A 455,327-nucleotide genomic window follows, 5' to 3' on the forward strand; every position below is an offset into this window, starting at 1 on the left:
AGACCGAGAGGCTGGCATTTGGGGTAATCGAAGAAATCTGGATAGTCATGGTATCTTCTGCGGAACGAAACTCGGCACAATCAGCGTGCCATCTGCCCGTGCTTATACACCCTTCAATTTGCAGCTCTCTTACGGGCGTTGTCAGTGAATTGTAATGTTGGGAAAGCTATGCTTGGTTCGCTGCAGGGCGAGCCCTGTGTGCCATCTCGAAAGAAGGATTGATATCGTTGCGCATATTCGGGCGAAGAGCCGGCTGGCCCCGCTGGCTGTCCGTTCTCTTGGTAGCGGTTCTGCTAAGCTTGCCAGGCATGGAAGCATTGGCTCGTATACATAGCAATGTTCTGGTCGAAGATGCCGGCAGCTTGCGGCCGCTACGCGACATCTATGCGGTCGTTGCGCGCGAAATGCCGGGAAAGGTGCTGCGAATCAAGCGGGTTCGCCGGGCTGGGCGCCAGGCCTATGCCGTGCGTGTGTTGAAGCCGGATGGCAAACGTGGTGATATAGTGCTCGACGGCGCAACACTTGCCGTAATCGAGAGACGCTGAGAATGCGCATTCTGATTGCTGAGGATGAGCCCAGTATTGTGGCGGACATGCGCCGCTGCCTGGAGGATCAGCATTATGTCGTCTCGACCGTAAGCAACGGCGAGGAAGCATGGTATCGCGGCGATATCGAGCATTTTGATCTTGTCATCCTTGATCTCGGACTTCCGAAGCTTGATGGCCTGACGGTTCTGCGGCGCTGGCGCGCGGAGCGCCGTGGCATGCCTGTCATCATATTGACGGCGCGAGACGGGTGGCGCGACAAGGTCGACGGCATGGATGCGGGTGCCGACGATTATCTGACCAAGCCCTTCCGCATGGAAGAGCTTCTGGCGCGCGTGCGCGCCCTGATGCGCCGCGCCGCCGGACAATCCTCTCCGATCCTTTCCAATGGCGTGCTGGAGCTCGACACACGCCAGCGCACGGTTTCGTTTCGCGGGCAGCCGGTTCAGGTGACGGCACTCGAATACAGGCTTCTTGCCTATCTGATGCACAATGCCGGCACCGTGCTTTCCCGAACGCAGATCGCCGACAGCATCTATGATGAAGAGACGGAGCTGCTGTCGAACGCGCTAGAAGTGGTCGTCGCGCGTCTCAGGCGCAAGTTCGACGGCACCGTCATCGAAACCCGGCGCGGCCAGGGCTACATCATTCCGCGCGAGGCGCCGCCGTCATGACACCGTTCTCGCTGCGAGGGCGGTTGCTGCTGGGTTCCGTGGTGGCGATCATCGTTGCAACCTTTCTTGCCGGGGTCGGCATCAACGCCATTTCCGGGCTGGCCGTCAGGGCGCTTGCCCTCTCGGAGATAGATGAGGAGTTGCGCGTTCTGCTGGCGGCGGTCGATATAAATTCCTCCAATCAGCTCTTCCTCGACGACACGCCAACGGATCCCCGCTTCGGCATTCCGAATGGTGGCTTCTATTGGCAGGTCGGCCGCAACGGCACCGTCGAGCTGCGCTCCCAATCGCTCTGGGAGCAGAACCTGCCCTGGCTGCGTGCCCGCCCTCGCGATGCCGGGCGAGCGACGGATATGAAAGGGCCGAACGGCAGCCGTCTTCTTGCCGTCGAGCGGTCGATTTCGATCCCCTCGGCCACGGGCGACCAGATCGTCGATATCGTCATGGCGCTCGACAACAGCGAGCTTGCGCCGGCGCGCTGGCGCTTCTTCTACGCCATGGCGCCATCTCTTGGCGTGCTTTCAGCCGCCCTCATCGTGGCTGTCATCGCTTTTCTGCGATACGGGCTACGACCCCTCAATGATCTGCGCGCAGCCCTGATGGCGGTGCAGGAGCGTTCGGCACGCAAGATCACCGGTCAGTTTCCGCGGGAAGTCCAGCCTCTCGTGGACGATCTCAACGGGCTGCTTGCATCGCGTGAAACGCAGTTGACACAGGCACGCGCGCGCGCCGGCGATCTGGCGCATGGCCTGAAGACGCCGCTCGCGGCCTTGGAGGCGACGGCGCGCCTTCTGTCGGAAGAGGGCATGTCGGAGCGGGCCGCAGCCATCCAGACGGAGATCAGCCGGATGGAGGCGCAGATCAAGCGAACGCTTGCGCAAACCCGTGCGAGCCTGGCGGCCGCCCATACCGTTGGCGTCATGGACGCCAGCGCCGATCTGCAGAAGATCATCTCCGTGATGCGGCGGCTATCGAGCGAGCGCAAGATCGACTTCGAGCTTGTGGCGCCGCCCGAGATGTGGCTGGCGATCGACGAGGCGGATTTTGCCGATATCACCGGCAATCTGATCGACAATGCCAGAAAGTGGACGGCCGGCAAGGTGAAGGTCCGTTTGTCGCAGTTGCCCGAGCTCGAGGGCGTGGAACTGTGCATCGAGGACGACGGTCCGGGCCTGCCGGAGGATGCCGAGATGGCCTTCATTCGCCGCGGCAGGCGGCTGGACGAAAGCATCGCCGGAACCGGTTTCGGCCTGGCGATCGCCAAAGATCTGGTCGAAGCCTATGACGGCAAGCTGGCGCTCGCCCGCTCTAGCCTTGGCGGTTTGTCTGTCACCGTCAATCTACCGGCGCGCTTGGTGAAGGACAGGCAGACGGCGTTGGAAAATTAGGTCTGCGGCATTTCCGGCGCAAGATTCTCAGTTTGCGATCGCCTTCAGGTACCTTTCCGCCGAACGCTCCACCACCTGGTTGCCGTCGCTCTCGACCGTTCGGCCGGGAAATGCGCCGTAAATCGCTTCGAAACGATAGGGCCGAACCGCTTCCAATATCCTCGTTACTGCCTTGGCGTCGAGCGGAACGAGGTTCGGGTAGCTGCGCATGAAGCTCACGAATTTACGGTCCATGGTCACCTGCATCGTGTCGCCGACGAAGAGGGCGCCGCGCCCGCCTTCGAGCCAGGGGCAATGGAGCACGCAACTGCCGTCGAAATGGCCGCCGCATCGGATCATGGTCGCCGAGCCGATCGACAGCGTCGCGCCTCTCCATGGATGCAAGGCGGCATCCGGCCTTTGCACCCATTCGCTATCGTCGCCATGGATATGGATCGGTGCGCCGCCGCAAGTGGCACTCCACTCGACCATCGACGTATAGAAATGCGGATGGGAGATCGCGATCGCGCTCAGGCTGCCCATCGCAGCAATCCGCGTCTTGCTGGCCTCATCGATGAGGCTGAGGCAATCCCACAGAATGTTGCCATCCGGCCCTTCGATCAGAAATGCGCGCTGGCCGATACCGAAATCGGGCTTGATCTGCAGGCTATGAACGCCTTCCGCTTGCTTGGTCCAGATCACGCTATGCGTCTGGCCGATGCTTGCCATATCGGTCCATTCCTGACCTGATTGGGGTACGAATTGACGCTCATCCTCGCAGATCGGGCAGGCTCGCGGCGGTGCGTCGCTCTCGCTGAACTGCGTACCGCATGTGATGCAGACAAAATGCGCCATCTCGAATTCCTCGCCAAGCTATCGCCTCAGCCGGCGGACGGGATCTGGCGCAGGCTGAGATGGCTGTATAGGTACATTGGTCAGATATACCCTGGATTACAGGGAAAAGGCGAGGTTGTGTTGCCGTGGATAGAAACCGTCGTTTTTGGACCGATCTTTTCCGGTAAGGCGCTTATTCGTCATAGTGGGGCAATCGTATCTGTGTCGGTTTATCTTGCTGATTTTAAATGAAAAAATATTACAATAACAGTTTTATGACAATCCGCCCTTGCAAAAGGTGCAAAGACAAAGAACATAGTCGGCTAATGAAAGTTTACAATCTGCAATCTTGATTCCCAGCGCTTGTCTCGGGAGAGATCGCAGGCTTATGGAGGACCATTATGGCGCTTATCCTCGGCCTCGTTGCTCTGGCCGGCCACATCGCCCTTCTGCTCTGGGGCACGCGTATGGTCCAGACCGGCATTCAGCGCGCCTTCGGACCTGATCTGCGGTCTTTTCTGGGCCGCGCGCTTAGCAATCGCACCAAGGCGTTTTTTGCCGGGATCGGTGTCACTGCCATCCTGCAGAGCAGCACGGCAACCGGCCTGATGGCTTCCGGCTTCGCGGCCGGCGGCCTGGTGGATCTCGTGCCGGCGCTTGCCGTCATGCTGGGAGCCAATGTTGGCACGACCCTGATCGTCCAGGTGTTGTCTTTCAATGTCGCGGCGGCTTCCCCGGCGCTGATCCTGATCGGCGTGCTGATGTTCCGCCGAACCGGGAATTCACGCGTGCACGATCTTGGCCGGGTTATGGTCGGGCTTGGCTTCATGCTTCTGGCGCTGCATCAACTTCTCGACCTGATGACTCAGTATGAGGGATCGACGGCGCTTGCATACGTCCTCGATGCGATTGCCGCGACGCCGGTGCTGAGCATGCTCCTTGCCGCTATTCTGACATGGGCCGCCCATTCCAGCGTGGCCGTCGTTCTGCTAATCATGTCTCTCGCGAGCAAGGGTCTTGTCGATGTCGACCAGGCTTTTGCGCTCGTTCTCGGCGCCAATCTCGGAACCGCGATCAATCCGCTCATCGAAGGGCAATCGGGGACCGATCTATCGGTGAAACGCCTACCCATCGGCAATATGATGACACGCATTGTCGGCGTCGCCGCGCTGATTGGCTTTCTCGAACCGGTCACGCGCCTGTCGGCGCTGGTGGATAGCGATAGCGCCCGCGCCGTCGCCAATTTTCATACCGCCTTCAACGTCGTTTTGGCCATGGTGTTCATGCCGCTATTGCGGCCCTATGCCGATCTCCTGACCAAATTGCTGCCGCGGAAGATTGACGAGGCCGATCCGACGCGTCCCCGATATCTCGACCCGGCTGCCAAGGAGACGCCTGTCGTCGCGCTTGGCGCAGCAGCACGGGAGGCATTGAGATTGGTCGATGTCCTCTCCGAAATGCTCGCCGGCGCCAAAGCTGCCCTATCGGCTACGGATCGAAAGGCGCTGACGCGATTGCGGTCGCTGGACAATATCCTCGACAGTCTGAATGCGGCCGTAAAGACCTATCTCACCTCGATCGATCCCGATGAACTCGGCGAGGCCGACAGACGACGCTTGAACGAGATCCTGCTGTTCTCGATGAATATGGAACACGCCGGCGACGTTCTCGATCAGAACCTCTTGCCGCATCTGGCCAAACGTCTGCGCCGGGGTCTGAACTTCTCGAAGGAGGGCCAACTTGAATTGGCGCGGCTGTTCGATCGATTGCAGACGAACCTGCGCACGACGTCGGCCTTGCTCATGACCCAAAACGAGAGCACCGCTCGCATGCTGGCGGAGGAGAAGGTTATCTTTCGCAAAGCGGAACGCGAGGGTACAGAGGCTCATTTCCAACGCCTGCGGCAAGGCGGGATCGAGACCGTCGAGACCAGTTCTCTTCACCTCGACCTGCTACGCGATCTCAAACAGATCAATTCCCATCTGGTCGCCGCTGCCGCCTATCCCGTTCTGGAGGAGCGCGGCGAACTCCTGCAAAGCCGGACTCCAGGCCCAGCTCCGCAGGCCGCAGCAACGGTGCATGACTAAAAGATCTATCTCGGTCCTATGGCCAGCGATCGCCTTGCGGATCAATGTTCGTGGCGGCTCTTGCTATACGCTTTGAGTAAGGAGAGCCTTCTTCAGCCGATGAATATGCCCGGCGCCAATCCCGCAGCAACCGCCTACCATCGTTGCGCCGGCATCGACCCATGAACAGGCAAAGCGCGAATAGGCGTCGTCATTCAGATCTTGCCGGGTCGCGTGAAGGCCTTCATTGGCGGCCAACTCGCCTTGTTCACCTTCGAAGGCATTGGCATAGACGCCGATCTGCAGATTATGGCCGCTCTGCTTGAAAACCTCCGCTGCGACATCGACGGCCTCTCGCATGACCTCCGGTTTGCTGCAGTTGAAAAGAAGCGCGTCGGCACCGGATGATGCGGCCCAGCGAGCCGCATCCTCGACGGCTTCGCCGGATCGGAGCTTGGGCGAGGCGCCATTTCTTTGCGCGGCATCGTCGGCCAGTGTGAAGGAGATCCAATACGGCTTGCCGGTTTCGGCGACCGCGGCCCGAACCGCCTCTCCCTCTGCGATCAGGCTGAGGGTTTCCCCGAGCCAGACATCGACATAAGGATCGAGGTTTTCTACCAGAACCTTGAGATAGTCCTGAACGCGTGACGGATCGAAATTCTGCGGCTCATAAGAGCCGAAGATGGGCGGCAGCGAGCCGGCGACCAGGATTTTTCGATCCTTGCAGGCATCGGCGGCGTCGCGAGCCAGCTGTCCGGAAAGCGCGATGAGATCGGCGCCTTCCTTCCAGAACCGCTCCTCGCCAATGTGGAAGGGGACGAGCGCGTAGCTGTTGGTGGTCACAACGTCCGAGCCGGCGGCGATGAATTCGTCATGCACCTGCCGGACAATCTCCGGCGAATCGACGAGCGCGAGCGCCGACCATTCCGGCTGCTTCAGTTCCGCGCCGAGACGCAGCAGTTCGCGGCTCATGCCGCCGTCGAGGATCAAGGGTTTGCTCATGAATGGGATCTCCAGAATGGTTCGGATCAGCGGAGAGGTTTGATCTCTCCTTCGTGCCGTGGGTTAGCGCCGCACCGGCACCTGCGCTTCCAGGAAACGGAAGCTTCGCGCGATGATGGCTGTGATGATGAGATAGAAGACGGTGACGACAACAAGCGGTTCGTAGACCAGCAGGGTGTCCTGGCGAACTTTTGTGGCAACGGCGTAGAGATCCATCACGGTGACGGTGAAGGCGAGCGGAGTGGCCTTTAGCTGCATGACGATTTCGCCGCCGATCGTCGGCAGTGCGATGCGAATGGCCCGCGGCAGCCAGATGCGCCGCGTCAGCGTGAAGGGTCGCATGCCGAATGCGCGTCCGGCTTCCAGTTCGCCTTTCGGAACGGCAAGCAATGCGCCGCGCAAAACCTCCGCCTCATAGGCCGCATAGTTGAGCGTGAAACTGACGGCCGCGAAGAAGAAACCTTCGCGCAGGATCGGCCAGAACAGACTCTGACGTATACCCGGAATCATCGGCAGAAGAGAGCCGACCCCATAGTAAAGCAGCCAGAGCTGTATCAGCAGCGGCGTGCCCCGGAAGAAGGTGCAATAACCACGGGCAAGGCTTCGCAGGATGGGGCCGCCGCTGATCTGGGCGAAGGCGAGGCCGATGGCGATCACAAAGCCGAAGACGACGGAGATCGCAAGCAGCGACAGCGTCTGCACGGCTCCCGTCAACAGAAGCGGCCAATAGACGGATATCCATGAAAAGGTCATGCCGGCACTCCTCACGCGAGCTTCGGCTGGCCGCGCCGCACTCGCCGCTCGACCAGATTGAATATGGCATTCGAGACGAGTGTGAGGGCGAGATAGATGAGGGCGGATGCCAGGAAAAAGATGAAGTAATGCTTGGTGCTAGCGCCGGCGAGACGCGTGGCGAGAGCTAGTTCCTGGTAGCCGACCACCGCGACGAGAGCGCTATCCTTGGTGACGGACATCCAGAGATTGGCAAGGCCGGGCAGGGCATTGGGCAGCAAGGCGGGCAGAATGATGCGGCGGAAGCGCAGGCGTGCACCCATGCCGAATGCCTTTGCTGCCTCGATCTGGCCGACGGGGATCGCCAGGATCGCGCCACGCAGCACTTCCGTCATATAGGCGCCTTGCACGAAACCGAGTACGGCGACCGCGACCGCAAAGCCGTTCAACTCGAAGGCCGGCAGATTGAGCGCGGCGAGGAGCCGATTGAGGCCATCCATGCCCGCGTAATAGAGGCCGACGATCAGGATCAGCTCCGGAACGGCGCGGACGGCGGTCGTATAGAGTTCGAGCAGTAGCCGGAGCGGCCTGATGCCCGAGAGCTTGCCCAATGCTCCGCCTGTGCCGAGCAAGAGGCCTATCAGAAAAGCGCCGGCGGAGATGGCGACCGTGGAGGCAGCCCCGGTCAAGAGCACTCCACCCCATCCGGGAGGATAGGGGGAGAGCAGGTCCAGAATGCCTTGTGAGGAAGTCGCCATCGTCGCGATCGTTTATTTGGCGCCGTAGATATCGAAGCTGAAATACTTTTTGGTGATTTCGTCGTATTTTCCGCTGGCGCGCACCGCGGCGATTGCCGCGTTGAGCTTTGCCTTCAGCTCGGTGTCTTCCTTGCGAAGGCCGCCGGAAACGCCGGCTCCGAGGACTTCCTTGTCGTCGGCGACGTCACCCATCTTGGCGCAGCAATCCTTGCCGCTTTCGCTTTTCAGGAAGGCGTCAAGCGCAAGGGAATCGCCGAAGACATAGTCGATGCGCCCTGCAGCGAGATCCTGAAACGCCTCGTCGAGCGTCTGGTAGGTCTTCTCATCCGCGACCTTGGCGAAGTACTTCTTGTAATATTCCGACTGGATGGTCGACACCTGGATGCCGATGGTCTTGCCCTTGACGTCGTCTGCCGTGGCGCCAGTCTTTTGGTCCTTGGGGCCGATCAGCGTGCTGGGTGTATTATAATATTTGTCGGTGAAGTCGATGATCTTCGAGCGCTCCGCCGTGTTCGACATCGATGACCAGATCACATCGAATTTCTTGCTCTGAAGCGCCGGGATGAGACCATCCCAGGAAAGCTCGACGATCGAGCATTTCTCTTTCATCTGCTTGCAGACGGCGTCCATCATGTCGATTTCCCAGCCCTGCCATTTGCCGGAGGCGTCCTTGGCGAAGAAGGGCGGATAGGATTCGTTCATGATGCCGAAGCGAACCTCGGCCTGCGCTGTCATCGAGGAAAGCGCGAAGGCCAGTCCGGCGAATAATGTGGAAACCAGTCTCATATATGGGATTCTCCTAATGTGTTGTCTGCGAATTGGAGTGGATCAGGTCGTCAGCATGCCGGTAAATTCTCGGCAGCGGGTGCTGATCGGGGCGTCGAAGATCTGCCGGGGCGGACCTTCCTCCTCGATCCGTCCCTGATGCAGGAAGAGAACATGGTTCGAGACGTCTCGGGCAAAACGCATCTCGTGGGTGACCAGCAGCATGGTTCGGCCCTCCTCGGCGAGATCGCGGATGACCTTGAGGACTTCGCCGACCAGTTCGGGATCGAGCGCCGATGTCGGCTCGTCGAAGAGCATCACGGCCGGATCGATGCAAAGCGCGCGGGCAATCGCGGCTCTTTGCTGCTGTCCCCCGGAGAGAAAGGCGGGATAGGCATCGCGCTTGTCGTAAAGCCCGACTTTATTGAGAAGAGCCTCTGCCTTCTCAATCGCCTCGCGGCGAGGAACGCTAAGGACATGCACCGGCGCCTCGATGATATTTTCGAGGACGGTCATGTGAGCCCAGAGATTGAAGCTCTGGAACACCATGCCCAATCCGCTGCGCATGCGTTCGATCTGGCGCCAGCTTTTCGGCTGCATCTGTCCATGGCGCCCCTGCTTCAGAGCGACTTCCTCGCCGTTGACGACGATGCGGCCGCGATCGGGCATCTCAAGCAGGTTTATGCACCGCAGGAACGTGCTTTTCCCGGAGCCGGACGAGCCGATGATGGAAATCACATCCCCTTGTTTGGCGGTGGTTGAAACGCCCTTGAGAATCTGATGTGACCCAAAGCTCTTGTGGAGATCTTCCACACAAAGAGCCTGGGAGGGCAGCTCTGTCATATATAATTCCGATGAAAAACAATTTGCGGAGAATATCGCGAAGACCAGCCGAATTTGCGCGCAATTTCCGATCAATTTGCATAAAAAAAGCAAAAATGTATTTCTTGTGCATCTTTTATGATGGAATAGAGATGTCGTCGCCTGGTTTCATCGCGCATAAAGGGGTAGGGAAATGGAAAGTCCGGATCGTTTTGATCGCGATATTCTCGATATCGTCCAGCGCAATTGCCAGCTCACGGCCGAAGCGATCGCCGAGGAGGTCGGGCTTTCGACGTCAGCGGTGCAACGGCGCCTGAAACGGCTGCGTGAGGACGGTATCATCAAGGCGGAAATCGCAGTTGTCGATCGCAAGGCGACCGGGACGCCGATGGTGTTCATCGTCGGCATGGAGATCGAGCGGGACAATTACGATGCGCTTGCGAAATTCCGCCTTTGGGCGGAAAAGCAGGACCATATCCAGCAAGTCTATTATGTCACGGGCGCTGTCGATCTCATCGCGATCGTCACTGCGCGGGATGTCGAGCATTATGATGATATCGCCGCCGTAATCATGGCGGAGAATCCGCAGATCCGGCGCATGCATACGAATGTGGTGCTGCGCGACGTCAAGCTCGGATTGTTCGTGCCGCTGGCAAACGGTGACGAGGCAGGCTGATCGAGGCCGAGCCGCAGCGCCGAGGCTTCACCCTCGGCGCCGGGCTTTAAGGATCGTGTCAGACGGATTGCTCGATCACAAGCACGCCGTAGCCTTGAAGCTCGCTCCGTCCCGATATCGTCCTGCCGGTCAGCAGGTCAGTCCCTGCAGGCAGGTCGACGATTTTCGTTTCATGCTCCGTATTGAGCACGAACAGTAGCTTCCTGTCATTGCTCTCGCGCAGCGACACTTCGACACCGGCAGGCAGGTTCTCTACCAGCGGTGCGGCAACGCCGTTGCTGACGAGAATCTCCCCGATGACCTCTGCGAGCGGCGCGGTGAGGTAGGTGCCGAGATAATAGACCTGCCCGTTGCCATGCCGGCGGCGCGTCAGCATCGGCGTTCCTTCCAGGAAGCGGTCGGACCAGCGGCCGACGATCTCGGTATCTGCGGTCGTTTCCAGCTTCTCGTAAAGGTGCCCGGCCTCAAGCTGACGATTGCCGATCGTATAGGCATATTTGCGTGAGGCCGAGGATGCCGGCGGACGCGGGGATGGCTGATGGCTGCCGATGCCGCCCTCGCGGAAACCGCTGAACAACCCATCCGCCCCCGGAGCGGAGACTGGTCCGAATTCGTAGACGCTGACGCCGGAAAGCTTGGAAAGCGCGGTGCCCGGCGCCTGGGTGCGGATGATGTGGTTGTTGTCATCGCGGGTGCCTGTCATTGCCGACAGGATGAGCGTGCCGCCGTTGGCGACGAACTTTTCCACCGCTGCCGACCACTCTTCCTTCCACATGACCCAATGGGGAACATAGAGCGCCTTGATGCGTGAGAGATCATCTTCCGGATGGATGAAGCCGCAGGCAATACCGGCCTGATAGCATGCGCGGTGCAGATGGGCTGCATCCTGCATCGGGCTTGGCAGGCCGATCGCATAGGTCTTGTAGGCTTCCTGATTGTCGAAATCCGCGCCGGCGATGGCAATATCCATGCGGACGGTCGTGCCAAGCAGCTTGCCCTCGATCTTGCGGATGTCGGATGCGAATCGTGTTGCTTCCTCGTAACGGCGGCGCGGAACATCATCGTGATCGATAATACCGTTCCAGTAGATCTCGGCGCCGAAATGCGCCGGCCGCCAGCGGAAAAACATAAGGCCGTCCGCGCCGCGCGACACCGAAGTCATCGCCATGCGGCGCATCTCGCCGGGCTCCGGCACGGATGAGGAGAAGCCCGGCTGACTGCCGAGGCCGGACGCCTGTTCCGGAACGATGAAATTGCCGGAATAGGCGCGGCATTGGTCGAGATGGAAGGCCTGCGTGACCGCATGACCGCCGCCGCGGCGCATCTCGTCATAGAGGAACGGGTAGATATCGAAGCCGATGAAATCGAGATCCTGGCCGAACTGGCCGCGGAAATCGATGTCCACAAGGCCGCCCAGATTGTGGAAGATGAACCATGCCGGATTGGTCGCCCGCAGGATTTCCACCTGATCGTGCTGGAAGAGAGCTGTCGCGAAGGCGAGGAAGCGATGATAGTCCTGCACGTGACCGGGGCTGGAGAAGGACGGATTCATCGGTTGCGGGAAGACGATCTGGTCGAAGGTCTGATAGGCCGTCGCCCAGAAATCGCCGCCCCAGGCAAAGTTCAGGGCTTCGATCGTGCCATACTTCGCGCGGCAGAACTTCTGGAACTCGATGAGCGCGGATGGCGAGTAGCTTTCGGAAGTCGTCGTATTGAGCTCATTGTCCGTCTGCCAGCCGATGACATCAGGATTGTCGCAATAGTGCTCGGCCATCGCACGGGTAATACGCTGGCTGTGCCGCCGCAGCACCGGGCTCGTCGTATCGCAATGCTGGCGCGATCCGTGGCTTGCCTCTCTGCCGTTTGCATCGACGCGCAGGACTTCCGGATATTTTGCCGTCAGCCAGCGGGGCGGCGTTGCCGTCGGGGTGCAGAGAATGGTCTTGATGCCGTGCTTGGCCAGGCCGGCGATCGCCTTGTCGAAGAGCGAGAAATCGAAGTGATCCTCATGCGGCTCCATGATATGCCAGGCGAATTCCGCCATGCGAACGGTATTGAAACCGGCAGCCGCCATACGTTCGGCATCGCGGTCCCAATAGCTCTCGTCGACATGTTCGGGATAATGCGGCACACCGACCATGAAGCCGTCGAGGTTGAGCGTCCGCCAGACCGAGAGCGGCTTTCTTTCCAAAACTTTCATGAGATCATAAGCTTTCTTTACAGAGAGGCGATGGTGGGTTTCGGTCGGCTGAGGGTTCTGCCATCAGGACCGAAGAGGTAGAGGGAGGATGTGGCGGCGGACAGTTTGATCTGCTCGCCAGCCGAAAAGCCGGTCGCGTTGCCGAGCTGAACGGTGAAATTGCGCGTGCCGCTTTCCGAGCCGATCGTTGCGAACGGACCCGCATCGACGTAGAGAATGGTTTCGCGTCCGAGCTGCTCGACAAGGCGGACCTTGCCGTCCAAGGAGATAGCGACATCCTCGGTGGAGGGGCCGATCTTCAGCGATTCCGGCCGAACGCCGAGGATGAGATGGGACTCAGCCTTAAGATCGCCGACGTCTGCTACGGGAACGAGGACCGTCGTGTTGCCGCCTTCGAGTGCGACTTCAGCTACACCGTCACGAAGGGAAACGAGCTTCGCATTGATGAAATTGATCCGCGGCGCGCCGAGGAAGCCAGCGACGAATTGGTTCGCCGGATTGTGATAGAGATTGAGCGGCGCGCCTTCCTGCTCGATGATCCCCTTGTTGAACACGATGATGCGGCTCGCCATGGTCATCGCCTCGACCTGATCGTGCGTCACATAGATCATCGTCGAGCCGAGCTGCTGGTGCAGCGTCGAAAGCTCGACGCGCATCTGCGTGCGCAATGCCGCATCGAGATTGGAGAGCGGTTCGTCGAAGAGGAAGACTTCCGGCGCGCGGGTGATGGCGCGGCCGATGGCGACGCGCTGGCGCTGGCCGCCCGAAAGCTGCTTCGGGCGCTTGTCGAGCTGGTCCGATATTCGGAGGATATCAGCGGCCCGCTTGACGGCAGCGTCGATTTCGACCTGCGGCCGCTTCGCCATCTTCAGGCCGAAGCCCATGTTCTCGGCGACCGTCATATGCGGATAAAGCGCATAGGACTGGAAGACCATCGCAATGCCGCGATCGCCTGGCTCCTCGCGCGTGACGTTGCGGCCGTTGATCCAGATCTCGCCCGAACTGATGTTTTCGAGCCCGGCAATCGTCTTCAGGGTGGTAGACTTGCCGCAACCCGACGGGCCGACCATGACGATGAATTCACCTTTGTCGACGGAAAGATTGATCGAACGCAGGGCGTGGTAGCCGCCGTAATGTTTGTCGATGTCGATCAGCTGTACATGGCTCATGAATGATACTCCAAATCTGTTCGCGCGGTGCGGGACATGTCAGCCCTTGACGGCGCCCATGGTCAGGCCCGCGATGAAATGCTTTTGCATCAGGAAGAACATCAGGACCGGCGGGACGGCGACGAACAGGGTTGCTGCCGCCACGATGTTCCAAGCGGATGTCCATTCGCCCCTGAGGTTGTTGAGGCCCGCCGTCACCGGTTTGACGACATCGCTTTGCGTCAGCACGATTGCCCAGAAATAATCGTTCCAGACGAAGGTGAAGATCAGGATCGCAAGCGCGGCAAGGGCAGGCCGCATCAGTGGTATGACGACATGGCGCATCGTCTGCCAGGGGGAGGCGCCTTCCGCACGCGCTGCCTGGAACAATTCGTCCGGCAAAGCCGCAATGAAGTTGCGCATGAACAGGGTCGCAAAACCGGTTTGGAAGGCGACATGGAAGATGATCAGCGCGAAATAGGTATCGTATAGGCCGACCGAAACCATGAGATCGCGCACCGGGATCATCATGATCTGGGCTGGCAGGAAGTTGCCGCCGACAAAGAGTGAGAAGAGCAGGGCGTTGCCCCGGAAATTATAGCGGGCGAGCACATAGCCCGTCAGGGTCGAGAATACGAGAACCAGCAGCACCGAGGGCAGGGTGATGATGAGGCTGTTGATGAAATAGCCCCACATGTTGGTCTGCTGGAAAACCGCCTGGAAATTCTCGACGAGATTGAAATGCTCGGGCCACGTCCAGTATTTGCCGGCCATGATTTCATCAGCCGTCTTGGCCGCCGTCAGCATGACGGCAACGAGCGGCAGCAGCCAAAGTATGAGGATCAGGCCGACGAAGCCGGCATAAAGGCCGCGAAGCGCGGGCTTTTCTTCAGGGATTGGGCGAGGATACATCAGCGTGTCTCCCGTTCCATGCGCACCATGACGCGCAGATACCAGGTGATGAAAACGATCATGATTGCAAAGAGGACAGTGGCGATGGCAGCGCCGTAGCCGAAGCGATAGGAGAAGATTGACTGCTCGTACATCTGATAGGCCAGCACTTCCGATGAACCGAAGGGGCCGCCCGATGTCATCACCGCGATCATGTCGAAGGATCGCAAGGCGCCGACCACCGTTACGGCAAGGGCAATGAAACCCACCTGGCGCAATTGCGGCAGGACGACGTGCCAGAGCATGTTCCAGCCACGGGCTCCGTCGACGCGCCCGGCGCCGATGATGTCGGAGCTCAGATTGTTAAGACCGGCGAGAAAAAGCACCATGCAGAAGGCGATCTGCGGCCAGAGCGCGGCGATAACCACGGCGAAGGTCACGAAATGCTCATCGGCAAGCAGGGCAGGCGCCGTCGCTCCAAAGAGACTGAAGATGAGCGCAAGGAGTCCGTAATTCGGATCATAGACCCAGCCGAACACGACGCCGACCGTGACCGTGGCGAGCACCAGCGGAATGAAGAAAAGCGACTTCAAGATTCGCATGCCAGCGATCTGCTGGTTGACGAGCAGCGCCAGCGCCAACCCGAGCGGCGGTGCCGCCATGAACATGACGAGCCAGATGATGTTGTTCTTCAGCGAGACGTAGAATTGCTGATCGGCAAAGAGTTCGGAATAGTTTGCCAATCCCACCCAGCTCTTCTGCCCGACGCCATCCCAATCGAAAAACGAAATCCAGATCGATTCCACGGAAGAAGCGATGATGATCGTTCCGAACAGGATGCATCCAGGCACAATGAAGAGGACGGGCGTCAGCCAGTTCCTGTGTTTTTTCCACATGGCTCAGACTTCTTGGTTCGATAATTCAGGACATTTCTGGAAGCGCGATTCTTCAAGAGAGGCGCGACGGGACGTCGTGTAAGCCGACGCCCCGCCGCGCCCTGGTCCGGGAGGACTATTTGAAAATGCGCGCGCGGGTCTTTTCGAGTCGTGCCAGGATCTGGTCGCGCCGCTCCGGCTTGACCATGAATTCCTGGAAGCCCTTTACACCGTCCTGCGCCATGTCCGGATCGGTATCGCGGTCGTAATATTGCGACGTTCCCTTCACGCTCTTGAGCGATTCCACGGCGATATTGACCAGGGGGTCCTTGCTTGGCGGGCAATCGTTGCGTGGCGGAATGGTGCCTTCGGCTTCGAGGAATGCGCCGAGATTGTCAGGCTGATAGAAGTGAGCCAGGAAATCACGCGCACCTTGTCGGTTCTTCGCCTTGGCGGGGATGTGCACCGAGTTGACCGAGAAGTCCTCATAACGTTCGACGCCGGGGACGATTTCCGGGAAGGGAGCGAAGGCGATCTGACCTTCGTCGCTTGCCGGGAAGGCGGATTTGATGAAGCCTCCGAGGTCCATCATTGCAGCCTTCTTCTGCGCCAATGCCGCCCCGGCCTGTTCCCAGCCGAACGACGGTGCGCTTGCGGAGAAGAAATTGGCCTTGATGAGCTCTTCCCATTTGTCGAAGACCGGCTTCAGCATCGGGTCGGTATAGGGGATCTTGCCCTCCATCAGGGCGAGGTGCTTGTTGAGACCGTTGATGCGCAGGTTCATGTGGTCGAACCAGCCTCCGGTCGGCCAGAGTTCCTTCGTACCCATGCTGATCGGCGTCATGCCGGCGGATTTCGCCGCGTCGCCGAATTTCAGGAACTCGTCCCAGTTCTTCGGCGCTGTCCAGCCCTTCTCGGCAAAGACGTCCTTGCGATAGAAAAGACCCCAAAGAATGCCGCCGAGCGGCAGACCGTACTGCTTGCCGTTGACGGTAACTGCTGTCATCGTGGCACCGAGCTTGTCGCTATAGCCTTCCTTGGCAAACAGGTCGGAAATGTCGTCGAACAGTCCGCGATCGACAAAAGCCTTCATTCGATTGCCGGAGAACCAGAAGCAGACATCGGGAGCGCCGACAACGAGATAGCTACGGATGGCCGTCTTGTGGGCCTCGTGATCCATATTGTTGATGGTGACTTTCGTCCCGGTCTTCTTGGTAAAATCAGCCGCGATGCGGTCAAGGACGGCCCGCTGTCCAGCATTGCCGATATCCGAAATGATCGTCACCTCGCCGCCATTGGCAATTGCCGGGCGATAAAGCGCCGTGGTCGCCAAGGCGACCCCCGTGCCGATCATGAACTGGCGCCGAGACGCCTTGATTGCATTGGCGAGTGAAAGTTCGTTCTTCGATGCCATCTATTTCCTCCCTAGGCACATCAAATCCAGGCCCGCCCACAGATATGGGCAGCCGCTAACCTTCAGAAATTACGCAATAAACCGGCAATTCCGCTTGTGCTGATACAAGCAGACATTCCTCCATTGCCATGTGCTATTGCATACCGTATCTTCCGAGAAGCGACAATAGTTAATTTACAAAATTAATTTAAGGATCATCGTGCGCGGCAACCCTGGTACTTCCCGAGCCCTTAATCGGCGGCTCATCCTCAACCTGCTCAGAAATCGGGGGGCGATGCCGCGTGCCGAAATCGCCACCGTGACGGGCCTTAGCCCCGCGGCCGTGACTTTCGTAGTCACGGAATTGATCGACGAGAGGCTCGTCATCGAGGGAAAAGCACAGACGGGTGCGACGGGACGGCGGCCCGTGCCGGTCGATATCAATTACGATGGCCACCTGGCTGTCGGTTTCAAGCTTCGCCACGACAGCATTGACTGTGTTCTCACCGATCTCGCCACGATGCCGATCGCCTCTTTCGATATGCCTGTGTCGGACACACGGCCGGAAACGATGGTCGAGGCGATTGTGGCGGCGATCCCGAAACTTCTTGCCGATGCCGGCCGCACCGGATCGCCTGTTATGGGCGTCGGCGTTTCCATCCCCGGCGAGGTGGATGCGGTCAACGGCATCTGCGTCCAGAGCCCGCGCTTTGGCTGGCGCAATCTTGCCTTTCCCGAATTGCTGCGTGAACGGGTCCATGTCCCGGTCTGGATCGACGACGACATCAGCGCCTTCACCGTCGCGCAGCGGCTCTTCGGTGCGGGCCGCAACTACAGCAATTTCGCGACGATCGCCGTCGGTACCGGTGTCGGGTCTTCGCTGGTCATGGGAGGAGAGATCTATCACGGAAGCCATGGCTTGGCCGGAAAGCTCGGTCACGTCATTACGGTACCCGGCGGCCGACTTTGCGAATGCGGGAGACGGGGTTGCCTCCAGGCTCACACAGCCGAGGCTGCGATGATCGAGGACTGGGGCCGACAGAGAGGCGCAAAGGCCAATCGCGACGAATTCGCAGCCGCGATCGATGGGGGCGATCCGGCGGCTCTCCAAGTCATGGCGGAAGCCGGCGAGCTGATCGGGCGCCATCTGGCCGATCTGGTGAACCTGTTCGATCCCGAGGTTCTCATTGCCGGCGGCGAAGCCATGCAGTTCGGCGAAGCGATTCTCGAGCCGATACGGCGTTCGATGGCGAAATATGTCTTCTTGAATACGCCGGAATTACTTCCTGACTGGGTGCCAGGTTCGTGGGCGCGGGGGGCTGCCGCCCTTGCGACCCAGCACTTCTTTGATCTGGATGTTGAATGATGCTGCTCTGCGCATGATCCGCATATGCGCCTCGCGCCGTCAGGAAAATTGACCATCGGCATCCGGCTCGCATCTCATCGATAGCGCCGTCCCGTTTGCGTGATGATCACATCCATCGGAATGTCGTGAGCGAGCGGACGGATGGTGTCGATCGCCTGCGATTCGAAGCCGACGCCGATGACCAAAGGCTTGCGCTCGAGAGCGGCGAGGGTTCTATCGAAAAAACCACCCCCATAGCCAAGACGGTAGCAATAGGGATCGAAGCCGACCAATGGCGCGATGACGATATCAGGAATGGCTTCCTTGCCTTCCGCGGGTACAGGAATGTTCCATACCCCGCGTTCAAGCCTCTCTCCCATTTTCCAGGATCGGAATACTAGCGGGGTTGCCTTCGCCACGACCACGGGCAACAGGCAATCTGCGCCGCGCGCCGTTGCGGCTGCCATCCATCCTCTAAGGTCCGGCTCTCCCAGGAATGGCCAAAACAGGCTGATATGCTTTCCGTCAACATCGGCGACGACCTGATCGAGATGCGCTGCAATCGAGCGCGTATAATCTTCACGCTTCGCGAATGGCAGTGCCTTTCGGTCGTCGATCAATCGTTGCCGCCGCATCTTTCGCCACGCGAAAATATCCGAGATCCGGTCCTCGTCGAGCGCGATGCCGCTATAAGCCGGGTCGACCTCGTGCAGCGTGCAGGCGGGCGACGCATATTCGCGGATTTTTCCATTGGTTTCGTGTCGATCTGATTTTGTCATCCGTTCAATTTTTCCGTTCTGGGCAGGACGCCCAAACATGCTTGAGCTGCGGGAATGATTTTTATATACGGAATGATAAGGCAGCTTAATTCCTGAATCGAGATCTTTTCGTTGGACCTTTCATCGATCGAAATATTTCTGGCGGTCGCGAGCGATCGCAGTGTGACCAAGGCTGCGAAGGCCGTCGGACGCGTGCCGTCGAACGTGACGACGCGCATCCAGCAGTTGGAGGACGACCTCGGCGTCCTGCTCTTCAGCCGCGACGGCAAGAAGATGACGCTGACAAAAGAGGGCGAGACGTTCCACGTCTATGCCAATCGTCTTTCGGCGCTTGCTCTTGAGGCACGCCAGGCGGTCAGGCCTCGGCGCCCAACAGGCACCTTGCGCTTGGGAACGATGGAAAGCACGGCGGCAAGCCGGCTGCCCGCGGCGCTCAGCCGGTTCAATCATATGTGGCCGGATGTGGCGCTCCAACTGACGCTTGGCGCTTCCCGAGATCTTGCCCGAGATGTTCTGCGCGATGTGTTGGATTGCGCGCTGATCGCCCGGCCGCCGAAAGCGATGCTGGATGAGGATCCAGATTTCGCGGACGAACTCAGGCAGCTCGAAGCCGAACCGGTATTTGTCGAGGATCTGCTGCTGTTATTGCCCTCCGGCCATCCTGCGATCCGATCCGCCGCCGATTTGCGGGTCGGATCGATTGCCGCTTTGGAGCCCGGATGCACTTATCGCAGGATTGCAGAGGGCTGGGCACGCAGGTCGAGCGCTTTGCCGACGACCGAACTTGGTTCCTATCATGCCATCCTGGCCAGTGTAGCGACCGGCAATGCGGCAGGCGTCATGCCAAGGTCGGTTCTCGATCTCATGCACTGGCCGGCGCCGTCGGCGACGCATCAGCTTGCCGTCGTCGATACGGTTCTGATCTCTCGCAAAACCTATCGCCCGAGTTCCTTCGATGCGTTTCATGAAGTCCTCGGCGCCACTAAGGGAAAGAGCGTGCCGCGTTGCCGAGCTAGCCGGCGTCCTGCCGTTCATCCTCGAGAGATTCTTCCTTAAACTGGTTCCATCGTGCAGAATTCAGAGCCCCACAAGGCCGGTTCCAGCCGGTTCCGCCTGTTTTCCCCGACCCTCGCCGGAGCCACCTTGCGCGAACGGCTGATCGCCTGCCTTGGCGCCTTGATCGGCATTGGCCTTACGGGGGTCATCAGCGGTTACCTCTTCGGGCAGGGGCCGCATCTTCCGCTGATCGTCGCGCCGATGGGAGCGTCCGCAGTGCTGCTTTTCGCGGTTCCGGCAAGTCCGCTCGCCCAGCCGTGGTCGATCATCGGCGGCAATACTATTTCGGCCATGATGGGTATTATCGCGGCCTATCTGATCCACGAACCGATCATCGCGATCGGGGTCGGCGTCTCGCTTGCGATAGGAGCCATGTCATTTACGCGATGCCTGCATCCGCCGGGCGGCGCGGCCGCGCTGACCGCCGTTCTCGGCGGCCCGGTCGTTGCGGGCTGGGGCTTTCTGTTTCCCTTCGTACCGGTTGCCTTGAATTCCTGCATACTCGTCGGCCTCGGCCTGGTGTTTCACAAGCTCTCCAGGCGCAACTATCCGCATGTCGTCGCCAAGCCAGCCGAAAACACCCATCAGACGCGCGATCTGCCGCCGCCTTTGCGGGTAGGCTTTCGTGAGGAGGACGTCGATGCTGCCCTGGGCGTGCTTGACGAGACCTTCGATATTGATCGCGCCGACCTCAGCCGCCTTCTGCGGCAGGTCGAATTGCAGGCAGCGATACGATCGCATGGAGATATAAGCTGCGCCGACATCATGTCGCGCGATGTCATCGCCATTGACGAGCACGCAGGGCCGGAGCACGCTCGGCAACTTCTGCTGAAACACAATATTCGCACCTTGCCGGTGAAGGACCGGGAGGGTCGCCTCATCGGTACGGTCGGGTTGCGCGAGCTCTCGGCAGGCCTCGACACTATCGTGCACGCCGTATCGAAGCCGGCGGTTGCCGATGCTGCCGATCCCGCTTTGTCGTTGTTGCCCGTTCTGACGGACGGACGAACGCATGCGGTCATCGTCGTCGATGCCGACCAGCGCGTCCTCGGTCTGATATCGCAGACGGATCTTTTGAGCGCCATGGCGCGGCTCCTGCCGAAGAAGGACATTCCGGCGCGGGTGGTCATCTGAATACGGTGGAGACAGTTATCGCTACCATCGAACGCTGCACCTGACGCGGCGTAACACCGCCGGCCTCGCTCTTGCTGATGTCGCGAGGCCATAAGCGGTCGACCAGGATACGCTTGCCGCCGCCGTCCGCGGGTTCGTAAATTCGCTTGATCCGTAGAGACATATTCACCGCCTTTCCGCGGCGGACGACGGCAGCCGATGATAACATCAGTCTGCAGGGCTTGGCCAATGATCCGGAGACCCGCGGCTTTGCATCTTACCTGTCGCGGCGCGGCATAATTGCCAGCGATTCGCAGTTCACCTTAATCCATCGGACGCATAGCGTTGGGCGCGCGCTTGATCTCGACGACAGATGTTCGCGGATTGGTTGACGTGGCTGCATCCGATCGTGGCGGCCTGGATCAATCGTCATCACCGCAATGCTGCGGCTTTATTTATGGCTGTTTCTGGCGGTCGATGAGCAATAGAGATTTGCCGGGGTGTTTTGAAGTCCCTTGTCTGGGCCGCAGAATAACTTCCGCTTTTCTTGTATCTATTATGCTTCGGTCGGGGAGTTGCCCAATGATATAGAGTTAATGACTGTAATGAAGTTTGCCTTGCTTGCAGCATAACGATAGTGTGATTTGATGTTGGCTCTTGAAAATCCCCGAGCTTCCTTTCAGATTTATTTTGCGTTGGGAATGTGATAGCTGACATATATTACGACTGCGAGAGTGAGAATGGTAGAATTCAAATTTAGCGAGCCACCTCAAGGAAGTGCGGAGGACCTCTCAAGCGAGTGCCAACGCCAATTGCAGCCTATTGTCAGTGAAATTGTTCAAGCTGCAACAGCGGCGGGATGGAACCAAAAAGACGTGCTTCTGGCGATGGTGGACGTTGCATGGGATCTATATGAAAAAGGCCGGGGCAAAACCTAAGGTCGAACAGATCGCAGTATTTTTCCTACTTTTAAGGGAAATATGGCTTAAAATTTGACTGCACGTTTAGCTGGTTTGAAATAGATCTAATCTCAACTATAAGAAGAAATGGTCTGATGGCATACCCTTTCTTAGCTATATGGCTATCTCCCCTTCCAAACTTGGCGATTTATACTATTTAATCTTCCGCAATAAGCTGCTTGCGGCGGCAAGCGGCGGGCAGAGTTGGGAAATGAGATCTCAAATGAAAGTGGGATCTGATCTGCCTGTTAGTATTTGCAGGACTTCGTTCGGGCGGGGCGATGAAGAATGGGCTATGCGGGTGAGGTCCGGGAACGGGCCGAACGATATGTGTTCGATATAATCCCTGAACATGCAGGGCCGAGAAAGACGACCGCCCGCGGGAGCGTTATCAATTCCGTACGCAATCCCGGATCGCAGACATTTCTCGCCAAAGAGCATGCGATGGGGATTGTACTGGCTCCCATGCGCGGCTTGCGAGCCTCTCTCGGCAGCGACCGAATCACCCAATATGATGCGCCTGTCGGTTGCCTCATCATCAATCCCGCCGGTGTGGATAGCAGCCTTGCCTGGTCCGAAACCAGGAAAAATCTTGTCGTCGCCATTCCTCCGGACACTCTGTCGGAGCTGGCGCTTCAGGAGTTCGATCTCGCGAACGTAGAACTCCGGCCACCTGCCTTCGGAACCGTCGATCCGATCGCGCTCGATATTGCGCAGAGGATTTCTGTCGAATTAACCGGGAAGGCAACTCCGAATGAACTCTTTCTGGATTCATTGGTTACGCTCTTTAGTACCCATCTCATCCGCAACTATGCAAGCAATATGAAACAGCTTCCGTCGCCAAGGGGAGGGCTCTCCGCCAAAAGCGCCCGTCGCGTTGAAGAGTATCTCCGTGAACATTTTACGGAAAAGGTTCATGTCGCGGAACTGGCGGCTGTCGCCGGCATTTCACCCAATCATTTCATCGTAAGATTCGCCAAGACCTTCGGCATGCCGCCACACCGCTACCTCATAAATCTGCGCCTGGACCTCGCCGAAAAATTGCTGGCCGAAGGTGAAATCGCGATCGCGGAAATTGCCTATATGGCAGGGTTTTCGGATCAAAGCCATTTGGCGACGACGATGAAGAGATACCGGGGACGCACGCCTACAGAGCTTCGATATATGCGATAACCGCATGGGCTTGAACGCAAGCCCGCTTCTGTCCCAAACCAATTCGAGTATTCCCAAATTCGCTATTTCCCGCGTCCACGCGAGAGATGTATGGCGGGGATGGGCGTCTTCCGCTCATGCGGCAGAAGAGATTTTTCGGAATGGAAAGAACCGCTTGGTGCTTATCGTCCGGCGGTTCGCCTCTTCGTACAGAACAGCCTAAGGTTAAGTGTGGCAAAGTGGCTACACCCGCAGCCGGCTAGGCAAAAAACCGTAATTTTCTAAAAAAAATCCGGAATTTTATAAAATACGCTTGCGCTGAAATAAGGCCATCTTCCCGCACGGTAACTATCCGGTGCGGTATGGACATTCAATTCCCTGAATTTGAAATCTTTGCTCCGAAGATCGAGGTAGCCTGGACTGCCTTGCAAGACCGCTATGCCAGCCGCTTGAGCGGCGCGGAGGTCGATTATCTATTTGCCTGCCTGGTCTTCGGTTTGACCTCTCCGGCTTACGGAGAAGGGGAGCCGCTATTCCATTTCGATGTCTGCCGCGCCCTGGTGACGATGAAGCTTCCCCACGAACGGGCGGATGCCGCCTTGTATTCCGTTCCGGAGTTGACGCAGCCGTGGGTCGATACCGTCCGCGAGCAGCTCGAAAGCCAAGCCGCCAAAATGGGTCGCGCGCTTCTGCAAGCGCATAATTTCAACGACGACGCAGCCGCAGATGCGGGTTCACGCGTGCTCGCTCGTCCAGATAGCAGCGAGGAGAAGGCAGCATGAGGGAATGCGTTGGGGAACATCTGCAGACTAAATCTCGCATAGGATTGGCTGGAAGCTTTGTTTCAGCCGATCGCACCGATCGGTCGCTCCGGCGCCGCCTGATGGCTGTACTGCGGATGGCGTCTCGCGTGCTCGGGATGCGCCGCAAGGACATAGGCCCCGGCTCGTTAGGCGCCGGCGGGAGCTTGCGTTCGGCAGGCGTGATCGGCGGCCTCGCCGCGCTCGCCGCGCTCGGCCTTTCCGCGCCGGCGCAGGCGCAATATCAGGCCGGCGGCGGAACGGCGTCAGCCGCCAACGCAGTTGCCATCGGCAACGGTACCCAAGCGAATGGCTTGGAGAGCGTGGCGTTGGGCACCTCTAACAGTGCTACTGGCAACGCTTCGATCGCCATCGGCTATTCGATGGCTGTCAATGGCCTCAACGCCATTGGCATGGGTGTCTTCGCGAACGCGACCGGCACCAATGCTCTTGCCGTGGGCGGGAACGCCCGCGCGCTGGCGAGCGGTGCATCGGCCTTTGGTGTCAACACCACTGCAAGCGGGGCGAACGGCGTCGCTTTCGGCTCCGCGGCCACCTCTTCAGGTGGTGCCTCGGTGGCGATCGGACTATCGTCCAACGCCTCGTCTGCAAACGGTTCTGCCATCGCCATGGGGGCCGGCTCCAAGGCAAACGCTGGAACGGGTGGCGGTTCTCCCATTGCCATTGGTACGAATGCCAATGCAAGCGGCACCGCTCCTTCCGGCTTCACGTTCGAGTCTGTTGCGTTAGGCTCCGCTGCGACGGCCACGGGAGCATGGGCGAATGCCGTTGGTTCGAGTTCGTCTGCGACGGGGACAGGATCCAGCGCTTTCGGCACGTCGGCCGCCGCAACGGCAAATCAAACTACTGCGATCGGCAATGGGGCAGCGGCTTCCGCCCTAAGAGGTTCCGCCATGGGTTATCTGGCCCAGGCCTCCAACACGGACACCATCGCTCTCGGCACGAATGCTGCCGCATCAGGAACCAACTCGCTTGCAATTGGCCCAACCACCGTTGCGTCGGGGGCTTTCGGCGTTGCCTTGGGTAACCAGGCGCAAGCGCTCGCCGCTGGTGGTGGCGTTGCGATCGGCTCGGGCTCAATCGTTGCCAGCACCGCGACTTCCGGCGTCGCGCTCGGCAACAATGCAAATTCTGGTGGTGTTTTATCGACTGCCGTGGGCGCCGGTAGCAACGCCAGCGGCGACAATTCCACCGCTACAGGACGCCAGGCGGTCGCCAGCGGCACGAACGCCTCCTCATATGGATCTGGAGCGCAGGCGACGGGGAACAACTCTCTGGCAGCCGGCGTCAGCGCCAACTCCAGCGGTGCCGGCAGTACCGCACTCGGCATCGGCACGGTAGCCAGTGCAAGTCAATCGCTCGCTGCAGGCTACCAGGCGGCTGCCAGCGGTACCGGCGCCACGGCCATTGGCCAGAGCGCCATCGCATCCGCCGCATCGGCGATCGCCGTAGGCCCGAATGCCAAGGCGGATGCGGCCGAAGCGGTCGCCATGGGTAACAATGCGGTTGCGACCGGCGGCAAGGCCGTCTCCATCGGCTCCGGCAACACCGCTTATGGCAACGGCGCGGTCGCGATCGGTGATCCGAGCTATGCGAGCGGCACGGGTGCCTTCACCGGCGGTGCCAACAACATCGCCAACAGCGACGGCACGGCAAGCGCCACCGCCGCCAACCAGGCACCCGGCGCGGTGGCGATCGGTAATAACAACAAGGCGATCGGCCAGGGTTCGGTTGCGCTCGGCAACGGTTCCACGGCAGGTGCCTCCGGTTTCGTCGGCAATGTCGCACTCGGTAACGGCGCGACGGCGGCGGCAAGCTCCGGCGACGTGGCCCTCGGCTCGGGCTCGGTGACCGCCGCGGCGGTCGGCACCGCCAGTGGGGTGGTCAACGGCACGACCTACGCCTACCAGGGCACCAACCCGTCTTCGACGGTGAGTGTCGGCGCTGTTGGTGCCGAGCGCACCATCACCAACGTCGCGGCGGGCCGGATCAGCGGCTCATCCACCGACGCCATCAACGGTTCGCAGCTCTTTGCCACCAATCAGGCGGTCGATGCCATCGGTACGACGGTCAACAACATCAATACGGGCGGCGGCATCAAGTATTTCCATGCCAATTCGACGGCGGCGGATTCGTCGGCGACGGGCGCGGAATCCGTGGCGATCGGACCTCTCTCGGTCGCGTCGGGGGCGAATGCCATTGCGGCGGGCAACGCTTCGGGTGCCTCCGGCCTCGACTCGGCCGCGTTTGGATACATAGCCAAGGCCACGGGTGACTTCAGCACTGCCATGGGCCCCAATGCCAATGCGACGGCGACATCCAGCACCGCGATCGGCCAGAATGCATTTGCAACTGCCGCTCAGTCCACCGCTCTTGGCGTCAACGCCAGTGCCAGCGGCGCGAGTGCCCTCGCGCTCGGCGCCAACGCTGCTGCGGGTAACGCGGGCGACGTAGCGCTCGGCTCGGGCTCGGTGACCGCCGCAGCGGTCGGCACCGCCAGCGGGGTAGTCAACGGCACGACCTACGCCTACCAGGGCACCAACCCGTCTTCGACGGTGAGTGTCGGCGCTGTTGGTGCCGAGCGCACCATCACCAACGTCGCGGCGGGCCGGATCAGCGGCTCATCCACCGACGCCGTCAACGGTTCGCAGCTCTTCGCCACCAACCAGGCCGTCGACGCGATCGGTACGACGGTCAACAACATCAATACGGGCGGCGGCATCAAGTATTTCCATGCCAATTCGACGGCGGCGGATTCATCGGCGACGGGCGCGGAATCGGTTGCGATCGGACCTCTCTCGACGGCGGCGGGCGCAAACGCCATCGCGGCCGGCAACAGCGCGACTGCTTCCGGCCTCGACGCAGCGGCGTTGGGATACATCTCGAAGGCGACGGGCGACTACAGCACCGCCATTGGCCCCAATGCCAATGCGACGGCGACATCTAGCACCGCAATCGGCCAGAATGCGTTTGCGACCGGTGTTCAAGCGAGCGCTCTCGGCGCAGGAGCGAGCGCCGGCGCTCAGAACGCCCTCGCGTTGGGCGCCCTTTCCGTCGCCAACAACGCAGGCGACGTGGCGCTCGGCTCGGGCTCGGTGACCGCTGTCGCGGTCGGCACCCCCAGCACCACGATCGGCGGCAACACCTATAACTTCGCCGGCACAACACCGGCCTCGACGGTCAGCGTCGGCGCGGTGGGTGCCGAGCGCACCATCACCAATGTCGCGGCGGGCCGGCTCAACAACGGTTCGACGGACGCCGTCAATGGCTCGCAGCTCTTTGCGACCAATCAGCAGGTTGACCTGAACACGACAGGCATCACCAATCTCAGCAATATCGTCAACAACATCAACACCGGTGGCGGCATCAAATATTTCCATGCCAATTCCACCTTGCCGGATTCCCAAGCCCTCGGGACGGATTCGGTTGCCGTCGGCCCGAATGCGGTCGCCAACAATGCCGGTGATGTGGCCATAGGTCTGAATTCGGCATCGGGTGCGACGACGGCGGTCTCGGGCGCAACAATCGGCGGTACCGCCTACACCTTTGCCGGCACAACTCCGGCGGGCGCCTTCTCGGTCGGTTCGGCGGGCGCCGAGCGCCAGATCCAGAATGTCGCCGCCGGCCAGCTCAACGGCGGCTCGACAGACGCGGTCAACGGCTCGCAGCTCTTTGCCACCAACCAGGCGGTCGACAGTCTCAACACGACGGTCACCACCATCAACGGCAACCTGACCAATCTCGGCAATACGATCAACAACATCGCCGGCGACACATCGACGACCTATACCGATGCCAACGGTAAGGGCATCCGGTATGTGCGCACCAATGACAGCACGCTTGCCGTCAGCGATTCCTCGGCTCAGGGTGTCGGTTCCACAGCCGTCGGCTATAACGCGACCGCTGCGGCAGGCGATGCCCTGGCACTTGGAAGACAAAGCCAGGCCACCATCCAAGGCGGGGTCGCCCTCGGTTCCGACTCGGTTTCCGATCGTCCCCTGGCACCCACCAGCGGCCAGATCGCGGCCGGCCCGACGAACTTCATCCAATACAACACGACGGATAAAACGCTGCTGGGCGCGGTTTCGGTCGGTTCGAGCACGGCCTATCGACAGATCATCAATGTTGCCGACGGCACCAACGCGCAGGACGCCGTCACCGTTCGCCAGCTTCAGGGCGCCATCGCTTCGGTAGCGACGACCCCAAGCAAGTACTTCCATGCCAACTCGGCGGCAGGCGACTCCCTTGCGGTCGGTGCGGAATCGGTGGCGGTCGGCCCGACCACCGTGGTCAACGGCGACAACGGCATCGGCATCGGCAACGGCGCGGTCGTCGATCAGGTCGCGCCTGGCGGCACGGCCGTCGGCCAGAATGCCCATGTCATGCTGGCCGACGGCGTAGCCCTCGGCACAAACTCGCTGGCGGCGGGCGTGCAGTCGGTCGCATTGGGCGCCGGCGCGCAGGCAAACAATATCAACAGTGTCGCGCTCGGCGCGCAATCGGTAACGACCGTGGGTGCTCAAGCCGGCTATACCGGCTTTGCCCTGACGGGCCCGCAAACCTCCGTCGGCGAGGTGTCGATCGGCTCGGCCGGATCGGAGCGCAAGCTCACCAATCTGGCAGCTGGTTCGGCAAACACCGACGCCGTCAACGTCAGCCAGCTCAAGGGTCTCGGCACCAACATCACCAACCTGATCGGCGGCGGCACGACGGTCAATCCGGATGGCTCGATCACCGGCCCGACCTATAATGTCCAGGGCAACAACTACACCACGGTCTACGATGCCTTCGGCGCGGTCAATAACACATTGACCAACATCACCAGTGGCGGCGGCATCAAGTATTTCCACGCCAACTCGACGCTGGCGGATTCCACCGCCAGCGGCACCGATAGCGTTGCGATCGGTCCGCAGAGTGTCGCCAGCGGCGTGAGCAGCCTTGCGGCAGGACTTGGATCTGCGGCGACGGGGCAGGGTGCGGTTGCCCTCGGCCAGGGTGCGCAGGCCAACAATGCCAATGATGTGGCCTTGGGCTCCGGTTCCACAACACAGGCTGCTGTCGGCACATCCGGCACGACCCTTCAAGGCACGCACTACGACTTTGCCGGCACCGCGCCTGTCGGAACGGTGAGTGTGGGTTCTCAAGGAGCTGAAAGAACCATCACGAACGTCGCTGCCGGCCGTATTTCTTCCGACAGCACCGACGCCATCAACGGATCGCAGCTTTATGCGACCAATCAGGCGATCGACAGCTTGCAGACCGGTGTCGGAACGATCACCAAGAACGCCGTTACCTATGACCTCAATCCTGATGGCAGCAAGAAGAACAGCATCACGCTGCAGGGCGGTGATGTGAACGCACCGGTGGTCATTTCCAACGTCGGCAAGGGTGTCGCTCCCACGGATGCGGTGAACGTTGCCCAGTTGGGTGACAGCATCACTCAGGTCAAATCCTATACGGATACGGCTGCCGCCACCACGCTGGCCTCCGCCAACAACTATACGGACCAGAAATTCGGCCAGCTGAACCAGGAACTTGGGGACGTCCGTTCCGAGGCAAGGCAGGCGGCCGCAATCGGACTTGCAGCGGCATCGCTTCGTTATGATGACCGTCCGGGCAAGGCGAGCGTGGCTCTCGGTGGCGGTGTCTGGCGAGGCGAGGGCGCGGTGGCCTTCGGCGCCGGTTACACCAGCGAGAACGGCCGCGTCCGGGCGAATTTGTCCGGTACGGCCGCCGGCGGACACGTGGGTGTCGGCGCTGGCGTCAGCTTCACTCTGAATTGAGGCTGTCATGATCAAAGGAACGCTTTACGGCGTCCCGACTTTCCTGATGTGCATGCTCCTGTTCGGCTCGATTGCAGCCGGACAGGATGCTGCCTCTCCCGCGTTTCGTATAAAACCTTCCGAGGTCGTTGTTCCCGGGGAGGTGAAGCTTGGCGACTATCAGCGGACCATTCGTCCCTTCGAGAACTGGACGCTGATTTGCGACGAAAATCTCAAAATTCGCCAGCGGGTCTGCAACGTCACCCAGATCATCGAGAACGATGCCGGGCAGGTCGCATTCAGCTGGTCGCTCGCAGCGACGAAAAAGGGCGATCCCTATATGATCTTGCGCGCTGCCCCGGTTGCCAAAAGCGACGGCGGTATCCTGTTGCAATTCGAGGGCCGCAAGGAGCCGATACAGGTCCGGTTCAACGGCTGCAACAACACGGTGTGCGTCGGCATGCTGCCGGTCGGACCCCTACTGCGCGAGCAGATTTCCAAAAGTACGGCGCCAACGGTTTCCTATCCGACAGCGGATGGGAGGACGATCAGCGTGACCGCAAATCTCAAAGGCCTTTCCACAGCCGTAAAGGCGATAAAGTGACGGATGGATTTCAATGACCCAGCAATCAATTCACGATCGCATCATGTCGCGAAACACCAAGGATGCCGCAATTCAGAACCTGGCGGTCGAGCAAGCCGAGCCAAAGCGAAGCTGGCGAAAGACCGCCGCCCTTTCGGTGCTGGCGATCGCAATCGTCGCCGCTGGCGGCTATGCCGCCGTCCGATATGATGTCTTGGGTAATCTTCTCTCCCAGCCGGCGGTCGCTGCAGCGAACGACGCCAATCAGGCGCTGCCCGATACGCCGTTCCTGCAGCACGCCAAGCAGGCCGGACTGCATTCCTGTTCGACGATTTTCCCCGTTCTAGGGCAGCTGCTGACCAACGGCACGCAGTACAATGTCCAATCGGTGTGGAACAAGGAGGCAGCCGACAAGCATGCCGTGCAGGCACTTGTGGGCATGAACTATGCCACGCAGGGCTATAGCGGTCCGGCCGCCGGCATCGTATTTGCAGCACCGGTCGCATCCGGCTGCGAAGGAGCAATGGTTCGGGTCGCACCGTTCACAATGTCTTGCCCGGAAGTTTCGGCCAAGTTCCCGAACGGAAGCAAGCTCGTCAACAATCTCGACCAGGTCGGTGTCTACCAGCTCGGCAACGATGGTGGCGATGCCATGCTTTTGCCGACAGGAAGCGGCTGCGTCGTCATTTCCGTAGCTTCGGCAGCAGGAAAGCAAGGGAGCTAAACATGAGATTGAAATCCGCGATTTCAGCGATAGGCATGCTTCTTGTCTCCGCCGCCCATCCGTGGGCTGCCGATCTCTTCACGACTGAGCAGCCGCCGGCTCCCCCGCCTGACGAGCGCGGCATATGGGCAGCCATCGCCTATTCCGCACCTGATGAAAAATATGGCTTCTTCTGGGGAGCCGACAAACGCCAGGAAGCCATGGATATCGCTCTCAAGCATTGCGAGCGGGATAAGGGTAAAAGCTGCGTCGTCGTCAGTGTCTTCCGCAATCATCGTCACTGGGATGACGACGATAAGACCGGCTTTCCATACAATCATTGCGGCGCGCTTGCCACCGGCAAGGAAGGCGGCAAGCGCGTCACTCCGTGGGGCGCAAATTCGGCGCCGACACGCCGCGAAGCTGAAGATCTCGCGCTCAAGGCATGCGAGGGCTCCGGCTCCCGCTGCAGCGTGCGGGAATGGGTATGCACGTAAGCGCCTCCGCGCGAGATCGCCCTTGGGCGATCGGTTCGCGTCGAAGGGTGGCTGCCGACGCTAGTTCTTCATCCTGGCCTTTGCGGAAACGATTGCATAAGGTCGCATTTCAAAGCTGAGAGATCTTATCCCTTGTCAAATTCCGCATTCATTTCACTTCGGACAATCGGCCGCATTTCTTATGCGGTGCTCGCCTTCATCTCCGCGAGCTTTGCTCTGATGCTTGCACCTGCGGCCTTTGCCCAATCGGCCCTGCCGAACGGTGCATCCAGCCTGCAGGAGACGTATCAGGACTGGCATGTTGCGTGCAATCAGCGCGATAAGGCACCTTCTTGTGCGCTCTCGCAAGATCAAACTCAGCAGAACGGTCAAAGATTGCTCGCCGTCGAGATGCAGATGCGTCCCGATGGCAGTGCGCTTGCGACGCTGCTGTTGCCGTTCGGAATTGTCCTCGACTCGGGTGTCACGCCGAATATCGACGATCAGCCTCCCTTGAAGCCGGTGCGCTTTCGCACCTGCCTGCCGAACGGCTGCATAGCCTTGCTTCCGATCGATGCTCCGACACTTGCCAAATTGCGAACCGGCTCCCGCTTGAACCTCAAGGTTGTTGCCGATGGCGGCAATGCTTTGGGCTTCCAGGTGTCCCTGCAAGGCTTTTCAGCGGCTGCCGATCGCGTTGTTGCATTGGCCAGCCGATAGGAAGTGCACGGTGCGGGCGGCTCGCGCCGAAGATCCGATGAGCTATTTCCTGGGCAGCGAGCTGTCTGCCAGCAGCTAGCCGTCGAAGATGAGGCTCGCCGCGCCGATCAAGCCGGCATGGCGTCCGAGTTGTGCGGCAACGATCGGCACGTCGCGATAGGCAGGCATGGCGCGCTCGCGAACTGTCATCACCATTTGATCGTGCAGAAGATCGAAGCCATGCGAAATTCCTCCGCCCATAACAAGCACGTCCGGCGAATAGAGGTGAAGCAGGTTCGTAAAGCCGATCCCCAGCAAGCGCGCCTCGTCAGTCAGCAGCGCCAATGCATCAGCGTCGCCCTCTCGCGCGGCTTCAACGACGTGTCGTCCGGTTACATCGGCATCGGCGGCGAGCTTGCGCAGCATCGATCCGTCTGACGGCCTGGTGCAGGCCGTTGCCCGCCTGCCGAGCGCCGTGCCGGAGGCGACGGCTTCGAAGCAGCCGACCGCGCCGCAAAAGCAACGTTCGCCCTCGCTCGTGATCGTCATGTGGCCGATCTCGGCAGCCAGGCCCCGTCTGCCATGCAGGATACGGCCATCGGCAATCACGCCGCCGCCGATACCGGTCGATACCGTGACGAACACCATCGATTCCGTCCCGCGGCCGGCGCCATATCGCCATTCGCCGAGCGCTGCCGCGTTTGCATCGTTTTCAAGCCGCACAGGCAGCCGGAAGTGGCCGTGGAGAATGTCTGCCAACGGAACCTCATGCCATCCGACGAGCGTCGGGGCGGCAATGACGACACCGGCGTCCGGATCGAGCGGGCCGGGGGCGCCGATCCCAATCCCTATCGGCGAAAGACCAGGCGTTTGCGCCAGCACCGTTTCGGCCAGCTGTTCGATCTGGCGGATGACGGCGGCGGGGCCGCCGGCCGCGTCCGTCGACAGCGACGAGAACGACAGAAGGCATCCCGCATCATCGATAAGCGCGGCGCGAAGCTCCGTTCCACCGAGATCGAATGCAAGAGCGACCTTTTTCACGAAACCCGGCTCTCCAGTCCATGCAGCCAGGCGATCCGGTCGGCAAGATTCTTGTCGCCGAATGCCAGCGATCCGAGAACGACCGTCTGCGCGCCTGCTTGGCGCAGAAGCGGCACCGTTTGTTCGCGAATGCCGCCGTCGGCTGCGAGTATGATCCGATCTTCGCGGCCTGCCTTCCTCAGCAGAGAGCGCGCTTCGATCAGCCGGTCGCAGGCTTTTTCGGAAAGGCTTTGTCCCTTGACGCCGATCGAGGTTCCGAGCAGCGTCACGAAGGCGACATGATCGATGAAGGGGTCGATCGCCGATACGGGCGTTTCCAGCCGCAGCACCACGCCGGCTTCGGCACCCAGATCCCTGGCAAGTGCAATTGCGCGCAAGCCTGCATCACCGTTTTCAGCATGGACGCTGATCAAATCCGCGCCCGCTTCTATGAACTGGCGCGTCTGCTCCTCGACGATTTCAGCCTCGACCATGAGATGGACGTGGATCGGTTTGGCGGTCGACTTGGCGATGCGTGCAACGAAATCCGGAAAGAACAGGAAGCCCGGCGTAAAGCGCGCATCGGCGACATCGATGTGATGCAAGTCGACATAAGGCTCTATGCGCTTGAGATCGGTTTCCATATTGGCAAGATCAGCCGACCAGAGCGAGAATTCGCCCAGCAACCTGTTGCGGGGAAGCGCTGCGATGGCCGCCGGGCCGGAAAGGGGTCTGGACGTCATGATGGAATGAAACTCCGGGGTGTTTGGGCTGCTAGAAAATGCGCGATGGCGTCTTGGACCTCAGCAAAATGCCTGCCTTTGTCGATGGCCTTGGCGGTAACTTCGACAAAGCTTGCGCCTGGAATGACATTGGCGAGCGTCTGCGCGCAGGAGAGCGGATGGATCGCGTCGTGCCGGCTGCCGATGATCAGAGTGGGCACGCTAAGAGCGGCAGCGGCTGCCTCGGACACATCCGGTCCGTCTGCGGCAATGTCAGCCAGAACGGAGGCAAAGGCGAGAGCATCCGGCCTGTCGAAATAACCGAGCAGGGAAGAGAAGTTGTCCGGCGCCTCCGCAGCGATCCGTCGTCCGGTCTCAGAGGCGACAAAACGGTTTTTGGCTTCCTCGATCGGATGTGAACGGATCAAAGCGGCCACGGCGCGGATCGGCGTGAGATTGCCTGGCGATGCCTCGAAGGTCCAGGCGGGGCGCACGAGAACGAGCCCGGCAACCCGGTGGCGGTGATGATGGGCGAGGTGTAGGGCAATGGCCGCTCCCATCGAAATGCCGCCGATGACGAAGCGATCGAACCGATATTCGGTGGCCGCGGCCAGAACGTCCTCGGCAAACATGCGGATCGAAAAGGGTCGCGCATTGCCGAGCGAGGATGCGCCGTGCCCGCGGCATTCCAACGTCAGTCGGTGAATAGCCGAGGTGGGGACATTCTGCGCGACCTGCGCCTCATCGCCGCCAAGACCGTGTTGGAAGATGACCGGAAGCCCCTGTCCATCCTCATAGATGGCCAGTTCCGCATCGCCGCGCTTGAACGATTTCTGTCCCATCAGATCAGCGCCTTGAGAAAGCGGGCTACGCCGGATGCTTCGGAAGCCGAAAGGCCATGTGTCACGAGCGGTCCGTCGAAATTCACCGAACGCAGCCGCGCGATGAAATCGGCAAAATCCACCACGCCTTGGCCGACGGTCGCGAAGCGACCATCGCCGTGACGATCCTTGGCATGTGCCAGGGCGATATGATCGGCGGAGATTTCGACCGCCTCTGCGACGATCGCCCGCGCTTGCGCCCGCGGCGCCTGCTCGAAAAGATTGGCCGGATCAAGCACGATGCGCAGCCGCGGCGATCCCATCTCGTCGATCAGCCGCCGGGCGTCGCTTGCCGAGGTGACGATATTGGCCTGTTCCGGCTCGATGCCAAGATCGACGCCATGCCGTTCCGCCAGCTCCAGGGCCTTCGACATTTCAGCGGCCATGTCGGCCCAGGCGGAAGCATCGCCATTGTCGGGATGATGTGCCCATTGGTCGTTCGGGTCGCGCGTTCCGGTGCAAAGCGTCACCAGCGGAATCGAGAGTGCGGCCGCCGTTTCGATGATGACGGCGAGCTGGGCGAGGCCCGATCGGCGAGCGGCAATATCGGGGTGAGCCATATTGTAGGTGCCCGACAGAGCAGCGAGCGAGATACCCGCCGCCTCGACGGCTGCCCGGATCGCAGCGATCGTTTCTTTCGAAACGGTATCGGGCATAGACGGGAGACCGCAGCAGGCAAGATTGAACTGCGCGCATGCGTAACCGCTATCCCGCACGGCCGAGAGAACGCCGAGCGGCTCCGTTCCGGGAAAGGTCTTGGCGAATATGCCGATTTGCATCAGACCGCTCCCGAAACCGATGCGAGCTCGACACGCTCGCCCCGTTCCACCGACCGGGCGATCGCCACCATCGCGCGGATGGAGGCCAGGCCGTCGTCGACATTTGCGCCGCGCATCGGCGCGCCGTTTAGCGCCGTGTCGGCGAGCCCCTCCAACTGCCGGCGGAAGAAATGGCCGTCGGCGCCGAGCGGCTTCCGGCTTGTCGCATCCTTCTCGTGAAAGATTTCCACTTCGCTCGAGCGGAAATACCAGGGATTGAAGGTCTTTGCGAGAACGGAGCCGTTTTCGCCGTAAAGCTGGAAACCTTCATGCCAGTCCATGCGCACCGCAACCGTCAGGTCCAGATGACCGAGGGCGCCGTTGGCAAATTCGGTTTCCACGAACCAGCAATAGGCACCGGCGCGTTCCAGAAGCCGGGCGCGAACGGCAATGATCTCGCCGCAGAAGAAGCGTGCGGTATCGACCAGATGCGAGCCATGCGCCAGCATGAAATATTGCCGGAGATCGGCCTTGGGATTGCCTGATGGTTTGCGTGCAAGCTTGCTGGTAACGGGCAGGGGCTGCACCGCATCCGTATTGGTGTAGCGGTGGGTGGAATCGCAATACCAGGCCTTCATCGCAAAGATCTGGCCTATATCGTCGCGCACGAAATCGCGCGCTGCCTCGAGCGCCGGATCGAAGCGTTTCATATGCCCGACCTGCAGGATCTTTCCGGACCGGCGCACGGCCTCGGCAAGCTGCTGCCCTTCCTCGACCGACACGCCGATCGGCTTTTCGCAGAGCACGTGCTTTCCGGCTTCCAGGGCCTTGATCGACATCGGCACGTGATAGGCGTCGGACGTCGCGACGATTACGGCCTCCAGCTCGGGATCGGCCAGCATGGCGTCATAATCGCCGTACATCTTCTGCGGTTCATAGGTCGCGCTCATGCGGGCCAGAAGATCGGGGGCCGCGTCGCAGATCGCATAAAGATCGGCATTCCGCGCCTTGACGCAGGATTCCAGATGCGCGAATTGCGCGATCGGCCCGCAGCCGAGGACTCCCACGCGAAGACGGCGACTTTCCTTTTCGATCATGGTCTTCTTCCTTATGCGCCGTAGCCGCGCATGGTTTGGCGATTGGCTTTGATCGCAGTGGCAGGGTCGGCGCCGGCCGACTCAGATTCCTCTTCCAGCACTAGCCAGCCATTGAAATGGGGAGCGACGGAGACGAGGTCGATCACGGCCGGCGTATCGAGAACGCCCTTGCCGAGCATCGCCCATCGGCCCTGCGCATCGACATCTTTCAGATGCAGGTAGCGGATACGGTTCTGATAGGTACGCATCGTATCAAGCATGTCGGCATGCCCCCGCAGGATATGGCCGGTATCCGGTACCCAGCCGACCAGATTGGGGTCGAGGAGTGTGAAGATGCGGTCGTAATCGGCACGGTCGAACAGCAGCGTATTGTGATGCGAGCTCGGATGTACTGCGACCTCGACGCCGGCGGCCTTGCCAAGCTCTCCCGCACGATTGTAGAACTCGCCGGCAATGGCGAACTTGTCGTCTCGCGGACCGTCGGAAACGACGGTCGCCGAGCCGATGGAAATGAGTGCGCCGGGAAAGTGCGCTGCATAATCGATCCAGCGCTTGGCCGTCGCCAGGTCATTCTTTATCGCGTCGGCCACCGTAAAGCCGCTCTTCGAACCGAAGGCGAAGGAGACGAGCGTCAAGCCGCAATCTCGCAATGCATTTGCGAAAGCATGCGGGTCCGCGCCATAACGGCCGATCATGGTGTCGGTGATTTCGATGCCGGAGTAACCGCCTGCGGAAATCGCCGACAGCAGGTCGTCAGCCGTTCCTGTCCAGGCATTGCCGAGCATTTCCCATGTGAATGTCTGGCAGCCGACTTTTATGTCCTTGCGCATTCCCGCTATTCCTTGATTCCGCCTTGGGTCAGGCCTTCGATGATGTGTCGTTGGAAGAAGAGCACCAAGATAATGAGCGGCACGGTGACGACGGCCGATGCGGCTGCGATGTCTCCCCAAGGCACATAATATTGGTTGGTGAAATTGGCGATGCCGACCGGAATCGTCTGGCTGTCGCTGTCCGAGGTGAAGGCCAGCGCGAACAGGAACTCGTTCCAAGCGGTGATGAAGGCAAGCAGGCCGGTCGTGACAAGGCTCGGCAACGACATCGGCAGGATGATATGCCAGAGCAGGCCGAGAGGGCCGACGCCGTCTATGCGGGCTGCCTCGTCGATTTCGCGCGGAAGCGTTTCGAAATAGCCGAACAGTACCCAGGTCACCAGCGGCAATCCGAGCGCAAGATAGGTGATGATCAGCGCCGTATAGGTATCGAGCAGCCCGAGATCGGAGGCGATGAGATAGAGCGGTCCGACGAGGGCGATCTGCGGAAACATCGATACCGAAAGGATGACCGTCAGGATGCCGAAACGCCCCTTCACATCGAGGCGCGATAGCGAAAAGGCAGCGAGCGAACCGACGATCAAGCATAGGGCGGTGGTCGCAAGGGAAACGACGAGCGAATTCAGCACGTAATGATGCAGGCCTTTTTCGACGAAGGCGTTGTAGTAGTGCTCCAGAGTGAACGGGTTCGGTATGAGCGAGGGCGTCCCCTCGGTCAGTGCCTTGTCGAGCTGGAGCGATGTCGAAAATTGCCAGATGAACGGGCCGGCGGACCAGATGAGGATGAACAGGGCGCCGAGATAGATGAGGATGTTCTGGAAGACTGAGCGTTCTCCGTTCATGTCGTCCTCCTGATCTGGCGCACGAGGAAGACGCAGAAGCCGATAGCGATCAGCCCCTCGGTGATGAACATGGCGGTCGAGACCGCCGAGCCGTAGCCGAACTGAAGCGTCGAAAAGAGCACCTTGTAGGAAAGGGTCGAAAGCGTCTCGGTGGAATCGGCCGGACCGCCGCCCGTCAGCACATAGACGAGATCGAAGACGCGGAAGGCATCGAGCGCACGGAAGAGCCCGGCGATCAGCAGCGTCGGCATCAGGAGCGGTAGGCGGATATGCCAGAAGATCGTCCAGGCTCCGGCACCATCGATGCGTGCCGCCTCGATCAGCGATTTCGGAACCGTTTGCAGCCCGGTCAGCAACAGGAGCGCCATGAATGGCGTGGTCTTCCAAACATCGGCAAGAATGATCGTCGTCAGCGCCGTGTCGGGCGAGCCGTACCAATTGACGTTCTGGTTGATGAGTCCGGCATGCAGGAGGATGAAATTGATGATGCCGTGCTGACCGTCGAAGAGCCAGCCGAACATTTTCGACGTCACCACGGTCGGCATGGCCCAGGGCACGAGCATGGCGGCGCGGATTATGCCCCGGCCGGCGAAGGTCTCGCAAAGGATCAGCGCCATCGCCAGGCCGATGAACGTCTCGAGCAAGGTCGAGACCAGCGTAAACCAGATCGTGTGCCACCAGGCATTCCAGAATGGCGGGTCGGCCAGCAGCTGCACATAATTGGCGATACCGACGAAATCATTGTCCTGGGTAATCAGCGAGCGGTTGGTGAAGGACAGATAGACGCCGTTGACGATCGGATAGAAGGATACCGATGCGAGCGAGAGAAATGCCGGCAGCAGCAACAGCCAGGGCCAGAGGGCGCTTGAGAGCGCCCCCGACTTGCCCGATGTTTGCCCGGAAACGGCAGCCGTCATCGTTACTGCCATGTCAACCGACGATCTTGTTGATCTGGGCCGCAGCCGCCTGCAGTTCCGCCTTGACGTTGCCGCTGACCAGTGCCTTCGAGATGCTGGACTGCAGTGCCAACGTCACCTTGGCATATTGCGGCGTGATCGGCCGCGGCGTGGCCCCGGTGAAGACGTTCTGAAGGCTCGCCATGAACGGCTGTTCGGCCTTCAGCTTCGCGTTCTGGAAGATGCCGGGGCGCGAGGGCGCAAGACCGAAATTAAGGGCAAGTCGGGTCTGGGTTTCGGGTGAAGACATCCAGGTCAGGAATTCGATCGCCGCTTCCCGCTTCTTGGAGTTGGCATTGACGCCGAGCTGGTAGCCGCCGAGGCATGCCGAGCTCTTGCCGCCGGCAAAATGCGGCAACGGCGCGACGGCGACCTTGTCGACCACATGCGAGGCTTTCGGGTCCTGCGCAATCGGATAGACATAGGACCAGTTGCGCATGAACATCGCCTCACCCGAGGTGAACGGCTGGCGAGATGGCTCCTCGTCCCAGGAGAGCACGTTCTGAGGGCTGATCTTCGTCTTGTTGATGGTGTCATACAGGAACTGGATCGCGGCAACGGCGTCATCGTCGCCGATGACGGAGGATTTTCCGTCGGCGGAAAGGATGGAGCCGCCATTGGATGCAATGATTTCCACCGCATCGCAGACCAGAACCTCGGCCTGCTTGCCCTGCCAGAGATAACCGAATTTGGCATCGCCGGCCTTTTGCGCCTCTGCCGCCATCGTCGCCATGTCGGCCCAGGTTTCCGGCACCTTGCCGCCGTGCTTTTCCACCAGGTCCTTGCGATAGTAGAACATGCCGGAATCGACGAACCATGGCAGTGCGGTCAGCTTGCCGCCGTAGGTGCAGGCAGCCACCGTGCCGGGGAAATAATCGGCGCGCTTGTCCTTCGGGAAATATTCGTCAAGCGGCAGCGCCCAGCCGGCAGACGCAAAACCGGCGATCCAGATGACGTCCTGGCTGAAGACGTCGGGCGTTCCGTTGCGGCGGGCGAGTTGCTGAACGAGGCCCTGATAGACTTCCGTCGACGAACTCGGCGGCGGCAGTTCGATGAACTTGACGGTGATGCGGCTTTGCGACTCGTTGAAAGCCTTGACGAGATCGCCAAGACCTTCCTTGCCGAAGAAGCTGGCGCTGGCAAAGCTGATTTCCGTCCGATCGGCCGCGCGTGCCGGGCGGATGCCCAGGCCTGAGGCAACACCAAGCATTGCCGTACCGATGGCGGTGCCGGCGGCACCCAGCACTAGCTGACGACGATCAAGCATTATCGATTGTCCGGCACTCTTGGCGTGAGCCGGCGTCTTCTTGATATCTGTCATGTTTCCCTCCCAGGAAGACCGGCGACCTCCAAACCTCCGCGCCAGTATTCGCATATGTTTTATAAAAATTTGTCGCGCGTCAAGAAATAAGATGCTTTAAATCGACCCCGGAGTCATCGTTCGGATGAGCCGAAGCGCGGCGACAGATGCGGTGGATAGGGAGGAATGGGTAATATGGCTGGCAATTCAAAAGCTAAACTCGGCATCGGCGTTATCGGCTGCGGTAACATCTCGATGACGTATCTGCGCAATGCGGCGCTGTTTGCCGGCGTCGAATTGCGCGCCTGCGCCGATATATCCGCCGATGCCGCGGCCTTGCGTGCCCGCGAATATGGCATTCGTGCCTTGAGCGTCGACCAATTGCTGGCCGATCCCGAAGTCGATCTCGTGCTGAACCTTACTGTTCCAGCCGTCCATTTCGACGTGACAATGTCGGCCCTGTCGGCTGACAAGCACGTCTTCACCGAAAAGCCGCTTGCGACGTCGGCGGCCGACGGCCGCATTCTTGTGGCGGAAGCGAAGCGGCGCGGACTGCGGCTGGGATCTGCACCCGATACGTTCCTCGGCGCGGCAGGCCGCCGGGCGCGGCGCCTAATGGATGAGGGCGCGATCGGCCGTCCCGTGAGCGGCACTGCCTTCATAATGGGGCGCGGCATGGAACACTGGCACCCCAATCCGCAATTCTACTACCAGCCGGGCGGCGGCCCGGTCTTCGATATGGGGCCCTATTATCTGACGATGATGGTGAACCTGCTTGGCCCGGTCGTGCGGGTCATGGCAATGGCGACGAAAGGCCAGGAAGAGCGCCTGATCACCGCCGACGGCCCGTTCAAGAACACACGCTTCAAGGTCGGCACACCCACAAACATCCTGTCGCTCTTGGAATTCCAATCCGGCGCGACCGTGAATTTCAGTGCCTCCTGGGACGTCTTTCGTCACTCCAATCATCCAATCGAGCTGCACGGCACCGAAGGTTCACTGCGTTTGCCCGATCCGGACACATTCGGCGGAACCGTGTCACTGTCCGAGCATGGCGCGGACTGGCGCGATTTCGAAAGCGACGGCGAACTTTACGGCGCGAAAAACTGGCCTTTTGACTCTCCGGACCGGGCAAATTATCGCATGCTCGGCGTCGCAGACCTCGCGCGAGGACTGCAGGAGGGCCAGCCATCGCGCGCATCCGGAGAGCTGGCCCTTCATGTCCTTGAGATCATGGAGGCTATCCTCCTGTCGGGTGAAAGCCGACAGTCGGTCAGGATCGACACGCAATTCACGCCGCCCCCGCGTCTTGACGAAGACGAAGCACGCAGTTTTCTCGCCTGATCGCTGCAGAGGAGGGATAATCAATGGAGAAGCTGGATGAAAGCGCCCGGCGCGTGCTCGCCATGACCAGCGGATCGAACGATCGGCCGTTTGAAACGGGTACACCTCAAGAGGCTCGTATCGACTACGATGTCGCTTGCCCGATGCTCCAAGGTGCAAAAGAGGCCGTCGCTTCGGTCGAGGATCGCCAGATCACCGGTCCCAATGGTCCGATCGCCTTACGCATCTATCGCGGTATCGGCGCAGCTTTGAAGGATGGTCCGGGCCTCATCTATTTTCACGGCGGCGGCTGGGTAATCGGTAATCTCGAATCGCACGACGAAATTTGCCGATGGTTCGCCAATATTGGCAAATGTACCGTGATCTGCCCCGATTACCGGCTGGCGCCGGAACACAAATTCCCCGTCGGCGTGAAGGATTGCGCCGCGACATTGGCATTCGCAGTTCAATTTGCTGCAGATCTCGGTATCGATCCCGCGCGGATCGCCGTCGCCGGCGATAGCGCCGGCGGCAATCTGGCCGCCGTTCTGGCATTGATGTCGCGCCGCGGTGAAGCCGCGCCGATAGCGGCCCAGCTGCTCATCTATCCCAACACCGACGCCACCCAGGTGGCTGATAGCTACCACCGCTATGCCGAGGGCTTCGGCTTGACCGCCGCTACGATGAGATGGTTTCGCGATCATTACGTCCGCACCACAGCCGATATCACCAATTGGAGGGTATCGCCGCTACGGGCTGAAACCCTCCTCGCCGGGGTGGCGCCGGCCTTCGTCGCAACAGCCGGGCACGACATTCTGGTTGACGAAGGCATGGCCTATGCCAAGCGGCTGCGGGAAGAAGGCGTGCCTATGGTGCATCGTCATTGGCCGGGACAGATCCATGGCTTCGTGTCGATGGGAAGGTACGTGGCGGAGGCCCGGCGGGCCGTGGAGGCGGCCGTAGCAGCCTGGCACAGCTTCGAGGCTAACTCTGGGTAGATGAACAGCGGGCGCGGCTTCAGGCCGACTGCCGCATGACAAGCGTTCCATTCAGGCTGAGCTTGTGCGGGATCGTCTGAACCGGCGCACTCGCGTCGCCAAGCAATGTCAGCAGCGTATTGACGCCGCTTGCCGTCATCGCGGCGAAGTCCTGCGCCATCGTCGTCAGCGGCGGGCAGGTGTATCGGCTCAAGGGATGGTCATCATGCGCTGCTATGCGCAGATGATCACCCTTTTTGCGCCCTACTTTGAGCCCATGGGCGAAGGCCGCCGACATCACGCCGAAGGCGAGGCGATCATTCGCGCAGAGGATGGTTTTGCGGGGAAGAGACTTTGCCCGGAGCAGGCTATCCATCTGTTCGTAACCGATTCGCTCGAACTCCCAAGTGTAGTCGGCATTGGTGCTGATCACCAGCGGCTCGCCGCCCGCCGCCTCCATGGTGGCGATATAGCTTGCCAGCCTTTCGGGTGAATTGTGATTGACGTGCGGTATATCGAGATAGGCCGGCGCTTCCCCGGACCGGCAGAGATATTCGACGATCGTTGCGACGCTCTGGTAGTTGTCATTGCCGATGAACGGCGTGCTCCCTTCGATATAGGTGTCGAAGTAGACGATCGGCAGGTTCTGCGCGAGTTTTTCAAAGGTGCGCGGGTCGGATTTCTGTCCCAATGGTGCGACAAGCGCACCGGCCACCTTCAACGACAACATCGTATTGACGGCTTCTGCTTCCAGTTCGGGTAATCCGTGCGATGAGAACACGATCGGCCAATAACCCTCGTTGCGTAGCCGCAATTCCAGGCGATTGACCATTTCGGCATAAAAGGGGTCAGTAAGGGCTGGAACCAGGATGCCGATATTGCGGGTTCTTTTGCGATTGAGGTTTCGCGCATACAGATTGGGTTGGTAATCCGACGAAAGAAGTGCCGCCTCGATCAGCGCTCGGGTCGCCGGTTTCACGCTGGTCGGATCGTCAAAATACTTGGAAAGGGTAGGGCGGGAGACGCCGCAGGACTTCGCGAAGTCCTCCATCGTCTTGTGCGTCAGTTTTTCCATCGAACCTCGGCCATTCCCTGTTACCCATCTCAGACGCCTTATGCGTCTGCAGGGAAGAGAGCGCAACCGGAAACGTAAGATCCAGGCAAGTTCTTTTGCGTTTTGCGCCGCCATAAAAGGTAACGCGCGTAAATTTTATTATTTTACGTGCTAAATTTAGACCGAAGACGAAGACACGAAACTGCAGCGAGCTGCCGGGCGTTTGTGGATTTTACGGCACTATGTCCGGCAAAAGGAAAAAGAGCGTTGCGTGTTCAACGCCGCTCAAGCAGCCCATGCAGGACGAGATCGATATGTGCCTTCACATAGCTTGCCTTGTCCAGGGTTCGCCGCTCGTCGAAAAGCAGCTTGAAGAATAGAAAGGCAATGGCCGGTGCCACGACCGCGTCGCAGAACGCCGCCGGTGCCTGGCGGAACTCGCCAAGCTTTACCCCTTGGTCGATAAGGGACTGCATCTGCCGTTCGAGCGGATCGATAAATATGTCGTGGTGCCTGTCGACGATCTGCGGAAACCGCGAACCTTCGGCGATGACGAACCTCATCAGCTCCCGCAATTTGCGATCCCTGATGATAAGATCGTAGATGAGGTCGATATTTTGCTGAAGCCGCGCCGTGGCGGTCCCTTTCAGTTCATTCGCGCTTGACAAGAGGTTTTCGAGAGGCCCGGAAATGTGCCGGATCATCGCCTCGAAAAGCTGTTCCTTGTTTTCGAAGTAGACATAGACGGTCCCCTTCGTAACGCCGACCCTACTGGCGATATCTTCAACGCGTGTTGCGACATAGCCGCGTTCCACGAACTCCTCAAACGCGGCATCCAGGATTTGTACGGGGCGACGGGCCTTCTGCTCCGCGCGCGTCAGCTTCTTTAGATCGGTCATGGCCGCACCTTGAGCGTGATTGACGGTTTGGCGTCAAGATAAATTCTATTGACTAATGGGTCAGTCAATAATATTCCTCCGGCCGACGGATGCAAGAGGTCAGATCATGAAAACTATCCTTGTCATCGCATGGCTGGGTGCGAGCGCGGTCGCGCTCTCCTCATGCGAAAAGCAGGCTGAAAGTGAAACCAAGCCGAAGAACGTGGAAACCGTCGTCGCCAAGCTCACGCCGGTCGTGGAAAACAGCGCCATCACCGGCGAAATCAGCGCACGCGTGGAAAGCGACCTTTCCTTCAGGGTCAGCGGGCGCATTGTCGAGCGCTTCGTCGATGTCGGCTCGTCAGTGAAGGCCGGACAGGTGCTTGCACGGATGGACGCCGAGGAGCAGAAGGCCGATCTGGATGTTGCCACCGCCAACCTGCAATCGGCGCTAGCCCAGCAAACGCAGGCTCAGCTTGCCTTCGACCGGCAGCAAAACCTCTTCAGGACGCAGGTTACGACCCGTGCCGCACTTGATCAGGCTCAGGAAACGCTGCTGACCGCCCAGGGAAGCGTGAAATCGGCACAGGCGCAGCTCGACACGGCTCAGGATGCGCTTTCCTATACGGAATTGCGTGCGGATGCCGATGGCGTCATCACCGCCAGGAATGCCGAGGTCGGGCAGGTGGCGCAAGCCGCACAGTTGATCTTTACGCTCGCTCATGACGGTCCCCGCGACGCGGTCTTCAACGTTTTCGAGTCCCTTTATCTGGGCCACAATCTGGAGAACAAGGTCGCGGTCAGTCTCCTTTCGGCGCCATCGCATAAGGTTGACGCTTCCGTACGCGAAATCTCGCCCACGATCGATGCGTCGACCGGAACGATCAGGGTCAAGGTGGGGCTCGAAGGCGCGCCCGAAATGCAGCTTGGCGCTCCGGTAATCGGCTTGTTCCGGTCAACCGCTCGGGACGCAATCGAATTGCCATGGTCGGCGATGGCCTCCAAAAGCGGAAAACCGGCCGTCTGGGTCGTCGATCCCTCTTCGTCAAGCGTGTCGCTGCGCCAGATCGATGTTTCCAGCTACGAAACCGGCCGTTTCGCAGTACGGACAGGCGTGTCGCCGGGCGAGATCGTCGTCGCCGACGGCGCGAAATTCCTGCGACCGGGCCAGACCGTTGCGTATGACAAGGGAGCCGCAAAATGAACATCCGAGCCACAAGCGGCCTTGCGATCCTCGCGTTGCTGCTCCTGACGTCCTGCCAGAAGCAGGATGAAGCCCATTACGAGCCGCCGCGCCCCGTACTTTCCGTCGTCGCCCAGTCCACCGCTGCCTCCGCCCTGACCCTTCCGGGGACGGTCGAGGCCAGGATCGAGACCCAGCTTGCATTTCGGGTCCTGGGACGGGTCATCGCACGCAAGGTCAGCGTCGGCGATATCGTCAAGAAGGGCGACATCGTTGCCGCCATCGATCCGCTTTCGCTGGAACTTGCCGTCAAGAGTTCGCAGTCCGAGCTTTCTAATGCTCAGGCGCAGTTGGTCAATGCCGCATCCACCGAGGAGCGCCAGCGATCCCTGCTCGAGAGCAGATCGGGAAGTGAAGCGGCGTTTGAAGAAGCGCAGCTTGGGCGCAAGAGTGCGAGTGCTTCCGTTGCCAAGGCGCAGGCCAATCTGGACAAGGCGGAGGAACAGCTGGGCTATGCGCAGCTTCGTGCGGAATTCGATGGCGTCGTGACCGCGACTTCGGCTGAAGTCGGGCAGGTCGTCTCCGCAGGTCAAAGCATCGTCACCGTCGCCCGTCCCGACCAGCGCGATGTCATCATCGACATACCGGTGGCAAGCTTCGATGGCCTCAAGGTGGGATCACCCTTTGAGATCGCCCTCCAGCTCGATCCGACCATTCGCGCAAGCGGCACCGTGAGAGAGATCGCCCCGGAAGCCGAGGCGACCACCCGCACGCGGCGCACGAAAATCACGCTCATCGATCCGCCGGCAACGTTTCGCCTCGGCTCCGTCGTCACTGCAACCGCGACTGTCGTTGCAGATCCAATGATCCTGCTGCCGTCGTCCTCCGTCCTGATGAAGGATGGAAAGCCGAACGTCTGGGTGGTCGATACCGCAGCTCGCAAGGTCTCCATTCGGCCGATCAAGATCGACGGCGATCTCGTCGAGGGCGGCTCCGTGAAGATCACCGAAGGCATCAACCCCGGCGAACGCATCGTTATTGCCGGCGTTCACAAACTTGCCGACGGCCAGGCCGTCAGGGTAGATTAAGGAAAATCCCCGTGAAGAAATTCAACCTGTCCGACTGGGCGCTCGAACATCGTTCGCTCGTCTGGTATTTCATGATTGTCTTCATTCTGGCCGGCGCGTTTTCCTATGTCGGTCTTGGCCGCGAAGAAGACCCCGACTTTACCATCAAGACCATGATCATTCAGGCGCAATGGCCTGGTGCGTCAGCCGAGGAGGTGACCAAACAAGTCACCGACCGTATCGAAAAGAAGCTCGAGGAGCTGGATTCGCTCGATTATACCAAGAGCGAGACGGTTGCCGGCAAGACGACCATTTTCGTCGAGCTCCTGCCAACGACCAAAGCCAGGGATGTCAATGCCATCTGGACGCGGGTCCGCAACATGATCGGCGACATCAAGGGAGATTTTCCGAGCGGTGTCGTTGGACCGTTTTTCAACGACACCTTCGGTGACGTCTATGGCAATATCTACGCTTTTACCAGCGATGGACTGACACAGCGACAGCTTCGTGATCTCGTCGAGAGTGCGCGCGCAAAGGTGCTGACGGTCGCAAATGTCGGCAAGGTCGACATCATCGGTGCGCAGGACGAGGCCATCTATCTAGAATTTTCTACACGAAAAATCGCAGCCCTCGGACTTAACCAGCAGTCCGTCATCGACACGCTGCAGGCGCAGAATGCCGTCACGCAGTCAGGCTTCGTCGATGCCGGTCCCGAGCGTATCGCCTTGCGGGTCAGCGGCCAGTTCACGTCGGAGGAAAGCCTTAGATCGATCAATCTTCGCGTCAACGACCGCTTCTTCCCGTTGACCGACGTCGCGACGATCAAACGCGGCTATGTCGATCCCCCCTCGGCGCTGTTCAGATATAACGGCCAGCCGGCGATCGGGCTTGCCATCGGCATGAAGACTGGGGCGAATCTCCTTGAATTCGGCAAGGCGCTCGACAAGGAGATCGAGCAGGTCACGGCCGATCTTCCCATCGGCGTGGACGTCCAGCGCGTTTCCGATCAGCCCGCCGTCGTCGACGAGGCCGTGTCGGGCTTCACGCGCGCGCTGTTCGAGGCGATCGTCATCGTGCTTGCGATCAGCTTCATCAGCCTCGGCGTCCGGGCAGGGCTTGTGGTGGCCATCTCCATTCCGCTCGTGCTCGCGATCACCTTCCTCGTGATGGCATATACCGGCATTTCCATGCAGCGTATTTCGCTCGGCGCGCTGATCATCGCCCTTGGCCTTCTCGTCGATGACGCCATGATCGCGGTGGAAATGATGGTTGCCCGACTGGAAGTGGGCGACGACCTGAGAAAAGCGGCGACATACGTCTATACCTCGACCGCCTTCCCGATGCTGACCGGTACGCTCGTGACCGTCGCAGGGTTCATCCCGGTCGGCCTCAATACCAGCGCCGCCGGTGAATTCACGTTCACCCTCTTCGTGGTCATTGCCGTTTCGCTCCTGGTTTCATGGATCGTTGCAGTCCTGTTCACGCCGTTGCTCGGCGTTTCGATCCTTCCGAAAACCATGAAATCCCATCATGAGCAGAAAGGCCGTTTTACCCGTGCCTTTGCATGGCTTTTGCGTGCCGCCCTGCGTTGGCGCTGGGTTACGATCGCCGCAACGGTTGCAGCCTTCGCTCTTTCCATCGGCGGGATGAGCCTTGTGCAGCAGCAGTTTTTCCCGTCCTCCGACAGACCGGAACTGATCGTCGACTGGAACCTGCCGCAGAACAGCTCGATTTCGGAGACGAACAAGCAGATGGCCAGGTTCGAACGCGAGATGCTGGCCAACAACAAGGATATCGATCACTGGACGAGTTATGTCGGCCAAGGCGCTCCTCGTTTCATCCTGTCCTTTGATGTGCAGACTCCCGATGTCTCGTTCGGTCAGACCGTGATCGTCACCAAGGGGCTCGACGTTCGTGACAAGGTCAAAGCCGAACTGCAGGATTATCTGACGAAGACCTTCCCCGGAACCGATGCATTCGTGAAGCTGCTCGACATCGGCCCCCCAGTCGGCAAGCCGGTGCAGTACCGGGTCAGTGGGCCGGATATCCAGAAGGTCAGGGACATTTCCCAGAAATTCGCCGGTATCGTCGGTCAGCATCCTCTATTGTCCAACATGACCTTCGACTGGAACGAACCGTCGCGCGTGGTCAAGGTCGATGTCCTTCAGGACAAGGCACGGCAGCTGGGAGTCTCCTCGCAGGACATTGCAACAGCACTGAACAGCATCGTCGAGGGATCGTCGGCCACGCAGATCCGGGATGATATCTATCTCATCGACGTGATCGGTCGCGCCCAGACCTCCGAGCGAGGTTCGATCGAGACGCTGCAGAACCTCCAGCTTGGCGGTTCCAATGGCAAATCCGTACCGTTGTCCGCGGTTGCGAATTTCCACTACGAGCTGGAGCAGCCGACGATTTGGCGGCGTACCCGCATACCGACCATCACCATCAAGGCTGCCGTGGTCGGACCGACGCAGCCGGCGACGATCGTCAAAGAATTGCAGCCGAAGGTCGACGAGTTCCGCAAGACACTCCCAAGCGGCTACCGCATCGTCGATGGCGGCTCGGTAGAGGAGAGCGCCAAAGCGCAGGGGCCGATCGTGGCGGTAGCGCCGCTGATGCTGTTCATCATGGCGACGATCCTGATGATCCAGCTGCAAAGCTTCAGCAGGCTGTTTCTGGTGTTTGCTGTTGCTCCCACAGCGCTTATCGGTGTCGTTGCAGCACTTCTCTTCAGCAACGCGCCCATGGGATTCGTCGCAATCCTTGGCGTACTTGCTCTCATAGGTATCTTGATCCGCAACTCGGTGATCCTTGTCGTGCAGATCGAGCACCTCCGAAGCGAGGGTGTGCCGGCCTGGCAAGCGGTCATCGAAGCGACCGAGCATCGAATGCGGCCCATCATGCTGACGGCGGCTGCCGCAACGCTTGCGCTGATCCCGATCTCCAGGGAGATATTCTGGGGCCCCATGGCCTATGCGATGATGGGCGGCATCGTCGTCGGTACGGTTCTGACGCTGCTCTTCCTCCCGGCACTCTATGTTGCCTGGTTCCGAATTCCTCGCGATGACGCGCAACATTGAAGGGGCGTCCGATGCAAAAGGTTGGACGAAGGGACCTCGCCGGCAGCACCCGTTATGCTGCCTGCGCACAGCGCAGCTTGACCTCATTTGCTCTCAAGCGGTCTGGTCTTTCCGTTCTGATCTCCCTGTCGGTGCTGGCAGGCTGCGCGGGCCGACTGGAGAATGTTCTCCAGCCGGTCGCAACCGCGGGACCAGGCACCAGCACCGTGGACATGATGGTGGCGACGACACGCCAGCCGACCGACAAACCAGGCGAGCTTTATTCCGGCGAACGTGGAACGGCGATTTCTCTCAACGATATCGTCGTTTCCATTCCTCCCGATCGAAATCGCAAGATCGGCGAAGTGCAATGGCCATCGCATGTGCCGGCCAATCCCGAAAAGGAGTTCGCTGTCCTCAAGGTCGGAAGGGTGGCGTCCGAGCGCAACATTTTCGAATGGTTCGGCAAGAACCGCAATGCCAAGCGGCAGGTCGTCATCTTCGTGCACGGCTTCAACAATACCTATGCCGACGCCGTCTTCCGCTTCGCGCAGATCATGCATGATTCCGGAACGGATGCTGCACCGATCCTCTTCACCTGGCCCTCGCGCGGCAACGTTTTCGACTATCTCTACGACAAGGAAAGCACGAATTTCTCGCGACGGGCGCTCGAAGATATGATCCTGCAGGCTGCCAAAAGTCCCGATGTCGGTGAGGTGACGATCCTTGCCCACTCCATGGGATCATGGTTGACGGCGGAAGCGTTGCGCGGCGTTGCCATGCGCAACAAGACAATTCCGTCAAAGGTGAAGAATGTCATCCTCGCATCGCCCGACATCGATATCGACGTCTTCCGCCGCCAGATGATCGAGATGGGCGTGCAACGACCGCATTTCACGATTTTTTCCTCCACCAAGGACAAGGCGCTGCAGGTTTCGCGGTGGCTCTCCGGTGGCGTCAACCGGGTCGGCGGCTTCGATTCGACACCCTATGCGGCAGACTTGGCCAAGCTCGGGATCACGGTCGTCGATACGAGTTCCGTAAAACCGGACGACGCGCTGGGCCACAATACCTTTGCGGACAATCGCGGCATGGTCCAACTGCTCGGACGGCGGCTGGCGGGGCAGTCATTGGACGCTGGACAGGTCTCGCTTGCGGATAGGGTAGGCATTGCGGCCGTGCGAACCGCGGATCTGGCGGGCTCGGCGGCAAAGGTCGCAGTCGCAGCTCCGATGTCGATCATCAGCGACGATGCGAGGCAGGTGTTGAAACAACAGCTTTCCTCGGGATCGTCGCCAATCGTCGATGGACGAATTTCCTACTGAACGGGCGAGACCTTTAAACGCCAGGCAACGACGTGAATCGCACTGCGTTCGCGAGAGGTTCGGCCCGGCTGGGCAGGCGAGCTTTTTCCGTCTTTTCCTGATGGAGGAATACCAGCTTGTTCTCGTCGAAGATCCGGAAGAATTCGTCCCAAGCGATTTCCTCCAGGTTTTTCTCCGGCTCTTCGAAATCGATCCGCAAAAGGCCGCCAGCGCCCCCGGCGTTCTTCATGCGGGATGGGTGTCCGCCTCTTGATTCCACCCATTGGCGGATCAGCTTGTGATCCGTCGTTGTTTTTGATGCAGACATCGCGTCACTCCTTCGATAGTCGTCGGTTCAGCTCTGCGAATGGGCTCCTCCGGGTCTGGATATTTCGGCGAGTGCAGCGCCGGCGGATCCGTCCTCGATGGAAACGGCAATATCGCCGAGCGAGAGTATGCCGATCAGCCGCTTGTCCCGATGGAGAACGGGTAGCCGCCGCACCTGAATATCGCCCAGGTTCATCATCACATCGTCGATGTCATCATCCTCGAAGCAATATTTGACCTCCGCCGACATCACGTCGCAGATCCTGGTTTCCGGTCCTTTTCCTTGCGCGACTGCGCGTACCGCGATGTCGCGGTCCGTGATCATGCCCACGAGCCTGTCATGCTCGCCGACGGGGATAATGCCGGCATCGAGATCGGCCATCATGGTCGCAGCTTCGCGAATGGAATGGTTGGGATTTGCGACGCGCACGTCGCGTGTCATTGCTGCGTTCACTTACATGTCTCTATCCTTCTTGAAGGAAAGACCCCAACTCATGTCGGCACCCAGAGTTCCTTCATTGGAACAATAAGCGGCTGAGAAAATGCGCTGCCGGCCGCTGGGGAGAGCTACCTGCAGGACAAAGAAATTCATTTGCCCATTCAAGGGAAGGCGGCGGAAACCTATTCTTTTAATATACTAAATTTATAGCTAATATCTTAGCCATCGGGAAAGCGTGCCAAGCGCACGGCCGTGTCATGAGCGGAAGAAGGTAGGGCGACATTGGATATCTCCCGGCAAGAGGTCGCCGCATGTTGGATCGAAATCCATCCGCCCTAAATCAGACGAAAGGAATTTATCGGCAATTCCCGCAGCGCCCGAAAGTGAAGAAGGCAAGCCATGATCTATGATGCCGTTGTCGTGGGTTCCGGCTTTTCGGCCATCTCCACCGTCTGCAACCTCGTGGAACTGCTTCCCGAAACTGCGTCTATCGCCATTGTCGGAGACGATCCCGGATTTGGCCGCGGAACCGCCTATCGCACCGAGCTCTATCTGCATCGCTTGAACGTGCCGGCCGGCCGCATGAGCCTTTTTCCGGACCGTCCGAATGCTTTTGTCGAATGGCTGCGGGAGCATAAGCGACCGTTGGATGCGGGGGATTTCGCCTCCAGGCAGGACTATGGCCTGTATATTCGAGACAGTTTGGCTGCACTGCTGCGCAACAGGAAACGGCGTTGCCGGGTTGATTTCATCAAGGCCAAGGCGACCGGATGCGTTGAGCGCTACGGTTCCACGCTCGGTTTTATTTTGGACAACGGCAATGAGATCGCCGGGCGAAGCGTCGCGCTTTGTCTGGGAGTGGGGAATGCCCAACTGCCCTTCGATTTGACCGGATTGCCTGCCGGCCTGCGCTCCCACATCATCGAAAATCCATGGCGACTGTCATGGCTGAGGCGCGTCAGTAAGACTGATACGGTCTGTATCCTGGGTTCGGGATTGACGATGATCGATCAGGTTTTGGCACTGTCTGCCCACGGTTTCACCGGCAAGATAATCGTGTTGTCGCGGCGCGGTCTGGTTCCGCACGATCACGTCAATCATCCGAAGCCGGCGGTCGAGATCGACGTCGGAGCTTTGCCCACGAGAATGAGTGAACTCCTGCATGTTCTCCGTCGCGAAAGCAAAGATGCGGGGGACTGGCGCAGAGTCATGGATGGGTTGCGCCCGAAAACGCAAGCTCTCTGGTCGAGATTGCCGGAGGCCGAGCGCCGCCGCTTTCTGCGCCATGCGTTACCCTGGTGGAACATCCATCGTCATCGGGTTGCGCCGGATGTGTTCCGGAGATTTGAGACGATGCTGCAAAGCGGCCAGGTTTCGGTCCGCGCCGGCTATCTCCAGAATGTCGAGAAAACCAACGCTTTGACCGTGCATTACCGGCCGCGCGGCGAGAGCTTTACCGCATCGATTGAGGCGGATTGGATCGTGAATTGCACCGGCATGGAGCGGGCAGGCATCGCCCATTCTCCATTGCTGCAGGAGATGCAGCGCCAAGGCCTGATCGAGGCAGACCCGCTTCGTCTTGGACTGGTGGTCGATGCTCGCTCGCGCATCCCTGGTTCGAGCGGCAGCGAAGCGGTCATCTATGCCGTTGGCGCGCTGACTGCGGGCCAATTCTGGGAAATTACCGCCGTGCCGGATATCCGCGTGCAGGCAAGAAAGGTCGCCGAGGCCATTTCGGAGAGATTGCGGTGAAGGACCGATATGCGCCGACTGACGGCTGGCGGTCAGCTCTGTGCGACACGCACGACCAGTTTACCGAAGTTCCGCCCTTCCAGCAGCCCGAGGAAAGCTTCCGGAGCGTTTTCGAGCCCATCCACGATGTCCTCCTTATATTTGAGCCGCCCCTCGGAAATCCATTTTCCGGCTTCGCGATAGAAATCGGGGCGCTGATCGGCGAATTCGCGTTGTATGAAACCCCGGATGGTCAGGCTCTTTCTGAGGATGGCGCGCATGACCGCTGGCAGCTGGTCCGATCCGCGCGAAGTGGACGGGTCTTCGTTATAATGTGCAATCAGCCCGCAGATCGGAACGCGCGCGAAATCGTTCAGCAATGGAAACACCGCGTTCCAGACGTGTCCGCCGACATTTTCGAAGTAAATGTCGATGCCCTTCGGACAAGCCGATGCAAGCTGGGCTTGAAAGTCGCCGGCCAGGTGATCGATCGCGGCATCGAAGCCAAGTTCGTCGTGGATATAGCGGCACTTGTCCGGGCCGCCTGCGATGCCGACCACCCTTGCACCAAAGATCTTGGCGATCTGCCCGACGGCCGAGCCGACCGCGCCGCTTGCAGCGGCAACGACCAATGTCTCTCCGACTTTGGGTCGTGCGATATTGCGCAGCCCCGCATAAGCCGTGAAGCCGGGCATTCCCAGAATGCCGAGTGCCGTCGAGATCGGCGCCGCATTGGGGTCGAGCTTGCGCAATCCCGCGCCGTTTGAGATCGCATGGCTCTGCCAGCCGGAATGGGAGAGGACGATGTCCCCCGGCGTGAATTCCGTATTGCGTGATTTGACCACGCGCGCGACGGTTCCGCCTTCCATCACGCCGCCAATTTCGACCGGCGCGGCATAGGATTTCGCGTCGTCCATGCGACCTCGCATATAGGGGTCGAGAGAAAGATAAAGGATTTGCAGAAGAACCTCGCCTTCGTCGAGATCCCGCAAGGTTTCCCGTTCAAGTCGGAAGTTCGCCGCCACCGGTTTTCCAACGGGACGGGAGGCAAGCACGATACGGGTGGTGACGGGCTGATTGGCCATGTGGAATTCCCTGCATTGATTTCGATATCGAAGCGCTGAACGATCGCAATGCCGGATACCGGCATCTCAGTTGCCGCCGTTCGGGAGCTTCTGCCGTACTATTTGTGCGTCACCCTCAAGTATGCGCCGGCTCTTCTACTCCTTGAACCATAGCGCGACTCCATTGGCGGCATCGGCATCAACAAGCAGACCACCCTCGAAGGCGTGAGGCGAAAAGCCTCCCTGCGCCAGGGCGTCTGCGGTTGCTTCAAGCGATCGTACCTTCAATCCGAGCGCCACTTTTCTTTCGTTGCCGTCAAAATCTGTCGGAATGGAAGAGCCGAACCGGGAGGCAGCATCAGCCTCGGACAGAATATGAAGTGTGACGGCGCCGGCGTGAATTGCAATGCCCTCGCTAACGATGTCAGGAGCATCGGTATTGGCGAATCCACCTAGCAGTTCGGTAATCGCTTGAGGAGCGCGGCTGACGATGAAGACATCGACGATATCGAGAACACCGTTGGGGTGACTCTGATCCTTCGGCTGCCACACCAGCTCCGGCGTATTGTGCTGGCAGAAGAAGACGCGGCCGTTGGAGAGCGCCTCCTTACCGATCTGAAAGGTGCGGAAACTGGCTGACTTCTCTATGCCGCCCACATCGACAGGGCGCGAGAAATCACGCCATTCGGTGACGGGTTTGCCGGCGTCGCCCAATTCGCGTTGCAGGCCGGCGGCGTCGGTGGTTCGAAAAGCAAGCCCGTTCAAACCGATCGGATAAGACCAGAGATCGGCGCGGTTCCCGTCACTGTCAGGCGGAAATCCGAGCAGCTCCAGATAGTTCTCGCCGAACACGGCAAGATGATTGATGGAGCCCAGGGTATGATAGCCGCGTGGAGTCAATGCAAAGCCGAGTCTGCGGTAGATTGCGGCGGCCTCGTCCAACCGGTCAAGGACGCCGATGACGGCGTGATCGAGGATGAGGGGTTGGGCAGTGACAGCCATATGAAGAGCTCTCAGTATGAGAATAGGTTAAGGCATGAAAATAGGTCGTCGCGTTGTGCGGAGAGCCGAAAGAAGCGATACAGCCTGCTCATGATATGCCTTCCTTTACGCAGCGCGGTCGAGGTTGCCGGTCGACGGGGACGCCAATTGATGGATGGCTCGCAGCACGTCCGAGGCGGCGGCAAAATGTTGGCCGTCGAGATCATAGACATGAAACTTGACTGCGATGAACTGTAGCGCGCCCTTGTCCGGAACGACGATGCCCACCGGAACGCCGGCATATTCAATCACCTGTCTGGTCATCTTCATCACCCGTTGAAATCGATTCTTCCGAACGAACGAACGATCGGAGGCGTTCCAAGTTCGATTAGTCCATTAATTTACTGGATTATATGCGTGGTAGATGCGGCAGGCCATTCTCGGCAATGCCAAATAGTCGGGCCATAGGGGAAAACAATTCTAATAGAAAAGATTGAAGGGTATCGAGGAGCGGAAGCGCGTTGGATTGCGGAGGCGTTTCTGAATGCGCGAATATTGCTCGCTCATTTTTGGTGGATGCTTGTCCCATCAAGCAGCGCGACAGGCCCATTCAACCCGAAAATATAGTCGCGTTCGTTTCCCGACTTGTGTCCAAATTAGAATATTAATTCTATAGATATATAGGTGTTTGCCGTAGGTTGATGCGCATTATCCTACAGGGGCTTACACAATGGGCATCAAAGCCAAATTCAAGGCGGCAAGTTTACTGAGCGTGTGGCTACTGGCGGCGCCGGTGGCATTCGCCGATGACCAGCCGGTCAAAGGCGGTACGCTGATTTATCTCGAACAGCAGGCGCATACGAACCTCTATCCGCCGGCAGGCGGATTCTATCCGAACGGCGGCATTCTCAACCAGATCACCGACAAGCTGACCTATCAGAACCCGAAGACGCTCGATATCGAGCCGTGGATTGCCGAATCCTGGACGGTCAACGATGCGGCGACGGAATATACGTTCAAGATCCGCAAAGGCGTGACCTTTTCCGACGGTACCCCGCTCGATGCCAATGTCGTTGCAAAGAACTACGATACGTTCGGCCTCGGCAATAAGGAGCTGAAACAGCCGGTTTCCGAAGTCATCAACAATTACGATCACAGCGAAGTCATTGATCCCTATACAGTCAAGTTCTACTTCAAGAAATCATCTCCGGGTTTTCTGCAGGGAACATCCGTCATCGGATCCGGCCTGGTCTCGTTGAAGACGCTGACGCTCCCCTTCGACCAGCTCGGCGATGCGACGAAGATTATCGGATCCGGCCCCTTCGTCGTCGAGAGCGAGACGCTCGGCAAGCAGCTCTCGCTAAAGGCGCGGACAGACTACAACTGGGGTCCGAGTAAGCTGGAGCATCAGGGTCGTGCCTATCTGGATGGCATCAAATACATCATCACCGGCGAGGACAGCGTGCGCATCGGCGCATTGCTTTCCGGTCAGGCTGATTTCATCCGTCAGCTGCAGGCCTATGACGAGAAGCAGGTGTCCGACCAGAATTTCACGATCTATGCGGCGCCGACCCGCGGCGTGAACGACAGCGTCGCCTTCCGTCCGGACAACCCGCTCGTTGCCGATCTCAAGGTTCGCCAGGCGCTCCTTCACGCGACTAATAACAAGGAAATCGTCGACACGCTGTTTTCTGCGAATTATCCGGAGGCGAAATCGGTCATTTCGTCGGCCGCCGCCGGCTACGCGGATCTGTCGTCAAAGCTGACCTACGATCCGGCTCTTGCTGAAAAGCTCCTGGATGAAGCAGGCTGGAAGAAAGGCGCGAGCGGCGTCCGCGAGAGGGATGGCAAGCCGCTTTCGCTTGCAGTCTACGAATCCCTGCCCCAGCCACAGAACAAGGCCGTGCTGCAGCTAGTCGCGCAGCAATGGGCCAAGCTCGGCGTCAAGCTGCAGGTTCTTGCCGGCACCTCGGGAAATCTGGTGACCGACAATGTCGATCCGGCAAAGACGCCGCTGGTCGTCGCCGAGGTCGGCCGTGCCGATCCCGATGTCATCAAGAGCCAGTTCTACCCCAAGAACCGCGATGCCCTGCTGCAAAAGGGCGGCCTCAATCCCAAGGCGAGTTTCTCGGATGACAAGCTGAACGGCATCCTGGAAACCGTCGCCTCCGAGACGGATCGCGACAAGCGCCTGGCGGCGGCCAAGGCGTCGCAGGAATATCTGCTCGATCAGGCCTATGTCATCCCCTTCTTCGAGGAGCCGCAGGTTTTTGCCGGCGCGCCTTACGTGAAGGGAATTGCATTCGAAGCCGTGGGACGCCCATCCTTCTACAGCACCTGGCTCGCTGAACACTGATAAAAATGGGGCTGGCCCGGCGTGGTGCCGGGCCTTCCCGACGCGAAGACGTGGTATTGGCATGGCAAGATACATACTATCGAAATTTGGGCAGGCGCTGTTCGTCCTATGGGCGGCTTTCACCGTTTCGTTCGTGTTGCTGCAGTCGCTGCCGGGCGACGCGGTGCTGATCAAGTTCCAGAACCCGGATTACGGACTGAGCCCCGAACAGCTTGCCGATATCAGGGCGGCTTATGGCGCCGACGGATCGTTCCTGCATCAATATCTCCATGCCGTCTGGAGTTTCCTGACGGGTGATTTCGGCTATTCCCTGCAGGCGGGCGTTCCTGCGAGCTCACTGCTTGCCACCAACCTGCCGCCATCGCTGCTGCTTGCAGCATTGGGCTTTGCGGTGGCGACGCTTCTTGCCGTTCTGATTGCAATTGCCTGCAATCTCTCCGGTCTTGTCTGGCTGCGGGGCCTGATCCAATCGATTCCGTCGCTCTTCATATCCGTGCCGACCTTTTGGCTCGGCATCATGCTCATTCAGATATTCTCCTTCCGGCTCCGCCTCGTGCCGGTCATCAATCCAGGCCCGTGGGAAGGTCTTTTCCTGCCCATCCTGACCGTCGCGGTGCCAATTTCCGCTCCTCTGGCGCAAATTCTGCTGAAGAACATAGACGAGGTCCTGACAAGGCCCTTCGTGCCCGTCGCGCGAGCCAAAGGCCTCTCGCATGCCAAGGTCCTGTGGCGGCACGTCGCCAAGAACACGCTGCTGCCGGTTTTAACCGTTGCCGGATTGCTGTTCGGGGAGTTGATCGCCAGCGCTGTCATCACCGAAACGGTCTTTGGCCTTAATGGCATCGGCGGGCTCACGAAGCAGGCGGTGGACAGTCAGGATGTCGCCGTTCTCCAGGCAATCGTCGTCGTCGCAGCAACCGCCTTCGTCGTCATCAATCTCGTGGTCGATCTTCTTTATCCCGTGCTCGATCCCCGTCTGAAGATCAAACTGGGAGCGGCATGATGGCAAGGATCGAACCCGCGCAACGGCATGCCGAACTGGACGCGCCAAGCCAGGAAGAAAGAGCATCGTCCGTGACGGTCACGGCCGATCTTCGCAAGGACGCCAGCGCTGCTTGGCATCTGCCGCGCATACAGCCTGGTCTCGTCCTTGCCTGCCTCATTCTTGCACTGGCTGTGTTGTGGGCGCTCGTCCCAGGCATTTTCACGGTCTATGATCCCATACAGGGTTTGCCCGGCCAGCATCTCGGGCCGCCGACTGCCGCTCATCTCCTGGGGACGGATTCGCTCGGGCGCGATCTCTATGCGCGCATCGTCTATGGCGCCGTGCATTCGCTTTCGGGCGCGCTTGCCGCCGTCGGTATCGCGCTTGTGGCCGGCACGACGCTCGGCCTTCTTGCCGGATCGTTCGGCGGCAGGATCGAGACTGTCATCATGAGACTGGTGGACGTCATGCTGTCCATACCGGATCTGCTTTTATCGCTCAGCATCATCGTTCTGCTCGGATTCGGCACCGTCAACGCCGCGATTGCGGTCGGCTGCACGCTGATTGCCAAATTTGCCCGATTGGTCCGCTCCGAAGTCGTCACCGTGCGCCGTAGCGAATATGTCGAGGCCGCCTTCGGCAGCGGCGGCACCTTCCTCAAGGTTCTCTGGCGCCACATCCTGCCGAATTCGCTGGCCTCGGTGATCGCTTTTGCGGCGCTGCAGGCCGGTTGGGCCATCCTGCAGCTCGCAACCCTCGGCTTTCTCGGCTACGGCGCGCCGCCGCCGACACCGGAATGGGGCCTGCTGATCGCCGAGGGACGCAATTATATCGCAACCGCCTGGTGGCTGACGGCGGCGCCCGGCCTCGTCGTGGTCTTGGTCGTCATTTCCATCAACCGTATCAGCCGAGCGCTTGGGAGTATCGGGAAATGACGGCTCCAATCATTGGAACAATTGCGGAAAAGGGTGCGCCGATCCTCGATGCTGCAGGCCTTAGGGTAGCCTATCGCGACAGGAGCGGCCTGCGCACGGTCGTTCACGATATTGACTTTGAGGTTCGCGCCGGTGAGGTCGTCGCCCTGGTCGGGGAGTCCGGTTCCGGCAAGAGTTCGACGGCGCAAGCTCTCATTGGTCTCCTGCCTGAAGGTGGACTGCTCCAGCAGGGAACCGTTCGCCTGAACGGCGAGAACATTGCCGGCTGGCCGCAAAGGCGGCTGGATGGCATTCGCGGTTCCGTCATTAGCCTCGTACCGCAGGATCCGGGCAATTCGCTCAATCCGGTGAGAACGATTGGCGAACAGGTCGCCGAAATCCTGACGGTCCATGGCCGGGCATCCGGTGCTGCCGCTCGAGCCAAGGCAGTCGAATTGCTGAAGCGTGTCGGTCTCAGCCAGCCGGAACTGCGTGTCAAGCAATATCCGCATGAGCTTTCCGGCGGGATGCGCCAGCGTGTGCTGATCGCGATCGCCATCGCGTTGAAGCCTTCGCTGATCATCGCTGACGAGCCCACCAGTGCCTTGGACGTGACGGTGCAGAGGCACATACTCGATCTGATCGACGATCTGAGACGCGAATATGGCACCGCGGTCCTTCTGGTGACCCACGATCTCGGGATTGCCGCCGATCGATCCGACCGGCTGATCGTCCTGCAGCATGGCCGCATTCAGGAGCAAGGACGCACCGCCGATATTCTCAGAAACCCGCAAAGCAGCTACACGCGCCGTCTGCTTGCCGATGCGCCATCGTTGAACGCCCGGCCGAAACGATCGCCGCCGCGTGCGAGCGTATCCGCTGTGCCGGCAGACGATATCATCGTGGTGGATGGGCTGGTGCAGGATTTCGGTACTGGCAGCGATGGTAGTTTCAGGGCGGTGGACGACGTGTCGTTTCGTGTTCGCCGCGGCAGCACGCATGCGATCGTCGGCGAATCCGGCTCCGGCAAGACGACGTCGATCAGGATCGTTTCGGCCTTTCAGCGGCCGACCTCCGGGCAGGTTGTGATCGATGGGCTCGATCTGTCTTCGCTGCGTGGCGAAACGCTGAGACTGTTCCGCAAGAAGATCCAGCTCGTCTACCAAAATCCCTATGGTTCGCTCGATCCGCGTCAGACGATCGAAAGGATCGTGGAGGAACCGCTGTTGAATTTCGAACGGTTGCCCCGGCGTGAACGATTGGCGAAGGTGGCGGCAACTCTCGAAAAAGTCAGACTGCCGGCTGACTTATTGCAACGCCGGCCGCACGCGCTTTCGGGAGGGCAACGTCAGCGCGTGGCGATTGCGCGCGCCCTAGTGCTCGATCCGCAGATCCTGGTACTCGACGAGGCCGTCTCCGCGCTCGACGTAACGGTGCAGGCGCAGATCCTCGATCTTTTGGACGAGCTGCAGCGCGAGCTGGGACTGACCTATCTGTTCGTCTCCCATGATCTTGCGGTGGTGCGTCAGATCGCAGACACGGTCTCGGTCCTCAACGGTGGGCGGCTGGTCGAAACAGGCGGTGTCGAAGACGTCTTCAGCAATCCCAAGAGCCCTTACACGCGTGAACTGATCGATGCAGTGCCGGGCAAAAAGTTTCCGCGGGCAACAGATCCGACCCTCATCAGTGCAGGATAATCCTCATGAGTACATCAACATTACCGAAGAGATTAGGTTTCTTCAGCCGGGTCCTCGATCAGGCAGATGCGAAAACGCGCTACGGGCTGGTTTCCGAGCAGATCATCCATGCCGAAAAACAGGGCTTCGATTCTGCCTGGGTGGCGCAGCATCACTTTAACGGCGATGAGGGCGGATTGCCCGCGCCATTGGTATTCCTTGCTGCGCTGGCTCCGCAGACATCGCGCATTCGCCTGGGCACCGGCGTCATCACGCTGCCGATGGAAAATGCTGTGCGGGTCGCGGAAGATACTGCCGTGCTCGACAGCCTGCTTGATGGGCGGCTGGAAATCGGCTTCGGCACTGGCGGCACTCCGCAAGCCTTTCTTCCCTTCGGCCTGGAAAGCAGCCAGCGCACGGAGGTTTATGGCAATCATCTTGCTTTGGTGCGCAATGCCTGGGCGGGCGGAGAGCTTACGGGCGGCAACCGCCTTTATCCCGCCGCGCCGCATCTGCGCGACCATGTCTGGCAGGCGACGTTTTCCGTCGGTGGAGGTTTGCGTGCCGGCCGCGATGGCGACGGGCTGATGTTATCTAGGACGCAGCCGCGCCCGCCGGAGACACCGGACGCCAAGCTTTCGGACCTGCAGAACCCGATCATCGATGCCTATCTTTCGGCGCTGCCGGCCGGGCGACATCCGCGAATATTGGGTTCGCGGAGCCTCTTTGTCGCCGACAGCAGAAAAGAAGCTCTTCATTTCGCCGATCGCGGCCTGAGGCGGATCGTCGAGCACTTCAAGGCAGCGGGTTTTGCGGTTCCGGGCGAAACCACGGCCGACCTGATCAAAGCGTTCGACGTTCACGTCGGTACCCCCGACGACGTTATTGAAGCGCTTCAGGCAGATGCGGCCTTGGCGCGTGTCACCGATCTGGTCTTTCAGGTGCACTCCATCGATCCGCCGCATGAATACATTCTGCGCTCGCTGGAACTGACCGCCGCCCATGTCGCACCCGCGCTCGGCTGGGTGCCGCAAGGCGCCACCGAGAACGAACGTCGCTTCGCCGCGCAGGCCTGAATAGCAGCATCCGAAGAGAAGGCATCGACCATGACTTTGCAGAACAGAGATATTATCGACTTCCTTGCGGGAATAGAGCCAGGATCCCGTCTTGACGGTCTTCGGGAGCAGCGGCCCGAGACGCGCCTCAACGCGCAGAAGAGCTATGAGGCTCTCTTTGAACCCGAGCATTGGGGAAGCGTCACTCCGGCGGAGCGCTTCGCCGCCGCGGCCTTCGTTGCAGGGCTGCACAAGGCAACCGCGATCAGGAGCTATTATTCTTCCAAACTCCAGGATGAACCCCATGGCTCCGCCCTAGTTGCCGTCATCGACGCCGAAATAGATCGGGGCAATGCACACGGGCCTTACGGCCATTATCCGGCTGGCCCGTTATCGCGTGAGGACAAGCCGGGCTTCGTTTACGAGGTTTCGGGTGAGAGCCGAAATCTTCTGGACCCAAAACTCAGCGCAGCGCTCGAACACATCCACCTTCTGGTCTTCCGACCGAGGGAGGCAAGCGCCGGGGCATTGCAGAAGTTGCTCGATGCCGGCTGGACCACCACCGGCATCGTCACTCTGTCGCAACTCGTCGCATTCCTTGCGTTCCAGATCAGGGTCGTTACCGGCCTGAAGGCCCTGACAGCAAGTTCCGCTGCCATCGGGAAGGTCGCGCAAGCCTAAATCGCACGGATAAGGAATTCTGCCATGACCGAAACTGTTATTCATCCGGCAATCGAAAACCGGCCAAACGCCTTCACTCAAGCTGAGATCGGCTGGACGCCCTGGCTGCAGCCCCTTGACGAAGCGGAGCTGACCGAACGCCACTGGGCCGGCCTCGTGGACGCGTCCCGCGCAAAATCGCCTTACTTCATGTTGTTGGCGCGGGACCCAGATATTTTGCAGGCGCGTACGAAGACCGATAAGGATATCTTCTACAATGTCTCGGCCGGCCTTCCGCGCGCTGAACGGGAACTGGCTGCTACGGCAGCTTCGCGGGCGAATGGATGCATCTTCTGCGCATCGGTCCATTCGCGTTTTGCTTCACATCATTCCAAGCGGACTGAGGATGTGCAGCGTCTGTTGGACGAGGGCCTTCAAGCCGATCTTGGCAGCCGATGGAACGCCATCGTGGAAGTTTCAGCCGCGCTGACGGCCACGCCATCGCAATTTGGAGCCGACGAAATCCGCAGGTTGCGCGAAGAAGGACTGGATGATCTGGAAATCGCGGATGTGATCCATGGCGCGGCCTTCTTCAACTGGGCAAACCGGTTGATGCTTTCGCTTGGCGAGCCAACGCCGGCGGCCTGAACGAAGGTTCGGCCAATAGAGCGGTTCAGCTTTTCACGGAATTTCTGAACCGCTCTAGCTCTTTGTTTTCACAAAATTCCGGACGGAAAACCGTTGCGCACTTTTCCTGGAATTGCTCTAGCCGCCGCTCTCGTGACTGAGCGGCGGACGTATTTCGAGTGGATATTCTCAGGCCTTGAAATGCGTCATCACGCGGTGGGCGACCAGCCGAGGCTCGGGGCCACCGTCTGTACGAGATCTGCCAGGAGGCGCACGTTCTCCGCAAGACCGAAAGCGGGCGGCAGGAAGAGAACAATCTCGTCGGCAGCCGCCAGGCCCGGATCCTTGAGCACAGCTTCGATTACCTGATCGGGGGTGCCATGGAAGACCGGCGAAATCTGGACGCCCGGCGGCTGAATGGCCGGCGCGGTCGGTTCAAGGGCGCCTGCGGGCCGGGATGCCCCGATGCCCTTGGTTTGGCGCTCGAGGTCATAAGCGGCATATTTCTCCCGCAATTCGGCGGTGGTGCCGACCAGGATCGACGCCGCGACAGTGACCGGCGGCGGCTCGGTGCCCTGCTTCCGGCGCCATGTCGCGCGGAAAGCCTCGATGGCGCGGGCTTGATATTCTCCGAAACTCTCACCTTCGGCGTGGTCGTGTTGGACAGTTCCGGAGATGAGGCCGATCCCGAGTTCGGCGGCCTGCACGGCTGAGCTCAGGCTTGCCGACCCCTGCCGGATACGCGACCGCAGCGTCGGGCTGTGCGGGGTCACCCGCAGTTCGGTGCCCTCCGGGGCACCTTGGCCTGGACCATCGACCGTGTGCAGCACCTCGCCGGCAATTGCTGCAAGAAAACGCGCCTGGCGGCGCTTTGCTTCCGTTCGAGCATCGGTATCGACCGCGCCGAATACCGCGTCGAATGCAGCATTGGCGCCGGTCGAGATGGCCAGCTCAAGCCTTTCGCCGATGAGCAGGTCGGCAGTGGCGGCTGCCTCGGCAAGCAGGATCGGGTCCTGGTAGCGCATCGGGATGACAGCCGATCCGAGCGTGATATGGCTTGTATGTTGGCCGACCGCAGCAAAGAATGGGATCGGAGAGGACAGGTAGTGATCGAAGTGGCGCTAATAGGCCCAGCCCGACTGGTAGCCCAGTCGCTCGGCTGCCTTGAATAGTTCTATGCCGTCGCGCAGTCCCCGCGCCGGACCGGCCTCATCGTTGAACGATACACGGGTGTTGAAGCCGAGCCGCCGCTTGGCGCGGAATGTGGCGGGCAGGGTGCCGGCGGGTGCAACGATACTCATGCGATCTGTTCCTGGCTGATGATCCGGCGGAGTTGCGGGAACGGTGCGCGGGCAGGGCTGGCGGCGGCCGGGATCGATTCCAGCAACGACACCGTGTAGGGCTCGCGTGGATTGTCGAAGATGTCCCTGACGTTGCCGTGTTCGACGATGCGCCCGCGTTGCATCACGGAGACGGTATGGGCGAATTGGCGCACGAGGGCCAGATCGTGGGAGACGAATATATAGGTGAGGCCAAGGCTTGCCTGCAGCGAGAGCAATACTCCGACGATATCAGCCTGCACGCTCACGTCGAGTGCCGAGGTCGGCTCGTCGAGCACGATCACCTCCGGCTTCAGGACCAGCGAGCGGGCAATCGCGACACGCTGCCGCTGACCGCCGGACAAGGCTTGCGGCTTGCGTGAAAGCAGGTGCTCGCCAAGGCCGACATTGGATAGTGCTTCGTGCACCCGTTCCGCCCGCTCGGCATGAGTTCCGATGCCGAACCTGTCGAGCGGCTCGCGCACAAGCTGCTCGACCTTCCAGGTCGGATCGAGCGATGTGAATGGATTTTGATAGACGAGCTGAAGATTGCGCCATACGGACCGTAGTGAGTGATGTGAGCGTCCGCTGAGTTTTTCTCCTGCGACCGAAATATGACCGGCGTCCGGTTGATCGAGCCCGAGCAGCAGCCGGATCGCTGTCGTCTTTCCGGAGCCGGACTCGCCGACCAGTGCGTGCGTGGTGCCCGCCGGAACGGTAAAGGACACGTCATCAACGGCCGTCAGAACCTTGCCGTCGACCGTGAAGCTCTTGGTGATACCCTTGACCTCGATCTTCGGCGAGTTGTTGCCCTCAGCGTCAAGGAACCGAAAGCCAGGATCCCGAAGCTTGTAGTAACGGTTGGGATTAAGCGCCGGAACATCGGCATGCAGCTTCTTTGCGTAAGTCGATGCGGGTGAGGAGAAAACGGCCGCGGTGCTGCCGGCCTCCTGAACGATGCCATCCTTGAGAACGACAAGGGAGTTTGCCCGTTCGGCTGCGATCGCCAGGTCATGGGTGATGAGCAGCAGACTGATGTCGAGGTCTTGCTGCAACCGTGAGAGCAGGTCGAGGATTCTCTTCTGGATCGTAACATCGAGCGCCGAGGTCGGCTCATCGGCGACCAGCAACTGTGGCCGCGGCAGAATCGCGAGTCCGATCAGGACGCGCTGAAGCATGCCGCCGGACAGCTGGTGCGGGTAGGAATCATAGACACGCTGCGGGTTGTCCAACCCGACCTGGGCGAACGTCTCCAGGACGAGCGCCTTGCGGATTGCCTTGCTAGGCTCGTCGACAAGGGCTGCGGCTTCCATCGCCTGCGAACCGATTGTCCGCACCGGGTTGAGTGCGTTTCCCGGATCCTGCGGCACGAAGCCGACAGCCCGGCCTCGAAGATGGCGGAAGCGGCGCTCGGAGAGCTGCAATATGTCCTGGCCGTCGACCGCGATGCGGCCCGTCGCCTGTCCCGTGCGGGGAAGCAATCGCAGCACGGCGCGCGCAATGGTCGACTTGCCCGAGCCCGATTCCCCGATGAGTGCAAGGCTTTTGCCGCGGCCGAGCTCGAAGCCGACATTGCTGACGACCTCATGCGAGCCGTAGGAGACGGACAGGCCCTCCACCTGAAGCAATGGCGTTTGCCGCTGCGGCGTCGGGGCTTTCTCGGTGACAAGGGTGCGAACTGCATTTAGTCTATCTTGCGAAGCCATCGGCTGATCCTATTCACAGAGAGGACGGTCGCGATCGTGACGAAGGCGGGTGCGTAGACCAGCCATGGCCACTTGAGGTAGTCCTTGCCGATCGAGATCAGCAGACCCCAATCGGAGGCTGGCGGCGGATCGCCGTAGCCGAGGAAGGCGAGGCTGGCGATCACCAGGATCGAGTCGCCAAACTGCAGCACGGCAAGCGGGAGCACGGAGCGCGATGCGTTCGGCAGGATGTGCCGCCACAGGATGTGCCAGCGCGAGCCACCCGAAAGGAAAGAAGCCTCGATGAAGGTCGCCTGCCTGGTCTTGATGACTTCCGACCGCATGACCCGCGCAAACACGGCAACCGAGGAGATGCCGGTGGCGATGGCGGCGTTCGTGGTGTCGAAGCCGATCGCGGTGACGACGATGACGGCAAGCAGGAATTTCGGAATTGCAAGCAGGACATCGACCAGGCGGGCAAGGGCGATATCGACACGGCCGCCGAAGAAACCGGCGAGCAGGCCGATGAAACCGCCAGCGACCGCACCGATGACGACGGCGATCAGGGCACTCCTGACCGAGGCGGCCGAGCCATAGACAACGCGGGTGTAGAGATCGCGGCCGAGCTGATCGGTTCCTAACCAGTGCTGGGTGCTGGGTGCGAGCAGCTTTTGGGAGGGAATGCCGACCGCCGGATTGTGGCTGGTGAACAGGCCCGGTGCGAGCGACCACGCGATCACGATCGCTACGATCGCGAATGAGAGCGCGACGGTCGCCGGCAGTCGGAAACCGGCAAGTCGGCTGCCAGCAGTGATGCGCGGGGACGTATTGGTCGAGAGAAGGGTCATGACAGCACCGACTTTGAAATATCGGCGGATCCTTCGTCCGAAGCGGCCGGGCGGCGCTCGGCACCGCCGAGCAGTTTCACGCGCGGGTCGAGCAGTGGATAGACAAGATCGGCGATCAGGTTGACCAGCACGAAAACCACGGCCGCGAGCGATACGACCGCCTGCAGGACAGGCAGGTCCTGGGTGCTGACCGAGCGCTGGACCAAGCTGCCGATGCCGGTGCGCCCGAACACCGCCTCGGTGATCAGCGAGCCGCCGAGCAATTCGCCGATCGTCAGCGCGACGACGGTAATGACCGGAAGTGAAGACGGCTTGAGGAGATGCCTGGCAAAAAGTTGCATCTGGCCAAGGCCGCGGCTGCGGGCAACGGCGGCATATTCCTGCCCCGACTCGTGATCCAGATTGGCGATAAGCACTTCGGCGATCTGGGCCGATATCGGAATGCCGAGTGCGACCGCCGCGAAAAAAGTTGCCCAGAAGCTGTCGGGATTGATCACGCGGAAGAGACCGAGCTGGAAGCCGAAGATGTGGATCAGCACCAGGCCGATCACGAAATTCGGCACCGACAGGAACAGAGACGGGAAACCTCGCAGGAAGCCCTGGCCGAACCTCTTTGGGAGGAACTGGGTGCCATAGGCAATTACGATCGCCAAAAGCAGCGCGACGACGAGGCCCGCAAAGGCGAGAACGAGCGTCGAGGGCAGCACCTCGGCGATCATGGTCGTCACGGAACGGTTGGTTCGCATCGACAGGCCGAGATCGCCGATCAGGAAGCGGGAAAGCGATGTCGACAATTGCACGAGAACGGGCTTGTCGAGGCCCTGGGCGGCAATGATCTCCTGGATCTCCGCCTCGCTGAAGCCGTTTTGCGGGTTGCGCAGAACGTTGGTAACGGGATCGCCCGGCAGAACGCTGACGACGGTGAAGGTAAAGACGTAGGCCAGCAGGATGACGATGACGGCCTGGACAAGGCGCTTTGTAGCATAGCTAAGATAGGCATTGTTCATGCTCGTCACCTCCTCGCTTCCCTTCGCTGCGCTGTGGGTCAGTCACTGATCGTGGCCGTGTAATAGCTGGCATAGGCGACGCCGTTGTATGTCTCGCCTTTGAGCTTGGGAGACTGGACATAGATGCGCTGGACCATCTGTGTGCGCGGAATGAAGTAGCCCTGCTCGAGGACATATTTCTGAAGCTCGTCGAGCAGCGGGTTTCTGGCCTCGAGAGAACCGGCGCTGGCGATCTTGTCGCGCAGTTCGTTGATCTTCTGGTCGCTCTCGCCGAGTGCGAACCAGTTCTCGCCGTTATTGGCGTTAGTCAGGATGCTCGCGACGGTGCCGGCGTCGATAAAGCTGCGCGTCACCTCATAGGCCGGGACGCCGGCGCCGCCATACTGAACCTTCTGGCCGTAGGTCACGACGTCATAGGCCCGGATATCGACCTTCCAGCCGATCTTGCCGAGCTGCTGAGCGATGAGTTCGTCGATCGACCTCGAGGTCACCAGATATGGGTTGGAATTGAGCGTCAATGACAGCTGCTTGCCGTCCTTGGTGCGTATGCCGTCAGCCCCCTTTTTCCAGCCCGCCTCGTCGAGGAGTTTCTCGGCTCTGTCTGGATTGTAGGCCAGAAGCTCGCTGTGATCGGTCGCGCCGGGAACGTTGCTCTGAATGAATGATGTCGCGAGCTTCCAGTCGGGGGTGTAGACGGTATCGATGATTTCCCGGCGATTGATGCCGGCCTGCAAGGCTTGTCGCACCTTGACGTCATCGTAAGGCGCGAGTTTCGTATTGATTGCCCAGCCATTGACGAAGCCGAGATAACGCGGCGTCGCGACGGTAAAGCCGTCCTGCTTGAGCGATGTCAGCTCCTGCGGCGAGGCGTTATAGGCAACGTCCGCCTGGCCGGATTGGACTGCGGCAACCCGCAGTGACGGTTCGGATACCAGCTTGTAGGTGATCGTATCGAGATAGGCCCGACCGGTATGACCGACGGCCGCAGGACCCCAGTTGTAATCCTTGCGTTTGACCAGCTTGACGAAGTCGCCTTCCTTCCAGGAATCGACCACATAGGGCCCGCTGCCGGAGGTCTTGCTGAGATCGGCCTGCTGCGCGGCCGGCTGTGCGATGGTCTTGGGGGAGATCAGAATGGAGCCGTGATAGCCAAGGGTCGGAATGAAGCCGAGCGTCGGCTTTTTGAAGAAGACCTTCACCGTGGTCGCATCGACCGCCTCGGCGTGGTCGTAGGTCTTCGGGAAAAGCCCAATCGGGTTGATGCCTTCTTTCTTGCGTCCGGCGTACCAGATGTCGAGATTGGCGACAGTGGCAGATGCATCGAGGGGCGTACCGTCCGAGAAGGTCACACCACTCTTGAGATGGAGGGTGAACTCGGTGGCACTGTCATTCTGCTCCCAGCGCTCGGCGACCCACGGGCTAACCTTGCCGGCGGCATCCACGTAGATGAGCTTGTCGGTTACGTGACCCCATATGTGGCCCTGGAAACTGGAAATCGCACTGTTGTTCGGGATCCAGCTGTCACCCAATGAATCGATGAGGAAGGTGATGTCGCCGCCATTCGGCTCGCCGGCACTATGTGCGGGAGTGAAGCCTGCCATCGCCGCCAAAGCACCGGTCGCCACGGCGGATGAAGTGATCAACAAGCGGCGCCGGGAAAGGGAGAGCGAGAAAAGGCGTTCGGTCATAGAAAGATCCTGATGGTTCGGGTTCTGCGAATTCTTGAAACAAAGCCTACGCAGGCAGAACCAAAAGGAGAAAGACTGGTTGTTCTTTTTCTACCAATTTTATGGATTATTTTGGCCGGTTTTGGCCTCTGCAGGGGATCAGCATTTTTCAGGCCCGGCGGGGGGAGACTTAACCGGAAAAATATTTGCTGGCGAGCAGCCTCACCGCATCGATCTTGTCACGACTGATGTATCCGAGCCAATAGGGCTCCTGGAACTGGCTGATGCAGCAAGATCGAATGCTCGAATAGGCGTAAGGCGAGGTTTATAGTCGCGAACGAGAACTTATTCGATCGCCGGCATTATTCGTGTAGATTTCTCCCGAATTTGAGGCAATATTCCCTCATATAGCTTTAGCATTGATAGTATAGTTAGAGACGAACGGACAGGTCGAAGAGGGCGCGTGCATATGAAGGCCGCATTATCGACTGAGACGGATCAGGCTTCGCCTGCGTCCCCCAAGAGAATTCTCTATATCCAGCCGGGAACGAGTTCGTTTGCCGGTATCGAGAGAGTTGTCGATACGATATGCTCAGCCCTCTCCGATAAATATCCCGCCGATTTCGATATCGATGTTCTCTACACGTCCGAGCATAAAAATCGGCCGCACGGAACACAGAGCTACAACATAATCGACAGGATCGTACACAACAGACGCGAGCTCATGTCGGTCTTGCGCGATGTCATCGGCGCAAAAGACTATGACTTGGTCGTTGTTCCGCAGATCGAGCCGACAGTGATCTGCATGATTGCCTGTATCGGCATCCGGCGGAACTTTGCCATGCACCTGCATGGCAACCCGCGGCTGGAGCCAAGCCATCTGAAAGCGAAGATCCTGTTCTTCCTGATGAGGATCTATTTCATCAAGCGGCTGACCTATGTGTTCGGCACGTCGCCAAGGCAGCTTGAATCGTTCAAAGCGATGTTCAGAAGCAACGTCCGGCAATATTGGCTGCCCAATCCCGTCAGACGCTTCGATGCCCTTCAAAAGCCCGAGGGAGAAGAGGGGCACGTCACGTTTGTAAATGTTGGTCGCTTCTCCTTCCAGAAGGGGCAGGACATTCTCCTCACGGCATTTGCCGAAGCCTACAAGCTTCGTCCTAATATCAGGCTGAAGGTCGTGGGTTATGGAGACGGCGAGGCTGAACTGCGTAACCAGATACGGGATTTGGAGCTCGCAGCCGTAGTAAGCGTCGAACACCATCCCGACAATCCCTCACCGGCACTGGCGGCGAGTGATGTCTATGTGTCGACATCACGCTGGGAAGGGTGGTCGTTGGCAATATGTGAGGCGTTGCGATTTGGGCTGCCGGTCATCTCGACCGATTGTGAATTTGGCCCGAGCGACATATTGGTCGATAGACGCCTCGGCCTTCTCGTGCCGGTTTCCGGAGGCGAGGAGCTTGTCAGGGCGATGCTTTACTATTGCGACCATATCGAGGAAGAGCGTGCGCATGCCGAATTTCGGCAAAACTTCATTGATATTTACGACACAGAACGCGTCGTGGATGTTCATGCAGATGCCTTGCGGATAGCCGCCATGGGACCTGCACCGCTGATTGCCTGAAAGATGACGGCATCATGAAACCCGGCGCTCGCCGGGTCTTAGGGATATCATGCATAGACCCGCATGTAGTCGACACGCATGTGGGTTTGGCGATCCTGCGGCTGCAAAGGATCGGGGAAGGGGACATCCGAGCGCAGAGCCAGCGTCAGGAGCGGCCAAAAGATATCGTTCTGCGCGTCCATCTCTGCCGCGCGTCCGAGCGTCCACTCGATGAGCCCGCCGGTCTTCGGATCGGCGATTTGCTTGCGTTCGAAATAGAAGCGGCAGCGTGCACCTTCGATGAGCAGGCCATAGCGGAAATAGCCGGTTGTAATATCGACGTCGGTGGGAACGCCCACTCCTTCGTGATGCTCGCCAGGCTTGCCCCATTCATGCAGATAGGCGCCGTATAAATTGCGCTCCCAGCCCTTCTGCTCGACTATGTCGAGTTCGTTGCTCGTTGCTGGGAACAGAATGCTTCTGCCATTCATCAGCCAGAAAGCCGGAAAGCTCAAGGGATGGGCAGGAAACCACATCCGCGCCTCGAAATAGCCTTGTCGCCAACCCCTCAGGATCGTGCCGTCAGGCCTCGCCGTCTGGATATTGCCCGATATCCATTGATATTCGGGAAGATTGTTGCCGTAATAGTTCGGCACCTGCATGGGGCGCCCAATATATTGAGCCGAGATCTGCAGTGCCTTGCCGTTGCTGGCGGATGGATCGTCGACGATCGCATAAGGATCGAACCCTTCCTCACCACCGAAGCGGCTGAAGGCCGATCTGCCATAAAAGCCGCTGTCAAAGGTGGTCGCCTTGGCCCCGGCATGCCAGGTCGTCTGATCAAGCGCTGTAAAGTTTTCATCGAAGATGACGGTACGGCCTGCGGTCGGATCCTGCTGTACCTGCGCCGCCGGATGACGGTTTGCAAGCAGCAGGCCGCCGGCCGCTGCCAACGATGCCGTGCCTATCAGCACGTTGCGCCGGGATGTCAGGCTTGGCATTGCTGCTTCTCCTCGATCGATTGCATCGTCCCTGACGGTTCAAGTCCTACGCGGCGACGGCTGCGTTCTTCGAGCCGGCTGCAAGGGCGCTGCCATAGATATCTAGCGTCTCATGGGCGACGCGACTGATCGTCAGGCGGTCGAGATGAACTTGGCTCTTATCCTTCCACTCCTGCATTCGGACAGGTTCTCCAAGGAGTTCGCTGAGCACGGCGGCCAAAGCGGGCGGATCGTGCGGCGGCACCAGTATTCCCGCCGCCCCATATTCCAGGAGCTGCGGGATCCCGTCCACATTGCTGCCGATAACCGCGCACCCTGCCTCGCGGGCTTCGGAGAGAACCAGCGGTGCCGGATCGGCATGTGACGGCAGTACAAAAATATCCGCCGCCGCCATCCAGGGGAATGGATCCTCCTTGGCGCCCAGGAAGGCGACGGCCGAAGCGCACTCCATCTTTGCCACCATTTCCATGTAGTCGGTTTGGAAGGGCCCTTCTCCGACGATAACAAGTCTGGCCTCGGGATGCTGTTCATGCGCCAGGCGAAAGGCCTCAAAGAGATCGGGCAGGCCTTTCCTCGGATGTAGGCCGCCGACGAAAAGGATGCTCGGAGATGGCAGATCGACCGGCGTTCTGCTGCGGCCTTCGGAGCGGACCGAGCCGATCGTCCCGTTAAGGACCACACAAAGCTTCGATGACGGTATCCCCCGCCTGAGCATGGAAGCGCGCACGGCCTCGCTGACTGCGATGACGCGGTTTCCAAGGCCCATCAAGATCGCGCTCTTTTCGAATTCATTGTGAACGGTGGTGACGAGCGGAGTGCCCGACAACCTGCAAATCGGCCACGCCAGAACTGCACTTGTCATCATATGGGCATGGACAATATCGGGCTGCCATGCATGGACGTGCTTGCGCAAGGCGAAGGATGATTTCAAAAGATTGACCGGCTTTCGTTGGTGGTCAACCATTACCGTTGCGACATTATTCTTGTGTAGCAGCGGGTCGAAATCACCGCCGCCGCTTGCAATACATACGTCATGTCCCAATTGGGCCTGTGCACATGCCAGATCGACTGCTGCATGGACATGTCCATTCAGCCTGTTCGTGTGATTCAGTATATGCAAGATCCGCATGAATGCACCTTATATAAGTGTGATAAATATAAACACGATATATCGAGGATGATGACGTAGTATGCTTTAGCTGTCCTGGCATGGCAATGATAAAGCATCGCGTTTATATTATAGAATTCGCTGCTATCTCGAATGGTATTTCCAATTATACAGGAGTGCTGTTGTCAATGCCTATGGTATTGGCCTTTGCAGTGCTGCTTCTGCTTCCACTGTTGAAGCCCGTGCTGTTGGCTGATAGTTGAAACCACCCTGGCGGCCTAAGGATTCGAGACCGAACGCAAGGAGTTGTTGCATTGCTTGGGCAGCATGGCCAGCAGCACCCTTGCTATAGATGGGATATGCTTCTGCGAGCATGTCGCTGCCTTCCAATTTGAGATCACCCTCAAAAAGGGCGTTGGCGTGAACATGATCCCTGAAGTCGCTCTCGGCGCGTTCTATCGAGCAGCCAATCTGATTGCCGATGACCTCGACTGTGAAATATTCGCGATCATCGACCCGACCGTAGAAATCGGAGTACATCGTCAAGCGCTTCCAGGCGCCTTGATGCGAGAAATTATAGATGATCGGTTGCGAAAAGCCGCGATTGCCGGAAAAGCTGAAATAGAGGGAGATGAGGGTGATCGTCTCAAGCTTCCGGCCGGAATCGAGGCCACACAGTTTTTCGGCCATATGAATGGGTATGGTCGAGATAACGCGATGTGAAGCCACGACCCTGTCTTGCAGTTGCAGGTGGAGCTGATCGTGAACCTTGCGGATCGTCTGCATGTCCGCTGCCAAATCAAATTCCGCGCCACGCTGCTCCAACCGTTCGACTGCAGCCCGGTAGAGGAATTGAAAACCTTCCTTCGGGCGAGCCATCTGCCGGTTTTTCGGTCCTTTGTGACTGCGTCTGAATGCCCGCGCGATCTGATTTTTCAAGGAGGCATGCTCGCTGATCCAGAGCATCCGCTTGCGAGCGAGATCGATGTCTATGCTTTCGACGGCCGCTCCATAGAAACGCTTCATGTAGGATTCCAGGCCGGAGCGATGCAGCAGGCGGCTCCCGATCCAATAGCGGGCAAATTCTTTCGCGTTGCGCATCTTTCGCTGAAAGAGCCGCGCGAAAATGACCGAGGAGAAAATTCGGACTACTTCAGCGACGCCGGCGCTGAAAATGTCATCGCGTACCGAAATCGGATAGGCAGTGATCATTCCCTGAGGGTTCAAGCGCGCCCATGTCGGTTCGATCGGAACATAGAGCGGCAGCAATTCCGGAAAATGGGCAAGCAACGGGGAGTCGTCCTGAAAGATCAGGCTGCCGATATCGAATGTATATCCTCCATGCGACCAGTCGATGTGATTGCCCCCGACATGGCCGTAGGTGTCGACGATCAGGATGCGCTGATAGCCCTGCTTTTGGAGGACCGAGGCGGAGACCAGCCCAGAGATGCCCGCCCCCAGCACTATGGCATCAAATCTCTCTACTTCGGCGATAACATCGTTGGCGGCATAATGACCCGCATCGTTCATGGAAGCGTCCCCTGCTGCGGCTTTTCATGCACTAGATTAAATTTTGCTTATTGAAAGTTTAAGTCGAAAAGTGCTCGGAACTCACTTCATTAATGGTGTATCACAAATCTGTGTAAGTTCTATATGGAACAAAAATTCGAGTGAATACTCAATATATATTGCAATTTTACTTGATATATCCGTATTTGTGTAGTTAGATCATCGGCGGATCGGCTCGTCTTCTGATGGGACGCCAGATTTGATTGCGAATAAATTATGACTGTGTCGATTATTACTATTCCGGTGAACGCCGAGGGAGTTATCTCGTGCTGCGGCCAAGCCTCGACGATGTCTACAATAATCTTGGCGAAATCGACCTGATTTCCACCGATGTATTCGACACACTGCTGTTGCGCCGTGGAACGTCGCAGCGTTCGCGCATTGCCGCCGGCGAAACCCGGTTTGCCCGCCTCCTGAAAGAAAAGGGACTGTTTGTCGAGAAGGCTGAACTGGTCAGGTGTCGTCTTCTCGCGCAGAAGTTCGCCTATCGCGCGCTCAACATGGGCGGAGGGGTTGGCGAAGTGCAACTGAGCGACATTATCCGCAGGCAGCTCCAATTGCTTGGCTTGCCGAACGATCTTGTCGGAGAGCGCATCGCCATAGAGCTTTCGGTCGAGAAGACGGCTCTTCGCGCAAACGCCTGGCTTGCTGCCCTGCTGCGGCAGTTTCGCCAGGCGGGAACCCGTATCGTTGCCGTCAGCGATACAGCGCTTTCCGCTGCAGAGCTTACGGTGCTGATCAATCATTTTCATGGCCCAGGCTTGATCGATCGCGTCTATTCGAGCGCCGACGCCCAGGCAAGCAAGCGCTATGGCGCATTGTTCTCCGTCATGCTCGAGAACGAGTCCGTTGCTCCATCTCGCGTCTTGCACATAGGCGATGACGATATCGCCGATTTTCGAATGCCGGACTCGATGGGATTGCGTACACTTCACCTGCCCAAGAGCCGATTGGAACGCTACGCCTCGCGCGTGGACGGAGCAAAAACTGAGGCGATCAGTCGATTGGGGAAGCAGCCTTGGCGGCACGTCCCTGCGCCACCCACGCTAAGCGACAAAGTCTTGTTTGGCCGAGATGTCTTCGGGCCGATCGTTGCAGAATTTTGTCTCTATATCTGGCTCTATGCTGCTCAGGCCAGACTTGGGCATGACACCGCGCTGCTCTTCTGCGCGCGTGGCGGCATCGGCATCCGCGAGGCGTTCGAACGCCTCGTGAAAAAGCTGGGGCTTCCACTCGATCTCAAGCGTGACAATATCCAGATTTCAAGGCTCGTGGCCGCGCGCTCGGCGGTCGTGCTTCGAAGCCCCGCGGTCCTGGATGAGCTTGGACGCGAATTCCAGGGTGGAAGCTTTGCAGATGTCGCTCGCGCCCTGGGCGGGCGTGCCTATGAATTGCCTGATACCTGGCGCCATATATTCGATCCCGCGCGGTTTTTTGCCCTTCTGGATACGGATGCTGGGCGAGACGTTCTTGATGACATCCGCAAACAGAACGATCTCTTTGCTCGCCACCTGGAACAGATCTCTGCCGGAGCGCAGCGCATCATACTTTGCGATACCGGCTTTTACGGCAGCACGCAGCGCCTGTTGTCTGCGGGGTTTCCTCAACGGCGCTTCGAGACGATCCAGTTTGCCCGGTGCAACTACAAGGGTCTGAGTGAGGATCATTTTCCCAGGGTCGCCGGCCTTGTCGTCGAGCAGAATCTTTATAACCCTTTCAAGCCGGAAACCGTCATTCTACGATACTGGCAGATCATCGAAAGCCTGTTCGAGCCGGCACTCTCTTCCGTTCGTCATTTCAGTGAGACAGCTGAGGGTGCCGTCGTCTCCAATGCCGGGGATATCCGGTTCGGCGCGGTGGATCCGTCGGCCGGAAATCCGCTTCTGACTGGCGCGCTGCAATATATCGAACAGGTCGAGACGGGAGGACAAGTTCTGCAGGATGCCGGGCGTGCGTGGCTTCGTCTGAAGCAGGCGATCATCAATCCAAGCCCCAGCGATGTTGTCGCGCTCGACGTCGGCGCCCGCTCCGTGGATTTCGGCCGCTCCGATCTTGTTCAAGTGCTCAATCATTCGCAGAAAGTCGCCCTAGCCGCGAAGCTGATGTCGGTGAAATCCCATCTTTGGCGTGAGGGCGCCATCGCTCGTGATTTCCCCCGCTTCAAGCCGCCGTTGCTTGCGGCGCTGGAAATGGCGCATGTGCTGCGAGGGGTCTCGGCCCGGCTGTATCGCTGAACAACGGAGGCTGCCAAGGATATGTACATGAGTGATATGGCGCATAACGGTTTCTCTAGGAGAGCGACGGATACCGGATGGGGCACGGGGATCGTTCCGACTCGCAAAGCCTTGGAACGGTCGTCAGTGATGAGCTGCTTTCGACATCAGGTCTTTGCGTTGCGCCGTCGCAGCCGCGGGCCGGGTCCCAGACAGACGGAGCGCTAGGGTCGCATGCTTGCATTAAAAGCCTTCAAGGGAGCCGGTTGGCTCGTCGTTTCACGCTTTATCGGCCGCCTCGTCGATTTCTGCACGCTTCTTCTCTTCGCTCGTATCCTGACACCCGCCGATTTCGGTTTGGCGGCGCTGGCGATGTCGCTTGTCGTGGTGGTCGATACGGTGTTGGAAGTGCCCGTCACGCAGGCGATGGTTCGGCTCGATATGGTCGACAAGAGCCACCTCGATACGGGCTTTACGCTGAGTGTGGTAAGAAGCGGCCTGATTGCGCTCATCGTCCTGGCCGCCGCGTGGCCCTTCTCGTGGATCAATCACAATCCGCAACTCACTCCGCTGATTGCCGTTCTGGCGATCGGGCCGATTGCCAGGGGTTTCTGCAGTCCAGCGATGGTACATTTCGTCCGGGAGCTCGGCTTTCGTCAAACCTTTCTTCTGGAGTTCAGCGGGAAACTATGTGCCTTTGTCATTGCGATGATCACGGTCTTTTCGGGAGGCAGCTATTGGGCAATCGCCGCGAATTTCGTCACCAATTCAGTGGCGGCTGTGGTGGTTTCCTATCTTCTTGCACCATATCGGCCGGCGTTTTCGCTGCGGCGTCTCTCGGATTTCGCCGGATTCGTTGGATGGTTTAGTTCCGCACAATTGATTTCAGCGCTCAACTGGCAGTTCGATCGCTTTCTTATCGGCGCGACGACCGATAGCACGACGCTTGGACGCTATGCAATTGCCAGCGATGTCTCGGTCGTTCCAACACAGTCTCTCATCGGTCCCGCATTGCAGCCGGTCATGGCTGCATTCTCGCTCATAACTTCTGATCGGCAGCGAATGCGTCTGGCCTTTCTAAAGGCGGCTCGGTTTGCGATGCTTATTTCGATCCCCGCTTGCATCGGAATATTTCTGACGGCAGACCTCGTCACGGATCTGCTTCTAGGTGAGAAATGGAAAGACGCCGCTCCTTTGCTTAGCCTTCTATCCCTGTCCGTGATCCCAATACCTTATTTTCAGACGCTGTATTCGGTCAGCCTTGCGCTTGATCGCCCGCATGTGCTTTTCAGGTTGAATAGCATCGATTTGTGCCTGCGGGTCATACTGATATCGATCGGCTTCTATCTTTTCTCGATCACGGGTGTCAGTGCTGCAAGGGTGCTTCTTTCGACCATCATGTTCGCGTTCTATCTGGATGAGGTGCGGCGGCAACTGGGGCTTGGAATATGGGCACAGTTGAAGAATCTCTGGAAAATCGGATTTGCTGCCATTGTCATGGTCTTATGGGTCGTAATACTGCGCGACCAATTGTCAGGTCGTGCCTTGAACCATGTTCTCGAGCTTGTCTTCGTGGCTGGAACCGGTGCAGCGGCCTATGTCGGCACGCTGCTGGCGCTTGGCATGCGCTTGATCGCCGGCCAAGGACGGTTCGAATTGGCCGATCGTCGGTGATGCTTCGATTGTGCCACGCGTGAAGGATGCCTTTGTTACATCAACGCCTGTAGGAGTCCGACGGTCGAACGGTTGCCGCCGTTCAGCCGGTAGGCGAGGCCGCGGCGGGCGTTCCGGTTCGGCAATATCATCGTGAGCAGGCAAAATGCCGCAATCGTCCCCTTGGTCTTCAACGGGTATTGCTGGTGTTGGAGTTTTCGCAGCAGAGAAAGGAAGCACTTGATCGGGGGGCGCCTGCCTTCCGCGATCGCCAGATAGAAATTGCGCTCGATATAATAATAGGCCTCTTCCGGTCGAACGAGCGCGTCTGCGCGTCCGGTTCTCTCCAGAATTCGGCGCAAGTGCTCCATCCTCATAACAAATCGGCGCAGCTCTTGGCGCAACGGGGCTGGATCGACCGCGCGTCCTAGTCCGGAAAAATTTTTGCCGTGGATGCGGTAGCGCCCAAGCCTTTGGGGCAGGCTGACGATATCGCCCATGAAAGGGGCGACGAAGAGCGGCAATCCATCGATCGCTGGATCGTAATCCATTTCTCTCAAATATTCGCAGACGTCGCGTCTGAAGACATTTCCCGATGTCGGAGGGGTGGTATAAACACCCGTACGCAGCACGCTGTCTGCAATCACGTGGCGATCTCGAAATCCTTCGAGGGTCGTGCCGGCGCCGAGAGTGTCTCCGCGATGATCGATCCGTGTCAGAGAGAATTGAAGTTTGGCAACGTCGTCGTCCAATTCCGAGAGGATCGTCGCAAGGGAGCCCGGCGCCAGCTCGTCATCCGCATCCAGAAACAGCACGAAGGGCGCCCGCGTGCGCTCCAGGCCATAAAGGCCGGCTGCCCTCTGACCGCTGTTTTCAATGCGATAGGCTGTAACGCCTTCGCGTTGGATGACATCCCATGATGTATCGGTGGAACCGTCGTCGATGACGACAAGTTCACATTCATCGCAATCCTGCGATACGACGCTGCGGATCGCATTCGCCACATAGGCTTCATAATTCCAGCAGGTAATGATGACGGCAATTCTTGGCGGTTTCATGGGAATTTATCTTATTGAATGGCAGGTGCCTTGAAGCAAGTACTACCGATTTGATTTGACGTGCATCATGCCTTTGCCAGATCGATGACCGTGCCTATGACATTGGCGCCGGCGCGTCGCAGTTGTAGCAAGGTATCGTTGACCTGGTCGGTCGTTGTCCTGCCGGCGCTGGCAATCACCACCACGGCATCGGCGTGGACTGACAATGCGACCGCATCCGACGAGCTGCCGACGGGAGGTAACGCCAGGAGGACGTCGCCTCTGGCCCTTGCGGTCTCCACGATCCGTCCTGCCCTTCTGTCGCGGAAATCGACATAGAGATTTGTCAGTGCATTGGTGGAATGGATCGGAAAACGGGCGATGCCTTGTCCGTCATTGCGTCCGTTGGAGAGCAGTATCTGCTCGGGCCGCATATCGTCGACGAGGGCATCTGCCAGCGATGTCATCAGCAGATCATCCGACTCGCGATTGCTGTGATTGTGCTGGCCCGCCTCATCATAAAAGAGGGTGACATGCCGGCCGCTTCGACTGAGGAATTGCGCCAGACTGACGCCCATCTTCGAGATGCCTTGACCCGGCTCCCATCCGGTAATCGCGATGATCAGTCCTCGCTCGTTTCGAATGGTCGAGCATGCGATCTCGATGGATGTCCTGAGATTGTGAATGGCCATGGCGTACGCGCTGCCTGGCTGATTGATGGCAACCGAGGACTTTCTGCTGTAGGTCCCACGCAAGGTGCTCGCCCGGCCAGCCGGATCCGGAAGGCTTCCGAGACATGGTACCCCCGTATCCCGCGCCAGATCTTTCGCATTGCGAACCTTGCGATCGAAGGCGAGATTGAGAACGATGATCGAGAAGCCGAAGAGCACGCCGAGAATACCTCCCAAAACGGTAATCAAGGTGGCGCGTGGCCCCGATGGACTGAGCGGTACGAGTGCCGCGCCGATAATTCGTGCATCGCCGTCGGGCGTCGGTACCGCAGGCAAGGCTCCCAGCTTCATGGCATCGGTCGCGGCAGCAACCTGGGCTGCCAGCGCGTCGAGGCGCCACTGAAGAACCTCGGTTCCCGCCCGGGCCATTTCGTCCTTGAAGCTCACGGCCTGCAGGATGTAGGCGGAAACGGTAGCGTTCGCGATGCGTGCCGCAAGCGTCGGATTGGACGAGGAATAGCTGATCTCGATAACATAGGATTGACCGACACGGCGCGCGTCCAGATGCTGTGTGAAATTCGAGAAGGCTGCTTGGTACGCATCGCCAGCCGAGCTATTTGCCGGTGTGCCCGACGTGGTATCGGAACGAGGGGCTTTCCCCGTGTTGGGGCTGCTTATGGCAGACCACACGTAGTTTATTGCACCCGTTATGTTGCCGATGACAAACGCACTTATGCTTGGCGGCTGCGGGCCAAGCTCCGGGTTGTTGCCAAGATTAAGGCTGCTGAATACGGCCGAGAGCAGACGCTCGGAACGGATGATTTGAAGCTCGCCGTCCGCCCTGTTGAGGTCGAAATTCTGGGCGTCCTGGCTTGAAGTCAAAGAGAGGTGGCGAGGTTCGAGCAGGACAGTGGCCGTCGCCGTGTAGGTGCGCGGCAATGAATGGGCATAGGCTGCTGCCAGGCCGACGCCAACTGCCGTGCAAAGAATAAGCTTCGTCTTGTGTCGCAGGGCGAGCATGCACAACGATCGCAGGAGCGCGACCGGCCCTTCGCTGGTCTTGTCCGCGGGCAATTCGTCCAACCGCCAAAGCCGTGACGACCGTTCCAGTAGAGACGGAGCGTTTTGCGTCATCTAGTCCTCACCTCTGACTTGAGTTGTTCTGCCTTGCTTCGCGTCGGCAATTTTGCCGCCCGTTCGGGTTCAAGGCGCCCATAAAGGAGATCCTTGATTGCAATGAGATTGCCTTTTGCGCGCCCCCATCTGTCGACGAAAGGTTCCGGCCAGACGGCGCGCGAGAAGTTCATGGCCATGTTGCAGAAGATGTGATTGGCGACCATCGGGCCCGTCATTGTCCCCTTGCGCAGCATATAGATGGGGTTGATCACCTGCGAATAGCCAAAGCGGTCCCCGCTGACGCGGCCGCTTTTGACACCCATATGCACTCCGAACGCTTCCGCGCATTTAACGAAGCGACCCCCTTGCTTGCCGAGAGCTGCGGCAAAGTCGCGATCCTCCAGCCAGCCATAAAGGACCAGACGTTCGTCGAAGCGTGTTTCACCGATAGCCTCCGCCCGGAAGGCCATGTTGCATCCGTACGGGCTGTAGGGCTCTACCCAGGTCCCGTCGCTCGCTGGCGCGGTCTCGACAAGGCGCAATGCTTCCTCAAGGCCGATTCCCGGACCGCCGACGCCATCGGCCAGCACACGGCCGGTGAAGCCCACGATCTGATTATCATCGCGAAACGCCCTTGCCGCCGCCGCAAGCCAGTTTCCGTCTGCCAGGAAATCATCGTCAAAAAAGGCGACGATCTCGCATTCCTCGGGGATGTTCAACAGCGCGGTATTTCGTTGCCTCGTCAACCCACCGGGGCCTGTTACGACTGTCACGTCGGGATGACCGATGAGATTACCGGCATCGGCGGCATCGATACAGGAGACGATGACCGTTTTGGGTTTTAGCGTCTGTGTGGCCAGCAGGTGGCGCACGGTCGCGTTTACGGTCGCCGGCCGTCCTCGCGTCGCGACGATCACCGCGATATGGGGAGTTCCGATTCCGGAGGGCTTATAGGTTTTTGGCCGCGCGATGGGCTGCGCCAGCAGCTCCATATAGCCGGCAGCCGTTTGCGACCAGGAGAAGTTCTTGATCTGGTCGTATCCTCGTCCCATCAGATCGATGCGCAATCCCGGAGATTCCTTCAGCGTTCTGATTTGTCGAACCCATGCCGCCGGGTCGGTTGGCGAGGCAAGCAGAGCAGCGTCGCCGCAGACTTCCGGTATGCTTGCACAGTAAGAGGCAACGACAGGGCAGCCACGCGCCATCGCCTCCACGATCGGCAGACCGAAGCCTTCCGTTAGGGATGGAAAGGCAAGGCAAAGCGCTCTTTCGAGCAGGTAAGCCAAGTCGTGATCCGAAACACGTCCTATCATATGGACGTTCGGCCGTTCCTTGAGTGCGCCCGGGACGAAAATTCCTGCATCGCCACCGGCAATGACGATATCGATACCCATCTCGTCGAGCCCCGGTGCGGCGTCGACGAGTAGTGCAAGGTTCTTGTGTCGCGCCTTGGATCCGAGTGCCAGGATGAACTGACGATCGCATCGCTCGAAGGTTTCGGCGACGAAGCTCGGCGCAATCTGCGCAAGCGCCGGATCCCAGCCAAAGGCATGTTCGTGACCGTTGGGAAGAACGGCGATGTCTTCGATCCGGATCGGCAGATGTCTTGTGATCTGGCGCGCCGCGGCATGCGACACGGTCACGATGCGAGCCGAGCGCTTTACGAGAAGCGGTTGAAGCGTCTGATAGACGATCCGGAAAGCCCGGCTATAACTATCCGGCGTGGTGAAGACATTGGCGTCATGGATGCATACGATCTGATCCGCCTTGGTCGCCGGCGCCGTGTTACAGAGATTGAGAAGGCGGCCATGCCATTGTGCCGGCAAGGTGATCTGTTCCCACGGATGGCCGGAAAGCGCTCCGGATTGCATTAGCGGCATATGACTGAACCCCGGATCCGTTGTCCCGGAAGGGGCAATGATCGCCGCCCGTTCATCGGCGGCGGCAAGCGCCGTGTTGAGCGCGCGCACCACATTCGATGCGTAACGCTGTACGCCCGTTGGATTCTGACCGAGGAAGCGGCCGTTGACCGCAAAAAGGGCGCCAGCGCTCATATGGTGACTACTCCTATAGGGCGACCGGTGCGTGTATGTTGTCTGCTGCGTTCCGGTAGGGCCGACGCCAGTCCGGCAAGCATGCAGAAGAATAGGCCCTGATCGATGACGGGGCTGACGAGCATATCGCCGACAAGGAGGCCGAAGCAGCCGTTGCAGGCCGCCAGCCGCGCATCCGCGGTAAGGCTGCCCGGGGTTCCACGCTTCCTGATCAATGCTCCGAAGGCGAAAAGCAGATAGAAAACCGTACCGGCGATGCCGACATTTGCAAGAAGGGCAAGGGCAAAGCTGGAGGTGCGAGCAGTGCCGAGACCGACGCCTACGCCCATGGTGTCGACGACATTCTGGATTGCGGCCATGTTCCAGGAACCTCGCTCAACGGCGGAGTCGGACGTGGATTTGCCGAGTGCGATGATGTCGATGTAATTATATACGGTCTTCGACACCTCAGGATCTATCGCGATCAGTAGCGCCGCCGCGGTCGCAATCGTCGGTATGAATACGATCGCCAGGGTACTGAAGCGGCGGGCATTCTTATGCCCTCCGACGGCAATTGCCGTCAGGTAAAGGATCAAACCCATCACGGGTGCGCCGACAAGGCCGGTTGAAGATGTCGACATCACAACCAGAATAAGCGACGTTACGGCGACAAAACCAGTGAGATAAGGACGGCGGCCACAGAGCCAGAGCGTGCCGGTGAAGGCAAAGACACCGAGGGTTGAGCGTGCAAAGGAAGAGGCTTCGGTGAATGATCCAACGATGCGTTTGACGCCGGCAATCTGATCGTCGGTATGGAGAACATACTGGGCATTTCGTATGAAGGCAAGCATGCCTTGTGTGCCCGTGGAATAGGTGGCGACGTCAAGAAATGCAAAGGCAGTGTTGGCAACGGCATAGGCAAGAAGCCCGGTCAAGACTGCATTAAAGCCGCGCCAATTGGAAGCAATCGCAACCGTCAACGCGTAGCAAAGAAGATTGCCAACCATATAGACACTTTGCGTAAGATTGCTTGAAACAGGAACAAGCGGAACTGTCGATCGGCTATCGTCAAATATTGTCGTGCCGAGGGGTACGATCTGGGTGACGCCCGACAGAATCCGCGGCGAAAAGTATGCGCTCAGCACGCCATAAAAGACAAGGAGGGCAAACCAGAAGCCAGGTTCGCCGAATTTCAACGCGTGGAGAAATTCGCGTGTTGCACGTTCCCGCGTCATGACACCCAATAGTAGGAAGCCGAGCATAACATGGCCGGGCTGAATATTGGCGGCTCCGACGAACATTGCCGCTGCCGATCCGAATACAGCCGCCACCCCCAGGGCTATGACGGTTGCACTATCGCCGAGGAAGAGGCAGAAGAGCCCGCATAGAATGGCAGCGATACCGATCGGCTCGATACTCATGTCAGAGCCTCGCGGCGACGAGATCGACGCTGGACAGCGTTGCGGTTCGGGGCGCCCCCCGAGCCGGAGACGTCGGGGCGAAGCTGCAAATCTGCCCCATCGTAGGCGCCGGCATGGGTTTGCGCTGATGCCATGGATGACTACTCTGCAAGAACGAGGAGAGAGTAGCCGCCAAGGATTCGCACTGCCAAATCCGGATGAATCGAATAAAGCAGCCTGCGCGGCAGCCGCATCAATGTACTGCTGAAAGCCTGATTGGGTAATTCCAGGCGGCTTGCAGTATACGCATAGTCGATAACGGAGTAGCCACAGCCCCGCAGGGTAGCAAGCGCCGTATCCTTGAAGAAATAATGTAGATGCCCGACATTATCGCGCAAATTCGCGATCGGCCAAGCACGCAGGACCGACTGCACGGAAAGGTCGAGCGGGATATGGAAGATCTTGTAGCGACCGCAAGAGCGCAGCCCCTTGATGAAGGAAATATAGTCTTCGACATGCTCGATCACGTCGGCAATGACGACGACGTCAAAAGTACTATCCTTCTCCTCAAGTATATCGCTCAGTTGAAAGGAAACGCGGCTGGTTTCCTTCGTCTTTGCTCTTTGATAGGCGTGAGGGGAAATCTCATAGCCGGTAAAATGTGCCTTTGGAAAGGAGCGCGACAGATTCAGAAGGATTTCACCCGTACCGCAGCCGACTTCGCAAAGTGTATCGAAGTTCAGTCGATTTTTGCGAATAATCGCTTCGATCTGATGTGCTTTCCACGGGGAATCCTCCTCGTGCCACGTTGGGTTCAGTTCGGCATATTGGTCGGTGAGATAAATATCGTGCAAAGCTAACCCTTCCCTGCCAGGAGTTTATACCTCCTGTCGATTGCCGCGGAGGTTCTGGAAATCTATACTGGGTCGTTTGGTAGCTGCAGCTTACGAAAATGGAAGCTTACGCAGCTCGTATGCAATCGCATGTAATATGCATCCGAGGCAGCCGGATCAGTAGCTGCCCCGAGACGACAAGACGGCCGGAATGGTCTTGACCATGATCACGACGTCGCCCCATAGGCTCTGTTCAGCAATATAGCGCACATCAAGTGCGATGCGCGTATCATAGCTGGTGTCGCTACGGCCGCTGACCTGCCAAAGGCCTGTCAGGCCGGGCCTGACACGGATATAGTCGGCAAAATGTGCCCCATACAACTCGGCTTCACTTGCGACGATCGGCCGTGGCCCGACAAGGCTCATTTCTCCCCGTATCACGTTGAAAAGCTGGGGAATTTCATCGATGCTGTTTTTGCGCAGCAGCCTGCCGAATTGCGTGACGCGCGGGTCGTCCTTGAGCTTGCGCGTCGCGTTCCACTCGGCCCTGAGGGCAGGATTGGCATCAAGATGCTGGGCTAAAACTTCCTCGCCATTCTTGACCATCGTTCTGAATTTGAGGCAGGGAAACAGGACCCCATTTTTGCCAACGCGTCGATGCGAATGGAAGATCGGTCGCCCCTGCGTTACCAAAAGAATAGCCACAACCATGACGATCATTGGCGCCAATACAACCAATGCTATCCCGGCCAGGGCGGCATCAACGCAACGCTTGGTCGTGCTGGAGGTTGGAGTTCTGTTGTTTGCCCGACGAATGGACGTGCCGCTGCTGCGACGCGTTCCCAGATCGCCCAGTGTATCGAGCTCACGTCTAACGTTAATTTCCCTCATCAGCTTGCCCCGCATTCGGAAGAAACAAAGAAATGTCGTCAGCAATGTTTAGAAAGGCGCTGTCCCGCGCCGAGATCGAATGTAGTTTGAGATTAACAAATAATAAATAATTTGACAATGTCTTTGTTGCTCTGCAATATATGTGCGTTATTTCCGATAAATTCGAGTTATTACACAACTTATTTTTGTATATCTTAATATATACGGCGGTTATCGTCTCTATATATATTTGGTTGTGTGGATGGTGACCGGAACATAAGTTCGAGTTATTTAGTGAGTACTTGTTGGCAGGGAGCTTAGCGATGGCAAATGCGACCGGACGGCCCACAGAGCCCTTGGTTTTGAGTAAGGAAGAGCGAGATTATCTGGAGCTGCAAGTGCATCGGCGTCGGGCGGCAGCGCGCTCTATGGCCGAACGATGCCAGATCATCCTTTACTGCGCAGATGGCATGACCAGCAAGGCCGTGGCGGCGAAGCTTGGAATCCATGAAAACACCGTCGGCAAGTGGCGGCGGCGCTTCTTGAAAAATCGTACAGACGGGCTTCTCGATCAGGAGCGGCCGGGTCGGCCGCGCACGATCGATGACGAACAGATTGCGGCCATTATTGAGCGCACTCTTCAATCCTCGCCCGACGCTACCCATTGGTCGATCCGTTCGATGGCGGCGGCGACCGGATTTTCGCATACGACAATTCGGCGCATATGGGCGGCTTTCGGTCTTCAGCCGCATCGCATGCAGACATTCAAGCTCTCAACTGATCCGCTTTTTATCGATAAGGTCATTGATATTCTTGGACTTTACATGTCTCCGCCCAATCGCGCTCTGGTGTTGGGTGTCAACGAGCGCGGCCTTCTTCAGAAGCTTGACGACGAGCGATCCGTGGGGTCGTCAAACCGCTCGGGGGGCGAAGGTCAGGCCCATCCCGCACCTTGGCAAGGGACCGTCTCGCTGGTCGGCGCCCTCGATATTGTTTGCGGTTTTGTAATCGATAGATATCACAAGCAGCATGGCGCCGGCGAGTTTCTGGAATTTCTCAAACAGATTGATGCGGGCGCCCGGCCCGAGATCGATATTCACATCATTTTGGACAATAGCGAGGTGCATAAAAACTCATTGGTTCAGTCCTGGCTGATGCATCGCCCCCGCTATCACCTGCATTTCACACCTACACCGGTTTTCTGGTTGCGTCAGGTCGAGAGCTGGTTCGGGGAAATGAGCCGCAGGCGGTCACCGCCTGGCGCTCAGACATCAGCGAGCCAGTTGGAAGCTGATATGCGGGCTTTCATCGAGCGTCATAGTGAAAGCATAAGCCCGTATAAATGGCTGAATTCCGATACGGCTCAGCCTTCCCGGCACACGCTACGGCAGAAAAGTGCAACGGATGTCAAAGCGCGAAGCCTGAATATGTCGGAGCGGCTGAATAAATCAGTATAACTCCAGACTATACATTGAATATAGTTTAACTGTTCGGTTCATGGGGTACTTCATGCGTGTCGCAATCATACATTACTGGTTGGTTGGAATGCGTGGGGGGGAAAAGGTTCTGGAGGCCCTCTGCCGGATGTACCCCGGTGCCGATATCTTTACGCATGTCTACGATCCCTCGGTCATCTCTGACGTCATCAAGAAACATCGTGTCTATACGACCTTCATAGATCGGCTTCCCTATGCGAAGCGGATGTACAAGAGATATCTCCCGTTGATGCCCATGGCGCTCGAGCAGGTGAATCTGAATGAATATGATCTTGTTATCAGCAGCGAATCCGGGCCGGCCAAGGGAATAATACCCAATTCGACGGCTCTGCATGTGTGTTATTGCCATTCACCGATGAGGTATATCTGGAACATGTATAATAGCTATTATGATAGTTCCGGCCTCATGACCCGCCTGATGATGCCGCCGCTCGCGCATTATCTAAGAACATGGGACGTGGCGACCGCCAATCGCGTCGATGATTTTGCTGCAAATTCGCTCACCGTTGCGCGGCGTATCAAGAGCTACTACCGGCGAGATGCCGAAATCATTCACCCGCCGGTCGATACCTCTGCATTTCATCCTGTGCCCCGGTCGGAAGTCGGCGATCATTATCTAATGGTCGGCGAACTCGTCAGCTATAAGCGACCCGACCTTGCCGTAGAGGCATTCAACCGAATGAAGGCGAAGCTCGTCGTCATCGGCGGCGGCGAAATGCTGGAACGATTGCAGAAAATGGCGGGGCCCACGGTAACGATGATGGGGCCGCAGCCGTTTCGGGTTCTGCAAGAGCAATATGCGCGCTGCAGGGCGTTGGTTTTCCCGGGTGAAGAGGATTTTGGGATCGTGCCGGTCGAAGCAATGGCGAGCGGTCGGCCGGTTATTGCGTTCAATCGCGGAGGGGCAACCGAAACGGTCGTTGCCGGAAAGACGGGGATCTTTTTCGAGACCCAGACCGTCGATGCATTGATCGAGGCAGTCGAGCATCTCGAGCGTATGGATCTTCGTCCGGGTGACGCCGTCGCGCGTGCCGCGGAATTCAGAACGGAAATCTTCATGAGAAGATTTGCGTCCTTCGTCAACAGATCGACCGGCGGGCAGCCTAAGGTCGTTCATGGCTAATTATTGTCGGAGGGCGGCACCAATGAGGCGCCTTCACCCTCGAATAGGAGTGGAAGCCATGGAGCTGAATAAGTCGGTGGCCGGGGAAATTAATCGGCGTTTTGTGTATCGGTTGCCTATTCTGGCTGCGGTCGGCATGGCTTTCGTGCTGGGGATGTCGAGCGCTCGTGCGGATGACTATATTCTCGGCCCGCAGGACAAGTTGCGCATACGCGTATATGAATGGCGCCCGATGGCCGGCTCCGCTGTCGAATGGGAGCCGCTGACCGGCGAATTTGTCATATCGGCATCGGGTAACCTGTCGCTGCCTATCATCGGGACCGTACCGGCAGCCGGCATGACTTCCGAGCAGGTCGCCGAGAGCATCGGCGAGCGGTTGAAGACGCAGGTCGGCATGCAAAAGCGTCCCAACGCCTCGGTGGAGGTGGCGCAATACCGGCCATTCTTCCTGACCGGTCTGGTGGCCAAGCCCGGGCGTTATGATTACAGTCCTGGCCTTACGGTCATTCAAGCCCTCAGCATGGCCGGAGGGACATTCGGTGTCACTGACCCGACGCTTGTCGGTCTGCAGCGAGACGCCGTGGTCGCCCGGGGTGATCTGCGCTCTTTGGATGTCGAGCGGCTCAGCCTTCTGGCGCGGCAGGCGCGTCTGGACGCCGTCATCGACAACAAGCCCTCGATCAGCTTTCCGCCGGAGTTGATGCAGCGTGCAGACGATCCGCTTATCGCCCGCATGATGGACGAAGAGCAGGATTTGTTCGATACGCGACAGCGCTCCTTGCGCACCGAGACCGATGCGCTGAACCAGGCAAAGCTTCTCGCCAGCAATCAGATCGAAGCTCTCACCTCGAAGGCCGCTTCGCTTGCAAAGCAGATAGAACTCGCCAACAAGGATGTCGGAACGGTCAACAAGCTGATCTCCCAGGGGTTGACCGTGTCATCGCGCGAGCTTAACGCCAATCAGAACCTGGCCCAGCTCGAAAGCCAGAATCTTGACGTGGCACTTGCCAATCTCAAGGCACGGCAGGACATCGCGAAGGCGGATGGCGATATTGCCGATGTCAGCAATCGCTATCGTACGCAGGCATTGACCGAGGCGGCAGATGTGCGCGATCGCCTCGCAGCCAACAGGGAGAAGTCAGCAACGACCCAAGCTCTTCTCGACAATATTCAAGCGCGTGCCCCCGCGGCTGCGGCAAGTCTGGCAAGCGAGGATCCGCGGCGCACGCTCAAGACCACGATAGATCGTATCGTCGACGGCAGCTTACATAGCATGCCTGCGAGCGACAATGACCCGGTCGCGCCCGGCGATGTCATTCGCGTCGAAGATGAAAAGCCGCAGGCGCTGACTCAAACGACAGACAATGGGTTAGGCCCGGCATTGTCTCCGTGATGACAAGACGGTTCCGTAGATTCGGGCAAATCCAAAAGGCCTGCAAGCAGAGGATGCTTTTAGAGCGGCTTTCGCATTTTGCGCGTATCGATCGCAGCCAATAATCATCTCAGAGTAGTAATTTCACCCTCATCGTCAGTCTTTCTCTGAAAATTGGGCGTATAACCGCATAAGCTGGAAATATTCGACTTGTCCCAGAGGCACAGATCACGGATACTATGAACAGGTATTATTTTTGATCGAAGATGAACTACTCGGAGCTGGACGTTTGATGGCTTGGGGTCTCATTGTCTCTTTCGTAGTCGGGGCTTTATGTGCCCTAAGAGTACCAATTCTGCTTTTTACGATCATCGTGCTCATTGTGATGGTCGGCTACGCACTTTCCAATATCGGCTCTGGTAGCTCTGCACTCGACATCTTAGCATGGTCTTTCATTCTGGCTGCCGTGCTCGAGGCTGGGTATATTTTCCCGCGCGTGTTACTTTACGTCATCTATGTAAAAGTGCTCGGACGAGATATCGGCAGGTCGAACTCGAGGAACGGGTCGGACCTCTTCACCAACAATCTCTTTCAAGCCCATTCGGATGCAAGGCTTTCTGCGAAAGCTGAGCGCGGAGGTGTCGACAAAGCTCGCCCCGGGATGCCGGACTGAAAGAAAAGCCGTGCGATGGTCTGTGCCTTTGTTTGGCAAGGAAGGCCGTGCGTCGCTCAGGATTCAGGCGCTATAATTTGGGGCGTTTCTCCCCTTCTGAGTGTCCGCGAAACATACCAGCCGTCCCATTGCGAGAACTGCGGAAATACGCGCCTGTATCCCTTGCCCTCAAGGAGCGTCTGGATCGCCGTTTCGGTCTTGGGATTATTCTCCACGGAAATGAGCTGAAATTCACGGCTGAAACTATAGGCAGAAAGTATGTCCAGCTCACTGCCTTCCGTATCTATCGAAAAGTAGTCGATGACGGTTGGCGCATTGTAGGTATCAAGCAGGTCGTCCAGCGATATGGTCTCTACCTCGATCTGTCTCCCCTGACTGCGAACGCCGGAAAAATGATCTCCCTGAGAAAAATCTGCAATGGAGCTCAATTCCGGGTCAGTTTCATCCGTAACGATGAACTTGACTGTTGCGCCGGAACTCGATGATACGCATCGATGCTCGATGGAGGCGGATCTGTTGGCCGCCAGATCGGAATGCCAGATCGGGTTCGGCTCGGCGAGGATCCCATTCCAGCCGAACTTCTTTTCAAGGAGCCAGCTGTTGCTATTCTTCAAGCCATTGGTCGAGCCGAATTCCACGAAAAATCCGTTTCTTTTCTCTGCCAGCTCGAAACAGACCCAGAGATCCTGCATGATCTGCGCGTGCGACCAGCTTCGCCTGGCCATGCAATAGCTGAGGAACCTGGCATTGTCGTCCAGTATGATGTCGGCTACTTCCGCTCTGTTCAGGCGAATGGCGTTGAAAATAGCTTTTTGCAGAGTTTTATTCTTATGAAACCTGCCAACAGCAGATGATAATCCAGACAACATGAATTTCTTGGCGTCAAACATCTTGGCAATCCAAATATTCTGCAACGCTAAGTTAGCGCATTATTCGCTCTTAACCAATCGATATTCCTGGTCTTGGGTCCGGTTGTATCGTTTGCCAGGCAATCTGAAGCGGAAGGAGATCATGCATAGACATCATCAGGAGGCAATGCGCATGCTCATCGAGGCCTCGCGTCGAGCTCCGCGACGGTGCATTTCAGCTTCAGATGGCCGGGATCCGTCACATCGAGCTTGTCCCATGGCACGATGTGACCGCTCTTCAAACCCAAAGGGGCGCGAATAGCCAGGGGAATCATCGACTCTGCCGAGCAGGCGAGATTTGGCAAATGTTATCTCGAAAGGCGGCTGTACGGCGAATACAGCGCACTGCTCTCACGGAAGAACGAACGGCGCTTCCATTGCGGTCTCTCGGCAATAAAATGAGAAAATATAGGAGGCGCGCCTCAGGTGCGTCAGCGAGCGGCGCGGTCGGATCGTCTACCCAGCAGGGAGGCTCGAATGAGTTCTGCTTTGTTCACTACCGGCGGCGGAGGCGGCTCTTCGCGCTGAGCTGCCGCCTTGGCGTGTGTTTGACGCAGCGCGATCAGGCGCTGCTGCGCGGCAAGCCTGTCCTCTGCCGAAAGCGGCTCGATGGGATTGCCGGCGAGATCGTGCCGCATGGAGTCCAATTGAGCACAGGCATGATAGTATCGCTTGGAATGCAGAAACGCGCTGGTGGCGCGACGAAGCGACATGACTGGCACATCAGGCTTCAAAAGCGGACGGAATTCATTCCAGAGACCCAGCGCAAAGGGACGAATTGGATCACCGGCTTTGACGGGCAGAATGCCGATGGGGTGAAGCAGGAGCGTGTTGATCGCAGCCGCCTTCTTGATGTCGAGCTCCGTCGCCACGATCGGCTCGCGATTGGTCGTCCAGGGTTCTTCCATCAAATCGTTCCTCTGCGTGCAATTCCATTACGGTTTGATTGTGAAATGATTTTGACGGGACGGCAACGAAATCCGCCGCCGCTTGTTCGCCCTCACGCCAAGCCGACGTCCATATATGAGGTGCGTTGTTCTGCAGCAAGTTTGGTTAACGAGATTTTCATAGTTGGCTGGCTAGTTTTTGCGGCGCCGCGATAGGTAGCGCGTACGCGGCGCATCCTCTCTCAATCCCGAATTCGTAACAAGCGGTCCCGCGAAAATGTCGCAGGTTCTGAGCCCTGGGGTGACTCTTGCCGCATAGGCGGCGGCGAAGAGGGTCAATCTTTGCAGGCTCGTCTCTGCAAGGTTCAATCATGGCTTGCAGCGGAATGCAGGGCGCTAAGCTGACGAAAACGGCTTCGATCAGTTTCTTTATCCGCAGGCTGTTGCACCATCAAAATAATTTTCTTCCGCTTGTCGGAATCGCCTTCTGTCGGTCGTCCTTGGAGCATCAACCGCTTCAATCTGGAGGAATATCGTGGAAAATGCTCAATCAGTTTGGCAGATTGCCGCCATTCTCGCCGCTCGCCTGATCTTCGCTGCCGTCTTCTTGATGGCTGTCTCGTTCAAATTTATGGATATGGGCGCGACCGCCGGCTATATCGCCGCCGCCGGTTTCCCGTTTCCATTATTCCTTGCGTGGTGTGCTGCGATCCTTGAAGTGCTGCTCGTCATTGCCTTCTTGACCGGTGCCTTGTTTACCCCGGCGGCACTCGTAGCAGCCGTTTATGTCATCTTCCTCGGATTCTCGTTCCACGGTCCGGCACGCTGGGCCGGCAACCAAGCCGAATTCGGCTTCTTCGTGGACCATTTCGTTTTCCTGGCAGGGCTGCTCTTTGCGGCCGTGCACGGACCAGGGAGCGTTCTCACAATAAAGTGGGCACTCTGGCCGGCCAAATATGACGCAGCTTCATCATAATTTGAAGGCTGCAGGACTATTTGCCCTTTTGACCATAGATCGTGATGCGTCGGCGCCGGAAGAGGTGGTCCGTGAAGACCGCAGCTTGCGATGCCACTGAATACGTACGAAGCTGAGTCTCGATTTTTGTGAAGGCTCGTAAGCGCCGTTGATTTACCTGGCATGCCCCTTTACTTCTCTCGCTGAAAGAAGAGGTCAGCCAGCCATGGATCATGAAACAAGCCTCCGAAACGAGCGTAAGCGCGGCTCCGGCGTGAAGGTGGTCTACGATATCTTGCGCGACGAGATTCTGGATCTGGAGCTGCCGCCGGGCAGCCCCATCGACGAGGTGCAGCTTTCCGAACGTTTCGGCATGTCGCGCACGCCGATCCGTGAAGCCTTGGTGCGGCTGGCGGGCGAGGGGCTGATCGATACGCTGCCCAATCGATCGACCATGGTGTCGCAGATCGACTTCCTCAACATGCACAGCTATTTCGATGCGCTGGTGCTGATGTATCGGGTTACGACGCAGCTGGCGGCGAAATATCACCGTCCGGAGGATCTGGAAGCCGTGAGGGCTCTCCAGATTGAATTCGCCAATGCCGTCGAAGCGCAGGATGCGCTTGCCATGATCTCGACCAATGCCGCGCTGCATCTTGCGATCGCAGAGGCCGGCCGCAATCCCTATTTCACCAGCCTCTTCTTGCGTTTGCTGAACGAGGGTCGGCGCCTCCTGCGCCTCTATTATCAATCCTATAATGATCGGCTGCCGCGCCGTTTCGTCGAGGAGCACGATGAAATCATAGCCGCGATCGAAGCGCGGAATACCGAACTTGCCGAGCGTCTGGCGCGCGAACATGCCGAACAGATCGTCGGCCAGATCCAGAAACTGCTGATGCGCGAGGAGCGTCTGGACGTCAGTCTTTAGTCTGCATATTTCTTGTCGACAAATTAAATACAAGGCTGTATGAATGCTGCACAGACGGTGAGGCGTGGCGGCGAATGCGGCTGGTTGCCGATCCACTCGAGCCCAAGCCACAAGAGGATAGACAGATGACCGCAAGCATTTTCTCCGGCGTAATCCCTGCCTTGATGACCCCGTGCAAGGCCGATCGCAGCCCCGATTTCGATGCGCTCGTGCGCAAGGGTAAGCAGCTCATTGCCGAGGGCATGTCGGCTGTCGTCTATTGCGGCTCCATGGGCGATTGGCCGCTGCTGACCGATGCGCAGCGCATGGAAGGGGTAGAACGGCTGGCCCAGGCAGGCGTGCCCGTCGTCGTCGGCACCGGTGCCGTGAATACCGCTTCAGCCGTTGCCCATGCTGCGCACGCCCAGAAGGTCGGCGCCAAGGGCCTGATGGTGATCCCCCGCGTGCTGTCGCGCGGCTCGGTGATCGCCGCCCAGAAGGCACATTTCAAGGCGATCCTCTCGGCTGCTCCCGATCTTCCCGCCGTGATCTATAACAGCCCCTATTATGGCTTTGCCACGCGTGCCGATCTGTTCTTTGCACTACGTGCCGAGCATCCGAACCTCGTCGGCTTCAAGGAATTCGGCGGCCCGGCCGATATGCGCTATGCCGCCGAGAACATTACCAGCCGCGACGATGACGTATCGCTCATGATCGGCGTCGATACGGCGGTCTTCCACGGCTTCGTCAATTGCGGCGCGACCGGCGCAATCACCGGCATCGGCAACGTGCTGCCCAAGGAAGTCATCCATCTCTGCAACCTTGCCCAGGCCGCCGCCAAGGGTGACGTCGACGCGCGCCAGCGGGCGCTCGAGCTGGAGCAGGCGCTTGCCGTCCTGTCTTCTTTCGATGAAGGTCCGGACCTGGTTCTCTTTTTCAAGCACATGATGGTGCTGAAGGGCGACAAGGAGTACGAGCTTCATTTCAATGAAAGCGATGTCTTGAATGATAGCCAGCGCGGCTATGTCGAGGCGCAGTTCAAGCTGTTCAACAGCTGGTACGCCGAGTGGAGCAGGCTTCCCGGCGCCGTGGAAAAGTACAAGGCTTAAGTTCTTACGGACATCAGGCTCAATATGTAAGAGGCCCCGCAGGGCCTCTTTTTTCTGCATATACATTCAACGTCGCTCAGGCCACGGCATCGAGGCCAAGCTCCTCCAGGCGATCGAGCTGGCGGATCTCCTCTGATGTCAGCGGGATACCATCCTTTTCCGCACGAGCGCGAGCGGCGAAACGACGCTGCGAGGGCAAGCGTGCGCCTTGGCCGACGATCGCTTCGAAGAGCGTTTCGGCACGGGCGAGCGGATTTCCTGGTCGGCCCGCCGTGAAGGCTTCTGGCGAGAAGGCGACGATGAGTTCGCCGTGACGTGGCGCAAACGCGGTCGAGCCGAGATAATCGAGTGCCTCGCGGCTGGTGAAATCGCCGATCATGATGCCAGCCAGAAGTTCGATCATGGTGCCGATCGCCGAACCCTTGTGACCGCCAAACGGCAGCATGGCGCCGGCGAGCGCCGCTTCCGGATCGGTCGTCGGCTGACCATCGGTATCTATCGCCCAACCCTCAGGCAAAGGCTTGCCGGCGCGCCGATGCAATTCGATCTCGCCACGCGCCGCAACCGAAGTCGCGAAGTCGAAGACGTAAGGCGGATTGTCGAGGCGCGGCCAGCCGAAGGCGAATGGGTTGGTTCCAAGCAGCGGCGCAGTACCGCCGGCGGGCGCGACGGTGGAATAGCTCGGGCACATGGCAAAGGCGGCAAGGTCGCGCTCCGTCAGCGCTTCCACCTCCGGCCAGAGTGCTGCGAAATGCGTGCAGTCGTTGATGGCAAGCGCAGCAATGCCGAAACGGCGAGCCTGTTCGGCAAGTACAGGTACGCCGAGCTCGAAGGCGGCATTGGAAAAGCCGCTCCTGGCATCGACGCGAACGATGGCCGAGTCGGCCCGGTGCTCCAATTCGGGCACTGCATCCGGGCGAACCTTGCCCGCCTTGACCGTGCGCAGCACGCCTTCGATGCGATAGATGCCATGCGATTTGCAGGCGTCCCGTTCGCCCGCGACGATCGTCCGTGCGATCGCAGCTCCCTGTGGTGCATTGAAGCCGGCTTTGGAAAGGATCAATTCGACGCGGCTTTGCAGTGCAGCGGATGTCAGGGTGGTCACATCGGTCAATTTCGGTTCTCCCTTATTATGCTTGCTTGCATCATAAACATAGAAATTATAAATACAAAAAGAATACAAGAAATCGACAGGTGGATTCGCTGTTTCGTCGCGCATTTCGGTTTGCCATAACGCTTGACGATAATTGCTTAACCTATCGATATCCGCGCTTGATCCCATACCGGGAGGGGGGATGCCCATGATCAGCCTGAGACCTGGAACAGCGTTTGCCCGCGGAGCGACGCAGATTGCGGAAATGCAGAGATGAGCAGACCGGACGTTATCGTCATCGGGGCCGGCGTGATTGGTCTTTCCACTGCGATCGCGGCTCAGAAGCGCGGCTTGCAGGTTGTGGTTCTCGATCGCGAGGGACCGGCCGCAGGCGCATCGGCGGGGAATGCCGGCGCTTTCGCCTTCACCGATATTCTGCCGCTTGCCTCTCCGGGTATCTTGAAGAAGGCACCGAAATGGCTCCTCGATCCGCTGGGGCCACTCTCGGTGCCCCCCGCCTATGCGCTGCAGATCGCGCCCTGGATGTTCCGGTTCTGGCGCGCCTGCCAGCCATCCCGCGTCGCTCATTCCATCGCGGCCCAGACAAGCCTCATGGATCTGTCCAAGGCGGAACTGGAGCCTTTTCTGGCTGCCACCGATACGCTCTCGATGCTGCGCAAGGAGGGCAATCTCCAGGTCTATGAAAGCGAGGCGGAATTCCGTGCTTCGCTGCCCGGTTGGGATGCGCGCCGCAATCACGGCATCGAATTTCGGCACCTGAAAGCCGACGAGATGGCGGCGATTCAGCCCGGTTTGGCGTCACGCTTCACACTCGGCACCCTCACGCCCGGCTGGTATTCCATTGCCGACCCGAAGCTTTATACGCTGGCGCTGGCTGAGCATTTTCGCAGCCACGGCGGTGTCATCGAGGCGGCTGATATCTCCGCGCTCCGTGCGATCCCCGCGGGTGTCGAGGTGGCGGCGGCAGATGGAAAACTGCGCCAGAGCGGCAAGGTCGTCCTGGCTGCCGGTGCCTTCTCGCATCGGATCGCCAAAACGCTGGGTGAGCGCATCCCGCTTGAGACAGAGCGCGGCTATAACACGACGCTTCCAGCCGATGCCTTCGATCTGCGCACCCAGATAACGTTTGGCGGCCACGGCTTCGTCGTCAGCAAACTTTCCACCGGCGTCCGCGTCGGTGGTGCGGTGGAGCTGGGCGGACTGGAGTTGCCTGCGAATTTTCGCCGCTGCGATGCCATGCTGAAGAAGGCCCGCACTTTCCTGACCGGTCTCAAACCGGAGGGCGGGGTGCAGTGGATGGGCTTCCGGCCGTCGCTGCCGGACAGCCTGCCCGCTATCGGCCAGGCTAGGGTTACACCGGATGTGATCTATGCCTTCGGCCACGGCCACCTCGGCCTGACCCAATCGGCCGGCACCGCACGCCTGGTCGCCGACCTTTTAACGGGGCAGAGGCCGGCGATCGATCTGGCACCCTTCTCGCCGCAACGTTTCTGACAGAGCCGCAGGCACATGCCTGTCGATCTATTGCGGCAGACGGCGATCGATCCCTCGTTTGCCGTCTGCCGTGGATTTTCTTTCAGACTGGTCAATGCCGCCGGGACTTAGCCCGGCGCGCGAGCGCCATGTTCCTATCTTGCAAGCAGCCTCAGCCAGGGGCCGCAGTGAAAGAGGCTCATGAGCAGATACATCGGTACCATCCCGCCGAGCATCGAACCGCCTTGCGCCGAGCAGATCATATCGCCGCCCGCACCGTAGGCCGACAGCACGGTCATGAGGGCGAAGCTCGGCGCTGCCGCCAGCGCCAGCCATCGGCTGGCGGTGACGGGCAGGTTGGGGGCGGCGAGATGCACGCCGGCCCCTTCATTGCTTTCGGATAGGCGCAACATCAGTTTGCTCCGTACCGATCGTGATGTTTCCACCACACGCCGGTCTCGTTGCGGCCGAGCGGAGCGCGGTCTAGCCACTGATACATGCCCCAGAGCCCGTCCAGCCCGCGGGCATAGGAGGAATAGGTATGATAGACGTCTCCGTCCTGCATGGCGAAGGCGCTCACACCAGGCCGGTCACGCGTGTAAGTCGCGATATCCGTCCCCGTCATTGACGCCATCAGTTCAACCGGGCCTTCGCTGCCGCGCAGCTCCCATTGCTGTATCGTCTTGCCCGCCTGAGCATCGAGCATTGGCGGCTCGCGGCGATAATTATATTCGATTTTGCCGCCGCTCTGTTCTTCCGGTGTGAACCAGACATTGAAATCATGGTTGAAATCACTGTTTGCCGAAGAGGCCCAGTCGAAAGTCCAGCCCATTCGCCGCTTGAACTCCTGCAGCTTTTCGAGCGGTGCCCGGGAAATGGCCGAGAAGGCGACGTCGTGATTTTCAAGATGCACGGCGATGCCGTTGAAGCCGTCCGCGATAGACGAGCAGGACGGGCAACCGGCCGTATAATCCGGCCCGAACATGAAATGATAGACGAGAAGCTGTGAGCGCCCCTTGAAGAGGCCCGAGAGCGGGACGACACCCTGCTCGGTCTCGAGACGATAGTCCTTTTCCACCTTCACCCAGGGCAATTCCCGGCGGCGGGCGGCGATCTCGTCGCTGCGCCGCGTCAGCTCCTTTTCCTGCTCCAGCAGGGAAAGTCGTGCCGCAAGCCACTCTTTGCGTGTTCCAGTCGCATGCATCGTCATGGTTGATCTCCTCTTGTCAGCGACATATGTCCTCGTCGGCGCCGCGTCTTGCCTGCCGATGTGCGATACCTTACGGCTGGAGTGCGAAGGGGTGGGAGTTACAAGTGTGACGGGATTTCGATGGACTCACTGATCGTCGCGGCCGCCCAGGCGCTCGCTGCCGGAGATGTGCTGGGGGCGTTGAAGCGCGTTGCACTGCGCGAAGATGCTCCGGCGCTGGCGCTTCGCGGCATCGCCATGGCCCAGCTCGGCGATCTCGCCCGCGCCAAGGCGCTCCTGAAGAGCGCGGCGCGCGCCTTCGGTCCGCGCGAGGCCATCGCCCGCGCCCGTTGCGTCGTTGCCGAGGCGGAGATCGCCCTTGTCTCACGCGACCTTGGCTGGCCGGAAAAGGCGCTGGAGACGGCGCGGGCCGCTCTCGAAAAACATGGCGACCGCATCAACGCCGCTCATGCCCGCAATTTGCAGATACGCCGCCTGCTGCTCATCGGTCATCTGGACGCGGCGGAGCGCTTGCTGACAAAGCTCGACCCATCGCCGTTGCCTCCCGCCGCAAGGGCAAGCCACGAACTGGCGGTTGCCGGCATTGCCATCCGCCGCCTGCGTATCGAGCCGGCACGTGCCGCTCTGACGCGTGCGGCGGAAGCGGCACAGAAGGCAGGAATCCCAGCACTCATCGTCGAGGTGCAGGATGCGGCGCGCATACTCGACGAGCCGGCCGCGCGCCTGGTGGCTAAAGAAGACGAAAGACCCTTGTCGCTGGATGAGGTCGAGGCGCTTCTGGCGTCCGATGCCTTGGTCGTGGACGCCTGTCGCAACGTCGTGCGCCGCGCCGGAGACATCATATCGCTTGCGAGTCGGCCCGTGCTTTTTGCCCTTGCGCGCGTGCTTGCTGAAGCGGCTCCTGCCGACGCGCCGCGGGCGCTTTTGCTTTCCCGCGCATTCGGCGCCCGCCATGCCGACGAATCCCACAGGGCGCGGCTGCGTGTCGAGGTCGGCAGGCTACGCGCGGCCCTGGAGCCGCTCGCAGAGATCAGGGCGACGGCGGAAGGTTTCGTGCTGACGCCTCGGCTGCCAGGTGATGTCGTCGTGCTGGCACCACCGGTCGAGGTCGAGCATGCCTCCGTGCTTGCCCTGCTTTCGGATGGCGAGGCTTGGTCGAGTTCGGCACTGTCGATTGCCCTGTCGACAAGTCCGCGTACCGTGCAGCGTGCGCTCGACGCGCTTGCGGCGGCAGGGATGGTGCAAAGCGTCGGCAACGGACGGGCCTGTCGCTGGATGATGCCGCCCGTCGTCGGCTTCCCGACAACATTGTTACTCCCCGGACCGCTGCCGAGCGATTAGGCTTCTTATTATCGACACTCAACCGATCCCGACGGGAGGAGGAAGCATGAAAAAGTCCCAAGCGGAAATCATTCGCGAATATGGCCCTTTCGACAATGCGCCGCGCGTAAACGGCGTCACCTTCGACGGCCAGCACGTCTGGTTCGCCTCCGGCGAGAAGCTGCACGCGCTGAACCCCGAAAGCGGCGAGCAAGTGCGCACGATCGACGTCGCCTCGCACGCCGGCACCGCCTTCGACGGCCGCTACCTCTACCAGATCGCCGAAGACCAGATTCATAAGGTCGACCCGAAAACCGGCAAGATACTCTCCACGATACCGGCGCCCGGCCATGGCGGCGATTCAGGCCTTGCCTGGAGCGAGGGCAGCCTGTGGGTCGGGCAGCATCGCGGCCGCAAGATCTATGAAATCGATCCCGAAACGGGCGCCATCCGGCGCACCATCGAATCCAACCGCATCGTTACGGGCGTGACATGGGTGGATGGCGAGTTATGGCACGGCACCTGGGAGGGCGACGAAAGCGACGTCCGCCGTGTTGATCCGGTGACCGGCGAGGTTTTGGAGCGGCTGGAAATGCCCGAGGGTACCGGCGTTTCCGGCCTGGAATCCGATGGCAGGGACCGCTTCTACGCCGGTGGCGGTGGCAGCGGCAAACTGCGGGCGATCCGCCGTCCGCGTTGAGCGGTTTGCAGTGGAGATATCTTGTGTCCGGGGCCGGACGACCGGCCCCGGACATGTCGTTTTAGGAAGAGCAGACTTACGCCTCTGGCTCAAACGATTGCATCCGGACCACGACTGGATAGCGCGACCTAAAATCGTCGAGTATAGACGAGACTTCAGGCTGGGTCCTGCGAGCGCCGATATCCCATCTCATGTATGGTGAACCAACAGCAATGCCATGCGTTTCCAACATGGAAGCCATGCCTTGCTGCTTCGCGCGCTCATCGCCATATTTCTCACTTACCAATCGCATTCCAATCATTTCCACGTTGTGAGCCGCGCCGATACCGACCGATGCCGTGGGCAATCGTGCGCGCCAAGGAGAAGCCATGAATGAGATCGCGAAAAGTCTTGGTGAAATGAACCTGCAGGAGCGGGCCGATCTTATGGCAGCCGTTGCGGATGTACTGCAAGCCACTGCCGAAGAGGCCGAGGAGGACGGCGATACGCTTGCCGTCACCAATTCCCTGTTTCTGGCTTGCAATCTTCGCGGCTGTTCGTCCGATCTCGGCCCGAATGATCTAAAAGCGGCCGAACTGCTGCTGGAGCAGGGGATTACTTTCATTCACCTGCTGAGCGGACGCAAGAAAAGCCGCGGGCTGGTGCACTGACGGTTGCGACCGTCGAAGGTCCGTGGACTGCCAAAAGCCGCAGGCGGAACATCATGGATGTCCCGCCCTTCTTGTCTGGTTGTGCTTGTGTCGGCAGAAATCTTTTCGCCGCGCCTGCTATCTCAATCTTCCTGGATGGCGCTGTCTCGGGCCGTATCCCGCATGAAGAGATAGACGATGAGCGAAATGCCGATCATCGCCGTCACATACCAGTAGAAACCCTGTTCCCAGCCACTGCTCTTGAATTTCAGCGCCACAAATTCGGCTGTGCCGCCGAAGAGCGTATTGGCGAGGGCATAGGGCAACGCGACGCCGAGAGCTCGGATATGGGCAGGAAACAGCTCCGCCTTCACGACCGCATTGATCGATGTGTAGCCGGTGACAATGACCAATGCGCCCATGACCAGCAGGCCGGCAATGAGAGGATCTTTCGTGGTTTCGAGTGCCGAGAAGATCGGATAGGTAAACAGCACGCCGCAAAGGCCGAAGCCGATCATCAGCGGCTTGCGGCCGATCTTGTCGGAGAGCCCGCCCGCAATCGGCTGCAGGAGCATGAAGATGAACAGCGTGATTGCGTTGATCTCGCTCGACGTTTCCCGGCTGAACCCGGAAGTATTGACCAGGAATTTCTGCATGTAGATCGAGTAGGCGTAGAAGGCGAGCGTGCCGCCGGCCGTCAGCAGCATGACGAGCGCGGTTTCCTTGGGGTGCCGGGTGATGAGCATCCAGAAGCCGGATTTCTGCGTATCGCTCGCGCGCACATTCTTGAAGCTTTCGGTTTCGGCTAGGCCGCGCCGCAGCCAGAAAACCACGACTGCAAGCGCTGCTCCCGTGAAGAAGGGGATGCGCCATCCCCAGGCGTTCAACGCTTCGGTCGTCATCACGGCCTGCAACAGGATTAGGAGCGCGATGGCAAGAAGTTGGCCCGAGATCAGCGTCACGTACTGAAAGGATGAGAAGAAGCCGCGGCGCTGGCGGCCGGCCATTTCAGAAAGATAGGTTGCCGAAGCGCCGTACTCGCCACCGACGGAGAGGCCCTGCATCAGGCGAGCGAGGACCAGAAGTGCCGGTGCCACAACGCCGATGGTTTCATATCCCGGCGTTAGCGCGATAATCAGCGACCCCGCGCACATCAGCGTCACCGAAAGGGCGAGGCCGGCTTTGCGGCCTTTGCGGTCGGCATACAGCCCCATGATCCAGGCGCCGATCGGCCGCATGACGAAACCCACGGCAAAAACCGCTGCCGAATTCAACAGCTGCGCCGTCTGGTCGCCGGCGGGGAAGAAATGCGGTGCGAAATAGAGCGCGAAGGCCGCATAGACATACCAGTCGAACCATTCGACCAGATTGCCGGTGGAGCCGCCGATGATCGATTTCAGACGTTGACGCCGCGCGGCTGCTTCCGTCGCTGCCGTCGTCGTGATGGGATCCAGTGTATTCAGCATTGTTCCTCTCCTCCCGTTCTTGCTTCGGATCGTCGTTACGCAGCGATGGCGCTGCACACGATGGGTTCGCCAGGGAAGGCCTCGCGCATTCGGGTTGCTGGCGGCCGCTATCAAGGCGGTATCCGCAATGCCATTATCTGGCCAACAGCCGACTGTTGTGCGTATTAAAGGTCCACTCTCCCAGTGGCGCTATTGATATGTGAGGAAAGCGCGGCGCACGAGGTTTGAGGGCCACTCAGGATATTCTATTGATATATTTCATTTTTCTCAGGATGAGATCGTCGCTCTTGGAAAACTTCGCGCAAGATTCTGCATGGCTATTTCGCGGTTTGTGCAATATTCTGCACAAATGAACGGAACAGGTCTGAAGCGAATTGTGCTGCTGGTGGTGGCCGGTTTAGCCGCTGCCGCGGGCATTTGGTATGCGGCGCTTTCACTTTCCCGTCAGGACGCTCTCAGGCGGCTGGATGCGGAGGCGAGCGGCCTTGCGGTACAGCATATCCGCCTGCTCGACAGTGAGCTGGCGCGCTTCCGGCTTCTTCCAATCGTGCTCGGCGAATATCGCGATCTTGGTGAGGCGCTCGCGAGCCCCACAACGGATGCCGCCCGCCGACTTGACGACAAGCTTGGCTTTCTGGCGCGGGAAACTGGCGCCTATATCATCTATCTCGTCGATCAGAAGGGGCTTGTCATTTCCGCGTCGAATGCGGGGACCGAAGACAGTTTTGTCGGCAAGAACTTCAGCTTCCGTCCCTATTTTTCCGAGGCGCTGAAAGACGGCACGGCGGAATATTACGGCGCTGGAGCCATCAGCGGCCGGCCGGGCTTGTTTCTGGCCCGCAGGGTCGGCGATGCCGCCGCTCCGGCGGGAGTCGTCGTGGTCAAATTCGAGTTCGACGCGGTGTCGCGGATCTGGGCGAACGATCGCGGAAAAACGTTTGTCGTCGACGAACATCAGATCATCCTTGCCGCATCCGACCCGTCACAGGTGCTGACGACGCTTGCACCTCTGTCGCCTGAAGTCCGGGCCAGCATCGCCGCAAGCGGCCAATATCGCGACGCCGCCCTTGCGCAGGGGAATTATCACGCCGAGGAGGCCGGTCGCATACGCGATCCGCGAGGTCGGATCATGATCGCTGCGGAGCAGCCGGTGGCCGGGACGCATCTGCGTCTCCTGCATCTTCTCGACACCCGCGCGGCGCTACAGGAGGCGCAGGCGCAGGCCTGGCTGCTGGCTTTGCCCGTCATCGTCGGTTTGGCAGTCATCGTCGCCGCGATCTGGTGGCGGATGACCCGAGCGGCCAGGGCAGCGGACGATCGGCGAGCACTTGAGGAGGCCGTCGCCGCACGCACGGTCGAGCTGCACGACGAGATGGCTGAACGTGCGCGCGCCGAGGATCGATATCGCGATGCCCGTGAGGAACTTGCCCAGGCGAACCGGCTTGCTTCCGTCGGTTCGATCACGGCGGGGTTGATGCATGAGATCAACCAACCTGTCGCGACCATCCGCACTCTCGCCGAGAATGCGCGCCACCATCTCGCGGCCAATCGCCTCGATCGCGTCGGCGCCAATCTGGATGCCGCGGTCGAAGTGACGGCGCGCATCGGCACGATCACGCAGGAGATGCGGCGTTTTTCACGCAGGGGGCGGCGTGCAGCCGGAGCGGAACCGCTCGATGCCATCATCGCCGGTGCCTTACTGCTGGTGGGGAATCGGTTTCGCAAAGCCGGCGTGCGGCTGGAGCTGCCGGGGCAGGGCCAGCCCCATGTGCTTGCCGAGCGGGTGCGGCTGGAGCAAGTCATCGTCAATCTGCTGCAGAACGCTATCGATGCGGTTGCCGGTATCGAGGGTCCGCATGTTGCTCTGCTCGTCGACGCTGCCGGAAAGGATATGGTGAAACTGACCGTCGCCGATAATGGTCCCGGTATCGATCCGGCACTGGCCAAGGAAATATTCCGTCCGTTCGTTACCGGCAAGCCCGATGGACTTGGTCTCGGGCTCGGGATTGCCCAGGATATTATGAATGATCTCGGCGGATCATTGACCATCGGCCCTTCGCCGCTCGGTGGCGCGGCTTTCGTAATGACGGTGAGGCGAGCATGACCCTGGAAGCGTCGCAGAAAGTTCTTCTGGTCGAGGATGACGGCCCCTTCAATGCCGCACTTACGGATTCCTTCGCCATAGCGGGCTTCGACGTGGAGACGCATGGTGACGGGCAATCGGCGCTGGCAAGCCTTGCAACCGCACTGCCCGGCGTGATCGTCAGCGATATCCGTCTGCCGCGCATCGATGGGCACGATCTGCTGGAAGCCGTGCTGGCGCGCGATCCGGACTTGCCCGTTATCCTGATGACTGGCCACGGTGATATCGCCATGGCTGTCGGGGCGCTGAAACAGGGCGCTTATGATTTCATTGCCAAGCCCTTTGCTACCGATCATCTGATCGCATCGGTGCGCCGGGCGCTGGAAACGCGCCGCCTGGTGCTGGAAAACCGGCGTTTGCGGCAGGCGGCTGCCGAGGCGGAGGATGCATCGCCGCTTCTCGGCCAGACGACGGTTATGGCACGGTTGCGCGAAACGATCCGCCAGGTCGCAAACGCCGATGTGGATGTTCTGATCGAAGGCGAAACCGGGACCGGCAAGGAGCTCGTGGCCCGGCTCATTCACCGCTGGAGCAGGCGGCGTGCCCGCAGTTTCGTCGCGGTGGATTGTGCCGCCTTGCCGGACGCGATCGCCGACGAGGCTCTGTTCGGAAACCGCGTTCGGCGCGGACGCATTGCCGAGGCAGATCGCGGCACGCTGTTTCTCGACGAGATCGACAGCATGTCGCCCATGCTGCAGGGACGGCTTCTGCGTGTCGCCGAGGAACGCGAGCTGCCTTCGGCAAGCGGCGAGCCGACCCCTGTCGATCTCCGCATTGTCGCTGCCACCAAAAGCGATCTGCACGCTGCAGTCGCCGATGGCCTTTTTCGCGCCGATCTGCTCTATCGGCTGGAAACCGTGAGAATCCGCATTCCGCCGCTGCGGGAGCGCCGCGCCGATATCGGCCTATTGTTCAGCGCCTTCCTCGACGAGGCCGCCCGCCTGCACGGCGTGCCGCGTCCGCCCATCGATGCCGCGATGGAGACACGGTTTCTGACGCACGATTGGCCGGGCAATGTCCGGGAGCTGCGTAACTATGCGACCCAAGCGGCGCTAGGCGTCTCCTCCGTTCGCAGTCAGCCCGCGCCGGAGCTTGGCCTCTCCGAGCAGATGGATCACTTCGAGGCAAACATTCTACGGGCCACGCTGGAACGCTTCGAAGGGGATATTGCCGAAGTCGCGCAGGCGCTCAGACTGCCGCGCCGCAGTCTCTATGCACGCCTGCAGCGCCACGGCATCAATCCGTCCGCCTATCGCAAGTAAGTTAGCTTGCGCACCGATGGTTGCCGGCAGTTTCCAGGCCGTTCAAGGCGCTATGGTGAAACTATAGTTCCCGTTGGTCTTGTGGCCATCCGTAGAGAGCACATGCCATTCGACCGTGTACTTCCCTGGCGCAAGCTTGTCGGCTACCGGCACCATGAGCGTGGTGCCGCTATTCATCAGCATGGCCTCACCGGTCTTGATGGTTGCCTTGTCAGGCCCGGTTATCTTAATGCCGCTGAATTTCACATTGAGACCTTCCGAGAAGGTCAGGTCGAGCTCCGACGGGGCGCTCTTGACCAAGCCGTCGGCCGCCGGAACGGCGGATTTCAGATGGGCATGGGCCATAGCCTGGCCGGCAAGGGCGATACTGATTGCAGTTGCAGCGAGAAGCAGTTTCTTGATAGGGGGCATTTGATTTCCTTATCATGTTGGTGATCCGGGGAAAGCCCGCGGATCGTGTGATGGCGATCGGTCGATCACCGATATCCGTTGCCGCAAGGGCCGACGGAATTCCCATTCCCGGAGCCGATTACGCACCCCGGAATTAATTCTGCTGCAGCAGATTTCGGATCTTCTGCAGGGCGACATCGGTATTTTCCTGGTAGGCGATCGTACCCCTGAGATTGCCGTCGGCATCGACGAGCAGTACGGACGCCGTGTGGTCCATGGTGTATCCGCCGTCCGGGCTGGGCACCTTTTTGGCATAGATGCGCCAGCCTTTGATCGCCTTCTGCATTTCACCGGGATCGCCCGTGATGCCGATAATCCGGTCGGTGAAATTGCCGGTGTAGCTATGCATGATCTCCGGCGTATCGCGCTCCGGATCGAGGGTGAAGAAATAGGCCTTCAACCCGTCGGCTTGAGGTCCGAGCGTCTTGAACCAGCCCGCCATATCGTAGAGCGTCGTCGGGCAGACGTCGGGGCAATGCGTATAGCCGAAATAGACAAGCGAGGGATGACCCGACAGGGCTTTTTCGGTGATGGGTTCACCGCGATCGTCCGTTAGCGTGAAGGCTGCACCGAAGCTGCCGGCCGCCCGGACCTTGGGCGTCATGAGGAAGGTTGCGTAGCCGATGGCACCAGCGCCGACGATAAGCGCCAGGGCGACGGCCGTTGCCGCAAAGCGTCGTCTATTTGACATGGGATGCCTCCTTGTTTGCCGCGATCGATCCGACGGGGAAATCGACTTCGGCCGTACCGGCTTTTTCGAATTTGAGCGATGTCCTCACCGTCTGGCCCTGAAGGAAGGGCGCGGCGACCTTCATGAACATGAGGTGGTAGCCGCCGGGTTTGAGCTCGATGGTCTTACCGGCCGGTATTGCTAGGCCGCCGGCAAGCTCGCGCATGATCATCACGTCATTGTCCATCTTCATCTCGTGAATCTGGACCGTTGCGGCGCGCGGTGAGCTCGCAGCCACCAGCCGGTCGTCGGTGCCTCCCGTATTCGTGATAGTCATATAACCGCCGCCGACGGGAGCTCCCGGCACCATGGCGCGAACATAGGGTGCGGAAATGGTGAGGTTGCCGATTTTGACATCGTCGGCGGAAGCGAGAGAGGAAGACAGGAATGCCAGCCCGAAAGCAGCGAGGGCAGAGATGGGTTTCTGCATGATCGATATCCTTGATCCGGAGAAGAGCAGGCGGGCGAAGCCTCTGGCTCCGCCTCACCTCGTCAGGAGAAGAAGCGCCGGAGAGGCGGCACGAAGCGAACCAGGAGCTGGTCGAGGAGAAGCATCGCGACGATGGCGGCGCCCGTCAGCGGGAAAGCCATGCCGAAGACGATGGCAATGAACCAGAGGCCGACATAGACGGACTTCTGCGGCGGCATCGGCGGTACGCCAAGACGGCCCGATGGCCGGCGCTTCCACCACATGGTCGCAGCCGTCACGCAGCAAAGAATGATGGCCAGACAAGCGGCCAGCATCAGAAGCTGGTTGAAGAGCCCCCATTCCTGTCCCTGATGGACGTTGATGCCCCATTCGATCGCCTTGCCGAGTGCCGGATACTGATCGTAGGAAATATCGACGAGCGGCTTGCCGGAATATTGGTCGATATGGACGGTGCGTTCTTTGCCAAGGTCGCCGAAATAATGGCTTGCCGTATAGACGCCGGTCCCATCTGATGGGATCGCAAGATCCGAGCCGGCGACCATGCCCAGCCCATGCATGACGTCGACGGCCTTATCGAGACCGATCGGCTCGGCCGATTGCGCCGCGATATCGGAGAGCGGAACGGGCGCGTTTTCGACGACCCAGCCGGCGCGGCTGACGATATCCTGCGTGACCTTTGTCGATTTCGGAACGTCGTCCCAGACTGCCGCCGGTGTTCCGAAATTGTGAGCGGTCAGCCAGGCATTGACGTTGGCGCCCCAGTAGCCGGACCACGGCATGCCGCTGAAGGCGAGAAAGAAGATCAGGATGCCGGCAAGCGCTCCCGTCACGGCATGCAGGTCGCGCCAGAAGACGCGGCGTGATGGGGTGCCGCGAACGGTGAGCACGCCGCCCGTCTGCTGGCGCGGCCACCACAGATAGATGCCCGTCACCACGAGGACGAGAGCAAAGCCCGCGACGATCTCGATGAGGCGATTGGTCCATTTGCCGAAATATTCTAGGCTGTGGATGCGCTTGACGACCCAGCCGAACTCCTGTTTCGACCCTACTGATCCTAGAATGCTGCCATCGTAAGGATTGACGTAGACGATGGTCGATTGGCCATCCTTGGACAGCGTTATCCAGGCCGAGCGGTTCGGCGCCGACGCTTCGTGATAGGAGGTTGCGCGCGCGCCCGGAAAGGCCGAAAGCGCCGCGTCGGCGATCTGCTGCGGCCGCAGCATGGTGCCGGCTTCGGTGACGAGATAGCGATGCGAGTAGAAGGTATCGGCAATCTGGTCCTTGAATAGATACAACGAACCGGTGATCGCCAGATTGAGCATAAAAGGGATGACGAGCAGGCCGGCGAAAAAATGCCAGCGCCAGATCGCGCGATAGAGCGAGATATTGTGGGTTGCTGCGGCTGCAGGCTCTGCAGCGGTAAAGGTAGACATGAAATCCTCCGAAGATCGGCGGGCTGCCGCAAGGGGCGATCTGAGGAGGGGGCGGCGAGATGGTTCGCCGTTTGGCGTGAGCCTGCTTTCCCTGAGCGGCCGACCAATCGGCCTGCTTCGTTCGGCAAGATGCAGCTGTGAACACTAATCCTCAGATGTCGCGACGTGATGGTCGCGCAAGCGGCAGCGTTGACGGTGGGCATCGCGACGAAAGCCGCAATGCCGGTTCAGCCAACGATGTCGGGGAGGGGTGGTGCTCTCGGGCCTGTATTCGGCGGATAAAGCTGGCGGTGGAACGCCTCCGATCTTGCGACGACCGTCTCTCCACGCGGGGAGGCAAGGCGCTCACAAATGTCGGTAGGAGGCGCAGGCAGCATCGCGGCGGACGCAATCCGGCATGCCTCGCATCCGGGTGCGTAGGCTTTCCCGTGCACCTTGCCATCGGCATCCTTGTAGGTGATGCAAAGGACGGGCAGGGAGCCATCCGGAAGCCGGTACTGGGCAAGCTCGATCGGGGATATTTCGTCCGCGGTTGCGACGATCGGTTGATGGGCGAAGTCGATGAGCAACAGCGCAACGGCGCAAAGAATGCGCGCGCTCCACTGAAATGTTCGCGAAATCGTCTTCCGCATGCTTGTCCCCACCACCGCATTCGCGGATAAGGTTTCAGTCATAGGGCAGGCGCATCACAAGCGCAATGCGTCAATTCGTGCCGCGATGCCGCCGCACTGCCGATCGATGAGAGGCATATAAACTATTTTTAGAGATCGCATGGTATCTCGTAAGGACTTCGACCATGCCGCCGCAGCTCATCTATCGCGGCGCGTTGCGAAGACTGGGAATCGCCATGGAAGTCGAAACACATCTGATCTCGCTAATACGTGTCCTCGGCCAGGTGGCGATTATTGTCTATGCCTATTCCTGGGTCATCCGTATCGTCGAGCGCGGCGCTTTGAAATCCGTGGCCGTCGGGCTGTTGTTCGGGCTAGTCGGCATCCTGTCCATGGGCGATCCCATCCAATGGATGCCAGGTGTGATCCAGGATGGCCGGTCGATCCTCCTTGTCCTTACGCCAATCTATGGCGGCCTTTTGGGAACCATTGTCGCTGCGGCGATGATGGCGCTGTTTCGGTACATGGTGGGCGGCATGGGCGCGGTGGTCGGCGTGGCCGGCATCGTAATCGTTGCAATCGCCGGCTATGTACTCACTCTGCTGCCGCGGCAATGGACCGGCACGGGATGGCGGCGATCGGCTCTGTTCGGTCTGGCGACCTGTTCATCCATTGTGGTTGTTTTCCTTTTTCCGTGGGCGGTTGCGCGCGCCCTTCTTATCTCGGCAACACTTCCGGTAACGATCGTCAATATCCTCGGTGTCATGCTGTTGTCGGATCTCTTGCAGCGGGAGCAATATCGCATTGGCATCCAGCGCGCGCTGGAGAATGAAGCGAGCCTCGATCCGCTGACAAGGCTTCCCAACCGCCGGGTGCTGCAGCGCGAAGGCGATCGATGCAGCAAGGAAGCGGGTATGCGGCGTATCCCCTTCTCGATCATCATGCTCGATATCGATCACTTCAAGAAGATCAACGATAGCTGGGGCCATTCCTTCGGTGACACCGTTCTGGCGCGGTTGGCCGATGTCATCAGGCAAACCGTCCGCAAGACCGACATTGCCGCCCGTTATGGCGGCGAGGAGATCGTCGTGCTGCTGCCCAACACCGATACGCGGGCTGCGGCTGCCGTTGCGGAGAAAATTCGCAAGGATATCGAGGATACGACCTTGATGTTCGAGCAGGAGGCCGTCCATGTCACGGTCAGCATCGGCATCGCCTGCTCCCTCGAACCGACGACGGATTTCAAACATGTGCTCGAGGCCGCCGACAAGGCGCTTTATCGGGCGAAGGCGGGCGGGAGAAATCGTGTGGAACTGGCAGAGGCCGCATAGGCCCGCCGCCTTTCCTTCCCATGGGCATGGCGTGCTCTGTCTCATTTCTATCCAAGCGTCCTTGACGGAACGGGGCAGTCCGGAATAACTGGACGTGACGGTTCCCCAAGGAAGACTCCGCGGGGATTAATAGGGAACACGGTGAGGATGACCCAAGCGGGACCTAGACCGTGGCTGCCCCCGCAACTGTAAGCGGATTGCCGATCATCCGGGAATGACCAGCCTGCTGGTTCCTTCCTGAGGCTTTGAGCCGCGCCACTGCAAGCATGCTTGCGGGAAGGCCGATGATCGTCAGATATCCGCAAGCCAGGAGACCTGCCGTCGATCACGATCCAATCAGCCGGGCGGGGATGCTCGGAAAGGACAGAGAATGATTGACCTGCGCCTTCGACATTATCCGACACCTATCGGCCTTGATTGGGATCTCCGCAGCCGGCGGCCGTCTTTCTCAGCGCGATCGCGCTGACGCCGCCCCGTTTCCTTAATCCTATCGAGATCGTTTATGCGCCATTTTTTGACGACCATTGCATTTGCACTTGGGCTGACCGGTTTTGCCGGCTCCGGTTTTGCCGCCACCCAATATCCTCTCACCATCGATAATTGCGGTCAGAAGGTCACTTTTGAAAAGGCTCCGGCCAAGATCGTTTCGCTCGGCCAGGGCATGACTGAAATCCTCTTTTCGCTCGGCCTTGCCGACAAGATTGCCGGAACGGCGGTCTGGGTCGGCCCGGTTCTGCCGCAATATGCCGAAGTCAACGGCAAGATCCCGCGGCTCGCCGATAACGATCCGAGCTTCGAATCCGTCGTTGGCAAGGCTCCGGATCTCGTCGCTGCCGAATTCGAATGGCATGTCGGCGCGCAGGGTTCCGTCGGCACACGCCAGCAATTTTCGGAACTCAGGATCAATACCTATGTTGCTCCGACCGATTGTGTCGCCAAGGTCAATACCGATGGCGGCGATGGTGTGCGGAAGGAGCTTTTCACGATGGATCTGGTCTATCAGGAAATCGCCGAGCTCTCGCAGATCTTCGACGTTAGGGATCGCGGCGATGCCCTGATCGCGGATCTGAAAAAGCGCGAGGCGGATGCAGTCGCTTCGATTGCCGCTGCCAAGGCCAAGGATCTTCCGATCGTGTTCTGGTTCTCCAGCAAGGAGGTCAATGGCGATGCCTATATCGCCGGCAAGAACAGCGCGCCGGCCTATATCCTGAAGACGCTCGGCGCCAGAAACGTGGTGACGACGGAAGAAGAATGGCCGATGGTCGGTTGGGAAACCATTTCGCAGGCCAACCCGGCCGTGATCGTCATAGCCACCATGGACCGCCGCCGCTATGCGGCCGACGATCCGAAGGTCAAAGTCGATTTCCTCGAAAAAGATCCAGTCACCAGCCAGCTCGACGCCGTTAAGAACAAGCGTTTCGTCATGATGGATGCGCAGTCGATGAACCCGACCATCCGCACCATCGACGGCATTGAAGTATTGGCCAAGGGCATCAAGTCCTTCGGCCTGGCGCAGTAAGATATGGGTCTCGCCGCAAAACGCAGGACATGGTGGGCGCTCTTGGCGCTCGCCATGGCTGCCGTCATTCTTCTGACCTTCATGATCAGCCTCGCCGTATCGATCGGCGAGATTTCGATCCCGCTGTCGACCACAGTAAAGGCCGTTTCGAACCGGTTGTTCGGAACGAGCTTCGAACTCAGCCGGATCCATCAGGGGATCGTCTGGGACTATCGCCTGAGCCGCGCGCTCGTTGCTGCAAGCACCGGTGCGTCGCTTGCCTTGAGCGGGGTGGTCTTGCAGGCGTTGCTGCGCAATCCGCTCGCCGAACCCTTTGTGCTCGGGATTTCCGCCGGCGCCTCCACCGGGGCGGTCTGCATCATGATCCTCGGTCTTGGCTACGGCATTCTAGGCCTTTCCGGCGGCGCCTTCCTCGGCGCGGTTGCAGCCTTTCTTTTCGTCGGCCTGCTTGCCGCCGGGGTCGGCGGCACGAGTGAGCGCATCATTCTATGCGGCGTCGCCGGTTCGCAGCTTTTCAACGCGCTCACCTCCTATATCGTCACCACCTCGGCCAATGCGGAGCAGGCGAGGGGCGTCATGTTCTGGCTGCTCGGCTCCATGAGCGGCGTGCGCTGGCCGGACGTTTATCTTTCAGGGCCGGTCGCCATCATCGGCTTCGCCGTCTGCATGGCGCATGTCCGCGTGCTCGATGCCTTCATCTTCGGCACGGATGCTGCCGCATCGCTTGGCATTGCGGTCAAGCGCGCCCAAGTCGTTCTGCTTGGCGTGACGGCTTTCATGACGGCAGCGGTCGTCAGCATCGCCGGGTCGATTGGTTTCGTCGGGCTCGTCATTCCGCATGCGGCCCGCTTCGTTGTCGGGCCAAGCCATGACCGGCTGCTGCCGGCAGCAGCTTTGGCCGGCGCCATCTTCATGGTCGCCGCCGATATCATCTCGCGGGTCATCATTCCCCAGCAGATTCTGCCGATCGGCGTCGTCACGGCCTTGTTCGGGGCTCCGGCCTTCGCCCTCATTCTCTATCGCACCCGGAGGACGGCATGAGCATTGCTGTGGACACGGTAACCTTTGCAGCCGGCAATAGCCTCATCGTCAACGGCGTCAGCCTGACGGTGGAAAAAGGCAAGGTGCTCGGGCTCCTTGGGCCGAACGGCTCGGGAAAATCCAGCCTGCTCAGGCTGATCTGCCGGCTGCGGAAGGTCAAAAGCGGGGTCATCCGGCTAGGCGGTAGCGATATTGCCTCGATCTCGCGGAGCGATATTGCCCGCCGCATCGCGCTGGTCGAGCAGCAGGCGACGACCGATACGCAGGTCACAGTGATGGACGTCGTCCGTCTCGGCCGTACGCCGCATCGCGGTCCCCTATCGGCCTGGAGCGCTCACGACGATGCGGCGGTTTCCGATGCGCTTGCCCGTGTCGGTATGCAAGGCCGCGCCGGTCAGCCGTGGCAAACTTTATCGGGCGGTGAACGACAGCGCGTCCATATTGCGAGGGCGCTTGCCCAGACTCCAAGCGAACTGCTGCTTGACGAGCCGACGAACCATCTCGATATCCAACATCAGCTCGATATTCTCGGCCTGGTCTCCAGGCTCGATGTCACCTCCATCGTGGCGCTGCACGATCTCAATCTCGCGGCCATGTTTTGCGACAGCCTTGCTGTTTTGCAAAATGGCGAGGTCGTTGCGGCAGGCCCGCCTGAAGAGGTGCTGACACAGGAGTTAATCGAGCGCGTTTTCGGCGTGCGCGCGCATGTGCAGAAATCTTCAGTGCACGGCCGCTGCAACATTCAATACATGGCGGGTTGAGTGGCATCTGTCGCGATCGCGAAATAAAATGGATCGCCCCAGTCTAAGCAATTCCGACCGGGGCGCATCGTATTACTGAATGGTGCGAGTTCGCCTCAGCCTTCGAAGCCGAACCGCTCGACGTCGAAATCGTCGCCATCATAGCTGATGGCTCCGGCTTGGGCCTCCGCCATGTCGTCGTGCATCGGAATGGGCGCGCTGACGAGGCCTGGCAGCGTCATGTCGACGGCCATGCCTGGCGGACGCAAAGCCCAGGCGACGATCGCCCCCGTCGACATGTCTCCAACACCGGCTGAGACATCTTGCGCGGCCGCCGAGGGAAGGGCAGCGATCGGCTGCATCTTTGCCATGGCGCTCTCGGTCGTATTCTCCACATTGTGAGACACGACGAGCTTTCCAGCGTTGCTGCGTCCCACGACCAGGCTGGCGAGCACGGCAGTGGGAGCTGGTCTTTCCGGCGCGGTCGTGGGGATGACGACGATGCTGCTGGTCGGCCGCCACGCCGGCAGCGGAACGGCATAGGCTGCGAGGTCGGCAAAGGGTTGGGTCTTGCTTTCCTCAGCCACCCGCTTGCCAAGCTGAGTTTCCAGCCCATCCACGGCCCGGCTTCTGGGGGTTGGCAGCATGCTGGTCAAAAGGCTGCGGTCGGGTTCGACGTTGCGAGACGCTGTGAATGATCCGGCATCGTCGCTGTCGTCCTCAGCGGCCGTGATTTTGCTCGCCATCTGGGAAGGGCGCTTTTTGGATTGTGCGACCGCTACGTCGTAACCCGGCAGTGGCCTGCCATCTGCCGGCACGTGAAGCGTCTGTCCATTGGGGAAAAGCCGCGCAAGCTCCTGGCGCGACATTCTCGGCCATGCGCGCACTCCGCCAACATCCAGATGCACGAAGGGCGAGCCGGAATTGGGATAGAAGCCCACGCCGCCGATCTGCATCTGCATGGCGATTGCGCGCAAGCTCGCGAGCTTCACGCCGGGAATGTAAAAATCCATTGCCTTGCCGAGCGTGTGCTGGCTGTGCTTGGCGACACCGGAGCTGCGAGACCGGCCTCTCAGCATGTTGTTGGTAGACGGAGAGCGGTAGGCCGAAACCACGTGAATGGACTCTTTGGCGCCACTGCGGCGGTAGACTTCCCAGACGAGATCGAGCAATTCCGGATCGATCCTGGTCGGCTCGTTCTTTCGCCAGTCGCGCAAGAAGCGGTTGATTTGAGCAAGGCCGCGCGGGTCATATTTGCCATTACGCTTGAAGACGATGGTCGACCTTTCCCCCGTATGCGTGAAGAAGAGCTTGAGTGCCCTGTCCTCGGCCGCCGCCGAACCGGCAAAGGCGCCGAGCATCAGCATCGCGATCAGCGCCACCCGGAAAGCGATGAACGAGAAAGTCGTGGCGAAAAATGCCGCCGGAATGGAAAAGATCACGTGATGCACGGATACGACTTTCGCCCTTGCTAAGAGAAACAGAAATCAGAGGCGCCGCGCCTGCGGCATCGCTATACCCTCCAATTATGGTCAACAAATCCCTAACGGACCGTTTAAAGGCAGAAACGGAAAAATTTCATTGGTCCGAGTATATTCGTGAGCGGTTGAGGTCGCTTTCTCCCTTGGCGTGCCTTATTTCTGAAAGCTTCAGCTTTGCCGTTGCAATTTTGTCAGCGGTCAACCCTTGCCTGTAAGGCGGTTTCTTCCAAAAGATAGGTAAAACCGGCTTTGCAAACGTTTTCGCGTGGGTTGCAAACTGTCTGCCAAGACATCATCATCCCGCCCCATGAGTGGACAGAATCGTTTTGCTCCCCCGTCGAGCGGGCAGCAAACAATCAAACGTAGCGACCTATTGCGGCAGCTCCGGCGCGCCGGGCTGCGCCGTTTGACGACCATTGTCGCACCTGCCGGCTACGGCAAGACCTCGCTTGCCGTCCAATGGTACGAGCTGCTGAAGGCGGATGGGGTCAAGCTCTGCTGGGTGTCGCTCGATTCCGAACACACCAATCAGGAAGCCTTTCTGCTTGCATTGATCGATGCCTTGCAGACGCTGCTTCATGAAGATGGTGCCGACGCCGGCAACCTTCCGGCTGCAGCATTGCTTTCGGTGCTGGCGACCCGCCTGCGCAAGATCGAAGGACCGCTCGTCGTCTTTCTCGACGATTATCATTTCGCGCAGACGGATGCGACCGAGGCGCTGATGGCGAAGATCCTCGCCGACCTCTCGCTCGAACATGTCAAGCTGGTGCTGGTCAGCCGCAGCCCACCACGCTTTCCGCTCTCGGCCTTGCGGCTGCGTGGTGAGTTCAAGCAGTTCGGCGTTGCCGAGCTTGGCTTCAGCGATGCCGAAGCTGGAGAGCTTTTTGCCGGGAAGGGCACTCATCTGACGGAGGAGCAGATCGGTTCTTTCAATCGCCGGACAGAAGGCTGGGCGGTCGCACTGCAGATGGTGAGCCTGCTCGTATCGGAATCGGATGAAAGCGACAGCATCCTTGCCTCTTTCGATGGCGGCGATACGGATATGGGCTCTTATCTATCGGAGCAGGTGTTCGAGCATCTACCCGAGGATATACGCCAGTTTCTCATCGACACGGCCGCCCTTCCGGCTTTCAATCATTCTCTGCTCGAAGCGGTGCTGGACAGCAGAGAGCGTGCCGACCTCTGCGAAAGCCTGGCCGAATACGCGCTTCCGGTGACCTTGCTTGCCGGCCCCGGCAACTGGATGCGGTTTCACCCCGTCTTCAACGAGTTCCTCAAGAAAACCGCCAGTCGCAGAGGTGTCGATGCCAATCGCGCTCTTAATCGTGCGGCACACTGGTTCGAGGCACGGGGCGACATAGACCGTGCGGTTCATCATGCGCTTTCCGCAGGCGATGCCAATCTTGCGGCGCGCATTGTCGAAACCGCCGGCGGATGGCGGCGCGTCTATGCCACCACCCGCGGCGGCGCAACATTGTTTCAGGCCTTGAGCGGACATGCCTCGGAAATCGATCTGGCCCGTTTTCCACTTGCGACCCTCGGCCTTTCGATCTTCAACGCGAAGGCGGCGCAGCTTGCGGCGGCCAATCATTATCTCGCCATCGCCGATCGGGTGGCCGCTGGCGATCCGATCCTGGCAAAGGATGTGCGCGTGGTGCGCATCCTCCTGGCGCTTTATACCGACCATTGGGCGAGTGCGGCCGACCTTTCCGCTCTTGAGGACGATCTGCGGCAGCCGGATGGAATGGAGCTCATTCATCGGGCGCTTGCGCTCAACATGCTCTCCTACAATTTTCTGATCCGCAGCGAGCTTGACCGGGCTCTGCATTACGGGCATCTGGCCATTCGCGCCTTTCGCGACGGCGGCGCCGATTTCGGCGCCATGCACCTTTATACCCATATCGGCCAGGCTTTCTTTCTATCCGGCGATTGTGCGAGCGCTCTGTCGGCCTACGAGGAACTGATCTGCGAAGCCCAGACCAATATTGGTCCAGGCAGCGATCTCGATGCCGTCGGCCAGGTATTGAAGGCCGAGGTTCTGTCGATGCGCGGTGAGGCGGAAACCGCGGCGGAGATGCTCGAATGGGCGCTGCCGCATCTCGAGCTGCACGATACCTGGTTCGATCTTCTGGCTGCCGGCTTCATGGCCGAACAGCGGGTCCTGCGCATGCGTGGGGATCTGCTCGCCGCGCATGCAGCCATGGACCGCATCCGCGCTACTGCGAGACGCCGTAGTTTCGAACGGCTCACGCGGCTGATCGATGGGGAGCGCGCCATGCTGCTCATGGCCTCCGGCGATCTCGATCATGCAATCCGCCATGCCGAGGCCAATGGTTTTGGCATGCAGGCAGTCGCTTCGGATCGCGCCAATGCGCTGGCCATTCATTTGCGCGGAGCCACGCCGGCTATCTTCTGGACCCGCACCCATCTGGCCCTTGGCGACAAGGTCAAGGCGCGCGAGATCTTCGATCAATTCATGATGCGCCAGACGCAGCGCCCGCATGTTCCGCGTGCGATCGAGCTTGCGCTCATCGAAATCGAAATTCTCCTGGCGGAGGGTCAAAGCGAACCTGCCGCCGCCCGCCTATCCGATCTCGTATTGACGACGCCGCTTGCCGATTATCGCAGCCTGCTTCGTTTTGGCCACCCGGCAGCGCTTTCAGAGCTTCGTGCGCTTGTCAAACATCCGACCGTCGCAGCAATTACCCGCCAGCGCCTTCAATCGCTATTTACGGATGCGGACGTATCGGAAGAGCCGGCCGTCGGCAGTGAAGATGGTTCTGTTTTCACAGGCCGGGAGCGCACGGTGCTGGAATTGCTGAGCTCGGGGCTTTCCAACAAGGAAATCGGCCGGATGCTCGCCTTGTCCGACAATACGATCAAGTTTCACCTGCGCAATATCTTTGCGAAGCTCAACGTCTCGACTCGGACCGCGGCCGTGACGGCGGCACGTCAAAAAGGCGTGCTTGATCGATAACCTACCCGTTCGGGTGGGTTTTGGCACCTCCGCCCACCCATCGGAAAGGCTATCGATAGACGAAAAAACACCTAATCTGCACTCGTGCAAATATAGTGATGAGAGGTAGATTCGTGATCGTCGTCGATCCGGTGACGCAGGAGATTATCGAAGGCAAGCTGGCAGCCACCGTCGACGAGATGGGCGTGGTCATGGCCAGAACCTCGATGAGCCCTGTGATCTACGAGGTGCTTGATTTTGCCTGTGGTCTTCTCACCCGTGACGGTGAGCTGGTGGCGCAGATGAACGGCATCACCCTCTTTACCGGCACGTTCGGCACGCAGGTCAAATCGCTGATCGCACTTTACGGCGACGATTTGGAAGACGGCGACATCCTGCTCACCAACGATCCCTATTCCGGCGGCACGCATGCCTGCGATTTTGCCATCGTCAAGCCGATCTTCTTCGATGGACGGATTCTGGCCTATGCCATCAATGTTGCGCATTATCTCGATGTCGGTGGCTCGGTTCCGGGCTCGCTGGCGCCCAATGCGACCTCCGTCTTCCAAGAGGGCTTGAGGCTGCCGGGCGTGAAAGTCATGCGTAGCGATCGCTTTTCGGGCGAGGTCCTGCGCATCATCCGCGAGAATGTCCGTCTGCCCGAGGTCGCGATCGGCGATCTCACGGCGCAGGTCGCGACCGTCCGCGTTGCTGCTAGGCGGATGGCGGAGCTGGCGCGCAAATATGGCACCGATGTCGTCGAAGCCGCGTTCGATCACCTTCTGTCGGTGAGCGAGAAGCAGGCGCGCGCCGCCATCGCCGCACTGCCCGACGGCACCTATGAGGCGGAAGATATAATCGACGGCGATGGCGTCACCACCGATCCTATTTCCGTCAAGGTTGCCGTCACGATTTCCGGCGATCGCTTGACGGCGGATTTCACCGGTTGTCCGCCGGCGGTCGCGGGTCCAATCAATTGCGCGGCCGGTGCGCTGCAATCGGCGGTGCGTACCATTTTCAAGGCTCTGGTCGCGCCGCAGGCGCCGTCCAATGAGGGCTGGTTCCGGCCGCTCTCCGTTATTGCGCCGACAGGTTCGGTTTTCACCGCCGAGAAGCCTTCTCCGACGGGCTGGTATTACGAGGGCTCGGTGCATGCTTCAGAACTCGTCTGGAAGGCTCTTGCCAAGCTGATGCCCGAGCGGTTCTCCGCCGGTTCCTATACGAGCCTCTGCGTCGTCTATGTTTCCGGCAAGGACGAGGCGGGGCAGCCGTTCATCCATATCGAACCGCAGCATGGCGGCTGGGGAGCGAGCAGGGACGGCGACGGCGCCAATGCGCTGATCGCGCTCACCGACGGCGATACCTACAATTACTCCGTCGAGGTCATCGAAGCGCGCTTTCCCTTGCTGGTGCGTCGCTATGGGCTCAACGTCGAAGGTGGATCAGGGGCCGGGCGCCGTCGCGGCGGTTTCGGCGTCATTCGCGATTATGAAATCCTCGGAGACGGCGCTTCCGCCTATTGCAGCTTTGGGCGAACCGACACGCCTCCCTGGGGAATAGAAGGCGGCAAGTCCGGCAGCATCAATCTTCTGCAGGTGGAGGAGAACAGCGGGAAAGTCCACAATTTCGGCCGCGAGCCGCATATCGAGCTGAAGCGCGGCGATCTCGTGCGGATCATCACCGGCGGCGGCGGTGGTTGGGGCGATCCGCGTGCTCGCGAACGGGAGCAGGTCCGCCGCGATGTCGAGGACGGCTATATCACCAGCGAGATGGCGCGCAGCCTGTATGGATATGAAGAGGGCATGGCGTCATGATCAGACTGGCGACGGATGTAGGCGGTACCTTTACCGACCTCGTCGGTTATGATGAACGCACGGGCGAAATCTTCACCGCCAAGAGCCTGACGACCGTTCACGATCAGTCCGAAGGCGTCCTTGAGGCGATTGCACTTGCCGAGAAGAAGGATGGGCTTTCGGCGCGCGATGTGATCTTTTTCGCCCATGGCGGAACGACCGTCATCAATGCGATCACGGAACGCAAGGGCGTCAAGACGGCGCTGGTGACGACTGCGGGATTTCGTGATGTGCTGGAAATCGGCCGCGGCAATCGTCCCGATCTCTACAATCTGCAGTTCAAGAGCCCGGAAGCCTTCGTACCGCGCAGTCTGCGCTTCGAGGTGCGCGAACGCCTGGATGCCAAGGGGCGGGTGCTGACGCCCATCGAGCTTGGGGATATCGAGCCGATCGTTCGCGAATGCCGCGCTCGCAATGTGGAGGCAGTTGCCGTCGTTTTCCTCCATAGCTATGCCAATCCCGAACATGAGATCGCCTGCGCCAAGGCGATCGCCGAGGCGCTGCCGGATGTCACGGTTTGCGCCAGCCACGAGGTTTCCCGCCAATGGCGGGAATATGAGCGTTCCAATACGGCCGTGCTTAACGCCTATGTGCAGCCGATCATCAAGCGCTATTTTGCGCGGCTCGAAAGCGCGTTGACTGAGCGCGATCTCACCTGCCCCTACTATGCCATGCAGTCGAACGGCGGCATCTCCACCTTCGATCAGGCGCAGATGAGCCCGCTGACGCTGGTGGAATCCGGCCCGGCCGGCGGTGTGGCGGGTGCTGCGCGCATCGGCACGGTGCTTGGCGAATCCGAAGTCCTGTCGCTCGATGTCGGTGGCACGACGGCAAAATGCTCGCTGATCCATGACAGCCGCCCGACGCTCGACAGCGAATACAAGCTCGAACATACCCGCATCGCGCCCGGTTATCCGGTGCAGGTGCCGGTGGTCGATATCGTCGAAATCGGCGCCGGCGGCGGCTCGATCGCCCGCATCGACGAGCGTGGTGCGCTCTGTGTCGGCCCGCAAAGTGCTGGATCGACACCGGGGCCGGCCTGCTATGGCCGGGGCGGCGAGAAGCCTACGCTTTCCGATGCCCTGCTGACGCTCGGCATTTTCGATCCGGCAAGCTTCGCCGGCGGCCAGATGCAGCTCGACAAGTCCAAGGCAGCCGCGGCAATTGCGACGGTTGCCAAGCCGATGGGGTTATCGGTCGAGGATGCGGCGCTCGCAATCGTCGAGATCGCGCATGCGTCGATGATCAATGCGCTGAAGCTGGTAACCGTCCAGCGTGGGCATGATCCGCGCGATGCCGCTTTCGTCATTTCCGGGGGCGCGGGACCTGCGCTTGCTGCGCGTCTCGGGCGCGATCTTGGCGTAAAGATGACTGTCGTGCCGCCGCATCCCGGCATCTTTTCGGCCTGGGGAATGCTGGCGGCCGAACCGCGCGCCGATTTCCGCAGCACGTGGTTCGCTCCCCTTGGTCCGGAAGCCGTCAGCAATCTCAAGCGCCGGTTCGACGAATTGAAGCGTGAGGCGGTCAAATATTTCTCCAAAGGCGATGCGGCGGAGGTACGGTATGTCTGCCGCGTCGAAGCCCGCTATCGCGGGCAGGAGCACGGCGTCTTCGCTCTGTTCGAAATGGAGGATGATGCCGAAAGCTTTGCGGAACGCTTTCATGCCGCGCATGAGCGTGCATACACCTTCTGTCTGCCTGGTTCGCCGGTCGAGATCACGATGATCCATCTGGAAGCGGTGCTCCACGGCCCGGTCATCGCCATCCCGAAACCCGATCGTGTCGGCCGATCGCTGAATGCGGCCTTCAAGGGGGACCGCGAAGTCTATTTCGGCGGCACGACCGGTTGGGTGTCCTGCCCCGTCTACGAGCGCACACGACTGCCGTCTTCCGAGAGGGTTGCCGGCCCACTCATCATCGAAGAGGCAACCGCGACGTCGCTGGTTGTTGCCGGACAGGAACTGGAAGTGAGCGAGGAGGGCTTGCTGCTCATCCGCGAAAGCGATGGGGGAAGCGTCTGATATGGCGATAGCGATCGGTCTCGACCATATCGTCAGAAATTACGGGCCGACGCGTGCCGTCGACGACGTGACGCTCGACATCCGAGCCGGGGAGTTCTTTACATTGCTCGGCTCGTCCGGTTGCGGCAAAAGCTCTTTGCTGAAGTTGATCGGCGGCTTCGACAGGCCGACCTCGGGACGTGTGCTTTTCGACGGAAAGGACATGGCTGATGTTCCTGCCAATCTCCGGCCGGTCAATACCGTTTTCCAGTCGCTCGGGCTCTTCCCGCATATGAATGTCGCTCAGAACGTCGGCTACGGCCTGAAGTTGCGCGGGTTGTCCGGTGCTGCCTTGAAAACGAAGGTCGATGGCGCGTTGGACCTGATCGAACTTTCGGGTTTTGCAGATCGCGACGTCAATCTTCTCTCAGGTGGCCAGCGCCAGCGCGTCGCGCTGGCGCGCGCTCTCGTCATGGAACCGGGTATCTTGCTGCTTGACGAACCTCTGACCGGGCTGGACGAACGGCTGCGCCAGCAAATGCGTGATGAGTTCGGACGGCTTCATAAACGGACCGGCGCGACCTTCATTCTCGTCACCCACAATCAGGACGAGGCACTCAGTCTTTCGGATCGCATGGCGGTCATGCACAAGGGGCGGATCGAGCAGACCGACGTGCCGTCGCGCTTCTTCGAGGCGCCGGCCAATGCCTTCGTTGCCCGTTTCGTCGGCATCGATACGCTCCTCAAGCCCGAAAGCATCTCGATTTCAGGCAGCACGGCTCTCGTTACGATTGCCGGACAGCGCATCAGTGCCAGCTTCTCCGGAGCGGTGCCCCCAGCCGATGCGCTCGTCGCAATCCGCCCGGACCGGGTTGAACTTATCTCAGCTGGCGAGGAAGTGGCCGAAATAATTGAACTTAAGGTTGTCGAAAGCATCTATCGCGGACTCAGCCATGACGTTACGCTCGCTTTCGCCGACGGCCAGCGTGTGGTTTTAACGACCAGCGCGGACGCAATTCCGCCCTCTCCGGGGGAAAGCGTGCGCGTTTGTTTGAAGCCGGGTGCTGCGCTCCTGATCGATCATTCCGGAAGAACGGCCTTGGCTGGAGGCGATGAGTAGAACCCGAATAGCTGAACTAAGCAAAAAATGAGGGAAGGGAATGACACGATGAATAAAAGCAATGATTTCGCCTCCTCCGCCTTGAGGAGCAATATGCAGCGCCGTGACATGCTCAAACTGATGGGGGCCGGCGCGGCTGCGCTCTCCTTTGGTGGATTGGCCACAACACCGGCCATGGCCGATGACGCAACGGTAGCATTCTGGGGCACCGCCACGCTCGATATCGGCGACAAGTGGCAGGAATTTACCCGGCAGAGCGGCGTTTCACCGGAGTTTACCGACAACGGCAATGATGTCGGCCCGGTGGTCGCACGCCTTGCCGCCGGCAATGCCAACGATCTCTTTGATGTCGGCGGCTTCCAGGGTGGCGCCGAACGGGAACTTGCCAAGCAGGGCCTGATTGCTCCTTGGGACGTCTCCAAGATCCCGAATTTCGCGGGCATCTGGCAATGGGCGAAGGATATTCCGACCCTGACCTATGAGGGCAAACAGTACGGCATCCCGACGGTCGTCAACGCCGACTCCATCATCTATCGCCCCGACAAGCTCGGCAAGGTCGATAGCTATGGCGTCATCTTCGATCCGAAGCTCAAGGGCCGGGTCGCGATGGAAGACGCGTGGATCAACAGCGCCATCTTTACGGCCATCTACCTCAAGGAAGCCGAAAACAAGCCGATCAAGGAGCCGGGCAACCTGACGGAATCCGAGCTTGGCCTCGTCATGGAGTTCCTGATCAAGCACAAGAAGGATGGCCAGTTCCGTACCTTCTGGAACGGCTGGGAACAGGGCGTGCAGTTGGTGGCGAACGAGGAAGTCGACGCCATGACCGGCTGGGAGCCGATCGTCTATGAAGGCCGTAAGCGCGGACTTCAGGTGGAGTATGCAGCTCCCGTCGAAGGCTATGAAGGCTGGGGCAACAATACGGTGCTGCTCAAGGGTGCCACGGAACGCGGCAAGGCCGACGTTGCGCACAAGTTTGTCGATGGCTTGCTTGCCGGTCTCTATGGCTGCGAACTCGGCAAGGCGCGTGGCTACCTCGTGCCGACCGACAACAACGTCGCCTACGCCAAGGCCCATCCGGATGAATACAAGGCCGATGACGTCGCCAAGCTTGCCGACCATGTGAAGGCCAAGTTCTCCGGAAAGGTCTACTGGCAGAATTGCCGGCCGGACAATTTCCAACTTTACGAAGAGTGGTGGCAGAAGCTGCGCAACGCCTGATTTAACACGATGGATCGGGGCTGGCACATCTGTCGAGGGACAGGCCGGCCCCGAGCCGATGGGATCAACGCCGAGAGAAGGAGGATTAGACCATGAAGACATCCGTTCTATTGCTGACCGCTCCGCTCGCGGCGATTATCGCGCTTGGCCTCGCGCCACTCGTTCTTGTCGTGGTCTGGAGCTTCTGTGCCTGGGATTCCGCCACCTACTGGATCAAGCCGGAGTTCAGCCTCGCCGCCTATGGCGCTATTCTGGAAGCCGGGCGCTGGAGCGTGTTCCTGTCCACGCTCGGCAAGGCGTTCCTGACGTCAGCTATTTGCCTCGTCATTGCCTATCCCACCGCCTACGCGATGTATTTTTTGGCCGGGCGCACCCTGTCTGTCGTGCTTGCGGCCCTGCTTACGATCCCGTTTTTCACGTCCTATCTCATTCGTTCGTTCTCCTGGCGGCTGCTGCTCGGTCGCACTGGTGTCATCAACACGCTTCTGCAGCAGGTCGGCATCACTGACGCGCCGCTCGACTGGCTGCTGTTCAGCGATTTTGCGGTCATCGTCGGGCTTGTCGCCTCCTACCTGCCGTTCGCAACCTTCCCCATCCTGCTCTCGATGCGCCGTGTCGATCCGATCGCGCTGGCGGCATCGCGCGATCTCGGAGCGGGTTTTTGGACGATGGTCCGCACCGTCTTGCTGCCGCTGACCTATTCCGGCGTCTTCGCCGGTTTCCTGTTCGTCTTCGTCATGGTTGCCGGCTCTTCAACGGAAGTGCAGATGCTCGGCGGTGCCGGCGCATCGATCGTCTCGGTGATGATCAACGACGTCATGCGCGTCGCCAATTTTCCGCTCGCCTTTGCGATTTCGACGCTGATGCTCGTCATCGTCTTTGGACTGGTGCTGATCGGGGATGCCTTGTTCGGCCTCTCCTCGCTATTCGAGGAGCGAGGCCAATGATCGTCAGGGAAGGAATGGCCCCGCGCATTGTCATCTGGGCGCTGACCATCTTCGGCCTCATCGTGATCTATGCGCCGCCGCTTTATTTGCTCGGTGTCTCGTTTAACCCGGCGCTGCAGCCGGGACTGCCGCATTTCTCCGATATCACCCTGAAATGGTACCTCGCACTCGGCTCGGAAAGCGCGCTCGTCGCCGCGCTCGGCCAGTCGATCGTCATTGCGTTTGCGACGGCTGCCATTGCGACGCTGCTGTCGCTCGGCGCGGTGCTGGCGCATCGTGAGCTTCATCGCGGGCGCAGCCTGTGGTTTTTGACTGTGCTGCTGCCGATGTTCGTCCCAGGCGTCATCCAGGGGCTGGCGCTTTCGACCGTGATCAGCCGCGCCGGCGTGAAGGCATCGGCTTTGACTGTCATTGCCGGCCATCTGCTATGGGCGATGCCTTTCGCCTTCATCGTCATCCTGACGAGCTTTGCCGCGGTCAGGAGGTCCTATTTGATGGCGGCTGATGATCTCGGCGCCGGTCGCTTCCGGCAATTCTGGGATATTATTCTGCCACTGATCCGGCCCGGTCTTGTCAGTGCCTTCATCTTTTCGTTCCTGCTGTCGCTCAACGAGTTCACGCGCGCGTCCTATCTGGCCGGCCGTCAGAACACGTTGCCGGTCGTGCTCTTCGGCAAGATGAATTCCGGCGCTTCTCCGACGATCTATGCGATGTCGGGCGCAATCTTTCTTGTTTCCAGCGTTTGCGTGGTGGCTGTGGCACTGCGTTCGCTGCTTATGCAACGCCGAATGGGGTGATCAATATGCAAATAGGACTGACCAATCGCAAATTCCGCCCGCCCTTAGACCTCCACCAATGGGAGTACAGAGGATGAAACACGAGTCAAAGCTGATGGCACTGATCCGTGCGGGAAAGAGGCAGGAGGCACTCGATATGGTCGAGCGGCTAAAGGCGGGAGCACAATCGCTGCCGACCTCCATCAAGGTGGATCGGACGGGCGCCGTCACTTATTACAAGGGAAACTGCCGTTTCGTGAGAAACGTCCAGGGCGGCTGGGATCTGGTGCCGAAGAAAAAGTAGATGTCTGCTGTTGATCCGGGCATCGAAGAGGCTGGTGCCGTCGAACGTGCGGTGCGGGCAGGAAGCAACGTTGGGAAGGGAGCATCGCGCTTCACCCCCATCGTGGGACGCCGTGGAAATTCGATTTGGCGGATGGGCAATACTTGACGTTTGTCGTCGCGAACATTTGCCCATGCACGGTAATTAGGTCGAATATTCAATATCGTTTAAGATGTAATAATATTAGAAGATATCTTATTTAGAAATATAAAATTAACGTCCGAAGCCTAAGCTCTCCTTGACCGTCATCGCAAGACGATGGTCATCAAAGGAGACAGGACCATGTATCGTGTTTCTCATTTCAACAGGGAGAAAGAGGGAGCCGCAGCGGTCGAATTCGCACTCATCGCACCGCTTTTTTTCCTTCTGCTTCTGACGCTGATTGCCTTTGCCATCTATCTCACTGCCGCTCATTCGCTGCAGCAATTGACCGCCGACGCCGCCCGCACGGCAATCGCCGGGCTATCGGCAAACGAGCGAAGCCAGCTGGTTCAGAGCTTCGTCACCAATTCGACCATCAACGATGCTTTCATCGACAAGACCAAGTTGACCGTGACCGTCGCCACAGATCCGACCAATGCCAACCAGTTTACGGTCAGCGCCAGCTATGACGCGTCGGATCTTCCGATCTGGAACCTCTATACCTTCGCGATGCCGGATTCCACCATCCGCCGCTATTCGACCATTCGCTTGGGAGGTCTGTAATGAAACAGCTTCTCGGCCGGTTCGCGTCGCTTAAAGACAAGCGAGGAAACGTCGCGATCACGACCGCGCTCGTCTCGCCTTTGATCCTCTATTGCCTTGGTCTCGGCGTCGACTATGGCATGATGACGCTGCAGCAGCGACGCCTGCAGCAGTTGAGCGACATTGGTGCGATATCGGCCGCTTCCAATATTACAAATGCGCAGACTGCACTTTTGAACAATCTCCAAAGCAACGGCACCACCGCGGCTGTTGCCGCCGGCGCCAACTATATGACAAGCAACGGGCTCGTCAGTGCGGCCGCTGCTACCTCCGGTCAATATGAGACAGTCGCCAATTTCGTGCTCGGCACCTATACGGCGGACACATCGGTCCCGCTGGCAAACCGCTTCTCGTCGACGGGAGCCGCGCCATATGATTCCGTAAAGGTGACACTGACCCAGAAGGCGGTGATGCCTTTCGCTTCCGCCTTTGCTACACCGCCGACCTTGAGCGCGACGGGCACCGCGTCCAGCGAGCGTCTGGCCGCCTTTTCAGTTGGATCGCGGCTTGCGAGCCTCAATGGCGGTATTCTGAACCAGCTGCTTGGCGCTCTGCTCGGAACTCAGGTCTCCCTGAAGGTTGTCGACTATCAGTCGCTCATCAGTGCAAATGTCAATCTTCTGAGCTTTCTCAATCTGCTGGCAACCGACCTCAAGCTTACCGGCGTAAGCTATAACGAGCTTCTGGCAACCGACGTCACCTACGACAAGATTCTCGGCGCTCTCGGCAAATCGACGAATCTTTCGGCCGGAGTCGTCACCCTCATCAATAATCTGGGCAAAACGCTCGGTACCACGAAACTGACCGTAAAACTGCAGGATATCGTCAATCTCGGTCCGCTGGGGCGCAATATTGTCGGCACATCCCCCAATATGACTGCCAATATCAACGTGCTGGATCTCATTTCCACCACGGCAATGGCGGCCAACCAGCAAAGGCAGATTGCGCTTGATCTCGGAGCGGCATTGCCCGGAGTCGCCACGGCAAAATTGACGTTGGCGATCGGCGAAATGTCCCAGCAGACGCCAGCTCTGGCCGTAGGTGCACCGGGCACGATCGTTCGAACGCCGCAGGTCCGTGCGGCCCTTGAAGTCGCCGTTACCGGCCTTTCGCTGATCGCCGGGCTGAAGCTCAGGGTTCCCCTTTATATCGAGCTTGCCCCTGCTGAAGCCAAGCTTGCTTCGATCACCTGTGTCGGCGGCTCCATGCCAAATGCCGTCGTCGGAATAGATGCCGTACCCGGTGTTGCCGAGGTGGATCTGGGCGACGTCAACACATCTGCCTTCGTAAATTTCGGTTCCGAACCGCGGGTCACGCCGGCTGCGATTATCGATTCCCTTCTTCTGAAAGTGATCGCGAGCGCGCAGGTCGATATCGCCAATATGAGCCCGACGCGACTGACCTTTCAGCCTCCGGAGATTTCGGCCGGCACGATCAAGACGGTTTCTACCAACAGCGTCCTGACGTCCACGGTCTCCTCGCTCCTGAAAAACGCCACCATCACCATCCAATTGCTCTTCCTGACGCTCGGGACGCCGAAAGACGTGCTCTCGGCCATTGCTGACACGCTGTCGGTCGTGACCGCGCCGCTCGATCAGGTTCTATACGGCACGCTCGGTCTCCTCGGCATCGGTATCGGCCAGGCTGATGTAAGCGTCACCGACGCGAGATGTACGCAGCCCGTGCTGGTGCAGTAATAGTGTCTTGAACCGCATTATGGAGCGGCTTGCTTCTCGCGAGGCCGGCATGCAGGTCGGCCTCCTGCTGTCCGTCAAAGCCCGTGGCGGCTGCTCGTTGTCGCAGCCTTCAAGTCAGATAGGGACCGATGCGCTCCGCTACGGATGCAATATCCCTGACCCGCATCCCGGCCACGTTGATCCGACCGGAATCCGGCATGTAGATGCCATGCTCGGAGCGAAGCTGCCGAACATTTTCCGGAGAGATCGGCAGCAGGGAGAACATGCCTTCCTGCGAACCGATATTGGTGAGCTCCGCGCGGAATTGGCCAAAAGCCTCGGCAGCAGCCTGGCGGATCTCGACGATGCGCGTGCGCATTTCGCTGAGTTCATCGATCCAGGTCCGGTGCAGTGAAGGGTCCTCAAGGGTTGCGGCGACGATGGCTGCTCCGTGCGCGGGCGGCATGGAATAGCTCGTGCGGGCATAGCTTGCGAGATTGCCTATAGCTTTGCTCAAGGATGCCTGCCGATCCCCGAAGAGATAGGCCGCGCCGGTGCGCTCCCTATAGAGCGAGAAGGATTTGGAGCAGGAGACGGCAACCATGGCCTCGGCGACTGTTTCGATGACATCAATCATGCCGGCTGCGTCTTCGACTCGGCCGCGGCCGAGGCCTTGATAGGCATTGTCGAAGAGCGGGATCAATCCCTTGGCAGCGATGATGTCGGCAATATCTCGCCAGTTTTGCCGCGACAACGCGGCGCCTGTCGGATTATGGCAGCTCGTTTGCAGCAGCACGGCATCGCCGGGAGCAGCGTTCCGCAGGGTTGTCAGCATCTCGTCAACGAGAACGGCCTGCTTTTCAATGTCGAAGAAGCGATAGGTTGCGATCTGAAGGCCGACGCTGGCAAAGATTGCCTGGTGATTGACCCAAGTGGGCGTGCCGATCCAGATTTTCCGTCGCTTGTCGAGAGCAAGCAGTTCCGCAGCCAGGCGCAGAGCGCCGGTGCCGCCCGGTGTCTGAATTCCCGCGACCGGCTTGCCACCATGGCGCTCGCCGAAGACTTCGGACGCTAATGCTCTAAGGAAAACAGGATCGCCTTCCGGACCGATATAGGATTTGGATTGCTGCGTTTCCCAGAGATGATGCTCGGCTGCCTTGACAGCTTTCATGACCGGCGTTCGGCCGGTTTCATCGCGATAGACGCCAACGCCGAGGTCGATCTTTCCGGGCCTCGGGTCGGCCGCGAACTTGGCAATCAGTTCAAGCAAGGGATCGGGCTTCTGTTCCGTAAGGCTGTCGAAAAATGCTGTCTTGTTCATTGACCCATCCCTTTCCCTATTGCGGCCAATCCTGCAGAACCCGCACGAATTCCGACAACCACGCGTTCGTCTGGTGACCGTCCAGGGAGCGATGGTCAATCGTCAGGGACACATAGGCCATCGGGCGGATCTGGATCGTATCGGCCCCATCGACCTCCCGAACGACGACACGCTTCTCCAGCTTGCCGATGCCGAGGATGGCGGATTGCGGCTGATTGATGATGATGGGAGATGCGACCAGCGAGCCGGAAACGCCATGATTGGAGATCGTGAAGGTCCCGCCTTTCATATCGTCGGCCTTGAGCGCATTGGATCGCGCCCGGTCCGTCAGATCCTGGAGCCTTGCGGCGATCGCCTCAAGCTGGAGATTCTGCGCCTGCCGAATGATCGGCGCGACCAGGCCCTTGTCGCCCAATGCGATGCCGATCCCGATATTGATATCTTCGAAGATCTCGAGATTGTCATCATGCCATTGGCTGTTGACTTCGGCGACGAGTTTCATGGCCGCAACGGATGCCGCCACGAAATAGGCAGTATAGGATAGGTTCACGCCTTTGGCCTTCAGTCGGGCCTTGTTGTTTTCGCGATGGCGCATGATCGCCGTGAAATCGGCCTCGAAGATAGCGGTGACCTGCGGCGCCGTCGCCAATGATTGAGCCATGTGCCTTGCGATCGAAAGCCGCATGGTCGAATGGGGAACGATGCGAGATTTGCCGTCAGCCGCGACTGCCGGCGGGGTCTGTGCAGCCTCAGCCCGCTGCGACACCGGCCCAGATGGATGCGGCTTGGCGGTTTCCAGCGCATGATCCATATCGGCGCGTGTGACTCGCCCATCCCTGCCGCTGCCTTTCAGACTGGCCGGGTCGATCCCGTATTCCTCGGCGGCCTTGCGAACGGCGGGTGAATAATAAGCGGCGGCGGAGGCCGTGGCAGGTGAGGCCGGCTGTATCTGCGACGGAGCCTCGGTCGCTTGCGCTGCAATACCGTTCGCGTTTTCGATGCTCATACGTCCGAGGATCGCCCCCGGCATGGCGTCATCGCCATCCTCCATCGCAATTTCGCTCAGGATACCGTCGCATGGCGCCGCTATCTCCTGGGTGACCTTGTCGGTTTCCAGTTCGACAAGCGCATCGCCTTCTTTCACGTGGTCGCCGATCCGCTTCAGCCAGTTTCGCACAACCGCTTTCGTGCCCTCCTGTTCGATCGGAGCCGTGATCTCGATGATACCAGTCATTCCTAAAACTCCAGGACTTCGGCAATGCGCTTGGCGATCCGCTCGGTGGACGGCACAGCCCAGTCGAGAAGCACCGGGTTATGGGGGCTGGGGATATCCGGCATGGTCAGGCGTGAGACGGGCGCATCGAGATCCGTGAAGGCCTTGTCTGCAACGACAGCGGCAATTTCCGCGCCGAAGCCTGCGGCTTCGAGATCTTCGTGAACGATGAGGCAGCGATGGGTTTTGGCGACCGATGCAAGCACGGCCTCGTGATCCCAGGGCATCAGGGTGCGAAGATCAATAATATCCGCGGACAGGCCTTCCGCCGCCTCCTCACAGCGCTGCACCATTGCGCCCCAGGTGACGATGGTGATGGCGCTGCCGGTCCGCGTCAGCTTCGCCTTGCCGAAGGGCAGCGCGAAATCGTCGCCGGGGTAGGGGCGACGCGCCCAAGCGTGGTCGAGCATGGCTCTATGCTCGAAGAAGATGACCGGGTCGTTGCCGCGGATCGAGGTGCGCAGCAGGCCGACGGCATCCTCTGCATTCGATGGAACTGCAACCTTCCAGCCTGGCTGATGGACGAAGGCCACTTCATTGGTTTGGCTGTGCCAGGGATCGCCGCATTTGAAGAAGCCGCCGGGCATGCGGACCACGATGGGGGCTGCGAAGCGATTGTTGGTACGCCAGCGGATGGTGCCGCAATCGTTCAGCTGTTCGGTCGCCGGTTCGGCATATTTCCGAAACTGGATTTCCGGAATGGGGACGAGCCCGGCGAGCGCCATACCGACAGCACGACCGATGATCCCCTCCTCGGATAGCGAAGTATCGAAAACCCGCTCGCTGCCGAATTTTTCCTGCATGCCGAGGGTGACGGCATGAACCCCGCCCTTGGGGCCGATATCCTCGCCGAACATGACAACGCGCTCGTTGATCGACATCTCGTGTTCGAGTGTTCTGCGAATGGCCGTGACCATGTTGATGCGTGGGCCGGAGGTTTCCGGTACATCCGTTGTCGCTGGAGGCTCATATCCGGATGGATGCTGCCCGCCCATCGTCTGCATATCGCCGTCGAAGAATACATGGCGGGTTACCGAGGAGGGGGCGGCGACCGGCCTGTTTTCAGCTTGCGCACGGGCGTTTTCGGCTATATCGCGCGCTTCGCTTTCGCAAGCATCCCATTCCCGCATCGTCATCACGGCGGGAACGAGGAAATCCTTCAGGCGCGGCAGGGGATCGCGCTCCCATTCGCGCTTCACGGTTTCCTCGCTCTTGTAGGTCTGCGTGTCCTGAAAACTGTGGCCCTCGAGGCGCGGAACAGTGAGCCTGAGAAGCGCCGGCTTTCGTTCGTCACGAACAAACGAGACGGCATCCTGCACAAGATGCGCGGCTTCGGCCGGGTTGCATCCGTCACCATCGAAGATTGCGAGATTTTTCCAGCTCGCGAGATTGGCCGCGATATTTCCGCCTGGGGTCTGTGCGGTCGAGGGAACCGAGATGCCAAAGCCATTGTCCTCGATATAGAACAGCATCGGCAGCGCCTGCGTCGTGGCAGCGGTCAATGCAGCCCAGAAGCCATTCGAGGCAACGGAGCCATCGCCGCCAAGCACAACACCGATATCCCGCGCATACTCCTCGCGGCCCAATGTGGTGGCATAATATTTCATCGCCTGCGCCCAGCCGGCCGTTGGCGTGTATTGTGCTCCGACGCCACCGCACATGGGCAAGGCCGAGGCGCCGGCATGGTTCGGATAGTTGAAGACGACACCAATGTCGCGGCCGTCGGAATAGCCGCCGGCGCGGCCCATGGCCGAGCCGAGCGCATCGGCCGGATCGACGCCAAGCGAGAGTAGCAGCGGTCGTGAGCGATAATAGCCACAGGTCGCGTCGTGCAGGCCCGTCAGCTGCATTCCAAGGAGGATCTGCGCCATGTCGTGGCCGCGTGCGGAAAACTGATAGAGAACCTTCTTTTCCGGAACGAGACGCTTCTCCTCCATCTCGTCGAGAGCCCGGGAGAGGTGAACGAGATAGGCAACCCGGCGCCAATCGATGTGATCGTCGGGCGAGTTCCGCTCATGGCTTTTGAAGGCTAGCTGGGCCATGTGATCCTCCTGCAGATGGCCCAACTATTTTAATTCAAGGGTTAGCTCTATTCCTTTCAATTTGGCAGGTTTTGCAGTAGCTTTTGAAAGAGATATTTCATCCATGGCGGGTTTCTGAATGGAAGATTTCGATCTTGATCACGTCGACAGAGCGATTCTGCGCGTGCTGCAGGAGGAAGGCGATATCAGCCAGGCGGCGCTGTCAGAAAAGGTCGGCGCGTCGCCCGCGTCCTGCTGGCGAAGGATCAAGGCGCTGGAAAGCGCCGGCGTGCTGGGCCGGACGGTTCGCCTTGTCGATCCCGACAAGATTGGTAAGGGGCTGAACGTCTTCTGCCAGGTCAAGATGAAGACCCATGATCCTGCGACCCGCCGCGATTTCGAGCAGTTCATCGCCAGCTATCGCGAGGTGCTGGAATGCTACTCCATGTCGGGGGAGTGGGATTACCTGATCCGTGCCGTCGTCGCCGATGTCAGGGAATATGAGGGGCTTCTGATGCGGGGTATCCTGACCCATGAAGCGGTGCTGAGCTCATCGTCGCACTTCTCGCTGAAATGCGTCAAATACACTACGGCGTTGCCAACGAACATATCGCGATAAAGCCTCTGTCCGTACTCGCCTTGAATAGTGCGAGTGTCTCACGCTAATGAATCCTAACGATAAAGATGCGGAGAAGAGCTCTATTGTCGGCTGATAACGTCAAACTCGGAGACGACTTGAGCGAAGCGGTCGCAGCGCTTCTCGTCGATCTGCCCATCAAAGCGGCGAGTTTCATCGTCACGATCTATGGCGATGTCATCGAGCCGCGGGGCGGCGTCGTCTGGATCGGCAACCTTATCGAGACATGCAAGAGCGTTGGGATCACCGAAACGCTGGTGCGCACGGCCGTGTCGCGGCTGGTTGCAGCGGGCCAGCTTGCAGGAGAGCGGGAAGGGCGCCGCAGTTTCTATCGGCTGACCGAGGCCGCGCAGACCGAATTCGCGGAGGCCGCTACTCTATTCTATGGACCGCAGCCGGCCGTCCGCTGGCAATTCGTCCTGATCAACGGACCGGCTCCGGAAGAGATCATGCAGGGCCTTGAGCGGGAGGGATTTGCCAGGCTGAACCCGCGCCTGGCGATGGGGACCCATCCCGCGCCGCCTTTGCCTGGGCGTGTCGTCGTTTTCGACGCGCAGCTGGCGACCGAGAACGGCGCTTTGCGGGAATTTGCGGAAGAGGCTTGGAACCTGCCGCGCTTCGCGGAGGCCTATGGCGAATTCATTGCCCGGTTCGGTTCATTTTTCGAACGCGTCGGAAATTGTGCCGCGCTATCGCCGTTCGATTGCCTGATTGCCCGGCTGCTGCTTGTGCATCAGTATCGCCTGATCATGTTGCGCGAGCCGCATCTTCCCAAGTCCGCCCTGCCGGATAATTGGCCGGGCGAGGAGGCGGGGCGGCTGTTTGCCGAGCTTTATTTGCGTCTGTCAAAAAAAGCTGACGGCTATGTCGCTCGCCGTTTCGTGAATGAATCGGGCAAGCTTCCAGAGATGACGCCGGCAAGCCAGGCTCGGCTCGATCACCTCAAGGCCCGCTGAAGGATCAATCCGCTCAGGTACATAGTAAGGGAGTTCGGCTCGCCACGTGCTTTCACGGCATTGAATGTCACAGAAAACTCCAAAAATTCATTTGTATTGTGACAAATCGCATGCTAATAAATGACCGATCGGTCGGTTAATGCGTTTGCCCCGGATCGCTGTTTCGTGGAGGAGAACGAGAAACAGGCTTATACTGGCGGTGCCGTGAAGTTTCAGCTTGCCTGAAGGCTTCAAGGCGACTGCAGGCTTGCGATCATTCTCGATCGCGCGGGAGGCGCGAAGACGGAGGAAAGACCATGTATGCCCAGATGGTGAAAACCGAAGGCACCCGCATCCGTTCCCTCGACGAGATGGACCCCCAGGAGCGCGCCTTCCAGGAACGCGTCGATGCCGGCCAGAAGATCGAGCCGAAGGAATGGATGCCGGAAGGCTACCGCAAGACGTTGATCCGCCAGATCAGCCAGCACGCTCATTCCGAAATCGTCGGTCAGCTGCCGGAGGGCAACTGGATCACCCGCGCGCCGACGCTGGAACGCAAGGCGATCCTGCTTGCCAAGGTGCAGGACGAAGCCGGTCACGGCCTCTATCTCTACTGTGCCGCCGAGACGCTCGACATCAGCCGCGACGAGATGTATGAGCGGCTGCATTCTTGCAAGGCCAAATATTCCTCGATCTTCAACTATCCGACGCTGACCTGGGCCGATATCGGCGCGATCGGCTGGCTCGTCGATGGCGCTGCTATCATGAACCAGGTTCCGCTGCAGCGCTGTTCCTATGGCCCCTATGCACGGGCGATGGTGCGTATCTGCAAGGAGGAAAGCTTCCATCAGCGCCAGGGCTTCGACATCCTGATGAAAATGGTGAAGGGCACGCCGGCGCAGAAGGCCATGGTGCAGGATGCGCTGAACCGCTGGTGGTGGCCGTCGCTGATGATGTTCGGCCCTTCGGACGATGCCTCCGTGCATTCCGCCCAGTCGATGGCCTGGAAGATCAAGCAGAATTCCAATGACGAACTGCGGCAGAAATTCGTCGACCAGACCGTGCCGCAGGCCGAATATCTTGGCCTGACCGTCCCCGATCCGGATCTTAAATGGAACGAGGCAAAGGGCGGCTATGATTTCGGCGAGCCGGACTGGGAAGAATTCTTCAACGTCATCGCCGGCAATGGTCCCTGCAATGCGGAGCGGCTGAATGCCCGCAAACAGGCCTGGGACGATGGCGCGTGGTTTCGCGACGGCCTGACGGCGCATGCCGAGAAAGTGGCTGAGCGCCGCGCTGCCGCAAAGGTCGCCGCCGAATAAGGCGCGCGGTATAGTCAGGGAGTGAGAAACATGTCCAATGAATGGCCGCTTTGGGAAGTCTTCATACGTGGTCAGCACGGCCTCAACCATCGCCATGTCGGCAGCTTGCATGCGCCCGATGCCGAGATGGCGATCAACAATGCACGCGATGTCTATACGCGCCGAAACGAGGGCATCAGCATCTGGGTGGTGCGCTCGTCCGAAATCGCTGCAAGCGCCCCTTCGGAGAAGGGACCGCTGTTCGATCCCTCCAATTCGAAGGTCTATCGTCACCCGACCTTTTTCGACATTCCCGATGAAGTGGGGCACATGTGATGGCGATCGCTGCCCTTGAACCGGCGGTCGATCAGGCCGCTCTTGTCGAATTCCTCCTACGCATCGGCGATAACACGCTGATCCTCGGCCACCGCGTTTCCGAATGGTGCGGCCGCGGGCCTGCCCTGGAGGAGGATATCGCGCTTGCCAATACGGCGCTCGATCTCATCGGCCAGACGCAGCTCTGGCTCGCTCTGGCGGGCGAGGTGGAAGGCAAGGGCCGCTCGGCTGATGATCTCGCCTATCTGCGCGATGGTTTCGAGTTCCGCAACATCCTGCTTGTCGAGCGTCCGAACGGCGATTTCGGCAAGACGCTGATGCGGCAATTCCTCTTTGACGCCTGGCACTATCTATTGCTGAAAGCTTTGAAAGGTTCGGCCGATCCGCGCATTGCTGAGATCGCTGAAAAGGCTTTCAAGGAAGTCTCCTATCACCTCGATCGCAGCCGAGATCTGATCATTCGCCTTGGCGACGGCACGGCCGAAAGTCACCGCCGTATGCAGGAGGCTCTCGACGATCTCTGGGCCTTCACGGGCGAAATGTTCGTGAGCGATGCCGCCGATGCGGCACTGGCACAGGCCGGCGTGATCCCGGAACCGCAACGCCTCAAGGCCGGCTGGGACGAGATCGTTTCCGATGCGCTTACCGAAGCGACGCTCGGCCGCCCGATGGATGGCTATATGCACAAGGGCGGCCGGCGCGGCGTTCACACCGAACATCTCGGCTATCTTCTGGCCGAGATGCAGTTCCTGCAGCGCGCCTATCCGGGCGCGACCTGGTAGGAGGCTGGCATGGCGACTGCGCTGCATCCTTCGGTCGAAGAGGTCTGGCACTGGCTATCGGAGGTGCCGGACCCCGAGATACCGGTGATTTCGTTGACCGATCTCGGCATCATCCGCGACGTCGGCTGGCAGGAGGATACGCTTGTTGTCACGGTGACGCCGACCTATTCGGGCTGTCCCGCCACCACGGTAATCAATCTCGATATCGAGCGGGCATTGGCCGAAAAGGGCCTCGATCGGGTACGCCTCGAGCGGCAGCTGTCGCCCGCCTGGACAACGGATTGGATCAGCGCCGGGGGACGCGAGAAGCTGCGTGCCTATGGCATCGCCCCACCGATCGATGGCACCGCTGCCGATGGCGTGCTGATGAAGCGCATCGATCGGCTTGCGGGCCGCTCCAATCTCACGATTGCCTGTCCGCGCTGCGGATCGACGAACACGGAAAAGATCAGCCAGTTCGGCTCGACGCCGTGCAAGGCGAGCTATCGCTGCACCGACTGCCTGGAACCCTTCGATTACTTCAAATGTATTTGACCCCAAAGGACGAGATCCGCATCCATGGCACGTTTCCATCCGCTGACTGTCACCGATGTGCGCCGCGAGACGCGCGATGCTGTTGTCGTCACGCTTGCGCCATCCGAGGAGGACCGGGCAGTCTTCGATTTCACGCAGGGCCAGTATCTCACATTCCGCCGCAAGTTCGACGACGAGGAGTTGCGCCGCTCCTATTCGATCTGCGCGGGGAAGGACGAGGGCGTGTTGAAGGTCGGCGTCAAGCGCGTGGATGGCGGCTGTTTTTCAACCTGGATCAACGAAAACCTGAAAGTGGGCGATACGCTGGAAGCCCTACCGCCGATGGGCGCCTTCTTCACCACGATCGAGCCGGAAGTAGCCAAGCACTATCTCGGCTTTGCTGGCGGCAGCGGCATTACGCCGGTTCTCTCCATCATCAAGACCTTGCTGGCCCGCGAGCCGCGCTCGGTCTTTACGCTGGTCTATGCCAATAGGCAGATCAGCTCGATCATGTTCCGCGAAGAGTTGGAGGATCTGAAGAACCTCTATCTCGGTCGCCTGTCCATCCTGCATGTTTTGGAGAGCGAGGCGCAGGAGATCGATCTTTTCACGGGACGGATCGATGCGGAGAAGTGCAAGGCGCTCTTCAAGAGCTGGATCGACATCAAGTCGGTTGCGACAGCCTTCATCTGCGGTCCCGAGCCGATGATGCTGGCGATCGCTGCGGCTTTGCGTGAACACGGCATGCGCGACGAACAGATCAAGTTCGAGCTCTTCGCCTCCGCGCAGCCGGGCCGCGCGCGGCGCAAGGTGGAGAGTAGTGCCGCCGCCGATCATGAAACCAGCTGCGAGGCAACGGTCACGCTCGATGGCGCGACGCGCATCTTCAAGTTCCCGAAGCACGGCCAGTGCCTGCTCGATGCTGCGCTCGAAAACGCGATGGATGTTCCCTACGCCTGCAAGGCCGGTGTTTGCTCCACCTGCCGGGCCAAGGTTCTCGAAGGCGAGGTCGAGATGGAGGTCAACCACGCGCTCGAGGATTACGAGGTGCGCCAGGGCTATGTGCTGACCTGTCAGTGTTACCCGCTCACCGACCGCATCGTTGTCAGCTACGACCAGTAGGCGCGCGCATCGAAGGGAGGAACAAGATGTCCGAGACGATGCCGATCGAGCAATATCTGCAGGAGGGCGGCATGCTGTCCTCGCCCGACAACGCGCCTCCGCGCTATCGCGGCGAACTCTTGCGTCTGATGGCGAGCTTCGTCGATAGCGAACTGGCGGGTTCCGCCGGCTTTGCCGATATCATCAACGACGCGCCCGGTATTCAGGAGCGCATTTCCGCAGCACGCATCGTGCTGGAAAAGACCGACCATGCCGGCCAGGTCCTGCAGGTCATGGAGACCTTCGGCGTCGATGGCGGGCGTTATGCCATCCACCATCCCTGGGCGGCACGGCTTTCCCGCGATGCCGATATCGGCGCAGTCAGGCAGGGCGGCGACATGCGGCTCTCCGTCTTCCACTACCCGCTTGAAGGCTGGGTGGATGCGGTGGTCATGAACGTGCTGATGGGTGCTGCCAGCGTCGTGCAGTTGAAGGAGCTGGCGCGCGTTTCCTATCAGCCGCTGGCCGAAACCTTCCGTGCCATCCTGCCGCGCGAAAGACGGCATGCCGAACTCGGCGCCGCCGGGCTTGTCCGCATCGTCACCGATGACGAGGGCCGGGCGAAGGCACGGGCTTCGGCCGCTTATTGGTATCCTCGCGTTGCAGCGAGCTTTGGCCATGCCGGTTCAGCCCGCTTCGAAACATTGTCACGCTTCGGCCTGCGACATACGCCCAACGAAACTTTGCTTGCCGAATGGCAGACCGAGGTTGATGCGCAGCTCTCTGCGCTCGGTTTGAATTGATCAGTTCGGGAGATGCCTGGCGGCTTTCCGCTCGGATCACCGGAAAGATGAAGGAAGGAAATTCGGATGAACATCATGGCAAACCAGCCGCGCCGGCTTGAAAGCTATGTCGGGGGCACCTGGGTCGCCGGCGCCAGAGAAGGCGTGCCGCTGCTCGATGCATCGACCGGCGTGCCCGTCGCGTTCATCGATTCCTCCGGTATCGATTTTAAGCAGATCCTGGCCTATGGCCGCGACAAGGGCGGCCCGGCGCTGCGGCGTCTATCCTTCCATGAGCGCGCCGCAATGCTGAAGGCGCTCGGGCAGGCGCTGCTTGAGAGGAAGGAAGAATTCTACGCGCTTTCGACTGCGACCGGCGCCACGCGCGCCGATAGCTGGATCGATATCGAAGGCGGCATCGGAACCTTGCTATCCTACGCTTCCAAGGGGCGGCGCGAGCTGCCGAATGCGCGTGTGCTGCTCGATGGCGACGTGGAGCAGCTCTCCAAGGACCAGAGCTTTTCCGCACAGCATATCCTAAGCCCGCTGCAGGGTGTCGCCGTTCACATCAATGCTTTCAACTTCCCCTGCTGGGGCATGCTGGAAAAGATTGCGCCGACCTTGCTTGCCGGCGTTCCCGCCATCGTGAAGCCGGCGAGCCAGACGGCCTATCTTACCGAGCTGATGGTTCGCCGCATCATCGAAACAGGCCTGCTGCCGGAAGGTGCGCTGCAGCTCGTTTGCGGCTCGGTCGGCGATCTCCTTGATCATGTCGAGGACCAGGATGTGGTGACCTTTACCGGGTCTGCCGCGACTGGCCAGCGCCTCAAGACGCACAGGGCGATTATCGAAAACTCCGTGCGCTTCACCATGGAGGCTGACAGCCTCAACGCGGCCGTCCTCGGCCTCGATGCCGCGCCCGGCACGGAGGAGTTCGATCTCTTCGTCAAGGAGGTCGCCCGTGAGATGACGGTCAAGGCCGGGCAGAAGTGCACGGCCATCCGCCGTGTCATCGCGCCCCGTTCCTACAGTGAAGCGCTTATTGCGGCCTTGAACGATCGTCTCGGCAAGACGGCAATCGGCAATCCGGCCGATGAGACGGTTCGCATGGGGCCGCTTGCAAGTCTCGCTCAGCGCGAGGAGGTGCGGGTGCGCATCCGGGATCTTGCTGCCGATGCCGAGATCGTCGGCGGCGATCCCGATAATCCGCATGTCATGTCCGGCGATGCGAGCGCCGGCGCCTTCCTCAATCCGGTCCTGCTCTATTGCGACAAGCCGGGCTCCGCGCGTGCCATTCACGATGTCGAGGCCTTCGGCCCCGTCAGCACCGTCATGCCCTATGACACGGCGGAAGAGGCCGTCGATCTGACGCGGCGCGGCAAGGGCAGTCTCGTTGCCTCCGTCTTCACCAACGATCCGCATTTCGCTGAGGAGGTTGTTCTCGGCCTCGCACCATTCCATGGTCGTGTGATGATCGGCAACCGCTTGAGTGCCAAGAGCTCCACCGGTCATGGTTCACCGCTGCCGGGCCTCGTTCACGGCGGTCCCGGTCGTGCCGGCGGCGGGGAGGAACTGGGCGGCATGCGTGGCGTGAAGCATTATATGCAGCGTACCGCGATTCAAGGTGCGCCGACCATGCTGACCGCCGTGACGGGACGATGGATGGATGGTGCGGATACCCGCCGCGACAGCGAGCACCCCTTCCGCAAGTCGCTCGCTGAGCTCAAGATCGGAGATCAGCTCGTCACCGCCACGCGCACGGTGACACTCGACGATATCGAGCACTTCGCCCATTTCACCGGCGACACATTCTATGCCCATATGGATGAGGAGGCGGCGAAGGCCAATCCGTTCTTCGAGGGACGCGTGGCGCATGGCTATCTCATCGTCTCTTTTGCGGCCGGCCTCTTCGTCGATCCGGCTCCAGGCCCGGTTCTTGCAAATTATGGGGTCGACAATCTCCGCTTCCTGACACCGGTCAATCCGGGTGATACCTTCCAGGTGCAGTTGACCTGCAAAGAGATCAATCCCCGCATCAATGCCGAGCATGGCGAGGTGCGCTGGGATTGCAAGGTAACCAACCAGCTGGATGCCGTCGTCGCGCAATATGACGTTCTGACGATGGTGGCGAAAAGGAGAGAGTGAGCGCATGACGACGACCGAGCAAGACCCGCATCGCCTGGAAATGACCGTGCTGATGACGCCTGACATGGCGAATTTCAGCGGCAAGGTGCATGGTGGGGCACTTCTGAACCTGCTCGACCGCGTCGCCTTCTCCTGTGCGTCGCGCTATTCCAAGCAATATGCGGTAACACTGTCGGTCGATCAGGTGCTGTTCAAGGAGCCGATCAATGTCGGCGAGCTCGTCACCTTCCGCGCTTCGATCAATGATACGGGCCGTACCTCCATGGAAGTCGGCATCCGCGTGGAGGCGGAGAATATTCGCTCCGGCCAGCGCCGCCACACGAACTCCTGTTATTTCACCATGGTCGCCGTCGACGAAGTCGGCCGCCCGGTCCGCGTGCCGGAACTGGTGCCAGTCACGCCGGTTGATATCCGACGGCACAAGGCCGCCCAGCTTCGTCGCACCTTGCGTCGTGAGTTCGCGCAACGGATGGAAGCGGTGGCCGAAACCGGTCGCGATGTGGAAGGTTTGGGAGCCGACTGAATGGCGCAGATCTATTCCTATGACGGCGTGATCCCGGTCATCGATCCTTCTGCCTTCGTGCATCCGGCCGCGACCGTCATCGGAGACGTTATCATTGGCCCCGCCTGCTATGTCGGGCCGGGCGCCGTGTTGCGCGGCGATTTCGGGCGTGTCGTGCTGGAGCGTGGCTCGAATGTGCAGGAGACTTGCGTCGTCCACAGTTTCCCGAATCTGGAAGTGACGATCGGCGAGGCGGGGCACATCGGCCATGGCGCTGTGCTGCATGGTTGCCGCATCGGCGCCAATGCCATGGTCGGCATGAATGCCGTCGTCATGGACGAAGCCGTCATCGGCGAAAACGCCATCGTTGCGGCCATGGCCTTCGTTAAGGCCGGAGCCGAAATCCCGGCAAACAGTCTTGCCGTTGGAGCACCGGCTCGCGTGGTTCGTGAGTTGACGCCGGAAGAGATCGCCTGGAAGCGCCAGGGCACCGCCATCTATCAACGGTTGGCGCTGGAGGCGAAGGAGAAGCTGGTGGCCGTCGAGCCGCTGACGGCACCTGAGCCGGATCGCCGCCGCATCCGCGCGCCGGAATATGATCCGCTTGTCCTCGAACGGATGAAGCTCCGCGATTGAACGACCGCGTCAGCGGCGTCTCAACGGACGGCCTTGACCCCTTCGAGGATGAGGGTGGTGGCAATGTCGGCATATTCGTCGCGTGTGATTGGCCCGTTGGGCCTGAACCACATATAGACCCAGTTCATCATACCGAAGAGCGACATGGTGACCGGCATCAGCAACGGCCTGTTCTTGTTGAGATCCGGGTTGAGATCCTCGATGACGATGGAGAAACGCCGGACGATGCGCCGCTCGATCGTCCTCAATTCCGCCAGCTGCTCCTGCGACAGGGCATGCGTGCCGTTGAGCTGCACCTTATGTTCGTTGTCGGCGCCCTCATAGTTTTTCAGCACGGCCTTCACCAGCAGACGCAGCCGCTCTTGCGGTGTAACATCGGTGCGATCTGCCGTTTCGATCGCGCTTTCCAGCTCCATCAGATGCGTTTGCACGATGTCGAAGATCAGCGCGTCCTTGCCGGGATAGTAGTGGTAGAGCAGGGCTTTCGAGACGTTGCCATGTGAGGCGATCATCGACATGGACGCCTTTTCCATGCCCACCTCGGCGAAAACAGCCGCGGCACTCGCCAGGATGCCACGCTGCTTTTCCTCGAAATCAACTGCGCGCGTGCGTGCCATATGATCCTGCTTTGCTCATTCCCGATTGATCTGATCGTGCCTGGTGGCCGATCCTTCCCATATACAATCAAATGCTTGCCAGGCTATCCCACCCGATGCCGATCATTCTTTCGGACGGTTGTCCACGATGCGTTTGGCCTTGCCTTCCGATCGCGCAACGCCGCCTGGAGAGTGCACCATGACCTTCGTGGTGACACCGACGATGTTCTTGATGTGGTGGGTAAGTTCCCTTGCCGAAACATTTCGCGCCGTTTCGTCCACCGCCTCCAGCGTGCACTCCACATGAACGGTCATGTCGTCCATGCGGCCGGAGCGTGTCAGTTCGATCTGGAAGTGCGGCGCGAGCCCGCGGCATTTGAGGATCTGCTCCTCGATCTGCGTCGGAAAGACGTTAACGCCGCGCAGGATCATCATGTCATCGGAGCGGCCCGTTATCTTTTCCATGCGGCGCATGGTGCGGGCGGTGCCGGGCAGCAGCCGTGTCAGGTCGCGCGTGCGGTAACGGATGATCGGCAGGCCTTCCTTGGTCAACGTCGTGAGGACCAGCTCGCCGATCTCGCCATCTGGCAATGCCGCGCCGGTGACCGGATCGATGATCTCCGGATAGAAATGATCTTCCCAGATGTGCAGCCCATCCTTGCTCTCGACGCATTCGCTGGCGACGCCCGGACCCATGACCTCCGAGAGGCCGTAAATGTCGACGGCGTGCATATCGAAGGCGTGCTCGATTTCCTCGCGCATGGCATTGGTCCATGGTTCGGCGCCGAAGATGCCGACGGCGAGCGAACTTTCTCTGGGGTTGAGGCCCTGGCGGCGGAATTCGTCGAGGATCGAGAGCATATAGGAAGGCGTCACCATGATGATGCGCGGCTTGAAATCCTGTATCAGCGCCACCTGCCGTTCTGTCATGCCGCCGGAGACCGGTACGACGGTGCAACCGAGTTTCTCCGCGCCGTAATGCGCGCCGAGGCCGCCGGTGAACAGGCCATAGCCGTAGGCGATATGCACCAGATCACCCGCCCGGCCGCCGGAGGCTCGGATCGAGCGGGCAACGAGGCTCGCCCAGGTTTCGACGTCCCTGGCGGTATAGCCGACGACGGTCGGCTTGCCCGTCGTACCGGAGGACGCGTGGATACGGGCAAGCCTTTCGCGCGGCACGGCGAACATGCCGAAAGGATAGGTGTCGCGAAGATCTTTCTTGGTTGTGAAAGGAAATTTGGCGATATCAGACAAAGTCTTGAGATCGGAGGGATGCACGCCCAACTCGTCGAAACTCTTGTGATAGAAGGGTGAGTTCTCATAGGCATGGGTGAGCGTCCATTTCATGCGCTCGAGCTGCAGCACGGAAATCTCCTCGCGGGAGGCGATTTCGATTGCTTCAAGCTCACCCGCACGCGGCGAAAGGTTTTCCATCAATGTCTCCTCCAGGAAAGCCGGTACTTCCGGCGCGCGAATTCTAATCCGGTAAAAGTGCGCCCTTGACGGTTCGCGAGTGGCCACGGAATTCCGCAATCTGCTCGCCATGCTGATTGGTAATCGCGACATCGTAGATGCCGCCTCGTCCTCGGCGCGACACCTCCCGCGCCGTCGCCGTCAGCCGGTCACCATTGAAAGCCGGCACAATAAAGGTCACCGAACAGTGCTGGGCGACGGTGCGCTGGTTGTAGCTATTGCAGGCGAACGCGAAGGCGGAGTCGGCGAGCGTGAAGATGTAGCCGCCATGACAGGTGCCGTGACCGTTGGTCATGGTCGCCGCAACGGTCATGGCGATGGTTGCTTCGCCGGGCGCGACGGACACAAGCTCCATGCCGAGATGGCGGCTGGCGTTGTCTTCGTCCCACATCGCGCTCGCGCAGGCTTCCGCGAGCGCCTGCGGCGAAAGGCTCTCCGCGGCGCTCATTTGCCCTTGAACTCCGGCTTGCGTTTTTCCAGGAAGGCGGTGACGCCCTCGGCATAGTCGGCGCTGCGGCCGGCTTCGCGCTGCAGGTCGCGCTCAAGATCGAGCTGCTGGTCGAGCGAATTCGTCGCCGCCGCCTGAATGGCGCGCTTCGTCAGGCCGAGGCCTTTCGTCGGGCCGGCAGCGAGCCTGGTGGCAAGCGCCGTCGCCTCATCCATCAGCTTATCGTCGTCCACCGCGCGCCAGATCAGGCCCCAGCTGGCGGCTGTTTCCGCATCGAGCGGTTCGGCCGTCAGCGCCAGTGCCTTGGCGCGGGCTTCGCCGATAAGCCGAGGCAGGTTCCAGGTGCCGCCGGAATCCGGCACGAGGCCGATCTTCGCGAAAGCCTGGATGAAGCGGGCCGAACGGGCGGCAAGCGTGATGTCGCAGGCAAAGGCGATATTGGCGCCGGCGCCCGCTGCCACACCATTGACAGCGCAGATCACCGGCTTTTCCAGGCTGCGGATGAGGCGGAGCAGCGGATTGTAGAAGATCTCGATCGTATGACCGAGATCGGGGGTGCCCTTGCGCGGGTCGCGATCGCCAAGGTCCTGGCCGGCCGAGAAGCCGCGGCCGGCGCCCGACAACAGAACTGCGCGGACATCTACATCCCGATGCGCGCGCTCGAAGCCGGCGCGCAGCGCAAGATGCATGTCTTCGTTGAAGGAATTGAGTTTGTCGGGTCGATTGAGCGTAAGCGTCAAGACGCCGTCGGCAAACGCCGACAGAACGGTGCCGGATTCAGACATGTTTCCTCCCCGTCGCCCTTCCCATGACGACCGTGCAACTCTTGCATAAACCGACCGGTCAATCAATTATAAAAAGCAAACGATAAGATACTGGCCGGCAGATTGCGACGGAGTGGCTTTACGTCATGCAACGGACGATGCAGCCGGCGAGCGGTCCCAACGTGGTTGGTGGCACGCACTTCCATCAGTTACCTCCTCCGAAACTATAGTTTCGCGGAAAGGTTGATAACGGATGCTCGTGTCTTCCCGCTTGCCCTGCTTTTGATATTTATCGCGATTTGATAGGTATCGCTTCGGTCGACGCCATGATTGCGGGAAGAAAACGGATGACTGACGGGCCTGAAAGCAATGTCGTCGATTTATCGGTTGACGAAGCATTTTTCGAACTTCTGACCGGCAGTTTTCAACGCATTGTCGGCCGTCCACTCGTCAATCCGCAAGCAGGGCCTCCCTGGCTCTATAATGAGGCACCTTTCGTGGTCCTTGCCCACAACACGGATGCCGATCCGCGTTTCGTCTACGCCAACAAGGCTGCTCAGAATTGCTTCGAATATCCCTGGGATGAGTTCGTGACGCTTCCCTCGCGACTTTCAGCGGAGCTTCCCAACCGTGCGGAGCGTCAGCAACTGCTGGATGCGGTGACGCGCAACGGTTTCATCTCCGACTATCGCGGCCTGAGGATTGCAAAATCAGGACGGCGGTTCTGGATTGAGGAGGGTATCGTCTGGCAGCTCGTGGATCGCGAAGGCAATTTGCGCGGGCAGGCTGCGACATTTTCCAAATGGAAAGACGCATAAGCCCGCGACAAGGCCGTACTGGCGTCAGGGCATAAGGCCGCACATCGGCGACAGGCGGCGATGTCGTAGCAGCGCGCCATCAATTGTTCCCGAATGTGAGACAGGTCCCTTAATTCATGGTGTAGGGCACGTTGGCCGCTGCCGTTGTGATGAGCCTTGCAAAAGCAGCATGGCTATCCTGCAGGCATGTGCATTTTATTTAGGCGGGTAAATGCCTATCTCTTGCGCGAAAACAAAGGAGATGGCAAAAATGAAGGTATTAGAGAAGATTAAGCGCTTTAGCGAACAGCGCAGAGCAATGCGCGAGCTTTCCGCCCTGGACGATCATGTTCTCCGTGATCTCGGTATTTCCCGCTCGCATATTCCGTTCGCCGTCAAGGGAGCTCGCGGCAACTAAACCTTCCTTTCGCGCGCATACCCTTGAGGTATGCGCCGCCGCAGGAGCTATGGGCCAGTGCCGTCGCTAGCTTTCTGCGACAAAGTCATAGCCGATAGATGCCGCGCGTAGCGTCATTGGTCGCCTCCAACCTCACGATCGGCACAATTTTCCTGTTGTTATGCTGCCGGATAACATGACGAAGATTTAGGCTGCTTGATTGCAGCTATCCCTCGTGCCCCGTTTCGCGCAATATTCAAGTTCAATCTCGAGCAGTCTCGTTGCATTGGCAAGTGCTTCCTCTGCCTCTGCGAACGACTGTGGGCTATGGCCCATTCTGGCCTCACCGTAATTTCTGGCACGCAGCGACACGAGTTCGGCCAATTCGATGCATTCGGACGTCGGCCGGACGAGATTCAGGCAATACCGCAAATTGATCGCAACCTGGAGCGCGAATTCGGCTGCCGAGAAATCCAATATTGCCCCCGGCGGCATGGCCCGAGCCAGATAGATCCTCCAGTGTTGGGTCATCGTGTTACCCCTCTTGTCGGATGATTGCACGAACGACGTCGTGTGGCGTGCCGCTCTTACAGAGACGCTGTTGGCTCTCGACCGGCTTATCTTGTGCCGGCGAGGCTTTGGCCTGCCCGCAGTCATATTGACAAGCTGAAGTCGGTTTCAATAACGCGATCATGCAATTGGGCTTCGGTCCGGCGCTTTCTCCGACCTTGGTCTGACGCTGCCACGGCGAAAGGTCATGACGTGGATTGCTGAAGTCCAAATGCTGTACTTATCCGTGGGATAGGACTTGACCCTTCGCGATGTAGCGGCGATTTGATATGGATCGGACCCTTGCCAATCGGCGATAGCCGAGGCGCTTCGAGCCCATGGAACGTTGGGCGCTCGTCGTTGGAGCCTCAGGAGGCTTTAGGTGTTATTACGTCGAAAGCTTATTGCTGCCATACCATGCCTGATGCTGACCTTGGTCAACACAGCACTTCCCTACACTGTCAAAATTCACGGTGCTTCCGCGATATTCGCCCAGCAAATGGCCGAGGCCAAAGGTGGTAATGGTAATGGTGGCGGCAACGGCGGCGGAAATGGCAATGGAGGAGGCAACGGTAACGGCGGAGGCAATGGGTACGGCGGTGGCAACAGCGGCAATGGAGGCGGAAACGGCAGCGGCAACAATGGAAACGGGAATGGCAACAACGGAAACGGCAATGCTAATGGCCGATCGTCCGCAACCAGGAGCGCTACCCAAAGCCAGGTCGATTCCGACCAGTCCTCCGATGATGGCGGCGGATCGATTAGCGTTCAACACAAGGATGGCATGAGCGAAAATATACAGAGCGGACGTTATGTGATGAAGGATTCAAAGGGCCGCACCATCGTCAATCGCAATGCGACAACTGCCGACGAGCAGCGGCTCAAATCACTCCTTCACTGACGCCGCCTTTCGAGTTCATCCCGGAACGCCATCGCAGCTTCCGTTCTATTGCTCACCTCCAGTTTGGCGAAGATTTGGGTCATGTGATGCTTGATGGTCTTTTCATGCAGATCGAGCTTCAGCCCGATATGTTTATTGCTCAATCCAGCAGAAGCCAGTTCCAATACTTCCCGCTCGCGATCCGTCAATGCGCTGAAAGGATTGGCGCGGGAATCGGTTCCGTTTTCGGAAATCAGACGCGCCGATAGCGTCGGTGCGACATAGCTGTCACCGGCAGCGATACCGCGAAGGATATCGGCGAGCGTCCGTGATCCGACGCCTTTCAGAACATAGCCCTTCGCGCCGCTCTTGAGCGCCGTCATCACATCGTCGCTTGCCTCGGAGACTGTCAGCATAACGATCTTCTGATCGGGTATCTGGTCGAGGATAAGAGAGAGGGCATCCAGTCCTCCTCCCGGCATGGAAATGTCGAGCAACAGAATGTCCGGGCGCTGCTGCACCGCTATGCGCAACGCGTCCTCCTTGCTGCTGCCTTCGCCGACGATGCTAAATCCATCCATTTCGGTCAGGCTGCGGATAACGCCCTCCCTGAAGAGGGGGTGGTCGTCTACGACTGCCAAAGTGATTGCTGCTGTCATGTCTGCTCCATTTCCTCGATGTTCAGGGACATGCGGACGATGGTGCCCCGGTCCGACGACAAAAGCTGGAACGTGCCGCCAAGGCTTTCGACCCGATCTCTGAGGCCGGCAAGACCAAGCTTCTGCGGGCCGACGTCTTTCGGATCAAATCCCGGTCCCTCATCGGCAACCTCGATCACGACCTGGCCGTCTTCCAGAGTTTGTACGACCCTTTGCCCGATTCCGCCGGCGTGACGATAGCCATTGTTCAAGGCTTCCTGCACAAAGCGATAGACGCATATTTTTGCGGAGGTCGAAAGATCTGTCGGTGCTGCCCCGACGAGAAGCGCGACGGTGACGCCGGTGCGCTGTTCGTGGGCGCGGATTGCCCGTTTTAAGAGATCGGTCAAATTGTCCGTTTCGATGTGCGGCAGCATCAGGCCGCTACAGACGCTCCGGATTTCGGCCATGGCGTCATCAAGGCTGGATTTGATTGTCTCCAGCGACGCTTCGCGCTGCTCTGGTGAGACGGTGGGGCTGATGAGTGCCTGGCTGTCCAGCCGCAAGGAGGCATAAGCGACCAATTGGGCGGGACCGTCATGCAGGTCGGCACCGATACGGCGCAAATAGCTCTCGTTCAGCGCGGCGGCGCGCTGGGTCGCGCGTTGAACGCGCGCGCGCAACGCCTCATTCTGTTGAAGAAGCGCCGACAATTCGCCGATGCGGCCGTTCAGCGCCATGCGCTGACTGTCGATGGTGCGGCTGCCGCGCAGGACGATGATCGATAGAAGAGCAAAGAATGTCAGCGTGAACACGGCAACGACAAGCCAGCTCAGCAGGCGGGCCTGCGTAAGGCTCCATTGGAAATCGTTGGCAACCTCGTAGAATTCGGAGACGGCCACGACCTTGCCCGACCAAGGTTGAAGCACCGGATTGTAGATTTCCAGAAGGGGCTTGCCGCTATTGCGTTCGGCGACGCTTTCCACGTCGTCGATCCGGTTGAATTTAGCGACCATTTGGCCCGAAAAGGCCGTCCTGAGACTGTCCGAGAGCGGAAATCGCTTGCCGGAAAGATCCTTGTTATTGGAGTAGAGGATCGTCCCATCGTCGCGCCAAAGCCGGAAGGAAAACAGCCGTTTGCCGAGCGCACCTTGGCCCAGGGTCTCATCAAGGGCGCGCGTCACCGTATCGTCAAGAGCCTGAGTGGTTTGCATATCGGGCAGGAGCGGGGCGATGACGCTGTCGACATAGAGGGCCGTCGTCGCCGCGGAATTACGCGTCACTGCATTCTCGATCAGATTGGCAACGAAGGACCCGACAACGAGCATCGCACAAAGAGCGACGAAGCCACCGGCGAGCAGGAACTGTCTGGCCAAGGATTGGGAGTTCCAGCGTTCGATAAGACTTGCTGGAGAGAGTTTGTATTTATGATTCGCTCGCGGCACTGGCATAATCGGCAGTGATCTCCCAACCCTCTATAGCTATCCCAGCAGGATGGAGTGTCAACTGTTGGGTCCGTCGACACCGGCCGCGTTGTCCCGAGCGGGGTACTGCCGTCTGGCGCCTGCAATTTAAGCGACCAAAGGGTTGGATCAATCAGACTATGGTCCTAACCCTCAAGGCATAGGTCGGAGCGGGATAGAAAGCTGGGATTTCGGCAATATTCTAGTGCGCATGATTTGCTGGATATGGCCGCTGCCGCAGGCGACGGGCATGTTACGAAGGAAGTGCACATGAAAATCCATTCCATCATTGGTGCGACAAGCCTCGGCCTGGTGCTTGTCCTTGCGCCAATCGGAGGAGCTATGGTCGGTTTCGTACAGCCGGCATTCGCCAAGGGCGGAAACGGCGGCGGTCATGGCAATGGTAACGGCGGCGGCCATGGTGAAGGAAACTCCGGCCATGAAAAGTCCGGGGGCGACGATACAAGCAGCCCTTCGACGAATGCGGCGGCTGCACAGGGCGCCTCATCGTCGGTGCTGGGGCATCATGCTGACAAACACTCCAAAGCCCATAGTGCAAGTTCGAAGAGCCATGTCTCAAAGCCCGGTGCAGGTAGCCTGAGCTCGCTCAAGCGGGACTATCACGCCTACCTGAACTCGAGAGATCCGAAGATGGCGGCGCTTTCCGCTTATGTGAAGGCATATGCGGAATTCGAAATCCAGTATGGAACCACGGCGGTGCCGACGGACCCGGCCCTCAGCGACAGCGCCTTGCGTTCGGCGCTGGCGCAGTTGTCTAACAAGCCGGTGACGAACCAGACGCTCGCGGAAGCAAAGAGCATCCTCGGCGTTGGAACAAATACAGGAAAAATCGCGGAAGTTCGTGATGCGCTGGAAAGGAAATCCGAAACCGCAACACAATCTGAGAGCACGCAGCCAACCGAAGATTGAGGCGCTGCCTTAGCATTGCTTTGTGAACTTGGGGATCGATAGGCGCGCATTGCGGCGGCCTTTCTGCTTCGATTTATGAGTTTGGCGCCAGCGGGCGCCATTCGCTAGCCGGTCCGCCCACCGGCTCTATCGCCGGGTCGGGTCTTCCGCCCCAGACGCTGCCCGATCCGGCGATAGGCAATTTGCCGCACGATCTGTATGACCAGGTACAGAATATGGTGCGCGACAGGGGTAGGCCGCGGAATGACCGCGTGCGGAAGCCAGTGCCAGGAAGTTCGGGATTTCGGGAAAATCGGAGGCCGGCCACTCTCTCCTTGCGATCATTATGATATGGCCAAGCCAGGCGGAATGAGGGGTGGAGAGCGGCTTCCCGCTCTCCACGATCGTTAGTTCAGAATCTTGATAACCTTGCGCGAGGTAGGCTCGACAATCACGCGTTCGTGGTTGACGATCGCATAGGCATATTTCGGATTTTGCGGAACGGTTCGCACGACGATCGTTTCCGGCAAGGGTCGGCCAACGACTACACGCTCGCGGACAACCGATTCTTCTTCGGGCAGGGGCTGTTCGCGTACGTAGGTGACCACCTTCTGCGGCGGCGGATCGATGGCCGTGCCGACAATGGCGCCAGCGACACCGCCCACGGCGGCTCCAACCGGGCCACCAACTACGGCTCCGGTAACCGCGCCACCTGCGGCGCCGGTGACGGTCGAAGATTGGGCAAAAGCACATCCGGCGGTGAGGCCAAGCGCGAGTGCCGCAACACTAAGTACCTTCGTTTTCATCAGAATCTCCTTTCACCTTCTATTCGTCCGTCGTTGACGGAGCTGTCGGTAAAACAGAGCTTCGCCGCAGTCTGTTCCTTTCCTTGGGCTTCAGTCATGTGGATTTGGGACATGGGTCGCAGTGAACATCAGACCAAAGCCCTACGCGCGTGGCTTCGATAAGGGAATATGGAGGATTCGTCGCATTCAGGGCTGGGTGCGGTGATGCAAGGCAGGGATTGAGCCAATACAGCTCTCACCTTCGCAACTGTCAGAAGCCACTACGCGATGCGGCAGGTCGATCCGATAAAGATTTTCGATCGCTTCGCGTGAGCAGTGGAGCGATCTCAATCTGTCAATGTCGAGCCTGGTTCGAAGAGGCCACCGATGTGTTTCGCTCTGCGGTCCAAGTGCTAGGCAGGTTGGCACATATAACCCCGACCAGGAGAATGACAGATATCAGACCGATCAAAGTCTCCCATGATTGCCGACGAAATGGGAGCGGCCAGCGCGACCGGGATATGTTGGGATCATATCGCATTTATCAGTTCCACACCCATGGGAAAGCCGTCAACGTTCCGGTGGAGATCAAGCCTATGATCGCCGTTATTTTTCCGCTGTGTGTTCATCCGGTAAATCTATGTCCGTCGAAATCCGATTGTCTAGTAGCTTGATCGACAATATCTGGTAACGGAGACCCTGGCGATTGTTAAGGCTGCCAAATTAACCGGATTATGGAGAAAATATTTCCGACAATACCGGATGATGCAGTGGTACAGCGACAGGTATGCCCGAACTTAGTCGCACTCCGAACCAGACCGGTCGGAAGTTTTTGATTGCGTTCAAGCATCCGCCCAGGCGTCGGGTGTATCAAGTGCCGCCGATATCGTGCGACTCTGCTCGTAAAGCCAGTCGCAGAATTCTTTAGGCCCTGATCTCCCGTCATCATCACGGATGAGTGCGAAGTGCCAGTCGGGACCGTCAAGCGTCTCGTCGAAGGGCGCGATCAGCACGCCTGATTTGACGATCGCCTCGAAGAAGCCGGGCGGCACGAGCGCAACGCCTTCACCCGCGCAGGCGGCATTTACATTTAGCTCATGGTTCGGATATTCCACGCGAGCGAACCTCAACCCCGGCGGAACGCGACCGATTGCGCTCACAAACCATCTTTCCCAGTCTGGATGCGGCAACAGTGGCAGAGTTGCAAGCATCTCCGGTGTGAGAGGTTCCAGCGCTGCGGCAAGCGATGGAGCCAGAAGCGGCGTTAGTTGTACGGGAAATAGTCGAAAGGCCCGCAGACCCGGCCAGTCGCCGGCGCCAGTGCGGATGGCAACGTCGAAATCTGACGGATTACGAATTTCGGTCGAAACATCGAGTTCGATCTCGCAGCGCAGATAGCCGGAAAGGCGCGGCGCAAGCCAGCGGCTTGCGAGGGTGGGAGGCGCGGTCACCCGCAAGGGAGGAGATGCCGCTCCGAAAGCCGCCAATGCGGCGTCGATTTCGTCCAAGCCGCGCCGCACACCCTTCGCAAGCAGCATAGCCTTCGGAGTAGGCACCACACGCGGTCCTCGCCGAATGAAAAGGGGCTCACCTAGTTCCTCCTCAAGGGTGCGAATGCGCAGGCTCACTGCCGTAGGGGTGAGAAACAAACGCTCGGCTGCACGGGCGAAGCTTCCGGAGGCGACACAGATCTCAAGGACTTTCAGAGCGTCGAGTGAAGGGCGCATATGTAGTTTCACTTATGATAATAGTAAGGAATACCCGTTTTGCGCACCGATATTATAGCAGTTTAATGCGCCCCAGAAGTGGAGGCGATCACGCTCTCCATACATGGAGAGCCTCTCATGGAACTGCAATCGCGCCCTCTGTTTACGCTGTATCTCGAACTTCATCCAACGATCGATATAGGACCATGTCCCGCGGGCGTTCGCCGTATCTTTCCGGTCTCTGGCGGCCGTTTTGAAGGAGAGCGTCTCAAGGGCAAGGTCTCACCACTGATCGGATCGGACCTGCTGGTCACTCGGCAGGACGGAACATTCCAGCAGGATGTGCGGGTTCTGCTCGAGGTTGAGGATGGCGCCTGCATTCTGATGACCTATCGTGGCGTTCGCCACGCATCGGTCGAAGTTTCCGAGCGCTTGGGACGCGGCGAAGCTGTCGACCCTTCGGAATATTATCTTCGAACAACTCCCTATTTCGAAACCGCTTCGCCTGCACATGCTTGGATCAATGCGATCGTTTGCGTTGGAAAGGGCAGCCGCTTTCCCGGCGGCGTAAAATACGACCTGTTCGAAATCCTCTGATAACAGAGAAATGGACGGGATTGGCTTGATTCCACTCGGTTCTCTGTCCCACCGAGCAATCTTGCGGTCGTTCGTTTGACTTGCAGTCCGAAATGCCGCCGAGGTAATATTTCTAAAGTTTTCATTGCAAAATCTGAAATAGAGCCTAGTTTGGACTTATCGACCATTGCTTGTGACGTCGCTCAAGGGCCTATGCCCTTCCTCGGATTCCCTCTCAAAAAATCGATCTAACCCCGCAAGGTATCGCGGGAGCAACAACGATTGCTATGAAAGGAAATCGTTATGAACACTGGTACAGTTAAGTGGTTTAACTCCACCAAGGGCTTCGGCTTCATTCAACCCGATAATGGCAGCACGGACGTTTTCGTGCATGCTTCGGCCGTCGAGCGAGCAGGCATGCGTTCGCTAACTGATGGACAGAAAATTCGCTATGACATCGTGCAGGACAGCAGGTCCGGCAAGAGCTCAGCCGATAATCTTCAGGCGGCGTAAATTTGTCATTCACGCGCGCTGACCACGGATGTACTGGCAGTGCGCATGGATGATGTTGAGAGGTCGGGGTAACGCCCGGCCTTTTATTTTGGCCATGGGAGAACGGTATGCAGAATCCGCGCTACCAGATTGGTGACACGATCGTTTTAAAGCGTGGCACTTTTGGAAATTTCGGTCCTTCTGGAGCAGGAAGAATTGTGTCGCGCCTGCCTGAAGCCGATGGCGCCACGCAATATCGCGTCCAGTTCGAAGGCGAGAATTTTGAACGCCGCGTAGTCCAGCCAGATATTGACGTTGAAGCGTCCACATCAAAAGCCCGGAATATTGGCTTCGCAGCTGAATCAAAGTCTTCCAGCTGGATCAATGCGACGATGATCACCCTGAGAAAGCGGTAATTGAAGGAGCTACCTTGCAAGTAGACGTCAGGGACAACAACGTCGATCAGGCGCTGCGGGTTCGCGAAAAAGCCGATGCGATCCACCGCAGTCGTAAACTTGCCCGCAAACATGCACAGCGCGAAGGGCTTCTTTCCTCGTCCAAAAAGAAGGTTGCGCGGTCGGGCTGACCGTACCCTCTTATCATTCGTCAGGAGACATCATGGCCGCCACAAAAGAGAAGTTTTTCAAACAGAGTAGGCAAACTCTTCAAGACAAGGCATCGACGACGGATACGGCGGCGAGGCAGATCACCGCCGCCGAAAATGCCGATCGCGAGAAAAAGACCGAGAAGCTCCGCGCGCTTCGATTGGCGCGGCCGGAAGCAGAGCCGATCAAGCCATCGGCGAAACGCGGGCATAAGACGAAATAACAGAAGCACGACCGCCCAAACATAGCACAGCGAGTGAAGCTGCGTTCTTTGGCGCGGTAAAACGTTACTGTACAGCTACGCGGTTTGGCCGAAAATCTCGAGCTGCGAAAGGTTAATGGCTTCGCTCGCTGCCGAGGTGTTGCCGATGAATTCGTCGATCAGGAATGCCACGTAGCCCCCAGTCATCTTGACGATGGCGAGTTCGCAGCTTCGTGAGGGCCTGTTGCCCATTTGGGCGGCCAAATCGTAAACCGGCACCAATTCGCCGCGATATGAGGTATGACCGAGGGTGCGGCGTGCATCGTCGCCATCGCGAAGCGGGCGCCAATTATCTGCCCGGGCGACGATCGTTCCGTCAATGAACGTGCATAAGGTGTCGTGCACGCGTACCGCCATTGCTGCGCGGCGGCGAAGAAATACTGGTAGAGGCATTGAGCACTTTGTCCCTTCAGGGACTCCCCGTTCAAAAGTGCAAACGTCTGAGGCGAAACCCGGCTGGGGAGGATGCCTTGGCACTGTCATGGTGCCGCCGAACACGGTTCGGCCGGACAAACCCAAGGTAGAGTGATTGTCTTGAGGACTGCTTTTCGGTTTGCCTAAAATTCTAACGATGCCCCACTTTCAGACTGGCCATAAGGCCCAAATTCGAATGAGATTGAGGCCAAAACGATCGCGTTTTAGCTGTGTCTGCCACGTCGAAAGGGCCGAATGAGAAACTCGGTCAAGTTCTGTGGCTCGCGGATATTGGGTAGGCCGACATCAGGCCATTCCTGGGTTTTCGGATAGTAGGCCGTCCCGAACAGAATGTCCCAGATGGCGGAGCCACTGCCGAAATTCCGGTTGAAATGCCGTCGTTCGATCGAATGATGAATGCGGTGAAACCGGTTGTCGGGAAAGATGTAGCGGACCCAACCCAGGTTCAGACGCGTCGAGCTATGCTCGAAATAACCTTGCCAGCGAAGGAAGAACACCCAGATCCAGGGAACATAGTCCTGCTTGAAATCGAAAAGCAGCGAGACGGGAATGATCAGGAACGGGATCCTGAAGATCTCCTCGCTGAAATGGTGGTTGCTGTTGAAGGCACTCATTTCCTCTAGCGAATGATGCTCGGCGTGGAAACGCCAGAAGAACCTGTTGCTATGCTGGAGCCGGTGGAACCAATAGTAGAAGAACTCGCTGACCTGCAGAACGAGAAAGGAAGCAGCGATGGCACCCAACAGATGCAGCGGCCACGCGTTCGAAAATCTCGAGAGGAATGTCAGGTCGATGGTAAACAACGGCTTTATGCCGATGCCAGCCCAAAACCAGTAGAAGAGGGTCAGGCTTGCCTTGGTTATGAGGATGTTTGTCACGCAGAAGATCATGCCGCGAAGTTTCGATACATAGCTATAGCGAGACTTCGGAAAGATGACCTCGGCGGCGAGCAACAGCAACGCGACCGGAAGAACGCGATCAGTATACTCCTCCATGAATTCAAGCAAACGAAGCAAATTTTCCATTATCAATTTGCTATCCATGGAACGATAGGGGCGATGCTCTTCCTTATCCGAGGATAGGTGTCGCTTCAACTTGATGATTAAAAACTGGTTAAAGGCATGATGGTCGCGGCGAGGTTGATGGTCTGAGAACTCACGCTCCTGGGCAATTAGCCTACCCACGGGCTCTCAAGGCAGCGATCAGCGGCAGCCGGCTGGCGGCCAGTGCCGGAAGCGCGCCACCAAGGAGTCCGATTGAAAGACCAAGCATACCGCCGGTCAGCATGACTTGCGGCGTGACGGTAAGCTGAAAAGCCATGCTGGCATCATTGGCCCCCATGGTGCTGGCGCGCCACCCTTCGAAGACAAGCCGCGATGCCAAGACGCCGACGCCTGAACCGGCCGCAGCCAAGAGGGCGGCCTCCAACCAGGTGGCGAGAAAAGCGGATAGGCGGCTGAAGCCGAGTGCACGCATGGTCGCGATCTCGACCGTTCTGTCGGAGATGGAGCTCATCATCGTATTGAGTGCCCCGGCGGTTGCACCGATCGCCATCAGCAAGGCGATGGGCCAGCCGAACAGGCGTATGAGATCGGCCATGCGCCCAGCCTGTGATGCATAAAGTCCAGCCTCGGAAACTGCCGTCAGCGGCGTCTCCGTAATCGTCGCCAGCCTGGCGTTCAACTTGGCAAGGGAGGATGGATTGACAAGCCGCAATCGCAGGCTTTGCACTTCGCCCTGCCGGTCGAAGGCGGCATGCGCCGCATCGATATCGCCCCAGATTTCGGATTCGAATGCGCTGCCATTGGCAGTGAAGTGTCCGACCACGGTCCAGTCCACGGTGCCGAGCCGCACCTTGGCGCCGAGGCTGAAGCCGGGATAATCGCGGGCGATACCTGCTCCGACGACAATCTCTCTGGCGCCGGGCGCGAACAACCTCCCCTGCGAAAGGGCGATACCATTCCGGATCGAAAGACCGCTGCCATCCATGCCACGCAGGGCAAGGGTCCTCGAGCTTCCTTTGCTGGTGACATCGACGGGGATCACGAGTTCGCGGGATACAACAAGATTTCCGGCCGAATCCCGAAGAACGCCGATATCGTCGCCACTGGCCTTGAGGTTGCGGATCGCATCGGCTGATATATCGGAGCCGGTCTCCTGGTTCGTGCCGCCGCCGAGCACGACGGCGACCAGCGGTGAGCCTGCGCCGCTCAAGGCCTTCTCGAAGCCGCTCGCCATTGCTAGGAAGCCTATGAGCACGACGACGACGAGCGATACAGACAATGCCATGGAGAGCGAAATCGCCAGGCGCCGCTTCATGCTGCCGAGCGCGGTTCTTGTCGCAACGATGATCTGTCTGATTTGGATGGACATATCGGTCACCTCGTTCGGAAGGCTTTCATGATGGGGGTTCGCATGGCGTTGACGGCCGGCACGAGGCCGGTTGCAAGTCCAAGAGCAAGCACGATCGCCGTTGCATGCAGCAGCACGACCGCAGAGAAGACAAGACCGAGCGATGGGCCGGCAAATATCGCTCCGGCTCTCGCCAAGGCCAGCCCGATGGCTCCGCCGATGATGAACATGAACAGTGTTTCACCGAGGACGAGGGTGAGGATCGTCATGCGTGAGATGCCCAGCGTTTTCAGGACGGCGATTTCGAATGACCGCTCGCGCACGGCGAAGACCATGGTGTTGATGACGATCAGCAGCAGCGTGACGAAGGCAGCCCCTGTGACCAGATCGACGATGAGGCCGATATCGGCATACTGGCGCAGGAAGGCTTCGAGAAATTGCTTTTCGGACTGAGTGCGCGTGGGCGCCGCGGAGTTGGCGAAGAGCGCGTCGATATGGGCAGCCAGAACGCCCGGCGAAACGCCGTCGCGCGGCTTGATGATGAAAGCATCCACCGTGTCCTTGTCTTTTGCGCGGGCGGCATTGACGTAATCGTAGCGGGCGACGGTGAAGTAGGTGTCGCTGCTGGCGCTTTCGCCCTCGAAGATCCCCGCGATCACGAAGCGCCAGTCGCGGCCGCCGTCCTGCTTCGCCACCTGAAAGGCGGTGACGGTGATGTTTTGGCCAACAGACCAGCCTTCGGCTTCAGCGAGCGCCCGTCCGACCAGGACCCGGTCGCGGCCTTGACCGATCGCCTCGAGCAGATCGGGCGTAAGGCCGAGTTCCCGACCGTTGGTTTCCATCAGCAACGCCGGATCGACGGCGCTGATTGGCACGATATTCTTTTCGACATCGACGAAGCCGCGCAGGCGCGTCACGTAAGCGACCGCTGCGACATCGGGATCGGCCGCAATGCGGGCGCGGTGGGCCATCGGCAATGGCTGCCCGCGCCCGCTGGCACTCATGACGCCGAGAATATTGTCGCTCGCGGCCGACACGCCCTGCGAGCCGGCAAGGAAGCTGGCGGTTAGCCCGTGGATGAGAAAGGCGACGGCGATGCAGACAATGAGCAGAGTAGTGCGCAGCGGCTTTCGCCAAGCATTCTTTCGGGCGAGGTCGAGGAAGGTCATCAGGCTGCCTTTTCCGCTTCGATGAATTGTCCCTTGTCGAGATGCAGCGTCCGTCTGGCCGAGCCTGCGGCTCGCGGGTCGTGGGTCACCATAATAATGGTCTTTCCCAGCTCACGATTGAGGAAGTTGAGCATCTGCAGCACATCGTCGGCGGAGGCCCGATCGAGATCGCCGGTCGGCTCGTCGCAGAGCAGCAGGCCGGGATCGGAAACAATGGCGCGCGCAATGCCGACGCGCTGCTGCTGCCCACCCGACATGGAAGAGGGATATTGCTTTTCCCTGCCGGCAAGGCCGACGAGATCGAGGACCTTGCCGACCCGGTCACGCCGCTCCTTTGCGCTCAGGGGCTTCAGGAGGAGCGGCAGCTCGACATTCTCTGCCGCGGTCAGCATCGGCAGCAAATTGTAGAACTGGAAGACGATGCCGATATTGTGCGCTCGCCAGGACGACAGTGCTCGTTCGCCCATCCAGTCGAGCCGATGGTCGCCGATGCTTACACTTCCGGCATCCGGCCGGTCGATGCCGGCCAGCATGTTGAGCAACGTCGATTTCCCTGATCCCGATGGTCCCATGATCGCGATGAAATCGCCCTGCGGAATGGCAAGGTCGAGGCCCGAGAAGATGGAGATATCTTCCTTGCCGATACGATAGGCCTTTCGCACCTCTTTAAGCTCGATATAGGCGGCAGGGGTCATGGCTTGCTGTCTCCATTCTTGGCGATCGTGTCTGCAAGGGGGATGCGGATGCGGGCGGCCATGTTCGGCCGAATGCCTTCCGGCGGATCGATGAGGGAAAGGCGAACCGTGATCGTGCCCTTTTCGACCGAGGCAATGGGCGCGAGCCGCAGCACCTCGACTGCAAAGGCTCGATCGGGAAATCCGTCGAGCACGGCTTCGCCCCGCAGGCCCGGTCTGAGGGACGCGATATTGGTTTCCGCCACGTCGGCGTCGAGCGTCATGCTGGCGGTATCGGTGATGGCAAGCAGGCTCTGGTTTTCGCGCACGCTGTCGGCACGGGCAAGCACGGTGTCGCCGACATGGGCGTTGAGCCGTGTCACCGTGCCGGCAAAGGGCGCGCGGACCATCAGTTCCGTCAGGGGCTCTTCGGCGGATCGAACACCGAGTTCGGCCGTGGCTAAATCCTGCCGGGCTTGCGCCACGGCGTTGGATGCACGGGCAAAGGCCGTTCTCGATTCTTCCAGTTGCTGCTGCGAGGCCGCATCGCGGCTGGCAAGGCTCTCGAGGCGGTCCAGCGATGCACGCGCCTGCACGAGATCGATGTCACGCGCCTTGACCGTCAGATCGGCAGCGGCGCGCGCGGCTTCAGCCTTTTCCAGCGCGATGTGCGCGACCGCATCATCGAGTGTGATAAGAACCTGCCCGGCTTCGACCCGGTCGCCGAGCTCGACGGCGACATCGGTAATTCTGGCCTCATATTTGGAGAAAACAGTCGTGCTGCGCGGAGCAACGACAATCCCGGCACCGGTTATTTCGCCGACTGCGCTGGTCCTTGTATTCAAAGCGTACTGCTTGTGGTCCCGGTCATTTGTTTCTTCAACGCGGGAGGTTTCCGTCGCGCGTGGCTCGCTCCGCAAGGCCGGTATGGAAGAGAGAGGCGTTCCCGACGGATGGAATATGCTGGGACGATAGATGACGATGATCAGGCTGGTGGCCGCAACCAATGCCAGGCTCAGGAGAGGAATGGTCCGCCGCCTTGGGGCGTGGGGCGGACCCTGTGTTATGTGCCGCCGCTCCAGGGAGAGGGAGGTCAGCGTGGCGGCAAGTCTCTGGTCGTGATCGGTGACGGTGCTCATGAGGAAGAGCATGGCCATCCGACAAGGAAACGGAGACCTCGAACACGTTCCGGGCCGTGCTCGATCGCGATTCAGTCAGCCTCGCATGTGGCCGAAATCAGCTGAAGGTCTGCGCGACCGGTCGCGCCATTCGAGCGGCGTCGTATCTGTGACGCGCCGGAACTCGCGATTGAAGTTCGATTTGGTCTGAAAACCGACGTCGAACATGATTTCCGTCACCGGCTTTTCCGTTTCGGCGAGCAGCAGGCAGGCCTCGGCGATCCGGTGCTCGTTGACATATTGCGAGACATTCTTGCCGGTTGCGCGGTTGATGGCTGCGGAAATTTGCCGGGCGGGAATCGCAAGCTTGCGCGCCAGCCGATCGAGATTGAGATCGACATCGCGATAGGCGTGCCTGTCTTTCATCAAGACCTGCACCGCCCCAAGCGTCTGTGCGTCTTCAAGGAATTCGGGCGGGCGAACGTTCTCCATCTTTTCGGCGGGCGCATGGCTGCGGCTGGCGGCTGCAGCGGCCATGGCCAGGATAGCCAGTCCGATGAGATTTCCGAAGCTAATGACCTTCAGTGCATATGTGCCGTCGGCCCAGGCAAGATCCAGCCAAATGAACGTATCCACCCCTGCCGAGAGCAGAAGCGCGCCTGCGGCAAAGAGGATGGCCCGGTAGGTCGGGCCGGCATTTTCGAAAGGTGCAAGACGAAGGGCGTCCGTGCCCGAGCGCATGAGAAGCAGGATTGCTGCAGCATAGCCGATATCGATAAGGATGATCCCGATATCGATCGCGTCGCGCCATATCGCGACCAGCACGACAATAAGCCCCGCCGGAAGACCATGCAGGCAGATCTGCTGAATTGGCGATAGGGGGCTTTTGCGCGCCAGCCTGGAGATCCCGAGATAAGCAAGCGGCGGCACCATCGCAGCTGCGACCGGCATGGCGTACATGACAGGCAAAACGGCATAACCCCAGCGCAATCCGGACAGTACGGACTGAAAGGCGCTCAGAAGAATGAGCGCCTGGAAAGGAAGATTGGGCGAGGGGCTATCGTCGCGGCTCCGGACGACGCCGAAGAGAATGACGAGCAAAATGGCGACGACGAATGGAAGCGGAATGAAAATCATTGATCGTTCGGAGCAGGACCTGTCTATATCTCCAGCCGATCATGCCGAAAGACGGGCCGCACCGCGACCTCAATCATGTTTCAGGTCGTCAAATTTCTGGGGAGGGAGGCCGGCTGTCGTGGCATGTCACTCCGCTGCGGCGGCAAGACATCCATCGATGATCTCTCTGATTTCCGCGCGGCAGGAGCCGCAATTCGTTCCGGCATTCGTTGTCACACCGACAGCCTCGAAGCTGTGACATCCGTTGCGAATGGCGCCGAATATGAAGCTAAAGTTTGAGCACTTGCCCAATACATTTGCGCTCTGGCAGCTATCTCCGGCGCACAGGCCAAGTCTGCAAGCGTCGTGGCTTGGCGCGGATCTTTACTCCCTCATCGATCTCTCGCGGCCTCCTTCATCATGGCCATAAACCTGGAGATTCAGGAACCAATTCGATTGCGAGGCAGTTAGAAAACAGAGGCGGGAAAGAAAAAGGAGAACACCATGTCGAATGTTTCGCGAACGGTAACTGACGATGTCAACAATGCAACCAGCCGAACCACCTTCGGGCGATCCGTCGAGAGCAAGGCTCAGTTGCGGGATGCGGCGGCGCTCTCCTCAGCAGCCGACGGTGCGGAGACACTGAATATCTATCGCCTGGAACCCATCGCTGCCCCGGACGATCCACGCTGGGACAATGCTCCCAATCAGGGTACGATCATCGTGGCGGCCAGAAGTTCGGGCGACGCGCGCATCGTGGCGACGGGCAGGGAGCTCGACTTTATGGAGGTCGATGCCGCCCCTGCCGAAGATGTGACCACCAGTAACGCGAGTGCGTTTCGCGATGACAAGCTTTACACCGTGATCGAGATCGCTCGCGGCCGAACCGATTTGAAACGGGGCGTGCTGGAGGGCGAGGTGTCCGTCGACACAATCCTTCCCACGCAAGTCGGCCGCTGATTATCCGCGCTGAAGCCGGAAGGCGGAGCGTTGCGAAAAGGGCACTGCGCTGAGCCCGGCGTGTCTTCCGTCAGCTTCGAGCCACCTTCCAATCAGCTTGCGCGGTATAAAAGATTGAGAGCTTGGCGTTCTTCCTCCGGCATGTCCCGGCTGAAAGAAGCAATTGCCGTTAAAGCGCCGAGCTGATGAAGATTGGTGAAATCGACCACGCCACTGCGATAAAGCTTGATAAGCTCCAGGGCAAAGGCCTCGCGGTTGAAATCATTCAAATCGAACCATGGTTGAGCGATCACAACGTCGAAAATCCGTTGCAGCCGATCGATCTCCTCCGGCTGGAGAATGCCTTCGACAAGATGATGGTAACGGCGCATGCCCTTACTCCCGCCATGAGGATCGGTGTGTTGTCGCGCTACATCGGATCTCGGCAAACGGACTTGCCATTCGCCGTATATAGGAAGCTCCGGTGGCGCGATCGAGCTGTTGGAACAAATCTTCCGAATCGCCGTTGCGTCAGGTGGGAGCCTTTTAACCGGCGGCCTGCATTCACTGAGGATATTCAGATTTGATCTGTTGTTAACGGAGCGAAAAATGCCCGAGCAAAATCAGTCACCAGCGGTTCAATCCTTGCGAAAGGAGCAGAAGCAGCAAAGAAGCAGGCCAGCAAACGAACTGGACAAAGCGCTTGAGGATACGTTTCCAGCCTCGGATCCTACTTCCCTGACGCATACCGCCGTCGCTGGCGGCACCGGCCTCGAGGAGGACCGGTCCCGCCCTCAAGAACAATCGAACAACAAACTTGCAGCCTTTGCAGTCGAGCGGCGAATTCGCGAAAGGCCGATCGCTTCGCTCTTGGCGGCCGCGGCCATCGGATTTGTTTTTGGAGTCACGCGTTGACGACAAGCCAGCCGATCAATAGACGGCCTCGGGTTCCAGACGCGGAGTTGCCTTGAACGAAGCTCGGCTTTCATTGAGTTTGATCGAGAGCATGCGGGGACGTCTGGCCTGGCCTTTGAGGTTCGCCGTCATAAAAGGCTATGCCGCCGATTACCAGCGCACACGCCACCACTACGATCAGGATAACGTACACGGTCAATGCATTGTATTTGCCGTTGTCAGACGCTGGCATTGTCGTTCTTCCTCTGCGATCTACGTGTCCGCATCCCAACATCGGCGGCGCCCCAAGGTTCCCGCCTGCGTGAGCGGTCGCGCGATCCACATCATTTCCTGATGTGATCGACAAATTCCGGTGTTTTGGGAACATTGCCGCATGTCGGCTGTTCGGCGCAGGATCCGATATCGGAGAAAATGGGAACAGCGCCATGCCTAAATCGAACAATCCCGGTGAAAGGAGTAGGGGCGATCCTGCTCAAGACGCAAAGGGCCAGACCCGGCGGCTGGTGAAAAGCAGCCGCAATAACGGTGTGGCAAGCGCCAAGCCGAAGGTCATTACGGGATCGGACGATGCAACCATGAACAAAGAGCCGCCCGGAAAGACCGAGCCAGGGAAGGATTGGGATCTCAATTATGATCCGCGTGACATGGACGAGGGCAAGTATCGCGGCTGAAGCACGTTCGCCGCGGATCGATAAAACGGTATCCGGATGAGGACCTGGCTGCATCTTTGCATCGATATGCAACGCATGTTCTTCGAACAAACGCCCTGGCATGTGCCCTGGATGGCGCGCACCCTGGAGCAGGTGGTCGAGGTCGCCGGGCGATTTCCCGAACGTACGCTCTTTACCCGCTTCATTCCACCGACCCGGGCGGACGCCATGCCGGGGAAATGGCAAGATTACTACGAGAAATGGGAGATGATGACCGCCAGTCGGCTTCCCCACGAGTTGATGCTGCTTATCGATCCGCTGCAGCGTTTCGTTCCGCCGGCCCGCATCTTCGACAAGCTCACTTATTCGCCCTGGACCGATGGCCGCCTTCACCGAAATCTGGCTCAGGAAGGTATCGATACCCTGGTGATCAGCGGCGGTGAAACGGATGTCTGCGTGTTGGCCGCAGCCCTGGGTGCAATCGAGCTTGGATATGGAATCATCGTTTTAAGAGACGCCGTCTGCAGTGGCGATGACGATGCGCATGATGCAGCGCTCACGCTGCTGGAGCGCCGGTTTTCCGTTCAATCCGAGATCATGACGGTCGAGGAATTTCTGTCCGCGCGATGACGGAGGCTCCCCGCTTCTTGATTTGATAGGATGGTCCGCTACATCCTGCTCCATAGGACTCGGAGGAGACTGCCATGCCTCATCGCGCTCCCAAAGGAAGTGAATGCCGAATACTCGCTGAAGCTGTATTGCAATGGTATAGCTTCTATGAGGTGGCGCCAGATGACGAGGCTTCGAGTACTCTCGTCGCAGCGGCTCTCGAATTCTTTCATGACGGTTATCACACGGCAGATGACCTGGCCGTGAGGTTGATCGGAACCTATGTCGGTATCTGGTCGACAAAGATTAATGCGCCTACTTCGGCTGCCATTCACTGATCGTTCTCTCCGACCGCAAGCCAGCCGCCGAAGGCGGCTGATGCCGGTATTTTGCCGTGACATGAGCCTGGCTACAGGCAACGAAGCGGGCTATTCCCGGCGCGTGCGAAAGTGCGGGGAATCGTGCTTGAATTATAGCAAATTCTAAAGCTGGCTCTGGAGGAAGGAAGATCCTCGTCAGGCCGCACAAGGCAAACATATATGTTGCTTCAGCACTTCTTTTTCTGGAAAACGATGAGCCTTGCGGTGAGGATAGCGCCGGACGACTCGCTGCGGCGGTTTGAGAGCAACAGGTGGCGAAAGCAGGATTGCAATGAGTTCAGCACTGGCTCCCGATCAGCTTGGCCCGACGGTCTGCGTCGGGGAAATCCTCGTGGAAATCGTTGCCACGACGGTCGGTGATGGTTTCAGGGAGGCACAGCCGCTCATCGGTCCTTTCGCCAGCGGTGCTCCGGCAATCTTCATCTCCCAAAGTGGGCGGCTTGGCGGCAGCGCGGCGATGATCGGCGCCGTCGGTACCGATGATTTCGGCCGCGTGAATCTCGAAAGGCTGAAGGGCGACGGGGTCGATATCTCGGCTATTTCGGTCGATCCCGATTATCCAACGGGCAGCGCCTTCGTCCGCTACCGCAAGGACGGGTCTCGCGACTTCGTCTACAATATCGCGACCTCGGCAGCCGCGCGCTTCGGCTGGAGCGATGATGTCAGCAATCTCATCGGTCGTGCCGGGCATCTGCATGTCATGGGCTCGGCATTGTCGGTTCCGAGTGCGCGCGAGGTGATCGACAAGGCCGTCGACATCGTCAAGGCTCGCGGCGGCACGCTGTCCGTCGATCCCAACATCCGCAAGGAATTGAAACTGGACGACGACACCGAACGCCGGTTTTCTAGGCTTGTTGCCGCGGCCGATCTATTGTTGCCCTCCGGTGAGGAACTGGAGCGTGCGGCCGGCGTCGAGGGCGAAGCCAATGCGGTCCGCCGTCTGTTCGAGATCGGCGTCCAGGAGATCGTGCTGAAGCGGGGAGCGAATGGCGCGACCTATTATGGCTGCGACGGCGAGCGCATCGATGCACCGGCCTTTGTCGTCACGGAGGTCGATCCGACCGGTGCCGGCGATTGCTTTGGCGGAGCCTATCTTACCTGCCGCCGCCTGGGCATGCCCGTGAAAGACGCCTTGACCTATGCCGCTGCTGCCGGCGCGCGCAATGTCACCGTCATCGGCCCGATGGAGGGCGCCGGTACCAAAGAACAGCTCGACGCGTTCATCGCAGCCACTGAAAGGCATTCCTGATGCAGATCCATCTCGGCGAACTGGCGAGGCTGAGGGCCGAAGGCCGCCAGGCGGGAATCACCTCCGTGTGCTCGGCCCATCCGCTCGTACTCAGGGCTGCGCTCCGGCATGGCCGGCTGCATTCAAGCACAGTGCTAATCGAGGCAACCTGCAATCAGGTCAATCATCTGGGCGGTTATACCGGCATGATACCGGCCGATTTCGCAGCGCTGGTGCAGCATATCGCCGAGGAAGAGGATTGCCCGTCGGAGCTGGTAGTTTTGGGCGGCGACCATCTGGGACCAAATCCCTGGCGGGATCGCCCGGCCGAAGAAGCGATGGCCGAGGCGGAAAAAATGGTAGCCGCTTATGTCGACGCGGGCTTCCGGAAGATACATCTGGATGCCTCGATGGGCTGCAAGGACGAACCGATCGCGCTCGACGACGAGACGACAGCCCGTCGCGCCGCACGCCTTGCCGCTGTGGCGGAGGCTTCGGCTAGGAGAAGCGGCGGGGCTATGCCGGTCTATGTGATCGGCACCGAGGTTCCGCCGCCGGGCGGCGCAGATCACGCCCTGACTACAATTGAACCGACTGCGGCCGCCGCCGCCCGCAAGACGATAGACATTCATCGCCGCGTGTTCGAGCAGGCGGGATTGAGGGAGGCGTTTACGCGCGCCATCGGATTGGTCGTCCAGCCCGGCGTCGAGTTCGGCAATCACAATGTCATCTTTTACGATCGCAGCAAGATCGCCGAACTGAAGTCGCTCCTGGCCGACGAACCGCAGTTCGTCTTCGAGGCCCATTCGACCGACTATCAAGGTACAACACCCTTGACCGCTCTCGTCGAGGACGGCTTCCCCATTCTGAAGGTTGGTCCCGAGCTGACATTCGTGTTGCGCGAAGCCCTTTACGGCCTGGATCTCATTGCTTCCGATCTCGTGCCCGACTATGGCGAACGGCCGCTCTACGCGGCCATGGAAGCGCTGATGCTCGCGCAGCCGAAAAACTGGAGCCAGCATTATCACGGAACGGAGGCGGAGAAGCGCTGGCTGCGGCATTATTCGCTGTCCGATCGCATTCGCTATTACTGGGCGTCATCCGACGCGCAATCCGCTGTCGAGAGATTATGCGACGCGTTGCGCGGTAAGACCGTGCCGCTTCCGTTGTTCTGGCAGCACATGCCGGCTGCACGGCACTTCGCGGATGCGCCATTGGAGCCGGAGCAGGTTTTGATATGGCGTATCACCCGCAGCCTCGCGGATTATCACGCAGCCTGCGGAGCCATCAAACGATAGCTAGCTGATCGAAGGAGGAGATCATGGAGGAACTGAAAGGGAAGATCGCCGCGGTAACCGGCGCGGCATCGGGGATCGGGCTCGCCTCGACTGAGGCCATGATTGCGGCGGGAGCGAAGGTTGTCCTCGTCGATCGAGATGAGAGAGCATTGGCATCGGTGTGCGAGCGCCTGGGCGATCTTGCCATTCCGCTTGTTGTCGATCTGCTTGATTCGGAACAGTGCGCCGCGCTACTGGAGGGCATCCTTGCCAAGGTCGAGCATCTCGACATTTTTCATGCCAATGCCGGCACCTATATTGGCGGCGATCTGGTGGAGGCCAATCTTGACGCCATAGACAGGATGCTCAACCTGAACGTCAATGTCGTCATCAAGAATGTCCGCACGGTCGCGCCGCATATGATCGGGCGCGGGACGGGCGATATCATCGTCACGAGTTCGGTCGCTGGGCATTCGGCGATCCCGTGGGAACCTGTCTATTCGCCCTCGAAATGGGCAATGACCAGCTTCGTTCAGGCCATGCGGCGCCAGCTTCTGAAGAGCGGTATTCGCGTCGGCTCCGTTTCTCCAGGCCCGGTCATCAGCGCCCTGCTTGCCGACTGGCCGGAGGAAAACCTGCGCAAGGCCAAGGAAGCCGGCGCCCTGATCGAGCCCAAGGAGGTCGCCGACGCCATCATGTTCATGCTGACGCGCCCGCGTAACGTGACGATTCGCGACGTCGTGGTTCTGCCGAGTGCCTTCGACATCTGAGGAGCGTGGAGCTGCAAGCTGCCCGGCAGGGCGGGTGTCTCATATTCATGTAGCCCGCCCAACATATGTGCTTGAGCCTTGATCCCGCGGATGGCGGCACCTTTGTAATCGTGATTGAATTCACTCAACCTTGATGTCGCAAATGATCTGGATATTTTACCAGATTAAGTAGTACGCTTTCGACACCGATAGGGATTCTTCGCGACCTCAGGCCAAGAATTCACCGTCGAGGAAACGATAAACAGGTAGTTGTCATGTTTCTAGAAGCAGCTCTTTCCCGTTTGATCAAAATCGGAACGCTTACGGTCACTTTTCCGGACGGTTCCACGCGCAGTTTCGGTACGGGATCGGAACCGCGCGCTGCGATGAAAATAAACACCGCCCGCGCAAAGCGCCGTCTGCTCCTCAATCCTGCCCTGGCGCTGGGTGAGGCCTACATGGACGGCGAAATCGAGCCAGGATCCGGCGATCTCTATGAAATGGTGGACCTGCTTGCCCTCAATTTGATGGAAGGGGGGACCCATCCTTTCGAGAAACTGATGGAAAAGATCCGTTGGCTGCGGCGAAATCTCGATCAATTGAATTTTGCGGATCGTTCCAAGCGCAATGTGGCGCATCACTACGATCTCGATGCGCGGCTCTACTCCTTGATGCTGGACGAGGACAGGCAATATTCCTGTGCCTATTTCCCCATCGGTGACGAGACGCTCGAGGAAGCTCAGCTCAAGAAGAAGCGGCATATCGCCTCGAAACTCATGCTCGATCGTCCGGGCCTGGAGGTTCTGGACATCGGCTGCGGATGGGGCGGCATGGCGCTCTATCTTGCTAAGGAGTTCGGCGCGCGCGTCACGGGCCTGACCCTTTCGGAGGAACAATTGGTGGCCGCAAAAGCCCGCGCGAAGGACGCCGGGCTCGAGCATATGGTCACGTTCGAACTGCTGGATTATCGCTCCTGGACGCGCCCGGTCGATCGCGTCGTCTCGGTCGGCATGTTCGAGCATGTGGGTATCAACCATTACAAGACCTTCTTCGACAAGATCCGCTCCATGCTCAAGGAGGACGGCGTCGCGCTGATCCATGCAATCGGCCGGGCCGATGGTCCCGGCAGCACCAACCCGTGGATCGCGAAATATATCTTCCCCGGCGGCTATTCGCCGGCGGTATCCGAAGTCCTGTCCGTGGTCGAGAAATCCGGTCTCTGGACGACCGATATCGAAATCCTGCGGCTCCATTATGCCAAGACGCTCGAGCAGTGGCGTGACCGCTTCATGAAGAACAGGAGCGCCCTGGCAAAACTTTATGACGAGCGGTTCTGTCGCATGTTCGAGTTCTATCTTGTCGGGTCCGAACTTGCCTTCCGCCGCATGGGGCACATGAACTGGCAATTGCAGCTGACGAAGAATATTTCCGCCCTGCCGCTGGCCCGAGACTACATGGTCGATATCGAGCGGGCCCGGGCGGCCATTGCCGAGCAGGGAAAGATGGGACCGATCGAGGCCGCGAGCGCGCGGGCAAAACGGGATCTGACCTTGCACGACGAGCGCAAATCCCGTCAGCAAAATCAATCCCGCGGGGAGTCCTCGCGGAACCTCTAAAGCCTGCTTGCAGGCAGTTATGAGGGACTTGGCTGGGCACGATATCTTGCCCGGCCTTTTCTTCCGTAACTATGCGGTACATGCCGCATCTTGGAGGCGATTGTGTTCTGCGTATGCAATCATAAAGTTTAAGCGTCGATGCCTCTGCGGGCGCTCGACACGCCCGCGGAAGCGCAAGGCCCTGTGGCTTCTGGCACACACCCGCCGATTGAGTTTGTATGATCGTGGTATTGGTAAACTTGTCATCATCGGTCCCGAGTGGCTATGAGGTCATCATCACTTAATGATGAGACATGTCGCCTCTTCGGCCTCATCAATCGAAGACGCGATATTAATGTGCGGGGCTTGTTAGGATAGGATGCGATCAACCAAGACTGAAAAGACTCTTTCCCGGCGGGCTTTCATGCTGGGGTCGATCTCTGCGACTGCGGCGCTCGCGGGCTGTGCCACCACAGCCCCTGTTCCTACTCCGATTGCAGCTCCGGCTCGTGTGCCGCCCGTCGTCCCGGTTGCATCAGAGGCTCCGAGCGCCATCACACCGGATCCCGAGCTCGAAGCGCGCTATGCGTCCGTGGTTGATGGCGGCCATGTCATTCCGGCCATTCCCTATCGAAAGCTGGACCCGAAGTTTTATCGTCAGCGCGTTCCCGATCCGACAGGCGAGGCGCCCGGCACGGTCGTCGTCGATACGGCATCGAGATTTCTCTATGTCGTTGAGCGCGGCGGCACGGCGATGCGCTATGGTGTCGGCATCGGCCGCGATGGCTTCGCGTGGCAGGGCGAAGGTATCATTCATTGGCGGCAGCATTGGCCGCGCTGGAAGCCGCCGGGCGACATGATTGCCCGCAAACCGGAACTCGCGAAATATTCCGTCGCCAATGGCGGCATGGACCCGGGCATCAAGAACCCGCTGGGTGCCCGTGCGCTCTATATCTTCCAAAATGGCAAGGATACGCTCTACCGTCTGCATGGCTCGCCGGAATGGCGCTCGATCGGCAAGGCAGCCTCGTCAGGCTGTGTTCGCCTGATCAACCAGGATGTTATCGACCTCTATGAGCGCATCCCCTATCACGCGCGAATCGTCGTTCACCAGTCGCCGCTTCAAAGCAAGGCGATTTCCGCCTGAGCGAAATCGGCTTCCTCGGGAGGCGCCGATGTTTCGGGGCGGTGTAGCGCCGTACGAAATCTCGACATGTGTGCGACTGAGTAGCACTTTGGCGTCTAAAGGAGATTGTCTCGTGAGCGTCAAGTCGTCGATATCGTTGACCGATCAGCAGGATGCGTTCGCCCGTTCGCTTGTCGAGACCGGCCGCTATTCCAGCCTGAGCTCCGTTCTCCAGCAAGGTCTGGAACTGCTGCGACAGAAAACGGAAGCCGAAGCGGCCGAGACGGAAGGGCTGCGCAGGCTCATCCAGCGTCGCGTTGATGGACCGAAGATCCCTGCTCAGGAGATGGAAGAGCGGATCGAGAGCATGATCGAGCGCAAACAGCGAGCTCCTCGTGTGGAGCCTTGAATATTCCAAGGATGCCGATATCGATTTCGAACTGACCTTCGATCATCTGTTTGCATCCTATCTCGATCTTGGAGACTCGGCTGACGAAGCTCTGGAGCGCGCGGCTAACCGTATTCGCGAACTCCATCTGGAAATCAATCGGTTGGTCGAAACCCCATATATCGGAACATTGGAGCCGGATATCTATCCTGGCATCCGCTTCCTGCGGCGTGACAAGGCGGCCGTCTGGTTTCTGCCGATCGAGGAACGCAAAACGATCATCGTTGCAACGATTTTCTTTGGCGGTCAGTATTATATCAGGCGGATGCTGGCGCGCATGCTGCAGCGATAAGGATCCAATCGTCTGTTCGAATGGGGTTTCCGGCTTCGAGCCGACCCATCGTCTTATTGGTGGCGACCCATTGGCGTCCTCCTGGTGCTACTTGCGCAATCTGCATGTAATGTAGCCGCAATCTTTGGCTGTCAGTGGGGCGAGGGATGGCGACGGCCGTCCTTTGGGGGAAGGTCATTGCGAATTCTGCTTCTTGAAGATGAGCCAGAAATGGCGCGCGCGCTGCTCGAAGCGCTGCGCCGCCGCGACGTGCTCGCCGATCATGTCCGCACCATTGCGGATGCCGACGTCATGGCGCGTGTCGGGAGCTATGATGTCCTTGTGCTCGACCGCCGGCTGCCTGACGGCGAGGGGCTGGACCTCGTGGCGGCATTGCGCCAACGCAAGCATCCCGTGCCGATCCTGGTGCTGACTGCGCTCGGCAGCGTCGACCATCGCGTCGATGGGCTCGATAGCGGCGCCGACGACTATCTTGCCAAGCCTTTCGCGATCGAGGAGCTGCTTGCCCGGCTGAGAGCACTCCAGAGGAGAGGCCCGACGATATCCGATCGTTATCTGAATTTCGGTAATCTGAGCGTCGATCCGGCAACCAATGACATTTTCGTCGGCGGCTCGCTGGTCGAATTCCCGCGTCGTGAATATCTGGTGCTGGAGACGCTGATGCGCCGCCCGAACCGCATCGTCACGCGGCCGAGCCTGATCGAAGCGGTTTATGCCCTCGAGGACGAAATCGGATCGAACGCTCTGGACGCGCACATCTCGCGCATTCGAAAGAAGCTGCTACTGGCCGAAGCCACGGTCGAGATAAGGGCCGTGCGTAACATCGGCTATCTGATCCGGGCGAAGGCATGAACGCGGAACGCAGCCGATCGTTGCGCTGGGGGCTTATAAGGCGCCTGATCGCCTTGCAGGCCTTTCTTCTCGTTCTCTTCTTCGTCCTTCTCGTCGGTTGGATATGGATCATCAATCCCGAGCTGGAAGATGCCAATGAAGAGGCTGTCCGTGTCGTCGCTCAGCAGGTGACCAGAGACGATGACGGGCAGTTGCAGGTGGCGGAGACGCAGGAGGTAGCAGAGCTGAAGCGGCGCTATCCTGAACTCTGGTTCATGATCCGGGACAGGAAGGGAATACTCTTTCAATATGGAGAGATACCGGCGACCGCTCTCAACGAGAACTTCCCGTGGACGATAGATCGGGCAAGGGTGGAGGCTGGCAATGGAGCCCATGCCACGGTCGAGAACCGCGAGACTTCCGTCGGCAAGCTGCAGATTGTCGCGGCCACCGAGCGCGGCTTTGATAATGACGGCTTGAACGTATGGATCAATATGCGGGTCGACGTTGCCAAAGGTCCCAATGGCGAAATTCATTGGCTCAACGTCCTGCCGGCTCTGGCATTCGTGATCTTCATCGGCGTCTTTCCGATACTGGCGGTGACTGGCGTGGCGACGCTGCTCGTCACGCCACGTGCCGTCGGCCGGTCGCTGAGCGGGCTTGTGGAAACGGCAACGCAGGCGCAAGCGATCGATTTCGACACACGCTCGGCCCGTCTCGATCGATCCAAGGTGCCGACCGAGATTATCCCCCTCGTGGATGCCTTCAACCATGCCCTCTCGAAGCTGGACGAGGGGTATAACAGGCATAATCGCTTTCTTGCCGATGCCGCGCATGAGCTGCGGACGCCGATTGCGATCGCGCGGACGCGAGCGGACCTTCTCCCCGAGGCCGAAGTCAGCCAGCAGGTGCGCGATGATATCGACCGCCTGTCTCGCGTCGCCCATCAGCTTCTGGAAATGCAGGCAATCGGGGTGGTCGAACTGCGGGCGGAGAAGAAGGACCTGAATGTGCTGGTCGAAAACATCGCTGCCGACCTTGCGCCGATTGCCATGGATGCGGGCTATGATTTCGATTTCGAGCCAAACCCGGAGGAGGCGGTCTTCGTGATCCAGACCTCGACGATCGAAATGGCGGTTGTCAACCTGATCCGAAATGCGATCGATCATGCCGGAGGTAAGGGCTCGATCATCGTTCGTGTCGGCGCTGGCGGTACGATCGACGTCTGCGACGAAGGCCCAGGCATTCCGCCGGAGGAGCGCGATCGTGTCTTCGAGCCGTTTCGCCGCATCAACACCAGTTCGTCCGGTGCTGGCCTGGGGTTGAACCTGGTCAAGAAGGCGGCTGAGCTCCACGGCGGACGGGTTTCGTTCCCGGACACCGGTAGCGGTTTTTGCGTGCGCCTGCAGATCGGTTCTATCCCGCCCACTGTCCCAGTTACAGACATGGGCTGGCGGCGGAAGCCGCAAGTGCCGGGCTAAAACGGCGTGTGGCAGCTATTGCCGCGCAAAATCCTGAAACTGTTTTCATTTTCACAAGCGGTCGGGGCTCGGATATTCGATTTTCCGAAGCCGAGTTCCCTGATAGGGTTTTGGGGAGAGACTCCAACGGGATAAGGTCATTCTCGGTGACAGCGGTCCGCGCCATATTGAGATCGTCAGCTTGTTGATCGATGCGGGCGCAGACGTCAATCTAGGGAACAATGATGGCGCAACGCCGCTGCAGCATGCGCGCAGTCGTGGTTACGCTGAGATCGTGAAATTGTTGGAAACGGCGGGGGCGACGTAAGGCAGCATTCCGGCTTCCAATGCTATGCAATACGACAGGGAGGTACATGTCTCAGCTTCCCGAAACGATGAGAATAAAGGGCTTCGATAATGGAAAGAAAATACTACTCCTCTCTGGGTGGCCATCCGCCGCAAAGCGACCTACTGACGGGGCGTGCCGTATTCACGGAGGCCTATGCGGTCATTCCGAAGGGCGTGATGCAGGACATCGTCACCAGCTATCTGCCCTTTTGGAACGAGACGCGCTGCTGGGTGATCGCCCGGCCGCTTTCGGGTTTTGCCGAGACCTTTTCGCAATATGTCATGGAGGTGGCGCCAGGCGGCGGCAGTGACCGTCCGGAGCAGGATGCCGAGGCCGAGGGCGTGCTGTTCGTCGTCGATGGCGAGATCGAGTTGACGCTGCCATCCGGCAAGCATGTTCTTCAGCCGGGCGGCTATGCCTTCCTGCCGCCGGGGTTGAAATGGTCGCTGCACAATCGCTCCGGCGCCCATGCCCGCTTCCATTGGGTTCGCAAGGCCTATGAGGCCGTCGAGGGGCTGGCCCATCCTGAGCCGCTTATCTTGAACGAGAAGGACATTACGCCATCAGCCATGCCGGGTACGGAGGGCCGCTGGGCAACGACCCGCTTCGTCGATCCGTCCGACCTGCGGCACGACATGCACGTGACGATCGTCACCCTGCAGCCGGGTGCCGTCATTCCTTTCGCGGAAACCCATGTCATGGAACATGGCCTCTATGTGCTGGAAGGGAAGGCCGTCTATCGCTTGAACCAGGATTGGGTCGAAGTCGAGGCCGGCGACTTCATGTGGTTGCGCGCCTTCTGCCCGCAGGCTTGTTATGCGGGAGGTCCAGGCCCGTTCCGCTATCTGCTCTACAAGGATGTCAATCGTCATATGGCGCTGCGTCCATTCGGTTCGCGCCGTTGAGCCGATCGCCTCCCCGGAGCGCCTGAGTGCCCTTGGTACTGGGCGTTTCGCGAACGAGCGCTGTAACGTCGGAGATATGCTTTCACTGACCTCTGCCGTCCGGCTTTTGAACATCGTCGCCGGCCGGCAATCCGATCTCGATCAGCGTATGGCTGATTTTCTCGCGCGCTTCGAGATAGGCCGAACCGGTGTTACGAGACGGCAAGCCAACATTGGCGGCCGTCGAACCAGGCCTCAATTGCAGCGCCGTCGCCAAAGCCTGTTTCGCTTCATCGGTCCGACCCAGTCGTTGATAGGCGGTTGCCAGAAGCATATGCGCGCGTCCTGTTCCCGGCGTAATTGCAATAGAACGCTGCAGCCATCTGACGGCGTCTTCATTGCGGTCCAAAAGCAGATCTGCAAAACCTGCTCCCAACAACCATGTCCAGCGCGAGACATCCGGCGTATCGAAGCGATCGGCCTGTTCGAATGTTGCAAGTGCATCCTCGAACCGGCCCAGCTGAACTTGCGTCAAACCGAGGTGAAACAGCGCTGTCCCATCCCACGGATTGAGGCTCAACGCCCTTGCACAAGCCACAAGGCTTTCTGCAAATTGGTTGGTTACGGTCAAAAAGCGGCAATAGGTTCCAAGTACCGGAAGGAAGTTTGGCCGGGCTTTCAAAGCACGTTCCAACAGAGATCTCGCGTTATTTTCCGCAGCCCTGCTTTCGGCGGGATTGTACCAGGCAAGCTGAATTCCGCGCAGGTGCAGCGCCGCCAAGGCAATTTGCAGATCGACATTATCCGGTTGTTCGGCGAGATATTTTTCCAGTATCGACCGAGCCGTCGCAAACCGTTCATGTGTCGTCTGATTGATCGACGCGGAGGCCTGCTTTATCGCGACACTGGCCGCGCCAGCCTGAGGGGCGCTGTCGGTTTGACCGAATTTGTTCAGGCGAAGGGCAAGGTCATAGCCAGCCCCGGCAGCAAGCCGAGATGCGAGGCGCTGTTGGTCGGGCTCGCTGGCATCCAGCTTGACTTCGGCGACCGATACGACCTCCCGGCTGCTCGCATTGATAAAGCGCGTTTGAAAGATCCATGCTTGCGGACTTCTTTGCAGTTCCCCCTGTAGAAGGAAATCCGCCCCATCGGAGCGATTGAAGGTGGGCTTGCCTGATGTCGCCGGCTCGGGTTCCTTGGGGATCACGAGGCGGATACCATCGATCCTGGCAAGGCCATTGATCATTTCCGCAGCAACGCTTTGTGCTAGAGCGGCGCTTTGGGCATCGCCAACAGTATCGACGATCGGCAGGACTTCGATGACAGGTCGGCCGTTTCCTGAAATGCCGCCAAATCCCGAAGAAAAGACAGCGACACCGAAAATCATGGCAAGCATGCAAAGAAGTGTGGCTCCGCCGAGAACCAAGGCTTTAGGCAAGCCTAGCCAATGGCGAGGTGCGATGGGGTAAGTTGCCGGAGCGTCGGCAATCGGCGTATCGCTCAACGCCGGTCGCGGGTCCGGACCTTCCTGTCTCGTGGATACCTCAGCGGTAAACAGATAACCGCGGCCCGACACAAGCTTGATCATGTGCCGTTCCGTATCACCCAATGCCGTGCGTATTTCGCGAATACATTGAAAAAGGCTGTCTTCCCCGACATGAATCCCGGGCCAGACAGTATCCATCAGTTCCTGCTTGCTGACGGCACGCCTATTGTTTGCAACGAGGAATTTCAGCAATTCAAAGGCTTTAGGGCGCAGCTTGATGATCGAGCCGTCAGGTCCGTGAAGCGCGGCGCGATCTGGATCGAGGACGAACCCAGCAAAACAAAACACCTACTCTCACCGATCCTCATCTGAAGTATCGAAAATACCATGAGTATAAAGAGGGCTTAACTCCCCAGTCAACGTGCCGATACCCGCCGAGGCGGAAACAGATTTTCACTTGCATTCATGGGTGATGATCTCGGTCACGAGCAATCAAGTGCCTGGTGAAGTCGATAATTCAGAAAAATTTCAGAAAATATCAGAAGCTCGCCGAGCCTCATCAGGACATCCAATCTCGTTCCAACTACCATCGGGCGATATTTTTTATATATTTCATCAACCGCTGATAAGCTGAGGCTCAAGATGTGGACAAGAAGGGAACGAAGCAATCTTTCGATTGTTAACCGTTTCTCTCCACCGATATCCGCGGCGGCCCCGATTGAGCACCGATGTGCTGGACCTCGCTCAGCCGACACAATGGAAAGAACCGTTTATGGGAAGAGTGCTTGATTTCCCCCCTCATCGACCAGCGCATCCTGCCCGGGCAATGGAGGCACCGTCTCCCGGCAAGCCGAGCGAACTGATCGAAACGGCGCAATTTTCTTCCGCCGTTTTCTTACTGGCACGTAGCTTCGCCGCTGTTTACGAATCCTTGCCTTGGACTGCGGCGCTTTTTGCCACCCAACAACGCCGGCTCTTATGTCACGCCGCATTGAGCGACTACTTTCTGGCCGTTCGCAGGGCCGGGGCGGGATTGACCAGAAACGGTTTTGGAAGTCTCGCCCGGCAGTACGGGATTGCCAGCCGCAATACCGCCTACGCATTTTTCGACGAAGCGCTGCGATACAATATCATTCGTCCGGTCGCAGGTTCCAGAGGTGGTCCTTCGGATGAGGTCGGGCCTACGCACTCAACACTGTCGATGCTGATCCGCTGGTACAGCCTGCATTTCCAGGCGCTCGACCTTATAGACGGAGGAGGCAGGGCGGCTCGGTTCCTTATGGAGCCGCAACGCATGCTGATACTCATCGAACCGCTTGCGGCACATGCCTTGTTGACAAGCCGGGAGGTACGCAGCCCTGGGCCGCTTCATGCCATCTTTGCCAGCGGCGATACGGGGGGATTTCTGATGGATCGCCTCATCGCCGGAATAGATCCGGAAACTGTGGTGGGACAGGGACGGCTCCTGACGAATGTCAGCTCGATTTCCTCTCTAGCCTCATCGTTCGGCCTTTCGCGCGCCCATATCAGCGGCAAGCTCGCAGCAGCTGAATCGATCGGTGCCGTCGGTTGGAGCGGCCGGCGAGGGCGTTCATACATCTGGATCTCGTCCGGCTTCTACCAGGAATATGCGCGTGCGCACGCCCGCAAACTACGCATTCTGGATGACGCCTTCACCGAAACTTGCACTATTTTGGCGTCGTTCCCGATAAAATCGGCGGCTACCTCCGATAGCTGAGATCCTTTGTGCAATGATCAGTTTGCAAATGAAGAACTCGGCTGATCAAAAGGCGGTTGAACGGTAGCAGCAAAGCTCCGTTCTGCAATACAACTTCAGAATAACCTGAAAGTAAGCTTTCCCGAATAAATATAGTTTCCAGGTCTCCGAGGCTCGCCGAGGCTGCTGCTGATTGGAAACGCCATGCCATCGATCGATATCATCGTTCCGAAGTATGCGCCGCGCCGATGGCAGGAAATCGTGGTCGCGCGTCTGCAGGCAGAAGGGCACGATATCGCTGTCGTACATGAAGCCGGGTCGAATGCGTGGCCGGCCGCCATCAATACAGCCTTGGCTATCGAGCGAAAAATCTTCCGCCGGCGCGATCTGGCGCTTGCCGCTCCTCTGTCGGAGATCCCCGCCCGCAGTCGCGATAGGTCTGCAGTCCTTCGGCTGGATCTTACCGGCCACGCTGCGCCATCGGACGTTCCGACCATCACATTGCGGTTCGACGGGGCGCGGTCGGACCTGTCGGTCGCGAGGTCGGTTGCCGCTGGCGCTTTGCCTGTTATCGATGCCGTCCTGGACGGAAAAACGGTGGTAGGTCGAGCCTGGCCGATGATCGATCGGCGGGAAACCGTGTCGCTTGGCGCGGAGGATGTGCTCGCCCGTGCCGTCACGCTTGCTGTTTCCACGGTTCGTGCCTTTGCCGAAAACCGGCTCGTTATGAACGAACCGGTGTCCACAGTATCTGAGAATCTCGTCAGTGGAGCGCTGGGCTTTGCATCCGCTTGTCTGACCGGCGCCTTGCCACGCCTGGGCCGAGAAGCGATGCGACGCGCGCGCTTCCGCCACGCGCATTGGCGCGTGGGCTATCGCTTCATAGATGGGCCGGGTGTTGCGAGCAGCTGTGAGCTTGGCGATGGCTGGTCCGTGCTGCCGGATGCGGGAGATCGCTTCTATGCCGATCCCTTTCCGTTTCAATGGCAGGATCGTTTCTTCCTGTTCGTGGAAGATTATCCGCATGCGACCGGCAAGGCAGTCATCTCGGTCGTGGCGTTCGATGCCACAGGGAAGCCTGGAGAGCCGCGATGCGTGCTGGAAGAGCCTTACCATCTGTCCTACCCGCAGGTCTTCGAGCGCGACGGCGCGATCTGGATGCTTCCTGAGGCAAGTTCAGGCGGAAAACTCATCCTCTATCGCTCGATAGAGTTTCCGGATCGCTGGGCTCCCGAGGCCGTGCTCATCGAAGGCGAGATTTCCGATGCGACCCTGCTCGAACATGGCGGACAACTCTGGTTGTTTGCGACCAATCGCGATGGTCACGGCAGTACGTCCGATACGCTCGTAGTCTTTCACGCACCACGGCTTGCCGGCCCCTGGACGCCGCATGTGTTGAACCCGGTTCTCATCGATCGTCGCATGGCACGCCCGGGCGGCGCCTTCGTCCGCAAGCGGAGTAGTATCTATCTGCCGGTCCAAGACGGAACGCTCGGCTATGGCGGCGGGCTCGGCATCTCGCAGTTGCTGGAACTGGATGAGAAGACGGTTCGCCTGTCGCCGCCCCGACCGATTGCGGCGCGTGGCGACTGGCCCTATCCGAAAATCCATACGCTCAATCGTTCAGGCCGACTGGAGGTGATCGACGGGATTGCAGCCGTGCGGAAGTGAGCGGGACAGAAGCAGGGCTTCATAGCCGGCGCACATGCGCGCCGGCGAATATTGTTCCTTCAGTTGCCGTCCGGCGGCGGCCAGTCGGGCGGCTAGCTCGGGCCTGGCGATGAGTTCGGTAAGTCCTTCGGCCATTCCCTTCGCATCGGCATCGACGAAGAGTGCGGCTGCTTCGCCCTCATCTGTGGTTAGGACCTCCCGCAGGACATCGAGCTTGCTTGCAACCACCGGCAGCCCGGAAATGGCCGCTTCGACTGCGGCAAGACCAAAGGTTTCCGTCAACGAGGAAAAAGCATAGGCGTCTCCCGCTGCGAGGAACTCGAAAATGCGTGAGGGAGGTACTTCGCCGACGAGATGCAGCCTGTCGGTGACGCCATTGGCTTCGGCAAAAGCGACAATCGCATCCTGTTCGGGGCCGGTGCCGGCGATGGCAATATGAATGTCGGACAGATGGACGAGGGCGCCGACGAGCGCGATCTGATTTTTCGATGGCGCCATGCGGCCCGAAGAGACGGCGAGCCAGGCTTCTTGAGGAAGACCGAAGGCCGCGCGCGCCGCCGCCTTGTCGACGGCGACCGAGGGCGCAGGAACGCCGTGGTCGATGCGGGACATCCGGCGCCGGTAGGCTTTCGGAAAGCTGTCGAACTGCGCTTCCGTCCAACTCGAATTGACGATGTTGGCATGATAGGCGCCGAAAGTGCCCATCAGCTTGTCTATCTGCGTCAGAATCCCCCTGACGCCTCTGGTCTGTGGCGCACCGCTCTGGTTTGCGATGATCAAGTCCACGCCGGCGAGCCGCGCGCCGATGGTGCCAAAAATATTGCCATAGTGCTGGAAGGTGACGACCGCATCCGGCCGAGCGTTGCGCAGGTAACCCGCAAGTCCGATGGCAGCCCTTATCTGGCCTAGCAAGCCGCGCGGCGGCTTGGTGAGGATGAAATCGGCGTGCGGATCGCGGTCGTAGACCTCGGTCTTCCGATACATGAAGACGGTGCGAACCTCATGGCCGCGCGCGCGCAATCCCTCGCCGACCATATCCGAAATTCGCTGTGCTCCGCCCGCTTCCGCCTGGGTTTGGACCTGAATGATTTTCATGAACGGCCTTTTAGGAAAGAGCGGGCGGCAAGTGCGTCTTCGCCGGCGAGGAAGCCGAGGATTGACGGGTTGATGCCGATGGTGCGGCGTGCGATGAACACGGCGGTCACGCACCAAACGATGATCGTGCCGGCGATGGCGAGCGCCGCACCGATCGGGCCGAGCCAATAGGTTAGCACGGCCGTCGCGCAGAGCCCGAAGGTGTTGACGATAACCAGCAGCTTGAAAAGCGCGTGCTGAAGGCCCGTCAGCTGCATCAGGATTTCGGTCGGCCCGCAAGCAGTGCCGATTGTCGCGCCGATGCCGAAGATGATCAGCGTTACCTGCATCGTCGGCGTGGCATAGGCATGATTGAAGATCGACAGAATCAGGTCGCCGAAGATCAGGAACGATACCAGCACGCACAAGGCGATGATGAAGCCGCCCAGAGCGGCAAGACTGGTGATACGCTGCACATGTGCCTTGTCCCCGGTGTAGAAGGCAGCCGAGATCTGCGGCGCAAGCGCCTGGTTGATGCCGTTGAGTGCCAATACGACCAGCCGCATCGTTCGATCCGCGACGAAAATCGCGCCGGCGGCCTCGGGGCCGAGAATGGCCGCGACCAGCAAGGTGCTTGCCTGGCTAAGCGCCGGCGGTAGCGCGGTAACGCCCCATAGCCCGAGCGTCACCGTCTTGAATTCGGTCTTCTGTTCTGTCGTCAGCGGGCCACGCTGGGCGCGGATCGTATCGCGAAAGAGGACAAATGTCTGGGGTGCGATCATCAGGAGCAGCAACCCGGCTGTGAGATAGGTTGCGGCAACTGCGCTCATCTTCAGCTGCATGAAATGTGCGAGCACGAAAACCGGGATTGCCACTGCTCGCCAAACGACATCGCGCGGCAGCAGTGCGAAGATCAACGCATTCTTGGCGCGAAGAGCACAGGCGACGAATTCCGACCAGCCGAGCGCGAAAGCCAACACCATGGTCGCCACGCAGATCGGGAGCCATTCGGGCATCTGAGCGCCAGCGAATGGCAAGAAGCCGATGATGAGAATGAGCAGGCTGAAGCCTGCAAGCCCCATGAGAGCGACAAGGATGGAGCGGGCCATCATGCCGTTTGCGGAGTTCAGGTCGTTGTTGCCGGCATATTGCGGCCAGAACCTGAGCACGGCGCTTTGCTGGCCGACTATGGCGAAGAAGGAGACTAGGCTCGCTCCGGCATAGGCGGCGCTATAAAGGCCGAACTGCCGTTCATTGGTCGTCATGGCGACGGCGACGAACATCAGGAACGAGAGGCCGGCGCTGGCAAGCTTGATCACACCGGCAACGGCGCCGCTCCTGGCTAGAGCGCCGATCGACAAGCGCAGGTTGCTCGCTGGCGGCGGCGTTTCGGCCGATAAAGTATCGCTGCTGCCAGCTTTCTCACTCAACGACCTGTTCCCGTGTTGATTGCTGTCGACCGAATGGCCCATAGCACCTGAAATAGAATGCATCTCTAATATCGTAAGTACTCATGCTTGCGCCAGAACGAAGTCGCAACATGGTTACTTGCGATATCTGAAGTTGATCACACGCTCTGGTGTAAATTCAACGGATGATTAACATTATTCACTAATACTGAATTTAGTGATGTGTGATGAGCCGGAGACCCGCGGCCCGCGGAGAGGAACTGGATGAAGCCGTTTAACATTGACGAGCGCTCGCTTCCGCCGCTGTTCGATGTCGGTGCCGTGTGGACCATCCTGTGGCAACGCTGGCTGACCGTGCTGGCAAGCACTTTGGCCGTGCTCCTGCTGGCGCTGGCTTACCTTGTGGTGGCAAAGCCGAGCTATACCGCGACAGCTTCCGTCATGATCGATCCACGCGATCCGCGCGCGACGAATCTCAACAATGTTCTGCCCGGCATCGGCAGTGACAGCGCGGCCATCGCGAGCCAGGTATTCGTGATTGAATCGCGCGACCTGCTGATGAAGGTCTTTGAGAGCGAAAACATCGAAAACGATCCCGAATTTGCAAGCGGCGGTCTGCTGTCGCGTATCGGTCTGGCTTCGCATCCCGCGAAGGATTCGATCTTCAGGAGCTTTCAGCGTGCCGTCACCGTGGAGCGTGCCGGGCTTACCTATGTCATCGATGTCAGTTTTGCATCCCGCTATTCCGACAAAGCGGCCCGGATCGCCAATGCGATTGTCAATCGCTACAGGGCCGGTCTGTCGGGGGAGCGAGAAACTGCAAACAGCGACGTAAACTCCCTGCTTGCGAGCCGGATCGGCAATCTCCAGAAGAACGTCAGCGATGCCGAGCAGGAGGTCGGAGATTTCAAGGTCTCGCATCAGATTCTGGATGCTTCCGCCGGAGGCACACTGCAGTCCCAGATCGACAAGCTTACGGATCAGTTGATCAGCGCGCGAAGCGAGGCGGACCAGGCCAAGGATAAATATGCCCAGGCGGTTGCCGCAGGCACCTCACCGGCGGGTCTTGCCAAGCTTTCGGAAATCCTGTCTTCCGAGGCTACGGTCAAACTCCGCGAAAACTACAATCAGCGGGCGGCCGACCTCGCCAATTACGAGGCCATGTATCAGCCGCGCCATCCGATCATCAAAAGGCTGCGATCCGAACTGGACAGGATGCAGGGCCTCATGACCATCGAGGCGCAGCGGATCACGCGGGAATTGAAGGCAAAGTCCGATCTCGCCGCGCAAAACGTCGCAGCACTTCAGGCAAAGCTCGATGATCTCCGCCAGAAGCTGGAAAGCTCAAATGCCGCGCAGGTGCAGTTGCGGCAGCTGGAGGCGAAGACGAAGGCGGCGCGCACTGTCCTTGACGATTTCCTGAAGCGCGCCGAGGAAACATCGCAGATGCAGGGCCTGCAGCTACAGGAGGCGCGGGTAATCAGCGCTGCCGCTCCGCCGGTGCAGCCGACCTGGCCCAAGCCGCTGCTGCTCTTGCCGGTCAGTGTAGCGCTTGGCCTTATTATCGGCTGTGGTCTTGCCCTGGTGCGCGGCCCCAAACATCAGCCGGAGCAAGATCCGACGAGCCCCATAAGAGGCAGCCTCCTCGGCGTCGAGCCTCCTCGGCATGCCGTAAAGGAGACCGTAAAACCGGAGCCGGTCAATCTTGGAGAGTATCGGCTGCCTGGTCTTGCCGGCTCCGGCGCCTATCTCAGCATCCGCGCGATGCGAAGACGCTTTTTCCAGGCCGGAAACGAAGCCTTTTCACGGGATGTGTTGCAGCTCATGCGACGCATCATTCTGCATCTGACCGAGCATCCGAAGCCTTACGTGCTGCTGGTCTCATCGCTTCATACGCCGGTTGCGGCGAGACTGGCGGGGGCAATAGTCGGCATTGGCCTGCAACAGGCCGAACAGAACGTACTTGTGGTCGAGTTTGGCGATCAGCCGGGTCCGGGAGCATCGGCGCATAGTGGTAACGGTGTCTTCGTGAGCGGTGCGAGCGGTCTGCGAACGGTCGTATACAACAGGCCAGTTGCCGAGAATGGGAAGCCACCGGGAGGTCTCGGCCTTGACGACATTTTGGCCACTGCCGGCTCCTTCGATTTCGTGCTTCTAATGGGACCTTCCATCGTTGGCAGCTGGGATCCCGCGCTTTTTGCCGAAGCGGATCTCATGCTTTTTGCGCTCAGCCCGGCCGAGGAAGCGGGGGAAATCACCAGCTTGCTTCGTCAGCGCCTCGATGCCGATCAGATCGGGCGCAGCGCCACGTTGACAATTGCACCGGAGCAGACAGAGACGCAAGGTGGCGAGGTGGTGCGAGCGATCCGATCGGCTGACGACGGAGAGCAGGGCAGCCGAATCTCTGCGAGGGGGTGACCGTGGGGCGCAGCTTGCGATCGACGTTGCTATCACGCCGAAGCGCTCTCAAGCTGGCAGGCGGCTCCATTCTGGCTGCTCTTCCGGCTGCCGGCGCGGCCCGTGCGGCGGCCAAGCCCATCGTGCCTTCATGCGGCATCAATCTGCCGGGATGGTTCGATCGTGGCGATGGCGTGGCGCCAAGCGAGCCTGTGCTCGAAAAGCTTCGTCAATTGGGCTTTCAAACGATCCGTTTGCCGATCAATGGCGATCTACTGTCGGCAGGCGATACGACCACCCTGCGTCGCATCGAGGCTGGCGTGGCCGACCTCAATCGGCTGGGATTCTCGGTCCTTGCCGACATGCATCCTTCCGAAAGTCTACATACGGCGCTCCGTCAGGATTTCGAGGCCGGTTCGCAAAGGGTGGCCGAGGCATGGATGGCGCTAGGCAGCGTCCTTGCGAACCTTTCGGATGAGGCGGTCTATGCAGAATTGTTAAACGAGCCGCCTCTGCGAAATGACGCGTGGCTTCAACTAAGGCAACGGCTCGCCGAGGTCGTGCGATCGAAATGTCCTAACCATACGCTGATCTGGGGGCCGTCACCCTCTCAGGGCATCTGGGAAATAGGCGAGACGCCGCCCCTTGCCGACGATAATCAGATTGCTGCCATTCATTTCTATTCACCCACGGCCTTCACTCATCAATGCGAGACCTGGGATGCGTCGCCGTTGGCGCGGATTTCGAATTTGCCCTTTCCCGCGACCATCGAGACGTCGCGGGTACAGCAGAGCATCGGAAAGCTGCGAGCGGCCGGGGACGAGCAGGCGGCAAGCCTTATCGAGGAACAATTGGCGACACCCTGGACGGAGGCTGCGATCGCCGCCGAATTTATGAAGTTGAGGCGCTGGTCCGAGACATATGACTGCCCTGTCATGATGAACGAATTTGGCGTCCTCAACTTCTGCGTCGATGCCGAAAGCCGTCGGTTCTGGGTTCGGGCCGTGCGGCAGGCGGCCGAGAGCAACAAGATCGGCTGGGCCTATTGGGAGCTTGATCAAGGTTTTGGCATCATCAGGAGCAGAGGCAGCATTGAGGGCTTCGATGACGCCATGATCGCGGCACTTCTGGATAGCAGCAACGGCGGCTGAAAAGCGGCGGAATATGGCCATGTGGAACGGCAACTGATGCGGATAAATGGAGATTGGCGATGAGTATTACCGGAGGTCGCGCCGGCTTCGGGGCGGGAGGCCTGAGCGGACTTCGTTCGGACGCCCTTTTCCATCTTTTCATCGCCATCCTCGCGGTCGTCGCTTCCGTCTCTGCCTTCGCTGTCTGGACCCCGTTCGGGGTTGCCGCGACATTCGCGTTGACGCTGGTTTTGTCGATTGCTCAACCTGGCTGCATCCCGCTCGTCATTGCCTGCTCTTTTCTCTATCAAAATCTCGTGGTCGCCTGGTTCACGCCTTTCGTGCCCGATCACAATACGTTCGATGCGCTGCGCGGTGCCAATTTCGTCATTCTCATGACTGCATTCGGCGCCTTCGCGATGGCTTCTTTCCAGTATCGGGTGAGGGCTCTGACCGAATTGCGGCCATGGCTGACATTTAGCTTCATGCTCTGCGGTATAGTGAGTTTTTATCTTGCGCTCGGCGCTGTTCATGGCGGGCCGAAGGATGCCGTCATCTATTTCCGCAATACGATCACCCCACTTGCATGTTTCCACATCGCCATTCTCGCAGCCAGCCTCTATCCCGTTGATCTGCGCAAGGGCATCTTTTGGCTCTGCGCCGTTGCCATCATCTACGGTTATCTGGAACAGATTTTCCGGATGGATTTCCTGAGCCTGTTTCATGGCGATCTCTATATTCACCGTGGTCTGAAGGCTCAGATCGAGGCCGGTGTATGGGAAAAGAAGCTGAAGGAGACCGGTTTCGTGCTTCGGGGTATCGAAGACACGATGATGACGACCTTTTTCAATATCAAGCTGTTCAGCGACCTGTTTCCGCCGATCTTTCGCAATGGCGGCCCGAATTTTCACCCGATCAGCTATGCCTACGGCTTGAGCATCATGTCTGCCTGGCTCCTCTTCAAGGGGCGCTGGCTGCTGCCGATTGCGGCCTTGCCGCTATTGCTCGTCATCGGCTCCAAAGGCGCGACATTCATGCTGCTTGTCGCGATCGGCGCCCGGCTGATCTATCGCCCATCGCGCGCGGAACTGACGCTGCTTGCCGTCGTCGCGCTTGCGGTCGTCTGGACGGTCGCTGCCATCCTCTTCGGCGCCACCCACGGCGACTACCATGTTCTCGGCCTGATCGCAGGCGTTCGCGAATTCCTGCACAATCCGTTCGGGCAGGGCCTGGGGATCGGCGGCAATCTTTCGAGTACGAGCCTCAATCTGGATTGGGACCGGGCGCAGGACGAGGGCGTCGCCTCCGTCCCGGTTGAAAGCGCTGTTGGCGTCATGCTCTACCAGATGGGCATGGGCAGTTTCGTCTTCTTCGGCTTTCTTGCCGCATTGGCGCTGTCTGCCCGCAGGCAGCTGCTCGCCACCGGTGAGCCGGATTTCCTCTTTGCCTTCGTCGCGATCATCACGATTGCGTCCAATGCGGTATTGCAGGAAGAGGCATTCTTCTCACCGCTCGCCCTCGGCTTCTGTCTTCTGCTTGTCGGTGTTTCCTTTGGAACGCGATGGCGCTTGCTCGGTATTTCGCGAGGCATGTGCAGCCAGCCGGGCGAGCATATGTCGTCGCCCTCGCTTTGAGCCTGTTGATCTTCTGTCTTGCTTGCATGGCGCCATTCATTCGGTGGAAGGAATAGCCCGATTGGACTGTGCACAGTCCTTTGCGGAAGCTGCAAAAAAACCGACTTCGGCTCTTTATCAAGAATCAGGAGCCGAAGATGACGAGCTCCGTGAATGTCAGGTCACCAAGCGAGGGCGGTTTCGGACCTTTGAAATATTTCGTTCCGCTTCCGGCAAAGTAACGTCCGACGAGACCGGACACCGGCCCGTTCGCGTCGACGACGCAGAGAAATATGCCTTTTCGCAGGAGATGGCGACCAAGTGCGCCGGCACACCGGCTGAGCTCCTGGGGCGTGCGGCTGTAAATCACCTGGGCACTCGGGACAATGCCATGGAAGATGCGGCGTGTCTTGAAAACGAAGGGAAAGGCTTTGTCGCCATCGACACAAATCAACGACAGGCATCCGAGTGCCGCATGCTGGAGAAGAATCTCCCTATCGCCCTCCGAGAGCATCGACATTTCGGCAAGGCCGGGACTTGCTTCGAGCACCCGATAAGGCTGCCTCACAGCACTCAGTATCGGCAGGAACGCCAGTTGCCCGTCCGCATAGCGGCGAAAGCCGAGCGCTTCATTGACCTTTATCGTTCCCGGCGCCGGCGAAACGTTGATGTAGGTGACATTCTTTCGTCTGAGCGCCGCGATAACCATCTTGCCGGCGAAAGCGCGGTATTCCGGATCGACGGACCAGCTCGACAGATTGCAGCGGAGCTCTTCTCCTTCCAGTCCTTCATGCCGGAAATAAAGCGCCAGCAGGACACCGACGATGCGTCCGGACATGTCCAGAACGAAGCCGTATTTCGGCAGATCGGGCACGAAAGGCCGTTTTTCCATCCGTATGACGGCGCGCTCCCAATAGCTTCGATCGCGCGTCGGAAAATTTCTGCGGAGACAATCGATGATACCATCCCAATCGCTCTCCTCGATTGATCGGCAAGTAAGTCCGGGAGGAAATGCGCCTAAAACTGCCATGATAAACTCCGTAATATTATCAATGTAGCGTCGCGTTTTTCACATTTCGGAAACATACACTATTTCTATTAGTGAATATTTCTCGAAGCAGTGTTTCTTGCTTGTCGCCCCAGCTATGCCGCGGGTTTAGAGTCCAGCACGGCGGATCGCAGCGTAGATCTGGTGCGTATCGTCTTGAGCTGATGAAGCTTTGCGGCGAGAGCAGGACTTATGCTTTCGATGCCGTATAGGATGCGTCGCCGCGTGATATGGAACTGGCGGCGCAGACGCCACCCGACATCGGTTTTCGCGGTCAGATTGAAGTGGCGATCGGCCATTTGCACCGAACCGATATCCATATCAGCCTTTTTCGGGTCGTCGTAATAGGCGGCGATCCTGGTATGATCGATAGCGGTTTCTGTCATCCATTGCGGGACATATGTGCGGCATAGGCGCTCAACATCGGTCAGAAGCCGGCTGACGCCGAGGCCCGTCGCCGGGCAGGAGGTCAAATAGGCGTCTCCGATGAGCACGACACCGTCCTGTCGGCAATTCTCGGCCAGCGTAATCTCGGTGAGCCAGCTGTCGATCCTGCTGGCAATCTCGAAGTCACCAAAATGATCGACGAGCGATGGGAAGGCGGCGATGAGCGCCTGCTTTGGATCGTCATGCAGTGACCTGACCCAGGAATCTCGTGGATCGCGAAACAGGAAAAGATTGGCACGTGTTGCATCGGCGACCGGAAATAGATCGAGACGATCGATGCCGTCACCGTCTCCATGATAGCGCAGGGCTGTATGGCGAAATCTATTGGATTGCAGCGGACGAATGTTGAAGCCGAATGCAAGAGGGCGCCTCTCGCCGATCGATTTGTGCGAAATGCCAAGATCCCGGTGGAGCATATCCCCCATGCCGGTTGCGAGCACCAATAGGCGAGCAGTCAGTTCATCCTTGCCGAGAATTGAAATCCGCTGCTGCTTGGCGCTCGTCCGCAAGCCGGTGACTTGACCGACGACGAAATTCACCGTCTCCGGTAATGCCGCGCGCATCGCGCCAACGAGTCTGTTGTAGAAAAAGCCGTAATGCTGGCCGTGTGTCCGATCCAATATGCGCCCCCTGTGCAGATTGACGATGTCGTCGAAGGGCGCAGCAACCTTGAACAAGGGGGCGAGCAATTGAAGCTGCTCGAGTTTTTCGATCTCTCCACGACCGATTTTCTCAACGCGGAACTCCTGCGGAAAGACACGATGACGGTCAATGAGCGTCACCCGATATCCCGCTCGGCCGAGCAGGCAGGCGGTAAGCGTGCCGGAAAGCCCGCCACCGACGATGGCTATGTCGGTGTCCGTTTCGGTGGCCGACGGTTCGGGATATCGCCTGTTCATCATTTCGAATACCTCAGGATCGCGTAGATGGCGTAAGGATTGGTCGTCAGGTAGCGCCAGAACAGGCGGCGGGGCTCCATCAGCATGCGCCAGAACCACTCGAAGCCGGCCCGTTGGATCCACATGGGCGCTCTCTTCGTTTTCTCCGCCAGATGATCGAAGAGCCCGCCTGAGGTCTTGATGACGCCGACATTGGCAAGCCGTGCGGCAAAATCGTGCACGAATATCTGCTCGCGCGGAACACCAAGGCCGATCCATAATATGTCGGGAGCAAGTGCGTTGATTTCATCAAGTTTCTGCTCCAGAGCTTCCCCCGCAAGATAGCCGTGGCAATGACCCACAATGCGCAGGCCGGGATAACGGGTTTGCACGGCGGCAACGGCCTGATGGTTTGCGGTCTCGCTCGCTCCCAGGAGATAGAAGCTCACGCCCTTCTTTTCGGCCAGTTCGGCAACATCATGGAACAGGTCGGTCGTTGCCACGCGCTCGGGGAGCTGTACTCGGCAGAGCAGGCGAGAGGCCATGACGAGGGGTTGGCCGTCAGCCAGGATCTGATCGGCTTCCTTGAAGAGCTTGGCGATATTGGCATCGGCATGAACGCGTGCGACGACCTCGCCATTGGCTGATGTAAAGTAATAGGGCCGGCTGTCGCGGCGGCGGCGCGCTACATCGATCATGAAGGAGGCGGCATTGCGCCGATTGACGACGGTGATGGGCAATCCGCCGATCAGCACGCTTGGAAGCACAAGCGGATAATCTTGAGCGGGAATGGCGGCTGCGTGTTCGGGCGCGTCGGCCAGCTGCATTTGGCTCTCCTGATTTGAAATCTGCTTTTCGGAAACAAGATGTGCACGGGTGGCCTCTGCCTCGCTGAGGTCTGATTTCTCGGCGCTATTGTTGATTGAGTAAGCTCTTTCTGAATAATTTTGAGAGTCTGTACCAATATCTTGCACATCCATTACCTCCGATTGCGTAATGGTTAGCTAATATTGGCCGGAAAGTTAAGGCGTTTATTAGTATTCAGTTAATATGTAAATTTCTAAATAAATAATATTCGTATAAACTGAACTTCTTTTCCAGGCCGGATTGCCTAGGAAGGAACGGATATTTCTGAAATAATTTCAGAGGCTTGATCGCCCGCAAGTAATTCCGTTCGCGCAAGGTAATAGGAGTGATGATAGCGTTTCGCGGCTGCGAAGGAGCAGGTCGGCAGAGCTTCCTGTCAAAGTGATGCTGTCGCCGCGTGCCGGATCCAAACGGAATACGACCATGGCGTTAGCGCGTTTTTGGACAGCGATACGACGCAGCTGCTGGAGCTGTCCGGTGAGTGCAATCATTGAGATTGCAGGGTGCATCCTCCAGCATGCGGCAGATGGGATTTGCCGAGCTTAGTGGCCTCTGCAGCCACCTCGATTTTCAGGGGCGCGGCCTCGGCGCCTTGCTCTTCCATTTCATGGCTGGCGAGATTTCGGCGCGCGGTGAGACTGCCTATCTGCATGCCTATATTACGAATGCGCAGGCCATCGCTCTCTATGAAGCGATGGGCTTCGCAGCCGCTCGGAGATGAACTTGTCAGTCGTCAAGCGGCAGCCGGTTTGATTTGTCGGTAGTCGCCGCAAAGGCGGGTTACTGCTGCTGCAGCGCGAGCCTGAAACCCAAAGCCATATAGATCGTGCCGATGACCTTTCCCTGCCATCGGCCGATCGTGCGGTTGCGGCGCAGCCAGCCACCGATCGAGCCGGCGCCGACCGCCAGAAGCGAGGTGACGCTGATGCTGAGGATGACGAAAATCGCTCCCAGCAGCGCAAATTGCCCGATGACGGACCCACTTTCCGGATGAATGAACTGCGGCAGGAAGGCCAGGAAGAAAAGCGCTGTTTTCGGGTTGAGAATCTCGGTGAAGAAACCCTGGCGAAGCGCACGCATAGGAGTGATGGCCTGCGCAGTCGGCAGATCGATGCTGCCGCTTTTCTCGACAAAAGCCTTGAACCCCAGATAGATCAGATAGATGACGCCGGCATATTTGACGATCTCGAAGGCCAGTGCGGACGTGGCGAGCAAGGCCGACAACCCGAAGGTCGCCATCATCGTATGGAAAAGATCGCCGGCAGCGATGCCGATGCCGGTTGCCAATCCCACGCGCTTGCCGCCGCTGACCGCTCTGGCGAGCGTGAGCAATGTAGCAGGCCCGGGAATGACCATCAGGCCCAGCACCACCACCGTATAAGTCGTCAAAACACCGAGGCTGACCATCGATCTCTCTGAAATTGCGTGCCGCGGCAAATCCCTTAGGCAACATAAAAACTTGATATCAGCTATTGTTAGCTGGTTTGAAGATTAATCGATCTGAAGACCCTTGCAACAGCCATGTCGGGTTCGGGTCTCTTTCGGCGCGATGGCTTTCCAGCGGTCGTTCTATTCCTCCGGCATAGCCATCTGGTCTATAGTACGAGGCTGATTTGGTTGTAGCTCGCAATGGAGTTTGAAGTTGAGCACTGCGTTCATGAAGGAAGAAAGCGCTGAGACGGCCGCTGAAACCGTGCTGCCCGACCGGCCCATTTCTCCACATCCGAACCTCGTCACGGAAGCGGGGTTGAAGGCTCTGGAATTTCAGCTTCAGGAGGCACGCAAAGCCTATGAAACGGCAAGCGCCATCGAGGATATCAACGAGCGCCGCCGGCAGACGGCCATTCCCTTGCGCGATGCCCGTTATTTCGCGGAAAGGTTGCGGACAGCCGAAGTCATTGCGACGCCCACCTCAAACGAGATCGTTGCCTTTGGAAGCAAGGTAACCTTCAGCCGTGACGATGGCCGCGTGCAGACGTACCGCATCGTCGGCGAAGATGAAGCCGATCCTAAGGCAGGATCGATTTCCTATGTGTCGCCCGTTGCACGGTTGTTGATGGGAAAGAGGGTGGGAGACGTCATGAGCCTTGGCAATGACGAGCTGGAAATCACCGCGATCGAATAGCCTCTCCGGTATTTGGGGGCTCTTCAGAGCCTGAATGACGCATCTGTCGCGATATGCTAATATTGCGGTCTATCAGGTGCGCAGCGGGTGATGGCGATGTTGGAGGCAGACAAGATATTCGCCGGCTCGATTCCGGAAAATTACGACCGCTATATGGTGCCGTTGATTTTCGAGCCTTATGCGGCAGACATTGCACAACGCGCCGGATCTCTCAAGCCGCGCACAGTGTTGGAAATTGCCGCAGGCACCGGAGTTGTCACTCGCGCCTTGGCGCCGAAACTATCCTCCCATGCAAGCTACGTCGTCACCGACCTCAACCAGCCGATGCTAGATTATGCCGCTTCGCGACATCAGCCGGACGGGCGCATCACTTGGCGACAAGCGGATGCCATGGCGCTGCCCTTCGAAAATGCGGCCTTCGATCTCGTCGTCTGCCAGTTCGGCGCGATGTTCTTCCCCGATCGCATCTCGGCCTATCGCGAGGCAAAGCGCGTTCTGAAATCAGGCGGACATTTCCTGTTCAACGTATGGGATCGCATCGAGGACAATGTTTTCGCCGACGACGTGACGAAGGCGCTGGCACGGATTTTCCCGAACGATCCGCCACGTTTTTTGGCGCGCACGCCGCATGGCTATCACGATGTGGACCGGATCCGCAGCGATCTCGAGGATGCCGGTTTCTCTGAAATCGTGATCGAAACGAGGGCAGAGCAGAGCCGCGCGTCCTCACCGCGCATTCCGGCCATCGCCTATTGTCAGGGAACCCTGCTTCGCAACGAGATCGAGGCCAGGGAAGCGGGGAAGCTGCAGGCCGCGACCGACTATGCAGCCGCCGCGATCGAAGCAAGACATGGTAGTGGCGAAGTTGCGGCCAAAATTCAAGCGCATGTAATTTTAGCCACTGCCCAAAGTGCCTGGAGCATGAGGCCGAAAGTGTAAACGCTTCCAGAGGATATCATGCTCCATCTGTTCGATTCCCATAGCGGATTCAGATTTTGGATCGTTCGACCGAAAATCATCTAGCGCTAAGGGAATATCAGTCGGTCAGGGCGGCAAGCCCGTCCGCGTTCGGCCTTTCACAGTCCTGCTCCTGACGCTCACGACGAACAAGGCTACTCCCTCAGCCGCAATGATCGCCATGGCGGCCCACAAGCCGATCTGTGTTACGTCTCTTCCGCTGCTGCGCAGGGCATAGCCGAGACACAGGAAGGGCCCATTCCACATCAAGCATCCCAGCGAGGTCGCCGCCAGGAAGGTTCTAGGGTCAAGCCGCAAAGCGCCCGCCGGCAGCGCCAGATAGATCCTGACCGCGGGAATGATCTGACCAGACAGCGTTACCCAGAAATGGTTGCGGCGGTAGGTACCGGCCAGCCGATCGTAGAAGGATAGCTTTAGCAACAGGTATCCGCCATAGCGAGCCACAACCCGACGCACTCTTCGCGGCCCGAATAGCCAACCAATACCATACCAGCCAAGCCCGCCAATGACGGAACCAGCCGTCACCGCGCCAATGGACAAGGCAAGCGCAAGAAGGTCCGGCATCGTCAAGCCGAGAAGCATGAGAAGGATATAGGATGGAAAAAGTGGGACAAATTTCTCCATGACGGCGAGACAGAAAATGCCAGCCAGGCCAAAGCTCGTGAATAGCGTGACGGTGCCGGGAGCTAGCGTCACCAGTTCCTGAGCCGTCACGCGGGTTGCAACCCAGTCGGCTCGGGATGTTTCGGGACTTTGCAATCCGCCGCCCTGGAGATCCGGTAGACGGAAGCCGGCGGCAGGTTCCAGATCGTTCCGCCGATGCGTGCTTCCCTGAGTTTCAAGTGACCCAGAACCTGATCCGGAACTGGACAGTGTCGGCCGTAGGTAATCTGATGAAATGCGCCACCGGGTCTGAGATTTTTGAAGGCCTCGCCCAGAATAGCGCGGATTTCGCGCGACCGCATGGCACGAAAACCCAATCCGCTGACGACCGCACCGAATGAGGTGCCTTTAAACAGATCCGTCATGCCGATCCGCGTTGCGTCCAAACGAAGCGCGCGCGCCTTGGGGAAGCGCTTTTGCAAAAGTTCGGCAAAATCGGCGTTAAGCTCAACTAACGTGAGATCGCTCTCACGCACGCCGCGCTCTAGGAGCGAATAAGTGAAAGAGCCGGTGCCAGGCCCCAGTTCCATAACCGGGCCGGTGGTTGTCCCAATACCTTGGGTTATTAAAGCCGAGATGCGCCGGCCTGATGGGGTAATCGCCGAAATGGCGCGCGGGTCACGAAGCCAGGCAAGAAGGAACGAGGTGGCATTAGTGATATACATGACGAACGTCCTCGATTGGGGAATGACGACCGGCCGCTAGGCGGTTAGGGATAACGAGCATTGGTTCGTCCTCTGGAGATGAGCAAGCGAGGTCTTACACACCCAGATTGAGAGAACCTGTCATGTTGATGGACTTCAAAAAAACCGCACGTGCTTTTCAACGCCGGAAACGAGGGCGATCTTTGCAAGGTTATCTCAACGCAACGATGCTAGCATTTGCCCTATCGATGCGGCGAGGATGGAGTTTATTGAATGCGTGTGCTTTTGGTCGAAGACGAGCGCCCAATGGCTCTTGTTCTGCGCAACGGGTTGGTTCGCCATGGCATGGTTGTGGACGACGTAGCGAGCCTGTCGGAGGCAGAAGCCGCCCTTCACGGCGATATCTATGACGTCGTTGTGCTGGACCGTCGGCTGCCGGATGGAGATGGCCTTTCGCTGGTCAAGTTGCTGCGCGTCAGGGGCAACGTCGTGCCTGTACTGGTGCTGACCGCGAAGAGTGACCTGGCTGACCGGATCGCCGGACTGGACAGCGGCGCGGACGACTATCTCGGCAAACCCTTTGCCTTCGACGAGCTTCTGGCCCGTTTGCGGGCAATCTTGCGCCGTCCAGTTCATCTGCAACCCGACATCATCAGTCTCGGTCGCATGTCATTCGATTTCGTCCATCGTGAAGCAAATGTACAAGGCGCCCACCTGCGCATGCCGCGCCGGGAATTGCTGGTGCTTGAAGCGCTGATGCGGCGTATGGGTCGCATGGTACTGCGGGAAACTTTGATGGAAGCCGTCTTCGGCATGAACGACGAAATCGAGTCAAATGCACTTGATACCCATATTTCACGCGTTCGTCGCAAACTCGCCGATGCACAGGCCGGCATCACCATCGACGGCATCCGCGGCGTCGGCTATCTCATTCGCGAGACGGCATGATGCGACAGCCTTCGCTGAAATGGTTGCTCGTCAGCAGGCTGGTGACACTGCAGGCGGGCATGATTGCGGTTGTCCTTCTCATGGTTATTGCAACGGTCTGGAGTACCGGCTACCTGATTAACGACTATGAAGGCGGCAGCCTCGATGTGTTGGCCGAAGCGACAGAGCGCGACGCAGCTGGTGGATTGGTGCTGCGAGAAACGCCGGATCTCGTTCATCTTCGCGCCAACGCACCGGATCTGTGGTTCACGATCCGCGACCCGGAGGGGCACCGGCTGCAAGCAGGCAACATTCCTATCGCCTATTTACCGCTGGTCGCAGTGCTCGGCCAACTCAGCGACGCCCGGCTGAGCGACCGGCCGGAATTGGCCGGAAAACCTGATGCGGTGATCAAATGGGTCGAAAGCCCTGCCGGGAGGGTCCAGATTCTGACGGGTACGAAAGGGAGGATGTCCGCGCGGCGGCTTGCAAAGGGTATTTCAGGCGGGTTCATCTTGGTGATACTGCCAATCATCGTGTTGATGGCGCTAGCGACGTCGCTGGCCACTCCACTGGTGGTCCGCCGGGCGCTCACCGGTCTAGCTCGGACTGCAGCGCAAGCCATCCACATCGAATTCGACAAGCGTGGCGTCCGGCTGCAGGAGAGCGATGTGCCCATCGAAATCAGCGGACTTGTCTGTGCGGTCAACGATGCGCTACGCCGCCTTGATGCGGGCTACGAGCGTCATCAGCATTTTCTAGCCCAGGCAGCCCATGAACTGCGAACGCCAATTGCCATCCTGAACGCGCGTGTTTCCGCACTCCCCGCCGGCACTGACAAACGCGACCTACTGGAAGACGCGGCCCGGCTGACGACACTCGCCGGTCAACTTCTCGACCTCCAGCGCCTCGACCAGAAGCGGAACCATTTCCTGCCGGTGAATCTGGTCGCGATGGCCAAGCAAGTGCTGTTCGACCTTGGCCCGCTGGCACTTGGTGCCGGTTATGAGGTCGCCTTCGAGCGGGAATGCGATGAGATAGTAGTGACGGGCGATCAGACATCATTGGAACGAGCACTGACGAATCTAGTTCAAAACGCCATAGACCATGGTGGACGCCAAGGAACGATTACCGTGCGTGTCGCCAAAGGCGGCTCCATCGAAGTCTGTGACGAGGGCAACGGCATTGCGAGGGACGAACATGAGCATATTTTTGAACCGTTCAATCGCCTCTCACCTGATGGCCGTGGCGCCGGACTGGGACTCAATCTGGTTCAGGAGATTATGCAGATCCATGGCGGCAGCATCGCGGTAATTAATGCCGGCTCCAAAGGTGCCTGCTTGAGAATGTCGTTTCCCTCGGATCGGGTTGCCGATCGCGTTGCGCGACCGGCCTGAGGGTTGGTCAGCAAATGATTTACGATCAAGCCTCTCTAAAGGCACAACCAATAGCATCGACGCCCCCTTCTTCCGGGAGGATCGGGTAAGGTCAGGAAACATGGCTGGTTCGGCACCGGCGCCAGCGTCTGCAAGCTTAACTGAAGAATAACTATAATTTAAAGCAGCGCTGCGCAATTATGCAGGCGGCGACGAGTTGTTATATCGTTTTGGATAGAAAATGCGGGATCCAAGACGATATTTGCCGAGATTTCCGGTGAGGTTTTATAGAAAAATACTTGAGAGTGAGGATGCGGGCCGAGCTGCCAGCAAATCCACCCACACGCTCGTGAATCTCCAGGTATTGCGTGCGCTCGCCGCCTCTTCCGTGGTTGTTGCCCATGGCTTGCACGAGACGGGCATGCTGGCGGCAGCAACAGGACGTGCAGTGGTCGATGGCTCCGCATGGAATCTCGGTTTCGGCGTCGATATATTCTTCGTCCTCTCCGGCTTCATCATGACCCACACGACCGCGTCGGAATTCGGCAAGAGCGGCGCTTCGCTCCGCTTCTTCCTGCGGCGCTGCGCACGTGTGATCCCGCTTTATTGGCTGCTGACGAGCGTCATGTTGCTTGGCGCGCTTGCAGCCCCCTCGCTTCTTGCCGTTCCTATCGGTTCCCTATCCCATGTCCTGGCATCCTATTTCTTCATTCCATCCGGGCGCGGCGTCGATGAGATTAGGCCGGTGCTCGCCCTCGGCTGGACGTTGAACTACGAGATGCTGTTTTACGTCTTTTTCGCCGCGGCACTTCTGCTGCCGATACGATTGGGCGTCTTATGGCTGTCGGTTCTCATGGTCGGAATGGCGCTCGTCGGAAGGCTCATCGATCCCCAGCATGTGCAGATAGTGTTCTGGACGAACCCGATCATTCTGGAGTTCCTCTTCGGAGTTTATGTCGCGCTGATTTTCCGCAGTGGAGCAAGGATCGGCGGCGGCTGGGCACTTGGGCTGGCTGCCATCGGGCTCTTTGGCTTCGTGCATGTCTCGACTCTTTGGAACGATGCGGACCTGCCGCAATTCCTGCGAAGCGGTGTGCCTGCGGCTTTGTTCGTTCTGGCGGCTGCGATCGGCCCAGTCCTGCCTCAAAGGCGGCCCGTCCTTTGGGGTGTCGCGCTCGGGGACGCCTCCTATAGTCTCTACCTTGTCCATCCCTTCATCCTACGGCCGCTGCGCGCGATATGGGAGAAGGTGATCGGGGCAGGGCTTCCTCTCGGACTGTTCGTCGTTTTTGCGACGCTTGTCGCCGCCATGTTTGCCAAGGCGCTTTTCAGATATGTCGAGAGGCCGCTTACGAGCCGCGTTCAGGGCCTCGCGCTTCGCTCTCCACGGAGCAAGCAGACAGCGGCCGCTCCTCTTTCGCGAGCTGATACTGAGAGCGCCTGATCTTTTCAGCGGGTGCTCTTGCCAAATTGCCTCGGCATTTTGTGCATCGCGGCTTCGTCGATCTTCGCTCTGTAGTATCGGTCGACTGGCGGGTGCGGCGGCGCTTAATCGGCCCATTCCGGATCGGTCGTAAATGCAATCGTCAGCCAGCGGTCCGGGCCTTCGCCATCGATCGCTTCGCCGATCTCGTCACGGATATGGTCCCATTCCTCCAGCTTCTTCGCTGGTCCATCCGGCGGCACGATGAAGTAAAGCTCGATCTGCCTGCCGCGGCCGACGCGCGCGACATAGGAGCGGTAGGACAGGAAATTGTAGCGTTGAACGATCTCAGCCGCTACGCGGTCGACATGGTCCCGCAGATCCGCGGGCGTCACGAGCAGGATATCGGCAAATGCCTGCTTGATCGTTCCGACCGGCATGGGAATGACGATGAGGCAGACGAGAGCCAGGGCGACCGGATCGACATAGGGCGACATCCACTGCAGCTTCGTTCCTTGGATGAAGAAGCCGAAGATGAAGGCGAGGAGCAATGCGGCGCTGAGGCTGCCGGTCATCACCCAGGCCTTGGCATCCAGTGCAATGAAGTTGGATCCGATGGTCTTGTTCGCTCGCGTGGCATAGGCGGCCATCAAGAAGGCGATGAGCATGGTCAGGACGGCATAGATGATGGCCTGATCGAAAGAAAGATGCCGTCCGCCGCTCATGATGCTGCCGACGGCGTTGATCAAGGCATAGACGGCTGCTCCCGTCAGCAGCACACCGTTGAGGCCGAGCACCATGGGCTCGAGATGCCAGAAACCCATGGTGAAATGCTTGGCGAATTTGCCGGCGGCGGTTGTGTTTGTCGCCGAAGATATGATCAGATTGGAAACGACCAGCGCAACGATCGTCATGCTCGCATCCGTCAGTGCGTAGATGCCATCGAAGACGATTGCGTAGGAGCCGGAGAGAAGGCCGAAGACAATGCCGGCGACGGCGAGAACGAACGTCACGATAATGGAAATGCGCAGAACGCTTTGTTCGGTCGTCATTTTTCAATCCCTGGCTAGGGCGCGGCGTTCGTTTCGGAAAGACGCGGGTGTGAGCTGTCGCAACTCTTAGCCCGTCATATGCGCCGCGCCAATCGGGTTAGCTATGTCGAGGAGTCCTTGGCTCAGAAACCGAGCGGTATTTGATCTCTCATGCCTCTATGGCCTCGCGCTTTGCCCTTGCCGCCTGAACTCGCTGGGAGTGACGCCGACCAGCTTCTTGAAGTCGCGGGCAAAGTGAAAAGGGTCGGGGTAGCCGCATCGGGCGGCTATCCGGCTGATCTGCTCATCCGTTACGACCAGCAACGGCTTTGCGGCATTCACACGCTCATGGCGCAGCCAATCGAGAGGCGTCGTTCCCATTCTCTGGCGAAAGCGGCGGAACAATTGCGCCTGGCTCAGATTCGCGGCGATCGCGAGATCTTCTATCGCCCAGGGGCGTGTCAGGTCGGCGCGGACCAATTCCATAACCCGTTGCAATCGTTGTACGGAGGCGCTGAGTTCGCTGCTTTCGGCGCGTTCGGATACAAGGAATGAAATCAACTGTGCCAGCAGGGCAAAGCATCTGTTGTCAGCAAGAAAGCTACCCGTCTCTACTTCCCGCAGGATGCCTTCGAACAGCGCCTTCGGATCGCGGGTGTTGGCCGTGTCGAAGATCGGATTGCCGATCACATCAAGGCTGTCGAACAGGGTATCGAGCCCATATCCGACGAAACCCAGCCATAGGTAGGACCAGTGAGAATGGCGCGGCTCGCAGCGATGCGAATAAAGCATCGAGGAATCGAGCCAAGCGATCGTCCTCTCATGCAGCAAGCTCGAAACCTCATTGACCTGCAGCAGGCCTTTTCCACTGAGAGTAAGGATCAGGGTGTGATGGTTGAAGCGATGGGCGATCGGCATTTCAGCAGGCGTGCAAACCCGGCGCCCGGCGGCGAGAAGCGTGTAAGGGAACGCCCGAGACAACTTGCCCGGAGTCTGAAAGAAGACGTCGTCGAGAGGGAGGGTCTCTGGTAAAATCGCTTCATGGGTCATAGCGACTTAATTCTATTTCGGAATGAGAGTTTTATCCATATGGCTGCGGCTCGCATCCATGTCCTTTCGTCGTTTGACGCTGTATTCTATGGCCGATGAACCAGATTGGATGAGGTCCTCATCATGCCGATGGCAACTCCAGCATTCGATCCGCTCTCGCAGGCGTTTACGGACGATCCCTATGCGTCTTACCGCGTGCTGCGCGCCAGCCCGGGTCCGGTCTACTATGAGCAGTTCGACATATGGCTGCTGTCGCGCTATCAGGATGTGGCTGCCGCTGCCGCCGACAAGACGCTCGTGCGATCTCTCGAATTCTTTCTCTCACCGGAGGAAATACGGGAGCAGAAGGTTCGGCAGAACTGGCATGACATGCCGAACCATTCCCGTTTCGTGCAATTCAGCCTGCTGGATTCCGATGGCGAAACCCACGACCGTCTGCGCCGCAAGGTATTTCGTGAATTTACGCCTGCGCTCGTCGCGCGCCAGCGCGGCATGATACAGGATTTCGTGGACCGTCTGCTCGACCGTCTCCTGCAGGCAGGTACGATCGATTTCGTCGAGGATCTTGCTTCGCAGGTTCCGGGCCACATTATCGGTTCGGTGCTGGGCGTGCCGGAGGAATATGCCGGCCAACTGCGCAAGTGGTCGGAAGACGTCGTGCAATATTTCGACGTCGATCGCAGCGCGGAGCGCAAGGCGATTGCCGAACGTGCCACGACGGAGTTTTACGAACTTCTCAAGGAACTCATTACCGAGCGCTTAAGCACGCCGCGCGACGATCTTCTCTGTCGGCTGACCGAGGCGCATGCCGCCGGAGAGCTTACCGAAGACGAACTCGTTTCCACTTGCATGCTGATCCTCATGGCCGGGCATGGCTCGACGATCGATGTGCTGGGCAGCGGCATGCATGCTTTGCTGCAATATCCCCATGCTTTGAAGATGTTGCGTGAAGCGCCGACGGTGATGTCGACCGCCATTCAGGAAATGTTCCGTTTCGAGTCGCCGCTGCCATTCTTCCATCGCTATCTGACCGAGGAAAGGACGATTGCCGGCAAGCTGTTGCCAAAGGGTACGAAGATCGGTCTGCTCTATGGCGCGGCCAATCGCGATCCCGAACAATTCGAGTCGCCCGACGAGTTCGACGTCGGGCGCACGCCCAATCGCCATCTGGCGTTTGGCGGCGGCGCGCATTTCTGTCTGGGCAATCATCTGGCCCGGCTGGATATGGAGATCATTTTCTCGACGCTTCTGCAGCGCACTCGCTCGATCGAACTGCTGGACGACAATCCCGCCTACAAGCGCGGGCTGTCGGTGCGCGGACCGAAACGCCTGGACATTCGCCTCATCGCCGCATGAGCGGATTTGCCGAAAATATGGAGAATGCAATGTGTGAAATCGTGTTCATCGATTCCGCCGGCCGCGAGACGCGCGTCCAGGCACAGGAGGGCGAGACGCTGATGGCCATCGCCGTCAGGAGCGGCATCGACGGCATCGTGGCGCAATGCGGCGGCGCCTTGGCCTGCGGCACTTGTCACTGCTACATCGAGCAGCCTCATCTCGATCGTCTGCCATCGCCTTCCGAGGAGGAAGCGATGATGATCGAATTCGTGATGGAGCCGATGCCGAACAGCCGCTTGAGCTGTCAAATCCTCGCAAGCAGTGTCGTCGACGGCATGCGGGTCATCGTGCCCGATAGCCAGCACTAGGAACTAGCTTCGAGAGGAGGTGGCCGATATAGCGACCTCACCTCGATCTTGATGGATCCGGCCTAAACCGACTGTTCCGATGCCAAGAGATCGGCATAGTGAGCGCGGGCCACATCCGGATGGGAGCGTAGTCGGCTCTTCAGCTGGTTCTGGCCGACTTCGCGGAAGATCGGGTTCAGGGGATCAAGCGAGATGCCGCGCTCCGATCGCTTCAACTCTTCCGGCAGTTCGATGACGGGGATCGTCGCATCAGGCCGGGAGCCAAGAAAGAAGGCGACGGAGAAGCGCTCGACAGCGGCAGGCGGTGCGACGACGTCATGCACATCGGCGCGCACGAAGCCGTTTGTCGCAAGCTCGAGCAATTCGCCGGTATTGATGACGAAGGTGCCCGGAACCGGTGGCGCATCGATCCAGACGCCGTCTTCCGTGCGCACCCGCAGACCGGGCACGGTGTCCTGCAACAGCACGGTGACGAAGCCGCCATCCTTGTGAGCGCCGACGCCCTGATCCGTTTCGGCGACATCGCGGCCGGGATAGCGGATGATCTTCAGAAGCTGCGAGGCCTGCGGCTCATAGATGTCGGCAAAAACGTTTTCCGCTTGGCCGATAGCCGCTGCGATCGCCTTCAGAATATCGATGCCAATGCGCGTCACCTCTGCCTGATAGGCAAGCAGCAGCGGCTTGAGTTCCGGCAAAGCTTCCGGCCACTGGTTCGGCCCCTGCAGCCGCCGCCATGCCGGCGTATCAGGGCCGATCTCGAAGGGTGCGCTTTCGGTGTTGATGTCGAGCTGCTCGCGCCAATCCTGTTCGCCGCGGGTACGTTCTTGTCCGGCGCGGTTGTAGCCACGGAAGTGGGGCGACTTCACCATTTCAATCTTGAGCTTTTCTTCAAGCGGCAATGCAAAGAAACGCTTCGCCGTCGCAACGACATCGGCAATGAGTTTGGGGTCGACGCCATGGCCGGTCAGATAGAAGAAACCATGGTCGTAGAGCACTTTGCGAAGCTCCGCGACGAATGCCCGGCGTTCCGAGGACGAGGCGTAGAAGCGCTGGAGATCGAGCGTGGGCAGTGATGTATCGGAGCCGGTCGGCGCGGTATGGGAGGTCAATGAGGTTTCCTCTTTCAAGCTCGTCTTTGTTCTCGGGTCGTGATGCCATCGCCTGCCGTGTCCGAGCCGTGATGACGCAAATCGCCCTTATGGGTTAAGACGAGGCTAGAAGCCCTTCGTTACTAAGGCAAAGAAGATAATCTCAAAGATCGCTGATCTTTTGGAATGGTTTTTACAGCCGCCGTTCTCGCGACTGCGGCTTACATGAATAGTCATTGAGTCCGCAGTTCACCTCAATTTCTGCATAAACGTATCCAACTCATCGACGCTGCCTATTCGTATTAGCGTCTTGCCGGCTGCCTGCGCTTCGATGCACAGGCGGCGTATGTCCGGCATCCAGTCCTGTTCGATTTCCCAGATGGTCCGAAACAGATCTCGCGTCGGCGGCATGGCCGATAGTCCGCCCGGTGTATGGTCGAGTTTACCTGACTGCCAGGCGATCTGGCGCTCGGCTGCGAGCCAGAAATGCATCCAGAGCGGCATATCTATGAGGATGATCTCGGTCGCGCGATCTATCCGCATCGAGATCGAATTTTTGTGCCCCAGGCCATCGATGACCCAATTCTCACCGGATAGGATCCGTTTATGCTGCTCGACATAAGTTTCAAGCGGTGCCGGAACCCAGCCTTCCTGCCAGAGCAGCCTGTCGATCTCGAAATGGGGAATTGCGTGGCGCTCGCCCAATTTGCGAGCGAGGGTGGATTTTCCGCCTCCTGCATTTCCCAAGATGGCGATGCGCGACATTGGATGATGACCTGATAATTCGAGCCTGTCGGAAACCCGGCAAAGATGCCGGAGCGTTTATGAAGCTATTCTATTGCTGTTGCAATTGATGCGAACGGTGGGAGTCAGGCCGCGTTGCGCTTCACAAAATGCTGAATGCCGGCGGGATTGGTGACGACGAGGTTGCGTATGGGAGCTGGCACCAGATCGAACCGGTCGAGCCCGACCAGCGTGGCGGGCGCCCAGCGAAATTCGAGTTCGACGCCGCCGTCCTGCGCCCGATGCACGATGTCCGTCTCGTGAAACGGAAGTGACTGCAGCAGTTCCGCTTCATAATAAAAACCGACTTCGTGAACGCGTCGCCCGGCAAATTCGAAGAAATTCTCGATGATGAAGCGCAGGGGGCCAACCGTGGCCTTGCAGCCGATTTCCTCTTCGATCTCGCGGGCAAGCGTTTCGGCCCCCGCTTCGTGAAATTCCACCCGCCCACCGGGCAAGGACCAGAAGTTGTCCGTAAGCGCACGGTGAATGAGGATATGGTCGTTGGAGCGGATCAATGCGCCGGCACGCAATTGAAAGCGGGATGTTCCTGAATCCATAACGATCATGGTTCGTGCGGCTTCTGCCATGGATGGCCTCCGATTATGCGGCGAATGGAAAATCATGTGCCGGATATCGGCATCCGGTTCCGGGATATAGCAAAGCAGTTTAAAGGTTGTTTCTTCCTGTCCCATTTTCTAATCCAATCGGGTTCTGGCGATGCGTTTCGTAAATCCAATCCCCTTTGTCAGCGATATCGGACGCTCGTAGGCGTTCTATGGCGATCTGCTGGGCCTCAGGATCCTGCACGACTTCGGCAACTTCGTGCTGTTCGAGACCGGCTTTGCGATCCATGACGGAAAGGCGCTGGAGAAAACGGTCTGGGGCGCGAACGGCGAAGCATCCGGGCCCTACGGGCGGCGGAACATCCTTCTCTATTTCGAACATGAGGACGTCGATGCGGCATTCGAAGCCATAGCACCGCATGTCGATCTCATTCATCCGATCGAGAGGCAGGAATGGGGGCAGCGCGTATTCCGTTTCTACGATCCGGACGGCCATGCAGTGGAGATCGGCGAGCCGCAGTTGGACATGATGGGCGGTTGATCCCTGCCGCTTTCGTCCAGTCCATTCACCATGGTCATCTGAAATGGCCGCAAAGACAGTGATGAATGTCTTTTTGCATCATCGAAGGGATGACAAAACCGCTTGCTCTCCTATTCTCATTGGCCAGATCACGTCTTGAGCGTCGCCGGCCGCCGGCGTTCGATCTCGGCCATTGGGAGGATATCATGACGCGCACGGTGATTATCGGTGCAACGGGCCATGTCGGCACCTATCTGGTGCCGCGGCTGGTCGAAGCCGGGCATGAGGTGGTGGCGATCAGTCGCGGCCAGGCCAAGCCCTATTCGCCGAACAAGGCGTGGAGCGAAGTGGAAATGCTGGCGATGGATCGTGCTGCCATGGAGAAGGATGGTAGCTTCGGCCCGGCCATTCGTGCCTTGAAGCCGGATATCGTCATCGACATGATCTGCTTCACGCTCGACAGCGCAAGGCATCTGACCGAGGCGCTCACCGATCATGTCGGCCATTTCCTGCATACGGGCACGATCTGGACACATGGATTTTCGACCGTGGTTCCGACCCCGGAAGAGGCGCCGAAGCGGCCCTTCGGCGATTATGGCATCCAGAAAGCTGCGATCGAAGCGCATCTGCTTGAGGAGGCGCGGCGTAGGGGATTTCCCGCAACTCTGATCCATCCCGGTCATATCGTCGGTCCCGGGTGGGAACCTCTCAATCCCGCCGGGCATTTCAACCTGTCGGCGTTTTCGACATTGGCGCGCGGTGAAACCCTCGTCCTGCCGAATTTCGGCTTGGAGACGGTTCATCATGTCCATGCCGATGATGTCGCGCAGATGTTCATGGGTGCTATCGCCAATTGGCGCGTTTCGACGGGAGAGGCTTTCCACGCGGTTTCAAGCGGTGCGCTGACGCTCAGAGGCTATGCAGAGGCCATGTCGCGCTGGTTTGGACATGAGCCGAAGCTGGAATTTCTGCCTTACGAAAAATGGGCGGAAAGCCAATCGGCGGAGGATGCGCAGGCGACCTGGGAACATGTCGCCCGAAGCCCGAATTGCTCGATCGCCAAGGCCGAACGGCTACTCGGATACCGGCCGCGCTATACGTCGCTACAGGCCGTTCAGGAAGCGGTCGCCTGGCTCATGGAGAACGGCCGGATTGGCTGAAGCGCGGCTTTAAGCCTCGTCAGCGGTTCTTGAGCCAGGCATCCATGCCTTTTGCCGCAGCATGCCCGGTCGCAAAGCAGGCCGTCAGAAGATAGCCGCCGGTCGGCGCTTCCCAATCGATCATTTCTCCGGCGGCGAACATGCCGGGGAGCTTCTTCAACATATAGCGCTCATCGAGCTCATCCCATCGGATGCCGCCGGCGGACGAGATGGCCTCGGCGATGGGCCTCGGCCTCAGCAACGGAATCGGCAAAGCCTTGATCAGGCGGGCAAGGGGTTCCGCATGCGAGAGAACTGCGGGTTCGGCAAGCTCGCGCAGAAGGCCCGCCTTGACGCCCTCGATGCCGACGCCCTTGCGCAGGCGATTGGAGAAACTGGCCTTTGGATCCTGCCGCGCCAGATCGCGCGCCAAACGCTCCTCGGCGCGTCCGGGCGCCAGATCGACAATGAGTGAGGCCTCGCCCGTTTTTGCCAACCGATCGCGCAATGAGGCGGCATGGGCGTAGACCAGACTGCCCTCGATCCCCGTTTTCGAGATGACGAATTCGCCGGGGAAAGTCCCTGCCTGCGATGTCGCCGTCACCGCCTTCAGGGGTTCCCCGGCAAAGCGTTCGCTGAACGTCGCACTCCAGGTGACGTCGAAACCGCAATTGGCCGGTTGAAACGCGGCGATATCGATGCCTTCGCCCCGAAGCCAGCTGACCCATGCCGCATCCGAGCCCAGCTGGGCATAGCTTGCCCCACCGAGCGCGAGCAGAACGGCGTCATGACGCACAAGTTCGCGCCCCTTTGGCGTTTCGAAGATCAGACTGCCGTCCTCGAAGCCGCACCAGCGATGCCGCGTCATGATGCTGACATCGAGTGCTTCGAGCCTTGCCAGCCAGGCCCGCAGCAGCGGCGATGCCTTCATGACTTTCGGGAAGACGCGGCCGGACGAGCCGACGAAGGTTTCCGTTCCCAGGCCTTCCGCCCAGGCTCTGACGTCATCCGGCTGGAAATCGTCCAGTGCTGCACGCAATCGGGACGAGGCAGCGCCGAAGCGGGTGGCAAAGATCCCGTAGTCTTCCGAATGCGTGATGTTGAGACCGGATTTTCCGGCCAGCAGAAACTTGCGCGCAACCGTCGGCATGCTGTCGTAGATCACAATGCGATGGCCCAGCCGCGATAAGGTCCCTGCAGCCATCAATCCCGCAGGGCCGCCGCCAATGATTGCGATTTGGTTTCTGGTCATGCTCGCCCGATGCCACTTTCCTGTTGCTCTCTAAGGCCTGATCGGGCCTGAAAGCAAGATCGTCACCATATACTGCCCAAATCAGCGCCTTCGTTCGGATGGCTCGACACCGGTGGCAATTTCCTGTTTCAGGGTCATAATCACAGCCGCAACCGCGTTTAAATCGATATAACCATATGGTTACTATCGCCTCTGATTCACCGGGGGCTGTCAACTTATGCGATGATCGGTTACTTATCGGCGTGAGGATGGGCCGCATAAGCCTTACGAAATGCCGCCGGGAGCCATGATGTCGGAAGCCAAGACCGTAAAGCGCAGCGCAAAGAGTGCAGACCTTGCGAATGCAGAGCAAACCCCCTCGCGCACAGCTTCGGAACGGCCCCGTCTCAGGGATGCGGAACGCACCAGCAAGGCTATTCTGGCGGCCGCAACCAAGGAGTTTGCCGAGCGGGGCTATGGCGGAGCCCGCGTCGATGCCATCGCCGAACGGGCGAAAATCAACAAGCGAATGCTCTATCACTATTTCGGCGGCAAGGATGCGCTCTACGTCGCCGTTTTGGAAGGCAGCTATATCGCTATTCGCTCGGCAGAGGCGCGGCTCGATCTCTCGCATCGCTCGCCCGCCGACGGCATGCGGGAGCTGGTCGTCTTCACCTGGCAATATTTCCTGGATCATCCCGAGTTTCTGGGGATTCTCAGCACGGAAAACATGCATAAGGCCCGCTTCCTGAAGCGTTCGGCACGCATTTTCGAGCTGCACTCGCCGCTGGTCTCCGAGATCTCCGGCCTGCTCGATCGCGGCGCGGCGACAGGCGTATTCCGCAGCGATTGCGATCCGGTGAAAATCTATATGAGCATTGCGGCCCTCGGCTCATTTTTCTTGACCAACCGCTGGACACTTTCCACGATCTTCCGTCGCAACCTCTCGGACAAGAGCGAAATCGACGCCTGGGGCGAGCATATCGTCGACGTGATTTTCGCCTATCTGCGTCCCTAAAATCTCCCGGGCAACAGGCTCAGCAACGATAGATGATTGCCGCTGCGGCCATTGACGATGGCCGTTGACAGCATGGCTTCGCCGTGTCAGTTATGTAACTATATAGTTATTTACGGGAGGAAGAAACTCATGGCAACGAAGCCGATCGGCATCATCATGCACGGCATTACCGGCCGCATGGGCTATAACCAGCATCTCGTGCGCTCCATTCTGGCGATCCGTGAACAGGGCGGGGTTCTTCTGTCGAACGGCGACCGGCTGATGCCTGAGCCGCTGCTTGTTGGCCGCAATGCCGAAAAGATCGAGGCGATCGCCCGCAAGCACGGCCTGTCGAAGACGACGACGGATCTTGATGCCGCTCTTGCCGATCCCAGCAATACGATCTTCTTCGATGCCGGTTCGACGCAGATGCGCGTCGAGCTTCTGGAGAAGGCGATTGCCGCCGGCAAGCATGTCTATTGCGAAAAGCCGATTTCCGAGACGCTGGAGGAGGCGCTCTCGGTTGCAGCCTCTGCGGAGCGCCGCGGCGTCAAGAACGGTGTTGTTCAGGACAAGCTGTTCCTGCCTGGGCTGCGCAAGATCGCCATGCTGCGCGACAGCGGCTTCTTCGGCAAGATTCTCTCCGTGCGCGGCGAGTTCGGCTATTGGGTTTTCGAAGGTGACTGGGGTGTAAAGGCGCAGCGTCCGTCCTGGAACTACCGCAAGAGGGATGGCGGCGGCATGATCCTCGATATGCTGCCGCATTGGCGATATGTGCTCGACAACCTGTTCGGCGAAGTAAAATCCGTCAGCTGCCTCGGCGCGACGCATATTCCGAGCCGCGTCGACGAGAACGGCAACACCTATGTCGCCGATGCCGATGATGCGGCCTATGCAACCTTCGAGCTCGAAGGTGGCGTCATCGCCCACATCAATTCCTCCTGGGCGGTCAGGGTTCGTCGTGACGATCTCGTCACTTTCCAGGTCGACGGCACCCATGGATCGGCCGTCTGTGGGCTGATGCGCTGCTGGACGCAGCATCGCGTCAACACGCCGAAGCCGGTCTGGAACCCCGATCAGCCGCAGCCGATCAACTTTTTCGATACATGGGAAGAAGTGCCGGACACACAGGCCTTCGACAATGGCTTCAAGGCGCAGTGGGAACAGTTCCTGTGGCATGTGGCCGAGGACGCGCCGTGGAAGTTTACGCTGCGCGAGGGCGCCAAGGGCGTGCAGCTGGCGGAGCTGGCACAGAAGAGCTGGGCGGAGCGTCGCTGGGTCGACGTGCCTTCTCTTTCTGCTCGCTAGGAGGCTGGCCGCATGGAGAGAAGTCTTCACTTGCCCAGGGCAGATGGTGCGATTGCCGCCTTCACGCCCGTCAATGAGCCGTTGATCGCGCCGGTGAAGCCGGCGGGCGGTCATCACTTAAATCGCGTGGCCTATGCTGCCGCGCACGTCGTGGTCGATGCGCTTGCGGATAACGATCCCTGGCTTGACCGTAATATCGACTGGGAGCGCACGATTGCCTTTCGCGAATATCTCTGGGGTCTCGGCCTCGGCGTGGCGGAGGCGATGGATACCGCCCAGCGCGGCATGGGGCTCGATTGGACCGGTGCGAAAGAGCTGATTGCGCATGCGCAGTCGGCCGCCCGCGGCCGGTCGGATGCGGTGATCGCCTATGGCGCCGGCACCGATCATCTGCAGCCCGGCGCCGATGTCACGATCGATGACGTCATTCGTGCCTATGAGGAACAGATCGCCTATGTGGAAGGGCAGGGCGGCCGTGTCATCCTGATGGCGAGCCGGGCGCTTGCCGCCGCCGCCAAGAGCCCGGATGATTATATCCGTGTCTACGACCGCATCCTTGGTCAGGTCAAAGAGCCTGTCATCATTCACTGGCTCGGCTCGATGTTCGATCCGGCGCTGGCAGGCTATTGGGGCTCCGCCGATGACATGAGGGCCATGGAAACCGCGACTGCGATCATCAACCAGAATGCGGCCAAGGTGGATGGCGTGAAGATTTCGCTACTGTCGGCAGAGAAGGAAATCGTCATGCGCCGGCGGCTCGACCCGGCGGTCAAGATGTATACCGGCGACGATTTCAACTATGCCGAACTGATCGCTGGCGACGACCAGGGCTATTCGCATGCCTTGCTTGGTATCTTCGATGCCGTCGCGCCGGCCGCAAGTGCGGCGCTCGAAAAGCTCGCTCAGAACGACCTCGACGCCTTCCACGAGATCCTGGCGCCGACCGTCCCGCTATCGCGCCATATATTCAAGGCGCCGACGCGCTTCTATAAGACGGGCGTCGTCTTTCTTGCTTACCTCAATGGTTTCCAGGACCATTTTCAGATGCTCGGCGGGCAGCAGAGCGCCCGATCGATCCAGCATCTTTCGGAGCTATTCCGCCTGGCGGATACGGCGCGCGTGCTGCGTGACCCGGATCTCGCCGTCTATCGCATGAAGACGATCCTTGCCACCGTCGGCATCGAATAGCGGAAAAGGGACCGGAGGAGGAGATCGGCATGGCCATTGAGGGTCTGTCCGTCAATTTGGCGACGGTGCGCCAGCAATATGATATGCTTCAGGCGGTCGAGGCCTGCCTGAAGCAGGATATCGTCGCGATCGCGCCCTGGCGCGATCAGGTGCATAAGATCGGGCTTTCCGAAGCCGCCCGCATCGTTGCCGATAACAGGCTGAAAGTCACCGGGCTTTGCCGCGGCGGCATGTTTCCTGCCGCAAGCGCCGAGGGCAGAGCGGCTGCAATCGACGACAACAAGCGGGCGATCGACGAAGCGGCGGCACTGAATGCCGATTGCCTGGTTCTCGTCGTCGGAGGCGTACCAGAGGGATCGAAGGATATCGTTCACGCCCGCGAGATGGTGGCCGATGGTATCGCCGCGATCCTGCCGTATGCGCGCAGCTCCGGCATTCCGCTCGCGATCGAGCCGCTGCATCCAATGTATGCGGCCGACCGCGCCTGCGTGAACACGCTGGAGCAGGCGCTCGACATCTGCGATCTTCTGGGCGAAGGCATCGGTGTCGCGATCGATGTCTACCATGTCTGGTGGGACCCGAAGCTTTATGAACAGATCGCGCGCGCTGGCGCTGGCGGCCGCATCCTGGCGCATCACATCTGTGATTGGCTGGTGCCGACCACGGACCTGCTGCTTGATCGCGGCATGATGGGTGACGGCGTCATCGACTTGAAGCGCATCCGCGCCGAGATCGAGAAGGCCGGCTTTTTCGGCCTGCAGGAGGTGGAAATATTCTCTCAGAATAATTGGTGGAAGCGGCCGGGTGAGGAGGTTCTCTCCACCTGCATCGAGCGCTTCCGCACCGTTTGTTGAGCCGCAGTCCCCCAGGATCGACAACAAAAAACCGGGCCAGCAGGCGGCCCGGTTCCATTCCAAAGCGATGACGTGACGGCTTACTCGGCCGAAACGATCTTGCCGCCTTCCCACTTGTAGAGCGAGAAGCTCTGCGATGTCAGGTCGCCGGTTTCGCCGTAGGTGACCTTGCCGATGGCGGTATCGATCGGTTCGCCCTTCTTCAGCGCAGCGCCGACAGCTTCGGCATCATCCGCCTTGCCGGCCTTCTCGATGCCGGCCTTCAGCACCTGCACGGCAGCATAGGCATTCAGCGTGAAGGCTTCAGCTGGGATGTTGCGGGCCTTGAGGGCGGCGACGGCGCTCTGCGAATCCGGGTTCTTCAGTGCATCAGACGCGTTTGTGAAGAGCGTGCCGGCCGCGGAATCATTGGCGATCGCCCAATATTCCGTGTTCGAAAGGCCGTCGCCGCCGATAATCTGCGCCTTGACGGAGATGTCGTGCAGCTGGCGGGCCAGAAGGCCTGCTTCCGGATGATAACCGCCGAAATAGATGACTTCGACGCCAGCCTGCTTCAACTTCGCCGTCAGGGAGCTGTAGTCCTTTTCGCCGGGGGTCAGCGAGTCGTTGACGACCTCGGTGACGCCGCCCTTGTTGATCGCTGCCTTGAAGGCATCCGCGAGGCCCTTGCCGTAAGCGCCCTTGTCGTTGAGGATCGCGATCTTCTTATCCTTGAAGTTCTTCACGACATACTCGCCGGCAACGACGGCCTGCTGGTCGTCACGGCCGCAGGTACGCAGGACGTTGGTCAGGCCGCGATTGGTCAGGCCTGGGGCGGTCGCAGTCGGCGTGACCATCAGGATGCCGTTTTCGGCAAGCGCGTCGGAAACCGGAATGGCGACGCCCGAAGTGACCGGGCCGACGACGAAGCGGATGCTGTCGCCGACAAAGCCGTTGGCGACCGATACGCCCTGCTTCGGATCGCCGGCATCATCGCCGAGCTTCAGAACGAGCTTCTGGCCGAGAACGCCGCCGTTCTTGTTGATTTCTTCGATAGCGGTCTGCGCGCCGTTCTTGACCTGGTCACCGTAAGCTGCGACCGGGCCGGTCAGCGGCGCAATGAGGCCGATGGTGATGTCCGCATGTGCGAGAGGTGCGAAGGCCAGCGAAGCGACGAAGGTCGCGGCCGTCAATGTCTTCAGACTCATGTTAGCTCTCCTTGGATAGGCGCGGCAGCGCCCTTTGAACCCGCCCGCAATCGCCTGTCTCGACGCGCAAACTGCCGTAAGGCGTTCTTTTGGAAAAGACAGAGCTGATATCGAGGCCGATGGGCCCTTTCGGACATTTTTTGATCTCGAAAGCGCTCATAAGGGTATTTTCTGTAGGAATATTGGGACGATTCCGCAAGAAAATAACCGTCGCCAAGACAATTTTAGCGTTTTCCCGAAAATTTTAACGAGGGATAGTTGTTGCCTGCCTGCCGCAAGGGCCTAGGTAATAGGGCGGCAAGGCGAGGCGGATCTGAAGGTGGAAATCTTCATGCCGCGGATCCACATAAGCCGCGGCGCCTATCATAGCGCGGCCCGCGCCAAGGAGATCGGTATAGCGTGAACGAGAATGACGATTCGAAGGTCTATTTTGACATCTGGCGGCTGATCCCCGACGGCGCTCCGATCGTGACGCATTCCAGCCGGCTCTTTCCCGTGCGTCGTGACGGCGAGCCAGCGATGCTGAAGATCGCGGACGCGCCGGAGGAGAAATCGGGTGCCGAGCTCCTGGTCTGGTGGAATGGCAGTGGTGCTGCGCGCGTTCTCGAACATCAGGACGATGCTATCCTGCTCGAACGGGCGACAGGCAGCCGCTCACTTGCCGAGATGGCAAGGAACGGCGAGGACGACGAGGCAACCCGGATCATCTGCAAAGCCGTCGCTGGGCTTCATGCCTCTCGCGGGGGCGCTTTGCCGCAATTGATTCCGCTTGTCCACCGGTTTCGTTCGCTCGAAGCGATGGCTCATTGTGAAGGCGGTATTTTCGTCCAGTCCGCAGTTGTCGCCCGCGCGCTGTTGTCGGAGCCTCGCGATATCGTAGCCCTGCATGGAGACATTCATCACGGCAATATTCTGGACTTTGCCGAGCGCGGCTGGCTCGCGATCGACCCGAAGGGGCTCGTGGGCGAACGCGGCTTCGATTACGCCAATCTCTTCTGCAATCCGGACAATGCCGTCGCCACATCTCCCGGCCGTCTTGCCCGGCAAGTGACGGTCGTTGCCGAGGCGGCGGGAATGGAGCGCGGACGCCTGTTGCGGTGGGTCATTGCCTGGGCCGGCCTCTCGGCTGCCTGGCTGATCGAAGATGGCGAGGACGAGCACGTCCAGCCAACGCTGCATGTTGCCGAAATCGCGGCTGCCGAACTATCCGGGACCGGGGCTTAAGCGATCAAAGCGTCGCACCAGGCTTGTCGATAGCGGGTCAACCCGGCCAGTTCGGCGCGAACCGGCGAGTTTTCCGTTGTTGTCGCAGGGCGGATGCCCGTCAGTAACGCTGCCCCCTGGCTGGTGCCCGTCGAGCCCGCTAGTGCAATAACGTCGCTATTCGTCAAAGCGGACAGGGCTTTGAGGTAGGCATGGTTGAGAGCAAAAGGACCCTCGACGAAGATCGGTCCCTTAGCGCCGATCAGACCGAGACAGGCTTCCGTCATCAGCGCGAGATAGAGGCAGACGGCGGCAAGGCGTTCGGCATTGCTCGCGGCATGATCCGCGATCCAGCGCCGCCTGCGGCCGGGAAAGGGACCCGATCCTTCAACGACGTTGGGCAGCAGCATGAGGCCCTTCTCGATTACCGCCTCGATAGCGGCTTCGACTGCATCGGATGATGCCGTGCCGATTTCGGCAGCCAGAATCTCGAATTCGCGGCCACCCATGAAGCGGGCTGATGGCACGGTGCGGCCAAGGGCATCGACATTCGCAAGAGTATCGCGGACGGGATCGAGATGGCCGAGATCGCCGCCGACGCCGAAACTGATCACCCATGTCCCCGTCGACACGACGGCGAAAGGTGCCTCGTTCTCGACCAGATGGGGCAGCAGCGAGGCGTTGGAATCATGGATGCCGCAATAGACGGGCACCGGTTTCGTGAGACCCATATCCGCAGCGAGTGCCGGCAAGATCGGTCCAAGCGCGTCGAAAGCCGAACGGATCGGCGCCATCAGCCCGCGAATGCTAAGCGCATCGACGAGAGACGAATAGCTTTGCGTCGTCGGGTTCCAGAGATCGGTGTGGCAGCCGAGCGACGTCACTTCGTTGGAGGCAACGCCGCTCAGGCGAAAGGCCCAATATTGTGGATAGGTCAGGATCGCTGTGACGCGCGCGAATTCTTCGGGAAAGACGCTTTTCTGATAGTGGATTTGCGCGCCGACATTCAGCCCCCCGGACAGGCGCGGCGAGAAAGTTTCGGCAAAGGCCGGGCGCAACTGTCCATAGGCTTCCTGGATGGCTTGCGGATAGGCGTACTCGTAATCGAGAACGGGCAACGCAAGGCCGCCATCGGCATCGAGTAGCACCGCCGAGGCACCATGCGTGGTGATCGATATGGCATCGAAGCCGGGCGCCGCTGCAAAGCCCTTCAGTGCGCCGATGATGAAATCCCAAAGCCGATCGATATCGTAGTGCGGGTAAGGTTCGCTCTTCAGCACGCCGTTGCTCGTCTTGACGACGGTGATTTCACCGCCGGTCTCGGCATCGAGCACCACGACCTTGGCATTGGTCTTGCCGATGTCGATGACGGCTATGCGGCGATAGGCTGATGCAGCACTCATGGCAGATGGAAGACCGTGACGAGATCGCTCTGCACCGGCGAATTGTCGGGATTGGTCGCCATGATATCGGCCATGTGCGCCCACCATCTTTTCATGACGGGATGGTCTGGCAGGCTCGCCATGGTGTGATCCTTCTGCCGCGTCAGCACACCGAAGAGCGTGTTCGTCTCGCGGTCGAGATGGATGGAATAGTCGCTGGCGCCGGCCTCGTGCAGCAGTTTCACAAGTTCCGGCCAGATCTCGTCATGGCGTCTTTTGTATTCCGCCTCCATGCCGGGATTGAGCTTCATCTTGAAGGCGTGGCGTTCGAGGGCTGCGGTCATTTGGAACTCATGGTCCTGATGCGCCTGGCGACGATCGGCAGGGCGATGGTGACGATAAGGAGGAGGCCGATGAAGATCGACATGACGATGCCCGGAACGTTCAGCAGTCCGAGACCGAAGGTGACAAGGCCCATCACGAAAGCGGCGATGACGACGCCGCCGATCGTGCCTGAACCGCCGAGGATCGACACGCCGCCGAGCACGACCATGGTGACCACTTCGAGCTCCCAGCCAAGCGCGATCGAGGGACGCGTGGAACCAAGGCGCGACGTGAGGCAGACGGCGGCAATGCCGCTCATCAGGCCAGTCAGCAGAAACAGGAGGAATTTCACCCGTTCGACGGGAATGCCTGAGAAGCGTGCTGCGAAATCATTGTTGCCGATGGTGTAGACCTGCCGGCCGAAATTCGTCGCATGCAGCAGGATCGCGAAGGCGATCGCCAGCACGATGAAGAGGACGAATTCGAAGGAGAAGACCCAGAAGACATAGCCTTGGCCAAAGTAGGCGAAACTATCCGGATAGTTGCCATAGGCCTGGTCGCCAAGCACGATGTAGGAAATGCCGCGAAAGAGGCTCATCGTGCCGATGGTGACGACGATCGATGGCAGCTTCATGCCCGATACGAGGAAGCCGTTGAATAGGCCACAAAGCAGCCCGACACCAAGCCCGATGGCAACGAGGCCGACCGTGTCGACGCCCACCTGCGCCGCAGCGCCCATGGCCGTCGAGGCGAGCGCGATGATAGCGGCGACCGACAGGTCGATTTCACCCGATATGACCAGCAGCGCCATGGCGAAGGCGATCATCGCCTTTTCGGTGAAGTTGAAGGTAGCATCGGAAAGATTGAAGGGATCGAGGAAATAGGGCGAGGCCAGCGAATTGAAGATGAAGATCGCGACGGCAACGCCAAACAGCAATGTCTCCCAGCTTGCCAGGAGGCGCTTGAACGGCGTTCCCAAACGGTCCGGAATGGCGCGTTTTTCCACTGGCGCTTGCGAAACGGTGCTCATGCGCTTGCTCCATGGCTGGCGGTGACCTTTGCCGCCTGATCCCGCAGGATGATGCGGCCGCGGTTACGCTCGCGCCGCGCGTTGAAGACGACGGCAAGGATGATGACGGTGCCGGAGATCGCCATCTGCGTGAACGGCGAGATGCCGATGACCGGGAGCGCGTTCTTGATGACACCGAGGAAGAGCGCGCCGAGCACGGCTCCCGCCACGGAGCCGACACCGCCGGCAATCGAGATGCCACCGATGACGCAGGCGGCGACGCTATCGAGTTCGAAACCGTTGGCGATATCGACATAGGCGACCGCGTAGCGCGATACCCAAAGGTAGCCGCTGAGCCCGGCGAGCGCGCCGGAGAGAACGAAGGCGAGGAACCGGGTCCAGCCGACATCAATGCCGGCATAGACGGCGGCGACCGGATTGCCGCCGCTCGCATAGGCCGAGCGGCCGAACTGCGTGTAGCGCAGCACCAGATACATCATCAGCACGATTGCGATGCCGATCCAGGCTAGCACCGGCAGGCCGAGAAGCGGCGTGCGCGGGACGTTCAAAAAGATCGGCGTGAATTGGTGGGCATTGACCCAGGCACCGCCCGACAGCACGAAGGCCATGCCGCGATAGATCGTGAGGGTGCCGAGCGTGACGACGATCGGCGGGATTTCCAAAGCCCAGACGAGATAGCCGTTGATGGCGCCGAGAGCCGCGCCCATCAGGATTGCCATCACGATGAGTGCGACCAGCGGAATATCGGGATAGGCGGCGTTCAGCATCGCAACCGCCATACCGGTCAGTGCCAGGTTGGCCGCGACGGATAGATCGATCGATTTCGTCAGGATCACAGTCATCTGGGCAAGGGCCAGGATGATGAGGATCGACGTATCGTTGAAGATATTGGCGAGATTGGCGGGCTCGGCAAAGCCGGCCGCACGGGTTGCAAAACCGGCGATCATCACAATGATGATGATGGCGAGCAGTGTTTCGCGCTTTTTAAGGATGCGTGGCATCCTGTCCCTCCTTAAGCATTTCCCGTGGCGGCGCGCACCAGGGTCTCCGGCGTTAGCCCTTCGCGCTCGAACAGGCCTGCGGACAGGCCTTCCTTCATGACCAGGACGCGATCCGACATGCCGAGGATCTCGGGAAGTTCGGAAGAGATCATGATGATGCTGAGGCCTTCGGCCGCCAGCTCGCTGATGAAGCCATGGACGGCCGCCTTCGAGCCGATATCGATGCCCTTGGTAGGCTCGTCCAGAATGATGATCTTCGGCTGCGTCGCCAGCCACTTGCCGATGACCACCTTCTGCTGGTTTCCGCCGGAGAGCGTTCCCACAGGTACGGAAAGGGCGGCTGCACGCAGGTCGAGCCGTTCGGCATATTTGCGGGCGAGAGCGAACTCATTGGCCGCCTTCAGAAACCCTTTGCGGGAGGTGCGTCCGAGCGACGGGAGCGACATGTTCTGATAGATCGGCATCGGCAGCGCCAGGCCGTGGCGGCCGCGCTCTTCCGGCACATAGACGATGCCGGCGGCAATGGCGTCCTGCGGCGAGTGCACCTTGATTTCCTGCCCGTCGAGCGTCAGACGCCCGGACAGCGGTTTGGTGATACCGAAGAGCGATTGGCAAAGCTCGGATCGTCCGGCGCCGATCAGGCCGTAGACGCCGAGGATCTCGCCGCGCCGAAGCTTGAAGGAAATGTCGCGGAATTCGGTGCGGTGACAGTAGTTGTCGACTTCGAGAACGGTGACCCCGATTGTGACAGGCACTTTCGGAAAGGCGTCCTTGACGTCGCGGCCGACCATCATGCGGACGATCTCGTCCTGCGGAGTCGTCTTCAGCTCGCCATGGCCAACGGCGCGGCCGTCTCGAAAGACGACGAAATTGTCGGCGATTTCATAAAGTTCGTCGAACTTGTGGCTGATGAAGAGGATCGCCTTACCCTTCGCCTTCAATCCCTCGACGATGCGAAAGAGATCGTCGATCTCCTTGCGCGAAAGAGCTGCCGTGGGTTCATCCATGATGACGATGCGGGCCTCGATCGACAGAGCGCGCGCGATTGCTACGAGATGGCGCTGTGCGATGGAGAGGTCTTTCAATCGGGTCGTGGGATCGATGGCGCTTTCCAGCGATTGGAGAAGCTCTTTCGATCGGCTGTTCATCGTCTTCCAATCGATGGTGCGCCAGGATGTGCGCGGCGCATGACCGAGAAAGATGTTTTCGGCAACAGTCAGCTCGTCGAAGAGCACCGTTTCCTGATGAATGGCCGTGACGCCGGCATCGATGGCCGCCTGCGCACTGGCGAAAGCCGTTGGTTTGCCGTCGACAAGGATCTCGCCTTCGTTCGGACGATAGATACCTGTTAGGATTTTAACGAGTGTCGATTTGCCGGCACCGTTCTCACCGATGAGGGCGGTGACCTTACCGGGGTAAAGCGAAATGCTGACGCCATCCAGCGCTTTGACGCCGGGAAAGATCTGGGAAATGCCGCGCATCTCCAAGATAGCCTGATTGTTCGCGGCTGGTGCGTCCGCGAGGGAACGTTGAAGGACTGTGGTCATCAGCAATGTACCGGATCAGTGAAACCAGGTCCGGCGGCTGATGCCGCCGGAGAGCTGCGAGTTCGATTTTCGATCAGAAAACCTTGGAGAACTGATCGATGTTCGAGGCGTTGTAGACGAACGGATCGGCCATGGCGGCTTCGCCGTTTTCGCCGACCTTGATCTTGCCCATGCGGCCGGCATTGATCTCGCTGCCCGGCTTGCCGTCGGTCTCGCCCTTGACGAGGCGATAGGCAATCTGCGTTGCGGAATAGCCGAGATCGATCGGGTTCCAGATCGCGAATTCCTTCGTGGCGCCCGACTTGATTGCGCCGGCCATTTCGGATGGCAGGCCGAGACCGGTCACATAGACCTTACCGATCTTGCCGGCGTCCTTGACGGCCTGCGAAGCGGCAAGCACGCCGACGGTCGTCGGGGCGACGATGACCTTGACTTCCGGATGTGAAGTCAGGAGGCCCTGGGCTTCACGATAGCTCTTGTCCGAGAGGTCGTCGCCATAGACTGTTGTCACCAGATTGAGGCCCGGGAAATCCTTGAGCTGCTTCTTCATCTCGCCGATCCAGATATTCTGGTTGGTCGAGGTGGTCGTTGCCGACAGGATGGCGAAGTCGCCCTTGCCGCCGTCAAGGTGATCCTTGGCGAGTGTCAGGCACATCTTGCCGATCAGCTCGTTGGACGAGGGGTTCAGCTGCAGGATGCGACCGGCCTTGGCGACACCGGAATCCCAGGAGATGACCTTAATGCCGCGCTGTGCCGCCTTCTTCAGTGCCGGGACGACTGCGTCGGGATCGTTTGCGGAAATTGCGATGGCATCGACGCCCTGCGCGATCAGCGAGTTGATCACTTCGATCTGGCCCTCGGCCGTGGTTGAGGTCGGGCCGGTGTAGATCACCTGCACGCCTCCGAGATCGTTGGCTGCTTCCTGGGCGCCCTTGTTGGCGGCCTCGAAGAAGCCGTTGCCCAACGACTTCACGACGAGACCGATCTTGACGTCCTTTGCACTTGCCGCGCCGGCCATCAGTGTCGCGGCGAGCGCGACGCCGATCGCCAGTTTCTTTGCTATATTCATGTCACTTCCTCCCAAAGTTAATAGGCATGCTCACCCCATTTCGGCCGCGCGTCTCACGCGACCGACGGGGAATCCTCCTCCTCGGCCTGAGCCGAAACATTTGCAATAATGAGCGAAATACCCGCATCCTCGATCATGCGCACGGTTTCGGCGGTTACGCCGTCATCGGTAATGATGGTTGAGACCTGTTCGAGCGGACAAAGGATCAGGCTGGAGCGCTGGCGGAACTTGCTCGAATCCACCATGACGACGAGCTCGTCGGCCTGGCGCATGAGCTTCTGCTCGCTCTGGATGACCAGCGCGTCGGCTTCCATGACGCCGAGCGGGCCTACGCCCTGTGCACCAACGAACATGCGCCGCGCATAGAAATTTCGGATCGTGTCGTTGTCGAAGGGCGAGAGGATCAGGCTCTGCTCGCGATAGATCGCGCCGCCCGGCACCGTCACGTTGTTCTTCGAATGCTTGACCAGATGTTCGGCGATGGCGAAGGAGTTTGTCATCACCTGCAGCCGGAAGGCCGAGATATAGTGCACCAGCTGGAACGTAGTCGTGCCGCCGTTGATAATGATGGCGTCGCCGGGATTGCAGAGTTCGGCAGCCTTGCGCGCAATTGCGCGTTTCCTATCGATGTTGACGGCTTCGGATACACGGAACGGTCGCGCTGCCAGATTGCCGAGCTGTGGGGGATGGATCGATTCCGCGCCGCCGCGCACGCGCCGGATCTTTCCCTGCACGTGCAGGGCAGCGATATCACGGCGTATCGTCGCTTCCGAAGCCTCGGTCAGCTCGGAAATATCCTGAATCGTCACGACAGACTTTTCCTGTACGGCGCTCAGGATAATGCGATGGCGTTCGCGTTCGTGCATTGGCTCCTCCTTGTCGGCGGTTATTTCGCAAATATGACAATGTGTCAATCATAAACGATCATAAACATTCATATTGCATCGCAGCATTATCGAATTTGATCGTTTTCGATTGACAAGGTGACTATACGTGAGCGATACCCTGCTCACAAAGGGCGGCTGCATATGATCTGGTCCGCCTGAAAGACTTGATTTCAAGGGAGGATGACATGGCGGCTGGCGTTCAGCTTCTGAAGAACCGTTGGGATGATGCGTATGCGGCAGGCTTGGATGAGCCGGGCAAGCTGCTTTATCGGTCGAATCTGCTCGGTGCCGACAAGCGTATCACCAACTACGGCGGCGGCAACACGTCGGCCAAGGTCATGGAAACCGATCCGCTCTCCGGCGAGAAGGTCAAAGTATTGTGGGTCAAGGGTTCTGGCGGCGATGTCGGCACCATCAAGCTCGATGGTTTCGCCACACTTTATCAGGACAAGCTCGACAGCCTGAAGAATATCTATCAGGGCGTTGCCGACGAGGATCGCATGGTCGGCTTCCTGCCGCATTGCACCTTCAATCTCAATGCCCGCGCCGCTTCGATCGATACGCCGCTGCATGGTTTCGTGCCGTTCACCCACGTCGATCACATGCATCCCGACGCCATCATCGCCATTGCCGCCTCCAAGAACTCGCGCGAACTGACACGCGAGATCTTCGGCGACGAGATTGGCTGGCTCCCCTGGCGCCGCCCCGGCTTCCAGCTCGGTCTTGATCTCGAAGCCTTCGTCAAGGCGCATCCGAATGCCAAGGGCGTCGTACTCGAAAGTCATGGCCTCTTCACCTGGGCCAATGATGCCAAGGAATGCTACGAGCTGACGCTCGCCATCATCAACAAGGCAATCGAATGGTTCGCCGCCAAGACGGAAGGCAAAACCATTTTCGGCGGCACTGCTGTCGAGAGCCTGCCGCAAGCGGAGCGTCGTGCCATCGCCGCCCGGCTGATGCCTGAGATCCGCGGTCGCATCGGCAAGGCCGAACGCAAGCTCGGCGATTTCGACGATCAGGATGCGGTGCTCGAATTCGTCAATTCGAAGAATCTTCGCCCGCTCGGCGCGCTCGGCACCAGCTGCCCGGATCATTTCCTGCGCACCAAGATCCGCCCGCTGATCGTCGATTTCGATCCGGCTAAGCCCGATGTCGATGCAGTGATCGCCGGTCTCGACAAGGCGCTGGAAGATTACCGCGCCGACTACGCGCGCTACTATAACGATTGCAAGCACGACAATTCGCCTGCCATGCGCGATCCGAACCCGGTGATCTTCCTCGTTCCCGGCGTCGGCATGCTGTCCTTTGCCCGCGACAAGGCGACCGCCCGTATTGCCGGCGAGTTCTATGTCAACGCCATCAATGTCATGCGCGGCGCCTCGACCGTCTCCGAATATCAGGGCCTGCCCGAACAGGAAGCCTTCGATATCGAATATTGGCTGCTGGAAGAGGCGAAACTGCAGCGCATGCCGAAGCCGAAGAGCCTTGCGGGTCGTGTTGCTTTCGTCACCGGCGGCGCCGGCGGCATCGGCCGCGCCACGGCGGCGCGCCTTGTGGGCGAGGGTGCCTGCGTGGTTCTGGCTGACATCGACCAGGCGGCACTTGAGGGCACCCAGGCGGATTTCGCCAAGATGTTCGGCGCCGACGCGGTGCGTAGCGTCAAGCTCGACGTGACGAAGGAAGATGCCGTCATTACCGCCTTTGCCGAGGCTTGCGTCGAATTCGGCGGGGTCGACATTCTGGTATCGAATGCCGGCATCGCTTCGTCCGCGCCGATCGAGAGCACCGAGCTTTCGATGTGGAACCGCAATATCGATATTCTCGCGACCGGCTATTTCCTCGTCTCGCGCGAAGCCTTCCGGCTGTTCCGCCGCCAGAATCTCGGTGGTAACGTCGTCTTCGTCGCATCGAAGAACGGTTTGGCCTCCTCGCCGAATGCGGCCGCCTATTGCACGGCCAAAGCCGCCGAAATCCATCTGGCCCGCTGCCTGGCGCTCGAGGGTGCTGAAGCCGGCATCCGCGTGAATACGGTCAATCCCGACGCCGTCCTGCGCGGCTCGAAGATCTGGAACGGCGAATGGCGCGAGCAGCGTGCCGCCTCCTCGAAGATCGAGGTGGACGAGCTGGAGGAACATTACCGCAAGCGCTCGATGCTGAAGCTCAATGTTTTCCCCGAGGACATTGCCGAGGCGATCTACTTCCTGGCTTCGGATCTTTCCGCCAAGTCGACGGGTAATATCATCAACGTTGATGCCGGCAACGCGCAGAGCTTCACGCGCTAGTTGGCTACATTTTTCCTTCTCCCCAGCGGGGAGAAGGTGGCCCGAAGGGTCGGATGAGGGGGCTGCACATGTGGTTCTATCTTTCGCTTACGCTCAAGATGTGAGTCGCTATGCTCCTCACTCCCCCTCATCTGCCCCTTGGGCATCTTCTCCCCGGTGGGGAGAAGATGGAACAGCCAGTCGAGAGGCTGTAATGTTTCGAATGACGCATTTGGGAGGAAAGAATGGCCGAGTTTAGAATTGCGCCCGATCTGGTTGCTGCAGAAAACGACAAGCGCGCCGCTGCGCTGAAATCCGACTATGAGGCGCTTGGCGCCACGCTCGCCCGCCGCAGCGTCGATATCGAAGCCGTGACCCGGAAGGTCTCCGAATTCTTCGTTGCGGTCCCGTCCTGGGGCGTCGGCACCGGCGGCACCCGCTTTGCCCGCTTCCCAGGCACCGGCGAGCCGCGCGGCATCTTCGACAAGCTCGACGATTGCGCCGTCATCCAGCAGCTGACGCGGGCAACGCCGAAGGTTTCGCTGCATATCCCCTGGGATAAGGCCGATCCGCGCGAACTGAAGGCGAAAGGCGATGCGCTCGGCCTCGGCTTTGACGCCATGAACTCCAATACGTTCTCCGACGCGCCCGGCCAGGCGCATTCATACAAGTTCGGTTCGCTGAGCCATGTCAATGCGGCAACCCGCGCCCAGGCCGTCGAGCACAACATCGAATGCATCGAGATCGGCAAGGCCATTGGCTCGAAGGCGCTGACGGTATGGATCGGCGACGGCTCGAACTTCCCCGGCCAGACCAATTTCACCAAGGCATTCGAGCGCTATCTTTCCGCCATGGCCGATATCTACAAGGCGCTTCCGGATGATTGGCGGTTGTTCTCCGAACACAAGATGTACGAGCCGGCCTTCTATTCCACGGTCGTTCAGGATTGGGGCACCAACTATCTGATCGCGCAGACACTCGGCCCCAAGGCGCAGTGCCTGGTTGATCTCGGTCACCACGCGCCGAATACCAACATCGAGATGATCGTCGCCCGCCTTATCCAGTTCGGCAAGCTCGGCGGTTTCCACTTCAACGATTCCAAGTATGGCGACGACGATCTCGATGCCGGCGCCATCGAGCCCTACCGCCTCTTCCTCGTCTTCAACGAGTTGGTCGATGCCGAACGGCGCGGGGTCAATGACTTCAATCCAGCGCATATGATCGACCAGTCGCACAATGTCACGGACCCGATCGAAAGCCTGATCTCCAGCGCCAACGAAATCCGTCGTGCCTATGCGCAGGCGCTGATTGTCGATCGAAATGCATTGGACGGCTATCAGGATGCGAACGATGCGTTGATGGCATCCGAGACGTTGAAGCGCGCCTATCGCGCCGATGTCGAGCCGATCCTGGCCGAAGCTCGCCGCCGGACGGGCGGGGCCATCGATCCGGTCGCCACCTACAGAGCGAGTGGCTATCGCCGCAAGGTTGCCGCCGAACGGCCAGCCTCTGTAGCCGGTGGCGGCGGAATCATCTGAGATTAGCGGGTGCCGGCACAAATGACGCCAGCACCCGATGCCTATCGCGCCCGCCCTAATTGCTGGAGTTCGGCCTCTCGCCAGGCGGCCCAGCGACGCCGCAATTCGCCTGGCCTCAGGCCATAGTTTTCGTCGAGCATGTCGGCCGCGAGAATCCGTTCCGTGCGGAAATGCCGGAAGCCCTGGCGCAGCTCACACCATGCCACCAGAATGCGGCTCGTGTCGGAATAGCCGAGGATAACGGGCCAGACGATCCTTGTGCTTTCCGCACCCGCATCGGACCGATAGCGCAGCCGAAGTTTTCGCCCTTCGCGGATTGCCGTCCGCAACAACGGCAGGTCGATGTTTTCCTCTTGGCCTCCCTGAAGAAGCGGTTTGGCGCCGACGCTCGGCTCAAGGATGAAGGGACGCAGGTGCCCGGGCACGATCGCGGTGATCTTGGCAACCACGTCGCGTGCGGCATTGGCAAGGGCCTTCTCGGCACGACCCGCAACCCATTGCGCCCCGAGGACGACGGCCTCGATCTCCTCGGGCGTCAGCATCAGCGGCGGCATTTCGTAGTCGGGCGACAGGAGATATCCGAGGCCTGCCTCGCCCTCGATCGGAACCCGCTGTCCCATCAGATCGGCGACGTCGCGATAGACCGTGCGCTTGGAGACTTCGAGCTCATCCGCCAGCGCGGCGGCGGTGACCGGCCGGCTCGACCGGCGCAATATCTGTATGATCTGAAACAAACGATCGGCGCGACGCATGCCTGCTGACTCCTGCTGCCATTATGGTGGCAACAGCCTTATGCAACAAGAGCCTTCGAGCCGCCAACAACAGAGTTGGCGCCATTTTGAAGGAGTACGCAATGAAACTGGCATCGACACGTCTGATCGTTGCCGACATCAAGAAGATGGTCGGGTTTTATGAGATGGTCACCGGTCAGGCTGCGGAGTGGCTAGCGCCGGTCTTTGCCGAGATCGTCACCCCCGCGGCAACACTTGCGATTGGAAGTGCCGAGACTGTCGCCCTGTTTCGCGAGGGCAGTGCCGAACCCGGCGTCAACCGATCGCTTGTTATCGAATTCCAGGTCGACGATGTCGATGCCGAATTCGCAAGGTTGAAGGACAAGGTGGAGGTCGTGCACGAACCGAAGCTGATGCCGTGGGGAAACCGGGCAGGGCAAATCCGCGATCCCGAGGGAACGCTCATCAGCCTTTACACGCCTGTCACGGATTTTGCGAAGCAGCGCTTTGCCGGGCGTTGAGCGGTAACGAGCCGCCGAGATCCTATGATCGGGCGATGCCTTCCGCCTGGCGGCATCGCTCGTCTTAAGTCACGCCTTGGTCGCCTTGTGGGCACGGCTAACCGATCCAGATAGCTGCAAATTTGTCATGGTCGTCTGGCAGATTTGAAATCATCTTCCTGCACGGCGGCCGACCACGGTCGGAGCCGTGGTTTGTCGATTTGTGTCCGTCGCCTACGCACTTTCGAGTGGCTCGGCAATGGGAATTGAGTATTGTCGCTTGCAACGGCTCGCCGTGATTTGGCGGTCGATGCTGGCAAAAAAGACAGAGCCCTGCTGTTGATAGGTGAGGAAAAACGATGACGACTGACATGAACGGTTTTGCCGGACGCCTGAAACGCCGCGAGAATGGCGGCATGGTCTCCGGCTGGGTCGGCATACCTGATCCGATGCTCGTCAATCATCTGGCGCAGGAAGACTTCGATACCATCGTGCTCGATATGCAGCATGGCATGTGGAACATGGAGTCCGCCGCCAACGGCATCGCCCATGTGCGCTTGGCGGGCAAGCCGGCGATTGCCCGTATTCCCGTCGGCGATTTCGCCTCCGCCTCGCGGCTTCTCGATGCCGGTGCCTCTGCCATCATCGCACCGATGATCAATTCCGCCGATGATGCGCGCGCCTTGGTGCAGGCGACGAAGTATCCGCCGCTCGGCGAGCGCAGCTGGGGGCCGTCGCTAGCCCTCAATCATTTCGGCCTGCCGGCTGAAGATTATCTGCAGAGCGCGAACAGCCTGACCGCTACCATCGCCATGGTGGAGACCCGCACGGCGCTCGATGCGATCGACGAGATTCTTGCAGTCGACGGCATCGACGGCATCTTCGTCGGGCCGTCCGATCTTTCGATCGCGCTTTCGAATGGTGCGCGCCTTGCGCCCGATAGCGCCGCGATCGATCAGGCGCTTGCAACCGCACTCGCGCGGTGCCGCGCCCATGGCAAGGTGATTTGTGCCTTTGGCGGCGATGGTGCCCGTGCCGGAGAATATCTGAAGCTCGGCCTGGATCTGGTCATCGCCGGCACGGAAACGGCTCAACTGCGCAACGGTGCCCGCACAGCCATCCAGGCTGCGCGCAAGATCGCTGAATCATAATCAGTTCGTTTGAGATAGGGGCATGTCCGGAAGAAGTTCCGGGCATACCGATGTGCCGTGTGTTGAACTCCGTCAGTTTACGAGCTTCACAAAGCAGGGATTATACATATTCCAGCCGCAGCCGCCACCGACGGCTTGCGCCGGCGTAATCGTGTTTTGGATGGCGATTGCCGCGAGCGCGACGGCGATGACTGTCAAAACAGTTTTGGTATATTTGTCCATGAGCTTCCCCTAATAATAGAATGGCTGACGATATGCATCCTAAGATTGCCTTTCTGAATGCCGGCTGAATATCCATGCTTAAGGTTGTGCCCTGATGTCATGCGACAACATGGGATCGACTGCCCAAACACGCACCCCTCGTCGACTTTGATCGTAGCCCGCGCTTCATCGTTACCCGCCTGCGGGCATTCTCGCGTCGACATGGCGGAGCGGAATGATTTGTCGAAGGTGCAGGGATTGGCGGTAGGACGCGGCTTGCGTCGCGAAGTAGGTCAGCGCGTCATTGGCGAGCTCGGTTATCGCCCCGATCTTGGCGGCATCAACCTTCGCACCGGCAAGACCTACGCCATTGGCATCGTGTTATCCTTCGGGCGCGAGGGTGAGATGAATATCGTCGTCGCCTCGCTGATCGAGGGCGCCTCGCGCTACATGAAGGCGCGAGAAGAGTTGCGCGGAATCGCTAATGCCATGCAGATTGCCGTTTCCCCTTTTCGCGCCAGAAAACGGGCTGTAAAGCCCCAACCAAAAGCAAACCAGCTCAAAACGGCTCAATCACACGGATGGTGAAAGCCGAAGTTAAAATATTGCTCGACCGGTTCCCGGCGCGCGATCTTCCAGTAATAACCGCCTTAATCGGTTTATTCGGCGAGTTGGCGCGGAAAGAACCGTTTTGGTGAGCTGTCACACCCAAAACTCCGCAGTTCACGGTCATTGATTTCTCGAAAATGCTGTGCATTTCGACTGGATAACAATCGGAATTCCGTTAGGTTTCTCAGATATCGGTCGATTGCATGGCCGGACCAGGGGTGAAATCGTTCGCCAAGGTCGATATTTGCAACCGGTCGGAAATGCCTAAGGCCTGTCCGGCCCAGAAAGTCCGTATGCGCCGCGCGGCGTTACGCAATAGGGAGAATAGTATGGCTGACGAAAAGATGATGTCGCAGATGTCGGGCAAGGGTGGCTTCATCGCTGCCCTCGATCAAAGCGGAGGCTCGACCCCGGGCGCTCTGCGTCTCTATGGGATCGCCGATTCCGACTATAATGGCGATGAGGAAATGTTCCGCCTGATGCATGAAATGCGCGTGCGCATCATGACGGCTCCCTCATTTTCCGGAGATAAGGTGATTGGCGCCATTCTTTTCGAGAAGACCATGGATGGTGAGGCGAAGGGCAAGCCGGTTCCTATCTATCTCTGGGCCGATCGCGGTGTCGTCCCTTTCCTCAAGGTCGATAAGGGTCTGGCGGCCGAGGAGAACGGCGCGCAGGTGATGAAGCCGATGCCGGATCTGGACGTTCTGCTTGCCCGTGCGGCGAAGAAGGGGATCTTCGGGACCAAGATGCGTTCGGTCATTGCCAACGCCGACAAGACCGGCATTGCCGCGGTGGTCAAGCAACAGTTTGAGATAGGACATCAGATCCTCGGCCATGGTCTCGTGCCGATCATCGAACCGGAAGTCTCCATCAAGAGCCCGACCAAGCAGGAGGCCGAGGCTATTCTGCGGGACGAGATCGCTCAGAGGCTCGATGCAGTGCCGGCCGGCCAGAAGGTCATGCTCAAGCTGACGATCCCGACTGTTCCGGATTTCTACAAGCCTCTCGTCGATCACAAGGCGGTGGCGCGCGTCGTGGCGCTTTCGGGCGGCTACAGCCGTGCGGATGCCTGCGAAAAGCTCAGCCACAATCATGGAATGATCGCCAGCTTCTCCCGAGCTTTGACCGAGGATCTGCGCGTGACGATGAGCGATGCTGAATTCGACGCCAGCCTCGCAAAAACCATCGACGAGATATATCAGGCGAGCGTCGTGAAGGCCTAATCACCCGAAAGGCGCCGGGCCTAACGCGGCCCGGCCTCCTCTAGCCGGTCATGCCCTGACTTCGAAGACCATGTTGAACGGCGTTTCAGTTGCCTTGCGGAAATGCGAATAGCCCGCATCCATGGCCACCTTGCGCAGCTTCAGCTCGCCGGCTTGGGCGCCGAGGCCCAGCCCTACTTCCTGCGACAGCGAAGCCGGTGTGCAGATCATCGTCGAAGCGCCGTAGAAGACCCTACCGACGGGATTGAGATTGTCCTTCAGGCAGTCATGCGCAAAGGGTTCGACGATCATCCAGGTGCCGTCGTCGGCAAGGCTTTCCTTGACGTGTTTACCGGCGCCGACCGGATCGCCCATGTCGTGCAGGCAATCGAACATGGCGACAAGATCGTAACCGACAGCTGGGAAATCCTTGGCGCTTGCCTGCTCGAACGTGATGCGGGTATCGACGCCCGCCTGCTTGGCGGCAGCGCGCGCCCGCTCGATCGATGGCAGGTGGTAGTCGAAGCCGAAGAAGGTCGAGTTCGGATAGGCCTGCGCCATCAGGATGGTCGAGGCACCGTGGCCGCAGCCGACATCGGCGACAGCCGCGCCGGCTTGAAGCTTTTCATGCATGCCGTTCAGCGCCGGTATCCATTCCGTAATGAGATGGCTGTTGTAACCTGGACGGAAAAACCGCTCCGTGCCGCGGAACAGGCAGGCGCTGTGCTCATGCCAGCCGAAACCGCTGCCGGTTTTGAAGGCATTGGCGATCTTCGGCTCGTCGAGCCACATGGATTGGACGACATCGAAGGCGCCGGTGAAGAAGGCGGGGCTGTTTTCCTCCGCAAACACCATGGCCTGTTCCGGCGTCAGATAGAAGCGCTCGGTCTCGTCGTCATAGCTAACATAGTCGGCGGCAGCTTGAGCCGACAGCCACTCGCGCACATAACGCTCTTTCACGCCAATCTTGTCGGCCAGTTCGGCCGACGTCATCGGCGTTCCATCCGCCATGGCCCTGAAGAGGCCTAGATGGTCTCCAAGCGTGACCAGCACACCGGAGACCGCTGCACCGAGATCGCCGACCAGCCGACCGACCAGGGCATCAAGTTTCTGCATATCAGGTTCACGCATGACATCTTCCTCCCAGATTGATGTGGCGTTTCTTCGGATATATTCGAAGACTTGAAAATACTCCTGAGCGTAGTCGTAAGCAACGACATAGCAGGGCGAAGTAATACTCGCCCTGCTTGCAAAAATAGACCTTATTATTCTGAATTAATTCGGCTTTTATCCGATTTGCCGCGGACTTCAGCCAGCGCGAGCCAGTTCTTTTTCCAGAACGGAGAGCAGGCGCGGATCGTCCGCAGTTACATCAGGCGCAAAGCGGGCAACAACGTCGCCGTCGCGACCGATCAGGAACTTTTCGAAATTCCAGACGATGCCACCGTTCTGCCCGGTCTCGAGGCCATGTTTGGCAAGCCGTTCGCGCATCGGCCCGTCTCCTACCGTCTCTACGCCCGAGGCGATCAGGCTGTCATAAAGCGGATGGCGGTTTTCACCCGTCACGGCGATCTTGGAAAACATGGGAAACTGCACGTCATAGGTCAGCGTGCAGAACTCCAATATCTCTTTATCACTACCCGGCTCCTGGCCCTTGAAATCGTTGGCCGGAAAGCCGGCGATGACAAGACCTTCGTCCCGCTTTTCCTCATAGAGCTTTTCCAGCCCTTCATACTGCACCGTCAGTCCGCATTTGGACGCGACATTGACGACCATGATGACCTTGCCGCGATAGTCGGCAAGCGTCGTATCGCTGCCGCCGATCTTCTTTACCGAAATATCGAGCACGTTATCGGTCATATCATTCACTCCAGATGAGATGGAAACAGGATGGCGATATTTGCCCGGAATTCGGCGGCGTCAAGGTCAGAATGCGCCTCAGGCGGCCTCTTCCATTCGAACCAGATGGCCCTGCGAGACTTCGCGATAGTGTCGCGCGGGTGGCTGATAGCCGACGGGGCGCACCGGGCTCTTCAACTCGTCGACGGCAAGGTTGCGCCGGATGCCGCGTCGGGACGGATCCGGCACCGGGACGGCCGCCATCAGCTTCCTCGTGTAGGGATGCTGCGGATTTTCGAACAGCGACGCGCGCGGTCCGATTTCGACGATCTCGCCGAGATACATGACGGCGACGCGATGGCTGACGCGCTCGACCACGGCCATGTCGTGCGAGATGAAGAGATAGGACAGGTTGAGGCTCTGCTGCAGATCCATCAGCAGATTGCAGACCTGCGCCTTGATCGATACGTCCAGCGCCGACACGCTTTCGTCCGCGACGATCACTTTCGGATCAAGGGCGAGCGCGCGGGCGATGCAGATGCGCTGGCGCTGGCCGCCTGAGAATTCATGCGGATAGCGGCTCATCATGTCGGCTTTCAGCCCGACACGTTCCAGAAGATCGGCCGCCTTCTCCCGGGCTTCGGCGCGCGAACCAAGGCGATGCTCGATAATGGGTTCCGCGACCGCGGCACCGATCGTCATGCGCGGATTGAGACTTGCGAAAGGGTCCTGGAAGATCATCTGGATGCTGCGGCGCATCCGGCGCAGTTCGAGCGCGTCCAGCTTCATCACATCATAGCCGTCGAGCCGAACTTCGCCGGACTTCGGCGTGATGAGGCGCATGATGGAGCGCCCCGTCGTCGACTTGCCGCAGCCGGATTCTCCGACCAGCGACAGGGTTTCCCCCTGAGCGAGATCGAAGGAGACATTTTCGACGGCGTGGATAGCGCCTGTCGGACGGGCAAGCAGGCCACCGCGAAGATCAAAGCGGGTGACGAGGTTCTTCACCTCGAGAACCGGCGTCTTGCGGTGATTGACGGTGTCTGTGAGCGCCTTTGGCTCGCTGCGCTCGCCAGTGCTTGCGTCAACGACCGGGAAGCGCAGCGGCTGCGGCTGGTCCTTCATCGAACCCAAGCGCGGCACGGCTGACAGCAGGGCTCGAGTATAGGGATGCTGGCCGCGATGGAAGATATCGTCGGTCTTGCCGGTCTCGACTGCCTCGCCACGATACATGACGATGGTGCGGTCGGAAATCTCGGCCACGACGCCCATGTCGTGGGTAATGAAGAGGACGGACATGCCTTCCTCTTCCTGCAGCACCTTGATGAGATCGAGGATCTGGCCCTGGATGGTGACGTCGAGCGCGGTCGTCGGCTCATCAGCGATCAGCAGTTTCGGGCGGCTGGCAAGCGCCATGGCGATCATCACGCGCTGGCGCATACCACCGGAAAACTGGTGCGGATATTCGTCGAAGCGCGAGGACGCGTTGGGGATGCGCACCTTTTCCAGGAGGCGGATCGTTTCCGCCTTCGCTTCAGCCTTGGAAATATTGCCATGGCAGGTCAGCGCCTCGGAAATCTGCCGGCCGATAGTGAAGATCGGATTGAGAGAAGTCATCGGCTCCTGAAAGATCATCGCGACATCCTTGCCGCGCACCTTGCGCATCTCGGCCTCCGGCAAAGTCAGAAGATCGTGGCCGTTGAGCCTGACTTCACCCTCGATGCGGCTGCTGGCTCTGGCGAGCAGCCGCATGATCGAGAGCGAGGTCACGCTCTTGCCGGAACCGCTTTCGCCGACGATCGCGACCGTTTCACCTGGCATGACGTCGAAGGAAATGCCCTTCACGACCAGGCGCCACTCGCCATCGACGAGAAATGAGGTGGAGAGACTGGAGACGGAGAGAACAGGCTGGGTGCCTGGGTTGGTCGTTCGAGCTGCAATGGTCGGCATCGAGTTCCCTTTTATGATTTTACCATTGGTCAGGCTTCAATTGAGGTTGCTCACGACGGAGCTGCCATCGTTGCACGGGAAGCCGAGGGTCGGCCTTCGGCCACCCTTTTGGCCTCAAGCGCGGCAATCCTCTCGTCGATCTCGCGTCGGTCGATCACGCCGCTGGGATTCTGGCGCGTCGGCATGGTCTCGGCGACATGAAGATAACGCTCTTGAGCGACGGCATAGAGCCGCTCCAGTTCGGCAAGCGGATCGGCACTGTCGTCGACACGGATGTTCAGCCAGGCGTAATCCTGGTCGCGGTGGATGACGAGTGCTGCCGATTGCTTGCCACGCTTATCGCCGCCTGCATCTTCGCCCGCCCGCATGGCTTCGAGCAGTCGCTCGGCGAGCGGCTTGCCGACAGTGTTCTTGAAGGTCGCAAGCGTTTCAGAAATCACCTGCGGCCCGGCCAGCATGTTGCCGGCGACCGAGACATTGTCATCGACCAGATGTCCCGCCCAATCGATGCATTTGGCGCCGGTAAAGGCGGCATTGTTGCCCTTGCTGTCGATCAGGTGAAACTGCCGCTGCTCGCGGCCTTCGTCGCGAGCGCTCAGCGTTTCTAGGATCTCGCTCGGCGCATGACCGGATGCCAGCATCGCAAGTCCGTCGATGCCGTAGAGCGGGCTGGCAAAGGCCTGCGTCGCAACCGCGCCGATGCCGCCGCGAATATGCGGCACGATGCTGCCGACGGCAAAGAAGCGCGTGGCGACGGCGATGGCAAAGTTTCCGGTTTCCGGCTCGCGGGCGACAATGGACCAGGTCATCCGTTCTATCTCCCAATCGCGTAGGCTTGCATCAAACGCGGTGTTGCCGCAGCGCGCAAGAGGCCGTCGGCGTCACGCCGAGCTGCGGTGAGGCGGCCCACGGTCCACTCCGGCGCGACGGTCAGCTGATGGCCTTTCTTGCGGAGCGTATCCAGTACGTCGGCACTGAAATTCGCCTCTGCCGTCAGGCCGCCGGGTTCGCGCGTGCGCGGATAGAAGGAACTGGGGAAATGCGTGCTGTGGAATAGCGGCTTGTCGATCGCTTCCTGTAGGTTCAGCCCGTGATGGACATAGCGCAGGAAAAAGGAGAGCTGCCACTGTTCCTGCTGATCGCCGCCGGGCGTGCCGAATGCGAGCGTCGGGCGTCCTTCATGCAGCGCCATCGTCGGCGTCAGCGTCGTACGCGGCCGCTTGCCCGGTGCCAGCGAGGAGGGCAGGCCTGGCTGCAGCCAAAACATCTGCGCGCGCGAATTCAGGCAGAAACCAAGGCCGGGAATGATCGGCGAGGATTGTAGCCAGCCGCCGGATGGCGTCACCGACACCATATTGCCTTCGCGGTCGATGACATCGATATGCACGGTATCGCCGCGCTTCTCGGTGAGATGCGACATTGTGGGCTCATAGACCGCACCGCCCTTGGCTTCCGGCGCATCGAGCATCTGCATGGTGAGATCATATTGGCCTTCGAAGCTGGCAAGCTTGCCGGGGCGCAAGGCAAGCGATGCCTCCGGCGAAATCAGCCGGCGGCGTTCATCGGCATAGGCGTCCGACAGCAGGCTTTCGAGCGGCACTTTCGTGAAATTGGGGTCGCCGTAATAGACCTCGCGATCGGCAAAGGCGAGTTTCATCGCTTCCGTGACCGTATGGACGAAGTCGGCGCCTGCCGGGTCCATTCCGGCCAGATCGAAACCCTTGAGCAGCGCCAGCGTCTGCAGGAAGACGGGGCCTTGACCCCAGGGGCCGATCTTGGCGACCGTCCAGCCGTGATAGTCGTAGGTCTGCGGTTCCTCGATGGTGGCGCGCCAGTTGGTCATGTCATCCGCAGTCAGCACGCCCTTGTGGCGGGCGCCGCTCGCATCCATGACCTCCGTCTTGCTGACATAGCTGTCGATCGCTTCAGCGACGAAGCCGCGGTAATAGGCATCGCGTGCGGCTTCGATCTGCGCTTCGCGATCGCTCTTGCTTTCCGCCTCGGCAACGACACGCTTCCAGGTTTCGGCAAGAACCGGGTTCTTGAAGTTGGACCAGGGTTCGGGAGCGGCACCGCCGGGAAGCCAGGTGTCATAGGAGGTCGGCCATTCCTTGCGATAGAAATCGGCAAGTCCTGCAATAGTTGCGGAAACGCGCGGCAGGACGGGATGGCCCTTTTCGGCATAATGGATCGCCGGCTCCAGCACGTCGCGGACCGTCAGCCGGCCGTAGTCACGCAGCATCAGCATCCAACCGTCGAAGGCGCCGGGAATGACGGTCGCGAGCAGGCCATCGCCAGGAATGAGCTTCAGCCCCTCGCGCGTGTAATGTTCGATCGTTGCGCCGGCCGGCGCTGGCGCCTGGGCACAGATGACCTCGACCTTATCCTTCTTCTTCGAATAGAGGATGGCCGGCATGTCGCCGCCCGGCCCGCAGAGATGCGGCTCGACGATCTGCAGCACGAAGCCGGTGGCAACGGCGGCGTCGAAGGCATTGCCGCCCTTTTCGAGAATACTCATGCCGACGGCGGATGCGATCCAGTGCGTAGACGTGACGACGCCGAAGGTGCCGAGGATTTCGGGGCGGGTGGTGAATGCGGTCATTGGGGCATCCTTTTGAGTTTATTCATGCTTCGCGCGGGTCGAGCGCATCGCGCAGGCCGTCGCCGAGGAGATTGAAGCCGATCACGACGAGAAAAATGGCGGCACCCGGCCACATGGCCATCCAGGGCGCCTGTTCGAGATAATTCTTGGCGACATTGAGCATCGAACCCCAGCTCGGGGCAGGGGGCTGCTGGCCGAGGCCGAGGAAGGAGAGGCTGGCCTCGGCGATGATCGCCGTCGCGATGGTGAGCGTTGCCTGCACGAGGATCGGAGCAAAGACGTTCGGCAGGATGTAACGGGTGATGATGCTGGTATGGCGCAGACCGATCGAGCGGGCGCCTTCGACATAATCCTCCGTCTTGACCGCCAGCACCTGGCCGCGCGTCAGCCGCACGAAAACGGGCGTTGCCGAAAGCCCGATCGCGATCATCGCATTGGTGAGGCTCGGGCCGAGGAAGGCGGCAAGCGCAATGGCGGTGATGAGGAAAGGCATCGCCAGGAAGGCTTCTGTGATGCGCGAGATGATCTGATCGATCCAGCCGCCATAGTAGCCCGAGATCAGGCCCAAAGGCACGCCGATCGCAACGGCGATGGCAACCGAGAAGACGCCGGCCATCAAGGACGCTCGCGCGCCCCAGATCATGCGGGAGAGAATGTCCCGGCCGAGATCGTCGGTGCCGAGCCAGTGCGCGGCCGATGGCGCCTTGCGGATTGCCGACCAGCTGGTAGCGACCGGATCCGGGATCGGCAGGAGCGGTGCAAGCGCAGCGAGCACGGTAAAGAACAGGATGATCGCAAGCCCGACCAGTGCCCCCTTGTTGGCTCGCAGCTTGCGCCAGGCGCGGTTGGGAGCACGCTTGACCGAGGCGCTTGCGGCAGTCACTTGAACGATTGTGCTCATAGGGCCGCCCTCATGCGTGGATTGAGGACGACATAGAGAATATCCGCAATGAGGTTCATGGCGATGAAGCCGACGGCCGTGCAGAGCACCACGCCCTGGACGACGGCGTAATCCCGGTTGAAAACCGCATCGACGATCAGTTTGCCAAAGCCCGGGATGGTAAAGATCTGTTCGGTCAGCACTGCCCCGGCCAGCAGTTCTCCGAACAGCAGGGCGCTGACGGTGACGACAGGCAGGATGGCGTTGCGGAAGCTGTGCTGCAGCACGACGGCGGCCTCCGGCAAGCCCTTGGCGCGGGCTGTGCGGATATAGTCGGCACTGAGCACGCTGAGCATCGAAGACCGCGTATGGCGCATCAAGGTGGCTGCCAGTGCATTGCCGAGCACGAAGGACGGCATCAGCATCGTCTGGATCGAACGCCAGGGGTCCTCGAAGAACGGCTGGTATCCCGAGGCCGGCAGCCAATGCAGCTTCACCGAAACCAGCAGGATCAGCATGATACCAAGCCAGAAATTTGGCACCGACAGGCCGCACAAGGCGACGATATTGGCGAGAAAATCGATGAAGGTATTCTTCTTCACCGCCGCCAAAATGCCCATGGGGATGCCGATGGCGAAGGCAAAGATCATCGACATCACAGCGAGCTGAATGGTGACTGGCAGCTTTTCGGCAACGAGGGTCAGAACCGGCTGATTGGTGCGCAGCGAAACGCCGAGATCGCCCTTCGCGACGCCTTGCAGCCAGTAGCCATATTGATAGATGACCGGGTCGTTCAGCCGGTATTTCTCGCGCAGCAGCTCCAGCACCTGCGGATCGCGCTCCTCGCCGGCCATGGCAAGCACCGGATCACCCGGCAGCAGCTTCTGCAGCGAGAAGACGAAGATCGAAATGATCAGCAGCGTCGGTATGGCGACCAGCAGCCTCTTTCCGATATAGCTATACATGGGCAGATCCTTGCCGCGATGTCGAATGTGAAAGGGCCATGCGGGAAGGAGCCCGCATGGCTTTGGTCGCTCAGCCGTTCTTCTTCACGCCAACGAGACGGATCATGCCGTCCGGGGAGGGCATGAAGCCGGATACCTTTTTGTTGTAGGCCCAGATCCAGGCCTGATGTCCGAGGAAGATGATCGGCAGATCCTGGCTGAGGATCGCCTCGGCCGCATCGTATTTCTGCTTGCGCACGGCATTGTCCTGCGACTGGCGTGCCTCCTGCAGCAGCTTGTCGACTTCCGGATTGCTGTATTTGGAATCGTTGAGGCCGGCACCGGTCGTCACGAACTGCTGGATGTTGCCGTCCGGATCGGAGCGGCCGGACCAGTCGGAGCGGCTGAGCTGATAGTTGCCGCTCGACTGCGCGTCGAGCAGGGTCGCGAATTCCGTCGTCTTCAGCGTCACGTCGAAGCCTGCTTCGGCAACCATCGACTGGATGATCTGCATCATCTGCATCGAGACGGGATTGTTGGCGACGGCGAGCTCGACCGGAATGCGATCGAGGCCGGCTTCTTTTACGAGCGCCTTGGCCTTGTCGATGTCGCGGGCAGGCACCGGAATATCCTTGTCGAACCACGGGCTGTTAGGTGCAAACGGCTGATTGCCGGCAAGTCCGGTGCCGTCGAAGACGATCTGCATGGCGGCTTCGCGGTCGATCGCCAGCGAGAAAGCCTGGCGCAGGCGCTTGTCCTTGCCCATCGGATTGTCGGCGCGCGCACCATTGCCGACATTGGCGTAGACGCCAAGCCAACCGGTGCCGATCGCATCGGCATAGACGAGATTGGGGTCGCCTTTGACCGTACCGACATCGGATGCCGCCACGCGCTCGATCATATCGAGATCGCCGGAGCGCAGGTTAGCGAGGCGAACGGTCGTGTCGGGGATCGGCAGGTAGGTCACCTTGTCGATGAAGATCTTGTCCTTGTTCCAGTAATCCTGGAATTTTTCGAGCACGATGCGGTCCTGCTGCACGCGCTCGACGAATTTGAACGGGCCGGAGCAAACGGGATGATCGCCGAATTTGGCGCCGGCAGCCTTTGCCGCGGTCGGCGAGACCATCATGCCGGAGCGGTCGGAAAGCTGGGCGAGCAGCGTGACGTCAGGCGCCTTCAGGGTGAAGGTGGCTTCGTACTCGCCTGTTGCTTCGACCTTGGCGACGGAAGAAAGCTCGCTCTTGCGGCGCGACTCCGGCAATGTCTGATAGCGCTGGATGTTGTCGACAACGGCTTGCGCATTGAACGGCGTCCCGTCCTGGAATTTCACGCCCTGGCGCAGCTCCATGACGAGCTGCTTGCCGTCGGCGGACCATTTCCAGGATGTGGCAAGCTGCGGCACGAACTGCAGGTCCGGTGTTACGTCGACGAGCTTGTCGCAAAGTGCGGTATAGACGATGCGGCCGACGAAGGTGCGCGATTGCGCAGGGTCCAGCGCGTCGGCATCGTCCTGCAGGCCGATCTTGAGTTCGACGGCTAGGGACGGCAGCGCGATCAGGGCGCCGGCGGCAAGCGATACCATGAATTTGGCGATCTTCATTCTGTTCTCCTGTTTATCGTTTTCGTTCTTTGCGGTCCCGACCGGTTTCCTCTCCGGTCGTGGTCGAGCGTGGCGGGACTTTTGGTCAGTCCACCTCCTCAGTCAGCGGTTCCTCGGCTAGGCGTGCATCCAGCGAGGTGATGCGGATCAGGCTTTCCTGCAGCATCAGCAAATGTTCGCGCATGGCTTCGGCCGCCTTCATCGGATTGCGTGCAGCAATCGCATCGATGATCGTCCTATGCTGTGCATAGGAGACAGGGCGGGTCTTGTTGATGCTGCGGGCCAATTCGCGAATGGTTTGCCAGGCTTCATCCTGACGGACATGATTGATGACGTCGAAAATGGTGAGGAAGAACTGGTTGCCGGCGCTTTGTGCAATCAGCCGGTGCAATGCGCCATCCCAAAGCTCTCGGCTGTCGGCATCGTCGCTGGCGGTGATCTTCTTCGCTAGTTCGTACATGCGGTCGATGTCGTCGGGTTTGGCGCGCATGGCGGCGAGCTGAGCCAATTGCGGCTCGATGCGCAGCCGAACTTCCATGACCTCCATGAGATCCGTGCCGGCCACAAGCGTGCTGACATGCTGGCTCCAATCGGCCGGGCGCTGCCCGACATAGGTTCCCGAGCCCTGCCGGCGCCAGACGCGGCCTTCCGCTTCCAGCACTTCGAGTGCTCGCCGGATCGCACGCCGGCTGACGCCGAGGTTTTCCGAAAGAGCCCGCTCCGTCGGCAGCTTTCCGTCAGCCGGGAGATCTGCCGAATTCAAAAGCCCACGGAGCCTTTCCAGGGCATGGACCGAATTTTCCGGAAGGCCGTCGATTGCCATATCGAGAGGTGAACCAATTTGAAATTGGTTCGATAGAAGTTGAACTCGTTCGCCTCGTCAAGCGCTTTTTTGTGCAATTTCGGCATTGCACAATCTTTGTGCGTGATTGACGATAGCCGCTATTGCGGTTCTTTGACTTGAGCTTCAGCGGCCGACGGCGCGCGCGGAAATCGCTGTCTCAGGCGTAAAGTCGAAATCCTTGTCGAAGGGATAGGTTAGCTTCGTCTTGCGCAACCGCGGCAGGCGTTCGACAAATTGATCGACGACACCGGGGGACAGAGCCATCAGGTTCGGGTTGGCGATCGGCGCCAGCTCGGGCGAAAGGTAGCCGGATTTGACGACAATGATCTTCGCTTTGTGCGGTGCGAGGCCGAGGCGGGTGAAATCGGCGATGTTATGATAGGGGCGGCGCTTGGCCGACAGCACAAGGTCGATGCCGCCGATGGAAACCACGGCCTGCCTGTCGGTCGCTTCTTTAGTCTCCAGCAGATATTTGACGGTGAAGCTGCCCGTCACCGGCTTGCTGCCCTCGGTGTCGAGCGATGCGCCGACGGAAAGATTGAGAGTGGCGCCGAGGCCTGCGGTATAGCAGGCTTCCGTCGCGGCCCTGTCGGCGATGCCGGCAAAGATGACGCCTTGTGCTCCCTTGGCAATCAGTTCCGCCAGCACGTCGGTGCGATCACCGACGCCGCCACCCGTTGGATTATCGCCGGATTCCGCCAGAACCACGGGCGAAGTCGTGCTGGCGATTGCCTTGGCGACACATTCTTCGAGCGAGCCGGTCTCCGAGCCGAAAACGAAATCCTTGCGCACATCCCAATAGGCCTGCGCCAGTCGTTTCGCTTCGCGTTCGAGCACGGCGCGGTCCGTGCCGGTCATGATGGCGGCGGCCGTTGCGCGCGGTTCGTCGGCCCAGACGTAACCGACCATGAGGGAGGCATCCCAGACGCCGTCGATGGCATCGATTCCGGGCAGCATGTCGTAAAGGCTCTTGGCCGGTTCATCGACGGTGCTGGTGCGTTCGCCCGGCAGCACCACGGGGATCGGCGCCCAGAGCAGGATGGGTTTTACACCGGTCTTCAGGCTTTCCGTCAGCATCTTGACGGCGCGGCGCATGGTCTCCTCGACATCGATATGCGGCGCGGTGCGATAGGTCGAGTACATGTCGAGCGCATCGATGATGCGCTGGGTGACATTGCCGTGCAAGTCGTAGCTTGCCGAGACCATACAATCGTCGCCGACGACGGCACGAGCCGCACTGATCCAGTCGCCTTCGGCGTCTTCCATGCCTTCGACATACATGGCGCCGTGCATGGCGAGATAAAGCCCATCGAGTGGCAGTAATGATTTCAATCCTTCCAGAAACTCTGTCTTGAAGGCTTCGTATGTATGACGGGCGACCGGACCGCCGGCGATCGCTCTGGCATGAATGGTTGGCAGGAATTCGCCGTCATAATCCCTAAGGAAGGCGAAGTAGGGCGAGGCAGTCAGCTCTGGGCCGCGTAAAACGCGAAAATCCTTCTCTTCGTTCAGGACGGGATTGTAGGTGCTGCATTCGATGTGAATGCCTCCGACGGCGATGCGCATGGGAACCTCAATAGGGGTTGGGACCAATCAGGAAATTATGGACGGCAATGCTGGCGGCGTCCCGTGCCCAGACATCGGCATCATCTTTCTGCGGGTACATTGTTGACCGGGAAGTTGCGTTCGTAAACTCTTACAATGTCAAAGCTCCCGTCAAGTAGCTTTCGGTTGGCGAGATAGTTGCAGGAATTAGCGCCTCTTGCGTCAGCTACAAGAACCACCGCTTTCCACCGCAGATCATTGCTCGTTCGGTCTGGCTGTATTTGGGTTCCCTTTGAGCCTGCGGCTGGTCGAGGAGATGCCGAAGTGTCATCACCGACAAACTGCGCTCATACGGCGCTGCAGGCGAGATGTCAGAACATTGATCCCACAAGGGCCTGAATAATCGTGAGGAGATCCCGATTACGCGAGATGCCGGTCGGGCGTCGTCGGCGCCCAAGGCGGATGCACCGGAAGCGCTGACCCATTAGCGCGAGGCCAGGGCACCGGGGCAGGGTGTGATCTGTCAGAAGCCGTAGTCGCGCGCGAGCCAGGCTTCCAGCAGGTTTCGCGATGCCTTGATCGCGGCGTCCGTATCCTGTGCGAGAATGGCGTCGAGGATCGCCTTGTGAAGGGGCAGGGCGCGCTTTTGTCCTTCGGCTATGTCCTCGTGGCCCGATAGCGTGCGGTTGGCGTAGATCCCGACCGCGATCAGATCGATCAGCTGCGAATAGATCATGTTGTGCGTAGCGGCGAAGATCGCCGTATGGAAGCGCAGGTCGGCATCGGCATTGCTGTTGACGTCGCCGATGGTGGACGCCATCTCTTCGTAGGCGGATTTGATGGCCGTAATGTCGCTTTCGGTGCGGCGGAGTGCTGCGCGCGCCGTCGCCTCCGGTTCGAGCGCCAATCGCAGATCCTTGATCGATCGCATGATTTCGACCGATGGGCCGGTCTCGTAATACCAGACCATGACATCCGTATCGAGATGATGCCAGTTGGAGCGTTCCTTGACGCGCGTGCCGACGCGGGTCTTGATCTCGACCAATCCCTTGCCGGCCAGGCATTTCATCGCTTCGCGGATGACCGTGCGGCTGATACCGAATTGTTCGACGAGATCTGGCTCATTCGGCAGTGTCGTGCCGACCGGATAGTCTCCGCCGACGATGCGGCGACCGAGTTCGTGGACGAAATAGCCGAAGACGCCGCGCCGCGGGATCGTACCGTATTTTCGCACAAAGGCATCGAAGGGCGACTGCGTTACGATCAGTTTCGATTCCGGGGTAGCCCTGGAGGTCATTGCGTCCTGGCCATGTTTCATTATGCGGGGCTCTCGTTCCTTATTGATGCGCCGTTGGTAAGAACAATCGTCAGCCTATGTCGATGCGGAGGCTCCTTGCCAGCATCTCGGCCGGCTCGGGGCTGCTCCATAGTGTTGTGGTATCGATCCCATTGTACTTCCCGCGGCATTTTCCGATGAAAACCCTAGCATGTCTTCCATATACATGCCTACTGGCAACGAATTGACTGATCTGTTCACCGATTTGAACAGGTTAGCCTCGGGCCTGTTTGGGTCGGCAACGGTATCGGCGTGGAGATCAAATTGCGTACCATTCGCTAAGCGAAACGTGATCGCTCAATCGATTGATGGGACGATTTCGGCTATCGTAAACGTTCCCGAACCGGTTAAATGCAGGCGGGATGCGAGGCGGATTCGGAGTTGCTGATCCATGAATGATATGTCCACACCTGGGCAGAGGGAGGAGGTGCGGGAGGCGGGCTCGCGTTCGCTGTTGATAGCACTGCTCGTGGCTGGCGCCTTCTTCATGGAGAATCTCGACGGTACGGTCATCGCGACCGCATTGCCGCAGATGGCCATTTCCTTCGGCGCCCGCCCCGTCGATCTCAATATCGGCATGAGCGCCTATCTGCTGACGCTTGGCGTCTTCATTCCGATCAGCGGCTGGATCAGTGATCGCTTCGGCGCGCGTCTGGTCTTCACGACAGCCGTCGTCATTTTCACGCTCGCCTCCGTCCTCTGCGGTTTTGCCAATGGCGCCGGCTCCTTTGTTGCCATGCGCATCCTGCAAGGCATCGGCGGCGCGATGATGGTGCCGGTGGGCCGTCTTGTCGTCTTGAACAATACCCCGAAGGACAAGCTGATCTCGGCTATTGCGACGATCACCTGGCCGGCGCTGGTGGCGCCGATCCTCGGGCCACCGCTCGGCGGCTTCATCACCGACCATGCAAGCTGGCGTTGGATATTCTTCCTCAATCTGCCGCTCGGCATATTGGCTTTCATTTTTGCGCTCATGCTCATTCCGGAAACGAAAAGCACAGCGCGCCCGCCATTCGATTGGATCGGCTTCGTCGTCAGCGGCATCGGGCTTGCGAGCCTGATGTATGGGCTGGAACTGATCGGCCGCCCTGATCCCGTCTGGCTGGAGGCCTGGGCCTATGTGATCGTCGGCTTCGTCCTGCTGACCATCGCCGTTTTCCATTTTCTCCGCACGAAGCATCCGCTCATCGATCTCTCCGGGCTAAAGCTGCCGACGTTCGCCATCACCATCTCAGGCGGATCGTTGTTCCGCACCGCTATCGGTGCCGTGCCATTCCTGCTGCCGTTGATGTTTCAGGTCGGCTTCGAGCTCAGCGCCTTTCATGCGGGCATGCTGACGCTCGCCGTTTTCGCCGGCAATCTGGCAATGAAGCCAGCAACGACACCCATTCTGCGCCGCTTCGGCTTCAAGCCGGTACTGATCGTCAATGGTCTTCTGAACGCCATCTTCATTGCCGCCTGTGCGCTGTTTTCGCCCGATACGCCGCTCTGGTTCATTGCGCCGGTGCTGTTCATCGGCGGCATGTGCCGGTCGATGCACTTTACGGCACTCAACACGATAGCTTTTGCCGATATCCCACCGGGGCAGATGACGGGTGCCAACACGCTGTTCAGCACCGTCTTTCAGCTGACGATGGGCATGGGCATCGCGGTTGGCGCTATCGGCATACGTATCGGCCAGGCAATCAGTGCGCCATTGGGGGTCGATGGTGTCGTCGCCATCGAGTTCCGTCTGGCCTTCGTGCTGCTCGGCATCATCGCGCTTCTGGCCGTGCTGGATTGTTTGCCGCTTGACCGCAAGGCAGGTGACAACGTTTCGCGCAAGCCAAAACAGAACGCAAGGAAGGCGGCGTAGCGATGTCAATATTCGAAGTGGTTAGTATGGGAATTGGATGAGATTATAATGCAGCAATATTGCTGGAATCGCCATCAGGATGATCAGAAGCATTGCGACGCTGGCTGCGCGCATCATCTTCCTCCGGCGGGCGCGCTGACCGGTCCAATCATATACTGCCATAATGAGCCCCTCCTTCTCATTAGTGATTAGAAAGACAAGAAATGGAACGCCAGTCAATATCGGCAATAGCGAGCTAAATAATAAGTATTATCTAATATGTTGAGGATGAGGCATACTTTGACGGCCGCAGAGAGCCGTCGAACTTCATCTGCAAGAGCCTAAAGAGCGTTTTATGATGCTGGCTCAGACGATATAACGAACAAGGATTTCGTGCCCGTGTCAGCGGGACATTGGTTGCTTTGGAAGAGGAAAAGGCAAATGAGCAAGATGCGTGCCCTGGTTTTGGAGCGTCAGCATGAACTGGCGATCCGCGATATCGATCTGCCGCAGGAGGTCGGGCCTGGCCAGGTGAAAATCAAGATCCACACTGTCGGCGTCTGCGGATCGGATGTGCACTATTACACCCACGGAAAAATCGGCCCCTTCATCGTCAACGAGCCGATGGTTCTTGGTCACGAAGCGGCGGGAACGGTGGTGGAAGTCGGCGCAGGCGTGACGCATCTGAAGATCGGCGACCGTGTCTGCATGGAGCCCGGCATTCCCGATGCCAATTCCAAGGCCAGCCGTCTCGGCATGTACAATGTCGATCCCGCCGTCACCTTCTGGGCGACACCGCCGATCCATGGCGTGCTGACCCCCTTCGTCGTGCACCCGGCCAACTACACCTTCAAGCTGCCCGATAATGTCAGCTTTGCGGAAGGGGCGATGGTCGAGCCCTTCGCCGTCGGCATGCAGGCAGCCACCAAGGCGCGCATCACGCCTGGCGACACCGCCGTCGTACTCGGCGCCGGCCCGATCGGTATCATGGTTGCGGTTGCAGCCCTTGCCGGCGGCTGCGCGCGGGCGATCGTTGCCGATCTCGCCCAGCCGAAACTCGATATCGCCGCGCAGTATCAGGGCGTCATTCCGGTCAATATTCGCGAGAAGAATCTCGTCGAAGAGGTCGATCGCTTGACCGATGGCTGGGGTGCGGATGTCATCTTCGAATGCTCGGGCTCGCCGAAGGCGTGGGAAACGGTGATGGCGCTGCCGCGCCCCGGCGGTGTCATCGTTGCCGTCGGCCTGCCGGTCAATCCGGTCGGCTTCGACGTCTCGACGGCATCGACCAAGGAGATCCGCATCGAAACGGTTTTCCGCTACGCGCATCAGTATGAGCGTTCGATCGCGCTGATCGCCTCCGGTCGAGTCGATCTGAAGCCCTTGATATCCGAGACATTTGACTTCGAGGACTCGATCAAGGCTTTCGATCGCGCTGTTGAGGCACGTCCGACCGACGTCAAATTACAGATCGTCCTCGACCAATAGGGTTTCGCTGTCACATCGCCTTGCCTCAAGTCCTTTGCGGGCTTCACGCATCGGCAAGGCGATGTTTTCCCTTAGGTTTCATATCTCCCGTAGACGGCCCTGCAAAAGCGATGCTAGGTAGCCTCTCAAAGAGGGAAACAGGCTTTAACGCCGTGAAACGGGAAGGACAGCCGTGCCGCACGACGTTGCATTGATCGCATTGATTGCCGCGGGCTTCGTATTCGCGGCCATTTTCGGCTATCTGGCCGACAGGCTGCATCTGCCGCCGCTGGTCGGTTATCTGGTGGCTGGCGTCATCATAGGTTCGTCAACCCCTGGTTTTGTCGCCGATGTTTCCCTCGCATCGCAATTGGCCGAGATTGGTGTCATCCTGCTGATGTTCGGCGTCGGCCTGCATTTCTCGGCCGCTGATTTACTGGCGGTACGCGGCGTCGCCATTCCCGGAGCCATCGGCCAGATTGCGATTGCGACGCTGCTCGGTGTGGGTTTGACGTCGCTATGGGGCTGGAGCGTCGGTGCAGGCGTGGTCTTTGGCCTCAGTCTTGCCGTTGCCAGTACGGTCGTGCTGCTGAAGGCGCTGGAAGAGCGCAATCTCGTGAGTTCGACCAATGGCCGTGTCGCCGTCGGCTGGCTGATTGTCGAAGATCTGGCCATGGTGCTTGCGCTCGTGCTCTTGCCGGCCTTTGCCGGTGTTCTGGGCGGTCATGCGGATGCCGGTGGTCATGCCGCTTCCGGTTCGATCTGGCTGACGATCGGCATGACGCTGCTCAAGGTCGCAGCCTTCGCGGCTGTCGCGATCTTCATCGGCCCGCGTGTGGTGCCATGGCTCCTGACCTCGGTTGCGCGCACGGGTTCGCGCGAACTTTTCACGCTGTCGGTGTTGGCAATTGCGCTCGGCATTGCCTTCGGTGCAGCAGAAATCTTCGGCGTATCCTTTGCGCTCGGCGCCTTCTTTGCCGGCCTTGTGATGAGTGAATCGCATCTCAGCCACAGGGCGGCGGCCGACTCCCTGCCATTGCAGAATGCCTTTTCGGTGCTGTTCTTCGTGTCCGTCGGCATGCTCTTCGATCCGTCGGTTTTGATCCGCGAACCGCTGATGATTATCGGCGTGCTTGCTTTGATCATGCTCGGCAAGGCGTTGATCGCTTTCTGTGTCGTGCTGCTGCTGCGCTATCCCGCCAGCATCGGCTTTGCAGTTGCCGCCGGACTTGCGCAGATCGGTGAGTTCTCCTTCATTCTGGCCGGGCTCGGCGTCTCGCTCGGGCTGCTGACGCGGGAAGGACAGGATCTCATCCTTGCCGGTGCGATCCTGTCGATCACGCTCAATCCGCTGGCTTTCTACGCCACGGAAAAGCTGGAAAACTGGGCCTTTGGGCGCTGGCCCTTCCTGGCGAACAAATATGGCATGGCCAAGCAGGAGGCTCTTCGCCGCCAGTTGGCCGTCATCAACAAGCAGCGCGAGGAGCGTGATCGCCAGCATCATCTCGAGATCGAGCAGCTCATCGAAACTTTCCCGATGTTTGCCGAACTTGATGATAACGAGCATGAGGAGCTGCTGCTGCTCTTCCGCCCGAGATCGGCGTCGCCCGGCGACCGGGTGATCCGAACCGGCGATCGTGGCGACAGCATGTTCTTCATCGCTTCGGGCGCTGTTGAGGTACAGCTGGAGGATGACGAGATCCGGCTCGGCGCCGGGGCCTTTTTCGGCGAAATGGCGCTGCTGACGGGCGCGCGCCGCACGGCCGATGTCGTCGCCGTCGATTTCTGTCAGCTCTTCGTGCTGGACCGCCGCGACTTCAATCTGTTCATGTCGCGGCATCCACAGCTGCGTGCCGCCGTCAGCCGCATGGCGCGGGAGCGGCAGGAAAGCAACGTGTCGCGCCAGCGGCGCGACCTTTCCCAGGATGCGAGCTGATATTTTATCGGCGTTTCAGCCAGGATTTCGAGACCCGGCAGGCCATGGTGTAGGCAGGGTCGAAGACGTTGCCAACATCGTAGCGCACAACCTGACCGAGCAGGTGGCTAGCCGCAGTCTTGTCGAGACCGTAATCTGAGCCGAGCCAGCGCAGCATTTCGCTGGTGGCGTGTTGCAGGGCCTGATCGAGCGGCCGGGCATTGCCTATGGTGAAAATATCCTCTGCCGTCTCGCCGCGCGGCCAGACGATCGTCTTCTTCTTTTCGACGCTCAGGCGCACCGTCACCTCGAATGTGGTCTCAATGCCGGTGCCAACGATCTCGCCGTCCCCTTGCACCGCATGGCAATCGCCGAGGAAGAAAAGCGCGCCCGGCGCCGCGACCGGAAACCAGACGGTCGTGCCAGGCCCAAGCAGGCGATAATCCATGTTGCCGCCGAATTCGCCGCTGGTGGCGGTCGATATGGCCTGACCGAGAGACGGCGCGACCCCGAAGCAGCCGATCATCGGAGCGAGCGGCAGGGTAAGTGTCTCGAGACCCGCGACCGGTTCGGCCAGTCGTGTCGTAAGATTCTGGCGGTCGATCTGCCAGATCGCCCTCTCGGCTGCCGGCAGCGCGCGGACATCCTGTGGATCGATAACATTGGCGGCGACCACGCTGCGGGTAAAGCCTGTATCGCGCGTCGGCACCATTGCGAGAATCTCGACCTTGAGAGAATCTCCCGGCTCAGCGCCCTCGATGAAGATCGGCCCGTTCATCGGATTGGGGCCGGATATCTGGCGAATATCGTTTTTGTCGTAGCCGGCGGCATCGAGCGTTTCGGTAACGACCGTATCGCCATCGGCAACATGCAAGGCCGGTGGCAGCGAGCCGATGACATTGTGATAGGTGTTGGGAACGAAACGGTGCATTGCCATCTTGCTTAAGCCTTGTGTGGATTCCGGTCGCGGCAGCCTATGACGACTCTGAACGTCTGGGAAAGGGCGCAGCGACCATATTTATGCAGAAAGGCCCACTTTGCTGAAGTGCGGGACAAATGTTTGCCGACGCAGTCAGGCCTCATCCAAAATGATCGCGAAATGCCTGCGGCGTCGTGCCGAATTTCCGCATGAAATTGCGCCGCATGGTTTCTTCCGAACTGAAGCCGCAGCGCATGCGTGCCTGATGCACGCTCAGGCCTTCTTCCAGAAGGCGGCGGGCCGCTTCGATGCGGATTTCCTCCACCGCGCGTGCAGGTGTCCGCCCGGTCGCTTTCAGATAGTGGCGCGAGAAGCTGCGTGCGCTCATATTTGCCTGCTCGGCGAGCGCCGGTAGGGAAAGATCGGCGCGCAGATTGTCCATGATCCAGCCATGCAGACGATCGAAGCGTTGGCCGCTTTCCTGAAGCCTCAGCGCCGCGCTGAACTGCGCCTGGCCCCCCGGACGCTTGAGGAAGACGACGAGTTCGCGAGCCACGGAAAGTGCCAACGAGCGACCAAGATCGGCCTCGACCAAAGCAAGCGAAAGATCGATCCCGGCAGTCACGCCGGCGGAACTCCAGATCTGCCCGTCCTGGACGAAGATCGGATCGGGCTCGAGCTTCACTTGCGGAAAGCGCTTGGCAAATTCTTCGCAACGATTCCAATGGGTCGCTGCCCGCCGCCCATCCAGAAGACCGGCTTCCGCAAGCAGAAAGGCGCCGCTGCAGACGGAGGCTATCCGACGAGCATTCGCGGCTCGCCGGCGCACCCATTCGATCAGGCCGAGGTTCTCGCAGGCTTTATTGACGCCCCAGCCGCCGGCGATGATCAAGGTGTCGAGCGGAATATCGCTACTGCCGAGTGGGGCGGTCATCAGCGCGAGACCAGAGCTGGTTCGGGTCTGTGGGTTTTCCGCGACAACGATGGCTTCGTAGGGTTTCGGCTGATCGAGCTCATGCGCCGCCTCGTTGGCGCTGGTGAAAACCTGCAGCGGACCCGTGATGTCAAGCAGTTGGGCGTTGTCGAAGGCAAGAATTTCGATGCGGCGCATGATTGGCAAAAAATGACGGTGGTTTGGCAAATGTGCCAGAGCATTGTCGCATAGGCTTGGAAAGTCAATCATCGGAGACATGTCATGACCATCCGCTTCGGCCTGCTTGCGTTTCCAGGCGTCCAGCAACTCGATCTGACCGCACCCTACGAGGTATTCGCCTCGATGGATGATGCGGAGGTGCATCTCTTGTGGAAGGACACGTCGCCCATCGTGTCGGCAACGAAGCTGGTGTTGCAGCCGACAACGACGTTTGCCGAATGCCCGCCGCTTGACGTCATCTGCGTGCCCGGCGGTGTCGGCGTCAATGCATTGCTGGAGGATGCGGCCGTCCTGAGCTTCGTCCGGGAACAGGCGGCCCAAGCCCGCTTCGTGACATCGGTATGCACCGGTTCTCTCGTCCTTGGAGCGGCCGGCCTGCTCAAGGGCAAGAAGGCCACGACCCATTGGAATGCGCTTGACTTCCTCGAGAATTTCGGAGCCGTTGCCTCGCCGGGGCGCGTCGTACGGGATGGCAATCTCTTCACCGCGGGCGGCGTTACGGCCGGTATCGATTTCGGACTGACGATCGTTGCCGCCTTGCGCGGTCGAGAGGAAGCCGAAGCGATCCAGTTGTCGCTGGAATACGCGCCCGAGCCGCCATTTCATTCCGGATTGCCCGAGAAGGCCAGCGTTGAGGTGTTGGCTAGAACCAGGCAACGCCTTGCGGGCTCGAGAATGGCACGGCAGGCGATCATCGCTCGCCTCGCGGCGGCCAGACATGGGGCTGAATGAAAAGGACTAGTCCACCGGCACTGTCACCTCAATGAAACGGAGCACCGATAGGGAAGCGATTATCGGTTGATCATGTCGAGGCGATGAATGACGGGCAGGCGGATGAATGGAATTCCTGTCCCATCTTGCCCACCATACTTGACACAAATAGCTTTTCTGCGACCGTGGCATCACGATGGCGTCCACGGCCTTGCGGGGAAAAGGCTTATTTGATGAACGAGTTCCGATCATTGCGCTGGATATGTTGCTTCGTCATGGCACTGGCCGTTCTGATAGGCGCAGGCCCAGGGTTGATATCGCAAGCTGCAGCCGCCGAAACCTCCGAGATCGCCCCGCAGACAAAGACTTCAAGCGAACAGATCGAGAAGCTGATCGGCACTTTGCGCGATAGCGGTGCGGTGTCCGGAGCCGATCTGTCGCAGCGCCGCTCCGCTTTCGAGAAGCTCATGGCATCGACGCCGGGCCCGGCGCGTGTCCAGATACGGCGTGTCGACGCGAACGGTGTGGATGGTGATCTCATCTGGCCGGCTCGGTTGCATCATCCAATCGGCCGGCGTGCCATTCTTTATCTGCATGGCGGCGGTTTCTATAGCGGCTCGCTTCGGACGCACGCCAACATAGCGGGTTCGCTCGCCAAGGCGGCCTCGGCCGATGTGCTGTTGGTCGACTATCGCCTCGCGCCCGAAAATCGCTTCCCCGCGCAAAGAGATGATGCCATTGCGGCTTATCGCTGGCTTCTGACATCGGGATACAGGGCCGGCAACATCGTTATCGCCGGCGAGTCGGTTGGTGCAACTCTGGCCATCGAAGTCGTTTTGAACCAGCTTAGGCTGAGTGGTCCGCTTCCCGCTGCTGTGGTCGCGATGAGCCCGATCACCGACTTCGCCGCAAGGGGGGAGTCCCTGGCCGCCAACGCTGCCAGTGACCCTTTCATGAACAAGGCCGAGCTCACGCTCATCCACGATGCGTTTGCGCGTGATCGTCCAGCAGTCGATCCCGACATGTCGCCGTTCTATGGCAATGTCTCGGGGTTTCCCCCACTGTTGATCCAGGTCGGCGCGCGTGAGGCACTGCTCGATGACACCTCGCGGTTCGCAGATAAGGTACGCCAGGCAGGCGGCAATGTGAGCTTAGAAGTCTGGCCAGGGATGATCCATCAATGGCAGATTTTCCCGTTCTGGCTCGACGATGCGAGGAAGTCGAACGAACGCGTCGCGCAATTCGCGATCGCGCATTTTGTCGATAAGCCCATGCAATAATTATCGTGCAATTATCAACAGTTAAGCAGCGCCTGATTTCGAAACTTTCGTTCAAGAGACCGATGTGACTTCGCAAGTCCACGAAATTAAATAATTACCTTTCAATTGGTTATCGCAATAAATAATCGCTAGATAATTTTGTGTGGACATGAAAATCGAAATGCGCTAATCACATATATGTCGCGATAATAAGTCGCACGATAAATTTAAGTGGAGATTGAAATGAGCCAGTCGATCCCTCAAGCTACTCGTCGGGGCGTTATGACAGCCGGGCTCGGCCTTGCCGCCGCTGCAGCCGTCGCCCCCTTCGCTCAACCTGCACAAGCCTCTACAAAGCAGCCAACTTCGAAAGGTAAGGACACCATGAGCAGCAGCACGATCACCACCAAGGACGGCACGCAGATCTTCTACAAGGACTGGGGAACAGGCCAGCCGATCGTCTTCCATCACGGATGGCCCCTGAGCTCAGACGATTGGGACGCCCAGATGCTATTCTTCCTTCACCAGGGCTACCGCGTCATCGCCCACGACCGTCGCGGCCATGGCCGCTCCAGCCAGACGGCGACCGGAAATGAAATGGATACCTATGCCGCCGATGTGGCGGCTCTGGCCGAGCATCTCGATCTCAAGGGCGCCATCCATGTCGGCCATTCGACAGGCGGCGGCGAAGTTGCGCGCTATGTCGCCCAGTACGGTGGCCATGGTCGCGTCTCGAAGGCCGTGCTGATCGGCGCCGTACCGCCGATCATGGTCAAGTCCGACAAGAACCCCGGCGGCCTGCCGCTCGAAGTCTTTGATGGCTTCCGTGCAGCACTTGCGGCCAACCGCGCTCAATTCTTCCGTGATATTCCTTCAGGTCCGTTCTATGGCTTCAATCGTCCCGGTGCCGCTGTTTCGCAGGGCGTCATCGACAATTGGTGGCGTCAGGGCATGATGGGCGGCACAAAGGCCCATTATGATTGCATCAAGGCTTTCTCTGAAACGGACTTCACCGAAGACTTGAAGAAGATCGAAGTGCCGACGCTCGTCATGCATGGCGACGACGACCAGATCGTGCCGATCGCGGACTCGGCCCTTCTGTCCTCGAAGCTGCTGAAGAACGGCACGCTCAAGGTCTACAAGGGCCTCCCGCACGGCATGGCCACGACGCATGCGGACGTGATCAACGCGGACCTGCTCGCCTTCTTCAAGGCATAAGCAATAAGAACATCATGCGCCCGCCGAAAGGCGGGCGCTTCACAGCCTGCCGGGTGCTGTTACCACCCCCACCACTTCAGCTGTCGAGTTTCAACGAAAGCTGAACGGCGCGCGGCAAGGGCGGTAGCGGCCGGCTGATTTCGACACGGCGCGTCCATGTGGCGCGCCGTTCCTGTTCGCGCTCCCGAAGGGCCTTCGAGACAGCGACAAAGGTCATTGCACGTTCGATGACTTGCTCGGCTTTGGTCATGGATATCTCCATATGTTCACTTTATGTTCTCATATTGATCTCATAAAGTCAAGCTTCGGGCTTTATGCCGGTAGGTCTCCGATATTCTACCCGCGCGTTTGATGATGGCTGGAAAGCCGGAGCGGCACCTTCTATCGCGGCCGAAGGCCAACCTTATTGGCCGCCCAAGCTTGAAATTTCTCTCGTCTTCCGCCACCTGTTCGGCGCGACTTTCAACATTCCCAGGAGACTAGACGCATATGACAACCACCACCGCAGAGATGACCGCCGAGAGCCACGTCTTCGAGGCCGACGTTGCCCGCCTTCTGCATATGATGGTTCACTCGGTTTATTCGGATAAGGATGTCTTCCTGCGCGAGCTGATCTCGAACGCGGCCGATGCCTGCGAAAAGCTGCGTTACGAGGCGATTGCGCAACCCGGCCTGCTCGCGAACGATCCCGACAGCCGCATCCTGCTGACGCTCGACGCCGATGGCGGCAGGCTCATCGTGGAAGACAACGGCATCGGCATGAGCCGCGACGAGATGATCGAGGCGCTCGGCACGATCGCCCGCTCCGGCACACGCGCTTTCATGGAGCGAATCGAGGCCAACAAGCAGGGCGAGGGAGCGCAACTCATCGGCCAGTTCGGCGTCGGCTTCTATTCCTGTTTCATGGTGGCCGATCGCGTCGACGTCATCTCCCGTCGGGCCGGCGCCGAGGATGCCTGGCTTTGGTCTTCGGACGGCAAGGGTGGCTACAGCGTTGCGCCCGTCGAGGTGAGCGAGGCTCCCGCGCGCGGCACCCGCATCACGCTGCATCTGATGGAGGATGCCAAGAGCTATGCATCGCGCTGGACCGTCGAGCGCATCGTCAAGGAGCAATCCGGTCATGTGCCGGTGCCGATCAAGATAGCCGAGAAGCCCGGCGAGGAGGCAACGCAGCTCACCGACGGTACAGCGCTGTGGACCAAGTCGAAGAACGACATCACGACCGAGGAATATACCGATTTCTATCGCGGCGTTTCCGGCCAGTATGACGAGCCGGCACTGACCGTGCATTTCCGCGCCGAGGGCCGCCATGAATATTCGGCGCTCGCATTCGTGCCCGGTTCGCAGCCCTTCGATCTTTTCGATCCGGATCGCAAGGGGCGCATGAAGCTTTATGTGAAACGCGTCTTCATCACCGATGAAGCCGAATTGCTGCCGCGCTATCTACGCTTCGTGCGCGGTCTCGTCGACACGTCGGACCTGCCGCTCAACGTCTCGCGTGAGATGATTCAGGAAAGCCCGATCCTGACGGCGATCCGCAAGGGCGTCACCAACCGCATCATTACGGCGATCGAGAAGCAGGCGGAGAGCGATCATGACGCCTTCCTGAAGATCTGGGAGAATTTCGGCAGCCTCATCAAGGAAGGCATTTACGAGGACTTCGAACGTCGTTCTCAGCTTCTGGCGCTTTCGCGCTTCCGCACCACGACCTCGGGCGACGGCTATCGCTCGCTTGCCGACTACATTAGGGATGCCAAGGAAGGTCAGCAGCCGATCTACTATCTCGTCGGTGGCAGCCTGGAGCAGCTGAAAGCTTCGCCGCAGCTCGAAGGCTTCCGTGCCCGCGGCATCGAAGTTCTGTTGCTCACCGATTCAGTCGACAGCTTCTGGGTGACGAACGCGCCGGAATTCGAGGGCAAGAGCTTCAAGTCGATCACGCAAGGCTCTGCCGATCTCGCCCAATTCAAGAAACAGGATGATGAGGATAAGCCGGAAAGCGAAAGCGCGCCTGCCGAAGTCCAGGCCTTCCTTGACTATGCCAAGCAGAAGCTAGCCGATGAAGTCTCCGATGTGCGCGCATCCGATCGCCTGATCGAAAGCGCCGTCTGCCTCGTCGCGTCCGAGCAGGGTTATGACCGCCAGCTTGAGAAGATCTTGCAGGGGGCTGGCCGTCTGCAGTCCGGCGCCAAGCCGATCCTTGAAATCAACATGGATCATCCGGTCGTCAAGGCGATTGCCGCCAAGGCGGATGCGCCGTCCCTGCGCGACGATGCGGCCTTCCTGCTGCTCGATCAGGCCCGCGTTCTCGATGGCGACAAGCCGGCCGATCCGCGCGCTTTTGCCGAGCGCCTGGCGCGACTGATGGAGAAGGCGCTGCAGTAATCAATCAGGTCGGCACGGCTTTGAAAAGTCGTGCCGACCTGCTCGGCAGAGCTGGCGTCCGCCTGGGCGGTTGATGCAAAAAAACTTGTCTCTAATTGTCATCTTTTCGTTGCGCAAGGGGACGTCGTCTTTTATAGAGGACGTGCACACTGGCCGGATCGCTTGGCCACGTAAGCGTTAACGTCACTCAACGCGTATGATCGAACGGCTCTGCGGCTTCGGTCTGCGCGGCTATGTCCTGCGGATCGAGATCGAAGCGCCTCGAAAGGACACCCATGGATACCCCCCATAATTCCAACACGGCCATCTCCGCCCCAAAGATCGAGCGCGTGCGCCATGAACTGAAGCGGCGCTTCCTAACAGTAACAGGCATTGACAGGATCACTCCCGGCATGCTGCGCATTCGGCTGGCCGGCGAAGATCTCGCCGATTTCGTCAGCCTTGCGCCCGACGACCACATCAAGGTGATGGTGCCGGGTGCCGGCGGGGAAATGGAGCGGCGTGACTATACACCTCGCCAATACGACACCGCGGCGCGAACGCTCGTCCTCGATTTTGCCGTCCACGAGGCAGGCCCCGCTACGCAATGGGCGCTCGACGCTCGCGTCGGCGACAGGCTGGAGATCGGCGGCCCCCGCGGCTCGGCCGTTGTGTCCGCGGATATCGAGAATTGGGTGCTGATCGGCGACGAGACGGCGCTGCCGGCCATCGGTCGCCGGATTGAAGAGGCGCGAGCGGGTGCGCGTATAACGGCGATCGTCGCGGTTGCCGATGCGCGCGAACATCAGGAATTTCAGACCGATGCGCAGCTGGATATGCGCTGGGCATATCGGCCTCTCTCGGAGGCAGCGGATCCGTCCTCGCTTCTGAAGATACTTCAGTCGATCGATGTGGTCCCGGGTACTTTCGTCTGGATCGCCGCCGAAGCCTCCGTCACGCGTGCCTTGCGCTCCTACCTAGTCGAAGAACGCGGCTATCCACTGAGCTGGATCAAGGCGTCCGGCTATTGGGTCAGGGGCAAGGCCGATACGACGGAGAAATTCGACTGAATGCGGGCACGCGGGCGGCGGGATGTCGCCCGCTTCGGCCAATGTGAGCTCAAGGCATCTTGCCGGAACCGGCGACTGCCCCATTTCATGGCGCAATTGTCCCACAAATGGACAGGGTGTCCTACGATAAGATTGGGTTCACCGAAACTGCATTTCGAGCAGATTTCGACTTCCTAAATTATACGGGATCACCGAAGGTTAGGTACGAAGCGAGAGTGGCGGCTGATGCCGTTGGCGATCGCCTCATAGGTTTATGGTGCCGAACGGGAGGCGGCGTCATGAACTTGACTAGAAGCCCTGCCGTACGCGACGGCCAATGTTGAGGATCGACGCAAGGTGCTTGCCGTCCCGAAAGACCCGCCGCAAACATTCGCTGTGCTGATGTTGTCGGCGCTTCGCAAGGCCTTCATCGGCATCGCTCTGGCGAGCGCTGCCATCAATGTGCTGGCGCTAACCGGCTCCTTTTTCATGCTGCAGGTTTACGATCGGGTCATTCCGAGCCATAGCTTACCGACATTGTCCGGTCTCGTCATCATCGTCGTGACCCTCTACCTGTTTCAGGGCGTAATCGAATTCCTGCGCTCCATGCTGCTTGTGCGCATCGGCATGTCGCTCGACGAACGCTTGAACAGGAAGGTTTTCGGTGCGCTTCTGTTCCTGCCGAGCAAAAAACAGACGTCGGACGATGGGCTGCAATCGGTGCGTGATCTCGAGCAGATCCGCTCCTTCCTTTCCGGCAGCGGTTCGACGGCGCTGTTCGACCTGCCCTGGGTGCCGTTCTATCTGCTCCTTTGTTTTCTGTTCCACTTCTGGATCGGTTTCACCGCTCTTTGCGGTGCCTTGTTGCTCGTCGGCATTACCGTGGCTGCCGAAATGCTGTCGCGCCGACCGGCCCTGGAGGCAGCCAGGTCTTCCGCGGCGCGTCTCGGCTTCGCCCAGGCCGCGCGGCGGAATTGGGAGGCTGCCATTGCCATGGGATTTTCCGGCCGCCTCACCGATAAATGGGTCGCCATGAATGAGGATTACCTCACGCACCAGGCGATAGCGAGCACCCGCGTCGGCGCGCTGACCATCACCGCAAAGATCGCGCGAATGATGCTGCAATCCGGTGTCCTTGCCGTCGGCGCGATCCTCGTCATCCGCCAGGAAGCAACGGGAGGCATCATCATTGCGAGTTCGATCCTGGTCACGCGGGCGCTGGCGCCCGTCGAGCTTGCGATCGGCCAATGGAAGGGTTTTGTGGCTGCACGCCAGGGCTGGACGCGGCTTGCCGCACTCCTCGACGCCGCGCCGCCCGCGCCGCAGGCCTTCGCCTTGCCCACGCCGTCACGGGAACTCAGCGTCGAGAATATCACCGTGACGTCGCCCGGCAGCCGCGATTTTATCCTGCGCAATGTCTCGTTCAAGATATCGGCGGGAACCATACTGGGCGTCATCGGCCCGAGCGCATCGGGCAAGTCTTCGCTGGCACGTGCGATTGCTGGCTTGTGGCCGGTTGCAATCGGCTCCGTGCGGCTCGATCGTGCCGCACTTTCGCAATGGGATACCGACGAGCTTGGGCAGCATATCGGCTATCTGCCGCAGGATGTAGACCTCTTCGATGGCACGATCGCCGAGAATATTTCGCGTTTTGCCGAGGGCATGCCGACGGAGCCGATCATCGCGGCGGCGAAGGCGGCCGGTGTCTACGACATGATCGTCAAGCTCCCGGACGGCTTCGATACGAAGATCGGCGAAGGCGGATCGCGCCTTTCGGCTGGGCAAAGGCAGCGTATCGCCTTGGCGAGAGCGCTTTACGGCGATCCATTTCTAGTGGTTCTCGACGAGCCGAATTCCAATCTGGATGCGGAAGGCGAGGCTGCACTGACGGCGGCGCTTGCAGTTGTGAAGGAAAGGGGCGGCATTGCAATCGTCATTGCCCACAGGCCAAGCGCTCTCGCCGCTGCCGATACGGTGTTGATCATTGCAGGCGGTCAGGTTCAGGCATTCGGACCAAAGAAGGATATCCTTGGTCCATCGCCCAAGCAGCTCGGAACAACGCATCTGGCCATAGCTGGTGGGGAGACGCACGGATGATCGGCAAGGCCTCGTCATCGAACGAACGTATGATCCGCCGCTTGTCACTGCTGGTGGTAGCGGTCATCCTTCTATTGTTTGGTGTCATGGGCGGTCTTGCCGCCGCCACCAAGATCGCCGGCGCGGTGATCGCGTCCGGCACGCTTGTCGTCGACAGCTATGTAAAGCCGATAAAGCACCTGAAGGGCGGCATTGTCCGCGCAATCCTCGTGAAGAACGGCGAGCATGTCGCCGCGGGCCAGGTGCTCGTCCGACTGGACGACACCCAGACCCGAGCCAATCTTTCCATCATCCGCAAGCGGCTCAACGAGCTTTCAGCCCGCACGGCGCGCCTTATAGCTGAGCGCGACGGCAAACAGGAGATCACCTTTCCAGCAGATCTCCTTTCATCTGCCGGAAACGCGGATGTTGCGGCCATTCTAGCCGGCGAGCGGCGGCTCTTTTTCGATCGGCGGGCATCGCGCGAAGGGCAGAAATCGCAGCTGCATGAGCGCATTCAACAGCTTAACCGGGAGATCGAAGGGCTCATAGCACAGGAAGAGGGCAAGCGGCGGGAAATCGCGCTCATTGCGAAGGAGCTCGGAAGTCTCGAAGGCCTGCTCAACCAGGGCATCATCTCGGCGACAAAGGTCTACTCCCTGCAGCGGGAAAGCGCTTCGCTGAACGGCGATCTCGGAAACCTCGTCTCGTCCATCGCCCAGACCCGGGGCAAGATTGCGGAAACCGAACTACAGATCCTGCAGATCGATGCAGACCGCAGTTCGGAAGTGTCCGAGCAATTGCGTCAGGCCGAGAGCGATAGCGGCCAGTTTTCCGAGCGTCTGGTTGCTGCTGAAGATGACTTGAAGCGGATCGACATCAAGGCGCCTCAGGCTGGCATCACCGACCAGCTAAGCATCCATGCTGCAGGGGCCGTCATCTCGCCTGCAGAAGCGATCCTGCAGATAGTTCCCGATAAGGATGCGCTGGTGGCGGAGCTTAAACTTGCGCCGCAGGATATCGACCAGATTACCGTAGGCCAGGCGGTATCCCTGCGCTTTCCCGCCTTCAATCAGCGGATCACCCCGGAGCTGAACGGGCATGTGGATACGGTCTCGGCGGATCTGACGACGGATCAGCGTTCGGGACAAAACTACTATGTCGTACGGGTCAAGGTGGCAAAGCCTGAATGGGAAAAGCTCGGAGCCCTGACGCCATTGCCAGGCATGCCGGTGGAAGCCTTTCTGCAGACGGGCGAGAGAAGCGTTCTTGCCTATCTGACAAAGCCGATGACCGACCAGATCCGGCGGGCGTTCAGGGAGGATTAGGGTGGCCTCGACTGAGCTGCGGCATTTACCCAGCGGCCGCCCGATTTGCGTCGAACGGCTGCTGCGGAATGGATCAAGTTCCGAGATCGGTCAGATATGCCAGTCCGTCGTATGGGCGGATTGCGCCGAGGTGGCAAGCTGGGTGGAGTGATCGTCCAGCGAATAGGCCTTGATATAGTCGATCTTCATCTCGGATCCGTTCGGGAGTCCATCCGTCGGAGTGCCCGCTACGCCGCCCACTGCGAGGTCGACCAGCATGTACATCGGGCCATGCATATCGGCGGGCGTGTCGGCATGGGCGACGGCGACGTCGTCGAAATACCAGACGATCTGATCCTTATCCCAGAGCACGCCATAATTATGGAAGCCGTTCGTACTCGGCACTTCCACCGGAATGGACGTCTTCGTGTGCTCGCCGGTGGCATTCGAATGGACTGTGACATTCACCGTGGTGGGGTTCTGCCCGCGCATCTCCACCACATCGAGTTCCGGCGGCCAGGAGCCATCCTCCGGCAGCAGCCAGAAAGCAGGCCAGACGCCCTGATTGTGCGGCATCTCCGCCCGCATTTCGAAATATCCGTAGGTCTGCGAGAAGGTGGAGTGAGTGGTCAGAAGCCCGGATGTGTAATCATGGTTCTCGACGATCGATTTCAACGCATCCGGCGTCTGCTTTGCCGTGATCGTCAGAACGCCGTTGGAGACGGAAAACGGGTTTACTGAGGCGGTCGGCGCGTAAGAGGGGTTGATGTACCATTGCAGCTCATCGTTCAGGCTGCTGCCCTTGTCCGGGGCCCAGGAATATTTAGCATCCCAGGTGCCCTGCGTTCCCTCGTGCAGTGAGAGCGTGTTGAAATCGTCCGAAAAGGTCTGCGTCAGCGACGATCTGTCAAGCCCGAGCTGAAACTGGTCTTCATGCAGGTCGGAGATGGTCTTGTTGGCGAAGACCAGGCTTTCGCCATTGCCGAGATCGAGCCGGACATTGGCGCCTTCCTGCGTGGAATGGCTGACAACCTGATCGAAGGACGACAGGCCATACTGATTGAGCCTGACCTTGTCGTCACCGCTGAAATCGGTGATGAGATCGCTGCCGTTGCCCTTGCTGATGATGAAGGTATCGGCCCCGCCGCCGCCAATGAGCACATCGTTGCCGCCGCGTCCATCGATGGTCTGGCTGCCGCTGCCGCCGGTGATGATGTTGTCGGCGTCGTTGCCATAGGCATGGCGATTGTCGCCCGTAACGGTAAGATTTTCGACATTGGCGGGCAGCGTGTAATCCATCCATGTGTTGATGGTATCGACGCCGGCATTGGAGCCTTCAGAGACCCGATTGTTGCTCGAGTAGATATAATAGATGTCGTCGCCTGTGCCGCCCATCAGCGTAACGTTGACGGTGTTGTCGCCCCATATGGAATCATTGCCCGCGGTGCCGTAAAGCACCGGGCCGGAGCCGGTGGCGGAAAAGAAGGCTGTCGACGTATCGCTATAGTAAAGCGGCTGTCCCAGGGCATTCAAAACTGAATTGGGCATCAGAATCCTCTTCCTTTGTGCCGGACGACCTCCTCCACAGAGCTAATATTTCTCCCCGCTCATATGCATCACATAGCGTGCATTGTTTTTCTGCCCACCCCCGCAGCCAAGTTTTTTGCCGAGCGTGGCTGCGCCTCATTCCTTCGTAGGTGAAGGGCTTTTGACGCGCCGTGCAATCTGCATGCAGTGGTATTTCTCTCAATAGAATTCAAGTTGAAGTAAATTTTATTGTAGGAATATATAGATATATATTACATGAGGCTTATTAATGTATTTCGTACAATGCGTGAGTTCTTTCCACAGTAAATACTCGACATAATCGTTGAATATGGCCAAAAAGATTCTTAAAGTTACACCAAATGGAGGATGCGTTGGCGTAAAATTGCCAATATGAGATCGCAAGAACTCAGTCGCTGAGGGACGGAAGTCGAGATGCGACATGCGATATTGCGGCGATACGCCAGGTAAGGGGGATCGGAGATGGACGAGATAACGCCATTCAAGGTGATAGTGGGCGTCGAGGGGGACTGGTCAACATCGATATATCGACCGGATAGTGGATTGTGATGGCTGGCAAGGCGACCATCGGCGCTTCAAGTTCAGGCGCGTTGCAGGAGCGTTACGGCGACTGGATCCTTACCATCGTCAATCAGGGTACTGCCGATCTTGCCCGGCTATCTTACGCTATTTCATACACGCTGTATGATCTGCAGACGAACACGCCGGTACTGTCGATTGAACTTACTCCAGGGGGCGGGAGTCTCCGGGGCATGTTGGCTCTACCGCAGGGACTCTATCTGCGGAGCGTCGGGCTACCACCAGGCGGCAAAGCCGCTCCCGGTCTGGCCTCGCCATTCGCCACCGCTTTCCCACGTGGCTGTCTTGTCGAGCTGAACCTAAATAAAGCCATGCTTGCCGGTCTGCGGCGCCGGCGCAATCTCGCTGTGACGTTGGCTGCAGCCGATACCGACCGCGAGGTGAGTTATGTCATCTCGCTTCACGGGTTTACCGAGGCTCTAAACCGGGCGCTCTCCATCGTCGATCCTTACGCAGCAAGAGCAGACACCGGGCCAGGCATGACCCTTCAGTAGGCCGGGTCTGACAGCACGCTCGAATTCTCAAGTCTGGCTTCTCGGGTGATGCTTGCAAGCAATGTCCGGCGCGCCTCGCTAAGATGTGCCGTACACGTCTGGCTGATTTTCTTCTGATCCCTTGAGAGGATCGCGTCGATATAATCCAAATGCTGATATACCGCCGCTTCGTTACGGCTGCGCTCGTCTTTCTTGTTCCATTGATAATGATAGAAGAAAATCAGCGAGATGACGTGATAAAATTCGGTGACGAAGCGGTTGCTGGAAGCGCTGTTGATCAAACGATGCAACTGCTCGTCCAGAAGCGAGAAGCGGTGATAGTCGGTATCGATCGTTTCCAGCAATTTGAGATGCTCGCCGCGCAGTCTGCGCAGTTCGTTCCAGCTCGGATCGCCGTCATCGAGTTCCGCAAAGCGCATGACGGACCGCAGTTCGAAAATTTCGCGGATATCGGAAAGCTCGTTGGCGAATTCCAGCGTCATGCCGCGGAAGACCCATTTGCCGCCGGCCTCGCGCTCCATCAGGCCAAAATGCCGGAAACTCTGCAGAAATTCGCGGATCGTTGTCGACGATACGCCGAATTGCCGTGCGAGCTGAAGCGCGTTGATAGTCTGACCCGGCCCGCTATCGGATTGGAGAATCCATGTCAGGAAGGCGCGTTCGACCATCAATGTCGGCGGGATGGTTTCGGCTTCGCAATAGAGCTCTGATGGTTCTACCTGCCGCAGGACTGCTCCGTCCCTGGAAATCAGGCCGCTCTCCTTAGCCGCAGCAAGGCACTTGCGGACAGTCGTTCGGCTGGTGCCAAGCGTTCGACCGATCTCGCGCTCCGAGCCAAGCGGGTGTCCATGGCCGACCGATTGCACGTGGCGCAGGAATTCGTTGAACTGCCGTTTGAAAAGATTTTCAGAACGCATGCCGCCCAATCTTGCTGGTTTTTTTTACATAAAATACCACTTTAAATCGCTTATCTCAACCGTGTAAATTCAGCGCAAGCAGGCGGTGAACGAGCGCAATCCAGTGCCGAAGTTCGAGGTGAAGATGGTGCTCAAGTTATTCCTGTACGCCATCGGCGTGCGCAAGGGCGAAGTTGCCTTGAAGCCGGTTCGATCTACCGGTCGACATCGCCGCCCTGAACTGATCTATGTTTAGTAAACCGGGCGCGAGCGTCCGGTTTACTGCCCAATCCAGGAAAGGTTTCGTCACGTGAAAGCCCTGTTGATCGAAAGTGAAGGCATCAGCCGTTTCACCGATGTCGCTCGCCCGCAACTCGGGGACGGCGATGTCCGTATTTCCATCCGCCATGTCGGCATCTGCGGGAGTGATCTCAACACGTTTCGAGGCCTCAATCCCCTGGTGCAATTGCCGCGCATTCCTGGGCACGAGATCGGCGGCGAGATTGTCGAGACCGGGGCGGGTGTTCCGCCTACCTATCGACCCGGGCAGCGCGTTATCGTACTTCCCTATACCAGTTGCGGCACGTGCTCCTCCTGCCGCAAGGGGCGCGTGAATGCCTGCCGCTACAATCGTACGCTCGGTGTCCAGCAGGATGGCGGGCTTGCCGAAGAGATCGTTCTTCCGGCGGAGAAGCTGATCTTCAATGATACCCTTGAGCCGCGCTTTCTCGCCTTGGTCGAGCCGCTGTCGGTAGGCTTCCACGCAGTGGCGCGCGGCCGCGTGTCGGCGAGCGATCGCATCGTTGTGCTGGGCTGCGGGATGATCGGCATGGGCGTCGTGATCGGAGCCGTTGCTCGCGGAGCCGAGGTGATTGCCGTCGACCTCAGCCCGGAAAAGACCGCGCTGGCAAAACAGTTCGGAGCCCGTCACACAATCGACGCCGGCACGGAAGATGTCGTTGCGCGCATTGTCGAGCTGACGGATGCTCAGGGCGTCGATGTGGCCTTCGAGGCAGTCGGTCTTCCGGAAACTTTTCGTCAGGCCATCGACTTGGCCGGCTTTTGCGGCCGCGTCGTCTATGTCGGCTACGCCAAGGCGCCCGTTAGCTATCAGACGCAGATGTTCAATCTCAAGGAGCTCGATATCATGGGATCGCGCAACGCGACCAAGTCTGATTTCGATGCGGTCATCGCCTATCTGGAGACGATCGGCGATCGTGCCGCTTCCCTTATTTCCAAGGTCATACCCTTTAGCGATGCCGAGAGCGCGTTACCCTTTTGGGACAAGAACCGAGACGTTTTGAAGGTCATCGTCGAAAGATGAATATCTAGGCCGCATGCAATTTCCGACTGCGCTTCCCGGCTTGTTGGGAAGCGTGCCGGCAGCCGGCGAGGCAGCGGAATGGGCCTCGCGATCGCGCATTGCCTTGTAGTCTCCGGGACTGAGCTGATGCGTTGGCGGGCCGCACGTCGGATCTCATTGAGAAAGCCACGGCATCAATCGATCCCCTCCTAGAGAAAGCCGGGACCGCTGCCCTTTCCTTTGGGGCATTTGTGCACTTCACCCAGCTGGCTGCAGCATAGAAAGAGATTTTCCCATTTCCATACCTTCAGAGATCGCTGTTCCTTTTAATCTACAATTTTTATGGACAATATTTGCATTATCGAAAATGCATGCGGTCGTCGGAAGGGATAAGAATGAGTGCGCATAAACTTGTCGGCATCGCCGGCAGCTTCAACAGGCCGTCGAAGACCTATTCACTGGTCCAGACTGTCGCGAATCTGGCAAGCGGGCGATATGGCTTCTCAAGCAGGATCTACGATCTGCATGATGTTGGCCCGTCTCTCGGAGCGGCCCAGCGGCGCGAGGATCTCGACGATCAGGCGAAAGGCGTGATCGATGAAATCGTCTCGGCAGATGCATTGGTTATCGGCTCGCCGACGTTCAAGGGCTCCTATCCCGGGCTGTTCAAGCATCTGATCGACCTTATCGATCCACACGAGCTGCGCGCCAAACCGATCATCATCACGGGGACCGGCGGAGGCGACCGGCATGCGCTGATGGTGGAGCATCAGCTGCGGCCGCTCTTCGGCTTCTTCATGGCACATACCCTGCCAACCGCCGTCTATGCGTCGGATCGTGATTTTACCGATTACAGGGTTTCCTCGGAGCCGCTCGCCAGCCGCATCCATGAAGTCGTCGGTGAGCTCTCCGCTTTCTTCCCGCATCCGGTAACGGTGCTTGCCGCGGCCGAATGATGGGCTGAGGATGATTTGCAGCAGTCCCTGCGATTTATCAATCAAATGGAGGGTTACATGAAATGGAATGTCATTAGCCGCCTGAAGACGATTTTCGCTGGGCGCGCGTTGCGGGATGAGGATGGACGCATCCGGTCCGTCGATCGGCCCGAGCCTGGTGAGCGAGAGCTCTCCGCGCGCGATTACGAGATCTACTATTGGTGTACATCCCCCGCGCCTTGGCATTGAAGGGATGGATTCTTGGTTTCCTGTCGCAAGCTTTGCAATCGATCGCTTTTCTTCGTGAGGCTTTCATGACCAGAGTACTGATCGTGCCCGGCCTTTTCGGCTCCGCCGAGGGGCATTGGCAGCGCTACTGGCTGCAGGATCATTCCGACGTGCGGCTTGTCGAGCAGGATGACTGGGACTTTCCCAATCTCGGCAGCTGGATGGAGAAATTGGAAGCCGCGCTGGAAGAGGCCGGAGAAGCCTATGTCGTCGCCCATAGCCTTGGCTGCGTATTGACAGCGAGATTGGCTGGCCGCCAGGCCGCACGAAGGGTCAAAGGCGCGCTGCTCGTAGCGCCCTGCGATATTCCGGTGACGGAAACCCTGCATGCGGGACATCTATCCTTCGGCACCATGCCGACGGACGCGCTGCCTTTCCCAAGCATGACGATCGGGAGCTTAAATGACATCTATATGAGCCTCGACCGGCTCGGCATGTTCGGACGGCTCTGGAATTCGGATGTTCGCAATATCGGCCTTGCCGGGCATATCAACATAGCAAGCGGTTACGGGCGCTGGGCGAGCGGCTATCGCTTTCTGGACATGTTGAAGGCGCGTAGCAGGCATCGCAGGCCGCTAGGGATTTCAGCGGCAATCGCGGCGTCCATTTAAAAGAAGGGCTTTTCATATCCGACATTCGACGCCATTGTGCGACGAATTTTTTTCTCGTTCCCTGGCTGTCATAAATGCGCGCCGGGGTAGGTTTGGAGGCAAGACAATGAGTTTGCGCATCAACGATATCGCGCCGGATTTTACGGCCGAGACGACACAGGGCGAGATTAAGTTCCATGACTGGATCGGTAACGGCTGGGCCGTGCTCTTCTCGCATCCGAAGAACTTCACGCCGGTCTGCACTACGGAACTCGGCGCAATGGCCGGCCTCGAAGGCGAATTCCGCAAGCGGGGCGTCAAGATCATCGGCATCTCGGTCGATCCGGTCGAGAGCCATGGTCGTTGGAAGAACGATATCAAGACGGCTACCGGTTTCGATGTCGACTATCCGCTGATCGGCGACAAGGACCTCAAGGTCGCCAAGCTCTATGACATGCTGCCGGCAGGCGCCGGCGAAAGCTCGGAAGGCCGCACGCCTGCCGACAATGCCACCGTCCGTTCCGTTTTCGTCATTGGCCCCGATAAGAAGATCAAGCTGATCCTCACCTATCCGATGACGACAGGCCGCAACTTCGGCGAAATCCTGCGTGCGATCGACTCGATCCAGCTGACATCAAAGCATCAGGTCGCAACGCCGGCAAACTGGCAGCAGGGTGAGGACGTCATCATCACCGCCGCTGTCTCCAATGAAGATGCCATTACCCGCTTCGGCTCGTTCGATACGGTCTTGCCCTATCTGCGTAAAACCCGCCAGCCATCAGCCTGATCGGCGTGGTGATTAAGAGTTTTAGCTGACACGATGCGGCCCTGACGGCCGCGTCGCTTTTACAGGTGAACGTTTTCGCGTAAGAAATCCAGCAAGGCGCGTACGCGCGCGGGTAGAGGACCGCCCTGGCCGATATAGACGGCGTGGAATTCCTCGATATCTCCGGGATTGAATTCTTCCAGCACAGGCTGTAGCCGCTTAGCCGCGATATCCGATTTCACGGTGAAGGCGGCAAGCCGTGCCAGGCCGGCACCGGCAAGCGCCAGATGCCGCATGGCTTCGCCGTCGCCCACCTGCAGGCTGCGGGCAGCGGGGATCGTTGCAACCTCGCCATTATCTAGCAAAGGCCAGCCTTCGATCGCCCGGGAATAGCTAAAGCTGATGCGGCAGTGTTTTGTCAGTTCGACCGCGGAGCGCGGTATCCCATGCCTGCGCAGATAGTCCGGCGAGGCGACGATCATGTTTCGCGTCGCTCCGAGCTTGCGGGCCGTTAGGCTGGAGCTCTTCAGCGGTCCGGCGCGGATTGCAACATCGGCGCGCTCCTCCATCAGGTCGATGACCCGGTCCGTATGGAAGATCTCGAGCGAGACATTCGGGTGCAACGCCATGAAGCGTGGAACGAGCGGAGCCAGCACATGATTGCCGAAGGAGCCGCTGGTGTTGACGCGGATATGGCCGGCCACCTGCTCTCCTGCCGATGCATGGCGTTCGGCTTCGGCAATATCGGCAAGAATGGCGACGCTGCGCTCGAAGAAGGCGCAGCCCTCGGGTGTGAGTTGCAATCGCCGCGTCGAGCGGTGGATGAGCCGCGCGCCGAGGCGCTTTTCAAGTCTCGTGACGAGTTTGCTGACGGCTGAAGGCGTCATCCGGCAGGCTATGGCTGCAGCGGTGAAGCCGCCGAGTTCCACGGCGCGCACGAAGACTTCCATTTCACCGGAACGGTTGATCTCTTGGCGGCTCATGATGAATTGAAGTCATAAATGAGTTTCTTTTCGGCAATCTATATCATCTCTCTCGCCGCGTCTATCTATCTGAAGAACCAACAGGAGATAGACAATGGAATACAGAAATCTCGGTGCTTCGGGCTTGCGTGTTCCCGTGCTCAGTTTCGGCGCCGGCACCTTTGCCGGCAACGGACCGCTTTTCCGCGCCTGGGGCTCGACGGATGCGACAGAAGCACGCCGTCTGGTGGACATCTGCCTGGAGGCGGGCGTCAATCTCTTCGACACGGCCGATGTCTATTCGGCAGGCGCATCGGAGGAGGTGCTTGGCCAGGCGATCCGGGGCAGGCGGGATGCCGTGCTGATCTCGACCAAGACAGCACTGCCGATGGGCGATGGACCGGCCGATTGGGGCAGCTCGCGCTCGCGCTTGATCAAATCCGTCGATGCCGCCTTGCAGCGTCTCGGCACCGATTACATCGACCTCTTGCAACTGCACGCTTTCGACGCCTCGACGCCGATCGAAGAAGTGCTCTCCACTCTCGATAACCTCGTGAAGGCAGGAAAGATCCGCTACATCGGCGCTTCCAACTTCGCCGGCTGGGAGTTGATGAAATCGCTCGCGATCTCCGACAAGCACGGCTACGCACGCCATGTCGCCCATCAAGTCTATTATTCGCTCGCCGGCCGCGATTACGAATGGGAACTAATGCCGTTGGGCCACGATCAGAATGTCGGTGCCCTCATCTGGAGCCCGCTGGCATGGGGCAGGCTGACAGGCAAGATCCGCCGCGGCCAGCCATTACCGGAAAAGAGCCGCTTGCATGAGACAGCGTCATTCGGGCCGCCCGTCGATGACGAGAAGCTATTCGATATCGTCGATGTGCTGGATGAAATTGCTGTCGAGACCGGGAAGAGTGTGCCGCAAATCGCCCTCAACTGGCTCTTGAGCCGGCCGACGGTCGCAAGCGTCATCATCGGCGCGCGCAACGAAGAGCAGCTGCGGCAGAATCTCGGCGCGGTCGGCTGGACGCTTTCGAAAGAGCAGATCGAAAGGCTGCATAAGGTCAGTGAGATGACGGTTCCCTATCCCTATTTTCCCTATCGGCGTCAGGAAGGTTTTGCGAGACTCAACCCGCCGCTCGTTTGACACGGCAGGCGATCCCAATGACGGCGGCGAAGCAGGCAACTGCTTCGCCGCCGGATGAAACTTAACGGCTACCCTCGATCTTGCGATGGCGCTGGTTCCGGCCGCTTTCGCCGTAGGGATAGCCGGCAGGTTGCGGCGCGCTGATCTCGTTCAGCCGATCCATCTCCGCCTCCGTAAGTTTCAGTCTGGCTGCGCCCAGATTGTCGGCAAGCTGCTCGGATGTCCGGGCGCCGAGGATGACTGAAGTCACGGCTGGGCGCGCGGCCGTCCAGGCAAGCGCCACCTGCGCCATGGTCACATCTCGTGCCTTGGCGATCTCCTCGACGATGGCAATGATTGCCCAGGTCCGCTCCTGCGCATTGCGCGGCGCAAAGGATTCACTGCCGCGATTGGGGTTTTCGCCAAGCCTTGTGGCGCCGGTCGGCATTTCGTCGCGCTTATATTTGCCGGTCAGCCAGCCACCGCCGAGCGGCGACCATGGCAGCAGGCCCATGCCGGCATCAATGCAGGCATCGACGATTTCAAGCTCGATGTCTCGGACAAGCAGATTGTATTGCGGCTGCAGCGTCACCGGCCGCGTATAGCCCTGTGCCTTGGCAATCTCGGCTGCCTTGGCGATGTGCCAGCCGACATAGTTGGAGAAGCCGTAATAGCCGATCTTGCCGGCACGCACGGCGTCATCCAGAAATCGCAATGTCTCCTCGATCGGCGTTAAAGCGTCCCAGGCATGCATCTGATAGAGATCGATATGGTCGATACCCAGACGGCGAAGGGAATCATCTAGCGCTTGGCCAAGATGCCGGCGCGAAAGGCCGATGTCGTTCGGCCCGTTGCCCATCGGGAAGCGGCCCTTGGTGGCGATCACGGCCTGGCGCGCTTCCGTCGGACGCGCCTTCAGCCAGCGGCCGATGATCTCTTCCGACTTGCCGGCGCTGTAGACATCGGCGGTGTCGATGAAGTTGCCGCCCCATGCGAAATAATCGTCGAGAAGCCTGTGCGACGCGGCTTCGTCCGCTTCCGCGCCGAAAGTCATGGTGCCAAGGCAATAGGCCGTGACGACGGCCCCGCTTGGGCCGAGCTTGCGATAATCCATTCCTGCCTCCTCTGAACGGAGCTCTGCTGCCCAATCGGCGAAGCGATCGGGAGAGCTGCAGGCTCCGTGATCCATAGCAATGTGGTGCTTGAGACGGCCTCCACCGTCGATGGGTTCGACGCCCGGCGTTTTACCGCCTTGGCCGCGAAGGGAGCATAACCAATCATCCCATGATTACCAAGCGCATTCATTGCCTGAGGGGCCTGCCTTGCGTAAAATTCTCCGTGATGATTCTTCTCTCGCCGAATGCCTCCCTTCATGGATGAAACGCCGACAAGCCGCATGCTTTCCTGGGCACGCAATTCCACCATCTATCGTCTCGAGCGACGGATGATGACCGAGAAGCAGTTGTTCGATGCGATTTCCAAGAAAGCCAAGCAGAAGTTCGAGGATATCAGCGGCGCACAGATCAAGGCGCTCGCCGACTTCGCCGTCAAATTCGCCTATGAACTGAAGGTGCTCGATGACGTCGCTTTTGCTGAGATCAGCACGCGCTCTGCGGTCCGTTCCGGCAAATCGAAGAAAGCCATCGCCTTCAAGCTCGCATCCAAGGGCATCAATGGTGAAACGGTTGTCGCGGCCGTGGAGGAGGTCGATGATCTCCGTTCCGCCGTCATCTTTGCAAGGAAGCGCGGTTTCGGGCCTTTCCGGCGCGGTGAACTGGATGAGAAGCGCAAGGCAAAGGAATTGGCTGCCTTCGCGCGCAACGGTTTCAGCTTCTCCATCGGAAAAAGGGTCTTCGAGATGGAACGAGAGGATGCCGAGGAAGTGCTTGAATCAAACCCTGCATTTTGAAGAGCGATGCTCGTTGAAATAGCCCGGACCAACGGGTAGCTTCGCGGCGCTTGAGGCCGTGGATGTGGGGACGTTGGTGACAGTAAATTTTCGATTGCTCGCTATGGCTATGTCCATCGCTTTGTTGCCGATGGCCGCGTATGCCGAATGGCAGGCGGTCGAGACGACCAAGACCTATGCGATTACGGGAACATCGGGGCGCGAGCTCTACGATTCCATCGGCGAGCGCGGCCCGCTGCTTGGACCCAAGGTGAGGGCGATTGCGCATACCGATTTTAAGCTGACCTGGACGCGGAAATACGAGCCGCAGCCGGACGGCGCCTGCACGATCACCGTCAATATACCGAAGCTGATTATCACTTACACATTGCCGAAGCCTTCGGCGCAACTGCCGGCATCGACCCGCAAAAGCTGGCAGAAATTCATCGCCGGCGTCGAGGCGCATGAGCGGGTGCATGGCGGCTTTATCAAGGACATGGTCAAGGAGATCGAAGCAATGAGCGTCGGCTTCTCCGTGCCTGACGATCCGAAATGCAGCAAGATCCGCGTGGAACTGACGAAGCGGCTTGGCGAGATTTCCAATAAGGAGCGGCAGAAAAACAGCGAGTTCGATAAAGTCGAATTCAGCGATGGCGGCAATCTCCAGCAACTCGTTTTGAAGCTGGTCAGGGAACAGTAACGGCAAGCAGCACAGCCGGTCGAATGCTTCCGGCTGCGCCCGCTCGAAAATGGATCAGCGGCCCTTCTGTTTCCGCCATTCTGCGAATTTGAGTTTTGGCGCATCGCTGGTTGCCGGATAGAGGCCGATGATGGTCGCCCCGTTCATGACCTCTTCGGTGACGAAATCCTCGTAGGCCGTCATCTCCACGGTCTCAGTGGCGATCTCATCGGCAAGGTGCGCGGGAATGACGATGACGCCCTCATTGTCGCCGACGAGAACGTCGCCGGGGAAAACCGCGACGTCGCCGCATCCGATCGGGCCGTTGATTTCGATGGCCTGATGCAGCGTCAGGTTCGTCGGGGCGGACGGGCGGTGATGATAGGAGGGGATGTCGAGGGCGGCGATTTCCGGGCTGTCGCGAAAGCCGCCATCGGTAACGACGCCTGCGACGCCACGCACCTGCAGGCGCGAGATCAGGATAGAGCCCGCCGAGGCTGCACGTGCATCCTTGCGGCTATCCATGACCAGCACGAAGCCGGGAGGGCATTGCTCGACGGCGGCCCGCTGCGGATGTTCCGGGTTGCGGAAGACTTCCAGCGTGTTCAGGTCCTCGCGCGCCGGAATATAGCGCAGCGTGAAAGCCTGGCCGACCATGTTCGCCTTCTTCGGCGAGAGCGGCCGCACATCCTGAATGAACTGGTTACGCAGGCCGCGCCGGAAAAGCGCGGTGGCGATCGTCGGTGTTGCGACGCCCATCAGCTTGTCGCGCGTCTCTTTGCTCAGCACATAATTGCTCATGCGATATATCCTTTATGATCAATAGATGTCTGGTTCGCCCGGCGTCGGGCCGAAGCTGTTTTCCAGGAAATCGAAGTCGCAGCCGGTATCGGCCTGGGCCACATGGCGCGAGAACATCCAGCCATAGCCGCGGCCGAATTTTTCCGTAGGCTTGACCCATGCGTCGCGGCGGCGCTGCAGCTCGTCCTCGTCGACCAGCATGTCGATGCGCCGCGCCTCCAGATCGAGGCTGACGATATCGCCATTGCGCAGCAGCGCCAGCGGCCCCCCGACATGGGACTCGGGTGAGACGTGCAGAATGCAGGCGCCGTAGCTGGTGCCGCTCATGCGGGCGTCAGAAAGGCGCAGCATATCCCTGTGGCCCTTCTTCAGGAGCGCCTTCGGGATCGGCAGCATACCCCATTCCGGCATGCCGGGGCCGCCCTGCGGACCAGCACCGCGTAGCACCATGACGTGATCAGGCGTGATGTCGAGATTTTCATCGTCAACCGCCGCCTTCATCTCCGGATAGCTGTCGAAGACGAGCGCCGGACCCTGGTGCTTGTGAAAGCGCGGATCGCAGGCGGCGGGCTTGATGACGGCGCCCGTCGGCGCAAGGTTGCCTTTCAGCACCGCAAGCGACCCCTCATGATAGACCGGATTGTCGAGCGAGCGGATGACGTCGTCATTGTAGCATTTTGCGCCTTCGAGCGTTTCGCCGAGGGTAACGCCGGAGACGGTGAGCGCCGAGAGGTCGAGCTTCGAGGAGAGCTTCGCCATCAGGGCGCGCAGGCCGCCGGCATAATAGAAATCTTCCATCAGATAGGTCTTGCCGGTCGGCCTGATATTGGCGAGCACCGGCGTCGTGCGTCCGGCCTTGTCGAGATCTTCGAGCGAGAGATTGATGCCGGCCCGCCGCGCCATCGCGATCAGATGCACGACGGCATTGGTGGAACAGCCCGTCGCCATCGCGACAGCGACGGCATTGTTGACCGCGGCCTGCGTGACGATTTTCGAGGGAACGAGATCTTCCCACACCATCTCGACGATACGCCGGCCGACAGCCGATGACATGCGGATATGATTGGCATCTGGGGCGGGTATCGAGCTTGCACCCGGCAGCGTCAGGCCCAGTGCCTCGGCGATTGCCGTCATCGTGCTTGCCGTGCCCATCGTCATGCAGTGACCATAGGAGCGGGCGATGCCGGCTTCGACATCGACCCATTCCTTCTCCGAAATGGTGCCGGCGCGGCGCTCGTCCCAGAACTTCCAGGCATCGGAACCAGAGCCCAGATATTCGCCGCGGTAATTGCCGCGCAGCATCGGGCCGGCCGGCAGGTAGATCATCGGCAGGCCCATGGAGAGCGCGCCCATGACGAGGCCAGGTGTGGTCTTGTCGCAGCCGCCCATCAACACGGCGCCATCGACCGGATGCGAACGCAAAAGCTCTTCGGCCTCCATCGCCAGCATGTTGCGATAGAGCATGGTCGTTGGCTTGACGTAGCTTTCCGACAGTGACAGCGCCGGCAGCTCCAGCGGAAAGCCGCCAGCCTGCAAGATGCCGCGCTTCACGTCCTCGACGCGATGCTTGAAATGCGCATGGCAGGGATTGGCGTCGGACCAGGTGTTGAGGATGGCGATGACAGGCTTATCCGTCCATTCTTCGGGCGCATAGCCCATCTGCATGGTCCGTGAGCGATGTCCCGAACTTCTGAGATCATCAGGCGCGAACCATCGGGCACTGCGCAAGTCCTGGGAATTCTTCCTGCTATTCATCGTATTTGCGCCTTGTATTCGAATGTTGGTGGAAGGGATAATCCGTGCGCCGCCTCATTCTTTCATGCCCCATTTCAGCAAGGTGCGCCGCTCGATGGTCTGGAAGACCAGGTTTTCGACAATAAGCCCGATGACGATCACAGTCAGCAGGCCCGCAAAGACCGAGGGAATGTCGAGAAGATTGCGGTTTTCGAAGATGAACCAGCCAAGCCCGCCCTGGCCGGAGGAGACGCCGAAGACGAGTTCGGCGGCGATCAAGGTGCGCCAGGAAAAGGCCCAGCCGATCTTCAACCCCGTGAGGATCGACGGGAACGCGGCGGGGATCAGGATGCGGAAGACATAGGAAAGCCCCGTCAGCCCGTAATTGGCGCCCACCATGCGCAAGGTGCGCGAGACGCCGAGGAAGCCGGCATGTGTGTTCAGAGCGACGGCCCAGAGCACGGAATGTATGAGTACGAAGACGAGGCTTGCTGGACCGAGTCCGAACCAGATAAGCGCGAGTGGCAAAAGCGAGATGGCCGGCAGCGGATTGAACATCGCCGTCATGGTTTCGAGGAAATCGGTGCCGATGCGGGTGTTGATCGCAACGACCGTCAGCACGGCGGCAAGTACCGTTCCCGAGATGTAACCGGTCACCAGTATCTTCAGCGTGGTCCAGATGCGAGCCGGCAGGACGCCATCGGCGAACCGGTCATAAAGCGCGGTCAGCGTGTCGCTCAGCGTCGGGAATAGCAGCGGATTGTCGAGATGCCGGGCATAGGCCTCCCATATGACGGCGAGGATAACGATCAGCAATGATTTGCGGAACAGGCCGGACTGCCAGAGGAGTTCCATCATGCCGAGCTTCTGCTCGACGGCTGCGATAGGGCCGGCGGCTTCTGCGGCCTGCGGGGCAAGGATAATCTGCGGTGCGCTCATGGCTTACTCCCTGTGGCCCTGCTCGGCAAACAGCATGTGATGAATTTCCTGCTCCAGTTTGGCGGCGGCAGCGGGATCGTCACGGACGGCTTCCACATCGCGCACCTCGGCCTTAACGCGGCCGGGATGCGGCGACAGCAGCAGGATGCGGTTGGAGATCTTGATCGCCTCGGCGATCGAGTGGGTGACGAAGATGACGGTGAAGCGCGTATCTTCCCAGAGCTGTAGGAGTTCGTCCTGCATCTGTCGGCGGGTGAGGGCATCAAGTGCGGCGAAAGGCTCGTCCATCAAGAGGATATCGGGCTGCATCGCCATGCCGCGGGCAATTGCGACACGCTGTTTCATGCCGCCTGACAGCATGTGCGGATAGGTGTCGACCGCGCGTGTGAGCTTGACCTTGTCGATGTAGTCGCGGGCGATGGCCTCGGCTTCGCCGCGCGGCAGGCGACGAGCCGTCGTCAGCGGAAACATGACGTTTTCCAGCACCGTCTTCCAGGGCAGCAGCTGATCGAATTCCTGGAAGACCATCATGCGGTCGGCGCCTGGCTTCTTGACCGGTTGCCCCTTGATCTCAATCCGGCCCGTGGTCGGTGTCATGTAGCCGCCGATGGCCTTCAGCAGCGTCGATTTTCCGCAACCCGAGGGACCAAGGAGGACGAAGCGGTCAGACTGGGCAACCGAGAAGCTGACGTTTTCCGTCGCGGTGATCAGCAGGTTCGGCGTCTTGTAGCGAAGCGTTACCCTGTCGACATTCAGAAGCGGTTTTACGGTCATTGTTTCCGTTACCGGTATGTCGGCGTGCGTTTTTGCCTGAAGCATGAGCCTTCTCCGAGGGATGGCTTGAAGGCGGCATTCGCGCCGCCAACAGGCGTCAGTTGCCATTGAGATCGGCTGCTTCCGGCAGGTAATAGTCGGTCCAGGCCTTGGGCATCGTCTTCAGAGTGCCGATCTTGTAGAGGTGGGTCGCAAACTTCATGGTTCCCTGGGGATCCATGCGGAACTCCATCATGTGCGGCTCGTTCAGGATCGCCACGAGATCTTCGACGCTGGTTTTGTCGCCGCTGACGGTCTTGTAGGCTTCCACGGCCGATTTCGGATCCTGCTTGATGAAATCGATGGCCTCAGCCGTCGCCTCGCGCACGGCCTTGATGATGGTTGGATTGGCGGTTGCGAACTGCGTCGTAGTGAAGAAGGTGCCCTGGGTCAGTTCGCCGCCGATGATATCGCGGGAATCGATGACCTTGTGAACGCCCGGCTGCTTCAGCTCGAGATATTGGAAGGGCGGGGCGGAGAAGTGGTTCTTGACCTCATGGGTCTGGTTGGCAAGCGCTGCCATCGCATCGGGATGGCCAAGCTGCACCGTGTTGGTATCGAACTTGTGCACCTGATCGTCGCCATACATTTGCGCGGCGGCTATCTGCAGCAGGATTGCCTGCGTCGAGACGCCGACCGTCGGCACGGCGATCTTGTCGCCGGGCTGAATATCCTTCAGCGACTGAATGCGCGGGTCGCGCGAAACCATGATGACGGGTTGGGCCGAATTGGTGACGATACCCTTCACCTTGCCTCGGGTGCGGTCCCAAAGCAGCAGCAGATTGCCGGTGCCGGTATTGACGATATCGACGTTGCCGGAGAGCAGCGCGTCAGTCTGCGCGCCACCGCCACTGAAGGTGCGCCATTCAACCTTGACGCCCTGAAGGCCATCAGCGGCGGCATGCTTCTCAATCAGCTTCTGCGTCTCCATTACATGGCTGGCGAGATAAAGAATGCCCGGCTGACGCGTGATCGAAATATCGGTCTTTTCGGCCGCACCGGCTGAAAAGGTGCCGGCAATCACCACGCCGATCGCGGTCAAACAGCGAAGAAATCCTCTCATTTGCTCCTCCCAATTGATCCAACCCTTTGAGAAAGAGGTTGGCGTCGGTTCACTAAAGCACTAATGTATCAGTGCATCAAGCCCCGAACTGTGTTTAATGAGCAGATGCTCTTGATCAGAAAGGCCGCCAGTGAAGCTCAATCCGAAGGAATTCGCACTTGATCGCTCCCGTCAGGTGGGGCCTCAGATCCTGGAGATCCTGCGATCGCGCATTCTTTCGATGAGCCTGCCGCCAACGACGGTCCTGTCGCGCATCTCGCTGCAAAGCGAATTCAATGTCAGCCAGACCCCCGTGCGTGATGCTCTGATCCGGCTCGAGGAGGAGGGGTTGGTGGAGGTCTATCCGCAATATGCGACCGTCGTTTCGAGGATCGATATCCGCAACGCTATCGAGGCGCATTTCCTCCGACTGTCGATCGAACTCGAAGCCGTTCGACGGCTGACGCTGGATTCACCCGATGAAACGGCAGCGTCTCTGGAGGCCGTTCTGGTGCGTCAGAAGCATGTCATGTCGCCTGAGACCTACGATCTTTTCGATTCTCTCGATAAGGATTTTCATCGGGTGCTTTACGAGAGAGCAGATATCCTCGGCCTCTGGTCGACCGTCCGGCGCCAGGGGGTGCACATCGACCGACTGCGCATGCTGAACCTGCCGATGCCTGGCAAGCTGGAGCAGATCATCGTCGATCATCAGTCGGTTGTCGACGCTGTCCGTTCCGGCGATGCGGAGACCGCCGTCGTCGCCCTGCGCAAGCATCTCTCCGGCACCCTGTCGATCATCGATCTCATCTGCGAACAATATCCGGACTATGTAAGCCGCTAGCCTATTGGCTTTCGCACCTACGTGAGATGTGGAGCGTGCCAGCACCCGCATTGGCTTGCGCGTTGCTTCATGCGACAAAGTTACAGGGAAACAAATCATGGAGTTCGCTTGACCATCGGGCTTGCGCATGCGGAGCTGATCGCGGTTCTGACGGCCGTTACGGGCAGTGATCCCAGGGTGATGACGGTGCGGTCGGGCGATGCCTTGCCGTCCGGTCCGTTTGAGCTCGGACATCGCACCTTGCAGAGCGGATTGCGCGAATGGGTTCAGGATCAGACCGCCCATCCCGTCGGCTATCTGGAGCAGCTTTATACGTTTGCCGATCGCGATCGAAACAATGACATTCTCGGCGGTCGCACGATTTCGATCAGCTATCTCGGGCTCGTGCGCGAACAGGCTGCCCCCGGCGGCGGGATGCCGGGCTGGCATGGCTGGTACGAATATCTCCCTTGGGAGGATCACCGAAACGGTTCCCCAGCTATTCTCGACGATATCGCCGCCCGGCTTGCGCCATGGATCGAGGAGGATGCGATGCGCCGCGATCAGCGCCGACGGCGCGCCGATTTCGACTTCGGGCTGAATGGTGCGGCATGGAACGAGGATCTCGTCCTGCAGCGCTATGAATTGCTCTATGAGGCGCGTCTCGTCGCCGAGGCGGGCTGCGATCTCAAGCACAATTTTGGCCGATCGATGTTTGCCGATCATCGCCGCATCCTTGCGACCGGCATGGCGCGGCTTAGGGCCAAGATCAAATATCGGCCCGTCGTCTTCGAACTCATGCCGGAAAACTTCACGCTGCTGCAATTGCAGAAAACCGTCGAGGCGCTGGCCGGCCTTACGCTCCATAAGCAGAATTTCCGCCGGCTGATCGAGCAGCAGGAGCTGGTGGAGGAAACCGGCGGCACCGAAAGCGAGACCGGCGGCCGTCCAGCCAAGCTCTTCCGCTTCCGCCGCGCAGTCCTCGAAGAACGTGAATTCGCCGGAACGAAATTACCGCTCTCCCGCAATTGACATATGCTCATATTGAGAATATCTATTTGCTCACGATATGCTCAATATGAGTATAATAAGGAGCCGGCCATGAATCTTCCCATATCCGCATCCTCCCTTTACGATCGTGTCAGCCGCGTCATCCCCAAAGCCGAATGGCTGTCGTTCCAGGATGATGTCGAGGCGATCCTCGAATTGAAGCGACGGCACAATGCCGTCATTCTCGCCCACAACTATCAGACGCCGGAGATATTCCACGGCGTTGCCGATATCGTCGGCGACAGTCTCGCGCTCGCGCGCAAGGCCGTGGACGTCGATGCCGATATCATCGTCCTTGCCGGCGTGCATTTCATGGCCGAGACCGCCAAGCTGCTGAACCCGGAAAAGACGGTTCTGATCCCGGACATGGAAGCGGGATGCTCGCTAGCGGAATCGATCACACCCGAAGATATCGCGCTGCTGCGCCAGGCCCATCCCGGAGTTCCGGTTGTCACCTACGTCAACACGTCGGCAGCCGTGAAGGCGGCGTCTGATATCTGCTGCACTTCGGGCAACGCCCGACAGGTGGTGGAATCGCTCGGCGTGCCAAAGGTGCTGATGCTGCCGGACGAATATCTGGCCCGCAACGTCGCGCGCGAAACCAATGTCGAGCTCATCGCCTGGCATGGGCATTGCGAGGTTCATGAGCTCTTCACCGCGGACGATATTCGCCAGCTTCGCGAGAACTATCCCGGCGTAACGGTGCTTGCGCATCCGGAATGCCCGCCCGATGTCGTCGAGGCAGCGGACTTTGCCGGCTCGACGGCCGTCATGTCCGATTATGTCGGCAAGAAGCGCCCGTCGCGCGTCGTTCTCCTGACCGAATGTTCGATGAGCGATAATGTTGCCGTGCATCATCCGGATGTCGAATTCATCCGGCCTTGCAATCTTTGCCCGCACATGAAACGCATCACGCTCGGCAATATCCGCAAGGCCTTGGAAGAGGGACGGCATGAGGTGACGGTCGATCCGGCAATCGCTGCCGACGCGCGCCGCGCTGTGGAAAGGATGCTGGCGATATGAGCGAGATTCGTGAAGACTTGAGCGGCCGCATCGTCATCGTTGGCAGCGGCCTTGCCGGATTAATGACGGCGCTGACGCTGGCGCCCGAGCCGACCGTGATCGTCACGCGTGCCCTGATCGGCGCGGAAACATCAAGCGCCTGGGCGCAGGGCGGTATCGCCGCCAGCATCGGCAAGGGCGATAGTGCCGCCCTGCATCTCGCGGATACGCTTGCCGCCGGCGACGGGCTCTGCGACGCGAAGGTGGCGGCGAAGATTGTCGCCGAAGCACCTGCCGCGATCGCCGCCTTAGAACGGGCGGGTGTTGAATTCGACCGCGATATGGCAGGCGAATTGTCCCTTGGCCTTGAAGCTGCACACTCGCTTCGGCGTATCGTGCATTCCAAGGGCGACGGTTCGGGGGCTGCTATCGTCCGCGCGCTTGCCGAGGCGGTTGCCCGTACGCCGTCGATCACGGTGCTCGAGGGCTGCCAGGCGCAACGCCTGTTGCTGGATGGGGATCGCGTCGCCGGCCTTCTGTGCGTGACCGACAAGGGCAGCGTCGTCTTGCCGTCCTCCCGTATCGTCCTTGCCACGGGCGGCATTGGTGGCCTGTTCGATGCCACGACCAATCCGGTCGGCAATTTCGGGCAGGGGATTGCGCTTGCGGCACGGGCCGGGGCGCGGCTTGCCGATATGGAGTTCGTACAATTTCATCCCACCGCACTCGACAGCCGCAGGCGCCCGCTGGCGCTTGTCAGCGAAGCCGTCCGCGGCGAGGGCGCGCTTCTCGTCAATGAAAGCGGTGAGCGTTTCATGGCTGACGTCGAAGGTGCCGAGCTTGCGCCGCGTGATGTCGTCGCGCGCGCCATTAGCGCGCAAATCGCCCGCGGCGGCCGGGTTTTTCTCGATGCGCGAGCTGCGCTCGGCAACCGTTTCGCCAGCCGTTTTCCGGTGATCGAAGCCCTTTGCAACGAGGCAGGCGTCGATCCGGCGAGTGACCTCATTCCAGTACGTCCGGCCGTTCACTATCACATGGGTGGCGTTGCCACCGACGAGAACGGCCGCAGTTCGGTTCCTGGCCTTTGGGTCGTGGGCGAGGCGGCTTCCACCGGCCTGCACGGCGCCAACCGTCTTGCCAGCAATTCGTTGCTGGAGGCGGCTGTTATGGGCATGCGGGCGGCGCACGATATTGCAAGTAGCGATGTGAGCCCTGCAAGCTTGCCGAAACATTTCCCCGAGACTTTTGCGCCAGATCCGGCGCTCGTTCGCTCGATCGTCTCGCGGCATCTCGGCGTGCTGCGCAATGGAGGCGCCATCCATGGCGCCATTGCGGCTCTCCTGCCGTTTTGTGAGAACGAAAGCACGGCAACCGACCCTGCGCTGGTGGCCTTGCTGATCGCCGTCTTCGCAAGTCTCCGGATGGAATCGCGCGGCGCCCATGCCCGCACGGATTTTCCGCTGAAACTGCAGCATGCGCAACGCCGTATGATGCATCTTACCGACGCGCTGGATATCGCCCGGTCTGTTACCCCCTATTCCATGGCAAGGAGTGCCTGATATGACACTTGCTCCCCTCCCGCGCCTGATCGTCGAGCCGCTAGTGCGCAATGCGCTGGTCGAGGATCTCGGCCTTGCCGGCGATGTCACATCCACGGCCGTCATCCCGGCGGACCATCGGTCCCGCGTTGCTATGGTAACCCGCCAGCCGGGCGTGGTCGCGGGCCTCGATGCCTCCGAGTTGGCTTTCCAGCTCGTGGATTCTGCAATCGTCATGACCCGTCACGTGCCCGATGGTGCGAAGGTTGGTGTCGGCGATGTCATCGCGACAATTGAGGGACCGTCCCGCGGGCTGCTGACGGCGGAGCGCACCGCGCTTAACTTCCTCGGCCATCTCTCCGGTATTGCCTCCGTGACCGGCAGCATCGTCGAGGCGATCGCCGGCACGAAGGCCTCGATCGTCTGCACTCGCAAGACGACGCCGGGCCTCAGGGCTCTGGAAAAATATGCGGTGCGCGCCGGCGGCGGCATTAACCATCGCTTCGCGCTTTATGACGCGGTGTTGATCAAGGACAATCACGTCGCAATTGCCGGGGGCATCGCCGAAGCCATCCGCCGAGCCAAGGCGGGCGTCGGTCATATGGTCAAGATCGAAGTCGAGGTGGATACGCTGGTGCAGCTTCGCGAAGCGATGCAGGAAGGCGTCGACGCCGTGCTGCTCGACAACATGATGCCGGATCAGCTGCGCGAGGCGGTCGATATCGTCGGAAGCCGGGCCATCACCGAAGCCTCCGGCCGCATCACGCCGGCAACAGCTGCCGCAATCGCCGCCTCCGGGGTCGATCTCATCTCCGTCGGCTGGCTGACGCATAGCGCGCCGACGCTCGATATCGGGCTGGACTGGAAGGCGGCGGCTTAGAGCCGCCAATCCCGGGTTAAACGACCACCGGCACCTGTGCGCCGTCCATGCTGATCACGACGCCGGTGACGTAGCTTGCTTTGGCCGAACTCAGGAAAGCGACGACATTGGCGATGTCGACAGGATCGGCCATGCGGCCGATCGGAATGCGCTGCAGGGCATCGGCTAGCGCTTCCTCTTCGGTCGAGCCTGAGATCTTCGCCGCCGCCTTCAGGCCTTCAGCAACGCGATCCGTCTCGGTGAGGCCCGGACTGAGGCCGACGACGCGCACGCCCTTGCCGGCATAGGCGTTGGCAAGCCCGACGCTTGCAAGCATCAGGGCGGCATTGGCCGAGCCGCCCGCCAAATGGACGGGCGAGGCGACCTTGCCGCCACTACCGATGATATTGATGACGACACCCGTGCCGCGCGCGCCCATGCGCTTGATGACGGGATCGATCACGTTGATGTAGGAAAAATACTTCGCATCCATCGCAGCCCGCCAGATGGCGGGAGTCAATTCGTCGGCCGGCGTGCGCGCCGCGGCACTCGCGCTGTTGACGAGGATGTCGATCGGGCCGATCTCCGTTTCGACCTTATCAATGACTGCGAGAGCCTGTTGATCGGAGATCAAGTCGGCAGCATAGCCATGCGCGCCAGGAAGCTTCGAAAGGGCCGCATCGATATTGGACTGCGACCGGGAGCAGATCGCCACCCTTGCTCCCTCCTGCAGGAAGAGTTCGGCACAGGCATAGCCGATGCCCTTCGAGCCGCCGGTGATCAGAACGACTTTATCCTTGAGGCCGAGGTCCATGGAATGTCTCCGGAATGATTTGCTTGGATCGCCAAGCTACGTCCCGAAATCACCACCGTACAGGGTCGCGGTCGTCACAGCTTGGTTACCGGAGCCCGATCTTACGAAAGACGCTTGGCCTTCAGCACGGAAACGGCCGCCTCGCTATTATGGACATAGTCGTTGGCGTCAGGCTGACGCTGCACCAGCAGAATGAACAGCAGGTCGGTCAGCATCAGCTGCGCGTCACGGGCGGTGATCGACGAGGAGCGGACGCGATCCTCGTCGCCAACGGTATGGAGGCAGATATCGGCGACGCGGGCGAGTGGATTGTCCTGCAGCCCGGTGACGGCGATGACGGTTGCCTGGCGCTGGCTGGCCAATTCCGCAATCCGTAGTGTCTCGATGCTGGCGCCGGAATAGGACAACGCAAAGAGCAGGTCGTCCGGGCCAAGGGTCGATGCATTGGCCATCTGCACATGGCTGTCGCTGTCATGAAGCACGTTACGTCCAAGCTTCATCAGCTTGTAGGAAAAGTCGCGTGCGACCAGCGACGAGGCGCCAACACCGGCCAGATGGATGCGCCGTGCGTCATGAAGTGCCTCGAGCGCCTTTTCGATATCGGCTTCGTTGTTGACCGAGATCGTCTGCTGCATCGCCTGCATCTTGCTGCCGAGCAGCTTCTGCAGGATCGTGAGATAGCTGTCGCCCACCTCGATCGTGCCGTGAATCATACCGGCCGGCGCCTGCCATTCCTGTGCTTTCGCCTCGCTGACGGCAAGTTTCAATTCCTGATAGCCGGCATAGCCGAGCTTCTGGCTGAATTTCACGACGCTCGACTGGCTGCGGCCGGTTTCGACCGCGAGCGCTGCTGAGGACAGGCGCAGCATCTGGTCGGGATTATCGATGATGAACTGTCCGATCTGGCGATCGGCGGGCGCCATGGTTTCGAGCTGCGCGCTGATTTTCTTTAAGATCGACATTTGTCCCTTCGAGCCATCGAGGCCGCTTCACCCGCCGACACGAGCGCACCGAAAATAGCATCCGGTTCTAGCTCGGCAATCTCGCTTCGTGCGATCGGACAGTATCACAGCAAATTGGAATAAAAAATTCCAAATCTGGTTGACACTCTGGAATGGCCGATTAGTCTTTGGAAGAAATGCGTGAAGGACTCGCGGTGTCCTCGCCTTTTCCTCGACGGATACTCATCATGGACAGACTTCGCATCTCCGGCGGCAGACGGTTGCAGGGCGCGGTGACCATCGCCGGCGCCAAGAATGCCGCCTTGCCGGAAATCGCAGCGGCGCTCTTGAGCCCGCATCCGCTGGAACTGACGAACCTGCCCGCAGTCAGCGATGTCGAGAACATGCTCGATGTCATTGCCCTTCACGGTGCCAGAGTTGAGCGCGGGCCGCATGGCACCACGATCGATGCGAACAACATCGTCTCGAAGGAGACGTCCTACGATACGGTCAGGCGTATGCGGGCGACTGTGCTGGTGCTGGCGCCGCTGCTTGCCCGCTTCGGCCATGCGCGTGTTTCGCTTCCCGGCGGCTGCGCCATCGGCGCGCGGCCCGTCGATATGCACATCAAAGCCCTGGCGACTCTGGGCGCCGATATTGCGATCGAAAGTGGCCTGATCGTCGCTTCGGCTTCAAATGGGCTGAAGGGCGCGCGGATCGTGCTGAGTTCGCCATCCGTAGGTGCAACGGAAACGGCCATGATGGCCGCCTGCGCGGCCAAGGGAGAAACTGAGATCCTAAATGCCGCCCGCGAGCCGGAGGTGGCGGATCTCGCGGCCTGCCTCAGCGCTATGGGTGCGCAGATCGAAGGGGCGGGGACCCATCGTATCCTCATCGCTGGTGACACCGACTGGCGTCCGGCCAAGCACCACGGCATCCCTGACCGCATAGAAGCCGGCACCTATGCCGTGGCGGCGGCGATCACCGGCGGTCAGCTCGAGCTTATTCATGCCCGGTTGGAAAATCTGGCCTCAGTCGTCCAGGCGCTTGAGGCCATGGGCGTCAGCGTCTGGCCGAGTGATCGCGGTCTGGTGGTCTCCCGGGACGGCCCGCTCAAGGGAGCCGATATCACAACCGAACCCTATCCGGGCTTCCCGACGGACCTGCAAGCGCAGTTCATGGCGCTCGCCTGCTGCGCTGAAGGCGCGACGCTGATCCGCGAGACCGTATTCGAAAATCGCTTCATGCATGTGCCGGAGTTGACGCGGCTCGGCGCCAATATCACCCTGCAGGGCACGACGGCACTGGTGCGTGGCGGAGCGCCGCTCAAGGGCGCGCAGGTGATGGCGACGGATCTGCGCGCCTCTGTGTCGCTGGTTCTCGCCGCCCTCGTGTCCAAGGGCGAAACCATCGTCAACCGCGTCTATCATCTTGATCGCGGCTATGAGCAGCTGGACCGCAAGCTGCGTCTCTGCGGCGCCGATATCGAACGGCTGACGTCATGACCGTCGTATCGGAAAACGCTCCTTATTTCCTCGGCATCGATGGCGGCGGTACTGGCTGCCGGGCGCGCATCGAGGATGCTGAAGGCATGATTTTAGGGCAGGGATTGTCCGGCCCGGCAACGACCAGGCTCGGGATCGCCGAAGCATGGGCGTCGATTTCGCGTGCCTTTGACGCAGCAATAGAAGAAGCCGGGTTGAGTGCCGACGATATCGGGCGCATCCACGTCGGCGTCGGGTTGGCGGGCATCGGCCGCAAGGGCGCGCTTGATGCGTTGAAGGCGATAGAGCATCCATTTGCCAGCATCAAGTTCATTAGCGACGGGGAGGGCGCCTGCCTTGGCGCGCATTCCGGTCGCGATGGTGCCATCGTCATTGCCGGGACGGGCTCGATCGGGCTCGGTCTCGTCGAAGGACGGCAATTGCGGGTCGGCGGCTATGGTTTTCCGATTTCGGATGAGGGCAGCGGCGCCTATCTCGGGCTGAAGGCGGTGCAGCTTGCGCTGCGTGCCCATGATGGCCGCGAACAGAAGACGGCGCTGTTGGCCGAAATCATGCAACGCTTCCAGAATGATCCGATGGAGGCGGTCGCCTGGATGGACAGGGCTTCGGCCACGGATTATGCGGCCCTTGCACCGATGGTCCTCCGCCATGCCGATCAGGGCGATGCCGCCGCGCGGCGTATCGTGCAAAGTGCAGCCGCCCATATCGATACGCTGGTTCGCACCCTGTTCGAAAAAGGTGCGCCGCGCGCCTGCCTGCTTGGTGGTCTCGCAAGCCCGCTCGAGCCTTGGCTCTCGCCCGATGTACGCCGTCGCTTGAAACCCATCGACGGCGATGCCGTCTCAGGGGCTATCATCCTCGCCAGAAGGGCGATTTGCCAACATTGAACGATGCGACTGAGGGCAGAGCTTTTGCGCGATCGATATGGAATATTTTATTCCTTTCTGGATTGACGAAAGGAATAAATGGACATAGTGTTAACCAAGGTAAACAGGGAATGGACGGGGAACGAAGCCAGAAAGGCCATCCCCAGTCCCGGCTGACTTTGGTCTTCCGTTTAACTGAAAGCCAATCTTTGCTGCGGCGAGCCCGATCTTAATGGATCGAGCTCGCCATCCTGACCTATTGATACTCAAGCGTTATTTCGCGAGCAGGCCCATGACAGAGCAGACGTTGATATCCGAACTGGAGCAGTTGGTTTCCGAAGGGCGCAATCCGAATACGATGCATATCGATCTGCTGCCGACCTTCGATATCCTGCGTGAAATGAACTATGAGGATCAGACGGTGCCCCTCGCCGTCGAGAAGGTCATTCCGGCGATCGCCGCCGCCGTCAATCAAATCGTCGCCGCCTTCCAGAAGGGCGGACGGCTGATCTATATGGGTGCCGGCACGAGCGGCCGTCTCGGCGTTCTCGACGCTTCTGAATGCCCACCGACTTTCAGCGTGGCGCCGGACATGGTCGTCGGCCTTATTGCCGGCGGTCCGGATGCGCTGCGGCGCTCGATCGAGGGCGCGGAGGACGATCCGGCGCAGGGGCGCCAGGCGCTGGAGGAGATCGAGCTGAGCAAGGATGACGTGGTCGTCGGCATCGCCGTCAGCGGTCGCACGCCCTATGTGATCGGCGGCCTGAATTACGCCAAGAGCATCGGCGCCTTCACCGTGGCACTTTCCTGCAATCCGAACTCCATCATCGCCGGTATTGCGGATCTGGCGATCTCGCCGGTCGTTGGTCCGGAAATCCTGACCGGCTCGACAAGGCTAAAGTCGGGCACCGCGCAGAAACTCATTCTCAACATGCTGACGACGGCAAGCATGATCCGCATCGGCAAGAGCTATCAGAACCTGATGGTCGATGTCAGCGCCAGCAACAAGAAGCTCGTGGCGCGCGCCTCGCGCATCGTCATGCAGGCGACCGGCTGTACCCAGCAGGAAGCGCGCCGCGTGCTTGATCTCACCGGCAACGACGTCAAGCTTGCCATTCTCATGGAAATTACCGGGATGGGCATTGAAGAAGCCCGCGCGGCATTGCAAAACGCTGATGGATTCCTGCGTAAGGCCATCAACGCCAGGACTGCTTGAGACAACCGTCGCGGCACGCCGCGGCGGCAATCAATAGGCTAAAATCGGCCGGGGACATTTAAAAAATTTGGAGGACTGAAAGTGAAAGGGAATTTTGCAAAGACGCTGATTTCGGGAGTAGCGCTGGCCGTGGGGGTTGGTCTGGCGACCGTCGCGATTCCGGCGCAGGCAGCGACGCTGCGTATGGCATGGTCGCAGGACGCGACCGGGCTTGATCCGCATAAGCAGACGGCCTTCTCCTCCATCCGCCTACTGGAGCTGATCTATGAGCCGCTCGTTCGCCTCGACAGCAATCTGCAGATCGTGCCCGGCGTTGCCGAGAGCTGGCAGTTCTCCTCCGACGGCAAGCAGCTGACCTTTAAGCTCAATGCCAAGGCCAAATTCCAGAACGGCGTAGCCGTCACCTCAGCCGACGTCAAGGCTTCCTTCCAGCGCATTCTCGATCAGGCGACCGGCGCCGTTGCCCGCGCCAATTTCCTGTCGATTGCTAGCATCGATACGCCCGATGCCAATACCGTTGTCTTCAATCTGTCGCAGCCCGACGTTCCCCTTTTGACGGCGATGACCAGCCTCAATGCTGCCGTCGTGCCGGCCAGCGAAATCACCGCCGGCACCATCGGCACCAAAGCGATCGGTTCCGGCCCCTTCAAGCTCGACAGCTGGGTCCCGAACTCCAAGGAAGTCTTGAGCGCGAATAAGGATTGGGCCGGTGGCGCCACGGGCGTCGATGGCATCAATATCAGCGTGCTGCCGGATGAAACCGCGATCCTCGCGTCGCTCCGCACCGGTCAGACCGATTTCGCGCTGCTCAACGATCCGCTTGTCGCAACGCTGGTGCCGAAGGAGCCGAAGCTGCAGCTCACCCGCACGCCGATCCTTTCCTACAACGTTCTGCAGCTCAACCCCTCTCGAAAGCCGATGGATCAGCTCGCCGTGCGCCAGGCGATCTCTTGCGCCATCGACCGCAAGGACGTGATGGATACGGCCGCCCTCGGCGAAGGCAAGGTAACCGGGCCGCTGACGATGCCGCTCTATGCGACCGATCCCAGCAAGCTCTTCTGTTACACGCGCGATGTCGCCAAGGCGAAGAAGCTGATGGCCGATGCCGGCTTTGCCAATGGTTTCTCGGCGACGGTGATCGCCGCAACCGGTGAGCCGCCGACCGCCACGGCCGAGGCGCAGGTCATCCAGTCGCAGCTTGCCGAAATCGGCATCAAGCTCGATATCAAGGTGATGGAACTCAACGTCTATGTCGACACCTGGCTGAAGGGCAATTTCGACATGGCCGTTGCGCTGAACGGCGGCAGTGCCGATCCCTATTCCATGTACAACCGTTATTGGACCAAGACGGGCAATCTGCAGAAGGTCGCCAACTATATCGACGACACTCTCGACAGCCTGATGCAGAAGGGCCGCGCTGAAACCGATCCTGCCAAGCGCAAGGAGATCTTCGCCGAGTTCGAAAAGCATCTTGCCGAAGTGTCGCCCTGGATCTGGCTCTATACGGCCTATGGCTACACGGCCGAGCAAAAGAACGTCGAGGGCTTCATACCGACGCCGACCGGCTCGCTGTTCGGTCTGAGCAAGGTCTCGATCAAGTAACGATGATCGGGACCTAGAGCATTTCCCTTTCGAGCGATCTCATGGAAATGCTCTATCTCTTTGTTTTTACGCAATTTCATCTGTCAGTTCACGTCTTGGTTCAGCTGAAATTGTTTTAGAGGAATTGCAATGTCATATCTGACGCGCCGGCTGATGACATTCCCGCTGATCATGCTGGGCGTGTCCATCTTCGTCTTCGTCGCCATCCGGCTGGTGCCTGGCGATGCGATCACAGCGATGCTCGGAACCAACGCGGGCCTGCTGACGCCGGAGCAGCGGCAGGCCCTTGCCGCCTATTTCGGCATCGATCAGTCCTGGCCCGTCCAATACTGGCATTGGCTGCTCGGCGTATTCCAGGGCAATCTCGGCATATCCGTTACCTATGGCAAGCCGGTGCTCGATATCATCCTGGAGCGCTTTCCCCTGACGCTCGAGCTTGCCTTGCTTTCGATGGTGATCGCGCTTGCGATCGGCCTGCCGGCGGGCGTCTTTGCCGCCACCAGAAACGAAAAGTTCTCCGATCTTGCCGTGCGCATCGTCGCCATGATCGGGCAGTCCACGCCGAATTTCGTTCTGGGCCTTCTGCTGATCTATGCCTTTTCAGCGGGATTTGGCGTGCTGCCGACCATGGGTGCCTTCACGCCCATTTGGGAGAACCCGCTTGAAAATCTCGGCCAAATGATCCTGCCGGCGCTGACGCTTGGGTTCGCCTTCGCCGCCTCGGTGACGCGTGTCGTGCGTTCGGCCATGCTCGACGTCTTGAGCGATGACTATGTGCGCACCGCCCGCAGCCGCGGCGTGCCGGCGCGTGGCGTCATCTGGCGGCATGCCCTGCCGAACGCGTTGATCCCGGTGGTAACGCTGAGCGGCGTCGAATTCGGCTATCTGCTGGGCGGCGCTGTGCTGGTCGAGCAGATCTATGCCCTGCCGGGGCTTGGCCGCATGGTGCTCGATGCTATCCTGCAGCGCGACTATGCGCTGGTGCAGGGCAGCGTGCTATTCATTGCCTTCAACTTCATGATCGTCAATCTGCTCGTCGATCTTGCTTATGTCGCGCTTGATCCACGCGTCCGTCTGGGAGAGGGCTGATGCGGATCGTCAAGGCTATTTTCGGACATATGAGCGGCCGGATCGGCGGAATCATCGTCCTCATTTATGTTCTACTTGCCATTCTCGGCACGTCGGGTGTGACCCCGCATGATCCCCTGACGCAGAACCGCATCGACCGCTTGCACGCCCCGAACCTCACCTATTGGATGGGCACCGATCTTTTCGGCCGCGATGTCGCGAGCCGCCTGATGCATGGCATCGGCGAATCTTTCACCGTCGCCTTCTTCTCCGTTGCCGTCGCAACCGTGATCGGCACGCTGCTTGGCCTGACGGCGGCATGGTCTGGCAAGCATTGGGATGGCGTCATCATGCGCGCGATGGATGTGTTGCTCGCTTTTCCGGCAATTCTACTGGCGCTTCTGATCATTGCTATCGTCGGTCCCGGTACATGGACCAGCGTTGCCGCAATCGCGATCGTCTATACGCCGATCTTTACCCGGGTCGTGCGCGGCCCGGCTCTTTCCTTGAAGGGACGCGATTTCGTCGATGCCGCCCGCACCTTCGGCAGCAGCCGTTCCTACATTCTGACGCGGCATCTCTTGCTCAATCTCGTCGCACCCTTGACCGTGCAGGTGACGCTGGCGCTTGCCTGGTCGTTGCTGACGGAAGCGGGCTTAAGCTTCCTCGGCCTGGGAACGCAGCCGCCCGCCTCCTCTCTAGGCTTGATGCTGAGTGACAGCCGCAATCTCATGGAAACGGCACCCTGGCTGCTGATCTTCCCGGGCGTGGCCATCATGATCTCCATCCTCGGCTTCAACCTTCTTGGCGATGCCCTGCGCGATATCCTTGATCCGAAGATGCGGAGGGCGACGGTATGACACCGCTTCTTTCCGTCTCTGATCTAAGCGTCGGCTTCGGGCGCAATCCCGAGGCCAATCCCATCGTGCGTGGTGTCAGCTTCGATCTCGAAGCCGGCGAGACGCTGGCGATCGTCGGCGAGAGCGGCTCGGGCAAGTCGGTAACAGCACTGTCAATCAATCGCCTCGTCGATTTCGGCGGGGGCCGGATCACCGGCGGCTCGATCCGCCTCAAGCGTGCCGACAACAGCATCCTCGATCTCACCAAGGCGAGCGAAGCGGAACTGACGAAGATCCGTGGCGCGGAGATCGGCATGATCTTCCAGGAGCCGATGACCTCGCTAAACCCGGTCCTGACCATCGGCACGCAGATCGAGGAATCCTTCCGGCTGCACCGCGGCCTGACCGGCAGCCAAGCAAAGGCGGCGGCCAAGGATGCGCTGGATCGCGTGCGTATTCCCGATGCCGCGCGGCGGATGACCTATTGCCCGAACCAGCTTTCCGGCGGCATGCTGCAGCGAGTGATGATCGCAACCGCGCTTGCCTGCAATCCGCGTCTATTGATTGCCGATGAGCCGACGACGGCGCTCGATGTCACCGTGCAGGCGCAGATCATGGCACTTCTTGCCGAGTTGAAGCGCGAAACAGGCATGTCGATGATCTTCATCACGCACGATATCGGCCTCGTCGCCGGCATTGCCGACAAGGTGATGGTGATGCAGGCGGGCCAGGCGGTTGAGCAGGGCGAGCTTAATCAGATCCTCGATCATCCAACCCATCCCTATACCCGGCATCTATTGCATTCCGTTCCACATTTCGCCTCGGGACAGGCTGCACGCACCGATTTTCAAAGGGAAGGGGCGTCGTCCAAGCCGGCATTAAAGGTTGATGGCTTGACCGTCCGTTTTCCGGTTAAGGGCAGTTTCCTGCGTCGACCGACGGGCGCCGTTCATGCCGTCGAAGGCGTCGGTTTCGATCTGATGCCGGGCGAGACGCTGGCGATCGTCGGCGAGAGTGGATCGGGTAAATCCACCACGGCCCGCGCGATCCTCGGATTGGTGAAATCGACCCGCGGCACTTTTGCGACGAATAGCGGCAAGGCGGCGGATCGCACCAGCGCGGTGCAAATGGTTTTCCAGAATCCTTATGCCTCGCTTAATCCGCGCCTTCGTGTCGACAACATCCTCGCCGAGCCGGTGATAGCATCGGGTGCGCGCGTCTCAGTCGAGACGCGCGAACGCATGCTGATGCTGCTGAAGCGGGTGGGCCTGCCGGAAAACGCCCTTGAACGCTATCCGCACGAATTTTCCGGCGGCCAGCGGCAAAGACTGTGCATCGCGCGCGCTCTGATGCTGAACCCGTCGGTACTTGTGCTCGACGAGGCGGTTTCCGCGCTCGACGTGTCCGTCCAGGCACAGGTATTGGAATTGCTGATCGAACTGCAGCGCGAATATGGGCTTGCCTATCTGTTCATCTCTCATGACATGGCTGTCGTGGAACGCATCGCCCATCGCATCGCAGTGATCTATGCCGGGCAGATAGTCGAAATCGGCGATGCCGCCTCGGTCTTGTCGGAGCCCAAGCATTCCTATACCAGGCGGTTGATCGCGGCGGTTCCGACGGTTGCGCGGCGCAAGGAAAACTTCATCCTCGACACCCGCCAGGTTCCGTCCCTGGTGCGTCCTTTGGGCTTCGAGCCCGCCGTTCCCGAGTGGCGCCGCTTTGCGCCGGATCACATCGCGCTGGCGGAAGCTTGAGCGAGGCCGAGGAGAGGCGAGATGGCAAGCAGGGGGGAGCATGCAGTTTCAAGAGCGTTTTGATCGAGCCTTCGCGCCGATCGAGCAATCGGTTTCGGCGGCACGCATCCCCGGCGGCGTGCTTGGTATGGTCGATCTCGACGGTATCAGGCAGGTCCGCGCCGTCGGTTCGGCACAGAAGGTACCGGATGTCAGGCCGATGCTGGTTGACACCTGGTTCGATCTTGCCTCGCTCACCAAGGTTATTTTCACCACGCCGCGCATCCTGGCCCTAGCCGAGGCCGGCACGTTCGACCTGGATGCTCCTTTGATCGAACTCCTGCCCGACCTGTGCCAGTACAGCGCCGAGGCCTGGGAACGGAAGGTGACGTTCCGCCAATGTCTCGGTCATCAGACACCATTTCCGGCGGTCGAGCCGATCTACACCTATGGCCGTGCCCCCGACCTCCTGCGCACCTTCATCCTGCAGCGTGAATGGCGTGCCGGCCCACCCGTCTATTCCGACATCAATTTCATTTTGCTTGGCTTCGCGCTGGAGCGGCTGAGCGGGAAGACAATCCGCGCCATGGACCCCGGGCCGGGATTTGCTTTTTCCGCGCCGCCAGAACTATCGGCGGCAACGGAAGACTGCACCTGGCGTCACCGCGTTCTATCGGGCGAGGTTCATGACGACAATTGTTCGGCATTGCAGGGTGCCGGTCATGCCGGTCTCTTCGGAACGGCGGACGCGATTCTCGATTTCGCCAAGGGGTTGCTTGACGGTAGCGGCGCGTCGGCACAGTCAATCGCGCTGATGCGGACACCGCTTTCCGCCACTCGCACCCATGGCTGGGAACGGCCCCATGACGGTTGGCATGGCGGCACTCTTTGTTCGCCCGGCACGATCGGTCATACGGGGTTTACAGGCGTGGCCCTCTGGGTCGATTTTGACCAAGGCAAGGCCTGGACCCTCCTTACCAACCGCATTCATCCGACACGTCACTTCGACAGCGGCATACTGGCGCTCCGTCAGACCGTCAGCGATCTCGTCAACGCAGCATAGGAGCCTGATCATGGAACCAATCTGGGCAGTCGGTCTGATGACCGGAACCGTCCTTGACGGCAATATCGATGTCGCCATGCTGAAGACCGATGGCGAGCGCGTTGCGGAATTCGGCCCTTACGTGCTGGCCCCCTATCCCGATTGGATCCGCAGGCTCCTGGAAGAGACGCTGGCACAGGCGCGCATTTGGAATTTCGAAGGGCCGGAGCCGGCGATCTTCAAGCAAGCCGAGGAGGCCTTGACGCGGGCGCAATCGGAGGCGGTCAGGGAATTGGTCGAAGGGAATGGCATGACGATGACAGACATCGGTGTCGTCGGTTTCCATGGCCAGACTGTCCTGCATCGCGCGCCACAGAAGGATCGGTTGGGGCAGACGCGCCAGCTTGGCGATGGCGAGCTGATGCGGTCCATTCTCGGCACGAAGGTCGCCTATGATTTCCGCTCGGCCGACATGCGCGCCGGCGGGCAGGGAGCGCCGCTTGCGGCAGCCTACCATACCGCGCTGCTGCGAGGTGCAGGTGCTGCGGGCGAGGCCGCCATTCTCAATCTCGGTGGTGTCGCCAATGTCACCTGGTGGGATGGAGAGGGCAATTTCGTTGCTTTCGATACCGGCCCGGCCAATGCGCCGCTCAACGACTTCATCAAGTCGCACGGGCTTGGCGAGATGGACCGCGACGGTGCGCTTGGGGCTGCCGGCAAGGTCGATGAGGCACGGCTCGAGCGGCTGCTGCAGCATCCCTATCTCACGGCGCCCTATCCGAAGTCGCTGGATCGTTTCGATTTCGGCGCCTCCATGGCGGATGGCCTCAGCCCGGAGGATGGTGCAGCCACACTTTCGGCCTTCACGGCAAGCGCTGTGGGCAAGGCGCTGGATCTCCTTCCTCGCAGGCCCACCAAGGTCGTCGTCAGCGGCGGCGGCCGGCATAATCCGACGATCATGTCGATGCTCAGGAGCCGGGCCGGGGTGGAGCCGATCTTCGCCGAAGATCTCGGCTGGCGCGGCGACGCGGTGGAGGCGGAGTGCTTTGCGTTTCTCGCGGTGCGCGTGCTGCGGGGCCTGCCGATCAGCTTTCCCGGCACGACGGGCGTGCCGGCGCCGATGCGCGGCGGCCGCCTCGCGCAATAGCCGCCCGCGAACCAGCTATCGCGTGAGGTTTTCGCTTCCGTCCATCGATGATATGAAGAGGCCACGAATTTGCGATCGCTTGGTCTCGGACGGATATCGCTTATATGGCAGGCAGGCATTACCGGGCAGGCTTCGTCGGCATCATCGTTGCTTTTGCGATCGCATTTGCCATCGATGCTTTTGTTTTTAGCCCAGCAGCTGCGCAACCGGAATGGCGCGTTGCGCCTCCCGTCTGCGTTTCCGGCCCAATGACGACGGAGACGGGCGAGACGCTTTGCCTGCGCAAGGACAGCTACAATCGCGATCTCTGCACGGCCATCGAGTATTTCGCTCACAGCAATCGTCTGCCGCCGGAATATCTGGCGCGGCTGGTCTGGCGTGAAAGCCTGTTTCGCTCCGATGCAGTCAGCCCTAAGGGCGCTCGCGGCATCGCGCAGTTCATGCCGGGAACGGCGAAGCTGCGTGGCGTGCGCGACAGCTACGATGCGCTGGAAGCACTTAGCAAGGCGGCGACCTATCTCGATGAATTGCGTGACCGTTTTGGCAATCTGGGTCTTGCCGCCGCTGCCTATAATGCCGGCGAGGGCGGTCTTGCCAATTTCCTGAATTCCGGCGGGCTTCCCTATGAGACGCGCAACTATGTGAGCGCGATCACCGCCCACAGCGTCGAGGAATGGCGCGACGATCCGCCCGATATCGCAGCTCCGGTGCTGGATAAGAGCAAGCCGTTCGTCGATTCCTGTGTCGCGCTTGCGCAAAGCCGGCGGCTAAAGCCCATTCCCTTGGAGCAGGAGCGGCCCTGGGCGCCCTGGGGCGCGCAACTCGCCGAACATTTTCAGGTGGATGCCGCTCGCCGTCTGTTTACCGCAAATATCCGGAAGCTGCCGGCTCCGCTGAACGCGGAAAAGCCGTTGATCGTGCGGCAGCGCAATGCCGACTTTGGCCGCCGTGTCCGTTATGCGGCGCGCATTCCGCGGCAAACGCGGGAGGAAGCGGATGCCGTTTGCACGCAAGTCCGGCAGCAGGGCGGCTCCTGCCTGGTCTTCAGGAACTAATGTAAGCGCATAGCTCCGGCATGCTTGGTGATTGTTTGATTCTCTGTCGCTTGATTGTGCTTTACTCCCTGATGTCGCAAGCTTATTTCTTGCAAGCCCGACCTTTGGGAGGAAGCCGTTTGGGTTGCTAAAGGAGCGTATGATGGCGCAGAAGCGTGAAGTCCCCGGTATTCGTCCCTACAACAGACCCGCTGGCGGTTGGGGAGCCCTGAAGGCGACCGCCAATGCAGTGCGCGAGCAGATGGACATCACCGAAGCGCCCGGCCTGCTGCTGCGCACCAACAAGCCCACGGGTTTCGATTGCCCCGGCTGTGCCTGGCCCGACAAGGAACACACCTCCACCTTCCAGTTCTGCGAAAACGGTGCCAAGGCCGTCACCTGGGAAGCGACGAACAAGCGCGTAACGCCCGAATTCTTCGCCGAGCACACGGTCAGCGAACTTCTGACCTGGAGCGACTACGAGCTGGAAAATTCCGGACGGTTGACGCATCCGATGGTCTATGACCGCGCATCCGATACCTACCGGCCGATTGCCTGGGAGGACGCCTTTGCCCGCATCGGCGAGGTCATGCGCAGCCAGCCCGATCCGGATATGGTCGAATTCTATACGTCGGGCCGCGCCTCCAACGAAGCGGCTTTCCTCTTCCAGATTTTCGCCCGCGAATACGGCACCAACAACTTCCCCGACTGCTCGAACATGTGCCACGAAGCGACCAGCGTCGGCCTGCCGCAATCGATCGGCATCGGCAAGGGCACCGTCTCGCTCGACGACTTCGACGAATGCGATCTGATCATCTCCATGGGGCACAATCCCGGCACAAATCATCCGCGCATGATGGGTACGCTGCATGAATGCTCGCGCCGCGGCGTGCCGATCATCGTCTTTAATCCGCTGAAGGAGCGGGCGCTGGAGCGTTTTGCCGACCCGCAGGATCCGATCGAGATGGGAACCTTCAGCTCGACCCGGATCGCATCGTCCTATTATCAGGTCAAGATTGGCGGCGATGCCGCCGCGCTCAAGGGCATCATGAAGGCGGTTCTCGCACTGGCCGAGACCTCGTCAGATGTTCTTGATCATGCCTTCATTGCCGAACACACCACCGGCTTCGACGCGCTTGTTGCCGATATCAATCAGACGGAGTGGGCCGATATCGAGCGTGTCTCTGGTCTTGCCCGGGCTGATCTGGAGCGGGTTGCCGACGCCTACGTCAAGTCAAAGGCGACGATCGTCGCCTATGGCATGGGCATCACTCAGCATGCCAAGGGAACGGCCAATGTCCAGCAGATCGCCAATCTCTTGCTGCTGCGGGGCAATTTCGGCAAGCCGGGAGCCGGCATCTGCCCTCTGCGCGGCCATTCCAACGTGCAAGGCAATCGCACCGTCGGAATTACCGAGAAGCCGACGCCGGCCTTGATCGAGGGTATCGAACGGGCGTTCGGCTTCACGTCGCCGGCTCATCATGGTCACGATGCCGTTGCCGCCATGCAGGCGATGGCGGAGGGGCGCTCCAAGGTGCTGCTTTGCCTCGGCGGTAATTTCTCGATTGCGCTTCCCGATCCGGAACTTTGCGCGCAGGCGATGCGTAAGCTCGATCTCGCCGTCCATATGAACACCAAGCTCAATCGCTCCAATCTACTTATTGGCAAGGAATCCTTCCTGTTCCCCGTGCTTGGCCGTACCGAGCAGGACGTTCAGGCAACCGGCGCGCAGTCAGTCACGATCGAGGATTCGATGTCGATGGTGCATGCGTCGCGCGGGCGGCTGAAGCCGGCCTCCGACCAGCTGCGTTCCGAGCCTGCCATCGTTGCGGGAATAGCGCAGGCGGCCCTGCCGAACAGCAAGGTTGCGTGGATGGAGCTAATCACGGACTACGATCTGATCCGCGACAAGATCGAAATCGTCTATCCGGATTTTGCCGATTACAATGAGCGCATCCGCGTGCCGGGCGGCTTTCGCCTGCCGATCGGACCGACGGAGCGCGTCTGGAAGACGCCCTCTGGCAAGGCGGAGTTCAAGCTGTTTTCCGGCCTCAACGAGGACATCTCGCTTTCAGATGGGACTATCCTCAAGCTCGCTACGATCCGCAGCCATGATCAGTACAATACGACGATCTACGGTCTCGACGATCGTTATCGCGGCGTCTTCGGCCGCCGTGACGTGCTGTTCATGAACGATAGGGATTTGAAGGCAAAGGGGTTGGAGCACGGCGATCTCGTCGAGATCGAGACCGCGCTGCCCTCAGGCGGCAAACGGCTCTTGAAGCTGACCGCCATTTCCTACGATATTTCCGAGGGCTCTGTTGCTGCCTATTACCCGGAGGCAAATTGCCTGATCCCGATCGACTACCAGGACAAGGAAAGCGGCACTCCTTCGTATAAGTCCGTTCCGGTGCGGGTCAGCAAGGCGGCTTGAGTTCTTGCAGACATCCGATGAGTGGGTGGATTGGATAGACGGAACTCTACCGCAGCCTTCCTCCCTGCTTGTCGAAATAGCGTCGACGTTCGGGCGGGCAGTAAAGATGGAGCGTGTCGCCGCGCTCGATCTCCGGCCCGTCGCGATATTCGGCGATGATCGCCTGGCCGTCCTCTGTCTGGCAATAGAGATAGCGTGTGCCGCCCAGATATTCGGTGACATCGACCGTGACCCGCAAGGTATCGCCCGCGTTTGACGCGACGACGAAATGTTCGGGGCGCATGCCGAGCAGGATCTTTTCGCCGGATGATGGTTTGTGCTGGCTAAGATCGACTTTGATGCTGCCATTGCCGACCTTTGCCGATCCGTCGCCTGACCATGTCGCTTCGATCATGTTCATCCTCGGCGAACCGATGAAGCCGGCGACGAAACTGTTGGCCGGATCTTCATAGACCTCGCGCGGGCTGCCGACCTGCTCGATCCGGCCGTCCCTCAGCACGACGATCCTGTCGGCGAGCGTCATGGCCTCGGTCTGGTCATGGGTGACATAGATCATCGTATTGCCGAGTTCGCGATGCAGCCGGGCAATTTCGATGCGCATCGAGACGCGCAGCTCCGCGTCGAGATTGGAAAGCGGCTCGTCGAAGAGAAAGACATCCGGCTCGCGAACGATAGCGCGGCCGATGGCGACACGCTGGCGCTGGCCGCCGGAAAGCTGTCCCGGCCGCCGATCCAATAGATGGTCGATCTTGAGGATCGAGGCGGCGGAGCGCACCCGTCTTTCGATTTCGGAGGCATCGGTTCGGGCCATTTTTAGCCCAAAACCAAGATTGTCGCGCACGCTCATATGCGGATAGAGCGCATAGGACTGGAAGACCATGGCTATGCCGCGCTCGGACGGATCGAGATCGGTGACGTCTCGGCCCTTGATGGCGATCTCGCCGTCCGTGACTTCCTCCAGCCCGGCAATCATCCGCAGCAACGTGGACTTGCCGCAGCCGGACGGGCCGACGAAGACGACGAAAGCCCCTTCCGGTATGTCGAGGTCGATGCCGTGGATGACCTCCAGTCCGCCAAAACTCTTGCGGACGCCGGTCAAGCGCATGCCGTTCTTCGTCATGTCAGGCTCCGCGCTGCATCTGACCGGCGCGGATCCAGACGAGCATCTCGCCCGGATCGCGATTGTCCCAAAGATGGTAGGGCACGAAACGCGCGGTGGAGGCAACGCTTTTCGGCGGTGTCGTCCGATAGAGATCTGAGCCCCAGTCCGCCTCCTCGCGCATGACCGAAACATCGAGCGCCACCGCACCCTCCAATGCGGCAATTTCCGTCGCCTTGGCGGAGGCCGGATCGCTGGAAAGCGAAATGCCGTTGAGGTCGTGACCATTGTCGGTAGTTTCGACGCAATAGACGAGCGGCCCGCGCATCAGGGCCGCACGCCCGGCATCCTGGCGGACCTTTGGGTTGGCAAACAGCGTGCGCGGGATGAGCGGAAGCGTGAGGTCGACGCTGTCGCCGGCCTTCCATTCCCGCTCGATACGGGCATAGCCGTCGACGGTGATCGTTGCCAGATCGACCGGTGCGCCATTGACTGCGAGCGTCGCGCCCTCGGCCCATTCGGGGATGCGCAGCGATAGCGCAAATTTCACGTTGCGATCGGGATTGACCTCGAAGCGGATTGCACCATCCCAGGGATAGCGTGTCTCCTGGGAAAGCTGCACGGTCAGACCACCGGCGAGAGGGACGCGGGCTTTGCTTTCACCGTAGAGATGGACGGCGATCTCGTTGTCGGCGGCGGCATACATATAGGAGCCGACGGAGGCGAGCAGGCGTGCGATATTGGGCGGGCAGCAGGGGCAATGGTGCCAGGTCCAGCGGTGATGCTTGCCGGCGCTTTCCAGCGGGTTTTCATAGAAGAAGGTCTTGCCGTCTTGCGACAGGCCCGCCATTGCGCCGTTGTAGAGTGCTACTTCCATGATGTCGGCATAGCGGCGGTTCGGTCCGCGACCGAGCATGCGGTTGGCCCAGAAGACCAGACCGACCGAGGCGCAGGTCTCGGCATAGGCGCTCTCGTTCGGCAGGTCGTAATAGTCGGTAAAGCCCTCGTTGGAGGCAGCCGGCCCGATGCCGCCGGTCACATACATCTGCTTCGTCGTCAGGTCGTTCCAGAGCGTTTCAAGGGCCGCAGTCAGCGTATCGTCGTTATATTCCGTCGCGATATCGGCCATGCCGGAATAGAGGTACATGGCGCGCACCGCATGGCCCACCACCTTGGTCTGCTCGCGCACCGGCAGGTGCGACTGGCTGTATTCATAGGTCTTCTGCACGAAGTTCTTTGGGTCGCGACCGTCACGAATGGCTTCCTCAGTGAAGAAATGCGGTTCCTGGCCGCGCTCGTCGATGAAGTATTTTGCGAGATCGAGATATTTCTTCTCACCGGTGACGCGGCCGAGCTTGACGAGTGCAAGCTCCACCTCTTCATGGCCGCAATAGCCGCGCAGCTGGCCTTCGCCATGGCCGAAGACGGTGATCATGTAATCGGCAAAGCGGCTCATAATGTCGAGCAGCTTGCGCTTGCCCGTTGCTTGGTAATAGGCGACGGCCGCCTCGATCAGATGGCCGGCGCAATAAAGTTCGTGATGATCGCGCAGGTTGGTCCAGCGACGGCCGGGCTGGACGCGCTGGAACCAGGCGTTCAGATAGCCGTCCTCCTGCTGCAGCTTTTCGTACATGTCGATGATGGCGTCCGCACGCGCCTCCAGTTCGGCATTGGGACGACGATAGAGCGAATAGGCGATAGTCTCGATCGACTTGCCGAGATCGCTGTCCCAGAACATCTGCGTCGAGCCCGACCATGTCTGCAAGGGGATGACGATGCCGGGGCTTGGCTGACTGACGTCGATCGCCTGGATCATGCCCGCTTCGACGCAGCGGTCGAGCAGGGTCGCGGCGGTGGAATTGCAGATGGCATCCTGGCGGGCGCCGAAAAGCCCTCCGAGCTCGACATTCGGAACGGGTAGGGGGCGAAACTGGCGGCTTTCTCTGTCAGACATGGCTTGATCCTTACTTAAAGGGTTATTTCACCGCGCCGGCCATCAGCCCGCGCATGTAATAGCGTTGCAGAAGCAGGAAGACGATGACGCAAGGGATGGTCATGACGGTGATACCGGCCTGGACCGCTCCCCAGTTGACGGCGCCGAGGCGACCGGTCCTGACGGCGATCATCAGCACCGGCAGGGTGAATTTCTCGTTGCTCGACAGGAGTACCAAAGCTGCCAGGAACTCGTTCCAGGCATTGAGGAAGGCGAAGATCGCGACGGTTGCGACACCCGGCAGCACCAATGGGAAGAGAACGCGGAACAGCAGTTTCAGATCGCGTGCGCCGTCGATGCGCGCGGCCTCCTCGATTTCCTTGGGCACGGCGTCGAAGGCGTTGCGCATCATGAAGACCGAAAAAGGAAGCTGCAGCGTCACATAGACGAGCGTCAGCCCGATCAGCGAATTGTTGAGGCCGAGCCTTGCCAGGATGATGAAGAGCGGCGTCAGGATCGACTGGAAGGGGATCATCAGCGTCGCGATGATCAGGATGAAGAGCGCACTCTTGAAGGGGAAATGATAGCGCGAGAAGCCATAGCCGGCGAGCAGGCTGACGATGACGGTCAAGAGCACGGTGGCGACCGAGACGAAGAGTGAGTTCAGCGTATGCTGGACGACGCCGGCGCCGAAGCCATCGAGAGAGCGATAGGCGTCGAAGCTGAAGCCGGTCGTTGGCCAAGGCGGCAGCGGCGGAAGGCTCGCCTCGGTTCCATGCCGGAATGACGACAGCAGTGCAATGGCGAATGGCGCGAAGAAAAAGATGACGATAACGACGCCGATGCCGTGATAGCCGATGCCGCCCCAGAGCTTGCGCCGCACGCGACGCTCCTTAGCCGTGCTCATGGCTTGTCCTCCCCGACGCGCAGCAGCCAAAGCTGGACGATGCTGATCAGCACCAGGATGACGAGGAGCGCGATCGAGAGCGCTGCGCCATAACCGAGATTGAAGGATACGAAGGACTGGTTGAAGATGTAATAGACCACCGAAATCATGCGGTTCTGCGGGCCGCCTGATGTCATGATGTAGAACTGGTCGAAGGCAAGCACCGAGCCGGTGATGGAAATGATGAGCGCAAGCGCAATCGTGCGACGCATTAGCGGCAGGGTGAGATGTCGGAAGCGCTGCCAGCGCTTGGCGCCGTCGATTCGCGCGGCCTCGGTCAGTTCGGAGGGGATTGCCTGCAGGCCTGTCAGCAGGATGATCATGGTAAAGCCGGCGATCTTCCAGACCACCATGACGATGATGGTCGCGAATGCCATGTCGAAATCGGCAAGCAGGTTTGGCCTCTTGTCGACGAGACCGAGCGCCAGAGCGACCGGTGCGAAGAAGCCGGCGTCGACATTGGCGAGCCAGACCCAGAGCAGCGACGCCGTTGCAAGTCCGACGACGACGGGAAGGAAGATGATCGTGCGGTAGAAGCCGACGAACGGCCGGTGTTTTTCGACGAAGAAGGCGAGCGGGAAGGCTATGGCGAAGATCGCAATGGTCACGATCACCGTGTAATAGGCGGTGAAGCGCAGCGCTGCCATGAAGCGCATATCGGAGACCATGCGGATATAATTACCGAAGCCGATCCAGCGGGGATTGCCGAGCAATGGCCAGTTGTGGAAGCTCATCCAGAAGGTAAAGGCCACGGGTAGCAGGAAGAAGACGATCACGAGCGCCATGGCCGGCGCGATATAGAGAAACCCGTGCCAACTGGCACGCCGTCGTTTTCGGGGACGTGCGGTTGCGATAGCTCCAGGGCCAGCCATGGAATGCTCCCGATATTGCGATGGAGGAACCGGGGAACACAAAGCTCCCCGGCGCGGGTGAGTTTACTATTGTTGAGCGTTGTCGATGATCGACTGCATCTCCGATTGGGCATTGGAGAATGCGCCATCGACGTCGCTTCCGAAGATGGCTGCGTTGGTGAAGCCCGCCCACGGTCCGTTAGCGCTGTTGATCAGGTCGTTGAACTGTAGCGTGTAAGGCGTTTTGGCAACCGAGATTGCCTTCAGCCCGACCTGCATGCGCGGATCCAGGCCCTGAAGCACCTGGTCGGCGATATCGCCGCGCGTCGGCAGGCTGCCGTACTTCGCCATGATCTTCTGTCCGTCGAGCGAATAAGTGTATTCGAGGAACTTCTTCACGGCATCGAGCTTCTTCGTGCCCTTTGAGATGACGAAATTGTCGCCGCCAGCAAAAGAGGACGGCTTGCCGTCGACGCCGGGGATCAGCGTCACGCCGAAATGGATATCGGGATATTGCGTGATCAGTGTGCCGATCGAAAAGGCGCCGATGCTCTGCTGGCCGATCTTGCCGTTACTGATGCTCAGAAAGTTGGCGCCGGTATCACTTGCGGCACCCGCCGGCACCAGATCCTTCTTGACCATGTTGCGATAGATGTCGACTGCCTTGCGCATTTGCGGCGTGTCGAGCGTTGCCTTCTTGCCGTCCTCCGAGAGAATATCGGTGCCGGCACCCCAGACGAGCGGCGTGAAGGTGAAGATCATGCAGCCGCCGCAGCCGCCGCCGGAGAAGTAGAAGCCGTAGGTATCGCCACCGAGCGCGCGAATCTTCTCGGCATTGCTTGTGATCTCCTCCCATGTGGTCGGAGCCTTTTCAGGGTCGAGGCCGGCCTTTTTGTAAAGATCCTTGTTCCAGGCGAAAACCGAGGTTTCGACGGATAGGGGCAGGCCATAGATGTGACCGTCATAGGTGCCGAGCTTCACATGCGAGGGCGACAGCGAATTGAAATAGGGCAGGCTCTTTGCCCAGTCCGTCAGATCCTCGAGCTGACCGGCGGCGGCGAAAGCCGGCGTATAGATGAGGTCCATCGACAGAGCGTCGGGCGCCTGGCCTCCGGCAATGGCCGTCGCATATTTCTGCACGAGTTCGGCAAAGGGCACTTCCGTCAGCGTGACCTTGTCCTCATGGCCGGCATTATAGGCCTCGACGACCTTCTTGAAGGAATCGCCAATGCCGCTTCGAACCCACATGGAGATGTTTTCGGCAGATGCACCGGATGCAAGCATTAAGGATATGAGGCCTGTTGCGGCCAAAAATCGCTTCATCATGTTCTCCTCCCACGGGGCTACTCCCGTCAGCCCCTCTTTCCTCTATCAACGATCGGGGCCTCCCCCGCATGATTGCCGCACGATAAGCTCGCACGGCAAAGTTCTGATGCCAGGTTCGACGTCGCGCCCCTCGGCAAGCGCGAGAACTGTCAAGCCCGCCTCGCGGCCGAGGGCTTTAAGATTCATGTCGACCGTCGTCAGCGGTGGCCGTGTCTGGGCGGCGACAATCTCCCAATTGTCGAAACCGACCACCGAGACATCCTCCGGCACCCGCACACCGCGTTCGCGAAGCGCATCGACGACCGCGCGGGCAATCTGGTCGTTGCCGCAGAAGATCGCGTCCGGCTTTGCTCCAGCCACGCTCCAAAGCTGTGCGACGGCGTGGTGTCCCCAGGCCTCGGACCATGTACCGTACATGACCGGCAGCCCGTCTCCGGCGAGGTCGCGATAGGCCTTGGCGCGCTCACGCACCGAAACGAAGCTTTCAGGGCCGGTCACATGGGCGATCCGGCGTCGGCCGAGTCCCTGCAACCATTCGACCGCAAGGGCCGCCCCCTGATAGTCGTCGGCGCAGAAGGTGACGCTTCCCGGAGCCCCCTCGGTAAATGCATAGATGACCGGGATCGGCAGATTGGACAGATCGACGGGCAGGCGGCGGTCGATCCGCTTTCCAGAGGCGATGATGCCATCCACATGCTTGTCCAGCATCGCGTCCACATGAACCTTTCCAAGCGCCGGATCGTCCTCAATCGTGCAGAGGAAGACCGATACCCCGTGATCGACGAGCGCTTCCGTGATGCCGGCCATGACTGGCAGCGTGAAGCGGCCATATGTATCGTTGGTCAGAAGACCGATCGTGAACGTGCGATTGCTGAGCAATCCCTTGGCCAAGGCATTCGGACGGAAGCCGATGTCGGCGGCGGCACGCTTGACCCTTTCGCGTGTGTCGTCGCCCATGCGGCCGGTATTGTTCAAGGCCTTGGATGCCGTTGAAATGCTTACGCCCGCAGCCGCCGCAACGTCGTGAATCGTTGCGCGTCCGCTTTTCGCACGCTGATTTTCCAGATGTCTTCTCCCAGTCGAGTTTTCATGAGAAAAGCTTTTCTCAGTGCACGAGTCAACTAGAGAAAAGCTTTTCTCAAAAATTTCTGCACGGAAAAGAAGGAGGCCGAGAAGCTGGGTGAGGGCCGTAGCGAATTGGCAGGTCACTGCAGAATGTACGCCATGAAACGAAGCGGCGGCCGAGACCTGCCGGTCCCGGCCGCCGCGTTCTAGATCGCCGTTAGTTTCAGCCGATCGTCATCAGGCTGGCATTGCCGCCGGCGGCCGCGGTGTTGATTGATGTCGTCACCTCTTCGAGCAGCCAGTTGAGGCAATAGGCGTCTGCGTTCTTGGCAATTTCCTCGCTCGACGCAGCCTGTGTGAGAACCAGCGGGCCGGGGATAGCCGAGATCGTCTTGATCGCCTGCTGGATGCGTGCAGCGTCACCTTCGATGAGAGCGCCAGCGAAAGGTCCATCGGCCGCCCAGTCTTTCGTCCAGGAGATGCGGTTTGCGACCTGCGCCGGCAGGCCATGAAGCTCTTCCTGCAAGCCGGATGCCGCATCGATGACGATCGAATTGCCTGTCGCAAGGCCTGCGGCGATCTGGACATGCAGGCCAGGAGCCGTCTGCGGAACAAGCAGGATTCTGCCGCGCGGATGCAGCGCGTAGAGGTTCAGCTCGCCGACCGGGCCTTGCAGCTCGGTATTGAAGCCGAGCGACGATTGGGCGGCGACGGCACGGGCCTGTTTGGCTGTGTCCGCGGCACCCTTGCTTTCGAGCCAGGCGACGAACCGCTGGGCGGTGGGGTCGGCTTGTACGGAGGCATCGCGCAACGGTTCGGTCGGGGAGGCGACCAGACGGCGCAGATACATCGGGCCGCCGGCCTTCGGACCGGTACCGGAAAGCCCGCGGCCGCCGAAGGGTTGGACGCCGACGACAGCGCCGATGATGTTGCGGTTGACATAGAGATTGCCGGCGCGCACGCGCTCGGTCACATGGGCGATCGTATCGTCAAGCCGGGTGTGCAGGCCAAAGGTCAAGCCGTAGCCGGAGGCATTGATATCGGCGATCAGCTTGTCGAGCCCCTTGCGCTGATAGCGCATGATGTGAAGGACCGGGCCGAACACCTCGCGCTTCAGATCGCTGAGCTTCTTGAGCTCGATGATGGTGGGAGCGACGAAGGTGCCCTTGGCAGCGCTTTCGGGAAGGTCGAGCTGTTCGACATTGCAGCCGAGCTTGCGCATGCGTTCGATATGCTCGTCGATGCCGCGCTTGGCGTTGTCGTCGATGACGGGGCCGATGTCGACTGCAAGTTGATCGGTCCTGCCGACCGAGAGCTCACGAAGGGCGCCGCGCAGCATGGTCAGCGTACGATCGGCCACTTCCTCCTGCAGGCAAAGGACGCGCAGGGCCGAGCAACGCTGGCCGGCACTGTCGAAGGCCGAGGCGATGACGTCGCCCACGACCTGCTCGGCAAGGGCAGAGGAGTCGACGATCATGCCGTTCTGCCCGCCGGTTTCGGCGATGAGGGGAATCGGCCTGCCGAATTTGGAGAGTCGTTCCGCAAGCTGAGCCTGGATCAGGCGAGCAACTTCCGTCGAGCCTGTGAACATGACGCCGGCGGTTTCGGGAGCACCGACGAGGGCTGCGCCCGTTCTGCCGCTACCGGGGACAAACTGCAGGACATCGCGCGGGATGCCGGCCTCGTGTAGGATGCGGACGCCCTGCGCCGCAATCAGCGGCGTATTGCCGGCCGGCTTGGCGACGACCGGATTGCCGGCGACCAGCGCGGCCGCAACCTGTCCGGTGAAGATCGCCAGCGGGAAGTTCCACGGGCTGATGCAGACGACAGGGCCGAGCGGCACGCTCTCCGGCTTCAGCACCTGGCGTGCCTGCGCGGCATAATAGCGAAGGAAGTCGATCGCTTCCCGGATTTCGCCGACGGCGTTTGCGGCCGATTTGCCGGCTTCGCGGATGGTCAGGCCGACGAGAGCGGGCATCTCGCTCTGCATGAGATCGGCGGCGCGTTCAAGGATGGCGGCGCGCTCTGCGGGGCTCACCGCGGCCCAACGCTCGGCAGCCGCAGCGGCAAGCCGCATGACGTCGGGCGCATCTTCCGGCTCCAGTTCGACGACATGGCCAACGAGGTCCGCATGGTCGGCAGGATTGAGAACTGCACGGGCCACGCCGCGCTCGGAGCCGTCGGCGAGAAGTGGCTTGGCGGTCCAGTCTTTAGCTGCCGAGGCTTGCAGCTGCGCAGAGAGATCGTTGAGCGCCGTTTCATTTGAGAGATCGACACCAGCGGAATTCCGTCGCGCGCCGCCGAACAAATCGGCCGGGAGAGCGATCTTGTCGTGCTGCGCGCCGACAACCGTCATGCTGCGCACGATCTCGACGGGATCGGCGATCAGCTCCGATACGGGGACGGCACGGTCGGCGATCTTGTTGACGAACGAGGAATTGGCGCCGTTTTCGAGCAGGCGGCGGACAAGATAGGCGAGCAGCGTTTCGTGGGTGCCCACTGGCGCGTAGATCCGGCAGGGGCGATTAAGATTTTCGGCGCCCACGACCTCTTCATAGAGCGGCTCGCCCATGCCGTGCAGGCACTGGAATTCATATTTGCCGACCGCAAAGTCGTCGCCAGCCATATGGTAGATGGTGGCCAGGCTCTGGGCGTTGTGGGTGGCAAATTGCGGGAAGACCACGTCGGTCGCGGCCAGCAGCTTCTTGGCGCAGGCGATGTAGGAGACGTCTGTATAGATCTTGCGGGTATAGACGGGGAAACCTTCCAAGCCGTCCAACTGCGCGCGCTTGATCTCGGCGTCCCAATAAGCGCCCTTGACGAGACGGACCATGAGGCGATGCCCGGAGCGGCGGGCAAGATCAATGATGAAATCGAGGACGAAGGGGCAGCGCTTGCCGTAGGCCTGCACCACGAAGCCGATGCCATTCCAGCCGGACAGATCCGGATCGAGGCACAGTTCTTCCAGAAGGTCGAGCGACAGCTCCAGCCTGTCGGCTTCCTCCGCGTCGATATTCAGGCCGATATTGTAGCGCTTGGAGAGCAGCGCCAACGCCTTCACCTTCGGCAGAAGTTCGCCCATCACCCTGTCGGCCTGCGAGCGCGAATAGCGCGGGTGCAGCGCGGAGAGCTTGATGGAGATGCCGGGGCCTTCATAGATGCCGCGCCCAGCCGAGGCCTTGCCGATCGCATGGATGGCGTTTTTATAGTCGCGATAGTAGCGTTCTGCATCGGCATGCGTCGTCGCGGCTTCACCCAGCATGTCGTAGGAGTAGCGGAAGCCCTTTGCTTCGAGCGCGCGTGCTCGCTTCAATGCTTCATCGATGGTCTCGCCGGTGACGAATTGCTCGCCCATCATGCGCATGGCCATGTCGACGCCACGGCGGATGACGGGCTCGCCGGCGCGGGCGATCAGCTTTGTCAGCGCGGCGGAAAGGCCGCCTTCGTTGACCGTCGAGGTCAGCTTGCCGGTCACGACGAGGCCCCAGGTCGCGGCATTGACGAACATCGAGCGGCCACCGCCGATATGCGACTTCCAGTCGCCGCCGGCGATCTTGTCGCGGATCAGCGCATCGCGCGTCGCCGTGTCGGGAATACGCAGCAGTGCCTCGGCAAGGCACATCAGCGCGACACCTTCCTGGCTCGACAGGGAATATTCGTGCACCAACCCTTCGACGCCGTCGCCCTTGTGCTTGGCGCGCAGCGCTTCGATCAGTTTCTTGGCCGTTTTCCTTGTCGCCTCGCGAGTCGTTTCCGGCAAGGTCGCCGCTTCAACGAGGAAGGGCAGGCACTCGGTCTCGGGGCGTCTGTAGGCGGCAGTGATCGCCTGGCGAAGCGGGCTCTGCTCACGAATGGGCGGTGCGAAATGCGAAAATGGGGCAGCATCTGTAGTTGGTTCTTCAGTGGCGAGCTTGGCAGAGACAATCATGATAACCTCAAGGTGCAAGGGGCCTAATGGTTTGAGCTGAGGTTAGCGATATCGCCACCCGTAGCCCTCCCGTTGCTTCGACGAGAACATACTTCATTCCAAAAAAGCGTTCCGCCTTGAAACTGCGGCTTTCCAGTCATATTGAACTTCAATAGCGCTTATTTCAAATAGGAATGCCTGCGAAAATGACCAAATCCAGTGAAATTGACCAGTTCGACCAAAAGATCCTCGACGCCCTCGTCGAAGACGGCCGCATGTCGATCACGGAGCTTTCCGAGCGGGTCGGCCTTTCCAAGACTCCCTGCCAGGCACGCCTTAAGAAACTGATCGATTCCGGCTATATCGACGGCTTCAAGGCCATCCTCAATCCGATCAAGCTTGGTCTCGATCACGTCGCCTTTGCCGAAGTAAAACTCACGGATACCCGTGAGGAGGCCTTGCTCAGCTTCAACAATGCCATCAAGAAAATCAAGGAAATCGAAGAGTGCCACATGATCGCCGGCCGCTTCGATTATCTCCTCAAGGTGCGGACCTCGGACATCCGCCGCTACCGCATCGTTCTTGGCGAGAAAATTTCCAGTTTGCCTTTCGTCGCAAGCACCTCGACCAATGTGGTGATGCAGTCGGTCAAGGAAAACTGGTCGTAATTCCGCTTCCTACTTCATCCGCTTTCCCATCCACCGCGTAAGGCTTCGCCGCCCGATCCATCTTGCCGGCTAAACAATGACCTAGATTTCGCCATTCGAATCGGATCATTGCGAGACGCTAAAATAAGTAGGATGGAGTATGCATGGAGATCAGTGCAGGCGACCGCGACCTTGTTGAGGTCATGAAGCGGTACTTTGCGATGAAGGCCGAAGTCGAGGAAATGAAGCTTCGCCTGGAGGCGGCAAGGCAGGAGAGCGGCGAAGAGATCAACGCATTCTACAATCCGCGCAGCAATCTGAGCCACGCCGCCGATATTATCCGTTCGCATGCTCTCAGGCAGGAGATGGCGCGTCTGATGGATTGGGCCGAGGCCTGGGGGCGGCAGAGCCTGGCGCCAAACGAGGCCTGACGGTCGAATAAAAACCGCCAGGCCGCGATCACGAAATCGGGTCGTTTCAGCTATCCGATTTCAGCTTTCCTGCTGTCGCCCAGGACTCTTTCGAAATCTCGGTAATGATGATTTCCACCGATTCCGGCGGGCAGACGAGTGTTTCCACCGCGGCTTTGGTCGCTTCGCGAACGAAAGCGCGCTTCTGGTCTTGCGTGCGGCCGGGATGCATTTCCAAGCGCAGGATTGGCATGGTAACTCCTTGAGCAATTATCGCCGGATGTTCGGCGCCCACGGACTATCTTGCAAAACCAGTCGGCGATAAATACGCTTCCATTTGCTTCATTCCGAACCTGTGGGTATGCAATCATGGACAAGTTGGCCGGAATGGCGATGTTCGTCAGAGTGGTCGAACAGGGCAGTTTTGCCGCCGCTGCCGACATAAGCCAGGTGTCGCCGGCCATGGTTGCTAAACATGTGAGGACGATCGAACAGCGGCTCGGTGCGCGCCTGCTTCACCGCACGACGCGCCGTCATCAGTTGACCGAGGTCGGCAAGCTTTATTACGAGCGTTGCAAGACGGTGCTGGCGGAGGTGGAGCTCGCCGAGCAATCGGCCTCCGAACTGCAATCGGCGCCGCGCGGGCGCCTGCGGCTCGTCGCCCCCGTCAGTTTCGGGACGCAAAGCCTCGTACCGGCACTTGTCGACTATCTGCATGAAAATTTCGAGGTCAGCGTCGATCTGGCGCTCGACAATAATCCGCATGATCTGATCGGCGAAGGCTACGAACTCGGCATTCATATCGGCGATCTGACGGACACCAATCTCGTGGCGCGTCCGTTGAAACCCTATCGGCGCATTCTTGCGGCGTCGCCCGATTATCTGGATCGGTGCGGCAGGCCGCAAAGCCCTGAGGAGCTTGCCAATCATATGTGCCTCGGCCATTCCTACTGGCGGCTGCAGGGACGCTGGCATCTCGTCGGTCCAGACGGGGAAACGCGTGAGATCGCCATCAAGGGCAGGTTCACCACCAATCAGGGCGGGGCTTTGCGCGTTGCCGCTCTGCACGGAGCCGGCATCGTGCTGCAGCCGGAACTGCTCCTGGCGGCCGATCTCGATGCTGGCCGTCTTGAGCCCGTCCTGCCCCTTTGGTCGTACCAGCCGACACCGATGCACCTTGTCTATGCGCCGGACCGGCGTCCGACGGCCATGCTCCGCAGCGTCATCGATTTCCTCGTCGCTCGCTTCGGCTGAAATTCCCCCTCTTTCATCTATCGCGAATCCATGATCAAATCTGATCATCGGGTTGGAAAATGAGGAAAGCGTGGCCAAGGTTACGTTGAAGGATGTGGCGGCCGCCGCGGGTGTGGGAGCAGCCACCGTCGAGCGTGCGCTCAATGGCCGCGGCAATGTTTTGCCGGAAACGGCGGAAAAGATCTTCATCGCGGCCAAGCGGCTTGGCTACCGCGCGCCGCCTGCGGGGATCAGGCGCGGTCTGGTGCGCATCGAGGTCGTGCTGCTGCGGCCTGAAACCTATTTCTATTCAAGGCTCAATCGCGCTTTCGAGCGCATTGCCGCCTTGCTCGACAAGGATATCCAGATCCAGCGGACGTTCGCCAGGGAAGACGATCCTGCCGATTTTTCGCGTCATATCACCAATCCACAGGCACGGCGCTCCGCGCTGATCGTCGTTGCGCCCGATCATCCCGATGTGGTCGGAAGCATCCGCAAGGCTGCCGGCAGTGGCATTCCTGTCGTGCAGATCATGACGCGGCCAGCATTGGAGCTGCCTTACGTCGGCATCGATAATGAGGCGGCCGGTCGCACCGCCGCCTTCTACATGGCGCGCATGCAGTCGAATATCCCCGGCACTTTCGTCGCGCTCTGCCACAGCGGCGCTTACGAGAACCACAAGGCGCGTATCCGCGGCTTTTCCAACTATCTGCTTGATCATGCGAACCCATCGCATCGCTTCCTTGAAGTCATGTTCGATGAGGACGATGAAATGAAGACGATCGAGCTGCTGACCAACGCCGTCGCCCGGTATCCCGATATTATCGGCCTTTATAGCGCCGGCGGCGACAATGCCGCGATTGCGACGGTTCTGCGCCGGTATCGCCAGCGGCCGGTATTCTGGGTCGGGCACGAATTGTCCGATGCGACGCGCGGCTATCTGAAGGAGGGTTTGATGACGATCGTTCTCGATCAGGCTCCGGAGGTTCAAGCCCGCCGCGCCATCGATCTGACTCTGAAGCGGCTGGGCCTGATCGATACCGACGTCGATCTCGAGCCGGTCCGTTTTCTGACCGTTACCCCGGAAAGCCTTTGAGAACGTTGGCTGGTTGGCTCAGATATCTCGAGCCAACCAGCGCTCGTGGCTTAAACTGCATAGGCGCCTGTGGGAGGGATGTCTTGATTTTTCATGCCTGCAGAGCTAAGTATATCCCAATTGCATATCCCAAAATCAGGAGCCGGACATGACGAGTTCGACTGTATTCATCAGCAACAGAAGCCAGGCTGTGCGTCTGCCCAAGGCTGTGGCATTCCCCGAGGACGTACATCAGGTCGATATCCTGAAGATCGGCCGCAGCCGCGTGATTGTGCCCCAAGGCAAACGATGGGATGATCTCTTCCTCCATGGCCCCCGTGCCAGTGACGACTTTCTGGACGAGCGTGAACAGCCAGTGGCGGAAGAACGCGAGTCCTTCTGATGCTGACCTATATGCTCGATACGAATATTTGTATTTATGTGATGAAGACCTATCCGCCCGCCGTGCGGGACAAGTTCAACGCGCTGGCGGAACAGCTTTGCATATCGAGCACAACGCTTGGTGAGTTGTACTACGGTGCGGAGAAGTCGGCTCGGCGCGTGGAAAACTTGACTGCCATCGAACATTTCGTGGCTCGGCTGGAGGTTCTGTCGTTCGGCGACAAGGCGGCTGCACATTACGGGCAGGTACGAGCTGAGTTGGAACGCGCAGGGACCCCATGTGGTCCGCATGACATGCAGATCGGCGCCCATGCCCGGAGCGAGGGACTGATCGTGGTGACGAACAACATGAAGGAGTTCACCCGCATGCCCGGCGTTCGGGTGGAAAATTGGGTGTAGCCGTCGCCGTCGTGATCTTGGCGAGGGGCGGTTCGAGTCGTCCAGATTGACGCCTAAGCGATTGCGGCATTGGCAGCAATCAGCCAGTTGCGAAACGTTTCAGCATCGTTGGAAAGATGGTTGGCTTCGATCAGCCAATAGGATTTATCGGTGTCCAGTGCCGTATTGGATAGGGCAACCAGCGTTCCATTGCCCAATTCTTCTGCAATCAAGGCAGTCGGGCAGAGGCCCACACCTTGACCGCCGATGACGGACGCGATCATCAAGCCGAAATCGGCAAAGATCGGGCCGGCTCTCGGAGGCTGGTGGATACCTTCGAGGGCGAACCAGCGTGTCCATGCGGCCGTCGTTTCATCGTGCAGGAGGTCGAGATTAAGGAGATCGGCTGGCGTCCTGATCGGTCCGTGATGGCGCTCATATTCTCTCGAACAGGTCGGCCGTGTTTCGGCCGTCAATAGCGAGATGGCATGCGTTGAAGGCCTCGCTCCGTGACTGATCAGAAGATCGACGCTTACCTCCTCCGGCGTCCTCGCATCGAGCGCGTAGACGATATTGATCTGGATTTCGGGGTATTCTTTCTTGAATGCGGTCAGCCGGGGTATCAGCCAACGCGTGGCGACGGAAGCGATACAGGCCACGCTGACCGGCCGATTATTGCTGGCAAACCGCAGCTGCCGGGCGGCGATATCGATATGTCCGAGGCCGTTTGCAACGGCAGCCCCGAATTCACGGCCGGCCATCGTCGCCGTGACACCACGGGCATGGCGCGTAAAGAGCTTGATGCCGAGCCATTCCTCCAAGGTACGGACATGCTGGCTAACGCCCGCGGCCGTGAGATTGAGCTCGGCCGCCGCCTTGGCAAAACTCTCGTGGCGAATGGCCGCCTCGAAGGCGCGAAGGGAGGCAAGCGGGACATGTTGCATTCCGCCAGGCTAAGTAAGACTTAGCCAAAGCGCAAGCCCGATCACCGTTGCGCAAGGAGCTGGTATCCTTACAGTACTGCCGAGACGAATGTCTTCTTGTCAGATCGGTGAGGAATGAAAGCCGCCATGAATAGTATTTTCGATATGCCCGCACCCGCCGATGCCGAGGAGCGGCGCGGCAAGCCCCCCGTTGTCGTCTACCCGAACGGAACGCTGCCGTCGGTCGATATGGATGTGCTGCGGGCGGCAAGGCAAACCATCACCAAGATTGCCGAAATCATCGTGCCCCCGCGCGAAGGCGGCAGTTTTCGCGTGCCGAAGGGACATTTTTTCCGGATCGTCAGCGTCGAGGGCGCGCAGGTGGGCGATCTCAATCTGTGGAATGCTGCCGATCTTTCCGAGCGCTTTTTCAGCGGCAAGACGCGGGCTTTGCACGCCACCCATATCGGTGTCGGCGATCGGCTGTGGAGCACGCTACCCTATCTGCGGCCGATGGCGACGATCACCCATGATACGCTGGGCTGGTATGGCTGGGACGCGGATGGAGCCGGCGTTCACGACGTCATCGGCACGCGCTGCGATCCCTATACGAACCGGCTGCTGAAGGGCGACGACTATCACCGTTGTTGCCATTCAAACCTGTCACGCGCGCTCGCCAAGGAAATGAACATCCCTGTCCAAGAGGCGGAGTTTCACGTTCACGACGTGCTGAACGTGTTCATGTGTACCGGGTTTACGCGCGACACCCACCAGTATTTCATGAAGGCAAGCCCCGTGCGGCCGGGCGACTTCCTTGAGTTCTTCGCAGAGATCGATCTGCTCGGTGCGCTCTCGGCCTGCCCCGGTGGCGATTGTGGCAGCGAACATTCGAGCGATACGGTGCCCTGCTATCCCTTGCTCGTCGAAATCTGGCGGCCCGAACCTGAAAGCCTGGCCGGGCGAACATTCCCGGAGCGCACTGCCTATCCGAGGACGCACGGACTATAATTTACCGCATAAAATAAATTTGCCGGCGGTTCCGGCCGCCGGCAAATCTGAATCATCCATCAAACGATGCCTCCATTCGGGCGGACGCATCGTTTATTGCCTAGTTACAAACGCGAATGCGCTCGTAATGCCAGCCATAGTCATACTCGTTCTGGACGCGGCGATCCTCGTACCAGCACCTGGGCGGCGGCGGGGCGACTTCGTAAACCGGACCCCTGTTGGCAAGAGCGCCACCGACAAGCAGGCCGCCGAGAAGACCGGCAGCAACGCCGCCGGCGATCGCGCCCCCATTGCCATGGTGGTGATGACGACGCCAATCGTCATGGCCGCGCCAGTCACCGCGATGGCCGTCGTAATACTGTGCCTGTGCGCTGCTGACGGGCGCCAATGCGCCGCCTGCGACCGTAGCGGCCAGCAAAACCGTAAGAACCGTCTTCTTTATCATGACTACCTCCAAAGCAGTCTTTGAGCTCAGCGAATGCGCGAGTCATCTAATTAACGTCTTCAGCATGATTATGTTCAGCTGAATATTCTATGAATGGCCCGTTCATCGGGCAATAGCGGCTGAAAATAGCCCCTTGCATGGGCTCCTGAGGGGCGATCTTGTCAATTTGGAGGCGTCTGCCGGGTCGCCGCTACCCATTCGAGCGTTCGCGATTCGGGGTCGGCATTGCGGGTGATATCCGTTACGACCGCGGCGATATCGGCGCCATGCGCGAATACGCTCGCAAGACGTTCGACCGTCAGGCCGCCGATCGCAACGAGAGGCCGATTGCCGATGTGCGCCTTCCACGCGCCGATCCGATCGAGGCCTTGGGGTGCCCAGGGCATAACCTTGAGGACGGTCGGATAGATCGGCCCCAGCGCTATATAATCGGGTTCGGCAGCAAGCGCCGTCTCCAGCTCCGCCTCGTCATGTGTCGAAAGCCCCAGCTTCAATCCGGCATCCCGTATGGCGGAGAGATCGGCAGAAGCGAGATCCTCCTGGCCGAGATGGATGAAATCGCAACCCTCCTCGATTGCCAGCTGCCAATAGTCGTTGACGATCAATTGGCACTCATGCGCGGCGCAAATTGCCTTCGCTTCGCGAATTTCGGCGCGGATATCAGGCGTTGAGCGATCCTTGATGCGCAACTGCACCAGCTTGACGCCGAGCGGCACCAATCGCCTGATCCAGGCGGCGCTATCGACGATGAGGTAGAAAGGATCGAGCGTCATGCGAACACCGCCTTTCCGATCACTGGTGTCGATGGCACCGCCATATCGCGCGGCTCGAGCATGCCGGCGCCGTATGCCTGTCGGCCGGCATCGATGGCCTTGGCGAAGGCTTCCGCCATCGCGGCCGGATCGCCCGCCCCGGCAACCGCCGTGTTGAGCAGCACGGCATCGAAGCCGAGCTCCATGACGGTCGCCGCATGCGAAGGTCTACCGATGCCGGCGTCCACTACCAGCGGAACCTCAGGAAAATGTGCCCGCATCGATCGCAGAGCGGATAGATTGAGCGGTCCGGCCGCCGTTCCGATCGGCGCGCACCAGGGCATCAGCACCTTGCATCCGGCTTCCAGCAGCCTCTCGGCGACGATGAGATCGTCCGTCGTGTAGGGGAAGACCTCGAAACCGTCATCGGTGAGGATTCTCGCCGCCTCCACCAGCGCGAAGACGTCGGGCTGCAGCGTATCGTGATTGCCGATCACCTCGAGCTTGATCCAATTGGTCCGAAAGACCTCGCGCGCCATTTTCGCGGTTAGAACCGCTTCGGATACGCCGTGGCAGCCTGCTGTATTGGGAAGGACGCGAACGCCGAGTTCGCGAATCATCTCGAAGAATGCGCCGCCATTACGCCCGCCTGCCGTTTCCCGGCGCAGCGATACAGTCGCGATCCCGGTTTGCGAACGTTTGACGGCTTCCGCCAGTACGGCCGGGGAGGGATAGCGCGCCGTGCCGAGAAGAAGGCGCGATGTAATTTGGGTTCCGTAGAGTTCAAGCATGGTCAGCCTCCCTGCATTGGCGTCAGGATCTCGATCCTGTCATCGTCGGTTAGGATATGCTCTCCGCGTTCCTCGCTATGGACGAGTTCGCCGTTGACGGCGGTTGCCAACCACTCGCCCTCATATTCGAGAGCCGTGAGAAGTTGCAAAAGCGTCGTTGCTTCGACAATCTGCGCTTCGCCATTGATGATCAGGCGCATTGGCGGCTCCTTTCGTCGTGTCCGTAAAAGACGAGATCGGCGGCTTTCTCGGCCATCGCGGGCGCGAGCAGGAAGCCATGGCGATAGAGGCCGTTGACAAGGATGGCTTTGCCCTGCCGCGTCACGCGCGGAAGGTTGTCTGTAAAGGCAGGGCGGATGCCGGCGCCGGTTTCGACCACCGCAGCTTCGGCAAAGGCCGGATGCAGCGCATAGGCTGCGTTCAAGAGTTCCATCAGCGAACGGGCGGTGATCGGCCCTTTGAAGTCGGTCTCGATCATCGTCGCACCGACCATGAACAGGCCTTCGCCGCGCGGCACGATATAGACGAGAAAACGTGGATGCAGCAGGCGGACGGGGCGCGAAAGCACGATCTCATCGCTCTGCAGATAGAGCATTTCGCCGCGTACGCCGCGCAAATCGCGGATGCGGCCGATGCGGGCAGCTCCCGTGCAATCGATGATTTCAGAGAAGCTATCGTCATCCACGAGCCCGTCGATAAAGGTGACGCCTTTTACAGATAGATCGCCCTTCAACGATTGCAGGACCTCGCGGGGATTGAGATGTGCTTCCTGCGGAAAGAACAGGCCCTGGCGGAATCGGCCGGCAAGCGAAGGCTCAAGGGTGGCGATTTCGTCTTCGTCCACCCAGCGATAGTCCGTCGTGCGGCCGGCGAATCGCTTCAGCTCGTTTTGATCGCGGTTCGGCGCGACGACGAGCGTTCCATTGCGGACGATCTTGCCCGGCAGAATCGCTTCCCATCGATCGGCGGAATCACGGCCGAGCGTCAGCACAGCCTCATCGGCGCTTTCCCGCTCGCACCATGGCGCCAGCATGCCGCCGGCAAGCCAGGAGGCGGCGCGATGAAAATTCCGGCCTGGATCTGAGATCGTGACCTCGGCTCCGCGCCGGACTAGCTCGTGGGCGACCGTGAGGCCGGCAACGCCGGCCCCTTTAACGAGAATACGCATGTCATTCAGCCGGCTGTGCAGGGGTTTCGACCGGCATATAAAGGTCTCCGCCCTCTCGATACTTGGCCGCCATGGCTTCCAGCCCTTCCTTCTGCGCTTCGGCGCGGATGTCGTGCGAAATCCGCATCGAGCAGAATTTCGGACCGCACATCGAGCAGAAATGGGCCACCTTATGAGCTTCTTTCGGCAGGGTTTCGTCGTGGAAGCTGCGAGCCGTGTCCGGATCGAGCGAAAGGTTGAACTGATCCTCCCAGCGGAATTCGAACCGGGCGCGCGACAGAGCATCGTCACGAACCTGCGCGGCCGGATGACCTTTGGCGAGATCCGCCGCATGCGCTGCGATCTTGTAGGTGATGACGCCTGTTTTGACGTCGTTACGATCAGGCAGACCAAGGTGCTCCTTCGGCGTGACGTAGCAGAGCATCGCCGTCCCGAACCAGCCGATCATGGCAGCGCCGATGCCCGATGTGATGTGGTCATAGCCGGGCGCGATATCCGTCGTCAGCGGCCCGAGCGTGTAAAAGGGCGCCTCGCCGCAGACGGAAAGCTGCTTGTCCATGTTTTCCTTGATCTTGTGCATCGGCACATGGCCGGGGCCTTCGATCATCACCTGGCAATCCTTGGCCCAGGCGATCTTCGTCAGCTCGCCGAGTGTCTCCAGTTCGGCGAACTGCGCGGCGTCGTTGGCGTCAGCTATCGAGCCGGGGCGCAGGCCGTCGCCAAGCGAGAAGGAGACGTCATAGGCACGGCAGATATCGCAGATTTCCTCGAAATGCTCGTAGAGGAAGCTCTCGCGATGGTGATGCAGACACCACTTGGCCATGATCGAACCGCCGCGCGAGACGATACCGGTGACGCGATTGACGGTAAGCGGGATGTAATGGAGCCGCACGCCAGCATGGATGGTGAAATAGTCGACGCCCTGTTCTGCCTGCTCGATCAGCGTGTCGCGATAGATTTCCCAGGTCAGTTCCTCGGCAATGCCGCCGACTTTTTCCAGCGCCTGGTAGAGCGGCACCGTGCCGATGGGCAGCGGCGAATTGCGGATGATCCATTCGCGGATGTTGTGGATGTTGCGGCCGGTCGAAAGATCCATGACGGTATCGGCACCCCAGCGGGCAGCCCAGACCATCTTCTCGACTTCCTCCGCCATTGAGGAGGTGACCGCGGAATTGCCGATATTCGCGTTGATCTTCACCAGGAAGTTCCGGCCGATGATCATCGGCTCGCTTTCGGAGTGATTGATGTTGGCCGGAATGATCGCCCGGCCGCTCGCAACTTCCTGGCGGACGAACTCCGGGGTGACATGATCCGGAATATGGGCGCCGAAGCTTTCGCCATCGCGAATCAGGGCTTCTGCCTTGGCCTTGCGGCCGAGATTTTCGCGAATGGCGATGAATTCCATTTCCGGCGTGATGATGCCGGCGCGCGCATAGGCGAGTTGGGTGACCGCCTTGCCGTCTTTCGCCCGCAGGGGCTGGCGCTTGGCCGGAAATTCCGGTGTCAGCCGCTCGCCGGTGACGAAACCATTGTCTTCAGGGCGCACATGCCGGCCTTCATAAGTCTCGACATCGCCGCGAGCGAGAACCCAGTCGCGGCGTAGCTGAGATAGACCCTCCTCGATGCGGATATCGGCGCCCTCGATCGTGTAGGGGCCGGAAGAATCATAAACAATGACAGGCGGCTCGCCCGAGGTCGGATGGACGCTGATTTCGCGCATCGGCACGCGGATGTCCGGGTGGATCTCTCCGGGAACATAGATTTTCGCGGATGCCGGCAGCGGGCCGGTGGTGACGGTCGGAGTGAGGTTCTTTGCGGCAATATTCATGGTTTGAGGCTCCAAGTTGCAGTTGGAGACCCAGTCAATCAGCCGGAATGATGAAAAGACGCCGGCATGGAATCCACGCGGGAATCCGAAGCCTTCGAGCGCTTGCACCGTCCCTACGCCAGTATGAACTGGATCAGGTTCAACGGGTCACTGCGCCACAGGAGGCAAAGCCTCATTGTCCAGCAGTATCTCAGCCCCTTGCCGGGACCCCCCTGGTGAATACGGAAAGGCTATGCCTTACCCTTGTTCTCTGTCAACCCCGCAACGACGGTCGCGTTTTCTCAATCGATTGACCATTGTGGCGCGGGGGCGGCTTGGATTCTATAGGGGCGAGCCTCCGATAGGCGCGATCATCATCTTCGATGACGCTGCTCTTGATCCATGCCCGTTCCCGCATAAATGGTACCGATGAAAATTCCGGATCTCGAGCCTGATTGGGGAAGGCTGTCTCGATTTGGTGCGAATTCTTGAACCTTGGCGACGCTGACTATTCCGGCAGTAAAAGGCTCAGCCAGCCACCAGTTGCATTTAAGCAACAGCAATCAAGTCTAATGCCGGGGCGGGTTTCACAGAATTGACAAACATACGGGCTGTTTGTAAACCAAATATAGGACATAACTGTCTTACGGACGAGCAATCGGCCGGATCGGTAGAGGCATTTCAAAACCTTTGCCGCGGGGTGAATTATGGAGGTTAGAGGGGACTCAAGCCGACATCAGGTGCGTATCTGCCGGACTGCCCGGGTGCGTTTAAACCGACGTAATCCTCAGGGTGGTGTTCCAGCTTTGTACTCGCGGTAAATTGGAATGCATATTGCAACCAGGAGTTTAAAATGAACATCAAGAGCCTTCTTCTCGGCTCCGCTGCTGCGCTGGCAGCAGTTTCTGGCGCCCATGCGGCTGACGCGATCGTCGCTGCTGAGCCCGAGCCGCTGGAATACGTTCGCATCTGCGACGCATACGGCGCTGGCTACTTCTTCATTCCAGGCACCGAAACCTGCCTCAAGATCGGCGGCCGCGTCCGTACCGAAGGCGAGTGGTACGATGCCTACAACCCGAACAGCCATAACGGTACGCTGTGGCACACCCGTGCGGAGCTGAGCGTCGACACGGCAACCGACACCGAATACGGCCCGCTGAAGACCAACACGGTCATCCGTTGGGACTGGAATGACGGCAACTCCACCTCCACGAAGCTGCTGTTCGCAAACATCAGCCTCGGCGGCTTCCTCGTCGGTAAGGCTGACTCGCAGTACAACTCCTACATCGGTTATGCCGGCGACGTCATCAACGACGACGTGATCTATGACGGTCCGTACGAACTCAACCAGTTGACCTACAACTACGACGCCGGCAACGGCTTCACGGCTGTGGTCTCGGTTGAAGACTCGAACTCCAGCGGTTCTGGCGCTTCCTATGGCTCCAGCTGGTGGTCTGACGACAAGGGCAACCACTACGCTCCTGACGTCGTTGCCGGTGCTGGCTTCAAGTCCGGTGCATGGGGCTTCAAGGTCGTTGGCGGTTACGACTCGATCGTCGAAGAAGGCGCCATCAAGGCTCGTGTCGATGCTGACTTCGGTACCTTCTCGGCCTTCTTGATGGGCGGCTGGAACACCGACGGCGACAAGCTGAACAAGTATGCCGGTACCAACCTCGATCGTTCGGCTTGCCCGGTTAACGATGCATCGAAGTGCGGCTGGGGTGACTGGGCTGTTTGGGGCGGCGTTGGCGTTCCGATCAACGAAAAGCTGAAGTGGAACCTGCAGCTCGCCTACACCGACTCGAAGATTTTTGCCGCAACCACCAACGTCAAGTGGAACCCGGTCAAGAACCTGCTCATCGAGCCGGAAGTCTCCTACACCAACTTCGATTCTGTGAACCAGGATCAGTGGGCTGGTATCCTGCGCTTCGAGCGTAGCTTCTAATATTGAATTACCCGGCTCAATGCCGGGTAAGAGAAGCCTGACGTTCCAATCCGTCAGGCTTCTTTCATCGATCGGTTGACCTCCGATCAAAGCAAAGGATCTGGCTTTCCCTCCGGATCCTTTTTTATTTCCAGCTTTGGGAAATCGGTTCAGCTCGCGGCAGAAGCTTCAAACCGCCGTCGTTGGTTCTCTTCAATTCCGAAGGGAAAACCGTTCTAGGCTTTTTCCGGTATCATCGCGGCAATCGCCAGCTCCTGCGTCTGTGCAAGCGGGAACCAGGTCTTCAGCACCATCTTTATGAACATCTGTCCACACGGGACCAGTTCGAAGCTGCCTCGGTCGAGGGTCCATTCGGTGATCAGGCCGCCGATGACCGCTGTCAATGCGGAAGAGGCGGTATCCGGCGTCCAGGGAGGCGGAAGTTTTGTCTTTTCATCCATAAGGGTGAATATGCGTTCGAAATTTTCGTGCATGTCGTGCCGAAACGAACTCGCACGGCTTGTGGTGCCGTCGCAAAACGCCATGTCGAGATGCATCATAACTTTCAGCATGCTACGCTTGCGCGGGTCGCTGTGAATATCGTCAAATATCGCGGCTATGGTATCGGCGATGAGATCAAGCGGGTTGGGCGGCAGTTCCTTCGACATCCGCTCCGCCAGATCCTTGAACGGCTGCTGGGCCTCGTCGCGGATCGCGAACATCAGCCCTTGCTTGTTCTTGAAATGCCAATGCACTGCCCCCCGCGTGACACCGGCGGCTACGGCTATCTCTTCCAGGCTGACATTCTCGTAGCCCTTGTCGAGAAACAGAGCTTTTGCGGATTGCAAAATCTCGTTCCTCGTTTCTGCCGCCTCCTCCTTAGTTCGCCTCATTCACCTCTCCACAGAAACCGATGTTCAAGCTGCGCCCCTCTTATTGATATTCTTCTTCCATCATACCGTTCAGTGCTGGAGCCCATATACCAGCGATGCTCAACGGAATGGAGGTATTTATCTATCCTCAAAAATTGAGCAAGCAAATCGTAACAGAATATATCCTGTCAAGCGCTATAAGCCACGCGCAAGTTTCCGTGAGCAATTTCCCCATGTTGTGAAGTGAAAATCGGAAAGTGCAAATGCTGATATAGCCATGATGGCGAAATATATTGGCCGGGCGATCCCCGATCCGCTTGTTCCGGAAGCGATGCAGCGTTCAAGTTGAAGCCTATGATGCATTTAGCCTGCGGCGTTCGCAGATCCGTCAGCTCATATCGATCATCGAAGTCTTGATCCCGCCGTCATGCGGCGGGTCTGACCGCCATGGCTTTGGTCGAACTGGCGGGACCGGTCGACAAGCGATCTGCTGCGGCTCCGACCTAGCTTGAGCTTTCGTCTGTCTTCTTGCAAGCTGACAATAGTTCGAGCGCAAATCGTCTTTCAGCGTGGAAAGAGAATTCGAAAATTCCTGGCATAAGAGCGACGGATTTGCATAAGCGCCGCGTTCAATTCTCGTGAACCCGCGTTTGATGTCGAAGGATGATACGCTGACCGAGATGCTGCGATCCAAGTGGCACTGTTTGCCGGCTATAAGGCCGAGGCTGAGGTGCCATACAACTATCGCGGTGAACTGGAGCGGTGGCGATTGTCGATGAAGTGGGATCGCGCGCCCAAGAGTGGCGACCAGGATGAGGATCTGCTTGGCCGAATCGCTGCAGGCGATGTTTCGGCGATGCGCATGATGGTCGCGCGGCAATTGCCGCGCATCGTCGCCGTCGCGACCCGCATGCTTGGCGATGCGGCCGAGGCCGAAGATGTGGCGCAGGAGACATTTTTGCGCATCTGGCGAAATGCCGGCGGCTGGCGCCAGCGCAACGCGCGCTTCAGCACCTGGGTGCATCGTGTGGCGATCAACCTTTGCTATGATCGCCTGCGCCGCCGCAAGGACGTTCTTGCCGAACATCCGCCTGACATCGAATATGAAGGGCCGGCGCCGGATGCGGACTTGATGAGCGAGGATGATCCGTCGAGACGCGTCGAACGGGCCTTGCAGATGATTGCGCCCCGGCAGCGCGAGGCGATCATTCTGGTTTATTATCAGGCGCTGTCGAACGTCGAGGCGGCTGAGGTCATGGATGTCAGTGTCGATGCACTGGAAAGCCTGCTTGCGCGTGGAAGGCGCTCCTTGCAGGGGCTTTTGTTGAAGGATGAGGGCGATGGTTGAAAATATCGCGGGTCCGATGAATGCCGAACGGTTCGAAGCGCTGACCGCGGCCTATGGCGGCGATATTGGCCGATGGCCACAGGCTGAGCGCGCGGCCGCACGGGATTTTGCCAAGAGCCATGCCGCCGCCGAAACGCTTGCGCGCGCGGCCGATCTGGATGCGTTGCTCGACACCTACGTCGTGAAGCCTCGCCACGCCGGCCTTGAAGAGCGAATTCTCGCAAAGCTCGTTCGCCGCCTGACGATAAGAAACTGGTTTCGCTTCGGCTCGGCCGGCATCGGCCTCGTGGGGGTCGGCATAGCCGGCGCGCTTGCCGGCAGCATCGCCATTGCCGTCTTGGCCCCGAGCTTGACGTCCGATACCTCACTCGTCTCCGAAGGAACCGCGACCATGTTCGGCGATATAGGGCCGGACGCGGGTACAGCGCAACAGGACAGCCAATGACGGAACGCAGCTTTCGAATAGTGGTCATTTTTCTTTTGGTGCTGAATACGTTCCTGGTCGGAGCATTGGCCGGCGGCGGGCTGACCTGGATACGCAAGACGCAGGCGCGGGCCGGAATGATGCCGCTAGCCGGCGAGCAATTGCCTTCGGCGCAGAAGAAGGCTCTGCGTGCTGCGCTCGACGAAGCCCGCAAGGATGAACGTCAGATCATTCTCGAGGCGCAGCAGGCGAAGGTCGACGCCGCCTCCATTCTTGGGCAGCCGACGCTGGACAAAGAGGCGCTCTCGGCCGCGCTGGCGAGGGCGCGCGATGCCGATATCGCCTTGAGGGCGAAGCTGGAGCAGCGTGCCGTCGATTTTGCGGCAGGGCTTTCCTACGACGAGCGTCGGGCGCTGGCGGAAAGCCTGGTCCGCCGCAGCATGCCCAAGGCCGCTGCCACAAAATGATCATAGTTGCGGAGCGACGGATCGAAACCAGGCCTGCGTTAAAGGAGCATGTTTGATGCAGGAGTTGGCAAGGTCATGGCCCAGCAGTCCAATGATGTTTATGCCGCGCTCGCCCTTTCCCGCTTTGGGCTAGGGGCGGACCACAACGGCACCACGTCGATCGCATCGGATCCGCGCGGCGCGTTGCTGGAAGAAATCACCGAGCGCTTCGTCCCGGTTCCGGTCGGCCCGCAGCTGCAATCGACCGCCGATCTTCTCGTTTCTCTCTACGCATTCCAGGAACAGCGCAAGGAGGCCAGACAACAGGCCGCAGCCGCTGTCGCCGCCGTGCCTCAGGACAAGCAGATGCAAGGCCCGCAGCCGCCGCAGAAGCCACCGGTGCAGCCTCCGGGCGCCATGCCAGGGCAGCAGAACAATCAGGCAATGGCCACTCAACCGACCAATCAGGCCCCGCCGAATAACCAAGCCATGGCGGCTGCCATCGGCAAGGCGGTCGAGAAGCTGGAAAAGCCTACAATGCCTTACCTGCCGCAGCAGATCCTGCTGGCGGAAGTGGATGCCCGCTTCAACGGCACTATCCGGCAGCCATTGATCGGTTTTGGCGAGCGGCTTGCCATGTTCTGGGCAAACCATTTCGCGGTCGCCGTGTCGAAGAGCGAGGAGGTACACATCGTTGCCGGCGCCTTCGAGCGCGAAGCGATCCGGCCGCATGTCTTCGGGCGTTTCGCCGACATGCTGCTTGCTGTCGAGACCCATCCGGCTATGCTTGCTTATCTGGACAACCAGCAATCGATCGGGCCGAACTCCAAGGCCAATGCCAGCAAGAAGCGCGGTTTGAACGAGAATCTCGCCCGCGAGACGCTGGAACTCCACACGCTTGGCGTCAACGGCGGCTACACGCAGACGGATGTGACAACGCTTGCCAAGATCATCACCGGCTGGACGGTGGCGCGCGCCGACGGCAAGCTTGGGGCGCCTGGCACCTTCGTCTTCAATGCCGGTGCCCACGAGCCCGGCGATCAGACGCTGCTCGGTCTCACCTATGCCGACAATGGCGTGGGGCAGGGGCGTGAAGCGCTGCGCGATCTCGCCCGCCATCCGGCAACGGCACAGCATATCGCCACCAAGCTCGTCCGGCATTTCGTCGCCGATACGCCGCCGCCAGGGCTTGTGCAGACCGTTGCGGCGACCTTCAGTAAGACGGATGGCGATCTCTCCGCCGTCTATCGGGCGCTCGTAAGCTCCGAAGACGCATGGAATCCGACGCTGTCGAAGGTTCGCTCGCCGTTGGAATTCATGACCGCGCTCTTGCGGGCAAGCGGCGAGACGCCGAAGCCGAATGTCATTCTCGGCGCCTTGACTGCGATGGGCCAACCCTTCTGGGCGCCGGCCGGCCCCAATGGTTTTGCCGACACCGCCGATGTCTGGGCCTCCAGCGAGAGCCTGAGCATGCGTATGGATGTCGCCAACATGATCGCGAATGCGGTGCCGCCCCAGGTCGATCCCCGCAGTTTCGTGTCCGATAACCTGGGACCGCTTCTTTCGAACGAAACGCTACAGGCGGTATCGCGTGCGGAAACCCGCAAACAGGGCCTGACGATCGCTTATCTTTCACCCGAATTTCAAAGGCGCTGACCATGACCTGCGAACTCATGACCCCCACCCGTCGTGCCGTGCTTGGCGCTTCCGGCGCCTTGTTTGCCTGGGCCTTCATCCCGCGCTTCGCTCACGCCGCCGGCGGGCGCGACCCGCGTTTCGTCACGATCATTCTGCGTGGCGCGCTCGATGGTCTGACGGCCGTCCCACCCGTTGGTGACCCCGACTATCAGGCCTTGCGGCAGTCAATCGCCATGACGACGAGCGGCCCCGGGGCGGCGTTGCCGCTCGACAGCTTCTTTGCGCTGCATCCTTCGATGCCGAATTTCAATCGGCTCTATCGTGCAGGTCAGGCGGCCGTCGTGCATGCCAGTGCGACGCCCTATCGCGATCGATCCCATTTCGATGGTCAGGATGTGCTGGAGTCCGGTTACGAAATGCCCGGTCGCGTCGAATCCGGATGGCTGAACCGGATGCTGGAGGGACTGCCGAAGGGCGATAAGGTTTCACCGGGAACTTCGGAGATCCGAGGCCTCTCGGTCGGCGCGAATGCGCCGCTTGTCATTCGCGGCAGGGCGCCGGTACTTGGCTGGTCGCCGTCGACCCTCCAGCCAGTGAGCGATGATCTACCGCCGCGGCTGATGGATCTCTACAGCCACACCGATCCGCTCTTTGCGAAAATCCTCGCTGAAGGCATTTCGACCGGCAAGATCGCCGCCGGCCTCGATGTCAAGGCGAAGGGAGGCCCCGGCGACCCCACTGGCATGGAACAGATGGCCAGAGGTGCGGCGCGCCTGTTGGCTCAAGACGACGGGCCTCGCGTTGCGGCACTGGCTTTCGAAGGATGGGATACCCATGCCGGAGAGGTCGATCGGCTGAACAAGCTGCTCGTCGGGCTCGACAATTCCTTTGCCGCCTTCCAGCAGGAGCTTGGTCCGGCCTGGAAGGATACGGTCATTCTTGTCGCAACCGAATTCGGGCGTACGGCGCAGGTCAATGGCACCCAGGGCACCGACCACGGCACCGGAACTGCCGCCTTCCTCGCCGGCGGGGCGATCAAGGGCGGCCGGGTGATCGCGGATTGGCCTGGGCTCAAACAGGCGCAATTGCGCGATGGCCGCGATCTTGCCGCCACGACGGATCTGCGCGCTGTGGTCAAGGGTATCGCGGTCGATCTTCTTGGTGCGTCGCCGACCCTGTTGACGCGCGATGTTTTCCCGGGCTCGGATCACGTCCTGCCGATGAAAGGGCTGATTGTCTGACTTCTGTGCCGGCGGCCGGTGTTAAGGCCGCGGCCTTCCAATAGAAATTACGTGAAAGCCGCATTTGGAGGAACGGCGCCGCTTCGCCTTTCGCTCGTAGCCGAGAGGATGGCAACCACGCAGGCCAAGGCAAGCGTGATCGCGCCCAGCACCGGCAAACTGCGATAGCCATATCCACTCTCGAGCAGCGCCGCACCGACGCTTGCTGCGATCGCAATGCCGATATTGAATCCTGATGGAATGAGTGAGGAAGCAAGACCCGGTGCATCGGCGGTCCACATCAGGATGCGAGCCTGGATAGGGGTGCCGATGGCAAAATTAAGCGCGCCCCAAACGAAGATCGCCACACTCATCGGCAAGGGGTAGGGGCTGACCAGGTAGAGAATGACGAGAATTGCGGACTGGATGGCGAGCATCGCGATAAGCGAGGGCATCAGCTTCCAGTCCGACAGCCTGCCTCCAATCACAACTCCCAATGTCGCCCCGACGCCATTGAGCAGGAGGACCCAGGGAATAAGCATGGCATCAAGGCCCGTCACTTCACGCAGAAGGGGCGTTATGTAGGTGAACGGCACCATCTGGCCGATCATCAAAGCGAGCATCATGATGAGGGACGTCCAGACCTGCTGGCGGCCGAGAACGCGGACTTCGCCGCTCAAATGGCCGGATTGCTGGGATTCTGCCTTCGTCTGCGGGATCAAGGCCCATACCGCGGCCAATGCGAGGAGGCCGACCAAGGTCATAGCCCAAAACGTCGTCCGCCATCCCCAAAGTCCACCGATCGCCGCGCCCAGAGGAACGCCGACAATATTGGAAACCGTCAGGCCTGCAAGGATCACGGACACGGCGCGACCGCGAAATGCCTGCGGCACGAGGCCAACCGCGACCACCATGGCAATCCCGAAATAGGCGCCGTGAGCAATTGCCGTCGCGACGCGGAAGAGGAGCATAGCGGCGAAATCGGGCGCAAGCGCACAGGCGATCTGACCCAGGCAAAAGGCGATCGTCAGAGCGATCAGAATGGTCCGGCGCGAAACCTGTCGTGTCGCCATGGTCAGGAGTGGTCCGCCGAGTGCGATTCCCAGCGCGTAACCCGATACCAGATAGCCGGCAAAAGGGATCGAGACATCAAGACCCTGCGCCACGTCCGGAAGAATCCCCGCGATGACGAACTCGGTCGTGCCGAAAGCAAAGGCGGCCAGAAACAAAGCGAAGAGGGGTAAGGGCACGATGACCTTCCACATAAAGGAATAGGGATTTCTTTATATCGCCGGCGAGGGCGGTATCAAGTGCAAGTTGTTGCCGATGGCGTTATCAACATAAAGTCAGCTTTTCGAATTGTGTTGCGGCCCGGCGAGCAAGCGCCATTTCGTGAGCGGATCCTTGACAAGCGCGGAATGTTTGTGAAGTTTGACTGTCATGAGTGAGGTGGCTGATTGGTTATCTGATACAAGTCCGATCAGTCGGAAAAACGCTGCCGAGGCAGTGTTTGAGGATATTCGTTCGGCGATAACATCGGGACGGTTGGTGGTCGGGACACGGCTGCCCGCCGAGTCGCAGCTTGCCGTGCACTATGGTGTCAGCCGCCCGATCATCCGCGAAGCACTCCGTTCGCTTCAGACGCTCGGCCTCACCCAGACGCGCACGGGCAGCGGCACCTATGTTTTGACCTCCACTCCCGGTCCGGAACTCCATTATGGCGGCTATTCCGCGCGCGACTTGATCGAGGCGCGTCCCTTCATCGAAGTTCCCGCCGCCGGCTGGGCGGCACTGCGGCGCACAGAGCAGCAATTGGTGCGATTGCTTGAACTTTGCGATGAGATGGACCGGGAAGAAGACCCTCTGAAGTGGGTAACTCTGGACTCGGAATTCCATTCGATGATTGCCGAATCTTCCGGAAACGCCGTCTTTTCCAAGATCGTTTCCGACGCCCGCGACGCACTGATGCGCCAGTCGGAGCTTGTCAACATGATGGCCCAGCGCCGCGTGGCCTCGAATGTCGAGCACCGCCGCATCGTCGAGGCGATTGCGGCGGCATCGGAGGAGGGGGCCATCGCGGCAATGGAGGCCCATCTCGGTCAGGTTAAGCGCGTGGTGACCACGATCATCGGCGAGGATCAGCCGCATCGTTGAGACCAGCGGGCAAGTTGGCGAGGCGCTCCGGCCGCAGTGCCTCGAAGAGCTCCTCTGCGGTCAGATATCCATGGTCCAGCACGATTTCCGGCACTGTGCGTCCGGTTGCCAGCGCCTCCCGAGCGACCTTGGTTGCCGCCTGATAGCCGATCAGCGGATTGAGTGCCGTCGCAAGGCCGATCGATTCCTGCAGGCGCTGCGCCATCAGAGCCGGATTGGCCGTGATGCCATCGATGCAGCGTTCGGCGAGGATATGGCAGGCCGCGGTCAGATGTATGATGCTTTCCGACAGCGAACGCACGATAATCGGCTCGAAGGCATTGAGTTGCAGTTGCCCCGCTTCTGCCGCCATGGTCACGGTGATGTCGTTGCCTATGACGGAGAACGCCACCTGATTGACCATTTCCGGGATTACGGGATTGACCTTGCCGGGCATGATGCTCGAGCCGGCCTGCATCGCCGGCAGCGTGATCTCGCCGATGCCCGCGCGAGGACCGGAAGAGAGCAGGCGCAGGTCATTGCAGGTCTTCGACAGCTTGACTGCGACGCGTTTCAGTACGCCGGAAAGATGGACGAAGGCGCCAGGGTCTTGCGTTGCTTCGATGAGGTCGCTTGCGGTAACCAGCGGGCGGCCCGTCAGCCGAGCGAGATGGGTGCAGGCAAGGGCGGCATAGCCGACAGGCGCATTGAGGCCGGTGCCGATGGCAGTAGCGCCGAGATTGACCTCATGCAGAAGGGCGGCCGATTCGATCAGGCGGGATCGATCTTCCCCGAGCATGACGGCAAAGGTCCTGAATTCCTGACCAAGCGTCATCGGCACGGCGTCTTGCAGCTGCGTGCGGCCAATCTTTAGAATGCGGTCAAATTCCTTGGCCTTGCGTTCGAAGGCCTCCTGCAGCGTTTCCATTGCCGCCGCGAGATTGTCGATTGCTTCGATGAGCGCGACGTTGACGGCCGTCGGATAGGCGTCGTTGGTGGATTGGCTTAGATTGACGTGATCGTTCGGGTGAAGGTGAGTATAGTCGCCTTTGGCATGGCCGAGCAATTCGAGCGCGCGGTTGGCGATGACCTCATTGGCGTTCATGTTGGTGGAAGTGCCGGCGCCGCCTTGAATCACGTCGACGACGAACTGGTCGTGAAGCTCGCCGGCGCGGATTTCGCGGCAAGCGCGCACGATTGCATCGAGCTTGTCTTCGCTCAGCAAGCCCAGTTCGTGATTGGCAAGAGCCGCTGCTTCCTTGACGAAGGCCAAGCCTCGGATGAGATGCGCATAGCGGCCGATCGGTGTTCCCGTCACCTGGAAATTCTCCACGGCTCTTGCCGTGTGCACCCCCCAATAAACCTCGGCGGGAATATCCTTCTCGCCCAGCAGGTCATACTCGCTTCGCGTCTTGACCACATTATCCTCCTACATGGAAATCAAGCTAAATCTGTCAAGCTGTATGACAGATTTAGAAATCAGTTATCCCTTAGCTCCCGCCGCGTCAATAAGTGTCGTTTGGCTTGACCCGCCGTTATTTCTGTGTCTAAGAGGAAATCTGTCATACAGCATTACAGCATGACCGGCGATCGCTAAGTTCGATCGACGGCCAGATTAAGGCAATGGCATCCGGTCGGGTGCAACACCAGCACCCCGGATCCGCTCATGGACAAACGGCTCGAGGGAGGAGCAATGTCAGTCGAACCTATTCAGAATATTCCGGCGGATCGCCGGCCGCCGGTCAATGAGGACCTTGGCTATCACAAGGCCTTGAAGCCGCGGCAGATCCAGATGATCGCCATTGGCGGCGCGATCGGCACCGGTCTTTTCCTTGGCGCAGGCGGACGCCTTGCCGCGGCAGGCCCGGCTCTCATCTTCGTCTATGCGCTCTGCGGTTTCTTTGCCTTTCTCGTGTTGCGCGCGCTTGGCGAACTGATCATGCACCGCCCGAGCTCCGGCTCCTTCGTTTCTTACGCCCGCGAGTTCTACGGTGAGAAAATGGCCTTTGCCGTCGGTTGGATGTACTGGCTGAACTGGGCCATGACATCGGTTGCCGATGTGACGGCCGTCGCCCTCTACATGAATTTCTTCAAGCACTACGTGCCCTGGCTGGCCGGTATCGACCAGTGGGTCTTCGCGCTGATCGCGCTGCTGGTGGTGCTGACCATGAACCTTCTGTCGGTGAAGGTCTTCGGCGAGCTCGAATTCTGGTTCAGCCTGATCAAGGTTCTGGCGCTGGTCAGCTTCCTCGTCATTGGCATCTATTTCGTCGTGTCAGGTACGCCGATTGCCGGTCATTCGGCAGGCTTCAGCATCATCAGCGATAGCGGCGGTTTCTTTCCCAATGGCATCTTGCCGGCCTTCGTCATCATACAGGGCGTGGTCTTCGCCTATGCATCGATCGAACTAATCGGCACGACCGCCGGTGAAACAGAGGATCCGCGCAAGGTGATGCCACGTGCGATCCGCACGGTAGTCGCCCGTCTGTTGGTCTTCTATGTCGGCTCGGTCCTGCTTCTGTCGCTGCTTCTGCCCTACACGGCCTACAAGGCGGGTGAGAGCCCGTTCGTCACCTTCTTCGGGACGATCGGCATCCAAGGTGCCGATATCATCATGAACCTCGTCGTGCTGACGGCCGTTCTGTCCTCGCTCAATGCCGGCCTTTATTCGACGGGTCGCATCTTGCATTCGATGGCGGTTTCGGGCTCGGCACCGGCAGCGCTCGCCAAGATGAATAAGGCCGGTGTGCCTTATGTCGGCATCGCCGTGACGGCTGTCGTGACCGTCATCGGCGTGGCGCTGAACGCCGTCGTTCCGTCGGCCGCTTTCGAGATTGCCCTCAATATCTCGGCGCTCGGTATCATCTCCGCCTGGGGCGTGATCGTATTGTGCCAACTGAAGCTCTGGAAGTTGTCGCAGCGCGGCGAGATGGCCCGCCCGGATTTCCGCATGTTCGGCGCGCCCTACACCGGTATCCTGACGCTCGTTTTCCTCTTCGCGGTACTGGTGCTGATGGCGCTCGACTATCCCGTCGGCACGTGGACGATTGCGTCCCTCATTCTGATCGCACCGGCTCTTGTCATCGGCTGGTATCTGTTGCGTGACCGCATCTATCGGCTGGCGGCCGAGCGGGGCCAGTCGTGACGGCAGGGCAAGTCAATCCGCTGGTGGCAGTCATTGCCACCGGCGGCACCATTGCAAGCGAGCGCACCAATAGCGGCGCCAGCATACCGTCGTTGACGGGTGAAAGCCTGCTGGCGCTTCTTCCCAACATGCCTGTCGATCTCAGACCCATCGAGCTGATGGCGAAGGATTCGGCGAGCCTGACGCTCGCTGACATGCAGGAGATTAGCGACAAGGTCGGCGAACTGCTCGCCGATGATGCCATCAGCGGCATCGTCATTTTGCATGGTACGGACGCCATGGAAGAGACGGCGCTGCTTGTCCATCTGCAGCATGGCTTGATTAAGCCCGTCGTGTTTACCGGTGCGCAATTTACCGCTGATCATCCCAAAGCCGACGGACCGGGTAATCTCGCCGCGGCCGTTGCCGCAGCCGTCGATCCGGCCAATGCGGGCCGCGGCGTGCTCGTCTGTTTCGGCGGCCGCCTGCTGCCGGCTTGGGGGCTTTATAAGCACTCTTCCGATGTTGCCGACGCTTTTCGACAATCGCGGCCGCTCGAAAATCCGCCAAGCCCGTGCCTTGCGGCGGCACTTGATAACGTGCGGATTGATGTCGTCGCAATCTACCCTGGCTGTGACTCGGTGCATGTGGATGCGAGCCTTAGGGCCGACGCCCATGGCATCGTTCTGGCTGCCCTCGGTTCCGGCAATGCCAATCCGCGTCTGGTCGAAGCCGTCAGGCGGTGTGCCGATGTCGGCGTACCCGTCGTGGTTTCCAGCCGCGTACCGGATGGATTGCTTGTTTCCAGCTATGGCGGTGGCGGCGGCGGGCATGACCTTGCTGCGGCCGGGGCAATCCATTCCTCGACGCTACGCCCGGGGCAGGCGAGAATTTTGCTGGCATCCCTCGTCGCGTCCGGTGCAAGCGCGGAGGCGATCGAGCACACGTTTGCGGACTTCGCCAGCGACGCTACGCCCTGATTGCAGCCACGAAAACGGGCCGCCCCTCGATTGACGGCGCGGCCCGAACATTCGCTGAATACTGTCTTCGTTATGCCGTTTGCGTTGCCTTGGCGACGACGACGGGGATCAGGAGGTCGCCCCAGTTGCCGTTGCCGCCGTGGTGACGGGCCGAGCGGACGAGCTCGACCGAAACGCCGGCCTCGACCGCATTCATGACGGTTTGGTTGAGGCGATGCAGTTCGTTGGCCAGCATGCGGATGACCGCCTGCTGATCGGCATTCATGGTGAGAGATTGCTCCTCCGCTCTCTCGCGAACGCGTGCTATCGATGCCATGTCATTCTCCTCCTAATTTCCTGATATCACTCTGCTGCCGGTTTGAATTGGGCATGCTCTGTCGATCCGTGCATGGCCGTTGTCGATGACTGGCCGCCGGTGATCGCCAGCGAGACCGCATCGAAATAGCCGGTGCCGACTTCGCGCTGGTGCTTGGTGGCGGTATAGCCATTGGCCTCCGCTGCAAATTCGGCTTCCTGCAGCTCGGAGTAAGCGGCCATCTGGCGAGCCTTGTAGCCGCGGGCGAGCTCGAACATGCCGAAATTCAGCTGGTGGAAGCCGGCAAGCGTGATGAACTGGAACTTGTAGCCCATGGCGCCCAGCTCGCGCTGGAATTTTGCGATCGTCGCATCATCCAGGTTCTTCTTCCAGTTGAAGGACGGCGAGCAATTGTAAGCTAGCAGCTTGCCCGGGTGGACCCGATGCACGCCTTCGGCAAATTTCCGCGCCTGTTCCAGATCCGGCTTCGACGTCTCACACCAGATGAGGTCGCAATGCGGTGCATAGGCGACGGCGCGGGCGATGCAGGGCTCGATGCCGTTCCTGACCTGATAGAAGCCTTCGACCGTCCGTCCGGCGTCGTAGTCGACGAAGGGTCGGTCGCGCTCGTCGATGTCCGAGGTCAGAAGCTTCGCTGCTTCGGCATCGGTGCGCGCCACGACAAGGGTCGGCACGCCCATGACGTCGGCGGCAAGCCGCGCCGCGTCGAGATTGCGGATATGCGCCGCCGTCGGAATGAGCACCTTGCCGCCCAGATGGCCGCATTTCTTCTCCGATGCCAACTGGTCCTCGAAGTGGACGCCGGCCGCACCCGCCTCGATATAGGCCTTCATGATCTCGAACGCATTGAGGGGGCCACCGAAGCCCGCTTCGGCATCGGCGACGATCGGCGCAAACCATGTGTCGACGGAAAGCCCTTTGCCTTCGGCGGTTTCGATCTGGTCGGCCCTTTGCAGCGTGCGGTTGATGCGCTTGGCCAACTCTGGACCCGCATTGGCAGGATACAGCGATTGGTCGGGGTACATGGCCGAGGCCGTATTGGCGTCGGCGGCGACCTGCCATCCCGAGAGATAGATCGCCTTCAGGCCGGCGCGAACCATCTGCATGGCCTGATTGCCGGAAAGCGCGCCGAGCGCATTGACGAAATCCTCCTCGTGAATGAGCTGCCAGAGACGGTTTGCACCCATTTCGGCCAATGAGTGCCGAATGGTGATCGAGCCGCGCAACCGCTCCACAACCGCGGCCTGATAGGGGCGCTCGATACCATCGAAACGTCCGGCGGGCGCGCTGGGAACCAGTTTGTAAAAATCTGTCATACTATTCTCCCGATACTTTTCTCTCGATCCTCCGATCGATCTCGACTGCATAACTATTTTTACAACATTGATGTTGAAACAGCGAGTAAAACTGGAAAATGCCGTTATATAAAAGGGTTATGATGTATTATTGTTGACATCCGTCTTCGGTAAAATTGTAAATCTTGTAAAAGATTGCCGACTGAAGAATTGTAAAAGGTATGACACATGGTTGAGCGCAAGATCTTTGCCGGCACGAAGGTTCGGCGCATCCGCATGGGCCTCGGTCTGACGCAGACGACGATGGCGCAGGCGCTCGATATCTCGCCGTCCTATCTCAATCTCATCGAGCGCAATCAGCGGCCACTGACCGTACAATTGCTGTTGAAGCTGTCGGCGGTCTACAAGGTTGATCTCGACGAATTGCAGGGCGAGCAGGGCGGCAGCGCAGGGCAATTGCGTGAAATCTTTGCCGATCCATTGCTGGCAGGCGAGATCCCCGGCGATCAGGAGCTGATCGAGCTCGCCGAAGCTGCGCCGAATGCGGCAAACGGCATGATCCGGCTTTATCGCGCCTATCGCGAGCAGGCCGCAAGACTGTCCGATCTCGCCGAGCTTCTGGGCCGCGAGGGCCGGGTTGCCGAGGTCGCCGGACCGCGCCTGCCGCTCGACGAGGTTCACGATCGCCTGCAATCGCGCCCGAATTTCTTTGCCGGCATCGAAGATGCTGCGGAGACCTTCCATGAACGCCTATCGCCCGGCGACGACCTGACGGGCGCTTTGAAGGCATGGCTAAAGGCCGAGCATGGCATCGCGGTACGCCTATTGCCGGTGCACGCCATGCCTGGCTTGCGTCGACGCTATGACCGGCATTCGATGCGGCTTTTCCTGTCGGAGCGTCTGTCGCCCTTTGATCAGATCCGGGAGATTGCGACAGAAGTCTCGCTTTTGGTTCTGCGCGAGGAGATCGCCGCCGAGCTGAACGCCCTCGCGCTTTCGACGCCCGAAGCCAATCGCGTCGCCCGTTTCGAGCTGGCGCGCTACGCTTCCCATGCGCTTCTGATGCCTTATGGCGCCTACCTCGCGGCAGCGCAGCGAATGCATTATGATATCGAAGCCCTCGGCGCTCGCTTCGGCGTGTCCTATGAGCAAGCCGCCACGCGGCTGAGCAGCCTGCAAAGACCAGGCGCATCCGGCATCCCGTTTTTCCTGATGGAGATCGACAATGCCGGCCATCGCCTGCGCAAGGCGGGCGCCCAAGGCTTTCCGCAAGGGCGCTTCGGCGGCGGCTGTCCGAAACTCAACATCCATGCCGCGTTCGCTCAGCCCGGACAGATATTGGTGGACGCTGCCCAGATGCCTGACGGGGCCGGCTTCCTGACCGTATCGCGAACGCTTGAGGGACCGCGAGCCGATTTCGGAGAAAGGGTACGCCGCACGGCACTTCTGATCGGCTGCGATATCGCCCATCGCGACGAGGTGGTCTATGGCAAGGGGTTGGGCGCCAATCAGATCCCAATCGGCCCCGCCTGTCGCCTTTGCGAACGGCAGGGCTGTCTGGCGAGAGCCGAACCGCCGGTGACGCGCCCGCTTGGCCTCGATGAAATGGCGGCCGGTCTCAGTGTGTTCGATTTTCAGTGATTGCCTTGATTGCCATTGTTGAAAAGAAGGCCGCAACCTCGCCGTGGCGGGTGGAAGACGTGGCCTCATCGAGAATGCTGCGCTCGCGACCGGGCTTTCAAGGCGAACGGGATCGGCGGATGACGTTGGCCCGCGTCGGTGCCCCGGATCGTCCTCCAAAGGACTCGCACTTGATGGCGGCGGCTATGGAGGAAAAGCGGATTGCGTCTGCCGGCGCCATTCCCTCGGCAATCGCCAGCGCGAAGGCGCCGTGGAAGATGTCTCCTGCGGCAAGCGTGTCGACGGCTTTGACGGAAATGGTCGGGCAATGCGCGACGGCGTTGTTTTGCTCGTCGAACCAGTAGCTGCCGGCCGACCCTGCCGTGATGCAGATGAAAGCATGATCGAAGCGCTGTTTCAGACGATGCGCCATCGCGGACACATCGCTCGCTCCCGTCAGGCGCTGTGCGGCCGGCTCGGAAAAGACAATATGGGTCGCTTCCGGTGCCAGTTGTTCGATGATGCCGTCAGGAGCCACGTCGCCGTCGAGAATGGCGGGCTTGCCCATCGCTCTGGCAGTTTTGAGAACCTGCAGCGCCAGCGCCGGCCAGCGAACGTCCACCAGCACAGCATCGAATGCAGCGATATGCTCGGCCGTGAATTCCTTCACTGTATGGTGCAGCTTCGGATCGTAGAAGGGAACGATCAGCCTTTCGCCGTCATCGTCCACCAGGATCGTCGAGACAGCGGAACGGGCGCCGCCTACACGCAGCATGCCGTCCATATCGATGCCGGCGGCATCCAGATCGCGGATAATGCGCTCGCCGGTATCGTCGTCACCAACGGCGCCCCATAGGCTCGCCTCGCCACCGAGCCGGACAATGGCGTAGGCAGCGCTGGAGGCCATGCCTTCGGCGATCTGCAGCATGTCATAAGGCAAAACCTTCCCCTGACCGTGCGGAAGGGCATGGACGCGAAAGAGCGTATCGAGAACAGCGGCGCCGACGCAAAGAACGTGCTTGGCCGCGCCGGCGGGCGGATCGAAGATGGATGGAGCGGTCAAAGTCGCTTTCCGCTTGCCTTGTCGAAAAGATGGATGCTTGCCGGATCGACGCCGATTTCGATCTTGTCGCCGAAGCGGATATTCAGCCGCTCGCGGAACAGGCAGGAGATTTCCTCGCCGCCGCAATCGAGCTTGACATAGATCTCAGATCCCGTGCCTTCGACAATGCCGACGCTTGCCGACAGGCCGCTTGCCGCAGCGCGGATATGTTCGGGCCTGATGCCGTAGACGAGGGGACGTCCCCCGTACTCCGTGATCGGAAAGCCCTCCGGCAAGGGCAGGATGAGACCCTTGTCGCTACGGAAGACGCCTTCCTCGATCCTGCCGTCGATGAAGTTCATCGACGGTGAGCCGATGAAGCCGGCGACGAAGAGATTGGCCGGTCGGTCATAGAGATCGAGCGGCGCGCCGACCTGTTCGATAAAGCCGCCATGCAGCACGACGATCTTGTCGGCCATGGTCATGGCCTCGACCTGATCGTGCGTCACGTAGATCGTCGTCGTACCGACGCGCTGATGCATGGACTTGATCTCGCCGCGCATCTGGACGCGCAGCTTCGCGTCGAGATTGGAGAGCGGCTCGTCGAACAGGAAGACCTGCGGATCCCGCACCAGTGCGCGGCCCATGGCGACGCGTTGGCGCTGGCCGCCGGAAAGCTGACGGGGCAGGCGATCCAGTAGATTTTCCAGGCCAAGGATGGCGGCCGCCTTCTGCACCTTGGCGGCGATTTCGGAAGCGTTTGCTTTTTTCAGCTTCAGCGCAAAGCCCATGTTTTCGGCGACCGTCATATGCGGATAGAGCGCATAGTTCTGAAAGACCATCGCGATATCGCGGTCGCGCGCCGGCAGATGGCTGACTTCGCGCCGACCGATATGAATTTCACCGTCGCTGACCTCTTCAAGCCCGGCGATCATGCGCAGCAGGGTGGACTTTCCGCAGCCCGAAGGGCCGACGAGGACAACGAATTCGCCGTCGGCGATATCGACGCTAATGTCATGGATGACCTTCACCTGGCCATAGCGCTTCTGGATGCTCTGTATATTGACGGGTGCCATGAATGTGATCCTTTCCAAAAGGGGAGGCGGTCATTTGACCGCGCCGGCCGTCAGACCGGCGATGATCTGTCGTTGCGCGAACATGGTCAGCACGAGCACCGGCAACGTCACGATCAGGGCCGCCGCCGCAAGCGGTCCCCAGCTCACCTGCTCGAAGGAGAGCATGTTATAGACGGCCACCGGCAGTGTGCGGGTCTCGCGGCTCGCAAGCACGATGCCGAAGACGAAATTGTTCCACGAGAAGATGACCGAAAGAATGAAGGCGACGACGATGCCGGGACGGGCGATCGGCAGGGCGACGAGGCGGAAGACTTGCCATGGCGTCGCGCCATCGATGCTTGCCGCCTCCTCCAGTTCCATCGGCGTCGTCTCGAAATAGCCAATCATGATCCAGACGACGATCGGTACTGTGACGACGAGATGGATGATGATCTGCGGCCAGAGCGTTCCGAGCAGATTGAGCCATTGGAACAGCAGGAACAGCGGGATGAGGAAGGATAGGCCCGGCGTCATGCGGGCGATCATGATGACGATAGCCGACTTCTCTGCCTTCAGCCGCGCAATGCCGTAGCCGGCCGGCACGCCGATGACGAGCGCGAGCAGGGTGGCTGCCCCCGTCACAAGGATCGAATTCCAGAAATAGAGGAAGAAGTTGTTTTCCTGGAAGACATTGACGTAGTTCGTCCAGGCGAAACGGTCTGGAATGAGTATTGGTGGATAGGCGCCATTGTCGATCTCGTATTTCAGCGACAGCGAGATCATCCAAAGGAAGAATAGAATAACGGGCGAGACGATGACCAGGGCCACGAAGAACAGGCCGATACGGTTGAGTGTCGAGCGCTTCATCTCAATGTCCCTCCGTATCGGTCCATTTCGTCCGCTGCCGCATCATCAGGAGGATGAAGGAGAGCGCGACGATGAGGATGAAGAACACCACTGCCATGGCCGAGCCATAGCCGATGTCGTAATAGGAAAAGGCGGTGTTGTAGAGGTAGATGTTGATGGTCTCGGATGCCGTTCCCGGGCCGCCTTGCGTCATCGCATAGATGATGTCGAAGCTCTTGATCGCATCGATACCGCGGATGATGACGGCGATCATGAGGAAGGGCGAGATCATCGGCAGTGTCAGATAGCGGAACTTCTGCCAGGCGTTGGCGCCGTCGATTTCAGCGCTTTCATAGGGTTCGCGCGGCACGGAGGCGAGGCCGCCGAGCACGATCAGCATGACCAGCGGCGTCCATTGCCAGACTTCGACCAGAACAAGCGAGGGGATGACGCTTGCCTGGTTGTAGATCCATTCCTGCGGTCCGATGCCGACAAATGATAGCAGGTAGTTGAGCACGCCGAGTTGCGGATGGAACATCATGGTCCAGACGAGGGCCACGGCAACCGGCGTTGCCATCATCGGCATGACGAAGATGCCACGCAGGAAACCGCGCAACGGAAAGTTCGCATCGAAGATCAGTGCGGCCAGCGTTCCGAAGATCAAGGGGCCGACGACGGAGAGCACGGTATAGAGAACCGTGTGCCAAAGGGATTCCCAAAAGCGTGCGTCAGTCGCCAGCCGGACATAATTGTCCCAGCCGACGAAACTCTGCGATTGGCCGAGCGTCCACTTGTTCACGCTCATCCACAGGGTGAAGACCCACGGAAAGACGATGACAGCGGCAATGACGATCAAAGCGGGAATGACAAAGGGCCAGTAGTTGGGAGCAAGCCTTCGCGGCTTGCTCCTTCCTTTGGTTGCCTTCGCCGCAGTATCTTCGATGCTCACGGAAGCCATCATCCCTCGCTTCGTGCCAGAACCGGCTCGAACTGGGCGGTCGCCGTCTTCAGTTCAGCTGCGGGATCTGCGCCGCCGATCATGTTCGTCAGCGCGACACCATAGATGTCGCGGAACTCGGTGACCGGGATGATGACGGGCAAGGCGAGCTGAGAGACCTTGGCGGAGCCGGCGACGGCATCGAGCCAGGCACCCGGCATCTTTACACCCTCGCGCACCTTCTGATCCTCCAGGATGGATTGGCGGAAGGGAACACCGGCGCCTGCCTGCAGGAGGCGCGCGCCCATGTCGTGCGAGATCGCCCATTGGCAGAAGAGATAAGCGGCTTCCTTTTTCTGGCTGGCCGCCGTCACGCCGAGGCCGTCGCCGGTCGTCGCCGCTGCCTGCGCATTCGGTCCTTTCGGCATGACGCCGTAGCCAACCTGGCCGACGACGCGGGATTTTTCCGGGTTTTCGATCGGCGGCGCAAACCCGACGCCATCGACCCACATGCCGATCTTGCCCTGCAGGAAGGCCGATTGCGCTTCCGCCCAGTTGAAGCCGGAAACGCCGGGAGGTGCCGATTTCGTCATCAGGCGCTGATAGAGCTTGGCAGCGTCGACCGCGCCCTGCGATTCCGTCTGCAGCTTGCCGTCAGCCGAAAGCGGCGTCGTGCCATAGCCGAGCATGAAGGTCGTCCAGACCGGCGCGTTGGCATTCTTCAGGCCGCGGGCGACGAAGCCATAGGTGTTGGTCGATTTATCCGTCAGCACCTCGGCGGCTTTCGCCATATCTTCGAAGGTTTCCGGATAGGCGAGGCCCTTCTTCTCGAACAGGGCCTTGTTCCAGTAGACGATCCAGTAGTCCACCGAGAAGGGCAGGGAGCGCATGACACCTGCGGAATCCTTGGCGAATTTCAGGCCGGCTTCAGCGAAATCGCTTTCCGTCAGCGAGGGATCGGTGAGCGATGGGTCCTTCATGAAGCCGCTGATATCGGCGAGCCAGCCGCCCTTTTCGAACTGGCGCTTCTGGACGTGATAGCTCAGATGCACGACGTCGAAGCTTGGCTTGCCGGAACTGAGCTCGATCGTGGTCTTCTGTCGCTGCTGTTGTTCCGGCGTCGCCTCGGCATTGACCTTGATACCGGTCAGGGCTTCGAACTCGCTTAAGTATTTGAGGATCGTCTCGCTGCGCGGGCTCTTGACCAGATTGACCTCGAGCGTCGTGCCGGCAAAGCGCTTCCAGTCTACCGCGGCCGAGGCGGTGCGCACGCCCAGAAGGCTCGTTGCGCCTAGTGCGGCCGTGCCGGCCATGAAGCCGCGACGTGTCGGATTGAAAAATGACGATGACATGTTGTTCCTCCTCCTCTGGCCGAAAATCTCCTCATTCGCGGCCTGTTGTCTAAAGCTGTTTACATCTTTAACGCGCGATCCCGCGCTCCGCCGATATGGGCTACCAGCGCGGTAACCGCCTCTTCGGCTGAGCGCCTCTCAATGGCTTCAAGCACTTTCAGATGCTCTTCCATAACCGGGCCGACATGGCCGTTGATGCGAAACCTGTCCTGGCTGATCAGCCGCATCTTGATCGAATTGACCCGATAGGCATTCGAGATGATCGTGTTGCCGAGGGCATCGATGAAGGCATCGTGCATGCCCCAGTCCACCGACTGCGCGTGAAGTTCGAGTTCTTGCGAGCTGTCGCCGGCCCGAATGGCATCCGCGATATCGCGATGGTCCTTCAAAAGCTTGCCAATCGTCTCGTCTGACGCCGAATAGGTGAACAGCGCGACGGCTTCCTTTTCCAGAAAGAGACGGAGCTGGAAAGCCTCCCGGATCAGGTCGAGATCGATATGGGCGATCTGCAGCCCCCGCTGCGGAACCGTCTTGATCAGCCCTTCGGCCTCCAGGCGCGGGATCAATTCGCGGATCGCGCCGAGCGTCAGTCCCGTTAGTTCGACCAACCGCCGCTGCGATATGAATTGCCCAGGGCGAACGTCGCGCGCCAAAAGATGGCGCGTGAAGCTCTCATAGGCTTTCTCTCTCAACGTCGTCTGTTCGCCTGGTCCGTCCATCGGCAGCTCCGGGCTGATCGGTTAGGCTGCCTTGGCGCGAAACAGTGCGCCGAAAGCAGCAAAGAGCGTGTCGGAATCTTGGCTGTTCAACGCCACGAGGGGTGGGCGTACGGCAAGCCAGCCATCGTCCTCCGTCAGACGGGCGAGAATGGCCTTGATCGAGGGGATGACCGGATAGTTCAGCAGTTGCCCGACGAAGCGCTCCACATTGGCGTCGTCGATGCCCTTTTCCGCCATGACCTGAACTTCGCGAGGAAGGAGATTTGCCATGCCGGAGATTGCTCCCTGTCCGCCGAGCCGAACGCCGCGGGCCAGATGCCGCTCGTCACCGATCAGTATGATGAGATCGCCATGCGTCTTCAGCAACTCCTCGGTATAGGGCCAATCGCCGGAGGAGTCCTTGACGCCGACAACAACATCCGGAAATGCGGCGCGCAGGCGGCCGACCAGCGAGATCGAGAGCGGCACCATCGTCACCGACGGAATATTGTAGACGATCACGTCGCGGGCATGGGTGCCGAGCATGGTGAAAACGGCCGAAAACCATTTGAAGAGGCCGTCGTCGCTGACATTCTTGAAGTAGGAGGGTGGGGCGAGGAGAATGTTGCGGACACCTTGCGCCAGCGCCTGTCCAGCCTGGGCAGCCGCATCCTCGGCGGCATCGACGAGCACGCCCATGACGATCTGCTTAGGCGCAATGCCGGCGGCGAGCATCGCGGCCAGAACCTGCTTGCGCTCCTGCATGCCGATCGACGCGCCTTCGCCCGTGGTGCCGAAAAGGGTGACGCTCTTGCAGCCATTGGCAAGGCAATGCTTCGCCTGCTCGATCACGCCTGGGATTGCAATCTCGCCATCCGCGTCGAAAGCTGTTGCCAGCGCGGCCGACAGGCCAAAATTCTCACTCATCCGATCCTCCCAAACCCATGAGTTAGTGCGTAGCATACTGACATGTTAGCTGTAAAGTAAAGTTCGTTTCAGTGATGCATATGTGATTTACTGGATGAGGAAGAGCATCGCGAGGGAACTTCCGCCGCGACGAATATTGGATATGCAGCGTGCTGTTGCCGCCGAATTTTGTGGCGCAGATCATGCTTGGCTCGACCGCACGGAGAAAGCACGATCAGCGACGTTGCAATGATATCGCTTGTCAGGCTGGCGAGGTGTTAGTTCCCGACAGGCACATAATCGAGCCCGCCATCGATCTGCGAAGGCCGCCCGTCGAGGAAAAGCTCGCCGATGCGCGGCGCCGAGCGGGCGATGACCTTGCCGCGCTTGATGACGGCGAGGCGATTGGGTTTCAGGCGCAGCGCTTCCAGCGTGTCGACGGCCTGCAGCACGACGAAATCGGCATTGCAGCCCTTTTCCAGGCCGTAGCCTTCAAGGCCGAACGTCCTGGCGGAGTTGACGGTGAGTGCGTCGAAGATCTTCTTCTTGTCTTCGATGCCCGCCATCTGCGCAACGTGGATGGCCATATGACCGACTTCGAGCATGTCGCCCGAGCCCATCGAATACCAGGGGTCCATCACGCAATCGTGGCCGAAGGAGACATTGAGCCCGGCATCCATCAGTTCGCGCACGCGCGTCATCCCGCGCCGTTTAGGATAGGTGTCGTGCCGGCCTTGCAGCATGATGTTGATGAGCGGGTTGGGGATGACGTTGATCTTCGCCTCCGCCATCAATGGGATGAGCTTGGAGACGTAATAATTGTCCATCGAATGCATCGAGGTCAGGTGCGAGCCTGCGACACGGCCCTGCAGTCCGAAGCGGATAGTCTCTGCCGCCAGCGTCTCGATATGGCGCGACATCGGATCGTCGGTTTCGTCGCAATGCATGTCGACGGGAAGGCCGCGATCGGCCGCGATCCTGCAAAGTGCCTCGACCGAGGCTCTGCCCTCATCCATCGTCCGCTCGAAATGCGGAATGCCGCCGACGATATCGACGCCCATGTCGAGCGCGCGTTCAAGAGAGGCCACGCCATCCTTGGCGCGATAGTAGCCATCCTGCGGGAAGGCGACGAGCTGCAGGTCGATATAGGGCTTGACCCTGTCCTTCACCTCCAGAAGCGCCTCGGCTGTCACCAGCTTTGGATCGGAGGTGTCGACGTGGCTGCGGATGAAGAGCAGGCCTTGGGTGACGGCGAGATCGCAGTAGCGCAATGCGCGATCGACAAGCTCCTCCTTCGTCACGATCGGGCGCAGCTCTCCCCAAAGTGCGATGCCCTCCAGAAGCGTGCCGGAAATATTCATGCGCGGCAGGCCAAGCGAAAGCGTCGCATCCATATGGAAGTGCGGATCGACGAAGGGCGGGCTCACCAGCCGGTTGGTCGCATCGATTTCTTCCTTTGCCTCGGCGGCGATCGAGGCTTCGATTGCTGCGATCTTGCCGTCCTCGACCGCAATGTCGATGCCCTTGCGGCCATCAGGCAGATTGGCATTGCGAATGATCAGATCGAACATGGAAGGCTCCTTGGATTATCTTTCGCCACGGCGATAGGGTTGCATCAGCGCCTGTGGCACGCGGGCACGCCTGCTCATGACCGCAAGGGCGACGATGGACAGGATATAGGGCGTCATCAGGAAGATCTGATAGGGCACACCCTGCACCGCCGTCTGCAGACGCAGCTGGAATGCATCGAAGAAGGCGAAGAGCAGGGCGCCGAACAGCGCCCGGCCCGGCCGCCAGGACGAAAAGACGACAAGCGCGATGCAGATCCAGCCGCGGCCTTGCACCATGGTTGGAAAGAAGCTGTTGAAGGCGGAAAGCGTCAAGAAAGCGCCGCCCATGCCCATCAAGGCGCTGCCGGCAATGATCGCGCCATAGCGGATCTTCATCGGGTTGAGGCCTTGAGCCTCGGCCGCATGCGGGTTCTCACCCGTCATGCGGATCGCAAGCCCCGCCGGTGTGCGAAAGATGAGGTATGCCATGACCAGCGCGACCAGGATTGCGAAATAAGTCGGGGCGGTCTGCGTGAAGAGAGCAGGGCCGATGAAAGGCAGGGTGGAAAGCCCGGGAATGGCGATCGGCTGGAACGGCGTAATGGTCGGCGGCGTCCCGGCGACAGGGACGATCAGCCGGAAGACGTAGTAACTGAAACTGGATGCAAACAACGTCACACCGAGACCTGAAACATGCTGCGACAGGCCGAGCGTCACCGTCAGGGCCGAATGCAGAAGCCCGAAAATGCCGCCGGCGATCGCCGCGATCAGAAGTCCGGTCCACAGATCGGCGCCGTGATAGACGGAGAGCCAGCCGATCATCGCGCCGAAGGTCATGATGCCCTCGATACCGAGATTGAGGACACCGGCCCGCTCGCAAAGCAGCGCACCGAGCGTGCCGAAGATCAAGGGTGTCGCAATCCGCAACACGGCAGCCCAGAGCCCGGCCGAAGCAATGATATCGACAAGCGTGCTCATCGGCGGATCCTGTACTGGGTGAAGAACAAGGCGATCAGCATCGTCAGCAGCGACAGGGCGACCGTGACGTCGGCGATGTAAGTGGGGATGCCGAGGCTGCGGCTCATGCCGTCGGCGCCGACGAACATGGTTGCGGTGAAGATCGCCGCAAGCACGACGCCAAGTGGGTTGAGGTTTGCCAGCATGGCGACGACGATGCCGGCATAGCCGAAGCCGGGTGAAAGATCTGTCGTGACGTAACCTTTGACGCCCATCACTTCGATCGCGCCGGCAAGGCCGGCAAGCCCGCCGGAGAGACAGGCGACCTTGACGAGGGTCGAGCCGAGGCGAACGCCGGCGAAGACGGCGCCTGACGGATTGAGACCGGCTGCCCGCGACTGCATGCCGAAGACTGTGCGCGACTGGACGAAATAGACGATCGCGGCGATGACAATCGCAATTGCAAAGCCGATGTGGAGGCGTGATCGTGCAATCAGTTTCGGCAGCATGGCGTGATCGGCAAGCGCCTGGGATTGCGGCCAGCCGAATGCCGTCGGGTCCTTCAGCACGCCGTCGATCAGCATGGAGACGAAGAGAACCGCGATGAAATTCAGGATGAGGCTCGTCACGACCTCGTCGACGGAGAAGCGTAGCCGCAGCCATAGCGGCACGAGGATCAATATCATCCCGGCGAGCGCGCCGATGATCATCAACAGCGGAATGAGGATCGGGCCGGGCAGCCCGGCAAGCATTTTCGACCCGAAGGTCGCAACGGCAATGGCGCCGAAATAGAATTGTCCCTCGGCGCCGATGTTCCAGAGGCGGGCACGAAAGGCGACTGCGGCGGCCAATCCCGTCAGGATCAACGGCGTCGCGCGGGTCAGCGTCTCCGTTGCCGAAAGCCTGGAGCCGAAGGCACCGAGCAGGATCCGCCGATAGGCCTCGAAGACCGGCGCGCCGGCAATCGCAATCAGGATGCCGGCGAGTGCGAGCGCTGCGATGATTGCAAGCAGGGGAGCCAGGGTCATCATGTAGAGTGGGCGGTGCTCGCGCCGTTCAAATCGCATGTTCGGTCCCGCTCTTGTCTTTCCATTCTCCGGCCATCATCAATCCCAGCAGGCGTGCATCGGCCTCACCGGCATCGATCGGTGCCGACAGGCGACCGCCGACGATGGCCTGGATGCGATCGGCCAAGGCGATCACTTCGTCCAAATCCTCCGAGATCAAAAGAACGGCGGTGCCTTGCCGGCGCGCTTCCAGAATGCGTCCGTGGACGGCGGCAACGGCCCCTTCGTCCAACCCGCGCGCTGGCTGGGCGGCGATCAGGATTCGTGGTCGTTCATGGAGATTGCGGCCAAGGATCAGCTTCTGCATGTTGCCGCCAGACAGCAGCCGGGTGCGGCTTGCCGCACTGCCGCCGCGCACATCGAATGCCTCGATGATCTCCTGCGCGAAGGCCACGCCGGCACCGCGGTCGACCAGACCATGCTTCGAATAGGAAGACAGGCGCTCGAGTACGGCATTCTCCCAGATCGCCATTTCGCCGATTGCGCCATCACGATTTCGGTCTTCCGGAATGCGACCGATGCCGGCCTCGATGACCGCAGCCACATCAAGATCGCCGACGGGCTTATTGAATAGAAGAAGCTCACCGGAGGAACGGTTTGCGGTGCCGGACAGGATCTGCCCCAGGCTCGCCTGGCCGTTACCCGACACGCCGATAATGCCCAGAACTTCACCGGCGTGGACATGAAAGCTGATCTTCTTCAAGCGCTCGACGCCGCCGCTTTTGAGCGTGATGTCGCGGGCTTCGAGCGCAATAGCGCCGGGGACGCTTTTCTCGCGAGTTGGGCGCGTGACGCGATGTCCGACCATAAGTTCGGCAAGCTCGGCCTTGCTGGTCTGAGATGCCTGCCTTTTGGCCGCAACCTTGCCGCCGCGCAGGACGACGATACGGTCGGCCGTGGCCATGACTTCATCGAGCTTGTGGGAGATGAAGATCAAGGATAGGCCTTGCGCGGCCATCTGTTTCAGCGTCGAGAAGAGCTTTTCTGCCTCGATCTGGGTGAGAACGGCGGTCGGCTCGTCGAGGATCAGGATGCGCGCATCGTTGTAGAGCGCTTTCAGGATTTCCACCCGTTGCTGCTCGCCGACCGAGAGATCGCCGAGGCGAGCATCGGGGTCGACCTTCAGACCGAAACGTTCTGAGATCGCCAGAAGCTTGTTGCGGGCCGCCGTCATTTGAGATGTGAGCGACCACAACCTCTCAGTCCCCGTCATGATGTTTTCGAGCACAGTCAGGTTTGGTGCGAGTGAGAAATGCTGATGCACCATACCGACGCCAGCCCGAATTGCGGCGCGCGGCTTGCCCTTTGGCAGTTCCACATTGTCGATCAGGATGCGGCCGGTATCGGGCACATAATGGCCGAACAGGATGCTCATCAACGTCGTCTTGCCGGCGCCGTTTTCTCCGAGCAGAGCAACGATCTCGCCCTTTGCCAAGGACAGCGAGATATTGTCATTGGCGAGGGTGCTGCCGAAACGCTTGCTGACACCTTCGATGGTGAGAACGGCTGTGGTCATGTCGCGAAGCCTGCAATCGGGAAGCGGTGTTGCCACCGTTGCTCGGCCTCGAGCGCAGATGCAAGCTGCAGCAACAGCTTATCCTCGCTCATGGGCGCCATCATCTGAATTGGCAGCGGCAATCCCTGGGCGTCTTTGCCGAAGGGGAGCGTGATTGCCGGGAAGCCGGATATGTTGGCGAGCGAGGCAAGCGGGGCGAAGGATGTCATGCGCTCGAGATGCAAATCGATGTCCGAGTGATCCGTGGGGAAAGAACCAATCGGCGGTGGTGCGGCGGCAAGCATGGGCATGACGATGACATCGACCTTGTCGAAGATTTCCCACAGAGTGCGGCTTGCCCTGACGGCGCCATTAAGCGAGCGCCAAAGGACTGTTGCCGGCATGGCGCGTCCGCGCATGATGAAGGCTTGCGTCATCGTCTCCACGAGGCGCACGTCCAGTTTGAGATCGTCAACCAGGCCGGCGATATTGACGGAGATGATATCGCCAAAGGCACGCGCGCTGGCCTGGATGGCACTTTCCATCTCATCCCAACGGATGGATATCAGCGCGTTTCCTTGGTTTTCCAGGAGCCTGGCCGCTGCTTCCACCGCTTGGGCCCGATCCGACTCGATAGCGTAGTGCCGCCCGGTATCGGTAAGGAGGCCGACGCGAAGTTTGCCCGTCTTGGCCGTGTGTTGAGCGATGTCCGCGTACGGCCCCCTTGTCCTTCCCCGGACAACATCGAAGATCGCTGCGGTGTCGCGCACGGAGCGGGTGACAGCGAGTTCGCTGGCGATGCCGCCGAGATGATTGCCGAAGGAGGGACCGGCGGGCACCGCTCCGCGCGTTGGCTTTAGCCCGACAAGACCGCAGCAGGCGGCCGGCACGCGGATCGAGCCGCCCGCGTCCGTCGCATGCGCGATCGCCACGATACCGGTGGCGACTGCGGCCGCGGCACCACCCGACGAGCCGCCAGCGGTTCTGCTCCGATCCAGCGGATTTCGGCAGATCGGGCCGATTGCCGGTTCGGATGCGAGTGAGAAGCCGAATTCCGGGCTGGTGCTCAAGCCGAAGGCGCAAAGGCCGGCATCGCGAAAACGGCCTGCCAAATCGCTGTCAGCGCCTTTGCCCGCGCGGGTGAACAAGCGAGAGCCAGCGGTCACCGGCAGCCCCGGAAATGGGCCGCCGAGATCCTTGGCGACCGTCGGCACGCCGGCAAAGGCGCGCCGCGCAAAGCGCTCGGGATGCACCGAGGCCTCCTGATCCAGGGCGAGCGCTGCCGCAAGCCCTGTTTCAGAATTGACATAGGTGATGGCGCCAAGCTCATCTTGCTTGGCGCAGGCATCAAGCGCAGCCTGCATGGCATCCACGCAGGTAAGCGCGCCGGATTTGATGGCGCCAGCTAGCTCCGTGGCATCGGCGTATGATGGGCTGCGCATGATCGCGCCACGCAGTTACTTCGGCTGATCCGCTACCTTCGGCACTTCGAAGGTGCCGGCCTTGATGTCGGCGCGGACCTTCTCCATTGCAGCTTCGGCCTCTGCTGGTGCGATGCCCTTCACATAGACGATGTCACTGCCGCCTTCCTTCATGAGACCATAGGCCGTGTAGTTGCGGCCGACCGGTTTGCCGGCGGCAACGTCGGCGATCGCAGCATTGAGAATGGGACGGAAGTACCACATCGCATTGGCAAAGACGGTGTCCGGGTAGCGTGGCGTGTAATCGATCAGCGATCCCACCGATTTGATATGCCGCTCCTTGGCGGCATCCGCGGTGCCGATGCGTTCACCGAAGAGAATGTCGGCGCCTGCGTCGATCTGCGCGAGACCGGCTTCGCGTGCTTTCGGCGGGTCGAAGAAGGTGCCGATGAAAGAGACCAGATGCTTGCAGTCGGGATTGACCGCTTTGACGCCAGCGGCAAAGGCATTGATCAACATGTTGACTTCCGGGATCGGGATGGCGCCGACCGAGCCGACGACATTCGACTTGGTCATCTTGCCCGCCAGCATGCCGGCGAGATAGGCACCGTCATAGTTCCAGGTGCCGAAGACGCCGAAATTGCTGCCGGCGGCGTCGCCGCTCGAGCCGAGAACGAAAGCCGTATCCGGGTAGTCCGCAGCGACCTGACGTGCTTCCTTCTCCACAGCATAGGCCTCGCCGATAATCAGCTTGTTGCCCTGTTCGGCATATTCGCGCATGGCACGCGGATAGTCCGTGCCCGAAACGCCCTCGGAAAAGACGTATTCGATAACGCCTTCCTTGGCGGCATCCTGGAGCGCCTTGTGAAGACAGGAATTCCAGGCGTTTTCGACCGGCGAAGCGTGAATCCCGGCCACCTTGAGCGGCGCGGCCGCGCGGGCAGCCGGCGCAAGTGCGCTGACGCCGAGCGCGATGCCTGATGCAATGATGGCACGGCGTGACAGTATGATTTCATTGGTCATTTTTTAGTTCCCCAGCTTTTTGATCAATTGGTAAAAATCATATGGGGAGGCTAAAAATGTGTCAAGCGATCCGCGTGCTCAAATAATATGCTGGGTGGCCGATATCCGCTCGTTGCCAGCGGCTTCAGGCAGTCGGCACGGTCGCTATTTCATCGCTTCAGGCGCAACGATCTGATGGGCTTGGCGAGTAAGCACTTCACTCTGCGATCCGTTCGATCATATGGCCGATCGCCTGACGGTAGCGGTCAGCATCGCCGCCGGCATCGATCGCAAGGGCGGCCCGATCGAAGGCGGCCGATAGAATGTCGGCAAGCGCGTCGACCGGAATGCCAGATTTGCGGCCGTGACGGAGAGCTGCTTGCAATCCCTGTCTGAGAGTGAGGGTTGTCGTCTCCTCGTCCAGTTTTTTCATCTCCGTAAAGCCCAGCACCGTCGGTCCTTCGATCAGCAGAAGTCGAGTGCGACCATTAACCCGCATGGCATCGAGATAGGCGTTGCTGCCGGCAATTAACGCGTCGCGAGCAGGAAGCTGCGCCGGCGTCGCTTGCTCTATGGCGCGGGTGACTGCCAGCGCCTCCTGTCTGACGACGGCGCGAAAGAGCGCGCGCTTGTCTTCATAGTGATGATAAAGCGCGCCGCGGGTGATGCCGGCTGCTGCGACGATCTCCGGCGTCGATGTTTCGGCATAGCCTTTCTCCACGAACAGGGCTCGTGCCGCGGCGATGAGGGCAGCCTTGGTCTTCTCGGTTCTTTCACGATTGGAGCGCGGATCTTGCATGCATGCAGCCTGTATGTTATTTGAAAAATACAGGCAGATTGTATGTCTTTTTATGGGAGATGTGAAGCATGAAGGTGACAAGCTATTATCCTGTCATCATGACCGAGCAGGTGGAGGAGACGGCCGCTTTCTACATCGCGCATTTTGGATTTCGGGAAAACTTCGCGAGCGATTGGTATGTCCATCTGCAATCGGCCGAAGACAACGGTATCAATCTCGCCATTCTGGATGGCCGGCATGAGACAATCCCGTCGCAAGGGCGTGGCCGGGTAGCCGGGCTGTTGCTCAATTTCGAAGTGGAAGACGTCGATATGGTCTACGACCACGTGCGGGAAGCTGGATTGCCTATTTTGCTAGCGATCCGCGACGAAGATTTCGGTCAGCGACATTTCATAACGTCCGATCCGAATGGCGTCCTGATCGACATCATCAAGCCGATACCGCCAAGCGCCGAGTTCGCAGCTCTTTATGCCGAGAGCGCCTTGCCGCCGGGCCAGTAAGATGTTGAGCCCAATCGATAAAATCGAGCAATACAACTCTATCTTTGATTAACTAGGTCGCTTCACCCAATATTTCGCTTTTCATGCGACAAAGCCGGCAGAGGTAAGGTGACCCATGCAAGAGCTTCCGGTTTCGTCAAAAATCATCAAATCAGTCTATTTCCGTCCGGATGACGGACGGCTTTATATTCGCTTTAAAAATGGTGAGGAACGTCAATTCACCGGCGTTCCGCAAAAGGCAGCGATTGCCATGGTAAAGGCGCCGTCGCCCGGCCAGCACTATATCGAGCATATTCGCACGAAATTCGAACGCGTCGCCTGAAGCGCAGCCTACAGCCTACACGCTGATTGGCATTTTCGCTTTGAAAGTGCCAGTTCGTTCGTCATCCGTCGCGAAGTCGAACGAGCTTTATGTCTCAGCGCATTGATAAACGCTGAGTTGCGCTATCTACATCGATCAGAACCATCTCCCAGGGAGGACGCGGCGTGATTGATGAAAAGCAGCTTATATCCAAGATCACTTGGAGGATTATGCCCTTCCTGGGCATCCTTTATCTGATCGCCTATATCGATCGCCAGAACGTCAGTTACGCAAAGCTGCAGATGGTCGGCGATCTCGGCATGAGCGAATATGCCTATGGTCTCGGCGCGTCGCTGTTCTTCATCGGTTATTTCATTTTCGAAGTGCCGAGCAACCTGCTTCTCGACAGATTCGGAGCGAGCAGATGGTTCGCGCGCATTCTGATATCCTGGGGCGCAGTCACGGTCGCTCTGGCTTATACGCAGAATGCGACCATGTTCTACATTCTCCGTTTCCTGCTCGGCGCCTGCGAAGCCGGCTTCTTTCCTGGTGTACTTTATCTGCTGACCCTCTGGTATCCTTCGGCCTATCGCGGCAGGATGGTCGGGCTTTTCATGATCTTCAGCGCCTTTGCCAACGCGATCGGTGCGCCGCTCGGCGGCGTGCTGCTGGATTTGAACGGGCTCTATGGTATTGCCGGCTGGCAATGGGTCTTCCTGGTGACGGGTGTTCCCGCCATCCTTGCCGGCTTCATCACCTTGTTTTATCTGCCGGACCTGCCGTCCAGGGCGCCGTTCCTTGACGATACGGAAAAGAAATGGCTGAAGGACCGGCTCGCGGTGGAAAATTCGGGCATGGAGCAGAACGCAGCCGATGGCTTCAAGGCGCTGATCAATCCGCGCGTACTGCTGATGGCGCTTTGCTATATCGGTTTCCCGCTTGCCGCTTACGGGCTCAGCTACTGGCTGCCGACCATCGTCAAGAATTTCGGCGTCAGCAATACGACGAACGGCTTCCTGAACATCATTCCATGGCTTCTTGTCGCAATCGCTCTTTATGCCGTGCCCGCGGCAGCAGACAAGGCGGAGACCAAGGCGCCCTATATCGTCATTCCCGCGCTGGTCGGTGCCGTGAGCCTGGTTCTGTCAGCCGTTATCCCGGACCATACGCTGCAATTTGTTTTCCTCTCCATTGCGGCAGCCGGCATTTTTGCGGGCCAGCCGGTGTTCTGGAGCCTACCGTCGCGCTTCTTGCAGGGAGCGGGTGCGGCAGCGGGTCTTGCCGCGATCAACTCCGTTGGCAATCTCGGCGGCTTTATCGCCCAGAACGTCGTCCCCTGGATCAAGGATTCCACGGGAAGCACGATCGCGCCGATGTTCTTCCTAGCGGCCTGCCTGCTGGCAGCGGCACTTTTGGTTCTAGTGGTAGGGCGCATGGTGCCGCGCACGCCACGCCCGGAAGATTTCGGCAACTCAGGTGCAGCCCGAGTCAAATGATTGCGCTCATCTGAGCAGAACATTCTTCGGATGAGAGGGGCGGTCTGATGGCCGCTCCCGGGAGGCGTCGGCATTGACGTCCCAACGCTCGGCGAGCTTCTGGAGCACCTGGGTAAATTCGAGCTTCCAACGACGCGGCCTGCCAGAGACAGGGCCGCCATTCCCGCCATGCCGCCGAGGACGGCGCGCCTGCTCACGCCGCGGGACAATATTTCATCGCGCATCGAATCCCTCCCGTTTTAATCTCGACCTGGCTCTGCCTCGGCCGATGCGACAGGCTCCCGTCCCGTCACCATGCACCCATCCGGCGCAGCGTCGAGACCATATTACATTCTCAGGTAATTACAATAGTTGACAGATTTTTACAGATTTTGTAGTTCTGAACGCGCAGGTGCGCTGTGCCTGCGCCGCCATTCACGAAGGATGATGATGAAACTCTCTGTCGCCAACGATTCCGGTGTGGGCGTGACGCGCTTCGGCGACATCATCTATGAGAGGATCGTCGCGATGATTGCGGATGGAACCTTTCCTGTGAACGAGCGGTTGCCGGCGGAAGCCAAGCTCGCGGAAATGTTCGGCGCGTCACGGCCTGTTGTGCGCGACGCTCTGGAGCGGCTGCGTGCAGATGGTTTGGTCGTTTCGAGCAAGGGGTCAGGTTCCTATGTCAGGCAAAGGCCGGATTCCTCGGTCCTGAAAATGGTGCCTGTAGGATCGCTTGCCGATGTCCAGCGCTTTTTCGAATTTCGCGCCGGGCTTGAGGCGGAGGCCGCCGAGCTTGCTGCGCGCAACTGGCAGGCTGATGACAAGGAGCGGATCACACTAGCGCTTCAAAAAATCGAACAGTGTCTTCGCGAGGGCCGACTTGGCGCTGAAGAAGATCAGGAACTGCACGATGCCATTGCGGTCGCCACCGGCAATCAATTCCATGTCTCTGCTCGCGAATTGTTCCGGCCGCATTTCGCCATCGGTCATTCCGTGACCCGCAGCCTCAGCCTCAAGCGGACGCCAGAACAGATCCGCAGTGTTCAGGATGAGCATGCCGTCATCGTGCAGGCGATTTTCGCGCGGCAGGAGACCGAGGCTCACGATGCCATGAAGCGCCATATCTTGAATGCACGCGCCCGCATGTTCCAGGGCGTATAGGGAATTGGATGAGGCAAAGGCGAGGTGATGGCTTCTTTACGTCTCCTCGTTTGCGTCTCGATGGATGATAAAGGGTCAGGGTAGGAAGATGAGCATTGAAACCATGCGGCAGGTGCTGACCGGCGTCTCCGGTGTTCCGGTCACGGCCTATGAAGGAAGTGGCGAGGTGGAACCGCGCATCACCGCTCAAGTCTATCAGCGGGTAGCGGCTGCCGGGATTCATAACATCGTCGCAGCGGGCAATACGGGCGAGTTCTATGCGCTCACTCCGCAAGAAATCCGCCGCGTCCATGAAGCGGCGATATCCGGCGTCGACGGCAAGGCGCCGGTGACGGCGGCGATTGGCCGTTCATTGCGCGAGGCAATCCAGATGGCGAAGGATGCTGCCTCGATCGGTGCTTCAGCCGTCATGTCGCACCAGCCGGTGGATCCTTTCGCCGCACCCGGCTCGCAGATCGACTATTTCCGCGATCTGGCGGAGGCCTCGCCCCTGCCGCTCGTTGCCTATGTCCGTGCCGAGGGCTTCAGCGTCGAAGACATGGTTCGCCTGGCCGGTCACGGCAACATTGTCGGCATCAAGTTTGCGACGACGGATCTGATGCTGCTTTCGCGGGCGATCGCGAGTTCCGACCCAAAAGGCGCGCTCTTCGTCTGCGGTCTGGCCGAAAGCTGGGCTCCGACATTTGCGGCGGCGGGCGCAAGAGGCTTCACCTCAGGCCTCGTCAATGTTGCGCCGAAGCTGTCGCTTGCCGTTCACGCTGCCTTGGAGAAAGGCGATTTCGCCGCTGCGCGCGCCATCGTCAACAAGCTTGAGCCCTTCGAACGCATGCGCACGAAGTTCCGCAACGGAACAAACGTTACCGTCGTCAAGGAGGCCGTGACCTATTCCGGCCTCGATGTCGGTCCTGTCCGTGTTCCGGGCGTGCCACGTCTTGATGAGAAGGATCGCGAAGAGTTGTTCGCTTTGCTGCGCAGATGGCGGGAGGTGGATGAACTTTCCTCCAGCTGACGCATCGATGCCAATGACGGCCATTTCGTGAACCAAATCTGATCGGCGCCGGAGAAACTCGCTTCGGCGCCGCACTCTCCCATACCGTCGTTTACGCAGTTTCCCTTGGATTGAGATGAAGAAGAGATCGGCGATCGTTGAGGTCGCAGTCAGAGCACCACGACCTTCGCTCCTACGCTGACCCGGCTATAAAGATCCATTACATCCGGATTTGCCATGCGGATGCAGCCGGAAGATACAGCCTTGCCGATCGAGTTGGGCTCATTGGTGCCATGGATGCGATAGAGGGTGGAACCGAGATAGAGCGCCCTTGCCCCAAGGGGATTATTGAGACCGCCCTCCATGTGATCGGGTAGTTCCGGGCGACGGGCGATCATTTCCTTGGGGGGTGTCCAATCGGGCCATTCCGCCTTGCGGCTGACCGTTTCCGTGCCCTTCCAGGAAAACCCTTGCTTGCCGACGCCGATGCCGTATTTGAGTGCGGTTCCGTCATTCTGAACCAGATAAAGGCGTTTTTCCTTCGTGGAGATCACGATCGTGCCCGGCTCATAGCCGGAGAAGGGGACCACCGTGCGCGGGATCGGCGATCGCGCCATGGCCGCACGCTGGTCATCCTTGACGCCGGGGTTGAACTGCGGGGAAGTCTCGCGCGGATCGATCGAAGCCTGCCGTGGTAGCCGCCGGGGAGGAGGCGGGAAGTCGCCGTCCTCGTCATCATAATAGTCATAGGCGTCGCCGCGATAGTAATAGCCATCATCAAGGCGCCGATCGTCCCGATAGCGCGGTGGTGCTTCTCGGAAATATCGTGGAGCGGCGTAGTCGTCGCCATAATCTGGCAAGTATCTCCATTCCTGTGCATGCGCGGCGACGCTTGCCATCAGCACTGCCACAGCGGGCAAAAGAACCAGTCTCATAGTCTTCATGTTACAACCATATTTCCCGAAATTGTGCCCCTCCGAGGGTGGGCAGCTTGCGCCGACAATTCCGGAAACGGCGGGCGTAATTGTGGCAAAACGGCTGAAAGTCTCACAATCAGGTGCTAGATACCGTCGATAATGAAGATATTGCGGCAGGTTTGGAAGCACCTGCAAATCCCGACAAGCCGATCGGCAGAATCGCCCGGAGGACTATGGCGCGAGCTGAATTGGGCATCCGATGGCGCCCCGCATCTATAGAGATACCGCTATTTATTGTCGAACGCTGCGATTGCCGGCTGGAGCTGTTAAATTCCTGCTCCGTCGAGCTGCTCAGCGTCGTCGCCCTCCCAGGGCGAGGGCATCGAGGTCCGATTGAGATTGGCCGAGGGAAGCGGCATCCAGCACTTCAATTCCGGCTCGGCATATTCAATGATGCACCCTGGCGCAGAATCGGAAGCGCGCCAGCCTTCCGACCCGAAGCGATCCCCACTCGACCAATAGGCAAGGTCGACTTCTGCCGGCCCTTGCTCGGACGGCCGGATGGTAACGAGAATTCTGCTGCCGTCTTTCGGCGCGCTTGCCATTTGGCGCCAGCGATCTGGCTCGTCCATCATTATTCCTCCTGCCTCGCTCCAGATTGGAAGTGTCGCCTCACCATTGGAAACGGTCAACTCAAACTTTGCGCAATCCAGCCGCTGCTGATTGATCTTGGATCGAAATAGATCGCGATTTTCTGCAATCGGTGGGAGCAACCGCTGCCGATGTTTTGATGGATATAGCGGTCTCTTTTTATGGGAGAGAGCCGCGTTTGGCGCTGCCTTAACGGTGCGTAGCGCCTCCATAAGCAATAGCGGCTCAGATAATTCGAGGTCTTCGGCCGCGGGCAAGCTTTCGGCCGGGATCCATTTGCGCGAACGCCTCGATATTTTTCGGAACCAGCGGCCCATGTCTGCGTAGACTTATGTGACAAGCTTTGCTGGGTCCTAGCGAGCGCGCAGCGCGGTGCTTCGTGTCGTGCCCAGAAAGGGCGAATTTCATTGTACGACGATCCCTGGAGTCATGTCGAAAGGAGGCCGCATGTCCAGATACACGCCTCTGGTGCTTTTCTTCATCTGCGCGGGATTGCTGACTTGCATGATCAGTGTCGGTTTAGCCTCCCTTCTTCAATGAATGGGGCCATCCCGGGCCACAAAATACGGCCTGTGACGCCGTGCTTTGATGTGCCGCTAGTGCCCAGCGGCAATGGCTCGATAGGCCTCGCGGCCGGCGACCCAGGTGCGCCGGACGACGGGTACATCGCCCTCGGGCCATTCGACCAGGATGAGGTCGGCTCGACTGCCGACCTTGATCGTACCGCGATCGTCAAGGCCCGATGCCCGTGCGGGATTGCCGGAGACCAGCGGCCACAGATCTTGCAGCGATCCCACGCCATCTGCCTTCAGGCGCGCGAGTCCCAGCAGCATGGCGGGATAATAATAATCCGAGGCGAGGATATCGCAGAGGCCCTCGCGGATCATGTCGGCGGCCCCGATCGAGGCGAGATGACTGCCGCCGCGCGTTGCATTCGGCGCGCCGAAGACAATAAAATCACCCGCATCACGGGCGGCGCGCGCCACGCGGCGGTTCATGGGGAATTCGCAGATACGTGCACCGCGTGCGCGATAGAAATCACGCGTCTCAATCTGGCTGTCGTCATGCGAAAGCATCGGAGCGCCGGCAGCCTCGCCAAGCGCTGAGACTTCGTTGATAGCCGCCAGCACTTGCGGCCGGCGCTCCCACATGGTGCGTGCCATGGCGATCATGTCTGAGACAGGCAGCTTTGCCCTCTTCGCCCGTTCGGCCATCTTGTCCGCGAAAACCGGTGAGCCCGGATCCAGAGCTGGGAAATTCGGGTCGAGATCGAACGGCCGTTCCTGCAGCGATATCGAGGGATCAAGCAGCAGCATCGATGTGTGATCGTTGAAGGCAATGGAGGGTTGCCGAGGACCTGACAACGCATCGCGAATAAGATCGATCGCCTCAAAACAAAATGTTTCCCAGCGCAATTGGACCCGGTTGTCGACCATCAACCTGGAAGCCAGCGTATCGAGCGAGGAAACCACCGCGCGGCCGTTGTCGACGGAGCGCAGCCCCGGCTCCCAACTCAAGGTCAGTGCGTGGAAGGCTGTGGCGATGCCATTGGCAGCAAGCTGTCGATCCGTTTCGAGCAGCGCCGGCGCAACAGGCAACATCGTGCCCGGACGCGGCATGAGCTGTCGCTCGAAAGCGTCGCCGTGGACATCCACGAAAGCTGGCCCGAGAAGATGACCGCGCCCGTCGATAACGGCGGCTCCGTCGCGCGCACCGTCGATATCAGTGATACGTCCCTCTTCGATCCGTATCGATGCTGGTTGCAGGCGGTCGCCGAAGACAACGGTGGCGCCCTCGATGAGAATGGGAGAATTGTGGTGCATGGGCGGCCTGTTTCGCGACGTGACGAGGGCGGGAATCGCAGCCCTGTGGCGGCTGATTTCCAGCACGTGCTTCTAGTGACACGATATGACAGATTTGAGAATGCTGTTGCCAAATCTCCCATCCAAAACGGCTGCCGCCGCCCACCGTGGTCGAGCAATGGATATCGACACTATCGATACGTCAAAGTCCAAGCATTCTCTGCAACACCTCATCTCTCCGAATGAAATGGTGCCAGAGGGCTGCCAGTATATGCAGGCTGACAAGAACATAGAGGCAGTAAGCACCGTATTCGTGGATCTGCGCAGCGATTCTTTCCAAGCCCCTGTCAGGCGACAGCAGGTTGGGCCATTGGAAGAGACCAAACCAGGGCAGATCATGCCCCCCAGCGGCGGAGGTGGTGTAGCCGGCAAGCGGCATCAAGACCATCAGGGCGTACAGCAGGATATGCGCGCCGCGCGCTGCATAATGGTTGAAGACGTCTAGCGGAAGCCGATGGGTGGGTTCGCCAAACGAAAGTCTCAGCGGCAGCCTGACGGCGATGAGGATAAGTGCCGTCATGCCGAGCGATTTATGTACATCGAGGAGGGCGCGGCGCAGAGGCGTGCCGGGTGTGAGATAAGAACAATAGAGACCGATGAGGAGCGCGGAAATGATGACGACAGCCATTAGCCAATGCAGGAGCCGTTGCGATGGCCGGTAGCGGGCTGTCGTAAGCGTGGTTGATGCTTCGTTGGTGATGGACATATGTTTCTCCGGTCGTCCTGGGGTACGGCGCGAATGTGGTGATCGGCGCGAATGTGGCTGATTTGAGGGCCTATTCATTCACCTTCCTGCGAGCAGAGTCGGATCGACAGCCGGCAAGGCTTCCCAGGGCGGCAAAACGGGTTGTCCGTTGCCTCATAGAGAACAGGCCTGCCGCCCGGCGCTTTGCTCGTGCCAGATGCCGGTCGCCGATCCTATCGGTCTGCCTTCGGAGGGAGGATCTGGGCTTTGTCGCCGGCGGTAGACAGGATCTCGCAGCTCTCGGTATGGGACGGCGCTTGGCCCTCCGTGGCGAGAGCCTTGGTACAGATGCCGATCTCGTGCCCCTGGATCCGGAAGAAGGCGATGCCTCCGGCCTCGAGCGCCAGTCGCAGTTGCGCTTCCGTCGCCCGATGCAGGCTATGGCGATTGCCCTCGTAATCGCGGATCGTGCTGCGCGACACGCCCGAACGGTCGGCAAGGTCCATCTGCGTCCAATCGAGGAAGCCGCGGGCCGCCCGGCAGAGCGCTGGTGTCAAAATCATCGCCATCTTACCTTGACGCAGGGTTTCAAGCTGCCCATATTGGGCGATATCTATCATATAGGGCATAATATAGCGGATTTCCAGGGGTTTTTGCCGACTGGCATGATCCGGCCAAGCGAAGGAGCAACGTTTTGGGATAACGAGCGGGCCTATTTTTATTTTAGCACTTTTGGCTCTGCCGTTTATCGGAAGTCTTCTTTCCGTATGCCTCTTGCGCACGCAGTCACGGCGTGGCCCGGCCTGGATTGCCGGCATCATTACATTTCTTGCGTTGTTGATTTCCGCAAGCTTCTATCCTGCCGTCAAAAACGGCGGCGTCGTCCGTTATAGCATAGAATGGCTGCCGCAGTTGGGGCTTGATTTCGGTCTCAGGCTGGATGGCTTTGCGTGGCTGTTTTCGCTCGTCATCACCGCCATCGGTTTTCTCGTCATTGTCTATGCCCGCTACTACATGTCGGAGGAGGACCCGGTTCCCCGCTTCTTCTCCTTCCTGCTTGCCTTCATGGGTGCGATGCTCGGCATCGTGCTGTCGGGCAATGTCATCCTGCTCTCGATATTCTGGGAGCTGACCAGCATCTTCTCCTTCCTTCTGATCAGCTATTGGCACAATACCGCCGCGGCGCGTGATGGTGCCCGCATGGCGCTGACGACCACCGGGATTGGCGGATTCTGCCTGCTGGTCGGGCTGATCCTGCTCGGCCATATCGTCGGCAGCTACGATCTGGACAGGATCCTGGCATCGGGCGATATCATCCGCAATCATCCGCTCTATCTGCCTGCATTGATACTCATCCTGCTCGGTGCGCTGACCAAGAGTGCGCAGTTTCCCTTCCATTTCTGGCTTCCGAATGCGATGGCGGCGCCGACGCCCGTCTCCGCCTATCTGCATTCCGCCACGCTGGTGAAAGCCGGCGTTTTCCTGCTGGCGCGCTTCTGGCCGGTTCTCGCCGGCACCAATGAGTGGTTCTACATAGTCGGGGCCGCCGGCATCATCACGCTGCTGCTCGGCGCCTATTTCGCGATGTTCCAGCAGGATCTCAAAGGGCTGCTCGCCTATTCGACGATCAGCCATCTCGGTCTCATCACAACGCTGCTCAGCCTCGGCAGTCCGCTTGCTACGGTTGCGGCCATCTTCCACATGCTGAACCACGCGACCTTCAAGGCGTCGCTGTTCATGGCGGCCGGCATCATCGATCACGAGACCGGCACGCGCGACATGCGCCGCCTGAGCGGCCTGTTCCGCTATATGCCGTTCACGGGGGCGCTTGCGATCGTCGCGAGTGCCGCCATGGCCGGTGTTCCGCTGCTCAATGGTTTTCTGTCGAAGGAAATGTTCTTCGCCGAAGCGATCGAAACCCATGCCGATTCCATCCTCGATCGCATGCTTCCCTATGTGGCGACGCTCGCAAGCGCCTTCAGCGTCGCCTATTCGCTGCGCTTCATTCAGACGGTGTTTTTCGGGCCGGCGCCGACTGATCTGCCGATCGCCAAGCCGCATGAGCCGCCGCGCTGGATGCGCTTCCCGATCGAGCTTCTGGTCGTGGTATGCCTGGTCGTCGGCATCGTTCCGGCACTTTCGGTGGCGCCCTTCCTGCAGGCAGCCGTCGTCAGCGTTCTCAACGCCGATACGCCGCAATACAGCCTCTCTCTCTGGCACGGCTTCAATCTGCCTGTTATCATGAGCATTGTCGCGTTGGTCGGCGGGACGGTGTTCTATTTCGCCTTCAAGGATTATTTTTCGCGATGTGACGACGGTCCGCCCCTCTTTCGCCGCCTGAAGGGACAGCGCATCTTCGAGCGGGTGCTAGTCGAGGTTTCCTGGCACTGGGCGCGAATAGCCGAAAAGCGGATCGGCACGCGCAAGCTGCAGCCGCAGCTTCGCTGGGTGGTGGCAACAGGCTTTGCGGCTGGCCTGCTGCCGCTCTATCTGTCGGGCTTCGAGGCCAAGCATTTTGCCTTTTCAGGCGCCGATCCGGTGTTCGCCGTCGTCTGGGCGATCGGGATTTGCTTGGCGATCGGCACTGCCTTTTTTGCCAAATATCATCGGCTTGTTGCCTTGGTGATGCTGGGTGGGGTCGGATTGATCGTCTGCATGACGTTCATCTGGCTGTCGGCACCGGATCTTGCGATTACCCAACTTCTCGTCGAGATCGTCACGACGGTGCTCATCCTTCTAGGCTTGCGCTGGCTACCGAAGCGGACAGAAGGGATTGACGATACGGTGAATTTACGCGCTCGTTTCCGACGCTTCCGCGATTTGGCGCTCGCCGTCATCTGCGGCATCGGCATGATGTTCATTTCCTATGCCGTCATGACCATGCCGGTGCCTGACGCCATCGCGAATTACTTCCTGGAAAATGCCTATTCGAAGGGCGGCGGCCGTAATGTCGTCAACGTCATCTTGGTCGATTTCCGTGGCTTCGATACGCTTGGCGAAATCGCCGTCCTCGGTGTCGTCGCCTTGACTGTCTATGCGCTGCTGCGTCGTTTCCGCCCGGCGCCCGACAGCATGGAGATGCCGGAGCAGCAGCAGATCCAGAACCGTTTCGACGAGGAACGGCCGGAGCGCTCGGCCGGCGATACCGTGCGCGACTATCTGCTGGTGCCCTCCGTCATCATGCAGTGGATGTTCCCCTTCGTGATCGCTCTTTCGGTCTATATCTTCATGCGTGGGCATGACGCGCCGGGCGGCGGCTTCTCGGCCGGTCTCACGCTCTCGATCGCCTTCCTGTTGCAATATCTGGCCGGCGGCACGCGTTGGGCGGAGGATCGCATCCGCATCCTGCCGCTGCGATGGATGGGCGCCGGGCTTCTGATCGCGACGGCAACGGGCATCGGCGCCTGGTTCTTCGGCTATCCATTCCTCACCTCGCATTTCCAGTATCTGGACCTGCCGTTGCTCGGCAAGGTTCCGGCGGCAAGCGCGCTGTTCTTCGATCTCGGCGTTTTCCTGCTCGTCGTGGGATCCACGGTTCTGATCCTCGTCGCGCTTGCGCACCAGTCGATCCGTATCAACCGCTTGCGTGCGCTCGATGCCGACAAGGCAAAGGGGGACTGATGGAACTCATCTTGTCCATTGCAATCGGTGTCATGACGGCTTGCGGGGTCTGGCTGATCCTGCGCCCGCGCACCTACCAGGTCATCATCGGCCTGTCTTTGCTCTCCTATGCGGTCAATCTCTTCATCTTCGGCGTCGGCGGCGTGAAGACGAATGTGCCGCCGCTGCTTGGCGATGGCACGGCAACGCACGCGTTGGCAGATCCGGTGCCGCAGGCTCTGGTGCTGACTGCGATCGTTATCGGCTTTGCCACAACGGCTCTGTTCCTGGTCGTACTGCTTGCCTCACGCGGCCTCACCGGTACGGACCATGTCGATGGCAGGAGTGACCGGAAATGACGGGCTGGTCGCATCATCTCATCATTGCGCCGATCCTGGTTCCCCTTGTCGCGGGTGCGTTGCTTGTGTTCATCGATGAGCGTTCGCGCACGCTGAAGGCGCTCATCAGCCTCGTTGCAACGCTATTGCTGGTGGGCATTGCGCTTGCGCTCTTCCGTGTAGAAGGCGGATCGCCGGGGCAAGAGCGTGCGTATCTACTAGGAAACTGGAGCGCGCCCTTCGGCATCGTGCTTGTGCTCGATGGCTTGTCGGCACTCATGCTGCTGCTGACATCCATCGTTGCCGTTGCCGCGTTGATATTTTCGTTGGCGCGTTGGCATGCGGTCGGTGCGCATTTCCACACCATGTTCCAGTTGCTGCTGATGGGGGTCAACGGTGCGTTCCTGACGGGTGATCTCTTCAATCTCTTCGTCTTCTTTGAGGTCATGCTGGCCGCATCTTACGGCCTTTTGCTGCACGGCTCCGGGCCGCTCCGGGTCAAGGCGGGCATGCATTACATTGCCGTCAATCTCGCAGCCGCGCTGCTCTTCCTTATCGGCGTCAGCCTGATCTATGGCACGGCAGGAACGTTGAACATGGCGGATCTTGCCATGCGCATCCCGGAAATGTCGGCAGATCGCCGCATGTTGATGCAGGCGGGCGCCGGCGTGCTCGGCATCGCATTCCTCATCAAGGCCGGCATGTGGCCGCTCTGCTTCTGGCTGCCGACGGCCTATAGCGCGGCGTCGGCGCCGGTTGCGGGCGTATTTGCCATTCTCAGTAAGCTTGGCATCTACGTCATCCTACGGCTGACCATGCTGCTGTTCAGCGCCGGTCCGTCCGCCGGCTTCGGCGCGACCGTGCTTCTCTATGGCGGGATGGCAACGCTGATCTTCGGAACGATCGGTGTGCTGGCGTCGCAGGCGCTTGGCCGGCTGGCGGGTTTTTCGGTGCTGGTCTCATCCGGTACGCTGGTTACGGTGATCGGTATCAACGATGGCTCGATCTCGGCCGGTGCGCTAATGTATCTCGTCAGCTCGACGTTGACGATCAGCGCATTCTTCATGCTGATCGAGCTCGTCGAGCGCGGACAGGATGCGGGCGCCAGCGTTCTCGCGGTCACGATGGAGGCCTATGGCGATGCCGAGGAGAAGGAGCCGGCAGAAGGCGATGGCGTGACCATGCCCGGCACCATGGCGATGCTCGGCATCTGCTTTGCCGCCTGCGGCATCCTGTTGGCCGGCCTGCCGCCACTTTCCGGCTTCGTCTCCAAGTTCGCCATGCTCTCGGCCATGATGGGGACCGGCGCGATCGGCATTCCGCCGAGCACTGCGGTATGGGCGTTGATCCTGCTGGTCATTCTTTCCGGCATTGCCGCTTTGATCGCCATGACACGGGCCGGCATACGCACATTCTGGAGTTCGCTGGAGGGCACTGTTCCCCGTGTGCTTGTCATCGAGATATTCCCGGTCATGGGCTTGCTCGCATTGACGCTGGCACTGACCATTTGGGCCGGCCCCGTCATGCAATATATGGATGCGACCATCCGCACGCTCAGCGATCCCAATCTCTATGTCGATGCAGTCCGCAATGCCGTGGTCGCGCCGGCAAAGACGGGAGGCCTGTGATGCTGCCTTATCCGCTCCTGGCGCTGAGCCTGATCCTGATGTGGCTGCTGCTAAGCGGCTTCACGCTCGGTCAGCTTATCCTCGGCATCATCGTCGCGGTCTTTGCCTCCTGGGGGATGGCATCGCTACGACCCGAAAAGCCGCGGCTGCGGAAATGGTATCTGCTGCCCAAACTCTTCTTTCGGGTCGTTTTCGATGTGGTGAAATCGAATGGACAAGTGGCCTGGATCATCCTGAGAGGGCGCTCGCGCAAGACGATGCCGGGGTTTGTGGTTCTTGAGCTCAGGGTGCGGGATCAGATTCCGCTGGCGCTGCTTGCGGTTATCCTGACCAGCACGCCGGGCTCTGCGTGGCTGGAATATGATTCCAACGACAACACGGTGCTGCTGCATGTGCTCGATCTCGAGAACGAGGCGCAATGGCGTCAAACGGTCGCCAACCGTTATGAAAACCTGCTGATGGAGATTTTTGCATGAGCGCCACGATCATCCAGATATCCGTTACGATTGCGCAGATGATGATCGTGGCGGCGATGGCGATCGCCTTCATTCGTATGTTCCGGGGACCGCGCGCGCAGGATCGCATCATTGCACTCGACACGCTTTATGTGAATGCCATGCTGCTCCTGTTGACTTTCGGCATTGGAACCGCCCGCGTCGTTTATTTCGAGGCGGCACTCGTCATCGGCATGCTGGGCTTTGTCGCAACGGTTGCCTTAGCGAAATTCCTGATGCGCGGGGAGGTGATCGAATGAGCGCGTCATTTGAAAACATACCTCTGTGGGCCGCGATCCCCGTCGGCGGACTTCTCGTGGTCGGCGCTTTCCTGACGCTCGTCGGCGCCATCGGGTTTCTGAGGCTTGGAACATTCTACGAGCGCATTCACGCGCCGACATTGGGAACGAGCGGCGGCATCGGCGCGATCATGATCGCGTCGATGATCTTCTTTTCGACCGCGACGCGGTCCCTCGTCATTCATGAACTGCTGATCGGTATTTTCATAACGGTGACGACGCCGATCACCTTCATGCTGCTCGCCCGCGCAGCTCTGCATCGCGATCGTGCCGAGCAGAACGGCAATGTTCCGCCAAAACAATCGCCCGAGCAGAAGCCGGCCGAGGGGCATCCGTCATAGGTGACCGACCACTACGGCCGCACGAAGATGCCGCGCTGGGTCTTCTATGGGGTCGCGGCACTTAACGCTCAAGCATATAGCGGCACTGGACGATGGCTTCGCAGCGCGCTCGTGAAAAAAGCTCTCTGTTGCCGACTGGCCTAAAGCCCAGTTTGGTCAGCACCCGTCCCGAGGCGGGGTTGTCGGATGCGTGACCGGATTCGAGCCTGGACAAGCCGACCACCTGGAAGGCAAAGCCGATCAGTGCTCGCGCCGCCTCGAAGGCATAGCCCTTTCCCCAGGCTTGCCTTTCCAGCCAATAGCCAAGGCTGCCCTCACTCCCGGTAATGCCATCGACGTCGACGATGCCGATCATTCTTTCCTCTTGTTCGATGGCGAAACGATAGGCGGAGCCTTCGGCCCATTCGCGTCCATGGCTGGAAAACCAATCTCTGATATCGCTTTCGTCCGGAGGGTATGAGGCGTTGCTCAGCATACGTGTCACGGCCCAGTCGCTCTGGATTTCGAATGCGCGTGTAGCGTCGATGGCCGAGGTAGGGCGCAAGCGGAGGCGTGCCGTCTCGATGGAAGAGCGCTGGATTGATTTTGCTGTCATCATGGAAGTGTCTTGCCGGTAGAAAGATGGCGATGTGCGGTGAGGGCTCCTGAGTTTACTATCTCTGCGCGAGATGATGATGGGAAGCGATTTTATCAAGCTGCCGTTTTTTAGTCTTAGCCAATATATTGCCGCAATGGGCGCGCAAAAGCGCCGCCTCTTGCGGGCCTGGCCCGCGGGAATGTGGGACCGGCCGTGAGAGCGTTCCGTTTACGAGGGGCGAACCCCCTTTCGCGGTCCGGTCCTTTATCGCCGCGTCTTCCCGCAGATCCCCGCCAACCGCTGAAGCGTGCCGTAGCCTTTATTGAGGCAGCGCGCTGGCGCTGGCGGTACTCGCGTCTATGACGTCTTCGTCGATTGTTTCCAGAACGTCTGCTCAATCATATCCGCATTGAAGATGCGGCATACGAACATGATAGCTTCGATCAAGATGCTGCAACAAAGTTCTTGTTCGATCGGCATGGCGACCTGACGAAGGTGGTCGCATCGATGAATACCTATGAATTTGCCGGACAACAAAATAGCGGTCAGCGCTAGCTGCTATCAATAAATTGTCGAGACGGCACAAGTTTTATACTGTCGCGGGTTACTTCGAAGCGAGTATCGCAGCAGCACGAGGGTGTCGAAGTTCCAGATCGGAACGAGAGGCGGCCTGTCCCAGCGAAGGAAAAGATAGGAAATTTGCGCTTCGGGGTCGAAAAGGCGGCAATAGGGCGGCCGAAATGGCGATTTGCCCCGCAATAATAACGGATTATGTTGCCATTATACATCTATCCTTTACATATATGCGGGCATCCCTGTGGAGGAGCTCCGTCAGCTTTTTTGAAGTGATGGCGGCGTGACAAGGAACGCTAACCTGAAGAGATCAGATCAATGGCAAACTTTCTTGAGAAATGGACTTCCAAAAAGGCTGACAAGCCGAAGGCTGGTGCGCGGAACGTTGTTGATACATTTCGTGCCCGAGTAGCGGAGCAGAAGGCATATCTGGAGGAGTACGAGCGCGACGCGGCTGGCTTCAGGAAGTGGCGCTCCACCTGGTTCCAGCGCGTTCCAGGCGGATATGGTGTAACGGTCGGTCGTGACTCGATCAATGCCGGTCGCGGCTTGAGCTATGTCGTCGTCGATACCATCAAGGACGTGGCTGAGTTTCTCGATGATCTCGCCTATCATGCGGAACACGATGTTGGTTTCCAGCAGGCTCTCGAGCAGAACCGCCAGCGTCGTGTCGCACTCCTGAACGCGGCAAAGACGGGAGGCAAGGCAACAACGTCCAAAGCGAAAGCCAAGGCAAAGCCCGCAGCGGCAAAACCGGCTGCCGCCAAGCCCGCTGCCGCCAAGACGTCGACGAGAGCTACCCGGGCAAAGGCTGCTGTGGCAGCTCCCGCACCGGCTGCCGCAGAAGCTGCAAAGCCGAAGCGCACTCGCAGGACGAAGGCCGCCGGCGCGGCAGAATAAAGCTGAAGAAGCCCGCCTCGCGCGGGCTTCATTTTGTCTTCCTTCTGCATGGAGGATTATGCGTCAGTTGAGGTGAGGCGCAGCATCTAGCAGCATCTATGTTGCAGATGCCGTTTCACGGACAGGAAAGAATACTCCGATCGCGATAGGCATAGCTGGCGCTTCGGGCTTTATCGCATGAGTGGATCAGTGAAATTTCCATCATGTGTGTCGGTCATTCAAAAGCCATAAAACTGGTGAGGCTTGGAACGGCAAGATGGATCGGCATGATCCAATAGCCGTTGCTTGATATGTTCGTGAGGCACCAGCCTGCATCACCGCATATCCCTGTTTGCAGCGCGCTCATCCATAAGGACCTGAATGAGAAGGTTCGCCGCAACCAAAGCAGATCTGCGAGGTTCAATGCGATGCATTCCATCCAAGACCGCGTTCCCGTGTCTATCGTCATTGCGAACTATAATTACGCGCATTTTCTGAGGCGCAGTATCGATAGCGCATTGGAACAGGATTACGATGAAGCTGAAGTCATCGTCGTCGATGATGCATCGACCGATGCGACGGCTGATGTCATCGCCTCCTATGGCTCCCGAATAAAGACATGTCTGCGTGAGGTGAACGGTGGACATGCTGCCGCGTTCAACACAGGCTTCACGTCCAGCCATGGCGAGATCGTGCTGTTTCTCGATGCAGATGATTATCTTTATCCGAACGCAGTATCGGAAGTTGTCGAAGCCTGGGAGGACAGGACAGCACAGGTGCAGTTCAGACTGCATATCGTTGACGAGAAAATGCAGGTGAAGGATGTATTCCCGCCTGTCGAATTGCCCTTCGATTCCGGCGACGTCACGCCGGAACTGCTGCGGAAAGGCCGCTATCAGACGACGGTCACCAGCGGTTTGGCATTCAAGCGTTCGGTGCTGGACAAGGTCATGCCGGTGCCCGAGTCGGAGTTTCGGCAGGGAGCGGATGGATATCTTGCCACGGTTGCGCCGCTTCATGGTGAGGTAAGCTCCATCGAAGATTGCCTCGGCGCCTATCGTATTCATGGTGCAAATCATTCTGTCTTCGCCGAAAAGCTCGGACAGCGCGCGCGCTGGCGGATAAAACATGATTTCCGCCGGCTGGAGGCCCTGTCGGATCAGGCAAGCGAGATCGGACTGAACATGCGTGACGATGCCGGCCTCCACGACCCCGTGCATCTGGAGGAGCGTCTGGCATCGCTTTGCATCGACAGGGACCAGCATCCTGTCGCGAATGATTCCAGACTCTCTCTAGCCGCGGCCGGCGCGGCTGCCTGTCTTAAGATGAATGCGTCGCGAAAGCGCCGGCTGATGCTGGCCGGATGGTTTCTTTCCGTCGGCGTCCTGCCCAGGGATATGGCAAAGACTATCCTCTCGTGGAAGCTTGTGGCCTCGTCCCGGCCTATGTTTCTCCTGCGCCTCTCTAAAACCATCAGGCATGCGATGGGATAGCTGGATTCCTGAAGACATGGAGTCTCTTGCGCCAATGAATTGACACTGATCCTATTCGGCCGTGCCTGATTTACGCGATGGTCCCATCAAGGCGTCGACCACGGCCTGATGATGGATATTCCTGTCATAGCGGCTGTCGGTTGCAAGCTGCATCAACCCGGAAAAGGCGGTTCTGGCGGAAGGTTTCTTGCCCTCGCCGCGGAGATAGGCAATCAGGCGACGATAATTTGCATTGGCCTTGATCTCCAGCGGATTGCCGGCACCCATCTTCTTCAATGGCCACCACGACCAGCCGATACCATTCTTCTCCTGCAATTCTACAGCGCGGGCATACCATTCATTGTTGTTTTCGCCGGATTCACCGTTCCAGAGCGGCATGTCATATTGTTCGCGCAGCTTCAGGAAAGGCTCGATCGATTCCTGCGTCGTCGGTGTCCAGTATTTGTGAAAGCTGAGCGCCGTGTTGCGGTCATCGATCGGCAGCACGCCGGCATAATTGTTACCCCAGCAATTGCCCTCGATAATAAGCATATGGTTGGTATCGATCGCGCGGATGGCGCTGATAGTGCGCCGATAGATGTCGCGCAGCGGCCGGTTTTCGGTCTCCCGGCAGCCACCCTTGTCTTTCTTGTCCTGAAAACCCCAATTCGGCTCGTTGAGCAGGTCGTAACCCGCAATCGTCGGCTCGTCCCTGTAGCGACGGGCGATCTCGGTCCACAGCGCGATCATCATTGCCTGGTTCTCATCGCTGTGCCAGAGCGAGGGCTTGTCCGGATCGCGGTCGGAAATGGCGATGTCGTGACCCTGGCCGCCAGGTGCCGCATGCAGGTCTAGGATCAAGTACATGTCATTGGCTTTCAGCCAGCGGATCAGAAGATCGATCCGCCGAAAGCCCTCTTCGTTCCAGACAATGTTCTTGGACGTGTTTCTGCCGTGCTTGTCCTCGATGAAGAGGTTCCAGTGCATCGGCAGGCGCACGCTGTTGAAGCCCCATTTGGCCATTGCGTCGATATCGGCTTTCGTCACGGCATTATCGAGCCAGGATCGATAGAATTGCTCGGTCCTTTTCTCGCCGATGATTTCGGAAATGCGGTGGCGAATGACGTGCTGCGCCTTGAGATTGGCAAGGCCCATCATGTAGCCTTCCTGCACCATCCAGCCGCCGAGGCCGAGACCGCGCAGGATCAGCGGATTGCCCTTGCCGTCGACGATCCGCTGATGATCGGCGCGAACGAATCCCTCGGCATGTGCCGGCGGTGCAAATAACCCCAGGCAGATAATGGACAGGCTGGCGAGCAACAGCAGAAAATGCCTCATGAATCCCAACTCGCGTCAAACTTTGGCGCCATGTGGGCAAGGTAGCGCGCAGAGGGCCAAAATCTCGTGACAACATCTACGCCGGCCGCTCTAATGGTCCGCCGAAGATGATTTCCTGATAGGCAGCAAGCAGGGCAGGTTCCTCGATGGAGCCGTGATGGTGAAGCTGACGCCAGACGCCGTCGATCCGGGTGAACCAGCGTGTCGTTCGAATGCGAAGCTCGATACTCCTGCCGGCCGTGACGCAACTTCCCCTCTCACGCCCGACGAACAGGTGCCAGTCATCGCCGCCCTGGCTGGTAAAATCGTGGAATGCGACCTGGACTTTCGCCTTTCCACGAAACAGCTTCGCATAGCCCTCACGGATCGACGACCATCCGCGCCGGATGCCTCCGATCGGATTTTCCATGCTTGGCTTGTCGCCATCGGCCCAGTTGGCAGCGAGTGCTTCCAGGTCGGCGGTATTGAAGGCGCGATAGAAGCCGATAAGGGCATCGAGTGCACTGCCTTCGCCAAACATGTTTTCGCTGCCGGCAATCTCAGTCAAAAGTTCTGCCATGTCCAATTCTCCTGCTGTTATGAATCATGATCCTGGGCGTGTTCCCGCGGAGTGCGGATAAACACTGCGACGGAGAGGTCGATCGCCAGAGCGAGAATCATTGCGCTGGCTCCGATCAAGAAGAGCACGCCGTAGTTTCCACCGGTTTGGGCGAAGACGAAGGAAAGTCCATAAGCCGCTGCCGCCTGAAACAGGGCGAAGAATACGGTTGCCAGGCTCCACGCGACTTTCTGTTGCGCCGGATGGTGTGGCAGCAGCTCTGCGATCCTGCCGAGCATCAAGGGAACCGTGCCGGTTACGAAGGCGCCGACGATCAGGCTCGAGGCGATGAGCCACGCCTGCCCGAGGCCAGAGGCGGGAATGGCGACTGCGAAAGCCTCGAGAAAAAAGGCAAATCGCAGCGCTCCGGCAAAACCGGTGCGATCAGCCAGATGGCCGGCAAGGATCGGGCCGATGGTGGCGCCGAGGCCAAACAGCACCCAGTATTCCGCGCCGACCTGCAAGCCCTGTCCCAATCCGCGGGCAACGAAATCCACGAGGAAGATCATGTGCGGAACCCAGCCGGCGGCATTCAGCGCATATTCGATGTAGAGCGCACGCAGCGTCCAGCGTTTCGGGACATGCATGGCATTATGGCTTGTGGCGGTGTGGCCGGCCACATCGTGCGGCCATCCGGCCCAGGCAATGATCGCGAGCAGCAGCGATAGGGCGCCGAGGCCGAGCCATGTCTCGCGCAGCCCCTGTTGCAGCAGCAGGGGAACCAATGTGCCCGATAGTGCGACGCCAGCGCCGATGCCCATAAAGATTATACCGCTGGCAAGCCCTCGGCGAGATGGTGCGATCAGCGGCAGGACGGTCGGCGCTGCCAGAACCATCAGGGCGCCACCGGCAAAGCCGGCTGCAAAACGCCACGCAAAGAACCATGAAAAGCTGACGGGAAAGGCGCAGGCAAAGAAGGCTGCCGTTGCGGCAAGCATCATGATCCTGAGTGTCAGGACGGTGGAAGCACGTGCGGCGATCGTCCGCCCGAGCAATGCGCCGACCAGATAACCGGAAAGATTCGCGGCACCGAGATAGGCAGCCGCCGAGGCTTCGAACCAATGCGCATCGACGATGGCAGGCAGAAGCGGTGTATAGGCGAAACGAGCAAGGCCGATGCCGATCAGGCAAGCGCAGAATGCCGACAGGATGGCACGCCATGCCATTCGGGCATTCTGATGGTTCCGGTCGGTTTCATGCGCGGCAGTGTCGGTCATGGGAACTCTCTCAGCTATCTATGCTTGAGAGAATACGCGATGCGTTATATCATAAAAAATGAATTATTATGAGAACAGCTATCTCTATTGGAGATAAGACGAAGATGGACGTATCCGATCTCAGGGTATTCGAAGCGGTATCGCGGCATGGCAGCATGAACCGGGCGGCGCAGGAGCTGCACACTGTTCAATCGAATGTGACGGCGCGGATCCGGGCATTGGAAGAAGAGCTGGGTGTCAGCCTGTTCCAGCGGCATGCAAGGGGCGTGTCGACCACACCGGCGGGACAACGAATTCTGCCATTTGTCGGTCGCATCACCAAGCTTCTGGCCGATGCCCGCACCGCCGCCAAAGATGATGGCGAGCCGGGCGGGACGCTTTCAATCGGCAGCCTGGAAACAACCACGGCGCTGCGATTGTCGCCGCTCTTGGGCCGGTTCGCCAAGACCTATCCACAGGTACGTCTTGTGGTGACAACAGGTACGACCCGCCGGCTGATCGACGATGTCGTTTCATGCCGGGTCGAGGGCGCCTTCGTGGCGGGTCCCGTCAACCACCCCGATCTCGATCACGAGGTGATCTTTCAAGAGGAGCTTGTCCTCGTTACAACGCCTGCCATTCGTGGAATGAAAGATCTGGCCGGCATTGTCGATCTGAAGACTATTGTCTTCCAGATCGGATGCTCTTACCGCCAGCGGCTGGAGTCGCTTCTTGCCGAGATGGGGATCGTCACCTCGAAGCCGCTGGAATTCGGTTCTCTCGACACGATCATAAGCTGCGTGTCGGCCGGCGTCGGCATCACTCTTCTGCCGAGAGGCGTCGTCGCTGCCGCCGCCCGGGAGGGCAGGGTCGCAATCCATGCGCTTCCGCCGGAGCGGTCGCTGGTGGATACGCTCTTCGTACGCCGAACGGACGCCTATACGACGAGCGCTATGACCGCCCTTCTCGATATGCTCGGTTCGACGCGTACGGCCTAGCTCGAAGCCATGATTTCCTGCCAGGCGCTATAGGCGGAAAGCACTGTTTCCATCTGCGCGGTATGACCGGCGATGAATGCGTCGCCATAAATGGTCTCGTCCGGATATTCGGTTATCAAGGTCATAGGCACCGTATGGCGATCGTCGATATTGGCGAGGCAGGGGAAGCCGTTGATGATGCGGAAGCCTGTTTCGCCGGCATGTATTTCATAGAGTGCGATCTGGCGGTCGTTGTAGTCCAGCAGACCCGGTATGGCGCCGAGGTGCCGGGTGACCTTATCGAGAAGCTGCTCCGCCTGAGCGGCCCAGCCGGAATGATAGCGAGCAATCAGGAAAAAGCCCTTGGGCAGTGTCCACATGGCGAAATTGCGCGGGACATAGCCGGAGAGCGGGCGCGTCCATTCATGGGCCGGGTAGCCGTGGAGATTGACGTGCAGCCGCGCTCCGCTCAGCCTTTCCGCCTGGAAGCGGATTTTCTTTTCAAAGAGGTAGGGACCGGCGGTCTCTTCGGTCCGATATTCGAGATCGTCGCCGAGCGCGGTATAGCGGGCGGCATGATACATGTGGCGCGGGCTGTCCAGGCGCAGACGCTGATGTAGAGCGTAGCCGTCGGGATTTTCGAGCGGCGAGATGGTGAAATGCGCGCCTTCGATCTCGGCAAGCCGACGGGCCGCACGCAGAGCTCCCGCGCCACCGGTCGTCTCGTTGGCGTGCTGTCCGCCGCTGATCATCACGGCTGCATCGCGGCCCTTGATATAGCGGGCTTTGACGGTGCGGCCGGAGCGAGTAAGGGCCTCAAATGCTTCGCCGCCAATCTCTTTGAGTTCGGCCTCGATCTGCTGCACGGCCACAGGTTCCGTTGCGGTCTCGATCTGCTGTTCGGCTCCATCCCAATAGCGAGACGTCAGCGGCTGCGTTTCCACTCGGACGAAAATATCGCCGGAGGAGGGCAGAATCTGCGGAACGATCTGCCCCGGCTTCAAGCCGCGGTCACCGAGCGGCCGTCCGGATTTCTTCTGGAAGAATTCGAGCAGCGAGAAATAGAAGTCCTCGTGCAGCGCCTCGCGAAGGCTCATGACTTCGTCGCCGACAGGCAGGGTCTCATCCAACGCCGGCAGGGCAACGCGAATGTTCAGTTCCTCGAAATAGGGTTCGCTTGCGCCCCAGTCGAAGTGCGTGACCGCGTTGATGGTCTCCTCGAAGAGCTGCTCATAGTCCGTGGCGAGCCGGTCGCCCGCCGCATTGCCGTTCCTCATGAGCCAGCCGGTCGGGGAAACGCTCGTTTCACCGGCGGCATCAATATGGACGCGATTGGGCGCGAGCACCTGCAATCGGCGTTCCTGGCCGGCATTGCCTTTCAGCAGAACGTCATAATGAAAGTCGCTATCGGCTCTTGCGACAAAGGTGATCTCGCGATTTCCCATCATTGCAGCGAGCGGATATGCTTCAAGGCGAAAGCGATTATCCGGTGCGTTGGGATGAACCGGATAGCGGATCTCGATCGCATTCACATCATGCAGGTCGATTTCCTCGATAAAGGCATTGACCAGCGGCTTGTAAGCGCTGCGGATGCGGGCCTGTACGCCTTTTTCCCAGAGTTCGCGCTCTGCCTGCTGGCGGCTTTCTATGTCATCGAAGGTCCAGGCTTCGAAGTTCTGGCCAGGCTTGGCATCGGCAACAAGGCGCGACAGTGTGCGCTCAAAACGTCTCTCGAAAATCATAGCCATGATATTCTACCTTGTCGTTCTGCCAGTCGGATCGAGGCTATCGCGCAGCCAGTCGCCGAGCAGATTGAGACCGAGCACGGTCAAAAGGATTGCAAGGCCAGGGAAGAGGCTCACCCACCACGCCGTCTGCAGATAGGTGCGGCCATCGGCCAGCATGCCGCCCCAGCTCGGAATTGTCGGGTCGACACCCATGCCAAGGAAGGTAAGGCTGCTTTCCAGAAGGATGTTGTTGGCAATGTTCAGCGTCATCAGCACGATCACCGGTCCCAGAAGGTTCGGCAGCAGATGCTGGAAGATAATGCGCCAGTCTTTGACGCCGATCGCGCGTGCCGAGAGGATGAATTCGCGCTCGCGCAGGCTCAGCACCGAGCCGCGCACGAGACGTGCATATTGCACCCATTGCGAGACGATCAGCAGGATGATCGTATTGGTGAGACTGCCGCCGACGATGGCGATGAAGGTAATGGCCAGGAGAATGAAGGGCATGGCGAGCTGGATATCGGCAAAGCGCATCAGCAGCATGTCCCAGATACCGCGATAGTAACCCGCGGCAAGCCCCACCAGCACGCCGAGCACCACGCCGCCGATCACGGAGGTGAGGCCGACACTCAGCGATATCTTGCCACCTGCGACGACGCGGGCCAGCACATCGCGCCCGAGCGGATCGGTGCCGAAGGGATGGGCGAGGCTGGCGAAGGGTTTTGCAAGCCTTGCCATTAGATCGATTTTTTCGGCGCCGCCGGGAAAGAGCACATCGGAGAGAAGCACGGCAAGGCAGATGATGACGGTGATCAGGGCTCCAGCGATGAATTCGAAGCTGTAGAAACGCGAACGGCGTGAAATCGTGGCAGCCATCAGCATTACTCCGTGCGAATGCGGGGATCGACGAGGCCATAGGCGATGTCGACGAGAAGGTTGACACCGACGATGAACAGCGCCAGCACGGTGATCACGCCCTGCAAGACCGGATAGTCGCGGGCGCCGACGGCGTCGAATGCCAGTGTGCCGAGGCCGGGCCAGTTGAAGACACGCTCGATGACGACGATGCCGCCGAGCAGGCCGCCGAACTGGATGCCGAAATAGGTAATGAGCGGGATGGCGCAATTGCGCAGGGCGTGCTTGTAGAGCACCTTGCTCTCGCTGAGGCCCTTGGCGCGCGCGACCATGATATATTGCGATTGCAGCGTTTCCAGCATGGCGGTGCGCACCAGGCGGACGTTCGTCGCCGTCAGGATCACGCCCATCGTCACCGCCGGCATGACATAGCTCGAAATCCCGACCATGCCGCTCGGCGGCAGCCAGCCGAGCGTGACGGAAAACAACAGCACCATCATCAGCGCCAGCCAGAAATTTGGGAAGGAAAGGCCGAGCAGCGAGAGAACGCGAATGATCTGGTCTGCCGTCTTTCCACGTGCCATCGCCGCCTTGATACCGAGCGGGATGGAGAGCGCAATCGAGACCACCATGGAAATGAAAGCAAGCAGCAGCGTGGCGGGCAAGGCATTGGCGATCAGTTGAGAGACCGGCGTACCGCCGGTGAAGCTGCGGCCGAAATTGAGCGTCAGCAGTCCCTTCAGGAAGGTGAAATACTGCACGAGGAAGGGCTGGTCCGTGCCGAGGGCCGTACGGATACGCGCAAGATCCTCTTCCGTCATGCTGCCGCCGCCCTGAAACATCATCACGGCAGGGTCGCCCGTCAGTCGGATGGCGAATGAGACGAGAAGGGTGATGGCGATCACGACGAAAATCGCCTGCAGTAATCGCTTGATGAGAAAACCGGCCACGTTCTTACCCCGAGAGCTTTCGGATGACGCCGCCGGGCGGGCCGGCGGCGTCTTGCTGGATGATTAATCGACGGTGACTTCGTTCAGCTTGATGCGCGTATCGGGAGCGGGCACGAAGCCCTTGACCCGCTTGCTGACGCCGTAGATCGCATTGCTGTTGTAGAGCGGCAGTTCGAGCGTCTTGTCGGCGACATATTTGCCGATGTCCTTGAGCACCTTTTCGCGCTCGGCGCGATCGGTGAGCGGGCGCTGCGATTCCAGGAGCTTGTCGAGAGCGGCATCCTTCTCATAAGGGTTCCACTTTTCGCCGGAGTGGTACATCGAATAAGCGGTGTTGTCGTAGTCGAAGGTCCAGCCGCCCCATTTCTGCTGGAACATCGCGCCGGTCTTGCCCTGCGGAATGATGTCGTTCAGCAGAACGTTTGTTTCATACGGCTTGATGGTTGCGGTGAGGCCGACCATCTGCAGATAGCTTGCGACGACCTGCGCCACCTCGTTCATCGTCGCGTCGTTGCCCCGAATGTCGATCTGCAATGCCGCGCCCGGCTTCACGCCGGCTTCGGCAAGCAGCTTCTTGGCGCCTGCCGGATCATAGGGAAGTGGCTTCAGATCGGCATCGTAGCCGAAGGACAGAGAGTTCTGGAAGCTGACGATTTCTGTGCCCTGGCCAGCTAGGATCGACTTGACGATCGTGTCACGGTCAACGGCCATGATGATCGCCTTGCGCACGCGCGGATCGGCGGTGATGCCGTCGCGAGTGTTGAAGCGCAGTGCATCGACCGTCGGGCCGGGAACGCTGGCGATCTCGAGCTTGGAATCGCCCTGAATGACCGGCAGCATGCCGATCGGGATGGTCGGCGGGATGACGATATCGACGCGGCCGGCTTGAAGCTCGGCAACGGCTGTCGCCGGCTCGCTGATGAAGCGGTATTCAAGCTCGGAAATCTTTGGCGCGCCGCCCCAGTAATCCGGATTGGCTTCGAGCTTGATGTTCACCTTAGGGGTATAGGAAACGAACCTGAAGGCGCCGGTCCCGACCGGGTTGAGGTTGAAATAGTCCTCGCCTTTTTCCTTGATGTATTTCGGCGGAACGATCATCGCGCCATAGCCGGCAAGCTTCGTCAAAAGCACTGGATCGGGCGTCTTCAGCTTCATATCGACCGTGTAGTCGTCGATGATGTCGACGCTTTCGATCGCCGTGTAGTTCGAACGCTGCGGTCCCTTCGCGCCCTGTTCGCCGAGCAGGCGGTCGAAGGTAAACTTCACCGCTTCGGCATTGAAGGGCTCGCCGTCATGGAATTTCACGTTGTGACGCAGCTTGAAGCGGATGCGCTTGCCTTGATCCAGTTCTTCCCAGGATTCGGCAAGGCCCGGTACCAGCTTGAGATCGGGGCCACGATAGGTGAGGCCGTCGAAGATGTTGGTCGAAACAGCGGCCCATGCCACCAGGAAGGTGTCGATCGGATCCCAGCTGCCGGGATCCTGCGACGACGACACCGTCAGCTTGCCGGCCGCGAAAGCGGGAGCGGCGGTGATGGCGACGCTCGACATGACGAGTGCGGTCAGAGCGGTCTTCAATCCCCATTTCATTCTTTTCATTGAACCTGTTTCCTCTTCAGATCGATGCGATGGTTGGCGGTCGTTCAGGCGCTCTTGGCGATGAAGTGGCCTGAGGTGATTTCTTCGTGAGCCAGGATCGGCGGCTCGTCGCCGACGCGGCGGACGGGATTGGGGATCTCGCCCTCGATAAGCGCGGTTCTGCGGTCCTGCGTCGGATCGGCGATCGGCACGGCCGAGATCAGGCGCTGCGTATAGGGGTGCATCGGCGTTTCAAAGACCTGCCGCCGGCTGCCGATCTCCATGATCTGGCCGAGATAGAGGACGGCGACGCGATGGCTGATCTTTTCGACCACCGCCATGTCATGGCTGATGAACAGATAGGCGAGCCCCCGTTCGGCCTGGAGATCCATCAAGAGATTGATGATCTGGGCCTGGATCGACACGTCGAGAGCGGAAAGCGCCTCATCGGCAATGATGAGCTTCGGATCGGAGGCAAGGGCGCGGGCAATGCAGACGCGCTGGCGCTGGCCGCCGGAAAACTCGTGCGGATAGCGATCGGCATGGGCTGACGTCAGCCCGACGCGTTCCAGTAGCTCGTCCACCCGGCGGCGAACCGCCTTCGATCCGGTGGTGATGCCATGCGTGTTGATCGGTTCTGCAATCGAGAATCCCACAGTCTTGCGCGGGTCGAGCGAAGCGAAGGGGTCCTGGAAGATATACTGCACGTCGCGGCGCAGGCGGAAACGCTCCAGCGCCGACATGGCGGCAAAGCTCTTGCCGTTGAAGGTGATTTCGCCGGAGCGCGCCTTCTGCAATTGCTGGATGGTGCGGCCGATCGTTGACTTGCCGGAGCCGGATTCGCCGACGAGGGCCAGCGTCTCGCCGGGATGTATGTCGAAAGCGACCTTCTGGACGGCACTGCAGCGATGCGTGACCTGACCGAATATGTTCTTCTTAATATCGAAGCGCACGAAGAGATCGCGTACGGACAGGAGCGGCGGCTGGTCGTAGCGGGCGGTATTCTGCACCCGCTCCTCGCCGACGACCTTCGGCTCACCGCCGTCGAGGACGGTCAGCGGTATGCGTTTCGGAAAATCCTGACCGGTCATGCTGCCAAGCCTTGGCACTGCGGCGAGAAGTGCCTTCGTATAAGGGTGTTTCGGATTGGCGAATATTTCGCGAACCGGACCCTCTTCGACCTTCTTGCCCTTCCACATGACCACGACATCGTCAGCCATCTCGGCAACCACGCCCATGTCGTGGGTGATGAAGATCATACCCATGCCGAGATCCTTCTGCAGGTCCCGCATGATGTTGAGAATCTGCGCCTGGATGGTCACGTCGAGCGCCGTCGTCGGCTCATCGGCAATCAACAGCTTCGGACGGCAGGCAAGCGCCATGGCGATCATGACGCGCTGGCGCATGCCGCCGGAAAGCTGATGCGGATAGCGGTTCAAGAGAGCCTGCGCATCCGGCAGGCGTACCATCTCCAGAAGGCGACGGGCTTCCGCCATTGCGGCGGATTTGCCGCGTTTCTCATGAAGAAGAAGGACTTCGCAGATCTGGTCACCGATGGTGAAGACGGGATTGAGTGAGGTCATCGGCTCCTGGAAGATCATGGCGATCTCCTTGCCGCGAACTGCGCGCATATCCTTCTGCGAGAGCTTCAGCAGGTCCTTGCCGTTGAAGAGGATGCTGCCGGTCTCGAAGTGCGCGCCCATCATATCGGCAAGGCGCATGACCGAAAGCGAGGTCACCGATTTGCCGGAGCCGGATTCGCCGACAACTGCGAGCGTTCGCCCGGGCTCGACCGAAAATGAAAGCCCTTCGACCACGCGGTTTTCGCCGAACCGCACAGTCAGATCCGTTGCGGACAGAAGCGGTTTGTTGTCGCCAGCGGCCTTGGTCATGCGCTTACCTCGGTATTGGGCAGGTCGTTCATGGCATCCGGAATGATAGCCGCGTTGTTCTTTGCATCGATGATCCAGGCGCACTCGCTGGGATCGCCACCAAGTTCGGACCGCAGCACGCTCATGCCGGCACCTGTTGCAGCCTGACAAAAGCAGGCGATGTTTTTCTACAAGACAGGCGTCTCATGAACATCTGTATCTGCGTTCCCATTATATTTGTTAGGCCGTGAGATAGCATCAAACGACAATCTGGTCTATATTGTTCAACAATTTTCATATTGCCAACGAAAAATGGGACAAACCTGCATGAAATCGTCCAGCGGACTTGCCGTTGGGACGGTGTGACTGCCGCAGGCAAGCATGGCAACGCCGCTCGCGTTCCAGCAAATGCTTGATATAGGCAGGCATCGAAGACATTTGAGTGCGGGCGCCGGGAGAGCGAATGAAGCAGACAAATCTTGCCAGCATCGAGCCGGCGACCGTCGCGGAGACGGGGCAGACGGTTGCAGAACTGACCGCCGCCCGCATCCGAGAGCGCGTGATCAGCGGCACGCTCTCGCCTGGCAGCCATCTATCGGAGGCGGCTCTTTGCGAGGAGTTGCAGGTCTCGCGCAATACGCTGCGCGAGGTTTTCCGGTTGCTGACGAAAGAGGGCGTGCTACGCCACGAGGCCAATCGCGGCGTCTTCGTTTCCACGCCGAGCATTTCGACGATCATGGATATCTTCCAGATTCGCCGCCTGATCGAGTGTTCGGCACTCGCCAATGCACATCATCGCCACCCAAGCGTCGACAAGATGCGTGCCGCCATCGATGCCGCCGTCCAGCATCGTGAGCGTGGCGAATGGCTGGAGGTCGGCAGCGCCGATATCGCCTTTCATGCCGCGATCGTCGAGCTTGCCGACAGTCCCAGGCTTTCGGCCTTCTATGCGCAGATCTCGCTGGAGCTGCGCCTCGTCTTTGGGCTGATCCGTGATCCCGAATATCTGCACGCACCCTATGTCGGCCAGAACGCGACCATTCTTGCGCATCTGGAGGAGGGGGCGCCGGCGAGTGCCGCCGCCGCGCTGGAGAAATATCTGTTCCACGCCGAACGCTTTATTTTGGCCGCCTATTCGCGCGCGATGCCTGGCTGACGCCCAATTGCCACCATTGATATGATGAATGATGTGGACAATCCGCGTCTGAGAAGGTCAAGCGCGATGCAATCATTTGCGTCTTGATCAGCTTTGACGGAAGGATATCCCAGCGCCTCGGATAAAGGCCTACTTTGCAACATACCCGACCCCGCCAATGACCCGTCTCCTTCCCGACGTTTTCCGCGACCCGACCATACGGGTGAGCATGCTTGCGATCTTTGCCTTCGGTTTTGCTGGAGCAGCGACCTCGCCCTATCAATCGGTCGTCGGTATCCGCGAACTCGGCCTCAGTAACGGGCTCTATTCGACGCTGATCTTCTGCGCGGCGGCGGTGAATGTCGTCGTCAGTATCCTGCTTGGAAATCTGGCCGACAGGCTCGGCCAATATCGGGTTATGATGCTGACGGTCGCCACTTTCGGCGTGCTGGGTTATGGCGCCGTCTATGTCGTTCCGGCACAGGCGACTTTCGTGCTCAGCGCCTTGTTTTTCCTGCCGATCTACGGCTCGCTCAACTCGCTGCTCTTTGCCAATGTCCGCGTTGCGACGAGGGGAATGGAGCGCAACGATATCGCCACGGTCAATTCCGGCGTGCGTGCGATGATCTCCCTTTCCTGGGTGCTGGTGCCTGGGATAACCGGAGCGCTGCTTGCAAATTCAGCGAGCATGCTGCCAGCCTATCTGTTCGCCGGTCTCGCCTGCGTCGCCTGTTTCGGATTGATCGCGATTTTCCTTCCGCGCCAGGATGACATAGACAAGGCTGCTGCCCATCATCTTTCCTATCTTGCCGCGCTGGGTGAGGTCATTTCGCCACCGGTCTTCCTGCGCCTGATCGCTGTCGCGCTGATCAGCAGCACGCTGCATGTCAACGGCGCCATCCTGCCGCTTATCGTCACCGGTGCGGCACACGGAACCGTGACTGATATCGGCATTTTGGTTGGGATCGTTGCCCTTCTCGAAATCATCTTCATCGTTTTGTGGGGACGTGCACAGCGGATCATGAGTCACGTAATGGCGCTGGCGATCGGCACCGTCATCTATATCGTTTATCTGGTTCTGCTCGGATTGGCATCTGCCCCCTGGCATGTCTATGCGCTGACCCTCATCAGCGGCATCGGGGCAGCTGCCCTGATCAGTATTCCGATCACCTACCTGCAGGATCTGATTGCCGAGCGCCCGGGTTTGGGCAGCGCCCTGATCTCGGTCAATATCTTTCTGAGCGCAGGTCTCAGCGCCCTTCTTTTCGCGATCGGCACGGCCGTCAGCAATTATTCCGGAACGGCGCTTATCGGAGCCGCTGCCGGTTTGCTGGGGCTCGGCTTGCTGCTTTTCTTCGAAAGGGTGAGGCGGCATAGCTAGGCGGTCGTTCGTCTGATGAAAATCATTGACGAGGCATCGAGTATTGCCTAGGTGATAAAGTCACCCGATGACTTGATGAAAGTTCAGCCATGCGCGCTCTGACAAAAACGACGCTTGCGGATACAGCCGTTGAAGCAATCCGCAGCGAAATTACCGCCCGACGTTGGCTGGTCGGGGAAAAGCTGCCGAACGAAGCCTCCCTTTCATCCATGCTGTCGGTCAGCCGCGGTACGATCCGCGAGGCGGTGAGGGTGCTGGTGTCTCAGGGTTATCTCGAAACTCGGCAGGGATCCGGGACTTATGTTCGGTCTAACAAGGATGTCAGTCTCCCCCTGGATATGGCGCGTCGCGCTGGATTGAGGGATCAGTTCGAAGCCCGGCTTGCGCTGGAGGTCGAGGCCGCACGGCTTGCCGCGCTACGCCACTCATCGGACGTCGTTTCACAGTTGCGCGCCTTGCTGGTTGCCCGCGGCAATTATACGGGCGGCGATAAGGCCGCATTCGTCGAGCGCGATCTTGCCTTTCACAGGGCGGTCGTCGCAGCTTCGCAGAACAGGGCTATGATCGAAATCTACGAGTTCTTCTCTTTCTCGATCGCCGAAACTATCGAGGCGACGCTCGGTGAGGATATTCCCGAGCCGGATATGCAGGCGCATATCGCCATCGTCGATGCCATCGAAAGCGGCAGCCCCGAAGCAGCCGACAGAGCCGTGCGCCACTTCATGGCCCCCATCGTCGCTACTCTTGATCGGTTGCTTATGTCATGACCATGCCCTCGCAAAATCCCGCCTCGGTCGAGTTGATCGATGCCGAGGCTGATGAAATTCCGGCACCGCTGCCGCATGGAGGCAAATCGCCGATCGGCAGGTTTCTACTGGGTGCGAGCCTTGTGCTCATCGCTTTCAATCTGCGGCCGGTCTTTTCCAGCGCATCGACGCTATTGCCGGAGATACGGACCGGACTTGGCCTCTCCGCCTTTGGCACCAGCATTCTTACGACCCTACCCGTCGTCTGCATGGGACTGTTTTCTCCGCTCGCGCCAAGGCTCGCACAACGCATGGGCACCGAGCGGGTTCTGCTCGGTGTCATTTTCCTGCTTGCTGTGGGCACGGCGCTGCGGGGCTTTTCGTCGATTTCGCTGCTATTCTTGGGTACCGCGTTGGCCGGCGCCTGCATTGCTATCGGCAATGTACTCTTGCCGGGCGTGGTCAAGCGCGATTTCCCCGATAGAGCGGCGCTCATGACGGGCTGCTATACGATGGCGCTATGCGCGGGAGCTGCTAGTGCAGCCGGGTTCACGCTTCCCGTCGAACATGCCCTCGGCGATTCGCTGGGTGGCGCGCTCGCCATCTGGGCCCTGCCTGCCTTCGCAGTCGGACTTCTCTGGTTGCCGCAGGTGATCGGAACGCATAATCAGGCCCGACGTACCGGTTTTCGCGTTACCGGTTTATGGCGTGACCGCATTGCCTGGCAGGTAACGCTTTTCATGGGGCTGCAATCGGCGCTCGCCTATTGCGTCTTCGGCTGGCTCGTGCCCATTCTGCGTGAGCGTGGTCTCGACGGCGTGACGGCTGGTGTCATCGTATCTGCCTCGGTTATGGTGCAGGCGGCTGCCTGTCTGGTTGCCCCCCATATCGCCGTTAAGGGTAAGGATCAGCGCGCCATCAACGTCAGCCTGTGCGCGATCGCCGTCGTCGCCTTGCTGGGCCTGCTTTTCGCTCCGCTTTGGACGGTCTGGTTCTGGGCCGTGCTTCAAGGCATCGGTCAGGGCGGACTCATTGCGGTGGCGCTGACCGTAATCGTGTTGCGTTCGCCTGATGCGCATGTGGCGGCGCATCTCTCCGGCATGGCGCAATTCGTCGGTTATTTGCTCGCTGCAATCGGCCCGCTCGTCGTCGGCATGATTCATGGCTGGACGGGAAGCTTTGCCTGGTGCGCAGTGTTGTTCGTGCTGCTTGGTCTCGGGGCTGCGATCAATGGCTGGTTTGCCGGCCGCGCGATCACCGTCAATGCGAGGACAATCGAAACCCCATGATGAAATGAGTGCTGGTTGCTTGGAGGGCGATGGGTGAGGGCGCGGAAGCGCCGGGACGGATCTCATGTAGGTTCGCCGGCAGAGGGCGCTCTATCGATGTGCCAGCAGCCGGGATGAATTTGCTCACGCAAGAGCGATCGCTCATTAAAAACGCAGCGCACGCTCGCGGCGCCTGGCGAAGCGCCGGGGGTTATCCGATCTTGCGTTGCCGGCGGGGCGGCTCAACCACCGGAGGAATCTCGGTCGTGCCCTTGGCGTGGCCAAGGAGAGCCTTCTTGGCCAGCGTCGATCTTGCGGCGGCATAGGAGGCACACACCATTGGATAGTCCGCAGGCAAGCCCCATTTCCTTCGGTATTCTTCGGGCGTGAGACCATACTTGCTGTTCAAGTGCCGCTTTAGCGATTTGTATTTCCCACCGTCTTCCAAGCACACAAGATAATGATCCGTGATGGATTTCTTGATCGGGACTGCTGGTTTCTGAGATCTTTCCGTCGGCGCTGCCGACGGCACAAATTGCTGAGAGCCTGCAAGTGCGGAATAAGTTTCCGCAATGAGCCTCGACAAATCTTTCATCGCGAGCTTATTGTTAAGGACGTAGGCGGAGACGATCTTGCTCGTCAGCGCAAGAAATCTTTCGCCAGCGACAGTATTTCCTGTTTTCATTTCCCGCCTCCCATGCTTATTTAATTATTTATGCAATATGGTTTCGGCTTTCAATGGAAGATTGAGCGATTTTGGAGATTATTTTTTCCGGGTTATTGTTATAGTAAATATGATGGGCTTAGGATCTGCAAATTGTTATTTGCCCTGCATGCGCGTTTTCGAACTCACGGTCTCCGCCGTTTGACCGAAAGTCGATAGATTTCCACGAGGTAAGCCATATCGTGCTTTAGCTCTGCCGCAGTCGAATGTTAGTTGCCGGGGGATAGACTATATTGTCGATGAAATGGCAGGATGTAATGTTCGGTAAGCGGCGCCATGACGATATCAGGCGGATTTTGTGGTGAAATCCAGCGAATCTCCTCGATCTCGGCCGTTGCTCCGATTTCGGCATCGCTCACGTGCAGCCGGAATATATCTGCAATGACGGTATGGTCCGGCTCGTTGGCGGCCGGCGCCTGGAAGCGGCCGATGAAAGTCAGATCGCTTGTCTCTATCGTAAGGCCGAGCTCTTCGAAAAGCTCTCTGACAACGGCTGCCGCTGCCGTTTCCTGCGGCTCGATCTTGCCTCCCGGTTGCATGAAGGCAACAGTGTCGCGCTTGCGCACAAGCAGCGTTTTTCCATCCAGGCGCAGCATCAGGGCCGCTGCTATGCGTATCGTTTTTGCCATGCCGTGATCTGAGCGGATTCGCGGTTGGTTTTCAACGCTCGTGATGTCAGCGCATAGTTCCATGCGATATGCTGCTTCGCGCTCCGATATGTTTGCCGTTACTGCTGCGTCAGATGCTGGTGGAAAAATGCAACGACTGCGGCGTTGAATTGCTTATGAAACGCGGCGCGATCGAAGCCCGGCGCGTCGGTGCAGGCATCAGACGATGGCCTTATTTCCGGGCAAGGCGTCAGAAACGATAAATGCACGGCATTGGGGACGACTCGAAAATCCGGCTTTTCCGGCAATAGGCGTGCAAGCGTTGCGACATTTTCGGGAGATGCTCCACCACCCCCTCCAAGTTTCGAGCCCCAAAGCTGAAGCGGGACTCTGACATCTTTCACACTGTCTGCAGTCGGGAAGACGATGCTCAGCGGGTCGGCTACAACGACTGCCCCGATGCGAGGATCGTGGGTTAGCAACTGCGGTGGTGGTTCTCGCCGGGGAGGCTGAGCACGACCCGCTGGCGGGCAGCCTGCTGCTTTCGGATCTGAACAGCGTGGCGGCAGTTTGGTGAAATCCGGATTGGCTCCCGCAACGACGAGGCCGGTATATCCGCCCTGGGAGAATCCGTAGAAGCCGATCCGCTGCGGATTGATCTTTCCCGCATCGGGAGACGTATCAAGCATGAAGTCGACAGTGCGTTTGATGTCGACAGGTCGCTCGATCAATACGCCAAGACCGTTTGCCTTGCTCATGTCGGCATGATTGGCATGCGGATGATTGATGGCCACGACAATGAAACCAGCGTCGGCAAGCGCTTCGGCGGTATCGTGATGGCCGAGATACCAGCCGCCATAGCCGTGCGAGATAATGATGAGCGGCAACTTCTCGCCTGCAATCGGACAATCCGGCATTGCCGGTATTGCGAGAGCTCCGATCTTCACTTCTGTCGGAGAGGTCGTGCAAGGAGACCACATGGCGGCGTCGATCGCCGGGTTATCCGTATCACCGGAGATGCGAATGAATTTCAAACCTGCCGCATATCCCGATGGCGCGGCAAGAAAGAGCGTAGCCGCGAGGGCAAGGCTGAAGCGGATCATGGCAACTGCTCCATTTAACCAGAGATATGCTCTGCGCGATGGGCTGCGATGGCAAGGTGCGTCGGTCCATAGGTCGATGACGCGAAGGCAGCATGTGCCGGTTGCGAAAGCCATCTAGCTATCTTGCATAAACAGATAGCTTGTTATATTCTTTCTGTAAAGCTGAGGCGTTCATGACTGACTCGATCCAAGTTCAATTGCGGAAGGGCGTGCTTGATCTTTGCGTCCTGGCCGTACTCTCCCGGGGTGAAAGCTACGGCTATGAAATTGCGAGCACACTTGTGGCGGCGGTCGGCATGGGTGAAGGAACGATCTACCCGCTGATGCGCAGGATGCAGAATGACGGGTTGGTCGCGACCCGCATCGTCGAGTCGAGCAACGGGCCGCCGCGTAAATATTATCGGCTCACGCCGTTGGGACGTTCGATTTTCGAAGCGCATCGCCGCGATTGGCGCACGTTAGCAGGCTCCGTAGACAAGCTACTTGAGGATTTGCCATGAGCAGGGAAGCCTTTTTGCGCACGCTGAGATTGGGGCTTGCGGGCCTGCCTCCGCACGAGATCGATGATATCGTGGCCGACTATGCTGCCCATTTTTCCGAATCCGAGGCGTCAGGCCGAAGCGAGGAGGAAGTTTGCTCCGCGCTCGGCGACCCTGCCAGGATCGCAAGGGAATTGCGTGCGGATGTTGGGCTGCGTCGTTTCGAGGCGCACTGGAGCGTGTCGAATCTTTTGGCCGCTACGGTGGCGCTGGCGGGCCTTGCCGTCGTCGATATCTTCTTCCTGCTACCTTTGCTGTTTGCGGCGATGTTCGTGACGCTCGGCCTTGCGATCGCTTTGGTAGCCGTTGGCGCCGTCGGTCTGAAGATTGTCGTGACGACCGTGCTGTTTCACGTCGGCTTGCCCTCCGTCGGCATGCTGGCTCGTCTGCTTGTTGGCGCCGGGCTGGTGAGTTGCTTCGTGGGCGGCGGGGCCTTGCTGCTGATGGGGTTGAGTTTGGGTATCCGCATGCTTGGGCAATATGCCCGCCTGCATTTCCGCTTGGCGCAGGTAGACGAAAGCCGCGCTTGAACGCTGGGCCGCGAATCGTTGGAGGAAATGAACAATGAACGGGAAATTGGCGACTATCGCGACGACCGGACTGATTTGTGCATTCGTCTTTCTGGCCCTCGGGATCGGACTTTCCGGGCCGGATTGGGCAAACGCAGGGCATTGGTGGGGTGGTACGCAATCCAGTTGCGGATCTGCGGCATCCGGCGGACAGCAGGTTATCCTGCCTTTCAGCTCCAATGGCAGCTTGACGATCGATATCCCGGCCTCTGTTCACTATCAGCCGGGCGGAAAGGCGGAGGCCGTCGTGAGCGGTGATCCAGCGCTGCTCAGTCATGTGCGACTGGAGGGCGGAAGGCTGAGCATGGATTGTAATCCGGGTTGGTCCAACTCCAAATTCGACGTCAGCCTGTCAGGACCGCTCGTCACTGATTGGAGAGTACGGGGCAGCGGCGATCTCGCTCTGTCGCAGCTCGATCAATCAGACCTGCGCCTGAGGATATCCGGATGCGGCAGCGTCACGGCCACGGGAAGCGCACGCTCGGTCGATCTCGATGTATCCGGTTCAGGCACTGCGCGTCTAAAGGACCTGGCCGCTCAATCCGCGAAGATCAGAATTCAAGGCAGCGGCGACGCGGAAGTCGCCGCTGCCGCGGATGCCGATGTTTCGATCAGCGGAAGCGGCAATATCGAACTCTACGGGCATCCGGTGCTGCGGCGTTCCGAGATCAGAGGCAGCGGCCGCCTGGTAGAGGTGCCATAATCCATGGCGAGAAAGCGCGCCGCGCGGCGGCGATCTTTGCCATCGGCTTTGATCGATAACATGCGATCGCCTTGCTTTGAATGATTCTCATGTTAATCAGTGAGGGCCATAATCGAAGCGAATATGCAAAAGATGCAAAACAGAACAGACAGTGATGTGAGGCCGCGCGCTGAGCCGGAAATCGCGGCCACGCACCCCAAACGGCCACTGCGGGACCGTCGCCGTTCCCTGGCGATCGGACTTCTGCGCGCCCGTGAAGCGGTCATGAGCCATTTCAGGCCGATCCTGGTGGCGCATGATGTGACCGAGCAGCAATGGCGTGTCATTCGCGTTCTCTACGAAGGCGGAAAGCTCGATGCGACGGAACTCGCAGACAAGGCATCCATTCTTGCCCCGAGCCTGACGCGCATGATCCGTTCGCTCGAAGAGCGCGGCTTTATCACCAAGCATAAAGATGATGCCGATGGCCGCAGGGTATTGTTGCAGATCACAGCGGCCGGGGAGGCGGTTGTCGAGGACGTTATGCCGGAAAGCCTGAAGGTCTATGCCGATATCGATGCTCGGTTCGGCGTGGAGCGCGTCGAGAAGCTTCTCGATATGCTGGATGAATTGGCGGCATTGAAATTGGAGAATGGCTCGGTCGGCGAGGAATGAGGGGCCGCTTCGGTTCTATTGATCCGCAAAATAAGCAATAGGCGAACGACGACCGCCGTGGCCCCGGCTATTAATAGACCTTGACGTCCTCAGGCGGCTTGGCTGCATCCGCCTTCTTGAAATCGTCAAGAAGCTTGATGGTAGCATTGGCAAGCAGCGTGACGTCGTTGCCTATCGCGACGAAGGTGGCGCCAAGCTCCAGATAGCGTTTTGCCAACGAGAGATCGCCGATCAAGATGCCCGCCGCCTTGCCATGCGACTGGATTTTTGCGAGCGCCTTTTCGACTTCTGTCTGCACTTCAGGGGCACCCGGCTTGCCGAGATAGCCCATGTCTGCGGCAAGATCGGATGGTCCGATAAAGACGCCGTCAACGCCTTTGGTCGAGGCGATGTCGTCGAGCGCCGCAAGCCCCGCACGGCTTTCAACCTGCAGCAGCAGACAGATCTCGTCATTGGCCGTCGCAAGGTAGTCCGGAATGCGGTTGAAGGCGGAGGCGCGGGCAAGGGCTGCGCCGACGCCGCGTACGCCATGCGGTGGGTATCGCACCGCCTTGACCATGGTCTCGGCCATCTCCTTGCTGTCGACCATCGGGATGAGCAGGGTCTGCGCGCCGATATCGAGCATCTGCTTGATGATCCAGGTCTCGCCGATCGGCGGACGGATAATTGCGTGGCTCGCCGTGCCTTTCATCGCCTGCAATTGCGAAACGAGAAGCGGTATATCGTTTGGCGCATGCTCGGCATCGAGCAGCAGCCAGTCGTAGCCGGCGCCGGCGCAGATTTCGACCGTGTAGGCATTGGCGAGCGCCTGCCAAAGGCCGATCTGCGCCCGCCCTTCCTTCAGGGCCTGTTTGAAGAGGTTTTTGGGCGCCGGCATGGTTCACCCCTTCATGCAAAGAACAGGCTGACCGACCCGTAGGGCCCGAAATCGGCATTGATCGTATCGCCATGTCGCGCCTCGATCGGGCGGATGAAGGACCCGGCAAGCACGATCTGGCCGGCTTCGATACCGTCGCCATATTGCGATAGGCGATTGGCCAGCCAGGCAATACCGCGTGCTGGCTGATTGAGCACGCCGGCGCCGAGGCCGGTTTCCTCGACCTCGGCATTACGGCTGACGATCGCGCCCATCCAGCGCATGTCGATCTCACCGGGCCGCACGGCGCGGCCGCCGGTGACGATGCCGGCATTGGCAGCATTGTCGGAGATGGTGTCGACGATGGTGCGCGCCTTCTTCGTCTCCGGATCGACACGAAGAATGCGCGTGTCGAGGATCTCCAGCGCTGGCGTCACATAGTCGGTCGCGTTCAGCACGTCGAAGATCGAGACATTCGGCCCCCTGAGCGGCGCCTTCATGACAAAGGCGATTTCGGCCTCGATGCGCGGCTGGATGAAGCGATCCGCCGGCACCGTCGCGCCATCTTCGAAGACCATATCGTCAAAGAGCACCCCGGAATCGGGGATGTTGATGTTCAGCGCATATTGCATCGCCTTTGATGTCAGCCCGATCTTCCAGCCGATAGGCTTGCGGCCGTTCGCGATCTTCTTCTGTACCCAGGCGCTCTGAACGGCATAGGAATCGTCCATCGTCATTTGCGGATGCTTGAGCGAAAGGAGCCCTGTTTGAACGCGCGTCCGCTCGGCCTGATCGAGGCTTTCGGCGGCGGCCTGGATTTCATCTTGCGATAGCATCAGCGCACCTCGTCGGCGATCGTGTTTTTCAGGATGCCGAGGCCATCGGCCTCGACTTCGACGACATCGCCGGGCTTCAGCCAGATCGGTGGATCGAAGCGGGCGCCGGCGCCGGTCGGCGTTCCCGTGACGATGACATCGCCGGGGACGAGCGTTGTGAAGGTGGAGATATAGTTGATGATCTTGCGGAAGGAGAAGATCATCCGGCTGGTGCGGTCGCTCTGGCGCACTTCGCCGTTGACGCGGGTCTTAAGCTCGATGTCGTCGAGCTGCGCTGCATCCGTGAAGGGGATCAGCCAGGGGCCGATCGAGCCGGTATTGTCGAAGTTCTTGCCCTGGGTGACGTTGAATTTCGCATGCCGCACCCAGTCGCGGATCGTGCCCTCGTTGCAGAGCGACAGGGCCGCGATATGGGAGAAGGCGTCGGCCTCCGCGATCCGGCGGCCACCCTTACCGATGATGATGACGATCTCGCCTTCATAGTCGAGCTGCGGGCTTTCCGGCGGCCGGATCAAGGGCTGTTCGTGCCCGGTGAACGACCGCGGAAAGCGGATGAAGAGCGAGGGGTTGGAAGGGGCGGCCTGCCCATCCTTGTATTCCTCATTGCGGTCGGGGAAATTGACCCCGACGCAAATGATCTTTTCCGGTGACGGAATGGGGATTTCGAAGCGGATCTCGTCGAGAGCGAAATCCGGCTTCAAGGATTTGGCTTCCTCGGCAAGTTGAACGAGGCGACCGGCCTCGATCACCTCACGCAGCGTCGGCCAAGTCGCGCCGTGGCGCACGGAGAGGTCGACGACACCGTTGCCGACCGCAAGTCCATAGCCATGACGGCCGTTTCTCGAAAAGGAGAGGAATCTGGGATGGGTCATGCTTTCACGGCCTTCTCTTGACCTCAGACGACGCCGCCGAGGCAGACATATTTGATTTCGGTGAATTCCTCGATGCCGTAGCGCGAACCTTCGCGGCCGAGGCCGGAGAGCTTGACGCCGCCGAAAGGCGCTTCGGCGGTCGAGATCAGGCCGGTATTGACGCCGACCATGCCGTATTCCAGGGCTTCGGCGACGCGAAAGACGCGGGCGAGATCCTTGGCATAGAAATAGGAGGCAAGGCCGAATTCGGTGTCGTTGGCCTGGACGATGACGTCGGCCTCATCCTTGAAGCGGAAAAGGGGAGCAACCGGCCCGAAGGTCTCTTCCTTCGCGACGGCCATGGCGGGCGTGACATCGGCAAGCACGGTCGCCTCATAAAAGCGTCCACCGAGCTGATGGCGATGACCGCCGGCGACGACTCGGCCGCCCTTGGAAAGCGCATCGGCAACATGCTCCTCGACCTTGGCCAGGGCCGCCTCGTCGATCAGCGGGCCGAGATTGATGCCCTCGTCAAAGCCATTGCCTGTTTTCAGCGAACCGACAGCCTTGGAGAGTTTCTCGGCAAAGGCATCATAGACGCCCTCCTGCACGTAGAGCCTGTTCGCGCAGACGCAGGTCTGACCATTGTTTCGGAACTTGGCGATCAGCGCGCCCTCGACGGCGGCATCGAGATCGGCATCGTCGAACACGATGAAGGGTGCGTTGCCCCCAAGCTCAAGACCGAGTTTCTTGATGGTCGGTGCGCTCTGCTTATAGAGCTCGGCGCCCACTTCGGTCGAGCCGGTGAAGGTGAGCTTGCGCACGACCGGGCTTGCGGTCATCTCGGCGCCGATGGCGCGCGCCGAACCGGTGATCACGCTGAACAGGCCCTTGGGCAGGCCGGCGCGTTCGGCAAGCACGGCAATAGCGATGGCCGAGAACGGCGTCTGCGAGGCTGGCTTCAGCACCATGGCGCAGCCGGCGGCAAAGGCGGGGCCGGCCTTGCGGGTGATCATCGCATTCGGGAAGTTCCAGGGGGTGATCGCCGCGACGACGCCGATCGGCTGCTTCATCACCAGTATGCGCTTGTCCTTCTGGTGACCGGGGATGATGTCGCCATAGACGCGGCGGGCCTCCTCGGCAAACCATTCAATGAAGCTTGCGCCATAGGCGATCTCACCTTTGGCTTCGGGCAGGGGCTTGCCCTGTTCCGCCGTCAGGATGCGTCCAAGATCGTCCTGGTTTTCCATCATCAGCTCGAACCAGCGGCGCAAGATGCCGGAGCGTTCCTTGGCGGTGCGGGTGGCCCATTCCTTCTGCGTGGCTTCGGCTGCGGCAATCGCTTTTTTGGTCTCGGCAGCGCCCAGATTGGGAACCAGGCCGATGATTTCGCCCGTCGCGGGATTGTCGACCTTGATCGCATTGGAGGGATCGGCCTCGATCCACTCACCGCCAACCAAGGCCGCCTGCCGGAATAATGTTGCATCTTTCAAATTCATGACTGCCTCCTCGCGCTTTCGAACGTTGGTGAGGAGCGGGCGTTTTCTCCCGCTCTCAAGGGTAACGCTTAAGGCGCGATAATCGGCTGTGCCTTCAGGTCAGGCTCAGCCACTTCCGCACCAGCAAACAGGCTACCATGTTCGAACCAGGATTTGGGAGCGGGTGCGCCCCAAAGTGTCTGGCGCTGAGGATCCCTGAGATCCCATTTGATCGGCTCCAGATCGGGATCGACGGTCTGATAGTCCGAGCAGTAGATCTCGATGCGGTGGCCATCCGGATCGAGGATATAGAGGAAGAAGGCGTTGGAGATGCCGTGGCGTCCCGGACCGCGCTCGATATTGGCAACCCAACCGGTGGTCGCCATCAGGTCGAGCAGGTCGATGATGTTGAGCGGCGTCGGTACCCAGAAGGCAGTGTGATGCAGGCGCGGGCCGCGGCCATTGGTGAAGGCGATGTCGTGGACGCCGCCCTTGCGATGCGTCCAGGCGGCCCAGAGGCGGCCGGTTTCCTCGTCCTCGGTATATTCGGTCACGCGGAAGCCGAGCTCATTATAGAAGGCAACGCTCTCGTCGACATTGGTCGAGAAGCAGTTGAAGTGGTCGATGCGCAGCGGCTTCACACCCTTGTAGAGGGCATATTTCTGGTGGATCGGCGGCAGACGCTCCATCTTGGAATAGAACTCAAGCGGGATGCCATGCGGGTCGCGGGTTCGGAAGGTCCGCGCCTGGTAGGGGCGCTCGATCCATTCGACCGGCAGGTCCTTGCCCTCGAAGAAATGCGCCGCCTTGTCGAGGTCTTCGTCGCTGAAGACCTTGAAGCCGAGATCGCGAGCTTCGGCCTTGTCTGATTTCTTCAGCACGATGCAGTGATGGCCGCGCTCCTCCATTGCCCGCAGATAGATCGTATCCGCGGTTTCGTCTGTCACCTGCAGGCCGAGTGTGTCGACATAGAAGGCACGCGACTTGGCAAGATCGGTGACGCCGAATTCGATGTGGCTAAGGCGCACGATGTTGAAGGGCGGATAGAGATTGGGTTTCGGCAGGGGCATTTGTTCCTCCTTTTATGCGTACTTATAGATATTGGCGGCTCAGCCGCCGAGTTTCTGGATCGCGTGCGGCTTGGTGGCGAAGGCGATGTTCTTGGTTTCCATATAGAAATCGAAAGACCAATCGCCGCCGTCGCGGCCGATGCCGGAGCTCTTGACCCCGCCGAAGGGCGTGGGCAGGTGACGGACGTTTTCCGAATTGACCCAGATCATGCCGGCTTCGAGGTGATCGGTGAAACGGAAGGCGCGGGTGACGTCGGACGTCCAGAGATAGCCGGTGAGGCCGTACTGGACATCGTTGGCAATTGCGAGCGCATCGGCTTCGTTCTTGAAGGGGATGGCGGTTAGCACCGGGCCGAAGATCTCTTCCTGGGCGATGCGCATCTGGTTGTTGGCGCCAGTGAACAGGGTAGGCGAGACGTAGCAGCCACCGCCCGGGCCATTGATCTTCTCGCCGCCAGCGGCCAGCGTCGCACCTTCCGAACGACCGATCTGAATATACTCCAGCACCTTCTTTTCATGCACGGGATGGACGAGCGGGCCGACGACGGTTTCGGGGTCCAGCGGATGGCCGACCTTGATGCGCTTGGCCTTCTCGGCAACGATGGCGGTAAACTTGTCGTAGACACTTTCTTCGACCAGCAGACGCGAAGACGATGTGCAGCGCTCGCCGTTCAGCGAGTAGATCATGAAGACGGCCGCGTCGGCGGCACGCTCCAGCTCTGCATCGGCGAAGACGATGACCGGGTTCTTGCCGCCGAGCTCGAAGTGAACCCGCTTCAGCGTGTCGGCGCCCTGCTTCATGATCATCGAGCCGGTGCGGCTTTCTCCGACGAAGCCGATTGCCTTGATCAAGGGATGTTCCGTCAGCGCGCGACCGGCATCCTCGCCAAAACCGTTGACGAGGTTCCACACGCCCTTCGGCAGGCCGGCTTCCTCGGCAATTTCAACAAGCAGGCGGGCCGTCAGCGGCGAGAATTCTGCCGGCTTGTGGACGATGGTGCAGCCCGCAGCGAGAGCCGGCGCGATCTTCCAGGTCGACAGCATGAAAGGTGTATTCCAGGGCGTGATGATGCCGACCGGGCCGATCGGCACGCGCGTTGTCAGATTCATCTGGCCTTCGGCGCGCAATGCCTTGCCATCACGGGCTTCCGGCGCGCGGTCGGCGAAGAAGCGGAAGTTCTCGGCGCCACGCAGAGCGGCCTTGGCCATGAATTTCAGTGATTGTCCGGTATCCATGCACTCGACGAAGGCGATTTCCTCGGCACGAGCCACGATTGCGTCGGCGATCTTATGCAGGAGCTTCTTGCGCGCTTCACCCGGCATCGCAGCCCACTCGGCGAAGGCAGCTTTTGCAGCCTTTGCCGCGCGGTCGATATCGGCAGCCTTGCCGTGGGCAACGGTTGCGAGCGGCTCCAGATCGACGGGAGAGATGGTCTCGAAAGTCGAACCGTCGTCAGCGCGCGTATCTTCGCCATTGATGCGGTTCAGTACGCCGCTATCCTTGAACCGGGCCAGAAAGCTTTCGGCCCTTGCGATGTTTTCCTGCAGTTTGGACATCGTCTATTCCTTTGGTGTTATGTCGTCCCACGAAGGGAATGTCACTTGCCGCGTAGCCGCGGATGGATGGCGTTCTTCTTCCAGCTCAGCTCCGCATCGATCTCGCGGACTTCCAGCGAGAGGGCAAAATGCGGGGTGTCGAAGAGCGGGCCGAGAACGTCGATGGCCGCGGCGAAGATTGCTTCGCCGGTGCGTTTCTTTTCCTCATCCGTGCGGCCCTTGCCGATGCGGAAGTTCAGGTCGACGAAGGCGTTTTCTGGCAGCTTGTCGGCGATTGCATAGTGCTCGGCGCGAAAGGCGCGCACCCGCACGGCACCGACTTCGAAAAGGCCGGTCTCCAGAACCGTCTTCAGCAATCTTTCGCAGAGCGCGCCGATATCGGCGCGGCCCTCGAGATTGGCCGAATACTCGATGGCGAGATGTGGCATTGAGTCCTCCCGAGACTTTAATTACTTAACACGTTAATAAATATCTCGCGGATGTCAAGCGACAAAGTCGAGCTGTCTTGCCATCTCCAGACTTGCATGGACGTAACGCGACAGACGTTCGACATTGTCCGGAATTTCCGGACGTTCCGCGAGCCATCCAATATATGTAAGGTTCCTCAGCACCATGAATAGGGGCAGGGCCGCCAGAGCCGCTTCGGAGAGTGCTCGCCGGCTGCGATAGCCTGATACCAGCGCTTTCTCGATCACCGGATAGGCGGGTTCGTTGCGGTTCTTGAGCAGGGTCGTTGCGAGATCAAACAGGCGGAATCCATGGCCGGCATCATCGAAATCGATGAAGGCGACGTTGTTTTCAGCTCCCGTCAGAAAGATGTTTTCCCGCACCAGATCGGCATGGATCAGCCCATAGTCGAGGCTTCGGCTATCCGCGTTCGCGAGCAGTTGACGCAGCTGGTGGCGCAATGCCGAGAGGGCGATAGTGCTCTCGGATGAAAGGCCGCGACAATCCCAGAAGCGGCCCCAGAGCGGCGTTTCGCCGAGCAGCCCATCGATGTCCCAAACCGGGCGGTGAAAATCTTCCGGTGGTTCCCACACATCGGCAAGCTCGTGCATGATGGCCATGTTCTGCCCGATGCGGAAGAAGATTGCTTCCTGCATCTCAACAGATTGCGATAGCGGCACGCCACTTTGGCCAAGCGGCACACCATCGATCCAGCTCACCACATCGGCATGCTGTTCGGCAAAATGCCTGTTGGCCGGCAGTCGGACGAGGCTTTGCTTTCTGCTTGTCGGCACAGGGCTCGGCACATCCAAGCCGCCGAGCTTAAGCGTCGCCATGAAATGCAGCTCCGAGCGCAGGCTCGTCTCGTCATGATAGCCTGGCCGATGCAGCCGGAGCGCGGCGAACTGGCCGTCTTCCAGCGTAATGCGGAAGACGGCATTCTCGCGATATTTCATCAGGACAGGCTCGTAGGCCCGCACAGGCCAATGGTCGAGTGCTTCCAGCGCACGTTTCTGGAGCGCGTCACGGATGGTCTGTGGCAACGGATCGGCCATATTGCCTCACAGGCCAGTCAATACGTCGTCGAAGATAGACAACATGAAGTCGGCATTATCCCTGGTGAACGGCATGGGCGGGCGGATCTTCGTGGCGCACTGGTGAATGCCGATCTTGCCCATCAGCACGCCGCGCTCGCGCATTTCGTTGACGATGCGGGTTGCCTCAGCAGTCGCCGGCTCCTTCGTCTGCTTGCCGAGTACGAATTCCGTGCCCATGAACAGGCCGCTGCCGCGTACGTCGCCGATGATCGCGTGCTTCTCGGCCAGCCGCTTGAAGGCATCGCGCGTATACTCGCCAACATTGCGGGCATTTTCGATGAGGTTCTCGTCGTCGATGACGTCGAGCACGGCCATGGCTGCCGCACAGGAGACTGGATTGCCGCCAAAGGTATTGAAATAGCGGAACGCCTTGCGGAAGGCGTTTATCGTGTCGACATTGGCGATGACGCCGCCGACGGGATGCCCGTTTGCCATCGGCTTGCCGAGTGTCACGATATCCGGAACGATGCCGGCGCGCTGATGGCCCCACATGTGGGAGCCTGTGCGGCCAAAGCCGGGCTGTACTTCGTCGGTAATCACAAGGCCGCCAGCCTTGCGTACGGCTGCAACCGTCCTGTCGAGAAAGCCCGGCGGCAGATCAGGAAAGCCTTCATTGGCGAAGAACGGATCGATGATGATGGCCGAAAAGCCATGCGGGGTATCCTCCAGCGAGGCGATCGCTTTTTCGACTTCTGCCGCGAAGGCCGTGGCAAAGGCATCTCCGCCTTCACCCCCGAGCGGACGATAGCTGTCCGGCGCCGGTACGTGCCGGACATGGCCGCCGAAGCCGCCGACCGGCGGCATGCGGGTCGATAGCTGAGACACTGCCGCCGTGTTGCCGTGATAGGTGTGGTTCGTGGCGATGACGCCGGTTTTGCCGGTCATGGCTTGTGCCATGCGCAGGGCCACGTCGTTCGCCTCGCTGCCCGTGCAGGTCAGGATCGCGGCATTCAGGCTCTTGTCGAAGGTTGCCGTCAGCCGCTCCACATAGTCGAGAATGCCCTCATGCAGATAGCGCGTGTGCGTGTTCAACATCGAGGCCTGCCGCGCAATCGCCTCGACCACGCGCGGATGGCAATGGCCGACATGTGGCACATTGTTGTAGCAATCGAGATACTTGCGCCCGTCGGCATCCCAGAGCCAGACGCCTTCGCCGCGCACGAGATGTACCGGCTCGTCATAGAAGAGCGACATGTTCCGGCCCAAAAGCCGTTCACGGCGCGCGATGAGGGCTGCATTGTCGGACATGATCAGCCCTTTGCAGCAGTGAGGCCGGCATCGAGCGCGGTCAGGATCGTCTGGACATTCGCAGCCGTCACGATCAGCGGCGGCGACAGGATGACATTGGCACCGGAGGTGCGGACCATCACGCCGGCATCATAAGTCGCGTCATGGACTTTCTGGACGGTGTCCTTGGCAGCCGAGCTTTTCTTCGCCCGGTCACTGACGAGCTCGAGGGCGCACATCAGGCCCTTGCCTCTGATGTCGCCGACCAGTTCGTGCTTCTCCTGCAGCCTCTTCAGTCCGGCAAGCAGCTCTTCACCGCGGGCAGCGGCATTGGCGGCGACGTCGAGCCGTTTGGTTTCTTTCAGTGTCGCAAGCGCTGCAGCCGCACCGACCGGGTGGCCGGAATAGGTGTAGCCGTGGCCGATATTGCCAACAGAGTTCTTGTTGCTCTCGAATGCCTCGGCGACCTTGTCGGAAATCATCACGGCGCCAAAGGGGAAATAGCCGTTGGTGATCGCCTTTGCCGTCGACATCATGTCCGGTTTGACGCCCCAGAGGCGCGATCCGGTCCAGGCGCCGGTGCGGCCGAAAGCGGTGATCACCTCGTCGGCGATCAGCAGGATGCCGTGGCGGTCGCAGATTTCGCGCATCAGCGGCAGGAAGGTTTCGTGCGGGACGATGACGCCGCCGGCACCGAGCACCGGCTCGATGATGAGGGCAGCGATGGTATCGGCGCCCTGGAAGGCGATCTCTTCTTCGAAAAGCCTGCCGATCGCCGCCGCAATCTCGGCGCCATCGGTGGTGTTGAACGGGTTGCGATAGGGGAAGGGCGCGGGGAGGTGGATGACGCCTGGGAGCAGCGGCTCGTAGTTGCGGCGGAAGTTCTGGTTGCCGTTTACCGAGGCGCCGCCGAAATGGGTTCCGTGATAGCCCTTCTTCAGTGCGACGAACTTGGTGCGCTCGGGCTGGCCATTGACCTTTTGGAACTGGCGCGCCAGCCGCAGGCAGGTCTCGACCGAGTCCGAACCGCCAGAGGTGAAGAAGGAGCGGCTGAGGCCATCCGGCTTGAACCATTCGGCAAGCTCGTAGGACAGTTCGATCAGCGGCGAATTCGTCGTGCCGCGGAAAGTCGAATAATAGGGCAGTTCGTCGAGTTGATCGCGGATCGCCTTCTTTACCGGCTCGCAGGAATAGCCGAGATTGACGTTCCAGAGGCCGCCGACTGCGTCCAGTACCTTCCTGCCCTGGATGTCGATGATCTCAACGCCTTCGCCGGAGTTGATGATGCGCGGCGGGTTGGCCTGCATCTCGGCCGGATGGGCCATCGGATGCCACAGATGGCGTGCATTGTTTTCGATGATGAAATTGGTCTCACGCATGTCAAATTCCTCTTGGTTCAGAGCCCCAGCATGGCAAGTGCGCGGGCATAGCTTTCGGCGGGGCGGGTGACGTCGAAATGCACGTGAGGCAGGCTCACGGCTTCGGCGCCCTCGATGTTCTTCTTCTGGTCGTCAACGAAGACGCAGGCTTCGCGCGGCAAGTCGAGCTCGGAAAGAACGAGTTCGTAGGCGCGGGGATCGGGCTTCAGGATCTTCGTGTAGGTGGCATCGACAATGACGTCGAAAAGCTCGATCAGCGGAAAACGCTGGCGGAACTCGACGCCATAGAAAAGGTCGAGTTCGTTCGACAGGATAGCCAGCTTCAGGCCGGCCTCCTTGGTGCGCAGGATGGCCTCGCGAGCTTCCGGGCGCAGGACAAGCTCCGGCTCGGCGCCGCGCACCCGGCGCACGAAGGTCTGCATGTCGGTCCAGTTTTCGCCGACCATCTTGCCGACTTCGCCGGCTCGCGTGAGCCAATAGTCGCGTTCTGTAATCTCACGGTTCTGCATCGCGACCCAGAGCGGGTCCGTCGTCTTGTCAAACGGACCAAGCCAGATCAGCGATCCCTTCGGAAGGCCAAGCGTGCGCTCGGTGATGTCATGGGTTTCGAACAGCGTGCGGGTGACGACGCCACCGAAATCGAGAATGAGGGCGCGATCGACGGTCATGGCCGTCCCTCCGGAATGACGCCTTCGGCGACCCATCGATCGAAGATGGCAAGGGCGGCGGCAGAGAACGCAGGCGCATTGATATGGGCGTCAACCTCGTGAAGAGTGACAGAGGGCGGAACGGCGCGGCGCATCTCGTCGATAAAGGCGTCGAGGCCCTCCGGATCATGCAAGGGTTCATCCGGCTTGTCCCATTCCTGCAATCCTTCGGTCGGCAGCAGGAAGGCGACCTTCGCTTCGGTGCGCCGCAGTTTTTCTCCGATCACACGAGCAACTTCCCGCCGCCCTTCCGGCGATATCGTTACCGACCCGATCAGCCGGTTATGGGCGTGATACGGGCGATCTACGAAGATCTCTGGCAGGGCTTGCCATGCCTGAAGATCGACCATGTCGACGGCGCCGGGGGCTACGATCTGCGGAGTGCCGGTGCGCCCTGCATTTTCGAGCCGGTCCGGCCCGGAGGTGACGACGCTGCTATAATGATGATTGCTGACTTCCTGGATGCAGAAGTCGAAGACGGCGGCAAAGTCACCCTTTGAGGCGATCGCTTCATAGGCGCGTCCGCCCATGCCGGTGGAATGGAAGATGGCGACGTCGTAGCCGCGCTTTTCCAACTCGGGCCGCAGATACTTCATATATTTCAGGCAGGAGGAGCCAAGGGAGGTCATGCCGACGAGGGGGCGTTTGCGATTGGGCTTGGTGCCGTGCTTTGCAGCGCCGACGACCGCGCCGCAGGCCTGGGAGAGAACCGACTGGCAGATGCTGTTGAGACCGTAGAGACCGCCAGCCCACAGGATCATCATCAGATCGGGCGCAATGCGTTCCGGCGGGATGAGGTGAGAATAGGCAATGGTCGAGACCACGAATTTCGGCACGCCGAGCGGCAGGACGGCGGCGACGTCGAGCGCCAGATCCGTGCCCATGGAGCCGCCAAGCACGATGACTCCATCCACCAGTCCATCTTCGTAAAGGCGCAAGGCCAACGCCGCTGCACCCTTCGCCATCGCGGCCATGGCGCTATTTTCGTCGCCGCTTTCGGTAATGGTTTCGATCGTCGTTGCGGCGGCCTTCGCGATGTCATGCTTGGAATATTCAGGGCTGTAAGGTGGATCGCCGAGAATGCTGACATCCATCATGGCCGGCTGGCCGCCGGCTTGCTTGATGACGGACGCCATGAATTGCAGTTCGTCGCATTTGGTGTCACCGGTTCCGATGACGAGTATCCGTGGTGAGGGAGCCTCCGGGCTCATCAATCCGTCCTCCTGAGTTTCGCAATAGTTCCCGCGGGTCTTTCCGACCCGTAATATTTTTCTGCGATGGCGCTGGCTGCGTTGGCGGCCTGAGCGCCGAATTCGTGGATGGCAGCCTTGTTGGTGCGCGAGAGCGGAGCGGCGATCGCCACGCAGCCAATCGGGCGGCCGCCCGGCGTTCGCACCGGAGCGGCCGTGCTGATGACGCCGGCTTCCAGGCCCTGGTCAATGATGGAAAAGCCCCGTGCTGCGGTTTCAGCCAGCATCTTACGCAGCAATTGGGGATCGGTGACGGTGTGATCGGTAAATTTCTCGATCGGCTTTTTAAGCGCTGCGTCGATTTCTACCGGTGGACAGAAGGCCAGAAAGGCAAGGCCTGATGCCGTCGCATGGAAGGGAAGGAGGCTGCCGACATCGACGATGATACGGTGCGCGCGCGGCGAATCCTCGACGTGAATGGTCGAGAGCTGTCCGCCTGCGAACTCCGAGAGATGAACTGTCTCGGTCGAGGCCTCGGCAAGCGCCTTGATGAAAGGAATTGCGATCCGCAGGAAGGGAAAGCGCGCTTCCCGGATGCGAGCGAGGCGGACCGGCGCCGAGCCGATGCGGTAGCGGCGCGTGTCCTGATCTTGCTCGACGAAGCCGTGTTTTTCGAGCTCCACCAGAAAGCGTCGTGCCGTCGCCTTGTCCAGCGCGCAAAGGTGGGCGATGTCGGTCAGACCCGCCTCCTTGTCCAGCCGTGACAGGGTATCCAGCAATGCTAGCGCCTTTCCGATCGTGCTCATCATTCCTCCTCTTGGGTTGGTCAGGTTCTGATTCTGTGCGTCCAGCCTCGGTTTCCCGTCAAATCAGCCTGCTGACCCTGCGCCGCGGCACGATAGCAGCGACCCAAGATACTTAACATGCGAAATAACTTGACAGAGGCCGACAATGTTTGCAAGTCTATATTTAAAGCTGCGGTTCAAATAATGAACCATAAGCGCTGATGGCGGCTAAATCAACAAAAGCATAAGTCCCGCTCGTCAGTCCGGTTTCTGGTGGAGGTCGCACGCGTGCAATCGCGGCGATGATCGGATGTTCTTAAACAAGGGGAACGAACGCAGATGAACACGCAAAATTCGCAAGGTGCGGCTGAAAATCAGCTGCGCAAAAACAGTCTCGGCGTAGGTGCCGTTACCTTCCTCGTCGTTTCGGCCGCCGCACCGCTGACGGCTGTTGCCGGCGGCGTGCCGCTGTCGATGATGCTCGGCAACGGGCCGGGCATTCCGCTGACCTTCCTGCTGGTGACGGGTATTCTGCTGCTGTTTGCAGTCGGCTACGTCGCCATGGCCCGCCATATAAGAAATGCCGGCGCTTTCTACGCCTACACCGCGCAGGGCCTTGGCGGCCTCATGGGTGGTGCCGCAGCCTTGATCGCTATTCTCGCCTACAATGCGATGCAGGTCGGCGTTCTCGGGCTTTTCGGTGCTGCAACGAAAGGCTTCTTTGCCGAACAGCTCGGTCTCGATCTTCCCTGGTGGTTCTGGAGCTTTATCGGCATCGCCTTCGTCGCCGTCTTCGGCTATCGGCGTGTGGATCTGTCGGCGAAAGTGCTGACGGTGCTCGTCATTCTCGAATATCTCGTCGTGTTCGTCATCGACGCTGCGATCTTCGCCAAGGGAGGCGATGCGGGCCTCTCCGCTGCGCCTTTCACGCCAACTGCCTTCTGGAGCGGAACGCCGGCGATCGGCCTCCTATTCTGCTTCGCGGCCTTCATCGGTTTCGAAGCGACGACCATTTACAGCGAGGAGGCCCGCGAGCCGGAAAAGACCGTACCGCGGGCGACCTATATTTCCGTGATCATCATCGGCCTCTTCTATATGCTGACCTCTTGGCTGATGGTAATCGGTGCCGGCGTCGATAAGCTTGTTCCGGCGCTGCAGGGCCTCGCCGATCCGACAACCTTTCTTTTCGGCCTTGCCGAGCGCTATGTCGGTCACTGGATTACCGTCGTAATGAGCGTGCTCTTCATCACCAGCCTGTTTGCTGGCATCCTCGCGTTCCACAACGGCGTGGCGCGTTACATGTATGTCGCCGGCCGCGAAGGCTTGCTGCCGAAGTCGGTCGGCGTGACGCATCCGGTCTTTCAGAGCCCCCATGTCGGGTCGATCATTCAGACCGTCATTGCCGTGCTCGTCGTCGGGCTCTTTGCGGTAACGGGTCAGGATCCGGTGCTCGCACTCTTCTCCTGGCTCACCAATGTCGCAACGTTGGCGATCATCCTGCTGATGGCGTTTACAGCCTTCTCGATCGTGGTGTTCTTCAGCCGCAATCCGGGGCTTGAGCGCAATGTGCTTGTTATCAAGGTGCTTCCGATCGTGACGGGTCTGATCCTCCTGACGCTTGTCTATTATATCTCGGCGAATTTCGGCGCGATTGCCGGCGCTAATGGCGTGCTTGCGGTGGTCTTGCCGGGGCTTGTGCTGATTGCCGGCATCATCGGCTTTATCGCAGCGGCTCGTCTGAAGTCGGCCGATGCGGCAAGCTATGCCCGCCTCGGTGCCGGCCAGGAAGCCTGAACCAGTTCCAATCGTGGTGGCGGGCAAGCTCCGCCACCCTCTCTGTGAGACAATGAGATGCAGGAAAAGATCGACCAGCTCCGGACACTATCCGTTTCGCCCCAGACGTTGTTCATCGGAGGCGCTCGGCGCCAACCGATCAGCGGCGCAACGATGGACGTCATCTCGCCGATCGACGGAACAAAGCTGACCACTATTGCCGATGCCGGTACGGAGGATGTCGATCTGGCCGTCAAGGCCGCACGCCGTGCCTTCGAGAAGGGCAGCTGGTCGAAGGCGGCGCCGGCCGAACGCAAGAAGGTGTTGCTGAAAATTGCCGAACTGATCGAGAAGAATGCGCTCCAACTGGCCGTGCTCGGGGTACGCGACAACGGCACGGAAATCTCGATGGCGCTAAAGGCCGAGCCTGGCAGCGCCGCCGGCACATTCCGTTACTATGCCGAGGCGATCGACAAGGTCTATGGCGAAATCGCTCCGACGGCTGAGAACATACTCGGGCTCATCCATCGCGAAGCTATCGGTGTCGTTGCCGCCATCGTGCCGTGGAACTTCCCGATGATGATCGGCGCCTGGAAGATTGCGCCGGCGCTCGCCGCGGGCAATTCCGTCGTGCTGAAGCCCGCCGAAGGTGCATCGCTTACGCTCCTCAAGCTCGCCGAAATTTGCGCCGAAGCCGGATTGCCCGAAGGCGTGCTCAACGTCGTGACCGGTCGCGGTGCGGTGTGCGGCGAAGCATTGGGGCTGCACATGGATATCGATGTGCTGGCCTTCACCGGTTCCGGCCCCGTCGGGCGGCGGCTCTTGGAATATTCGGCACGCTCCAACCTGAAGCGCGTCTATCTGGAACTGGGCGGCAAGTCCCCGAACATCGTCTTTGCAGATGCGCCCGATCTCGATCAGGCGACCAAGGTCTCGGCCTATGGCATCTTCCGCAATTCGGGCCAGGTCTGTGTCGCCGGTTCCCGGCTGCTTGTGGAGAAATCGATCCATGAGGCCTTTTCCGAGAAAGTCATCCGCATCGCCGAGGCCATGAAGGTCGGAGATCCACTGCAGTTGACGACCGACGCAGGGGCCATTTCCAGCGAGATCCAGCTGAAGAAGGATCTCGGCTATATCTCGCAGGCGCTATCGGAGGGTGCATCGCTGCGCACCGGTGGTTTGCGTATTCTTGAGGAGACGGGCGGTTATTACATGCGGCCGGCGGTGTTCGACGTGACGCCGTCGATGACCCTGGCGCGCGAAGAGGTCTTCGGCCCGATCCTGTCGATCATCTCCTTCCAAACGGAAGCGGAAGCACTTGAGATCGCCAATAGCACGGAATATGGCCTTGCCTCCGCCGTTTGGACCTCGAACCTGTCGCGCGCCCATCGGATGGTGCGGGGAATCCGCGCCGGCGTCGTGCATGTCAACACCTATGGCGGCGCCGATAACAGCGTGCCGCTTGGCGGCGTCAGGCAATCGGGTAACGGACACGACAAGTCGTTGCATGCGCTCGACAAATACGTCGATCTGAAGACGGCATGGATCCAGCTCTAACAGCTATTTTCGCATGCAAACAGGGTGCCGCCTCGTCGCCGGCACCCTGCTTTATTTCCACGAACGCCAGCCATCCATGCGGCTCCTAGCCGCCGAAGCTGCCCGTCTGGGTCGGCACATGCACATAGTTGCGGTCGAAATAGAGCAGCGCATGTCCGTCCTTGCGGCTGCGAATATCCATGACTTCACCGATGAAGATATGGTGCGTGCCGACCAGGCGCGCTTCTGTCAGGCGGCAATCGAAGGAGACGATGGCATCGGAAAGCGCCTGGCTGCCGGAACGAAAGTTGATCCATTCCGCCGCGGCATAGCGTTCCTCCATGTCGGCGCGTTGGCCGGCGAAATAGCCGGCCAGTTCCTTGTGCTCCTGCGTCAGGACATTGACGCAGAAGCGACGATTTTCCAGGAAGAGGGAGGTCTGCGCCGAGCGACTGTTCATGCAGACCAGTAGCGTCGGCGGTTCGTCGGTGACGCTGCACATGGCGGTCGCAGTAAAGCCGCCGCGGCCGGCAGGGCCGTTGGTGGTGATGACGTTCACCGGAGCGCAGACCCGAGCCATGGCGTTGCGAAATTCGGTTTTCGAGAACTGCTCCTCCATGGCAACGTCCTCACTCGGCGGCGTTGCGGGCAGGGGAGGTATCACTCAGCGGCGGCAGCCACGTATCTCCGGTCCAGCCGTTTTCGTCGTAATCGCTCATGCACTGATCGACGAGCGCTTCCATCTCCTTCAACCGGCCACCACGCTCGGCGCCCTTTAGCACCTGCAGGCGAACTTCCTCCGGCGCGCCGGCGTAGTTAAGTTCGTAAAGGGCGTGGCGTCCGCCGAATTCGGTGCCTGTGGCGTCCCAGAGCAGCTTCATGATCTTGATGCGCTCGATATGACCCATGTCGTTGGAACCGCGCACATATTGCGCGAGGTAGCGGTCGATCTCCGGATTGCCGAAGTCCTTGGCCGAGGAAGGCAAGTAGATTAGCCCCGAAGCGATGACCCTGCGTACGGTTTCGATGACGCGCGGATAGGCCTCCGACATGAAGGTGCGGTAGGAGAGCGCGGCTTCCATGTTCGGCAATACAGCGCCATTGGCCCAAGGTTGCGGATTATAGGCCATGGCGTTGGAAAACGACCAGAACATGTGGCGAAGCGCGATGATTTCGCCGAGCGCCGCCTGATTGCCGCGGAAGGCATCGCCGCCGGTCGCGCGCAGCGCCTTGGCGAGCAGTCCGGCAATGAAGTCGAGCTTCACGGCGAAACGCGTGCAGCCTTGGAAGCAGTAACCGTGCATGAAGCCCGAGGCCGGGTGGAAGGAGAGGATCTTTGCCGCGTCGCGCAGCACGAGCACGTCCTCCCAGGGCACGAAGACATTATCAAGCACGAGGATCGCGTCGTTCTCGTCAAAGCGAGAAGACAGCGGATAGTCGAAGGGATGTCCCACGGTATTGGCAGTCTGCTCGTAGGAGACGCGGCAGAACATCTTAATGCCAGGCGCATTCATCGGAACGATGAACATGACCGACAGAGACGGGTCTTCCGTGACGGTCGCCGAGCTCTGGGCAAGGAAATTATAGTGGGTCAACGCCGAAGACGTCGCTACCACCTTGGCACCGGAGACGTAGATGCCGGCATCGGTTTCCTTGGTAATGTGGACGAAAACGTCCTTAACGGCATCGGCAGGCTTGTGACGGTCGATCGGCGGATTGACGATCGCGTGGTTCATGAAGAGCACGGATTCCTGCGTCCGCTTATGCCAGGAAAGCGCATTGTCCTTGAACGGCCCATACCAGTCGGCATTGGCGCCGAGCGTATTCATGAGGGCCGCTTTGTAATCGGCGGTGCGACCCATCCAGCCATAGGACATACGAGCCCAATCGGCGATGGCGCCCTGCTGGGCGACAAGCTCGGCTGAGGATTTTGCCACCCGGAAGTATTTGTGGGTATAGCCGCCTGAACCGGTATCGGTCGGGGATGTCAGACGATCCTTGGTCTTTTCGTCGTGCAGCGCGTCGTACATGCGGGCGAGCGAGCGGACGGAATTGCGCATGGCTGGATGCGCAGTCACATCGGCGATGCGCTCGCCATTGATATAGACTTCGCGGCCGTCGCGCAGGCTTTCCAGATATTCGGCGCCGGTAAATGGGCGGGTCTTGTCGCTGCGGTGATCTTCAGCTCGCATCTCGTATTCCTCCCTTGAGATCATGAGCAATGCTACGTCCGGCGCGCCGGTCCGGCCATGGACAAAGGGGGCAATTCGCTGGTACTTTTTCCTGCATGTCGCAGAAGAACGAGATTCCGAATTTCTTTGTCTATGGCGTGCCGAGCCGGGCGCTCGATGTCGGATTCCTGCATGTGGAAACGGTCATGGACCGAAAAACGCTGCATTTCGGACATGTCGCATCCCATAAACACCCGCTGATGGGTCAGATCACCTATTGGTACAAGGGTGGCGGGCGCTACCGGATCGAGGATCGAACTTGGAATTTTTCCGCTCCGACGATCAGCTTCGTGCCGAGCAACATCATTCACGGATTCGATGTCGATGATCAGTCCGATGCTATCGTCCTTTCGATATCGGACGATACCTTAAAGGCTTTGGCACCCCAGGTGGATCTAAGCCTTGACGTGCCGACCTTTCTGACAGCGCGGCCGGACGATCCTTCCTGGCAAAAGATCGATGCGCTGCTGCAGATGGTGAGTGCGGAATATCGCGAGCGTGGCGGCCAGAGTGAAAAGGTCATGTTGGGCCTGATCGGCGTTGTACTGTCGCTGATGAGCCGGCTGGGCGGCAGCGCGGCGCTGCCTTCGGCTTCGCCGACCGTGGCGCTCGCGCTCGCGCTGCGCAGCGCCATCGACCGGCATTACAAGAGCGATTGGCCGGTCGGCAACTATGTCGACCTGCTCGCCACGACGCCGCATCTGCTCGATAAGGCGGCGCGCGAGGTGTTCGGCCATACCGTCAAGGAGATGCTTTTGGACCGGCGGCTGCTGGAAGCCAAGCGCCTGCTGATGTTCACCATCCGCTCCGTCGAGGATATCGGCCGCGAGGTGGGTTTTGAAGATCCCGCCTATTTCTCGCGCTTTTTCCGCAAACGGGTGGGGGAGGCGCCGGCGGCCTGGCGGCGCCGGAATTTGGAGCGGGAGCCATCGGGAAATGATGCGGCATAACAAGGGCCGGTCGTTGCGACGTGTTCGACCTATATTGATCGATCAGCTTCGCCGATAGCGGGCACGAAACTCGCGGGGCGTGCAATTTTCGCGCTCATGGAATAGCCGAGAGAAGTAGAATGGATCATCGAACCCGACTTTCGAAGCGATGATCTCGATCTTGTCGTCCGTCATCGTTAGCAACTCCTTTGCACGGTCCATGCGTACGCGAAGCTGAAAACCCTTCGGCGGTAGCCCGACTTCCGCCGTGACTTTTCGGCGCAGTGTAGCGGGCGACATGCCGTATTCGGCTGCAAAAGCTGCCATGTCGAGGGCTTCTGTTGCTCTTTGGCGAAGCGCCTCGATGATTTCGCCGATATCCGAGCCTTGCTGAGAGGAGGGAGTGGCCTGGCTCGCCTGCCGCGCAGCCAGAATGACGATCTGATGAAGAGCGGAGGCGGCAGCGGCTCTCGACAGGTTGGTATCCTCGATGAGATCGTCTTGGATCGTGCCGAAGAGACGCTGCACGCTGTCGAGATTACGCAGGGTAATGAGCGGATTCTGCTCGCTGATGAGGCGAAGGCGCAGAAAGTCGCGCACGAGAGAGCCTTCGAAAAGCGCCCATCGTTCGCTCCAGCCTTGCGCATCGGGGCCGTATGAATGCTGGCGGTTCGGGAAGAGCCAGAAAAGCGCCGGGCCTTTCACGCTTCTGCGGCCGCCGGCATCCGTTTCGAAAAAGCCCTGGCCGCTCTCGACGAGAACCACCGCATAGCTCGGCAGCTTCCGCGCGGTGACGGCATGCATGGCCTGCTGCCTGCCGCTGCCGGTGACCGACAGTCCTCCGGCGGCTGCAAGTGGTGAGCGGTAGATGGCATGTGTTGCCGGTTTCATGGTGAGCGAAAAGTCCAGTATCACTTTCGTCCATGTAGTGAACCATCACTAACAGCTAGATTCAATGGGCAATCAATTCAAACCATAGGCGAGTGAAATGTCGATTCCTATGCAGGTCCTGCCCTCCGGCGAGAGTGCACTCAACCTTGTTGCCAATGGAAAGATTCTCTCTGCTGCGCCGCATCGGCTCGGTTATCTCAGCCCGACCGATCCGGGCATCGGTGTCGAGGCAATCCGCCGGCTTTATGAGGAGAACGGCTATGTATGGCTCAAGGGGTTTCTGCCGCGCAAGGACGTGATCGATTTTCGCGGCTGGGTCTTCGGTCACATGGCGAAGACTGGGCTGATCGAGGCGGGAACGGACCCGAGGCATGGAATATCGTCTGCTTTAGCGCCGGAATGCCGGGATGTCGATCGTTGCCTGATGTCGCTCGTGCGCTCGGTCGCCTATGAGGGCTTTTGCGCCCAGCCGCGCCTTTCGCGCTTCATGGACGAATTCCTCTCGGGCATCTCTTATCTGCATAAGCGCAAGATCATGCGCCACGTCCGGCCGGGAACGACGACGGCGACACCAGCCCACTACGATCTGGTCTATCTTCGCGGCGGCACCAGCCGGATCGTCACGGCCTGGATACCGATCGGCGATATCCCCGTCGAAATGGGCGGGCTGACCTATTTGGAAGGATCGCATGTCATCGGTGCCCGGATGGAGCGCGAGTTCAGCGAAAAGAACAAGGATCTCAGTCCTGAGGAACGCGTTAGCGCCTATAATCGAAACATGACGGAGGGTGGCTGGGTCTCGAAGGATCTGCCCGACATGGCGGAACGCTTCGATACGCGCTGGCTGGTCGCCGACTATGAGGCAGGCGACGTCATGCTCCATTCACCATTCATGATCCACGCCTCGACCACCAACCAGGACGGGCAGCGCAGACTGCGCCTTTCCACAGATATTCGCTATCAGAATGTAGAGGACGAGATCGATGCGCGATGGAACAATCACTGGACGCTCGGCGACATGCTGTGATTCAGGTTTGATCCTGTTGTAGGCTCGTTCGAAGCGTGCTCCAATTGTCATCCTTTAGCACGCGTTCGATTTCCTCGACACGATCACGACGGCGCTTGAGCCGTTTGCCGATGCGGCCAAACCAGCGTTTGCGCTTGGTCGCCTCGCGGCTTGCCTGTAGCTGCTCGATGAAGACTTCGCCGACAGACCCATTTTCGACCCGGTCGAATATCCAGCAGAAGGAGGCAGGCAATTTCGCCACCTTGAATTGCGGCTTCGCGCTTGCCGCATCCTCGGTGATGATTTCCTCCAGAACGACCTGATCCCACACGTCGGGCTTGGCAAGGCATCCTTCCCGCCAGCGCTCGATGAGCTGCGCCGCGCCAGGCGTATCGTTGATGAGAATGGTCGCGCTGATAAGGCGTTCATCGCCTTCATAATAGACGGCAATGTCGCATTCGAGTTTACGAAGCTCCGGCCAGGGATTGCGGTGGAAGACGGCGTCGACGTCGACATAGAGCAAAGGCCCGCGCAGCCTTGCTCTTTCCTGAAGCAGGAAACCTGGTTTCAGCCCGGCATTCAATACCCAGCTGCCGGCGCTGGGCACTGCCGTTGCAGAGACCTTCAGCCCGATCCGCTCGGCCGAATGGGCCATACGCTCTTTTTCCTGTTCGTAAAAACTGCCCTCGGTAAAAAATGCCACAATCGGGCCGTCGGCGTTGGTTGCCTTGGATGTGCGTTCGGCCAGATCCCGTTTGGCTGGGAAGGGGACAATCAATGCGCGCTGCTGCGGACTCCAGGGGCGAATTTTATTGAGGATATTCAAGAAGGCACCTTCGGGTTTGTAAGCTTCAATCGATATCCGCCACCTTGAAAGCGTTGCGGACGAGATTGAGAGTTTGGATGAATGGGCATTTTGGCTGGCCGATGGCGGAAACGTCACATCGCTGGCGTTCGTACCGGATTGGCAAACCGTTTGATCTTCGCTAATCGATTGTCATGTCCGATAATGTCATCAAGTTTGAACGTCGTCCGAAGCCGAAACCGCCGAAACAAGCGCCTCCCTGGCTCAAGCGTTTGTTGGCGATACTGGCCATCATTGCGTTTTTCGTAGCAGCCTTTGCTTATTTCACGCTGAAGAGCGGCGCAGCCGGCCCAACATTCTGAGCAGTTCAAGACCGCTCCCCTTCTTTTCGTAGAAAGCCGTTGAGCCTGGACACAGTTCATCTCGGCAAGATTTTCTTTTGCTGGAAATGAAGGTGTTTATCTAGATACTTCAATTATTTAACGGAAATACTTTGTGTCCTCGCAGCTTGGTTGCGGGTGGAAGTTCATCCTCGCGTTTCTATATTTCAAGGATGTTCATGGTCTGACAAACAGGAAGAGGAGCAGGACATGACATTGACCTCGCAAGACGTCACCACCGTACTCGGCCCTGTCGACGAGACCCTTATCGCCGATATCGTTGCGACAGGCGCAACGCCGACGGACCTGTCTGAGGCATGGGCTTGGGTCAACAGCGATGAGGCTTTGATCGGCGAGGGCCGCCATCTGCCGGCCGGTAAGGTGGCTGCGCTGGTGGATCTGCTTTCCGCCGACGACGAGGAATGAGAAGAGTAGCAATTGGCGTTTTTAAGGCCCGATGCTAGCCATGCCGCCACCTATATGCGGCATGGCTGCAGCTCTAATATTCCTAAAGCTCGACCTTCGCGTTGTCACCCATGTCGGGTCTCGAATTCGAGACTGCAGCCGCCGCCATCTTAATGTAGCTGATGATGCTGCCGGGGCTATCCCAGTATTCGGCGAAAACAGGCGTTACCTTCAAAACGCGGATCGAGGGATCGTCGGCACTGTCCCACCACGCCCTGGCGCCTGTGGACCAGAGATCCCTGACGCGTTCGCGGTCGTTGCCGACTTCAGCCATCCCGGATATCGAAACATATTTTTGACCCCGGGTGTCGGCGAAGGCGAGGCAGACATTCGGCCAGCGCGCGATCTCCTCATCCTTGTGGCCCGCGACATCCGTCAGGAAATAGATCGCGTTTTCGATCGGTTCGGGATTAGCGGCCATCGGCCGTGCGCGCAGGCTTCCGGATATTTGCGTGGTCAGCATGCAAAAGCCGATCTTGTCGACCAGTTCCCAAACGCGGGCGTTGTCGTCGGTGTCCGTCATGGCTGTCTCCTGGTTTCGATTGCAAAGAGAGGGGGTTGAGCTGAGATCATCCGATGAAGGGCCTACGGCTGTTCGCGAGTGCCCGGTGCGGCTTCACGCTGGTCCGCATCGTCGAGGTCGCTCTTCACGACGAAGGCGTCGCCATGCTGGCGGACGGCTTCTCTTTCCGCTTCGATATTGGGCACGTTGTCAGGAGCGCGCTCTTTGACGTGTTCCGACGCCGCGTCGATCTCACCCTTGGTCTGGTCGGCGGGAACCGATCCAGCGCGATTGCGGGTGGCGTCATGCTCGGTCTTCGAGTGGCCATTGTCGCGGCGTGTGTCTGTCATTTCGCTCATCCTGTTCGTCTGATCCGCGAAGTCTTGCGTCATTTTGAAGATGGTGCGGCCGAGAGCCTTCCGTGGTGTGGGGGCGACCGGCCACGTTGGTCAAACCGCGCGGCGCGCTCATTGTTCCGTACTCGCGAGAAAAACGCCGATTTCCTTTGTCGATGGAAGCCGGAAGGTTGGGCGGAATGGAACCTTGAACCCGAATTTGCGTCTTCCTAAGTGAGTGGCAGCCGAGGCTTTATGAGCTCGGTCACAATCACGTCTGTCAGGAGTGACCAAAATGGAAGAAAGAACAAAAACCATCGAAGAACTCAGCGTCGAAGAGCGCGAGGAAATTCTCATCGATGTTGCGAAGACGTTGGAAGGCAATGCACGCGAGGCCCTCGTCGAAGGCAACAAGCAATTCGCCATTCTTTCCACCAATATGGCCGAAGCGATCCGCGTCAATGCAGATGAGCTTGCCCGCGACGATCCGGAAAATGCCGAACGGCTTTTGCAACAGGCTGTCGCAATGATCTCGCAGTTCAATGCTACTCATCCTTACCGATTGGTCAGTACGGCTGTTCACTAAGGGGCCTCACGCCTCATTTCACGTTTCGACAACACGACCCGGAGGATTTCGATGTCAGAACTTATTGTGCTTGGTTTCGATGATGCAGACAAAGCGGACGCTGTCCTGAACCGGCTCGTTCAGCTCGAAAAAGAATATCTGATCGATCTGGAGGATGCCGTCATCGCCGTTCGTGATGAATCCGGAAAGGTTCGTCTGAAGCAGAGTGTCAATCTCACGGCGGCAGGCGCCGCAAGCGGCGGTCTTTCGGGCGCTCTCTGGGGTTCGCTCGTTGGTCTGCTTTTCCTCAATCCTCTTGCTGGGCTCGTCGTCGGCGGTGCAATCGGTGCCGGCTCCGGCGCTCTTGCCGGATCGATGGCCGATTACGGTATCGACGACGATCTTATGAAGCGTCTGGCCGAAACCATTCCGGCGAGGAGTTCCGCGCTTTTCCTCCTGATCCGCAAGGTTCAACCGGAAAAGGTGCTTGCCGAATTCAAGGGCGAGCATGCGCGGCTGCTGCGCACCTCGCTGTCGCCCGAGCAGGAGGCGCGGCTGCGCCAGGTGCTTGTCGACGAGACCTCGCCGGCGCCTGAAGCTTCCGCCACCGTCTGAACGTAAATCCGATCTCTACTCCTGTCGTCGGCGGAGCTGTGCTTTCGTCCAGGAAGCACAGTGGCTCAAGGATTGAACGGCGCGCTCGCCATTACCTGCGCGCCTTCCCTAATCGCGCAAATACTGCCATTGTAGGTCATGCGGTCATTCACTAGCGGCAGCAGGGAGAGGGCAAGCCCCGGACGGCCATTGTCAGCACACGTTTCCAGGCGAAAACTTGCGCGATGACCGATCCTGTAATTCGTCAAAGCCAGCCGCCGTCGAAACCCAAAACATCGCTGATTCAGACCAAACGCGCGGCGCTGCAGGCGCTAAGGGTCATGATCGCGTGCACGATCACCTATGCCATTTCACAGCATCTCCATCTCCAGCAGGGCTATTGGGCCGTCTTCACGGTACTGATCGTCATGCAGGCGTCGGTGGGCGCGACCGCCGGAGCGGCTTTCGACCGGCTGGTTGCGACAGTTGCAGGCGCCGTGCTCGGAGGTATTGCGGTATTCGTCACGCCGCAGGAGCCGTTTGCGATTGGCATTGCACTGATCTGCGTCGTCGGCGTTTCAAGTTTCGTGGCGGTGCGCGTGCCTCGTCTGCGCAATGCCGGACTGACGGCCGCGATCGTCATGCTGACACATTCCGCCGCCGTTCCCGTCGAGATTTTCGTGATCGATCGCATCGCCGAAATTACCCTGGGCGGTGTCGTCGGCGTGCTCGCCAGCCTGTTCATCCTGCCGACGCGCTCGCGGACCATGGTTTTGGATCGCTTCGGGTCGGCACTCGATGTCATGGCGCAGATCTTGCGAAGGCTCGCAGCCGGCGTCGAAAAGGGGGAGCCGGTATCGGCCACCGAGGCAAATATCGCCCTGCGTCAGTCCTTGATGGCGACAGAAGCGCTTTTGAGCGACGCGCAGCGCGAGCGCGCCTTCTGGCTGACACGACAGGGAATTTCGGAGGCCATTCCCCGTTCGCTCTGGCGCATCCGCAACGACATGACCTATCTCAGCCACATCGTGGAAACACCTTTCCCGCCGGCGATTGTCGAAGCGATCGGGCCGCAGGCAGGCGGAATGCTGGAGGCACAGGCCCGCTTTGCGGAGGCATGCGGCCGGGCGTTGCGTGCCGGTGGTGAAATCGATCCGGATGTGCTTTCGGCAGGCGACGCGGCTTTCGACGCCGCGTTCAGCACTCTTCAGACTTCCGAGGCTGCCCAGTCGATGGGATTTAGCGAAACGGGCCGGTTGTTCGGTCTCGATTTCACATTGCGACGCATGCGCCAGAATTTTCTCGATCTCGCCGACCGCATCCGCGAAAGCAACGTCAATTGAAAGGCTCCAGCCTGTTTTTGGCCAGTCCCAAGTCTCTGCGTTGGGTGCGATGGTCGACATCCATCAACATGGAAATCCGATTGAGGCTGTCGAAGCAGTTGACGCAATTTTAACCGAGGATACTATATATAGTGTTCGAGGTTCTTCTGATTCGCAAGGATTGGAGGCTAAGATGGGAATCCGGTCGGCGAGCATGATGATTGCCAAGCCGGAGCTGCCCCCGCAACTGTGAGCGGCGAGCATTCGTTTGATGACGTCACTGGGGCCTTGTGTCTTGGGAAGGCAGGACGAATGTTATGACCCGCGAGCCAGGAGACCTGCCTTGAGCAACAACGTCCACGGGCGGGGTGTCCGACTGGCGAGCGATGGTTCATGCGGCAGGATCGCCGTCATCGCTTCCTTGAAGACCCCGCATGAATAACTTCGGGGTGAAGTCCATGTTATTGAGTATTCATAGTCGCCCGCGCGAATGACGGCCGCTGAAATGCGTCCGGCCGCCGGCTAGGCTTACCTCCACTTTTCACCCGCCGAGCGGGCATCATCCGATGCCCGAGCGATTTTCTGTGCCCATCCATACGAGGATACCTCATGAGCATTACCGTCTACAGCAAACCCGCCTGTGTCCAGTGCACGGCAACCACCCGCGCGCTTGATCGCCAAGGCATCGACTACACCATCGTCGACGTATCGACCGATGCCGCCGCCTATGAGCTGGTGCAAGGTCTCGGCTATCGTCAGGTTCCGGTTGTTGTCGCCGGTAAACTGCATTGGGCCGGCTTCCGTCCCGACATGATCAGCACCCTCGCTTAAGGATCCGGGCCGTGGGCGAGATCGTCTATTTCTCCAGCCGGTCGGAAAATACCCATCGCTTCGTTGTCAAGCTCGCATTGCCGGCTGCTCGTATCCCGCTTGCCGCGGGCGACGAGTTTCGTGCGACCTCGCCCTACGTCCTGATCGTCCCGACCTATTGCGGCGAAGGCGGCAAGGGGGCCGTGCCCAAGCAGGTGATCCGCTTCCTCAACGATGCGGGCAACCGTTCGAACATCCGCGGGGTCATCGCCGCGGGCAACAGCAACTTCGGCGCGACCTATGGGATCGCCGGCGACATCATCTCTGCCAGATGCCAGGTACCGTATCTCTATCGGTTCGAACTTCTGGGCACGGATGAGGATGTCGCCAATGTCAGACACGGATTGGAACGATTTTGGACACGCTAAGCTCTTCTTTGTCGCGGGATGCAGGCGAAAAAACGCAGAGCACTTTTCCTGCTCCCGCGAATGACCGCCCGGCAAAGGCCCCGGAGACGGCCTTGGATTATCACGCCCTGAACGCCATGCTGAACCTCTATGACGAGCACGGAAAAATCCAGCTCGACAAGGATCGCATGGCGGCGAAGCAATACTTCCTGCAGCACGTTAACCAGAACACGGTCTTTTTCCATAACCTTAGGGAAAAGCTCGATTATCTGGTGACGGAAGGTTATTATGAGCAGGAGGTGCTCGACCAATATTCCTTCAATTTCGTGCGCGATCTCTTCGATCACGCCTATGCGAAGAAGTTCCGTTTCCCGACTTTCCTCGGCGCCTTCAAATACTACACCAGCTACACGCTGAAGACCTTCGACGGAAAACGTTATCTCGAGCGTTATGAAGACCGCATCTGCATGGTCGCGCTGACGCTGGCGCAGGGCAGCGAGCAACTTGCCCGCGATCTGGTCGACGAGATCATCTCCGGCCGGTTCCAGCCGGCAACGCCGACCTTCCTCAATGCCGGCAAGAAGCAGCGCGGAGAGCTGGTCTCCTGCTTCCTGCTGCGTGTCGAAGACAATATGGAATCGATTGGCCGCGCCATTAACTCGGCTCTGCAGCTTTCGAAACGCGGCGGAGGCGTGGCGCTATCGCTCACCAACATCCGTGAGGCCGGTGCGCCGATCAAGCACATCGAGAACCAGTCGTCCGGCATCATTCCCGTCATGAAGCTGCTGGAAGATTCCTTCTCCTATGCCAACCAGCTTGGCGCGCGGCAGGGGGCGGGCGCCGTCTATCTGAACGCCCACCACCCGGACATCATGCGCTTCCTCGATACCAAGCGAGAAAATGCCGACGAGAAGATCCGCATCAAGACACTGTCGCTCGGCGTGGTCATTCCGGACATCACCTTCGAGCTCGCGAAGAACAACGAGGATATGTATCTCTTCTCGCCCTACGACGTGGAGCGCGTCTACGGCGTGCCGTTTACCGAAATCTCGGTGACGGAGAAGTATCGCGAGATGGTGGGCGACAGCCGCATCCGCAAGAAGAAGATCAAGGCGCGCGAATTCTTCCAGGTGATCGCCGAAATCCAGTTCGAGAGCGGCTACCCCTACATCATGTTCGAGGACACGGTGAACCGCGCCAATCCGGTTGCCGGCCGCATCACCATGAGCAATCTCTGCTCTGAAATCCTGCAGGTCAGCGAAGCCAGCGAATACAACGACGACCTCGCCTACAAGCATATGGGCAAGGACATCTCCTGCAATCTCGGCTCGCTCAACATTGCTGCCGCGATGGACAGCCCCGATTTCGGCAAGACGATCGAAATGTCGATCCGCGCGCTGACGGCTGTCTCCGACATGAGCCATATCTCCTCCGTACCGTCGATCGAGAAGGGCAATGACGAAAGCCATGCGATCGGCCTCGGCCAGATGAACCTGCACGGCTATCTCGCCCGCGAGCGCATTTTCTACGGTTCGGAAGAAGGCGTCGATTTCACCAATATCTATTTCTATACGGTGACCTACCACGCCATTCGCGGCTCGAACCTGCTTGCGGTCGAGCGAGGCCAGAGCTTCAAGGGCTTCGAGAATTCGAAATACGCCTCCGGCGAATATTTCGACAAATATACGAACCAGGAATGGAAGCCTGCGACCGAACGTGTCGCGGAGATCTTCGAAAAGGCCGGCATTGCCGTTCCGACCCAGGAAGATTGGCTGGAACTCAAGAAAGCCGTGATGGAAGGCGGGCTCTATAACCAGAACCTGCAGGCCGTGCCGCCGACGGGCTCGATCTCCTATATCAACCACTCGACCTCTTCGATCCACCCGATCGTCTCCAAGATCGAGATCCGCAAGGAAGGCAAGATCGGCCGCGTCTACTACCCGGCTGCCTTTATGACGAACGACAATCTCGATTACTACCAGGACGCCTACGAAATCGGTCCGGAAAAGATCATCGACACCTATGCGGCCGCGACCCAGCATGTGGACCAGGGCCTGTCGCTGACGCTGTTCTTCCGCGACACCGCGACCACGCGCGATATCAACAAGGCGCAGATCTATGCCTGGAAGAAGGGCATCAAGACCATCTACTACATCCGGCTTCGCCAGATGGCGCTCGAAGGCACGCAGGTTCAGGGCTGCGTTTCCTGCACGCTCTGAACCTTTGAGGGACGATGACAATGAACATGCAATTCAAGCCGGCAAGCCGCGTTCGCGCCATTAACTGGAACCGCATTGACGACGACAAGGATCTCGAAGTCTGGAACCGCCTGACCGGTAATTTCTGGCTGCCGGAAAAGGTGCCGCTGTCGAATGATATCCAGTCCTGGGCCACGCTGAAGCCGGAGGAGCAGCAGCTCACCATCCGCGTCTTCACCGGCCTCACGCTGCTCGACACGATCCAGAACGGCGTCGGCGCCGTAAAGCTGATGGCTGATGCCGTAACCCCGCATGAAGAAGCGGTGCTGTCGAATATCTCCTTCATGGAAGCCGTGCATGCACGCTCCTATTCGTCGATCTTTTCGACGCTCTGCCTGACGCCCGATGTCGATGATGCCTATCGCTGGTCGGAGGAGAACGAATTCCTACAGAAGAAGGCTACGCTGATCATCGAGCAATATGCCTCCGGCGATCCCTTGAAGAAGAAAGTCGCGAGCGTCTTCCTTGAGAGCTTCCTGTTTTATTCCGGCTTCTATCTGCCGATGTTCTGGTCGAGCCGCGCCAAGCTCACCAACACCGCCGATATGATCCGCCTCATCATCCGCGACGAAGCCGTGCATGGCTATTACATCGGCTACAAATTCCAACGTGGGATTGAGCGGCTTTCGGACGGGCAACGCCAGGAGACCAAGGACTTTGCCTTCGATCTTCTGCTGGAGCTTTATGACAACGAGGCCAAATATACCGAAGCGCTCTATGACGGCGTCGGGCTAACAGAAGATGTCAAGAAGTTCCTGCATTACAACGCCAACAAGGCACTGATGAATCTCGGCTATGAGGCGCTCTTCCCGGCCGAGGCCTGCAAGGTCAACCCGGCGATCCTCTCGGCGCTTTCCCCGAATGCGGACGAGAACCATGACTTCTTCTCGGGATCGGGCTCGTCCTATGTGATCGGCAAGGCGGTCGCCACAGAGGATGAGGATTGGAATTTCTGAGGATGGAGCTTGGCGCAGCTTAGGCAGTTCGAGCCAGTACTTTCGAACCGCCTCACGACGAAGCGGCGCTTGCGTTCGTATGAAACGGCAAATGACCGGCCCTAGCGGATAGGGTCGGTCATGAGCCTACGGGCCTTCGGCCAGAGCAGGGATTATTTGTTGAGCGCATCCTTCAGCGCCTTTGCAGGCGTGAAGGTCAGCTTCTTCGATGCTGCAACCTTGATGGTTGCGCCCGTTCCCGGGTTGCGCGCTTCGCGCTCCGGCGTATCCTTGACCTTGAACTTACCAAAACCCGGAATGGAGGTTTCGGCGCCGGAGGTCGCGGCTCCGGTGATGGCGGCAAAGACGGCTTCGACGATTGCCTTACCCTGTGCCTTGGTGAGTTTGTGATCTGCGGCAATCTTGTCTGCAATTTCATTGGTAGTGGTCATGAGGCTTCCCCCGCATTGATAACGGCGGAATCATTTCCATTGGAGATGCCAGTTGTCACGAGGACTTCTGACATGAAAGGGCGAGAAAGCCTGCATTTCCACAGGTTCCGACGCATTGACGCCATTTTGGAGGTTTTCCGCGGGTGATTTTCCAGGCGAAGACCTGATCATGCAGCCGATAGACAGCGACAAACGGGTATCCGCAGAAGCCTGCGAATCTCCGAAAATGGACGAGCCGTGGAGCAACGGCGCATCTTTTCACCATATGGACACCCGCTACGGCGGCGCGATCGGGGTGGCCTTTCGCTGGTTGGCTCTATAGAGGCTTGCTCACGATGGATGAATGGAACAAGCAATGGAACACGAGATCAAGATAGACAACCGCGGCGATTTCGGGCTGTGGGCAATCGAGGTCGCAAAGCAGATCATCAGCAGTGAGGGCTTTGAACTGGCAAGAGCAGCACGGGACGGCACGGACGACGATGTCCGCGCGGCCGGCAACGCACTTGGTCAGGCGATCACCAACGCAATGATGGAAATCTATGATGGCCTGATCGATAGAGCTGATGAAGGTTAGGATCGTCTTAGATCGTTGCTGCCGAGCATCCGTATACGGATAGATTGGTTTGGTTGAAATCCAAAAGTTTCGCCAACTTAAAATCGCAGCCTTACAATCACGAACAAGCATCCCCATATTAGGGCAAATTCGTCTTTCTGCCCTATGACAGGAGAGCCAATGTTCAGTGCAGTGTCGCGCTTTGCCAAAATCGCAGCTATCGTCGTCCTCGCCGCCGCGTCGTCCGTGGCGACCTTTGATGCCGCCGATGCGCGCCGGGCTGGATCCAGCGGCTTCGGAAGCCGTGGAACGCGCACCTTCGATACCCCGGCCATTACGAGGACAGCGCCCACGCAGGCCGCACCCATTGACCGGACGATGACGCAGCGGCCGCCGCAGCAGACGACGACCCAGCCGCCGCTTGGCGCGCCCCAGCGTCCTGGCCTTTTCGGCGGCTTCGGCGGGTCAATGATCGGTGGCCTGATCGCCGGTGGCCTTCTCGGCATGCTACTCGGCCATGGTTTCGGCGGTGGCATCGGCTTTCTCGGAATGCTGCTGCAGATCGGTCTGATCGTGCTGCTCATCAGCTTTGCGATGCGCTTCTTCGCAAACCGGCAGCGCACGCAATATGCAGCACCCGGATCTGGGTCGTCCTACAATATGAACCCGATGAACAATGCCGGCGCATCGCCGCGTCCTTCCTTCTCCATTCCGTCCATCGGCGGCGGAGCAGCGGCCGCGCAGAAGGTGCGCCAAGCCAATGACGAGATTGGACTGCAGCAGGCCGATCTCGATCGTTTCGAGCACCTTCTCACCGAAATCCAAACGGCCTATGGCGCCGAGGATTATGCGGCGATCCGTCGGCTAACCACGCCGGAGGCGATGTCTTATCTGGCCGAGGAGCTCGGTGAGAACGCTACCAATGGCGTGCGTAACAGCGTTTCCGATGTGCGCCTGCTGCAGGGTGATATCGCCGAGGCCTGGCGTGAGGAAGATGCCGAGTACGCAACGCTTGCAATGCGCTACTCGAGCATCGACGCGATGGTCGATCGCACGACCGGAAAGCTTGTGGATGGCGACGACCGCAATCCTTCCGAGACGACGGAACTCTGGACCTTCGTGCGCAAGCCGGGTTCGGACTGGAAGCTTTCGGCGATCCAGGGAACAGGCCAGCATTAATCTTGAACTGACCCCAGTTGGAGATTGCCCCGAGCGGAACCCGGGGCAATCGGCTGATCCGGCACCGGCATGAGCCCCTCCAAGGCAGGGCTTGGCTTTTATCAAGCCTTATTTCGGTTGCGGCGCCGTCTCAAGGCCATTCGTTTTTTCGAAACGCTCCAACGCCATTGTGAGACGGCTTTCAGCAGAGTGCTTTGGTGCTTGCTGGAGCGTCTAGCGCACCGGCTATGGAGCGGCTAAGGGCACCATTGAGTGCTATAGTGCGGATGGGAGCAGCACAGTAGCGCAAGAATCAAATCTTATGCTTGGAGGACGCGAATGAGGGCAGTCCGTTTGGAAGCGATCGGCGATATGACCATGCGCATGGTCGAGAAGCCGAGCGCCGAACCGGGAGAGATCATCGTCCGGGTTCTCGCCGCCGGCATCTGTGGGTCCGACCGGCACATGTACAAGGGCGAATATCCGACAGCGATCCCGGTGACCCTGGGTCACGAGTTCTGCGGCCTCGTGGAAGAGGTGGGTGAGGGTGTTTCGTCATTTGTAGGCGGAGAACTCGTTACGGTCGATCCGAATATTACCTGCGGTACCTGCCCTGCCTGCCGGCGTGGGCGGTCGAATCTCTGCGCCAACCTCACGGCTATCGGCGTGACGCGGGATGGCGGCTTTGCCGACTATGTTGCGGTTCCCTGCGGCCAGGCGTTCACGCTGCCTCCGGATCTCGATCCCGTCCATGGCGCTTTCTGCGAGCCGCTGGCCTGCTGCATCCATGCCATCGACAAGGCACAAATCCGTCCGGGCGATAGCGTTGCCATATTGGGCGGCGGCGTCATCGGCCTGCTCATGGTCCAACTGGCCCGTTTGGCCGGCGCAGACCAGATTATCCTTGTCACGAGACAGCTGTCGCGGCGCGAGGCGGCGTTGCGCCTGGGAGCGACGCTGGCCCTCGACCCGACGGCGATCGATGCGGTTGCTGCCGTCAAGGACGCTACCCATGGCGGCGTTGACGTCATCATAGAATGCGCCGGCGTTCCCGAAACGCTTCAAAGCGGCGTTCGGATGGCGCGGCGCGGCGGTGCTTTCGTCCTCTTCGGTGTAACGCCGGCAGGCCTCGAAGTGCCCATTCTGCCGTTTGATCTGCTCGTCAATGAGGTTGAGATCAGGCCGGCCTATCTCAATCCCTTCACACACGCTCGCGCCGCCGCCATGGTGGCAAGCGGGATTCTGGAACTGGATTCGCTTGTTACGAAGACGATCGACCTTGAAGACGTGGCAGGCGTGATTGGAAGCGCGCCGCTGGCCGGCGAAATCAAGGTCATAGTCCGTCCCTGAACGCCGCTGTTTTCGGCGAGGTTGCAGACAAGGTCTATTAGCCGCGTTGGAACAAATCCCGCTCGATTGCAGGGCAGGGATGCCGAAGTGGACTCCGATCGCCGTCAGCGCCAAAATCCAGCTATATTAGACGTTTTTCATGTGCTATCATGCAATCATGGAGGGTGGTCGATCTTGAGGAATGCGCCGGATTCTTCGAGTGAGTTCGGCAATACAGGCAGGGCATCTGCCTCGCGTATGAGCAGACTTTCAGCCCATCATCATTCGCACTGGCATTTATAAGATTTTTATATCTTCCGCTTTCCCGCCGTCTCGAACCTTAATGCGGTTCGGTCGCATATTGTGTTCGGAAGATGCACCCCAAGTGCTCTTTTGGTCGGCAGGAAAAAGAGGCGCTCCGAGCAAGGGCGCTCTCAGTCATTTCTGCATTCAACAATAACAATCAAGGAATCGCGATCGATGATGGACATTCTTCTTGTCGGGATCGGCGTTTTATTCTTCCTCCTTTGCGTCGCTTACACCAAGGCCTGCGACAGCCTCTAGTCGGAGAGACGGCAATGCTTCTCGATTACATTCTCGGTGGCGGCGTGACGATCTTTCTCACCGCCTACCTGGTCTACGCTCTCATTCGCCCCGAGCGCTTCTAACGGCGCTGGATAGGGAAAGTTACCTCCATGACCTTCAACGGATGGCTTCAGATCCTCATTTACATCGGGATCCTTCTCCTGCTCGTCAAACCGCTCGGCGGTTACATGACACGTGTCTTTACCGGCGAGCGCACCTTCCTCTCTTTCGTCCTCCGTCCTGTGGAACGGGGGCTTTATCGTTTGGCCGGCACGGATGAGCGCGAAGAGCAGCACTGGACGACCTATTCGGTCTCCATGCTGCTGTTTAGCCTTGCCAGCTTCCTCGCGCTCTACGCGCTGCAGCGCCTGCAGGGCAGCTTGCCGTATAACCCGGCCGGCATGACCGCTGTCGGACCTGAACTATCCTTCAATACGGCGGCCAGCTTCGTCACCAACACCAATTGGCAGAACTACGGCGGCGAAAGCACGATGTCCTATCTCGTGCAGATGGCCGGCCTGACGGTGCAGAACTTCGTTTCCGCGGCAACCGGCATTGCGATTGCCATTGCATTGATCCGTGCTTTCGCACGTGCCTCGGGCAAGGCGATCGGCAACTTCTGGGTCGATATGGTTCGCGCGACGCTCTACGTCCTCTTGCCGATCTGCATCGTTCTAACGCTGGCCTTCGTCTACCTCGGCGTGCCTCAGACGCTTGGCCCCTATGTTGACGCGACGACGCTCGAAGGCGCCAAGCAGACGATTGCCGTCGGTCCCGTCGCCTCGCAGCTCGCCATCAAGATGCTTGGCACGAACGGCGGCGGCTTCTTCAATGCCAACTCGGCACATCCGTTCGAAAACCCCGATGCCATCTCCAACTTCATCCAGATGCTGGCGATCTTCGCCATCGGTGCTGCGCTGACGAACGTCTTCGGCCGTATGGTCGGCAGCCAGCGTCAGGGCTGGGCGATCCTGGCAGCAATGGGAACGCTCTTCATCGCTGGCGTCATCGTCACCTACTGGGCCGAAGCAGCAGGCAATCCGCTTGTTCATGCGCTCGGTGTCCAGGGCGGCAATATGGAAGGCAAGGAAGTGCGCTTCGGGCTTGCCGCGTCCTCGCTCTTCGCAGTCATCACCACGGCGGCATCCTGTGGCGCAGTCAATGGCATGTTGGGCAGCTTTACGGCGATCGGCGGCATGATCCCGCTTATCAACCTGCAGCTCGGCGAGGTCATCGTCGGCGGCGTCGGCGCCGGCTTCTACGGCATCCTGATGTTCGTCATCATTGCGATCTTCGTTGCCGGCCTCATGGTTGGGCGCACGCCGGAATATCTCGGCAAGAAGATCGAGGCCAAGGAAGTAAAGATGGCCATGCTTGCCGTGCTTTGCCTTCCCTTCGGGATGCTGATCTTTACCGCGATCTCCGCAGTATTGCCGTCAGCAGTCGCCGCTATCGGCAATGCGGGCCCGCATGGCTTCTCGGAAATCCTCTATGCCTACAGCTCCGCGGCAGCCAATAACGGCTCGGCCTTTGCCGGTCTTTCCGCCAATACCCCCTGGTACAACACCACGCTCGGTATCGTCATGCTGATCGGCCGCTTCCTGGTCATCGTTCCGGCCCTCGCAATCGCCGGGTCGCTGATCGCAAAGAAGACGGTTCCTGCCTCGGCCGGGACCTTCCCGACGGATGGCCCGCTCTTCGTCGGCCTGCTGGTCGGTACGATCCTCATCGTCGGTGGCCTCACCTTCTTCCCGGCGCTGGCACTCGGACCGATCGTCGAACATCTCGCGATGATCGCAGGCCAGACCTTCTAAGGCGAGACCCTCTAAGGAATGACGGCCATGAGCCAACCGCTTCTAGGCAAGCTTAGAAAAGTCATCGATCCGCGTCCCTTCGATAGGGGGCGCGGCCCGGCCGGAACAACCTGTGCTTCCGATGCCATTTTGCTGGCGATGGCTGCACTGTTCCTCGGCCTTGTCGTCTTCGGATTTTTGATCGGCTGATCGGCAGCGTTCCGATCTGACGTTTTCCTCTTCACGCTGGAGCCTCTTATGAGCCAGTTAAAATCAGCGAGTATTCTGGATTCTCGCATCCTCGTTCCGGCGATCGGCGCTTCGTTCACGAAGTTGAACCCACGCACCCTCGCCAAGAACCCCGTCATGTTCGTCGTTGCCGTCGTGTCGATGCTGACGACCGTTCTCTTCCTGCGCGACCTTATCACCGGCGGCGGCAATCTCGCCTTCTCGCTGCAGATTAATATCTGGCTTTGGTTCACGGTATTGTTCGCGAACTTCGCCGAAGCCGTCGCCGAAGGCCGCGGCAAGGCGCAAGCGGACTCGCTGCGCAAGTCGCGCACGGAGACCCAGGCGAAGCTGCTCGTCGGCAACAGCCGCACCGACTACAAGATGGTGCCCGGCACCAGCCTCAAGGTCGGTGACGTCGTTCTGGTGGAAGCCGGCGATATCATCCCGTCGGACGGCGAAGTCATCGAAGGCGTGGCCTCGGTCAACGAAGCCGCAATTACCGGTGAATCCGCCCCCGTCATTCGCGAATCGGGTGGCGACCGTTCGGCTGTGACGGGCGGTACGCAGGTTCTCTCGGATGAGATCCGCGTGCGCATCACGGCCGCTGCAGGCTCGACCTTCATCGACCGTATGATCGCGCTGGTCGAAGGCGCCGAGCGTCAGAAGACGCCGAACGAAATCGCGCTCAACATCCTGCTGGCCGGCATGACGCTGATCTTCGTTCTCGCGACCGTCACCATCCCGAGCTTTGCCGCCTATGCCGGCGGTTCGATACAGACGGTCGTGCTCGTCGCCCTCTTCGTGACCCTGATCCCGACCACCATCGGCGCGCTACTGTCGGCGATCGGTATTGCCGGCATGGACCGCCTGGTGCGCTTCAACGTGCTTGCCATGTCCGGCCGCGCCGTCGAAGCCGCCGGCGACGTCGATACGCTGCTCCTCGACAAGACCGGCACGATCACGCTTGGCAACCGTCAGGCAACCGCCTTCCGTCCGGTCCGGGGTGTCAGCGAGCAGGATCTCGCCGATGCCGCGCAGCTTGCCTCGCTGGCCGACGAAACGCCCGAGGGGCGCTCGATCGTCGTGCTTGCCAAGGAGAAATATGCGATCCGCGGCCGCGACATGACGAGCCTGAAGGCGACCTTCGTGCCCTTCACTGCACAGACCCGCATGAGCGGTGTCGATCTCGACGGCTCCTCGATCCGCAAGGGTGCCGTCGATGCTGTCGTGGCTTATGTCGAAGGTGCAGCCAATGGTGCGACGGAAGGTACAGCCGTCATCTCGCGCACATCCAGCGAAATGCTGCGTGAGCTGCAAACGATCGCCGACGAGATCGCCAAGGCCGGCGGTACGCCGCTCGCCGTTGCCCGGGACGGCCGTCTTCTCGGGGTTATCCATCTCAAGGATATCGTCAAGGGCGGCATTCGTGAGCGTTTTGCGGAACTGCGCCGCATGGGCATCCGCACGGTCATGATCACCGGCGATAACCCGCTGACGGCCGCCGCCATTGCCGCAGAAGCCGGTGTCGACGACTTTCTCGCCCAGGCGACGCCTGAGATGAAGCTGGCGCTGATGCGCCAGGAGCAGGCGCAAGGCAAGCTGGTCGCCATGTGCGGCGACGGCACGAACGATGCGCCGGCACTCGCCCAGGCCGATGTCGGCGTTGCCATGAACACCGGTACGGTCGCTGCCCGCGAGGCCGGCAACATGGTCGACCTCGACAGCGATCCGACGAAGCTCATCGAGATCGTCGAGATCGGCAAGCAGCTGCTGATGACGCGCGGCGCACTGACGACCTTCTCCATCGCCAACGATATTGCGAAGTATTTCGCCATTATCCCGGCGATGTTCATTGCCTTCTATCCGCAGCTGAAGATGCTCAATGTCATGGGGCTTGCAACGCCGCAAAGCGCCATCCTCTCGGCCATCATCTTCAACGCGCTCATCATCGTCGCACTGATCCCGCTGTCACTGAAGGGTGTCCGCTACCGGCCGATCGGCGCCGGCGCGCTGCTCAGCCGCAATCTGCTGATCTACGGCCTCGGCGGCATCATCGTTCCCTTCATCGGCATCAAGGCCATCGATATGGCGATCACCGCCATCGGCCTTGTCTAAGGAGTTTCTCTCATGTTGAAACAAATCAGACCTGCGATCGTCATGATCGTCGCCACGACCGTCCTGACCGGCCTTGCCTATCCGCTTGCCATGACCGGTGTCGCCCAGGCGCTCTTTCCCCATCAGGCCAATGGCAGCCTGGTGGAGAAGGACGGTAAGGTGATCGGCTCCAGCCTTATCGGCCAGAATTTTACGGCGGATAAATATTTCCACGGTCGTCCCTCGGCCACGACCGGCGCCGATCCGAATGACGCGACCAAATCGGTTTCCGCACCCTATAATGCCGCCAATTCCGGTGGTTCCAATCTCGGTCCGACCAATTCGGCTCTGATGACACGCATCAAGGGCGATGCCGCAACGCTGCAGGCCCAGAATCCGAACGTGCCGGTTCCGATCGACATGGTGACCACATCGGGCAGCGGTCTCGACCCGGACATCTCGCCCGAAGATGCCTATTTCCAAGTGCCGCGTGTCGCCAAGGCCCGCAACATGGATGAGGCCAAGGTCAAGTCGCTTGTCGATGCTGCCATAGAGCCGCGAGAGCTCGGCGTTCTCGGCGAGCCTGTGGTCAATGTGCTGGCATTGAACCAGGCGCTTGATGCTTCTATGACTCAATAAGTTGAAGAGGTTGAGACGGTTCGCGCCGTCTCAATCTTATCAGGAAAGACAACCAGCGAATGGCAGACGACAGTCGCGACATGCTGAGCAGGCCTTCTCCCGATGCGCTTCTCGAAAAGGCGCGGGCCGAGACACGCGGACGATTGAAGGTCTTCCTGGGTGCGGCGCCGGGCGTCGGCAAGACCTATGAGATGCTGATGTCGGGCAGGGCGAAGATCGCCGACGGCGTCGATGTTGTGATCGGCGTCGTCGAGACACACGGTCGCCGAGAGACACAGGCCCTGCTCGAAGGGTTCGAGATCGTTCCGCGCGTCAATGTGGAATACAAGGGCAGGGCGCTCGAGGAGATGGATCTCGATGCCATCCTGAAGCGCCGCCCCGACCTGGTGCTGGTCGACGAACTTGCTCATACCAATGCGCACGGCAGCCGCCACCCGAAGCGCTATCTCGATGTCAAGGAGCTTCTCGACCGTGGGATCGATGTCTACACGACGTTGAACATCCAGCATGTCGAAAGCCTGAATGACGTCGTCTCGCAGATCACCCGCATTCGTGTGCGCGAGACGGTGCCGGATTCCATCATCGACATGGCCGATGATGTCGAGATCATCGATCTGACGCCGGATGATCTCATCAAGCGGTTGCATGACGGCAAGGTCTACGTCTCGAAGACGGCAGAGCGGGCGCTGACCAACTATTTCACCCCGGGCAATCTGACGGCATTGCGTGAGCTGGCGCTGCGACGCACCGCCCAGCGCGTCGACGACCAGCTCCTGACCCATATGCAGGCGCACGCGATCCAAGGGCCTTGGGCTGCCGGCGAGCGCGTACTTGTTTCCATCGATCATCACCCGCGCTCGGCGGCGCTGGTCCGCTATGCCGCACGCATGGCCGCGCGCCTGCGGGCTCCCTGGGCCGCCGTCTATGTCGAGACCAACCGCTCGATCAGTTTGAGCGAGGCGCAGCGCGACACGATTGCCGCGACGCTCAGGCTCGCCGAACAGCTCGGCGGTGAAGCAATCACGCTGCCGGGTCGAGAGGTGGCGGAGGAGCTGCTTCGTCATTCTGCGAGTAACAATGTGACCCATATCGTCATCGGTTCGCCGAAAATCGGCTCCTGGCGTGATTGGTCTCGCCGCTCAGTTTCCTATGATCTCATCCGCAGAGCCGGGGACATTAGCGTTCATGTCATTTCCGGTAGCGAAGCGGATGGCGAGGCTGCAAGGCGTGGCGTCAAAGTGGCGCCTTCGCCGCCGCCCTTCCAGCTTCGTGGTTATGTCCTGGCAACGCTCTATGTCGCTATCGCGCTCGGTTTCTGCGTCATCCTTGATCAGGTGCTGGATGTGCGAAATCTCGCGCTCGTCTTCTTGATGGCGGTGCTGGCCAGCGCAGTCACGCAAGGCCTGCGCCCGGCGCTTTATTCCTGTATTCTCGGTGCGCTTGCCTTCAACTTCTTCTTCCTGCCGCCGCGCTACACGCTGACGATCAGCGATCCGGAAAGCGTGCTTGCCTTCTTCTTCTTCCTTGGTGTCGCGGTCATTGCGAGCAATTTGACGGCGACGGTGCAGCGCCAGGCGGCGGCGGCGCGCCAACGGGCGCGAACGACGGAAGACCTCTATCTCTTCTCCAAGAAGCTTGCCGGCACCGGCACGCTCGACGATGTTCTCTGGGCGACCGCCTTTCAGCTGGCTTCGATGTTGAAGCTGCGTGTCGTGCTGCTTCTTCCAGAACATGGCACCATCGCCGTCAAGGCCGGCTATCCGCCCGACGATACGCTCGACGATGCCGATATCGCAGCGGCGCGCTGGGCCTGGGAGCACAATCACGCCGCCGGCCGTGGCGCCGATACCTTGCCGGGGGCTAAACGTCTTTACGTTCCGCTCCGCACGGGCCGAACCGCTGTCGGCGTCATCGGCCTCGATAGCGACCGCCGCGATGGCCCGCTTCTGACGCCGGAACAGCAGCGATTGCTTGATGCGCTCGCCGATCAGGCCGCACTTGCCATCGAGCGCGTCCAGCTGGTGGCCGATGTCGACCGGGCTAAACTCGCCGTCGAGGCGGATCGGCTGCGCTCCGCGCTGCTGACATCCATCTCCCATGACCTCAAGACGCCGCTCGCCGCCATCCTTGGGGCAGCAGGCACCTTGCGCGATTATCTGGAGAGCCTGCCGCATGAAGATCGGGTCGACCTCCTGTCGACCGTCATCGACGAATCCGAACGACTCAACCGCTTCATCGCCAATCTCCTCGATATGACCAAGATCGAGTCCGGTGCGATGGAGCCGAACTATGCCTTGCACTATGCCGGCGATATCGTCGGCAGCGCGCTGCGGCGGGCGGAAAAAATCCTGACGCATCACCGTGTCGACGTGCAGATGCCCGTCGATCTGCCGATGGTGAAGGTCGATCCGGTGCTGTTCGAGCAGGTGCTGTTCAACCTGCTCGACAATGCCGCCAAATATGCGCCGGAAGGATCGGCCATTCGGCTGGAGGCCTGGTCCGATATCGACAACATCGTCTTCCGGATAATGGACGAAGGACCGGGTATTCCGCCCACCGACCTCGAGCGCGTCTTCGATACATTCTACCGCGTACGCAAGGGCGATCAGGTGCGCGCCGGAACCGGTCTTGGCCTGTCCATCTGCCGCGGTTTCATCGAGGCGATGGGCGGCACGATTGCCGCCGGTAACAGAACGGATCGGCAGGGAGCGGTCTTCACCATCCGCCTGCCGAAACCAACAGATGTTCCGAAGCTGGATGAATTGAAATGAACACTACCGCCGTCAAGATTCTCGTTGTCGATGATGAGCCCCCGATCCGCAAGTTGCTGCGCGTCGGTCTTGGTGCCCAGGGCTACGTCGTCAACGAGGCACAGAGTGCCGCATCGGCTCGGGTATCGGTCGCCGAGGATCAACCCGATCTGATCGTGCTCGATCTCGGCTTGCCCGACAAATCCGGCCAGGACCTGCTTTCGGAATGGCGTGAGGATGGGGTGCAGATTCCGGTGGTCATTCTGTCGAGCCGCACCGATGAAGCTGGTATCGTCAAGGCGCTCGAGAGCGGCGCAGATGATTATGTGACCAAGCCTTTCGGCGTCAACGAGCTTGCTGCCCGTATCCGTGTGGCGCTGCGCCATCGCCTGCAGCAGCAGGGTGAAAAGGCGATTTTCCAGACCGGCGGCCTTTCCATCGATCTCGTCAAGCGCATCGTCAAGGTCGATGGTAGGGAGATCAAGCTGTCGCCGAAGGAATACGACATCCTGCGAGTGCTCGCCCAGCATGCCGGCAAGGTCCTGACGCATCAGTTTCTGCTGAAGCAGATCTGGGGGCCGGCGGCCGATGTACAGTATCTGCGCGTCTATGTGCGTCAGCTCCGGCAGAAGATCGAAGAAATCCCGGATCAGCCACGGTATATCACCACCGAAACAGGCGTCGGCTACCGGCTGCGCGAGCCGGATTGAGGCGGCGGAGATCTCGAGCCCATTATCGAGGCGATTTGGCCTCGGACTTGTGGCGATGAATGCCATTTCAGAATTTATTGCCGGACCTTGAGTGCGACCATGGACCTTTCCACGATCATTCTTCCCGAACATGTCTTTGTCGGCGTCTCCACTCCGACGAAATGGCGGGCATTGCAGATGCTGTCGTCGAAGGCAGCCCATTGCTTTGGCCTGGACGAGGCAGTGGTCCTGCGGGCGCTGGAGACGCGCGAAAAATTGGGCACGACGGGGATCGGCAATGGCGTTGCGGTTCCGCATGCCGCCATCGCTGCCATGACGAGGCCTCGGGGACTGATGGTGCATTTTGCACATCCCGTCGATTTCGAAGCCATCGACGACGTGCCGACGGAATGGGCTTTCGTGCTGTTGTTCGGAGAGGGCGGTCGGAGCGACTATCTGAACGTGCTTGCCGCGATAGCGAGGCGTTTGCGCACGGAAGGCGTTCTGACGGCGATGCGGCAGACAAAGAGCGCTGACGAACTCTATTCCGTCTTTATGTCCGACACAATTTGCTGACGACGCACTCGTTGCGCGTCTGATGTCATTCGGGAATGTGATTTCACTTTTGTGGATTCTATGGGATGCTGTTCTCCACGGTTGCCGAAAACGGGAACTGTCTTCGTTACTTTATACGACCAAGTTGGTAGGGTTTAAGGACAAACGAAGGGGGTGTATTCATGCAGACGATAAAGCTTTCACGGCTTCTCGCCACGGCAGTTCTGATCGGCAGTTTCTCGATCGCGTCCGTCGCGCCGACCTGGGCGGCGGACAAGACGCTTCTTAATGTTTCCTACGATCCGACCCGCGAACTCTATAAGGACTTCAACACGGCCTTTGCTGCCAAGTGGAAGAAGGACACGGGTGAAACCATCAATATCAAGGCTTCGCATGGCGGTTCCGGCGCGCAGGCCCGCTCGGTTATCGACGGTCTCGATGCCGATGTCGTGACGCTCGCCCTTGAAGGCGATATCGATGCGATCGCCAAGGCGACGCACAAGATCCCCACGGACTGGAAGACCAAGTTCCCGAACAATTCCGTTCCCTATACCTCCACCATTGTTTTCCTGGTGCGCAAAGGCAATCCCAAGGGCATCAAGGACTGGGGGGATCTGGTCAAGGACGGCGTCGAAGTCATCACGCCGAACCCGAAGACATCGGGTGGTGCCCGCTGGAACATTCTGGCGGCCTGGGCCTGGGCCAAGCAGGCCAATGGCGGCGACGATACCAAGGCGCAGGACTATGTCGGGCAGCTCCTGAAGCATGTCCCGGTCCTCGACACCGGAGCGCGCGGGGCGACGACGACCTTTGTGCAGCGTGGTCTTGGTGATGTGCTGCTCGCCTGGGAAAACGAAGCCTATCTCTCGCTCGACGAGCTCGGCCCCGATAAATTCGAGATCGTAACACCATCCGTTTCGATCCGCGCCGATCCCCCGGTTGCCGTTGTCGACGGCAATGTCGACACCAAGGGCACGCGCAAAGTCGCGGAAGCATACCTGAACTACCTGTACTCGGATGAAGGTCAGAAGATCGCTGCGAAGCACTATTACCGGCCGATCAAGCCGGAAGCAGCCGATCCGAAGGATGTCGCTCGTTTCCCGTCCCTGAAGCTCGCAACTATTGACGACTTCGGCGGATGGTCTCAAGCTCAGCCGAAATTCTTCGCTGACGGGGGCGTCTTCGATCAGATCTATAAGCCGGGACAATAAGACTGAATGCATTCTATAACCCGCAAACGGTGGCGGTTACGGCAGCCGAGCGTCATTCCGGGATTCGGATTGGCGCTCGGCGTTACCTTGGCTTGGCTCATCTTCATCGTTCTCATTCCGCTGTCGGGACTGCTCTGGAAGAGCAGCGCGCTCGGCTGGCAGAATTTCTGGGCCCTTGCGCTTGACGTGCGCACGCTCTATGCGCTGCGCATGAGCTTCGGCGGCGCCTTCATCGCGGCGCTCGTCAATGCCGTGCTCGGACTTATCCTGGCTTGGGTGCTCGTGCGCTATCGCTTTCCGGGCAAGCGCATCCTGGATGCCATGGTTGATCTGCCGTTCGCCCTGCCGACGGCAGTCGCCGGTATTGCCCTGACGACGCTCTACGCGCCGAATGGCTGGATTGGGCAGTTCCTGACGCCACTCGGCATCAAGATCGCGTTCACTCCGGTCGGTATTGTCATTGCATTGATTTTCGTCGGCTTGCCGTTCGTGGTGCGCACCGCGCAGCCCGTCATGGAAGAGATCGACCGCGAGGTCGAGGAAGCGGCAGCGACCCTCGGCGCGTCGCGTTTCCAGACTATAACCCGCGTGCTCTTGCCAGGTCTTGCGCCGGCGGCGCTGACGGGGTTTGCATTGGCATTCGCGCGCGCGGCCGGCGAATACGGATCGGTCATCTTCATCGCCGGCAACAAGCCCTATGTTTCAGAAATCGCGCCGCTGCTCATCGTCATTCGCCTGGAGGAGTATAATTATTCCGCAGCGACGGCGATCGCGACAGTGATGCTGTTCATTTCCTTCACCATGCTTTTGATCATCAATCTCATCCAGTCCTGGAGCAGAAGGAGATATGGCTATGGCGCATGATCTTTCTGCATCAGTCGAAACCGATCATTCCGTCATCACCGAAAGCCGGCTTGCGCGCATCGTCTTCATATTGATCTCGCTCGCGTTCCTGACGCTGATGGTGCTTCTGCCTCTCGCTGCCGTTTTCGTCGAGGCATTCCGCAAAGGGATCGAGACTTTCTTCGAAGCCTTGGTTGACGAGGAAACCTTCGCGGCGATCCGGCTGACATTGATCGTTGCAGGTATCAGTGTGCCGTTGAACCTCGTCTGCGGCATTGCTGCCGCCTGGGCGATCGCCAAATTCGAATTCAAGGGCAAGGCCTTACTGACGACGCTGATCGATCTGCCATTCTCGGTGTCGCCGGTCATATCGGGCCTGGTCTTTGTGCTGTTGTTCAATTCGAACAGCATATTCGGCCCTTGGCTGCAGAGCCACGGTATTCAGATCCTGTTTGCGGTTCCTGGGCTGGTCCTGGCGACGATGTTCGTCACCTTTCCCTTCGTCGCGCGCGAACTGATCCCGCTGATGCAGGAGCAGGGCAGCGCAGACGAGGAGGCAGCACTTTCGCTTGGAGCGAATGGCTGGCAGACATTCTGGTACGTCACGCTGCCGAACATCAAATGGGGTCTGCTTTACGGCGTCCTGCTCTGCAATGCCCGCGCCATGGGTGAGTTCGGCGCCGTTTCGGTCGTCTCCGGCCACATTCGCGGCGAAACAAATACCATGCCGCTGCAGGTCGAGATTCTCTATAACGAATATAATTTCTCTGGGGCCTTTGCCGTTGCTACGCTCCTGGCTCTGCTTGCCCTCGTCACATTGATACTGAAGACGCTGCTGGAAATGCGCTATAGCGAAGAGATCGCAGCCAGCCGGCGTCACTGAAGGAATTTTTGATGGAAGTTCGCGTTCAAAACCTGCGTAAGGAATTCGGTCGCTTTCCCGCATTGCATGACGTGTCCCTGGATATCCGCTCGAGCGAACTGATCGCGCTTCTCGGGCCATCCGGCTCTGGCAAGACGACGCTGCTGCGCCTGATTGCCGGGCTGGAAACGCCCACGGAAGGCAAGATTTTCTTCGGCGAGGATGATGCTTCGTCGAAGACCGTGCAGCAGCGCAACATCGGCTTCGTGTTTCAGCATTATGCGCTGTTCAGGCACATGACCGTGCTCGACAATATCTCCTTCGGCCTGAAGGTTCGCTCTGCATCGCGGCGCCCGCCGCGCGATGAAATCCGCCGCCGTGCAACGGAGCTGCTAGAACTGGTGCAGCTAAATGGCCTGGAGAAGCGTTATCCAACGCAGCTTTCAGGCGGCCAGCGGCAGCGTGTTGCGCTGGCGCGGGCCATGGCTGTGGAGCCGAATGTCCTGCTTCTCGACGAGCCCTTCGGCGCACTCGATGCGCAGGTGCGCAAGGACCTGCGCAAATGGCTGCGCGAGATTCACGACCGCACCGGCCACACCACCGTTTTCGTGACCCATGACCAGGAAGAAGCGCTGGAGCTCGCCGATCGCGTCGTCGTGCTCAATAAGGGCGCGATTGAGCAGGTCGGCACGCCGGACGAGATCTACGACACGCCGAACTCGCCTTTCGTCTATGGATTCATCGGTCAATCCAATCGCCTCAAGGTGCGCATCACCAGCGGCGAGATTTGGTTCGAGGACAAGCCGCTGGGGCTCAGCACGCCGCATGAGCCCGATGGCGAAGCCTATCTCTATTTCCGACCCCACGATATCGAGATTCGCGACGGCGATAGCGGCGCGATTGCGGGTTTGCTCGTTGCCAGCAGGCGCGTGGCAGGTACCCGCCATCTCGAGATCAACATCGGTGCCGAGCACGATCCTATGGAGATCGAACTGCCGCCGAACAAGGCGGACGCATTGGACCGCAACCGCATCGCCTTCAGGCCGACCCGTTGGAAGCTCTTTCGCAACGGCGTCTGACGATCAGTCCTCGGGGTGAGCGGCAGAAACGAAGCCGCCGCCCTGATAGACGATTGCGGGATCGTTTGGATCCTCAGTGGGCGTTCTCGACAGAATTTCGGCCCGCCACGGCGCTGCGCTATCGCGCGGCTTCCAGCCGAGGAAAGCTGCGTTGCTGTTGTCCCACCATTGTTCGTCATTGTCCGAGACGCCGTAGACGATCGTGTGGCCGAGACGCGGGGCGTTGAAGGCGCAATCGCACAGCGAGACGAAATCCCTGATGCTGAACCAGGTGGCGAGCATGCGCGTATTGCGCGGCTCCGGGAAGCACGAACCAATACGCACCGAAAGCGTTTCCTGGCCGAACTTGTCGAAGTAGAGGCTGGCGACAGCCTCGCCGAATACTTTTGAGACGCCATAGAGCGAGTCCGGCCGTGTCGGCACCTTGTTGTCGATCCGCTCGTCGCGATGGTAGAAGCCGATCGTGTGATTGGAGCTTGCAAAAACGATGCGCGGCTTGCCGGCGGCGCGCGCTGCTTCATAAAGATTGTAGAGGCCGACGATGTTGCCTTGAAGGATCAGATCGAATGGCTTCTCGACCGAAATGCCGCCGAGATGGATGATCCCGTCCGCGCCCTTGACCATTGCCTCGACGCCGCCACGGTCGGCGAGATCGCAAGCGACGAAACGCTCGTTCGGACGCAAGTCGCTTATCGGCGAGAGATCGGATAAAACGACATTCTCGGCAATTTGCGACAGAAGCGGCCTGATCGCCTGCCCGACGCCACCGGCGGCGCCAGTCAGCAACAAAGTCTTCAGCATGGATTGTCTCCCGGATCGGTCAATTGCGGGCAGCCTATAAGATGGTCCTTCGCCCGTCATCACATATATCGGTGGGATCAACACGAAGCATGTCGATAACGTCTAGGCTGTCTGTGGATGCCGCTGAGCGTCGTTGTCGAACGTTTCGAGACTGACGACCGCCTTGATGGGCAGATGATCCGACGCCATGCGCGCCAGTGGTGAGTCGTGCACTTCGACCGAGGAGATCATGCCGCGGCGATTTGCCATGATGCGATCGAGCGCCAGGAGTGGCAGCGTCGAGGGAAAGCTCGGAACAGCAGGCGGAAGCGGGCCGAAGGCGGCCTGGAAAGTATTGAGCGATGAGCGGTCGCCCAGCCGCCATTCATTGAGATCGCCCAGCAGGATGGTCGGTATCTCGCTGCCGTCGTTCATGAGGTCGACGATCAGACGCGTCTGCTGCGCACGAGAACGATGCAGCAGGCCGAGGTGCGCGGCAATGATTCTGAGGCTTCCGCCGCGCGCCAATTCCAGTTCGGCAATGAGTGCGCCGCGCGGCTCCAGCCCGGGCAGATTGATCTGATGGACATCGCGAACCGTGCCCTGCTTGAAAAGCACGACATTGCCATGCCAGCCATGGGCCTTGGTGACGCCGGTGATCGGCACCGGAATAAGCCCCGTCTCGCGCTCGAGGCGGCGCAGATCAAGGATACCCGTGCGTTCCCCGAAACGGGTGTCGGCTTCCTGCAAGCCGATGATATCGGCATCGATTTCATGAATGACGCGACTGGTGCGTTCCGGATCGAAGCGACGGTCGGCGCCGACGCATTTGTGGACATTGTACGAGGCGATCAATGTGCCTTCCGGTCGGTCCACCTGGCCGCCAGCCGGCTTGGGGCGCGATTTCTTGCGGTTCTTCAGGCTTTCCAGAATGCTCGCACGGAGGCTTTCTTTCTTCTTTCGCATCTATCCGTCGACCGTTCCTTGATCAGACCATGTCGGGCACATGGAAGGGAGTATAAGAAGCGATCGTTGGCCTTGTCATGTAAAAAGGCTGCGACCAGGCCAGATTGTTCGGTTAAGCCAGCGTCAGAGATAAGGCGAACCGAGCCAAAGCACCTTTTCGACAAGTCTGACGACGAAGGGCCGCGCCCGAAGCTTTTCGAGATCGACCGGATGCGCCGTTTCGAGGATTGCGCCGATATGCGCATCGATCGTGCCGGCAAAGCCGCGATCGAGCACCTCGAGATCCACCTCGAAATTGAGCCTCAGCGAGCGCGGATCGAGATTGGAAGAGCCGACATAGGCCCAGATGCCGTCGATAGCCAAAAGCTTGGAATGGTTGAAAGCGCCTTCGGCGCGCCAGATGCGGCAATAATTCTTCAGCATCTGGTCGAATTGCGCCGTCATGGCTCGGTCGACGAGCACGAGATTATTGGCTGTCGGCACGACGATATCGACCTCGACGCCGCGCCGGGCTGCTGTCACTAGAGCGCTGATCAATTCTCGATCGGGCAGGAAATAAGGCGACATGATGCGGATGGATTTGCGCGCCACCGACAGCGCACCAATCAGCATCTTATGATTGGTCTCGACGCTGCGATCCGGGCCGGAGGCGACGACCCGCATAAAGACGGGGGCACCCGGCTCGTTGGAAGGGGCGGCAATTCGCCACTCCGGGGCGTTCAGGACCTCGCCCGTGGTAAAGCGCCAGTCTTCGGCTGCCGTATTGAAGAGATCGGCGATTGCCGGTCCTGTGACGCAGAAATGCATGTCGCGGGCGCAGTGATCGCGAGCGAATTCGCGCGTAAAACCCTGGCGTATGTTCATGCCGCCGGTAAAGGCAATTCGCCCGTCGATGCTGAGGATCTTACGGTGGGTGCGCAGATTGGCGTAGGGCAACCGGAGGCCGATGATGACATTGCCGTTGAAGACGTCGACCTGAACGCCGCCCTGGCGCAGATAACCCATGATACTCGGCACGGAATAGCGGGCGCCGACGGCATCGATCAGCACGCGGACGCTGACGCCGCGTTTGGTCGCGCCAATCAGGGCATCGGCGATGCGAAGGCCGATCGGATCGCGATCGAAAATATAGGTTTCCATCAGGATGCTGCGTTCGGCGCCATCGATTGCGGCTTTCATCGCGGCATAGGCGACATCGCCGTTCGTCAGCATCTCGATCGTATTGCCGGTGCTCATCGTGTAACGGACGACCCGGTCGCCGAGCGTCTTCATCGAGCCGAAACGTTCGCCGAAGAGCCGCCGCACCTCGCCGTCATCCGCGTCGAAGCTGGAGAGCTCGCCATTCGCATCCTTGCGAAAGAGCGCATCTCGCTGCGAGCTGAGGGAGGCCCGGCGGATTCGATTGATGCCGGCGACAGCATAGAGGACGGCACCGATGATGGGGGACAGGATGATGACGCCGACCCAGCCGATCGCGGCGCGGACATCCTCTTTGGTCATGGCTGCATGGATTGCAGCGGCGGCCCCCATCGCGATGGAAAGGACGGCGAGAATTTGGCCCCAATGGGCGGCCACGAGGTCGATCATGATGCAAGTATATCCTTGCGCGCAAAAGCTGCAATGAGCCGGCTTGCGGTCATCAGAAGGCTATCGGTGCGAAAATTCATCCTATTAGATAATTTTAATTGAACCCCGTTGTCACCGCCTTCATAGTTAGGGTGCTTCGGCTGCTTCGCTACCGTCCCCCACGGTAAATCTGTCTTTCGTTTGAAGCGCCACTGCGGTTCGAGAGTCGAGACCGAAGAAGGCTTGACCTAGTGTCTTGACTGCTCGGGGGAGGCGTAAAGCCCGCATTTCAAGAACGGGCATTGTTCATCAAAACCATGTTCAATGATGCGAACGGAGAACAGCAGATGTTGGAACCTCGGGACGAATGGATCAAGAAACGCGCATACGCCATATGGGAAGAGGAAGGTCATCCTTCGGGACGCGACGCCGAGCACTGGGCGCAGGCGAGCAGCGAGCGTATTGCGCTTGAAAAGACTGTAGCAAACGGCAGCGCGATCGATATCAAGCCAAAGGCGAAGCGCAAGACGGCGGTCGCTGCGGCGGCTGTTGCCGAGGAGAAGTCGGCCAAACCCGCGAAGAAAACGCCGAAGAAGGCTGTAGCGCCGAAGGTGTAAGGCGTGTCGGTCTCAAGAGTGTGGCGGAGACAGGAGCGGCCTGTTGGCAACGGCAGGCCCCCTCTCTTTCAAAAGACAGTGGCCGGCGGAATATTTGCAATAATTCCGGTGATTTGGCTCTCCGGCGCGACATAGTTGTCACACATCGATGCTACGAATTGCGAAGGGAGCTTAGCAATGGGTCGTAGCGACATCGATGATAGGGAAATGACTGTTGCCGCAATCGTTGCGGCGTGCTGCATTGCCTGTTTCGCCAATGGGTTTGGAGCGATGCGATGACATCTCTCCTTATATTGACCGCGCTCTATCTGCTGGCCGCCTTGGTCCTGATTTTGATCATCGATCGTTCAGTCGGCATCTTTTTCCCGGCTTCTGCCAAGCAATCTGCCGCCGCACGGCATGATCGGCGCTTCCGAATGCTTCCAGCCAATCTGCTGTCCAGTAATCGCAATTCGCCCGGGCGGATCTCGGAACCTTTTCTCTGACGACGGGTTGGTTTTTCGTCCTAACAAGGAGAAAGATCATGCCCCGAGGAGACAAATCGGCCTATACGGACAAACAGAAGCGCAAGGCTGAGCATATCGAGGAAGGATATGAAGACCGCGGCGTTTCCAATGAGGAGGCGGAGCGGCGTGCCTGGGCGACGGTCAATAAGGAAAGCGGCGGCGGCAAGAAATCCGGCTCCGGTCGCGGCCATTCCGAAAATCACGAATCGTCCGAAAAGGGCGGCAGGATAGGCGGACGCGCTGCTGCCAAGCGACCGGCTTCTGAGCGTTCCGCCTCTGCCAGGAAGGCGGCGGCGACGCGTAAACGCCACGAGCATAATGCGCGCAGCTAGCCTCCCCGTTGGAGGTCTCGCCGGACCTTTTTCACAGGCCGAAGATGACATTCACAGGGCTTCTGGCGCATATGTGTAGCCCATACCGTCGGTCGCCACTTATCTTCTTCTGTACCATCGGCGCTAAATTGTAGGCTTGCGATGCGCCGATGGTGACGGGGACGAGAATATGCCCGTCGCTACGACTGCCGCGGCTGACGTTTTCAATTCTCGGGAGTGAAAAACCGCATGGCTTACGAACTCTATTATTGGGATGGCATTCAGGGGCGCGGCGAATTCGTTCGGCTGGCGCTGGAGGAGGCGGGTGCGGAGTATGTCGATGTTTGTCGCGGACCGGCAGCCAAGGGGCAGGGAACGCCCGCCATGTTCGCCGTCATGGGCGGAAAATCCGACTTCGATCTTCCGTTTGCGCCGCCATTTCTGAAGGACGGTGATCTGATTATTCCGCATGTGGCGAATATCCTGATGTATCTCGGGCCGAAACTAGGTCTGGCATCGAGGGACGAAGGAAAGCGCCACGTGTTGAACGGCCTGCAGTTGACCATCACCGATCTCGTCGCCGAGGTACACGACACGCATCACCCGATCGCAACGTCGAAATATTACGAGGACCAGAAGCAAGAGGCCAAAGCGCGCGCTGCAGAATTCATCGAAAACCGCATTCCCAAGTTTCTCGGCTATTTCGAGAAAGTGCTTCAGCAAAACCCCGAAGGATCGAACCATATCTTCGGCGGCGAATTGACCTATGTCGATCTATCGCTGTTCCAGGTCTATGAGGGATTGCACTATGCCTTCCCGCGCGCGACAAAGCATTTTGAGCGCGATTATCCGCATCTGACTGCGCTGCACGCAGCTGTCATGAAACGGCCCAACATTGCTCGCTATCTTCAATCTGATCGCCGCATTCCCTTCAATGAGAACGGCATTTTCCGGCACTATCCGGAACTGGACAAAGATGTGGCCTGAGCGATGCTGCTTTATCAATTCATTCCTGCATGCTGGATCATCTGGTTGTTGATCTGGCTTTTCGCCTCGTTCGGCGTCAAGAAGAGCGTGCGGCAGGAGGATCCGTGGTCGCGGCTCGGCAATACCGCGCCGATCTGGATCGGCGCCTTCCTGCTTTCAATCGATCCATCGTGGTTCGGCCCCTTACGATATCGTATCATTCCGCAAGACCCTACATCTTATGCAATCGGTGCTGCTTTGACCTTCATCGGTCTGATCTTCGCCGTCTGGGCGCGCTATCACATCGGCAGAAACTGGAGCGGCGTGATTACCCTCAAGGAGGATCACGCGCTCGTACGCTCCGGTCCCTATGCGCTCGTTCGGCATCCGATCTATTCCGGCCTACTGCTTGCCATCATCGGCTCGGCAATTGCGCGAGGCGACATCGCGGCGGCCCTGGCCATCGTCGCCGTTCTCTATGTCGTGCTGCGCCGTGTGCAGATCGAGGAAAGCTGGATGAGCGAGACCTTCGGCTCGGCGTATGCCGACTATAAGGCCAGCACGCCGGCGCTGGTCCCGTTTCTCGTGTAGCGTCAGACTTTGAGCGGCGATGCCGCCTTGAAAAAATCTGCCCAAAGATCGGCGCTCGAGTGGCCGAGGCGCGATGCCGCATTCTTGACCGTAAAGGAAGCAGGCCCGATCGTGTCGTCCAATTCTTCCCAATTGACTGGCATCGAAACGGCCGCGCCCTTTCTGGCGCGTGTCGAATAGGGTGCCACGGCGGTATTGCCGCGGCCGTTGCGCAGATAGTCGATGAAGATGTGACCAGCTCGTTTCGCCTTGCTGGCGACCGACAAATATGTCTGCGGACTATCGGCGCTCATGGCATGGGCGATCGCTTCGGCAGCATCTTTGATATCAGGCCAGGTCGCCTGCGGTTTGACGGATGCGACCACATGCAGGCCCTTGCCGCCAGAGGTTTTGACGAAGGAGGTTAGGCCCAGGGCAGCGAACCGCTCCCTGATCTCTTTCGCTGCAGTCACGACCTTGCTCCATGCGATATCCTCGCCGGGATCGAGGTCCATGATGATCATGTCGGGCTTTTCCCAATGATCGATCGTGGTGCCCCAGGGATGTATCTCCAGGGCGGCTGATTGGACGAGCGCAGCAAGCCCGTCGAAACTCTCGATCTTCAAAAGTTTCGCAGCGTCTTTGTCTTCAGGATCGGCGATTTCGGTGATGTGATGATTGATGCCTTTCCAGGCGTGTTTCTGGAAGAAGCGTGGCCCGTCGATACCATCGGGGCAGCGCAAGAGGGCGAGGGGGCGATTGATGACGAATGGCGACATGCGCTCCCACGCCAGGGCATAATATTCGAGAAGATCATGCTTGGTAATATTATCGTCGGGCCAATAGACCCGCTCCGGATGGGTCAATTCCACCGACGTCTCGATGCCGTCATGAGTGGGCGTCTTTGCCATCTGCATGCGCTCCATCTTCCTCGACGCGAAGGTCCCGCGCCGGGCAAGACTAACATTGCCCGACACACAAAGCGACCGCTGACCGCACTTCACGGCATGAGCTGGCCGCCATTGACCTCGATGATCTGGCCGGTGATGTAGCCGGACAGGGTGGGAGAGGCGAGGAAGAGATAAGCGCCGACGCAGTCTTCCGGCGTGCCGACGAATCCCATGGGAATCGTCTTGCGCTGCAGTTCCATCTGCTCGTCGTTGGTATAGCGCTCATGGAACGGCGTCGCGATGACGCCGGGTGCGACGGCATTGACGCGGATCTTGTCGTTGACGAATTCCTTGGCATGCCCATGGGTAATGGTCGAGACGAAACCCTTGGAGGCGGCATAGAGAATTGCACCATTGCCACCGCCGTTGCGCGCGGCAATCGAGGTCGTGTTGATGATGAAGCCGCCCTGTTTTTTCAGGTGTGGATGAGCGGCACGGGTTGCCGCAAGGACGGAGCGTGCATTGAGGTTCATCACACGCTCATAATGCTCATCTGTCATTTCGGCGGTCGGCAGCCGCCCGAGCATGCCGCCGGCATTGTTGATCAGGCCGTCGAGGCCACCCAGCGCGTCTACCGCATCCTTGACGACGCTCTCGGTCCCGCCGTCTTGCGAGACATCGCCCTGAATGAGATGGACGGTTCCGCCGCCAGCCTTGATTTCATCGGCCAGCTTTTCCGCCGGTTCGCGGCTTGCATTGAAGTGCAGGCCGATTTTCATACCCTGTGCGGCAAAGGCGCGTGCCACGGCGGCGCCGATGCCGGTCGAAGCCCCCGTTATCAATACTCTTTTGCCGGCAAGATCGGGAATGCGAATGGACGCAAGCGATTGCGCGAGTTCTGCCATGACGACTCCTCCTGAACGTCAACCAATCATACGACGAAATATGGCTTTGTCTTATCAGGCCCGGGGGCGAAAAGGCAATCATGCCAAGCGCGACAAAACGACGACATGTCTTTTGTCGAGGAAGCGTCCGTAGTCGCCTGAAA

425 protein-coding genes, 8 pseudogenes and 3 riboswitches (1 of these 436 only partly in view) are annotated in these 455,327 nt (G+C 59.6%); of the genes and pseudogenes, 230 read left to right on the top strand and 203 right to left on the bottom strand.

The features are described 5' to 3' along the window. A protein-coding gene (locus FHX05_RS15455) for a Pls/PosA family non-ribosomal peptide synthetase (protein ID WP_183872765.1) crosses the window boundary here: on the bottom strand, positions 1–49 show its beginning. It extends 3,995 nt beyond the left edge of the window; 49 of the gene's 4,044 nt are visible here — the first part of the coding sequence; it begins with the start codon at positions 47–49; the stop codon falls past the left edge of the window. A 268-nt stretch (positions 50–317) separates the two neighbouring features. Between FHX05_RS15455 and FHX05_RS15460 the strand changes: the two genes are divergently transcribed. From FHX05_RS15460 to FHX05_RS15470, 3 genes are read left to right on the top strand one after another with little or no spacing between them, the layout of a single operon-like run. After that, positions 318–545 (top strand): hypothetical protein, encoded by a 228-nt coding sequence (locus tag FHX05_RS15460; RefSeq protein WP_244441547.1) that lies wholly within the window; start codon positions 318–320, stop codon positions 543–545. 2 nt (positions 546–547) lie between these two features. Then, the gene (locus tag FHX05_RS15465; protein ID WP_015342375.1) at positions 548–1,219 is read left to right on the top strand and encodes a response regulator transcription factor; all 672 of its coding nucleotides are present in this window, start codon (positions 548–550) and stop codon (positions 1,217–1,219) included. Then, positions 1,216–2,607: a HAMP domain-containing sensor histidine kinase gene (locus FHX05_RS15470; protein ID WP_183872767.1), complete on the top strand. Its 1,392-nt coding sequence runs from the start codon at positions 1,216–1,218 to the stop codon at positions 2,605–2,607. Before FHX05_RS15465 ends, FHX05_RS15470 begins: the two co-directional genes overlap by 4 nt. Before the next feature lie 27 nt (positions 2,608–2,634). Here the strand turns inward: FHX05_RS15470 and FHX05_RS15475 are convergent, their stop codons facing one another. Further along, positions 2,635–3,441, bottom strand: coding sequence for an MBL fold metallo-hydrolase (locus FHX05_RS15475; RefSeq protein WP_183872769.1), 807 nt, complete (start codon positions 3,439–3,441; stop codon positions 2,635–2,637). Positions 3,442–3,821: 380 nt separating this feature from the next. Between FHX05_RS15475 and FHX05_RS15480 the strand changes: the two genes are divergently transcribed. Next, the gene (locus tag FHX05_RS15480) at positions 3,822–5,507 is read left to right on the top strand and encodes a Na/Pi cotransporter family protein (RefSeq protein ID WP_183872771.1); all 1,686 of its coding nucleotides are present in this window, start codon (positions 3,822–3,824) and stop codon (positions 5,505–5,507) included. Positions 5,508–5,570: 63 nt separating this feature from the next. On the opposite strand, the gene FHX05_RS15485 is transcribed toward FHX05_RS15480, so the two are convergent. From FHX05_RS15485 to FHX05_RS15505, 5 genes are all read right to left on the bottom strand, one after another. Further along, positions 5,571–6,488, bottom strand: coding sequence for a homocysteine S-methyltransferase family protein (locus tag FHX05_RS15485; protein WP_183872773.1), 918 nt, complete (start codon positions 6,486–6,488; stop codon positions 5,571–5,573). 63 nt (positions 6,489–6,551) lie between these two features. Beyond that, positions 6,552–7,241, bottom strand: coding sequence for an ABC transporter permease (locus FHX05_RS15490; RefSeq protein ID WP_112603064.1), 690 nt, complete (start codon positions 7,239–7,241; stop codon positions 6,552–6,554). A gap of 11 nt (positions 7,242–7,252) precedes the next feature. Next, complete coding sequence (locus FHX05_RS15495) at positions 7,253–7,978, bottom strand: ABC transporter permease subunit (protein WP_112603066.1); 726 nt, start codon at positions 7,976–7,978, stop codon at positions 7,253–7,255. Between the two features lie 12 nt (positions 7,979–7,990). Continuing rightward, a complete protein-coding gene (locus FHX05_RS15500) occupies positions 7,991–8,764 on the bottom strand; it encodes a transporter substrate-binding domain-containing protein (RefSeq protein ID WP_112603068.1) in 774 nt (257 codons plus the stop codon). Positions 8,765–8,806: 42 nt separating this feature from the next. After that, the gene (locus FHX05_RS15505) at positions 8,807–9,586 is read right to left on the bottom strand and encodes an ATP-binding cassette domain-containing protein (protein ID WP_183872775.1); all 780 of its coding nucleotides are present in this window, start codon (positions 9,584–9,586) and stop codon (positions 8,807–8,809) included. Positions 9,587–9,758: 172 nt separating this feature from the next. Between FHX05_RS15505 and FHX05_RS15510 the strand changes: the two genes are divergently transcribed. Next, positions 9,759–10,241, top strand: coding sequence for an Lrp/AsnC family transcriptional regulator (locus FHX05_RS15510; RefSeq protein WP_015342384.1), 483 nt, complete (start codon positions 9,759–9,761; stop codon positions 10,239–10,241). Between the two features lie 58 nt (positions 10,242–10,299). Here the strand turns inward: FHX05_RS15510 and FHX05_RS15515 are convergent, their stop codons facing one another. From FHX05_RS15515 to FHX05_RS15535, 5 genes are all read right to left on the bottom strand, one after another. Beyond that, complete coding sequence (locus tag FHX05_RS15515; RefSeq protein WP_183872777.1) at positions 10,300–12,441, bottom strand: beta-galactosidase; 2,142 nt, start codon at positions 12,439–12,441, stop codon at positions 10,300–10,302. 17 nt (positions 12,442–12,458) lie between these two features. Further along, positions 12,459–13,610, bottom strand: coding sequence for an ABC transporter ATP-binding protein (locus FHX05_RS15520; protein ID WP_183872779.1), 1,152 nt, complete (start codon positions 13,608–13,610; stop codon positions 12,459–12,461). Positions 13,611–13,649: 39 nt separating this feature from the next. Further along, positions 13,650–14,501, bottom strand: a complete 852-nt coding sequence (locus FHX05_RS15525; protein ID WP_112337112.1) for a carbohydrate ABC transporter permease — start codon at positions 14,499–14,501, stop codon at positions 13,650–13,652. Beyond that, a complete protein-coding gene (locus FHX05_RS15530; protein ID WP_112337111.1) occupies positions 14,501–15,376 on the bottom strand; it encodes a sugar ABC transporter permease in 876 nt (291 codons plus the stop codon). The genes FHX05_RS15525 and FHX05_RS15530 overlap by 1 nt, the downstream gene beginning before the upstream one ends. 115 nt (positions 15,377–15,491) lie before the next feature. After that, positions 15,492–16,769, bottom strand: a complete 1,278-nt coding sequence (locus tag FHX05_RS15535) for an ABC transporter substrate-binding protein (RefSeq protein WP_183872781.1) — start codon at positions 16,767–16,769, stop codon at positions 15,492–15,494. 199 nt (positions 16,770–16,968) lie between these two features. Here FHX05_RS15535 and FHX05_RS15540 point away from each other — a divergent pair, with 199 nt between their 5' ends. Continuing rightward, a complete protein-coding gene (locus tag FHX05_RS15540) occupies positions 16,969–18,114 on the top strand; it encodes an ROK family protein (protein WP_183872783.1) in 1,146 nt (381 codons plus the stop codon). Positions 18,115–18,188: 74 nt separating this feature from the next. Here the strand turns inward: FHX05_RS15540 and FHX05_RS15545 are convergent, their stop codons facing one another. Further along, entirely contained in the window at positions 18,189–18,872 is a 684-nt protein-coding gene (locus FHX05_RS15545; protein ID WP_183872785.1) for a 5-formyltetrahydrofolate cyclo-ligase, read from the bottom strand. Positions 18,873–18,983: 111 nt separating this feature from the next. Between FHX05_RS15545 and FHX05_RS15550 the strand changes: the two genes are divergently transcribed. Together FHX05_RS15550 and FHX05_RS15555 are read left to right on the top strand one after the other, a co-directional pair. Further along, positions 18,984–19,928, top strand: coding sequence for a LysR family transcriptional regulator (locus tag FHX05_RS15550; protein WP_183872787.1), 945 nt, complete (start codon positions 18,984–18,986; stop codon positions 19,926–19,928). A 12-nt stretch (positions 19,929–19,940) separates the two neighbouring features. Continuing rightward, entirely contained in the window at positions 19,941–21,062 is a 1,122-nt protein-coding gene (locus FHX05_RS15555) for an HPP family protein (RefSeq protein WP_183872789.1), read from the top strand. A 61-nt stretch (positions 21,063–21,123) separates the two neighbouring features. On the opposite strand, the pseudogene FHX05_RS30395 reads toward FHX05_RS15555, so the two are convergent. Beyond that, positions 21,124–21,225, bottom strand: a pseudogene (locus tag FHX05_RS30395) (DUF488 family protein); the annotation flags it as partial. Between the two features lie 556 nt (positions 21,226–21,781). On the opposite strand from FHX05_RS30395, the gene FHX05_RS15565 reads away from it, so the two are divergent. From FHX05_RS15565 to FHX05_RS15600, 8 genes are all read left to right on the top strand, one after another. After that, complete coding sequence (locus tag FHX05_RS15565; protein WP_112603088.1) at positions 21,782–21,979, top strand: hypothetical protein; 198 nt, start codon at positions 21,782–21,784, stop codon at positions 21,977–21,979. A 309-nt stretch (positions 21,980–22,288) separates the two neighbouring features. Continuing rightward, positions 22,289–23,173 (top strand): AraC family transcriptional regulator, encoded by an 885-nt coding sequence (locus tag FHX05_RS15570; protein WP_112337104.1) that lies wholly within the window; start codon positions 22,289–22,291, stop codon positions 23,171–23,173. A 341-nt stretch (positions 23,174–23,514) separates the two neighbouring features. Further along, the gene (locus FHX05_RS15575; RefSeq protein ID WP_183872793.1) at positions 23,515–23,934 is read left to right on the top strand and encodes a hypothetical protein; all 420 of its coding nucleotides are present in this window, start codon (positions 23,515–23,517) and stop codon (positions 23,932–23,934) included. A gap of 101 nt (positions 23,935–24,035) precedes the next feature. After that, positions 24,036–29,756: a YadA-like family protein gene (locus tag FHX05_RS15580; RefSeq protein ID WP_246698961.1), complete on the top strand. Its 5,721-nt coding sequence runs from the start codon at positions 24,036–24,038 to the stop codon at positions 29,754–29,756. Positions 29,757–29,763: 7 nt separating this feature from the next. Beyond that, entirely contained in the window at positions 29,764–30,339 is a 576-nt protein-coding gene (locus tag FHX05_RS15585; protein ID WP_183712156.1) for an invasion associated locus B family protein, read from the top strand. Between the two features lie 13 nt (positions 30,340–30,352). Beyond that, positions 30,353–31,042, top strand: coding sequence for a hypothetical protein (locus tag FHX05_RS15590; RefSeq protein WP_112337100.1), 690 nt, complete (start codon positions 30,353–30,355; stop codon positions 31,040–31,042). A 2-nt stretch (positions 31,043–31,044) separates the two neighbouring features. Beyond that, positions 31,045–31,518: a DUF4189 domain-containing protein gene (locus tag FHX05_RS15595; RefSeq protein ID WP_112337099.1), complete on the top strand. Its 474-nt coding sequence runs from the start codon at positions 31,045–31,047 to the stop codon at positions 31,516–31,518. Positions 31,519–31,650: 132 nt separating this feature from the next. After that, positions 31,651–32,217 (top strand): invasion associated locus B family protein, encoded by a 567-nt coding sequence (locus FHX05_RS15600; RefSeq protein WP_210293681.1) that lies wholly within the window; start codon positions 31,651–31,653, stop codon positions 32,215–32,217. A gap of 75 nt (positions 32,218–32,292) precedes the next feature. Here the strand turns inward: FHX05_RS15600 and FHX05_RS15605 are convergent, their stop codons facing one another. The 9 genes from FHX05_RS15605 to FHX05_RS15645 are packed head-to-tail and all read right to left on the bottom strand — an operon-like array spanning position 32,293 to position 40,623. Next, positions 32,293–33,237: an ROK family protein gene (locus tag FHX05_RS15605; RefSeq protein WP_183872797.1), complete on the bottom strand. Its 945-nt coding sequence runs from the start codon at positions 33,235–33,237 to the stop codon at positions 32,293–32,295. Beyond that, positions 33,234–33,959, bottom strand: a complete 726-nt coding sequence (locus FHX05_RS15610) for a ribulose-phosphate 3-epimerase (RefSeq protein WP_112401117.1) — start codon at positions 33,957–33,959, stop codon at positions 33,234–33,236. The genes FHX05_RS15605 and FHX05_RS15610 overlap by 4 nt, the downstream gene beginning before the upstream one ends. After that, positions 33,956–34,780 (bottom strand): alpha/beta hydrolase, encoded by an 825-nt coding sequence (locus FHX05_RS15615; RefSeq protein ID WP_183872799.1) that lies wholly within the window; start codon positions 34,778–34,780, stop codon positions 33,956–33,958. The genes FHX05_RS15610 and FHX05_RS15615 overlap by 4 nt, the downstream gene beginning before the upstream one ends. Then, positions 34,780–35,598, bottom strand: coding sequence for a sugar phosphate isomerase/epimerase (locus tag FHX05_RS15620; RefSeq protein WP_183872801.1), 819 nt, complete (start codon positions 35,596–35,598; stop codon positions 34,780–34,782). Before FHX05_RS15620 ends, FHX05_RS15615 begins: the two co-directional genes overlap by 1 nt. Beyond that, positions 35,598–36,674 (bottom strand): Gfo/Idh/MocA family oxidoreductase, encoded by a 1,077-nt coding sequence (locus FHX05_RS15625; protein ID WP_112410749.1) that lies wholly within the window; start codon positions 36,672–36,674, stop codon positions 35,598–35,600. The genes FHX05_RS15620 and FHX05_RS15625 overlap by 1 nt, the downstream gene beginning before the upstream one ends. An 11-nt stretch (positions 36,675–36,685) precedes the next feature. After that, complete coding sequence (locus FHX05_RS15630; RefSeq protein ID WP_183872803.1) at positions 36,686–37,504, bottom strand: sugar phosphate isomerase/epimerase; 819 nt, start codon at positions 37,502–37,504, stop codon at positions 36,686–36,688. Between the two features lie 5 nt (positions 37,505–37,509). Continuing rightward, the gene (locus FHX05_RS15635; RefSeq protein WP_112337092.1) at positions 37,510–38,346 is read right to left on the bottom strand and encodes a carbohydrate ABC transporter permease; all 837 of its coding nucleotides are present in this window, start codon (positions 38,344–38,346) and stop codon (positions 37,510–37,512) included. Further along, positions 38,343–39,275: a sugar ABC transporter permease gene (locus FHX05_RS15640; RefSeq protein ID WP_246698962.1), complete on the bottom strand. Its 933-nt coding sequence runs from the start codon at positions 39,273–39,275 to the stop codon at positions 38,343–38,345. The genes FHX05_RS15635 and FHX05_RS15640 overlap by 4 nt, the downstream gene beginning before the upstream one ends. A gap of 1 nt (position 39,276) precedes the next feature. Next, positions 39,277–40,623 (bottom strand): ABC transporter substrate-binding protein, encoded by a 1,347-nt coding sequence (locus tag FHX05_RS15645; RefSeq protein ID WP_183872805.1) that lies wholly within the window; start codon positions 40,621–40,623, stop codon positions 39,277–39,279. Between the two features lie 174 nt (positions 40,624–40,797). On the opposite strand from FHX05_RS15645, the gene FHX05_RS15650 reads away from it, so the two are divergent. Both FHX05_RS15650 and FHX05_RS15655 read left to right on the top strand, forming a co-directional pair. Then, positions 40,798–41,946: a Gfo/Idh/MocA family oxidoreductase gene (locus tag FHX05_RS15650; RefSeq protein WP_183872807.1), complete on the top strand. Its 1,149-nt coding sequence runs from the start codon at positions 40,798–40,800 to the stop codon at positions 41,944–41,946. Positions 41,947–41,969: 23 nt separating this feature from the next. Then, on the top strand, positions 41,970–42,923 hold the full coding sequence (locus FHX05_RS15655) for an alpha/beta hydrolase (RefSeq protein WP_183872809.1): 954 nt from the start codon (positions 41,970–41,972) through the stop codon (positions 42,921–42,923). Positions 42,924–42,942: 19 nt separating this feature from the next. On the opposite strand, the gene FHX05_RS15660 is transcribed toward FHX05_RS15655, so the two are convergent. Together FHX05_RS15660 and FHX05_RS15665 are read right to left on the bottom strand one after the other, a co-directional pair. Further along, complete coding sequence (locus tag FHX05_RS15660; protein ID WP_183872810.1) at positions 42,943–43,977, bottom strand: LacI family DNA-binding transcriptional regulator; 1,035 nt, start codon at positions 43,975–43,977, stop codon at positions 42,943–42,945. 254 nt (positions 43,978–44,231) lie between these two features. Next, a complete protein-coding gene (locus FHX05_RS15665) occupies positions 44,232–44,855 on the bottom strand; it encodes a TetR/AcrR family transcriptional regulator (RefSeq protein ID WP_183872812.1) in 624 nt (207 codons plus the stop codon). A 106-nt stretch (positions 44,856–44,961) separates the two neighbouring features. Between FHX05_RS15665 and FHX05_RS15670 the strand changes: the two genes are divergently transcribed. Genes FHX05_RS15670 through FHX05_RS15685 form a run of 4 tightly spaced genes read left to right on the top strand, consistent with a single transcriptional unit; the run spans position 44,962 to position 51,471 of the window. Beyond that, positions 44,962–46,038, top strand: coding sequence for an efflux RND transporter periplasmic adaptor subunit (locus tag FHX05_RS15670; protein ID WP_183872814.1), 1,077 nt, complete (start codon positions 44,962–44,964; stop codon positions 46,036–46,038). Further along, positions 46,035–47,105, top strand: coding sequence for an efflux RND transporter periplasmic adaptor subunit (locus tag FHX05_RS15675; protein ID WP_112414371.1), 1,071 nt, complete (start codon positions 46,035–46,037; stop codon positions 47,103–47,105). The genes FHX05_RS15670 and FHX05_RS15675 overlap by 4 nt, the downstream gene beginning before the upstream one ends. 11 nt (positions 47,106–47,116) lie before the next feature. Next, on the top strand, positions 47,117–50,167 hold the full coding sequence (locus FHX05_RS15680) for an efflux RND transporter permease subunit (protein ID WP_183872816.1): 3,051 nt from the start codon (positions 47,117–47,119) through the stop codon (positions 50,165–50,167). Positions 50,168–50,178: 11 nt separating this feature from the next. Continuing rightward, on the top strand, positions 50,179–51,471 hold the full coding sequence (locus FHX05_RS15685; protein ID WP_246698963.1) for an alpha/beta hydrolase: 1,293 nt from the start codon (positions 50,179–50,181) through the stop codon (positions 51,469–51,471). 13 nt (positions 51,472–51,484) lie between these two features. Here FHX05_RS15685 and FHX05_RS15690 read toward each other — a convergent pair whose 3' ends face one another. Together FHX05_RS15690 and FHX05_RS15695 are read right to left on the bottom strand one after the other, a co-directional pair. Then, complete coding sequence (locus tag FHX05_RS15690; RefSeq protein ID WP_183872819.1) at positions 51,485–51,778, bottom strand: hypothetical protein; 294 nt, start codon at positions 51,776–51,778, stop codon at positions 51,485–51,487. A gap of 27 nt (positions 51,779–51,805) precedes the next feature. Further along, positions 51,806–52,219: a CBS domain-containing protein gene (locus FHX05_RS15695; RefSeq protein ID WP_183873562.1), complete on the bottom strand. Its 414-nt coding sequence runs from the start codon at positions 52,217–52,219 to the stop codon at positions 51,806–51,808. Positions 52,220–52,615: 396 nt separating this feature from the next. Between FHX05_RS15695 and FHX05_RS15700 the strand changes: the two genes are divergently transcribed. Then, complete coding sequence (locus FHX05_RS15700) at positions 52,616–53,968, top strand: FAD/NAD(P)-binding protein (protein WP_183872821.1); 1,353 nt, start codon at positions 52,616–52,618, stop codon at positions 53,966–53,968. A gap of 32 nt (positions 53,969–54,000) precedes the next feature. Here FHX05_RS15700 and FHX05_RS15705 read toward each other — a convergent pair whose 3' ends face one another. The 3 genes from FHX05_RS15705 to FHX05_RS15715 all read right to left on the bottom strand — a co-directional run bounded on the left by FHX05_RS15705 (position 54,001) and on the right by FHX05_RS15715 (position 56,316). Further along, entirely contained in the window at positions 54,001–55,032 is a 1,032-nt protein-coding gene (locus FHX05_RS15705; RefSeq protein ID WP_183872823.1) for an NADP-dependent oxidoreductase, read from the bottom strand. Between the two features lie 135 nt (positions 55,033–55,167). Further along, entirely contained in the window at positions 55,168–56,013 is an 846-nt protein-coding gene (locus FHX05_RS15710) for a VOC family protein (protein WP_183872825.1), read from the bottom strand. A gap of 105 nt (positions 56,014–56,118) precedes the next feature. After that, positions 56,119–56,316 (bottom strand): hypothetical protein, encoded by a 198-nt coding sequence (locus FHX05_RS15715; protein ID WP_183872827.1) that lies wholly within the window; start codon positions 56,314–56,316, stop codon positions 56,119–56,121. Positions 56,317–56,722: 406 nt separating this feature from the next. On the opposite strand from FHX05_RS15715, the gene FHX05_RS15720 reads away from it, so the two are divergent. The 7 genes from FHX05_RS15720 to FHX05_RS15750 all read left to right on the top strand — a co-directional run bounded on the left by FHX05_RS15720 (position 56,723) and on the right by FHX05_RS15750 (position 64,286). Next, positions 56,723–58,348: a TIGR04028 family ABC transporter substrate-binding protein gene (locus FHX05_RS15720; protein ID WP_183872829.1), complete on the top strand. Its 1,626-nt coding sequence runs from the start codon at positions 56,723–56,725 to the stop codon at positions 58,346–58,348. A 61-nt stretch (positions 58,349–58,409) separates the two neighbouring features. Continuing rightward, complete coding sequence (locus FHX05_RS15725; protein WP_183872831.1) at positions 58,410–59,351, top strand: ABC transporter permease; 942 nt, start codon at positions 58,410–58,412, stop codon at positions 59,349–59,351. Continuing rightward, the gene (locus tag FHX05_RS15730; protein WP_112337076.1) at positions 59,351–60,268 is read left to right on the top strand and encodes an ABC transporter permease; all 918 of its coding nucleotides are present in this window, start codon (positions 59,351–59,353) and stop codon (positions 60,266–60,268) included. Before FHX05_RS15725 ends, FHX05_RS15730 begins: the two co-directional genes overlap by 1 nt. Further along, positions 60,265–61,944: an ABC transporter ATP-binding protein gene (locus FHX05_RS15735; RefSeq protein ID WP_183872834.1), complete on the top strand. Its 1,680-nt coding sequence runs from the start codon at positions 60,265–60,267 to the stop codon at positions 61,942–61,944. Before FHX05_RS15730 ends, FHX05_RS15735 begins: the two co-directional genes overlap by 4 nt. Before the next feature lie 5 nt (positions 61,945–61,949). Then, positions 61,950–62,999: a putative FMN-dependent luciferase-like monooxygenase gene (locus FHX05_RS15740; protein ID WP_183872836.1), complete on the top strand. Its 1,050-nt coding sequence runs from the start codon at positions 61,950–61,952 to the stop codon at positions 62,997–62,999. 30 nt (positions 63,000–63,029) lie between these two features. Beyond that, positions 63,030–63,659 (top strand): CMD domain protein, encoded by a 630-nt coding sequence (locus FHX05_RS15745; RefSeq protein ID WP_183872838.1) that lies wholly within the window; start codon positions 63,030–63,032, stop codon positions 63,657–63,659. Between the two features lie 24 nt (positions 63,660–63,683). After that, positions 63,684–64,286, top strand: a complete 603-nt coding sequence (locus tag FHX05_RS15750) for an alkylhydroperoxidase domain protein (RefSeq protein ID WP_112337072.1) — start codon at positions 63,684–63,686, stop codon at positions 64,284–64,286. 188 nt (positions 64,287–64,474) lie between these two features. Here the strand turns inward: FHX05_RS15750 and FHX05_RS15755 are convergent. From FHX05_RS15755 to FHX05_RS15775, 5 genes and pseudogenes are all read right to left on the bottom strand, one after another. After that, a pseudogene (locus FHX05_RS15755) lies at positions 64,475–65,566 on the bottom strand (LLM class flavin-dependent oxidoreductase). Continuing rightward, complete coding sequence (locus tag FHX05_RS15760; RefSeq protein ID WP_112337069.1) at positions 65,563–67,290, bottom strand: ABC transporter ATP-binding protein; 1,728 nt, start codon at positions 67,288–67,290, stop codon at positions 65,563–65,565. Before FHX05_RS15760 ends, FHX05_RS15755 begins: the two are co-directional and overlap by 4 nt. Next, positions 67,269–68,117, bottom strand: a complete 849-nt coding sequence (locus tag FHX05_RS15765) for an ABC transporter permease (protein WP_183872840.1) — start codon at positions 68,115–68,117, stop codon at positions 67,269–67,271. Before FHX05_RS15765 ends, FHX05_RS15760 begins: the two co-directional genes overlap by 22 nt. Beyond that, positions 68,114–69,124, bottom strand: a complete 1,011-nt coding sequence (locus FHX05_RS15770; RefSeq protein ID WP_183872842.1) for an ABC transporter permease — start codon at positions 69,122–69,124, stop codon at positions 68,114–68,116. Before FHX05_RS15770 ends, FHX05_RS15765 begins: the two co-directional genes overlap by 4 nt. 38 nt (positions 69,125–69,162) lie before the next feature. Next, complete coding sequence (locus FHX05_RS15775; protein ID WP_183872844.1) at positions 69,163–70,812, bottom strand: ABC transporter substrate-binding protein; 1,650 nt, start codon at positions 70,810–70,812, stop codon at positions 69,163–69,165. A gap of 448 nt (positions 70,813–71,260) precedes the next feature. Here FHX05_RS15775 and FHX05_RS15780 point away from each other — a divergent pair, with 448 nt between their 5' ends. Then, positions 71,261–72,418: a glycosyltransferase gene (locus FHX05_RS15780; protein ID WP_183872846.1), complete on the top strand. Its 1,158-nt coding sequence runs from the start codon at positions 71,261–71,263 to the stop codon at positions 72,416–72,418. Positions 72,419–72,465: 47 nt separating this feature from the next. Here the strand turns inward: FHX05_RS15780 and FHX05_RS15785 are convergent, their stop codons facing one another. The 3 genes from FHX05_RS15785 to FHX05_RS15795 form a co-directional block, all read right to left on the bottom strand. Further along, positions 72,466–73,398 (bottom strand): 1,3-beta-glucanase, encoded by a 933-nt coding sequence (locus FHX05_RS15785; protein ID WP_183872848.1) that lies wholly within the window; start codon positions 73,396–73,398, stop codon positions 72,466–72,468. 46 nt (positions 73,399–73,444) lie between these two features. After that, complete coding sequence (locus FHX05_RS15790) at positions 73,445–74,527, bottom strand: glycosyltransferase family 4 protein (RefSeq protein ID WP_183872850.1); 1,083 nt, start codon at positions 74,525–74,527, stop codon at positions 73,445–73,447. A 171-nt stretch (positions 74,528–74,698) separates the two neighbouring features. Next, positions 74,699–76,036: an NAD(P)/FAD-dependent oxidoreductase gene (locus FHX05_RS15795; RefSeq protein WP_112603137.1), complete on the bottom strand. Its 1,338-nt coding sequence runs from the start codon at positions 76,034–76,036 to the stop codon at positions 74,699–74,701. Positions 76,037–76,341: 305 nt separating this feature from the next. Here FHX05_RS15795 and FHX05_RS15800 point away from each other — a divergent pair, with 305 nt between their 5' ends. Together FHX05_RS15800 and FHX05_RS15805 are read left to right on the top strand one after the other, a co-directional pair. Further along, positions 76,342–78,309 carry a hydrolase gene (locus FHX05_RS15800; protein ID WP_183872852.1) on the top strand — a complete coding sequence of 656 codons (1,968 nt, stop codon included), beginning with the start codon at positions 76,342–76,344 and terminating at the stop codon, positions 78,307–78,309. Between the two features lie 213 nt (positions 78,310–78,522). Then, positions 78,523–79,962, top strand: a complete 1,440-nt coding sequence (locus FHX05_RS15805; protein ID WP_183872854.1) for a lipopolysaccharide biosynthesis protein — start codon at positions 78,523–78,525, stop codon at positions 79,960–79,962. 35 nt (positions 79,963–79,997) lie between these two features. Here FHX05_RS15805 and FHX05_RS15810 read toward each other — a convergent pair whose 3' ends face one another. The 6 genes from FHX05_RS15810 to FHX05_RS15835 form a co-directional block, all read right to left on the bottom strand. Then, the gene (locus tag FHX05_RS15810) at positions 79,998–80,999 is read right to left on the bottom strand and encodes a glycosyltransferase (RefSeq protein ID WP_183872856.1); all 1,002 of its coding nucleotides are present in this window, start codon (positions 80,997–80,999) and stop codon (positions 79,998–80,000) included. Between the two features lie 65 nt (positions 81,000–81,064). Beyond that, positions 81,065–82,783 (bottom strand): Wzz/FepE/Etk N-terminal domain-containing protein, encoded by a 1,719-nt coding sequence (locus FHX05_RS15815; protein ID WP_112603145.1) that lies wholly within the window; start codon positions 82,781–82,783, stop codon positions 81,065–81,067. Further along, on the bottom strand, positions 82,780–84,819 hold the full coding sequence (locus FHX05_RS15820; protein WP_183872858.1) for a glycosyltransferase: 2,040 nt from the start codon (positions 84,817–84,819) through the stop codon (positions 82,780–82,782). Before FHX05_RS15820 ends, FHX05_RS15815 begins: the two co-directional genes overlap by 4 nt. Then, entirely contained in the window at positions 84,816–86,219 is a 1,404-nt protein-coding gene (locus FHX05_RS15825) for a hypothetical protein (protein ID WP_112337056.1), read from the bottom strand. Before FHX05_RS15825 ends, FHX05_RS15820 begins: the two co-directional genes overlap by 4 nt. A gap of 140 nt (positions 86,220–86,359) precedes the next feature. Continuing rightward, positions 86,360–87,052, bottom strand: a complete 693-nt coding sequence (locus FHX05_RS15830) for a class I SAM-dependent methyltransferase (protein WP_112337055.1) — start codon at positions 87,050–87,052, stop codon at positions 86,360–86,362. Between the two features lie 156 nt (positions 87,053–87,208). Next, positions 87,209–87,922 carry a sugar transferase gene (locus tag FHX05_RS15835; RefSeq protein WP_183872860.1) on the bottom strand — a complete coding sequence of 238 codons (714 nt, stop codon included), beginning with the start codon at positions 87,920–87,922 and terminating at the stop codon, positions 87,209–87,211. A 302-nt stretch (positions 87,923–88,224) separates the two neighbouring features. On the opposite strand from FHX05_RS15835, the gene FHX05_RS15840 reads away from it, so the two are divergent. The 4 genes from FHX05_RS15840 (at position 88,225) to FHX05_RS15855 (ending at position 92,565) form a co-directional block, all read left to right on the top strand. Next, positions 88,225–89,358 carry an IS630 family transposase gene (locus FHX05_RS15840; protein WP_183872862.1) on the top strand — a complete coding sequence of 378 codons (1,134 nt, stop codon included), beginning with the start codon at positions 88,225–88,227 and terminating at the stop codon, positions 89,356–89,358. A gap of 52 nt (positions 89,359–89,410) precedes the next feature. After that, complete coding sequence (locus FHX05_RS15845) at positions 89,411–90,520, top strand: glycosyltransferase (RefSeq protein WP_246698964.1); 1,110 nt, start codon at positions 89,411–89,413, stop codon at positions 90,518–90,520. 58 nt (positions 90,521–90,578) lie between these two features. Continuing rightward, positions 90,579–91,913 carry a polysaccharide biosynthesis/export family protein gene (locus tag FHX05_RS15850; protein WP_246698965.1) on the top strand — a complete coding sequence of 445 codons (1,335 nt, stop codon included), beginning with the start codon at positions 90,579–90,581 and terminating at the stop codon, positions 91,911–91,913. A 271-nt stretch (positions 91,914–92,184) separates the two neighbouring features. Then, positions 92,185–92,565 (top strand): hypothetical protein, encoded by a 381-nt coding sequence (locus FHX05_RS15855; protein WP_183872864.1) that lies wholly within the window; start codon positions 92,185–92,187, stop codon positions 92,563–92,565. Between the two features lie 56 nt (positions 92,566–92,621). Here FHX05_RS15855 and FHX05_RS15860 read toward each other — a convergent pair whose 3' ends face one another. Together FHX05_RS15860 and FHX05_RS15865 are read right to left on the bottom strand one after the other, a co-directional pair. Next, complete coding sequence (locus FHX05_RS15860; RefSeq protein WP_183872866.1) at positions 92,622–93,455, bottom strand: FkbM family methyltransferase; 834 nt, start codon at positions 93,453–93,455, stop codon at positions 92,622–92,624. A 449-nt stretch (positions 93,456–93,904) separates the two neighbouring features. Further along, positions 93,905–94,381 carry a ProQ/FINO family protein gene (locus FHX05_RS15865; RefSeq protein WP_183872868.1) on the bottom strand — a complete coding sequence of 159 codons (477 nt, stop codon included), beginning with the start codon at positions 94,379–94,381 and terminating at the stop codon, positions 93,905–93,907. 514 nt (positions 94,382–94,895) lie between these two features. Here FHX05_RS15865 and FHX05_RS15870 point away from each other — a divergent pair. From FHX05_RS15870 to FHX05_RS15880, 3 genes are all read left to right on the top strand, one after another. Continuing rightward, the gene (locus FHX05_RS15870) at positions 94,896–95,336 is read left to right on the top strand and encodes a DoxX family protein (protein WP_183774145.1); all 441 of its coding nucleotides are present in this window, start codon (positions 94,896–94,898) and stop codon (positions 95,334–95,336) included. A gap of 205 nt (positions 95,337–95,541) precedes the next feature. After that, positions 95,542–96,243: a GntR family transcriptional regulator gene (locus tag FHX05_RS15875; RefSeq protein WP_112603157.1), complete on the top strand. Its 702-nt coding sequence runs from the start codon at positions 95,542–95,544 to the stop codon at positions 96,241–96,243. 125 nt (positions 96,244–96,368) lie between these two features. Continuing rightward, positions 96,369–97,331, top strand: a complete 963-nt coding sequence (locus tag FHX05_RS15880) for a dihydrodipicolinate synthase family protein (RefSeq protein WP_183872870.1) — start codon at positions 96,369–96,371, stop codon at positions 97,329–97,331. 76 nt (positions 97,332–97,407) lie between these two features. Here FHX05_RS15880 and FHX05_RS15885 read toward each other — a convergent pair whose 3' ends face one another. Next, entirely contained in the window at positions 97,408–98,445 is a 1,038-nt protein-coding gene (locus FHX05_RS15885; RefSeq protein WP_183872872.1) for an Ldh family oxidoreductase, read from the bottom strand. A gap of 252 nt (positions 98,446–98,697) precedes the next feature. Here FHX05_RS15885 and FHX05_RS15890 point away from each other — a divergent pair, with 252 nt between their 5' ends. Beyond that, positions 98,698–99,939, top strand: a complete 1,242-nt coding sequence (locus FHX05_RS15890) for an FAD-binding oxidoreductase (RefSeq protein ID WP_183872874.1) — start codon at positions 98,698–98,700, stop codon at positions 99,937–99,939. Between the two features lie 134 nt (positions 99,940–100,073). On the opposite strand, the gene FHX05_RS15895 is transcribed toward FHX05_RS15890, so the two are convergent. Continuing rightward, positions 100,074–100,331, bottom strand: coding sequence for a hypothetical protein (locus FHX05_RS15895; RefSeq protein WP_183872876.1), 258 nt, complete (start codon positions 100,329–100,331; stop codon positions 100,074–100,076). After that, a complete protein-coding gene (locus tag FHX05_RS15900) occupies positions 100,331–101,128 on the bottom strand; it encodes a thioredoxin family protein (protein WP_112603165.1) in 798 nt (265 codons plus the stop codon). Before FHX05_RS15900 ends, FHX05_RS15895 begins: the two co-directional genes overlap by 1 nt. A gap of 120 nt (positions 101,129–101,248) precedes the next feature. On the opposite strand from FHX05_RS15900, the gene FHX05_RS15905 reads away from it, so the two are divergent. From FHX05_RS15905 to FHX05_RS15915, 3 genes are all read left to right on the top strand, one after another. Further along, a complete protein-coding gene (locus FHX05_RS15905; protein ID WP_183872878.1) occupies positions 101,249–102,469 on the top strand; it encodes a helix-turn-helix domain-containing protein in 1,221 nt (406 codons plus the stop codon). A 46-nt stretch (positions 102,470–102,515) separates the two neighbouring features. After that, on the top strand, positions 102,516–103,148 hold the full coding sequence (locus FHX05_RS15910) for a PQQ-binding-like beta-propeller repeat protein (RefSeq protein ID WP_112337043.1): 633 nt from the start codon (positions 102,516–102,518) through the stop codon (positions 103,146–103,148). Positions 103,149–103,516: 368 nt separating this feature from the next. Continuing rightward, positions 103,517–103,798, top strand: coding sequence for a hypothetical protein (locus FHX05_RS15915; protein WP_112603171.1), 282 nt, complete (start codon positions 103,517–103,519; stop codon positions 103,796–103,798). A gap of 122 nt (positions 103,799–103,920) precedes the next feature. Here the strand turns inward: FHX05_RS15915 and FHX05_RS15920 are convergent, their stop codons facing one another. After that, entirely contained in the window at positions 103,921–105,243 is a 1,323-nt protein-coding gene (locus tag FHX05_RS15920; protein WP_183872880.1) for an MFS transporter, read from the bottom strand. 349 nt (positions 105,244–105,592) lie between these two features. Here FHX05_RS15920 and FHX05_RS15925 point away from each other — a divergent pair, with 349 nt between their 5' ends. Both FHX05_RS15925 and FHX05_RS15930 read left to right on the top strand, forming a co-directional pair. Further along, positions 105,593–107,347: an ATP-binding protein gene (locus FHX05_RS15925; RefSeq protein ID WP_246698966.1), complete on the top strand. Its 1,755-nt coding sequence runs from the start codon at positions 105,593–105,595 to the stop codon at positions 107,345–107,347. Further along, entirely contained in the window at positions 107,344–108,648 is a 1,305-nt protein-coding gene (locus FHX05_RS15930) for a sigma-54 dependent transcriptional regulator (protein WP_183872884.1), read from the top strand. Before FHX05_RS15925 ends, FHX05_RS15930 begins: the two co-directional genes overlap by 4 nt. 42 nt (positions 108,649–108,690) lie before the next feature. Here FHX05_RS15930 and copC read toward each other — a convergent pair whose 3' ends face one another. The 5 genes from copC to FHX05_RS15955 form a co-directional block, all read right to left on the bottom strand. Beyond that, the gene (copC, locus tag FHX05_RS15935) at positions 108,691–109,059 is read right to left on the bottom strand and encodes a copper homeostasis periplasmic binding protein CopC (protein ID WP_112603177.1); all 369 of its coding nucleotides are present in this window, start codon (positions 109,057–109,059) and stop codon (positions 108,691–108,693) included. A gap of 133 nt (positions 109,060–109,192) precedes the next feature. After that, positions 109,193–109,789 (bottom strand): SCO family protein, encoded by a 597-nt coding sequence (locus FHX05_RS15940; RefSeq protein WP_112603179.1) that lies wholly within the window; start codon positions 109,787–109,789, stop codon positions 109,193–109,195. Continuing rightward, positions 109,779–110,258 (bottom strand): copper chaperone PCu(A)C, encoded by a 480-nt coding sequence (locus FHX05_RS15945; protein WP_183872886.1) that lies wholly within the window; start codon positions 110,256–110,258, stop codon positions 109,779–109,781. Before FHX05_RS15945 ends, FHX05_RS15940 begins: the two co-directional genes overlap by 11 nt. 62 nt (positions 110,259–110,320) lie before the next feature. Further along, complete coding sequence (locus FHX05_RS15950; RefSeq protein WP_183872887.1) at positions 110,321–111,691, bottom strand: PepSY domain-containing protein; 1,371 nt, start codon at positions 111,689–111,691, stop codon at positions 110,321–110,323. Positions 111,692–111,918: 227 nt separating this feature from the next. Beyond that, entirely contained in the window at positions 111,919–112,323 is a 405-nt protein-coding gene (locus FHX05_RS15955) for a hypothetical protein (RefSeq protein ID WP_183872890.1), read from the bottom strand. Positions 112,324–112,487: 164 nt separating this feature from the next. Between FHX05_RS15955 and FHX05_RS15960 the strand changes: the two genes are divergently transcribed. The 4 genes from FHX05_RS15960 (at position 112,488) to FHX05_RS15975 (ending at position 116,954) form a co-directional block, all read left to right on the top strand. After that, entirely contained in the window at positions 112,488–113,633 is a 1,146-nt protein-coding gene (locus FHX05_RS15960; RefSeq protein WP_246698967.1) for a diguanylate cyclase, read from the top strand. A gap of 81 nt (positions 113,634–113,714) precedes the next feature. Beyond that, positions 113,715–113,971: riboswitch (cobalamin riboswitch) on the top strand. Positions 113,972–114,135: 164 nt separating this feature from the next. Beyond that, entirely contained in the window at positions 114,136–115,152 is a 1,017-nt protein-coding gene (locus FHX05_RS15965; protein WP_183872892.1) for an ABC transporter substrate-binding protein, read from the top strand. Between the two features lie 3 nt (positions 115,153–115,155). Next, entirely contained in the window at positions 115,156–116,193 is a 1,038-nt protein-coding gene (locus tag FHX05_RS15970; protein ID WP_183872894.1) for an iron chelate uptake ABC transporter family permease subunit, read from the top strand. Continuing rightward, a complete protein-coding gene (locus FHX05_RS15975) occupies positions 116,190–116,954 on the top strand; it encodes an ABC transporter ATP-binding protein (protein WP_183872896.1) in 765 nt (254 codons plus the stop codon). Before FHX05_RS15970 ends, FHX05_RS15975 begins: the two co-directional genes overlap by 4 nt. Before the next feature lie 95 nt (positions 116,955–117,049). Here the strand turns inward: FHX05_RS15975 and FHX05_RS15980 are convergent, their stop codons facing one another. Then, positions 117,050–118,384, bottom strand: coding sequence for a DUF882 domain-containing protein (locus FHX05_RS15980; RefSeq protein WP_183872898.1), 1,335 nt, complete (start codon positions 118,382–118,384; stop codon positions 117,050–117,052). A gap of 436 nt (positions 118,385–118,820) precedes the next feature. On the opposite strand from FHX05_RS15980, the gene FHX05_RS15985 reads away from it, so the two are divergent. The 10 genes from FHX05_RS15985 to FHX05_RS16030 all read left to right on the top strand — a co-directional run bounded on the left by FHX05_RS15985 (position 118,821) and on the right by FHX05_RS16030 (position 132,071). Further along, positions 118,821–121,391 (top strand): LuxR C-terminal-related transcriptional regulator, encoded by a 2,571-nt coding sequence (locus FHX05_RS15985; RefSeq protein ID WP_246698968.1) that lies wholly within the window; start codon positions 118,821–118,823, stop codon positions 121,389–121,391. Between the two features lie 98 nt (positions 121,392–121,489). Continuing rightward, on the top strand, positions 121,490–123,184 hold the full coding sequence (locus FHX05_RS15990) for a hydantoinase B/oxoprolinase family protein (RefSeq protein WP_183872902.1): 1,695 nt from the start codon (positions 121,490–121,492) through the stop codon (positions 123,182–123,184). After that, positions 123,181–125,244 (top strand): hydantoinase/oxoprolinase family protein, encoded by a 2,064-nt coding sequence (locus FHX05_RS15995; RefSeq protein WP_183872904.1) that lies wholly within the window; start codon positions 123,181–123,183, stop codon positions 125,242–125,244. Before FHX05_RS15990 ends, FHX05_RS15995 begins: the two co-directional genes overlap by 4 nt. Before the next feature lies 1 nt (position 125,245). Next, positions 125,246–126,343: an ABC transporter ATP-binding protein gene (locus FHX05_RS16000; RefSeq protein ID WP_112603194.1), complete on the top strand. Its 1,098-nt coding sequence runs from the start codon at positions 125,246–125,248 to the stop codon at positions 126,341–126,343. A 48-nt stretch (positions 126,344–126,391) separates the two neighbouring features. Beyond that, positions 126,392–127,564: a substrate-binding domain-containing protein gene (locus tag FHX05_RS16005; protein WP_183872907.1), complete on the top strand. Its 1,173-nt coding sequence runs from the start codon at positions 126,392–126,394 to the stop codon at positions 127,562–127,564. A 92-nt stretch (positions 127,565–127,656) separates the two neighbouring features. Further along, complete coding sequence (locus FHX05_RS16010) at positions 127,657–128,511, top strand: ABC transporter permease (protein ID WP_183872909.1); 855 nt, start codon at positions 127,657–127,659, stop codon at positions 128,509–128,511. Beyond that, positions 128,508–129,308 carry an ABC transporter permease subunit gene (locus FHX05_RS16015; protein ID WP_183872911.1) on the top strand — a complete coding sequence of 267 codons (801 nt, stop codon included), beginning with the start codon at positions 128,508–128,510 and terminating at the stop codon, positions 129,306–129,308. Before FHX05_RS16010 ends, FHX05_RS16015 begins: the two co-directional genes overlap by 4 nt. A gap of 73 nt (positions 129,309–129,381) precedes the next feature. After that, positions 129,382–129,591, top strand: coding sequence for a hypothetical protein (locus FHX05_RS16020; RefSeq protein WP_112603202.1), 210 nt, complete (start codon positions 129,382–129,384; stop codon positions 129,589–129,591). Positions 129,592–129,912: 321 nt separating this feature from the next. Beyond that, positions 129,913–130,335: a TadE/TadG family type IV pilus assembly protein gene (locus FHX05_RS16025; protein WP_112603204.1), complete on the top strand. Its 423-nt coding sequence runs from the start codon at positions 129,913–129,915 to the stop codon at positions 130,333–130,335. Next, the gene (locus tag FHX05_RS16030; protein ID WP_183872914.1) at positions 130,335–132,071 is read left to right on the top strand and encodes a pilus assembly protein TadG-related protein; all 1,737 of its coding nucleotides are present in this window, start codon (positions 130,335–130,337) and stop codon (positions 132,069–132,071) included. Before FHX05_RS16025 ends, FHX05_RS16030 begins: the two co-directional genes overlap by 1 nt. 109 nt (positions 132,072–132,180) lie before the next feature. On the opposite strand, the gene FHX05_RS16035 is transcribed toward FHX05_RS16030, so the two are convergent. The 3 genes from FHX05_RS16035 to FHX05_RS16045 are packed head-to-tail and all read right to left on the bottom strand — an operon-like array spanning position 132,181 to position 136,686. Continuing rightward, a complete protein-coding gene (locus FHX05_RS16035; protein ID WP_183872916.1) occupies positions 132,181–133,371 on the bottom strand; it encodes an aromatic amino acid transaminase in 1,191 nt (396 codons plus the stop codon). 16 nt (positions 133,372–133,387) lie between these two features. Beyond that, positions 133,388–134,605, bottom strand: a complete 1,218-nt coding sequence (locus FHX05_RS16040) for a 2-oxo acid dehydrogenase subunit E2 (RefSeq protein WP_183872918.1) — start codon at positions 134,603–134,605, stop codon at positions 133,388–133,390. Positions 134,606–134,607: 2 nt separating this feature from the next. Beyond that, entirely contained in the window at positions 134,608–136,686 is a 2,079-nt protein-coding gene (locus FHX05_RS16045; RefSeq protein ID WP_183872920.1) for a transketolase C-terminal domain-containing protein, read from the bottom strand. 118 nt (positions 136,687–136,804) lie between these two features. Here FHX05_RS16045 and FHX05_RS16050 point away from each other — a divergent pair, with 118 nt between their 5' ends. From FHX05_RS16050 to FHX05_RS16100, 11 genes are all read left to right on the top strand, one after another. Next, positions 136,805–137,284, top strand: coding sequence for an Lrp/AsnC family transcriptional regulator (locus FHX05_RS16050; protein WP_183872922.1), 480 nt, complete (start codon positions 136,805–136,807; stop codon positions 137,282–137,284). Between the two features lie 83 nt (positions 137,285–137,367). After that, positions 137,368–138,258: a phenylacetic acid degradation operon negative regulatory protein PaaX gene (gene paaX, locus FHX05_RS16055; RefSeq protein ID WP_183872924.1), complete on the top strand. Its 891-nt coding sequence runs from the start codon at positions 137,368–137,370 to the stop codon at positions 138,256–138,258. Positions 138,259–138,554: 296 nt separating this feature from the next. Further along, a complete protein-coding gene (paaA, locus tag FHX05_RS16060) occupies positions 138,555–139,559 on the top strand; it encodes a 1,2-phenylacetyl-CoA epoxidase subunit PaaA (RefSeq protein WP_183872926.1) in 1,005 nt (334 codons plus the stop codon). A 30-nt stretch (positions 139,560–139,589) separates the two neighbouring features. Further along, positions 139,590–139,874, top strand: a complete 285-nt coding sequence (paaB, locus tag FHX05_RS16065; protein ID WP_183872928.1) for a 1,2-phenylacetyl-CoA epoxidase subunit PaaB — start codon at positions 139,590–139,592, stop codon at positions 139,872–139,874. Then, positions 139,874–140,656 (top strand): 1,2-phenylacetyl-CoA epoxidase subunit PaaC, encoded by a 783-nt coding sequence (gene paaC / locus FHX05_RS16070; RefSeq protein ID WP_183872930.1) that lies wholly within the window; start codon positions 139,874–139,876, stop codon positions 140,654–140,656. The genes paaB and paaC overlap by 1 nt, the downstream gene beginning before the upstream one ends. A 9-nt stretch (positions 140,657–140,665) precedes the next feature. Next, positions 140,666–141,190: a 1,2-phenylacetyl-CoA epoxidase subunit PaaD gene (gene paaD, locus FHX05_RS16075; RefSeq protein ID WP_183872932.1), complete on the top strand. Its 525-nt coding sequence runs from the start codon at positions 140,666–140,668 to the stop codon at positions 141,188–141,190. Positions 141,191–141,214: 24 nt separating this feature from the next. Further along, positions 141,215–142,291 carry a 1,2-phenylacetyl-CoA epoxidase subunit PaaE gene (gene paaE / locus FHX05_RS16080; RefSeq protein WP_183872934.1) on the top strand — a complete coding sequence of 359 codons (1,077 nt, stop codon included), beginning with the start codon at positions 141,215–141,217 and terminating at the stop codon, positions 142,289–142,291. A 26-nt stretch (positions 142,292–142,317) separates the two neighbouring features. Then, the gene (locus tag FHX05_RS16085; protein ID WP_183872937.1) at positions 142,318–143,073 is read left to right on the top strand and encodes a Phenylacetic acid catabolic protein; all 756 of its coding nucleotides are present in this window, start codon (positions 142,318–142,320) and stop codon (positions 143,071–143,073) included. Positions 143,074–143,139: 66 nt separating this feature from the next. Then, a complete protein-coding gene (gene paaZ / locus FHX05_RS16090; RefSeq protein ID WP_183872939.1) occupies positions 143,140–145,197 on the top strand; it encodes a phenylacetic acid degradation bifunctional protein PaaZ in 2,058 nt (685 codons plus the stop codon). A gap of 4 nt (positions 145,198–145,201) precedes the next feature. Further along, positions 145,202–145,720 (top strand): acyl-CoA thioesterase, encoded by a 519-nt coding sequence (locus FHX05_RS16095; RefSeq protein WP_162700966.1) that lies wholly within the window; start codon positions 145,202–145,204, stop codon positions 145,718–145,720. Further along, on the top strand, positions 145,721–146,335 hold the full coding sequence (locus FHX05_RS16100) for a transferase hexapeptide repeat family protein (protein ID WP_183872941.1): 615 nt from the start codon (positions 145,721–145,723) through the stop codon (positions 146,333–146,335). Between the two features lie 20 nt (positions 146,336–146,355). Here the strand turns inward: FHX05_RS16100 and FHX05_RS16105 are convergent, their stop codons facing one another. From FHX05_RS16105 to paaG, 4 genes are all read right to left on the bottom strand, one after another. Further along, a complete protein-coding gene (locus tag FHX05_RS16105; protein WP_183872943.1) occupies positions 146,356–146,952 on the bottom strand; it encodes a TetR/AcrR family transcriptional regulator in 597 nt (198 codons plus the stop codon). A gap of 102 nt (positions 146,953–147,054) precedes the next feature. Next, positions 147,055–148,365 carry a phenylacetate--CoA ligase PaaK gene (gene paaK / locus FHX05_RS16110; RefSeq protein WP_183872945.1) on the bottom strand — a complete coding sequence of 437 codons (1,311 nt, stop codon included), beginning with the start codon at positions 148,363–148,365 and terminating at the stop codon, positions 147,055–147,057. Between the two features lie 43 nt (positions 148,366–148,408). After that, complete coding sequence (gene paaI / locus FHX05_RS16115) at positions 148,409–148,852, bottom strand: hydroxyphenylacetyl-CoA thioesterase PaaI (RefSeq protein ID WP_183872947.1); 444 nt, start codon at positions 148,850–148,852, stop codon at positions 148,409–148,411. Further along, positions 148,849–149,637 carry a 2-(1,2-epoxy-1,2-dihydrophenyl)acetyl-CoA isomerase PaaG gene (gene paaG, locus FHX05_RS16120; protein ID WP_183872949.1) on the bottom strand — a complete coding sequence of 263 codons (789 nt, stop codon included), beginning with the start codon at positions 149,635–149,637 and terminating at the stop codon, positions 148,849–148,851. The genes paaI and paaG overlap by 4 nt, the downstream gene beginning before the upstream one ends. Before the next feature lie 326 nt (positions 149,638–149,963). Here paaG and FHX05_RS16125 point away from each other — a divergent pair, with 326 nt between their 5' ends. The 3 genes from FHX05_RS16125 (at position 149,964) to FHX05_RS16135 (ending at position 152,260) form a co-directional block, all read left to right on the top strand. After that, positions 149,964–150,434 (top strand): MEKHLA domain-containing protein, encoded by a 471-nt coding sequence (locus FHX05_RS16125; protein WP_183712242.1) that lies wholly within the window; start codon positions 149,964–149,966, stop codon positions 150,432–150,434. 250 nt (positions 150,435–150,684) lie between these two features. Beyond that, positions 150,685–150,831 carry a DUF1127 domain-containing protein gene (locus tag FHX05_RS16130; RefSeq protein WP_112337003.1) on the top strand — a complete coding sequence of 49 codons (147 nt, stop codon included), beginning with the start codon at positions 150,685–150,687 and terminating at the stop codon, positions 150,829–150,831. Positions 150,832–151,783: 952 nt separating this feature from the next. Further along, a complete protein-coding gene (locus FHX05_RS16135) occupies positions 151,784–152,260 on the top strand; it encodes a hypothetical protein (protein ID WP_183873567.1) in 477 nt (158 codons plus the stop codon). Here the strand turns inward: FHX05_RS16135 and FHX05_RS16140 are convergent. Together FHX05_RS16140 and FHX05_RS16145 are read right to left on the bottom strand one after the other, a co-directional pair. After that, complete coding sequence (locus FHX05_RS16140) at positions 152,254–152,898, bottom strand: response regulator transcription factor (RefSeq protein WP_183872951.1); 645 nt, start codon at positions 152,896–152,898, stop codon at positions 152,254–152,256. The genes FHX05_RS16135 and FHX05_RS16140 overlap by 7 nt on opposite strands. Beyond that, positions 152,895–154,328, bottom strand: coding sequence for a sensor histidine kinase (locus FHX05_RS16145; RefSeq protein WP_183872953.1), 1,434 nt, complete (start codon positions 154,326–154,328; stop codon positions 152,895–152,897). Before FHX05_RS16145 ends, FHX05_RS16140 begins: the two co-directional genes overlap by 4 nt. A gap of 282 nt (positions 154,329–154,610) precedes the next feature. Here FHX05_RS16145 and FHX05_RS16150 point away from each other — a divergent pair, with 282 nt between their 5' ends. Next, on the top strand, positions 154,611–155,270 hold the full coding sequence (locus tag FHX05_RS16150) for a hypothetical protein (RefSeq protein WP_246698969.1): 660 nt from the start codon (positions 154,611–154,613) through the stop codon (positions 155,268–155,270). 386 nt (positions 155,271–155,656) lie between these two features. Here FHX05_RS16150 and FHX05_RS16155 read toward each other — a convergent pair whose 3' ends face one another. Both FHX05_RS16155 and FHX05_RS16160 read right to left on the bottom strand, forming a co-directional pair. Further along, positions 155,657–156,055: a DUF1236 domain-containing protein gene (locus tag FHX05_RS16155; protein ID WP_183872957.1), complete on the bottom strand. Its 399-nt coding sequence runs from the start codon at positions 156,053–156,055 to the stop codon at positions 155,657–155,659. A gap of 821 nt (positions 156,056–156,876) precedes the next feature. Next, positions 156,877–157,761 (bottom strand): LysR substrate-binding domain-containing protein, encoded by an 885-nt coding sequence (locus tag FHX05_RS16160; protein ID WP_183872959.1) that lies wholly within the window; start codon positions 157,759–157,761, stop codon positions 156,877–156,879. 117 nt (positions 157,762–157,878) lie between these two features. Between FHX05_RS16160 and FHX05_RS16165 the strand changes: the two genes are divergently transcribed. The 5 genes from FHX05_RS16165 (at position 157,879) to FHX05_RS16185 (ending at position 159,636) form a co-directional block, all read left to right on the top strand. Beyond that, positions 157,879–158,337 (top strand): DUF3237 domain-containing protein, encoded by a 459-nt coding sequence (locus tag FHX05_RS16165; protein WP_183872961.1) that lies wholly within the window; start codon positions 157,879–157,881, stop codon positions 158,335–158,337. Positions 158,338–158,619: 282 nt separating this feature from the next. After that, positions 158,620–158,829, top strand: coding sequence for a cold-shock protein (locus FHX05_RS16170; RefSeq protein ID WP_112336994.1), 210 nt, complete (start codon positions 158,620–158,622; stop codon positions 158,827–158,829). A gap of 107 nt (positions 158,830–158,936) precedes the next feature. Then, a complete protein-coding gene (locus FHX05_RS16175) occupies positions 158,937–159,224 on the top strand; it encodes a cold-shock protein (protein WP_183872962.1) in 288 nt (95 codons plus the stop codon). A gap of 14 nt (positions 159,225–159,238) precedes the next feature. Further along, on the top strand, positions 159,239–159,394 hold the full coding sequence (locus FHX05_RS16180) for a hypothetical protein (protein ID WP_183712254.1): 156 nt from the start codon (positions 159,239–159,241) through the stop codon (positions 159,392–159,394). 32 nt (positions 159,395–159,426) lie between these two features. Further along, entirely contained in the window at positions 159,427–159,636 is a 210-nt protein-coding gene (locus tag FHX05_RS16185) for a hypothetical protein (RefSeq protein WP_112336992.1), read from the top strand. A 75-nt stretch (positions 159,637–159,711) separates the two neighbouring features. Here the strand turns inward: FHX05_RS16185 and FHX05_RS16190 are convergent, their stop codons facing one another. From FHX05_RS16190 to FHX05_RS16225, 8 genes and pseudogenes are all read right to left on the bottom strand, one after another. Next, on the bottom strand, positions 159,712–160,068 hold the full coding sequence (locus FHX05_RS16190) for a chemotaxis protein CheW (protein WP_183872964.1): 357 nt from the start codon (positions 160,066–160,068) through the stop codon (positions 159,712–159,714). A gap of 245 nt (positions 160,069–160,313) precedes the next feature. Beyond that, entirely contained in the window at positions 160,314–161,135 is an 822-nt protein-coding gene (locus FHX05_RS16195; protein WP_183712256.1) for a sterol desaturase family protein, read from the bottom strand. A 151-nt stretch (positions 161,136–161,286) separates the two neighbouring features. Further along, a complete protein-coding gene (locus FHX05_RS16200; RefSeq protein ID WP_183872966.1) occupies positions 161,287–162,483 on the bottom strand; it encodes an FtsX-like permease family protein in 1,197 nt (398 codons plus the stop codon). A gap of 5 nt (positions 162,484–162,488) precedes the next feature. Beyond that, on the bottom strand, positions 162,489–163,631 hold the full coding sequence (locus FHX05_RS16205) for an ABC transporter permease (protein WP_183872968.1): 1,143 nt from the start codon (positions 163,629–163,631) through the stop codon (positions 162,489–162,491). Beyond that, the gene (locus FHX05_RS16210) at positions 163,631–164,326 is read right to left on the bottom strand and encodes an ABC transporter ATP-binding protein (protein ID WP_183872970.1); all 696 of its coding nucleotides are present in this window, start codon (positions 164,324–164,326) and stop codon (positions 163,631–163,633) included. The genes FHX05_RS16205 and FHX05_RS16210 overlap by 1 nt, the downstream gene beginning before the upstream one ends. Continuing rightward, the gene (locus FHX05_RS16215) at positions 164,323–165,444 is read right to left on the bottom strand and encodes an efflux RND transporter periplasmic adaptor subunit (RefSeq protein WP_183872972.1); all 1,122 of its coding nucleotides are present in this window, start codon (positions 165,442–165,444) and stop codon (positions 164,323–164,325) included. The genes FHX05_RS16210 and FHX05_RS16215 overlap by 4 nt, the downstream gene beginning before the upstream one ends. A 75-nt stretch (positions 165,445–165,519) precedes the next feature. Continuing rightward, complete coding sequence (locus FHX05_RS16220) at positions 165,520–166,560, bottom strand: AraC family transcriptional regulator (protein WP_183872974.1); 1,041 nt, start codon at positions 166,558–166,560, stop codon at positions 165,520–165,522. Positions 166,561–166,686: 126 nt separating this feature from the next. Next, positions 166,687–166,815 (bottom strand): annotated as a pseudogene (locus FHX05_RS16225) ((2Fe-2S)-binding protein); the annotation flags it as partial. Between the two features lie 228 nt (positions 166,816–167,043). Between FHX05_RS16225 and FHX05_RS16230 the strand changes: the two are divergent. Next, on the top strand, positions 167,044–167,499 hold the full coding sequence (locus FHX05_RS16230; protein WP_183872976.1) for a hypothetical protein: 456 nt from the start codon (positions 167,044–167,046) through the stop codon (positions 167,497–167,499). A 92-nt stretch (positions 167,500–167,591) separates the two neighbouring features. On the opposite strand, the gene FHX05_RS16235 is transcribed toward FHX05_RS16230, so the two are convergent. Next, positions 167,592–167,870 (bottom strand): hypothetical protein, encoded by a 279-nt coding sequence (locus tag FHX05_RS16235; protein WP_112414310.1) that lies wholly within the window; start codon positions 167,868–167,870, stop codon positions 167,592–167,594. A gap of 217 nt (positions 167,871–168,087) precedes the next feature. Here FHX05_RS16235 and FHX05_RS16240 point away from each other — a divergent pair, with 217 nt between their 5' ends. The 15 genes and pseudogenes from FHX05_RS16240 (at position 168,088) to FHX05_RS16310 (ending at position 180,292) form a co-directional block, all read left to right on the top strand. Further along, positions 168,088–168,393, top strand: coding sequence for a hypothetical protein (locus FHX05_RS16240; protein WP_183872978.1), 306 nt, complete (start codon positions 168,088–168,090; stop codon positions 168,391–168,393). A 425-nt stretch (positions 168,394–168,818) separates the two neighbouring features. Beyond that, on the top strand, positions 168,819–169,064 hold the full coding sequence (locus FHX05_RS16245; protein WP_183873607.1) for a hypothetical protein: 246 nt from the start codon (positions 168,819–168,821) through the stop codon (positions 169,062–169,064). A 36-nt stretch (positions 169,065–169,100) separates the two neighbouring features. Continuing rightward, positions 169,101–169,673: a cysteine hydrolase gene (locus tag FHX05_RS16250; RefSeq protein ID WP_112603276.1), complete on the top strand. Its 573-nt coding sequence runs from the start codon at positions 169,101–169,103 to the stop codon at positions 169,671–169,673. Between the two features lie 74 nt (positions 169,674–169,747). Beyond that, positions 169,748–169,990: a hypothetical protein gene (locus FHX05_RS16255; RefSeq protein ID WP_210290344.1), complete on the top strand. Its 243-nt coding sequence runs from the start codon at positions 169,748–169,750 to the stop codon at positions 169,988–169,990. Positions 169,991–170,303: 313 nt separating this feature from the next. Continuing rightward, the gene (locus tag FHX05_RS16260) at positions 170,304–171,281 is read left to right on the top strand and encodes a sugar kinase (RefSeq protein ID WP_183872980.1); all 978 of its coding nucleotides are present in this window, start codon (positions 170,304–170,306) and stop codon (positions 171,279–171,281) included. Next, positions 171,281–172,558, top strand: a complete 1,278-nt coding sequence (locus FHX05_RS16265; protein WP_183872982.1) for a D-tagatose-bisphosphate aldolase, class II, non-catalytic subunit — start codon at positions 171,281–171,283, stop codon at positions 172,556–172,558. Before FHX05_RS16260 ends, FHX05_RS16265 begins: the two co-directional genes overlap by 1 nt. Before the next feature lie 23 nt (positions 172,559–172,581). Beyond that, positions 172,582–173,307 carry an SDR family oxidoreductase gene (locus FHX05_RS16270; protein WP_112603282.1) on the top strand — a complete coding sequence of 242 codons (726 nt, stop codon included), beginning with the start codon at positions 172,582–172,584 and terminating at the stop codon, positions 173,305–173,307. Positions 173,308–173,561: 254 nt separating this feature from the next. Next, positions 173,562–174,902 carry a cyclopropane-fatty-acyl-phospholipid synthase family protein gene (locus FHX05_RS16275; RefSeq protein ID WP_183872984.1) on the top strand — a complete coding sequence of 447 codons (1,341 nt, stop codon included), beginning with the start codon at positions 173,562–173,564 and terminating at the stop codon, positions 174,900–174,902. Between the two features lie 358 nt (positions 174,903–175,260). Continuing rightward, positions 175,261–176,028, top strand: a complete 768-nt coding sequence (locus FHX05_RS16280; RefSeq protein WP_183872985.1) for a L,D-transpeptidase — start codon at positions 175,261–175,263, stop codon at positions 176,026–176,028. Positions 176,029–176,140: 112 nt separating this feature from the next. Beyond that, positions 176,141–176,416 (top strand): type II toxin-antitoxin system ParD family antitoxin, encoded by a 276-nt coding sequence (locus tag FHX05_RS16285; protein WP_183872987.1) that lies wholly within the window; start codon positions 176,141–176,143, stop codon positions 176,414–176,416. Then, positions 176,403–176,747 (top strand): type II toxin-antitoxin system RelE/ParE family toxin, encoded by a 345-nt coding sequence (locus FHX05_RS16290; protein WP_183872989.1) that lies wholly within the window; start codon positions 176,403–176,405, stop codon positions 176,745–176,747. The genes FHX05_RS16285 and FHX05_RS16290 overlap by 14 nt, the downstream gene beginning before the upstream one ends. A 177-nt stretch (positions 176,748–176,924) precedes the next feature. Continuing rightward, positions 176,925–177,599, top strand: coding sequence for a response regulator transcription factor (locus FHX05_RS16295; RefSeq protein ID WP_183872991.1), 675 nt, complete (start codon positions 176,925–176,927; stop codon positions 177,597–177,599). Beyond that, complete coding sequence (locus FHX05_RS16300) at positions 177,596–179,059, top strand: HAMP domain-containing sensor histidine kinase (protein WP_183872993.1); 1,464 nt, start codon at positions 177,596–177,598, stop codon at positions 179,057–179,059. Before FHX05_RS16295 ends, FHX05_RS16300 begins: the two co-directional genes overlap by 4 nt. Before the next feature lie 130 nt (positions 179,060–179,189). Beyond that, a pseudogene (locus tag FHX05_RS16305) lies at positions 179,190–179,366 on the top strand (ankyrin repeat domain-containing protein); the annotation flags it as partial. A gap of 89 nt (positions 179,367–179,455) precedes the next feature. Beyond that, on the top strand, positions 179,456–180,292 hold the full coding sequence (locus FHX05_RS16310) for a bifunctional allantoicase/(S)-ureidoglycine aminohydrolase (RefSeq protein WP_015342569.1): 837 nt from the start codon (positions 179,456–179,458) through the stop codon (positions 180,290–180,292). Positions 180,293–180,374: 82 nt separating this feature from the next. Here FHX05_RS16310 and FHX05_RS16315 read toward each other — a convergent pair whose 3' ends face one another. Further along, positions 180,375–182,105 carry a tetratricopeptide repeat protein gene (locus tag FHX05_RS16315; protein ID WP_183872995.1) on the bottom strand — a complete coding sequence of 577 codons (1,731 nt, stop codon included), beginning with the start codon at positions 182,103–182,105 and terminating at the stop codon, positions 180,375–180,377. A 370-nt stretch (positions 182,106–182,475) separates the two neighbouring features. Between FHX05_RS16315 and FHX05_RS16320 the strand changes: the two genes are divergently transcribed. Further along, positions 182,476–183,495, top strand: coding sequence for a hypothetical protein (locus tag FHX05_RS16320; protein ID WP_246698971.1), 1,020 nt, complete (start codon positions 182,476–182,478; stop codon positions 183,493–183,495). Positions 183,496–183,678: 183 nt separating this feature from the next. Beyond that, the gene (locus FHX05_RS16325) at positions 183,679–185,145 is read left to right on the top strand and encodes a hypothetical protein (RefSeq protein ID WP_183872997.1); all 1,467 of its coding nucleotides are present in this window, start codon (positions 183,679–183,681) and stop codon (positions 185,143–185,145) included. Here the strand turns inward: FHX05_RS16325 and FHX05_RS16330 are convergent. Beyond that, positions 185,098–186,240 (bottom strand): glycosyltransferase family 4 protein, encoded by a 1,143-nt coding sequence (locus tag FHX05_RS16330; RefSeq protein ID WP_183872999.1) that lies wholly within the window; start codon positions 186,238–186,240, stop codon positions 185,098–185,100. The genes FHX05_RS16325 and FHX05_RS16330 overlap by 48 nt on opposite strands. After that, the gene (locus FHX05_RS16335) at positions 186,237–187,649 is read right to left on the bottom strand and encodes a lipopolysaccharide biosynthesis protein (protein ID WP_246698972.1); all 1,413 of its coding nucleotides are present in this window, start codon (positions 187,647–187,649) and stop codon (positions 186,237–186,239) included. The genes FHX05_RS16330 and FHX05_RS16335 overlap by 4 nt, the downstream gene beginning before the upstream one ends. A gap of 243 nt (positions 187,650–187,892) precedes the next feature. Between FHX05_RS16335 and FHX05_RS16340 the strand changes: the two genes are divergently transcribed. The 3 genes from FHX05_RS16340 to FHX05_RS16350 are packed head-to-tail and all read left to right on the top strand — an operon-like array spanning position 187,893 to position 192,789. Next, a complete protein-coding gene (locus FHX05_RS16340) occupies positions 187,893–190,046 on the top strand; it encodes a GumC family protein (RefSeq protein ID WP_183873001.1) in 2,154 nt (717 codons plus the stop codon). A 2-nt stretch (positions 190,047–190,048) separates the two neighbouring features. Further along, positions 190,049–191,176, top strand: coding sequence for a cellulase family glycosylhydrolase (locus tag FHX05_RS16345; RefSeq protein WP_183873003.1), 1,128 nt, complete (start codon positions 190,049–190,051; stop codon positions 191,174–191,176). A 59-nt stretch (positions 191,177–191,235) separates the two neighbouring features. Next, on the top strand, positions 191,236–192,789 hold the full coding sequence (locus tag FHX05_RS16350) for a hypothetical protein (RefSeq protein WP_183873005.1): 1,554 nt from the start codon (positions 191,236–191,238) through the stop codon (positions 192,787–192,789). Positions 192,790–192,913: 124 nt separating this feature from the next. Here FHX05_RS16350 and FHX05_RS16355 read toward each other — a convergent pair whose 3' ends face one another. The 3 genes from FHX05_RS16355 to FHX05_RS16365 all read right to left on the bottom strand — a co-directional run bounded on the left by FHX05_RS16355 (position 192,914) and on the right by FHX05_RS16365 (position 195,968). Further along, positions 192,914–193,660 carry a hypothetical protein gene (locus tag FHX05_RS16355; protein ID WP_183873571.1) on the bottom strand — a complete coding sequence of 249 codons (747 nt, stop codon included), beginning with the start codon at positions 193,658–193,660 and terminating at the stop codon, positions 192,914–192,916. A 251-nt stretch (positions 193,661–193,911) separates the two neighbouring features. Then, the gene (locus tag FHX05_RS16360; RefSeq protein WP_112603316.1) at positions 193,912–195,165 is read right to left on the bottom strand and encodes an NAD(P)/FAD-dependent oxidoreductase; all 1,254 of its coding nucleotides are present in this window, start codon (positions 195,163–195,165) and stop codon (positions 193,912–193,914) included. Then, positions 195,162–195,968 (bottom strand): WecB/TagA/CpsF family glycosyltransferase, encoded by an 807-nt coding sequence (locus FHX05_RS16365; protein WP_246698973.1) that lies wholly within the window; start codon positions 195,966–195,968, stop codon positions 195,162–195,164. Before FHX05_RS16365 ends, FHX05_RS16360 begins: the two co-directional genes overlap by 4 nt. A 557-nt stretch (positions 195,969–196,525) precedes the next feature. Between FHX05_RS16365 and FHX05_RS16370 the strand changes: the two are divergent. Then, positions 196,526–196,761 (top strand): annotated as a pseudogene (locus FHX05_RS16370) (GNAT family N-acetyltransferase); the annotation flags it as partial. A gap of 27 nt (positions 196,762–196,788) precedes the next feature. Here FHX05_RS16370 and FHX05_RS16375 read toward each other — a convergent pair. Next, positions 196,789–197,415 (bottom strand): LysE family translocator, encoded by a 627-nt coding sequence (locus tag FHX05_RS16375; RefSeq protein WP_183712286.1) that lies wholly within the window; start codon positions 197,413–197,415, stop codon positions 196,789–196,791. Positions 197,416–197,650: 235 nt separating this feature from the next. On the opposite strand from FHX05_RS16375, the gene greA reads away from it, so the two are divergent. Together greA and FHX05_RS16385 are read left to right on the top strand one after the other, a co-directional pair. Further along, entirely contained in the window at positions 197,651–198,133 is a 483-nt protein-coding gene (gene greA / locus FHX05_RS16380) for a transcription elongation factor GreA (RefSeq protein WP_183873006.1), read from the top strand. A gap of 96 nt (positions 198,134–198,229) precedes the next feature. Further along, entirely contained in the window at positions 198,230–199,072 is an 843-nt protein-coding gene (locus FHX05_RS16385) for a class I SAM-dependent methyltransferase (protein WP_183873008.1), read from the top strand. A 105-nt stretch (positions 199,073–199,177) separates the two neighbouring features. Here FHX05_RS16385 and FHX05_RS16390 read toward each other — a convergent pair whose 3' ends face one another. Then, positions 199,178–199,825 (bottom strand): VTT domain-containing protein, encoded by a 648-nt coding sequence (locus FHX05_RS16390; protein ID WP_348648321.1) that lies wholly within the window; start codon positions 199,823–199,825, stop codon positions 199,178–199,180. Next, on the bottom strand, positions 199,822–200,439 hold the full coding sequence (locus FHX05_RS16395; protein ID WP_183873010.1) for a methyltransferase domain-containing protein: 618 nt from the start codon (positions 200,437–200,439) through the stop codon (positions 199,822–199,824). The genes FHX05_RS16390 and FHX05_RS16395 overlap by 4 nt, the downstream gene beginning before the upstream one ends. Positions 200,440–200,691: 252 nt before the next feature. Here FHX05_RS16395 and FHX05_RS16400 point away from each other — a divergent pair, with 252 nt between their 5' ends. The 3 genes from FHX05_RS16400 (at position 200,692) to FHX05_RS16410 (ending at position 204,165) form a co-directional block, all read left to right on the top strand. Next, complete coding sequence (locus FHX05_RS16400; RefSeq protein WP_112603324.1) at positions 200,692–201,366, top strand: response regulator transcription factor; 675 nt, start codon at positions 200,692–200,694, stop codon at positions 201,364–201,366. Further along, the gene (locus FHX05_RS16405) at positions 201,366–202,742 is read left to right on the top strand and encodes a HAMP domain-containing sensor histidine kinase (protein ID WP_112603524.1); all 1,377 of its coding nucleotides are present in this window, start codon (positions 201,366–201,368) and stop codon (positions 202,740–202,742) included. The genes FHX05_RS16400 and FHX05_RS16405 overlap by 1 nt, the downstream gene beginning before the upstream one ends. Positions 202,743–202,998: 256 nt before the next feature. Continuing rightward, positions 202,999–204,165 (top strand): acyltransferase, encoded by a 1,167-nt coding sequence (locus tag FHX05_RS16410; RefSeq protein WP_348648322.1) that lies wholly within the window; start codon positions 202,999–203,001, stop codon positions 204,163–204,165. Positions 204,166–204,269: 104 nt separating this feature from the next. Here FHX05_RS16410 and FHX05_RS16415 read toward each other — a convergent pair whose 3' ends face one another. Both FHX05_RS16415 and FHX05_RS16420 read right to left on the bottom strand, forming a co-directional pair. After that, positions 204,270–205,196, bottom strand: coding sequence for a cation transporter (locus tag FHX05_RS16415; RefSeq protein WP_183873012.1), 927 nt, complete (start codon positions 205,194–205,196; stop codon positions 204,270–204,272). Positions 205,197–205,352: 156 nt separating this feature from the next. Further along, on the bottom strand, positions 205,353–206,225 hold the full coding sequence (locus FHX05_RS16420) for an AraC family transcriptional regulator (RefSeq protein ID WP_246698974.1): 873 nt from the start codon (positions 206,223–206,225) through the stop codon (positions 205,353–205,355). A gap of 123 nt (positions 206,226–206,348) precedes the next feature. On the opposite strand from FHX05_RS16420, the gene FHX05_RS16425 reads away from it, so the two are divergent. Continuing rightward, the gene (locus FHX05_RS16425) at positions 206,349–207,581 is read left to right on the top strand and encodes a cytochrome P450 (RefSeq protein ID WP_183873015.1); all 1,233 of its coding nucleotides are present in this window, start codon (positions 206,349–206,351) and stop codon (positions 207,579–207,581) included. 29 nt (positions 207,582–207,610) lie between these two features. Then, entirely contained in the window at positions 207,611–207,931 is a 321-nt protein-coding gene (locus FHX05_RS16430; RefSeq protein WP_183712292.1) for a 2Fe-2S iron-sulfur cluster-binding protein, read from the top strand. 62 nt (positions 207,932–207,993) lie between these two features. Here the strand turns inward: FHX05_RS16430 and FHX05_RS16435 are convergent, their stop codons facing one another. From FHX05_RS16435 to FHX05_RS16445, 3 genes are all read right to left on the bottom strand, one after another. After that, on the bottom strand, positions 207,994–209,040 hold the full coding sequence (locus FHX05_RS16435) for an isopenicillin N synthase family oxygenase (RefSeq protein WP_183873016.1): 1,047 nt from the start codon (positions 209,038–209,040) through the stop codon (positions 207,994–207,996). A 228-nt stretch (positions 209,041–209,268) separates the two neighbouring features. Then, positions 209,269–209,784: an adenylate kinase gene (locus FHX05_RS16440; RefSeq protein WP_183873018.1), complete on the bottom strand. Its 516-nt coding sequence runs from the start codon at positions 209,782–209,784 to the stop codon at positions 209,269–209,271. Positions 209,785–209,888: 104 nt separating this feature from the next. Continuing rightward, on the bottom strand, positions 209,889–210,392 hold the full coding sequence (locus tag FHX05_RS16445; protein ID WP_183873020.1) for an NUDIX domain-containing protein: 504 nt from the start codon (positions 210,390–210,392) through the stop codon (positions 209,889–209,891). A 130-nt stretch (positions 210,393–210,522) separates the two neighbouring features. On the opposite strand from FHX05_RS16445, the pseudogene FHX05_RS16450 reads away from it, so the two are divergent. Together FHX05_RS16450 and FHX05_RS16455 are read left to right on the top strand one after the other, a co-directional pair. Then, positions 210,523–210,909: pseudogene (locus FHX05_RS16450) on the top strand (VOC family protein). A gap of 185 nt (positions 210,910–211,094) precedes the next feature. Then, positions 211,095–212,048, top strand: a complete 954-nt coding sequence (locus FHX05_RS16455) for an NAD-dependent epimerase/dehydratase family protein (RefSeq protein ID WP_183873022.1) — start codon at positions 211,095–211,097, stop codon at positions 212,046–212,048. A gap of 19 nt (positions 212,049–212,067) precedes the next feature. Here FHX05_RS16455 and FHX05_RS16460 read toward each other — a convergent pair whose 3' ends face one another. Then, a complete protein-coding gene (locus FHX05_RS16460; protein ID WP_183873024.1) occupies positions 212,068–213,279 on the bottom strand; it encodes a TIGR03862 family flavoprotein in 1,212 nt (403 codons plus the stop codon). 289 nt (positions 213,280–213,568) lie between these two features. Here FHX05_RS16460 and FHX05_RS16465 point away from each other — a divergent pair, with 289 nt between their 5' ends. The 4 genes from FHX05_RS16465 to FHX05_RS16480 all read left to right on the top strand — a co-directional run bounded on the left by FHX05_RS16465 (position 213,569) and on the right by FHX05_RS16480 (position 217,605). Further along, positions 213,569–214,276: a TetR/AcrR family transcriptional regulator gene (locus tag FHX05_RS16465; RefSeq protein WP_112337128.1), complete on the top strand. Its 708-nt coding sequence runs from the start codon at positions 213,569–213,571 to the stop codon at positions 214,274–214,276. 129 nt (positions 214,277–214,405) lie between these two features. Then, complete coding sequence (locus FHX05_RS16470; RefSeq protein WP_183873026.1) at positions 214,406–215,563, top strand: Gfo/Idh/MocA family oxidoreductase; 1,158 nt, start codon at positions 214,406–214,408, stop codon at positions 215,561–215,563. A 12-nt stretch (positions 215,564–215,575) separates the two neighbouring features. Then, positions 215,576–216,751 (top strand): dihydrodipicolinate synthase family protein, encoded by a 1,176-nt coding sequence (locus tag FHX05_RS16475; protein ID WP_183873028.1) that lies wholly within the window; start codon positions 215,576–215,578, stop codon positions 216,749–216,751. Positions 216,752–216,780: 29 nt separating this feature from the next. Beyond that, entirely contained in the window at positions 216,781–217,605 is an 825-nt protein-coding gene (locus tag FHX05_RS16480; RefSeq protein WP_183873030.1) for a sugar phosphate isomerase/epimerase, read from the top strand. An 80-nt stretch (positions 217,606–217,685) separates the two neighbouring features. Here the strand turns inward: FHX05_RS16480 and FHX05_RS16485 are convergent, their stop codons facing one another. After that, complete coding sequence (locus FHX05_RS16485) at positions 217,686–218,792, bottom strand: branched-chain amino acid ABC transporter substrate-binding protein (RefSeq protein ID WP_183873032.1); 1,107 nt, start codon at positions 218,790–218,792, stop codon at positions 217,686–217,688. A gap of 399 nt (positions 218,793–219,191) precedes the next feature. Between FHX05_RS16485 and FHX05_RS16490 the strand changes: the two genes are divergently transcribed. Next, positions 219,192–220,016, top strand: coding sequence for an aminoglycoside phosphotransferase family protein (locus FHX05_RS16490; RefSeq protein WP_183873033.1), 825 nt, complete (start codon positions 219,192–219,194; stop codon positions 220,014–220,016). Here the strand turns inward: FHX05_RS16490 and FHX05_RS16495 are convergent. From FHX05_RS16495 to FHX05_RS16525, 7 genes are all read right to left on the bottom strand, one after another. Then, the gene (locus FHX05_RS16495) at positions 220,013–221,398 is read right to left on the bottom strand and encodes an FGGY-family carbohydrate kinase (protein WP_183873034.1); all 1,386 of its coding nucleotides are present in this window, start codon (positions 221,396–221,398) and stop codon (positions 220,013–220,015) included. The two genes, FHX05_RS16490 and FHX05_RS16495, sit on opposite strands and share 4 nt — an antisense overlap. Next, positions 221,395–221,721, bottom strand: coding sequence for an L-rhamnose mutarotase (rhaM, locus tag FHX05_RS16500; RefSeq protein ID WP_183873035.1), 327 nt, complete (start codon positions 221,719–221,721; stop codon positions 221,395–221,397). The genes FHX05_RS16495 and rhaM overlap by 4 nt, the downstream gene beginning before the upstream one ends. Beyond that, positions 221,718–222,731 (bottom strand): ABC transporter permease, encoded by a 1,014-nt coding sequence (locus FHX05_RS16505; RefSeq protein WP_183873036.1) that lies wholly within the window; start codon positions 222,729–222,731, stop codon positions 221,718–221,720. Before FHX05_RS16505 ends, rhaM begins: the two co-directional genes overlap by 4 nt. Further along, positions 222,728–223,732, bottom strand: coding sequence for an ABC transporter permease (locus FHX05_RS16510; protein WP_183873037.1), 1,005 nt, complete (start codon positions 223,730–223,732; stop codon positions 222,728–222,730). The genes FHX05_RS16505 and FHX05_RS16510 overlap by 4 nt, the downstream gene beginning before the upstream one ends. Positions 223,733–223,743: 11 nt before the next feature. After that, entirely contained in the window at positions 223,744–225,279 is a 1,536-nt protein-coding gene (locus FHX05_RS16515) for a sugar ABC transporter ATP-binding protein (RefSeq protein WP_183712306.1), read from the bottom strand. Positions 225,280–225,352: 73 nt separating this feature from the next. Further along, positions 225,353–226,348, bottom strand: a complete 996-nt coding sequence (rhaS, locus tag FHX05_RS16520; protein ID WP_183873038.1) for a rhamnose ABC transporter substrate-binding protein — start codon at positions 226,346–226,348, stop codon at positions 225,353–225,355. Positions 226,349–226,401: 53 nt separating this feature from the next. Beyond that, complete coding sequence (locus FHX05_RS16525; protein ID WP_112603360.1) at positions 226,402–227,214, bottom strand: DeoR/GlpR family DNA-binding transcription regulator; 813 nt, start codon at positions 227,212–227,214, stop codon at positions 226,402–226,404. A 206-nt stretch (positions 227,215–227,420) separates the two neighbouring features. Between FHX05_RS16525 and FHX05_RS16530 the strand changes: the two genes are divergently transcribed. After that, the gene (locus FHX05_RS16530; RefSeq protein WP_183712308.1) at positions 227,421–229,517 is read left to right on the top strand and encodes a bifunctional rhamnulose-1-phosphate aldolase/short-chain dehydrogenase; all 2,097 of its coding nucleotides are present in this window, start codon (positions 227,421–227,423) and stop codon (positions 229,515–229,517) included. Positions 229,518–229,741: 224 nt separating this feature from the next. After that, positions 229,742–231,034 carry an L-rhamnose catabolism isomerase gene (rhaI, locus tag FHX05_RS16535; protein WP_183873039.1) on the top strand — a complete coding sequence of 431 codons (1,293 nt, stop codon included), beginning with the start codon at positions 229,742–229,744 and terminating at the stop codon, positions 231,032–231,034. 41 nt (positions 231,035–231,075) lie between these two features. Here the strand turns inward: rhaI and FHX05_RS16540 are convergent, their stop codons facing one another. Continuing rightward, complete coding sequence (locus FHX05_RS16540) at positions 231,076–231,786, bottom strand: YafY family protein (protein WP_183873040.1); 711 nt, start codon at positions 231,784–231,786, stop codon at positions 231,076–231,078. 101 nt (positions 231,787–231,887) lie between these two features. Between FHX05_RS16540 and FHX05_RS16545 the strand changes: the two genes are divergently transcribed. Both FHX05_RS16545 and FHX05_RS16550 read left to right on the top strand, forming a co-directional pair. After that, the gene (locus tag FHX05_RS16545) at positions 231,888–232,286 is read left to right on the top strand and encodes a VOC family protein (protein WP_112410827.1); all 399 of its coding nucleotides are present in this window, start codon (positions 231,888–231,890) and stop codon (positions 232,284–232,286) included. Between the two features lie 338 nt (positions 232,287–232,624). Further along, a complete protein-coding gene (locus FHX05_RS16550) occupies positions 232,625–233,416 on the top strand; it encodes an aldolase/citrate lyase family protein (RefSeq protein WP_183873041.1) in 792 nt (263 codons plus the stop codon). Positions 233,417–233,488: 72 nt separating this feature from the next. Here FHX05_RS16550 and FHX05_RS16555 read toward each other — a convergent pair whose 3' ends face one another. Beyond that, on the bottom strand, positions 233,489–233,638 hold the full coding sequence (locus FHX05_RS16555) for a hypothetical protein (RefSeq protein WP_183873043.1): 150 nt from the start codon (positions 233,636–233,638) through the stop codon (positions 233,489–233,491). 219 nt (positions 233,639–233,857) lie between these two features. On the opposite strand from FHX05_RS16555, the gene FHX05_RS16560 reads away from it, so the two are divergent. Further along, on the top strand, positions 233,858–234,205 hold the full coding sequence (locus FHX05_RS16560; RefSeq protein ID WP_183873044.1) for a hypothetical protein: 348 nt from the start codon (positions 233,858–233,860) through the stop codon (positions 234,203–234,205). A 350-nt stretch (positions 234,206–234,555) separates the two neighbouring features. Next, positions 234,556–235,452, top strand: a complete 897-nt coding sequence (locus FHX05_RS16565) for a fructose bisphosphate aldolase (protein ID WP_183873046.1) — start codon at positions 234,556–234,558, stop codon at positions 235,450–235,452. Between the two features lie 48 nt (positions 235,453–235,500). Here the strand turns inward: FHX05_RS16565 and FHX05_RS16570 are convergent, their stop codons facing one another. From FHX05_RS16570 to FHX05_RS16615, 10 genes are all read right to left on the bottom strand, one after another. Next, positions 235,501–236,562, bottom strand: a complete 1,062-nt coding sequence (locus FHX05_RS16570; RefSeq protein WP_112410831.1) for a class I SAM-dependent methyltransferase — start codon at positions 236,560–236,562, stop codon at positions 235,501–235,503. Positions 236,563–236,739: 177 nt separating this feature from the next. Next, complete coding sequence (locus FHX05_RS16575; RefSeq protein WP_183873048.1) at positions 236,740–237,291, bottom strand: glutathione peroxidase; 552 nt, start codon at positions 237,289–237,291, stop codon at positions 236,740–236,742. 78 nt (positions 237,292–237,369) lie between these two features. Continuing rightward, positions 237,370–239,220 carry an ABC transporter ATP-binding protein gene (locus FHX05_RS16580; RefSeq protein ID WP_183873050.1) on the bottom strand — a complete coding sequence of 617 codons (1,851 nt, stop codon included), beginning with the start codon at positions 239,218–239,220 and terminating at the stop codon, positions 237,370–237,372. A gap of 50 nt (positions 239,221–239,270) precedes the next feature. Further along, positions 239,271–240,029 (bottom strand): DUF1028 domain-containing protein, encoded by a 759-nt coding sequence (locus FHX05_RS16585; protein ID WP_112603378.1) that lies wholly within the window; start codon positions 240,027–240,029, stop codon positions 239,271–239,273. 5 nt (positions 240,030–240,034) lie between these two features. Then, positions 240,035–241,822: a gamma-glutamyltransferase family protein gene (locus tag FHX05_RS16590; protein WP_183873052.1), complete on the bottom strand. Its 1,788-nt coding sequence runs from the start codon at positions 241,820–241,822 to the stop codon at positions 240,035–240,037. A 22-nt stretch (positions 241,823–241,844) separates the two neighbouring features. Then, positions 241,845–242,723: an ABC transporter permease gene (locus tag FHX05_RS16595; protein WP_183873054.1), complete on the bottom strand. Its 879-nt coding sequence runs from the start codon at positions 242,721–242,723 to the stop codon at positions 241,845–241,847. Then, complete coding sequence (locus tag FHX05_RS16600) at positions 242,720–243,667, bottom strand: ABC transporter permease (RefSeq protein ID WP_183873056.1); 948 nt, start codon at positions 243,665–243,667, stop codon at positions 242,720–242,722. The genes FHX05_RS16595 and FHX05_RS16600 overlap by 4 nt, the downstream gene beginning before the upstream one ends. Positions 243,668–243,737: 70 nt before the next feature. Continuing rightward, positions 243,738–245,246, bottom strand: coding sequence for an ABC transporter substrate-binding protein (locus tag FHX05_RS16605; protein ID WP_183873058.1), 1,509 nt, complete (start codon positions 245,244–245,246; stop codon positions 243,738–243,740). Between the two features lie 85 nt (positions 245,247–245,331). After that, entirely contained in the window at positions 245,332–246,069 is a 738-nt protein-coding gene (locus FHX05_RS16610) for a FadR/GntR family transcriptional regulator (protein ID WP_183873060.1), read from the bottom strand. 144 nt (positions 246,070–246,213) lie between these two features. Continuing rightward, positions 246,214–247,656 (bottom strand): M81 family metallopeptidase, encoded by a 1,443-nt coding sequence (locus FHX05_RS16615; protein ID WP_183873062.1) that lies wholly within the window; start codon positions 247,654–247,656, stop codon positions 246,214–246,216. A gap of 185 nt (positions 247,657–247,841) precedes the next feature. On the opposite strand from FHX05_RS16615, the pseudogene FHX05_RS30400 reads away from it, so the two are divergent. Further along, positions 247,842–247,954 (top strand): annotated as a pseudogene (locus FHX05_RS30400) (IS6 family transposase); the annotation flags it as partial. A gap of 204 nt (positions 247,955–248,158) precedes the next feature. Here FHX05_RS30400 and FHX05_RS16620 read toward each other — a convergent pair. Next, the gene (locus tag FHX05_RS16620; RefSeq protein ID WP_246698975.1) at positions 248,159–248,932 is read right to left on the bottom strand and encodes a FadR/GntR family transcriptional regulator; all 774 of its coding nucleotides are present in this window, start codon (positions 248,930–248,932) and stop codon (positions 248,159–248,161) included. 430 nt (positions 248,933–249,362) lie between these two features. On the opposite strand from FHX05_RS16620, the gene FHX05_RS16625 reads away from it, so the two are divergent. The 3 genes from FHX05_RS16625 to FHX05_RS16635 all read left to right on the top strand — a co-directional run bounded on the left by FHX05_RS16625 (position 249,363) and on the right by FHX05_RS16635 (position 254,208). Beyond that, positions 249,363–250,826: a DHA2 family efflux MFS transporter permease subunit gene (locus FHX05_RS16625; RefSeq protein WP_210294895.1), complete on the top strand. Its 1,464-nt coding sequence runs from the start codon at positions 249,363–249,365 to the stop codon at positions 250,824–250,826. Between the two features lie 420 nt (positions 250,827–251,246). Then, positions 251,247–252,293 (top strand): NAD(P)-dependent alcohol dehydrogenase, encoded by a 1,047-nt coding sequence (locus tag FHX05_RS16630; RefSeq protein ID WP_112603394.1) that lies wholly within the window; start codon positions 251,247–251,249, stop codon positions 252,291–252,293. A gap of 172 nt (positions 252,294–252,465) precedes the next feature. Next, positions 252,466–254,208 (top strand): cation:proton antiporter, encoded by a 1,743-nt coding sequence (locus FHX05_RS16635; protein WP_183873067.1) that lies wholly within the window; start codon positions 252,466–252,468, stop codon positions 254,206–254,208. A 4-nt stretch (positions 254,209–254,212) separates the two neighbouring features. On the opposite strand, the gene FHX05_RS16640 is transcribed toward FHX05_RS16635, so the two are convergent. After that, positions 254,213–255,124, bottom strand: a complete 912-nt coding sequence (locus FHX05_RS16640) for an acetamidase/formamidase family protein (RefSeq protein ID WP_183873069.1) — start codon at positions 255,122–255,124, stop codon at positions 254,213–254,215. Positions 255,125–255,266: 142 nt separating this feature from the next. After that, complete coding sequence (locus FHX05_RS16645) at positions 255,267–256,217, bottom strand: helix-turn-helix domain-containing protein (RefSeq protein WP_183873580.1); 951 nt, start codon at positions 256,215–256,217, stop codon at positions 255,267–255,269. 84 nt (positions 256,218–256,301) lie between these two features. On the opposite strand from FHX05_RS16645, the gene FHX05_RS16650 reads away from it, so the two are divergent. The 3 genes from FHX05_RS16650 to FHX05_RS16660 all read left to right on the top strand — a co-directional run bounded on the left by FHX05_RS16650 (position 256,302) and on the right by FHX05_RS16660 (position 259,447). Then, positions 256,302–256,991, top strand: a complete 690-nt coding sequence (locus FHX05_RS16650; protein WP_183873071.1) for a DJ-1/PfpI family protein — start codon at positions 256,302–256,304, stop codon at positions 256,989–256,991. 254 nt (positions 256,992–257,245) lie between these two features. After that, entirely contained in the window at positions 257,246–258,250 is a 1,005-nt protein-coding gene (locus FHX05_RS16655; RefSeq protein WP_183873073.1) for an alpha/beta hydrolase, read from the top strand. 363 nt (positions 258,251–258,613) lie between these two features. After that, positions 258,614–259,447 (top strand): alpha/beta hydrolase, encoded by an 834-nt coding sequence (locus FHX05_RS16660; protein WP_112336919.1) that lies wholly within the window; start codon positions 258,614–258,616, stop codon positions 259,445–259,447. Positions 259,448–259,523: 76 nt separating this feature from the next. Here FHX05_RS16660 and FHX05_RS16665 read toward each other — a convergent pair whose 3' ends face one another. Then, positions 259,524–259,697 (bottom strand): hypothetical protein, encoded by a 174-nt coding sequence (locus FHX05_RS16665; protein WP_015342656.1) that lies wholly within the window; start codon positions 259,695–259,697, stop codon positions 259,524–259,526. Positions 259,698–259,936: 239 nt separating this feature from the next. Here FHX05_RS16665 and htpG point away from each other — a divergent pair, with 239 nt between their 5' ends. The 4 genes from htpG to FHX05_RS16685 all read left to right on the top strand — a co-directional run bounded on the left by htpG (position 259,937) and on the right by FHX05_RS16685 (position 266,261). Then, positions 259,937–261,829 (top strand): molecular chaperone HtpG, encoded by a 1,893-nt coding sequence (gene htpG, locus FHX05_RS16670; RefSeq protein ID WP_183873075.1) that lies wholly within the window; start codon positions 259,937–259,939, stop codon positions 261,827–261,829. 275 nt (positions 261,830–262,104) lie between these two features. Beyond that, entirely contained in the window at positions 262,105–262,878 is a 774-nt protein-coding gene (locus FHX05_RS16675; RefSeq protein ID WP_183873077.1) for a siderophore-interacting protein, read from the top strand. A gap of 336 nt (positions 262,879–263,214) precedes the next feature. Next, positions 263,215–264,954: a type I secretion system permease/ATPase gene (locus FHX05_RS16680; protein ID WP_183873079.1), complete on the top strand. Its 1,740-nt coding sequence runs from the start codon at positions 263,215–263,217 to the stop codon at positions 264,952–264,954. Next, entirely contained in the window at positions 264,951–266,261 is a 1,311-nt protein-coding gene (locus FHX05_RS16685) for an HlyD family type I secretion periplasmic adaptor subunit (protein ID WP_183873081.1), read from the top strand. The genes FHX05_RS16680 and FHX05_RS16685 overlap by 4 nt, the downstream gene beginning before the upstream one ends. A gap of 90 nt (positions 266,262–266,351) precedes the next feature. Here the strand turns inward: FHX05_RS16685 and FHX05_RS16690 are convergent, their stop codons facing one another. Continuing rightward, positions 266,352–267,788 (bottom strand): family 16 glycosylhydrolase, encoded by a 1,437-nt coding sequence (locus FHX05_RS16690; RefSeq protein WP_183873083.1) that lies wholly within the window; start codon positions 267,786–267,788, stop codon positions 266,352–266,354. Positions 267,789–268,354: 566 nt separating this feature from the next. Here FHX05_RS16690 and FHX05_RS16695 point away from each other — a divergent pair. After that, entirely contained in the window at positions 268,355–268,879 is a 525-nt protein-coding gene (locus FHX05_RS16695; protein ID WP_112336913.1) for an invasion associated locus B family protein, read from the top strand. Here FHX05_RS16695 and FHX05_RS16700 read toward each other — a convergent pair. Continuing rightward, positions 268,873–269,796, bottom strand: coding sequence for a GntR family transcriptional regulator (locus FHX05_RS16700; protein WP_183873085.1), 924 nt, complete (start codon positions 269,794–269,796; stop codon positions 268,873–268,875). The genes FHX05_RS16695 and FHX05_RS16700 overlap by 7 nt on opposite strands. 85 nt (positions 269,797–269,881) lie before the next feature. Here FHX05_RS16700 and FHX05_RS16705 point away from each other — a divergent pair, with 85 nt between their 5' ends. The 5 genes from FHX05_RS16705 to FHX05_RS16725 all read left to right on the top strand — a co-directional run bounded on the left by FHX05_RS16705 (position 269,882) and on the right by FHX05_RS16725 (position 273,678). After that, a complete protein-coding gene (locus FHX05_RS16705) occupies positions 269,882–270,031 on the top strand; it encodes a hypothetical protein (protein ID WP_183873087.1) in 150 nt (49 codons plus the stop codon). A gap of 54 nt (positions 270,032–270,085) precedes the next feature. Continuing rightward, a complete protein-coding gene (locus FHX05_RS16710; protein WP_183873089.1) occupies positions 270,086–271,099 on the top strand; it encodes a zinc-binding alcohol dehydrogenase family protein in 1,014 nt (337 codons plus the stop codon). Positions 271,100–271,473: 374 nt separating this feature from the next. Continuing rightward, a complete protein-coding gene (msuE, locus tag FHX05_RS16715; RefSeq protein ID WP_183873091.1) occupies positions 271,474–272,034 on the top strand; it encodes an FMN reductase in 561 nt (186 codons plus the stop codon). A gap of 293 nt (positions 272,035–272,327) precedes the next feature. Continuing rightward, complete coding sequence (locus FHX05_RS16720) at positions 272,328–272,912, top strand: alpha/beta hydrolase (RefSeq protein WP_183873093.1); 585 nt, start codon at positions 272,328–272,330, stop codon at positions 272,910–272,912. A 106-nt stretch (positions 272,913–273,018) separates the two neighbouring features. Then, entirely contained in the window at positions 273,019–273,678 is a 660-nt protein-coding gene (locus FHX05_RS16725) for a peroxiredoxin (protein ID WP_069614590.1), read from the top strand. Positions 273,679–273,737: 59 nt separating this feature from the next. Here the strand turns inward: FHX05_RS16725 and FHX05_RS16730 are convergent, their stop codons facing one another. Continuing rightward, a complete protein-coding gene (locus FHX05_RS16730) occupies positions 273,738–274,640 on the bottom strand; it encodes a LysR family transcriptional regulator (protein ID WP_183873094.1) in 903 nt (300 codons plus the stop codon). Between the two features lie 94 nt (positions 274,641–274,734). On the opposite strand from FHX05_RS16730, the gene FHX05_RS16735 reads away from it, so the two are divergent. After that, on the top strand, positions 274,735–275,769 hold the full coding sequence (locus tag FHX05_RS16735) for an aldo/keto reductase (RefSeq protein WP_183873096.1): 1,035 nt from the start codon (positions 274,735–274,737) through the stop codon (positions 275,767–275,769). Positions 275,770–275,830: 61 nt separating this feature from the next. Here FHX05_RS16735 and FHX05_RS16740 read toward each other — a convergent pair whose 3' ends face one another. Next, positions 275,831–276,862, bottom strand: a complete 1,032-nt coding sequence (locus tag FHX05_RS16740) for an aldo/keto reductase (RefSeq protein ID WP_183873098.1) — start codon at positions 276,860–276,862, stop codon at positions 275,831–275,833. A gap of 258 nt (positions 276,863–277,120) precedes the next feature. Here FHX05_RS16740 and recX point away from each other — a divergent pair, with 258 nt between their 5' ends. Together recX and FHX05_RS16750 are read left to right on the top strand one after the other, a co-directional pair. After that, the gene (gene recX, locus FHX05_RS16745; RefSeq protein WP_183873100.1) at positions 277,121–277,657 is read left to right on the top strand and encodes a recombination regulator RecX; all 537 of its coding nucleotides are present in this window, start codon (positions 277,121–277,123) and stop codon (positions 277,655–277,657) included. Positions 277,658–277,760: 103 nt separating this feature from the next. After that, positions 277,761–278,336 (top strand): DUF922 domain-containing protein, encoded by a 576-nt coding sequence (locus FHX05_RS16750; protein ID WP_183873102.1) that lies wholly within the window; start codon positions 277,761–277,763, stop codon positions 278,334–278,336. A gap of 54 nt (positions 278,337–278,390) precedes the next feature. On the opposite strand, the gene FHX05_RS16755 is transcribed toward FHX05_RS16750, so the two are convergent. Genes FHX05_RS16755 through FHX05_RS16775 form a run of 5 tightly spaced genes read right to left on the bottom strand, consistent with a single transcriptional unit; the run spans position 278,391 to position 283,665 of the window. After that, positions 278,391–279,116, bottom strand: coding sequence for a ribonuclease activity regulator RraA (locus tag FHX05_RS16755; protein ID WP_183873104.1), 726 nt, complete (start codon positions 279,114–279,116; stop codon positions 278,391–278,393). Positions 279,117–279,134: 18 nt separating this feature from the next. Continuing rightward, complete coding sequence (gene araD, locus FHX05_RS16760; RefSeq protein WP_183873106.1) at positions 279,135–280,871, bottom strand: L-arabinonate dehydratase; 1,737 nt, start codon at positions 280,869–280,871, stop codon at positions 279,135–279,137. Positions 280,872–280,925: 54 nt separating this feature from the next. Further along, positions 280,926–281,789: an ABC transporter permease gene (locus FHX05_RS16765; RefSeq protein WP_183873108.1), complete on the bottom strand. Its 864-nt coding sequence runs from the start codon at positions 281,787–281,789 to the stop codon at positions 280,926–280,928. A gap of 3 nt (positions 281,790–281,792) precedes the next feature. Further along, complete coding sequence (locus FHX05_RS16770) at positions 281,793–282,608, bottom strand: ABC transporter ATP-binding protein (RefSeq protein ID WP_183712362.1); 816 nt, start codon at positions 282,606–282,608, stop codon at positions 281,793–281,795. Between the two features lie 52 nt (positions 282,609–282,660). Then, positions 282,661–283,665 carry an ABC transporter substrate-binding protein gene (locus FHX05_RS16775; RefSeq protein WP_183873110.1) on the bottom strand — a complete coding sequence of 335 codons (1,005 nt, stop codon included), beginning with the start codon at positions 283,663–283,665 and terminating at the stop codon, positions 282,661–282,663. A gap of 130 nt (positions 283,666–283,795) precedes the next feature. Here FHX05_RS16775 and FHX05_RS16780 point away from each other — a divergent pair, with 130 nt between their 5' ends. The 5 genes from FHX05_RS16780 (at position 283,796) to nadC (ending at position 288,937) form a co-directional block, all read left to right on the top strand. Continuing rightward, positions 283,796–284,488 carry a GntR family transcriptional regulator gene (locus FHX05_RS16780; protein ID WP_112410861.1) on the top strand — a complete coding sequence of 231 codons (693 nt, stop codon included), beginning with the start codon at positions 283,796–283,798 and terminating at the stop codon, positions 284,486–284,488. Between the two features lie 108 nt (positions 284,489–284,596). Continuing rightward, positions 284,597–285,499: a hypothetical protein gene (locus FHX05_RS16785; RefSeq protein WP_183712365.1), complete on the top strand. Its 903-nt coding sequence runs from the start codon at positions 284,597–284,599 to the stop codon at positions 285,497–285,499. A gap of 69 nt (positions 285,500–285,568) precedes the next feature. Continuing rightward, positions 285,569–286,540: a quinolinate synthase NadA gene (gene nadA / locus FHX05_RS16790; RefSeq protein ID WP_183873112.1), complete on the top strand. Its 972-nt coding sequence runs from the start codon at positions 285,569–285,571 to the stop codon at positions 286,538–286,540. Next, a complete protein-coding gene (locus tag FHX05_RS16795) occupies positions 286,537–288,078 on the top strand; it encodes an L-aspartate oxidase (protein WP_183873114.1) in 1,542 nt (513 codons plus the stop codon). Before nadA ends, FHX05_RS16795 begins: the two co-directional genes overlap by 4 nt. Position 288,079: 1 nt before the next feature. Then, complete coding sequence (gene nadC / locus FHX05_RS16800; RefSeq protein WP_183873116.1) at positions 288,080–288,937, top strand: carboxylating nicotinate-nucleotide diphosphorylase; 858 nt, start codon at positions 288,080–288,082, stop codon at positions 288,935–288,937. A 16-nt stretch (positions 288,938–288,953) separates the two neighbouring features. Here nadC and FHX05_RS16805 read toward each other — a convergent pair whose 3' ends face one another. Together FHX05_RS16805 and FHX05_RS16810 are read right to left on the bottom strand one after the other, a co-directional pair. Next, positions 288,954–289,730, bottom strand: a complete 777-nt coding sequence (locus FHX05_RS16805; protein ID WP_183873118.1) for an SDR family oxidoreductase — start codon at positions 289,728–289,730, stop codon at positions 288,954–288,956. 101 nt (positions 289,731–289,831) lie between these two features. Next, positions 289,832–290,692 carry a MurR/RpiR family transcriptional regulator gene (locus tag FHX05_RS16810; protein WP_183873120.1) on the bottom strand — a complete coding sequence of 287 codons (861 nt, stop codon included), beginning with the start codon at positions 290,690–290,692 and terminating at the stop codon, positions 289,832–289,834. Between the two features lie 227 nt (positions 290,693–290,919). Here FHX05_RS16810 and murA point away from each other — a divergent pair, with 227 nt between their 5' ends. The 11 genes from murA (at position 290,920) to FHX05_RS16865 (ending at position 305,160) form a co-directional block, all read left to right on the top strand. Further along, positions 290,920–292,176 carry a UDP-N-acetylglucosamine 1-carboxyvinyltransferase gene (gene murA / locus FHX05_RS16815; protein ID WP_183873122.1) on the top strand — a complete coding sequence of 419 codons (1,257 nt, stop codon included), beginning with the start codon at positions 290,920–290,922 and terminating at the stop codon, positions 292,174–292,176. After that, entirely contained in the window at positions 292,173–293,063 is an 891-nt protein-coding gene (locus FHX05_RS16820; protein ID WP_183873124.1) for an N-acetylglucosamine kinase, read from the top strand. Before murA ends, FHX05_RS16820 begins: the two co-directional genes overlap by 4 nt. 271 nt (positions 293,064–293,334) lie before the next feature. Next, positions 293,335–294,258 carry an N-acetylmuramic acid 6-phosphate etherase gene (gene murQ / locus FHX05_RS16825; protein WP_112336889.1) on the top strand — a complete coding sequence of 308 codons (924 nt, stop codon included), beginning with the start codon at positions 293,335–293,337 and terminating at the stop codon, positions 294,256–294,258. A gap of 81 nt (positions 294,259–294,339) precedes the next feature. Next, positions 294,340–295,860, top strand: a complete 1,521-nt coding sequence (locus FHX05_RS16830; RefSeq protein WP_183873126.1) for an ABC transporter substrate-binding protein — start codon at positions 294,340–294,342, stop codon at positions 295,858–295,860. 129 nt (positions 295,861–295,989) lie between these two features. Then, positions 295,990–296,949, top strand: a complete 960-nt coding sequence (locus tag FHX05_RS16835) for an ABC transporter permease (RefSeq protein ID WP_183873128.1) — start codon at positions 295,990–295,992, stop codon at positions 296,947–296,949. Then, positions 296,949–297,788, top strand: coding sequence for an ABC transporter permease (locus FHX05_RS16840; protein ID WP_183873130.1), 840 nt, complete (start codon positions 296,949–296,951; stop codon positions 297,786–297,788). The genes FHX05_RS16835 and FHX05_RS16840 overlap by 1 nt, the downstream gene beginning before the upstream one ends. Next, positions 297,785–299,524, top strand: a complete 1,740-nt coding sequence (locus FHX05_RS16845) for an ABC transporter ATP-binding protein (protein WP_183873132.1) — start codon at positions 297,785–297,787, stop codon at positions 299,522–299,524. The genes FHX05_RS16840 and FHX05_RS16845 overlap by 4 nt, the downstream gene beginning before the upstream one ends. A gap of 40 nt (positions 299,525–299,564) precedes the next feature. Next, positions 299,565–300,566, top strand: a complete 1,002-nt coding sequence (locus FHX05_RS16850; RefSeq protein WP_183873134.1) for a serine hydrolase — start codon at positions 299,565–299,567, stop codon at positions 300,564–300,566. A gap of 10 nt (positions 300,567–300,576) precedes the next feature. Beyond that, positions 300,577–301,692 (top strand): anhydro-N-acetylmuramic acid kinase, encoded by a 1,116-nt coding sequence (locus tag FHX05_RS16855; protein ID WP_183873136.1) that lies wholly within the window; start codon positions 300,577–300,579, stop codon positions 301,690–301,692. A 104-nt stretch (positions 301,693–301,796) separates the two neighbouring features. Continuing rightward, positions 301,797–302,747: a lytic transglycosylase domain-containing protein gene (locus tag FHX05_RS16860; protein WP_112603462.1), complete on the top strand. Its 951-nt coding sequence runs from the start codon at positions 301,797–301,799 to the stop codon at positions 302,745–302,747. A 142-nt stretch (positions 302,748–302,889) separates the two neighbouring features. Beyond that, positions 302,890–305,160: an FdhF/YdeP family oxidoreductase gene (locus FHX05_RS16865; RefSeq protein WP_183873138.1), complete on the top strand. Its 2,271-nt coding sequence runs from the start codon at positions 302,890–302,892 to the stop codon at positions 305,158–305,160. Between the two features lie 46 nt (positions 305,161–305,206). Here the strand turns inward: FHX05_RS16865 and ugpC (FHX05_RS16870) are convergent, their stop codons facing one another. The 7 genes from ugpC (FHX05_RS16870) to putA form a co-directional block, all read right to left on the bottom strand. Beyond that, a complete protein-coding gene (gene ugpC / locus FHX05_RS16870; protein WP_183873140.1) occupies positions 305,207–306,280 on the bottom strand; it encodes a sn-glycerol-3-phosphate ABC transporter ATP-binding protein UgpC in 1,074 nt (357 codons plus the stop codon). A 1-nt stretch (position 306,281) separates the two neighbouring features. Beyond that, positions 306,282–308,213: a glycoside hydrolase family 127 protein gene (locus FHX05_RS16875; RefSeq protein WP_183873142.1), complete on the bottom strand. Its 1,932-nt coding sequence runs from the start codon at positions 308,211–308,213 to the stop codon at positions 306,282–306,284. A 22-nt stretch (positions 308,214–308,235) separates the two neighbouring features. Continuing rightward, entirely contained in the window at positions 308,236–309,099 is an 864-nt protein-coding gene (locus tag FHX05_RS16880) for a carbohydrate ABC transporter permease (RefSeq protein WP_183873144.1), read from the bottom strand. Further along, positions 309,096–310,010: a sugar ABC transporter permease gene (locus FHX05_RS16885; protein ID WP_183712386.1), complete on the bottom strand. Its 915-nt coding sequence runs from the start codon at positions 310,008–310,010 to the stop codon at positions 309,096–309,098. Before FHX05_RS16885 ends, FHX05_RS16880 begins: the two co-directional genes overlap by 4 nt. Before the next feature lie 66 nt (positions 310,011–310,076). Continuing rightward, positions 310,077–311,315, bottom strand: coding sequence for a sugar ABC transporter substrate-binding protein (locus FHX05_RS16890; RefSeq protein WP_183873146.1), 1,239 nt, complete (start codon positions 311,313–311,315; stop codon positions 310,077–310,079). A 45-nt stretch (positions 311,316–311,360) separates the two neighbouring features. Continuing rightward, positions 311,361–312,380, bottom strand: a complete 1,020-nt coding sequence (locus FHX05_RS16895) for a LacI family DNA-binding transcriptional regulator (protein WP_183873582.1) — start codon at positions 312,378–312,380, stop codon at positions 311,361–311,363. Positions 312,381–312,603: 223 nt separating this feature from the next. Beyond that, the gene (gene putA, locus FHX05_RS16900) at positions 312,604–316,308 is read right to left on the bottom strand and encodes a trifunctional transcriptional regulator/proline dehydrogenase/L-glutamate gamma-semialdehyde dehydrogenase (protein ID WP_183873148.1); all 3,705 of its coding nucleotides are present in this window, start codon (positions 316,306–316,308) and stop codon (positions 312,604–312,606) included. 185 nt (positions 316,309–316,493) lie between these two features. Between putA and FHX05_RS16905 the strand changes: the two genes are divergently transcribed. Together FHX05_RS16905 and FHX05_RS16910 are read left to right on the top strand one after the other, a co-directional pair. Beyond that, the gene (locus FHX05_RS16905) at positions 316,494–316,955 is read left to right on the top strand and encodes an Lrp/AsnC ligand binding domain-containing protein (RefSeq protein WP_015342703.1); all 462 of its coding nucleotides are present in this window, start codon (positions 316,494–316,496) and stop codon (positions 316,953–316,955) included. A gap of 143 nt (positions 316,956–317,098) precedes the next feature. Beyond that, a complete protein-coding gene (locus tag FHX05_RS16910; RefSeq protein ID WP_183873150.1) occupies positions 317,099–317,365 on the top strand; it encodes a hypothetical protein in 267 nt (88 codons plus the stop codon). 46 nt (positions 317,366–317,411) lie between these two features. Here the strand turns inward: FHX05_RS16910 and FHX05_RS16915 are convergent, their stop codons facing one another. Beyond that, entirely contained in the window at positions 317,412–317,597 is a 186-nt protein-coding gene (locus FHX05_RS16915; protein WP_112336872.1) for a 4-oxalocrotonate tautomerase, read from the bottom strand. A gap of 116 nt (positions 317,598–317,713) precedes the next feature. Between FHX05_RS16915 and FHX05_RS16920 the strand changes: the two genes are divergently transcribed. The 4 genes from FHX05_RS16920 to FHX05_RS16935 all read left to right on the top strand — a co-directional run bounded on the left by FHX05_RS16920 (position 317,714) and on the right by FHX05_RS16935 (position 320,453). Further along, positions 317,714–318,598: a LysR family transcriptional regulator gene (locus FHX05_RS16920; protein WP_183873152.1), complete on the top strand. Its 885-nt coding sequence runs from the start codon at positions 317,714–317,716 to the stop codon at positions 318,596–318,598. Between the two features lie 70 nt (positions 318,599–318,668). Next, positions 318,669–319,673 carry a LacI family DNA-binding transcriptional regulator gene (locus tag FHX05_RS16925; RefSeq protein WP_183873154.1) on the top strand — a complete coding sequence of 335 codons (1,005 nt, stop codon included), beginning with the start codon at positions 318,669–318,671 and terminating at the stop codon, positions 319,671–319,673. 148 nt (positions 319,674–319,821) lie between these two features. Beyond that, positions 319,822–320,055 (top strand): type II toxin-antitoxin system VapB family antitoxin, encoded by a 234-nt coding sequence (gene vapB, locus FHX05_RS16930; protein ID WP_183873156.1) that lies wholly within the window; start codon positions 319,822–319,824, stop codon positions 320,053–320,055. Continuing rightward, positions 320,055–320,453, top strand: a complete 399-nt coding sequence (locus tag FHX05_RS16935; protein WP_183873158.1) for a type II toxin-antitoxin system VapC family toxin — start codon at positions 320,055–320,057, stop codon at positions 320,451–320,453. The genes vapB and FHX05_RS16935 overlap by 1 nt, the downstream gene beginning before the upstream one ends. Before the next feature lie 53 nt (positions 320,454–320,506). Here FHX05_RS16935 and FHX05_RS16940 read toward each other — a convergent pair whose 3' ends face one another. Then, entirely contained in the window at positions 320,507–321,376 is an 870-nt protein-coding gene (locus FHX05_RS16940) for a LysR substrate-binding domain-containing protein (protein WP_183873160.1), read from the bottom strand. 126 nt (positions 321,377–321,502) lie between these two features. On the opposite strand from FHX05_RS16940, the gene FHX05_RS16945 reads away from it, so the two are divergent. After that, positions 321,503–322,363 carry a DUF1989 domain-containing protein gene (locus FHX05_RS16945; RefSeq protein WP_183873162.1) on the top strand — a complete coding sequence of 287 codons (861 nt, stop codon included), beginning with the start codon at positions 321,503–321,505 and terminating at the stop codon, positions 322,361–322,363. A 100-nt stretch (positions 322,364–322,463) separates the two neighbouring features. Here FHX05_RS16945 and FHX05_RS16950 read toward each other — a convergent pair whose 3' ends face one another. The 6 genes from FHX05_RS16950 to thiC form a co-directional block, all read right to left on the bottom strand. Continuing rightward, positions 322,464–322,808 (bottom strand): hypothetical protein, encoded by a 345-nt coding sequence (locus FHX05_RS16950; RefSeq protein ID WP_112603483.1) that lies wholly within the window; start codon positions 322,806–322,808, stop codon positions 322,464–322,466. Positions 322,809–322,969: 161 nt separating this feature from the next. After that, complete coding sequence (locus tag FHX05_RS16955; RefSeq protein WP_112603485.1) at positions 322,970–323,581, bottom strand: thiamine phosphate synthase; 612 nt, start codon at positions 323,579–323,581, stop codon at positions 322,970–322,972. Beyond that, on the bottom strand, positions 323,578–324,351 hold the full coding sequence (locus FHX05_RS16960; RefSeq protein WP_183873164.1) for a thiazole synthase: 774 nt from the start codon (positions 324,349–324,351) through the stop codon (positions 323,578–323,580). The genes FHX05_RS16955 and FHX05_RS16960 overlap by 4 nt, the downstream gene beginning before the upstream one ends. 2 nt (positions 324,352–324,353) lie before the next feature. Next, positions 324,354–324,551, bottom strand: coding sequence for a sulfur carrier protein ThiS (gene thiS / locus FHX05_RS16965; protein WP_112603489.1), 198 nt, complete (start codon positions 324,549–324,551; stop codon positions 324,354–324,356). Further along, positions 324,542–325,519 (bottom strand): glycine oxidase ThiO, encoded by a 978-nt coding sequence (gene thiO / locus FHX05_RS16970; protein WP_183873166.1) that lies wholly within the window; start codon positions 325,517–325,519, stop codon positions 324,542–324,544. The genes thiS and thiO overlap by 10 nt, the downstream gene beginning before the upstream one ends. 1 nt (position 325,520) lies before the next feature. Next, positions 325,521–327,347, bottom strand: coding sequence for a phosphomethylpyrimidine synthase ThiC (thiC, locus tag FHX05_RS16975; RefSeq protein ID WP_112603552.1), 1,827 nt, complete (start codon positions 327,345–327,347; stop codon positions 325,521–325,523). 92 nt (positions 327,348–327,439) lie between these two features. Continuing rightward, a riboswitch (TPP riboswitch) is annotated at positions 327,440–327,571 on the bottom strand. A gap of 608 nt (positions 327,572–328,179) precedes the next feature. On the opposite strand from thiC, the gene FHX05_RS16980 reads away from it, so the two are divergent. Continuing rightward, on the top strand, positions 328,180–329,271 hold the full coding sequence (locus FHX05_RS16980) for a porin (RefSeq protein WP_183873168.1): 1,092 nt from the start codon (positions 328,180–328,182) through the stop codon (positions 329,269–329,271). A gap of 215 nt (positions 329,272–329,486) precedes the next feature. Here the strand turns inward: FHX05_RS16980 and FHX05_RS16985 are convergent, their stop codons facing one another. Beyond that, positions 329,487–330,143 (bottom strand): TetR family transcriptional regulator, encoded by a 657-nt coding sequence (locus FHX05_RS16985; protein WP_112339525.1) that lies wholly within the window; start codon positions 330,141–330,143, stop codon positions 329,487–329,489. Between the two features lie 754 nt (positions 330,144–330,897). On the opposite strand from FHX05_RS16985, the gene FHX05_RS16990 reads away from it, so the two are divergent. The 5 genes from FHX05_RS16990 to FHX05_RS17010 all read left to right on the top strand — a co-directional run bounded on the left by FHX05_RS16990 (position 330,898) and on the right by FHX05_RS17010 (position 335,219). After that, positions 330,898–331,470 (top strand): RNA polymerase sigma factor, encoded by a 573-nt coding sequence (locus tag FHX05_RS16990; RefSeq protein ID WP_112339527.1) that lies wholly within the window; start codon positions 330,898–330,900, stop codon positions 331,468–331,470. Continuing rightward, positions 331,463–331,915 (top strand): hypothetical protein, encoded by a 453-nt coding sequence (locus FHX05_RS16995; protein ID WP_183873170.1) that lies wholly within the window; start codon positions 331,463–331,465, stop codon positions 331,913–331,915. Before FHX05_RS16990 ends, FHX05_RS16995 begins: the two co-directional genes overlap by 8 nt. Then, positions 331,912–332,361, top strand: a complete 450-nt coding sequence (locus tag FHX05_RS17000) for a periplasmic heavy metal sensor (protein WP_113231070.1) — start codon at positions 331,912–331,914, stop codon at positions 332,359–332,361. Before FHX05_RS16995 ends, FHX05_RS17000 begins: the two co-directional genes overlap by 4 nt. A gap of 75 nt (positions 332,362–332,436) precedes the next feature. Then, entirely contained in the window at positions 332,437–333,996 is a 1,560-nt protein-coding gene (locus tag FHX05_RS17005) for a DUF1800 family protein (RefSeq protein WP_183873584.1), read from the top strand. A 2-nt stretch (positions 333,997–333,998) separates the two neighbouring features. Next, the gene (locus FHX05_RS17010) at positions 333,999–335,219 is read left to right on the top strand and encodes a DUF1501 domain-containing protein (protein ID WP_183873172.1); all 1,221 of its coding nucleotides are present in this window, start codon (positions 333,999–334,001) and stop codon (positions 335,217–335,219) included. 47 nt (positions 335,220–335,266) lie between these two features. Here the strand turns inward: FHX05_RS17010 and FHX05_RS17015 are convergent, their stop codons facing one another. Then, positions 335,267–336,448 carry an MFS transporter gene (locus FHX05_RS17015; protein WP_348648323.1) on the bottom strand — a complete coding sequence of 394 codons (1,182 nt, stop codon included), beginning with the start codon at positions 336,446–336,448 and terminating at the stop codon, positions 335,267–335,269. Between the two features lie 190 nt (positions 336,449–336,638). Between FHX05_RS17015 and FHX05_RS17020 the strand changes: the two genes are divergently transcribed. Beyond that, positions 336,639–337,352, top strand: coding sequence for a FadR/GntR family transcriptional regulator (locus FHX05_RS17020; protein ID WP_183873176.1), 714 nt, complete (start codon positions 336,639–336,641; stop codon positions 337,350–337,352). On the opposite strand, the gene aspA is transcribed toward FHX05_RS17020, so the two are convergent. Beyond that, a complete protein-coding gene (gene aspA, locus FHX05_RS17025; protein ID WP_183712417.1) occupies positions 337,324–338,751 on the bottom strand; it encodes an aspartate ammonia-lyase in 1,428 nt (475 codons plus the stop codon). The genes FHX05_RS17020 and aspA overlap by 29 nt on opposite strands. Positions 338,752–339,024: 273 nt before the next feature. Between aspA and FHX05_RS17030 the strand changes: the two genes are divergently transcribed. Further along, complete coding sequence (locus FHX05_RS17030) at positions 339,025–340,476, top strand: amino acid permease (RefSeq protein ID WP_112611487.1); 1,452 nt, start codon at positions 339,025–339,027, stop codon at positions 340,474–340,476. Further along, entirely contained in the window at positions 340,473–341,435 is a 963-nt protein-coding gene (locus tag FHX05_RS17035) for an asparaginase domain-containing protein (RefSeq protein WP_112611485.1), read from the top strand. The genes FHX05_RS17030 and FHX05_RS17035 overlap by 4 nt, the downstream gene beginning before the upstream one ends. A 70-nt stretch (positions 341,436–341,505) precedes the next feature. Here FHX05_RS17035 and FHX05_RS17040 read toward each other — a convergent pair whose 3' ends face one another. Both FHX05_RS17040 and aceA read right to left on the bottom strand, forming a co-directional pair. Continuing rightward, positions 341,506–341,751 carry a hypothetical protein gene (locus FHX05_RS17040; protein WP_015342730.1) on the bottom strand — a complete coding sequence of 82 codons (246 nt, stop codon included), beginning with the start codon at positions 341,749–341,751 and terminating at the stop codon, positions 341,506–341,508. Between the two features lie 26 nt (positions 341,752–341,777). After that, positions 341,778–343,067, bottom strand: coding sequence for an isocitrate lyase (aceA, locus tag FHX05_RS17045; RefSeq protein ID WP_112611483.1), 1,290 nt, complete (start codon positions 343,065–343,067; stop codon positions 341,778–341,780). 207 nt (positions 343,068–343,274) lie between these two features. Here aceA and FHX05_RS17050 point away from each other — a divergent pair, with 207 nt between their 5' ends. Beyond that, positions 343,275–344,687: an XRE family transcriptional regulator gene (locus FHX05_RS17050; protein ID WP_183873178.1), complete on the top strand. Its 1,413-nt coding sequence runs from the start codon at positions 343,275–343,277 to the stop codon at positions 344,685–344,687. Between the two features lie 97 nt (positions 344,688–344,784). On the opposite strand, the gene FHX05_RS17055 is transcribed toward FHX05_RS17050, so the two are convergent. The 14 genes from FHX05_RS17055 to FHX05_RS17120 form a co-directional block, all read right to left on the bottom strand. Beyond that, a complete protein-coding gene (locus FHX05_RS17055) occupies positions 344,785–345,729 on the bottom strand; it encodes a sugar kinase (protein WP_183873180.1) in 945 nt (314 codons plus the stop codon). After that, positions 345,726–346,784, bottom strand: a complete 1,059-nt coding sequence (ugpC, locus tag FHX05_RS17060; RefSeq protein WP_183873182.1) for a sn-glycerol-3-phosphate ABC transporter ATP-binding protein UgpC — start codon at positions 346,782–346,784, stop codon at positions 345,726–345,728. Before ugpC (FHX05_RS17060) ends, FHX05_RS17055 begins: the two co-directional genes overlap by 4 nt. A gap of 30 nt (positions 346,785–346,814) precedes the next feature. Then, on the bottom strand, positions 346,815–347,630 hold the full coding sequence (locus FHX05_RS17065) for a carbohydrate ABC transporter permease (RefSeq protein WP_095436787.1): 816 nt from the start codon (positions 347,628–347,630) through the stop codon (positions 346,815–346,817). A 1-nt stretch (position 347,631) separates the two neighbouring features. After that, positions 347,632–348,567 carry a sugar ABC transporter permease gene (locus tag FHX05_RS17070; RefSeq protein ID WP_183873586.1) on the bottom strand — a complete coding sequence of 312 codons (936 nt, stop codon included), beginning with the start codon at positions 348,565–348,567 and terminating at the stop codon, positions 347,632–347,634. Next, complete coding sequence (locus FHX05_RS17075) at positions 348,567–349,898, bottom strand: sugar ABC transporter substrate-binding protein (RefSeq protein WP_183873183.1); 1,332 nt, start codon at positions 349,896–349,898, stop codon at positions 348,567–348,569. The genes FHX05_RS17070 and FHX05_RS17075 overlap by 1 nt, the downstream gene beginning before the upstream one ends. 59 nt (positions 349,899–349,957) lie before the next feature. Further along, the gene (locus tag FHX05_RS17080) at positions 349,958–350,617 is read right to left on the bottom strand and encodes a GntR family transcriptional regulator (RefSeq protein ID WP_183873185.1); all 660 of its coding nucleotides are present in this window, start codon (positions 350,615–350,617) and stop codon (positions 349,958–349,960) included. A 21-nt stretch (positions 350,618–350,638) separates the two neighbouring features. Further along, positions 350,639–351,523 (bottom strand): dihydrodipicolinate synthase family protein, encoded by an 885-nt coding sequence (locus FHX05_RS17085; protein ID WP_183873187.1) that lies wholly within the window; start codon positions 351,521–351,523, stop codon positions 350,639–350,641. Positions 351,524–351,780: 257 nt separating this feature from the next. Continuing rightward, entirely contained in the window at positions 351,781–353,073 is a 1,293-nt protein-coding gene (locus FHX05_RS17090) for an amidohydrolase family protein (protein ID WP_183873189.1), read from the bottom strand. 15 nt (positions 353,074–353,088) lie between these two features. Beyond that, positions 353,089–354,030, bottom strand: coding sequence for an ABC transporter permease (locus tag FHX05_RS17095; protein WP_112401296.1), 942 nt, complete (start codon positions 354,028–354,030; stop codon positions 353,089–353,091). Next, a complete protein-coding gene (locus FHX05_RS17100) occupies positions 354,027–355,076 on the bottom strand; it encodes an ABC transporter permease (protein WP_183873191.1) in 1,050 nt (349 codons plus the stop codon). The genes FHX05_RS17095 and FHX05_RS17100 overlap by 4 nt, the downstream gene beginning before the upstream one ends. Next, entirely contained in the window at positions 355,066–356,592 is a 1,527-nt protein-coding gene (locus FHX05_RS17105) for an ABC transporter ATP-binding protein (protein ID WP_183873193.1), read from the bottom strand. Before FHX05_RS17105 ends, FHX05_RS17100 begins: the two co-directional genes overlap by 11 nt. Beyond that, on the bottom strand, positions 356,589–358,013 hold the full coding sequence (locus tag FHX05_RS17110; RefSeq protein WP_183873195.1) for an amidase: 1,425 nt from the start codon (positions 358,011–358,013) through the stop codon (positions 356,589–356,591). The genes FHX05_RS17105 and FHX05_RS17110 overlap by 4 nt, the downstream gene beginning before the upstream one ends. A 15-nt stretch (positions 358,014–358,028) precedes the next feature. Further along, positions 358,029–359,015, bottom strand: a complete 987-nt coding sequence (locus tag FHX05_RS17115; protein WP_183873197.1) for a BMP family protein — start codon at positions 359,013–359,015, stop codon at positions 358,029–358,031. Between the two features lie 196 nt (positions 359,016–359,211). Beyond that, the gene (locus FHX05_RS17120) at positions 359,212–359,793 is read right to left on the bottom strand and encodes a TetR/AcrR family transcriptional regulator (RefSeq protein WP_183873199.1); all 582 of its coding nucleotides are present in this window, start codon (positions 359,791–359,793) and stop codon (positions 359,212–359,214) included. Between the two features lie 68 nt (positions 359,794–359,861). On the opposite strand from FHX05_RS17120, the gene FHX05_RS17125 reads away from it, so the two are divergent. The 5 genes from FHX05_RS17125 (at position 359,862) to FHX05_RS17145 (ending at position 364,242) form a co-directional block, all read left to right on the top strand. Then, on the top strand, positions 359,862–360,293 hold the full coding sequence (locus tag FHX05_RS17125; protein ID WP_183873201.1) for a VOC family protein: 432 nt from the start codon (positions 359,862–359,864) through the stop codon (positions 360,291–360,293). A 115-nt stretch (positions 360,294–360,408) separates the two neighbouring features. Beyond that, positions 360,409–360,615: a KTSC domain-containing protein gene (locus FHX05_RS17130; protein WP_015342748.1), complete on the top strand. Its 207-nt coding sequence runs from the start codon at positions 360,409–360,411 to the stop codon at positions 360,613–360,615. Positions 360,616–360,779: 164 nt separating this feature from the next. Beyond that, positions 360,780–362,090 (top strand): MFS transporter, encoded by a 1,311-nt coding sequence (locus FHX05_RS17135; protein ID WP_183873203.1) that lies wholly within the window; start codon positions 360,780–360,782, stop codon positions 362,088–362,090. 429 nt (positions 362,091–362,519) lie between these two features. Next, positions 362,520–363,233 (top strand): FadR/GntR family transcriptional regulator, encoded by a 714-nt coding sequence (locus tag FHX05_RS17140; RefSeq protein ID WP_183873588.1) that lies wholly within the window; start codon positions 362,520–362,522, stop codon positions 363,231–363,233. 88 nt (positions 363,234–363,321) lie between these two features. Further along, positions 363,322–364,242, top strand: coding sequence for a dihydrodipicolinate synthase family protein (locus tag FHX05_RS17145; protein WP_183873205.1), 921 nt, complete (start codon positions 363,322–363,324; stop codon positions 364,240–364,242). Between the two features lie 149 nt (positions 364,243–364,391). On the opposite strand, the gene FHX05_RS17150 is transcribed toward FHX05_RS17145, so the two are convergent. From FHX05_RS17150 to FHX05_RS17170, 5 genes and pseudogenes are all read right to left on the bottom strand, one after another. Further along, a complete protein-coding gene (locus FHX05_RS17150) occupies positions 364,392–365,165 on the bottom strand; it encodes a L,D-transpeptidase (RefSeq protein ID WP_183873206.1) in 774 nt (257 codons plus the stop codon). Between the two features lie 299 nt (positions 365,166–365,464). Further along, a complete protein-coding gene (locus FHX05_RS17155; RefSeq protein WP_112337400.1) occupies positions 365,465–365,770 on the bottom strand; it encodes a hypothetical protein in 306 nt (101 codons plus the stop codon). Between the two features lie 615 nt (positions 365,771–366,385). Next, on the bottom strand, positions 366,386–367,612 hold the full coding sequence (locus FHX05_RS17160) for an alpha-D-ribose 1-methylphosphonate 5-triphosphate diphosphatase (protein ID WP_112415123.1): 1,227 nt from the start codon (positions 367,610–367,612) through the stop codon (positions 366,386–366,388). A gap of 181 nt (positions 367,613–367,793) precedes the next feature. Further along, positions 367,794–368,357, bottom strand: coding sequence for a cytochrome b (locus FHX05_RS17165; RefSeq protein ID WP_183873208.1), 564 nt, complete (start codon positions 368,355–368,357; stop codon positions 367,794–367,796). A gap of 323 nt (positions 368,358–368,680) precedes the next feature. Further along, a pseudogene (locus FHX05_RS17170) lies at positions 368,681–368,965 on the bottom strand (helix-turn-helix domain-containing protein); the annotation flags it as partial. A gap of 70 nt (positions 368,966–369,035) precedes the next feature. Between FHX05_RS17170 and FHX05_RS17175 the strand changes: the two are divergent. From FHX05_RS17175 to mnhG, 6 genes are read left to right on the top strand one after another with little or no spacing between them, the layout of a single operon-like run. After that, positions 369,036–371,957, top strand: a complete 2,922-nt coding sequence (locus FHX05_RS17175; protein WP_348648326.1) for a monovalent cation/H+ antiporter subunit A — start codon at positions 369,036–369,038, stop codon at positions 371,955–371,957. Beyond that, on the top strand, positions 371,957–372,295 hold the full coding sequence (locus FHX05_RS17180; protein WP_015342763.1) for a Na+/H+ antiporter subunit C: 339 nt from the start codon (positions 371,957–371,959) through the stop codon (positions 372,293–372,295). Before FHX05_RS17175 ends, FHX05_RS17180 begins: the two co-directional genes overlap by 1 nt. Continuing rightward, entirely contained in the window at positions 372,292–373,902 is a 1,611-nt protein-coding gene (locus FHX05_RS17185; RefSeq protein ID WP_183873212.1) for a monovalent cation/H+ antiporter subunit D, read from the top strand. Before FHX05_RS17180 ends, FHX05_RS17185 begins: the two co-directional genes overlap by 4 nt. After that, the gene (locus FHX05_RS17190) at positions 373,902–374,378 is read left to right on the top strand and encodes a Na+/H+ antiporter subunit E (RefSeq protein WP_183873214.1); all 477 of its coding nucleotides are present in this window, start codon (positions 373,902–373,904) and stop codon (positions 374,376–374,378) included. Before FHX05_RS17185 ends, FHX05_RS17190 begins: the two co-directional genes overlap by 1 nt. Next, positions 374,375–374,656 (top strand): K+/H+ antiporter subunit F, encoded by a 282-nt coding sequence (locus FHX05_RS17195; protein ID WP_183873216.1) that lies wholly within the window; start codon positions 374,375–374,377, stop codon positions 374,654–374,656. Before FHX05_RS17190 ends, FHX05_RS17195 begins: the two co-directional genes overlap by 4 nt. Continuing rightward, complete coding sequence (mnhG, locus tag FHX05_RS17200; protein WP_183873218.1) at positions 374,653–375,036, top strand: monovalent cation/H(+) antiporter subunit G; 384 nt, start codon at positions 374,653–374,655, stop codon at positions 375,034–375,036. The genes FHX05_RS17195 and mnhG overlap by 4 nt, the downstream gene beginning before the upstream one ends. A gap of 61 nt (positions 375,037–375,097) precedes the next feature. Here mnhG and FHX05_RS17205 read toward each other — a convergent pair whose 3' ends face one another. Continuing rightward, positions 375,098–375,634 carry a GNAT family N-acetyltransferase gene (locus FHX05_RS17205; RefSeq protein WP_183714156.1) on the bottom strand — a complete coding sequence of 179 codons (537 nt, stop codon included), beginning with the start codon at positions 375,632–375,634 and terminating at the stop codon, positions 375,098–375,100. A 354-nt stretch (positions 375,635–375,988) separates the two neighbouring features. Between FHX05_RS17205 and FHX05_RS17210 the strand changes: the two genes are divergently transcribed. The 3 genes from FHX05_RS17210 (at position 375,989) to FHX05_RS17220 (ending at position 378,558) form a co-directional block, all read left to right on the top strand. Then, positions 375,989–376,168, top strand: a complete 180-nt coding sequence (locus FHX05_RS17210) for a hypothetical protein (protein ID WP_162700996.1) — start codon at positions 375,989–375,991, stop codon at positions 376,166–376,168. A 336-nt stretch (positions 376,169–376,504) separates the two neighbouring features. Further along, positions 376,505–377,086, top strand: a complete 582-nt coding sequence (locus FHX05_RS17215) for a hypothetical protein (RefSeq protein ID WP_112337363.1) — start codon at positions 376,505–376,507, stop codon at positions 377,084–377,086. 407 nt (positions 377,087–377,493) lie between these two features. Beyond that, positions 377,494–378,558, top strand: a complete 1,065-nt coding sequence (locus FHX05_RS17220; RefSeq protein WP_183873220.1) for a glycosyltransferase — start codon at positions 377,494–377,496, stop codon at positions 378,556–378,558. 51 nt (positions 378,559–378,609) lie between these two features. On the opposite strand, the gene FHX05_RS17225 is transcribed toward FHX05_RS17220, so the two are convergent. From FHX05_RS17225 to FHX05_RS17235, 3 genes are all read right to left on the bottom strand, one after another. Then, positions 378,610–379,875 carry a glycoside hydrolase family 5 protein gene (locus FHX05_RS17225; protein WP_183873222.1) on the bottom strand — a complete coding sequence of 422 codons (1,266 nt, stop codon included), beginning with the start codon at positions 379,873–379,875 and terminating at the stop codon, positions 378,610–378,612. Positions 379,876–379,951: 76 nt separating this feature from the next. Next, positions 379,952–380,434, bottom strand: coding sequence for a nuclear transport factor 2 family protein (locus tag FHX05_RS17230; protein WP_183873224.1), 483 nt, complete (start codon positions 380,432–380,434; stop codon positions 379,952–379,954). Between the two features lie 17 nt (positions 380,435–380,451). Continuing rightward, the gene (locus FHX05_RS17235) at positions 380,452–381,690 is read right to left on the bottom strand and encodes a YbfB/YjiJ family MFS transporter (protein WP_183873226.1); all 1,239 of its coding nucleotides are present in this window, start codon (positions 381,688–381,690) and stop codon (positions 380,452–380,454) included. A 104-nt stretch (positions 381,691–381,794) separates the two neighbouring features. Here FHX05_RS17235 and FHX05_RS17240 point away from each other — a divergent pair, with 104 nt between their 5' ends. Further along, positions 381,795–382,667, top strand: coding sequence for a LysR family transcriptional regulator (locus FHX05_RS17240; protein WP_183873228.1), 873 nt, complete (start codon positions 381,795–381,797; stop codon positions 382,665–382,667). Here the strand turns inward: FHX05_RS17240 and FHX05_RS17245 are convergent. From FHX05_RS17245 to FHX05_RS30775, 6 genes are all read right to left on the bottom strand, one after another. Further along, the gene (locus FHX05_RS17245) at positions 382,664–384,394 is read right to left on the bottom strand and encodes a M14 family metallopeptidase (RefSeq protein ID WP_183873230.1); all 1,731 of its coding nucleotides are present in this window, start codon (positions 384,392–384,394) and stop codon (positions 382,664–382,666) included. The genes FHX05_RS17240 and FHX05_RS17245 overlap by 4 nt on opposite strands. Before the next feature lie 6 nt (positions 384,395–384,400). Continuing rightward, entirely contained in the window at positions 384,401–385,249 is an 849-nt protein-coding gene (locus FHX05_RS17250; RefSeq protein ID WP_183714134.1) for an ABC transporter permease, read from the bottom strand. A 5-nt stretch (positions 385,250–385,254) separates the two neighbouring features. Further along, positions 385,255–386,178, bottom strand: coding sequence for an ABC transporter permease (locus FHX05_RS17255; RefSeq protein WP_183873232.1), 924 nt, complete (start codon positions 386,176–386,178; stop codon positions 385,255–385,257). Between the two features lie 63 nt (positions 386,179–386,241). Continuing rightward, complete coding sequence (locus tag FHX05_RS17260) at positions 386,242–387,777, bottom strand: ABC transporter substrate-binding protein (protein WP_183873234.1); 1,536 nt, start codon at positions 387,775–387,777, stop codon at positions 386,242–386,244. Between the two features lie 44 nt (positions 387,778–387,821). Then, positions 387,822–389,648 (bottom strand): ABC transporter ATP-binding protein, encoded by a 1,827-nt coding sequence (locus tag FHX05_RS17265; protein ID WP_183873236.1) that lies wholly within the window; start codon positions 389,646–389,648, stop codon positions 387,822–387,824. Continuing rightward, on the bottom strand, positions 389,645–389,773 hold the full coding sequence (locus FHX05_RS30775) for a hypothetical protein (protein WP_281411863.1): 129 nt from the start codon (positions 389,771–389,773) through the stop codon (positions 389,645–389,647). The genes FHX05_RS17265 and FHX05_RS30775 overlap by 4 nt, the downstream gene beginning before the upstream one ends. 317 nt (positions 389,774–390,090) lie before the next feature. Here FHX05_RS30775 and FHX05_RS17270 point away from each other — a divergent pair, with 317 nt between their 5' ends. The 4 genes from FHX05_RS17270 to FHX05_RS17285 all read left to right on the top strand — a co-directional run bounded on the left by FHX05_RS17270 (position 390,091) and on the right by FHX05_RS17285 (position 394,178). Continuing rightward, the gene (locus tag FHX05_RS17270; RefSeq protein WP_112603979.1) at positions 390,091–390,783 is read left to right on the top strand and encodes a GntR family transcriptional regulator; all 693 of its coding nucleotides are present in this window, start codon (positions 390,091–390,093) and stop codon (positions 390,781–390,783) included. Between the two features lie 157 nt (positions 390,784–390,940). Next, positions 390,941–392,143, top strand: coding sequence for an MFS transporter (locus FHX05_RS17275; RefSeq protein WP_183873238.1), 1,203 nt, complete (start codon positions 390,941–390,943; stop codon positions 392,141–392,143). An 89-nt stretch (positions 392,144–392,232) separates the two neighbouring features. Next, entirely contained in the window at positions 392,233–392,910 is a 678-nt protein-coding gene (locus FHX05_RS17280) for a FadR/GntR family transcriptional regulator (RefSeq protein ID WP_183873240.1), read from the top strand. Beyond that, positions 392,907–394,178: an MFS transporter gene (locus FHX05_RS17285; protein WP_183873242.1), complete on the top strand. Its 1,272-nt coding sequence runs from the start codon at positions 392,907–392,909 to the stop codon at positions 394,176–394,178. The genes FHX05_RS17280 and FHX05_RS17285 overlap by 4 nt, the downstream gene beginning before the upstream one ends. Before the next feature lie 190 nt (positions 394,179–394,368). Here the strand turns inward: FHX05_RS17285 and FHX05_RS17290 are convergent, their stop codons facing one another. The 3 genes from FHX05_RS17290 to FHX05_RS17300 form a co-directional block, all read right to left on the bottom strand. Further along, positions 394,369–394,842, bottom strand: a complete 474-nt coding sequence (locus tag FHX05_RS17290; protein WP_183714116.1) for a MucR family transcriptional regulator — start codon at positions 394,840–394,842, stop codon at positions 394,369–394,371. Positions 394,843–395,090: 248 nt separating this feature from the next. Continuing rightward, entirely contained in the window at positions 395,091–395,510 is a 420-nt protein-coding gene (locus FHX05_RS17295) for an NUDIX domain-containing protein (protein WP_183873244.1), read from the bottom strand. Between the two features lie 98 nt (positions 395,511–395,608). After that, positions 395,609–396,592 (bottom strand): dienelactone hydrolase, encoded by a 984-nt coding sequence (locus FHX05_RS17300; RefSeq protein ID WP_183873246.1) that lies wholly within the window; start codon positions 396,590–396,592, stop codon positions 395,609–395,611. A 173-nt stretch (positions 396,593–396,765) separates the two neighbouring features. On the opposite strand from FHX05_RS17300, the gene FHX05_RS17305 reads away from it, so the two are divergent. The 4 genes from FHX05_RS17305 to hpaR all read left to right on the top strand — a co-directional run bounded on the left by FHX05_RS17305 (position 396,766) and on the right by hpaR (position 399,057). Further along, a complete protein-coding gene (locus tag FHX05_RS17305) occupies positions 396,766–397,092 on the top strand; it encodes a PadR family transcriptional regulator (RefSeq protein ID WP_112337348.1) in 327 nt (108 codons plus the stop codon). Continuing rightward, positions 397,089–397,661, top strand: coding sequence for a DUF1700 domain-containing protein (locus FHX05_RS17310; protein WP_112603968.1), 573 nt, complete (start codon positions 397,089–397,091; stop codon positions 397,659–397,661). Before FHX05_RS17305 ends, FHX05_RS17310 begins: the two co-directional genes overlap by 4 nt. 34 nt (positions 397,662–397,695) lie before the next feature. Beyond that, complete coding sequence (locus tag FHX05_RS17315) at positions 397,696–398,403, top strand: DUF2807 domain-containing protein (protein WP_183873248.1); 708 nt, start codon at positions 397,696–397,698, stop codon at positions 398,401–398,403. Positions 398,404–398,535: 132 nt separating this feature from the next. Continuing rightward, on the top strand, positions 398,536–399,057 hold the full coding sequence (gene hpaR / locus FHX05_RS17320; protein WP_246698976.1) for a homoprotocatechuate degradation operon regulator HpaR: 522 nt from the start codon (positions 398,536–398,538) through the stop codon (positions 399,055–399,057). A 70-nt stretch (positions 399,058–399,127) separates the two neighbouring features. Here hpaR and hpaI read toward each other — a convergent pair whose 3' ends face one another. The 13 genes from hpaI to FHX05_RS17385 form a co-directional block, all read right to left on the bottom strand. After that, entirely contained in the window at positions 399,128–399,934 is an 807-nt protein-coding gene (gene hpaI / locus FHX05_RS17325) for a 4-hydroxy-2-oxoheptanedioate aldolase (RefSeq protein ID WP_183873250.1), read from the bottom strand. An 11-nt stretch (positions 399,935–399,945) separates the two neighbouring features. Continuing rightward, a complete protein-coding gene (gene hpaH / locus FHX05_RS17330) occupies positions 399,946–400,749 on the bottom strand; it encodes a 2-oxo-hept-4-ene-1,7-dioate hydratase (RefSeq protein ID WP_183873252.1) in 804 nt (267 codons plus the stop codon). Beyond that, positions 400,749–401,621: a fumarylacetoacetate hydrolase family protein gene (locus FHX05_RS17335; RefSeq protein WP_183873254.1), complete on the bottom strand. Its 873-nt coding sequence runs from the start codon at positions 401,619–401,621 to the stop codon at positions 400,749–400,751. The genes hpaH and FHX05_RS17335 overlap by 1 nt, the downstream gene beginning before the upstream one ends. Before the next feature lie 23 nt (positions 401,622–401,644). Continuing rightward, positions 401,645–403,099, bottom strand: coding sequence for an NADP-dependent succinate-semialdehyde dehydrogenase (gene gabD, locus FHX05_RS17340; RefSeq protein WP_183873256.1), 1,455 nt, complete (start codon positions 403,097–403,099; stop codon positions 401,645–401,647). Between the two features lie 68 nt (positions 403,100–403,167). Next, positions 403,168–404,148, bottom strand: coding sequence for a 3,4-dihydroxyphenylacetate 2,3-dioxygenase (gene hpaD / locus FHX05_RS17345; RefSeq protein WP_183873258.1), 981 nt, complete (start codon positions 404,146–404,148; stop codon positions 403,168–403,170). 39 nt (positions 404,149–404,187) lie between these two features. Further along, positions 404,188–405,705: a 5-carboxymethyl-2-hydroxymuconate semialdehyde dehydrogenase gene (gene hpaE, locus FHX05_RS17350; RefSeq protein WP_183873260.1), complete on the bottom strand. Its 1,518-nt coding sequence runs from the start codon at positions 405,703–405,705 to the stop codon at positions 404,188–404,190. A gap of 41 nt (positions 405,706–405,746) precedes the next feature. Further along, positions 405,747–406,133: a 5-carboxymethyl-2-hydroxymuconate Delta-isomerase gene (locus FHX05_RS17355; RefSeq protein WP_183873262.1), complete on the bottom strand. Its 387-nt coding sequence runs from the start codon at positions 406,131–406,133 to the stop codon at positions 405,747–405,749. A 54-nt stretch (positions 406,134–406,187) separates the two neighbouring features. Next, positions 406,188–407,207: a phosphotransferase gene (locus tag FHX05_RS17360; RefSeq protein ID WP_112603952.1), complete on the bottom strand. Its 1,020-nt coding sequence runs from the start codon at positions 407,205–407,207 to the stop codon at positions 406,188–406,190. A 6-nt stretch (positions 407,208–407,213) separates the two neighbouring features. Further along, on the bottom strand, positions 407,214–408,497 hold the full coding sequence (locus tag FHX05_RS17365) for an aspartate aminotransferase family protein (RefSeq protein WP_112603950.1): 1,284 nt from the start codon (positions 408,495–408,497) through the stop codon (positions 407,214–407,216). 2 nt (positions 408,498–408,499) lie between these two features. Next, on the bottom strand, positions 408,500–409,855 hold the full coding sequence (locus tag FHX05_RS17370) for an aspartate aminotransferase family protein (RefSeq protein ID WP_183873264.1): 1,356 nt from the start codon (positions 409,853–409,855) through the stop codon (positions 408,500–408,502). A gap of 17 nt (positions 409,856–409,872) precedes the next feature. Further along, positions 409,873–410,523: an HAD-IA family hydrolase gene (locus FHX05_RS17375; RefSeq protein ID WP_183873266.1), complete on the bottom strand. Its 651-nt coding sequence runs from the start codon at positions 410,521–410,523 to the stop codon at positions 409,873–409,875. Continuing rightward, positions 410,520–411,773, bottom strand: a complete 1,254-nt coding sequence (locus FHX05_RS17380; protein ID WP_183873268.1) for a Tm-1-like ATP-binding domain-containing protein — start codon at positions 411,771–411,773, stop codon at positions 410,520–410,522. Before FHX05_RS17380 ends, FHX05_RS17375 begins: the two co-directional genes overlap by 4 nt. After that, on the bottom strand, positions 411,773–412,558 hold the full coding sequence (locus FHX05_RS17385; protein WP_183873270.1) for an IclR family transcriptional regulator: 786 nt from the start codon (positions 412,556–412,558) through the stop codon (positions 411,773–411,775). The genes FHX05_RS17380 and FHX05_RS17385 overlap by 1 nt, the downstream gene beginning before the upstream one ends. Before the next feature lie 318 nt (positions 412,559–412,876). Here FHX05_RS17385 and FHX05_RS17390 point away from each other — a divergent pair, with 318 nt between their 5' ends. Together FHX05_RS17390 and FHX05_RS17395 are read left to right on the top strand one after the other, a co-directional pair. Beyond that, on the top strand, positions 412,877–414,331 hold the full coding sequence (locus FHX05_RS17390; protein ID WP_183873272.1) for an APC family permease: 1,455 nt from the start codon (positions 412,877–412,879) through the stop codon (positions 414,329–414,331). A 57-nt stretch (positions 414,332–414,388) separates the two neighbouring features. Then, on the top strand, positions 414,389–415,867 hold the full coding sequence (locus tag FHX05_RS17395; RefSeq protein WP_183873274.1) for an aldehyde dehydrogenase: 1,479 nt from the start codon (positions 414,389–414,391) through the stop codon (positions 415,865–415,867). Between the two features lie 85 nt (positions 415,868–415,952). On the opposite strand, the gene FHX05_RS17400 is transcribed toward FHX05_RS17395, so the two are convergent. Both FHX05_RS17400 and FHX05_RS17405 read right to left on the bottom strand, forming a co-directional pair. Further along, positions 415,953–416,465, bottom strand: a complete 513-nt coding sequence (locus tag FHX05_RS17400; protein ID WP_183873276.1) for a flavin reductase — start codon at positions 416,463–416,465, stop codon at positions 415,953–415,955. 10 nt (positions 416,466–416,475) lie between these two features. After that, positions 416,476–418,038, bottom strand: coding sequence for a 4-hydroxyphenylacetate 3-hydroxylase N-terminal domain-containing protein (locus FHX05_RS17405; RefSeq protein ID WP_183873278.1), 1,563 nt, complete (start codon positions 418,036–418,038; stop codon positions 416,476–416,478). Between the two features lie 95 nt (positions 418,039–418,133). Between FHX05_RS17405 and FHX05_RS17410 the strand changes: the two genes are divergently transcribed. Then, a complete protein-coding gene (locus tag FHX05_RS17410) occupies positions 418,134–419,027 on the top strand; it encodes a helix-turn-helix domain-containing protein (RefSeq protein WP_183873280.1) in 894 nt (297 codons plus the stop codon). Positions 419,028–419,069: 42 nt separating this feature from the next. Here the strand turns inward: FHX05_RS17410 and FHX05_RS17415 are convergent, their stop codons facing one another. Continuing rightward, entirely contained in the window at positions 419,070–419,897 is an 828-nt protein-coding gene (locus tag FHX05_RS17415) for an AraC family transcriptional regulator (RefSeq protein WP_183873282.1), read from the bottom strand. 97 nt (positions 419,898–419,994) lie between these two features. Between FHX05_RS17415 and FHX05_RS17420 the strand changes: the two genes are divergently transcribed. Beyond that, positions 419,995–420,924, top strand: a complete 930-nt coding sequence (locus FHX05_RS17420) for a phytanoyl-CoA dioxygenase family protein (protein ID WP_246698977.1) — start codon at positions 419,995–419,997, stop codon at positions 420,922–420,924. A 1-nt stretch (position 420,925) separates the two neighbouring features. Here FHX05_RS17420 and FHX05_RS17425 read toward each other — a convergent pair whose 3' ends face one another. Then, positions 420,926–421,729, bottom strand: coding sequence for a putative nucleotide-diphospho-sugar transferase (locus FHX05_RS17425; RefSeq protein ID WP_246698978.1), 804 nt, complete (start codon positions 421,727–421,729; stop codon positions 420,926–420,928). 173 nt (positions 421,730–421,902) lie between these two features. On the opposite strand from FHX05_RS17425, the gene FHX05_RS17430 reads away from it, so the two are divergent. Beyond that, positions 421,903–422,070 (top strand): hypothetical protein, encoded by a 168-nt coding sequence (locus FHX05_RS17430; protein ID WP_183873283.1) that lies wholly within the window; start codon positions 421,903–421,905, stop codon positions 422,068–422,070. A gap of 228 nt (positions 422,071–422,298) precedes the next feature. After that, a complete protein-coding gene (locus FHX05_RS17435) occupies positions 422,299–422,514 on the top strand; it encodes a hypothetical protein (RefSeq protein WP_183873285.1) in 216 nt (71 codons plus the stop codon). A gap of 82 nt (positions 422,515–422,596) precedes the next feature. Here FHX05_RS17435 and FHX05_RS17440 read toward each other — a convergent pair whose 3' ends face one another. Further along, positions 422,597–423,076, bottom strand: coding sequence for a pyridoxamine 5'-phosphate oxidase family protein (locus FHX05_RS17440; RefSeq protein WP_183873287.1), 480 nt, complete (start codon positions 423,074–423,076; stop codon positions 422,597–422,599). Between the two features lie 62 nt (positions 423,077–423,138). Continuing rightward, entirely contained in the window at positions 423,139–423,405 is a 267-nt protein-coding gene (locus FHX05_RS17445) for a hypothetical protein (protein ID WP_246699000.1), read from the bottom strand. A gap of 280 nt (positions 423,406–423,685) precedes the next feature. On the opposite strand from FHX05_RS17445, the gene FHX05_RS17450 reads away from it, so the two are divergent. From FHX05_RS17450 to nrdF, 7 genes are all read left to right on the top strand, one after another. Next, positions 423,686–423,976: a hypothetical protein gene (locus FHX05_RS17450; RefSeq protein WP_112603924.1), complete on the top strand. Its 291-nt coding sequence runs from the start codon at positions 423,686–423,688 to the stop codon at positions 423,974–423,976. A gap of 51 nt (positions 423,977–424,027) precedes the next feature. Next, entirely contained in the window at positions 424,028–424,570 is a 543-nt protein-coding gene (locus tag FHX05_RS17455; RefSeq protein WP_183873291.1) for a DUF1269 domain-containing protein, read from the top strand. 224 nt (positions 424,571–424,794) lie between these two features. Continuing rightward, entirely contained in the window at positions 424,795–425,892 is a 1,098-nt protein-coding gene (locus tag FHX05_RS17460) for an FUSC family protein (protein ID WP_183873293.1), read from the top strand. Between the two features lie 121 nt (positions 425,893–426,013). Further along, a riboswitch (cobalamin riboswitch) is annotated at positions 426,014–426,232 on the top strand. 248 nt (positions 426,233–426,480) lie between these two features. Next, positions 426,481–426,702, top strand: coding sequence for a glutaredoxin-like protein NrdH (nrdH, locus tag FHX05_RS17465; RefSeq protein ID WP_112603918.1), 222 nt, complete (start codon positions 426,481–426,483; stop codon positions 426,700–426,702). 11 nt (positions 426,703–426,713) lie between these two features. Next, on the top strand, positions 426,714–427,109 hold the full coding sequence (nrdI, locus tag FHX05_RS17470) for a class Ib ribonucleoside-diphosphate reductase assembly flavoprotein NrdI (protein ID WP_183873295.1): 396 nt from the start codon (positions 426,714–426,716) through the stop codon (positions 427,107–427,109). Continuing rightward, entirely contained in the window at positions 427,097–429,307 is a 2,211-nt protein-coding gene (gene nrdE, locus FHX05_RS17475) for a class 1b ribonucleoside-diphosphate reductase subunit alpha (RefSeq protein ID WP_183873297.1), read from the top strand. Before nrdI ends, nrdE begins: the two co-directional genes overlap by 13 nt. Before the next feature lie 20 nt (positions 429,308–429,327). Then, complete coding sequence (gene nrdF, locus FHX05_RS17480; protein ID WP_183873299.1) at positions 429,328–430,302, top strand: class 1b ribonucleoside-diphosphate reductase subunit beta; 975 nt, start codon at positions 429,328–429,330, stop codon at positions 430,300–430,302. Positions 430,303–430,454: 152 nt separating this feature from the next. On the opposite strand, the gene FHX05_RS17485 is transcribed toward nrdF, so the two are convergent. Beyond that, positions 430,455–430,733, bottom strand: coding sequence for an HU family DNA-binding protein (locus FHX05_RS17485; RefSeq protein WP_015342821.1), 279 nt, complete (start codon positions 430,731–430,733; stop codon positions 430,455–430,457). 355 nt (positions 430,734–431,088) lie between these two features. Here FHX05_RS17485 and FHX05_RS17490 point away from each other — a divergent pair, with 355 nt between their 5' ends. The 15 genes from FHX05_RS17490 (at position 431,089) to FHX05_RS17560 (ending at position 447,107) form a co-directional block, all read left to right on the top strand. Continuing rightward, complete coding sequence (locus FHX05_RS17490) at positions 431,089–431,310, top strand: hypothetical protein (protein WP_112398519.1); 222 nt, start codon at positions 431,089–431,091, stop codon at positions 431,308–431,310. A gap of 159 nt (positions 431,311–431,469) precedes the next feature. Next, positions 431,470–432,468: a Tim44 domain-containing protein gene (locus tag FHX05_RS17495; protein WP_112603906.1), complete on the top strand. Its 999-nt coding sequence runs from the start codon at positions 431,470–431,472 to the stop codon at positions 432,466–432,468. Positions 432,469–432,786: 318 nt separating this feature from the next. Further along, the gene (locus tag FHX05_RS17500; RefSeq protein WP_183873301.1) at positions 432,787–433,797 is read left to right on the top strand and encodes a zinc-dependent alcohol dehydrogenase family protein; all 1,011 of its coding nucleotides are present in this window, start codon (positions 432,787–432,789) and stop codon (positions 433,795–433,797) included. A 557-nt stretch (positions 433,798–434,354) separates the two neighbouring features. Further along, the gene (gene kdpF, locus FHX05_RS17505; protein WP_047629929.1) at positions 434,355–434,444 is read left to right on the top strand and encodes a K(+)-transporting ATPase subunit F; all 90 of its coding nucleotides are present in this window, start codon (positions 434,355–434,357) and stop codon (positions 434,442–434,444) included. 27 nt (positions 434,445–434,471) lie between these two features. Then, on the top strand, positions 434,472–436,175 hold the full coding sequence (gene kdpA, locus FHX05_RS17510) for a potassium-transporting ATPase subunit KdpA (protein ID WP_183873303.1): 1,704 nt from the start codon (positions 434,472–434,474) through the stop codon (positions 436,173–436,175). Positions 436,176–436,202: 27 nt separating this feature from the next. Then, entirely contained in the window at positions 436,203–436,364 is a 162-nt protein-coding gene (locus FHX05_RS17515; protein WP_174181040.1) for a hypothetical protein, read from the top strand. A gap of 48 nt (positions 436,365–436,412) precedes the next feature. Beyond that, on the top strand, positions 436,413–438,500 hold the full coding sequence (gene kdpB, locus FHX05_RS17520; protein WP_183873305.1) for a potassium-transporting ATPase subunit KdpB: 2,088 nt from the start codon (positions 436,413–436,415) through the stop codon (positions 438,498–438,500). A gap of 12 nt (positions 438,501–438,512) precedes the next feature. Beyond that, complete coding sequence (locus FHX05_RS17525) at positions 438,513–439,118, top strand: K(+)-transporting ATPase subunit C (protein WP_183873307.1); 606 nt, start codon at positions 438,513–438,515, stop codon at positions 439,116–439,118. Between the two features lie 59 nt (positions 439,119–439,177). Continuing rightward, on the top strand, positions 439,178–441,889 hold the full coding sequence (locus FHX05_RS17530) for a sensor histidine kinase KdpD (protein WP_183873309.1): 2,712 nt from the start codon (positions 439,178–439,180) through the stop codon (positions 441,887–441,889). Continuing rightward, positions 441,886–442,578: a response regulator transcription factor gene (locus FHX05_RS17535; protein WP_183873311.1), complete on the top strand. Its 693-nt coding sequence runs from the start codon at positions 441,886–441,888 to the stop codon at positions 442,576–442,578. Before FHX05_RS17530 ends, FHX05_RS17535 begins: the two co-directional genes overlap by 4 nt. A 99-nt stretch (positions 442,579–442,677) precedes the next feature. Further along, positions 442,678–443,133 (top strand): PTS sugar transporter subunit IIA, encoded by a 456-nt coding sequence (locus tag FHX05_RS17540; RefSeq protein WP_112337311.1) that lies wholly within the window; start codon positions 442,678–442,680, stop codon positions 443,131–443,133. Between the two features lie 161 nt (positions 443,134–443,294). Beyond that, positions 443,295–444,323 (top strand): sulfate ABC transporter substrate-binding protein, encoded by a 1,029-nt coding sequence (locus tag FHX05_RS17545; protein ID WP_183714050.1) that lies wholly within the window; start codon positions 443,295–443,297, stop codon positions 444,321–444,323. Positions 444,324–444,329: 6 nt separating this feature from the next. Then, the gene (gene cysT, locus FHX05_RS17550) at positions 444,330–445,187 is read left to right on the top strand and encodes a sulfate ABC transporter permease subunit CysT (protein ID WP_069609968.1); all 858 of its coding nucleotides are present in this window, start codon (positions 444,330–444,332) and stop codon (positions 445,185–445,187) included. After that, positions 445,177–446,049 (top strand): sulfate ABC transporter permease subunit CysW, encoded by an 873-nt coding sequence (gene cysW / locus FHX05_RS17555; RefSeq protein WP_112337308.1) that lies wholly within the window; start codon positions 445,177–445,179, stop codon positions 446,047–446,049. Before cysT ends, cysW begins: the two co-directional genes overlap by 11 nt. Before the next feature lie 11 nt (positions 446,050–446,060). Continuing rightward, complete coding sequence (locus FHX05_RS17560; protein WP_183873313.1) at positions 446,061–447,107, top strand: sulfate/molybdate ABC transporter ATP-binding protein; 1,047 nt, start codon at positions 446,061–446,063, stop codon at positions 447,105–447,107. Positions 447,108–447,110: 3 nt separating this feature from the next. Here FHX05_RS17560 and FHX05_RS17565 read toward each other — a convergent pair whose 3' ends face one another. The 3 genes from FHX05_RS17565 to FHX05_RS17575 all read right to left on the bottom strand — a co-directional run bounded on the left by FHX05_RS17565 (position 447,111) and on the right by FHX05_RS17575 (position 450,440). Beyond that, positions 447,111–447,908 carry an NAD(P)-dependent oxidoreductase gene (locus tag FHX05_RS17565; RefSeq protein ID WP_183873315.1) on the bottom strand — a complete coding sequence of 266 codons (798 nt, stop codon included), beginning with the start codon at positions 447,906–447,908 and terminating at the stop codon, positions 447,111–447,113. 102 nt (positions 447,909–448,010) lie between these two features. Further along, positions 448,011–448,853, bottom strand: a complete 843-nt coding sequence (locus tag FHX05_RS17570; protein ID WP_183873317.1) for an endonuclease/exonuclease/phosphatase family protein — start codon at positions 448,851–448,853, stop codon at positions 448,011–448,013. A 123-nt stretch (positions 448,854–448,976) separates the two neighbouring features. Continuing rightward, positions 448,977–450,440 (bottom strand): phosphatidylserine/phosphatidylglycerophosphate/cardiolipin synthase family protein, encoded by a 1,464-nt coding sequence (locus tag FHX05_RS17575; RefSeq protein ID WP_183873318.1) that lies wholly within the window; start codon positions 450,438–450,440, stop codon positions 448,977–448,979. A 326-nt stretch (positions 450,441–450,766) separates the two neighbouring features. Between FHX05_RS17575 and FHX05_RS17580 the strand changes: the two genes are divergently transcribed. The 4 genes from FHX05_RS17580 (at position 450,767) to FHX05_RS17595 (ending at position 453,410) form a co-directional block, all read left to right on the top strand. Next, the gene (locus FHX05_RS17580) at positions 450,767–451,036 is read left to right on the top strand and encodes a DUF2934 domain-containing protein (RefSeq protein WP_112337392.1); all 270 of its coding nucleotides are present in this window, start codon (positions 450,767–450,769) and stop codon (positions 451,034–451,036) included. A 523-nt stretch (positions 451,037–451,559) separates the two neighbouring features. After that, a complete protein-coding gene (locus FHX05_RS17585) occupies positions 451,560–451,874 on the top strand; it encodes a plasmid stabilization protein (RefSeq protein ID WP_183873320.1) in 315 nt (104 codons plus the stop codon). 228 nt (positions 451,875–452,102) lie between these two features. Further along, positions 452,103–452,840 (top strand): glutathione S-transferase, encoded by a 738-nt coding sequence (locus FHX05_RS17590; RefSeq protein WP_183873322.1) that lies wholly within the window; start codon positions 452,103–452,105, stop codon positions 452,838–452,840. Positions 452,841–452,843: 3 nt separating this feature from the next. Next, a complete protein-coding gene (locus FHX05_RS17595) occupies positions 452,844–453,410 on the top strand; it encodes an isoprenylcysteine carboxylmethyltransferase family protein (protein WP_183873324.1) in 567 nt (188 codons plus the stop codon). Between the two features lie 2 nt (positions 453,411–453,412). Here the strand turns inward: FHX05_RS17595 and ligD are convergent, their stop codons facing one another. Continuing rightward, a complete protein-coding gene (gene ligD, locus FHX05_RS17600; RefSeq protein WP_183873325.1) occupies positions 453,413–454,300 on the bottom strand; it encodes a non-homologous end-joining DNA ligase in 888 nt (295 codons plus the stop codon). Positions 454,301–454,389: 89 nt separating this feature from the next. Then, positions 454,390–455,184, bottom strand: a complete 795-nt coding sequence (locus tag FHX05_RS17605) for an SDR family oxidoreductase (protein WP_112603876.1) — start codon at positions 455,182–455,184, stop codon at positions 454,390–454,392. Positions 455,185–455,327 lie beyond the last annotated feature (143 nt).

The organism is Rhizobium sp. BK491 (genome assembly GCF_014194925.1).
Classification (GTDB): domain Bacteria; phylum Pseudomonadota; class Alphaproteobacteria; order Rhizobiales; family Rhizobiaceae; genus Rhizobium.

Excerpts from the sequence above, each read along its gene's own strand:
- FHX05_RS16220 (WP_183872974.1), bottom strand. The coding sequence starts at position 166,560 with ATGATTTTCATTCCGCTTCCATTCGTCGTCGCCATTTTGCTCGTCATT.
- putA (WP_183873148.1), bottom strand. The coding sequence starts at position 316,308 with ATGATTGTCTCTGCCAAGCTCGCCACTGAAGAACCAACTACAGATGCT.
- FHX05_RS17450 (WP_112603924.1), top strand. The coding sequence starts at position 423,686 with ATGGAAGAAAGAACAAAAACCATCGAAGAACTCAGCGTCGAAGAGCGC.
- paaA (WP_183872926.1), top strand. The coding sequence starts at position 138,555 with ATGTATGCCCAGATGGTGAAAACCGAAGGCACCCGCATCCGTTCCCTC.
- FHX05_RS15495 (WP_112603066.1), bottom strand. The coding sequence starts at position 7,978 with ATGGCGACTTCCTCACAAGGCATTCTGGACCTGCTCTCCCCCTATCCT.
- FHX05_RS16395 (WP_183873010.1), bottom strand. The coding sequence starts at position 200,439 with ATGTATATCACTAATGCCACCTCGTTCCTTCTTGCCTGGCTTCGTGAC.
- FHX05_RS15645 (WP_183872805.1), bottom strand. The coding sequence starts at position 40,623 with ATGACAGATATCAAGAAGACGCCGGCTCACGCCAAGAGTGCCGGACAA.
- FHX05_RS16545 (WP_112410827.1), top strand. The coding sequence starts at position 231,888 with ATGAAACTGGCATCGACACGTCTGATCGTTGCCGACATCAAGAAGATG.
- paaG (WP_183872949.1), bottom strand. The coding sequence starts at position 149,637 with ATGTCTGAATCCGGCACCGTTCTGTCGGCGTTTGCCGACGGCGTCTTG.
- FHX05_RS15780 (WP_183872846.1), top strand. The coding sequence starts at position 71,261 with ATGAAGGCCGCATTATCGACTGAGACGGATCAGGCTTCGCCTGCGTCC.
- FHX05_RS17215 (WP_112337363.1), top strand. The coding sequence starts at position 376,505 with ATGGCAAACTTTCTTGAGAAATGGACTTCCAAAAAGGCTGACAAGCCG.
- FHX05_RS17595 (WP_183873324.1), top strand. The coding sequence starts at position 452,844 with ATGCTGCTTTATCAATTCATTCCTGCATGCTGGATCATCTGGTTGTTG.
- FHX05_RS15545 (WP_183872785.1), bottom strand. The coding sequence starts at position 18,872 with ATGACAAAATCAGATCGACACGAAACCAATGGAAAAATCCGCGAATAT.
- FHX05_RS17355 (WP_183873262.1), bottom strand. The coding sequence starts at position 406,133 with ATGCCACATCTCGCCATCGAGTATTCGGCCAATCTCGAGGGCCGCGCC.
- FHX05_RS16910 (WP_183873150.1), top strand. The coding sequence starts at position 317,099 with ATGGAGATCAGTGCAGGCGACCGCGACCTTGTTGAGGTCATGAAGCGG.
- FHX05_RS16725 (WP_069614590.1), top strand. The coding sequence starts at position 273,019 with ATGAGTTTGCGCATCAACGATATCGCGCCGGATTTTACGGCCGAGACG.
- FHX05_RS15890 (WP_183872874.1), top strand. The coding sequence starts at position 98,698 with ATGAGCAGACCGGACGTTATCGTCATCGGGGCCGGCGTGATTGGTCTT.
- FHX05_RS15625 (WP_112410749.1), bottom strand. The coding sequence starts at position 36,674 with ATGATCGAAAAGGAAAGTCGCCGTCTTCGCGTGGGAGTCCTCGGCTGC.
- FHX05_RS17105 (WP_183873193.1), bottom strand. The coding sequence starts at position 356,592 with ATGACCACAGCCGTTCTCACCATCGAAGGTGTCAGCAAGCGTTTCGGC.
- FHX05_RS17040 (WP_015342730.1), bottom strand. The coding sequence starts at position 341,751 with ATGGCATCGATAGCACGCGTTCGCGAGAGAGCGGAGGAGCAATCTCTC.
- FHX05_RS15530 (WP_112337111.1), bottom strand. The coding sequence starts at position 15,376 with ATGTGGAAAAAACACAGGAACTGGCTGACGCCCGTCCTCTTCATTGTG.
- FHX05_RS15565 (WP_112603088.1), top strand. The coding sequence starts at position 21,782 with ATGGTAGAATTCAAATTTAGCGAGCCACCTCAAGGAAGTGCGGAGGAC.
- FHX05_RS16565 (WP_183873046.1), top strand. The coding sequence starts at position 234,556 with ATGGCTGACGAAAAGATGATGTCGCAGATGTCGGGCAAGGGTGGCTTC.
- FHX05_RS16160 (WP_183872959.1), bottom strand. The coding sequence starts at position 157,761 with ATGCGCCCTTCACTCGACGCTCTGAAAGTCCTTGAGATCTGTGTCGCC.
- murA (WP_183873122.1), top strand. The coding sequence starts at position 290,920 with ATGGACAGACTTCGCATCTCCGGCGGCAGACGGTTGCAGGGCGCGGTG.
- hpaD (WP_183873258.1), bottom strand. The coding sequence starts at position 404,148 with ATGCCCCTGCCGAAACCCAATCTCTATCCGCCCTTCAACATCGTGCGC.
- FHX05_RS17300 (WP_183873246.1), bottom strand. The coding sequence starts at position 396,592 with ATGATCCGCTTCAGCCTTGCCCTCGCGGCTACGCTCTTTCTTGCCGCG.
- FHX05_RS17380 (WP_183873268.1), bottom strand. The coding sequence starts at position 411,773 with ATGAGCCCGGAGGCTCCCTCACCACGGATACTCGTCATCGGAACCGGT.
- FHX05_RS17400 (WP_183873276.1), bottom strand. The coding sequence starts at position 416,465 with ATGGAGGAGCAGTTCTCGAAAACCGAATTTCGCAACGCCATGGCTCGG.
- FHX05_RS15925 (WP_246698966.1), top strand. The coding sequence starts at position 105,593 with ATGAACGGAACAGGTCTGAAGCGAATTGTGCTGCTGGTGGTGGCCGGT.
- FHX05_RS17260 (WP_183873234.1), bottom strand. The coding sequence starts at position 387,777 with ATGAAAAGAATGAAATGGGGATTGAAGACCGCTCTGACCGCACTCGTC.
- FHX05_RS17070 (WP_183873586.1), bottom strand. The coding sequence starts at position 348,567 with ATGGCTTCCGTGAGCATCGAAGATACTGCGGCGAAGGCAACCAAAGGA.
- FHX05_RS15840 (WP_183872862.1), top strand. The coding sequence starts at position 88,225 with ATGGCAAATGCGACCGGACGGCCCACAGAGCCCTTGGTTTTGAGTAAG.
- FHX05_RS16615 (WP_183873062.1), bottom strand. The coding sequence starts at position 247,656 with ATGCGCATCGCCGTCGGAGGCATTCACATCGAATGCAGCACCTACAAT.
- FHX05_RS16165 (WP_183872961.1), top strand. The coding sequence starts at position 157,879 with ATGGAACTGCAATCGCGCCCTCTGTTTACGCTGTATCTCGAACTTCAT.
- FHX05_RS15860 (WP_183872866.1), bottom strand. The coding sequence starts at position 93,455 with ATGTTTGACGCCAAGAAATTCATGTTGTCTGGATTATCATCTGCTGTT.
- FHX05_RS16385 (WP_183873008.1), top strand. The coding sequence starts at position 198,230 with ATGTTGGAGGCAGACAAGATATTCGCCGGCTCGATTCCGGAAAATTAC.
- FHX05_RS16125 (WP_183712242.1), top strand. The coding sequence starts at position 149,964 with ATGACTGACGGGCCTGAAAGCAATGTCGTCGATTTATCGGTTGACGAA.
- htpG (WP_183873075.1), top strand. The coding sequence starts at position 259,937 with ATGACAACCACCACCGCAGAGATGACCGCCGAGAGCCACGTCTTCGAG.
- FHX05_RS16170 (WP_112336994.1), top strand. The coding sequence starts at position 158,620 with ATGAACACTGGTACAGTTAAGTGGTTTAACTCCACCAAGGGCTTCGGC.
- FHX05_RS16880 (WP_183873144.1), bottom strand. The coding sequence starts at position 309,099 with ATGAGCACGGCTAAGGAGCGTCGCGTGCGGCGCAAGCTCTGGGGCGGC.
- FHX05_RS16945 (WP_183873162.1), top strand. The coding sequence starts at position 321,503 with ATGAATAGTATTTTCGATATGCCCGCACCCGCCGATGCCGAGGAGCGG.
- FHX05_RS17580 (WP_112337392.1), top strand. The coding sequence starts at position 450,767 with ATGTTGGAACCTCGGGACGAATGGATCAAGAAACGCGCATACGCCATA.
- FHX05_RS17365 (WP_112603950.1), bottom strand. The coding sequence starts at position 408,497 with ATGTCCGACAATGCAGCCCTCATCGCGCGCCGTGAACGGCTTTTGGGC.
- FHX05_RS15900 (WP_112603165.1), bottom strand. The coding sequence starts at position 101,128 with ATGACGATGCATGCGACTGGAACACGCAAAGAGTGGCTTGCGGCACGA.
- FHX05_RS17160 (WP_112415123.1), bottom strand. The coding sequence starts at position 367,612 with ATGCACCACAATTCTCCCATTCTCATCGAGGGCGCCACCGTTGTCTTC.
- paaB (WP_183872928.1), top strand. The coding sequence starts at position 139,590 with ATGTCCAATGAATGGCCGCTTTGGGAAGTCTTCATACGTGGTCAGCAC.
- FHX05_RS17485 (WP_015342821.1), bottom strand. The coding sequence starts at position 430,733 with ATGACCACTACCAATGAAATTGCAGACAAGATTGCCGCAGATCACAAA.
- FHX05_RS15945 (WP_183872886.1), bottom strand. The coding sequence starts at position 110,258 with ATGCAGAAACCCATCTCTGCCCTCGCTGCTTTCGGGCTGGCATTCCTG.
- FHX05_RS30775 (WP_281411863.1), bottom strand. The coding sequence starts at position 389,773 with ATGAGCGTGCTGCGGTCCGAACTTGGTGGCGATCCCAGCGAGTGCGCC.
- gabD (WP_183873256.1), bottom strand. The coding sequence starts at position 403,099 with ATGAATTTGAAAGATGCAACATTATTCCGGCAGGCGGCCTTGGTTGGC.
- FHX05_RS17530 (WP_183873309.1), top strand. The coding sequence starts at position 439,178 with ATGGCAGACGACAGTCGCGACATGCTGAGCAGGCCTTCTCCCGATGCG.
- FHX05_RS17565 (WP_183873315.1), bottom strand. The coding sequence starts at position 447,908 with ATGCTGAAGACTTTGTTGCTGACTGGCGCCGCCGGTGGCGTCGGGCAG.
- FHX05_RS16260 (WP_183872980.1), top strand. The coding sequence starts at position 170,304 with ATGAGTTCAGCACTGGCTCCCGATCAGCTTGGCCCGACGGTCTGCGTC.
- FHX05_RS17430 (WP_183873283.1), top strand. The coding sequence starts at position 421,903 with ATGTCCGATAATGTCATCAAGTTTGAACGTCGTCCGAAGCCGAAACCG.
- FHX05_RS16015 (WP_183872911.1), top strand. The coding sequence starts at position 128,508 with ATGATCGTCAGGGAAGGAATGGCCCCGCGCATTGTCATCTGGGCGCTG.
- FHX05_RS16045 (WP_183872920.1), bottom strand. The coding sequence starts at position 136,686 with ATGGCCCAGCTAGCCTTCAAAAGCCATGAGCGGAACTCGCCCGACGAT.
- FHX05_RS16300 (WP_183872993.1), top strand. The coding sequence starts at position 177,596 with ATGAACGCGGAACGCAGCCGATCGTTGCGCTGGGGGCTTATAAGGCGC.
- FHX05_RS16695 (WP_112336913.1), top strand. The coding sequence starts at position 268,355 with ATGGCTGGCAAGGCGACCATCGGCGCTTCAAGTTCAGGCGCGTTGCAG.
- FHX05_RS17110 (WP_183873195.1), bottom strand. The coding sequence starts at position 358,013 with ATGCGCAGCCCATCATACGCCGATGCCACGGAGCTAGCTGGCGCCATC.
- FHX05_RS16600 (WP_183873056.1), bottom strand. The coding sequence starts at position 243,667 with ATGTATAGCTATATCGGAAAGAGGCTGCTGGTCGCCATACCGACGCTG.
- FHX05_RS16515 (WP_183712306.1), bottom strand. The coding sequence starts at position 225,279 with ATGACCACAGTCCTTCAACGTTCCCTCGCGGACGCACCAGCCGCGAAC.
- cysT (WP_069609968.1), top strand. The coding sequence starts at position 444,330 with ATGCATTCTATAACCCGCAAACGGTGGCGGTTACGGCAGCCGAGCGTC.
- FHX05_RS16750 (WP_183873102.1), top strand. The coding sequence starts at position 277,761 with ATGGCTATGTCCATCGCTTTGTTGCCGATGGCCGCGTATGCCGAATGG.
- FHX05_RS17250 (WP_183714134.1), bottom strand. The coding sequence starts at position 385,249 with ATGGCTGCCACGATTTCACGCCGTTCGCGTTTCTACAGCTTCGAATTC.
- FHX05_RS16915 (WP_112336872.1), bottom strand. The coding sequence starts at position 317,597 with ATGCCAATCCTGCGCTTGGAAATGCATCCCGGCCGCACGCAAGACCAG.
- FHX05_RS16365 (WP_246698973.1), bottom strand. The coding sequence starts at position 195,968 with ATGCAGCTGGCCGACGCGCCCGAACACGCAGCCGCCATTCCCGCTCAA.
- FHX05_RS15500 (WP_112603068.1), bottom strand. The coding sequence starts at position 8,764 with ATGAGACTGGTTTCCACATTATTCGCCGGACTGGCCTTCGCGCTTTCC.
- FHX05_RS15520 (WP_183872779.1), bottom strand. The coding sequence starts at position 13,610 with ATGAGCCATGTACAGCTGATCGACATCGACAAACATTACGGCGGCTAC.
- FHX05_RS15975 (WP_183872896.1), top strand. The coding sequence starts at position 116,190 with ATGAGCATTGCTGTGGACACGGTAACCTTTGCAGCCGGCAATAGCCTC.
- FHX05_RS15745 (WP_183872838.1), top strand. The coding sequence starts at position 63,030 with ATGACTTTGCAGAACAGAGATATTATCGACTTCCTTGCGGGAATAGAG.
- FHX05_RS17085 (WP_183873187.1), bottom strand. The coding sequence starts at position 351,523 with ATGAGTGAGAATTTTGGCCTGTCGGCCGCGCTGGCAACAGCTTTCGAC.
- FHX05_RS15480 (WP_183872771.1), top strand. The coding sequence starts at position 3,822 with ATGGCGCTTATCCTCGGCCTCGTTGCTCTGGCCGGCCACATCGCCCTT.
- FHX05_RS16850 (WP_183873134.1), top strand. The coding sequence starts at position 299,565 with ATGCAGTTTCAAGAGCGTTTTGATCGAGCCTTCGCGCCGATCGAGCAA.
- FHX05_RS17460 (WP_183873293.1), top strand. The coding sequence starts at position 424,795 with ATGACCGATCCTGTAATTCGTCAAAGCCAGCCGCCGTCGAAACCCAAA.
- FHX05_RS17050 (WP_183873178.1), top strand. The coding sequence starts at position 343,275 with ATGGTTGAGCGCAAGATCTTTGCCGGCACGAAGGTTCGGCGCATCCGC.
- FHX05_RS15765 (WP_183872840.1), bottom strand. The coding sequence starts at position 68,117 with ATGACCCTTCTCTCGACCAATACGTCCCCGCGCATCACTGCTGGCAGC.
- FHX05_RS17500 (WP_183873301.1), top strand. The coding sequence starts at position 432,787 with ATGAGGGCAGTCCGTTTGGAAGCGATCGGCGATATGACCATGCGCATG.
- FHX05_RS16105 (WP_183872943.1), bottom strand. The coding sequence starts at position 146,952 with ATGGCACGCACGCGCGCAGTTGATTTCGAGGAAAAGCAGCGTGGCATC.
- FHX05_RS15705 (WP_183872823.1), bottom strand. The coding sequence starts at position 55,032 with ATGGCCAATCAGCCCGTCACCACCCGTATCGTGCTTGCCTCCCGTCCC.
- FHX05_RS17270 (WP_112603979.1), top strand. The coding sequence starts at position 390,091 with ATGAAGCAGACAAATCTTGCCAGCATCGAGCCGGCGACCGTCGCGGAG.
- FHX05_RS16250 (WP_112603276.1), top strand. The coding sequence starts at position 169,101 with ATGAGGACCTGGCTGCATCTTTGCATCGATATGCAACGCATGTTCTTC.
- FHX05_RS17310 (WP_112603968.1), top strand. The coding sequence starts at position 397,089 with ATGAGCAGGGAAGCCTTTTTGCGCACGCTGAGATTGGGGCTTGCGGGC.
- FHX05_RS17030 (WP_112611487.1), top strand. The coding sequence starts at position 339,025 with ATGTCAGTCGAACCTATTCAGAATATTCCGGCGGATCGCCGGCCGCCG.
- FHX05_RS15535 (WP_183872781.1), bottom strand. The coding sequence starts at position 16,769 with ATGGCATCGAAGAACGAACTTTCACTCGCCAATGCAATCAAGGCGTCT.
- FHX05_RS16325 (WP_183872997.1), top strand. The coding sequence starts at position 183,679 with ATGCCATCGATCGATATCATCGTTCCGAAGTATGCGCCGCGCCGATGG.
- FHX05_RS16530 (WP_183712308.1), top strand. The coding sequence starts at position 227,421 with ATGGCGGCTGGCGTTCAGCTTCTGAAGAACCGTTGGGATGATGCGTAT.
- FHX05_RS16485 (WP_183873032.1), bottom strand. The coding sequence starts at position 218,792 with ATGAGTCTGAAGACATTGACGGCCGCGACCTTCGTCGCTTCGCTGGCC.
- FHX05_RS16375 (WP_183712286.1), bottom strand. The coding sequence starts at position 197,415 with ATGGTCAGCCTCGGTGTTTTGACGACTTATACGGTGGTGGTGCTGGGC.
- FHX05_RS16280 (WP_183872985.1), top strand. The coding sequence starts at position 175,261 with ATGCGATCAACCAAGACTGAAAAGACTCTTTCCCGGCGGGCTTTCATG.
- FHX05_RS16020 (WP_112603202.1), top strand. The coding sequence starts at position 129,382 with ATGAAACACGAGTCAAAGCTGATGGCACTGATCCGTGCGGGAAAGAGG.
- FHX05_RS16255 (WP_210290344.1), top strand. The coding sequence starts at position 169,748 with ATGCCTCATCGCGCTCCCAAAGGAAGTGAATGCCGAATACTCGCTGAA.
- FHX05_RS17540 (WP_112337311.1), top strand. The coding sequence starts at position 442,678 with ATGGACCTTTCCACGATCATTCTTCCCGAACATGTCTTTGTCGGCGTC.
- FHX05_RS17020 (WP_183873176.1), top strand. The coding sequence starts at position 336,639 with ATGAGTGAGGTGGCTGATTGGTTATCTGATACAAGTCCGATCAGTCGG.
- FHX05_RS16495 (WP_183873034.1), bottom strand. The coding sequence starts at position 221,398 with ATGAGTGCTGCATCAGCCTATCGCCGCATAGCCGTCATCGACATCGGC.
- FHX05_RS17225 (WP_183873222.1), bottom strand. The coding sequence starts at position 379,875 with ATGAGGCATTTTCTGCTGTTGCTCGCCAGCCTGTCCATTATCTGCCTG.
- FHX05_RS16905 (WP_015342703.1), top strand. The coding sequence starts at position 316,494 with ATGACCAAATCCAGTGAAATTGACCAGTTCGACCAAAAGATCCTCGAC.
- FHX05_RS17220 (WP_183873220.1), top strand. The coding sequence starts at position 377,494 with ATGCATTCCATCCAAGACCGCGTTCCCGTGTCTATCGTCATTGCGAAC.
- FHX05_RS16210 (WP_183872970.1), bottom strand. The coding sequence starts at position 164,326 with ATGACCCCTGCCGCCTATATCGAGCTTAAAGAGGTGCGAAAGGCCTAT.
- FHX05_RS16940 (WP_183873160.1), bottom strand. The coding sequence starts at position 321,376 with ATGCAACATGTCCCGCTTGCCTCCCTTCGCGCCTTCGAGGCGGCCATT.
- FHX05_RS15940 (WP_112603179.1), bottom strand. The coding sequence starts at position 109,789 with ATGTCAAATAGACGACGCTTTGCGGCAACGGCCGTCGCCCTGGCGCTT.
- FHX05_RS16190 (WP_183872964.1), bottom strand. The coding sequence starts at position 160,068 with ATGCCTCTACCAGTATTTCTTCGCCGCCGCGCAGCAATGGCGGTACGC.
- FHX05_RS16360 (WP_112603316.1), bottom strand. The coding sequence starts at position 195,165 with ATGATGAACAGGCGATATCCCGAACCGTCGGCCACCGAAACGGACACC.
- FHX05_RS15775 (WP_183872844.1), bottom strand. The coding sequence starts at position 70,812 with ATGACCGAACGCCTTTTCTCGCTCTCCCTTTCCCGGCGCCGCTTGTTG.
- FHX05_RS16735 (WP_183873096.1), top strand. The coding sequence starts at position 274,735 with ATGGAATACAGAAATCTCGGTGCTTCGGGCTTGCGTGTTCCCGTGCTC.
- FHX05_RS16475 (WP_183873028.1), top strand. The coding sequence starts at position 215,576 with ATGGAGAGAAGTCTTCACTTGCCCAGGGCAGATGGTGCGATTGCCGCC.
- FHX05_RS17065 (WP_095436787.1), bottom strand. The coding sequence starts at position 347,630 with ATGAAGCGCTCGACACTCAACCGTATCGGCCTGTTCTTCGTGGCCCTG.
- FHX05_RS16950 (WP_112603483.1), bottom strand. The coding sequence starts at position 322,808 with ATGATAAAGAAGACGGTTCTTACGGTTTTGCTGGCCGCTACGGTCGCA.
- FHX05_RS15700 (WP_183872821.1), top strand. The coding sequence starts at position 52,616 with ATGATCTATGATGCCGTTGTCGTGGGTTCCGGCTTTTCGGCCATCTCC.
- FHX05_RS15635 (WP_112337092.1), bottom strand. The coding sequence starts at position 38,346 with ATGAACGGAGAACGCTCAGTCTTCCAGAACATCCTCATCTATCTCGGC.
- FHX05_RS16840 (WP_183873130.1), top strand. The coding sequence starts at position 296,949 with ATGCGGATCGTCAAGGCTATTTTCGGACATATGAGCGGCCGGATCGGC.
- FHX05_RS15810 (WP_183872856.1), bottom strand. The coding sequence starts at position 80,999 with ATGAAACCGCCAAGAATTGCCGTCATCATTACCTGCTGGAATTATGAA.
- FHX05_RS15695 (WP_183873562.1), bottom strand. The coding sequence starts at position 52,219 with ATGACACGCGACGTGCGCGTCGCAAATCCCAACCATTCCATTCGCGAA.
- FHX05_RS16845 (WP_183873132.1), top strand. The coding sequence starts at position 297,785 with ATGACACCGCTTCTTTCCGTCTCTGATCTAAGCGTCGGCTTCGGGCGC.
- FHX05_RS16130 (WP_112337003.1), top strand. The coding sequence starts at position 150,685 with ATGAAGGTATTAGAGAAGATTAAGCGCTTTAGCGAACAGCGCAGAGCA.
- FHX05_RS16440 (WP_183873018.1), bottom strand. The coding sequence starts at position 209,784 with ATGTCGCGCATCGCCATCTTGGGAAATGCAGGAGGCGGAAAATCCACC.
- paaK (WP_183872945.1), bottom strand. The coding sequence starts at position 148,365 with ATGGAAAACCTTTCGCCGCGTGCGGGTGAGCTTGAAGCAATCGAAATC.
- FHX05_RS16720 (WP_183873093.1), top strand. The coding sequence starts at position 272,328 with ATGACCAGAGTACTGATCGTGCCCGGCCTTTTCGGCTCCGCCGAGGGG.
- FHX05_RS16480 (WP_183873030.1), top strand. The coding sequence starts at position 216,781 with ATGGCCATTGAGGGTCTGTCCGTCAATTTGGCGACGGTGCGCCAGCAA.
- FHX05_RS16270 (WP_112603282.1), top strand. The coding sequence starts at position 172,582 with ATGGAGGAACTGAAAGGGAAGATCGCCGCGGTAACCGGCGCGGCATCG.
- FHX05_RS15525 (WP_112337112.1), bottom strand. The coding sequence starts at position 14,501 with ATGTATCCTCGCCCAATCCCTGAAGAAAAGCCCGCGCTTCGCGGCCTT.
- FHX05_RS17315 (WP_183873248.1), top strand. The coding sequence starts at position 397,696 with ATGAACGGGAAATTGGCGACTATCGCGACGACCGGACTGATTTGTGCA.
- FHX05_RS17115 (WP_183873197.1), bottom strand. The coding sequence starts at position 359,015 with ATGACCAATGAAATCATACTGTCACGCCGTGCCATCATTGCATCAGGC.
- FHX05_RS17515 (WP_174181040.1), top strand. The coding sequence starts at position 436,203 with ATGAGCCAACCGCTTCTAGGCAAGCTTAGAAAAGTCATCGATCCGCGT.
- FHX05_RS16550 (WP_183873041.1), top strand. The coding sequence starts at position 232,625 with ATGACGACTGACATGAACGGTTTTGCCGGACGCCTGAAACGCCGCGAG.
- FHX05_RS16595 (WP_183873054.1), bottom strand. The coding sequence starts at position 242,723 with ATGAGCACAATCGTTCAAGTGACTGCCGCAAGCGCCTCGGTCAAGCGT.
- FHX05_RS17560 (WP_183873313.1), top strand. The coding sequence starts at position 446,061 with ATGGAAGTTCGCGTTCAAAACCTGCGTAAGGAATTCGGTCGCTTTCCC.
- FHX05_RS17275 (WP_183873238.1), top strand. The coding sequence starts at position 390,941 with ATGACCCGTCTCCTTCCCGACGTTTTCCGCGACCCGACCATACGGGTG.
- FHX05_RS16200 (WP_183872966.1), bottom strand. The coding sequence starts at position 162,483 with ATGTCCATCCAAATCAGACAGATCATCGTTGCGACAAGAACCGCGCTC.
- FHX05_RS15620 (WP_183872801.1), bottom strand. The coding sequence starts at position 35,598 with ATGCAAATCGGCATATTCGCCAAGACCTTTCCCGGAACGGAGCCGCTC.
- FHX05_RS17370 (WP_183873264.1), bottom strand. The coding sequence starts at position 409,855 with ATGCGTGAGACCAATTTCATCATCGAAAACAATGCACGCCATCTGTGG.
- FHX05_RS17010 (WP_183873172.1), top strand. The coding sequence starts at position 333,999 with ATGACCTGCGAACTCATGACCCCCACCCGTCGTGCCGTGCTTGGCGCT.
- FHX05_RS16655 (WP_183873073.1), top strand. The coding sequence starts at position 257,246 with ATGGCACTGGCCGTTCTGATAGGCGCAGGCCCAGGGTTGATATCGCAA.
- FHX05_RS17185 (WP_183873212.1), top strand. The coding sequence starts at position 372,292 with ATGACGGGCTGGTCGCATCATCTCATCATTGCGCCGATCCTGGTTCCC.
- ugpC (WP_183873182.1), bottom strand. The coding sequence starts at position 346,784 with ATGGCACCCGTCAATATACAGAGCATCCAGAAGCGCTATGGCCAGGTG.
- FHX05_RS17420 (WP_246698977.1), top strand. The coding sequence starts at position 419,995 with ATGTCGATTCCTATGCAGGTCCTGCCCTCCGGCGAGAGTGCACTCAAC.
- FHX05_RS17155 (WP_112337400.1), bottom strand. The coding sequence starts at position 365,770 with ATGGACGAGCCAGATCGCTGGCGCCAAATGGCAAGCGCGCCGAAAGAC.
- FHX05_RS15510 (WP_015342384.1), top strand. The coding sequence starts at position 9,759 with ATGGAAAGTCCGGATCGTTTTGATCGCGATATTCTCGATATCGTCCAG.
- FHX05_RS16510 (WP_183873037.1), bottom strand. The coding sequence starts at position 223,732 with ATGCCACGCATCCTTAAAAAGCGCGAAACACTGCTCGCCATCATCATC.
- kdpA (WP_183873303.1), top strand. The coding sequence starts at position 434,472 with ATGACCTTCAACGGATGGCTTCAGATCCTCATTTACATCGGGATCCTT.
- FHX05_RS17195 (WP_183873216.1), top strand. The coding sequence starts at position 374,375 with ATGAGCGCCACGATCATCCAGATATCCGTTACGATTGCGCAGATGATG.
- FHX05_RS16890 (WP_183873146.1), bottom strand. The coding sequence starts at position 311,315 with ATGATGAAGCGATTTTTGGCCGCAACAGGCCTCATATCCTTAATGCTT.
- FHX05_RS16665 (WP_015342656.1), bottom strand. The coding sequence starts at position 259,697 with ATGACCAAAGCCGAGCAAGTCATCGAACGTGCAATGACCTTTGTCGCT.
- FHX05_RS16050 (WP_183872922.1), top strand. The coding sequence starts at position 136,805 with ATGGAAGATTTCGATCTTGATCACGTCGACAGAGCGATTCTGCGCGTG.
- FHX05_RS15590 (WP_112337100.1), top strand. The coding sequence starts at position 30,353 with ATGACCCAGCAATCAATTCACGATCGCATCATGTCGCGAAACACCAAG.
- FHX05_RS16835 (WP_183873128.1), top strand. The coding sequence starts at position 295,990 with ATGTCATATCTGACGCGCCGGCTGATGACATTCCCGCTGATCATGCTG.
- FHX05_RS17205 (WP_183714156.1), bottom strand. The coding sequence starts at position 375,634 with ATGATGACAGCAAAATCAATCCAGCGCTCTTCCATCGAGACGGCACGC.
- FHX05_RS17405 (WP_183873278.1), bottom strand. The coding sequence starts at position 418,038 with ATGCGAGCTGAAGATCACCGCAGCGACAAGACCCGCCCATTTACCGGC.
- FHX05_RS17605 (WP_112603876.1), bottom strand. The coding sequence starts at position 455,184 with ATGGCAGAACTCGCGCAATCGCTTGCGTCCATTCGCATTCCCGATCTT.
- FHX05_RS16640 (WP_183873069.1), bottom strand. The coding sequence starts at position 255,124 with ATGGCAATGCACCGTTTCGTTCCCAACACCTATCACAATGTCATCGGC.
- FHX05_RS17100 (WP_183873191.1), bottom strand. The coding sequence starts at position 355,076 with ATGCGATTTGAACGGCGCGAGCACCGCCCACTCTACATGATGACCCTG.
- FHX05_RS15990 (WP_183872902.1), top strand. The coding sequence starts at position 121,490 with ATGAGAGGTAGATTCGTGATCGTCGTCGATCCGGTGACGCAGGAGATT.
- FHX05_RS15850 (WP_246698965.1), top strand. The coding sequence starts at position 90,579 with ATGGAGCTGAATAAGTCGGTGGCCGGGGAAATTAATCGGCGTTTTGTG.
- FHX05_RS16095 (WP_162700966.1), top strand. The coding sequence starts at position 145,202 with ATGACGACGACCGAGCAAGACCCGCATCGCCTGGAAATGACCGTGCTG.
- FHX05_RS15675 (WP_112414371.1), top strand. The coding sequence starts at position 46,035 with ATGAACATCCGAGCCACAAGCGGCCTTGCGATCCTCGCGTTGCTGCTC.
- FHX05_RS16585 (WP_112603378.1), bottom strand. The coding sequence starts at position 240,029 with ATGACCTGGTCCATTGTCGCCCGCGAGCCGGAAACCGGAAACTTTGCC.
- FHX05_RS16010 (WP_183872909.1), top strand. The coding sequence starts at position 127,657 with ATGAAGACATCCGTTCTATTGCTGACCGCTCCGCTCGCGGCGATTATC.
- FHX05_RS15875 (WP_112603157.1), top strand. The coding sequence starts at position 95,542 with ATGGATCATGAAACAAGCCTCCGAAACGAGCGTAAGCGCGGCTCCGGC.
- ugpC (WP_183873140.1), bottom strand. The coding sequence starts at position 306,280 with ATGACGAAGAACGGCATGCGCTTGACCGGCGTCCGCAAGAGTTTTGGC.
- FHX05_RS16625 (WP_210294895.1), top strand. The coding sequence starts at position 249,363 with ATGAATGATATGTCCACACCTGGGCAGAGGGAGGAGGTGCGGGAGGCG.
- thiS (WP_112603489.1), bottom strand. The coding sequence starts at position 324,551 with ATGCGCCTGATCATCAATGGCGAAGCGCAGATTGTCGAAGCAACGACG.
- FHX05_RS16235 (WP_112414310.1), bottom strand. The coding sequence starts at position 167,870 with ATGCGCCGTTACCATCATCTTGTCGAAGGCATTCTCCAGCCGGAGGAG.
- FHX05_RS15735 (WP_183872834.1), top strand. The coding sequence starts at position 60,265 with ATGACGGCTCCAATCATTGGAACAATTGCGGAAAAGGGTGCGCCGATC.
- FHX05_RS17000 (WP_113231070.1), top strand. The coding sequence starts at position 331,912 with ATGACGGAACGCAGCTTTCGAATAGTGGTCATTTTTCTTTTGGTGCTG.
- FHX05_RS17280 (WP_183873240.1), top strand. The coding sequence starts at position 392,233 with ATGCGCGCTCTGACAAAAACGACGCTTGCGGATACAGCCGTTGAAGCA.
- FHX05_RS16005 (WP_183872907.1), top strand. The coding sequence starts at position 126,392 with ATGAATAAAAGCAATGATTTCGCCTCCTCCGCCTTGAGGAGCAATATG.
- FHX05_RS17285 (WP_183873242.1), top strand. The coding sequence starts at position 392,907 with ATGACCATGCCCTCGCAAAATCCCGCCTCGGTCGAGTTGATCGATGCC.
- FHX05_RS17575 (WP_183873318.1), bottom strand. The coding sequence starts at position 450,440 with ATGATCGACCTCGTGGCCGCCCATTGGGGCCAAATTCTCGCCGTCCTT.
- aceA (WP_112611483.1), bottom strand. The coding sequence starts at position 343,067 with ATGACAGATTTTTACAAACTGGTTCCCAGCGCGCCCGCCGGACGTTTC.
- FHX05_RS15835 (WP_183872860.1), bottom strand. The coding sequence starts at position 87,922 with ATGAGGGAAATTAACGTTAGACGTGAGCTCGATACACTGGGCGATCTG.
- FHX05_RS17090 (WP_183873189.1), bottom strand. The coding sequence starts at position 353,073 with ATGTTCGATCTGATCATTCGCAATGCCAATCTGCCTGATGGCCGCAAG.
- FHX05_RS16470 (WP_183873026.1), top strand. The coding sequence starts at position 214,406 with ATGGCAACGAAGCCGATCGGCATCATCATGCACGGCATTACCGGCCGC.
- FHX05_RS15905 (WP_183872878.1), top strand. The coding sequence starts at position 101,249 with ATGGACTCACTGATCGTCGCGGCCGCCCAGGCGCTCGCTGCCGGAGAT.
- FHX05_RS16415 (WP_183873012.1), bottom strand. The coding sequence starts at position 205,196 with ATGACGACCGAACAAAGCGTTCTGCGCATTTCCATTATCGTGACGTTC.
- FHX05_RS16580 (WP_183873050.1), bottom strand. The coding sequence starts at position 239,220 with ATGCCGACCATTGCAGCTCGAACGACCAACCCAGGCACCCAGCCTGTT.
- kdpB (WP_183873305.1), top strand. The coding sequence starts at position 436,413 with ATGAGCCAGTTAAAATCAGCGAGTATTCTGGATTCTCGCATCCTCGTT.
- hpaI (WP_183873250.1), bottom strand. The coding sequence starts at position 399,934 with ATGCCGGCGCCCAAAAACCTCTTCAAACAGGCCCTGAAGGAAGGGCGG.
- FHX05_RS15720 (WP_183872829.1), top strand. The coding sequence starts at position 56,723 with ATGGGCATCAAAGCCAAATTCAAGGCGGCAAGTTTACTGAGCGTGTGG.
- FHX05_RS16610 (WP_183873060.1), bottom strand. The coding sequence starts at position 246,069 with ATGGCAATCGACGGCCTTCCGGAAAATTCGGTCCATGCCCTGGAAAGG.
- FHX05_RS16455 (WP_183873022.1), top strand. The coding sequence starts at position 211,095 with ATGACGCGCACGGTGATTATCGGTGCAACGGGCCATGTCGGCACCTAT.
- FHX05_RS17535 (WP_183873311.1), top strand. The coding sequence starts at position 441,886 with ATGAACACTACCGCCGTCAAGATTCTCGTTGTCGATGATGAGCCCCCG.
- FHX05_RS17180 (WP_015342763.1), top strand. The coding sequence starts at position 371,957 with ATGGAACTCATCTTGTCCATTGCAATCGGTGTCATGACGGCTTGCGGG.
- FHX05_RS17410 (WP_183873280.1), top strand. The coding sequence starts at position 418,134 with ATGTCGCAGAAGAACGAGATTCCGAATTTCTTTGTCTATGGCGTGCCG.
- nrdH (WP_112603918.1), top strand. The coding sequence starts at position 426,481 with ATGAGCATTACCGTCTACAGCAAACCCGCCTGTGTCCAGTGCACGGCA.
- FHX05_RS15580 (WP_246698961.1), top strand. The coding sequence starts at position 24,036 with ATGGCTGTACTGCGGATGGCGTCTCGCGTGCTCGGGATGCGCCGCAAG.
- FHX05_RS15715 (WP_183872827.1), bottom strand. The coding sequence starts at position 56,316 with ATGACCAGACAGGTGATTGAATATGCCGGCGTTCCGGTGGGCATCGTC.
- cysW (WP_112337308.1), top strand. The coding sequence starts at position 445,177 with ATGGCGCATGATCTTTCTGCATCAGTCGAAACCGATCATTCCGTCATC.
- FHX05_RS16575 (WP_183873048.1), bottom strand. The coding sequence starts at position 237,291 with ATGACCGATAACGTGCTCGATATTTCGGTAAAGAAGATCGGCGGCAGC.
- FHX05_RS17525 (WP_183873307.1), top strand. The coding sequence starts at position 438,513 with ATGTTGAAACAAATCAGACCTGCGATCGTCATGATCGTCGCCACGACC.
- FHX05_RS17245 (WP_183873230.1), bottom strand. The coding sequence starts at position 384,394 with ATGGCTATGATTTTCGAGAGACGTTTTGAGCGCACACTGTCGCGCCTT.
- FHX05_RS16400 (WP_112603324.1), top strand. The coding sequence starts at position 200,692 with ATGCGTGTGCTTTTGGTCGAAGACGAGCGCCCAATGGCTCTTGTTCTG.
- FHX05_RS17495 (WP_112603906.1), top strand. The coding sequence starts at position 431,470 with ATGTTCAGTGCAGTGTCGCGCTTTGCCAAAATCGCAGCTATCGTCGTC.
- FHX05_RS17230 (WP_183873224.1), bottom strand. The coding sequence starts at position 380,434 with ATGGCAGAACTTTTGACTGAGATTGCCGGCAGCGAAAACATGTTTGGC.
- FHX05_RS16865 (WP_183873138.1), top strand. The coding sequence starts at position 302,890 with ATGGCGCAGAAGCGTGAAGTCCCCGGTATTCGTCCCTACAACAGACCC.
- FHX05_RS16150 (WP_246698969.1), top strand. The coding sequence starts at position 154,611 with ATGAAAATCCATTCCATCATTGGTGCGACAAGCCTCGGCCTGGTGCTT.
- FHX05_RS16310 (WP_015342569.1), top strand. The coding sequence starts at position 179,456 with ATGGAAAGAAAATACTACTCCTCTCTGGGTGGCCATCCGCCGCAAAGC.
- paaI (WP_183872947.1), bottom strand. The coding sequence starts at position 148,852 with ATGAGCGCCGCGGAGAGCCTTTCGCCGCAGGCGCTCGCGGAAGCCTGC.
- FHX05_RS15760 (WP_112337069.1), bottom strand. The coding sequence starts at position 67,290 with ATGGCTTCGCAAGATAGACTAAATGCAGTTCGCACCCTTGTCACCGAG.
- FHX05_RS17390 (WP_183873272.1), top strand. The coding sequence starts at position 412,877 with ATGAACACGCAAAATTCGCAAGGTGCGGCTGAAAATCAGCTGCGCAAA.
- FHX05_RS17415 (WP_183873282.1), bottom strand. The coding sequence starts at position 419,897 with ATGAAACCGGCAACACATGCCATCTACCGCTCACCACTTGCAGCCGCC.
- FHX05_RS15845 (WP_246698964.1), top strand. The coding sequence starts at position 89,411 with ATGCGTGTCGCAATCATACATTACTGGTTGGTTGGAATGCGTGGGGGG.
- paaE (WP_183872934.1), top strand. The coding sequence starts at position 141,215 with ATGGCACGTTTCCATCCGCTGACTGTCACCGATGTGCGCCGCGAGACG.
- FHX05_RS16765 (WP_183873108.1), bottom strand. The coding sequence starts at position 281,789 with ATGAGCGCACCGCAGATTATCCTTGCCCCGCAGGCCGCAGAAGCCGCC.
- FHX05_RS16140 (WP_183872951.1), bottom strand. The coding sequence starts at position 152,898 with ATGACAGCAGCAATCACTTTGGCAGTCGTAGACGACCACCCCCTCTTC.
- FHX05_RS15465 (WP_015342375.1), top strand. The coding sequence starts at position 548 with ATGCGCATTCTGATTGCTGAGGATGAGCCCAGTATTGTGGCGGACATG.
- copC (WP_112603177.1), bottom strand. The coding sequence starts at position 109,059 with ATGCCCCCTATCAAGAAACTGCTTCTCGCTGCAACTGCAATCAGTATC.
- FHX05_RS17445 (WP_246699000.1), bottom strand. The coding sequence starts at position 423,405 with ATGACAGACACACGCCGCGACAATGGCCACTCGAAGACCGAGCATGAC.
- FHX05_RS16820 (WP_183873124.1), top strand. The coding sequence starts at position 292,173 with ATGACCGTCGTATCGGAAAACGCTCCTTATTTCCTCGGCATCGATGGC.
- FHX05_RS16630 (WP_112603394.1), top strand. The coding sequence starts at position 251,247 with ATGAGCAAGATGCGTGCCCTGGTTTTGGAGCGTCAGCATGAACTGGCG.
- FHX05_RS16355 (WP_183873571.1), bottom strand. The coding sequence starts at position 193,660 with ATGGAAAAACGGCCTTTCGTGCCCGATCTGCCGAAATACGGCTTCGTT.
- FHX05_RS16460 (WP_183873024.1), bottom strand. The coding sequence starts at position 213,279 with ATGACCAGAAACCAAATCGCAATCATTGGCGGCGGCCCTGCGGGATTG.
- FHX05_RS16155 (WP_183872957.1), bottom strand. The coding sequence starts at position 156,055 with ATGAAAACGAAGGTACTTAGTGTTGCGGCACTCGCGCTTGGCCTCACC.
- FHX05_RS15575 (WP_183872793.1), top strand. The coding sequence starts at position 23,515 with ATGGACATTCAATTCCCTGAATTTGAAATCTTTGCTCCGAAGATCGAG.
- FHX05_RS17585 (WP_183873320.1), top strand. The coding sequence starts at position 451,560 with ATGCCCCGAGGAGACAAATCGGCCTATACGGACAAACAGAAGCGCAAG.
- FHX05_RS17455 (WP_183873291.1), top strand. The coding sequence starts at position 424,028 with ATGTCAGAACTTATTGTGCTTGGTTTCGATGATGCAGACAAAGCGGAC.
- FHX05_RS15470 (WP_183872767.1), top strand. The coding sequence starts at position 1,216 with ATGACACCGTTCTCGCTGCGAGGGCGGTTGCTGCTGGGTTCCGTGGTG.
- FHX05_RS16100 (WP_183872941.1), top strand. The coding sequence starts at position 145,721 with ATGGCGCAGATCTATTCCTATGACGGCGTGATCCCGGTCATCGATCCT.
- FHX05_RS17120 (WP_183873199.1), bottom strand. The coding sequence starts at position 359,793 with ATGCAAGATCCGCGCTCCAATCGTGAAAGAACCGAGAAGACCAAGGCT.
- FHX05_RS16995 (WP_183873170.1), top strand. The coding sequence starts at position 331,463 with ATGGTTGAAAATATCGCGGGTCCGATGAATGCCGAACGGTTCGAAGCG.
- FHX05_RS17295 (WP_183873244.1), bottom strand. The coding sequence starts at position 395,510 with ATGGCAAAAACGATACGCATAGCAGCGGCCCTGATGCTGCGCCTGGAT.
- FHX05_RS15795 (WP_112603137.1), bottom strand. The coding sequence starts at position 76,036 with ATGAACGATGCGGGTCATTATGCCGCCAACGATGTTATCGCCGAAGTA.
- FHX05_RS16205 (WP_183872968.1), bottom strand. The coding sequence starts at position 163,631 with ATGACCTTCCTCGACCTCGCCCGAAAGAATGCTTGGCGAAAGCCGCTG.
- FHX05_RS16775 (WP_183873110.1), bottom strand. The coding sequence starts at position 283,665 with ATGAGAGGATTTCTTCGCTGTTTGACCGCGATCGGCGTGGTGATTGCC.
- FHX05_RS17290 (WP_183714116.1), bottom strand. The coding sequence starts at position 394,842 with ATGAAAACAGGAAATACTGTCGCTGGCGAAAGATTTCTTGCGCTGACG.
- FHX05_RS16730 (WP_183873094.1), bottom strand. The coding sequence starts at position 274,640 with ATGAGCCGCCAAGAGATCAACCGTTCCGGTGAAATGGAAGTCTTCGTG.
- FHX05_RS17335 (WP_183873254.1), bottom strand. The coding sequence starts at position 401,621 with ATGACCCATCCCAGATTCCTCTCCTTTTCGAGAAACGGCCGTCATGGC.
- FHX05_RS16230 (WP_183872976.1), top strand. The coding sequence starts at position 167,044 with ATGTCGAATGTTTCGCGAACGGTAACTGACGATGTCAACAATGCAACC.
- FHX05_RS17435 (WP_183873285.1), top strand. The coding sequence starts at position 422,299 with ATGACATTGACCTCGCAAGACGTCACCACCGTACTCGGCCCTGTCGAC.
- FHX05_RS16330 (WP_183872999.1), bottom strand. The coding sequence starts at position 186,240 with ATGAAAATCATTCAGGTCCAAACCCAGGCGGAAGCGGGCGGAGCACAG.
- FHX05_RS17165 (WP_183873208.1), bottom strand. The coding sequence starts at position 368,357 with ATGTCCATCACCAACGAAGCATCAACCACGCTTACGACAGCCCGCTAC.
- FHX05_RS15660 (WP_183872810.1), bottom strand. The coding sequence starts at position 43,977 with ATGGAAAAACTGACGCACAAGACGATGGAGGACTTCGCGAAGTCCTGC.
- FHX05_RS15485 (WP_183872773.1), bottom strand. The coding sequence starts at position 6,488 with ATGAGCAAACCCTTGATCCTCGACGGCGGCATGAGCCGCGAACTGCTG.
- FHX05_RS15690 (WP_183872819.1), bottom strand. The coding sequence starts at position 51,778 with ATGTCTGCATCAAAAACAACGACGGATCACAAGCTGATCCGCCAATGG.
- nadC (WP_183873116.1), top strand. The coding sequence starts at position 288,080 with ATGACACTTGCTCCCCTCCCGCGCCTGATCGTCGAGCCGCTAGTGCGC.
- FHX05_RS16425 (WP_183873015.1), top strand. The coding sequence starts at position 206,349 with ATGCCGATGGCAACTCCAGCATTCGATCCGCTCTCGCAGGCGTTTACG.
- FHX05_RS15920 (WP_183872880.1), bottom strand. The coding sequence starts at position 105,243 with ATGCTGAATACACTGGATCCCATCACGACGACGGCAGCGACGGAAGCA.
- FHX05_RS15650 (WP_183872807.1), top strand. The coding sequence starts at position 40,798 with ATGGCTGGCAATTCAAAAGCTAAACTCGGCATCGGCGTTATCGGCTGC.
- FHX05_RS17545 (WP_183714050.1), top strand. The coding sequence starts at position 443,295 with ATGCAGACGATAAAGCTTTCACGGCTTCTCGCCACGGCAGTTCTGATC.
- FHX05_RS15955 (WP_183872890.1), bottom strand. The coding sequence starts at position 112,323 with ATGCGGAAGACGATTTCGCGAACATTTCAGTGGAGCGCGCGCATTCTT.
- murQ (WP_112336889.1), top strand. The coding sequence starts at position 293,335 with ATGACAGAGCAGACGTTGATATCCGAACTGGAGCAGTTGGTTTCCGAA.
- FHX05_RS15895 (WP_183872876.1), bottom strand. The coding sequence starts at position 100,331 with ATGTTGCGCCTATCCGAAAGCAATGAAGGGGCCGGCGTGCATCTCGCC.
- rhaI (WP_183873039.1), top strand. The coding sequence starts at position 229,742 with ATGGCCGAGTTTAGAATTGCGCCCGATCTGGTTGCTGCAGAAAACGAC.
- FHX05_RS16570 (WP_112410831.1), bottom strand. The coding sequence starts at position 236,562 with ATGCGTGAACCTGATATGCAGAAACTTGATGCCCTGGTCGGTCGGCTG.
- FHX05_RS17080 (WP_183873185.1), bottom strand. The coding sequence starts at position 350,617 with ATGGACGGACCAGGCGAACAGACGACGTTGAGAGAGAAAGCCTATGAG.
- FHX05_RS15490 (WP_112603064.1), bottom strand. The coding sequence starts at position 7,241 with ATGACCTTTTCATGGATATCCGTCTATTGGCCGCTTCTGTTGACGGGA.
- FHX05_RS16935 (WP_183873158.1), top strand. The coding sequence starts at position 320,055 with ATGCTGACCTATATGCTCGATACGAATATTTGTATTTATGTGATGAAG.
- hpaR (WP_246698976.1), top strand. The coding sequence starts at position 398,536 with ATGCAAAACAGAACAGACAGTGATGTGAGGCCGCGCGCTGAGCCGGAA.
- paaC (WP_183872930.1), top strand. The coding sequence starts at position 139,874 with ATGGCGATCGCTGCCCTTGAACCGGCGGTCGATCAGGCCGCTCTTGTC.
- FHX05_RS16920 (WP_183873152.1), top strand. The coding sequence starts at position 317,714 with ATGGACAAGTTGGCCGGAATGGCGATGTTCGTCAGAGTGGTCGAACAG.
- FHX05_RS16795 (WP_183873114.1), top strand. The coding sequence starts at position 286,537 with ATGAGCGAGATTCGTGAAGACTTGAGCGGCCGCATCGTCATCGTTGGC.
- nrdF (WP_183873299.1), top strand. The coding sequence starts at position 429,328 with ATGAACATGCAATTCAAGCCGGCAAGCCGCGTTCGCGCCATTAACTGG.
- FHX05_RS16175 (WP_183872962.1), top strand. The coding sequence starts at position 158,937 with ATGCAGAATCCGCGCTACCAGATTGGTGACACGATCGTTTTAAAGCGT.
- FHX05_RS17005 (WP_183873584.1), top strand. The coding sequence starts at position 332,437 with ATGGCCCAGCAGTCCAATGATGTTTATGCCGCGCTCGCCCTTTCCCGC.
- FHX05_RS15785 (WP_183872848.1), bottom strand. The coding sequence starts at position 73,398 with ATGCCAAGCCTGACATCCCGGCGCAACGTGCTGATAGGCACGGCATCG.
- FHX05_RS16185 (WP_112336992.1), top strand. The coding sequence starts at position 159,427 with ATGGCCGCCACAAAAGAGAAGTTTTTCAAACAGAGTAGGCAAACTCTT.
- recX (WP_183873100.1), top strand. The coding sequence starts at position 277,121 with ATGGATGAAACGCCGACAAGCCGCATGCTTTCCTGGGCACGCAATTCC.
- paaZ (WP_183872939.1), top strand. The coding sequence starts at position 143,140 with ATGAACATCATGGCAAACCAGCCGCGCCGGCTTGAAAGCTATGTCGGG.
- FHX05_RS15640 (WP_246698962.1), bottom strand. The coding sequence starts at position 39,275 with ATGGCAGTAACGATGACGGCTGCCGTTTCCGGGCAAACATCGGGCAAG.
- FHX05_RS15930 (WP_183872884.1), top strand. The coding sequence starts at position 107,344 with ATGACCCTGGAAGCGTCGCAGAAAGTTCTTCTGGTCGAGGATGACGGC.
- FHX05_RS17145 (WP_183873205.1), top strand. The coding sequence starts at position 363,322 with ATGAGCATTGAAACCATGCGGCAGGTGCTGACCGGCGTCTCCGGTGTT.
- FHX05_RS15475 (WP_183872769.1), bottom strand. The coding sequence starts at position 3,441 with ATGGCGCATTTTGTCTGCATCACATGCGGTACGCAGTTCAGCGAGAGC.
- FHX05_RS16985 (WP_112339525.1), bottom strand. The coding sequence starts at position 330,143 with ATGAGGCGAACTAAGGAGGAGGCGGCAGAAACGAGGAACGAGATTTTG.
- FHX05_RS16025 (WP_112603204.1), top strand. The coding sequence starts at position 129,913 with ATGTATCGTGTTTCTCATTTCAACAGGGAGAAAGAGGGAGCCGCAGCG.
- FHX05_RS17440 (WP_183873287.1), bottom strand. The coding sequence starts at position 423,076 with ATGACGGACACCGACGACAACGCCCGCGTTTGGGAACTGGTCGACAAG.
- FHX05_RS15995 (WP_183872904.1), top strand. The coding sequence starts at position 123,181 with ATGATCAGACTGGCGACGGATGTAGGCGGTACCTTTACCGACCTCGTC.
- FHX05_RS15910 (WP_112337043.1), top strand. The coding sequence starts at position 102,516 with ATGAAAAAGTCCCAAGCGGAAATCATTCGCGAATATGGCCCTTTCGAC.
- FHX05_RS15570 (WP_112337104.1), top strand. The coding sequence starts at position 22,289 with ATGGGCTATGCGGGTGAGGTCCGGGAACGGGCCGAACGATATGTGTTC.
- vapB (WP_183873156.1), top strand. The coding sequence starts at position 319,822 with ATGACGAGTTCGACTGTATTCATCAGCAACAGAAGCCAGGCTGTGCGT.
- FHX05_RS15655 (WP_183872809.1), top strand. The coding sequence starts at position 41,970 with ATGGAGAAGCTGGATGAAAGCGCCCGGCGCGTGCTCGCCATGACCAGC.
- FHX05_RS15960 (WP_246698967.1), top strand. The coding sequence starts at position 112,488 with ATGCCGCCGCAGCTCATCTATCGCGGCGCGTTGCGAAGACTGGGAATC.
- FHX05_RS16855 (WP_183873136.1), top strand. The coding sequence starts at position 300,577 with ATGGAACCAATCTGGGCAGTCGGTCTGATGACCGGAACCGTCCTTGAC.
- FHX05_RS17150 (WP_183873206.1), bottom strand. The coding sequence starts at position 365,165 with ATGAAGACTATGAGACTGGTTCTTTTGCCCGCTGTGGCAGTGCTGATG.
- thiO (WP_183873166.1), bottom strand. The coding sequence starts at position 325,519 with ATGCGTATTCTCGTTAAAGGGGCCGGCGTTGCCGGCCTCACGGTCGCC.
- FHX05_RS17130 (WP_015342748.1), top strand. The coding sequence starts at position 360,409 with ATGCAAGAGCTTCCGGTTTCGTCAAAAATCATCAAATCAGTCTATTTC.
- FHX05_RS15610 (WP_112401117.1), bottom strand. The coding sequence starts at position 33,959 with ATGACGTCCAGACCCCTTTCCGGCCCGGCGGCCATCGCAGCGCTTCCC.
- FHX05_RS15595 (WP_112337099.1), top strand. The coding sequence starts at position 31,045 with ATGAGATTGAAATCCGCGATTTCAGCGATAGGCATGCTTCTTGTCTCC.
- rhaM (WP_183873035.1), bottom strand. The coding sequence starts at position 221,721 with ATGACCGCAGCCCTCGAACGCCACGCCTTCAAGATGAAGCTCAATCCC.
- FHX05_RS16805 (WP_183873118.1), bottom strand. The coding sequence starts at position 289,730 with ATGGACCTCGGCCTCAAGGATAAAGTCGTTCTGATCACCGGCGGCTCG.
- FHX05_RS16505 (WP_183873036.1), bottom strand. The coding sequence starts at position 222,731 with ATGAGCACCGTTTCGCAAGCGCCAGTGGAAAAACGCGCCATTCCGGAC.
- FHX05_RS16465 (WP_112337128.1), top strand. The coding sequence starts at position 213,569 with ATGTCGGAAGCCAAGACCGTAAAGCGCAGCGCAAAGAGTGCAGACCTT.
- FHX05_RS15825 (WP_112337056.1), bottom strand. The coding sequence starts at position 86,219 with ATGAGTATCGAGCCGATCGGTATCGCTGCCATTCTATGCGGGCTCTTC.
- FHX05_RS15665 (WP_183872812.1), bottom strand. The coding sequence starts at position 44,855 with ATGACCGATCTAAAGAAGCTGACGCGCGCGGAGCAGAAGGCCCGTCGC.
- FHX05_RS17375 (WP_183873266.1), bottom strand. The coding sequence starts at position 410,523 with ATGACCGTCGATCGCGCCCTCATTCTCGATTTCGGTGGCGTCGTCACC.
- FHX05_RS17590 (WP_183873322.1), top strand. The coding sequence starts at position 452,103 with ATGGCTTACGAACTCTATTATTGGGATGGCATTCAGGGGCGCGGCGAA.
- msuE (WP_183873091.1), top strand. The coding sequence starts at position 271,474 with ATGAGTGCGCATAAACTTGTCGGCATCGCCGGCAGCTTCAACAGGCCG.
- ligD (WP_183873325.1), bottom strand. The coding sequence starts at position 454,300 with ATGGCAAAGACGCCCACTCATGACGGCATCGAGACGTCGGTGGAATTG.
- FHX05_RS15770 (WP_183872842.1), bottom strand. The coding sequence starts at position 69,124 with ATGAACAATGCCTATCTTAGCTATGCTACAAAGCGCCTTGTCCAGGCC.
- FHX05_RS15710 (WP_183872825.1), bottom strand. The coding sequence starts at position 56,013 with ATGGCTGTCACTGCCCAACCCCTCATCCTCGATCACGCCGTCATCGGC.
- FHX05_RS16960 (WP_183873164.1), bottom strand. The coding sequence starts at position 324,351 with ATGCTTGAACTCTACGGAACCCAAATTACATCGCGCCTTCTTCTCGGC.
- FHX05_RS16660 (WP_112336919.1), top strand. The coding sequence starts at position 258,614 with ATGAGCAGCAGCACGATCACCACCAAGGACGGCACGCAGATCTTCTAC.
- FHX05_RS17395 (WP_183873274.1), top strand. The coding sequence starts at position 414,389 with ATGCAGGAAAAGATCGACCAGCTCCGGACACTATCCGTTTCGCCCCAG.
- FHX05_RS16525 (WP_112603360.1), bottom strand. The coding sequence starts at position 227,214 with ATGCACGAACGCGAACGCCATCGCATTATCCTGAGCGCCGTACAGGAA.
- FHX05_RS17490 (WP_112398519.1), top strand. The coding sequence starts at position 431,089 with ATGGAACACGAGATCAAGATAGACAACCGCGGCGATTTCGGGCTGTGG.
- FHX05_RS16350 (WP_183873005.1), top strand. The coding sequence starts at position 191,236 with ATGAGTATTACCGGAGGTCGCGCCGGCTTCGGGGCGGGAGGCCTGAGC.
- FHX05_RS15820 (WP_183872858.1), bottom strand. The coding sequence starts at position 84,819 with ATGAGCGCTGGCGCCCTTTTTGCGGTCAACGGCCGCTTCCTCGGTCAG.
- FHX05_RS15515 (WP_183872777.1), bottom strand. The coding sequence starts at position 12,441 with ATGAAAGTTTTGGAAAGAAAGCCGCTCTCGGTCTGGCGGACGCTCAAC.
- FHX05_RS16145 (WP_183872953.1), bottom strand. The coding sequence starts at position 154,328 with ATGCCAGTGCCGCGAGCGAATCATAAATACAAACTCTCTCCAGCAAGT.
- araD (WP_183873106.1), bottom strand. The coding sequence starts at position 280,871 with ATGAATAGCAGGAAGAATTCCCAGGACTTGCGCAGTGCCCGATGGTTC.
- FHX05_RS15740 (WP_183872836.1), top strand. The coding sequence starts at position 61,950 with ATGAGTACATCAACATTACCGAAGAGATTAGGTTTCTTCAGCCGGGTC.
- hpaE (WP_183873260.1), bottom strand. The coding sequence starts at position 405,705 with ATGTCCAAACTGCAGGAAAACATCGCAAGGGCCGAAAGCTTTCTGGCC.
- FHX05_RS15915 (WP_112603171.1), top strand. The coding sequence starts at position 103,517 with ATGAATGAGATCGCGAAAAGTCTTGGTGAAATGAACCTGCAGGAGCGG.
- FHX05_RS17075 (WP_183873183.1), bottom strand. The coding sequence starts at position 349,898 with ATGTCATCGTCATTTTTCAATCCGACACGTCGCGGCTTCATGGCCGGC.
- FHX05_RS17235 (WP_183873226.1), bottom strand. The coding sequence starts at position 381,690 with ATGACCGACACTGCCGCGCATGAAACCGACCGGAACCATCAGAATGCC.
- FHX05_RS15880 (WP_183872870.1), top strand. The coding sequence starts at position 96,369 with ATGACCGCAAGCATTTTCTCCGGCGTAATCCCTGCCTTGATGACCCCG.
- FHX05_RS15615 (WP_183872799.1), bottom strand. The coding sequence starts at position 34,780 with ATGGGACAGAAATCGTTCAAGCGCGGCGATGCGGAACTGGCCATCTAT.
- FHX05_RS16215 (WP_183872972.1), bottom strand. The coding sequence starts at position 165,444 with ATGAGCACCGTCACCGATCACGACCAGAGACTTGCCGCCACGCTGACC.
- FHX05_RS16700 (WP_183873085.1), bottom strand. The coding sequence starts at position 269,796 with ATGCGTTCTGAAAATCTTTTCAAACGGCAGTTCAACGAATTCCTGCGC.
- FHX05_RS17360 (WP_112603952.1), bottom strand. The coding sequence starts at position 407,207 with ATGGCCGATCCGTTGCCACAGACCATCCGTGACGCGCTCCAGAAACGT.
- FHX05_RS15805 (WP_183872854.1), top strand. The coding sequence starts at position 78,523 with ATGCTTGCATTAAAAGCCTTCAAGGGAGCCGGTTGGCTCGTCGTTTCA.
- FHX05_RS16275 (WP_183872984.1), top strand. The coding sequence starts at position 173,562 with ATGTTTCTAGAAGCAGCTCTTTCCCGTTTGATCAAAATCGGAACGCTT.
- FHX05_RS15855 (WP_183872864.1), top strand. The coding sequence starts at position 92,185 with ATGGCTTGGGGTCTCATTGTCTCTTTCGTAGTCGGGGCTTTATGTGCC.
- FHX05_RS16405 (WP_112603524.1), top strand. The coding sequence starts at position 201,366 with ATGCGACAGCCTTCGCTGAAATGGTTGCTCGTCAGCAGGCTGGTGACA.
- FHX05_RS15815 (WP_112603145.1), bottom strand. The coding sequence starts at position 82,783 with ATGACGCAAAACGCTCCGTCTCTACTGGAACGGTCGTCACGGCTTTGG.
- FHX05_RS16980 (WP_183873168.1), top strand. The coding sequence starts at position 328,180 with ATGAACATCAAGAGCCTTCTTCTCGGCTCCGCTGCTGCGCTGGCAGCA.
- FHX05_RS17190 (WP_183873214.1), top strand. The coding sequence starts at position 373,902 with ATGCTGCCTTATCCGCTCCTGGCGCTGAGCCTGATCCTGATGTGGCTG.
- FHX05_RS16245 (WP_183873607.1), top strand. The coding sequence starts at position 168,819 with ATGCCTAAATCGAACAATCCCGGTGAAAGGAGTAGGGGCGATCCTGCT.
- FHX05_RS16675 (WP_183873077.1), top strand. The coding sequence starts at position 262,105 with ATGGATACCCCCCATAATTCCAACACGGCCATCTCCGCCCCAAAGATC.
- FHX05_RS16430 (WP_183712292.1), top strand. The coding sequence starts at position 207,611 with ATGTGTGAAATCGTGTTCATCGATTCCGCCGGCCGCGAGACGCGCGTC.
- FHX05_RS16265 (WP_183872982.1), top strand. The coding sequence starts at position 171,281 with ATGCAGATCCATCTCGGCGAACTGGCGAGGCTGAGGGCCGAAGGCCGC.
- FHX05_RS16555 (WP_183873043.1), bottom strand. The coding sequence starts at position 233,638 with ATGGACAAATATACCAAAACTGTTTTGACAGTCATCGCCGTCGCGCTC.
- FHX05_RS16885 (WP_183712386.1), bottom strand. The coding sequence starts at position 310,010 with ATGGCTGGCCCTGGAGCTATCGCAACCGCACGTCCCCGAAAACGACGG.
- FHX05_RS16540 (WP_183873040.1), bottom strand. The coding sequence starts at position 231,786 with ATGCGTCGCGCCGATCGTTTGTTTCAGATCATACAGATATTGCGCCGG.
- FHX05_RS16990 (WP_112339527.1), top strand. The coding sequence starts at position 330,898 with ATGAAGTGGGATCGCGCGCCCAAGAGTGGCGACCAGGATGAGGATCTG.
- FHX05_RS16340 (WP_183873001.1), top strand. The coding sequence starts at position 187,893 with ATGAAGCCGTTTAACATTGACGAGCGCTCGCTTCCGCCGCTGTTCGAT.
- FHX05_RS16740 (WP_183873098.1), bottom strand. The coding sequence starts at position 276,862 with ATGGATTATCGCAAGCTCGGCCCAAGCGGGGCCGTCGTCACGGCCTAT.
- mnhG (WP_183873218.1), top strand. The coding sequence starts at position 374,653 with ATGAGCGCGTCATTTGAAAACATACCTCTGTGGGCCGCGATCCCCGTC.
- FHX05_RS16445 (WP_183873020.1), bottom strand. The coding sequence starts at position 210,392 with ATGGCAGAAGCCGCACGAACCATGATCGTTATGGATTCAGGAACATCC.
- FHX05_RS17140 (WP_183873588.1), top strand. The coding sequence starts at position 362,520 with ATGAAACTCTCTGTCGCCAACGATTCCGGTGTGGGCGTGACGCGCTTC.
- FHX05_RS15685 (WP_246698963.1), top strand. The coding sequence starts at position 50,179 with ATGCAAAAGGTTGGACGAAGGGACCTCGCCGGCAGCACCCGTTATGCT.
- rhaS (WP_183873038.1), bottom strand. The coding sequence starts at position 226,348 with ATGAATATAGCAAAGAAACTGGCGATCGGCGTCGCGCTCGCCGCGACA.
- FHX05_RS16590 (WP_183873052.1), bottom strand. The coding sequence starts at position 241,822 with ATGACCGCATTCACCACCCGCCCCGAAATCCTCGGCACCTTCGGCGTC.
- FHX05_RS16955 (WP_112603485.1), bottom strand. The coding sequence starts at position 323,581 with ATGACGCTCGATCCTTTCTACCTCATCGTCGATAGCGCCGCCTGGATC.
- FHX05_RS16770 (WP_183712362.1), bottom strand. The coding sequence starts at position 282,608 with ATGCTTCAGGCAAAAACGCACGCCGACATACCGGTAACGGAAACAATG.
- FHX05_RS15865 (WP_183872868.1), bottom strand. The coding sequence starts at position 94,381 with ATGGAAGAACCCTGGACGACCAATCGCGAGCCGATCGTGGCGACGGAG.
- FHX05_RS16135 (WP_183873567.1), top strand. The coding sequence starts at position 151,784 with ATGCTGACCTTGGTCAACACAGCACTTCCCTACACTGTCAAAATTCAC.
- FHX05_RS15950 (WP_183872887.1), bottom strand. The coding sequence starts at position 111,691 with ATGTCTACCTTTACCGCTGCAGAGCCTGCAGCCGCAGCAACCCACAAT.
- FHX05_RS15965 (WP_183872892.1), top strand. The coding sequence starts at position 114,136 with ATGCGCCATTTTTTGACGACCATTGCATTTGCACTTGGGCTGACCGGT.
- FHX05_RS16875 (WP_183873142.1), bottom strand. The coding sequence starts at position 308,213 with ATGTCTGACAGAGAAAGCCGCCAGTTTCGCCCCCTACCCGTTCCGAAT.
- FHX05_RS16810 (WP_183873120.1), bottom strand. The coding sequence starts at position 290,692 with ATGTCGATCTTAAAGAAAATCAGCGCGCAGCTCGAAACCATGGCGCCC.
- FHX05_RS17095 (WP_112401296.1), bottom strand. The coding sequence starts at position 354,030 with ATGAGCACGCTTGTCGATATCATTGCTTCGGCCGGGCTCTGGGCTGCC.
- FHX05_RS15505 (WP_183872775.1), bottom strand. The coding sequence starts at position 9,586 with ATGACAGAGCTGCCCTCCCAGGCTCTTTGTGTGGAAGATCTCCACAAG.
- FHX05_RS17240 (WP_183873228.1), top strand. The coding sequence starts at position 381,795 with ATGGACGTATCCGATCTCAGGGTATTCGAAGCGGTATCGCGGCATGGC.
- FHX05_RS15630 (WP_183872803.1), bottom strand. The coding sequence starts at position 37,504 with ATGCGCAAGGACATAAAAGTCGGCTGCCAGACATTCACATGGGAAATG.
- FHX05_RS16035 (WP_183872916.1), bottom strand. The coding sequence starts at position 133,371 with ATGAACAAGACAGCATTTTTCGACAGCCTTACGGAACAGAAGCCCGAT.
- FHX05_RS16195 (WP_183712256.1), bottom strand. The coding sequence starts at position 161,135 with ATGGAAAATTTGCTTCGTTTGCTTGAATTCATGGAGGAGTATACTGAT.
- FHX05_RS16645 (WP_183873580.1), bottom strand. The coding sequence starts at position 256,217 with ATGCGCCGCATCGAAATTCTTGCCTTCGACAACGCCCAACTGCTTGAC.
- FHX05_RS16650 (WP_183873071.1), top strand. The coding sequence starts at position 256,302 with ATGACCATCCGCTTCGGCCTGCTTGCGTTTCCAGGCGTCCAGCAACTC.
- FHX05_RS16000 (WP_112603194.1), top strand. The coding sequence starts at position 125,246 with ATGGCGATAGCGATCGGTCTCGACCATATCGTCAGAAATTACGGGCCG.
- kdpF (WP_047629929.1), top strand. The coding sequence starts at position 434,355 with ATGCTTCTCGATTACATTCTCGGTGGCGGCGTGACGATCTTTCTCACC.
- FHX05_RS16420 (WP_246698974.1), bottom strand. The coding sequence starts at position 206,225 with ATGACCCATGAAGCGATTTTACCAGAGACCCTCCCTCTCGACGACGTC.
- FHX05_RS15730 (WP_112337076.1), top strand. The coding sequence starts at position 59,351 with ATGGCAAGGATCGAACCCGCGCAACGGCATGCCGAACTGGACGCGCCA.
- thiC (WP_112603552.1), bottom strand. The coding sequence starts at position 327,347 with ATGAATATTGCCGCAAAGAACCTCACTCCGACCGTCACCACCGGCCCG.
- hpaH (WP_183873252.1), bottom strand. The coding sequence starts at position 400,749 with ATGCTATCGCAAGATGAAATCCAGGCCGCCGCCGAAAGCCTCGATCAG.
- FHX05_RS16605 (WP_183873058.1), bottom strand. The coding sequence starts at position 245,246 with ATGAAGATCGCCAAATTCATGGTATCGCTTGCCGCCGGCGCCCTGATC.
- FHX05_RS16685 (WP_183873081.1), top strand. The coding sequence starts at position 264,951 with ATGATCGGCAAGGCCTCGTCATCGAACGAACGTATGATCCGCCGCTTG.
- FHX05_RS17570 (WP_183873317.1), bottom strand. The coding sequence starts at position 448,853 with ATGCGAAAGAAGAAAGAAAGCCTCCGTGCGAGCATTCTGGAAAGCCTG.
- FHX05_RS16620 (WP_246698975.1), bottom strand. The coding sequence starts at position 248,932 with ATGACCTCCAGGGCTACCCCGGAATCGAAACTGATCGTAACGCAGTCG.
- FHX05_RS17305 (WP_112337348.1), top strand. The coding sequence starts at position 396,766 with ATGACTGACTCGATCCAAGTTCAATTGCGGAAGGGCGTGCTTGATCTT.
- FHX05_RS16240 (WP_183872978.1), top strand. The coding sequence starts at position 168,088 with ATGCCCGAGCAAAATCAGTCACCAGCGGTTCAATCCTTGCGAAAGGAG.
- FHX05_RS17125 (WP_183873201.1), top strand. The coding sequence starts at position 359,862 with ATGAAGGTGACAAGCTATTATCCTGTCATCATGACCGAGCAGGTGGAG.
- FHX05_RS16755 (WP_183873104.1), bottom strand. The coding sequence starts at position 279,116 with ATGAGCAATTATGTGCTGAGCAAAGAGACGCGCGACAAGCTGATGGGC.
- FHX05_RS16690 (WP_183873083.1), bottom strand. The coding sequence starts at position 267,788 with ATGCCCAATTCAGTTTTGAATGCCCTGGGACAGCCGCTTTACTATAGC.
- FHX05_RS16085 (WP_183872937.1), top strand. The coding sequence starts at position 142,318 with ATGTCCGAGACGATGCCGATCGAGCAATATCTGCAGGAGGGCGGCATG.
- FHX05_RS15790 (WP_183872850.1), bottom strand. The coding sequence starts at position 74,527 with ATGCGGATCTTGCATATACTGAATCACACGAACAGGCTGAATGGACAT.
- FHX05_RS16030 (WP_183872914.1), top strand. The coding sequence starts at position 130,335 with ATGAAACAGCTTCTCGGCCGGTTCGCGTCGCTTAAAGACAAGCGAGGA.
- nadA (WP_183873112.1), top strand. The coding sequence starts at position 285,569 with ATGAATCTTCCCATATCCGCATCCTCCCTTTACGATCGTGTCAGCCGC.
- FHX05_RS15585 (WP_183712156.1), top strand. The coding sequence starts at position 29,764 with ATGATCAAAGGAACGCTTTACGGCGTCCCGACTTTCCTGATGTGCATG.
- FHX05_RS15670 (WP_183872814.1), top strand. The coding sequence starts at position 44,962 with ATGAAAACTATCCTTGTCATCGCATGGCTGGGTGCGAGCGCGGTCGCG.
- paaD (WP_183872932.1), top strand. The coding sequence starts at position 140,666 with ATGGCGACTGCGCTGCATCCTTCGGTCGAAGAGGTCTGGCACTGGCTA.
- FHX05_RS16040 (WP_183872918.1), bottom strand. The coding sequence starts at position 134,605 with ATGACTGGTATCATCGAGATCACGGCTCCGATCGAACAGGAGGGCACG.
- FHX05_RS15970 (WP_183872894.1), top strand. The coding sequence starts at position 115,156 with ATGGGTCTCGCCGCAAAACGCAGGACATGGTGGGCGCTCTTGGCGCTC.
- FHX05_RS16860 (WP_112603462.1), top strand. The coding sequence starts at position 301,797 with ATGGCAGGCAGGCATTACCGGGCAGGCTTCGTCGGCATCATCGTTGCT.
- FHX05_RS15750 (WP_112337072.1), top strand. The coding sequence starts at position 63,684 with ATGACCGAAACTGTTATTCATCCGGCAATCGAAAACCGGCCAAACGCC.
- FHX05_RS15725 (WP_183872831.1), top strand. The coding sequence starts at position 58,410 with ATGGCAAGATACATACTATCGAAATTTGGGCAGGCGCTGTTCGTCCTA.
- FHX05_RS17265 (WP_183873236.1), bottom strand. The coding sequence starts at position 389,648 with ATGACCAAGGCCGCTGGCGACAACAAACCGCTTCTGTCCGCAACGGAT.
- FHX05_RS17385 (WP_183873270.1), bottom strand. The coding sequence starts at position 412,558 with ATGAGCACGATCGGAAAGGCGCTAGCATTGCTGGATACCCTGTCACGG.